Here is a 455748-nt window from a genome sequence, read left to right as displayed (position 1 = left end):
GCGCCTCGACGCCGCCTCCTTTACCGAGGGCCGCATCGTGGCGAAGCGCACCAAGCTCACGGCGAGCGGCACGATCGGGAGTGTTACGCCCCTTAGCCTGACCACGGGCAGCCTCTACGCCGCGACCGTGGATGGCGATATCCGTCTCGCGCTGAGCGACCGGGCGACCGATTTCGAACAAGTCACCGCGGGCGGCACGGGGGCGATCGCGCTGACCTCGGTCAATGCACCGCTGACGCTGCTGAGCGGTCCGGGGATCACCACGCAGGGCGGGGCGATCGGTCTCGGCGTGACGAGCCTTGTCGCGAATGCCGATATCCTCAGCCATGACGGGGCGATCTCGATCAAATCCGCAGGGCTGCTGCAACAGGCGGCCGGCACCTCGATCGACGCGGGCACCGGCACGATCGGGCTCGACGTCGCGGGCAACATGGTTGCAGCGCATGTGGTGACGCAAAGCACTGCCGACCCGGCGCTGATCGTCGGGGTCAAGGGCGCGCTCTCGATCGCCTCGGGCCAGAGCGGCACCGTGTTCGAAGCGAACGCAGCGGGAGCAGGGACGGTCCTGACCCTCGGGTCGATGACGCCGATCGGCCCGAACGGGTTGCCGGTGGCCTTCGATCATGTCACCGCGACAGTCGCCACTGGCGCGATGCATCTCAACGAGCGCGACGCGATCCGGTTGGATCGGCTGCAGACGAATGACGGCTTGATCGACCTTTATGCAGGCGGCCCGATCACGGTGCGCGATATCGCAGCCGGTGGGGCCTCGCCGATCGTTATCTCGGCCGGGCGGGGCGATATCCGCTCGGACGGCGCGCAGCTTGCGGGGGGCGATTTGCGGCTCTTCGCCTTCAATGGCGCGATCACCGGCGAAACGGGGACGGCCTTCATGGGCGACATGTCCGACGGCGCGACAGGCCATTTCTATGCTGACGGCGACGTGACCTACACCGAGACGGCGGGCGATCTGCGCGCGGGCTTCGCACTGTCGCAAAACGGCGCACTGAAACTGGACTCGGCCAGCGGTCAGATGGCCCTCGGAGTGCTCGGCGCGCGCACCGATCTGACGCTGGCCGCAGATGATGCGTTGCGCGTGACCATCCTCGGCGGTGCGACGGTCGATCTGGCCGACGAGCAGACGCTGCAGCTGATTCATCCCGAGCTCTACGGTCAGCGCGAGGCGCAAGCGCCGAACAACGCCGATCTGCGAGCGCGCAACGCGGGTTCCTCCCTCTATGCGGGGTTGCTGAACGTGCGCGACACGCTCGGGCTGCATGCCGACAATATCGACGCCTATCTCTACGACGTCACCCCGGCGGACGCGCTCGCGCTGACGCTCGACGGGCATGATGACGGCATGGCGGCGCAGGTCGATGTGAGCTCGATCGGCGACGGCCCGGTGCTGTTCATCCCGGAAGCGCAGTATTTCGATGACGTGCGCGGACGTCTGGGTGGCCGCGACCGGGCGCGCGGCACGCTCAACCTCGTGCGAGGGCGGATCACGACAGGCTCCGTCAGCCATGCCGGGCCGGTGCTCAATGGTTATGACGTGGTGATCGGCGGCGATGTCTGGTTCTACCAGCAGGGCTTCTCGGTGCTGGCGCAGGCGGTCTATGACAAGCTCTCGACCGTGGCGGATGCGCAGACGCTGGCGATCAATGCGGGCAAATACAGCTTCAGCCAGTCCAACCGGATCGACCTGAACGTCACCGAGGGGCTGGTGTTGAACCGCCGCCTCGCGGGCACAGGGATCAATGGTGGGCAGGGCTTCGGCTTCAATGTCGGCGTCGAGACCGACCTGCTGGGTTTCCCCTTCACCACGTCGGGCGCAGGTGCGGGCGTCACGACTCCGGGACAGATCATGCGCCTGCCGAGCACGCAGCCCGAGAAGGAAGAGCCGCGCGTGACTTGGGTGGTCTCTTCAGCCGAGTGAGGCCTGGCTCTTCGAATAAACGGGGGCGCAATTGCGGCCCCGTTTGCGCGGCAGCGGCTGATGCCGGTCGTTCTCTGTCGTCAGCGCCTTGGCGCGCGCGGCGTAGCGAGTCCGGTCGAAGTGTGACGCTGCTTCTGCTCGACCTGCCTCCGCCTTGGATGTGACGGGCAGCCGGGACCGCAAGGGCTCGAAGCGGATGTGTGGCCGCGCCGCAGTTCGAAACCGCCCTTCGTCTCTCCTCGACAAGGGCGAAACGGCGTGTCCGACCGGCAGAGACAATTGCACTCGGCGCGGCCGAGCTGGGCAGTCGCACGATCTGGTTGGGTCTGGCAGGAATCTGCTCCGGCCTTCTGGTTCCGTCGCTCGTCATGTAGGTATTTGACCGGCGGCTTCTTTAAGGAGTTGTTCGCGCCGATTTTCCAGCCGCCGACGTCAAGTTACTTCATCATATACAGCGGCCCAGGAAATTCTGCAGCCGCTTCAAACGTGCACAGTGCGAATTCCGTGGAGGGGCTCGAAGCGGACCTGCGTCAGCGGCACGGGCCTGGTTGTCCAATGCGCAGTGTCGCGACCGGCCACGCGTGCGTGTCCTAACCAGATAAATTCAATCGCCTTTACCAGTCGACTCGCAGCATTTCGTCAAGGGTAGCCCGGAGCGCTCAATACCCTGTTTCTTAATGGCATACTGTGCTTCAGTCGCTGGCCTGTTTCTGCTCACGAAAGATAGTGAAAACGCCGCTCGCGATGATGATCGCCGCCCCCACGATCGTCATCGCATCGGGGCTCTCACGCCAGATGAGCCAGCCAAAGAGCGTCGCCCAGAGCAAACCGGTGTAATCCAGAGGCGCCACGACGACCGCAGGTGCGAAACGGAAGGCTTGCGTGATCATCGTCATCCCGGCGGTGCCGAATACCGCGAGCCCAGCGAAAAGCCAGAGATCCTCAGATCGGACCGGCACCCAGACGAATGGCACGATCAGCGCACTTAGCAGCGCGCCTGCGCCCGTCAGGTAAACAAGCAAAGTCCACACGCTCTCGCGGCTGTCCACCCAACGAGCGCTGAGCATCAGCAGCGCATAGACAAGTGCCGTCGCGACTGGCAGCAGTGACACCAGCTGAAACGTCGCGCCGCCCGGGCGGATGATCACGAGAACCCCGAGAAACCCGACCAGCACGGCGAGCCAGCGCCGCCAACCGACCTCTTCCCCGAGGAAAGCGGCTGAAATCACGGTGATGAAGAAGGGGGCGACGAAGATGAGCGCGGTCGCCTCTGCCAGACCGAGATGGATGAAGCTGGTGAAGAACATCATTGCGGCCCCAACCCAGAGCGCACCGCGCAGCAAATGCGCAAGCGGCCGGTGTGACCGCAAGGCTTTGGGACCACCGAAGAGCAGCGCGATCACGATGGTGGCCGGCAGGGCGATCACGTTGCGCAGGAATAGGATCTGCAGGGGAGAATAGCCGGCGGTCAGTGCTTTCGCGAAGGCGTCATTGGCGCTCAGACAGGCCACGCCCATGCACATCAGGAAGATGCCTTGCGTATAAGGTCGCGGCACGTTGGAAATCGCAGAGCTCATCGTCACCTCCCCGAATGGACCAGCCCTACACGGAGGGTTCAAACAAACCAGACCTACACTGCCGAAGGGAGCGCGGAAAGCGCGACATGGTTTTGGGGGGTCGCCTTCGGGCTTGGCGAAAGCCGCGGCCGCTCAAGGCGGGGGCAAACGTTGTTCGATTATTCGGATGCAGTTTGGGGTGAGCTACCCCCTGAAATTCGGACACTGACATAAGCTACGATTTGCAGTCTGCTGATCTTCGACGAGAAGGAGATCAGAGATGTCGCAACGCAAGCAGCACGCGCCCGAGTTCAAGGCAAAGGTCGCGCTGGAAGCCCTGAAGGGTGAAGAGACAGCGGCCGAGCTGGCGAGCCGGTTCGGGGTGCATCCGACGATGATCCATCAATGGAAGCGGGCCCTGCTCGAAGGCGCGTCCGGCGTGTTCGAGCGCGGGGGCCGCAAGAAGCCCGAGATCGACGAGGAGCAGGTGAAGGAGCTCCACGCCAAGATCGGGGAGCTGGCGGTGGCCAACTCTTTTTTGGAACGAAAGCTGAAGCCCTGGGGCGGGAAGTGAGGCGCGGCATGATCGAGCCTGACCACCCGGACCTGTCGATCGGCCAGCAGTGCAAGCTGCTGTCGATCGCGCGCTCGTCTTTCTACTACACCCCCAAGGGCGAGACCGAACAGAACCTCGGCCTGATGCGACGGATCGACGAGCAGTTCCTGGAGACCCCGTTCTTCGGCGTCCGGCAAATGACCTGGCATCTGCGTAACGACGGACACTTGGTGAACGAGAAGCGGATACGGCGACTGATGCGCCTGATGGGGCTGATGCCGATTTACCAGAAGCCCAACACCAGCAGGCCCGCAAAGGGCCACAAGACCTATCCCTACCTGCTGCGAGGTCTGCGAGTGGATCGCCCGAACCAAGTCTGGTGCTCGGACATCACCTACCTGCCCATGAGGCGCGGGTTTCTATACCTCGTCGCGATCATGAACTGGCACACGCGAAAGGTCTTGGCCTGGCGGATCTCGAACACGCTGGAGGCCGACTTCTGTGTCGAGGCGCTGAACGAGGCCATCCACAAGTTCGGGCCGCCCGAGATAATGAATACGGATCAGGGTTCTCAGTTCACCTCCTTCGCTTGGACGGATCGGCTCCGCCGGTCGGGCGTGAAGATCTCGATGGATGGGAAAGGCCGGTTTCTCGATAACATCTTCATCGAGAGGCTGTGGCGCACCCTGAAATACGAGTGCGTCTACCTGCATGCCTGGGAGACAGGATCGGAGACAAGGGCGGCGATCCGGAAATGGATGACCTTCTACAACCACCAGCGCCCTCACTCAGCCCTCGGCGGCAAGCCACCGGCGCTGGTCTATTGGCAGAGAAATGATATCAACCAACCCGGTCAGCAGGTGCAACGAGTAGCTTAAATTACGCCAGATCCTGTCCAAGAGACGGGGAGTAGCTCAAACTCTGAAGGAGCAGACGAATGCGAAAAAGCCGTTTCACCGAGGCGCAGATTATCGGGATGATCAAGGAGCAGGAGGCATGCATGCCGACAGCTGATGTGTGCCGCATGCATGGCCTCAGCCCGGCGACCTTTTACAAGTTCAAGGCCAAGTATGGTGGCATGGAGTGTCAGCAATTTCGTATTCCCAAAGCCCGCCTCAAAGCCGTTGTGGCGGGATGCGCAGGCTGATCGAGAGAGAATGTGCGTCATTCTCGAAGGTCGGCGGATCGACCGGAGTGGAACTGCCAGTCTCCGGCTTGCTGGATGAAAAGCTCCCTGGGAAATCAGAAAGCGCCTAATATTTGAGCACGTCAGAATCCTTCGAAGCGCCATTGGACGTTACAGCTCCTCTCCACAATTCTGCCCCCAGATTTTGGGGATAACTGCACTTTGGGCTTGAACCGGTCATGCGGTGACGCAGCGTCCAGGGCAGGACGACATGGCCTTCCGGCGCCAAGCGGACCTTCAATCCGATCCCAGCCAATTACTGGAGCGGGTTTGTTGATAGCCCGACATCGATGGCTCGTTGTGCTTGCAGAACGCGACCTGGGCGAAACTACTGTAGGACGAGATCATCAGAAGCCTGAGGAGCCGGGTAAAACTTGAAACGACTGGTTTCTTTTGGAGCCTCTAAAATGCACCGCGGCGCCGAAAAGCGCCGCGGTGTCTTCGTTTAGGCCTGTGAGCGCTCAGAACTTCGCGCTCAGAACTTCGCGTTGAAGGAAACCTGCAGCGCGTGGCTCTCATAGTTGTTCGAGAAGGTCCCCGAGATCCCGGCATGCAGGCTGGAGGAGAACGTCCCGGTCTGGCTGAGCGGCACGTCGATCCCGACATCCGCCGTCACCCAGTTCATGTCGAAGCCATCGACCGGGGTTGCGCTGGAGGGCAGCCCGACGAAAGCGGTCTGAACGAGCTGATCGTCGCCGCTGACCTTGTTGTACTTGATCGCACCGGACAGCGTCGGGGCCTGTGCGCTCGACGACAGCGCATATTGGCCACGCATCCCGGCGGAGGCGACGGTCACGGTGCCGGATTGATCCCCGACAGACAGGTTCCACGCGCCCGCGCCGGTTTCGTCGAAGCCGTCCACCGAGAGGTGATACATTTCGAGCGAACCCGTCGGGCCGAAGCGAAGACGATCTTGGCCGAACATGTACTCGGCATCGATCGCGCCGAAGACCTGATGGCCATCCGTGCTCGCCCGTGCGGTGGATCCCATGACATTGCGGCTCATGTCGTAGGAAAGATCCTGATAGCCGATCATGAACTGCGCCGCGCCGCCATTGCCGAAGGCTGTTCGCACGAAGCCACCGACGAAGCCGCCGGAGCCATCGATGCTGCCGCGGCTCTGATCGGCATCGGAGGTGCCGTCCGAGTAGCCGCCGAAGACGCCGACCGAGACTTGATTGCCGACGAATTTCTCGCCGCCCAGCATCATGTAATGCGACTTGACGTCATAGCCGATCGCATTGGTGGTGCGGTCGTAATTGGCTTTCTGGGCCCCCGCCGAGACGAAGGCATAGGTGTCGTCCCCGATCTTCCACGAGGTCGGCCCGCCCATCGTCGAAAGCGTGACCGATCCGTTTTGCGCCTGCGCAACCGGACGACCGATCCCTTTCGTGATGTTCTGCCCGAACTCGAAGCCGACAGCGCCGAAGGCGGGCAGGAAGCTGTAGCCCGTCGTCTCGAGCATGTCGTTGCGTGCGACCGGATCCGTGATCGCCATGATGTCGCTGATCGCGCTCTGATAGGTCTCTGCATTCCCGATATCGAGATAGGGGATGTTGGCGGCCGCATCGAGACGACCGGCGGTCGCGAACTGGTAGCGGGTCGCCGTCTGCTCGACGATCGGCGCGAAGATCGGCGCGATGCGCATCGTGACGTTGTTGCCCGCGACATCGCCGAGATCGATGATGTAGTTCAGGTTGAGGTTGCGAAGATCCTCGACCACGTCCTGCGTATAGAGGCCATTGGCCTGCATCGCTGCTACGATATCGGCGGGCACCGCGCCGCCGCCGGTATAGCCGAGATCCGCGACCGTCACGCCCAGCGAGTCGGCCATCGCCTGCAGCTTGTCATCCAGATAGGTCGAGCTGTCGACGCCCAGATTGCCATATTGCCACTGGCCGGCGCTCAGGTTGTACCACGCGATGAGCTGGGCCTCGTCCGAGGCGACGGCCGTACCGGTCGCGTCCCAGAAGATCGCTTTCGGCAGCATGCTGTTGTCGATCAGCGAGTTGCCGAAATAGGTGGCCAGAACGCTATTCGACAGGTTCGTCGCGTCGAGCGTGTTGGCGTTGTTCGCAATGGTCATCTCGGCGGAGGTGCTGTCGAAGAAGCCGATGCCTGCCTCTTCCTGACCGCCATCGCCGAAGAGCCCGTCGGGCAGGTTGAACTTCGAGATGTAATCGGGATCGAAGAGTGCCGCGGTCTGGGGATCGCTCGGGTCGAAGGGGGTGAAGCTGTCACCCGAGCCGGTGCCGAGCTGCACCTTGAAGGCGATAATGCGGGCGCCGGTGAGGTTCGACGTCTTGCCGTAGGTGTAGTATTCGGTGATGTCGCCGCTCGATTGCGTCGAGAGCATGATATCCATCGGCGTCGGGCCGGTCAGCTGCGTCTTAACCCGTTTGCCCGAGCCGGGAGGGGCCGTGCAGGTGAAATCCGGCGTGTTCGCCATCAGGCAGTTGGTGATGTCCTTCGGATTGTTCGTGTTGGGAAAGTCGGCGTTGACCTCCCCCGTCACGGCCTTGAGGCCGGGCGGCTGCACGCCTTCCGCCGGATCGGAGAAGATAAGACCATCGCCGGTCACGCTGATGACGGGTGCGTCATCAAAGGTGCCCGACCAGGCCGGATTCCCGAGGCACAGCAGCAAAGCGGCGGGTGCTACGGTGCGTTTCAAATTTGTGAGTAGTGTATTCGACATTCTTTATCCCCATTCCCCAAGGCCATCGCCACGACAAAATCTGCGCGCGAACCAAACGACTCTTCACTCGATCGTACTGACGACATGTCCGTGCGTTTGCCTCGGCGCGTTTCTGAAGTTCCCTCGCACGGGCTTCGGCAATCACACTAATGTTACCCTTGCACGCATTCGTTGATTTGCATCAATGAATTTGTAGTCCGGTTAAAGTGTTGCGGATAAATCGCTCGCCCCGCGGGGGGTGGCATTATCGTGCCGCATATTGACGGAGAGAAGGCTGCAGAACCGAAGTCATGCACGCGCCCGGCCATATGCAGTGTCAGACGGCCGATGAAAACTTGGCACAGGTCGCCTGCGCCAAAGCCGTCCTATTTGGTGAAGGTGAAGAAGACACGACAGCCTTCCAAAGCCCGTTGCGTTGTCTGGTCACTTCATACCGATCCACCCTACGAGCAATATACCGATGAACGGGAGGCGCTAAAGTTCGTCAGCGCCGCCGAGAGCAATCTTTGGCGCACTCGAAATGCCTGCCTTTGGCGGCGCCCGCTTCCCGATCTTCGAGGCGGATCGTCACTTTAGATATCGAGAGCACGGGTGTCCTGAAGGGCAAAGACGAGACGGATACTAAGATGGAAGCAGATCTCCACGAAGAGGCCGGAGCTTCGGTGAACGAAGTCTGACGTGTCCGTCCCGTCACGCTGAGTGCTATCGCGCAGCGCGTATTCCGAATTCCCTCAGGTGCCATATATCATTTGGGCGGATAGCCCGCTCACGCACCTGTGCTATCCTATTCCACTAAGGCCTGGGGAGGCTGAAAGTCGGAGGGGATATGAATACGCTCAACAAGGAGGGTTTAAGCGGGGTGTCCCAAGCTGCGCCGCGGCGCAGGAGTGATGCGTGCATTTGTTTCGTGGGGCCGCGGGAGATTTTCAGCGATGTGATCGTTCGGACGCTCGAGAGCGAGGTGCCGGAGATCCCGGTGGTCCGCGTAGACTATCTGGAGGAAATCCCTCAACGCCGCGATGAGAATGCCCGCTTTCCGAATGGCGACAGGATTTCCACTTTGATCGTGGAGGAAGGCAACGCCGCAGGACTGAAAGCGTTCATCGCGGCGCGGGGAGAAGCTCTTTCGCGCATGCGCTTCGCGATTGCCTATACGGAGGACAGGCCTGACAGGGAAGCAATGGATTTCCTTCGATCGGGCGCCCTGCTCGATCAGGTGAGCTTCCTGCCGATGAACATCAACATCACGACTTGGATGCTGACATTGCGCATCATCCTGTCGGGGGGGCACGTTGTCCCGCCGGCGCTTCTTGAAACCGGACTGACTGTGTCGAAAGCGGCCTCGAGAAAGCTTGCCGAGCCGGGCCTCGACCTGGAGCCGACGCCGGACGTGATGGACACGCTGACGCGGCGCGAACGGGAGGTGTTACAACTTCTGGCATCCGGACAGCAGAACAAGAACATCGCGGATCGCCTTCAGGTCTCAGAGCACACTGCGAAGATCCATACGCATCGGATTATCAACAAGCTCGGCGTGAGTAACCGGACAGCGGCGGCTATCTGGTATCACCGTCACGAGGCAAGAGCCTCACTTTAGTAGAAGATATGGAACGCCTCGCCGCGCGGAAACGGCGGGCGGGGTTAGGGTATCGGTTTTCGCAAATTGTCTGATCAGGCCGCTTGAGCGTCATGCCGCGCAGGCACAGCATCGACATTGCCATCGGCAGAACCAATGCAAGTTCGTCCGCGCGGTTGAGATATTCGCAAAGAGAGAATGCATCGCCGGCCGCTCCGCTGAGCTTTGACAACAACGCGCATGTGCTCTCGATCAGCCCGCCATGCCGTTGGAGGTGAAGGCGCTCATCGAAACGCTCAGGCCAAAGATACTCTGACCCAATAATCACCGGATCGTCGAGCCAATCCGCGCGCGAATTGCAGGCGCCCTCGGTGATTTCGAACCAAACCTGCTTTCGGGTCTTGCTCTGGATGATCGAAGCTCGTTCTTTCACCTGACCAGCGGCTAAGACATCGGCGACTTTCAATGTCACGAGATCACATCCTCGGAGCTTAGTTTCGATGGCGAGATTGAAGAGCGCCAGGCTGCGCACCTTTTTGGCGATTTCCAGCCCCACGCGGATCGCTCAGACATGCTTTGGCAGCAGTGGTCGCTTCTGCCCGACGATGCGCCCCTTGTTCCAAGCGGGAAGGAGGGAACGAATGAAAGGTAGGTTTTCAGTTTGCACGGGTGTTCTCCCAGTCCACCACGCCCACCTCATCACCAACCCGACGTTGGCGCCTAAGCTTAGCACATCAGAGTGCGATTGAAGCGAATGCCAGGATCAAGCCCAAAAATGAACCGGATTGGTAGAGCTCGGACCTATCGCTCTCGATCGGTTTTCGCCTTGATCACGCTGCGCACCAACTTGCCAAAGGCGCGGTCCTTTTGGCGGCGCTCCGCAAGGGTGGCGGAGTTGAAGGTCTCCTCCGCCTGGAGCTTGCGCCAGCGCGCGAGCCGCGAGGCGTCGAGGCTGCCGTCCTCGATAGCGGATCGGACAGCGCAGCCGGGCTCTGTCTCGTGGCGACAGTCGGTGAAGCGGCAGCTCGCAGCCAGCGCCTCGATATCTTCGAACACGTCGGCGATGCCTGCGGCAGCGTCGGTCAGCTGCACTTCGCGCATGCCCGGCGTGTCGAGAACGAGGCAGCCGCTGGGCGTGCCGTGCAGCTCGCGCCGGGTCGTGGTGTGCCGGCCTTTGGCATCGTCCTCGCGGATGCCTTGTGTGGAGATGGCCTGCGTGTCGAGGAGCGCGTTCGTCAAGGTGGATTTGCCCACGCCGGAGGAGCCGAGGAAAGCAACAGTGCGGGCGGGCTTGCACCAGTCGGCCAGCGCCTCGACGGGCGCGGCGCTGCGAGCGTCCAGCGCCACGACCGGCACCCGCTCCGACACCGCTCTCGCCGCTTCGACAAAGGACGCGGTGTCGTCGGTCAGATCCGCCTTGGTCAGGACGATCACGGGGTCGATCCCGGCTTCGAAGGTCAGCGCGACGTAGCGCTCCAGCCGCGCCACGTTGAAATCCGCGTTGCAGGAGGTGACGACGAAGACGGTGTCGATGTTCGCCGCGACAAGCTGCACCTCGCGGCCCGTGCCCGGCGCACGACGCTTGATCAGGCTCTTGCGCTCCAGCACGCGGCTCGACTTCGGGCGCACGCGGTCGAGCAGCAACCAGTCGCCGACCGTGGCGCCCGGTCCCGGCGGGATTGTCTGGTTTATGCCGTCACCCGCTACCTGCAAACCGCTGCGATGCACGGCACACACACGCACCGGCGGTGTCGCGGTCAGCGCATCAACGTCTATCTGCCGTGCGAAGGCCGGGCCCCAGCCCAGCCGCTCCAGCGCAGAGGGCGCGCGCCGTTTTGGCGTGCCTCCGGGCAGGAAGGCGGAGTAGTCGCGAACCATGTGCCTGCCTACCAGAGCGCCGGGTCGTCGAAGGCGGCGACACAGCGGGCGGTGCCGCGCAGGGGCGTCAGCGGCGCGTCGGTCAGGGACTGGGCGATCCAGCCCTGTGACTGCTGGAGTGGCTGCGGCGCCGGCAGGTCGGCCTCCGAGACGGGCTCGAAGCCCACGCGACCATAGAAGGCCTGGTCGCCATAGGTCACGGCGATGTCCACATCCTCCCGCCGGAGCGCGTCGAGGCCGTGGGCGATCAGCCGCTGCCCGATGCCCTTGCCTTGATGCGCTGTCGCCACAGCCACGGGCGCCATCATGAAGACCGTGCGCGGATCGCTCGCATAGGTGAGGCGCGTGAAGAAGATCCCGCCGAGAAGCGTGCCGTCCTCCCAAGCGCTGAAGACGCGCAGATCTTCAGCGGGCGTCTCCACGATCAGGCGGCGCGCGAGGGCGCCGATCAGCGCGCCTTCCTCCGCGCCTTCCGAGGCCGCGTAGGTCGCTCTGAACAGCTCCGCAATCGCTTCGGCGTAGGTGGTGTAGTCCGTTGAATAGTCCATGTCTCGATCCTCTCTGGTGCCTGGTGGGGTCAGACCCGCTCCAGCACGAACATCTCGTATCCGAACTGCCCGCATCCGGCCTGATTCAAGGCGATCTCGCGGTGCAGGTCGTCGAGGACTCGGCTCCCCGCGAGGTCCAGCTCTAAGGCCTCGAGCCGCGCGGTGAGCGGGCGGTAGTAGGTGTCCATCGCCTCGCGCCCCATGTCGAAATGTCCGAGGACGCGGTAGCCCGCGCGCTTCGCCTGTGCGACGCGGCTCGCGGGCGTCGTCATCGCGGGGTATTCTGCGGCCCAGAAGGCGCGGACCTCGTCTTCGGGTTTGTCAGTCCGCCAGACCATGTCGGAGAACACGAGGACGCCGCCGGGGCGCAGGAGCGCCCGCCAGTCCGCAAGCGCCTTTTCAACGCCAAGGATATAGGCGCTGCCCTCGGACCAGATCACATCCCAGGGACGCTTTGAGGTCGGGATTGCGGCCATGTCGACGTTCTGCACCTCGATCCGGTTGTTGAGTCCGCGCGCCGCGATCCGCGCCCTGAGCTTGTCGAGCGCCAGCTCGGCCGTGTCAGTGGCCGTGATCCGCGCCATGCTCGCCTCGGCCAGCGTCATCGTTGCCATGCCGGGCCCGCAGCCGATCTCGAGGATCGTCTCGGGCGCGAACGGCACCATCGCCAGCGCCCGACGCGTCGCCTCGGCCATTCCCGGGCCCCACCAATCGAGGTCGGCGAACACCTCCATGAACCCGGCCATGTAGGCGTCGTGGGCGTTCATGTCCTTGGAGACCAGCGCGACCAGCCCGGCCTCCGCGCTGGAAAACCCCTGCGACATCAGCCACGAGCGGTGCAGATCGGGTGCGACGCGCTCGACCTCTTCGTGCCAGTCCTTGAGGCTCGATTGCCCCAGCAGAGCCGCCAGAAGGTCGCGCGACCGCGTCTTCTTCGCGATTTCGTGCTCCAGCGTCTCAAGCCGTTGGTTCAGCATCTCTCGGTGGAGCTCTCCATCGAGGCAGGCCTGACACTCTTTCAAGCTAAGGCCGCCCGCCTGGAGCTGCTGCATCAGACGCAGCCGCTGCCGGTCGGCGTCGGTGTAGACGCGATAGCCATTAGCCTGCCGCTGGCCCTGCAGCAGGCCGAGCTTCTCGTAATAGAGCAGCGTCGCGCGCGACACGCCCACTCTCTCCGCCAGTTCCGAAATTCGATACATCAGTCGCCCTATCCGCTCACACCGATTCTCATCACTAAAGGCGGTGCTAAGGTGTGAAGCTATAGACAGGTCAACAGAAAATCGCGTCGGTCTGCGCTTTCATCGCATCGGAAACACCATGCTTTCCTTCACTGTGCCATAGGCGAAACTCGTGTCGATTGATCCTATGCCGCCGACGCGGTGGAGGCGTGCCCGGATGAAACGCTCGTAGTCATCCAGAGAGTCGACCACGACACGCAGTTGGTAATCGGTCTGGCCGGTCATCACATGGCATTCCAGAACCTCGTCCATGCGGTCGACCTCGCGTTCGAAGGTCTGGACGGTGGTTTCGTCGTGCCGCTCGAGGCGGATGCGAACGAAAGCGGTGATCGGCAACCCATAGGCGCGTGCGTCTACCCGCGCCGCGTAGCCACGGATCACACCTTCCTTTTCGAGGTTGCGCAAGCGGCGCAGGCAGGGCGATGGCGAAAGACTGACCGCAGCGGCCAGATCCTGGTTCGACATGCGCCCGTCCTGTTGCAGGGCGCGGATGATCTGGCGATCTTTTTCGTCCATGTTTCAGCCTCCGGTTAGCAGATTATGCCAATCAGATGTCAAATAAGGGTAAATAACGCAATCCACGACATGCGAGGTCGCGATATTCTGCTGAAAATAGGAGGTCGCACATGTCCCAATCCCAAGGTTTCGCCACCCGCGCCATTCACCTCGGCTACGATCCGCTGAGACACGAGGGCGCCCTCACGCCGCCCCTGCATCTGACCTCGACCTTCGCCTTCGAGACCGCCGAGGCCGGGGGCGAGACCTTTGCCGGGGACCGCGCGGGCTATATCTATTCGCGCATCTCGAACCCCACGCTCGATTTGCTCGAACGCCGGGTGGCGGCTTTGGAGGGGGCCGAGGCGGGGCTTGCGCTCGCCTCCGGCATGGGCGCGATCACCTCCGTTCTCTGGACGCTTCTGTCGCCTGGCGATGAGGTGATCGTCGACAAGACGCTTTACGGCTGCACTTTCGCTTTCATGCATCACGGGCTGACGAAGTTCGGGATCACGGTCACCCATGTCGACCTGACCGATCCGGCGAACCTGAGCGCCGCCATGACCGAGCGCACCCGCGTGGTCTATTTCGAGACGCCGGCAAACCCGAACATGCGTCTGGTCGATATCGCGGCGGTCTCCGCCATCGCCCACTCGGGAGGCGCGCAGGTCGTCGTCGACAACACCTATGCCACCCCCTATCTGACGCGGCCGATCACGCTCGGAGCCGATCTGGTAGTGCATTCGGCCACCAAATATCTGGGCGGCCATGGCGATCTGGTCGCAGGCGTCGCGGTCGGACGGGCCGAGGCGATCACCGAGATCCGTCTGGTCGGCATGAAAGACATGACGGGGGCAGTCATGGCGCCCTTCAACGCGATGCTGATCCTGCGCGGCCTCAAAACCCTTGCCCTGCGCATGGAGCGTCACTGTGCCAGCGCGCAGGTGGTGGCCGAGTGGCTGGAGAACCATCCCGAGGTGGCCACAGTGCATTATCCGGGTCTCAAGAGCTTCGACCAGCACGACCTCGCCGGCCGCCAGATGGCGAAGGCGGGGGCGATGATCGCCTTCGAACTGAAGGGCGGGCTGGAGGCCGGGCGGCGGATGATGAACGGGCTGCGCATGATCGCGCGGGCGGTGTCGCTGGGCGATGCGGAAACCCTGATCCAGCACCCCGCCTCGATGACCCATTCCACCTACACCCGCGAGGAACGGGCGGTGCATGGCATCAGCGACGGGCTGATCCGGCTCTCGGTCGGGCTGGAAGACGTGTCGGATATCCTCGATGATCTGGACGGCGCCCTTGCGCCCGCCCGCGTCATGCGTAGCGCCTGAGATTTGCGAGGTTAGGATGAGCTCCGACGCACAGCATCTGAAGATCCTCGAGCAGCGGCTGCTTTGGCTGTCGCACTGGATGATCCACCACGCCAACCACATCCGCCCCAAGGTGGATGGCATCAAGATCGGTGGTCACCAAGCCTCTTCGGCATCAATGGTGTCGATCATGACGGCGCTCTATTTCTCGGCGCTGCGGCCCGAGGATCGGGTGGCGGTCAAGCCGCACGCGTCGCCGGTGTTTCATGCGATCCAGTATCTCATGGGCCATCAGACCCGTGAGAAGATGGAGGCGTTCCGGGGCCTCGGCGGTGCGCAAAGCTACCCGAGCCGCACCAAGGATGTCGATGACGTGGATTTCTCCACCGGTTCGGTCGGGCTTGGCGTCGCGATCACCGCTTTTGCATCGCTGGTGCAGGATTATGTCGCGGCCAAGGACTGGGGCGCGGATCTGCCGCTCGGGCGCATGGTGGCGCTGGTCGGCGATGCCGAGCTGGACGAGGGCAATGTCTACGAGGCGCTGCAAGAGGGCTGGAAGAACGACCTGCGCAATTGCTGGTGGATCATCGACTACAACCGCCAGTCGCTCGACGGGATCGTGCGCGAGGGGCTGTTCGGACGTGTCGAGAAGATCTTCGAAGCCTTCGGCTGGGACGTGGTGCGGGTTAAATACGGTGCGCTGCAACGCGCGGCGTTCGAGGAACCCGGCGGCGCGGCCTTGCGCGACTGGATCGACGGCTGCCCGAACGCGGAATACTCAGCGCTGACCTATATGGGCGGCGCGGTCTGGCGCAAACGTCTGATGGATGATCTGGGCGATCAGGGCGATGTGACGGCGTTGATCGAGCGGCGCTCGGATGCAGAGCTGGCGGCCCTGATGGAAAATCTCGGCGGCAACTGTGTCCATACCATGGCCGAGACCTTCGCCTCCATCGACCATGACCGGCCGACCTGTTTCCTGGCCTATACGATCAAGGGCTGGGGCACGCCCATCGCGGGACACAAGGACAATCACGGCGGGTTAATGACCAAGGCGCAAATGGCCGAATGGCAGCGCCATATGAATGTGCCCGAGGGGCAGGAATGGGAGCCTTTCGCGACGGTCGTCGATGTCGAAAGCTTGCGCGCCTTCCTCGATCGCGTCCCGTTCTTCGCCAAGGGCGCGCGTCGCTACAGCGATGCCAAGCTGCCCACGCCCGCGCTCTCGGTCGTGTCTGATCGGGAGATCTCGACGCAAGCGGCTTTCGGCAAGATCCTCGACGATCTCGCTAAGGGCGACAGCGCGCTCTCCGAGCGGATCATGACCACCTCGCCGGACGTCACGGGCACCACCTCGCTCGGGCCTTGGGTCAACCGGCGCAAGCTCTTCGCCCGCACCGCGCGAGAAGATGCTTTCATCGAACATCGCATCCCCTCGACCGCGAAATGGGAATTTACCCCGCAGGGCCAGCACATCGAGCTTGGCATCGCCGAGATGAACCTGTTTCTGCTACTCGGGGCCGCGGGCCTGTCGCACAGCCTGTTCGGCAAGCGCATGATCCCGATCGGCACGGTCTACGACCCCTTCATCCATCGCGGCCTCGATGCGCTGAACTACGCCTGTTATCAGGACGCGCGGTTCCTGATCGTCGGCACCCCCTCGGGCGTGACTTTGGCACCCGAAGGCGGAGCACATCAGTCGATCGGCACGCCGCTCACCGGGATGGCGCAGGACGGGCTGGCGAGCTTCGAGCCCGCTTTCGCGGACGAGCTGGCGGTCATTATGGAATGGGCCTTCGACTATCTCCAGCGCGATGGCGAGGGAGACCCCGACGAGCGGACCTGGCTCCGCGACGAGACCGGTGGATCGGTCTATCTGCGTCTGACGACGAAACCGCTGGAGCAGCCCGGCAAGCGGCATGACGACGCCTTCCGGCAGGGCGCTATTGACGGGGCCTACTGGCTGCGTCCGCCGGGGCCGAATTGCGAGGTGGTCATCGCCTATCAGGGCGCCGTCGCCGATGAGGCCATCGCCGCGGCGGGCATCATCGCGGAAGCGCGCCGGGACGTCGGCGTGCTGGCCGTGACCTCGGCCGACCGGCTGAATGCGGGTTGGACGGCGGCACAACGCGAACGGGCGCATGGCAACGGTGCGGCGCGCTCCCATGTCGAGCAGCTTCTGGCGCCCCTGCCACGGCATTGCGCCTTGGTAACGGTGATCGACGGCCACCCGGCGACGCTCGGTTGGCTCGGCGCGGTTGCGGGCCACCGGACCATCTCGCATGGGGTCGAGCATTTCGGGCAAACCGGCACGATCGGCGATCTTTACCGGCATTTCCGCATCGACCGCGAAGCAATCATTGCCTCCGTCAATGGCCTGACGATGGGCGCGCGGTGCGCTTGAAGGCACACATCAAGACAAGCGGGCCAGCGACGGTTCAAGCGCCCTGTTTCTGGTAGACACTCCTGACGAAAACACTCCCAACCGCGATCATCGCAACCGGGCGAACTACCAAACAAGCTTACCGGAAGCATCTAAGATTTTCCAAAGCCAAGGGCAGTTCTACGTTCTTCGTGCAAACCTCGATGGTTCAGGCTCGGCTTGCCGCATGAAGGTCAGCTTCCTCAGGGCGCGATATCTGCCTTCGCGACTGCAGCGAAGGACCGCTTCCCGCCGATTCTGTGGAAAAACACCCGTTCGCGATTGCAGAAATTGGAAGCTTTCGTGATGTGCGACTGCCTTTCCTATAAGGCTTTCCGCGGTTGCTGCGGTGCGGGAAAGATCTTCGCCAGCTTCCTGAGGTTCTGGGCGGTTGCGGCGAGGAGAAATTCGTCATTTGCGCCGCACGGGCCACGTAGTCGGAGGCGTCCGAGGCCAAGGATGCGTTTGAGGTGCGCGAAGAGCATCTCGACTTTCTTCCGAAGCTTCATCGAGACCTCGTATTGCCTGGTCTTTGCGATGTCCCTGGCGACCTGGCGGGCGTCTTCGTGTTCCTCGCGGGTGATGGACCGGAAGTCCATGTTCGGGCAGCAGTGCTGCTTCGAAGGGCAGGCCTGACAGATGTGCTTCAAGCCGCGGTATTTGGCGACGCCCTTGCCGGTCGGTCCTCTGTTCGGGTCGGAATAGTTCCGGCGGAACTGCTTCAGCGTCTGACCCTCTGGGCAGATGTATTGATTGTTTTCGGCGTCCCACTCGAAGTCGGCCCGAGTCCAGGTGCCATCGTTACGGCCCGACTTGTCCAAGACGGGGATGTGCGGCGCGATCTTGCGCTCGACCAGCCAACCCAGCATCGGCCCGGTGCCATAGGCGGTATCCGCGATCAGGCGTTCGGGATGCAAATCGAACTTGGCCTTCACCCGGTCCAGCATGGTGCGTGTCGAGCCGACCTCCGCCTGCCGGATCGACCGCGTCGCCTCGACATCCACAATGACGCCGTGATCCGTGTCGATCAGGTAGTTGTCTGAATAGCTAAAGAATGCCGGACCCTTGCGCGCTGCCGTCCACTGGCTGGCCGGGTCGGAATGCGAGGTGAACTTGGGCTGGACCTCGCTGGCGGCACCGAAGGCGGCCTCGTCCAGCGTCTCAAGATACTCGCGAACGGCGCGGGGCGCATCCGTCGGATCGATTTGCGAGGCGTCCCACTCTTCCTTCGGCGTCGAGTTCTGCTTGTTCGCATCCGCCTCGATCAGGCTGGCATCGACCGCCATGCGCTGCCCGCTCACCAGGCCTGCCTCGATGCAGCGTGCGACCGTCATCTCGAACAGGTGGCGTAGCAGCTCGCTGTCACGAAACCGGCCATGGCGGTTCTTCGAAAAGGTGGAGTGATCCGGCACCCGGTCAGCAAGGTCGAGCCGGCAGAACCAGCGATACGCCAAGTTCAGATGCACCTCTTCGCAGAGGCGCCGCTCGGACCGGATGCCGGAGCAATAGCCGACCAGAAGCATGCGGATCAGCAGTTCGGGGTCGACAGACGGACGGCCCGTGTGACTGTAGAAATCCGCAAGATGAGCACGGATGCCGCTCAGGTCGACGAACCGGTCGATGGATCGAAGTAGGTGATCTTGCGGAACATGGTCCTCCAGCGAAAACTCATAGAACAGCGCTGGCTGAGCTTCCTGCTTCGGTCCCATCATCGCCAATCCTCCCACCTGATGTCGGAATTGAATCAGCGCCACGCCCAGCAATCAAGCGCGAGTTTTTCAACGGAATACGCCCATTCTGGTCTCGGAGTTCGTCGTTCCGCGAGAATTTCTTAAAGCAGTTTATGCACTTGGGCGGCCATGCGTAATGGACGCGCAATCCAATTCTCAGAGATGGGTTTTCCATAAACCGAAGCCCGAAGTGCTCGGGACGGCTTCGGTTTACAGGATTGAGCGTTATGCCGAGGTTGCCGCAACGCCCTGAACGAGAACCGGCTCAAAATAGGTCTTCGAGCGCCCGCCGATCGTGATCGGGTCGATCATCGAGACGCATTTCTGGTAATGCGCGGTCTTGCGGTGATCCTCGAGCGCGTCATCGCTTTGAAAGATTTCGTAGACGAAGAAATTGTTCTCGTCCTCGGGGTCGTGCAACAGGTCGAAGCGCAGGTTGCCCGGTTCTTCGCGCGTGCCGTCGCAGTTGATCTTGAAAGCTTCGAGGAAAGTCTCGCGCGTGCCCGGCTGCACCTTGATATTCACCAGTTGGATCAGCATTCAGAAGTCCTTTCTTGCAGGTCTCACGTGCCTGGGGCACGCCACATGGATTGGGTCACGCCGTCGGCCACGAGCGCGCGCTGCGCGGCATAGGCGCGCTGCCAGCGCTCGCTCGCCTCGTCGTAGAGGTCGCGCAGCGCGCTGTTCGGTTGGTATTCATCTTCGATGCAGGACCATGCCGCGCCTGCGTCCTTGAGCGAGCCGAACTGGCCCGCCCCGGTCGCCGCGGCAGCCGCACAGCCAAGCGCAGTGGCCTCCTTCACCTTGGAGGTCGCGACTGGCAGGCCGGTGACATCCGCAAGGATCTGCGCCCAGTGCGGGGATTTTGACGCGCCTCCGGCAAAAACAATGCGCGTGGGACGCTCGCCGGTCAGGGCGAAGACCGCCTCGAGATTGCGATGGGCGACGATGGCGGCATTCTCCTGCAATGCGCGGAAGATCGCAGCTGGGCCGGATTTCTCGGGATCGAGCGAGAGGTTGAGCAGCGACGGCGCGGCGTGGATCCATTCGTTGTAGCGCATCACGTCGGAAAGGATCGGGATGATCCCATGCGCGCCGGGCGGCACCTCCGTCGAGGCGGCTTCCAGCTCGGAATATCCCTCGCCCTGCCCGAAGGCGTCGCGGAACCAGCGCATCGCCGCCCCGGTGAAGAAGCTAATCGCTTCGGCCTGATTGAGATGCGAGACCACATGCGGGTTGATCCGGAGTTTCATGCTCGGATCTGTCAGGGTCAGCGGAACATTGACCACCTGCTGCCAGAACGTGCCGCCGAGCACCGCGCAATCGCCATTCTCGACGATCCCCAGCCCCAGCCCGCCGGTTTGGCAATCGCCCCCACCTGCCACGACAAGCGTGCCGGGCGCCAGCCCGGTTTCCTCTGCGGCGGTGCCCGTCACCGTTCCCACGCATTCTCCGGTCACGACGCTGCGCGGAAGATGTCGCTGCGCAGCCCCAGTTTCTCCATCGCATCGCCCAGCACCTTGCGATCGGCGAGTCCGATTAGCCCGGTCGTCCCGGCGTTTGACGGCTCGGAGGTCAGTTCTCCGGAAAGCCGATAAAGCACCCAATCCGACAGCATCGTCAGGGTTCGTGCCCGTTCGAGTACCTCGGGTATGTGCCGGCGCAGCCAGATCAGCCGGGGCAGGGCGCCAAGCGCGTAGGTCTGACCCGAGCGCGCATAGATGTCTTCCTCCAGCCCCGGATAGTCCCGCTTGAGTTCGCGGACCTCGGCATCGGCGCGCGCATCGACATTCGCGCAGGCCCAGATTTCCGCGCCGCTCTCGTCATGCAGGACGAAGGCCTCGCGCATCGCCGTGGCGCTGACCGAGACGATATCCTTCGGATCGACGCCGGAATTCGCGATCACCTCGCGGCAGCAGCGGGTCAGCGCCGCCCAGTTGCCTTCCGTGTCGAAATCCATCGAGCCAGGATAGCGCGGGTCGCTGTCGTGCCACCATTCCTGCCCGGCGGTCGCAATCTCGGCGCCGGTCTCGTCGAACAGGACGGCCCGTCCGCTGCCGGTGCCGGCGTCGAAGGCGAGAAAATAGCGCATGTCAGTCCTCCGCGGCGTCGAGGAGCGACAGCGCGGTCGACTCATCGGTCACCAGAATGTCGAGAATTTGGCCGCGTAGCGCGGCGAGAATCGGGGTCACCTTGTTTGGGCCACCGGCGGCGCCGATCACCTGCTCGCAGTCGCGGAGCTGGACCAGATCGACGCCGATCACGCGCTCATGCAGCGGCAGTTCCATGTCCTGCCCGGTCCGGTCGTAAAACCGGCAGAGCACATCGCCACGTGCACCGCTGCGGCGCAGTGGCTCGATTTCGCCTGCGGTGATGTAGCCTTGCGCAACCACGGTCGCCTGTTCCGAGATGCCGCCTATCCCGACCAGCTTGTAATCGGCCGCGATCGCTTGGTTGAGGAGCGACGAAATCGCAGGCTCGCGCAGCAGGGCCGCGGCCAATTCCGGCGTCGAGACGACGAGCGGCGCGGGGATGATGTTCGGCGTGCGGTCCCAATGTGCCTCGCGCATCCCCTGCACATAGGTCTGCACGCCGCCCGTCAGCGAAAACAGCTCGATGCGGCGTTCATGCACGACATGGCCGAGCACCCGGATCGCGTTCGAAACGGTGGCGCCCCAGCCGACCGCAAGACTGTCGCCGGGCGCGAGTTTCTGCATGAGGTAATTCGCCGCCGCCTGTCCTATCCGCGCGTCAACATCTGATCCGGTGCTGTCGGGGATAACGCGGCAATCCTTGAGGCGGAATCGCTCCTGCAGACGAGTCTCGATCTCGAGGCAGCCTTGCTGGCGCGAATTTATCCGCACCTCGATCAGCCCGGAGGCGCGCCCAGCATCGAGAAGTCGCGATACCTTGATGCGCGAGAGGTTGAGCTGATGCCCGACTTCGCTCTGCGTGAGCCCGTCATTGTAATAGAGCCAAGCGACCCGCGCGAGCAGGGCTTCGTCCGTTTCGTTCGGCGCGAGCTCTTCCATGACGATCGGTCCTCCGGAGTGGTGGGGTAATGTTCAAACAACTCGTTACAAAAACATATGAACAAGTCAATAACTCAAAATCGCCGCAGTGCAGCGTAAAAAATAAGCTAAAAATTGTTGACAGCGAAGACAACGAATGAACAGATGTTTTGTAGACAAACAGATGAACATTCGAGAAAATGGGATGTTGATCGAGGGAGGCGCTATGACATCTGTGCTCGCCGAGCTTGGCCGGGTTACTAAAAGCTACGGCGGCGTGCCCGTGCTTAAGGGCGTGGATTTCGCGGTGCGTGCCGGGGAAATCCATGCGCTTCTGGGCGGTAATGGTGCGGGTAAGTCCACCTTGATGAAAATTCTCGCGGGTCTGGTCGCGCCGACGGCGGGGCGGGTCTCCATCGGTGGAGCGCCACTGCATCCCGCGACGCCCGCGCAGGCGCAGGCGATGGGGCTGTATCTGGTGCCGCAAGAGGCGCATATCTTCCCCAATCAAAGCGTTCTGGAGAATATCTGCATTGGCCTGCCGCGCCGGGCAGAGGCGTATCGCGCCCGCATTGGCGAGCTGATTGCGGACCTTGGCGTCGCGCTGTCGCCCGATGCCAAGGCCGCGACCCTCGAGATCGCAGACCGACAGATCGTGGAAATCCTGCGGGGCCTCGTGCGCGAGGCGAAGGTGCTGATCCTTGACGAGCCGACCTCGGCGCTTACCCCGCATGAGGTGGACACGCTCTTCGATCGAATGCGGGCGCTGCGCGCGACGGGTCACGGGCTCGTCTTCATTTCGCATAAGCTCCACGAATTGCGTGCGGTTAGCGACCGGATCACGGTGCTGCGCGACGGCTATGTCGTGCACAGCGCGAAGATGGCCGAAAGCAACGATGCGGAAATCCTGGCTGCAATGAGTCCCGGCGTGGCTGCCCTGCGTGACCGCCGAGCCGACAGGGCCCGCGCCGAGCGCAAGACGCTCGAGGTTGCGGCGCTGCGGGGCGAGGGCTTCGTCGATATCTCGTTCGATGTGCACCACGGAGAGGTTCTCGGTCTGACCGGGGTTGTCGGGGCTGGGCGCACCGAACTGGCTGAAACCCTCGTCGGGCTGCGGCCGCGTGCTGGCGGTAAAGTCGCACTCGAGGGCCGCGCCTTCGCTGCCCGGACACCGCGCGACGCGGTGCGTGAGAATGTCGTGCTGTTGTCCGAAGACCGGCAGCAATACGGGCTCTTTCTCGATGCGCCACTTTACTGGAATACCTCTTCGCTCGTGCATTATCTGCTGCCCTTCCTTCTGCGTCCCGGCAAAGAGCGCGCGCGCTTCGACGGCTATCGCAAGACGCTTGGGATCAAATGCGAGGCGGCGGAGCAGCCGGTGCGCAGCCTTTCGGGAGGAAACCAGCAAAAGGTGCTGCTGTCGAAATGCCTCGCCGCGATGCCGCGGGTCCTGATCCTCGACGAGCCGACGCGCGGCGTCGATGTGGGCGCGCGCAATGATATTTACGAACTGATCGAACAGCTGGCTGACGCAGGCACCGCGGTGTTGCTGATCTCGTCTGATTTCGACGAGGTCGTGCGCCTGTCGGACCGGATCGCGGTAATGGCGGGCGGGCATCTCGCCGGCGAGCTTCCGGGCGGAAGCAGCACCGACGAGATCGCCGAACTGGCCTTCGAATCCAAGGAGGCGACCCATGCTTGAACGGATCGCCCGCGAACGTGTCGCGACCCTGTTCCTCGTCACGCTGATCGTGCTGTTGCTTGTCGGTGCGGCGGCGCCCGGGTTCCTGTCGGCGCGCACCGCTTCGATCATCTGGTCGAACGGCCTGGTGCTTATGCTCGTGGCGCTGGGGATTTTTCCGGTGATCCTGACGCGCAATATCGACGTCTCCGGCGGCTCGGTGCTGGGGCTCTCGGCAGTGATGCTGGGTTTGACGGTGAACGCAGGAGCGCCGCTCCCGGTGGCAATAGCGGCCGCGCTTGGTGCGGGCGTGTCAGCAGGCGCGCTCAATGGTGGGCTCGTGGCGCTGCTTGGCGTGCCCTCCATCGTGGCCACGCTTGGCACGCTTGGCCTGTTTCGCGGCGTGATGCTGATCGCCACCGGTGGCGAGTGGATCGAGGAGCTGCCGCAAGGGGTCAAGGACCTCTCCGGCAAGGGTTTCCTCGGGCTGTCGGCGGTAGGGGTCGTAGCGCTCGCGCTGATCGCGGCGGTCTGGCTGGTGCTGCGCACCCGGCGCGGACGCTGGATCTTCGCGGTGGGGGATAACCGCGAGGCCGCGCGCCATCTGGGCCTGCCGGTGCGCCGGATCGAGTTTCTCGCCTTTGTCTGGGCGGGCGCGATGTATGCGATCGCGGGTATCGCCTTTGCAGCGCAGATCGGCTTCGTGCCCAATCAGGCAGGCTCGGGGATGGAACTGCGCGCGATCGCGGCGCTCGTTCTGGGAGGGATCAGCCTGCTCGGCGGCGTCGGATCGGTTGCCGGAGTTGTGATCGGCGTGATCTTCTTCACCTCGATCGACACCGCGCTCGTCTTCCTCAAGATCCCGGCCTACTGGAACGACCTCATCGGCGGCGCGATGCTGCTCGCCGTGCTGCTGATCGACGGTCGACTGCGGATCGCGCTCGAAGCGCGCGACCGCGCGGCGCGTTACCGCCGCGGCGAAACGCCCCCACCCAAAACCCGTGATCTGGAGGAAGCGGCATGAAGCGTCTCGTGATGCGCTGGGAAGTCCTGTTGCTCGGGCTTCTGGTCCTTGAGCTCGTGGTGTTCGGCACCATCAACCCTCGCTTCCTCAAGCTGAGTTCGCTGCTCTATGGCACCTCGGATTTCGTCCATGTCGGGATCGTCGCGGTGCCGCTGACGCTGGTGATCATCGCGGGCGGGATCGACGTGAGCTTCGCTTCCACGGTCGGGCTCTGTGCGATCACTTTCGGGATTGCCAATTTCTTCGGGATGCCGCTTCCGGTTTCGCTTGCGGTGGTCTTCGCGACGGGTGCGCTCGCGGGGCTGCTGAACGCGACGATCATCCGTCTCACGCGGCTGCAACCGCTCGTGGTCACGCTTGGGGCGCTCTACATGTTCTCGGGCGCGGCCACGGTGCTCTCCGGCGTCGTCGGCGCGAACGGCTATGACGGGATCGGCGGCTTCCCGGCAGACTTCACCGGACTTGGCTATCAGATGATCCTCGGCCTGCCGATGCCGCTTTTCGTGTTCCTCGCCTTCTCGCTGGTGATGCTGGTTCTGCTGCATGTCACGCGCTTCGGGCGTCTGGTGTTCCAGATCGGCCAGAACGAATCCGCTGCGCGCCACGCGGGCATGCCCGTCGCTCGGGTGCAGCTACTGACCTATGTCATTACCGGGCTTGCCGCCGCGCTCGCGGGGCTGCTGCTGTCGGCCTATTTCGGCTCGGCGCGGGTTGATCTGGGAAAGGCGACGCTACTGCCCGCGATCACCGCCGCCGTTCTCGGAGGCGCCTCGATTTATGGCGGTCAGGGCTCGGTGATCGGCACCATCATCGCCACTTTCATCATCGGCTATCTGCAGCAGGGCCTGCAGATGAGCGGTGTTCCCAGTCAGGTTTCCAGCGCGTTGTCCGGAGCGCTGCTGGTTGTCGTCGTCGCAATGCGCCACGGGGCGTCCTTGCTGCGCGAGTTCATTCCGGTGCGGCCGCGTCCGTCAGAATGACGCGTCCAGAGAGTTCAGAGGAGGAGAACTGAAATGCGTAAAACGACCAAATGGGTGATGGGCACCCTTGCGGCAGGGATGCTGATGGCCAATTCAGCCGCGGCCGAGGATATCGCCTTCATTCCGAAGCTTGTCGGGGTGGGCTACTTCACGTCGGGCGGTAAGGGCGCCGTCGACATGGGCAAGAAGCTTGGCGACAACGTCACTTATGACGGGCCGACCGAACCCAGCGTTTCGGGGCAGGTTCAGTTCGTGAACAACTTCGTCAATCAGGGCTACAAGGCGGTGATCCTCGCCTCGGTCTCGCCCGATGGTCTATGCCCGGCGCTCAAGCAGGCGATGGCGCGCGACGTGCTGGTAATGACCTGGGACTCGGATGTGAACCCGGATTGCCGCTCCTACTACATCAACCAGGGCACGCCCGCGCAGCTGGGCGGTATGCTGGTGGACATGGCCTCGGACGGGCTGAACGGCAAGGACAAGGCGAAGGTCGCTTTCTTCTATTCCTCGCCGACCGTGACTGACCAGAACGCCTGGGTCGCGGCCGCGAAAGAGAAGATCGCGAAAGAGCATCCCGGCTGGGAAATCGTGACCACGCAATACGGCTATAACGACGCGCAGAAATCGCTTCAGACTGCAGAGGGTATCCTGAGCGCATATCCCGATCTCGACGCGATCATCGCGCCCGATGCCAACGCGCTTCCCGCAGCAGCCCAAGCTGCCGAGAATCTCGACAAGGCAGGCAAGGTGACGATCGTGGGCTTCTCGACGCCCAACGTGATGCGCCCCTATGTGAAGCGCGGGACGGTTGCGCGCTTTGGTCTGTGGGACGTGACCCAGCAAGGCGCGATCTCGGTGGCGGTCGCCGATCACGTGCTTAAGAACGGGCCGCTTCAGGTCGGTGACACGATGGATGTGCCCGGCATCGGCGAAGTGAAGGTCTCGCCCAACTCGGTGCAGGGCTACGATTATGAAGCCAAGGATAACGGCATCGTCCTGCTGCCCGAGCGCACGGTGTTCACCAAGGACAACATCGACAACTTCGATTTCTGATCCCTCGTGATCTCACATGGCGAGGGCGCGGTGACGCGCCCTCGCAAACACGTTGAAATAGGAGCCTCCCATGCAATCGCGTTGGAATGACGACGACGCCCAATCATTCGCCGAGGCCGCTGAAGCGGCAGGCCAACCCGCCGCACTGGGGCTGCGCGTCTATAGTTCGCGTCTGATTGGACAGAACCCTGAACTGGTGCTGCACGGCGGTGGCAATACATCGGTGAAGATCCCCGATGCGCCAGGCGGCGCGATCATTCATGTGAAAGGGTCGGGTTGGGACCTCGGCGATATCGAAGCGCCCGGCCTGCCGGCGATGCGACTGGAGCCTCTGCTGGAGACGCGATCCATCCCGCATATGTCGGACGAGGAGATGGTGGCGTTCCTGCGCAGCCAACTGCTTGACCCGACTGCGCCGAACCCCTCTGTGGAGGCGCTGCTGCACGCCTATATGCCGCAGGCATTCGTCGATCATTGCCACGCAACGGCGATCCTCGCGCTGGCCGATCAGGAAAGTATGGAGACGGTGGTGCGGGATCTCTATGACGGCCGGGTCGGCTTCGTGCCCTACGTCATGCCCGGTTACTCGCTGAGCCATGCGTGCAAGGACGCGCTTGCTCGCGATCCGCATGTGGAAGGCCTCTGGCTTGAGAAGCACGGGCTGTTCACTTTCGCCGAGACCGCGCGCGAGAGCTATGAGCTGACGATCGAATTCGTGAACACCGCCGAAGCGTATCTCGCGTCGCAGGGGGTTGCTGTGGAGGGGCCGCAGTCCAATGACGCGCTGATCCCCGATGATCTGGCCTCCGCTCTGACCCGGGCCCTCGCCGCGCAGGGGGCGCTTGGCGCCGAGCCCGTGGTGGATTTCCGCTCGACACCCGCGATCCGGCGCTATCTGGGGCGCGATGGTCTCACGGAACTGGCAATGCGCGGCACTGCCACCCCGGACCACGTAATCCGGATCAAACCCTTCCCGTTGATTGTCGAGGCCGGGGACGATGTCGCCGCGATCGAGCGCAAGCTCGCGGACTATGCCCATAGCTATCAGGCCTATTTCGAGCGCAATGCGCCCCATGCTTCTGAGCCGAAGACCATGCTTGATCCTGCGCCGCGCGCGGTGCTTGTGCAGGGGGTGGGGCTATTTGCTGTCGCTGCGAACGAGAAGGCGGCGCGCATCGCCGGCGACTTGCTGGAGCAGACGGCGCGTATAGTGAACGCAGCGGAAGAGTTCGGGCGCTTTGCTCCGATCTCCGAGCGCGAGCTATTCGACATGGAATACTGGTCGCTCGAACAGGCGAAGCTGAAGAAGTGAGGGGAGGCGTGAGCAGTTCAATAAGCGGCTCTACCGGGCAATTTGGCACACTTCGCTTGAGCGTGTGGCGAGCGGCGCTCAATATCTACGAGGCTACTTGGCCAGCTTCCATGAAGCTTCGCTGACACCGACCTCCGCCAGATCTAAAGCTCCTGCCCGCTGGCCGTTCTTCTCCTTGCAAGATTTCTCGAGCCTTCAGCGAGCCCCCGGGACAACGACTACCTTGGTACCCCACTCCGCGCAGCGTTTGGTCAGCGCATCGGAGAGCGGCGCGTCGATGAAGATCGTGTCGATCTCTTCGAGCGAGGCGAGCCGCACCGGGGCGGAGCGCGTTAGTTTCGAACTGTCCGCGACCAAGAAGACCTTGCGCGCTTGGCGGATGATGGTCCGGCTGACCCGGACCTCTGCCAGATCGTAGTCAAGTAGGTCTCCCTCGTCATCGAGTGCCGAGACACCGATCACCGCGAAATCCACTTTGAACTGGCTCATGAAATCGGCGGTGAGATCGCCGACGAGACCGCCATCCGAGCGACGCAAAATGCCGCCCGCCACCATGATTTCGCAACTTTCGTTTGCCAGCAAAGTATTGGCGACATTGCTGTTATTGGTGACCACGGTGATGTTCGAATGGTGGCAGAGTTCACGCGCCACAGCCTCGGTCGTGGTGCCGAGATTAAGGATTATCGAGCTGTTATCGGGGATTTCCATCGCGCAGGCGCGTCCTATGGACGCTTTCGCATCCGCTCCCATCCGGCGTCGCTCTTCGTAATCGAAGTTAACGACGCCTTTCCGGATCACGGCGCCGCCATGCACACGGTCGAGATGACCTGCATCGGACAGCTCCGACAGATCACGACGGATGGTTTGAAGCGAAACTTTGAAATGCTTCGCCAGCGTTTCGACCACGACACGCCCATCGCTGCGCGCAATTTCGAGGATCTCGTTCTGTCGAAAATTTAGCGCCATGCGGCCTCCTTGGAAGTCCCCTGCCACAGCTTCACGCCCGTGTCACGCCCGTGTCGCCCGGGCGCTTCGCGCGATTTGCGGGATCGCGCTATTACCCGCGAAAATCCAGAAAAGCGCCACAAAACGATCAAAAACGAAAAAAACTTTTGACAGAAAGTAACGAATCGCTCACGTTTGTAGGTGCAGCGAAGGAGGATCGTCTGTGCCAGCTTTCGAAAATAACGACCGGGTGACCGATCTCTTCGTGATCGGCGGCGGCATCAACGGGTGCGGTATTGCCCGGGACGCTGCGGGGCGCGGACTATCGGTGACGCTTGCCGAAATGGGCGATCTCGCGCAGGCGACCTCGTCTTCGTCGACCAAATTGTTTCATGGTGGCTTGCGCTATCTCGAGTTTTTCGAATTCAGGCTGGTGCGCGAAGCGTTGCGCGAACGCGAAGTACTCCTGAACGCCATGCCCCATATCAGCTGGTCGATGCGTTTCGTGCTGCCCTATAGCGCCGACATGCGTTTCGAGAGCGACACGCCCACGTCGCGTCTGCTCTCGCGGATCATGCCCTGGATGAAAGGGCGCCGTCCGGCCTGGCTCATTCGGCTGGGCCTTTTTCTTTACGACCATCTTGGCGGACGCAATCTACTTCCCGGAACAGAAACTCTCGACCTCTCCGATGACGAGGCGGGTCGACCGCTGCAAGAGCGGTTCCGTCTTGCCTACGAGTATTCAGATTGCTGGGTTCAGGATGCGCGTCTGGTCGTCCTGAACGCCCGGGATGCCGAGGCGCGCGGCGCCACGATCCTGACCCGTACGAAGGTCGTCGCAGCCGAACGGCGCGACGAGGTTTGGCATGTCACCACCGAAGGCCGGGAAGGGCGTCGCGAACACAACGCCCGCGCGCTGGTGAATGCCGGGGGGCCCTGGGTCGAGAACGTGATCACCAACACGGTGCGGATCAACACGCGGGAGTCGATCCGCTTGGTCCGTGGAAGCCACATCGTCACGCGCAAGCTCTACGACCATGACCGCTGCTATTTCTTCCAGGGCGAGGATGGCCGGATTTGTTTCGCGATCCCCTACGAGCAGGATTTCACGCTTATCGGTACCACGGATCAGGATCATCAGGGGCCGCCGGGCGAAGCCGTCTGCACCGACGCCGAGAAAGATTATCTCTGCGCCTTCGTGTCGAATTATTTCAAGACGCCGGTAACCCGGGACGACATCGTCTGGACCTATTCAGGCGTGCGGCCGCTCTATAATGACGGGGCGTCTTCGGCGACGGCGGCGACGCGCGACTACGTGCTTTCGCTGGACGATCAGGCGGGGCTACCGCTGCTCAATGTGTTCGGCGGAAAGATCACGACCTATCGCCGCTTGGCCGAAGGCGCGATGGCAAAGCTCGCACCCTATTTCCAAGATATGCGCAGCGAATGGACTGCGCGCGCATCCTTGCCGGGCGGAGAGTTCGCGCCGACCGAGACCGATCGAATTCTTGGCGAGCTCATGCGCGAGTACCCGTTCCTGGATTCGGCATGGGCGGAGCGGATGCTGCGCCATTATGGGCTCGATGCGCGCGAAATTCTGGGTAATGCAAAGTCGGCGGAGGATCTCGGACAGGATTTTGGCGCGACGCTCCGTGCCTCCGAGGTCAATTGGCTGATGAAGAAGGAATGGGCGCAGACGGCTGAAGATATCGTCTGGCGCCGAACCAAGCTCGGGCTCCGTCTGAGCGCATCCGAGATCGAAAAATTGGCCGAATACATGAAGACACGTCTCGCGGATCCGCAGGCGCGGGTAGCGGAATGAGGGGGCAGGCATGACACTGGAGTTGAAAGGCGTCGAGCGAGTAGTCGATGGGCGGATTCACATTCATCCGACTGACCTCGTCTTGCAGAAAGGCACGATGAACGTGCTTCTCGGGCCGACGCTGGCGGGTAAGACGTCGCTGATGCGGCTTATGGCGGGGCTGGACGAGCCGAGCGCAGGCCGGGTCTTCTGGGAAGGCGAGGACGTCACCGGCGCGCGGGTGCAGGACCGCAAGGTGGCGATGGTCTATCAGCAGTTCATCAACTATCCGGCGATGAGCGTCTACGACAACATCGCCTCGCCGCTGCGGTTACAGAAGTGCGAGGCCTCCGAGATCGACCGGCGCGTGCGCGAGACCGCCGAGATGATGAAGCTGACGCCGATGCTCGAGCGCAAACCGCTGGAGCTGTCGGGCGGCCAGCAGCAACGCTGCGCGCTGGCGCGGGCGCTCGTAAAAGGCGCGGGGCTCGTGCTGCTCGACGAACCGCTGGCCAATCTCGACTACAAGCTCCGCGAGGAGTTGCGTGTCGAAATTCCGAAAATCTTTGAAGCTTCCGGCGCGATCTTCGTCTACGCCACGACCGAGCCGGAAGAGGCACTGCTGCTCGGTGGCAATACCGCGACGCTCTGGGAGGGGCGGATCACGCAGTTCGGCCCGACCGCCGAGGTCTACCGCCAGCCGCGCGACCAGATTACGGCGCGGGTCTTCTCGGATCCGCCGATGAATTTCGTCGACGTCGCGCGCGACGGTCACCGTCTCGTTTTCGGCGGAGAGGCGCGCTGGCCGGCCGACGGCGGTTTCGCGCAGCTCGAGGCAGGGCGCTACATCGCCGGCTTCCGGCCCAATCACGTCCACCTGGCGCGCGAGGGAGGCGATGGTAACGCGCTCGAATTCCGCTGCCAGCTGACCGGCACCGAGGTGACGGGATCGGAGACTTATCTGCATCTGCGTCACGGCGACCAGTCCTGGGTCGCCTTGATCCCTGGCGTCTATGACCTCGGCACGGGCGACGAAGTGGTGATCGCGGTAGATACCGATCGGATTTACCTGTTCTCCGAGGACGGATCTCTGGCGGTTCCGGCCGCATATGCGCAGGCGGCTTGAGGGGGAAGACAATGGCACAAATCACTTTGAACAATCTCGCGCATAGTTATCTGCCCGATCCGAGTTCGGAGGATGACTGGGCGCTCAAACCCTTCGATCATATCTGGGACGACGGCGGCGCCTATGCGCTTCTGGGATCCTCGGGCTGCGGAAAATCGACACTTCTCAACATCATCTCGGGACTGCTGCAACCTTCGCAGGGTCGGATCCTTTTCGACGGAAAGGACGTCACCCACGCAGCGACGGCGGAGCGAAATATCGCGCAGGTGTTCCAGTTTCCCGTCGTGTACGACACGATGACAGTGCGCGACAATCTTGCCTTCCCGCTGAAAAATCGCGGCATGAGAGCCGATTACATCAAGGCGCGGGTCGACCAGATTGCCGCGATGATCGGGATGGAGGATGTGCTTTCGCGTAAGGCACGCGGCCTGACTGCGGACGCCAAGCAGAAGATCAGCCTCGGGCGCGGCATGGTGCGTGAGGACGTCAATGCTATCCTCTTTGACGAGCCGCTGACCGTTATCGACCCGCATATGAAGTTCGAACTGCGCACGCAGCTGAAAGCGCTGCATCGCGAGTTCGGGCACACGATGATCTACGTCACCCATGACCAGACAGAGGCGCTGACCTTCGCCGATAAGGTGGTGGTGATGTCCGAAGGCCGGGTCGTGCAGATGGGAACGCCGAAAGAACTGTTCGAACGGCCCGCGCATACATTCGTGGGCTACTTCATTGGCTCTCCAGGGATGAATTTCCTCGAGGCCAAGGTATCGGGGTCGCGGGCCGTCATTGACGGCTACGAGATCCCGCTGGGCGCGGCCTATTCGAATGGGCCATTGGAAGGTCGCGTCCAGCTTGGCATCCGTCCGGAATTCTGTGCGCTCTCCGATGTAGGCGATGGCCTGCCTGTTCAGATCGAGCGCGTCGAAGATGTCGGGCGCCACCGGATCGTCCGGGCCCGGGCTGGCGGGACAGAGCTGAACATCTCCGTGCCGGAGGGCGCGCCTGTGCCCGCAGATTCGAACCGGCTGATCCTCGCACCTGAACAGATCAACATTTACGCCGACAATTGGCGCGTCGCACCGATCGGGGAGGCAAGCTGATGGAAAAGACACAGAATAACCGCGCTTGGTGGCTGGTTCTGCCAGTCCTGTTGCTGGTCGCCTTCTCGGCGGTGATCCCACTGATGACAGTGGTGAATTATTCGGTTCAGGACACGTTCGGAAACAACGTCTTCTTCTGGGCCGGGCTCGAATGGTTCGATGAGATGCTGCATTCGGATCGCATGTGGAACGCGCTCGGGCGGCAGACGATGTTCTCGGCGATCATCCTCGCGATCGAGGTGCCGCTCGGGGTTTTCGTTGCGCTCAACATGCCCAAGCGTGGCGCCTGGGCCTCGTTCTGTCTGGTGACGATGGCACTGCCTCTGCTGATCCCGTTCAACGTGGTCGGTACGATCTGGCAAATCTTCGGGCGCGTGGATATCGGTCTTCTGGGCTATTCGCTCGACGCGCTGGGGATCGACTACAACTACACCGCCAATGTCCGCGATGCCTGGATCACCATCGTCGTGATGGATGTCTGGCACTGGACTTCGCTGGTCGCGCTTCTGGCCTATGCGGGGCTGCAATCCATTCCCGACGCCTATTACCAGGCAGCCAAGATCGATCAGGCGAGCCGCTGGAAAATCTTCCGCTATATCGAGCTTCCGAAGATGCAGGGCGTGCTGACCATCGCGATTTTGCTGCGCTTCATGGATAGTTTTAAGATCTACACCGAACCCTTCGTCGTCACCGGCGGCGGACCTGGCAACTCCACCACCTTCCTGTCGATCGATCTTGTGAAGATGGCGCTGGGGCAGTTCGACCTCGGTCCCGCTGCGGCCTACTCGCTGATGTATTTCCTCGTGATCCTGCTGGTGAGCTGGGCCTTCTACACGGTGATGACCAATATCGAGAAGTCGGAGGGCAAGTGATGCGACTGAAATCACAACCGATCGTCATGGCGCTTTACCTGCTGTTCCTGATGATCCCAATCTACTGGCTTCTGAACATGAGCCTGAAGACCAACGAGGAGATCCTGTCGAGCTTTTCGCTCTGGCCGCACGATCTGACTTTCGAAAACTACGTCAAGATCTTCACCGATCCGAGCTGGTACATGGGCTACGTCAATTCGCTCATCTACGTGGTCCAGAACACGGTGATTTCGATCACCGTCGCGCTGCCTGCTGCCTACGCGTTCTCGCGCTACAACTTCATGGGCGACAAACACCTGTTCTTCTGGTTGCTGACGAACCGGATGGCGCCGCCCGCGGTTTTCGCCCTGCCGTTCTTTCAGCTCTATTCTTCGATCGGGCTATTCGACACGCATATCGCCGTCGCGCTCGCACATACGCTTTTCAACGTGCCGCTCGCAGTCTGGATCCTTGAAGGGTTCATGCGCGGGGTTCCCAAGGAGATCGATGAAACCGCCTATATCGACGGCTATTCCTTCGGCCGCTTCTTCATCAAGATCTTCATGCCGCTTATCGCATCCGGCATCGGGGTCGCGGCCTTCTTCTGCTTCATGTTCTCCTGGGTCGAGCTTCTGCTGTCGCGCACGCTGACCTCGGTCGATGCCAAGCCGATCGGGGCGACTATGACCCGGACCGTCTCCGCTTCAGGGGTGGATTGGGGGCTGCTCGCAGCTGCTGGGGTTCTCACCATCATTCCCGGGGCGCTCGTGATCTATTTCGTGCGCAACTACATCGCCAAGGGCTTTGCCCTGGGCCGCGTCTGAGGAGGTAGCACTATGAGCTGGATGGCATGGACATGGCCGACTGCATTGTTCTTCGTAGTGATCGCGCTGTTGCTGGTGATCTTCACGGTGATCGGCATCAAGCGCCCGGAGACGCCCCGTATCGGCATTCTTCGTATTGAGACCACCCGGGGCGATCGGCTGTTCATCAGCCTGCTCGGGGCGGCGTTCATCAATTTGATCTGGCTGGGCACGGCGGGAGTGCCGGTCTGGGGCGGGCTGATCCTCGGCCTGGTCTGGGCAGTGGCCGTGTTCCGCTGGGTTTAATGGGAATTTAACCACGCAACTACTCAGGGAGGAGAAACTATGAGACTGCGTTTAACCACCGCGATGGCTATCGCATTGATAGCTGCATCGCCAGCTTTCGCCGACATGGAGGCCGGCAAACAGTTCCTTGATCAGGAAATCGGCGACATGACGACGCTGTCGCGAGCCGATGCTGAGAAAGAACTCCAATGGTTCGTCGATGCCGCGAAGCCTTACCAGGGCATGGAGATCCATGTGGTCTCGGAATCGCTCACGACCCATGCTTATGAGTCCAAGACGCTTGCGCCATGGTTCGAGAAGATCACCGGTATCAAGGTGATCCATGACGTGATCCAGGAAGGGGATGTGGTCGAAAAGATCCAGACCCAGATGCAGACGGGCGAGAACATCTACGATGCATATGTCAACGACTCTGATTTCATCGGGACGCATTGGCGCTACGGTCAGGTCCGCAATCTGACAGATTGGATGAAGGGTGATGGCAAAGCCGTCACCGATCCCTACTTCGATTTGAACGATTTCATCGGGCTCAGCTTCACCACCGCGCCGGACGGCAAGCTCTATCAGCTTCCCGATCAGCAATTCGCGAACCTCTACTGGTTCCGCTATGATTGGTTCAATGATCCGAAGACCAAAGCCGACTTCAAAAAGGAATTCGGCTATGATCTTGGCGTGCCGGTGAACTGGTCCGCCTATGAAGACATCGCCAAGTTTTTCACCGGGCGCGACATGTCCTATATCGGCGGTCCGAAGAAGGTCTATGGCAACATGGACTATGGCAAAAAGGATCCGTCGCTTGGCTGGCGCTTCACCGATGCCTGGCTGTCGATGGCGGGCGAAGGCGACAAGGGTCTGCCGAACGGCAAGCCGGTCGACGAATGGGGTATCCGGGTCAACGACAAGGATCAGCCGGTTGGCTCCTGCGTCGATCGCGGTGGTGCGACCAACGGGCCTGCAGCGGTCTATGCGGTGCAGAAGTATATCGATTGGCTGAAGAACTATGCTCCGCCGTCTGCCGAAGGCATGACCTTCTCCGAGGCTGGACCGGTTCCGGCGCAGGGCGAGGTTGCCCAGCAGGCATTCTGGTATACCGCCTTCACCGCCGACATGGTGAAGAAGGGGCTGCCCGTGGTGAACGATGACGGCACGCCGAAATGGCGTATGGCGCCGTCGCCGCATGGCGCTTACTGGGAGAAGGGCATGAAGCTCGGCTACCAGGACGTGGGCTCCTGGACCCTGATGAAATCGACCCCGCTCAAGCGTGCGCAAGCCGCGTGGCTCTATGCCCAGTTCGTAACCTCGAAGCTGGTCGACGTGAAGAAAAGCCAAGTGGGTCTGACCTTCATTCGTGAAAGCACGATTCAGGACAAGAGCTTCACCAAGCGCGCGCCCGATCTGGGTGGCCTGATCGAATTCTACCGTTCGCCCGCGCGCGTTCAGTGGACTCCGACGGGGACCAACGTGCCGGACTACCCAAAGCTGGCTCAGCTGTGGTGGCAGAATATCGGGGATGCGTCGTCGGGTGCGAAAACCGTGCAGGAAGCCATGGATTCGCTCTGCCAAGCCCAGGAAAAGGTGCTTGAACGTCTTGAGCGTGCGGGTGTCCAGGGCGACAAGGGACCGAAGATGGCCGATAAGCACGATCTCGAATGGTGGCATAAGTATTCGGTCGACAATGGCTCGCAATCGCCCAAGCTGAAGCTGGACAACGAGCGCGAAAAGCCGGTTACGGTCGACTACGATGAGCTTGTGAAAAGCTGGAATGAATAACTGAAAACAAGGCGAGGCGGTGCCGCGGCATCGCCTCGTTCTCTTTTTCGCCATGCTCTGGGTGCACAGGGCATCGCCGGAAAGAGAACGGTGAGCATTATGGCGACCTATATTCTGGCAATCGACCAAGGCACCACGTCGTCGCGCGCGATCGTCTTTGACGATGCGCTGCGCCCGGTGGCGAGCGCGCAGCAGGAATTCACGCAGCACTTCCCGCATTCCGGCTGGGTCGAGCATGATGCCGAGGAAATCTGGGACAGCGTGCTGGCGACCGTGCGCGGTGCGATCGAGAAGGCCGGGATTTCGGCCTCCGACATTTCCGGCATCGGCATCACCAACCAGCGCGAGACGACGCTGGTCTGGGACCGCGAGAGCGGAAAGCCGATTCATAACGCCATCGTCTGGCAGGACCGCCGCACCGCCGAATTTTGCCGCGAGCTGCGCGAGGACGGCTTCGAAGGGACCGTGACCGCGCGTACCGGGCTGATTGTGGACCCGTATTTCTCGGCCACGAAACTGCGCTGGCTTCTGGAGAACGTCGACGGCGCGCGCGAGGCCGCCGAGGCGGGCAAGCTCGCCTTCGGCACGATCGACAGCTGGCTGATCTGGAAACTGACCGGCGGCACATCGCATGTCACCGACGCCACCAATGCCGCGCGCACGATGCTCTACGATATCGCCAAGGGCCGCTGGTCGACGACCATCGCGGCCAAGCTCGGCGTGCCGGTGGAGATGCTGCCCGAGGTCATGGATTGCGCCGCCGAGTTTGGCGTGACGCAACCCGACCTCTTCGGTGCGGACATCCCGATCCTCGGCGTCGCGGGCGACCAGCAGGCGGCGACCGTGGGGCAGGCCTGCTTCAAGCCGGGCATGCTGAAATCGACCTATGGGACCGGGTGCTTTGCGCTGCTCAATACCGGCGATCAAATGGTGCGCTCGGAGAACCGGCTGCTGACCACCATAGCCTATCAGCTTGACGGCGAGGTCACTTACGCGCTCGAAGGCTCGATCTTCGTCGCCGGGGCGGTGGTGCAATGGCTGCGCGACGGGCTGAAGATCATCGAAGCCGCGGATCAGACCCAGGCGCTGGCCGAGCAGTCCGACCCCGAGCAGGACGTGATCATTGTGCCCGCCTTCACCGGCCTCGGCGCGCCCTATTGGAACCCCGATTGCCGTGGCGCGGTCTTCGGCCTGACCCGCAGCTCCGGCCCGGCCGAGTTCGCCCGCGCGGCGCTGGAATCGGTTGGTTTCCAGACCCGCGACCTCTTGGAGGCGATGCAGGCCGACTGGTCCGATGACGCGCGCCCGACCCTGCGCGTCGATGGCGGCATGACGGCCTCGGACTGGGCGATGCAGTTCCTGTCGGACATCCTCGGGGCGCCTGTCGACCGGCCCGAAGTGCTGGAGACGACAGCCCTCGGCGCGGCATGGCTCGCGGGCTACAAGGCGGGGATTTATCCCGAGCCGGAAGAGTTCGCGAAGGGCTGGGCGCTCGATCGCAACTTCGCCCCCGAGATGGACGAGGCCACACGCGAAGCGCGCTACGCCGCGTGGAAGAAGGCAGTCGAGGCCACCATCGCGGCGGTGGGGCCAGTCTGATGGAATTTTCGTTGCGCTTTCCGGGCCGTATTCTTTTCGGGCGCGACGAGCGGCATGCGAGCGCCGATCTGATCGCGCGCTATGGGGCGCGTGTAGCGCTCGTGCGCGGACGCTCGGTCGATTGGGCCGACACGCTGGAAGATGCTCTGCGCGAAGCGGGCCGAACGGTCGAGGTGATAATCAGTCGCGGAGAGCCGAGCTATCCCGATCTACGTGATGCGCTCGAGCGGCTGCGCGAGATGCGCCCCGATTGCGTCGTGGCGGTCGGGGGCGGTGCGGTGCTCGATCTGGGCAAGGCCTTGGCGGCTCTGATCCCTGCCGCGAGCGATCCGATCGTGCATTTTGAACTGGTCGGGGAGGGGCGCCCGCTGAACGCGCCGCCGCTGCCGTTCATTGCGATCCCTACCACTGCCGGCACCGGGGCGGAGGCCACCCGCAATGCGGTGATCCAGTTCCCCGAACACCGCCGGAAGGTCAGCCTGCGCGACGACCGGATGATGGCCTCGCTCGCGATCGTCGATCCGGCGCTGACCGATCGCTGCCCGCGCGCTGTTACGCTGGCCTCGGGGCTGGACGCGCTGACGCAGGTGATTGAGCCCTATCTCTGCAGCCGCGCGAATATACTGACCGACGCGCTGTGTCGTGATGCGATCCCGCGGGCGATCCATGCGCTTGTCCAGCTGATGGCGGAGGAGAGCACGAATGCACGAGACGAAATGGCGCGGGCGAGCCTGTTCGGCGGTATGGCGTTGGGCAATGCAGGCCTTGGCGCGGTGCATGGTTTCGCGGGCGTGATTGGGGGGCAAAGCGGGGCGGCGCATGGCGCGATCTGCGGACGGCTCCTGCCAGGGGTACTACAGGCGAACCGTGCCGCCGTGGCGAGCGATGCCGCGATGGTTGCGCGCTTTGACGAGGTTGCAGACTGGCTGGGCGAGGGGCTGGCCGTTGCGTGGACCGACGCTTTCACGGCGCTGGAACGGCAGATCGACGAATGGGGGCTGCCCCGGCTTGGCGCGATGGGCGTCGACTCCGATGAGATCGAGGAGATTGCGCGGCTGTCGAAGTCCAGCTCCTCCATGGCCGCGAACCCTGTGACACTGGGCGAAGATGTTCTGTGCGACATTCTGCGCGCCGCGTTCTGAGCGACCTCAGGTGCGTATGACAAATCCCCGTGCGATGTGATTGCGCACGAACCAGATCATCGCGACGCCCGGGATCAGCGAGACCACCGTCATCGCCATTACCAGACCGATATCCGTTTGAAAGCCGAACAGCGCGCTGATCGCCATGGTGATCGGTTTGCCGGCGGTGACCGTCAGAATGCGCGCGAAGACCACCTCCACCCAGGAGAAGATGAAGCAGAAGAAGACGGTCACGCCGATCCCGGGCGCGATCACCGGGATCAGCTTGCCGAGGAAAAAATGTCGGAAAGAATGGCCGTCGAGGAAGCAGGTTTCGTCGAATTCGCGCGGCACGGCTGCGATGAAGCTTTCGAGGATCCAGATCGCGATCGGCAGGTTGAACACGCAATGCACCAGCGCGATCCCGACCGGGCTGTTCACCAGCCCGACATGGGCGAAGAGAATGAAGATCGGGAGCGATAGCACGACGGGTGGCGTCAGCCTGAAGGCGATCAGCGCGAAGAGGATGTGGCGATCGCCGGTAAAGCGGAAGCGCGCAATCGCATAGGCGGCGGGCAGTCCGGCCGCGAGGCAGAGCGTCACGTTGAGCAGAACATAGACAAGCGAGTTCCAGATCGCATCGCGCAGGTCGGGGCGTGCGAAGACGGTGGCATAGTTGATCAGCGTCGCCTGTCCCTCGCGATATCCCTCGCGCGGCAGCGTCAGCGTGAAGCTCAACAGCACCGTTTGAACGAACGGCAGCAGGATGAAGAGGGCCAGAGCTGCGAAGGCGAGGCCGAGCGCAATTGATGGGCGCATTCGCGTCATCTTCATCGGGTCGCCTCCGGCGAGGTGCTACGTCCGGCCCGAATGCGGATGAATGCCCAGGCGACGCTTAGCACGATCAGGAAATCGAGCATCGCACGCGCGGCGGCGCGGCCATAGGTGAAGCTGCGAATGTCTTCTCCCAGTTCGAGCGAGATGAAAGTCGTCGCACCCTGCGGTCCGCCTGCGTTAATCGTGAAAGCCTCCGTGTAGATCATAAAGCTGTCGACGAAACGTAACAGCAATACGATCGATAGCGCCCCGGCGATCCGCGGCAATTCGATATGGCGGAATACCGCGAGCCGGGATGCTCCGTCGATCGCCGCTGCCTGTCGATAGGAGGCCGGGATCGCCGACAGCGACGCGTAGGAGAGGATCACGACGAGGCCCAACCAGTGCCACGTATCCGCCGCGACGATGAGGATCCAAGTATGCAGCGCGGTGAACTTATAGTCGAAGCCAATACCCGCTGTGGCGATCGCCTTGCCGAGAAGCCCGATCTGCGGATCGATCAGAGTGAGCCACATACCCGCGATCATGTTCCACGGAACAACGAGGGGCAGGGCGAGCATCATCAGCACCGGCACCGCCCAGCGACCGATCCGCAGCATCAAGAGAGCGATCCAGATCCCCAGCGGCACCTGAATCGACAACACGATGGCCGAAAACAATGCGCTTCGCCCGAGGCTCGCCCAAAAGCTCGGATCGCGGATGATCTCGAGATACCATTGCGGCCCGACCCAAAGTGCCGTGTCGAGGGTGAAGATGTCGTGAAATGAGTAGTTGAAAACGGCGACCAGAGGCAGAACTGCGACGAAGCCCATTATGAGAAGCGCAGGTATCATCAGTAGCCACGCGCGGTTCGAATGTGGCTTGATCATCGCAGTGCCCTCCCTGAAGCAACCACCCTGTCGAGGAAATCGAACGGGGTGATCGATGAAATGTCAAGGATAGTAATGATTTAGACAGAGAGGCGCGGGATTGGCTGTCGTTTCGCGAAGATACAGAAGATGAAGAGAAGCAGGTTTTTGCAAAGAGCAGATCATTGGCATCCTGAAGGAGCATCACGCCGGGCTGGGCGGGAAAGAGCTGTGCCGCAAACCCGGCACCAGCGACGCGACCTTCTACAAGTGGCGATCGAGATTGGGCTGCATGGAGGTGCCGCCGCGCGCCAAGCTTTCGGGCCTTCCAGAACCTGTAGCGAAGCGCAGTTTGGAAATCTGCTCGAGACTGTCATCAGTTAACCATCGCGTTTGACCTGCCCCCCACGGGATCCCTCAACGTAGTGTAGAGTCTGCGCCAACTTGATCCGCACCCCAGAGCTCTACCGCCCTTAGGCAGAGTTTCCCGGCTTTGCTCAGGGTGACGGGCTGGTGACGCCCCCCGATTTCGTCAGCGTGATCGGGGCCTTGTTCCCGATCGCGCCGTGTGGCCGTTCCTCATTGTAGTATCTACGCCAAGCCTCCAACTTTTCGGCCGCATCCGCAAGGGTGAGGAACCAATGCTGGTTCAAGCACTCGGTCCGGAACCGGCCGTTGAACGCTTCGATGAATGCATTGTCGGTCGGCTTGCCAGGGCGCGAGAAGTCGAGGGTCACGCCACGCTGATAGGCCCAAAGGTCCATGTCGCGAGACACGAACTCGGTGCCCTGATCGACTCGGATAGTCTTCGGATAGCCTGTCTGTCGGCACACCCGGTCCAGCGTTGCGACCACATCCTCGCCGCGGTAGCTGAACCGGACATCGAGCACTGGCACGTAGCGTGAGAAGGTGTCGATGACTGTCAGAACCCTGAGCTTCTTGCCGGTCGCAAGCTGATCGTGAACAAAGTCCATTGCCCAGACGTCGTTCGGGCCGACCGCCTCGGCGCGGTCGTCACGCAGCTTGGCCTTCACACGGCGCTTCGGCGTCTTGTTCCTGAGTTGCAATCCCAACTCCCTGTAAATCCGATAGACTTTCTTGATGTTGATGTTCCAGCCCTCACGTTCGAGCAGGACGTGAACGCGCCGGTAGCCATACCGCACCCGCGTTTCACAGATCTCCCGGATCCGCTTGGCGACAGCAGCCTGATCGGCGCGGCGAGACTTGTAGTGAAACGTCGAACGGTCAAACCCCATAGCCCCACAGGCCTTTCGGATCGAGACCGCCCAATCGCTACACATCCCGCGAACCAGTTCGCGCTTGCGATCAGGCTTCAGAGCTTTCGGCGGATGACGTCTTGCAACATCTCCCGATCCAGCGTCAGGTCCGCGACGATCTTCTTCAACCTGGCGTTCTCATCCTCGAGCTGCTTCAGTCGTCGCATCTCGTCAGGCAGAAGGCCCGCGTATTTCTTCTTCCAACTGAAGTAGGTCGCCTGGCTGATCCCAGCCTTCCGACAGATCTCCGCGACCGGCGTGCCTTCCTCGCCTTGCTTCAAAATGAACGCCTTCTGCGCGTCCGAAAATTTGCTCGCCTTCATGCGATTCCACTCCTCTTCCAGCCAAGGAAGCGTAGCGGAAAACTCCAGCTTCAAACGGTCCAGTTTCCGGGGATCAGATCAAACTCTGAAGGAGCAGACGAATGCGAAAAAGCCGTTTCACCGAGGCGCAGATTATCGGGATGATCAAGGAGCAGGAGGCAGGCATGGCGACAGCTGATGTGTGCCGCAGGCATGGCCTCAGCCCGGCGACCTTTTACAAGTTCAAGGCCAAGTATGGTGGCATGGAGCTCTCCGAGGCGGCCAGGCTGAAGGCGCTCGAAGACGAAAACGCCAAGCTCAAACGTCTGTTGGCCGACACCATGCTCGACAACGTGGTTCTGAAGGATCTGCTGGGAAAGAATTGACGACATTGACCAGGCGGCGAGAGGCGGCGCTCAGGGCGATGCGGGATCATGACATCTCGCAGCGTCGAGCCTGCCAGCTTATCGGTGTCGACCCCAAGACGGTCCGGCGCACACGCCCGCCGGACTGCCCCGAGATCCGCGAGGAGATGAAGGAGATCGCCGGGAAGCGGCGCCGGTTTGGCTATCGCCGGATCGGTATCCTGCTTGAGCGCAAGGGCATGACCATGAACCACAAGAAGCTGTATCGGCTCTATCGCGAGGAAGGGCTATCGGTGAAGCGACGGCGTGGACGCAAGCGCGCTCGCGGGTCACGCACGCCGATGCCGGCGGCGGCGCATCCCAATGCGCGCTGGTCGCTCGACTTCCTGGCGGACAGCTTCGGCGCCTCGCGCAAGTTCCGTATTTTGGCCGTGATCGACGATTGTTGCAGAGAGAACCTGTGCCTGGTCGCCGATACCAGCATATCGGGCACGCGTGTTGCCCGTGAACTCGATGCGCTGCTGCGGATCTACGGAAAGCCTGCTTGCATTGTCAGCGACAACGGGACGGAGTTCAACAGCCGGGCCATCCTGAGATGGGCCGACCAGAACGCCATTCCCTGGCACTACATCGACCCCGGCAAGCCGCAGCAGAACGCGTTCATCGAGTCCTTCAACGGCAGCCTGCGCGACGAATTATTAAACGAGGAGATCTTCGACACACTGGACGATGCCCGGCGCAAGTTGGCGCTCTGGCGCTACGACTACAACGCCGTCAGACCGCACTCGTCTCTGGGAAACCAGACGCCGCTCGAAGCGCGCCGGACGCTTGAGCAATTTGAGGGCTCCGCGCCCGGCGCGCTTGCCCACAGCAACCGAGCCGACTACCAATCTCAAACCTGCAGACTCTCGTTATGAACGAGGGACCCAAGGGGGCAGGTCAGCCGTGGCTATACTATCTGGCCTCCGATCAACGACATCTCGCGAAACTGAGCGTGTGGTTGGCGTGCTGGCAAGAGCACAGGAGCGTAGTCAGGCTCGGGCTAAGACAAGAACCAGAGGCGATGGTCTTCTTGAACCATAAATACGTTGCCAGCATTTCGTCATGATTGCGCCTTAAATTTACCGACCCGCTTCCGGAAACCCGAAAACGAATGATTTGAAACGAGGATTTTGAGATGCTTGTGAAGTGCAAAGAATGCGAAGCCGAAATTTCATCCAAGGCCAATCAATGCCCGCATTGCGGAGGGTCAACTCAGTCTCGGGGGACATCAATTATTAAGGCCATGTCTGGTCTCGCGTTGGCAGCCGTGAGCGTCAGCATTGGTGTTGGCGCGCCCGGACTGGGCTTCTTCGTCTCAATCGGTGTCGCCATATTCTTCGTATCGTACTCCATCCGAAATTTGGCTGCCTGACATGCCCTCCGAAGTCTTCCGATAGGAATGGCTGGTGCTCGGCGTGTATCGCAACCGAGCATATTTCATTTTCCCGCTTATCCACGAGAAAAAGCAGCTAATCGCGCAAAATACTGAGGTAGCTTAGTTTTTCCGAAATCTCGCTATATTTCGCGCAAGTATCTCAAACCTCAGCTTCGCCGAACGTGTATCGCGCCAATATTATTCATTTGGCGGAAAAAGCGGAGCACATCGATGATCACCGAACTGAAGTCGATCCCTGACATTTGGAAGCGGATGCCGAGCGAGATGCACGCACGACGCTTTCTGGAGGGTATCATTTGGTCGACCGGCAGGCACTGTCCGCATTGTGGGTCGGTGACCTCTTCGGCGCTGCGCGGCAGGTCCTGCCGACCGGGACTCTACCAGTGCCGAGATTGCCGTCTCCAGTTCACGGTTACCACGCTCACCCCGATGCACGGCACTAAGCTCGACTTGCGTATCTGGATCTGCGCCATGTTTCTGGTGCTCACATCGAGTAAGGGCATCTCCTCGGTCGTGATGGCGCGGCTGCTCGGCGTGAACCAGAAGACAGCGTGGAAGATGGGTCACGCCATCAGGGAAATGATGGACGACCGGAATGCCGAGCTACTGCCATTGGAGGACATCGTCGAAGTGGACGAGGCGTATGTCGGGGGAGCGCCGAAATCCCTTTCAGGCGCCTATAATCCAAGGGGCAAGGGCACTGGAAAGCCGCTGATTTTCGTGGCGGCCTCACGGGACGGACAGGCGCGCGCCAGAGTCGTTTCCGATGACAAGCGGGCGACGCTCGAGCCGGTTCTCCTGGAATGGATCGACCCCGAGACGACAAGCCTGATGACCGACGGCAGCAAGAGCTACAGGGGCCTGGGAAAAACCATGGCCGATCACCAGTATGTGATCCACAGCCAGAAAGAGTATGCCAACCCGGAGACCGGCGCCCACGTGAACACGGCCGAGGCGGTCATTTCCCAAGTGCAGCGCGCTTTGGTCGGGGTCTACCACAACTTGGGGCGAAAGCATCTCCAGCGATACCTTGACGAAATCGTCTGGCGGTGGAACCACCGCGATCCCGTCCGGGAAGTGGTCAAGCGCTGGAGCACGAAAGCTGGTGTCGAGCGGGAGAGATCGACGACGATCTGGAAGCCGATCCCGGTCGTTGACCAGATGCGCGTCTTGCTTCAAGGAGCGGTCGGCAAGCAAGTCCGCCGCTCGAAGGAATACGGACTATACTGGCCGTAGATTGAAGCGCGCATAGCCCATAGCCCGAACTTTTGAGATCACCGCACCAGCAGGATCGGCACCTTGCACGTTCGGATCATCTCAAGGCTCGTCGAGCCCACGAAGAGCGACCGCAACCGGGAGTGCCCCGAGGCTCCCATCACGAGGTGATCGAACTCTGTCTCGTCGATTAGCTTGCCGAGGGCTTCTTCCGGCTGGCCGGGAAGGATTCCAGTCTCTGCATCGCGTCCCGCACCCGAAAGCATGGCCTTCGCATCTTCGAGGCCCTTCTTCGCGGCGTCCGTCGCCGATCCGACCGTAACAATCTTTATCTCAAGACCGGCATAGAGCGGAGAGCGCGCCACATATTCGACAGCGCGCATCGCGCTGGAACTGCCGTCATATGCAACCAGCACCTTCCTAATCGGCCGGAACGCTCGTGACGCGATGAAGAGCGGCTTCGATGCGGCACGGACAACCCGTTCCAGGTTCGATCCGAGGTGGCCTTTGGCGAAGTCTGCAGCCTCGCCGCGCTTGCCGATCAGAATGATTTCGGCATCGTTCTCCTTCTCGGAAATCGCCTCGATCAGGTCACCGCGGCGCAGGTGTTCTGTCGCTTTCACGCCGGCCGCATCAAGGAGCGCCTTGGCATCCTCAAGGATGGCGCGTCCACGCGTGAGGGATAGTTTCGCGCGCTGCTCGTCGAGACTGGACATCTCTTTCAGCAGGGCACTGCGAGCCCCCAGAGAAATTGCACCGGATAAATCCGATCCCCCGCCGCCCTCGCGTCGGCCGAGCACATGCATCAGTTCGACAGCGAAGGCACCGCGCTTGGCGATCCACGCGGCATGGTCGCAGACGCTCTTCGAATACGAAGAGCCGTCCACAAGCGCGATGATTTTCTTGGTCATTAGTTTCCCTCCCTCAATGCGACATCAATTTGTCCATTGCGCCGGGCTCGTCATGGACGGCCAGCTTGTCAACGATGGTCTTCGATGCTTCATTCATGCCAACGATTTCGACCACCGATCCGTCTCGACGGAACTTCAGCACGGCCATGTCGAGGGCGGCAATCGAAGAGACGTCCCAGATATGTGCATGACTCACGTCGATCACCACCCGATCGGCCGCTTCCTTGAAGTCAAAGGCGTCCATGAAATTCTCCACCGAGGCGAAGAAAAGCTGTCCCGTGATGTGGTAAGTGCGCACGCGCCCGTCATCGGACAGCGACGAGGTGACCCGGAAGAGCTGCGCGATCTTGGCCGCGAAAAAGAGGCCCGACAGCAGGACGCCCACCAGCACACCGATCGCGAGATTGTGGGTGTAGACCACGACCGCCACGGTCACGAGCATCACCACAGATGACGATCTGGGGTGCGTTTTGAGTTGCTTGATCGATGACCATGAGAAGGTGCCGATCGAGACCATGATCATGACTGCAACGAGCGCCGCCATCGGGATTTGCGCGACGATGTCGCCGAGTGGAACCACCATCACGAGCAGGAATACTCCGGCAGCGAAGCAGGACAACCGCCCGCGGCCGCCAGATTTGATGTTGATCATAGATTGACCAATCATGGCACAGCCAGCCATGCCGCCAATGAAACCGGTGAGGGTATTTGCGAGCCCTTGCCCGATGCACTCTTGGTTGCGGTCCGAACTCGTGTCCGTCAGGTCATCGACGATGTTCTCGGTCATCATGCTTTCAAGAAGTCCGACAACCGCAACGGCCGCCGCGTAAGGCAGGATGATCGTAAGCGTCTCGAAATTGAGAGGAATGTCGGGGATCAGGAAGACTGGCAGTGTATCGGGCAGCGCGCCCATGTCGCCGACGGTGTGAACGTCCCAGCCCGTGACCATCACTACCGCCGTCAAGACAATGATCGTGACCAGCGGAGAGGGCACGGCCCGTGTGAGGTAGGGAAAGAGATAGATGATCCCGAGACCGGCCGCGACGAGGGGGTAGGTCTGCCACGGCACCCCGGTCAGCTCGGGGATCTGCGCCATGAAGATCAAGATGGCGAGCGCGTTGACGAAGCCGGTCATCACCGAGCGCGAGACGAAACGCATTAGGTGACCGAGCCGGGCGAACCCAGCGGCGATCTGGAGGAGACCCGCGAGCACCGTGGTTGCCAGCAGGTATTCGAGGCCGTGGTCAGCGACGAGCGTGACCATGAGCACGGCGGTGGCGGCCGTCGCCGCCGAAATCATGCCGGGTCGGCCGCCGGCGATGGCGGTTACGACCGCAATGGAGAAGGAGGCGTAGAGACCAACTTTCGGGTCTACGCCAGCTATGATCGAGAAGGCAATTGCCTCCGGAATAAGAGCAAGTGCGACGACGATGCCGGAGAGCAGGTCGCCGCGAACGTTACCGAGCCACTGGCGTCGATAGGCGTCGAGGTTCATGTTGAGAGTTCCGTTCCTATCCGGTCTGGCCTGAATGCCAAACCGGTCATCTTTGCAGATTATCTTGGTTAGCCCGGCGGGTCGGCGGCCGGGAGAGCCACTCAGGGATCGCACCCCAAGTCCAGATGATTGCGCTGGAGATAGCGGGCAAATTTCGGAATTGCAACCAGATGAGCACATCTCGACGCGATATGAGCGCGTTGCAAGTCATAACCGGGGGGCGACGAGTTTTCACGACACGCTGGCCGGCACGGCCGGATGTCTGCATTTACAGAGCTAAAGCGATCGCTTTTTTTGGTGGATAAGCGGGTTCATTTTAGAAGCTCTCTGATCCATGCTTTGTTCCAGGAGGAAAACCGTAGGGGCGTATGTCAGGCATCTTCGTAAAGAGGGCTCTAACATGCGTTTGCCTTTTCCGCGCATCGCAAGAGAAAGAATTTGAATTGGATGAGCCGACGAACGAAGAGGTTGGCCAAATGGTATGAAATGCCTTTCCACCAACCCACGGCTATGGTTGCGGGAATGAGTGGAGAGGGAAAAATCTGATGGACATCGAGGTTCTGGGCATCGGTCCGGTCAAGACTGTTTCAAGTGTTGTCGGACCGGACGAAGTCGGAGCGGTCGTATGCGCGAGAGCTGACTACCGCAATCGCGCGCCTCGCTACGCGAGATGACAACTCCTCGGGTCGGGCGATTGCTCAACCTGCGTCGATCAGCGTAAACACCAACGGGTCTTTGGTTGCTACCGGCTTAAAGACCGCTGGCAGGTCAACGGTTGCATGGGGCGCGCGGACGTGGATAGTTATGTAGCGCCACATAGTTAGTCGAGAAAATGTCTAAAGAATCAAAAACTTTACCACACACGCTTGTTGAGGCTGTTAAAGACAGTCGTGCAGTTTTGGTTTTGGGCGCGGGGGCGTCCTTGGAGTGCAAAAACAACAAAGGTAACCGTCCTCCGGATAGCGCAAAGCTGCGGAATATACTCGCTAAGAAATTCTTGGGCAAAGACAAGGATGATCGAGATCTCGCGATGGTCTCCGAGATTTCTATCTCGGCTGGTGCCGGTGAAGTGCAAGTTTTTGAGGAACTCTCTCGCTCGCTGTCAGGATTCGAGCCGTCCGACGCTCATAAGCAAGTAGCAGAATTCAAGTGGCGGGGCATCGCAACGACAAACTATGACACCATTCTCGAGCAGGCATACTCTTCAAGTGCAGTGGCAAAGCAGCACCTGTTGCCTTTCGTTAAGGATGCAGAGCCATATGACGATCGACTTCGAGCGTATCAAGACCCTCTACCATACCTAAAGTTACACGGCTGCTTGAACCATCGTCTCGACAAAGAAATTCCCTTAATCCTATCCCATGAACACTACCATCGATACAAGGCCAACAGATCGACCTTGATGGCGAGGTTGACCCAATGGGCTCAACACTCAGTATTGATTTTTATTGGATATAAGATAGCTGACGCGCACATTCGTTCTTTAGTTTATGATATTGATCCAGGCAGAAGGCCGCAATGGTATATTGTAACTCCCGGGGCTGACGAACACGATGAGCAGTACTGGCTGACAAAGAACATACAGATTGTTCGCATGAAATTCGGAGACTTCATGTCATGCTTAGATTCCGAAGTTCCTGCACTATTTCGTGGATTAACCCCGCCAGATAATTCACGAGCGGAGCCAATAACGAAGCATTTTCGCACTGAGGCGCAAGGATCGGATGCGCTTAAGAAATCTCTTGAGATCGATCTCGATTTTGTTCATTCTGGAATGCCATTTGACGAAGTTGATGCAAAATCTTTTTATTCCGGTTTCGAAAATGGATGGGCCGGAATATTTAGAAAGTTTGATTTTGCGAGAAAAACCGGTGAGAAAATTTTATATGATGCGCTCGACCGAAATGATGCGCCCGAGCAAAGATTTTTTTTGCTTCAGGGGGCAGGTGGATCCGGAAAAACAATCGCCTTAAAGCGAGCGGCTCATGACGCCGCAGTGATACTCGATGAGCCAGTTCTTTGGCTGAAAGAAAATGGCGCACTACATCCGGAAATTTTTGAAGAGTTATATGACTTAACTGGATTGCGTTGGAATCTCTTTGTTGACCATGTCGCGTTGCACTCGGATGCGTTGCAGCATCTTTTGGATCGGCTTAGATCCAAGAGAATTCCAATTACAATAATCGCCTCAGAGAGAGAAGCCGATTGGACAACGTACTGTTCCCGACTCGAGAAAGATCATCCGCCGGACATCTACTCCCTACGGAGCTTGACTGAAAGAGAGGCCGAGGATCTTGTCGATTTGCTTGAGCGCCACAAATGCTTAGGGATGCTTCAGTCCAAAACGAGGGAAGAGCGAATCGCGGCTTTCATGGCGGAAGATCGTTCGGACAGACAGCTTCTGGTGGCGTTGCACGAACTCACGCTTGGAAAGCCTTTTGAAGATATAATCTTAGAGGAGTATGAGAGGGTTCAACCAGAAGCCGCCCGAAGGCTTTATCTCGACATCGCAACAATGCACCAATTTTCCGTCACGGCTCGGGCTGGTGCGATCTCCCGGATCAGTGCGATACGATTTGACGATTTCGAGGAAAAATTCTTTGAGCCACTGAGGGGTTTGGTTCGAGTAATTGAGGACCGCTACACCGGAGACAAAGGTTATGCTTCACGACATAGCCGAATTGCGAAAATTGTTTTCGGTGTTAGCTGCTCAACAGATGAGGAAAAATCTGCTCAGTTCTCAAGGATTCTTGGCGGGCTTGATGCCGGTTTCTCTTCGGACAAAAGGATTTTGGAGGGCATTTGCAAAGGACGGTCGCTCGCGCAAATGTTCCGAGACGTGGAACATGGCCGAGTTATTTTTGATGCAGCTACTTCTGCGTCTCCAACATCTGCATTCCTCTATCAGCAAGGCGCTATTTTCGAGTACAGCCATAGGAAGGGAAATCTCGACCGAGCCCAGGAACTTGCTGAAACCGCCCAGGCTATCGATGGCAACAATCATGTATACATTCATACTTTAGCTGAAGTGGCACGAAGAAAAGCTAATGAGGCTACGTCTAAAATTAGGGCCGATCAGCTTCGCGGGGTGGCAAGATCTTACCTGAATGATATTTGGATTAAAGATGATGCCAGAAAGGATTTGTCATTTTGTAATTTGCTAATCGATGAAACCTTCAGTCAGCTAAAGCAGCTTCATCCTGATTCGAAAGAATACGAGTTCGTCGAGTTTGATACAAAGGTTGATGAAACTGTGTCTCGATTGAGAAAAGCGCAGCAAGATCACCCAAACGAGTCTGAGTTTCCTGCAGCTGAAAGTCGACTCTGGCAGATGCTTGGGGAGAGCGAATTGGCGAGGAAGTCCCTCGAAAGAGCGGCTAAAGCCAAGCCAAGAAATTCCGGTATATTCATTCGGCTGTCTCGAATTGTCAATCGGAAGGATGGGGTCGAGCGTGCTGTCGATATTCTTCAGGCTGGATTGGATAAGTTTCCAAGCGACAAAACCATACACTTTGAAATGGCTAAATTGCTTCTGACTTTGGATGACGTAGATGTAGGCCGCGTGGAGTTCTGCTTGCGCTCAAGTTTTTCCTCGGAGGATCATAATTTTGAAGCCCGTTTTCTAATGGCGGAGTTCCTGTTTTGGTGTGGAGAGGTAGAACAGGCAAAACAGCTATTTGAGCATATTGATCAGAGGGCTCCGGAAGGATTTCGAAGGCTCGCTCCGAAGATAAATGATGAAGTCACCGAAAAGCTCGGTCAATACGCGGGTACAGTCTCAGGACGTAGCGAACGCTACTTCTTTATACGATTCGGCGGTTATCCAGGACGCATCTTTGCCAACATTAGCGACCTCACTGATTGCGCCTATGAAGACCTACGTGACGGAAGTGCTGTCAGGTTTCGGCTTCGCTTCAATAGAAAGGGACCGGTTGCTTATCAGATCGTCTTATCGAAATGATTTATCAGATATTTTCGCAGCGAGAAAATTTAGTTCTGCGAAAATCCGCTGCTGACCTATTATCGATTGTATGCTGGGGCGTGGCTCGATCGAAAAGATGCTGGCATACGCAGTGCTGCTAAAAAATGGGTGGAGGCCTCCGTTATTCTAAATTCCCCTGCCAGCGTTGAATGCGCGTCGAGAGGTTGGAATGCGCACGGAAAAGTATTTTGGAGTGGAGCGGTTTCGTGAAGATTGAAAATATTTCGGTGCGGAATTTTCGCTGCTTTGGACCTGAGTGGACAAAGTGAGAACGGCGGCGCAATAGTCGGCCACGGTAGCGGCGGGATGATCCGGCTGCGGGCGGCGTAAAAGTCGGCCACTTTTGCCCTTTCTGGCGACGGGAGGGCGGGAGGATTTTCACCGTGGACTTGTATCGCAAGGTTCGACTTGCCTTCGCCGAGGGGATGAGCCAGCGCGAGGCGGCGCGTCACTTCGGGATTTCACGCGACAGCGTGCAGAAGATGTTGGCGTATTCGGTTCCGCCGGGCTACCGGCGCAAGGCGCCGATCAAGCGCCCGAAGCTGGATGGTTTCACCGAGATCATCAACGCCTGGCTGGAAGAGGACCGCGGCGTCCCGCGCAAACAGCGGCACACCGCCAAGCGGGTGTTCGAGCGGCTCCGGGACGAACACGGCTTCACCGGCGGCTACACGATCGTGAAGGATTACATTCGTGAGGATGACCGGCGCGGTCGCGAGATGTTCGTGCCGCTGGCCCATGCGCCCGGGCATGCCCAGGCCGACTTTGGCGAAGCGATGGTCATCATTGATGGTGTCGAGCAGAAGGCGCATTTCTTCGCCTTCGACCTGCCACATAGCGATGCCTGCTATATCCGGGCCTATCCGGCTGCGACCTCCGAGGCCTGGGTCGACGGGCATGTTCACGCCTTCGGCTTCTTCGGTCGGGTGCCGGTGTCGGTGCTCTACGACAACGACAGGTGCCTGGTGGCACAGATCCTGCCGGATGGCACCCGCAAGCGGGCCAGGCTGTTCAGCGGGTTCCTGTCACATTACCTGCTCCGTGACCGCTATGGCCGCCCCGGCAAGGGCAATGACAAAGGCAGCGTCGAGGGGCTGGTGGGCTATGCCCGGCGCAACTTCATGGTGCCGGTGCCGCGCTTCCCCTCCTGGGAGGCCTTCAACGCCTGGCTGGAAGAACAATGCCGCAAGCGTCAGGGCGATGTTCTGCGCGGCCATACCGAGACGATCGGCACGCGCCTTGACCGGGATCTCGAGGTGATGTCGGCGCTGCCGCCAGCCTCTTTCGATGCCTGCGATCAGGCGAGCGGGCGGGTCACCTCGCAGGCGCTGGTGCGTTACAAGACCAAAGACTATTCCGTGCCGGTCGCCTACGGCCACCGCGATGTCTGGCTGCGCGGCTATGTCGACGAGGTGGCGATCGGCTGCGGCGGCGATCTGATCGCGCGCCATCCGCGCAGCTATGAGCGCGAGGATGTCGTCTTCGACCCGCTCCACTACCTTCCGCTGATCGAGAAGAAGATCAATGCCCTGGACCAGGCCGCGCCGCTGACAGGCTGGGAGCTGCCGCCCGAGTTCGCGACCCTGCGCCGCCTGATGGAAGCACGCATGCTCAAGGCGGGGCGGCGTGAGTTCGTCCAGGTCCTGCGGCTGCTGGAGGCCTTCGAACTCGACGATGTGCAAGCCGCCGTGAAGACGGCCCTGCGCATGGGAGCCATCGGCTTCGACGCCGTCAAGCATCTCGTGCTGTGTCAGGTCGAGAAGCGACCGCCGAAGCTCGACCTCGACGTCTATCCCTACCTGCCGCGGGCCGAGGTCGGAAAGACCTCGGCGGCCAGCTACATGTGCCTGATCTCGGAGGAGGCCCGATGACCGACGCGCCTGATCTCCTGCTCGCCCATCATCTGAAGACGCTCAAGCTGCCGACCTTCCTGAGGGAATACGACAAGCTCGCGCGCCAGTGCGCCGCGGAGGGACAGGACCATGTCCGCTTCCTGGCCCGACTGGTGGAACTCGAGCTGATCGACCGCGAACGGCGGATGGTCGAGCGCCGCATCAAGGCGGCGAAGTTCCCGGCAACCAAGAGCCTCGACAGCTTCGACTTCAAGGCGATCCCCAGGCTCAACAAGATGCAGGTGCTGGAACTCGCCCGCGGGGACTGGATTGAGCGCCGCGAGAATGTCATTGCCCTCGGCCCGAGCGGCACCGGCAAGACCCATGTCGCCTTGGGCCTTGGACTGGCCGCCTGCCAGAAGGGCCTTTCCGTCGGCTTCACCACCGCCGCCGCATTGGTCCACGAGCTGATGGAGGCCCGCGACGAGCGCCGCTTGCTACGCCTGCAAAAACAGATGGTCGGATACAAGCTCCTGATCATCGACGAGCTGGGCTTCGTGCCTCTGAGCAAGACCGGCGCCGAGCTGCTCTTCGAACTGATCTCGCAGCGCTACGAGCGGGGCGCCACCATGATCACCAGCAATCTGCCCTTCGACGAATGGACCGAAACCTTCGGCTCCGAGCGCCTGATCGGCGCTCTGCTCGACCGGCTCACCCACCATGTCCACATCCTCGAGATGAACGGCGACAGCTATCGGCTTGCCCAAAGCCGCGCCCGAAACAGCGCCGACACCTGATCACATCGTTCAGATTTGGCCCGCTGGGCCAAAGCGCCCCGGCAGCCGCCAGCTATCTGAAAAGCGCAGCTGCCGGGGCGCGAAGCGTTCCCTCCGCTTCAATCCCATGCCCTCTCTGGTGGCAGACTTTTGCTCCGCCCCGTGGCCGGTTTTTGCTCCGCCGTTGACAGGGCGCCACAGCACGATTACTCCAATGCTACGCGCCGCAGCAGAGCACCCGTTTTGTAGCTATCCGAAGACAGCATCGGTCTCGCTGCCGACCCCGGACGTCGACAGCTACCTTGCGCCGGAGAAATCGGCGCAAAGTGTTGGCATGGGGCCGCACGTGTTCGACCCGTTTCACGTCGCTTCCCGATCTTCGCCCTCAAATTTCCACTGTTGCGCGCCACAGCGGATTTGCAAGGACAGGATCGCGGTCAGCAACAAGTGCACCTTATGTAACAAACATATGGATCGATGCGCCCGGCGCAAAAAATCGCTGAAGCTCTCATGAAAATATTTTTTAAGCTTTTCGAGGCTCGGCCGGTTCTTGGGTGAAAGGCTGTCCAGTTTGTTTCACAAAAAAAGCCTAAAACGATGCCGCAACGCGGCTCTTTCAGAGGGTTCTCTGATTCCTCTTATTCAGGGCCAGAATCTATATTATAAAACAAGGACTTGAAGGGCGTCACGACGCAATTCCTCCGCGAGATGACGCAGAAATTCCGTGAAAAGACGCAATTTCTCCGCGAAATGACGCAAAAATTCCGAGAGACGACGACATTTTTCCGCGTGTTTTTTCCTATGACTTCGCCAATTGAAGGCGCGAGTAGATGATTTTTGATGCGGCGATAACGACCGAATCCGCGAGCACTTGGTTGGATTGAGATCGCTCCGCAGGCCACGCGTGGGGACCTTAAGCATCTGCGGATTGCTCCTCTGGCCCATTTTGATCCGCCAGATCATGTCGCTTTCAGCGTAGTAGACGGTATGGACTACGATCCACGCCGGGAAATTCGCGCTGCGGCGGGTGAATTTTTTGCAACATCGTGGCGACAGATCGCTCTGAAGTTTGGTCGCGACGCGTACGCCGTAGCGCCTATGCGTTCGATCTCCTCGCATGGCAAGATGCGGATGAACCGTTGTCTTCCTGTCGCTTGCCACTCTTGTGCGTGGCGGTGTCGCTGGGAGCGAACCAATCTGCTGATCACCCAACGGCAGAGCACAGAAGCGGTCATTTCGCGCAGAAAATCGATGGTCGTCTGGCGCCCCGTGCGGGGCGACCTTTGGCGGTGTCATGGTCGTAGCAATGGCGACAGCCGTCGCACGAGAGGGCGGCAGGTCGATCTGGAACGTCTCCCGTCGTCAGGCGATGCCCGTACCCAGGAGAAAAGGGCAGGGGCCGTCTGTCACCGGCAGATCCTCCGGGTACGAGCCTTGCTTAATCGGCCGCCGCCTTCCTGACTGCCTGGCGAAGTTGACGAAGCAGACGCTGCATTCGAACCGGACGATGTCTTCGTTCGCGAAGGATGATCGCCTCGATCAGCCGGGCGTCGCGCCGGTCACCTTCGCTGAGACCGGCGCTTTGATAGGGGGGCAACGCTGAGCTATGTCGGTCCTCTGGGTGATGGACAAGAAGCCGTAGCACGCGATCCACGCGCCGTCGCGAAGATTGAGCGGAGTGATCACGGTCGCGCGACGCGTCAACGTCGAGGCCCTCAATATAGGCAGCCGGCCGGCCCGGGATCGAGAAATCGAGATGAAGCGGCTCTTGGCCGATACATCGTCGTGCCTGCCGCCAGGGCTCAAATGTCTCCGAAGACGTGGGGCGCTGGCGCCAAACTTCAGATAGTTTTTCCGAGTACCCGAGATCGGAACCAATTCCCCTCCAGATCAACACAAACTGGAGACCATCATGATCTTTCCCCCGGATGAAATTTTCACCGCTGCGGAAGCTGCGACCGAGCTGAACAGGTCGGAAAAGCAAGTTCGTCGCTACCTCGCATCAGGACTCCTCGGCGGCGATCGAAAAACCGGTCATTGGAAGACGACAGCGCTCGAAATCTGGCGTTTCAAGAACATTGCCGACGAGATGCTGGAAAACTGGCGTCGCTACTGCCTCGAACTCGAGGCGCGCGAGGAATTCGAAAAAATCAATAAAAACAATGATCAAGAAGATACGGGGAAATAGGAGGGTCTGCACGGGGTGGGAGTGCAGACCCTCCAGTTCCCCCCGATGTCCTCCGATGACTGCCAATGTCCCTCGGTGTCCTCCACTGGCCACTCAAGGCCCCCCCGTTCCGAATTTGGCGCGCACCGGCGGTGGTTTTCATCGCGAAACCACCGCCGGTGCGCGCCCTCTCAACACAAAAAAGGAAGAGCAGAAAGATGATGCAGGAAACGACGATTACCCCGGCCAATGACACCAGGGACCTCGAGCGCGCGCTTTGGCTTTCGAAACTGACGCCGGCATCCCGCAACGCGACGATTGCCAGTCTCCGTACACTCACAGGCGTAATCGGGCGCGATGGCAGGCTTTCTGTCAACGAACTCGAGGACATCTTGCTCAACTCGTCCGAGGAGGTGCGCGCGGAACTCGGAGATCGTGCGGCTCAACTCCTGTCCGACGCTCGGCGTGCCCTACGGGTCTGGTCCGACGAGCCGACCCGCTGGTTCGCCTCGAACCTTCGAGGGCGCATCCCGACACTCCGCGACGCCCAGGAGGCCGCGGGCCTTACGATGACCCCGGATGAGGCCAAGCGGGCCTCTTCGGCTATGGAAGCGCTCGCGTCCGCCGAGCAATGCGCGACAGATGACATCGCCGCAACCGAGGCTACGATATCGGCTATCTTCAAGCGGTTGTCGCCGGAGGAGGTCGGCTGCACAAAGAAGAAGACTTTCGAAAACAAACGATCGCTCTGCCTGCGAGCCGTCCGTCTCGTCGATTGCTCTCGCAAGAAGGCGCGCAAGAACGACCTCGCCAACATGTCCGAAGCCGCGAAGCGGGCGTTGACTGCAGTTGAAGAGCGGCTGAAGGAGCATGAAACCAGCGCTCTGGCCATTGTGCGGCGTTTCGTTCTTTTCGCCGATCACTTCGGCGCGGATCTCGAAAATCTCGATCCGGACTTGCCGCTTTCCTTCTACGAGGCTGAACGGTCAAACTTCTCGAACAGTCATGAGGAGAAACTGCGACGCTTCGTGCGAGTGTGGAACGAAGCAGCATGCGTGACTGGCCTGGTCACGGAATTGCCCCCGCCAAGGCTCCCTGTCCTCCGCCAGGCGTCGGTTGCATGGGATGATGTGCCGGAATGCATCCGCGTCCCGCTGGATCGGATCCTCGAAAAAGCTGTGTCTGCGCGGCTGGAATGCGCCTGGGAAGATCTGGTCTCCGAGAGCATGGACGATGAATATGCCGAGTTCGGCATATTCGACGATGCCGGTACCGATGCGGAACAAGAAGACGCGGCGATCGTGATAGAGCCGGGAACGCGGAAGAATTGGCGTGACGCTGCGAAACGTGCCTGGCACGCGGCTGAAGAGGACCATCGGATCACGAGTAAACCGGAGTCGCTGGAGGACCTCTTCGACGTCTCGGTTGCCAAGGCAATGGTCGTCGGCGCACGCAAGGCCCGAAGGGCGCGCATGGAGGTGAGGGGGGAGATCTGGAATGCCAAGGAGAAAGGCCGCTATGAGCATTCCCTCGTCGAGACGTTGTGCGCCATCGCGCGCCACATCGGGATCGACGAGAGGCGGCTGAGCGCCCTTGAGGAATTCAAGGTGTCCATAGACCCGATGGTCGTGGCCACGAAACTGAAGAAAGACGGGACGAAGACCCGTGTCTACACCAGCCGCAGGATCGGCAAGAGGCACAAAGTCAAACTTGCGCGTTTTTCCGAGGAAAGCCGGCTGCGTAGGTATTTCGAGGCCCCCGGCGAGCTTTGGAAAATGGCATGCAAGGGCCTGCAGAAGGGTCGGCGCCCGAGCAAGCAGCATATCGCTTTGGCTCGTAACGCGCTCTTTCTTCGGATTTCCCAATACACGGGCCCGCTGCGCAGAACCAGCCTTGTTGGGCTGCGCCACGAAGGCGACGACCCGCATCTGATCCTTCCCGCGGGCAGTGGCACAGGCACGCTCATGATCCCAGCGATCGAGACGAAGACGCTGAGCGAGTTGCACATCCAGATCGATCCAGAGACCGTGAAGATGATCAAGTACTACATCGCGCATTTTCTCCCCGAGGTCCGGCGCCTTGCCGGTGCCTGCGGAGGCAATCCGCACCTCTTCCCGGGCTATCCGACAAAGAACGACGAGGCGTCCAAGTATGCGCCAGGCATGGGCCACATGTGCAAGGAAAAGGCCAACAATACCTTTCGCAATCAATTGTGGCGGCATTTCAGGATCGACCTGAACCTGCATGTCATGCGGCATCTCGCGGGCAAGATCATTCTCGATCAGGATCCCAGTGCCATGGAACTCGTGCGGATCCTGCTCGATCACCGGCGCCTCGAGACGACGCAGAGCTACTACGCCGAAGTCAACGCGATCATCGCTCAGCACCGCTATCTGCATCTTCTCGAAAAGAGCCAGCGGAGCGTCCTTGCGAAGGTCAATTTCAAGCTCGTGGAGGATCCCGCATGCCGAAACACCGGGTAACCGCACCGCGCGACGCGTGGCCGGACGTCCTGCGCGTCCGGTTCGACGCGCTGTCGCTTTCGGACCATCAAAGACACCGGCTGGGCCAAGCACTCGGGCGGTGGGTCCTGCTCGCGCCGGACCCTCTCGAGGTGACGCGGCAGACGTGCGAAGCCGTGATCGCACCGATCCAGCGGGCGCGGAGGGGCGTGGCGGCGAGCATGCGGCAGGTCCTCGGGCTCGTTTTCCCCGAGGCCGCGCCCATGCTCTATTCCCTGCGCGAACCGAGGCGTCGCAACCGGCGCGACCCGCGGACCGATTTCGCGGAGCATCTGAAAAGACATCTGGGACGATGTCCGCAGGAGTGGCAGGATCGCGCCGCGCCGATGTTGATCGTGGACCCGGACGGCCTCGGAGATGGCCTGCTGGTCCAAGTATGGGCTGCCTCGACGCTCAAGAGGCGCGTGGAAGCGGCTGGCCGATACTTCGACTGCTGTCGCGTATCTGGCCTGCCATGCGTTCTGCATTCTGCCGGGGTGAAGGCCCGTCTGCGAGAACTGCAGGAGGCTGGCAGTAGACCGGCCGCCGCAACTATTGAGATCGCGAGCCTGCTTGCGTTCTCAAGCGCCCTGTTCCCAGAAAAGGATCATGGCTGGCTCGAAAAGACCCATCGGAGCCTGAAGAAGATCGCTGCGGCCTCCCCGTCACGCAATGCCGGGCGGGCTCTTCCCGCCGACGATCTCAGGCAGTTTGGTCTGGAGATATTCGCCTTGGCCGATCGAAAGTTTGAGGAGGCACGCCTCCGGCGTGATTTCGAAGAGGCGCATATGCTGGCGCGGACAGCCCTGGCACTCGTGTTGCTCACCGAAGCTCCGATGCGTGTCGGTGCGCTCGCCTCTATCGATGTCACACCCGGCCTTCTGTCGCGCCTCGGCGTGATACATGTCGAGGGGTGCTACACGAAAACAGGCGAGGCGGAGACCAGGCTCTTCAGCGGCGACGCCGTGCGGTGTCTGGCGTCCTACATTTCCCGGCACCGTGCCGCGATGGCGCTGCCCACAGAGAACAAGCTCTTCGTCGGCGACAACGGTCTTGCGGTGCTCGGAGCGACGCTCTCAGAAAACATCGGACGCCTGACTGAAGAACAGCTGGGCCGCCGAGTCACTGCTCACCCAATCCGCCATTCGGCCGCGAATTTCATCGTGGCACGCGCGCCCGAGGAGGCCGCTCTCGCGTCGGTCATTCTTGGCCACCGCACGTCCGGTGTGACACCGGTTTACACACGCCGGGCCGGGCAGGTCCTGGCGAGCCAGTCGCATGCGGAGGCGGCAAGGCGCACTGCCGAGCGGCTCGGTGCCGATACAGAGGTATTTCGTCGAAAAACCGGGAAAGCCCCGCGCAGAAAACGGCAGGACCGGGCTCTTCGAAAGAAGCGGTAGGACGTTGCCGAACCGGCGCCGCGGTAGTCGGTGCCCGCGTTGATCGACGTGTAGCAGGCCGCGCGCCCTGGGAGGGAAATGGAATTCGATACCCATGGCAGCGTGGTCGTCGGCGCATTGCAGCCGGCTGTCATGGCCCCTGGCGCGAAGGCACACCAGCCTGAGGCCAAATCTTCGCGGGAAAGCAGTCCGCTCCCATGGCGAGGCTTTTAGAAACACCAGGTTTGGAAACTGCTGCCGGCGATCTCGGCGCGCCCTTTCTCGCGAGGGCGCGCCGGTCTCAGCCGGACAGCGCGAACTGAAACGAGGGTCGGCAAATGGAATTCCTCTGGCTGCTACCGGGAACGCCGACCTGAAACCCCGTCCAAGGAAAGGAGGCGAGGACGCTTGATGCGGACACGACTGTCCGCGCAAGGAACAAGGAGAATGAGATGTCCCCAACATCAGATGGCAAGCGCAGTGAAGCCGCGGTGCGAGCCGCCGAACAGTTCGTCACGCGAAAACATCAGGAGCTCGTCCATGGGGCGGGGCTTCTGGGAGGCGTCGGCGCGCAGGGTCGCTGCGTGAGGTTGACCGCGCGCTTGCGGCGGGCCGATCGCATGGACCGACATTGCTGGCGCGAACTGCGGTGGCTGCGCGATCTGTTTTGTCTGCAGATCGGTGATGATCCCGAAGCACTTGGCGCGGCGCATTTCTGTGCACTCTCTCCGGACGACCCGGCGGTGCATGATCTGTGCCTGCTGGCGGAAGCGCTTGGCGACCTCCTCGCCGAAATCGACAGAGTGCAGACGCAGGCCGTTTCGGAAGAAACCGACAATGCGGGCCGCGACGCGGCCTGACCTCTCCGCCGGCGTGCGCGCCGGCGACTTGAATGGCGGTCGCATGGTGCGCCGCCGGAAAACCAAGGATTGGTCATGCGCAATACATATCTTCAGATGCCGCTGGAGGATCTTTTTACAGAAATCTTGCTGGAAACCCGGCAGATCAGTGACGGTCTCGGGCATACCGACATCTTTCCCACCGCAGCCGAAAGGGCATGCCATCTGCGTGACCTCGCGATGCTTTCCGGCAGGAAGTGGATCGACACCGACGCGGTCAGGACCCTCGAGCCACTCATCCGCCGTCTCGACGAGGAGCTGGATGACGAGACGATCGCGATCGTGCAGGTGTTTCACGGCCACAACGATCCTGAGCACGGTGCAGTGGGGTCGGTGGAGGCGCGTCGAGACCTGACCGAAAAAGGGAAGACCATTCTCTCGCTGCTGCAGAGCTTCCGCCGTCTACGGTGCATGATCGAGATCGCAGACGCGCGGGTGAACGCGGAGAGGCTCGTAAACCGGCGCCTGCAGGTCTGATTCCATCTCGTGAGCTGCGGAGACCCATTCTCGGAAGGGTGGGTCTCCGCTTCTGTCTGTCTGTCTGTCGTTCTGTCTTGACCTGTCCCCGCCGCGCGCAGGGCGCGTGTGATCATGCCTCCGTTTAGCAATGCCCTTTCGTGCCAATGGCGCTTCCTGTCCGATCGCGGCCAGCCACGCACGAGGTATTCCGATCGGTGCCGGGACAGCTCTGGGCCGGGCACGATGCGCGCAGCGAGAACCTCGACGACTAAGCTTTGACAGCTATCGCGGACAATGTGGCCGCACGCTCTTGCTGCGCTTCCTTTCCACCACCAGTGGACGCGGCTTCCTGACCGGTTCCTCGACCGGCTCCGGAGAGACGTCACCGGCGTGGACGAGGGTTTCCCTGAGCCTTGCTTCGGCGCTCTTGCCGATGCGCCCCAAGCGACGATGCAGCCTGGCTGTATCCGCCTCGGGCACGAGGAAACGCCGCCGTAAATTGAAGCGCGTCGGAATGTCGAGCTTGGCTTCGGCCATCTCGATGGCCTGCGCAATCGCGAGCTCATGCGGTGCTGGACCCCCAGTCTCGATCGGGCTGCCCCAGGCGATATCGAGAAATTTCCGACCAGCCATTGTCGGGGTGCGCACGACAATTCCCGGACGCGCAGTCGACTTGGTGAGGCCAGCGCGCCGGCTTGGAAGAGCGCACACCACAAGATCGCCCGCCACGAGATCGACAGGGCGACAGTCCGCCTCCTGAACCACCTGTTCAGCATCAGCCACAGGTGCGTTTTCGATTTCCTCCGATTCCTTGGTGACGCTGTGCCTCGCGGCGGGAGCGTAGAATGGTTTGTCATCGACCAGGATCAGCAGATGCTCGACCGCTGCCGTGGCCTCTTCGCTGGCCGGCATCGTGAGCGAATACTGTCGGCTGAGCGTGATGATCTGGGAAGCGACCTCTTTCTCATCGAGTGCGCTGCATTCATTCCACGGGTACGCCGACGGCGCCTTGCGGCCGGAAATGGCGGCTTCGAACACGATCTCGTCCGTTTCTGCATCCCGGAGTTGAACGGCGGAAACCTCGCGTCGATCGGTCAAGGCCACCTCGACATCGAGAGCCGACTGCATGGCGGTGCGATTGCCCACGATGATGGGAAAGCCAAACCGCCTGTCGCTGCCGACTTCGATGCCGTAGTCGACAGCATCGAGCATGTCTTTCAACTCCAGCAGACCATGATCCGAATAATGCCGGTCAATGGTCGTTCCCTCGAGGTGGCCGAGGATCCGCTGACGCGTGCCGGTATCGATGCCGAGACCCATCAGCTTGGAGGACAGGGTGCGCCGCATGGCGTAGATATCTTCACGGGCGTCTTGAAGCTTCAGCGTCTTCAGGAGGTTCCGCAGCCGATCGCCGAAGATCTGTGAGCGCCGTCCATGACTCTTGTCTGGCTGAACTTCAGGGAAAAGCCAGGTTTCACCACGCTTCCTTTTCGCGACGACCCATTCCCGGAAGCCCAGATCGAGAAGGGTTTGCGGGATGGGCAGGACGCGTCGGGATTGTTCGTTCTTCAGCACGGCGTCCTCCTCGTCTCCGACGAAGAGGCAGAGGATCCCGTCCCTGCGGACCACGTCCGGGATCGCGGCCTGAAGGATTTCCTCTGGGCGAACGCCCATGGTGATCATGACGAGCGGGACCCAATAGATCGCGTCCCGAATGATGATGCATTTGCGCGCGGTGGCCTTCCGGCCGCGCTGCTTCGGTGACGATGTGCCGAGATAGATCGGCGAGCGCAGGAGCCTCGACACGTGCTCGAGCGACCAAGACATCCGCCGCTTCGGGCGCGACACGCGTTTCGGAAGCTTGCAGGGTGTCTTCTGAGACTTGTGCCAAGCGCGCAACCGGTTCTTCAGCTGCGCATGGGAGGGTACGAGGCGATCATCGTCATTGACATCTCTTCCGACACGTTTCCGCCCGAGCGCAGCTCGAAATATGCGATTGAGCATGTCGCGCTGGACGAAAAGGTATCCGTCGGTGAGCCGCGGAATCAGTTCCTGCACAAGCCGGCGGCGCTTATCAGGCACCGACAGCGTGTCGAGATTCAGGATTTCCTCCAGCAGTTGAGCGTCTCTCGCATCGGCGTCGCGGATCTCCTGCAAGGGGCACAAGTCCTTGCCGATCTTCTCATGCCTGTTCCGGCCGTGGCCTTTTCCCCAGCCCTTAGGCAGCATCCATACCTTGAAAAGGAACTCGAAAGACTGCTCGAGCACGATCGATGCCACGGGCACGTCGCCGAAATACGCCAAGGCGAGTTTTCCGATGACCCGGATCTTGGTCTCCACGTCTTGCGGGGCCTCTTCGCAGGCTTTCTCGATCGCCTCCGACAGCAGCATGGGCGGCTTCATGGCCTTCCGGTTCGGCATCAGACCATGATCGATCAGCAGATCCCGCCCGACATCGAGCGGGTCATCGAAGTCCCGCTCGACTCGTGCACGCAAGTCGTTGAGGCGGCGTAGAAGGGAGAGCACTTGCCGGGCAACTGCGGGTGCCTCGAGGGCCTCCTGGTCAAGGTTGTTCTGCCGCGCAATTTCACCGGCGAACGTGGACGCAACTGACCAGTCTCTTGTCCGCTGAGCGTCCCGGATGTGGCCGGTCTCTGTATCGATCCGGCCCAGATAGGACTCGGAAATCTCGGCCACAGACCCGCTCTCCTGCCGGGCGATCATGCCAGCCACAGCCCGCCGCACAATCTCCTTCAGCATCGCCTGGACCTGGGCCTCGCTGACGGGGCTGTTCTTGAGTTCTTCGAGCATGTCTTTCTCTCCTGCCTCGATCGCGGAGCGCAGGTCGACCGACCGCTTTACCGCTTCGGAGAGAATGTGGGTGCGAAGCGAAACCGACAGAAAAGCGGATGCGCCAAGATGGCGGATTTTTTCGGGCCAACGTCGCCGGAAGTAGAAGATCCCGTTTCTGCGAACGAGGTGGAGCCCCCATTTTCTCGACGGTTCCCGCGCTCTACGCCGCGCAAGATGTGAACCAGTTTGTGAACCACCGTGACGTGGAGACGGGAGGCTGGCCGCTTGATCAACGGCTATCCCATTGGGAAGTATGTATTTTTTGGAGGTCATTGGCTGGGGCGGTAGGATTCGAACCTACGGTGCGCGGTACCAAAAACCGGTGCCTTACCACTTGGCTACGCCCCAACGTGGGGGGGTATGTAGCCAAGTGGGCGCGGGGCTTCAAGAGGAAAATCCGACAAATTTCGATTGCGCGTCACGCGCCGCTACGGCAAGCGAGACGGCATGGAAAATTGCGATGTTTTAGTGCTGGGCGCAGGGGCTGCCGGGCTGATGGCCGGGATCGAGGCGGCGCGGCGCGGGCGCTCGGTGCAGGTGCTCGACCACGCGCGGCGTCCGGGCGAGAAGATTCGAATCTCTGGCGGCGGGCGGTGCAACTTCACCAACCGTCTCCTGACCCGGCAAAACGCGACCGAGCGATTCTTGTCGCGCAATCCCCGCTTCGCGCTCTCGGCGCTGTCGCGTTACACGCCCGCGGATTTCATCGCGCGGCTCGATGCGGCGGGGATCGCCTGGCACGAGAAGCATCTGGGGCAGCTCTTCTGCGACGGCAAGGCCACGCAGATCATCGACCTGCTACTGCGCGATCTGCGCGCGGCAGGGGGCGTGCTGTCGCTCGAGACGGAGATCGAGCGGGTGGAGCGGGAGGGCGACGGCTTTCTCGTCACAACCTCGCAAGGCCCGATCCGCGCGGCTTCGGTGATCGTGGCTACGGGCGGCAAGTCGATCCCGAAGATGGGCGCCTCCAGCCTCGGCTACGAAATCGCGCAGAAATTCGGCCTCGATATCGTGGAGACTCGGCCCGCTCTGGTGCCGCTGACCTTCGCCGAGCAGGATCTGGCGCGCACCGCGCCGCTGTCGGGGCTCGCGCGGCCCGTCGATCTGCGCCTCGGCAAGACGCATTTCGCCGAGGATCTGCTGTTCACCCATCGCGGGCTGTCAGGGCCCGCCATCCTGCAAATCTCCAGCTATTGGCGCGAGGGCGACACGCTTAAGATCGATCTGGCGCCGGGCAATGACATTGCGGCGGCCCTGTCGGAGCAGCGCGACGCGGCGGGACGGCAGGCGCTGCACAATGCGCTCGCGCGGCATCTGCCCGAGAAGCTCGCGCATTTCGTGGTGGCGGAGGCGAAGCTATCGGGGCGGCTGGCCGAGCAATCGAACAAGGACCTCGCCAAGCTCGACGATCAGATCCATCGCTGGCAGGTGCGGCCGGTCAGCTCGGAAGGGTATCGCACGGCGGAGGTCACGCTGGGTGGCGTGTCGACCGTTGCGCTCGATGCGAAGACGATGGAGTCGAAGCAGGTGCCGGGGCTCTACTTCATTGGTGAAGTTGTCGATGTGACCGGCTGGCTGGGCGGCTACAACTTCCAATGGGCCTGGGCCTCGGGCTGGGCTGCGGGGCAGGTGGCCTGACCACGCGCCTCTTCCTCTTGGAAGAAATATCCCCGGGGGGCCCGAAGGGCGGGGGCAGAGCCCCCTCCCTCTTAAGTTTTGTCGCCCTCCGGTGACGGGGGTAGAGCCCCCTCCCGGATCGATTTCTATGCCGTCAGGGCTTACCGCCCGACCGCCACGTAATCCTCGAAGCCCGCCTTCCTGACGTCCTTCTCGGAGTAGATGTTGCGCAGGTCGGCCATGCGCGCGGTCTCCATCGTCGCAGCGATCTTCTGCAAGTCGAGCGCGCGGAACTCGTTCCACTCGGTCAGGATCACCACGCAATCGGCCTTCTCGGCTGCCGCATAGGCATCGTCCATCCAGGACACGCCCGGCAGCAGCGCCTCGCCCTCGCGCTTGCCCTGCGGGTCGACCACGCGGACCTTCGCACCGCCGCCCACCAGTGCGGGCACGATGGTGAGTGCAGGGGCCTCGCGCATGTCGTCGGTGTTCGGCTTGAAGGTCACGCCATAGATCGCGATCGTCTTGCCATTGACCGAGCCGCCGCAGAGATCGACGACCTTCTCGATCATCCGGCGCTTGATGTCGTCATTCACCTTGATGACCGTCTCGACGATCTCCATCGGGCAGGAATAGTCCTGACCGATCCGCGCCAGCGCCGCCGTATCCTTCGGGAAACATGAGCCGCCATAGCCCGGGCCGGCATGGAGGAACTTGTTGCCGATCCGGCCGTCGAGCCCCATGCCGCGCGAGACCTGCTTGATATCCGCGCCGGTCTTCTCGCAGAGCCGCGCGATCTCATTGATGAAGGTGATCTTCGTCGCGAGGAAGGCGTTGGCCGCGTATTTGATCATCTCGGCGGTTTCCAGATCGGTGTAGAGGATCGGGAATTCGCGCAGGAAGAGCGGGCGGTAGATCTCGCCCATCACCGCCTCGGCCTTCTCCGAGGTGGTGCCGACGACGACCCGGTCGGGCCGCATGAAATCGTCGATCGCCGCGCCTTCGCGCAGGAATTCGGGGTTGGAGGCCACGTCGAACTCGATATCGGGGCGGGTCTTGCGCACGACCTCCGCGACCTGACGGTTCGTGCCCACCGGCACGGTCGATTTCGTCACGATCACCGCATAGCCGGTCATCGCGTTGGCGATCTCCTCGGCGGCGGCCATGACGTAGGTCAGGTCCGCATGGCCGTCGCCGCGCCGCGTCGGCGTGCCCACTGCGATGAAGACCGCATCGGCGTCTGCGACCGCGGCCTTGAGATCGGTGGTGAAGGACAGCCGCCCGCCTTCCACGTTCTTCACCATCAATTCGTCGAGTCCCGGCTCGTAGATCGGCACGCGGCCGCCCTCGAGCATTTCAATCTTCGCGGGGTTCTTGTCGACACAAACGACCTCATGGCCGAAATCCGAGAAACACACCCCCGAAACAAGGCCAACATAGCCCGTGCCGATCATCGCGATTTTCATATTCTCGTCCTTGCCTGTGCTGTGTCGGTGCCTTGATTCCCGGGCGGCGAAATTGCAAGCCGGTTCCGGACAAGTTCTCGTAATTCTTCTCAGAATCCGCGTCGCTCCAGAAGCGCGGAATGGTAGCCTGTGCCGCGTTAGACACGAATTCTGGGCATTTCATGCAAGAAAAGTGCCAAAGTGCAACAGTCTTCGCCTCTGCGTGAATGGGCCGTGTATTTCACTCTTTGCAATCCCGGGAAGCTGTGTAAGTCTCGCCGGGAAGCTGCCAGAAAAGTCCGGCGGCTCCCTACGGTAATGACGGAGATTACTATGAAAAAGATCGCTACCATCGCCCTGGCCCTCGGCCTCACCGGTTCGACCGCTTTTGCTGGCGGCTACACCGCTCCGGTCGTCGAGCCCGAGCCCGTTGTGGTTGAGCAGTCGTCGTCCTCGAACGCCGGCATCATCATCCCGGTTCTGCTGCTGCTCGGCGTTGCTGTCGCAGCCTCGAACAACTAATTTCGGGTAACACCGAATTGGAAGGGGCCGGACGTACGCGTTCCGGCCTTTTTCATTTCCGGAGATACGGGGTAGGGCCTGACGCTCCGGGGACAGGAAAAACCCGCGCTTGGCGCGGGTTTTTCTTTTGCGGCAAGGGGCGGATTTGCCATGCGTCGAGCGCCGCTGCTGTGACCGGACGACAGGTCCCGTCATCTCGCGAAAAGCAAAACTGGACGTTGGGGGCATCCGCCGGGTAAATCCGCTTTGGACCGCGTGAGAGGGAGACCCGCATGAGCCAGAGATTTACCCGCCGTGAGAGTTTCGCCCTTGCCGCCGGTGCCGCCGCCTTGGCCGCGCCGCCTGTGCTGGCCGCAGAGCCCGAGGTCACGCTGCGCCTGCATCAATTCCTGCCGCTGACCAGCTTCGTGCCCGCCCATATCCTCACCCCTTGGATCAAGGCGGTCGAGGAGGCGTCGCAGGGCCGGGTGCGCATCCAGCATTACCCCTCGATGCAGCTGGGCGGGAAGCCGACCGATCTTATCGATCAGGTCACTGACGGGGTTGTCGACATCGTCTGGACGCTGCCGGGCTACACGCCGGGGCGGTTTCCGCGCACCGAGGTGATGGAGCTTCCCTTCCTGGTCGCCGAGGCCGAGGCCGCGTCTGCCGCACTGTGGGAGCTGGCGCAGGCGGAGATGGTCGATACGGATTTCCGCGACATTCACCTGCTGGGGGCCTGGGTGCACGGGCCGGGCGTGATCCATGCGAACAAACCCGTGCGCGCGATCCCCGATTTCGAAGGGCTGAAACTGCGCGGCCCGTCGCGGGTGACGACGAAGCTGCTCGAACACTTCGGCGCGACGGCGGTCGAGATGCCGGTCCCGGCTGTGCCCGAGGCGCTCTCGCACGGGACGATCGACGGGGCGCTCCTGCCCTGGGAGGTCTCGGCCTCGCTGCGGATCGGCGAGCTGGTCCATCACCACACGCAATTCGCTGGCCCCTCGATCTACACGGCGAGCTTCATTCTCGCGATGAACAAGGACCGCTACGCCGCGCTCGACCCCGATCTGCAGGCCGCGATCGACAGCGTCTCGGGCGTTGAGTTCTCGGCGCAGGCGGGACACCTGCAGCAGGCCGAGGATATCCCCTCGCGTCAGGCCGCGATGGCTCTGGGCAATGAGATCATCACGATCCCGGCCGAGGATACGTCGATCTGGAAAGACGCCTCGCAGCCGGTGATCGATGCATGGGTTGCCGAGATGGAAGAGAAGGGGGTGCCGGGTGAAGAGTTACTGAGCTCCGCCCGTGCCCTGATCGAGAAACATTCGTTCTGAGGATAAGGCGCGGTGAGCTGGTTCGTGGGCGCCGATCTGATCCGCATCGCGCTGATCGTGGCGGTCCCGCCGCTCGCGCTTTTGCCGCTCTGACGCAGGTCCGCAAAAGAGCGGTGATTTCTGCGCGCTTCTGTGCGAGCATGATGCCGAGGAGGACCGCCCATGACCGAGATTACCAGCGATTTCAAAGGGCAGACCGTGATCTGCACCTTCGAGATGACGCCCGCCACAGCCGATGAGTTGATGGAGAAGCTGCAAACCGCCTATTCCGAGGTGATCTCGAAAGCGCCCGGTTTCATCGGCGCGGGCCTGCATATGAACGACGCGCGCACGCGGATCGCGACCTATTCGAAATGGAACGAGCGGGGCGACTATCAGGCGATGCTGCGCAGCCCCGAGATGATCGAGCGCAACCGCGTGATCTACACGCTGTGCCGCAATTTCGAGCCGGTGATGTACGAGGTATCCGCCGATTTCTGACGGACGAGCGCTCGCATTGCTGCGCTGCCGAAATGGTTGCGCGGAGAGGGAACTTCATGGCGCGCATCGCGTTGATGTGAAAAGACATATCGGAGTGACATCATGGAAAGCGTTCTGCAAGCAATCGGCACGGTCGGCCTGATCTTTCTCGTGCTCGCAGGTCTTCTGGCGGGCTGGATCGCGAGCGTCGTCTCGGGCGGGCGCCACAAGGCCGCCTATCTGGCGATCGGCGTGGTCGGCGCCCTCATCACCCCCTTCATCGTGGCTCTGCTGGGCGGGGCGGTGCTGGCGGCGGGCGGGCTGCTTGCGATCGTCGCCATCGCGCTTGTCGGCGCGGTCATCGTGCTGATCATCGGCAAGATGATCCTCGACTGACGCAAGGCGCGCGCCTCAGGGCAAAGGTCCGCCGCGCGCAAACCACCATCCCAGCTTCAAGTAGGCGAACCCTTCGCGGACGCGGGCCTTCGCGCTCGCCCGATGCGGCGGACAGTCAGCGCGCGCCCGCAGCCTCATCCGCCGCGCAATCATCACCGCGCGCGGCGCGTGATAGGGATCGGTTACGACGATCACCTCGTCGCTCTCCAGATGCGCCCGTGCGAAGCCGATATTCTCGTAAGTGCTGGTCGAGCGATCTTCGAGAAAGATCGCCTCGGCCTCCACGCCTTCCTCGCGCAAGATCCGGGCCATCACCTCCGCCTCGCTCGGCGGATGCCGCCCGACACCTCCGCAACAGATCACCCGCTCCGCCGCGCCCGCCTGCCACAGCGCCGCCGCGTGCCGTGTGCGCCGCTGCAAGCTGGGTGAGGGGAGGCCATCTGCCCAAACCGCTGCACCAAGGATCAAAATCGCTCTCATTTCGTTGAGCTAAAGGTCCACACTGCCGGCGACAAGGCTGGCGGTCGTGTTATGATCACGAAAAAGGGAGGTTAACATGCGTTTCATTTTTCTTGCCGCGCTGCTGGCTGCCGCGCCTGTTTTGGTCGAGCCCGCTTTCGCCGAGCCGGTCAATATTCGCCCCGACGTCATGTCCGTCACGGTCGACACTGCCAAGGGCCCGGTCGAGATCAAGCGGATTCAGGATAACGAGAACAAGCTCGAGGGCGATTGGGCCAAGACCTCGCGCCCCTGTCCGAGTTTCTGCATCCAGCCGATGATTCCGGCCCCCGGCGTGACCCCAGTGGGGGAGCTGGAGATGCTGGAGTTTCTCAAGGATCCTAACGTGGTGGTCGTAGACGGGCGGGTGACCCGCGACTTCGAGGGCGGCGCGATCCCCGGTGCGATCAATATTCCCTATATGGAAGCCCCCGACCGTCTGGGCGAGCTCGGCTGTCAGCCTGATTTCGAGGGCTTCATCTGCGACGGCGAGGACGTGAAATCGGTCGCGCTTTACTGCAACGGCCCGTGGTGCGGCCAGTCGCCCACTGCCGCACGCCGCATGATCGAAGCCGGCTTCCCGGCGGAAAAGATCTATTACTATCGCGGCGGAATGCAGCAATGGCGGCTGCTGGGGCTGACGGTCAGCGGGGGCTGAACCTCAGTCTCCGGGCTCTGTGCAAGGGTAGGCTTCGCCATCGGGTAGCCGGCAAAGCGCGTCGAAGAAGCTGCTGGAAAGCCGATCATAGCTGAGCATTCTGTGTTCCCGGTCGCGGGATTCGAGATAGTCGCTGCACGACGCGAGGTAGTATAGCTCGCGTCGTGCATCTTTCGCGTACCACTGAGTGAAAGCGGCGCTGGCCGCGCTGATGAGGTCGCCCGAGCGGCCCATTTCTGTCTCGAAGGCTGCGGCGATGTCGTCCTGCATCGGCCATCCTGCAAGCGCGTCCCAGGCGTCGGGCATCCCGGCTTCGCGCAGATCCCAAGCCACAGCGAGGCTGAAGGTCGTCGCGTCCGCCTCCATTGCGAAGATCGCGCGGGCATTTTCCTTCATCGACAGGTTCGGATCGGGACAGGAGCCGTGGAATTTCTGCTCCAGATGACGCAATTCATGAATCAGAACTGCCTTTTGCAGGGCGGGTGCCATGTCGGTGGCGATCACGAGCCGGGAGGAGCGCGGCTCGAAATATCCCCGCGCGTCGTGCAGAGTGTCGGCGAGACACAGCTCGCCAGCGTCTTGAAAGAGCGCGACATGCAGGCTCGGCCAGCGGTCGAGGGCGGGACGCAGCTGTGTGACGAGCGCTGCGATTTCGGGCGGCTGATCGAAGGGTGGGGCGGCGCAAGTGAGGATCTGGGCGTGCGCCGGTCCGGTCATCACACCGAGCCAGGCGCTCAGGGCAATGTGCCGGGCGAGCCTCACCGACCCTTCTTCCGCTTCACACCCCCGCGCTGACCCGGCCGTCCTGCCGTCGACCGGCCCTGCGCCTTGACGGCGGCCTCGCTCGCGGCCTCCACCGCCGATTGCCGCGCGAGCGGGTCGTCGTGGACGGCGAGGTCCACCGCTTCCAGACGTTTCACCTCGTCGCGCAGGCGGGCGGCTTCCTCGAATTCCAGATCCTCGGCGGCCTTGCGCATCTTGGCGCGCATGTCATCCAGATGCGCCTGCAGGTTCGCACCGGGTTTGACCGCATCGACCTTGGCGGTGACGCGCGACATGTCGGTGTCGCCCTGATAGAGCCCGGCCAGAACGTCATCGACATTCTTCTTGATCGTCTCGGGTGTGATGCCGTGTTCTTCGTTATAGGCGATCTGCTTGGCGCGGCGGCGGTCGGTCTCGTCCATCGCGCGCTGCATCGAGCCGGTGATCCTGTCGGCATACATGATGACGCGGCCCTCGGAGTTCCGCGCGGCGCGGCCGATGGTCTGGATCAGCGAGGTTTCCGAACGCAGGAAGCCCTCCTTGTCGGCATCGAGGATCGCGACAAGCCCACATTCGGGAATGTCCAGACCCTCGCGCAAGAGGTTGATCCCGATCAGCACGTCGAAGGCCCCGAGGCGCAGGTCGCGCAGGATCTCGATCCGCTCGATCGTGTCGATGTCGGAGTGCATGTAGCGCACGCGAACGCCCTGTTCGTGCAGGTATTCGGTCAGGTCCTCGGCCATGCGTTTGGTGAGCGTGGTGACGAGTGTGCGATAGCCGCGCGCCGCGACGGTGCGGATCTCATCGAGCACATCATCCACCTGCGTCTCGACCGGGCGGATTTCCACGATCGGGTCCAGAAGGCCGGTCGGGCGAATGACCTGTTCGGTGAAGACGCCGCCGGTCTGTTCCAGCTCCCATGCAGCGGGCGTTGCCGAGACGAAGACCGATTGCGGGCGCATCGCGTCCCATTCCTCGAATTTCAGCGGGCGGTTGTCCATGCAGGACGGCAGGCGGAAGCCGTGTTCGGCCAGCGTGAATTTGCGCCGATAGTCCCCGCGATACATGCCGCCGATCTGCGGCACGGTGACGTGGCTCTCATCGGCGAAGACGATCGCGTTGTCGGGGATGAACTCGAAGAGGGTGGGCGGCGGCTCGCCGGGCGCGCGGCCGGTGAGGTAGCGCGAGTAGTTCTCGATCCCGTTGCAGACGCCGGTCGCCTCCAGCATCTCCAGATCGAAATTCGTGCGCTGTTCGAGGCGTTGCGCCTCCAGCAGCTTGCCTTCCTCTTCCAGCTGTTTCAGCCGGAGCGCCAGCTCCTTGCGGATGCCCTTCGCGGCTTGCTGCAGGGTCGGGCGCGGCGTGACGTAGTGGCTGTTCGCATAGATGCGGATTTGGTCGAAACTGTCGGTCTTCGCCCCGGTCAGCGGATCGAATTCGGTGATCGCCTCCAGCTCTTCACCGAAGAAGGAGAATCGCCAGGCGCGGTCCTCCAAGTGGGCGGGCCACAGATCGACCGTGTCGCCCTTCACACGGAACGCGCCGCGCTGGAAGGCCGCATCGAGTCGCTTGTATTGCTGCGCCACCAGCTCGTTGATGAACTTGCGCTGCTCGATCAGATCGCCGGTCTTGAGGTCCTGCGTCATTGCCGAATAGGTCTCGACCGAGCCGATACCGTAGATGCACGAGACCGAGGCCACGATGATCACGTCGTCACGCTCCAGAAGCGCCCGGGTGGCCGAGTGACGCATCCGGTCGATCTGCTCGTTGATCTGCGATTCCTTCTCGATATAGGTGTCCGAGCGCGGCACATAGGCTTCGGGCTGGTAGTAGTCATAATAGGAGACGAAATATTCCACCGAGTTGTCGGGGAAGAAGCTCTTGAACTCACCGTAGAGCTGCGCGGCCAGCGTCTTGTTCGGCGCGAGGATGATCGCGGGGCGCTGGGTCTCCTCGATCACCTTGGCCATGGTGAAGGTCTTGCCCGTGCCGGTCGCGCCCAGCAGCACCTGATCGCGTTCGAGCGCCTCGACACCGGAAGACAGCTCCGCAATCGCGGTCGGCTGGTCGCCGGCCGGGTCGAACTGAGTGTGCATCACGAACCGCTTGCCGCCTTCCAGCTTGGGGCGGGTGAGCACGTCGGGACGTTCGGAGGGCAGATTGGTATTGTTGTGAGGCATCGCTCAGACCTTTTGCTTGCCCCCCAAAGTTGTCCTCTTTTCGTTCGCATTCAAGGGTTTGCGAAAGGCGTTAAGGAAGGCTTAACGCGGAGTTTCGAATTGTCTATATTTAACAGTGTCTTGCGTCTCTGTTTGGCTTGAATTCATGGCGGGTCGCGCGCATCTTGCCTTTTGCAAGCAGCATCAGACTGCCGGCCGGCGCACCACCCCCACCCCTTGCTCCCCAGCCGGTCGGCAGTTCCTCAACTTACGGGGCTCTCGGTATCCTTCGGACATGGCGGGCGGCGGCGTCATCGAAGGGTCCGGCATGCCATGCACAATCGCCGCGCATCTTTCGCCTTTGCGCTCCGGGGCTTGCGATTTGGCTCAGATGCACTAAGAAAAGTCAGAGGTATCGCAGAGGAGTTTGCCCATGCGCGCGCGCATCTACCAACCCGCCCGCAACGCCATGCAATCGGGCACCGCGAAGACGCGGTTCTGGTATCTCGACTATGTCGCCTCCGACGCGCGTGAGATCGACCCGCTGATGGGCTGGACCAGCTCCAACGACACGCAGGCCCAAGTGCGGCTGCGCTTCGAGACCCGCGAGGCGGCCGAAGCCTATGCCAAGGAAAAGGGCATCGATTACGTCGTGACGGAGCCGCATAAGCGCGCTCCGAATGTCCGCGCCCGCGGCTATGGCGAGAACTTCGCCACCGACCGCCGCGCGAACTGGACGCACTGAATATTTGCGATTTCGGCGAAAGCTTTCCCGGCTGAGGGAGAGTTTTCCGTATCGCGATCACCCGTTTTCCACGTGAATGAAGCTGGGGCGTCAGGCTGCGTTTCGGTTTCTTCCTGCGTTCCAACCTGTGCCACCGACGGTCTCGCGCAGGTTGGAGCGGGGCCCGAATTTCCGACGTAACTCTGCGTTCCATCCAAAGAGCCCGTCGCTTTGTTCCTTGGCATTATCGCGCTCACGATTTTCGACGTTTGAGCAGAGTTTTTCCGAGCCTGCCCGCGCTCAGGAACGGTGACTTCGCTGCAGTGTTCTCTGTCTGCCGGCTGACGGTCGGCGCATGAAATGCAAGGAGAACACTATGACCTACACCATCAAGTCGATCGCTCTCGCAGGTATTCTGGCCACCGCCGCGCCCGTTGCGGCCCTGGCTCAGGCTGACGTCTCCACCGGAACGGACGCTGGCGCATCGGTCTCGGCGCAGGCTGCAGGCGCTGATGTCGGCGCAAGCGCGGATATGGGCGCATCGACGGACGCCGCAACGACTGCGGGCTCGAATGGTGGAATGGGCCAAGATGGGTCGGTGAAGACCTATGGTCAGCTCGTCGCGGACCTTCAGGCCAATGGCGCTGCGTCCACCGACCAGTTCGCCGATTATGACGTGGGAACCGATGGCGAAGCCAAGATCGTCGCTCTGTCCGATCTGAAGGGTGAAGGCGCCGAGAATGGCTCCGCGGCTCTCGAGAACGCAATGGGCGCTGACGTGGATGCCGATTACAGCCAGCTTCCGTCCAGCGTCTTCGATGGCACCGACTACACGCCCGAGGATGTCGCTGCCGCGTATATCAACGCCAAAGGCAATCTGATCGTCGTGGTCGACAACAACGCCTGATCACCTTTGAAGATCAATCGTCCCGAAGCCCCCTGTCCTCCGCGGCAGGGGGCTTTCTTTGTGCCCGACATCTACTGATAATGCAGGGCGTCAATCGGATCGAGCCGTGCCGCCCGGCGTGCAGGAAAGTAGCCGAAGACCATCCCGACCACGGCGGAAAAGCCGAAGGCGAGGGCGATGACGTTCAGGCTGGGCGAGAAGGGGATCGCCATGATCTGCGCCGCGACATAGGCGAGGCCGAGGCCGAAGAGGATGCCGATGATCCCGCCCAGAACCGACAGCACCACCGCCTCGACGAGAAACTGCATCAGGACCTGATGCGCCTGCGCGCCGACCGAGAGGCGGATGCCGATCTCGCGGGTCCGCTCGGTCACCGAGACCAGCATGATGTTCATGATCCCGATCCCGCCGACGAGCAGGCTGACCGCCGCGACGGAGGAGAGCAGGCCGGTGAGAACCGAGTTGACCGAATTGAGCATCGAACTCAGTTCCGCCATGTCGAAGACCGAGAAGTCGTCGTCTTCACCGATCGCGATACGGCGACGCTCGCGCATCAGGGCCTCGATATCGGAGGTCGCCCGCTCCACGGAGGCCGTCCGGGCCACCTGAAGCGAAATCGAAGAGACGTCCTGACTGCCCATCAGCCGCCTTTGCACCGTTCGGACCGGCATCAGCACGAGGTCGTCCTGATCCTGCCCGAAGGACCCGGCGCCCTTGGACTTCAGCACGCCGATCACCTCGCAGGAGATCGACTTGATGCGGATCTTCTCGCCGGTCGGATCGGTCGCGCCGAACAGGGTCGTCCGTACGGTCTCGCCGATGATGCAAAGATTGGCGCCGCTGCGGTCCTCCGCCGGGGTGAAGCTGCGCCCGAGCGCGATCGTCCAGCCTCCGATCTCGAGATAGGGCGACGTCGTGCCGGTGATCGATGTCGTGCGATTGTTGTTACCGAAGACCGCCGTGGCTGCGGTCGAAACGACAGGCGCGACGGCCGAGAGGCTGCTCAGGTCCTCCAGCGCTTCTGCATCCGATAGCTTGAAGGGCGGCGCGGTATCGCGCGATCCGGGCCCCATCATCCGCGCCCCCGAGCGCAGGACCAGCACATTCGTGCCGAGCGATTCCACATTGGCCGAAACCTGCTCGGAGGAGCCTTGCCCGACGGTCACCATCGCGATGACGGCGGCAACCCCGATCACCACACCCAGCACGGTGAGAAAGGACCGAAGCGCGTTTCGGATGATCGCGGTTAGCGCGAGGCGGATGGTTTCCCAAAGCATCACAGCGCTCCTTCGTGCATCTTCTCGTCGCGCACGACGCGACCATCGGTGAAGACGACGAGGCGGGAGGCATAGGCGGCCATGTCCTCCTCATGGGTGACCATCACGATGGTCAGCCCGGACTCGCGGTTGAGGTCCTGCATCAGGTTCATGATCTCGACGCTGCGTTTGGTGTCGAGGTTGCCCGTGGGCTCGTCGGCGAGCATCACCATCGGCTCTCCCGCCAGCGCCCGCGCGATGGCGACGCGTTGCTGCTGACCGCCCGAGAGCTGCGACGGCGTGTGATCCTCGCGCCCCTCAAGTCCGACCCGCGCCAGAGCCTGACGGGCCCGCGCCACGCGCTCGGCCTTGCGCATCCCCTTGTAGATCAGGGGAAGTTCGACATTTTCCAGCGCGGTGGTGCGTGGCAGCAGGTTGTAGCCCTGAAAGACGAAGCCGAGGTAGTGCCTGCGCAGCAAGGCGCGCTGGTCGCGGTTCAGGGTCGCCACCTCGACACCGTTGAACAGGTAATTCCCCGCAGTGGGCCGGTCGAGGCAGCCGATGATGTTCATCGCGGTCGATTTTCCCGATCCCGAGGGCCCCATGATCGCAAGGAATTCCCCCGGTTCGACGCGAAGGTCGACGCCATCGAGGGCGCGTACGAGGGTTTCGTCGTGGCCATAGTGGCGCTCGATCCCGCGTAACTCGAGAAGTGGCTCACTCATCGCGATGCATCCCGCTGATCTGTGATGACCTGATCGCCAACGGCCAGATCGCCCGCGGTGACGATCGTGAACTTGCCGTTCGTCGCCCCCGGCGTGACCGCCACTTCGACGGGGGTGCCGTCGCGAAGAACCCAGACGGATTTGCCGCTTGCGGTGCCGCTCTCGGAATTCGGGCGGCTCGGTATCACGAGCCCGATGAGCCCGCTCGCGCCATTGCCCGCATCTTCGACCTCTTGAGGCGGGGCATAGCGCAGCGCCGCATTCGGGATCAGGAGCTCGTCTTTGGCCTCGTCCACGGTGATCGTCGCCGTCGCGGTCATGCCGGGGCGCAGGAGCAGATCGGAGTTGTCGACCGCCAGCACGCCCTTGTAGGTCACGACGTCGTCGGTGGTCTCGGGGGCGTAGCGCACCTGCGTGATTGTCGCCGGGAAGGAGCGACCGGAATAGGCGTCGACGGTGAATGTCGCGTCATTGCCGACCGCGACCTGACCGATATCCGCCTCGTCGATATCGACGAGCAACTGCATCCGGCGCAGGTCCTCGGCCAGCGTGAACAGGGTGGGCGCGGACAGCGAGGCGGCCACGATCTGACCGGCCGAGACATTGCGATCCAGAACGACGCCGTTGATCGGGGAGCGGATGACCGATTTCTCCAGATCGTCCTTCTCCAAGGCAAGGTTCGCCTCGGCCAGCGTCAGCGACGCTTTCGCGGCCTGAACGGCGGCCACGGCGCGATCGCGCTGCGCGATATAGGTGACGAAGGTGCTATGGGTCGAGACGCCGCGCCGGTCCAGTTCCGCCTGTGTCTCATAAAGCGCCGTCGCTTCCTTCTGGGTGGCCTCGGCCTGTGCGAGCTGCGCCTTGGCGGCCGCAAGCGCGGCTTCGGCATTGGCGACCTGCGCCTTGAATTTCGTGTCGTCGAGCCGCGCGAGGACCTGACCCACTTCGACCTCGTCGTTATAGTCGACATCGATGCTGTCCAGCGTGCCCGACAGCTCCGAAGAGACCTCAACCTCCGTCGTGGGCTGCACCGTGCCGGTCGCGGTAACCGTGACCGTCAGTTCGCCGCGCGTGACGGCTTGCGTCACATAGCTCGTGCCCGTGGTGTCGCCGGAGGGCGCAAGCCAGAGCCACGCGCCGATCGCGATCACGACAGCACCCGCGCCGAAAGCCCAGAGCCGCCAAGGGCGTCCACTCTTCGCAGTGGACAGCATTTTTTCGATTTCATCGCGGCTCTGGCTTGGCATCGTTCATCCGTTCCGGTTTCTCTCCCCGCAAGCTCGGGCGGGAGTATTACGTTCGAGAAAATGAACCCCGTCGCCTGCTATGGCTTTGCTCTAGAACAAGAAAGGAAAAAGAAACGCGCTTGTGATCGTCGGGATGATGAATTTGTGACCTGTCTTCGCCCGTTGCGCGGAAAGCCTGCGCAGGAGAGTGTCACAGGACGGTGCGCGTGAGGGTCTGGATCACCATCTCCGACTGACCGTCCACGGTGCTCAGCTCAAGATCGAAGCGGCTGCGGCTCCCGTCGGGGGCGAGGACCGTGAGATCGTCGATATCCGAGGCGCGCTCCATCTGGTGGCGCGCATATTTCGCGCCGCGCAGGTTCGGCGGCAGCTTCGCGTTGATGAGCCCCGCGATCTCGTCCGCGCCGGTCAGCACGCCGAAGGGAGAGGCGGTCGACCAGACCCCGTCGGGATGAAACAGCTTTGCGGCCGCCGCACCGTCGCGCCGGTCCACGCAATCCAGAAAGCGCATCAGCAGCGAGCGCTCGGAATGTCTGGCGGCGTAATGGGTGTGGAGCAGACGGTGCGCCGTCGGGGAATTCGGCGCGCCCAGTTCCGAGGCATAAAGCGCCTGCACATCCGCATTCTCATAGGAGCGGCGGCGCGGTGCCTTCGCATCGACGCTGTAGATCGCCTTGGCGCGTTTTTGCAGAATATGCGGGTCCATGGATTTCGGCTCGCCGCCGCCGCCGAGGCAGCCGCCGACGCAGGCCATGACTTCGATCGCGACATAGTCGTCGCGCCAGGCCTCGTCTTCCAGCATGCGCTGGGCCGAGGCGATCCCGTTGCACACGGCCACGGTGCCGACGCCGGGAATGGTCGCGGTCTTCACGCCCTCACGGACGCCGCGCAGCGCCTCCCATTCCAGCGGCAGATCGTGCTCGACCCCTTTGAAATGCGCAGCCGTGCGGACCATCGCCTCCATGACCCCGCCGGAGGCGCCGAATATCTGGGCGGCCCCGGTGCTCTCGCCCAGCGGGCTGTCGAATTGCCCGTCTTCGGAGAGCGCCCCGAACGGGATGCCCCGCGACCGGATCATCCGCGCCAGTTCGCGGGTGGTGAGCACATGATCCACGTCGCCAGAGACACCGGGGCGCTGGGCCTCGTCCTTCTTGGCGGTACAGGGCATCACGCTCACGACATAGGGCTCGGCTTTGCCCTCCGCGAAATCGGGCCCGAGCGCGCGCGCAAAGCGGCCCCGTTTTGCAATCGCGCCATGCATCTGCTGGGGGGATTTGGTCGTGCTAAGATGCGGCAGAAGATCGGGGCGGTTCAACTCGACCCAATTCACCCAACCCGGACAGCAGGAGGTGAACAGCGGCAGCTCCGTCCGGGCTTCGATCCGCGACAGCAGTTCGGTGCCTTCCTCCATGATCGTGAGATCGGCGGCGAAATTGGTGTCGAACACGTAATCGAACCCCAAAAGCCGCAGCGCGTTGATCAAGCGCCCGGTGCTGACAGTGCCCGGCTCCAGCCCGAATTCCTCGCTGATGGCGATGCGGGTCGCCGGGGCCACCTGAACCACGGAGACGCGCCGATGGGCGTCGAGCGTGCGCAGCACCGCGTGCCAATGCGGCGCCTCGATCAGCGCGCCGACAGGGCAGACAAGCGTGCACTGGCCGCAGGAGATGCAATTGGTCTGCGACAGCGGCACGTCGAAGACGGTGACGGGGCGCCGGTCGAAGCCGCGATTGGCGAACCCGATGACATTCTGGTTCTGGACGCTGTCGCCGCAGACCTCCGCACACAACCCGCATTCGATACATTTCGACAGGTCGCGCCAGATGCTGGGGGAGGTGTGATCGGTTGCGAGCTCTTCCGAGGCGGCAGGCGCCCCGGCGGGCATCTTCGGCCAGCGCTCCTCCCATTGGTTCTCATGGACGAGCCGCTGGAGCTGGCACGCCCCGTTCACCTCGCAGCGCATGCAGTCATTGGGATGGCGCGCGAGCAGCCATTGCGCATCGGCTTTCCGAAAGGCCGCCAGCGCCTCGGTGTCCGTCGCTACGACATCGCCCTCCTTCGCCAGAGTGCGGCAGGCCGGTTGCGGATTGTGGCTGCCCTCGATCTCCACGAGGCACATGCGGCACACGGCATGGGCGGGCAGGCCGGGGTAATAGCAGAGCGTCGGGATATGGATGCCAGCCAGCTTCGCCGCATCCAGCAAGCTGGTGCCCTCGTCGACTTCGACGTGCCGCCCGTTGATCGTAAGCGTGATCATGCGAAGGGACCTCCCGTCTCCTCAGTATAGCAGAGGCCGTCGCCGTGGCAGAAGGCCTGCGTCTTCAGCACTGTCTCACAGTGCCGTCACATTCGGCAAATTCCCATTTTCGCGGCCAGCTGTGCTAGACTGAGGCTCGATGGTGCTCGAAAGGACGGCGTAAATGGCCCGAGCCACCCGGATATTTCAGCCTGCCTCACACTGGGGGCTCAACAGCTATTGGCAGGGCGACTGCCCGCCTTGGATCGCGCTCGTGGTGGTGCTGATCGGCGGACGGTTGGCGGTCGCCGAGCTGTGGCAAGCCTTGCCGTCGCCGCTCTCGATGCCGCTTTTCGGGTTGCTCTTCCTCGCAGACATGACACTGGCGCTGTGGCAGCTGGTGGGCGCGTGGCGCAGCCTGTCGCATTGGATCGACGCGCAGGCGCGGGGCCATGTGCTGCTCGCCGGACGCGTGGCGGTGGTGGCGGTCGCGGTGGTGACGGTGACCCATGCGCTCGATCAGGCCGCGCGGCAGACAGCGGCCTTGGTGCCGGCCGCCTATGCCGGGCCGCAGCCGCTGGAGGTGCGCAACGGCGTCGCTTATCTGACCGGCGATATCGGCTACGATCTCTTGGCGCGGTTCGAGGCAACCCCGGCGACGGGCGTCTCGGCGGTTGATCTCGACAGTGCCGGCGGTCAGGTCTTCGCCGCGCGCGCATTGGCGCAACGCGTGCTGGCGCGGGGGCTGAACACGCAGGTGACGAGACGCTGCTATTCCGCCTGCACGCTGATCTTCATGGCGGGCGCGCATCGCGATCTTGGGCCGGAGGGAAAGCTGGGCTTTCACGGCTATAGCTTGAAAGCCTATCCGCTGCCGATCGACGTCGCGAAAGAGGAGGCGATCGACCGGGCCTTCCTGCGCGATCGCGGCGTGAGTGCCAGCTTCTCCACGCGCGCCTTCGCGACACCGCATCGCGATATCTGGCGCCCGGACCGCGAAGTGCTCGCCGCCGCCGGTGTGCTGCGCGACTAAGGCTCGGCCTCGACGTCGCTCTGGCGCCATGCCGGAATTCCCGCTAATTTTCAGTGATGAAAACCCTCCTCTCAGCCCTGTTTTTCTGTGTCCTCGCGGGGGCGCTGAACGCGCAGCCTGCGCGGGAGATGATCGGGCCGCCAGCGCTGGATTTGCGCTGCACCGAGGACGGACGTCGCTGCATCGGGCTGACAGACTACTTCGCCGATACCTGCGGGCTTATCGAAAACGCGGCGCGGGAGGCAGGGATCGACCCGGGCTATTTCGCGCGGCTTCTCTGGCGCGAAAGCCGGTTCGATCCGGCGGCAATCAGCCCGGCGGGTGCGCAGGGGATCGCGCAGTTCATGCCCGGCACGGCGCGGCTGCGCGCGCTTGCCGACCCGTTCAATCCGGCCGAAGCGATCGAAGCCTCGGCGCGCTATCTGGCGGAGATGGCCGCACGCTTCGGCAATCCCGGTCTCGCGGCGATCGGCTATAACGGCGGCGAGGACCGTGCGGCGGGGTTCATCGCGAAGACCGGCGGGCTTGCGGGCGAGACCCGCGCCTATGTGCGCGCGATTACCGGCCATTCGGCGGAGGATTGGCGCGACACGCCGCCCGAGGAGGTGGATTTCCGGCTCGATGGGGAGACGCCCTTCCTTGCGGCCTGCACCAAACTGGCGAAGGGCAGGGCGATCCGGGAGTTCCGCGATCCTGTCCCGCCCTGGGGCGTGATCGTGGCCGCCGGGCGCACCCAGCGGTCGGCTGAGGTCTTCGGGAAACGGGCCGCTGCGCGTCATTCCGGCGCGATTGGCGACGCCAAGCTGCGCTTCGTGCGCGCGGTGATGCCGGGCTTCGGGCGACGCGCGCAATACACGGCGCAAGTCCCGGCAGGTTCGCGCAAGCAGGCGCTGGCGACCTGCGGGAAAATCCGCGGACAGGGCGGGTTCTGCAAAGTCATCCGCAACTAAGGCGTTTTCGCGCTGGAGGCTCGCGCGCGCCGCGCCTAATCTGCCGCCGACACGGATGAGGGTGCCCCATGGAAGACACGATCGAAATCGCGCGCGAGACCCCGCTGGGCGCGGATCTTGCAGAGCTTCACACCCGCCACGCGACGGCGATGCACGAAGATACGCCACCCGAGTCGATCCATATGCTGCCGCCCGATGCGCTGGCTGCGCCCGGCATTTCCTTCTTCGTGATGCGTCAGGCGGGGCGCCCGGTGGGCATGGGCGCGCTGAAGCGCATCGCGCCCGATGAGGGCGAGATCAAATCGATGCATATCCTCTCCGAGATGCGCGGGCAGGGGCTCGCCCAGCGGATGCTCGAGCAGCTGATCTCGGCGGCGCGCGACGAAGGTATGGCGCGGCTCTATCTCGAGACCGGATCGCAGGACTCCTTCGCCCCGGCGCGCCAGCTTTACCTGCGGGCGGGCTTTGCCGAATGCGGGCCTTATGTCGGCTACCAGCCCGATCCGAATTCCGTCTTCCTGATGCGCGCGATCTGAACTTGCACCGCGCGCGCCGATCGCGCATTTAGGGGGCCACGCGGTCCCTTAGCTCAACTGGATAGAGCAGCTGACTTCTAATCAGCAGGTTCGGGGTTCGAGTCCTCGAGGGATCGCCAAAATCCTCGCTTCTTGCGACGCGGCCTCCGCCTGCGACTTATTCTCTCTTATTGTCCGAAAACAAGGAAACGCGCTCTGAATCGCGGCAAGCTTCTTTTACGCCCGGATGTCAAAGACATGCGGCGGAGCTACCATGGAGGTTCAAAATGCGTATTTTTCTTCTTGTTCTCCCTGCGGCGCTGAGCGTTGCTGCCTGCAACCCGACGCCGGGTCCCTATGCGAACGGTCCCTATACCGGTCCGGGTCCCGGCCCGCGCACCACCTACAGCTATGACAGCATCGAATATGGTCGCATCGTTTCGGTGCAGCCGGTCACGATGCGCCGCACCAGCGACGGCGACCAGATCGTCGGCGCAGTCACGGGCGGCCTCGTCGGCGCGGTGATCGGGCACCAGTTCGGCTCCGGAACCGGCAAGGACGTGATGACCGGCGCGGGCGCGATCGCGGGCACAATTATCGGCAGCAACGTCGCCAGCCAAGGCGGCACCTACACGTCCTATGCGTGGACCGTGCGGCTCGACAATGGTGGCTCGATTACGGTCATCCAGATGTCGAACCAGTTCCGCGTCGGCGACAGGGTGAGCGTCGTGCGTAGCGGCAATCAGGTTTACCTGCGATAACGCCACTGGGCACAGGCTTGGGTGAGGGCGCGACGTCGCTTTGCGTCTTCACTTGGGCCTGATCCGAAGGGCGCGCAGGGCGTTCAGGATCACGGCGACGTCGATCGCCTCCTGCAAAATGGCGCCCTCCACCGGCGTGAGGTAGCCATAGGCGGCTGCGATCATGCCCAGCACCGAGAGGCCGATCCCGGCGGCGACGCTCTCGAAGGCGATCCGCCGCGAGGATGCGGCGATTTCGATGCCCGCGCGCAACTGATCGATCCGGTCGACGAGAAGCACCACATCGGCCGCTTCGGCCGAGGCGGCGGCCCCGCGCGCGCCCATTGCGACGCCGACATCTGCGGCGGCGAGCGCGGGCGCGTCGTTCACGCCGTCGCCCACCATCATGACCGGCCCATGCTTGCGCTCGGAGAGCACGAGGAGCACTTTCTGGTCCGGCGTCAGGCCCGCGCGCAGCCCGTCGAGGCCGAGCCCCTCGGTCACGCGTTCGGCCACATCCGTTCGGTCGCCGGTGGCGAGCAGAATCCGTTCGATCCCCTCGTGACGCAGCCCGTCGAGCATGGCGCCCGCATCTTCGCGCAGCGGATCGGCCATCACCAGATGCCCGGCCATGCGCCCGTCCACGGCGACGGCGACGAGGACCGCCCCGGCGGCCATCGTCGGGTGGTCGCCCGGTTTGCGCCCGACGCGCGCCGCCACGAAGTCGTCGCCACCGACGATGACCTTGCGCCCCTCGACATGACCCACGACGCCTTCGCCCGCGATTTCCGCCACATCCGACGGGACGGGCAGGGTGAAGCCGCGCTCTTTCGCGGCGGTGACGATCGCTTGTGCCACCGGATGTTTCGAGGCCTGATCGAGGGCGGCGGCAAGGCGCAGGATCTCGTCTTCCTCCATCCCGTCGTGACTGTCGATCGACACGATCTGCGGGCGGCCTTCGGTCAGGGTGCCGGTCTTGTCGAGGACCAGCGTGCCGATGCGCGCCATCGTCTCGAGCGGTCCCGCGCCTTTGATCAGCACGCCGTAATGCGCCGCGCGCGAGAGCCCCGCCACCAGAGCGACCGGTACGGCGAGGATCAGCGGGCAGGGGGTGGCGACCACGAGAACGGCGACCGCGCGGATCGGGTCTCCGGTGAACCACCACGCCGCGAAGGCGATGGCGAGCGTGACCACGAGAAAGCCCAGAGACCAGCGATCCGCGAGGCGCGACATCGGGGCCTTGGAGGCCTGGGCTTCCTCGACCAGCCGGACGATCCCGGCATAGGTACTGTCCTTCGCGGGCCGCACCGCCATCAGATCGAACGCCTCGCCTGCATTGGTCGAGCCGCTCATGACGTCGGCCCCATGCGCCAAACGAACCGGCAGAGACTCCCCGGTCAGCGCCGATGTGTCCAGAAAAGCCGTCTCGGAGGCCAATGATCCGTCCACCGGCACCACGTCGCCCTGATGGATCAGCAGGCGATCCCCGGGGGCGATCTCGTCGAGCGGAATATCCTCCAGCCCGCCATCGCGATGCCGCGTTGCGGTCCGTGGGACACGCGAGAGCAGGTCGTGCATTTCGCGCCGGGCGCGGCCCTCGGCGAAGCTCTCGAGGAAAGTGCCGCCGGAATACATCACCGCCACGACCGCCGCGGCGAGCGTTTCGTCGAAGACAAGCGCGGCGGTCATCGAGAGAGCGGCCACGATATCCAGACCGACTTCGCCGCGCCGGAGGCTGCGGGAGATCTCAAAGACAAGCGCGGCGAGGGTGGGCACGACGCCGACGGTCCAGCTGGCTTTCGCCAAGGCGTCCGCGCCAGCCGCCCAGAAGGCGAGGCCCACCACCAGCGCCGCTACGGCGAGCGCGAGGAGGGCGAGTTTCAGACGGTCGGTTCCGCGCTGTTCCATCCGGTCTGTGGTCCTTCTGCACGTCTCACGGTCGATGGCGCCTCACATCTCCAAAGCGTGCGCGCCGTCACCGTGATAGCGCATCCCCTTGATCGGTCCAGCCTCCAATTCGGTTTCGCGGGAGTGCTTCGGTCAGCGTAGGGGGGCGCGACTGCGATCCGGAGTGAAGACGAGCGCGATCACAGCGATCAAACCCGCCGCGAGCATGTAGAGCGCAGGGGCGGTGACCATGCCTGTCGCGGCGATGAGGCTTGTGGCGATCATCGGCGTGAGGCCTCCGAAAATGCCGAGGCCGATGTTGAAGGCGACGGAATAGCCTGACAGGCGGTCCCGCTCGGGGAACATCTCCGCGAACAGGGCGGGGCCGGAGCCCAGCGGCACGGCCAACAGGAGGAAGGTCACGGCATGTGCTACGACCACGGGCAGCAATGCGCCGCCCGACACGAGCATCCATTCGTGCAGCGGCCATGCGACAAGTGCCAGCAACCCGATCGCCAGAGCGATCCAGACCCGGCGCGTCACCCACCGGTCGCCCACGATTGCCGCCAGCGGCATCGCGGGGATCACGAGGACCGTCATCGCGGTATTGATCAGCAGCGCGGTGTCCCGCGCCATCAAGCCCTGACCGGACAGCCATTCCGGAAGATAGACGAAGGCGATGTAGTAGCAGGTGCCGTAGCTGGCCGCGAAGGCCACCGCCAGAAGCGTCTCTCTGCGGTTCGTCGTGAAGGCTTCGAGCAGGGGCGATGTGTCGTCGCGCCCCTCCTGGTGCTGCTGGAAATGCTCTGATGTGTGCAGGTTGCGGCGGATCAGGATCGCCACCGTGCCAAGAACCGCGCCCCCGAGGAAGGGCAGGCGCCACGCCCAATCCGCGAGCGTCTGCGCATCGAAGAGGTTCGTCACGAGCGCCGCCGCCCCGACCCCCAGAAGCGAGCCCGACATGGAGCCGATATTGGCCCAGCTCCCCGTCAGACCGCGTTTCTTCAGGGGCGCGGTTTCGACAAGATATGTGGCCGAGGACGAGAACTCTCCACCGACCGACAGGCCCTGCAGCAAGCGCACCAGAACCAGAAGCGTCGGGGCCAGAACGCCGACCTGCGCATAGGTCGGCAATATGCCCAGAAACAGCGTCGGCATCGCCATCATGACGACCGAGATCTGCATCGTGCGCGCGCGCCCGTAGCGGTCGCCGAACCAGCCGAACACCGCCGCGCCAAGCGGACGCATCAGGAAACCGGCCGCGAAAATCCCGTAAGTCGCGATCAGGCCCGCGGTCGGATCGTTGGACGGAAAGAAGACCGGGGCGATGACGCCTGCAAGATAGCCGTAGAGCGCGAAGTCATACCATTCGACTACGTTGCCGATGAAACCGGCCATGATCCGATGCCGAAGCTCTGCCGGTTTTGCTGTGCTTCCGTCCGGTGCCATGGTCGAGCCTCGCGATTTTTCTGCTATCTCCGCGACATACGTAGCCTTTTCTTCGGGTTGGGCGCAAATCGCGACGCCTGAAACCCAAATCGCAGGGCCATCTCCGCGCCCGGCGGTCTCACGGCATCTGCGCTACCATGGTCAGATCGAGATCCAACGCCGCGACCAATCCTTCTGGCGTGAATTCGCGCGAGAAGCTGCCGCCAAGCGAGGTGGATACGGTAAGCCGGCAAAGCGACGTGCCGAACCCTTTGTTTTCGTCCTTGCCGGATCCCGATTCGGTGATGCCGGGCTCTTTCCATGCGAGCCTAAAGCGCTCGTCCTCGATCTCTGCGCTAATCTCGACGCCGTGGCCGCTCTGCGACAGGCCCCCATATTTCACCGAATTCGTCGCGAGCTCGAAGAGAACGAGCGTCAGGGGCGTGATCGCGGCAGGGCGCACCTGAATATCCGGAAGCGAGGTCTGGACGCTCACCCCTTCGCTGAAGGGTTTCAGGATCGTGCTGACGAGATAGGACAGCGGCATGCCATCGGGTTGTTCGCCCGAGGGGTCGTTCACGGTCATCGAATTGAGCGACGCGATCGCGTGAAGGCGGCTGCGCATCTCGTTACTGAGTTGCTCTGCGCTGTCTGCCTGCCGCGCGGCGACCGCAATCAGGGACGCGGCCACGGCGAAGGCGTTGCCGACCCTGTGGCGCATCTCGGACAGCAGCAGCCTTTGCTGCTCCGCCAGTTGGTGTTGCAAGGTGATGTCGCGCGCGATCTTCGACGCGCCGACGACTTGGCCATCGGCATCGCGCACGGGCGAGACGGTCAGAGACACCGGAACGGGGCTGCCGTCCTTGCGCTGGCGGATCGTCTCGTAATTGGCGATCCGTTCGCCGCGCCGCAGACGGGCGATGAAATCGACCTCCTCATCCATCCGGTCGTCGGGAAAGATGATCGTGATCGGCTGACCGATGGCTTCTTTGGCAGTGTAGCCGAACAGGTTTTCCGCGCCGCGATTCCAGCTCAGGATGATGCTGTTGAGGTCCTTGGTGACAATCGCATCTTCCGAGCCTTCCACAATCGCAGCCAAATGCTGTTGGATGCTTTCTGGTGAGTCCATGACAGGTCTGGCCTCCGTGCTCCTCGGGGGACACACATACTAAAAGGTGCATATCAAGTATAGCCCATCGCGGTCGGGGCGGGAGCGCGCGCGATGACTTTGAAAAATCACATCATTTCGCAGGGGGCAGCGGCGGCGCACTCACGGTCGTTCCAGAACGAAATCCGGAACGATGCCGCAGGAGGCGATGGCCGCCTGCGCGTCTTCGCCGCCGAAGAAGCCATATCCCGCGATTAGGGCAGAGCGGATTCCGGTCGCCTGTGCGCCGAGAATGTCGGTGTGCAGGCTGTCGCCCACCATCAGCACGCGCGCGGGATCGACCGGACCGAGACGTGCGAAGGCGATGTCGTAGATATTGTTGAAAGGCTTGCCGTAGAACTCCGGCGCCACACCCGTCGCATCGGCGAGCCTATGCGCGAAGTGACCCGGCTCCTGCGAGAACCCGACCTCACGGGGCGCGACGATATCGGGATTGCCGACCCAGACCGGGCGCGGGTTGTCGCGGATGGACGCTTCGAGCAGGTCTTGTCGCTCTTCGGTCCAGTCCGCCGCACCGATCAGCAGAAACCCTTCGGCTGCGTCGTAGGTGGCGCGATCCTCGGCGAGCCATGTCACGTCGAACTGATCCAGCTCGTCATCGCCCGTCGTTTGGCTCGCCATCAGGCCCCAGGCCCGGGCAGGCGCTTCGCGCAGGGCTGCAACGAGAGCGGTGCGACTGGTGACGACATCCTTGGTCGCGAAGGCATAGCCGAGCCGCGTGTATTTCTGCATTAGGGCGTCATGCGGCACGCCCGCCGCGTTCGACACGACCATCACCCGCTTGCCCTGCGCTTGCAGCGCCGCCACGCGCTCGGGCGTGCCCTCGATCGCGGTCTCGCCGATATTGAGCACACCGAACGCATCGAGCAGGAACACGTCGAACAGATCGGCAAGCTCCGAGAGGTCGCGCGCCATCTGGCTGGTCGAGATCAGGCCGGGGGAGGGCAGTCGGTGGCGCGCGCGCTCATAGGCTGCGAGCGCTTCCTGCGCGGTCATTGTCATCAGAGGGTCGTCCCTTGCACCTTCGCCGATATCCGTTCGCTTACCACTACTGCGGCAAGGATCACCAGCAGGTTCAGGCGTGCGGCGCGCTTGCATTCCTGCCCTTCTCAGAGGCGTCACTTCGCGAGCAACACCTCCACGGCGTTCTCGCGCAGCGCCTCTTTCAGATCGGCGGGCGGGGCGCGGTCCGCTACCACCAAGGCGAGCGCGTCGAGCGTGGCGGCGCGGGTGAAGCCGTGAATGCCGAATTTCGACCCGAGGATCAGCAGCATGCCCGCCTGCGCCTGCGCGAGCATCACGCGCTTGATCGCGGCGAAGCCCGGAATGGTTTCGGACACGCCTTCGCACGAGAGCGCGGTCGCGCCGATCACCGCCCGGTCGACGTGATGGCGCGACAGGAATTCGAGCGTCTCTTCGCCCACGACCGCCGATTCCGTCGGCAGGTAATTCCCCGGGGCAAGGATCACCTCCGCTACCTCGCTACCGCCCAGAAGCATCGCGATGGGCAGGGAATTGGTGATGACGCGGCAGGGCGTGCCTGCCATGGCGAGAAACCGGGCCATCTGCTGCGTGGTGGAGCCGGAGTCGATCATCAGCGTCTCGCCGGGGGCTACCTGTGCTGCGGCCATGCGCCCGATCCGCTCGCGTTCCTGAAACTGGTCGCGTTCGCGCTCGTCCAGCGTGGGATAGTGACCCGGATGGGGGCGCGAGGCCCCGCCATGCGCGCGGTCGATCAGCCCCTTCTCTTCAAGTGCATCGAAGTCGCGCCGGATCGTCTCCGTCGAGACCCCGAACCGTTCGGCCAGTTCCGAGATGCGCAGATGGGGGCGCAGCTTCAACTCGAACAGGATCTGCTCGCGCCGGTCGCGTTTGCGCAGTCGCTGTCCCTCTTGTTTCACGCTCGCATCCATCGCTTTTCCCGAAGGTGAGAAAACTCACCGAACCTTAAAATTGATGTGGCCTATGTCGCATAAATTCAAGAAAAATGTTGCGAACCCCACATTTTGATGCAGTTTAACGGGATAGAACCGCGTGGTCGTGGAGGGCATCCGAAGCCGAACGCGGGATTTGGGAGAGCGCATGATCTATTTCCTGATCAATCTCGCGGGCGCGGTGGCGCTGCTGCTCTGGGCGGTTCGTTTGATCCGCACCGGGGTCGAGCGCGCCTTCATGGCCTCGCTGCGCCAGTTCCTGCGCCGCACGGCGGGCACGCGGATCAGCGCGATGGCCGCGGGGACGGGGGCGGCGATGCTGCTGCAAAGCTCGACCGCCGTCGCGATCCTGACCGCCGGCTTCGCCGCGAGCGGGACATTGGCCGCCGTGTCGGGCGTGGCGCTGGTGCTGGGCGCCGATCTGGGCTCGTCCATCGTGGCGCAGATCCTGCTCTCGCCGATCCATGTTCTTGTGCCCGCGCTCCTCGTGATCGGGGTGACGCTGTTTCTCAAATCAAAAGCCCGCCGCCCGCGGCAGGCGGGGCGCATCTTCGTGGGGCTCGCGCTGGTCCTGCTCTCGCTGGGTCTGATCGGCGAGGCGACGGCGCCCCTGCGCGACAGCGAACTGGTAGACGCGGTCCTGACCCGGCTGGGCAGCGATCTCGTCTCGGCCTTCGTCCTCGGGGCCTTGCTGACATGGGCGATGCATTCCTCGATCGCGGCGGTCTTGATGTTCGTGACCTTCGCGGGCCAGGGCCTTTTGCCGGGGACGGGCGCTGCGGCGATGGTGCTGGGCGCGAACCTCGGCGGGGCGATCATCCCGGTGATGCTGACGCTGTCCGCCGATCCCATCCCGCGCCGCATCATGGTCTCGAATTTCGTCCTGCGCGGGGGCGGAGCTGCACTGGTGCTTATCGGTCTGATGGCCTTCCCGCATGCGCTCGACTTTCTGGGCGCGACGACGGCGCGGCAGGTGATCAACCTGCATCTAGTCTTCAACCTCGGCGTCGCGATCCTGTCGCTTCCGCTGATCCCTGGGGTGTTGCGCCTTGCCGAGGCGGTCGTGGTCGAGCGCAAGGACCTGTCGCCCACGCGGATCACCGCACTCGACGAAAAGGGGCTGGGGGACGCGGGCCATGCCCTTGGCAATGCGGCGCGCGAATTGCTGCGCATGGGCGAGCAGGTCTTGGAGATGCTGCAGCCGGCACTTGGGCTTTTCGTTCGCTGGGATCCGGAGGTCGCCGCCCGCATCAAGCGCAACGAGAGCGAAGTCGACCGCATGCATTATGAAATCAAGCTCTATGTCGCGCGGCTCAATGAGACGCGGCTGAGCACCGAGCAATCGCGTCGCGCGATGGAGATCGCGATGGTGGCGAACCATCTCGAGGATGCGGGCGATCAGATTTCGACCAATCTCGTCGATCTCGCGCAGCGCATCCATGAACGCGGCCTGACCTTCTCGGAAGAGGGGCTGCGGGAGCTGACCGATTTCCACGACCGCGTCACCTCTAACACGCGCTTGGCCCTGAACGTCCTGATGTCGGGGGAGATCGACGATGCGCGTCAGCTCGTCGAGGAGAAAGACCGCACCCGCGCCGCCGAGGCCGAGTTGCAGGCGGCCCACCTTGCGCGGCTGCGCGCGAATAACAGCGCCTCTATCGAGACCACGAACATCCATCAGGAAACCGTGCGCGCGCTGAAGCAGATCAATACGGACGTGACCTATGTCGCCTATCCGATCCTCGAACAGGCAGGCGATCTGCGCGCGACGCGCCTGACCGGGTGAACCAAGCGGATCGGGATGTGGGGACGTGGTTGCTGTCTGAGATCAGCTTGCCTGCCCCGAGAGCTGCAACAGCTCCTCGCGAAGTCTGAGCGCGAGCGGAGACAGGGGCCGTCGGCGCAGGCCCAGCAGGTAATAGGACGACACCCGAAATTCCTGCTGGATGCGCAGAACCGCGAAGCCTGCGTTGACCGGGTCCCGGATCAGAAGCTGCGCGACCTCTTCCGAGACGGCGGCCACGGCGTCGCTTTGCGCGAGATAGGCGATGGTGAACAGCAGCGACGGGCTGTTCACGCAGTCGCGCGGCTCGGACAGGCCCAACGCCGCGAAGGCCTCGAAGGTCGCCTCCCGGATCGGCGCGCCGCGCTGCTGCAGGATCCATTCGTAATCCCCCAGTTCGGTCATCGTGACGAAGGGCGAGCGGGCCAGCGGGTGATTGGCGCGCACGAGAAAGACGATTTTCTCGTCGCGCATCGGAGTGATGTCGAAAAGCTCGCTGTCGAACTCGGGCAGCACCCGGGCGAGGATGAAATCCATCTCTCCCGCCGCGAGGTAGCCCAACAGATCGCGTGACGGCAGAACTTCCACGGAGATGTCGCTCTCGGGCGAGGCGCGTTTGACGGCGCGGATCGCGGGCACGAGATAGCCCACCGCAGGGCCGGTCACCGCGCCGATCCGCACGCGCCCAGCATGGCCGCTGCGCAGCGCCTCGATGTCGGAGCCCATGCTTTCGAGCTCGCGCAGAACGGCCCGGGCTCTGCGCAGGACAGCCAGCCCGATCTCTGTCGGCTCCATCCCCTTGGGCTGCCGGGTGAACAGTGGCGCGTCGACCCGCCGCTCCACCTCGGCCAGCATCCGGGACGCGGCCGGCTGGGTCATGGCGCAGCTTTCTGCGGCAAGCTGGAGTTGCCCGGACTCGGCGACCGCCCGGATCAGGCGCAGCTGCGCCGGTTTCAGCATCAGGTGAGAAAGGGGCATATCACTTTCGGTATGCAGATTGCGTTGAATGTAATTTTATCATCATGCTCCCACATTGCTAGTGTTTCTCCCACGCCCGGTATCGGGCTGCGCGAGGAGGACAGACGGGTCGCGCACCGTCATAGGGAGGACACCATGAAAATCAAAACCGCCGCCGCAGTGCTGGCGATCGGCACCGCTTTGCTCGGTTCCGGGGCTTGGGCCGAAACCGTAGGCATCTCGATGCCGACCAAATCGTCGGCTCGCTGGATTTCTGACGGCAACTCGATGGTCGAACAGTTCCAGGAAGCTGGCTACGACACTGACCTGCAATATGCGGAAGACGATATTCCGAACCAGCTCGCTCAGGTCGAGAACATGATCACCAAGGGCGTGGACGTTCTGGTGATCGCGGCGATCGACGGCACGACGCTGTCGAACGCACTGGCCAACGCGAAGGCCGCTGATATCAAGGTCATCGCCTATGACCGCCTGATCCGCGACACCCCGGATGTCGACTATTACGCGACCTTCGACAACTTCAAGGTCGGCGTCGAGCAGGCCAATTCGCTGGTGCAGGGGCTCAAGGAGCGTTTCCCCGACACCAAGCCGTGGAATGTCGAGCTGTTCGGCGGCTCGCCGGACGATAACAACGCCTATTTCTTCTATAACGGCGCAATGTCGGTGCTGCAGCCGCTCATCGACTCGGGCGATGTCGTGATCCCGTCGGGCCAGATGGGCATGGACACGGTCGGCACGCTGCGCTGGGACGGTGCGGTCGCACAGTCGCGCATGGATAACCTTCTGTCGGCCAATTACACCGACAAGCAGGTGCAGGGCGTGCTCTCGCCCTATGACGGGCTGTCCATCGGCATCCTCTCCTCGCTTAAGGGCGTGGGCTACGGCTCGGGCGACATGAAGATGCCGATCGTCACCGGTCAGGATGCGGAAGTGCCGTCGGTGAAATCGATCCTCGCGGGCGAGCAGTACTCGACCATCTTCAAGGACACCCGCGAACTGGCGAAAGTCACCGTCGGCATGGTCAACGCGATGCTCAAGGGCGGCGAGCCCGAGATCAACGACACCGAGACCTATGACAACGGCGTCAAGGTGATCCCGTCCTACCTGCTCCAGCCGGTGCCGGTGGACAAATCGAACTGGGAAAAGGTTCTGATCGGCTCCGGTTACTACACCAAGGATCAGATCGAGTAAGCCGGGCCTCCCCGACTTGCCACGCGCTGGCCGCCCTGCGGGGCGGCCAGTCCCCCCACTCGATTTGACGCCGGAGAGGTCGGATGACCACCCTTCTTGAAATGCGCAACATCACCAAGACCTTTCCTGGTGTGAAAGCGCTCGACGACGTCTCGATCGCGGTCCGTGACGGTGAAATCCACGCGATCTGCGGCGAGAACGGCGCGGGAAAATCGACCCTGATGAAAGTGCTCTCAGGCGTCTATCCCGCAGGCAGCTATGAGGGCGAGATCGTCTATGACGGCGCCGCTGCCGAATTCCGCGACATCCGCGACAGCGAAGATCGCGGCATCATCATCATTCACCAGGAACTGGCGCTCGTGCCGCTGCTGTCGATTGCCGAGAACATCTATCTGGGCAATGAACGCGCCCAGAGCGGTGTGATCAACTGGCAGGAAACCTTCCAGCAGACCGAGGGCCTGCTGAAGAAGGTCGGTCTGCGCGAGGCGCCCGGCACGCTGGTCGACAGCCTCGGTGTGGGAAAGCAGCAGCTTGTCGAGATCGCGAAGGCGCTGTCTAAGAATGTGCGCCTCTTGATCCTCGACGAGCCGACCGCAGCGCTTTCGGAATCCGATAGTCAGGCTCTGCTGGATCTGCTGCTGGAGCTGAAGGCGCAGGGCGTCACCTCGATCATCATCAGCCACAAGCTGAACGAGGTGAAGCGCGTGGCCGACAGCGTGACCGTGATCCGCGACGGCGCCACGATCTCCACCATAGACGCGCGCGGTGGCGATCTCACCGAAGACCGCATCGTGCGCGACATGGTGGGCCGCGACATGGCGCATCGCTTCCCCGACCGAACCCGTCGTGCGGGCGAGGTGCTGTTTGAGCTGAAGAACTGGAACGTGCGCCACCCCGAACATCGCGACCGCCAGATGATCCGCGACCTGTCGATGCATGTCCGGGCAGGCGAGGTGGTCGGCATCGCGGGGCTGATGGGCTCGGGCCGCACGGAACTTGCGATGAGCGTCTTCGGGCGCAGCTACGGGCGCGACATTTCGGGCGAGGTGCTGATCCACGGCAAGCCCGCCGATGTCTCGACTGTCGACCGCGCGATCGCGGCGGGGCTCGCCTATGTCACCGAGGACCGCAAGAGCCTCGGGCTGATCCTCGAGGAAACGATCCAGCGCAACACCAGCCTCGCCAATCTCGGCGCGGTGGCGAAGAACGGCGTAGTCGAGGATTTTCGCGAGACTGAAGTGGCCGAGAAATACCGCCGCGACCTCAATATCCGCACGCCGTCGGTGTTCCAGAAGGTGATGAACCTCTCGGGCGGCAACCAGCAGAAGGTCGTGCTCGCGAAATGGCTCTTTACCGAGCCGGAGGTGCTGATCCTCGACGAGCCGACGCGCGGCATCGATGTCGGCGCGAAATACGAAATCTACGGGATCATCAATGAACTGAGCGCGGCCGGGAAGGCCGTCATCATGATCTCTTCGGAGATGCCGGAGCTTCTGGGCATGTCCGACCGGATCTACGTGATGAACGAGGGCAGCTTCGTGGGCGAGTTGAACGCCGACGAGGCCAGCCAGGAGCGCATCATGTCCTTGATCGTTAGGGAATAGGGAAAGTCATGGACCAGATCGAACAAGCAAATTCCGAGCCTTCGGGAGGCCTTGGGATCGGCGCCTACATCGCGCGCCACATCCGCGAATACGGACTGCTGTTTGCGTTGATCGCGATCATGCTGTTCTTCCAGATCGTGACGGGCGGCACGCTGCTCAAGCCGGTCAACATCACCAACCTGTTCCTGCAGAACAGCTACATCATCATCATGGCCTTGGGCATGTTGCTGGTGATCGTGGGGGGCAATATCGACCTCTCGGTCGGCTCGGTCATGGGCTTCATCGGGGCGTTCGCCGCAGTGCTCATCGTGTCGATGGACCTGCCCGTTGCGGTGGCGATCCCGGCGTGCCTCATGATGGGCATGGCGATCGGCGCGGTGCAGGGCTATTTCGTGGCCTATTGGAAAATCCCGTCCTTCATCGTGACGCTGGCGGGGATGCTGGTGTTCCGCGGGCTGTCGCTCTGGCTGCTCGAAGGCCAATCCATCGGCCCCTTCCCGAAATCGTTCCAGGCGCTCTCGACCGGGTTCATTGCCGATCCGTTCGGCGTGGGCCGTCCGAACATGCTGGCACTGGCGGTCGGTGTCGCGGCTGTGGTGCTCTTGGTGTGGCTGGGCCTGCGGGCGCGGTCGCGCGATGCGCGCTACGGGATCGAGGGCGAACCCCTTGGCCTCTTCGTGCTCCGCAATGCGATCGTCGCCGTGGCGCTTCTCTTCGTGACGTGGAAACTCGCATGGTTCCGTGGCCTGCCGAACGTGCTGCTGTCGATGGTGATCCTGACGATCATCTATGTCTTCGTGACCGAACGCACCACGCTGGGTCGCCGGGTCTATGCGGTGGGCGGCAACTCCAAGGCGGCCAAGCTGTCGGGCATCCGCACCGAGCGGCTGACCTTCCTCACCTTCGTGAACATGGGTCTTCTGGCCGCGCTCGCCGGTCTCGTCTTCGCCGCACGTCTGAATACCGCGACCCCGAAGGCGGGCTTCGCGGTGGAGCTCGACGTGATCGCGGCCGTGTTCATCGGGGGCGCTTCGATGTCGGGCGGTTCCGGCAAGATCATCGGCGCGGTCGTCGGCGCCTTCATCATGGGCGTGATGAATAACGGCATGTCGATCCTCGGGATTGGCATCGATTACCAACAGGTCATCAAGGGGCTCGTGCTGCTCGCCGCCGTCTTCTTCGATGTCTACAACAAGAACAAGGAAGCCTGAGATGTTGCTCTCGCAATTGACCCTTCCCGACGGATCGCGCGCCGTGGCCGTGCGTGAAGACGGCCCCGCGCATCTGGTTCCGGGCGTCACCTCGACCCGCGATCTGGCGCTGGCCGCCATCGCCACCGGGCACGATCTGGCCGCCGAGATCGCCGCGCGCGGGCAGGGGGACGAGGTGGACCTGGAGGCCGCCTATGCCGAGGGGCGGATGCTGGTGCCGCTCGATCACACCGATGCTGCGCATCTGCATCTGACGGGGACGGGGCTGACCCATCTTGGCTCTGCCTCCACTCGCGATGCGATGCACACCAAGGTCACCGAGGAGATGACCGACAGCATGAAGATGTTCCGCATGGGGCTGGAGGGCGGCAAGCCCGCCGCTGGCTCGGTGGGGGTGCAGCCCGAGTGGTTCTACAAGGGCAACGGTTTGGCAGCGGTCGCGCCGGGGGCTGCGCTGACATCTCCGAGCTTCGCGCTCGACGGTGGCGAGGAACCAGAGGTCGCGGGGCTCTACGTCATCGCGCCCGACGGGCAGCCGGTCCGCGTGGGCTTCGCGCTGGGCAACGAGTTCTCCGACCACGTCACCGAGCGCGGGAACTACCTGTGGCTCGCCCATTCCAAGCTGCGCCCGGCGAGCTTCGGCCCCGAGATGCTGGTGGGCGATCTGCCGGATAGCGTCGAGGGCACCAGCCGCATCCTGCGCGATGGCGAGGCGCTCTGGGAAAAGCCTTTCCTGTCCGGCGAGGCGAACATGTCCCACTCCATCGCCAATCTCGAACATCACCACTTCAAATACGCGCCCTTCCGCGATCCGGGCGACGTGCATGTGCATTTCTTCGGGACAGCGACGCTCAGCTTCGCTGACGGGATCAGTGCCGCGCCGGGGGACGTGTTCGAGATCGAATGCCCCGCTTTCGGTCTGCCGCTGCGCAATCCGCTCGCCCGCAATTCCGACGCGTCGGCCCCCGTGGCCGTCGCCAGCCTCTGAGGTCCGATATGGCTTTCACTCCCGCCCCTTGGCCCCGCAAACTGCGTTCGCAGGAATGGTATGGCGGCAATACGCGCGACACGATCTATCACCGCGGCTGGATGAAGAACCAAGGCTATCCGCATGACCTGTTCGACGGGCGCCCGATCATCGGCATCCTCAACACATGGTCCGATCTGACGCCCTGCAACGGCCATCTGCGTGAACTGGCCGAGAAGGTGAAGGCGGGCATCTGGGAGGCTGGTGGCTTCCCCGTCGAAGTGCCGGTCTTCTCGGCCTCGGAGAACACCTTCCGCCCGACCGCGATGATGTTTCGCAACCTTGCAGCCCTCGCGATCGAAGAGACGATCCGCGGCCAGCCGATGGACGGCGCGGTGCTGCTTGTGGGCTGCGACAAGACTACGCCATCCCTGATGATGGCGGCGGCGAGCTGCGATATTCCGTCCATCGTCGTGACCGGCGGGCCGATGCTGAACGGCTATTTTCGGGGAGAGCGCGTGGGCTCGGGCACGCATCTGTGGAAATTCTCCGAAGCCGTGAAGGCGGGCGAGATGACGCAGGAGGAATTCCTCGAAGCCGAGGCCTCGATGAGCCGATCCTCGGGTACCTGCAACACGATGGGCACGGCAAGCACGATGGCGAGCATGGCCGAGGCACTCGGCATGGCGCTCTCGGGCAATGCCGCGATCCCGGCGGTGGACAGCCGCCGCCGCGTGATGGCGCAGCTTTCGGGGCGGCGCATCGTGCAGATGGTGAAGGACGATCTGAAACCCTCCGACATCATGACCAAGCAGGCCTTCGAGAACGCGATCCGCACCAATGGCGCGATCGGTGGCTCGACCAATGCGGTGGTGCATTTGCTGGCGCTGGCGGGGCGCGTTGGCGTGGATGTCACGCTCGATGACTGGGACCGCTGCGGGCGCGACGTTAAGACCATCGTGAACCTGATGCCGTCGGGCAAATACCTGATGGAAGAGTTCTTCTACGCGGGCGGTCTGCCGGTCGTGCTGAAGCGTCTCGGCGAGGCGGGGCAGCTGCACAAGGATGCGCTTACGGTCTCCGGCGGGGCGATCTGGGACGAGGTCAAGGACGTCGTGAACTGGAACGAGGACGTGATCCTGCCCGCCGACAAGCCGCTGACCGATCAGGGCGGCATCGCGGTGGTGCGTGGCAATCTCGCGCCGAAAGGGGCGGTGCTCAAACCCTCCGCGGCGAGCCCGCATCTGCTGACCCATCGCGGTCGCGCGGTCGTCTTCGAGGACATCGACGACTACAAGGCGAAGATCAACGACGACGCGCTCGATATCGACGAGACCTGCGTGATGGTGCTGAAGAATTGCGGCCCCAAGGGCTATCCCGGCATGTCCGAGGTCGGCAATATGGGCCTGCCGCCGAAAGTGCTGAAGAAGGGGATCACCGATATGGTCCGCATCTCGGATGCGCGGATGTCGGGGACAGCTTACGGCACGGTCGTGCTGCATACCTCGCCCGAGGCCGCGGCCGGTGGTCCGCTGGCGGTCGTGCAGAACGGCGACATGATCGCGCTCGACGTGCCGAACCGCAGCCTGACGCTCGAAATCTCGGACGCGGAACTGGCCGAGCGCCTTGCGAAGTGGCAGCCGAGCCATGAGCGGCCGGATGGTGGCTATGCCTGGCTGCATCAGGCGCATGTGATGGGCGCCGATACCGGGGCGGATCTCGATTTCCTCGTTGGCTGCCGGGGCAACCCGGTCGGAAAGGACAGTCACTGATGAAACTCGCGCTCGTCGGCATCGGCAAGATCGCTCTGGATCAGCATGTGCCCGCAATCGCCGCCAGCCCGGATTGGGAACTGGCCGCGACGGTCTCACGGCATGGGACGGTCGAGGGGGGGCCTGCCTATACGCAGATCGAGGAGATGCTCTCCGCCCATCCCGAGATCGAGGTGGTGAGCCTCTGCCTGCCGCCCGTGCCGCGCTTTCTGGCTGCGCGCGCAGCGCTCGAGGCCGGGCGGCATGTGATGCTCGAAAAGCCGCCCGGGGCGACCTTGGCCGAGGTGCATGCGCTCGAAGCGATGGCTTCTGCGCGGGGCCTCACGCTGTTCGCGACATGGCATTCGCGGATGGCCCATGCGGTGGCCGCCGCCAAGGCCTGGCTCGCGGATCGCGAGGTGCATTCGGGCCGGATCACATGGCGCGAGGATGTGCGCAAATGGCACCCCGAACAGGACTGGGTGTTCGAGCCCGGCGGCATGGGCGTTTTCGATCCGGGCATCAATGCGCTTTCGATCCTGACGGAAATCCTGCCCGCGCCCGTGCATCTGACCTCGGCGGAGCTGGAATTTCCCGCCAACCGACAGGCCCCCATCGCTGCGCGGCTGAGTTTCTCCGGCGCGATTGAGGCCGATTTCGACTGGCGACAGGAAGGCCCGCAGACCTGGGATATCGCGCTGGAAACCGATGCCGGGTCGATGGCGTTGCGCCTTGGTGGCAACGTCCTTGAGATCGGCGGCACGAAAGCCGAGGGTGCCGAGAGCATCATGGAAGAATACCCCGCACTCTATGCCCGCATGGCAGAGCTGGTGCGGCAGGGCGCATCCGACGTGGATCTCGCGCCGATGGTGCATGTGGCCGATGCGTTCCTGCTGGGCCGCCGCACCGCTGTTGAAGACTTCGAATTCTGAAGGATACCAAATGACCTATACCCCGCATGGCAAGCATCTGATCGCAGGCGATTGGGTGAAGACCGAAACCCGTTTCACGTCTGACCCGGCGCATGGGCCCTCGCACGAGTTCTGCATGGGTACGGTCGAAATGGTGAATGCCGCCTGCGAGGCGGCCGAGGAGGCGTTCTGGGACTATGGCTATTCGAGCCGCGAGACCCGCGCGAAGTTCCTCGAGACGATTGCCGACGAGATCGAGGCGCGCGGCGAGGCGATCACCGAAATCGGCACGCAGGAAAGCGGTCTGCCCGAAGCGCGCCTGAATGGCGAGCGCGGGCGCACCACCGGTCAGCTGCGAATGTTCGCCGATCACATCCGCAAGGGTGACTATCTCGACCGTCGCCACGACAAGGCGCTGCCCGATCGCCAGCCGCTGCCGCGCCCCGATCTGCGGATGATCCAGCGTCCCATCGGCCCGGTCGCGGTTTTCGGCGCGTCGAACTTCCCGCTCGCGTTTTCGACGGCGGGCGGCGACACGGCCTCGGCGCTGGCGGCGGGCTGCCCGGTCGTGGTGAAGGGCCATCCGGCGCATCCCGGCACCGGCGAGATCGTGGCCGAAGCGATCAAGGCCGCGGCGGAGAAATGCGGAATGCCCAAGGGGGTGTTCAGCCTCGTCCAAGGCGGCTCGCATGATGTGGGGCAGGGGCTTGTGCAGCACCCGCTGATCAAGGCGGTGGGCTTCACCGGCAGCTTGGGCGGCGGCAAGGCGCTTTACGACCTTTGCGCGCAGCGTCCCGAGCCGATCCCCTTCTTCGGCGAACTGGGCTCGGTCAACCCGATGTTCCTGCTGCCCGAAGCGATTGCGGCACGCGGTGAGGATCTGGGCGTGGGCTGGGCGGCCTCGCTGATGATGGGGGCGGGCCAGTTCTGCACCAATCCCGGTATTGTCGTGGTCAAAGAAGGCACCGAGGGCGAGAGTTTCGTGACCGCGGCTCTCGCAGCGCTCGAGGCGGGCGGCTCGCAGGTCATGCTGACTGACGGCATCGCCGAAGCCTATAGCAAGGGCGCCGCGCGATTCGAGGAGGCCGGGGGCGTTCAGCAGCTCCTGACTCAGGTTTGCGACCGGCGCGAGGCGAAACCCTACCTATTCCGCGTCTCCGCCGCCGACTGGCTGGAGAACGAGGTTCTCTCCGAGGAGGTCTTCGGCCCGCTCGGGCTGATCGTGACCGTCAAGGATGACGACGAGATGCTGAAGGTCGCGCGCAGCTTCTCGGGGCAGTTGACCGCGACGCTGCATATGGATGACGGCGACGCGGCGCTGGCCGGACGGCTGCTGCCGGTGCTGGAGCGCAAGGCGGGCCGGGTGCTCGCGAATGGGTTCCCGACCGGCGTCGAGGTCTGTGACGCGATGGTTCATGGCGGGCCTTACCCGGCGTCCACGAATTTCGGCGCGACCAGCGTCGGCACGCTCGCGATCCGGCGCTTCCTCCGGCCTGTTTGCTTCCAGAACATTCCCGAGAACCTCTTGCCCGAAGACCTGCAGGGGTGAGAGGCTTCCGCAAATTGCGGGAGGATTCATATGAGCGTGTTTGACGACAGGGTTTGCGAGCTGGGCGAGGGGCCGTTCTGGCATCCCGAGCGCAGCCAGTTCTTCTGGTTCGATATCCTGAACCGCAAGCTGCTGACGCGCGATGCCAACGGGCCGCTCGAATGGCAGTTCGAGGGCATGGCCTCGGCGGCAGGCTGGGTGGATCGCGAGCGGATGATCCTCGCGACCGAGACCGGTCTGTCGCTGTTCCACATCGGCGAGGGCACGCTGGAGCCGCTCGTCGAAGTGGAGGCCGACGATCCCGCCACCCGCTCAAATGACGGGCGGGCGGATCGGCAGGGCGGCTTCTGGTTCGGCACGATGGGCAAAGAGGCCGAACGCGGACGCGGCACGATCTATCGCTATTATCGGGGCGAGCTGCGCCGCCTCGTCTCGGGGATTTCCATCCCCAACGCGATCTGCGTCACACTCGATGGTCGCACGGCTTACTACGCCGATACGCCCAGCCATAAGGTCTGGTGCCAGCCACTGGACGCGGATGGCTGGCCCGAGGGCGAGAGCCGGCTGTTTCTCGACCTCTCGTCCGAGGGCCTCTACCCTGACGGGGCAGTGGTCGATGCAGAGGGTGGCTTCTGGTGTGCGCTTTGGAGTTCGGGGCGGGTGGCCCGTTTCGATGCGGAAGGCCGCATGACCCATCATCTCGATTTGCCGGGGAAGAACAGCACCTGTCCGGCCTTCGGGGGCGCGGATATGCGCGACGTGCTGGTCACGAGCGCGCTTGAGGGGATGACCGATCCCGATGCGGATCAGGGTCTGTCCTATCTGCTGCGCGCGCCGTTCGTGGGCGTGCCCGAGCCGCGCGTGATCTTGTAACCTTTGTCGCGAGTCAGCTCGTGCGGCGTTCGCTCGCCGCACGCCGACTCTGAGTCGCGAGGGCAGGGCAATCCGGTCTTCGCGACCGTTTCATGACGCCGAAATAGTCACAAAGATCGCCTGCAGACTGTCATTTTCTTGGGGAAATTTACGCGTGGGGCGCCGTATGCGCCCCATGCCTCGCGGCGTTGCGATAAGGGCGTGATCGCCGGAGGCGTGTGAAAGGCCCTATGGATCTTCCGTTTTCAGGGTTTCTTGCCCGAGGCGTGTCGTGATCCCGAAGCCCCTAAAAACGCCCGATTATCACGCTCTGTCACGCAATCGCGACTGTTACATAGCTGTCAGAAAGCCCCGTCATGAGTGCACCCAGCGGACGGGACGAGTTTCGTTACCGCGTTCACAGCATCCGAATTCTGACAGCGAGGACTGTTCAATGTTCATCACCCGCCTCACCCTCACCGCCGCGATCGCCGGTGCGACGCTGGCTTCGGCCGCCGCGGTGCAGGCCGCCGACATCTCCGGCGCCGGCGCGACCTTCCCCTATCCGATCTACTCGGCTTGGGCGAAAACCTACAAAGAGAAGACGGGCACGGGCCTCAACTACCAGGCCATCGGCTCGGGCGGCGGCATCAAGCAGATCGAATCCCGCACCGTGACCTTCGGCGCTTCGGACAAGCCGCTGGGCGGCGACGAGCTGGAGAAGAACACGCTGGTTCAGTTCCCGACCGTAATGGGCGGCATCGTCCCGGTCGTGAATGTCGAAGGCATCAAGCCGGGCGAGCTGGTTCTCGACGGCGAGACGCTGGCGAAAATCTACGAAGGCAAGATCACCAAGTGGAACGATCCGGCCATTGCCAAGCTCAACGAAGGCGTGAAGCTCCCCGACGCGGCGATCGCCGTCGTCCACCGTTCGGACGGTTCGGGCACCACCTTCAACTACACCTATTACCTCGCCTCGGTCGACGAGACCTGGAAGAACGACATCGGCGTCTCGACCGCTGTCGAATGGCCGGTGGGTCTTGGCGCCAAGGGTAACCAGGGCGTGGCTGCGAACGTCGATCAGACGAAGAACTCGATCGGCTATGTCGAATATGCCTACGCGCTGCAGAACAACATGACCTACACGGACATGATCAACAAAGCAGGCAAGAAAGTCGCGCCGAAGGCCGAAGCCTTCGCCGCAGCCGCCGCCAATGCCGACTGGTCGAGCCAGCCGGGCTTCGGCGTCATCCTCGCCAACCAGCCGGGCGACAAGACCTGGCCGATGACCGCGGCGACCTTCATCCTGATGCACAAGGATGCCAAGGACGGTGCGGCTTCGACCGAAGCGCTGAAGTTCTTCGACTGGGCCTACGCGAACGGCGGCGACGCTGCCGCCAAGCTGGACTACATCCCGATGCCCGAAAACGTCGTGGCTCAGATCAAGAAAGAATGGGGTCAGATCAAAGGCAAGGACGGCAGCGCTGTCTGGTCGATGAACCACTGATCCTTCCTGCCATAAACACCTTCGGGGGAGGGCTGCATCTGCGGCCCTCCCTTTCTGCGATTTTGAGTGGAGTGCGCGATGACGGCGACAAGCGATTACGACAGCGGCGTGAAGAGCACGCGCCCGGTGGCCCAGTCCGACCGGATATTCGGCTCTTTGACGCTGGCCGCTGCGGTAGTGGTGCTGCTGGTTCTTCTGGGCGTGTTCGCCTCGCTCGTCATGGGGGCGTGGCCGGCGTTTAAGGAATACGGGCTGCCGTTCCTGTGGACCGCGAAATGGAACCCGGTGACCGATAAGTTCGGCGCGCTGGCGCCGCTTTGCGGCACGGTTGTCACCTCGATCATCGCGATGGTCATCGCGGTGCCGGTGGGGCTTGGCATCGCGATCTTCCTGACCGAAACCTGCCCGCGCGTACTGCGCCGACCCTTGGGGATCGCGATCGAGCTGCTCGCGGGCATTCCCTCGATCATCTACGGCATCTGGGGCCTCTTCGTCTTCGCGCCCTTCATGCAGAGCTATATCCAGCCCTTCCTGATCGACACGCTGGGCCATGTCCCGGTGATCGGCACGCTCTTCGCGGGCCCGCCCTACGGGATCGGGATGCTGACCGCGGGGCTGATCCTCGCGATGATGATCCTGCCGTTCATCGCGTCGCTCGCGCGCGACATTTTCCAGACGGTGCCGCCGATGCTGCGTGAAAGCGCATACGGCATGGGCATGACCCGTTGGGAGGTGAACCGCCATATCGTGATCCCGCATGTGCGCACCGCGCTGGTGGGCGGTATCATGCTGTCGCTTGGCCGCGCGCTGGGCGAGACGATGGCCGTGACTTTCGTGATCGGCAACGCGCATCGCATCTCGGGCTCGATCCTCGCGCCGGGCACCACGATCTCAGCAGCCATCGCCAATGAATTCACCGAGGCCACGACGCCGATCTACACCTCGTCGTTGATCGCGCTGGGCCTCGTTCTGTTCATCCTCACCTTCATCGTGCTTGCCGCAGCCCAGTGGATGCTCAAGCGCATGAAGCAAAAGTCGGGAGCGTAAGACATGGCTTCGATGACCCGCAGAAAGACCGTCAACGCGGTGATGATGACGCTGTCCACGGGGGCGGCGGCGCTCGGCCTCTTCGTGCTGGCCGTGATCCTGCTCTACCTGCTCTACAAGGGGGCGAGCGCGCTGAACCTTTCCGTCTTCACGCAAGACACGCCTTCGCCGATGGAGCCGGGGGGCTTGCGCAATGCGATCCTCGGCTCGGTGATCATGTCGGCGATCGCGGTGGCAATCGGGACGCCGATCGGCATCCTCGCCGGGACCTACATGGCCGAATACGGGCGCTATGCGAAGCTGTCGAAGGTGATCCGCTTCGTGAACGACATCCTGCTGTCGGCGCCCTCGATCATCGTGGGTCTCTTCGTCTATCAGGTGCTCGTCGTCAGCCTCGGGCATTTCTCGGCGCTGGCGGGCTCGGTCGCACTGGCGATCCTCGTGATCCCGATCGTCGTGCGCACCACCGAGGACATGCTGCGCCTCGTGCCCGATCAGCTGCGCGAGGCGGGGCTTGCGATGGGGTGGCCGCGCTGGATCGTGATCCGCACGGTCGCCTACAAGGCGGCGATGGCGGGGATCGTGACCGGCGTGCTGCTGGCCATCGCCCGGATTTCGGGCGAGACCGCGCCGCTTCTTTTCACGGCGCTGTCCAACAACTTCTTCAGCCTCGATCTGACGCAGCCGATGGCCTCGCTGCCGATCACCATCTTCCAATTCGCGCTCTCGCCCTATGACAACTGGCAGGCCCTTGCCTGGGCAGGCGCGCTTCTCATCACCGTCGCGGTGCTGGCGCTGTCGATTGTCGCCCGCCTCGTCACCTCCAAGAAGGAGAAACACTGATGGATACCCTTATTCGCGACCGCTCGCCCATGACCTTCGACGGGGTCGATCCCGCGCCGAAGCCGCGCATCTCGATCAAGAACCTCGATTTCTACTACGGTGATTTCAAAGCCCTGAAATCGATCAATCTCGACCTGCCCGAGAACCGCGTGACGGCTTTCATCGGCCCGTCGGGCTGCGGCAAGTCCACGCTCTTGCGCGTGCTCAACCGGATGTATGACCTCTATCCGAAGCAGACCGCGACGGGGGAGGTGCTGCTCGATGGCGAGAATATCCTTGGCAAGAAGGTCGATTTGAACCGGCTGCGCGCGAAGGTGGGCATGGTGTTCCAGAAACCCACGCCCTTCCCGATGACGATCCACGAGAATATCGCCTTCGGCCTGCGCCTCGCGAATTACGCGAAATCCGAGATCGACGACCGGGTGCAGGCGGCGCTGAAAGGTGCGGCACTCTGGGACGAGGTGAAGGACAAACTGCAAAGCTCGGGTCAGTCGCTCTCGGGCGGTCAGCAGCAGCGTCTGTGCGTGGCGCGCACCATCGCGGTGGAGCCGGAGGTGATCCTGCTCGACGAACCGGCTTCCGCGCTCGATCCGATCTCGACCGGCAAGCTGGAAGAGACGATCCACCAGCTCAAGGAGCAGTTCACCATCGCAATCGTCACCCATAACATGCAGCAGGCGAGCCGCGTCTCCGACCGCACCGCCTTCATGTATCTGGGCGAGCTGATCGAAGAGGGCGAGACCGCGCAGATATTCACCCGCCCGCGGGTCGAGCGCACCTCGGATTACATCACCGGGCGGTTCGGCTGATCGCACTGTCGCCTTGTTCTTGCAGGGGCGCGGGCGTAGAAGGCGGCCAGTATCCAGCGGAGTGGTGACATGGCTTTGAACAGACGGCGTCTTCTGCAACTCGGCGCGGCTTCGATGGCGCTGGCGGCAAGCCCGCGCGGCGCGATGGCCGCGTTCGACCCCAAGCCCACGGGCTGGCGCAGCTTCGAGCTGGTCACCAAGGTCAGCCTGCCCGGCGGTGGCGAGACCGCGCAGCTTTGGGTGCCGGTGCCCTCCGTGCATGGCGACGGCTGGATGAAGCCCGGCGCGGTGAACTGGGAAAGCGACGCGGACGAGGTGCAGATCGTGAACGCGCCCGACAGCGGCACGCCGATGGTGCATGCGGTCTGGGGCGCCTCCGACGGCCCGCGTACGCTGACCCTGACGACGCAGGCCCAGACGGAGGACTTCGTGGTCGATCTGAGTAAGCCGGGCGACGTGGCGCCGCTCGATGAGGTCGAGCGCGCGCGCTTCACCGCCGCGACCAAGCTGCTGCCGACCGACGGGATCGTGAAGCAGACCGCCGACTCGATTACCCGCGGGAAGACTGGCGATCTGGAGAAAGCCCGTGCGATCTACGAATGGATCGTCGAGAACACCGTGCGCAACCCGAAGACGCCGGGCTGCGGTCTGGGCGATATCTCCTTCATGCTAACCTCGGGCGATCTGTCGGGCAAATGCGCCGATCTCAACGCGCTCTTCGTCGGGCTGTCACGTGCTGCCGGTCTGCCTGCGCGCGACGTCTATGGCATCCGCGTCGCGCCCTCGCGCTTCGGCTACAAGAGCCTCGGTCTGAAATCCGACGATGCCACCGGCGCGCAGCATTGCCGCTCGGAAGTTTGGCTCAGCGGCTTCGGCTGGGTGCCTGCCGACGCGGCCGATGTGCGCAAGGTGATGCTGCAGGAAGGCGAGGGCCATCTGGGGCTCAAAGACCCGAAGGTGGTCGACGTGCGCGCGAAGCTGTTCGGCGCATGGGAAGGCAACTGGGTTGGCTATAACTACGCCCATGACGTAGATCTGCCGGGCTCGGACGGGCCGGAGCTGCCCTACCTGATGTATCCGCAGGCCGAGATCGACGGCAAACGCCGCGACTATCTCGACGCCAAGGACTTCACCTATCAGATCACCGCGCACGAACTGTCGGCCTGAAGTCTCTCGTATCGGTGACAATCGCGCACTTTCCCTTGGCGCCCTGCGGCGCTAAGGGCGTTTGCAGGAGGTGCGCCAGATGCGTGTTTTCATAAACGGGTTCGGACGGATCGGTCGCTCGGTGCTGCGCGCCTGGGCGGAGGCGCCTGCGCGCTGGCCGGGACTGGAGATCGTGGGCGTCAACGATATCGAAGCGCCCGAGATGCTCGCTTACCTCTTCGAATATGACAGCGTGTTTGGCCCGTGGCGCGGGACTGTCGCGCTAGAGCCGGGCGCGCTGGTGATCAACGGCACCCGGATCGCGCTGCACCGGGCCGATGATATCTCCACGCTCGATCTGTCGGATGTCGATCTGGTGATGGAATGCACCGGCCGCGCCGACAGCCCGCAGATTGCAGGGCAGGGGATCGCGGGCGGGGCTACCCGCGTGCTGATTTCCGGGCCTGCGAAAGCGGCCGAGATCACGGTGGTGCTGGGCGCCAATGACGCGGCGCTGAACGGGCAGAAGATCGTCTCCAACGCGAGCTGCACGACGAATGCGCTGGCGCCGCTTGCGCGGCTGATCGATGCGGAATTCGGGATCGTCACGGGCTCGATGACGACGGTGCATTGCTATACCGGCTCGCAGCCCACGGTCGACAAACCGCGCGGCCCGATGGAGCGCTCGCGCGCCGCCGCGCTGTCGATGGTGCCGACGACGACCTCCGCGGGCAAGCTGATGGAAGAGGTGCTCCCCGATCTCGCCGGTCGCCTGATCGCGCAGGCGGTGCGGGTGCCCACGGCGTCGGTCTCGGCGGTCGATCTGGCGGTGACGGTGAAAAACCCTGCCACCGTCGAGCAGGTTAACGCCGTGCTGCAAGGCGCGGGCGGGGTGATCGGCACGACCGGGAAGCCGCTCGTCTCCACCGATCTGCGCGCGCGCCCAGAGAGCATCGTCATGGCGCTGCCCGAGACGCGGGCGACCGAGCACGGGCTGATCCGGGTCTTCGGCTGGTATGACAACGAGTGGGGCTTCTCCAACCGCATGCTGGATATGGCGCTGCGGATGGGCTGACATGAAAAAGCCCCGCCGGATGGGCGGGGCTTCGTGTCGTGTTCGCTTGAGCGCGGATCAGTTCCGGTTGCCCATGAATTGCAGCAGGAACATGAACAGGTTCAGGAAGTCCAGGTAGAGCTGCAGCGCGCCGATGATGGCGGCTTTGCCCATGAACTCCGAGTCGCTGGCAGCAAGCTGCAGATAGGTGTTCTTGATGTTCTGCGTGTCGTAAGCCGTGAGGCCCGCGAAGATCAGAACGCCGATCACCGAGATCGCGAAGGCCATCGCCGAGGAGGCGAGGAAGATGTTCACGATCGAGGCGACGATCAGGCCGATCAGACCCATCATCAGGAACGAGCCCATCGCGCTCAGGTTACGCTTCGTGGTGTAGCCGTATAGCGAAAGACCCGCGAAGGAGATCGCCGTCACGAGGAAGGTCTGCGCGATCGAGATGCCGGTATAGGCGGCGAAGATGAAGCTGATCGACAGCCCCATAAGCGCGGCATAGACGAAGAACACGATCTGCGCCGTGCTGGTCGACATCTTGTTGATCATCGCACCGAAGGCGAAGACGATCGCCAGCGGCGCCAGCATCACAACCCATTTGAGGCCCGAGCCGAAGATCGCGGCAACGAGCGCCGGGTTCGTACCCACACCAAACGCCACGGCCCCGGTCACCAGCATCGCCAGCGACATAAGCCCGTAGACCTTGTTCATATGTGCGCGAAGACCCTCGTCAATCGCAGCCTGACGCGTGCCCGCCTGGGGGGTCCGCATCGTTTCGAAATCAGCCATCAGCACCTCCAACTATATCTCCCGGTCGTCCCTCGGACCGGTTTCGGTACCGATATTGGCAGAGCAGCCCCGAAATTCAAGATTTGGGGCTGCCTGAAAATGCGCCCTTTCACACTGTTTTCACGTCTTTTGTCTTAGCGGCCCGCGCGCCAGTGATCGGGGGCGTCCCAAATCCGGCGCCGTGCCTCGAATGCGGCCTCGGTCTTGCTCAGCCCGAGGTCGTCGAGAAGCCTTGAATCAAGGCGCTCGAGCGCCCGGCGCGACCGGTGATAGGCGGCCATGCGAGCGAGGGTCGCAAAGAAGCCGCGCCGTGCGGGACGGGCAGGGGCGCAGCAGGCGGCGTTGCGCCGGGTCAGGAAGGTCATCGTCTCATCCTCCGTGGCAGATCGTTCCTGCAAAGAAGGATGGCGCAAGTTTATTGATGATGAAAACGAATGATTGTGCTATTGAGTATCACGAAACGTGATGGATGGGCAAACTGGGCGGACATGGCGCAAAACCTCGATATCGCGGCGTTGCGGGCGCTTCTCACGGTCGCCGAGACCGGGTCGGTGACGCAGGCGGCCCGACTTCTGAACCTGACGCAATCGGCGGTCTCGATGCAGATCCGTCGCTTGGAGGAGGCGCTCGATAAAGGTCTCTTCGACCGGGCGAACCGCAAGATGGCGCTGACCCGTGCGGGGCGCTCGCTGCTGGACCACGCCCGCCGGATTTGTGCCGAGAACGATGCGGCGCTGGCGCGACTGCGCGCGGCGGATGCCGAGGTGACCGTGCGGTTCGGTCTGCCCTATGATCTGGTCAGCCCGCAAATGCCGGGCCTGCTGCGCGCGATGGCCGAGCAATGGCCGATGGTGCGCCTGCAGCTTGTTTCGCGCCGTTCGTCGCTGCTGCGCCGGATGTTCGATGCGGGGGAGCTCGATATTATCCTGACCACGGAAGACAAGCCCGGACACGAGGCCGAGGTGCTGGCTTCCGATGATCTGGTCTGGATCGGCGCGCAGCTCGGGCGGGCCTTTTGCGAGCGCCCTCTGATGCTGTCGATCGAGGAAAGCTGCGCTTTCTATGACGCGGCACTGGAGGCGCTTGAATCGGTCGGGATCGAGGCGAAATCCGCTTTCGAGGGACAATCCGACGAAATGGCGAGCGCAACGGTGGCGGCCGATATGGGCGTCGCGGTGCGTCTGTCGCGATATATCCCGCTGGGCTGCGTGGCCCTGGGGCCCGAGAGCGGCCTGCCGGCGATCGGCCGCTCGCGCATCTGTTTCTACGACACGGGCCGATTGACCGGCGACCCGGTCGACGCGTTTCGCGCCATGCTCCGCGAGGCCTATGCCTGAGCTCCGATCTCGATGACTAGCTTGCCGGTGGAGCGGCGCGCGCGTAGATCCTCTAGCGCGTCGGGGATCTGCTCCATCGGATAGGTCGCGCCGATATGCGGGGTGAGCCCGCCCTGAGCGAACCAGTCGAAGAGCCGCGCCATCGAACCGGTCAGCACCTGCGGGTCGAGCTTGAGATAGCCGCCCCAGTAGAGCCCGTGGATCGCGATATTCTTCACCAGCGCGTGGTTCAACGGCAGTTTCGGCTGGCTGCCGCTGGCGAACCCGATCACGAGATAGCGCCCGCCGGGCTTCAGCGCGCGGAAAGCCGCTTCGCCCGCCGGGCCGCCGATCGCGTCATAGACGACATCGCAGCCGCCAAGCGCCTTGATGGCCCCCTTGAGGTCGTCACTCTCACTGTCGAGCGTCTCATCGGCTCCGGCGTCCCGCGCAATTTGCTGCTTCGCCTCGCCGCGCGCGCAGGCGATCACCCGCGCGCCCATCTTCTTGCCGATCTCGACCGCGGTGAGGCCGACACCACCAGCCGCGCCCAGAACCACCAGCGTCTCGCCCTCAGCAAGCGCTGCGCGCGTCTCCAGCGCCACATGGCTGGTGCCATAGGCGATCTGGAAGGCCGCAGCCTGCGCGTAGCTCATCGCGTCCGGCATCGGGGTGCAGCGGCTTTCCGGGAAATTGCCCGCCTCCGCCAGCCCGCCTTGGCCCGCAAAGACCGTAACGCGCGTGCCCGGAGCGAGCGTGCAGCCTTCGCCTGCCGCGATGACCTCTCCCGCGAGCTCCATCCCGAGCGTGAACGGCGGGGTGGGGGTGTCTTGGTATTTCCCCTCGATCACCAGCAGGTCGGCGAAGTTCAGGCCGCAGGCCCGGATGGCCACCTGCACCTCGCCCGGCCCCGGCGCGGGCAGGGGGATTTCGGTCAGCTCGGGGCGTTGCCCGGGGGCGGTCTGAACATAGGCGCGCATCGAATGCTCCGGCAGGTTGTGTCTCGAGGCGGGTCGGCCAAGCGGGCGGACCCTTCGTTGCCCGTGATAAACCGCGCGAAAGATCAGGACCAGCCCGCACATTCGGCGTCGGAAGCGACCCCGCGGCAGGTCCGATTCGCGGGTTGACGCGCGAATCAATCCCTCGTGAAAGACCGGTTAGCGCCACCATCTTCCCCTACGGCACCTGAGTCGCTGATTTGCAAATCGCAAAACACGCGGAAGGCGAATAGCGGGCGACCTATCCTTTAGGTTAGGTGTGCTGTGGAAAGCCGCAAAATCCCTGTCTTTTTGGACAGGTTTGCGATTTTACCCGCGCAGGCCACACTCAGCGCACGGTAGTTTGCGGGTGAAATTGGCTTAAAGGGGAAAGAGTATGAAGCATCCGGTTGATGTCCACGTGGGCAAGCGTATCCGGCACCGGCGCTGGATGATTGGGATGACCCAACAACAGCTCGCGGATAAGGTTGGGATCAAATTCCAGCAGATTCAGAAATACGAAACCGGGATGAACCGCGTTTCGGCATCTCGGCTCTGGGATATCGCGGATGCGCTCGAGGTTCCGATCTCGTTCTTCTTCGAGGGGCTCGCGGAAGACAGCGGGATGCAACCGGAAGTGGCGGGGGATATTCTGTCCGACAAGGAGGCGCTCGCGCTCGTGCGCTCCTATTACGCGATCCCGGAGGCGCAGCGCCGCCGGTTGTTCGAACTGGCCAAGGTTCTGTCCGACGCGGCCTGAGCGCCACGCGGACGAGTTTAGGCGCAACTGGCGACCGAATGTGGGGCGGTCGGCAGCTTGACCCGGAGAAGGGGGGCGGTTACCGCTCCCCTTATCTCATTTCTGGGGGGCGGTTGCGGTGACGGCACGGCCCTGGGAGGACACCGATGCTTGATCTCGATACCGATACCCGTGCGGCGCTCGCCGCGCTGGCCAATGACCTTGCCGATTGCGCCCGTCGCGAGACCCTGGCGCAGTTCCGGCCCGTGGGCGGGATCGGCGCGGATAACAAGCTCGAAGGCGGTTTCGATCCGGTGACCGAGGCCGACCGCTCCGCCGAGGCCGCGATGCGCGCCTTGATCGCGGAACGCCGCCCGCAAGACGGCATCTACGGTGAAGAACATGGCGTGACCCGTGGCGAGAGCGGCCTGACCTGGGTGCTCGACCCGATCGACGGCACGCGCGGCTACCTTTCGGGCACGCCGACATGGGGCGTGCTGATCGCGCTATGCGCCGAGGAAGCGGATGGTCCCGGCGCGCCGATGATGGGCGTGATCGACCAGCCCTATATCGGAGAGCGTTTCACCGGTGGCTTCGGCCGCGCGACGCTGGAGGGGCCGCATGGCGGGCGCGATCTCGGCGTGCGCTCCGGACGCGGGCTCGACAGCGCGACGCTTTTCACCACCTTCCCCGAAGTCGGCACGCCCGACGAAGGCGCGGCCTTCGCGCGGCTGTCGCAGCAGGTGCGACTGACGCGCTACGGGATGGATTGCTATGCCTATGCGCTGCTCGCCGCCGGCCAGATCGATCTGGTCGTCGAGGCGGGGTTGCAGCCCTATGACGTCGCGGCCCCGATCGCGGTGATCGAGGCGGCGGGCGGCCTTGTCACCAACTGGCAGGGCGGCCCGGCCCATCGCGGCGGGCAGGTGCTTGCTGCCGCGTCGCCCGAGATCCACGCCGCCGCGCTCGACGTGCTGAACGGCTAACCTCTTCCTCTTGGCAAAAATACCCCGGGGGGTGAGGCGGGATCAGCGGCCTTCCAGTGGAAGGACGCCCCGCCGAACGCCCGAAGCGCGAGCGGAGGGCAGAGAAGAGCGGGGGCAGCGCCCCTCCACCCTCAGTCCTTGCGCTTGCGGAACAGCTTCTCGCGTCCGATCCGGTCCAGCAGTTCGCGCGTGGCTTCCGTGCCGAAATGCTGACGATGGGCGAGGTCGGGCAGGCGGTTCGAGATCTCGCGGCCGAGTTCTTCGGGAAGCAGCGAGAGTGTCGCCTCAGAGACCATCAGGCTCTCCACCGGAATGCCCTCGGCGTAGATGATCTCGTGCCGGTCGAAGACCAGCGCGTAGTAATCGACGAAACCGCCCTCGCGCTGCCAGACATTCTCGCCATCGACGAGATGCTTGGCCTGCACGAGGATTTCCGACGTGTCGCCCAGCTTGTGCACACCGCGGCGATAGAGGAACACGCGATGATGGGGTGAGATCACCAGATCGCCCTCATTGCCCAGCACGCCCGCCGAAATCACGACCGGCGCGAAAGACGCCAGTGCCCGCATCGTCGCCTTCGCCACCAGCTTCACCGGCTGCGGACCGTTGTCGCGGGTCAGCACGCGCGCGCCCGGGGTGAGTTGCTCGATCGGCATCTGCGCGCCGCCTGCCAGCGTGATCATCGTGCCGGTGGTGAAGGCCACGCAGACGAGGTCCGACAGCAGCGCCTCGCCGGGGTCTTCGCTGGCTTCCAGAAGCGTGTAATCGAAGCGCGCCGCCATCGGTGAAAGCGGCAGCGCATAAAGCGCGTCCGTGGCGTCGTGGCGGATCATCAGGATATCGACCGTGTCGCCCTCGGGCGTGATCAGCAGGTGCCGCGCGATCAGCGCGAGCGCATCGCCCGGCGCGCCGATCTCGGAGCCGGTTGCCACGATCGGCGCGGTCCCTTGCTGGGCCAGCACGAGGCGACGCGGTTTGGCGGCGCGATGAAGCTGATAAACGTCGCCGGGTTCGCAGTCTTCGGCAAGACCGAGCGCGTCGCCATGATTGGCCCCGGAGGTCACCCAGATATCCTCGGCCTCGAAGACGTGAACGATCTGGCTCGGGTTGGACACGCGCTCTCCCTCGCCCTGCCGGGCCGTCTGAAACTGATGGATCGCATCGGCTTACCGCGGGCCGCTCCCGATGGTCAAGCGGCGACAGCGCGCTTGTCCTCCCCCGCGCGCAAGCTACTGTCCGAGGCGAAGCTGGCAGGGCGGCGCGCGGTGTTTCGTGCGAGGGGCCCCGCCGGAGCACGCCGGAGAATGACAGTAAAGGAGAGGGCGCGATGGATCTTGGGATCAAGGGCCGCAAGGCGATCGTATGTGCGGGGTCGAAAGGGCTTGGACGGGGCTGCGCGATGGCGCTGGCGCAGGCGGGCGTCGAGATCGTGCTGAACGCGCGCGGCGCCGATGCGCTGGCCGCGACCGCGAACGAGATCATGGCCGCGACCGGCGTGACCGTGACGCCCGTGGCCGCCGACATCACCACGCCCGAGGGGCGTGCGGCGGTGCTGAGCGCGGCGGGCGAGGTCGACATTCTGGTGACCAATGCGGGCGGGCCGCCTCCGGGCAACTGGCGCGACTGGTCGCGTGACGATTTCATCGCGGCGCTCGACGCGAACATGCTCGCGCCGATCGCGATGATGCAGGCGGTTCTGCCTGCCATGATCGAGCAACGCTGGGGCCGGGTGGTCAACATCACCTCGCAATCCGTGCGCGCGCCGATCGCGCAGCTCGGCCTGTCGAACTCCGCGCGCTCGGGCCTGACGGGCTTCGTTGCGGGCACCTCGCGGCAGGTCGCCGAATATGGCGTGAACATCAACAACCTGCTGCCGGGCCTGCATGCGACCGACCGTGCGGTGTCGCTCGATACGGCGGCGGCGAAGACGAAGGGCATCTCGGTCGAGGAGGCGAAAGCGCAGCGCGAAGCGACGATCCCGGTGCGCCGCTACGGCACGCCCGAGGAGTTCGGCGCGACCTGTGCCTTCATGTGTTCGGCTCATGCGGGTTTCATGGTCGGGCAGAACGTGATGCTCGACGGCGGGCTGAACAACATCTCGATCTAAGACGGACCTGCCGGTCTGCCGGGCTTGCTTGGGGGGCGGGGGGCTGTTATCTCCCGCCCTGTATTGCCTGACACTTTCGGTCGAGATTTCGCTGCATGAGCGCACAATTACCCCCTCCGCGCCTCGAAGTTCGCGCGCTTGGCCGCGTGTTCGACGGGCGGGCCGTCGTCGATGACGTGTCCTTCGCGATCCCCGCGGGGCAGGTGACCTGTCTGCTGGGCCCCTCGGGCTGCGGCAAATCGACGACGCTGCGGCTGATCGCGGGCGTCGACATGCAGGATACGGGCGAGATCTACGTCGATGGTAAGCTGATCTGCGACACGGTGTTTCGTATCCCGCCCGAGCAGCGCGCGATCGGGTTGATGTTTCAGGACTTCGCGCTGTTTCCGCATCTGACGGTGGCCGAGAATATCGCCTTCGGCCTCAAGGGCGATTCAGCGGCGAAGCGCGCCCGTGTGACGGAATTGCTCGAGAAGGTGCGGCTCACGCGGCATCGCGACAGCTATCCGCACGGGCTTTCGGGCGGCGAGCAGCAGCGCGTGGCGCTCGCGCGTGCGCTGGCGCCCCGGCCGCGTATCCTCTTGATGGACGAGCCTTTCTCGGGACTGGACGAGCGTCTGCGCGACGATATCCGCGACGAGACCTTGGCGCTTTTGAAAGAGGAAAACACCGCCGTTCTGCTGGTCACGCATGAGCCGCATGAGGCGATGCGGATGGCCGATGAAATCCTGCTGATGCGCGGCGGGAAGATCGTGCAGCGCGGCGCGCCCTACAACCTTTACAACGCGCCGGTGGATCGCGCGGCGGCGGCGTTCTTCTCGGATGTGAACGTGCTCAAGGGTCAGGTGCACGACGCGCTGACCGTGACGCCCTTCGGTGATTTCCTGACGCCGGGCCACGCGGACGGGACCGAGATCGACATCGTGATCCGCCCGCAGCATCTGAAGATCGATTTCGACCGGGCAGGGCGCGGCCCGGCCCCGACGCCGCAGGACGGAACGCCCGCGCGTGGCGTCGTTGAACGCGCGCGCTTCCTGGGCCGCGAGAGCCTCGTCGAGTTTCGGATGGATTTCGACGGCACGATCCTGCGCGCCAGCGTCCCGAACGTCTTCCTGCCGAAGCCCGGCACGCCGATGTGGTTGATGATCCGCCGCGACCGCTGCTTCGTCTTCCCGGCGAAAGGGGCTGGCGCTTAAGCGCTCAGCGGTCCTGCCGCCCCGCGCGTCCGCCCCGGCGTTTGCGCAGTTGCGGCGCGCGCTCGGGCAGCTCCGCCATCACTTCGCGGCGCGCCTCGGGCGTCATCCGCGACCATGCGCCGATTTCGTCCATCGTGCGGTAGCAGCCGATGCAGATTCGCGCCTCGGGGTGGATCTGGCAGAGCTTGACGCAGGGGCTCTCGATCTCGGCGCGTTTCCAGATGCCGTCGCTGTCGGAAGGATTGTTCATGCCGCCCCCAGATAGCGCAGCCGATCCAGCGCGCCTTGCAGGATGAAGCTCGCCGCGACGTGGTCGATCGCCTCGGCGCGTTTGGCGCGCGACATGTCGGCCTCCAGCATCGCACGTTCGGCGGCGACCGTGCTCAGCCGCTCGTCCCAGTAGCCGATCGGCAGATCGGTGAGACGGCTGAGGTTGCGGGCGAAGGCGCGGGTCGATTGGCAACGCGCGCCCTCGGTTCCGTCCATGTTCTTCGGCAGGCCGAGGATCAGGCCCTTCAGTTCGCGCTCCGCCACGATCTTCAGAAGCGCCTCGGCATCGAGGCCGAATTTCTTGCGTTTGATCGTCGAGAGCGGCGTCGCGACCGAGCGCAGCCCGTCGGACACCGCGACGCCGATGGTCTTGGTGCCCAGATCGAGACCCGCGACCCCGCCCATGCGGGGGATCGCTTCGGCGAACTCTTCGATCGTCTCGCAGATCATTCCGCCACACCCGCCGATTTCGCCGCCGCCTCGACCTGAGCCAGCGCGTCCGGATTGTCCGCCAGCGCCTTTTGCGCCTCGCCCCAAGCTTCCTTGGCGCGTGCGTTCTCGCCCAGTGTCGCGAGCGACGAGATCACGCGCGCCCATTCCTGCGGCGTGCCGCCGTCGGTGGTCAGCCGGTCAAAGAGACCGTCGACCATGCCCTGGATCATCTGCTGGCGCTCCTCGGGCGTCATGGACTGCGCGTCCTTCATCTGCTGGGCGCTCGGGCCGGGGAGGGCCGGGGCCGCTTGCGGTGCGCTTTGCCCCGCCGAGGCGCCGCCCATATCCTTGAGCGCCTGACCGGCGGGCGCCTGATGGGCTGCGTCGATCTTCGCCATGTCTTCCGGGCGGGAGCCGAATTTGCCCTTCGCTTCGCCATAGATCGCATCGGCGCGGTCGACCTCACCGATCATGCGCAGCGACGAAATCAGACGTGCCCAATCATCCGCGCTGCCGCCTTCCTGCGCGAGCCGGTCGTTCAGCCGCTCCACCATCGAGCGGATCATGTCCTGACGGGCCTCGGGCGACATATCCGCTGCCGCCGCGACGTCTGCCTGCGACGGACCGGGGGCACCGCGCGGTCTGGGCGGGGTGTAGTCCTTCTCGCCCGCGAGCCATGCCAGGTCGTTAATGTTCTGCCGCATCATCGGCACCCAGGGGTCGCTATTCTCCGAGTTGCGCAACGCGCTGTCCCAGAAGCGGAACGCGCGGTCGGCACGCCCGTTCTGCAGCATCATCAGGCCGACATAATAGAGCGACAGCCCGTTCTTCGGATCCATCGTCAGTGCGGTCGCGAAGACTTTCTCCGCCTCGGGGGTGATCATTCCGCCTGCCGCCACGGCCATCATGTCGCCCAGCTCGGCGTAATCCTGCGCCGTCGCAGAATCGCCTTTGGTCGCGACGAGACGCTGCTGCGCCTTCCACGCGGCATCGAAGTTGCCCAGAGTCGCCTCGTTGCGTGCCAGCAGTTCGAGACCTTTCGGATCGTTGGGCTTTTTCGCCACGGCTTCGCGCAGCTTCTTCATCAGTGCGAGGAATTGCGGATCCGGGTTGGATTGAGGGGCGGTCGCACGGGCTTTTGCCATTTTCTCGGCTTCGGCCTGCGAGGGGCGGCTGTCATAGAGCTTGTCGGCATCTGCAAGACGCACACCGATAGGCTGGTCCTCGTACCCGTCCTGCCCCACGTAATCGTAGAGCGCGAATGCCCCGCCGAAAATCACGACGACGCCAAGCACAACTGCGATGGTCGCCCCTTTCGGCGCGCGGCCCAGATCGGAGCCTGCCTGTGCCTTGCGGTCGGCCTCGAGCATCCGGCGCGAAATTTCCAGCTTCGCGCGGTCGGCTTCCTCGCGCGAGGTGACGCCGCGTTCAACGTCGCGCTCCAGATCGCGCAGCTGGTCGCGATAGACCTGCACGTCATACGAGGCCGCAGGGGCCATCTCGTCCTCGCCGCGCCCACGCAGCAGCGCAAGGGCGAACAAAAGCGCGATGACCGCAACGAGCGCGGCGGCGATAATCCAGAACAGCATGGCGTCTCCTCATCCTTCGTTCCCCATTTAGGCGAGATGAGGCCGCGCCGAAAGGGTCTAGCGCGTGAATGGAACTCGATGTCGCAGGCCCATGTCGCTTTTTTCCCTGCGATGCCGCAACAGGGGGGCTTTCGTCCGCCGCCCCGGTCCATCACAAAGGCGAAAGAGTCGAGATTGCTCGGAGGCGCGCTCATGAAACGCTATTCGATGTTTGCCGTTGCACGTGAGGCGATGCGCTTCCATCGCGGCTGGGAACGAGCATGGCGCTCCCCCGAGCCGAAGAAACGCTACAAGGTCATCGTCGTTGGGGCGGGCGGGCATGGCCTCGCCACCGCCTATTACCTCGGCAAGGTGCATGGCATCACCGATGTCGCGGTGATCGAGAAAGGCTGGCTGGGCGGCGGCAATACGGGCCGCAACACCACGATCATCCGCTCGAACTACCTGCAGGACCCCTCGGCCGCGATCTACGAGAAAGCCCGCGCGCTTTACGAGGATCTCAGCCAGGATCTGAACTACAACGTGATGTTCTCGCCGCGCGGTCTTCTGATGCTGGGCCAGACCGAGCATGAGGTGCGCGGCTACAAGCGCACGGTGCACGCCAACCGTCTGCAGGGCATCGACACCGAATGGATCGGGCCGCAGCAGGTCAAGGATCTCGTGCCGATCATCAATATCGACGGGCCGCGCTACCCGGTGCTGGGCGCTTTGCTGCAAAAACGTGGCGGCACGGCACGGCACGATGCGGTGGCCTGGGGCTATGCGCGGGCCTGTTCCGATATGGGCATGGATATCATCCAGAAATGCGAAGTGACCGGCGTGCGCACCGAGGGCGGCAAGGTGCAGGGCATCTCGACCAGCAAGGGCGAGATCGACTGCGAACAGCTCGCCATCGTCGTCGCGGGGCACTCCTCGGTCATGGCCGAGATGGCGGGCTTCCGTCTGCCGATCGAGAGCGTTGCGCTGCAGGCCTGGGTCTCCGAGCCGATCAAACCCTGCATGGATGTGGTCGTGATGGCCAACACGGTGCACGGCTACATGTCGCAATCCGACAAGGGCGAGATGGTGATCGGCGGCGGCACGGACGGGTTCAACAACTACACCCAACGCGGCTCGTGGCACCATGTCGAGGAAACCACCCGCGCGCTGGTCGAGACCTTCCCGATCATCTCGCGCCTGAAGATGCTGCGCCAGTGGGGCGGCATCGTGGACATGACCGGCGACCGCTCGCCCATCCTGTCGAAAACGCCGGTCGAGGGCATCTTCGTCAATTGCGGCTGGGGCACTGGCGGGTTCAAGGCGATCCCGGGCTCCGGCTATGGCATGGCCGAGCTGATCGCGCGCGGCCACTCGCCGCTGACCGACCAATTCGGGCTCGACCGTTTCAAGGAAGGCCGCTTCATCGACGAAAGCGTCGCCGCAGGGGTGGCGCACTGATGAAGACGACCTCCCTTTCGACCTGCTTCAAATCCCTCCCGGCGCTCTCCAACTGCGAGGTGCATCCCAAATGCTGACCCTCACCTGTCCCTGCTGCGGCGTCATCGCCGAGGAAACCGAATTCGCTCCGGGCGGCGAGGCGCATCTCAAGCGCTTCGGGCCGGGCTCGTCGGATGACGAGTTCGAGGGCTACCTGTTCGCCCGCAAGAACCCGAAAGGCGTCCATTTCGAGCGCTGGCGGCATGCCTATGGCTGCGGCAAGTGGTTCCTGGCTGCACGCGACACCAACACGCTCGAGGTGTTTGCGACCTACAAGGCGCAGACCGCCGAGCCCCCCGCAGATGTGATCGCGAAGATCAAAGCGAAACGCCCCGACTGGGAGGGCTATAAATGAGCACGCGTCTTTCCAAGGGTGGTCGTCTGATCGACCGCGCGAAACCGCTCGCCTTCACCTTCAACGGCAAGCCGATGCGCGGCTTTGCGGGCGATACGCTGGCTTCGGCTCTGCTGGGCGGCGGTCAGGTCATGGTGGGCCGGTCGTTCAAATACCACCGCCCGCGCGGCATCGTGGCGTCGGGCGCGGAAGAGCCGAACGCGCTCGTCGGTCTGGGTCGTAACGCACGGTTCGAGCCCGATCAGCGCACCACCACGACCGAGTTGTTCGAAGGCGCCGAGACCACCAGCCAGAACCACTGGCCGTCGCTCGACTTCGATATCGGTGAGATCAACAACACCTTCTACAAATTCCTGCCCGCGGGTTTCTACTACAAGACCTTCATGGCGCCGCGGGCTGCGTGGAAGCACCTGTTCGAGCCCATCATCCGCAAATCCGCAGGTCTTGGCGGTGTGCCGAAAGAGGCCGACCCGGATCGCTATGAACAGGTCTATGCCCATTGCGACGTGCTCGTCGTGGGTGGCGGTGTGGCGGGTCTTGCCGCGGCGCTCAAGGAAGGTCGCGCGGGCAAGCGCGTCTGGCTGATCGAGCAGACCCCGAACTGGGGCGGGCGCACCCCGGTCGATGGCGGTCAGATCGACGGTCACGACGCGCAGAAGTGGATTGACAGCGCGCTGGTCGAACTGTCCTCGATGGAGAATGTCACGATGCGCACCCGCCTGATGGCGGCGGGTCTGCACGATCATGGCTATGTCATCGGCTACGAGAACCTCGGCGACACCACCCCCGGTGATGGCCGTCCGCGCCACCGTCTGTGGCGCATCCGCGCGGGCCACACGATCACCGCGACCGGCGCGATCGAACGCCCGCTCGCCTTCGCGGGCAACGACGTGCCCGGCGTGATGCTGGCCTCGGCGGTGCGCGATTACATCGTGAACTGGGCGGTTTCGCCCGGTGATCGCACGGTGCTCGTGACCAACAATGACGACGCCTACCGCACGGCGCTCGCGATCCTCGATGCAGGTCTGACGGTCTCGGCCGTGGTCGATGCGCGCGAGGAAACCCATGGGGCACTGCCCGAAGCCGTGAAGGCGCGCGGCGTGCGTGTCCTCGAAGGGCGCGGCATCGCGAAAGTGCTGGGCCGCAAGGGCGTCTCCGGCGTCGAGATCTGCGCACAGGCAGGCGAGGGCGGTGCGGTCGAGATGATCGACTGCGATTGCGTCGCGATGTCGGGCGGCTGGTCGCCGGTCGTGCACCTGTGGTCCCATTGCGGCGGCAAGCTAACCTGGGACGATGCGCGCGCGATGTTCCGCCCCGATCCCAACCGTCCGCCGACCGGCGCGGACGGGACCGGCATGGCGACGGTCGTGGGGGCCGCCAATGGCGATCTGACGCTCTCCGAGGCGATGGGCGGTCTGGGTATCGGCGCAGCTTCCGAGGAAGAAGCGCCGCTCGCCCCGGTCTGGATGATGCCCGCAGGCGCGCCCGACGCGCTGCGCTTCAAGAGCTTCCTCGACTACCAGAACGACGTGAAGGTCTCCGACGTGCAACTCGCTGCGCGCGAGGGCTACGAGTCGGTCGAACATACCAAGCGCTACACCACGCTCGGCATGGCGACCGATCAGGGGAAACTGAGCAATATCAACGGGCTCGCGATCCTCTCGGACGCGCTTGGACAACCGATCCCGGCCACTGGCACGACCACCTTCCGCCCGCCCTACACGCCGATTTCGCTCGGTGCGGTGACGGCGGAGGCCAAGGGCGAGCTGTTCCAGCCGTTGCGCCGCACCCCGATCCAGTCCTGGCACGAGGCCAAGGGCGCGCATTGGGAACCGGTCGGCCATTGGCGTCGTCCCTATTGCTACCCGAAATCGGGCGAGAGCCATCGCGACGCGGTCAATCGCGAGATCACCAATACCCGCAAGAATGTGGGCATGCTCGACGCCTCGACGCTGGGCAAGATCGTGGTGAAAGGGCCCGATGCGGGGAAGTTCCTCGACATGCTCTACACCAACATGATGTCGACCCTGTCGGTGGGCAAATGCCGCTACGGGCTGATGTGCAACGAGAACGGCTTCCTGATGGATGACGGCGTCGTGGCGCGGCTCGACGAGGATACGTGGCTGTGCCACACGACCTCGGGCGGGGCCGATCACATCCACGGCTGGATGGAAGACTGGCTGCAATGCGAGTGGTGGGACTGGAAGGTCTATACGGCCAACCTGACCGAGCAATACGCGCAGATCGCCGTTGTCGGTCCGAAATCGCGCGAGCTGCTGGAGCGCTTGGGCGGCATGGATGTCAGCAAGGAGACGCTGCCCTTCATGAAATGGACCGAGGGCAAGCTGGGCACGTTCGACGCGCGCATCTTCCGCATCTCCTTCTCGGGCGAACTGAGCTACGAAATCGCGGTGCCCGCGAGCCAAGGCCTCGCGCTGTGGAAGGCGCTCATGGCTGAGGGCGAGGCGCTTGGCGTGATGCCCTACGGCACCGAGGCGCTGCACGTGATGCGCGCGGAGAAGGGCTTCATCATGATCGGCGACGAGACCGATGGCACGGTGATCCCGCAGGATCTGGGTCTGAACTGGGCGCTCTCGAAGAAGAAGACCGACTATCTGGGCAAGCGCGCGCAGGAGCGGTCCCACATGACCGACCCGAACCGCTGGAAGCTGGTCGGCCTGGAGACGCTCGACGGCTCGGTGATCCCCGATGGCAGCCACGCGCCCGCCGACGGGTTCAACGCTAACGGCCAGCGCCACACGCAGGGCCGCGTCACCTCGACTTACTACTCGCCGACGATTGGCAAAGGGATCGCGATGGGGCTGGTGCTGAACGGGCCCGACCGTATGGGCGAGGTGATCGAGTTCACCGGTGAGGGCGAGGAAATGGTCAAGGCGCGGATCGTCGATCCGGTCTTCTACGATAAGGACGGGGAGAAGCAGAATGTCTGAGGCCGTCAGCGCCCTTTCGGGCCAGACCCACGAAGGTTTCGTCACCGTGTCCGAGGCCGGGCTGGTGGGCATGATCTCGATCCGCTCCGATCTGGAGGCCAAGGGGCTCGCCAAGGCGCTCAAAGCCGAGGGGCTTCCCGTCCCCGGCCCGCGCCGGATCGAGACCGCAGACGGGCGCTCGATCGCCTGGATGAGCCCCGATGAGCTGTTGCTGATCTGCGCTCATGACGAGGCGCCCGCGCTGACCGACCGGCTGGCCAAGGCGCTTGCCGCAGATCATGCGCTGGTCGTCAACGTCTCCGACGCCCGCGCGATGTTCACCATCCGTGGGGACAAGGCGGATCAGGTGGTGATGAAGCTCTCGCCCGCCGATATCGCGACCCTGCCCGAAGGCGAGATCCGCCGCTCCCGCACAGCGCAAGTCGCAGCCGCGTTCTGGCGCTCCGGGGAAAGTGAAATCTCACTCATATCTTTCCGCTCTGTTGCCGGCTATGTTATGGGACTGCTTGAAGTTTCCGCCCGCGAGGGCAGCGATCTCTTTTAACATCCGGGCGTTGGTCTTGCATTAATCGGGCCGCTTCGTGCCCGATTAATTTGTCGAGGCCATATGTTCCGTCCATTTCTTTTCGCAGCTTTCGTCGTCTTTTCCGCTGGCCCGGTTCTGGCCAATCCCGAGCAGCCGAAGCTGCCGCGCGGGACGTAGGTGATGCGTTGCACCTTCGAGACCGGCCATCTGTCGAATTCGACACCCGGCGAGGTCGATCTGCTGAAAATCCCGGGCGGGGAATGGAAGGTCTATGACACGTTCCTCCATCATTTCGACTTGCCGTTGCAGCCGGTGCAGGTGCTTGTCGACAATCCAAAGCGCACGACGTTTGGCTGGAAGGTCGACAGGCTCAAGACCAAGCGCAACTACTACACCCCGCGCGTCGAGTTTCGCGTGACCCGTTTGAAGGCCAGCGGTAAGGCCTCGATCGCGGTGCGCCCGCGAGGCTATCGGTCTGAGACGGCATGGGGCTCCTGCGATCCGATCCATGAGATTCGAGCCGGGGCAGGTGGCGCGGCCTCTTCGTCGTAGAATTCCGACAAGACATCGCAATCAGAGGCGGGCGCCCCTGAGCGTCCGCCATCTGTCGAACGTGAAGAGGGTGTTTGGCGGCACGTCTGACCGTTGCCGACCTCTGGATGCGCGCGGACACGTTTTGCGACGCCGCGAGACGGAAGTTCAGCCCTCTACGGTGACCCTCGTCCCTCGAGCTTCATGCGCGAGCTCGTCGCTCAGGGCACGAGGACGTCCTCGGACGCCGCCAAATCTGGGTGCTGCGTCCTGAGTGCGACGCGCGTTTCGCTGGCTTTGCGACGCGCGGCTGTCAGCTCCGCCATCGCCTGTTGGTCGTCGATGCGCCCGAGATCGGCGCCGCCGAATTCGTAATCGAACGGGACGTCGTGAAGCTCAGGATCAACCTGGAAAATAATATCGTTAACCGCAAAGCTGTTTTTGCGATAACCCTCTTCGATTGAAAGAGACAGGGATATCAGATGTCGACTGTTGAAGGGCGACATGAAGAAGTTTCGCGTAAGTGCCGGGAAAATGAGCCCGATTGTCGAGCTATAGTATATTTCGAGGAACATGAGATCGACTTGGCGCTTCGCAGCGTTTTCGGGAAGCGTTTCGACCCAGTTCTGATACTCGGGAAGAAACGTCCTGTATGTCTTGCGGTCGAACGCTTTGCCCGGAACGATCAGCAGGCGTTTGATTTGCCAGCGTAGGTTATTTCTTCCGTCCTCGCCCAGCTTGTCGATGAACACGGCACGCAGCAAGTCGGTTTGGTGGCCGCGCAGGATCACCATCCTATCCTCGAGGCATTCATGCAGCCCGTGAGCGACTTCTCGGGTCAGCTTTTTCTTGAAGCCGAGCGCGGCATGGAATTCGGCTTCGAACCGCGAAACATCCTCTTCAGAGACCTTGATATTCCGCTTGTCGTGGATTTCATGGTCGACCTGCAGGACCTTCGCGAGTGTTCCAGCGATCGTTGCGTCGATCCTGCTCGCGTAATTATGGATATGGGTGAAAAATTGGTCGAAGCCCGCGAGGTTCGTGCGCGATATCGAAGCGAGCAAGCGGCTATCCTGCCCTCCCGATAACGGGAGCGCAGTTTTGAAATTGGCGTTGATCTCTCCGATAACCTTCGAGGTGCGTTGAATTATTTCTCCGTAAATATCGTCATGCGATCGATCTGTCGTGAAATCCTCATCGCGCGGCCAAAAGCGAGTTTCGGAAAAGTCATTGAGATCGAGGTAGAAATTCGGATTACCGCGACGGACATCCTTATCGTAGGTATGAAACAGGCTGTAATTGCCTTCGCCGCGCTCGATAAGAGAATGGTCGTATAGCGGATGAGGTGTTGTGTCGCGCTCGATGCAAAGGGCAAGGCTCGACGCGACCTGTCGCTCTTCACGGTCATAGACCATGCCATTCATACCGACTGCGTCACTGTAAAATCGCTTTGAACCGCCTTTGGAAATAAATACATTATACCGACCGGAAACGTAAAAGAGCCAGTCTTCGAAATCCTCGAAGAAGCTATCGCGATCCAAATCGAGTGACGGGATTTTATGGGTGCCCTTCACCAAGGTCTCGTTATCGACTCCGATACCGATGAAAAGGCCGATCGCACGGCCCTTGGCATCTTCCAGCTTCGAAACGCATACTCCGTCGCCGACATGAAGGTGCCAGCCGCCGAAACTGTATCGCTTCAGGATCGTGTCCGAAATCTCACGTTGTGTCAGGAGATATTGCCAGCGCGAAATTTTCTCGAAATTGATGCCTGCTTTCGCGCAGTCGGACTCCGCTCTAATCGTCGTCATTCACAAATCTTTCTGAAAATTATGAATAGATTAAGGTGCCGGTAAAATTCGTTACGATCCTATAATCCGGGACGGTCTTGTCAACGCTACCGGTAGGGCGGTCGACAAGAAACAGGGGCCTCCGTGTCGCCAACGACGTTCAGGGCCCGATCTGGCCAACAAACGAAAACGCGCGCCGGGGGCGGGCCTCGGCGCGCGTTTTTGCTTTGGGGATTGCGGATTACTCCAGTTCGACCAGCAGATCCTTCGCGTCGATCTGCGCACCCGGCGAGACATGGATCGCCTTCACCGTGGCTTCGCGGTCGGAATGGATGCCCGTCTCCATCTTCATCGCTTCGATGGTCAGGAGCATATCGCCCGGTTTCACTTTCTGGCCGACATTGACCGCGATCGAGGCGATCGAGCCCGGCATCGGCGCGCCGATATGGTTCGCATTGCCTGCCTCGGCCTTCGGCTTCGCCGCCGTCGTCGCCTTCACCGCGCGGTTCGGGACGCGCACGGCGCGGGGCTGGCCGTTGAGTTCGAAATAGACCTTAACTTCGCCCAGCTCGTCGGTCTCGCCGGTGGTGAGATAGCGGATTTCCAGCGTCTTGCCGGGGTCGATCTCGGCGGAGATCTCGTCCTGCGGCTCCATCCCGTAGAAGAAGACCGGGGTCGGCAGGGTGCGCACCGGGCCATAGGCTTCGTGGCGGCTGGCGTAATCGGTGAAGACCTTGGGATACATCAGGTAACCCGCGAGATCTTCATTGTCGATTTCACGCCCGTCGAGCTGCTCGGAGACCTCCTTGCGGGCCGCTTCCAGATCGACCGGGGGCAGGTTCTTGCCCGGGCGCTCGGTCGAGGGATGCTCGCCCTTGAGCACCTTCTTCACAACACCCTCGGGCCAGCCACCGGGCGGTTGGCCGAGATTGCCGCGCATCATGTCGATGACCGAATCCGGGAAGGAGACATCCTTGGCCGGGTCGAGCACGTCTTCTTTCGACAGGCCCTGCGCGACCATCATCAGCGCCATGTCGCCCACGACTTTCGAGGACGGCGTGACCTTCACGATATCGCCGAAGATCTGGTTGGCATCGGCATAGGCCTGCGCCACCTCATGCCAGCGCTCTTCCAGCCCCAGCGAGCGCGCCTGCGCCTTGAGGTTGGTGAACTGGCCGCCGGGCATCTCGTGCAGATAGACCTCGGAAGCCGGGGCCTCGAGGCCGCTCTCGAAGGCCGCATATTGGTGGCGCACGGCCTCCCAATAGTTCGACATCATGCGGATCGCGTGGATATCGAGGCCGGTATCGCGCTCGGTATGGGCCAGCGCCTCCACGATCGAGCCGAGGCAGGGCTGCGAGGTGCCGCCCGAGAACGCGTCCATCGCCGCATCCACCGCGTCGACGCCTGCATCGGCGGCTGCGAGAATGGTCGCGCCCGCGATACCGCTCGTGTCATGGGTGTGGAAGTGGATCGGGATATCGACCTCTTCCTTCAGCGCCGCGATCAGCTTGCGGGCGGCGGCGGGTTTCAGAAGGCCCGCCATGTCCTTGAGACCCAGCACATGCGCGCCTGCGGCCTCCAGCTCTTTCGCCATGCCGATATAGTATTTCAGGTCATATTTGGCGCGGTCGGGATCGAGGATATCGCCGGTGTAGCAGATCGTGCCTTCGCAGATCTTGCCGCTCTCGATCACCGCATCCATCGCAACGCGCATGTTCTCGACCCAGTTCAGCGAGTCGAAGACGCGGAACACGTCGACGCCGCTCTCCGCGGCCTGCTTAACGAAGAATTGCACCACGTTGTCGGGGTAGTTCGTGTAGCCCACGCCGTTCGAGGCGCGCAGCAGCATCTGCGTCAGGATATTGGGCATTTCCTCGCGGATGTCGCGCAGGCGCTGCCACGGGCATTCCTGCAAGAAGCGATAGGCCACGTCGAAGGTCGCGCCGCCCCAGCATTCGACCGAGAACAGGTCGCTGAGGTTCGAGGCATAGGCGGGCGCGGCCTTGATCATGTCGATCGAGCGCATCCGGGTCGCAAGCAGCGACTGGTGGCCGTCGCGCATCGTGGTGTCTGTCAGCAGCAGCTTCTTCTGCGCCTTCATCCAGTCGGCGACGGCCTTCGCGCCTTCCTTCTCCAGCAGGTTCCGGCTGCCCGGTTTTGCCTCATCCTTGTAGGCGGGCAGGCGCGGCGGTTTCGCCTCCGCATGGGGCTTGTTGCGGCCCGCGGTCTCGGGGTGACCGTTCACGGTGATATCCGCGATATAGGTCAGGATCTTGGTGCCCCGGTCGCGGCGCTGCTTGAAGTCGAACAGCTCCGGCGTCGTGTCGATGAACTTCGTCGTGTAGCTCATGTCGAGGAAGGTCGGGTGCTTGAGCAGGTTGATGACGAAGTCGATATTCGTGCTCACCCCGCGGATACGGAATTCGCGCAGAGCGCGGTCCATCCGGCGGATCGCCTGATCGGGGTCCTGCGCCCAGGCGGTGACCTTCACCAGAAGCGAGTCGTAATAGCGGGTGATGACGCCGCCCGCATAGGCGGTGCCGCCGTCGAGGCGAATGCCGTTACCGGTCGCCGAGCGATAGGCGGTCAGGCGGCCGTAATCGGGGATGAAGTTGTTCTGCGGATCCTCGGTGGTCACGCGACATTGCAGGGCGTGGCCGGACAATTCGATCTCGTCTTGAGACTTGGCGCGGGTGGCCTCTGCCAGCGTCGCGCCCTCGGCGATCTTGATCTGGGCCTGCACGATGTCGATGCCGGTGACCTCTTCGGTCACGGTATGCTCGACCTGAACGCGCGGGTTCACCTCGATGAAGTAGAACTTGTCCGAGTCCATATCCATCAGGAATTCGACCGTGCCGGCACATTCATAGCCGACCGCCTGACCGATCTTCAGCGCGAGCTGGCAGACCTCTTCGCGCTGCTCGTCCGAGAGATAGGGGGCAGGGGCGCGTTCGACGACCTTCTGGTTGCGCCGCTGCACGGTGCAGTCGCGCTCGTAGAGGTGATAGAGATTGCCATGCGTGTCGCCCAGCAGCTGCACCTCGACGTGGCGCGCGCGGATGATCATCTTCTCGAGATAGCCCTCGCCATTGCCGAAGGCGGCTTCGGCCTCGCGACGGCCCTCGCGGACCTTCTCGACCAGTTCGTCCTCGCCAAGGATCGGGCGCATGCCGCGCCCGCCGCCGCCCCAGCTGGCTTTCAGCATCAGCGGGTAGCCGATCTCTGCGGCCTCTTTCTTGATCGCGTCGAAATCCTCGCCCAGCACCTCGGTCGCGGGGATGACCGGCACACCGGCCTTGATCGCCACGCGACGCGCCGAGGCCTTGTCGCCAAGCGCGCGCATCGTTTCGGCCTTCGGGCCGATGAAGGTGATGCCGGCGGCGTCGCAGGCTTCGACGAAATCGGGGTTTTCCGAGAGCAGGCCATAGCCCGGGTGGATCGCATCGGCACCGCTTTCCTTGGCGACGCGGATGATCTCTTCGATGGAGAGATAGGCGCCGACGGGGGAGAGGCCCTCGCCGATGCGATAGGCTTCATCGGCTTTGAAGCGGTGCAGGCCCAACTTGTCCTCTTCGGCGTAGACGGCGACCGTCTTCTTGCCCAGCTCGTTGGCGGCGCGCATCACCCGGATGGCGATCTCGCCACGGTTGGCCACGAGGATCTTGTTGAACATAGCGTTCTCCCTGTTGTCGAAAGTGGCCGCTACGGTACAGTTGCCGCGCCGCAGCGCAAGGGCCTACCTGCAAAGTTGGGCAAATTTACTGACCAAACCGCTCGGGTTTGCAAAGTCACGCTGCGCGACCGCAGGTCTGTCCCGGCCCGTCTGGGATTGACTAGACCGGCGCTCTGGGCAAGGTGGGGCGCATGATCGATCTGCGCCCGGTTGGATATATCATCGGAATGCTGACATCCGTGCTGGGGCTGACGATGCTTATCCCGGCGGCGGTGGATTTGGGTTATGGCGCAGCGCATTGGCTGGTCTTCGTCGAAAGCGCGGTGCTGACGACGACGGCGGGGGCGCTGCTGGCGCTGGCCTCGCGTGACGGGCTGGCTCGGACGCTGTCGATCCATCAAAGCTTTCTTCTGACCTCGCTCGTCTGGCTCACGCTGCCCTTCTTCGGGGCGCTGCCTTTCATGCTGGGCGTGCCGCATCTGTCGCTGGTCGATGCCTATTTCGAGGCGATGTCGGGGCTGACCACGACCGGCACCACCGCGATTCCGCATCTCGACGGGTTGCCGCCGGGGGTGAACCTCTGGCGCGGGTTGCTGCAATGGCTGGGCGGTCTGGGGATCATCATCGTCGCGATGATCTTCCTGCCGGTGATGAAGGTCGGCGGGATGCAGTTCTTCCGCTCGGAAGGGTTTGATACGCTTGGGAAAATCCTGCCGCGCGCGATGGATATCTCGACCGCGCTGATCCGCATCTATGTCGGGCTGACCATCGCCTGCGCGCTGACCTATCTCGGCCTCGGCATGAAGGGGTTCGACGCGATCATGCATGCGCTCACCACGATGAGCACGGGCGGGTTTTCCAATTACGACGCCAGCTTCGCCACCTATAAGGGCGCGCCGGAATACGCGGCCTCGGTCTTCATGGCGCTGGCGGCGATGCCCTTCATCCGCTTCGTTCAGGTGATGCGCGGCGACACGATGCCGCTCTGGCGCGACCCGCAAGTGCGCGCCTTCCTGCGCTGGATGGGCTATGCGATCGCGATCATCGTGCTTTACCGCATGATCCGTCATGAGGCGTCCTTCTGGCCGACGTTGCGCGAGGTGACGTTCAACGTGGTCTCGACCTTCACCGGCACGGGCTATGCCTCGGAGGACGTGACCCAATGGGGGCATCTGGCCTTCACGATCCTGCTGATTTCCGGGCTGATCGGGGGCTGCACGGCCTCCACCGCCTGTTCGGTCAAGGTGTTCCGCTACCTGATCCTGCTCGAAGCGATCAAGGCACAGATCCAGCGGCTCTATTCGCCGCACCGTCTGCTGAAAGTGCAATATGACGGCCGCCCGGTCGAGGATAGCGTGGTCAACTCGGTGATGGCCTTCTTCTCGCTGTTCATCCTGATTTTCGGGTTGCTGATCATCGCGCTGACCTTCACCGGCCTCGGGACGGAGACTGCGATGACCGCTGCCTGGACCTCGATCGCGAATATCGGCCCCGCATGGGGGCCGGAGATCACTGCGAACGGCTCTGTCGCGGATTTCCCTGACAGCGCGAAATGGCTGATGAGCGCGGCAATGTGCCTCGGGCGGCTCGAACTGATGAGCGTGCTCGTGCTGCTGCTGCCGCGCTTCTGGCGGGGCTGATTACTTCCAGCAGGAAATCTGCACCACCATCCCGTCCGCGATCTGCTGCAGGTCTTCCGGGTCGCGATTGGCCGAGATGCCTGCGGCTTTCGGGGTGAAGCCATTGTCCGACAGGCCCGGCGCCATCGCCTTCGCCTGCAGCGCAACAGTCAGGTTGTCGGGCAGCACGCGGTTCGCGTCGCCGCCCGAGGGCAGCAACATCCCCACGACCGCGCCCGTGCCGTCGAGCACCGGCCCGCCCACGTCGCCCGCGCGGGTCTGCGCCTCGATCCGGGCCTGACTGTCTTGCCCCTCCAGCCCCTTGAGCGCTGAGAGCGTGCCGAAATTCAGCACCGGCGCGGAGAGCGCTTCGGGATAGGAGAAGCCCGCCACCGCCACCTTGCTCCCGGCCATCGGGGCATCGGGGTTGAATTTCGCGACTTCCTTCGGCGCGAGCGTGTCTTTCGGGGTCAGGACCGCATAGCCCTTGGCGCCGCCGTCGAAGCTGAGCGAGGCGGGGTGATCCTCGATGGTGATCCGTCCGCATTGGTCGAGCCCCTCGGCGGCGGTCAGCACATGGCCATCGGCATCGATGAAGAAGCCCGAGCGCGAGAAGATCGGCGCGCGTTTCTCGATCCCCGCCATCAGGGCGGCCCGCGTCACCGACATCGGCTGGCCGAGCGTCGCATCGAGCGACGAGGTGCCGATGGGCGTGAAGCTCTTTTTCATCGCGTCGAGCACGCGGGCCCGGCGCGTGTCGTCCCCGGCGGGCCAAACCAGCGTGAAGCCCTTGATCTGCCCGCGCGAGAGTTCCGCATGGGTGTAGGACTGCACCGCGGTGTTCTGGCCTTCGATGGTGAAGCTGTTGCCGCGAATGTTGCGCTCGCCCCCCGTCGGCACGATTTCGAGCGTCTGCATCGCGTCATAAAGACCGCGCAGCCGGGCCGCATCGCCGGGTTGCGAGATCAGCAGAACCTGCACGCCGCTGCCATCCTTGGGCGCGTAATTCACGAAGGGCGCGTTGTAGCGGTCGAATTTCACCAGCCCCATCGGCAGGTCGATCCGGATGCCGGCCTGATCTTCGGTCACGGTCTGCAGCCCCAGCGCCGCGCGCTCGGAGGCGACCTTGTCCAGAAGCGCCGCCTGCTGGGTCGAGGACAGCACGCCGGTCGGCTCGTAATCGTTCTTCATCTGCCAGTCGGCGATCGAATTGCGCGTGCCGCGGCCGAAAATTCCGTCGATAGCTCCCTGATAGCTGCCTTCCCATTCCAGCGCGGTCTGGATGTCGCGCTTGGTTTGCGGAGCGAGCGCAGCTTCCAGTCGGCGCGAATCCCGTAGCGTCTCGACCGGTTCGGGCGCGGGAGTGACCTCTTGCGGGGCAGGGGTGTCGGCTGTCGCTGTGGTGTCGGGGTTCAGCGGCTCAGGCGCGGTGGCGGTGTCTTGTGCGGACGTGTCTGGGGGCGTGGTCTGGCCATCCGTTTGCGCGGTCGCATCCGGCCCGTCCAGAGGCTCCACGTCGATCGGGGCGGGCATCGGCGCGCCGCGCACGTCGCTTTGCGTGTCGGCTTGCGGGGCGGGCTGTTCGGGCGCCTGCGCGGGGGCGTTCAGGGTCGCGCCGACCGGCCAGAACTGCTGGCGGAAGTTGTTGCCATCGGCCACGAAACTGTCGCGCGGGATCAGCCCCTCGCGGCGCAGAACCCGGCGGCGCGCATTCGCCTCCGCATCGTCGGCAAAGGGGCCAAGCGCGATCGCATACCACCCGGAATCGAGCCGGAAACCGGTCGTGTCGGGGAACATGCCCGCCCAGTCGCGGGCGCGCGCTTCGGCTTGGGCAAGCGAGCTTTTCGCCTCGATCTGCACCCAGGCTTCGGCCCAGGCCGTGCCGGTCCAGACCATGCCGGTGAGGCTGGCTCCGACGACGATCGAAACTGTCCGTGAAATTGCCCGCATTGCTGCCCCCGTAATACCTGCTTTTCCCTCGACCTTAGCGCAACGAGGGGCGAGGTCACCCCCCAAACGGCCCCGATCGGGTCATGAAATCCGCCGTTGTGGGGCGGGGGCCTCAGCTTTGCACGTCGAGCGCCGAAGATCGTCCGCCCTAATCCTTGCAGGGCGTTGACGCCCCCGCGCCCCTTGCCTAGAGAGAAGGCGCTTCAACGGAAGGTGCGAAATATGGCAAACCCGGACGCCCCGAAATCCTTTCAGGAAATCATCCTGCGCCTGATGAGCTATTGGGCCTCGAAAGGCTGCGCGGTGATGCAGCCTTATGACATGGAAGTGGGGGCAGGCACCTTCCACCCGGCGACGACGCTGCGCGCGCTCGGCTCCAAGCCGTGGGCGGCGGCCTACGTCCAGCCCTCGCGCCGTCCGACCGATGGCCGCTATGGCGAGAACCCGAACCGCCTGCAGCACTACTATCAGTATCAGGTGCTGATCAAACCGAGCCCGCCGGACCTGCAGGAGCTGTATCTCGGCTCGCTCCGCGCAATCGGGATCGACACCGAACTGCACGATATCCGCTTCGTGGAAGACGACTGGGAAAGCCCGACGCTCGGCGCGTGGGGGCTTGGCTGGGAGGTCTGGTGCGACGGGATGGAAGTCAGCCAGTTCACCTATTTCCAGCAGGTCGGCGGCCATGACTGCAAACCGGTCTCGGGCGAGCTGACCTACGGGCTCGAGCGTCTGGCGATGTATGTGCTGGGCATCGATCACGTCATGGACATGCCCTATAACGACCCGTCAGCGCCGATCGCGCTGAAATACGGCGACGTGTTCCGCCAGACCGAGCAGGAATATTCGCGCTGGAATTTCGACGTGGCCGATACCGAGACGCTGCTGCGCCATTTCGAGGATGCCGAGGCCGAATGCGAACGTATCCTCGCCTCGCCCGAGGCGGACGATGCGGGCCGCAAGATCATCATGGCGCATCCTGCTTACGACCAGTGCATCAAGGCGTCGCATCTCTTCAACCTGCTCGACGCGCGCGGCGTGATCTCGGTCACCGAGCGTCAGGCTTATATCGGCCGCGTCCGTGCGCTGGCCAAGGCCTGCGCCGACGCTTTCGTGCAGACCGAAGCGGGCGGGGCCTCGCTGAATGAAGCCAACGAGGCTGTCGCGTGAATGGTAAGCTCATCGGAGGCGGCATCGTGGTAATCGCGCTCGTCTTCGGCGCGGTGGTCTATTATTCGCAGGAATACGGCTATTACGACGAGATCGCGCCGGGCTCCGACGCGGCGAAAGTCTCGCTGATGGAGCTGGACGGCACGACGCAGGACCAGCTGCAGGCCGAGGGCTACAAGGGGATCGACGCGGACAGCTCGCCCCTGCGCTACCGGGCCTGCTTCGACACCGATCTGTCGATTGCAACGGCGACCGAGACCTATGAGGTCTATGACCGACCGACCCCGCTGATCGGCCCGAAATGGTTCGACTGCTATGATGCGAAAACCATCGGTGCGGACCTTGAGGCAGGCCGCGCGGTGGCCTTCCTGTCGCAACACAATATCCACCCCGGCGTTGACCGCGTCGTGGCTCTTTATCCCGATGGCCGGGCCTATGTCTGGCACCAACTGAACGACGAAGCGGAGAAATGACATGCCCGATCTTCTGATTGAACTGTTCTCCGAAGAAATCCCTGCGCGGATGCAGCCCAAGGCCCGCGAGGATCTGAAGAAACTGATTACCGATGGCGTGGTCGAGGCGGGTCTGACCTATGCCTCCGCCGGCGCTTTCTCGACCCCGCGCCGCCTGACGCTGACCGTCGAGGGGCTGACCGCGAATTCGCCGACGCTCCGCGAAGAGCGCAAGGGCCCGCGCACCGATGCGCCGGAGAAGGCGATCGAGGGCTTCCTGCGCTCGACCGGGCTGAGCATGGATCAGCTCGAGGCGCGCGACGACAAGAAGGGGCAGGTCTATTTCGCGGTGATCGAAAAGCCCGGCCGCCCCGCGACCGAGATCGTGGCCGAGGTGCTGGAGAAAACGATCCGCAACTTCCCCTGGCCGAAATCGATGCGCTGGGGCGAGGGCAGCTTGCGCTGGGTGCGCCCGCTGCATTCGATCCTCGCGATCCTGACCGACGAGGCCAGCGCGACCGTCGTGCCGCTCGACGTGGACGGCATAAAGGCGGGCGACACCACGCGCGGCCACCGCTTCATGGCGCCCGACGTGCTTCAGGTCTCGGGCTACGAGAGCTACGCCAAGCAGTTGAAAACCGCCAAGGTCATGCTCGACCCCAATGAGCGTGCCGAGGCGATCGACCACGATGCCGCGCAGATGGCCTTCGCCAAGGGCTGGGAAGTGGTGCCGGACAAGGGTCTTCTGGCCGAGGTCTCGGGCCTCGTCGAATGGCCCGTCACGCTGATGGGCGAGATCGACGGCGAATTTCTCGACCTGCCGCCCGAGGTGCTGCAGACCTCGATGAAAGAGCATCAGAAATTCTTCTCGGTGAAGAACCCCAAGACCGCCCGGATCGAAGGCTTCGTGACCGTCGCCAACCGCGAGACCGCCGATCACGGCGCGACCATCCTCGCGGGCAACCAGAAGGTACTCTCGGCGCGTCTGTCGGATGCCAAGTTCTTCTGGGAAAACGACCTGCGCACCGTTCAGGCCCACGGGCTCGAAGGGATGGGCGCGGGGCTCGATGCCGTGACCTTCCATAACAAGCTGGGCTCGCAGGGCGACCGCATCCGCCGCATCGAAAGCCTCGCGCGTGAAATCGCGCCTCTGGTCGGCGCGAAGCCCGACCTCACCGCCGAGGCCGCCCGCGTCGCCAAATCCGATCTGCGCTCGGAAATGGTCTATGAATTCCCCGAACTGCAGGGCGTCATGGGTCGCTACTACGCGCAAAAGGCGGGGCTGTCCGACGCCGTCGCCGATGCCTGCCGCGACCACTACGCGCCGCTTGGTCCGTCCGACGATGTGCCGTCCGAGCCCGTCTCGGTCGCCGTTGCGCTCGCCGACAAGATCGACACGCTGACCGGCTTCTGGGCGATCGACGAGAAACCCACGGGGAGCAAAGACCCCTTCGCACTGCGTCGCGCGGCGCTGGGCGTTATTCGGCTGGTGCTGAGCAATGGGCTGCGGCTGTCGCTGCTCGGCGACGCGATTAACGTTTCGAACACGGTTCTAACCACGACCTTGAATCTTTCGTTGACCGATGGGCGCGCTCGACAAGCCGACCTCCTCTCCTTCTTCCACGACCGCCTCAAGGTCCACCTGCGCGATGCGGGTATCCGTCACGACGTGATCGACGCCGTGCTCGCCATGCCGGGCAGCGACGATCTCACCCTCGTGGTGAAGCGGGCCGAGGCGCTGTCGGACTTCTTCAAGACCGACGATGGCGAGAACCTGATCCAGGGCTTCAAGCGCGCGAACAACATTCTCACGCAGGCCGAGGAAAAGGACGGGGTGGAATACAGCTTCGGTGCTGATCCGAAATTCGCGGAAACCGACGAGGAAAAGGCCCTCTTCGCCGCGCTCGACGCCGCCGAAGCCAAGATCGCCCCGGCGATGGCAGACGAAGATTTCGCCGCCGCGATGTCCGCGATGGCCGACCTGCGCGCGCCGATCGACGCCTTCTTCGAAGCGGTGCAGATCAACGCCGACAACCCGATCCTGCGGCGCAACCGTCTCAACCTGCTTTCGCGCATCCGGCAGATCTGTCTCGATGTGGCCGACCTCACCAAGATCGAAGGCTGATCCTTCCTCTTGGTGTAAATATCCCCGCCGGAGGCGCCCCCACGGCGCCTCCTGTCGCAAGGCCGAAACAGGGCGGGCCAGTGACGCCAGGTGTTCTGTCCGAATGTCACACTTGCGAGGGCGGGGAATCAGCCTATCCTGCGTCGAGAGAGAAGGCGCGCTGCAATGCAGAAACCCGTTGAAAACGCTGATTTTGTGACCCTTACGCCCACGGCGTCGGTCGATAAGGCGCGTCACGGCTGGCGTGCGAAATGCCTTCAGCGGCTGATCCGGCTCGACCTTCCCGTCCCGAAAACCGTCGCTCTGCCCGCCGAAACGGTGCGCGCGATCGCGTCGGGACAGGTTTTCGACATGGCCGCGATCGCGGATTGCTTCGGGCCGCAGATGCTGGTCTCGGTGCGGCCGAGCCCGGAAAATCCCGAATGGGGCGGGCCGGGCACGGTGCTCAATGTCGGCATGAATGACGACATGCATGCGGTGCTGTCGAATACCCATGGGAGTGAGGCCGCCGATGCGCTTTATTTGCGCTTCGTTCAGCTTTACTCGATCCATGTCGCGCGGCTCGATCCGGACATGTTTCAGCAGGAGCCAGGGCCGGGTGCACTGGAAGCCGCGCTCGACGCCTATGAAGAGGAAACCGACGAGCGGTTCCCGCAATCGGGCGCCCAGCAGCTGGCCGAGGTGCTGCGCTCCATGGCGCGGGCCTGGGAGGGCACGACGGCGCGGCTGCTGCGTCAGGCCAAAGGCGCGCCGCCCGATGCGGTGCTGGGGCTTCTGGTGCAGGAGATGGCGCTGGGGATCGGGCCGGGCCTGTCGGGCTCGGGCACGATGCAATTCGTCGATAGCGTGACCGGGGCTCCGCAGATCACCGGGCGGTTCCGCGGCCAGAGCCAAGGCCGCACCAGCGCGGTCGAGACGCTTTATCTCACGCGCGATCCGCGCGGGGCCTCGCTCGAAGAGGCGGATGGCCGCGTCTTCGACACGCTGAAGGATTACGGCGCGCGCTGCCGGGTGAAGCTGCGCGAAGAGATGCAGATCGAGTTCACCATCGAAAGCGGCAAGGTCCATGTGATCGACGCGGTGCGGGTGCCGCGCTCGTCGCGGGCTGCCGTGCGCATCGCGGTGGCGCTGGCCAACGACGATGTGATCTCGCGCGAGGATGCGCTGCTCCGGGTCGAGCCGCGCGCGATCACGGAGCTTTTGCACTATCAGGTCGATCCGCGTGCGCCGCGCGACGTGCTGGCGCGCGGGATCGCGGCGTCTCCGGGGGCGGCGACGGGCAAGATCGTGTTCTCTGCGGCGGCCGCGCAGGCCTCTGCGGCGCGGGACGAACCCTGCATCCTCGTGCGTCGCGAAACCTCTCCCGAAGATATCCGCGGGATGCATGCCGCTGTCGCCGTGCTGACCGAACGCGGCGGGATGACTTCCCACGCGGCGGTGATCGCGCGCGGTCTGGGCCTGCCCTGCATCGTCGGCGCCGAGATCGAGATCAACAGCCGCGAGCGTCAGTTCCGCGGTCCCAAGGGACGGCTGTTCCGCGAGGGCGACACGATCACGCTCGACGGGACCAATGGCGAGGTGCTGGTGGGGACGGCAGAGATGCTCGCGCCCGCGCTGGATGACGGGTTCCGCACGCTTCTGAGCTGGGCCGATCTGGTGCGCGATATCGGTATCCGCGCCAATGCCGACACGCCGGAGGATGCACGCACCGCGCTGATGTTCGAGGCGGACGGGATCGGCTTGTGCCGGACCGAGCATATGTTCTTCGACGAAGACCGTCTGACGGTGATGCGCGAGATGATCTTCGCCGATGGACCGGAAGATCGCCGTGCAGCACTCGACCGGCTGCTGCCGATGCAGCGGGACGATTTCGGGGCTCTGTTCGAACTGATGAAGGGGGAGCCGGTCTGCATCCGTCTCTTCGACCCGCCGCTGCACGAATTCCTGCCGCATGACCGCGAGGGGATGCGTGAACTGGCCGAGGCGCTGGACCGTCCGCTGTCCGAGGTCACGCGCCGGGTAGAGGCCCTGTCCGAGTTCAACCCGATGCTGGGGATGCGTGGCGTGCGCTTGGGCGTGACTGTGCCCGAGATCTACGACATGCAGGCCCGCGCGATCTTCGAGGCCACAGTGGAGGCGCTCCGCCGTGGCGCCGAGGTGGTGCCGGAGATCATGATCCCGCTCGTTTCCGCCTCGCGCGAGGTGGAGATCGTGAAAACCCGGGTCGATGCGGTTGCCGCCGCCGTGCGCACCGAGACCAAGGAAGACTTCACCTACCGCCTCGGCGTGATGGTGGAGACGCCCCGTGCGGCCCTGCGCGCCGGTGAGATCGCCGAACACGCGGCCTTCCTGTCCTTCGGGACCAATGACCTTACTCAGATGACCTACGGGCTCTCCCGCGACGATGCGGGCCGCTTCATGTCGACCTATGTGAACCAGCAGGTCTATAGCGAAGACCCGTTCCATATCCTCGACGTCGAAGGGGTAGGGGAGTTGCTGCTGATCGGGGCCGCGCGCGGACGCTCCGCCCGGCCCGATGTCACGATCTCGGTCTGCGGCGAACATGGCGGAAACCCCGAATCAATCGCCTTCTGCCGGGCCGCGGGATTCGATTATGTCTCCTGTTCGCCTTTCCGGGTGCCGGTCGCTCGTCTCGCCGCTGCCCATTTCGCACTCCTTGCGCCGCGCGGTCGATCTTTTCCCTAGAGGTAAGGTCACAGAAGCGAAAATTTGGCCGTTTTTCTCAAATACCATTGGCAAATCTTCGCGCGTCGCGATATGCGATTCGACAGGGACATCGCACGCAAATCACCGTGCATTTTGGCAAGAATCCGCCGTGACTCCGTAGGGGGTCGCGCATTTTTTCGTGAAAACCTAGACATGGATAGCTCGCTCGGGTAAGCGATGCGCCGTCGCGGCTCAATGGGGGGTGCGCGGCGATTGACCTTATCGGAAGAAAACCATGTCACTGCTGAAAAGCTGGACGGGGGGTGCTGCCATCCTCCTCGCCCTCGCCGGAGGCTTGCGTGCCGAAGTCACGGTAAGCCAGTCGAACGACCCCACTGAGGTCGCCGAACAAGGACTGATGTCGGTCCTGTGGACGGAGCGCTCCGCGATGAGCGCGATCGACAAACGACGCGTCACCGCGCTCACCATGGCGCCGGAACGCTCGAAAAAACATGCGACTCTGCCGGAAGTCCTTTCGGCCAAGTGGCTGGCCGCGCAACCCGCTGCCAAGGGTGGCGAGCAGTTCCAATGCCTCTCGCAGGCGCTTTACTTCGAAGCGCGTGGCGAAGGCGTGAAGGGCCAGCAGGCCGTCGCCGAGGTTATCCTGAACCGTGTCGACGATCCGCGCTTCCCGGGCTCGATCTGCGGCGTTGTCCATCAGGGCAATTCGCGCGCCTGCCAGTTCAGCTGGTATTGCGACGGTCGCTCCGACACCGTCCGCAACAAGGGCGCCTACGCCGAAGTCGCGAAAGTCGCCCGGGCGATGATCGATGGCGCGCCGCGCTCGCTGACCGACGGGGCGACCTACTTCCACACGCGCGCCGTGCGCCCGAGCTGGTCGCGCCGCTTCGCGAAAACCGCGTCGATCGGCCATCACATCTTCTACGCCAACCCGGTGCGCACCGCCTCGAACTGAGGCCGCGCTTTCAGGGGCCCGCGTCGCGGGCGGGCGATGAAATGACGGTTGAGGGTGGGCTTCGGTCCGCCCTTTTTCTATGCTCGACATGACTGAAAAATTCCCGAGGCGCGCATGAGTTCCGATATTTCCCTCGCCTTTTCGCATCCCGAAGCGCGGGCGGCGGCCTCTGCGCCGACTGACCCCCGGGATCGCATCTCGCTGCGCGACCATGTGGTGGAGGCCGATATCGGTGCCTTCCAGCAGGAGCGCGGACATACGCAGCGCCTGCAATTCAACGTGGTGGTGGAGGTGCGGCCCACGCCGGAGCCGCTCGAAGACGATGTGGATCGCATTCTCTCCTATGACCGGATCACCGAGGCGATCGCGGCGGAATTGGCGGAAGAGCGGGTGAACCTGCTGGAGACGCTCGCAGCCGGCGTGGCAGAGCGTATCCTCGCCAGCCCGCAGGCGATGCGCGTCTTCGTACGGATCGAAAAGCTCGACCGCGGCCCCGGCGCGCTTGGCGTCGAGATCGTGCGCTCCCGCGCCTCCGTGCCGGTGAAAAGCGTGGACGAGAGTGGGGTGGAGGAAAGCCTGCACCCGGTCGTCGCCTATCTGTCGAACGCGGCCATCGACGCGCCGGACCTCGCGGCGCGGCTAGACGTGCTGCAGGAGACGGGCCATCCCGTGATCCTTGCCGTGGGGCTGCCCGACGGCGCCGTGCCCGAAAGCGGGCAGGGGCCCACGCAGCGCCGCATCGACCTTCTCGCGATCGAGCAGAACGCCTGGCGGCTCGCTGCGCGCGATCCGCGCTGCGTTGTGGTTGCCACCCGCACCGAGATCGACTGGGCGATGCGCCACGGCCAGATGGTCGTCTGGGCGCCCTCCAAGATCGTGCTGGACGCGACCGACGGCCCGAAAAGCCCCGCGCGCGACGCGATGGCGCTGGCGCTGTGGCTGGCCGAGCAGATGGCCGCGACCCGGCTGGAAGTTCACGGGACTGTTTCAGCCCCGGCAGGAAGCCGCGTGCCGGTCGAGACGCGCCCGCTCTGAACGGCTTGAACTCTCGGGCGCAATCGGGTGAATGGTGCGCATGGAGAAGCTCTATTATCGACCCGTCGCCCGAACCGACTCCGCCCGTCCCGACACGGCCCTGACCCTCGCCGGGGGCTGGTGCTGGTTCGATGAGGTGGAGATTCTGCGCCGCGATGGCGAGCCCGAGATCATCCCCGCAGCCCATCTGCCCGAAGAGGTGATGGAGCGGCTGTGCAATCCGCGCACCCCGGTCGCCGGGATCACGCTCGATGCACCGCGGATCATGGGCATCCTGAATGTCACCCCCGACAGCTTCTCCGATGGCGGGCGCTTCGACGTCGAGGACGCCGCGATCGAGCGCGCCGTTGCGCTGCGCAAGATGGGCGCTGACATTCTCGATATCGGCGGCGAGTCGACCCGTCCCGGCGCCACGGAAGTCGAGGAAGACGAAGAGATCGCCCGCACCGCGCCCGTGATTGCGGCGCTGCGCGATGCCGATTTCGATGCGCCGATCTCCATCGATACCCGCAAGTCGCTGGTCGCCGATCAGGCGCTGGAGGCGGGGGCTGCGATGCTCAACGACGTCTCCGCGATGGAATTCGATCCGGCGATGGTCGAGGTCGCGCAGGTCTCCGGCGCACCGATCTGCCTGATGCATGCGCAGGGGCTGCCCGAGACGATGCAGGACGATCCGCGCTACACGGATGTTCTGCTCGACGTCTACGACTATCTCGAAGACCGCATCGCGCTGGCCGAGGATTACGGCATCGCGCGCGAGGCGATCATCGCCGATCCGGGTATCGGCTTCGGCAAGACCGCGCAGCACAATCTCGCCCTGATCCGCGGTCTCAGCTTGTTTCACGGGCTGGGCTGCCCCGTCCTGCTCGGCGTGTCGCGCAAACGCTTCATCGGGGCCGTGGGCGGCGCCGAGGAGGCCGATAGCCGCGCCCCCGGCACTTTGGCCGTGACGCTCGCCGGGCTCGATCAGGGCATTCAAATTCACCGCGTCCACGATGTGGCCGAGATCGCCCAAGGCATCCGGCTCTGGGACGCGATCAAAAGAGGTTTTGAGGAATGAGCAGGAAGCTTTTTGGCACCGATGGTGTCCGCGGCGAGGCCAATTCCGGCAACATGACCGCCGAGATGGCGCTGAAACTGGGCGCTGCGGCGGGCCGCTATTTCCGGCAGGACGACTCGCGCGGCCACCGCGTGGTGATCGGCAAGGACACGCGGCTCTCGGGCTACATGTTCGAGAACGCGCTGACGGCGGGTCTGACCTCGACGGGGATGAACGTTCTGCTGCTCGGCCCGGTGCCCACGCCCGCCGTGGGCTACCTGACCCGCTCGATGCGCGCGGACATGGGGATCATGATCTCCGCCAGCCACAACCCGGCCAAGGATAACGGGATCAAGTTCTTCGGTCCCGACGGGTTCAAGCTCAGCGACGAGGCCGAGACCGAGATCGAGGCGATGCTCGACACCGATATCCGCCTCGCGCGCCCCGAGAATATTGGCCGCGCCAAGCGGATCGACGACGGTCTGGGGCGCTATGTCGAATATGCCAAGACCACCTTCCCGAAACTGCGCAAGCCCGACCTGAAAGTGGTCGTCGATTGCGCCAATGGGGCGGCCTATCGGGCGGCGCCGGCGGTTCTGTGGGAGCTGGGCTGCGAAGTGATCCCGGTCGGCGTCTCGCCCGACGGGCGCAATATCAACGACGGCTGCGGCTCGACCCATGTCAGCACCTGCGCCGAGGCCGTGGTGGCCCATGGCGCCGATCTCGGGATCTCGCTCGACGGCGACGCGGACCGGGTGATGATCATCGACGAGACCGGCCATGTGGCCGATGGCGATCAGATCATGGCGCTGTTTGCGAAACGCTGGGCCGAGTCCGGTCAACTGTCCGGCGGCGCGCTGGTGGCGACCGTGATGTCTAACCTCGGTCTGGAGCGTTTTCTTGAGGCCGAGGGGCTGCGGCTCGAGCGCACCAAGGTCGGCGACCGCTACGTGGTCGAGCGGATGCGCGAAGGCGGCTTCAATCTGGGCGGCGAGCAATCGGGCCATATCGTTATGACCGATTACGCCACGACCGGCGACGGGCTGATGGCGGGGCTGCAGTTCCTCGCCGCGATGGTCGAGACCGGGCTGCGCGCCTCCGACCTCGTGCGGCAATTCGAGACCGTGCCGCAAATGTTGAAAAATGTAAGGTATCAGGCGGGGCAGGAGCCTCTGAGCGCCGATAATGTTGCAAAAGCGATATTGGACGCGGAGACCCGTCTGAACGGTCAGGGCCGTCTGCTGATCCGCAAATCCGGCACCGAGCCGCTGATCCGCGTGATGGCTGAATGCGAGGATGAGGGTCTGCTGGAAGCGACCGTCGACAGCATCGTCGCCGCCGTCGAGGCCGAAACCGCGTAAGGGGGGCTCTGCCCCTGTCGCCGTAGGGCGACAATCACCTGAGAATGAGGGGGCTCTGCCCCCGGCCTACGGCCGTCCCCGGGATATTTTGAAAGAGCGAAGTAGAGGGGGCCGCGCGCCCCCTTTTTTCTTACCCGCCGAAGAGGTCCAGCCCCAGCCAGATCAGGGCGACCGCTTCGAATACGGTCCAGAGCACGCCGACCCAGCGCCAGAATGTCGGCCCCGCCTCCGCGCGCCATACCGAGCGGACCAGACCGATCAGCACCGCGATCCGGTAAACGCCGGCGGCCACGGCGAAGCTTCCGAAGAACGCGCCAAGATGGCCCGGCGAGATCAGCGCGGTGAACAGCGCCAGGATCACGATCAACGGCACCACCACCAGCGCGGGCCCGTAATTTCCGGCCCAGAACGTATCTCCCGGCGCGAGCCGCCCGGCGAAGAGATCGCCGAACCATCTCGGGGTGAAAAATTTTGCGCGCTCCTCGAAGATCGCTTCGAGTTCCTCGTGGTCGGGTTCGGCCATCTGCTTCCCTTTCAATTCGCGGAACTGTGACAAGAAACCCGTAGCCCCGCAAGGCGACGCGCTGCCGCGGTCAGCGTCTGGAGTGACCAAAACGTGACTGAACTTCAAGGCTTTCCGCGGCTTTGGAGCAATGGAGGGGCGATATTTACCGGAGGTGCGTCATGGACCAATCATCCATTTTTCCCACATCAGATTTCTGGCCGCTCGCGATCGGCTTCCTATCGCTCTCGATCAACTATTTCGTCCAGGGCGGCGCAGCGGTCGCGAACGGCCCGAGCTGGTCCGGCGACCCGCTGGCGCAGGAGCGCACCTTGGGCCTCTGGGGCATCTTCCTTGGCGGGTTCGGCCAACTTCTGACCGGAATCTATCTGATGATCGGCCTGACATGGTTTCCGGTCTTCGCCAATGCCGCGCCGCTCTACATGGCGGCTGTCGCCTTCTCGCTCTACGGCATCCACTGGTTCGTCATCGGTCTGCGTCGCTACACCCATTCCGATCCCGGTCCCGAGGCATGGATGGCGATCCCGCTGTTCGGGTTGAGCGCGATGGGCACGATCTCGTTCTGGGGCAATGGCGACATCCCCGCCGCGATCCTCTTCATCGGCCTGATGCTGATCTACCTCGCCGAATTCGGCGCGCGCTGGACCAATAGCGAGACGGCGGAAAAAGCGGGCGGCGTGTTCCAGCTGCTGACTGGCGTGTGGCTTTTCTACCTCGCCTGGGGCGTGACGATGAACATGGCCAACGGCGCCAGCTACTGGGTGTAACCCCACATATAAAAGAACCCCCGGCGCATAGGCCGGGGGTCCAATCTCGTCGCTGTCGTGCAGATCAGTTGCGCGACTTGTCGACCATCTTGCCCTTGGAGATCCAGGGCATCATGGCGCGCAGCTTCTCGCCGACTTGCTCGATTTCGTGCTCGTCGTTGATGCGACGGGTCGCCTTGAAGAAGGGCTGGCCGACGGCGTTTTCCTGCATGAAGTCACGCACGAATTTGCCGGTCTGGATGTCGGTGAGGACGTCCTTCATGCGCTTCTTGGTTTCCTCGTAGGGGAGGATGCGCGGACCCGAGACATACTCGCCATATTCGGCGGTGTTCGAGATCGAGTAGTTCATGTTCGCGATGCCGCCTTCATAGATCAGGTCGACGATCAGCTTCACTTCGTGCAGGCACTCGAAATAGGCCATTTCCGGCTCGTAACCGGCTTCCACGAGGGTCTCGAAGCCCATGCGGATCAGCTCGACGAGGCCGCCGCAGAGAACCGCTTGCTCGCCGAACAGGTCGGTTTCGCATTCCTGACGGAAGTTGGTCTCGATGATGCCCGAGCGGCCGCCACCGATGGCCGAGCAGTAGCTCAGCGCGATGTCCTGCGCCTTGCCGGTCGCGTCGTTTTCGACCGCGAAGAGGCAGGGCACGCCGCCGCCCTTGGTGTATTCGCCACGCACGGTGTGACCCGGGCCTTTCGGCGCCATCATGATCACGTCGATGCCGGGCTTCGGCTCGATCAGGCCGAAATGCACGTTCAGGCCGTGAGCGAACGCGATCGCCGAGCCGTCTTTCAGGTTGTCATGGACATACTTCTTGTAGGTCTCGGCCTGAAGTTCGTCGGGCATGGTGAACATGATCACGTCGCACCAGGCAGCTGCTTCGGCGATACCCATTACCTGCAGGCCTTCGGCTTCGGCTTTCGCTTTCGAGGGCGAGCCGTCTCGCAGCGCAACGGCCACGTTCTTCGCGCCCGAGTCGCGCAGGTTCAGCGCGTGGGCGTGGCCCTGCGAGCCGTAGCCCAGAATGGCGACTTTCTTGTCCTTGATCAGGTTCACATCGCAATCGCGATCGTAATAGACGCGCATGGCGTTCCTCCTTCTTTTCTGAGGCTGAGAATAGAAGGTTCTGCGCGAATATGCGTTCAGAAGTTGAGTGTATTCGCCAAAGTGGATAAAAGTCATTCGCACTTCGGGATTAAAACGGAAAATTCATGCAGATTGACGATACGGACCGGCGGATATTGCGTCAGATGATGGCGGAGCCGGGTCTTCCCTCGGCCGAACTGGCCGAGCGCGCGGGCGTCACGCCCGCGACCTGTTGGCGCCGGATCGAGAAGTTGCGCGAAGGCGGGGTGATCCGCGGGGAAGAGGCGCTGATCGACTGGCACGCGCTCGGCTGGGCGGTCGAGGTGTCTCTGCGCTTTACCTTGGATAAGACCAATCCGCGCGCCTTCGACGAGTTCACCGCCGCCGCGCGCGAGGTTCCGGAAGTCATTGAAATCCAAAGCTTCCTCGGCTCCACGGATATGCGCCTGCAGGTCATCGCCCGCGACATGGCGCATTATCAGGAGATCTACCGCAACCGCATTCTGACCCTGCCGCATATCGCCGAGCTCGATGCTCTGATGCTGATCTCGACGATCAAATCCAGTGCGGAGCTGCCGATATGAGTCTCGATCTCGACGATTTCGACCGCCAGCTGCTGCGGGCGCTGAGCCGCGATTCCACGCAGAGCGCGGGCGCGTTGGGGCGCAAGCTCGGGCTCTCTCAGCCCGCGACATGGCGCCGAATCCGTCGGATGCAGGAGGCGGGCGTGATTGCGGGGCGCCGCGTGATCGTCGATCCCGAGGCGCTCGGTTTCGGCGTGACGGTCTTTCTGGGCGTGAAGCTCGCCGCGAAAGGCCGCGTCAGCCTTGAGGATTTCGAACGCGCGGTGACCGCGATCCCGGAGGTGCAGCTCGTGCAGCACGTCCTCGGGCTCTTCGATTACCGGCTGCGCGTCACTGCGCGCGATCTGCCCGATTTCGAACGGGTTTTGCGGCGTCGGATCATGACCTTGCCCGGGGTCGGGCAGGTCGAGGCGAATGTGCTGCTCAACGAAGAACGCCGCCCCGGCCCCTTCGGCTGATTCATTACAGTTGAAAAATTGGGCAAACTGCGCGTGAAATGGGCGCAGCTGCCGTTGTGCCTTGGTCAAAGCCAAATCTGCGCGAGCAAGGCATGGACCGCTCCGTTGGTGCGGTTTTGGATCGGGAGGGAGGGACCCATGTTCGACGCGAAAATACAGACTACGGCTGCAGTCGAGATGCAGCGTTCGCGCGGCGTGGCGCGGGCCGCCTTTTCCGGTGCGCGGCTGACCGGCCTCCATCAAAGCGGGTCCGCGAAAGCCATTCTGCCGCGCGTTCCGGGCGCGGCAGAAGTGGTTTTTCTGAATACTTCCGGTGGCTTGGCCTCTGGGGACCGGCTTTCCTACAAGACCGATCTGGAAAATGGCGCGAAGCTCGTGGCGACGACCCAAGCCGCCGAGCGCGCCTATCGCGCCGACGGTGATCAGGCGCAGGTCGAGGTGCATCACAACGTAGGGACCGGGTGCCATCTCGATTGGCTGCCGCAGGAGACGATCCTGTTCGATCGCTCGAAACTTGCGCGCGACACGACGATCTCGCTGGCCGCCGATGCGTCCTGCCTGATGCTCGAGGCGGTGGTTCTGGGCCGGATCGCAATGGGCGAGCGGGTGCAGGACTTGCAGTTTTTCGACATGCGCCGGATCGATCGCGCCGGAAAGCCTGTGTTTTTTGAACCCTTCTTGCTGAATTCCAACATTTTGGCCAAGGGCGCGCGCAGTGCGGTTCTAGGCGAGGCGCGCGCTTTCGCGACGCTCGTCCTGTGCCAGCAAGGTGCGGAAGACGCGGTGGAGCCTCTGCGCGCGGTGCTCGATGAGCCGGGCGTCGAAGGCGCGGCTTCGGGCTTCGACGGGAAATGCGTCATTCGCCTTCTCGCGCGGGACGGCTGGCCGATGCGGCGACAAATTATACGACTTTTCAATGCGTTGCGACGCGGTGAAGCGGCGCCGCGCGTGTGGCAGATCTGAGGGAATACGATGAACCTGACACCGAGGGAAAAGGACAAGCTGCTGATCAGCGTTGCTGCGATGGTCGCGCGCAATCGGCTGGAACGCGGCGTGAAGCTCAATCACCCGGAAGCCATTGCAATCATTTCGGATTTCGTCGTCGAGGGGGCCCGTGAGGGGCGCTCTGTCGCCGATCTGATGGAGGCGGGGGCAGGGGTGATCTCGGCCGATCAATGCATGGAGGGCATCCCCGAGATGATCCATTCCATTCAGGTTGAAGCGACCTTCCCGGACGGCACGAAGCTCGTCACCGTCCACCATCCGATCCGCTGAGATAAGTTCAGCTTATACAGACCGACCCGAAATAAGTTTTTCTAATGAAAGGCCGTCCGATGAAACTTCTAGCTGCTCTCGCCGTCCTCGCGCCCACTGCCGCGCTGGCCCATCCCGGCCACAGCGCGGGGAGCACATGGTTCTTCCACGACGGTCCGCTGATCGGGCTGCTTGCGCTCGCAGCGGTCGCCTATGTCGGGCCGGAACTGGCGCGCGCGCTGCGTCGCAACAAGGAGTGAGCCGATGATCCCCGGAGAAATCCTGCCCGCGGCGGGCGAGATCACGCTGAATGAGGGCTGCGAGGCGATCACGCTGATGGTCGCCAATACCGGCGACCGCCCGGTGCAGGTCGGCTCGCATTACCATTTCGCGGAGACCAATCCGGGGTTGGAGTTCGACCGGGACGCCGCGCGCGGCTACCGTCTGGACATCGCGGCCGGAACGGCGGTGCGGTTCGAGCCGGGCCAGAGCCGCGAAGTGCGGCTGGTGCCTTATCGCGGCTCGCGTGAAGTCTATGGATTCAATCAGAAAGTTATGGGGGCGCTCTGATGCCGGCCACGATCTCGCGTAGCACCTATGCCGATATGTTCGGTCCCACCACCGGCGACCGGGTGCGGCTCGCCGATACCGATTTGATCATCGAGGTCGAGCGCGACCTGACCACCTATGGCGAGGAGGTCAAGTTCGGCGGCGGCAAGGTGATCCGCGACGGCATGGGGCAGAGCCAGATTTCCCGCGCGGGCGGCGCGGTCGATACGGTCCTCACAAATGCGCTGATCGTGGACCACTCGGGCATCTACAAGGCGGATGTCGGCCTGAAAGGCGGGCAGATCGTGGCGATCGGCAAGGCGGGCAATCCCGACACGCAGCCGAATGTAGACATCATCATTGGGCCGGGGACGGAAGTTATTGCCGCGGAAGGGAAAATCCTGACCGCTGGCGGGTTCGACGCGCATATCCATTTCATCTGCCCGCAGCAGATCGAGGATGCGCTGGCGTCGGGGATGACGACGATGCTGGGCGGCGGCACGGGCCCCGCGCATGGCACGCTGGCCACGACCTGCACGCCGGGGCCTTGGCACATCGCGCGGATGCTGCAGAGCTTCGACGCGCTGCCGGTCAACCTCGCGCTGTCGGGCAAGGGCAATGCCTCGCGCCCCGAGGCGCTGGTCGAGATGGTCGAGGGCGGCGCCTGCGCGCTGAAACTGCACGAGGATTGGGGCACGACGCCGGGCGCGATCGATTGCTGCCTGTCGGTGGCCGACGACATGGACGTGCAGGTGATGATCCACACCGACACGCTCAACGAGAGCGGCTTCGTCGAGAATACGCTCGCCGCGATCAAGGGACGTACGATCCACGCCTTCCACACCGAAGGCGCGGGGGGCGGCCACGCGCCGGACATCCTGAAGGTGGTGAGTGCGCCGAATGTGATCCCGTCTTCGACCAACCCGACGCGGCCCTATACCGGCAACACGATCGAAGAGCATCTCGATATGCTGATGGTGTGCCATCACCTCGACAATAAGGTGCCCGAGGATGTGGCCTTCGCCGAAAGCCGCATCCGGAAAGAGACGATTGCGGCCGAGGATATCCTGCATGACATGGGCGCGATGTCGATCATCAGCTCGGACAGTCAGGCGATGGGGCGCGTGGGCGAGGTGATCATTCGCTGCTGGCAGACGGCGGACAAGATGCGCAAACAGCGCGGGCGGTTGCCGGAAGAGCAGGGCGACAATGACAACGTGCGGGTGAAGCGGTTCATCGCGAAGTACACGATCAATCCGGCGATCACCCACGGGATGAGCCAGCATATCGGCTCTATCGAGGTGGGGAAGCGTGCCGATCTGGTGCTGTGGAACCCGGCCTTCTTCGGCGCGAAGCCCGAGATGGTGCTGATCGGGGGCTCGATTGTCTCGGCGCAGATGGGCGATCCGAACGGCTCGATCCCGGCACAGCCTTTCTATACGCGCAATATGTTCGGGGCGCTGGGTGGCGCGCGGCACGCGAGTTCCGTCACCTTCGTCAGTCAGGCGGCGCAGGCCAACGGGCTGGCGGCGAGCCTTGGTCTGCAAAAGCAGACGCTTGCCGTCGAGGGTACGCGCGGCATCGGCAAGGCGCAGATGATCCACAATGCGGCGACGCCCGAGATCGACGTGCATCCCGAGACCTATGAGGTGCGCGCGGATGGCGAATTGCTGACCTGCGCGCCCGCGGAGGTTCTGCCGCTGGCACAGCGTTACTTCCTCTTCTGAGGATGGCGTCAGCCGCCGGATACGAGGCGCAGCCCGACGTTGACGGGTCTGTCCCGGACGAGTTCGGGCAGGCGGTTCCGCGTCGGATCATGCGGTCGGGTCTGCAGCGTGCGGGTCACTTTCTCGCGCTGAAAGGCCGGGTCGGAGCGGATTTCGGGCGGCAGCAGGCGCGGCTCCAGCACCTGGCGGCGGCTGGTGACGATCTCCACCTTCGTCCAGCGGCCGAGACAGGGCATGTCTGGCTGGGTAAGATAGGCCTCGCGCAGCTCTGCCTCGCGGCGTTTGAGTTGTGCGATCTGCGCGCGGATCTGGGCCAGCTCGTCCGCGGGAGTGCGCGGTTCGAAGCAATGGTGGAACATTGAAAGACTCCTTTGCTGCAGAGCAGTCTGCGGTCGGAGGTTTGAGAAAGCGTTAAGGGGAGCCGAGAGAATGAGCGATTATCCCAAGGCCGAGAAATTCGCGCCGAAAGGTGCCTGGCAGGCGGCGGTCGATTATGTGGCGCTGGATTACGAGGGGCGTTTCCTGCGCCGCAAACGGCTGGTTGCGGGCTCGGGCGCGGGGTTTCTGGTGGATCTGCCGGAGGTGACGAACCTCACGGGCGGCGAAGCCTTCGTGCTGGAGGACGGGCGGTTCATCGAGGTGCGTCCGGCGCTGGAGCCGGTGCTGGTGGTGACGGGCGATCTGACGCGGCTGGCCTGGCATATCGGCAACCGTCACACGCCGTGCCAGATCGAGGCGGAGCGGCTGGTGATCCGGGCCGATCATGTGCTGGAAGCGATGCTGAAGCAGTTGGGCGCGGAGGTCGCGCCCGCGGTCGAGACCTTCCAGCCCGAGGGCGGCGCCTACGGGATGGGGCGCACGATGGGGCATGAGCACGGGCATTCGCATCACCATGGGCATTCCCATTCGCACAGCCACGACCATCATCACGACCATGCCTGATCCGACCGCGTCCCTCTCGCTGATGCAATGGCTCTCCCCGGCCTTTCCGACCGGGGCGTTCGCCTATTCTCACGGGCTTGAGCAGGCGGTGGCGGCGGGTGAGATCGGGGGTGCGGCGGGGTTCGCCATTTGGCTGGGGATGTGCTGGAGCATGGCGCGGGCTGGTCGGATGCGGTGCTGCTGGCCTGCGGGCTGCGCGGTGGCGATCTCGACGAGCTGGATGCGTTGGGGCGCGCGATGGCGGGTTCGGCCGAGCGGCTGCGCGAGACGGCGGAGCAGGGGGCGGCCTTCACGCTGGCGCAGGTGGGGTTGCGGGGCGTCGAGCTGCCGCCGCGGATCTTGCCGGTCGCACTGGCCGAGGCGGCGCGCGACCTGGACCTGCCGGCCGCGCAGGTTATTTCACTTTTCCAGCATTCGTTTGCGTCGAACCTCGTCTCTGCGGCGATTCGGCTTGTTCCTTTGGGACAAATCGCCGGACAAACGGTCCTGAGCGACCTGCACGGAAAAATCGCCGAGATCGCGGCACGCGCGGCGCAGGCGGAACTGACGGACCTGAGCTTCAGCGCCTTTCGCGCCGAGGTCTCGGCCATGAAACACGAGACGCTCGATGTGCGTCTCTTCAAGACTTGAGGTGAGGATATGGGCAACGGACCTTTGCGCGTGGGAATCGGCGGACCGGTGGGCGTGGGCAAGACCACGCTGACCGAGCAGCTGGCGCGGGCCTTGGCGTCGCGCGTGTCGATGGCGGTGGTGACGAACGACATCTATACGCGCGAGGATGCCGAGGCGCTGATGCGCGCGCAGGTGTTGCCGGGCGAACGGATCCGCGGCGTCGAGACGGGCGGGTGCCCGCATACGGCGATCCGCGAGGATGCGTCGATCAACCTTGCGGCCATTGCGGACCTGACGACGCAAATCCCCGATCTGGAACTGGTGCTGATCGAGAGCGGCGGCGACAATCTGGCCGCGACCTTCTCGCCCGAGCTGGCCGATCTGACGATCTATGTGATCGACACGGCGGCGGGGCAGGACATCCCGCGCAAGCGGGGGCCGGGGCTGACCAAGTCCGACCTTCTCGTGGTGAACAAAGTGGACCTCGCGCCGCATGTTGGCGTCGATTTGGCGCAGCTGGAGGCGGATACGCAAACCGCGCGTGGGTCGAAACCCTATGTCATGGCGCGGCTGCGCCAAGGTGCGGGCATCGAGGAGATCGTCGCATTTCTCGAGCGCGAGGGTGGTTTGGCGCTGAAATCGATTCCAGCCTGATAACGAAATAGTTGCCCATTTATTGGGCGAAAACTCACAATTTGTGCGAAAACTTCGGCAGACCCGCCCATTCGGCGGGTTTTTTGCTGCGTGGTGCCGGAATTTTTTGCCGCATCGCAGCGCGAGGGATTGGATGTCGGAGGCGCTCGGCTGTGCGCCCTTGGTCGGAGGGATGGCCTCGACCGTTACCAATAGTGGAGGTTCGGCACCTGCAGAATGAGCCCATCAAGGGCCGCGCAGGGTCGACGCTAACGAGGGAAATGAAATGATCAATCGGCGTAAACTCATGATGTCTGCGGCTCTGGCCGGGGCCATGTCGATGAGCGGGGGCATTGCCTTCGCGCAGGAGGACGACAAGATCAAAGTTGGCGTTCTGCACTCGCTGTCGGGCACGATGGCGATCTCGGAAACCACGCTGAAGGACACGGTCCTGATGCTGGTCGAAGAGCAGAACAAGAAGGGCGGTATCAACGGCAAGATGCTCGAGGCGGTCGTGGTCGACCCGGCCTCCGACTGGCCGCTGTTTGCCGAAAAGGCGCGCGAGCTGATCACCGTGGACAAGGTCGACGTGATCTTCGGTTGCTGGACCTCGGTGTCGCGCAAATCGGTTCTGCCGGTTCTTGAGGAACTCAACGGTCTGCTGTTCTACCCGGTGCAATACGAGGGCGAGGAAAGCTCGCGCAACGTGTTCTACACCGGTGCGGCCCCGAACCAGCAGGCGATCCCGGCGGTCGACTACTTCCTCGAAGAGCTTGGCGTCGAGAAATTCGCGCTGCTGGGCACCGACTATGTCTACCCGCGCACCACGAACAACATTCTCGAAGCCTATCTGCAGGACAAAGGCATCGCGAAGGAAGATATCTTCGTGAACTACACCCCCTTCGGTCAGTCGGACTGGTCGAAGATCGTCTCCGACGTGAAGGCGCTGGGCGCGGACGGCAAGAAGGTCGGCGTGATCTCGACGATCAACGGCGACGCGAATATCGGCTTCTACAAGGAGCTGGCGGCGTCGGGCATCACCGCCGAGGACATCCCCGTCGTGGCCTTCTCGGTCGGCGAAGAGGAACTGTCCGGTCTGGGTGAGGCGGATCTCAAGAACCTTGTCGGTCAGCTGGCCGCGTGGAACTACTTCGAGAGCGCCGACACGCCCGAGAACGCGGCCTTCATCAAGCAGTGGCACGCCTTCACCGGCGACGACAGCCGCGTGACCAACGACCCGATGGAAGCCACCTATATCGGCTTCAACATGTGGGTGCAGGCGGTCGAGCAGGTCGGCTCCACCAATGTCGACGAAGTCATCGCCGCGATGCCGGGGCAGGAATTCCCGAACCTCACCGGCTCCACCGCGAAGATGCTGCCGAACCACCACCTGACCAAGCCGGTCCTCATCGGCGAGATCATGGAAGACGGTCAGTTCGACATCATCTCGCAGACCGACCCCGTGCCGGGCGACGCCTGGACCGACTTCCTGCCGGAATCGGCGGTGCTCAAGTCGGATTGGCAGGGTCTCGATTGCGGCATGTACAACACCGAGACCGAAACCTGCGTTCAGAAGAAATCGAACTACTGATCGTGTCTTGGCCGGGAGGGGTGCGCCTCTCCCGGCCGTTTCATCCTAAGGGGACGGGATGCGCAAGTTTTTGATCGCGCTCGGGATTGTTCTGGCATTGGCTCTGCCGGGGCTGGCGCAGGATGCGGGCGACGCGCCGCAGGCGGAGGCCACGCAAAGCGAAGCCACGGGGCTGCGCGCCGTCCTTCAGGACTATGCCAAGCAGATCGCCAAGCCGTCGCGCCGCACCATCGGCCCGGTCATCGAGGCGGTCGCCGGTTCGGGCGAGGGGGCCTCGCGCTTCCTGCAGGCCTGGTCCGACAAGCGCGTGGGGCTGCGCGAAAGCGACGGCGCCTTCTTCATCGTGAAGAAATCCGGCAGCGACTATGAGTTGAGCGATCCGGTCACCGGAGAGCCCGCCGGCACCGCGCCGAAATCCGACATCAAGGAAGTGAAGCCGAATTCCGGCGTGCGGGCCGAGATTGGCGTGGCGCTGGTGCGGTTTCTGCTGAGCGACCCCGATCCGAAGAAACGCCGCGAGGCGCTGACCGCGATCGACCGCAATGGCGAGGCCTCGCATCTGGAGCCTCTGCGCGCGTCGATCCCCGACGAGCCCGATCCCGCGATCAAGGCGCAGAAACAGCGACTGGAACGCCTGCTGACGATCCGCTTCGGCAAGGATGCCGAGGAGCGCGTCGCGGCGATCGACAGTTTCGGGGCCGATCTGGGGCTGGATTTCCGGGCGACGCTGAACCCGCTGGTGGCGACGACCCGCAAGGTGTTCGAGGGCGCGCCCGAGGGCAATGTCGCGGAGACGCTCAAGCCGGGCCGCGATATCCCCGAAGATGAGGCCTATGCGATGCTGGTCTCGGCCAATATGGCGCCCGCGCGGATTTCGGCATCCGAGATGCAGCAGGCATTGGCTGCGCATGTCGAGAACGGTCAGGTGGGCGGGCTGCCTCTGGCCGCGATGTCCGATCCGGTCAAGCGCGAGGAGGCCTATGCGACGCTGGCCGCTGCCGGCGAGGTGCCAACACGTCTGACCGATGCAGAGGCTGAGAAACTCGTCGCCGATCACCAATACGCCGATATCTATGCCGAGCCCGACCCGGAGGTGACCACCGCCGCCGAGGCTGCGCTGACCCGGGTGAGCCGCACGGTGGCGGGGATGCAGACGGTCGATCTCGGCCTCGATGCGCTCTCGCTCGCCTCGATCTATTTTCTCGCCGCGATCGGTCTTGCGATCACCTTCGGGGTCATGGGCGTGATCAACATGGCCCATGGCGAGTTCATCACGATGGGCGCGTATACGGGCTATGTCGTGCAGCTCTTCGTGCCCGATTACACGCTGTCGATCCTGATCGCGCTTCCTCTGGCCTTTGCGATCACCTTCGGCGCGGGCGTCGCGATGGAGCGGTTGGTGATCCGGTACCTTTACAAACGTCCGCTGGAGACGTTGCTCGCGACCTTCGGTATCTCGATCGCGCTGCAACAGCTGTTCAAGAATATCTTCGGCACGCAGGCGCGTCCGCTGACCTCGCCGCCGTGGCTGGAGGGGGCGTGGACGCTCAATGACGTGGTGTCGATCAGCTATATCCGCATCGCGATCTTCGTCTTGGCGCTGGTGTTCCTCGCCCTCTACCTCTGGGTGATGCGCAAGACCCGCCTCGGGCTCGAGGTCCGCGCGGTCACGCAGAACCCGTCGATGGCGGCGTCTATGGGCATCAACCCGGATCGCATCAACATGCTCGCCTTCGGGTTCGGCTCGGGTATCGCCGGGATCGCGGGCGTCGCCATCGGACTTTTCGCGAAAGTCACCTCCGAGATGGGGCAGGACTATATCGTGCAGAGCTTCATGACGGTCGTGGTGGGCGGCGTCGGTTCGATCTTCGGCACGCTGGCGGGCGCCACGCTGATCGGCGTGCTGCAAAAGGGGATCGAATGGCTGAACCCGTCGAACACGCTCGCGGCGCAGACCTACATGATCCTCTTCATTATCATCTTCATCCAGTTCCGCCCGCGCGGCATCATCGCGCTCAAGGGCCGGGCCGCGGGGGATTGAACATGAGACAGACCGCTTTCCCTTCCAATTGCCTGAAATATCCCGGGGGGTCTGGGGGGCTGGCCCCCCAGCTTCGGCGCGAGGTGCAGATATGAAATCCGGATTTCTCGCCAAGAACCCCTCCGTCTTGTGGTTCCTTCTGGTCCTTGCGGTCTTCACGCTGGGCGTCACCTTCCTCTCCCATGCCTACGGGCCGGGGGCGATCTCGACCTCGATGGTCAAGACGCTGGGCAAGACGCTGTGCCTGTGCCTGATCGCCATCGCGATGGATCTGGTCTGGGGCTATACGGGCATTCTCTCGCTCGGCCATTTCGCCTTCTTCGGGCTGGGCGGCTACATGATCGGCATGTGGCTCATGTATGAGCGCACCCGCGACATCGTGCTGAAATCTGCAGGCGAGTTCCCGATGACCCCGCAGGAGGTCAATGACGCCATCGGCACGCAGATTTTCGGCGTGGTCGGCGGGTCCGATTTGCCCGCGATCTGGACCTTCGCGGGCAATCTGCCGATGCAACTGCTGTTCGTGGTGCTGGTGCCGGGACTGCTGGCGCTGATCTTCGGCTGGCTCGCGTTTCGCTCGCGCGTGACGGGCGTGTATCTGTCGATCCTGACGCAGGCGATGACGCTGGCGCTGTCGCTCTACCTGTTCCAGAACGAGAGCGGGCTGCGCGGCAATAACGGTCTTTCGGGCCTGCAGAATATTCCGGGCGTAAGCGCCGGGCAGGATCATCTGTCGATCTGGTTCCTCTGGGCCTCGGCTCTGGCGCTGGGTCTGGGCTATATCGCCGCGTCGCTGATCGTCTCGGGCAAGTTCGGCTCGGTTATTCGCGGCATTCGCGACGACGAGGCGCGGGTGCGCTTCCTTGGCTACTCGGTCGAGGGTTACAAGTTGTTCGTCTTCACTCTGACGGCGGTGATCGCGGCCATTGCGGGGGCGCTTTATTATCCGCAGGCGGGGATCATCAACCCGGGCGAGATGGCGCCCATCGCGTCGATCTACCTCGCGGTCTGGGTCGCGATCGGTGGGCGCGGGCGGCTCTATGGCGCGGTGATGGGGGCGGCCTTCGTCTCCATCGTCTCGAGCTGGTTTACCGGCGGCCGCGTGCCCGATCTGCCGCTGGGTTTCTACACGATCGACTGGGTCGATTGGTGGCAGGTGCTGCTGGGGCTCGCCTTCGTGCTGGTGACCTTGTTCGCGCCGAAGGGACTGTCGGGGCTGATCGACCTGTTCGAGGGCATTCGCCGCCCGAACCGCCATGGCGCGCCGCTCGGGCCGGATAAGGGCTCCTTCCGGGAAGAGGAGGCGCAGGAATGAATGTCGCGATCAAACCGGGGGCAGGGGCGCAGACCCTGCTGGAGGTCTCGGGCATCTCCGTCAGCTTCGACGGGTTCAAGGCGATCAACAATCTCAGCTTCAATATCGGCCCGACCGAGCTGCGCGCCGTGATCGGGCCGAACGGGGCGGGCAAGACGACCTTCATGGATATCGTGACCGGCAAGACCCGGCCCGATGAGGGCTCAGTGCTGTGGGGGGAAAGCTCGACCAACCTGCTGCGGCTCAACGAGGCGAAGATCGCGCGGATCGGGATCGGGCGGAAATTCCAGAAGCCCACCGTGTTCGAGGATCAGACCGTCACCGAGAACTTGATGATGGCGCTGAAGGCCAATCGCAGCCCCTTCGCGGTGCTGGGCTGGAAAGCCGGCGATGCGGATCGCGCGCGGGTCGAAGAGATCGCAGCGCAGGTGGGCCTCGCCGATCAACTGCCGCGCAAATCGGGCGAGCTGAGCCACGGGCAGAAGCAATGGCTCGAGATCGGGATGCTCTTGGCGCAGGAGCCGAAGCTGCTGCTGGTCGATGAACCCGCCGCGGGGATGACCTTGGCAGAGCGCGAGCAAACGACTGCGCTGCTGGTCGATCTGGCGCGCGATCATGCCGTGGTCGTGGTCGAGCACGATATGGAATTCGTGCGCCGTCTGAACTGCAAGGTGACGGTGCTGCATGAGGGGTCGGTTCTGGCGGAAGGCTCGCTTGACCATGTGACCGCCGACAAACGCGTGATCGAGGTGTATCTTGGCCGCTGATCTGACAAAACCCGCGATGCTGAAGACCGAGGGGCTGACGCTCCATTACGGGGGCAGCCAGATTCTGCACGGAATCGACATGGTGGCCCGCGCGGGCGAGGTGACCTGCATCATGGGCACCAACGGGGTGGGCAAGACCTCGCTGTTGAAGGCGATCTCGGGGACGCATCTGCGCTCGGGCGGGTCTGTCACGCTCGATGGTGCCGAGATGGGCCGCGTGCCGCCGCAGGCGATGGCGAAGGCGGGGCTGGGCTATGTGCCGCAGGGCCGAATGATCTTCCCGCTGCTGACGGTGCGCGAGAACATGGAGACGGCTTTCGCCTGCCTGCCGAAATCCGAGCATGTCATTCCGGATGAGATCTACGAGCTCTTCCCGATCCTGAAGGACTTCCTCAATCGCCGGGGCGGGGACCTCTCGGGCGGGCAGCAGCAGCAATTGGCGATTGCCCGCGCTATGCTGATGAAGCCGAAGCTGCTGCTCCTGGATGAGCCCACCGAGGGCATCCAGCCCAACATCATCCAGCAGATCGGGCGGGTGATCTCCTACCTGCGCGAGAAGGGCGATATGGCGATCGTGCTGGTCGAGCAGTATTTCGACTTCGCGCATGATCTGGGCGATAGCTTCTACGTGCTCAAGCGCGGCGCGGTCGCGATGGAGGGACGAAAGAGATCCTGACGCGTGAGGCATTGCGCGAGGTTGTGAGCGTCTGAGGCAGACGGCGCAGCCCGCTCCGCGCCTTCGCGAGGTTCGTGCCTCATCGCTATCCGTTGCCTGAACACGGCTGCGAGACCCTGTCTTTTATCTAATTGCCCGACTCGCCCCTTTAGGCGCATCCTTTCCGCAAGGTCAGGTCTGTTTGGACGTAAGGCCGGACCTCAGGGAGAGACGCGCCGGGAGGGGCGCGTCTGTTAGGGAGGGGGAAACCCATGAAACGCGTTCTTATTCTGGCCGCGCTTGGCGCGCTGGCCAGCTCTTCGGCTGTTGTTGCTCAGGAGGTTTCGGTGGAGCGGGGCAAACTGGTCTCGATCATCTCGGGATGCCACGACTGCCACACGGCCGGTTACAACGAGTCCGGCGGCAAGATCGACCCGGAAGCGGCGCTCAAAGGCGTACCGCTTGGCTGGCAGGGGCCGTGGGGGACGACCTACGCGGTCAATTTGCGCCTCGAGATCAAGGACATGGACGAGGACGGTTTCGTGGAATACGCGAAGACCTTCGACGCCAAGCCGCCGATGCCGTTCTACAACGTGCATGCAATGCCCGAGAGCGATCTGCGCTCGCTTTACCAGTACATCAAATCGCTCGGGGAACCGGGGGAGCCGATGCCCGAGGCCTTGCCGCCGGGGGAGGCCCCGACGACGCCCTATATCGTGATGGCGCCGCCGATGATGCCGAACTAGGGCGGAGCGGTTTGCACAATCGGCCCGAATGATCGGCATCAATTCCGAGATCCGCACGCAGCTGCTATCCTGTCTGGAGAGGAGGCGTGATGATCCGAGCCATCGTCATAGGGCTTGCACTGTTATGTCCGGCAGCGGTCGGGGCCTGTCCCGCGCCGCTGCCTATGTCTGTGCCCGATGCGGTGACGGAAGCGCTCGCCGCGTGGATCGAGGCGCATAGCGACTACACGGTGCCGGAGGGCGCGCCTGCGATCTTCATGTGCCAAAGCGGGGAGGTCATCACCTATGAGGGGCACGACCTTCTGGTCGATTCCGATCTGCGCGCGGCCTATGATCTGGTGGAGGATCGAATCTTCCTCGTCGGGCCGTGGTCCGAAGACGATCCGATGCAGCTTTCCTCGCTCCTGCATGAGTTGATCCACCGCGCTCAGTTTCATGCGCGCGACTGGCCCTGTCCGGCGGCGGCCGAGCCGGAGGCCTACCGTTTGCAGGAGGCGTGGCTGGCCGAGCGGGGAATCGATCCGGGCTTTGAATGGGTCGAGATTTACCTGCATGCGCGCTGTCCCTCGGACCGTCATCCGTAGAACGCGCATCGCGAGATCGCAAAAGGTTCCCAAGATTACATTCCTGTAAGCGGATTGTTGCCAACCCGCTGATGCGCGGCGAAATTCTCCTTCGGTGAAGAGGGTATTCGAGGCTATGGAGGAGGTAACGAAGACGCAACAATTCGACATCGACAGTGATCGCCCATGCTCTCTATCTCTGACCTTGCGGGCCGCGCGGCCCCCCTCTCGCTTGTTTTGATCGCGGCGCTGACCGTCTCGGCCTGTACCCCGACCACCGGCGACCGGATGGGCTTTGCCAGCGCGCGGGATCAGGCGGGTGCGGTCAATCTCGAACGTCGCGCCTATGCGGTCGAAGTGGCCAAGCAGATGCGCGCCAAGCGCCAGCGTGTCTGGTGTGTGCCGTTTGCGCGCAACGCCTCGGGGATCGACATTCGCGGCAATGCCAAGACGTGGTGGTCGCAGGCCAAGGGGCTCTATGCGCGCGGTCATCAGCCGAAGGTCGGTGCGGTGATGGCGTTCTCGGCGACCGGTCGCAATCCGCTGGGTCATATCGCGGTGGTGTCGGGCGTCGACTCGCCGCGTCAGATTCGCGTCGATCACGCGAATTGGGAGCGTAACAAGGTGTCGCTCGACATGGTCGTGGTGGATGTCTCCGAGAAGAATGACTGGAGCCGCGTGCGCGTCATGAGCAATCCCGGCGCGCTGGGCCGCGTCTATCCGATCACCGGGTTCATCTCGAAAGGCTGAGGCCGGAGCGGGCTGAAACGAGGGCTCAGCCCTCGCTGGTCAGCCGCTCGGCCTTCTTGCGCACCAGCACGCTGCGCAGGTCGTGCATCGTCAGCAACAGCGTATCCGTGATCTCTTCGAGCTGCGCGTCGGTCGCCTTCGACTGCGCCCATTGCGCGACGAGATTGAGGTGATCGACCGCGCGCAGAATGTCGTCGACATCGCGCTGGGCGAGCACCTCGCGGCGATGCGCCATCCACGCCTCGATCTCGGCGCGGTCTTCCTCGGTCAGAACCCTGTCGCCCTGCGGTTTGATCTCGCCGTTGCGGATGTTGATATTGGCGATCGGGTCCATCTCGATCCGGCGCTGACGGTTCTCGGTATCGATGCGAAACACCGTCGCGCCGTTTTCCTTCACCCGGAAATAATACTCGGGCAAGTCAGTCATTCGCCAGTCTCCCTCGGCCGTTCCGCCTTATGACAGCCCTTCGCAGAAGGCCTTGATCCGGGCGCAGGCCTCGTTCAGGGCCGCGTCCGATGTAGCGTAGCTGATGCGGAAATTCGGTGAAAGCCCGAAGGCCGCGCCGAAGACCACGGCGACGTTGTTTTCCTCCAGCAGCGCATTGGCGAAATCTTCGTCGCTCTCGATCTTGCGCCCGCCAGCGGAGGTCTTTCCGATGCAGTCCTTGATCGAGGGGTAGACGTAGAACGCGCCCTCGGGCGTCGGGCAGGAGAGGCCGGGGCAGGCGTTGAGCCCGGCCACCACCAGATCGCGCCGCCGCTTGAAGGCGGTGCGGAAGGTGTCGATGAAATCCTGCGGGCCGTTCAGCGCCTCGACGGCGGCCCATTGCGAGATCGAGCAGGGGTTCGAAGTGGACTGGCTCTGCACCTTGCGCATCGCCGCGATCAGCTCTTTCGGGCCGGCCGCATAGCCGATCCGCCAGCCGGTCATCGCATAGGCCTTGGAGACGCCGTTGACCGTCAGCGTGCGATCATAGAGCGCGGGCTCGACCTGCGCGGGCGTGGTGAATTCGAACCCGTCGAAGGTGAGATGTTCATACATGTCGTCGGTCATCACCCAGACATGCGGGTGGCGCATCAGTACCTCGGTCAGCGCCTTCAATTCTTCGCGCGAATAGGCAGCACCCGAGGGGTTCGAGGGCGAGTTGAAGAGGAACCACTTGGTGTTCGGCGTGATCGCGGTTGCCAGCGCCTCGGGGCTGATCTTGTAGCCCATCGCGGGATCGCCCTGAACGAAGACGGGCGTGCCGCCGCCGATCAGCACCATATCCGGGTAGCTGACCCAGTAGGGGGTCGGGATCACCACCTCGTCGCCGGGATTGAGCGTCGCCATCAGCGCGTTGAACAGCACCTGCTTGCCGCCGGAGGAGACAGAGACCTGCTCGGGGGTGTAGTTGAGGCCGTTTTCGCGGGCGAACTTGGCGCAGATCGCCTGTTTCAGCTCGGCGATGCCGTCGACGGCGGTGTATTTGGTTTTGCCTGCGTCGATCGCGGCTTTCGCGGCGTCCTTGATCGACTCGGGCGTGTCGAAATCGGGCTCGCCCGCCGAAAGACCGATCACATCGCGGCCTTCGGCGCGCAATTCGGCCACCTTCCCGGTCATCGCGACCGTCGGCGAAGGTTTCACCCGTGCAAGCGTGTCGGAAAGGAATGCCATCGCGTCGCCCTTGATTTGTAACTCGTTCGGCAAACTTCTAGGCTCGGCACCAGAAGCGTTCAAGCGAAAGCGGGAGAGAGACATGGTCGACGATTGGTATGGCGAGGCGAGCGCAACGTTCGGCGACCGGCTTGCGGGCGCGCGCGAAGCGGCAGGGTTGAGCCAGGAGGATCTGGCAACGCAGCTGGGCGTCCGGCTCGAGACGCTGCAGGCTTGGGAAGAAGACGTGCTGGAGCCGCGCGCGAACCGGCTGCAGATGCTGTCGGGGATGCTCAACGTGACGCTGATGTGGCTGCTGACCGGATCGGGCGAGGGGCTTGACGGCCCGCCCGAACAGGGAGAAGACGCAAAGGCGGAACGCGCCCTCGTGCGCGAAATCCGGGAAGTGCGGTCCGGGCTCGAAGATCTCGATGTGCGGCTGGCACGGCTGGAGAAGCGCTTGGTGGCAGGAGAGAGTTGATGACAGAGACGCGAGAGGCGCGGCTGAAACGGATGAAGATGCGCAGCTGGCGGCGCGGGATCAAGGAAATGGACTTGATCCTTGGGCCTTACGCCGATGCGTGCCTGCCCGATCTGGATGCCGCCACTCTCGATCTCTATGACGAGCTTCTCGAAGAGAATGATCAGGACCTGTATCCGTGGGTCTCGGGCGCACAGCCTTGCCCGCCGAAATACCTCGAATTGCTGTCCGTAATCGGCCAATTCGCCCGCGAACGGCACATTACGAAAACCTGAAAACGGCGCGGAAGCCCCGGATTTCATAGGGTTTTGCGCGAATTTTCGGAGAATTCGGGCCGCTTAACGGTATCTTTGTCATTTCCCGCCACTGTCTTGCGTCAGGGGCAGCGAAACTGGCGGAGAATGCTATGACCGTGCAGAAATCTGCAAGCGACATGACGCCCGTCCCGGCGACGCCGGGGCTGATGGCGGGATACTTGGACAGCCTTTCGCTGCTGGAGCGGCTGCACCGCTTGCTGCTCGACGTCATCAAGGACGAGTTCGAGCGGCTAGGCATCCTCGAGATCAACCCGGTGCAGGCGCTTTTGCTGTTCAACGTGGGCGAGAACGAGGTGACCGCGGGGGAGCTGAAGACCCGCGGCTATTATCAGGGCTCGAACGTCTCCTACAATCTCAAGAAGCTGGTGGAGGCGGGCTACATGCACCATCAGCGCTGCGAGATCGACCGACGCTCGGTGCGGGTGCGCCTGACCGCGAAGGGGCGCGAACTGCGCGAGAATGTGGCGACCCTGTTCGAGCGCCACGCCTGCGGGATGGAGACGCGCGGCGTCATCACCTTCGACGCGATGGAGGAGATGAACCACACCCTGCGCCGGATGGAGCGCTACTGGACCGACCAGATCCGCTATATCTACTGAGCCTCTGCTTCAATCGCATCTGCGCGATGACGCCCGGTTCTCCTTGCCGCAACGGCGTGGGGCGTGCTTCCTTGCCGTGACGATATGCGGCGAGGGGACGCGCGATGAAACAGCTTGGACAAAAGGCGATGCGGGGGGCGATCCGGGTGGGCATGGCGGCGGCGCTGCCGATTGCGGGGCTCGCATGGTGGAAGCGTGACGAGATCGCGCGGCTGCGCGCGGTGAACCGGCTGTTCGAACCCGACCGGATCGTCGGCAATTTCTCCAACATGCCCGCGCTGTTTCATTCGCGCGAGATCGCGCGTGGCGACGGGCCGGTGTCGGACTTGCCGCGCGGCGCGGAGGAGGCGCTGCCCGAGGGCGTCGAGGATTGGATCGACCGGCGGTGGGTCACCGCGCTGGTGAAGCTGCGCCATGGTCAGATCACCCATGAACGCTATTTCCGCGGCACCGCACCCGAAGATCTGCGCATCTCCTGGTCGATGGCGAAGAGCTTCCTCTCGGCCACGTTGGGCATCCTGCACCATCAGGGCGTGATCCCCGATCTCGACGCGCCGCTCACCCGCTTTACGCCGCAGCTGAAGGGCTCGGGCTATGAGGGCGTGACGATCCGCGACGCGCTGGTGATGTCCTCGGGGGTGGCCTTCAACGAGGACTATCTGGATTTCCATTCGGATATCAACAAGATGGGCCGGGTTCTCGCGATGGGCCGGTCGATGGACGCCTTCGCCGCCTCGCTCAAGATCCGCGAGGCGGAGCCGGGCGCGCGGATGCTCTATGTCTCGATCGACACGCATGTTCTGGGCATGGTGATCGCCGGCGCGACCGGGGCCGATCCGGCGGAGGTGATGGGAGAGCTGCTGATCGCGCCGATGGGGCTGGAGGCCGCGCCGGTGATGCTAACCGACGGGCTGGGCGTCAGCTTCGTCCTTGGCGGGCTGAACCTGCGGACGCGGGACTATGCCCGTTTCGGTCAGATGTTCCTGCAAAAGGGCTTCTGGAACGGGCGCCAGATCGTGCCCGAGGACTGGGTTGCGAAATCGACCGCGCTGCAGGCGCCGAAGGGCGAGGGCTACGGCTATCAATGGTGGGTGCCGGTCGACACTGCGGAGCACGGCGGCGACTATTTCGCACGCGGCATCTATGGCCAGCATATCTATGTCAGCCCTGCGACCGACACGGTGATCGCGATCAACGCTGCCGACTGGCGTTTCAAGGAGGAGGGCGTCGAGGAGGAAAACCTTGCCATGTTGCGCCGCATCGCAGAGGTTTCCTGACAGGGAGGGCCGCGCGATGCAGATGTATGAGGCGATCAATGTGCTGGGCGGAACCTTGCAGCCCTGTTCGCTCAAGCCCCGCACCGGGTTCTTCCGCGATGGCAGCTGCAACACCTGCTGGGAGGATAGCGGCTCGCATACGGTCTGCGCGGTGATGACGGCGGAATTTCTCGCCTTCTCGAAATATCTTGGCAACGACCTGAGCACGCCGCGCCCGGAATATGATTTTCCGGGGCTGAAGCCGGGCGACCAATGGTGCCTGTGCGCCTCGCGCTTTTTGCAGGCGGTGCAGGAGGGCTGCGCGCCCGAGGTGATGCTGGCTTCGACCCATCGCGATGCGCTGCGGGTGGTGCCGTTCAAGATGCTGGCCGATCATGCGGCCGAGAAGAAGGGCGGGAAGGGCTGAGGCTCAGCCTGTCGCGCCGCCTACGGGCACCCAGAGCACATCCTCGATCTTCGGCGCGCCGGTGGCGAGCATCACCAGCCGGTCGAAGCCAAGCGCGATGCCGGACGCCTCGGGCATGATCTCGAGCGCGGTGAGGAAATCTTCGTCGATCGGGTAACGCTCGCCATAGAGTTCTTCCTTCAGATCCATGTCGCCCTCGAAGCGGCGGCGCTGTTCGGCCGGATCGGTCAGCTCGCCGAAGCCGTTCGCGAGTTCGACCCCGCAGGCGTAAAGCTCGAACCGTTCGGCTACGCGGCCGTCATCCGGGGCAGGGCGGGCCAGCGCGGCCTCGGCCAGCGGGTAGCGATCCAGAATCGTCGCGCGGCCGTGGCCCAGATGCGGCTCGACCTTCGCGACCAGCAGTTTCGAGACGATGTCCGACCAGCTATCCGCCTCGGCCACTGCAAAGCCGATCGCCTCGGATTGCAGGCGCAGGGCTTCCGCGTCGGTCTCGGCCCCGTCGCAGGTGGCGAGCAGGTCGATCCCGGCATGGCGCTGGAAGGCGTCAGCGACCGACAGTCGTTCGGGTTCGGCTAAGGGGTCGCATTCGGCGGTGCCATAGCGCAGCACCGACGATCCCGCGGCCTCGGCTGCCAGCCGTAGCATCGCCGCGCAATCGGCCATCAGCGCGGTATAGTCTTCGCCCGCGCGATACCATTCCAGCATGGTGAATTCGGGCGAATGGCGCTTGCCTGCCTCGCGGTTGCGCCAAACATGGGCGAAGGCGGCGATGCGCGGCTCACCCGCCGCCAGAAGTTTCTTCATCGCGAATTCGGGCGAGGTGTGCAGATACATCCGCCGCGCCGCGCCGTCATTGCCGATCATCTCGGTGGCGAAGGCGTGCAGATGCGCCTCGTTGCCGGGCGAGACCTGCAGCGCGCAGGGATCGACCTCGACGAAATCCTCTGTCGCGAGCCAGCCGCGGATCGCGGCCTGAATGCGGTTGCGCGCGAGAAGGGCGGGGCGGCGGTCGGCGTGGCGCTCGGGCGTCCAGAACGGGGGCATGACAGGCCTTTCAGGCTGGAAATCGGGGCGCAAATGGTTTAGGCGACCAGCAACCCGGGCGCCAGAGCCTGTTTCATCCGAATTCAAAGGGGTCCTTTCATGGCGAAAGTCATCGCTTCCTCTGTCCGCAAGGGCAACGTGCTTGAAATCGACGACAAGCTTTACGTCGTGATCACCGCGCAGAACATCCATCCCGGCAAGGGCACGCCTGTCACGCAGGTAGACATGCGCCGCATCTCGGACGGCACGAAGGTGTCGGAGCGCTGGCGCACGACCGAGCAGGTCGAACGCGCCCATGTCGAAGAGCGCGAGTACGATTTCCTGTACGAGGATGGCGAAGGCTATCACTTCATGGACCCCGAGACCTATGAGCAGCTCGCGGTGCAGGATGACGTGATCGGCGACGCGAAAGTGTTCCTGCGCGACGGTATCCGCGTTCACCTCAAGACCTTCCAGGAGAACGCGATCGCAATCGACCTGCCGCAGAAGGTCACCGTCGAAGTCGAAGAGACCGAGCCGGTCGTGAAGGGTCAGACCGCGTCGTCGAGCTACAAGCCCTCGATCTGCACCGGTGGGATTCGCGTGATGGTGCCGCCGCATATCGGCGTGGGCACGCGCATCGTGATCAACACCGAAGACACCACGTACGTGGAGCGCGCGAAGGACTGATCCTCGCCGCGATTTGATAGAAAAGGCGCCCTGCGGGGCGCCTTTTTTGTTTGCGAATGGGGTGTGTGGGTCAGGCGGGGTGTTGCTTGGGGCGCGCAGGCCAGACCTCCAGCAGCCCGGCGCCCAGCACCAGCGCGCCGCCTGCGATTTCCAGCGCAGCGAGCTGTTCGCCCGCGATCAGCGCGGCGGAGACCGCGCCGACGAGCACCTCGCTCATCAGCAATATCCCGATCCGCGCCGGTTCGAGCCGCACGGTCGCCCACATAAGCCCGGCCGTCGCTGCGCCCCACCAGAACACCCCGGCGGCACCGATCAGCCCAACCGACGCCGCCCAATCGACCCCGTTTGCGGGCAGCGGCGCAAGGAACGGTGCGAGGCAAAGTGCGGTAAGGGCCGCGCCTGCCGCGAAGACGAAGGTGGCGGGGCCGGGCGAAAGCGTCGATCTGGTGCGCATCCCCGTGGTCGCGACCGACCAGATCACGCCGCCTACAAGCGTCATCCATTCGCCCAAGCTGCTGGGTAGCGGCAGGCCACCGCTCGCGCCCAGCATCAGGCCGAGCCCCGACAGGCCGATCACGATCGCGGCCAGTCGCAGCCGTGAGACCGGCCAGCCCAGCACGAACCGCCCGATCAGCACCGACCAGACCGGGGTGAGGAACCACAGCAGGATCACCAGCGCGACGCGGCCGTAGAGAAAGCCGATCGAATAGAGCGCGAAGGCCGCCCCGCCGAGCGCGACCGAGATCAGCGCGGCTGGTGTGGCGGCGGCGAGTTCATCGCGTTTAGCCCAAGCGACGGGCGCCATCGCCACGCAGGCGACCAGGGTGATCGCAACCGTGCCCCAGGCGCCCGCCAGACCATGTCCGTCCAACGCGCGCACCGGGAGCCAATAAAGCCCCCAGAGCGCGCCCGTGATCAGCGTGATCGCGCTGGCGATGAGGGTGACACGGGCCTCGCTCACCCTTTGATCCGTTCGACCCACGCTTCGAGGGCTGCAAGCGACTCGGGTTCGTCGAGGAAGGGGATATGGGCGCGGTCGGCGACGCGCGCATAGATCATGTCCGGGCGGCGGCGCTGCATCTCGTCCACCGTGGCGTCGCTCAGCAGATCGGAATTCGCGCCGTGGGTCAGGACGATCGGCAGCCCTTCGGTGGCCTCGAAGAGCGGCCAGGCTGGCTCCACGCCGCCCTTGAAGGCGCCGAGGAAGGCATCGCGCAGGGCCGGGTCGTAATTGATCTTCAACCCGTCATCGGTCTCGACGTAATGGTGGCGGACCTCCATCGCCCAGCGATTGGGCGGCACCTTGTCGAAACCGATCATCGCCTCGGGCAGCTTTTCAGCCATTTCCGCATAGCTCTTCGCCGCCGGGTTGCGCCCGATATAGTCGAAGATCTTGTTCAGCCCCTTCTCGTCAAGGACAGGTCCGACATCGTTCAGCGCGAGCCCGGTCATGCGCTCTTTCGCGGTCAGCGCGAGATACATCCCCACGAGCCCGCCGCGCGACGTGCCGAGGATCGCGGCCTTCTCGATTCCCAGATGATCGAGCAGTTGCAGCGCATCCGCCGCTTCGCGTGGCACGGTATAGGTGGCTTCACCGGTCCAGTCGCTCTCGCCGCGGCCGCGATAGTCCATGCAGATCAGCCGCACGTCCTTGAGATGCGGGGCGACGTAGTCGAAGTCGCGGGTGTTTCGCGTCAGCCCGGACAGGGCCAAGACCGGCACGCCGCTGCCACTGTCGCGATACGCGATCTTCGCGCCATCATCCGCGGTAAAGAATTCCATTACGCCGCTCCTCTCTGGATTGCTGACCTGTCAGCGATCATAGTGCGTTAGAGGGAGATCGCCATGGCTGACACGCTGGAAAGATTACACGAAAGACTGAGTGCGCTCGAAGACGAAATCGAAGCGGAATGGGAGCGCAGGCGCGAGGCGATGGCGTTCCGGCTCGATCACAACCGGGTGGTGTTCGAGGCGGGCGTGCGAGATGCGCATCGGCAGGCGCGGGTGGGGCTGTTGCGCTTCCTGTCCTATGCGCGCCCGATGGTCATTCTGACCGCCCCGGTGATCTATTCGCTGATCGTGCCCTTCGTGCTTCTCGACCTCTTCGTAAGCCTCTATCAGGCGATCTGTTTTCCGATCTACCGCATCGCCAAGGTGAAGCGCTCCGATCATATCGTGGTCGACCGTCAGCATCTGGCCTATCTCAACGCGCTGCAGAAGCTGAACTGCGTCTATTGCGGTTATTGCAACGGACTTCTGAGCTATGCCTACGAGATCGCCGCGCGGACCGAGCAATATTGGTGCCCGATCAAGCACGCGCATCGGGTGAAGGGGCCGCATCTGCGCTACCGCGATTTCGTGGAATACACGGATGCGGAAGGGTTTCAGGCGCAGACGATGCGGTTGCGGCGCGCGCTGCGCGAGATGGACGAGTGAGCGCCTCTCAGAGGTGGTCGGGCACCGCGCGCAGGTCCGTCAGGATCGCCGCGGGTTTGTAGGGCAGGCGCTCGACCGGGGCGCCCGCGCGGTTGACCCAAAGGACGTGGAAGCCCGCCTTGGCCGCGCCTGCCGCATCCCAGCCATTCGACGAGACGAAACAGGTATGCTCAGGATCGACGCCCATCTTCTGCGCGATCATGTCGTAGACGGCGGCGCGGGGTTTGTAGTGGCCGATCTCGTGGATCGAGAGCACCTCGTCGAGCAGATGCCCCACGCCCGCCGCATGGACCGCAGCCCCCAGCATGTCCGGCGCGCCGTTCGACAGGATCGCACGCCCCACACCGCGATGATGCAGCGCGTCGAGCATCTCGGGCACTTCGGGGAAGGCGGGCAATTCACGGTAAAGCGCCATCAGCCGCTCGGCCAGATCGGGATCGTCGAGATTCTGTGCGGCCATCGCCCAATCGAGCCCGTCGCGGGTCAGCTGCCAGAAATCGACGTAATCGCCCATCACCTCGCGCAGCCAGCTATATTCCAGCTGCTTGCGGCGCCAATCGGCGGCAAGGCGCGGCCAGATCTCGGTCAGACGCGGCTCCTCGGCGGCCAGATTGCGCGCGGCGGCGTCGACGTCGAAGAGCGTGCCGTAGGCGTCGAAGACGCAAAGCTGAATGGACATGATATTTCCTCCCGAGCCACACCCTAGCGTCGGCGGGGCCGGGTGCAAGGGTCAGTAGATCTCGCGCGAGGCTTGCGTCGCGGCGGCGAGCCCTTCGGCCAGACGCTCGGCAAAGCCATTGTCGCGCAGCGTGGTGAGGCCCTTGGCCGTCGTTCCCGCGTAGTCGATCATCTCCTGCACATGAGCCTTAGGCGTCGGGCCCTCGGCCATCATCTGCCCGGCGGAGAGGAACAGTTGTCGCACCGCGCGATCGGCGATCTCGGGCGGGACGCCCTGATCCTCGGCATGACGCGCCATCGCAGCGGCGCAGGCGGCGACGAAGCCCGGCACCGGGCCGGTCATGGCGGTAAAGAGGTCGATCTGGGCCTCGTCGTGCAGCTCGTCCGTCTGCCCGCAGGCCTCGAAGAGAGCGCGGGTGCGCGCGCGGTCGTCTTCGGTCACGGCATCGCTCGCGAACCATGGGCTATAGGCGAGGCCCTTTGCTGCCGCCGGGCTCGACATGGCGCGGATCACGCGGGGGCTGGCGCTGATGCGGGTGAGCTCGGAGAGCGGCACGCCCGCCATGACGGAGATCACCAGCTTGTCTTTCGCATCGATCCTGAGGTCCCGGGCAGCGGCGGGCGGCACGCAGAGGATCACCACGTCGCATGCGTCCGTCAGCGCCTGCGGGTCGGTCAGGACGTTCTCCGGCGGGAAGCCGTCAATGTCAGGCCGCGCGCCGGAGCGGTTGGCCATCAGGAGCGATTTCGGCTCCGCGCGCCAGAGCGCCTCGGCAATCGCTGCGCCGAGCATCCCTGAGCCGATGATGCCGATAGAGAAATCGAGTGCCATGCGCGCCTCCCTGCGTGTTCGGGAAAGCCTAACGCGGGGCAGGGGATGGGGAAGGGAGGAATGGGTAGCAGGGCGCGCGGCGGCCCGTGGGGTGGCGCACCATGACTTCGGGGCTGGGCACTTTAGCCCAGCCACATTCTTCGCTTGTTTGAGCGGTGTGCGCGGGGGGCAATGCGCCAGCCCGTCGGGACGGGCCGGCGCGCGCCCTGCGGCTTCGCCGCGTTCCGGGCGCGGATCGTGCGCGCGAAGCTTCTTACAGGTTCTCCGCCGCGGGCATACCCATGACGTGATAGCCGCTATCGACCGAGATGATCTCGCCGGAGGTGCACGCACCGTACTCCGAGAGCAGATAGACAGCCGTGCCGCCGATCGCTTCCAGCGTCGCGTTATGGCGCAGCGGCGAATTGTGCTCCGTGTGGCGGAAGGTCTTGCGCGCGCCGCCGATCGCAGCACCGGCCAGCGTCTTCATCGGGCCGGGCGAGATCGCGTTCACGCGGATGCCGTCGGGGCCCAGATCGGCTGCCAGATAGCGCACTGCCGATTCCAGCGCCGCTTTCGCCACGCCCATCACGTTGTAATAGGGCGTCACGCGTTGTGAGCCCATATAGGTCAGCGTGATCATCGAGCCGCCTTCGTTCATCAGTTCCGAGGCACGCTTGGCCACGTCGATGAAGCTGTAGCAGGAGATCGTCAGCGAGTTCTTGAAGTTCTCGCGGGTGGTGTTGATGAACCGGCCCGCGAGTTCGGATTTGTCGGAATAGGCGATGGCGTGCACGACGAAATCGATCGAACCCCATTCCTCTTTCAGCTTGGCGAAGGCGGCGTCCATCGAGGCGTCGTCATTCACGTCCACATCCAGCAGGAATTTCGAGCCCACGCTCTCGGCCAGCGGTTCGACCCGCTTGCCGAAGGCTTCGCCCTGATAGGAGAACGCAAGCTCCGCGCCTTGCTCGGCCAGTGCCTTTGCGATCCCCCAAGCGATTGAGCGCTCGTTGGCGACCCCCATCACGAGGCCGCGCTTACCCTTCATCAGTTCCGCCATTCCCGTCCCTGCCGCCGTTTCTGTCGCCGTTTGTTCTTGCCGTTAGTCTCGATACTTGCTCATCACGAGCGACGCGTTGGTGCCGCCGAAGCCGAAGCTGTTCGACAGGACCGAGTCGAACTCGACATTGTCGATCCGCTCCATCGCGATCTCTTCGGGTTTGATCTCCGGGTCGAGCTCGGTGATGTTGGCCGAGGCCGTGATGAAGTTGTTTTCCATCATCAAGAGCGAATAGATCGCCTCATGCACGCCGGTCGCGCCGAGCGAGTGCCCGGTGAGCGATTTGGTCGAGGAGATCTTCGGCACGTTTTCCTCGCCGAAGACGCGGCGCACGGCCTGCACTTCGGTCACGTCGCCTGCGGGCGTCGAGGTGCCATGCGCATTGATGTAGGAGATCTTGCGGCCTTCGGGCAGGGTGCCGACCGCGAGCTTCATCGACCGCTCGCCGCCTTCGCCCGACGGCGCCACCATGTCGTGGCCGTCCGAGGTCGCGCCGTAGCCGGTGACTTCCGCGTAGATTTTCGCGCCGCGCGCCTTGGCGTGCTCGAGCTCTTCCAGCACGACGACACCGCCGCCGCCCGCGATAACGAACCCGTCGCGGGTCGCGTCGAAAGCGCGCGAGGCCAGCTCGGGCGTGTCGTTATATTTCGACGACATCGCGCCCATCGCGTCGAAGAGGCAGCTCAGCGTCCAGTCCAGTTCCTCGCCGCCGCCGGCGAAGACGATGTCCTGCTTGCCCATCTGGATCAGTTCGGTGCCGTTGCCGATGCAATGCGCCGAGGTCGAGCAGGCCGAGGTGATCGAGTAGTTCACGCCCTTGATCTTGAACGGCGTGGCCAGACAGGCCGAGTTCGTCGAACTCATGCAGCGGGTGACCATGAACGGTCCCATCCGCTTGGGCGAACCCTTCTCCATGACGATGCGATGCGCCTCGAAGAAGTTCGAGGTGGACGGACCGCCCGAGCCCATGATCAGGCCGCTGCGCGGGTTCGAGATGTCGCTCTCTTCGAGACCGCTATCGGCCAGAGCCTGCTCCATCGCGATGAAGTTATAGGCCGCGCCCGGACCCATGAAGCGCAGGTTGCGCTTGTCGATATGGTCCTCGAGCGTGATCTTCGGCTGGCCTTTGACCTGGCTGCGGAAGCCGCGCTCGGCGTAATCTTCGGCGAATACGATGCCGGATTTGCCGGCTTTCAGGCTGGCGGTGACTTCTTCGGCATTGTTGCCGATGGGCGAGACGATGCCCAAACCGGTGATGACGACGCGGCGCATGCGGGCCTCCTGTCTTGTCTGTCTATGGGGGTCAGCTCTCGGAGAGCGCGACCTTCATGTCCTTGACCTCGTAGATCACGTCACCGTCGGCCTCGACGATCCCGTCGGCGACACCCATGGTCAGGCGACGGGTCTGAATGGCCTTGGTGAAATCGACCTTGTAGGTCAGCATTTTACGATCCGGGCGGACCATGCCGGTGAGCTTAACCTCGCCCACGCCAAGCGCATAGCCGCGACCCTGCCAGCCACGCCAGCCCAGATTGAAGCCGGTCAGCTGCCACAGGCCATCGAGACCGAGGCAGCCGGGCATGATCGGATTGCCGGGGAAATGGCATTCGAAGAACCACAGGTCCGGGGTGATGTCGAACTCGGCGACCACATGACCCTTGCCGTGCTTGCCGCCATCGCCCGAGATGTCGGTGATGCGATCCATCATCAGCATCGGCGGCGCCGGAAGCTGTGCATTGCCGGGGCCAAACAGCTCCCCGCGTGCACATTTCAGAAGATCTTCTTTCCCGAAGCTCGTCGGAAACCCAGCCATCGGCGCTCCTTCCCGGTTTTGGCGTGCTTTTGCATCCCTCTATCACCGCGTGGCCGCGTGGCGCAAGGGCGACGGTGACAGGCCGCGCCCCTGCGCGGTTGCATTGAAACCTGAGTGGAAAAGTCTCATATAGGTACCGAGGAGACATGACATGGCTGTGACGAATTCGACCGAACAGCGCCGCGGGCAGGACTGGCTGAGCCGTGGCGGGCTGCGCCCCACCCGTCAGCGACTGGCGCTGGCCACATTGCTCGTGGGCGATGGGGAAAATCGTCATGTCACGGCCGAAAGCCTCTATGCCGCTGCGTGTGACGCAGGGGAGAAGGTCTCGCTCGCCACCGTCTACAACACGCTCAAGGCGTTCTGCGATGCCGGGCTGATGCATGAGATAACGGTGGATGGCGCGCGCAGCTATTTCGACACGCGCATGGACGACCACCCGCATTTCTTCTGGGAAGACGACAACCGTCTGTCGGATGCCCCGGCCGAGGAACTGAAACTCGCCTCGATCCCGCAGGCTCCTGAGGGCGCCGAGATCACCCGCGTCGACGTGGTAATCCGTGTTCGCAAGGCGTAAGCTGCCCTTCTTCCAATTGCCCTAAATATCCCGGGGTGAATGGCCGTAGGCCAAAGGGGCAGAGCCCCTAAAACCTCACGGCAGGATCGCGAGCCAGCCCCAGATCGTCAGAATCGACAGCGCCGTCGCGATCAGCACAGCCGAGGCCGCGACCCTGCGCGCCACCCCGTAGATATTCGCGAAGAGATAGGCGTTGACCCCCGGCGCCATCGCCGCCGTCAGCGTGGCGGAACGCAGCGCGGACGTGTCCACCTTGAAGGCGAAATGCGCGAGGCCATAGGTGATCGCCGGATGCAGCAGCAACGACAGGCCGGTGACCATCGCGATCGCCTTCGCGTCGCCCTCGGGACGATAGCGATAGAGCACGCCACCCAGCCCGAACAGGGCCGCAGGCAGCGCAGCGCGCGCCATCATATCCATCCCCTCGCGGATCGGATGGGGCAGGGGCTGGCCGGTCAGCGTGGTGAGGATTTTGATCGCAAAGCCCGTCAGGATGCCGATCACCAGCGGCGTCCGCAGCACGCCGATGAGAGCGTTGAGCCCGACACGCCCGAGCGAGGTGCCGGTGCCCGACGAGCGCACCATCTCCATCGCGAGGATGCCGATCGTATAAAGGAAGGGCGAGTGCACCGAGATGATCGCGAAATTGCCCGACAGCGCATCGGTGCCGTAAGCGCGCTCGGTGATCGGCACGCCCAGCAGCAGCGAATTCGAGAACAGGCAGGCAAAGCCGATGGCGACGCTCTCAGGGCCGTTGCGGCCTATCATGCGCGCTCCGGTGATGCCGATGGCGAAAGAGATCAGTGCGCCTGAGTAGAACGCGGCCATCATCGCCCAGTTATAGCTCTGCGTCAGGTCGAGATTGGCAATCGAGCGCGCCAGCAGCACCGGCACCGCGAAGTTCTGCGCAAAGCGCATCAGCCCGTCGACCGCGCCTTCGGAGAACAGCCCGCGCCAGGCCACGACATAGCCGAAGCCGATGACGAGGAAGACCGGCAGGATGACGTCGATCAGAACACTCATCAGAGGCCGAAATCCAGAACCATCCCGTCATGGGCAGGACGAATGTGATCCGGCGTTTCCTCGGCGACCGTGTCGTGGTCGAGGTCGATATGCATGTTGGTCAGCACCGCGCTCGCGGGCTGCGCACGCTCGATCCATTCCAGCGCGCGGGCCAGATGCGCATGCGTGGGGTGCGGCGTGCGGCGCAGCGCGTCGAGCACCCAGCAATCCAGACCGTCGAGATGTTTCCACGCCTCTTCGGGGATGTCCGAGACGTCCGGCAGATAGGCCAGCCCGCCGATCCGGAAGCCGAGCGCGTCGATATTGCCGTGCTCGACCCGGAAGGGCTGAAACTCGATCGAGCCGCCCGCGCCGGTGATCTGGAAGGGCCGCTCGCGATGGATCGATTTCAGCTCGCAGATCGGTTTGTAATTGCTGTCCGAGGGCTGGACGAAGGCATAGGCGAAGCGGTCGAGCAGGGCGGCCTCGGTGTCGGAATCGGCCCAGACGGGCAGGCGGGTGCGCATGTTGAAGACGATCTGGCGCAGATCGTCGAGCCCGTGGACGTGATCGGCATGGCTGTGGGTGTAGACCACCGCATCCAGCTCGCCCACGCCCGCGGTCAGCAGCTGCTGGCGCATGTCGGGCGTGGTGTCGATCAGCACCCGCGTGGTGCCCGATTGCGAGACCCGCTCGACCAGCATCGAACAGCGCAGCCGATGGTTCTTCGGGTTCGCCGGGTCGCACTCGCCCCAATTGTTGCCAAGGCGCGGCACGCCCCCCGAGGAGCCGCAGCCGAGGATCGTGAAGCGCATCCGACTCATGCAGCGATGCTCCCCCGCTCGCCATGCTCGGCGGCTTTCCAGAACAGGCGGTCGAAATTGGCCTGCGTCGCGGCGGCGAATTCCTCGAGCGGCAAGCCGAAGACATCGGCGCCGACTTTCGCGGTGTGGGCCGTGTAGGCGGGCTCGTTGCGCTTGCCGCGATAGGGCGGCGGCGCGAGATAGGGGCTGTCGGTTTCCACGAGGATCCGCTCGAGCGGCGCGGCGGCGAAGATGTCGCGCACTTCCTGACTTTTCGGGAAGGTCGCGATGCCGGACATCGACAGGTAAAAGCCCAGATCGACCGAGACCTGCGCGAGGCGCGGCCCAGACGAATAGCAATGCATGACGCAGGAATAGGGCTTGGCTTTCATCCCCTCGGTCAGGATCGCTTCCATGTCCTCGTCGGCATCGCGCGAATGGATGATCAGCGGCAGGCCGGTTTCCTGCGCGGCCTCGATATGCAGGCGAAGCGAGGTTTTCTGCACCTCGGCGCTCTCGGCGGTGTAGTGATAATCGAGCCCGGTCTCGCCGATGCCGACAAATTTCGGGTGTTTCGCCAGCGCCACCAGCTCGTCCACCGTGGCCATCGGCTCTTCGGCCACGCTCATCGGATGCGTGCCTGCGGCGTAGAAGACGCCGCGATGCGCCTCGGCGATGGCCCGCACGGAGGGCTCGTTCTTCAGCTTGGTGCAGATCGTCACCATCCGCGTCACTCCGGCGGCGTTCGCGCGTGCGATGATATCATCGCGCTCACCGTCGAAATCGGGGAAATCGAGATGGCAATGGCTGTCTGTGATCTCGGGCGGGAGGGTCAAAATCGGCTCCTTTCGCGCCGCATCAGGAGGCGGCGGCTGTGATCTCCAAAACGATATCCATCACGAGCGCGGCAGGGTCAAGGTTGACCGCCCGACCGTGGGCGGCGCGTGCGCCCATGCTCTGATGGAGGGCAGCCCATTTCATCGCTGCCTGATCGTCAGGCGACAATCGTGCGAGAAGCTGCGCCTCGCCGGGGGCTGCCTCGGGATGGGGCGGGCCCATCACGCCCGCGCGCGCGGCACGCGACAGAAACAGGTCGATCAGGTTCAGCACGAGGATGAAGCGGTTCTCGTTCGCCTTGCCGACACAGCTTTCGGCCAGCGCCAGCGCGCCCAGCCGGTCGAGCCGGGGCAGGGTGCCCATCAGATCGACGAGCTTGGCATAGGTCGTCATGCCGTCCTGATTGATCAGCCGGATCGCGGCGCCCACGGAGCCACCCGACAGCGCGGCCAGCGCGTGGTGGTCGAGATCCGGCGGCTCGCCCTCCTCCTCGGCGGCGGCGATGGCGGCTTCCATCTGATCGGGCGTGAGCGTGCCCAGCCGCAATTCGCGACAGCGCGAGCGGATCGTCGGCAGGAGCCGCGCGGGCTGATGCGCGATCAGCAGGAAGGTGACGCGCGGCGGCGGCTCTTCGAGCAGTTTCAGCACCGCGTTGGCGGCCTGGGTGTTCATCTCGTCGGCGGCGTCAATGATCACCACGCGCCGTCCGCCCTCGGCAGCAGACAGATGCAGGAAGGAGCGCAGCTTGCGCACCTCATCGACGCGAATGTCCTGCGACAGCGCGGATTCGGTGGCGTTCGCGCCGCGTTTGAGCACGAAGATGCCCGGCTCCGATCCGGCGTGGATACGGCTGAGCGCCGGGTGGTTCGGATCGGGATCGAGGCTGGTGGGCTGTTCCGGCTCGCCGAACAGGCCGGGGCCGTCATCCTCGGGCCGCGTCATCAGGAAGCGCGTGATCCGCCAAGCCAGCGTCGCCTTGCCCACGCCGCGCGGTCCGGTCAGCAGCCAGCCGTGATGCAGCCGCCCCATGTTGAACGCGTCGAGGAAGTCCTCTTCGGCCCGCGTCTGACCGACCAGACGCAGCGTGTCGCGCGGGTGTCGCGCACCGGGCGCAAGGGTCGGATCGGGAAGGTCGGCGAGGCTCATGGCGGCACTCTAGTTGCGCGCGCGGGCGGTTTCCAGCGGGGTTTTTGCGGAAGGCTGTTGGCGCGGGGCGATCAGCCCCGGGCCGCGCCGGTCCGGCGATTAGTTCTGCAGTTCCGCCTGCACGGCGCTTAGCACATCGGCGGCAATCGCATCGGCCTCGCGCGCGCCGTCGATCACGCGGAAGCGGGGCGCGAATTCTTTTGCCAGCGACAGGAAACCCGCGCGCATCTTTTCCTGCAGACCGACGCCGAAATCCTCGAACCGCTCTTCGGTGCCTTGCCGCCCCTTGGCGCGCGACAGCCCCACAGCGGGGTCGATGTCGATCAGCACGGTCAGGTCCGGCTCGCGCCCGATCATCAGGGCGTGCAGCTGATCGACCACCGCGCGCAGATCGCCGCGCGAGAGGCCCTGATACATCCGCGTGGAATCCGCGAAACGGTCGCAGATCACCACCTTGCCTGCGGCGAGCGCTGGTTCGATCACGCGCTCCAGATGGTCGCGGCGGGCGGCGGTGAACAGAAGGATCTCGGTCTCCGCGGACCAGCGGTCGGGATCGCCCTCAAGCACCAGACGGCGGATTTCCTCGGCCCCCGGAGAGCCGCCGGGTTCGCGCGTCAGAACGACCTCGCGCCCCGCGTCCCGCAGGGTTTCGGCCAGCATCCGCGCCTGTGTGGATTTACCCGATCCGTCGATCCCCTCGAAGCTGATGAACATGCGCGCTTAGCTGTTCACCCGTTCCATCGCCGCCTCGAACGCCTTGCCCGACAGCCGCGCCAGCGCCGCTTTCACGCGCACGACAAAGCCGCCTTTCTTGACGTCCTCGGTGGCGACGAGCGGCACTTCGTTGGCATTGTCGAGTCCCGGCACGGTGATCACCAGTTTGCCGACTTCTTGACCCTGCTTGATCGGAGCCTGCAGCGGTCCTTTGAACACGGCCTCGGCGGTCACCTTGTCCTTCGAACCCGCGGGAACCAGCAGCGACAGATCGGTTTTCGGCGCAAGGCCGACGGTGGATTTGCCGCCCAGCCAGACCGGCGCTTCGGCAAGCTGGGTGCCCGCCTTCGCCACGTCCTTCATCACGAACTGACGGAAGGCCCAGTTCGCGACCGCTTCGCCTTCGGACCGGCGCGACTGCTCGGAGGGCATGCCTGCCAGCACGAAGACGATGCGGCGCTCGCCCATCACGGCGGAGCCCACGAGGCCGTAGCCCGCTTCCTGCGTGTGGCCGGTCTTCATGCCATCGGCCTTCCAGTCGGCGGCGCGGATGTCCAGCAGAGGATTGCGGTTCTCGGCATTGGCCGGGGCGCGGTCCTTGTAGTTGAAGTGGGTCTCGCTGAAGAAGTGATAATATTGCGGGAAATGGGTGATGATCCGGCTCGCGACGATGCCGAGATCATGAACCGACATGCGTTGACCCGGGTCGGGCCAGCCGTTCGAGTTGGCGAACATCGAGTTCTTCATGCCCAGCTCATGCGCGCGCTCGGTCATCAGATCGGCGAAGGAGGACTCGGAGCCCGCAAGCCCCTCGGCCACCACGACGCAGGCGTCGTTGCCCGAGTTGATGATGATGCCCTGGATCAGATCGCGCACGGTGGGGCGGTCGGTCGTATTGAGAAACATCGTCGAGCCGCCCATCGACTGCGCATGTTCCGAGACCGGAAAAGTCGTGTCCATCGTGACCCGGCCATCTTCGAGCGCCTCGAACAGCAGATCGAGCGTCATCAGCTTCGACATCGACGCCGGGGGCAGCGGGATGTCCGCGTTCTTCGCCATCAAGACGGTCTTGGTCGACAGGTCATAGACCCAAGCCGCATGGGCCTTGGTGTCGAAGGCGGCGGCGGGCAGGGCGAACAGGCAGGCTGCAAGCGTGGCGGCGATCTGGCGAATGAAGGTCATTTCTTCTGCGTAGTCCTATTTCGAGACGGGGTAGGCGTCGGGATAGCCCAGCCCGTGAATTTTGGTCTTGAGCGCGTCGAGGTCGGATTTCGTGGGCGCAGGGCCCGCGATCACGCGCCAGAAGGTCTTGGAGTGGCTCTGTTCCTTCTTGATCTCGGCGATCACGCCCGCCTTGGCCATCTGGCTCTGGGCGCGTTTCGCATTCGCCTCGACGGAGAAGATGCCGATCTGGATATAGCCTGCGCCGGTGCTCATTTTCGGCGTGCTCGGCTGCGGAGTTGCCGCAGCTACCGGGGCTGCGGGGGCGGGCGCCGGGGCAGGGGCCGCACCGATTGCGGGCTTGGCGGGTTTCGCCGTGGGTTTCGGCGTGCCTTGGGCCTTCGCGATCCCGGCCGCCGCGGTCGATGTCACCTCGTCGAGCGACTTCTGTTCCACCTCTTCAGGTGCCGCGATCACCGGCTTGTCGACGAGCGGCGCGGGCTTGTCTTCCTTGACCGGCACCGTCTCGCGGCGCAGCGCCACGACGGAGAGCTCGGTCGGCGCGCCCGCCAGCAGCCCCAGCGCATCGGCCGCATCCGAGCTGACCTGCAGCTTCGGGCCGGGATTGTCGGTCTCGCGCTTGAACAGCGCACCGATGACGAATTTGCCGTTCGACGGGTTGCGGATGATCACCCGCTCGGGGTCTTTCACGTTCGGATGCGCGACCCAGACGCCGCCCAGCGAGGGGCGCCCGTCCCAGAGGCCCTTTTCGTCGACCGAGAAGACCTGCGGCGCTTCGACGTCGCGCTCGATCATCTTCTGGCCGTTTTCGGTGACGGTTTCGGCGTCGCCGGGGTTCGCGGTCTCGTCCGCAGGCTTCTTCTTGAACATCCCGAACGGGGAGCCGCCGCTTTCCTGACAGCCTGCCAGCGCGATCCCCGCGCCCAGCATCAGGGCAAAGCCCGTCACCCGCTTGCGCGTCATCTTCTTCTGCTCAGTCATCCTGTGCCCCTTTTCGCGCGGTTTGCCCGCCTCTTGCCTGCGCGTCTGCACCGCTTGCGCCATGCGTTACGCGCGATCCTAGCGATTTGCAGAGCCCGTGAAAAGCTGCCCCAACGCCCACGCGCGGAAATCGGCGCGCAAGACTTTCAGAATCGCGTGAAGCGGTCTAAGCGAAGCCGGTCGGAGGAGTGGCAGAGTGGTTTAATGCACCGGTCTTGAAAACCGACGTAGGTGAAAGCCTACCGTGGGTTCGAATCCCACCTCCTCCGCCATATGCTGCAAGCGTTGAATCTGCGTAGACAGTTGTTTTCTCAGGAGAAATAATGAAATTGGCGCGAACGGCGCAGGTCGTCTATGCCGATTTGCTGCACATTTTGCTGCACAAGCTGCTGCACATTTGCGGTTGTTGAGGGTTGTGACGGGAGAGATCCGTGATGTCGATAATGGCTAGGGGCAAAGGGGAAAAGCTCTACCTCGTGAAGCGTGTTCCAACGAAATATGCGTCGGTCGAAAGCCGTAAGACGGTTTGGATTTCTCTTGATACGGACTCGAAGTCTGTTGCCGGGGAGAGGGGTGGAGCCGCGTGGAGACAGCAGGTCTCGGAATGGGAAGCATTGCTTGCCTGCGGAGGTGCCAATTCGGAACTGAAGCTAGACGCAGCTCGAACGTTAGCGGGATCTAAGGGGTTCGACTATTTGTCCTCGAAAGATCTGCTCGCCGGACCCGTGTCTGATATCATCGCGCGTGTTGAAGCGATTTCGATGAAAGGGCGAAAGACGAGAGCGCAGGAAGGTCGCGCTCTGCTGGGCACGTTGCCTGACCCAGGCCAAAAGGTTAGCCGCGCCCTGGAGCTTTTCTGGGAGCTTACGTCTGATGAGATGAGGGGGAAGAGCGAGGATCAAGTCCGTCGCGCTCGCAATCCGGTCATAAAGGCGGTGAAGAACTTCATTGAGGTTATAGGCGACAAGCCGATCCATGAGATTACTCGCGACGATATGCTCGACTTCCGTCAATGGTGGGCAGATAGGCTCGAGCGCGAAGGGTTAACCGCGAACTCCGCGAACAAGGATCTGACCTACCTTGGAAAGGTTCTCAAGCGTGTCAATGAACTCAAACGCTTGAAGCTTGATCTGCCGCTCGGTGGATTGAGTTTCAAAGAAGATGAGGCAGAGCTCAGGCCTCCATTTTCAAGCGATTGGATACGTAACAAGCTTCTCGCGAATGGCGCCCTCGCAGGGCTCAATGTCGAAGCTCGTTGCGTCCTTATCGGGATGATCAACACAGGCTATCGCCCGAGCGAAGGAGCGGCGCTTCTACCCCAGCACATTCGTTTGGAAGGTGCCGTCCCCTATGTGATGATCCGTCCCGAGGGGCGTCAGCTCAAGACGCGAAATGCCAAGCGAGATATTCCCCTCGCTGGAGTTAGCTTGGATGCGTTGCGCGAGTGTCGAAACGGATTTCCTCGATATCGAGATAAGCCTGGCCTGTCTGCGACGATCAACAAGTTCTTGCGAGAAAACGGATTACGAGAAACCGAAGACCATGTTCTCTACAGCCTTCGACACTCCTTTGAGGATCGCCTCTTGGCGGCTGGGGTGGATGAGCGTGTCCGCAGAGATCTTATGGGACACGCTCTAGACCGGGAGCGCTATGGTGCCGGTGCGTCCCTTGAGATGGCGCACACGATCATTCAGCGCGTGGCCTTCTGATCTTGCGCAAGCTGTCTCGCGCGTTCGAGCGCAGAGCAGTCAGAGTTCAAGCGCATGAGCTCGCTCTCAATGCGGATGAAGAAGGGCAGGAAGATTGTGTCTTCTGTGACAAGCGTTGCGAGCGTATCGCGCGCTTTTTCCAAACGGTCGCGCTCACACGCAAGTTTCTCTGACGGCTGCATATTCGCAATGGCTCCATGGAGTTAACCTCGGAGTTGCCATTGCGGGACGTCGGTCCGAACTGACCGGTCGAGCTTGTCCATCGCCTTCGAAAGGACGACGGCTTGCTGCAAGCCGTCTGAGCGCTTGTCAGGATCTGTAAGGTCTTGTTCCTCGATTTCCGAAAGCCTGGTGGAAATTGCTTCACGCTTGTAGCGGTTGATCAGTTTCGCGAGGGTCTTTGCAGCTTCAAGCAGCAATTCCACTTCGAGCTCCGCCCTCCCCAAGGCTCCAGTATAGCTTGGTGCGCCTTCAGGTGTTGTCGGGAACTCAAAGGCACCGGATGCGGAGACCGGATCAGTATCTTGCGTAAAGTCCGGCGTCTGTCTGTTCATGCCATCATAGCACATCACAAGGTGCTGCCAGAGCTCCTCTTGGGCATTGCTCTCTAACCACTCTCCGATAGGCGGCTTAGATATCGGTTGAACAAGATCAACAGATTGCCGCGCGCGCGCGCGCTGACGCTCGACTTGCAGGCGTTTACGCTCAGCAGCGCTCATGGCCATTCAAACTACCTCGTAATGTGATTGTGACGATAGAAATCACAAATAGATCCGAGGGTGCTAATTGCAAGGGCGCTGACAAGAAAAAATTTGCTATGCAGATCAGTTTTCGACGTCGGTCTGCTTGCCAAGGAATGGGCGTGGGTTAGCCCCGCCCGCGGGGAACGGGGCGAGGTTTCCAGAAAAATTGCTCGAGGGGAGTAATCGAGGCGATCCAACTTCTGCTCGCTAGAATGGGATCAGCCGTTGGGCCGCAACCTTGAGCAAGCAAGCTTGCACGCCTTCATTTCCCAAAAATTGCCCGCAGAGCATGGCGAGACTTCGCCGTGAGCCGAGGGTCGCTGTTCTCGGAGACTTCGCGGAGTTCGTTGAGCCAACCGCGCTCATTCTCGGTCACGGCCGTCCCGAAAATCTCGTCGATCGCCAAGGCCGCCGTCTTTCCTACGGCCTGTTCAAGGGAAAGGCGCATGAGGAACGCGGGGTCGCATTCAAGCGCGCGGGCTAATGAAGGTATGCGATCCAGCGGGATTTTGGTTTTGCCAGCCTTGAGCAAAGACATCATGTTCGCATTGACGAAGCCAGCTTCGATCGCAATCTCCGCTTGGGTCTTGCGGTGCCCAAGCGCCAGTATCCGATCACGCATGAATTTTGCAGCTTCGCTGTTTTGGAAGGGGTATTTCATTTCTTGATCTCTTTCGATGGTGTTGCAGAGACCGTAGTGCTCGAGTGTTTGAAGAGCGGGTGGGGAGTGTATCGTTCAAGATGGGATGTCGAAGTCTTAGAGATAAGCGACCAGTCTGATGGGGAAGCGTCGGGTGCTCAGAAATCGAGAAAGAACGAACCCTCCGGGTAAAATGGAGGCTGCAGTGCTTTCTTGGTCGATTGAGCTACCCCCTGAAATTCGGACACTGACATAAGCTACGATTTGCAGTCTGCTGATCTTCGACGAGAAGGAGATCAGAGATGTCGAAACGCAAGCAGCACGCACCCGAGTTCAAGGCAAAGGTCGCGCTGGAAGCCCTGAAGGGTGAAGAGACAGCGGCCGAGCTGGCGAGCCGGTTCGGGGTGCATCCAACGATGATCCATCAATGGAAGCGGGCCTTGCTCGAAGGCGCGTCGGGCGTGTTCGAGCGCGGGGGCCGAAGGAAGCCCGAGATCGACGAGGAGCAGGTGAAGGAGCTCCACGCCAAGATCGGGGAGCTGGCGGTGGCCAACTCTTTTTGGAACGAAAGCTGAAGCCTTGGGGCGGGAAGTGAGGCGTGGCATGATCGAGCCGAACCATTCGGATCTGTCGATTGGGCAGCAGTGCAAGCTGCTGTCGATCGCACGCTCATCCTATTACTACGAGCCGAAGGGCGAAACCGAACAGAACCTCGGCCTGATGCGGCAGATCGACGAGCAGTTCCTGGAGACCCCGTTCTTCGGTGTCCGCCAGATGACCTGGCACCTGCGTAACGACGGCCACCTGGTGAACGAGAAGCGGATACGGCGACTGATGCGCCTGATGGGGCTCATGCCGATTTACCAGAAACCCAACACAAGCAGGCCGGCGAAGGGGCACAAGACCTATCCCTACCTGCTGCGAGGTCTGCGGGTGGATCGCCCGAACCAGGTCTGGTGCTCGGATATCACCTACCTGCCCATGCGGCGCGGGTTCCTCTACCTCGTGGCGATCATGGACTGGCACACCCGCAAGGTTCTGTCTTGGCGGATCTCGAACACGCTGGAGGCCGACTTCTGTGTCGAGGCGCTGAACGAAGCCATCCACAAGTTCGGCCCGCCCGAGATAATGAATACGGATCAGGGTTCTCAGTTCACGTCCTTCGCTTGGACGGATCGGCTCCGCCGGTCGGGCGTGCGCATCTCGATGGATGGGAAAGGCCGATTCCTCGACAACATCTTCATCGAGCGGCTGTGGCGAACCCTGAAATACGAATGCGTCTACCTGCATGCCTGGGAGACAGGATCGGAGACAAAGGCGGCGATCCGGAAATGGATGACCTTCTACAACCACCAGCGCCCTCACTCAGCCCTCGGCGGCAAGCCACCGGCGCTGGTCTATTGGCAGAGACATGATATCAACCAACCCGGTCAGCAGGTGCAACGAGTAGCTTAAATTACGTCAGATCCTGTCCAAGAGATGGGGAGTAGCTCAGATTGTTCGACTACGCGATGGCGCGACGGACGGCACTTCACACGTATTCAAAAGCGTTGCGCTCTATGATCAGCCTCAGGAGGGAAGTCCATGGAGCGAATGAAGCTTCACAATTTACGTGCTCTGCTGAAAGCGGTTCCTCTGGTATGGAAGACTGTGTGTTAGACATCGTCAGCAAGAAAGCGTCTGTGCGCAGAAGCTTAGAAGGGAACAATGTGGCAAGAACAATTGGAACGTCAGAGGCTTTAGCTGCTTACAAGCAGGCTGTGCGAGTTTGGGAAGGAGAAATCAGCGAGGCACAGGCGCGTAGAATCCTGGCTGAAGAGTTTGAAGTAAATAATGCCTCTGCAAGCGACATGATCCGAAATTTAGCGCAGATGCTCAAAGGTGAATTGTATCATAGAACGTTGAATTTGTTAACTACGCGCATTTTTTTCGATCAAATTGGCTCAGATTTTGGAGTGCCTTTTCTTCTGAATGCAATTAAGTCAACCAGAGCGCACATAGACTACTACGAGGCTCTTAAAAATGGCGGAAATAAGCCAAGCTTGAAAGCGCTATGCTCAGAATATGAAGGGCTTCTCCCTAAAAATGGTAATTCTGCCGAGAGCCTATTTTCTCAAAACTTCCAGAAAAGAGTAAATACCTCTTTTCAGGATTTTCCAGAGGTGCGCCAGAAAAGGCTCAAAAATGCCTCTAGTATCCCCGTGAGGCGTATCGTTAAGACCGTCGCTTACAGCCGGAATCCCGACGTTGTAGCTGAAAGATTGTATCAAGCAAACGGCACCTGCGATCATTGTAAAAAAAGTGCGCCATTTACGAGAATATCTGGCGGGGCCTACTTGGAAGTTCACCATATTATCCCGTTGTCGGAGGGCGGTATGGACGTTCTGGAAAATACTGCTGCCCTTTGTCCAAATTGCCATCGAGAGGCGCACTTCGGCATACGTTGGAAGGCGTTTCGCGAACAGATATGATCTGGTAGCGTGTCGGAAAATCTGATTGCGTAATTCAGATATTTGGGTTTGCGGCTAGACGGGCCCTCTGCGTTGAGTTCTGAGACAGGCGTAGGAATTTAGGGCGTTGCACCTAGTGAAGATTGGGTAGCGCGAGTTGCACGTTCCGGAGGAAATTCGTTACGTCAAAGGGAGTGTTCAGTCCTTCGGAAACATGGGCTTGAAGAGCTTTTCTCAGGTTTTCGAAGCGAATACGCTCAAGGTGCTGCGTGTGGAATGACTGCCATTCCGCCTCAAGTAGTTCGTTCCAGCCTTCGCGCTCGAGAACCTCATTTACAAAATCGGAGAGCCGAGGTCCCCAACGAAACCCTTTCATTAAAGCGTATCTGAAGGCGCGAACTGTATTACCCTTAGGGTTCGGATTTGGTCGAAGGTTTATCTCAAGCACCTTTTGATTCAGCTCTCCAAAATAGTCTGGCGTTGTCTTTAGCTTTCTATGATCAAGGTCATATAGAATAGCGTCGCATCTGAAGAACGTAGCTCTCCGAAGGTCTCCAACGGTGCGCACCTTGGCGTGGCCGGCAACATTCGCCCATGTTCGCTCCAACGGCCAAACATCTATCTGCCATTTTCTGGATGGAAGGGCATAGCCGCCGAACCGGTTCACACGGGCCCCAATTGCCGTCATGTATTTTTCAAAACTGCGGAGATCGTATGGGGCGATCACAAAGTCTAAGTCCGACCTAAAACCTGTGTTTCCGAACAAAGCGAGGTCGCGCAGCATGCCGCCTACCAACACTAAGCGCCCGTGTCTACGAAGCTCTCTCACAGTGTCGCGAACATCTTCACGGCCGCGGTATCGCGATGCGAAAAAATATTGAACCTTGCTCTCAAGCTCACGTTCCATCGACTTTTCTCATTGCCCGATAATGCTGTTCAAGGTCTTGGTGAAGATCAATGCAGAATCCGTCCGTCATGCCCGAAACCATGTCCGTAAGAAGCTGCATCTCTTTGTAGCGTATGGGTTGTCAACGGCGGAGCAAAAACCGGCCACGGGGCGGAGCAAAAGTCTGCCACCAGAGAGGGCATGGGATTGAAGCGGAGGGAACGCTTCGCGCCCCGGCAACTGCGCTTTTCAGATAGCTGGCGGCTGCCGGGGCGCTTTGGCCCAGCGGGCCAAACCTGAACGATGTGATCAGGTGTCGGCGCTGTTTCGGGCGCGGCTTTGGGCAAGCCGATAGCTGTCGCCGTTCATCTCGAGGATGTGGACATGGTGGGTGAGCCGGTCGAGCAGAGCGCCGGTCAGGCGCTCGGAGCCGAAGGTTTCGGTCCATTCGTCGAAGGGCAGATTGCTGGTGATCATGGTGGCGCCCCGCTCGTAGCGCTGCGAGATCAGTTCGAACAGCAGCTCGGCGCCGGTCTTGCTCAGAGGCACGAAGCCCAGCTCGTCGATGATCAGGAGCTTGTATCCGACCATCTGTTTTTGCAGGCGTAGCAAGCGGCGCTCGTCGCGGGCCTCCATCAGCTCGTGGACCAATGCGGCGGCGGTGGTGAAGCCGACGGAAAGGCCCTTCTGGCAGGCGGCCAGTCCAAGGCCCAAGGCGACATGGGTCTTGCCGGTGCCGCTCGGGCCGAGGGCAATGACATTCTCGCGCCGCTCGATCCATTCCCCGCGGGCGAGTTCCAGCACCTGCATCTTATTGAGCTTGGGGATCGCCTTGAAGTCGAAGCTGTCGAGGCTTTTGGTCGCCGGGAACTTCGCCGCCTTGATGCGGCGCTCGACCATCCGCCGTTCGCGGTCGATCAGTTCGAGTTCCACCAGGCGCGCCAGGAAGCGAACGTGGTCCTGCCCTCCGCGGCGCACTGGCGCGCGAGCTTGTCGTATTCCCTCAGGAAGGTCGGCAGCTAGAGCGTCTTCAGATGATGGGCGAGCAGGAGGTCGGGCGCGTCGGTCATCGGGCCTCCTCCGAGATCAAGCACATGTAGCTGGCCGCCGAGGTCTTTCCGACCTCGGCCCGCGGCAGGTAGGGATAGACGTCGAGGTCGAGCTTCGGCGGTCGCTTCTCGACCTGACACAGCACCAGATGCTTGACGGCGTCGAAGCCGATGGCTCCCATGCGCAGGGCCGTCTTCACGGCGGCTTGCACATCGTCGAGCTCGAAGGCCTCCAGCAGCCGCAGGACCTGGACGAACTCACGCCGCCCCGCCTTGAGCATGCGTGCTTCCATCAGGCGGCGCAGGGTTGCGAACTCGGGCGGCAGCTCCCAGCCTGTCAGCGGCGCGGCCTGGTCCAGGGCATTGATCTTCTTCTCGATCAGCGGAAGGTAGTGGAGCGGGTCGAAGACGACATCCTCGCGCTCATAGCTGCGCGGATGGCGCGCGATCAGATCGCCGCCGCAGCCGATCGCCACCTCGTCGACATAGCCGCGCAGCCAGACATCGCGGTGGCCGTAGGCGACCGGCACGGAATAGTCGTTGGTCTTGTAACGCACCAGCGCCTGCGAGGTGACCCGCCCGCTCGCCTGATCGCAGGCATCGAAAGGGGCTGGCGGCAGCGCCGACATCACCTCGAGATCCCGGTCAAGGCGCGTGCCGATCGTCTCGGTATGGCCGCGCAGAACATCGCCCTGACGCTTGCGGCATTGTTCTTCCAGCCAGGCGTTGAAGGCCTCCCAGGAGGAAGCGCGGCACCGGCACCATGAAGTTGCGCCGGGCATAGCCCACCAGCCCCTCGACGCTGCCTTTGTCGTTCCCTTTGCCGGGACGGCCATAGCGGTCACGGAGCAGGTAATGTGACAGGAACCCGCTGAACAGCCTGGCCCGCTTGCGGGTGCCATCCGGCAGGATCTGTGCCACCAGGCACCTGTCGTTGTCGTAGAGCACCGACACCGGCACCCGACCGAAGAAGCCGAAGGCGTGAACATGCCCGTCGACCCAGGCCTCGGAGGTCGCAGCCGGATAGGCCCGGATATAGCAGGCATCGCTATGTGGCAGGTCGAAGGCGAAGAAATGCGCCTTCTGCTCGACACCATCAATGATGACCATCGCTTCGCCAAAGTCGGCCTGGGCATGCCCGGGCGCATGGGCCAGCGGCACGAACATCTCGCGACCGCGCCGGTCATCCTCACGAATGTAATCCTTCACGATCGTGTAGCCGCCGGTGAAGCCGTGTTCGTCCCGGAGCCGCTCGAACACCCGCTTGGCGGTGTGCCGCTGTTTGCGCGGGACGCCGCGGTCCTCTTCCAGCCAGGCGTTGATGATCTCGGTGAAACCATCCAGCTTCGGGCGCTTGATCGGCGCCTTGCGCCGGTAGCCCGGCGGAACCGAATACGCCAACATCTTCTGCACGCTGTCGCGTGAAATCCCGAAGTGACGCGCCGCCTCGCGCTGGCTCATCCCCTCGGCGCAGGCAAGTCGAACCTTGCGATACAAGTCCACGGTGAAAATCCTCCCGCCCTCCCGTCGCCAGAAAGGGCAAAAGTGGCCGACTTTTACGCCGCCCGCAGCCGGATCATCCCGCCGCTACCGTGGCCGACTATTGCGCCGCCGTTCTCAGACCTCATGCTTGCTTGAAGTTAATGCAAGCATAATGCTTGCTCAAAGGCCTTGCAAGCATAGTGGCATGAGCGAGCAGAACTCTGTCAATGGTCGACATCGCTCCCACAAAATTCTCCCATGACGGAATGCTTAGGGGGCATCACGCTTAGATCAACCGCGTTCTCAAGAAGGCTTCCTCTGCCTTGTCCGTTACGAACTGGACCGCCTGCCGCCGCGAGTGCATTTGGAAATCTCCCGAATGCGAAGTCATTCAAGTCACGGGCGCGCTAGCGGTCAGACAAAGCAGCGGCGCTTCGTCAGTTTCACTTGCCGCCCGCAAATACTCGATCCCGCTGATCCCTTCATGATGAAGGGTCTCCGCGATGCTGATCTGGCTGGCGAGGCCGAGCACTCCGCCTTTGAGCCCTTCTGTAAGCAAACGTGCTTGCGACAGAGCTTCGCGGCGAAGTGCTCCCGCATCCTCATTCTCGCCAGCGCTCCGGCCAATCAGACGGCTATAAGCGTCTGGGTTGAGCTGCTCCAACAGCGCCATCTGTCGCTCTAGCTCTGAGCGCCCGAGCTTTTTCGCAACTTCTAGTTCGTCAGCGGCAAAGAGAGCTTGAATGGCCGCCTCTTGGCAAAGCCGGATTGCGGCAGCGAGTGTCCACATGCGATCAAGTTGCGCCATCGGCATGGACTCGAGTTTTCCGATTTCGGCGTCGCGCATGAAGTGGACTTCGATCCGTCTCGCTGAGCGGGCGAGGGAGAGCTGGAGTTGTTCTGCAACGCGCTTGGGATCGCGCCGATCAATCAGCGTGTCGACATTCTGAAGATCCGCGCCTACGTCAGCAAAGGTCGCCTTCAGGTCATCCTCGCGACGGTCAGATGTAACGAGAGCAACCTCTTCGGCCAGGGCGTCCAACCGCTTCTCAATCGCGTTCAGCTTCGCAATGGTAGCCGCAAATCCGGCTATAGACACACCTAGGCCAAGCCCAGAGAGTGCCAGCGTGCCGTATTGGAGGTTCTGCATGAGCACCATGCTGTTCTGGAGATCTGCAATGCCTCGCTTCAACTGTTCGTTCTGGACGACCGAAACCACGCTGAGCGGTGAGAAACCGCCAGAACCGGCTGAGCTGATCGCGCTTTGCATGAGCTGCTGCAATGCGGAAGTCTGCTGAACATGGCCGAGAACTTTCCCGGTTGCCGTGTCCTTGATGATGGCCCCGACGACCGAAGCTTGTTGAGAATTGACCAAGCTTACGAGATGAGCGGGAACATCATATAGCAATGGCATCAGGTGGTCTCCTCGAGTTTGTTGGCGCCAGCTTTCAAAACAAAAGCCTGAAGCTTCGTGATGAGGGACGGAGAGTCGGCCGGCAGGCCAAACCCAAAAACGGCGGTATTTGCTAGATTGATGATACGCCGCGCGAGCCGGGCTCGGGATTTGTCGAGAGCATAATCAATGCCCTTCATGCCGGCGAGAGATAGGCCTGTGAGAGCGACGCCACCCGCCAGGAGAAGCGGCACGCTGACGGCCGACGTCGAAAAGAACACCAATGTTGACGTAGTGACGGTTGCGAAAGACACGACCGCAGGCAGGCTGGCGACCGAGGCGGTCAAAGTTCCAACGCCGAGTATTGCTGGGAGCGCGGCGTGAAGGTGATCGCCGAGATCAGATTTCAAATCTAGCTCCCCAACCAGCGTAGATATACTCTCCTCAGCACGAGCGAGCGCTTCCCGACACTGTTCTTCTGCCCAAGGTTCGATAAGCTCTTTGGCAAGCGTCTTCGCTCGAAGTTGGGCCCGGGTTACTCGAATAGCAGACATCTTGGCGATCCGGCTTTCGATCGAATACGCGAGAGATGGAAACGCATCTTCGAGCTGATTGGTGATCGCTATCAGCTCGTCATCGCGCCAGTCCAACAACTGGATCCGTGCTTCAAGCTCGTTCAGGTCAAAGGTGATGGGCTCAAACTCCGGTGGCGAACGAAAGTGCATCGCTCGACGAACTTGCAAATGACTTCGAAGATACTTTGCCAAAGATGCGCTGTTGCGCCAGTCATATTTACTTCGACAGGGACTATTTTTCGGCCAATCAGAGCTCTTGTGTCTCGTCAGACGTATGGGGTGGCGGACCGAGATTGCTCTGTAAAGTGCAGCTCGATCGGCTCGGATGCGTGAAGTGCACTTAACCTGATAGTTTCAATCGGAAAGAAAACGTAAAGCTAGAGCCGAAAAACGTAAAGTTTAGCTGACGAAAATAAGGCAAAACCGCTCAATTAGCTTTACGTTTTGGGAGAGTTGGCGCTTCGATGATGCCTTGGCGTAAACCCTTAGCTGCCGAATTTTCCCAGTAATACTTAGGTATTTCCTGATTGGGTTTACGTTAAGTTGACAAAAATGGCCTTCGAATTCGATTTTTCCTCTCCCACCATGTTGAAGTAGATCGAAATAGTCTGGTCGGCAATCGAACGAAGCGTTGCTCGCTGCTCGTGACATTCGCATATTTCGAGCTCGAACGACTTGGATAGAGCAACCGAAACAGCTGAATTTCATGGGAAAGTGCAACTCGATCCACGGCGTTCTCTCTGGCACACGTGTAGTGATGTTCGGTCAGTTTAACGGGTGGCTACAAGTTCGGGCTGCCCTGCCTGATCTTCCAAGGCGTTTCCTAGACGAAGCGAATTCTGAGGCATAGCCGCCTGACATGTGAGGCAAGTCGCGGCTGTATCGTATACCCGGAGTATCTGCTGCAACGCGCGTGCCTGTTCCGAAGCAACTAAACACCCCGGTCCTCCGCCTTGATATGTTGACTGGGTCGTGAGCTGATAGCCATCTAGCTTACGAGCTAGTTAGCTACCTCACGAAGGGGCATGCTCGGCCGGAGGGCTAACCTTTTTGAAGCCGGCTAGCGGCGGCGCAGTCCTATGTTGCCAGGTCGCGACTTCCATGCTGAACTCCTAAGCAAACTGATCCTGATCAAGGAGCAAGGCCGGATGTCGATGGAAATCTACCAGTTTGTTGCCCCAGTGATCGCACTCGCGTTTTGCGGCGTCTTGATGCTGCAGGCCAAATACGTCTCGTGGCAGTTTGATCGAGACCACGGTGACGAGAGGGCGGTCAGGAACAACTTCGTGCAATGGCTTCTTCATCCCACAAAACGCGATTTGCTCGACGAAAATGTTCGGCTCCGCAGTGACCTCGCTAAAGCCAAAGAAGAGTGCGAGAGGCTCAGAGCGATTGTCCGGACACGGAATTCTTCGGCGGATTGACGGATCGTGCATTTTTCCTAGCGCGCTTGGTGTCGGTTTTTGTGTAACCGTAACCTTGCTAGATAGGAGAATCGTCATGGCCTTAACAAATGCTGAGAAGGTGCGGCTTCACCGCGAACGCCAGAAGGCGAAGAAACAGGAGGATCTGAAGAAGCCGTCATCGCCAAGCGACTTGTTTAAGAAGCCATTCTACGAGTTCTTTCCCGTGGATGAGCAGGTTGGTTCATCCTTTGCGCAATCGCTCGAGCTTTGTGGAATTTCGCCCCCAATGATTGAAGATGACTCCGGTCCGGAAGCTGTGACGCTTGATACGATTGAAGGGCCGTCAGAGGAGGGTGGCCACAGCAATCCCTTCGGCTCATCGAAGGGGACATCTCTCGGACGTGCTGAAGTTACGGTCGGTTGCTTGATCGAGGCGGCCAGAGATCTGGCAACTCAAATTCGGGACTACAAGAAGTCGGAGATCGAGGCGCGGATTGGTGAGATCGAGGCTTCTGACCTTAGCGACCCCGATGCCCGTAAGCGCGCGTTTGAAGAAGCGGCCCGGTTAAGAAAGCTGCTCGATGAGTTCGACAAGCAACTGAGGCTGAGTTTTCCGACTTGGAAAGCTTGAAGCTGCTAATGGTCCGAGTGATGCGGTCCCGCGGTCCCACGGTCCCGCGGTCCCACGGCCTAAGATGGCACTGGGGGCGAAGGAGCCTCTGACCGTGAGAACGGCGGCGCAATAGTCGGCCACGGTAGCGGCGGGATGATCCGGCTGCGGGCGGCGTAAAAGTCGGCCACTTTTGCCCTTTCTGGCGACGGGAGGGCGGGAGGATTTTCACCGTGGACTTGTATCGCAAGGTTCGACTTGCCTGCGCCGAGGGGATGAGCCAGCGCGAGGCGGCGCGTCACTTCGGGATTTCACGCGACAGCGTGCAGAAGATGTTGGCGTATTCGGTTCCGCCGGGCTACCGGCGCAAGGCGCCGATCAAGCGCCCGAAGCTGGATGGTTTCACCGAGATCATCAACGCCTGGCTGGAAGAGGACCGCGGCGTCCCGCGCAAACAGCGGCACACCGCCAAGCGGGTGTTCGAGCGGCTCCGGGACGAACACGGCTTCACCGGCGGCTACACGATCGTGAAGGATTACATTCGTGAGGATGACCGGCGCGGTCGCGAGATGTTCGTGCCGCTGGCCCATGCGCCCGGGCATGCCCAGGCCGACTTTGGCGAAGCGATGGTCATCATTGATGGTGTCGAGCAGAAGGCGCATTTCTTCGCCTTCGACCTGCCACATAGCGATGCCTGCTATATCCGGGCCTATCCGGCTGCGACCTCCGAGGCCTGGGTCGACGGGCATGTTCACGCCTTCGGCTTCTTCGGTCGGGTGCCGGTGTCGGTGCTCTACGACAACGACAGGTGCCTGGTGGCACAGATCCTGCCGGATGGCACCCGCAAGCGGGCCAGGCTGTTCAGCGGGTTCCTGTCACATTACCTGCTCCGTGACCGCTATGGCCGTCCCGGCAAAGGGAACGACAAAGGCAGCGTCGAGGGGCTGGTGGGCTATGCCCGGCGCAACTTCATGGTGCCGGTGCCGCGCTTCCCCTCCTGGGAGGCCTTCAACGCCTGGCTGGAAGAACAATGCCGCAAGCGTCAGGGCGATGTTCTGCGCGGCCATACCGAGACGATCGGCACGCGCCTTGACCGGGATCTCGAGGTGATGTCGGCGCTGCCGCCAGCCCCTTTCGATGCCTGCGATCAGGCGAGCGGGCGGGTCACCTCGCAGGCGCTGGTGCGTTACAAGACCAACGACTATTCCGTGCCGGTCGCCTACGGCCACCGCGATGTCTGGCTGCGCGGCTATGTCGACGAGGTGGCGATCGGCTGCGGCGGCGATCTGATCGCGCGCCATCCGCGCAGCTATGAGCGCGAGGATGTCGTCTTCGACCCGCTCCACTACCTTCCGCTGATCGAGAAGAAGATCAATGCCCTGGACCAGGCCGCGCCGCTGACAGGCTGGGAGCTGCCGCCCGAGTTCGCAACCCTGCGCCGCCTGATGGAAGCACGCATGCTCAAGGCGGGGCGGCGTGAGTTCGTCCAGGTCCTGCGGCTGCTGGAGGCCTTCGAGCTCGACGATGTGCAAGCCGCCGTGAAGACGGCCCTGCGCATGGGAGCCATCGGCTTCGACGCCGTCAAGCATCTGGTGCTGTGTCAGGTCGAGAAGCGACCGCCGAAGCTCGACCTCGACGTCTATCCCTACCTGCCGCGGGCCGAGGTCGGAAAGACCTCGGCGGCCAGCTACATGTGCTTGATCTCGGAGGAGGCCCGATGACCGACGCGCCCGACCTCCTGCTCGCCCATCATCTGAAGACGCTCAAGCTGCCGACCTTCCTGAGGGAATACGACAAGCTCGCGCGCCAGTGCGCCGCGGAGGGGCAGGACCACGTTCGCTTCCTGGCGCGCCTGGTGGAACTCGAACTGATCGACCGCGAACGGCGGATGGTCGAGCGCCGCATCAAGGCGGCGAAGTTCCCGGCGACCAAAAGCCTCGACAGCTTCGACTTCAAGGCGATCCCCAAGCTCAATAAGATGCAGGTGCTGGAACTCGCCCGCGGGGAATGGATCGAGCGGCGCGAGAATGTCATTGCCCTCGGCCCGAGCGGCACCGGCAAGACCCATGTCGCCTTGGGCCTTGGACTGGCCGCCTGCCAGAAGGGCCTTTCCGTCGGCTTCACCACCGCCGCCGCATTGGTCCACGAGCTGATGGAGGCCCGCGACGAGCGCCGCTTGCTACGCCTGCAAAAACAGATGGTCGGATACAAGCTCCTGATCATCGACGAGCTGGGCTTCGTGCCTCTGAGCAAGACCGGCGCCGAGCTGCTGTTCGAACTGATCTCGCAGCGCTACGAGCGGGGCGCCACCATGATCACCAGCAATCTGCCCTTCGACGAATGGACCGAAACCTTCGGCTCCGAGCGCCTGACCGGCGCTCTGCTCGACCGGCTCACCCACCATGTCCACATCCTCGAGATGAACGGCGACAGCTATCGGCTTGCCCAAAGCCGCGCCCGAAACAGCGCCGACACCTGATCACATCGTTCAGGTTTGGCCCGCTGGGCCAAAGCGCCCCGGCAGCCGCCAGCTATCTGAAAAGCGCAGTTGCCGGGGCGCGAAGCGTTCCCTCCGCTTCAATCCCATGCCCTCTCTGGTGGCAGACTTTTGCTCCGCCCCGTGGCCGGTTTTTGCTCCGCCGTTGACATGCCTATGAGCAGGGCACGCTGCACCGCAAACCTGCGGTCTGATCGGGGCTAATCGGCGTCACAGCACCTTCTGGCCGTTGCGGTGTGAACTCGGCTTTTGCCCGAGCGCGCGCCGCAGCGGCCCTTTCCCGCGCCTGACGAAGATCAAGGCGCGGGCTGTGGAATCGTGTTTCTTTCCATCTGCGCAGCGAATGGCGCGCTAGCGGTGTGCGGCACGCGCGCTGCGACAACACCTCCGTGTTTACCCACAATTCGAGAGGAAGAGTTCCATGGAAGACGACAAGAAGCCCGAGCGCACCGTTTGGGAAGAAATCGAGGTCGCTGGCAACCAACTCGTCGATCGCGTCAAGGAATTGGCGCAGGAGGGGAGCGTGCGCCAGCTGCGTATCAGCTCCGCCGGCGGGGACCCCTTCGTCGAGGCGCCCCTCAATCTCAGCCTCGTCGTCAGCGGGGTCGTGGTGCTCGCCGCGCCTTGGCTGGCCGTCCTCGGCGTGATCGCCGGATTGGCCACCCGCGTGAAGGTCGAAATCGAGCGGGTCGAGGAACCCGGCGACGACGATAAGAAGGACGAGTAGGCCCCGGGCCGGGCGGAGCGGGAGCGCCATCAGCGTGGGGCTTGCGCTCCCAACCCGGATATCCGGATCCAACGCCTCAGGACGCCGGGATCAGCACGATCTTCCCGGCGTGGTGTTTTTCCTGAAACACTTTTTGCGCCTCGACGATCTGATCGAGCGGGTAGGTGGCGGCCAGCAGGGGCCGGATTTCGCCATTCTCGACATAGGAGATCAGGTTGCCGAAGATGGGCTCGTCCCATGCGGTGCAGCCGATCAGGGTGATGTCCTTGAGATACAGGTCGCGCATGTCGAGCTCCACGACCGGTCCGGCAATCGCGCCCGATGAGGCATAGCGCCCGCCGCGTCGGAGCAGTTTCAGCATCGTGCCGAATCCCGGCCCGGCGACGTTGTCGATCACCACGTCCACGCTGTTCTCGCCGATCGCCGCTACGGGATCGTCCTCGCGGCAGAGCACCTGATCCGCGCCGATCTCCAGCACCCTCTCGCGCTTGGCGGCGCCGGTGATGGCAACGACTTCCGCGCCGCGCCGTTTGAGGAGCTGGATCAACGCCGAGCCCACGCCGCCCGAGGCGCCGGGCACCAGCACGCGCTCGCGCGCGGTGACGCCTGCGCGGTGGATCATGTTCTCGGCGGTGCCGTAGGCGCAGGGCAGGGTGGCGAGTTCGGCGTCGCTCCAGTCGCTGTCGATGGCGAAGACTTCGTCCGCGGGCACTTTCACATATTGGGCGAAGGCCCCGTCGAAATTGGAGCCGAGCCAGACCGTGTCCATTGAGGAGAAATCTTTCTCGCGCATGCAGGAGCGCACCAGAACGCGGGTGCCGATCAGAGCCGCATCGCCACCGTCGCCCACCGCGACGACCCGGCCGCAGCAATCGGTGCCTTGGATCAGAGGGAAGGGAGTGGCCCCGCTCCAGCCGCCATCGGCGTGTTCCGCCTCCTCGGGCGAGTCCTGCGTGCCGGATTTGACGTCAGAAGAATACCAGCCCAGCCGGGTGTTGATGTCGGTATTGTTGATGCCCGCCGCGAGCACCTGCAGCAGCACCTCGCCGGGCCCCGGTTCGGGCATCGCGACCTCGCGGTAGTCGAGCCGCTCGTAGCCGCCCGTTCCCGTCGTGACCACGGCCATCATCGTACCCTTCGGCGTGTCGCTCATGCTGCTTTCCTCTCGAAACCGATCCGTCTGAGGAATGAGTTAGGGCGCGGTCGGGATAAACCGAGCCGCGCCCTGACATTGAGCCTCGAAGTTTGATCGGGCCCGCCTTAGCGCGCCACGCAATCCGCGAAGTAATACGTCTGGCCGTCCTCGCCCGTCTCCGTCACGAGCCCGTGGATATCGGTCTCGAAGCCGGGGCATTCGCGGGCGAATTCGCGGTTGAAGCGCAGGTAATCCACGATCTTCGCATTGAAGACCTCGCCCGGGATCAGCAGCGGAATGCCCGGCGGGTAGGGGGTCACGAGGCTCGTCGTGATCCGGCCCTCCAGCTCGTCGATGGAGACGCGCTCGGTTTTGCGCCGCGCGATATGCGAAAACGCCTCCGACGGGGTCATCTCGGGGTGATGATCGGTCAGGTAGATCTCGGTCGAGAGCCGCGCGACGTCGTATTTCGCGTAAAGCGAATGGACGTGCTGGCTGAGATCCTTCAGCCCCATGCGCTCGTAGCGCGGGAATTTCGCCGAGAATTCCGGCATCACGCGCCATAGCGGCTGGTTCTTGTCGTAATGGTCCTTGAACTGCTGGAGCGCGGCCAGCAGCGTGTTCCAGCGGCCCTTGGTGATGCCGATCGTGAACAGGATGAAGAAGCTGTAAAGCCCGGTCTTCTCGACCACGACGCCATGCTCGGCGAGGTATTTCGACACGATCGAGGCGGGGATGCCGCTGTCGTCGAAGCGCCCTTCGATATCGAGGCCGGGGGTGATGATCGTGGCCTTGATCGGGTCGAGCATGTTGAAGCCCGGCGCCATGTCGCCAAAGCCGTGCCAGCTATCCGAGCCGGTGGTTTCGACGCCCTCGGCATCGGTTTTCTTGAGAACCCAGTCGCGGGTCGCGGCCATCCCGTCGCCATCGGCGCGGAAATCAGTCGGACCCCAGACCTGGAACCACCAGTCCTCGGGGCCGTATTCCTCTTCGACCTTCACCATCGCGCGGCGGAAATCGAGCGCTTCGACGATGCTTTCCTCTACCAGCGCGGTGCCGCCCGGCGGCTCCATCATCGCCGCCGCCACATCGCAGCTTGCGATGATCGAATATTGCGGGCTGGTCGAGGTGTGCATCAGGTAGCTCTCGTTGAAGAGATGCCGGTCGAGCTTCTCTTCCTTGCTGTCCTGCACGAGCACATGGCTCGCCTGCGAAATCCCGGCGAGCAGTTTGTGCACCGATTGCGTCGCATAGGTGATCGACTTGGTCGTGCGCTCGCGCTTGCGGCCCATCGCGTGATACTGGCCGTAGAACGGGTGGAAGGCGGCATGGGGGATCCACGCCTCGTCGAAATGCAGGTTGTCGACCCAGCCGTCGAGCATCCCCTTGATGACTTCGGTATTGTAGAGCACGCCGTCATAGGTCGACTGCGTCAGCGTCATGATCCGGGGCTGGACATTGTCGGTGTCGTAATCGGCCAGTAGCGGGTTCGCCTTCATCTTGGCACGGATCGCCTCGGGTTCGAATTCCGAGCGCTGGATCGGGCCGATGATGCCCCAGTGGTTGCGCGTGGGCTTGAGGAAGACCGGGATCGCGCCGGTCATGATGATCGCGTGCAGGATCGATTTGTGGCAGTTGCGGTCCACGACGACCACATCGCCCGGCGCGACCGTGTGGTGCCAGACCATCTTGTTCGAGGTCGAGGTGCCATTGGTCACGAAAAAGCAGTGATCGGAGTTGAAGATCCGCGCGGCATTGCGCTCGGACGCGCCGATCGCGCCGTTATGATCGAGCAGTTGGCCCAGCTCCTCCACCGCGTTGCAGACATCGGCGCGCAGCATGTTTTCACCGTAGAACTGGTGATACATCTGCCCGATTGGCGATTTCAGGAAGGCGACGCCGCCGGAATGGCCCGGGCAGTGCCACGAATAGGAGCCGTCCTCGGCATAGTCCAGCAGCTGCTTGAAGAAGGGCGGCTGGATGCTTTCGAGATAGCTTTTCGCCTCGCGGATGATGTGCTTGGCGACGAATTCCGGCGTATCCTCGAACATGTGAATGAAGCCGTGCAGCTCGCGCAGGATGTCGTTGGGCAGGTGGCGCGAGGTCTTGGTCTCGCCATGCAGGAAGATCGGCACATCGGCGTTTTTCCAGCGCACTTCCTCAATGAAGGCGCGCAGCTTCTCGACCGCCGGGTCCAGTTCGGGACCGGAGGAGAATTCCTCGTCGTCGATCGCCAGCACGAAGGCCGAGGCGCGGCTTTGCTGTTGGGCGAATTGCGACAGGTCGCCGTAGCTCGTGACTCCGAGCACTTCGAACCCGTCGGCCTCGATGGCTTGCGCGAGTGCCCGGATGCCGAGACCGGAGGTATTCTCGGAGCGAAAATCCTCGTCGATGATGACAATCGGGAAGCGAAATTTCATCAGGGGGGTCCTCTCTCGGGCCTATCGGGGTCGGGCGAATGGGGCGCGTGCGCCGCGCCCTGTTCATTTCAGCCGAATATAGGCAAGGTCAAGCCCGTGCGGGAGACCCTCCCGCACGGGCAAGGCCGGATCAGCTCTGGATATGGGCGAAGCCCTTGCCGAGGATCGGGCCGGTCGGGCGCCCTGTGGGCGAGCCGCCCGCGGGTTCGAGCGTGATCTCGTAGAGCTGCTGCGGTGCGGGAGCGGGCAGGTCTGGCCCGGTCAACACTGCAGGCGCCACCCGGTCGAGCGTGCCGAGCGACACCGGGCCCGTCTCCGGCGAAGGAAGGGTCCAGGCCTGGATCGTTTTGTCCGAGGGCAGCGTCACATCGGCCACGAAGCGAATCTTGGCGTCGCGATTGCCGTAATCCTCGATCACGGCCTGCGGCTCGCCCGATGCATTCATCAGAACGGCGACCACGCGCGGCTCCGGAGTCGGGCGCAGCGTGCCAGTGCCCAGTCCCACCGCGAGGCCGATGATCCCTGCCGCGATCAACCAGCGCCGCTTTGTGCGCGGGGCTTGCGGCAGGTTGTCGGCTTGCGGTGTGACCGGCGTGATCGTCACCCCCCGTGGGGCCGCGTCTTCGCGTGCAGGTTCCGCCGCGATGCGTTCGCGCAGGCGATCCATGAAATCATCCGGCAGGTCGGCCTTGGGCGCCGAGAGGTCGAGCGGGAGCAACCCGTCGCGCAGCACCGCCACGCGGGCCTCCAGCGCAGGGTCGCGCGCCAGCAGTTCCTCGAACAACTCGGCCTCGGTCTCCCCAAGCAGGCCAAGGACGTAATCATCTGCGATGGCGTTGAGGTCGGTCCGGTTCAGGCTCATGACAGGCACTCCCTCAGGCTGGCCAATCCGCGCCGGATCCAGCTTTTCGCCGTGCCCAACGGCACCGACTGGCGCGCGGCGATCTCGCCATGGCTGAACCCGCCGACATGGGCGAGCAGGATCGAATGGCGGCTGGCGGGGTCGAGCGCCTCCAGGCAGTCGCGCAGGCGGCTGGAGCCTGCGAGCATCTGCCAGCCCTCTTCGGGCACGCTTTGCTCGCGCGCATCCTGCAACGCCCCCAATTCCTCGGGCGAGAGCAGGCTCAGCCGTTTGCCGTCGCGCAGAATGTTCAGGCAGCGGCTGCGCAGGACGGTATAGACCCAGCCCTTGGCCGAGCCGGGATTGCCGCTGAATTGCCCGGCCTTGCGCCAGATGCGCACCAGCGCCTCCTGCAAGGCTTCCTCGGCCAGATCGGTACGGCCCAGGATGCGCTTGGCCACGCCCAGCATGCGCCCGCCTTCCAGCGCCACCAACCGCTCAAGCGCGCCCGCATCGCCCTCGGCGCACTCGTGCAGCGCCTGCGCAACGGGGCAGCTTTCCGCTTTCGTCATAAACGCTCCCATGTTCCGCCTGCCGCGCGGCGGTCTCTCCCGGACCAAGTTCTTCACGATTTTCTCCCGTTTCCAAGCTCTAGACCCGCGAAACAGTCGATTGGATGAAAATAATCTTGGATTTCGGTCGAAAAGCGTGGCGCTCAGCGCAGTTGCCGCGCGGCTTGGACGATCATCTCTTGCGTATGGAGCACCCGCGCCGGGGCGCTGCGCCCGCGTCGGGAGGCCAGCCACAGCTCGTGCCAGCGACGCTTCGGTAGAGGGGCGACAGAGAGCTGCGCCTTGTCCGCAAAGGCCTGGACCCCACTGCGCGGCAGGAGGGTGTAGCCGATCCCGTTGGCCACCGGGGCGGGGATCTGCCCGATCTGATTGACCGAGCCGCGCAGGCGCAGCCGGTCGGCGCCGGGATAGTCCTCGGGGAAGTTCAGCTTCAGTAGGTCGTCGGCATAGGCGTAGCCGTCTGGATGGGCGATGAAGCCGTGCGCGTCGAGATCGGCGAAGGTGGCGGGCGGCGCGGCCCCGGCAGGCAGCAGGAGGCACAACTCTTCGCGCCCGATATGCTGCGCCTCGAGCCGCGCGTGATCCGGGTCCGAGCCGAGCACACCGAGGTCGAACCGCCCCTCCAGCAGTCCCGCCAGAATATCCGCCTGTGGCGCGGCCTGCAGATGGACGCTCAGCGCGGGCGCGCTTTGCATCCATTCCAGCAGGATCGGGTAGAGTAGCATCGCAAAACTGCCTGAGCAGGCGATATGCACCGGCCCCGCATCGCGATCGTCGGTTTCGATCGCATCGCGCAGGCGTTTCTCTTCGGCCCGCCGCGACAGGCCGAGCGCGAAAACCGCCTCGCCCGCCGGGGTCAGCGTGAAGCTCTTGCCCTGCCACGTGATCAGCTTTTGTCCGACCTGAGCTTCCAGCTTCTTGAGGTGCTGGCTCACGCCCGGCTGGGTCATGTGCAACCGCTCCGCGGCGCGGGTGAAATGCCCCACTTCGCATAGCGCGGTGAAGGTTTCGAGCCAAGTTGCGTTCAGCATGAGGGATAACGGATTGTTATTGTTCGGATGAAATATGATAATTTCACATGAGGGGTATGACAATCCATATCGCTGTCATCGCAACCTGAAAGGAGCCTTGAGATGGCAACCACCCCGCGCACCTTCTCCCATATCGGCCTGTCGGTCCCCGACCTTGAGGCCGCCGTGACGTTCTATTCCGAGGTTCTCGGGTTCTACGTCGTGATGGAACCCTCCGAGGCCGTGGAGGACGACAGCGCCATTGGCGTGATGTGCACCGATGTGTTCGGGCCCGGTTGGGGCTCGCTGCGGATCGCACATCTGTCGACCGCGGATGGGATCGGTATCGAAATTTTCGAATTCCCCGGCAATTACGCGCCCGAAGACAAGCTCGAACACAAGCGCCACGGCACCTTCCATTTCGCCGTGCAGGACCCGGATGTGGAAGGGGTGACCCAGCGCATCGTCGAGGCCGGCGGGCGGCAGCGGATGCCGATCCGGGAATACTTCCCCGGCTCCAAGCCCTACCGCATGGTCTATGTCGAAGACCCGTTCGGCATCGTCTTCGAGATCTGCAGCCACAGCTATGATCTGACCTATTCGGCAGGCGCTTACGTCTGATCTCTTACACCGGTCCCGTTGTTGCGGGGCCGGTGTCTCGCCTGCTGCCGCTGGGACATCGCACGACCTCGCAGAAAAAATTTCGATTTCCTGCATCCGATCCGCATCTGGCCGGGTCTAGGGGGCATGGACGGCGCGAAAGGCGCTTGCCGCGAACAGGGAAACGAAAGGAATTACCATGCTGAAACTGACCCTCTCGACCGCTCTTGTCACCGCAATGGGCGCAAGCGGCGCCTTGGCGGCCTCGGCCATCGGCCTCGTGGGCGACAAGACGCTCGTGATGTTCGATACCGACACGCTCGAAGTCACCGGCACGATGGATGTCACCGGCACCGCGAAGCTGCACGGGATCGATCTGCGCCCGTCGAACAAGACGTTGGTCGCGGTGGATGCCGATCAGGCGCTCTATACGATCGACATGGAAAGCGGCGCTGCGACGAAAGTCTCGCAGATGGACAAGATGCTGCCCGTGGACGGGCCGGTGATCGTCGATTTCAACCCGAAGGCCGACAAGCTGCGCTTCATGTCGGGCACCACCAATCACCGCGTGAACGTGGAAACCGGCGAAGTGACCGTCGATGGCAGCCTCGCTTATGAGGAAAAGGACATGCATGCAGGCGAGGCCCCGGCGATCGCTGCCGCTGCCTATGCCAACAGCTACGGGATGCCCGACAGTACCGCGATGTATGACGTGGATTCCACCATCGTCGCGCTGATCCAGCAGACCTCGCCCAATGACGGCACGCTCGCCGCCATCGGCAAGTTCGGCATCGACATGCCGGGCGAGGGCTATGCGTTCGACATCCAGACCACCGAAGACATGAAAAACACGGCGTGGCTCGCCACCGGGAACATGCTCTACACCGTCGACCTCGAGAGTGGTGAGGCGATGGGCAAGGGCATGGTCGAAGGGGCCGGCGGCGACATCCGTGACTTGACCATCCTGCCGGCGATGTAAGTGGGGCGCCGGTTGTGGCCGGTTCGTCAAGACGAGGCCACCCGGAGTCCCCCGGGTGGCCTCACCAATTCGGGCGCAGATCACGCGCGAAACCGCCGCAAGCGGGCGCGCGTAGGCGCAGGCTGAAGTAAACTATTCTTTCCAAACCCTTAAAATTCACCGTGCCGTGCCCCAATTGTGATCAATTCCCGATCCCAATTTCGAGAAGGGCGAGCCCCAGATGACCGAACCCACCAAGAGACTGAGCGCGGCCGAGACCAAGGGTCTGCGCACCGCGAAGGAGTTGGAGGGCCATCTTGCCTGGCTCGACACGATCACACCGGCGGCGCTGGGCGTGCTGGCGATCGCCTCGGGGATCTATACCTATCTCGGCGTGTCCTCGATCCTCGAGGATAACGGCGCGATGAGCTTCTTCGCGGCACTGGCCTATTCCATCGCCGTCTCGGTCGGGATTTTCGTCTTCTGGAGCTACATGCTGCGGCTTTTGCCCGCGATGCGCACGGCGAGCGGCTTTCTGGGGCTGACGGTCTCGACCATCGTGGGCTCTCTGGCCATTGTCGCGATGTCGAGTTGGCTCAATGCGGCGGCGCTGGCGGGGTCGGCGGCGGTAGAGCAGCATCTGGACACCACTGTGCGCGACTACCAGTCCGCGCTGGAGCAGGCCCATGACATCGCGCTCTCGGCGCAGGCGCTGGGCCGCGAGGTCGAACGTGCGCGTGCCGCCTTCGAGGCGCTGGCGGATCAGGAGCAATCGGGCCAGCTCTCGGGCACCGCAGGGCGGGGTGCGGTGTTCCGTGTTCTGACCCAGAAGACCGAGGAACTGGCCAATCTCGAAGAGCAGATCCGCGCGCAGCAGCCGCTGATCGACGACTCCTTCGAGACCGGCAACCAGATCCTCGGGCGGATGCGCGCGCTGATCGTGGCGCCCGGCCCGGTGGAGAAACGCTCGGTCGAATTTGCCGAGCAAAGCGTGCGGCTGGCGGGCGTGATCGCGCGGCTTGATCAGCTGTCTGTCGCGCCGCTGGTGGCGCGGGCGGCGCAGGATCTGCCGGCGTCGGTCGTGCTGCCGGAACTGGACGGGCGCACGACCAATGTCCGCGATGCGCAAAGCTCGACCATCGATTCCGTGCTGGAGGCGCTCGATCAGCGGGGCCGCACGTTGGAGCGCGCCGCCGACGAGGTTCTGGCCCGCGAACCGCCGATCCAGACCGCCTATAACCCGATCACCAGCGCCGAGGCCGTGATCCGTTACGCGGGCAGTTTCGTGCCTTCCTGGGCCGGGGCAATTGCGATCGACCTGCTGCCCGCCGTGCTGGTCTTCGTGCTGGCGGTGACGCAGGCCGCGATCCGTTCGGGCCGGGACGGGCTGCCGATCGAGGAGACGCTGACTCTGGCCGATCTGAAAGCCGCGCTGAACGCGATGCGCGATGTCGAGCAGACGATGAGTGGCGCGGATGCCGAGATGCTCAAGCGGGTCTCCGAGAAAGTCGATCCGCCTGCGCCCGCGGATCCGCCGCCGCGCCCTGCGGAGAGCTGAGCGATGCGCCTGTCGCTTCCGCGCTTTGACCGGTTCGACGTGCGCCGATGGCTGCGCGTCGTGTTGCTGGTGCAGGTCGGCATCGCCGTGGTGATGATCGCGGGCGACTGGCTGGGGCGCTATCGCCCGCAGCCGCCCTCCGCCGTGCCGGAGATGACCACGCCGGTCGCGCCGGGCGATCAGCGCCGCCGCTTCGATCCCGCGCGCCCGACGCCGCGCCGCGATGCGCCCGCGCTGCCGCCGGGGATCGAACTGCCGTCGAACTATCCCGACCGGCTGACCTTCGAGCGCGAAGAGGTCGAGGGCATCGGCTCGGTGCTGCTGCTAAACGGGGCCATCGCGCCGGGCGATGCGGATCGGCTGGAAACCTATCTCGCGGGTCTCACCGAAGGCGACGCGCCCGAGAAGGCCCCGGCGACGATCGCACTCAGCAGCCCCGGCGGCGAAGTGAGTGAGGCACTGGCGATTGGCCGCGTCCTGCGCGAGGCCGAGAAGAACACCGTGATTCTGCCCGGCATGGCCTGCATGTCGGCCTGTCCATATATTCTCGCCTCCGGACAGGAGCGCCGCGTCTCGCCCGACGGATATGTCGGGATGCACCAGCACTATTACGACGAGAACCTCTACATGCCCGCCTATTTCGCGGTCGAGGAAATCCAGCGCGGGCAGGGGCGGACGATGGAATATCTGATCGACATGGGCGTCGATCCCGGCGTGATGATCTACTCGCTGACGACCCCGCCGGAAGATATCTACATCCTGCTGCCCGAAGAGCTTCTCGACAGCCAGCTCGCGACGGCGATGCTCGAGTGATCCGGCGCGGCGATACCGGCTGACGACGCTGGGTCAACCTGCGATCCGGGCCCGCCTCTGCGCCTGAACACGAAAACTTCGTCTACTTCCGGTTGACGGCAGGATTTAGCCGAGTAGAGAGGCCATCGCGATTTTGTGCTGGCGTTTGCAGTGCGTGATCCGACACAACAAAGAAAAACAATGTGGGTGCACGATGCGCCCCGACTCCTGAGCAGAAGCGAGCTACCCTCGTGTCAGATACCCTATCTCCGACCGGGCAGAAGCCTGCGCCGGTCTCGGTTCAACCTTTCCAGTTCCGCGGTCTGTTCCTGACCGCCATCGCGCTACGGCTCGAGACAGACGCGCCTGATGACGTGTTCTATGCCGCGCTCGATGCGCAGCTTGCGAAGACGCCCCATCTGTTGGCCGGAGCGCCGATGGTGCTCGATTTCGCGCAGGTGCCGGAGTTCTCGAAACCGGCCGATGTGCGCGACATGATCGACAACCTTTTCGCGCGCGATCTGCAGATCTTCGGGGCGCAAAACGCCACCGAGGCGCAGCTAAGCGCAGTAAAAGGCTACGGAATTATTCCGATCAAGGTGGGCCGCGAGACCGCGATGCCCGAGCCGAAGCCGCAAAAGCCGCAAAAGCCGCAAAAGCCGCAGCCTGCGGCGAAGCGGGCGGCCCCGCCGGTCCCGCGCAACAAGGTCGTGCAGACGCCGGTGCGTTCGGGCCAGATGATCGTGGCCGAGCATGGCGATCTGACGGTGGTCGGATCGGTCGCCTCGGGCGCGGAACTGGTCGCGGCGGGCAACATCCATGTCTACGGCACGCTGCGTGGACGGGCGATGGCAGGCGCACATGGCGATGAGAGCGCGCGTATCTTCTGCCGCCAGCTCGACGCTGAATTGCTCGCGATCGCGGGCCTTTACAAAACGAGCGAAACCATCCCCGCGGAGCTTCGTCGCAAGCCCGTGCAGGTTTTCCTCGACGATGACAAACTCTGTGTGGAGGCGTTCGAATGACGCAACTCAAGGACGATTCGCCGCTCGGCAAGGTGATCGTGATCACCTCGGGCAAGGGGGGCGTGGGCAAGACCACGTCCGCCGCCGCAATCTCTGCCGGTCTCGCCAAGCGCGGCCATAAGACCGTCGTGATCGATTTCGACGTGGGGCTGCGCAACCTCGACATGATCATGGGCTGCGAGCGCCGCGTGGTGTTCGACTTCATCAACGTCATTCAGGGCGATGCACGGCTCAAGCAGGCGCTGATCAAGGACAAGCGAGTCGAGACGCTCTCGATCCTGCCGACCTCGCAGACGCGCGACAAGGATGCGCTGACGCAAGAGGGCGTCGAGAAGGTGCTCGACGAACTGCGTCAGGAATTCGACTACATCATCTGCGACAGCCCTGCCGGGATCGAGCGTGGCGCGCAGCTCGCGATGTTCTTCGCCGATGAGGCGGTCGTCGTGACCAACCCCGAAGTCTCCTCGGTGCGCGACAGCGACCGGGTGCTGGGCCTTCTGTCGTCCAAGACCCGCCGGGCCGAAAGCGACGGCGAGCCGGTCAAGGCGCAGGTGCTTCTGACCCGTCACGACCAGTCGCGCATCGACAAGGGCGAGATGATGACGGTCGAGGATGTGCTGGAGCTTCTGGCGGTCCCGCTGATCGGTATCGTGCCCGAAAGCAACGCCGTCCTGCGCGCATCGAACACCGGCATGCCGGTCGTACTCGACGAGCCGTCCAGCGCGTCGGCCGCCTATGACGACGCGGTCTCGCGCCTTCTGGGCGAGGATGTTCCGATGCGCATTCCGGGCGAGAAGCGTCCGGGCTTCATCGGTCGTCTCTTCGGGCGGTCCGCATGAGCCTGTTCGGTTTCTCGCTCAAACCCCGCCGCGCGAAATCGGCGCAGACGGCCAAGGACCGTTTGCAGATCCTGCTCGCGCATGAACGCGGAAGCGGGTCGGCGCAGGCCGACTACCTTCCCGATCTGCAACGCGACATCCTCGCGGTGATCCGCAAATACATGCAGATCGAAGAGGATGGCGTCGATATCCGGATGGAGCGCAACGACGATATCTCGAGCCTCGAGATCAATATCGAGATGCCCTCGGATTCGGAGAAAGCCGCCAAATCCGCGAAGTCCGCGAAACCGGCCGCCAAGTCGGCTGCCCGGAAGTAAGCGTTACTAGAGATGCTCCGGCGCGGCGGATTGGCTGCGCCGGAGAACGCTCTGCCGATGGCCGGCGTGCCAGAGATAGAGCGCCAAGCTCCCGATCACGATCGCCCCGCCGATCAGCATCGCGCGGCTCGGAGCCTCGCCCGTTCCCCACCAGACCCAGATCGGCCCGAGGATCGTCTCGAGCAGCATCAGCAGGCTGACGTTCGAGGCCGAGGTGTAGCGCGAGGCAAACGACAGCGACATGAACGAGATCGGCAGCACCACGCCGCCCGCCAGCGCGATTGCCCAGATCTGACCGCCCGTCACGGTCGCGCCTCCCGTCCAGAGCAGCGCTGAAAGTCCGGCCAGCCCGGCCCCGGAGCCGACGGCAAGCAGGATCGGCAGATGCGGATTGCGCCGGATCGTGACGAAGGTCGTCGACAGGCTCAAAGCGACCCCAAGCCCCGCAAGCGCGCCGTAGACCGGATTGCCGCCCACGCTCGCCGGGGCCGGGCCGAAGACGGCCAGCCCGATCCCGCTGAGAACGGCGGCGATGGCGAGCCATGTCGACCAGTGGGTGTTCTCACGCAGGAGCAGCCGGGACAGCAGCGCCGCGAAGACCGGCACGGTCGAGACGCTGAACAGCACGACCGACACCGGGGCGGCGGCGATCCCCACAGCAAACAGCGTCATGTTCGAGAAATGGCAGGCGACCAGCACCAACCCCGCGCCGCTGGCGAGCGCCTGCAGGTCTCGCTTCAGGTGGCGTCTGCGCAGGGTGATGGAGGTCAGCCACATCGCGCCGCCCATCAGCAAGCCGCGCCACATCACCATCTGCGCCCCGCTCATCTCCGACCAGCGCATCAGCAGCGTGTCGGGCGAAATCGCCAGCGCGCCGAACAGCGCGAGCAAAATCCCGAACATCGGATGTCTGGTCATGATGGGGCTCCCTGCGCGCGGACCGCGCGTCTGGCGATCTCTAGCGGTCCGCGCGCGAGGTTCCAAGGCCGGGCAAGAGAACACCGGCCCGAGGGAAGCGGGCCGGTGTCCCAGATCGCAAGGATTTTGGGAGATCAGTTCGGCAAGGCTCCGCAGAACCCGCCGCTTGCGACCTGACCGGATCCGAAGGCAAAGGCCGGTGGGGCTTGGTAGGGATTGATCGGCGCACCCAAAAGATCCGCGCCGATCAGGAGAAGCAGGCCCGCGAGGGCGGTGAAGGCAGTCGCTTTCCGTGTCATGCGCGTGCCTCCAGTCCAAGGCGGGGGCGCAGCCAGATGCCCAGATAGGCGCCCGCGAAGGCTGCAGCGAACCATACCCAGCCATGCAGGCTGCCGGTCGAGATGCCCGAGAAGAACGCACCCACGTTGCAGCCGAAGGCCAGTCGCGAGGAATAGCCCAGCAGGAAGCCTGCAATGATCGTCGCGGCCCAGGCGCGGGCCGGATAGCTCGGCAATTTCTGCGACAGCCCGCCCTGACGCCAAGCGGCGACCCCGAACGCGCCCGCGATCAGGCCGATATCGGTGAGCGAGGTGTAGTCGGTCAGCAGGCTCTCCTTCACACGGGTGATCGAGCCGGGGGCTGCGTAGAAGGCCGATTGCGTCAGGTCGAAGCCCATTCCGTTCACGCCCTTGGCGACCCAGAGGCCCAGCCCGTAGACCACGCCCCAAGGCTGCCCTGCGACCAGCAGGTTCGCGATGGCGAGCGCTGCGAGGACGAGGGCCGCGATGATGTAGCGCCGCGGCAGGCTTCGCGAGCCGCGCTTGCCGAGGAAGAACACGGTGGCCGCGACCAGCGCCAGCAGGACCAGCGTGACGGTCAACCCGCTCGTGCCGCGCAGCGTCAGGATCGGCAGCGCGCCGAGGTTGGTCCACCAGATCAGCCCATAGGCGCCGAAGAAGCTGCCGATGGCGAAGAACGGGAGCGCGAGCAGGCCGATCGGGTTGCCCGAGCCTGCGTTCACAAGCGTGCCCGAGCCGCAGCCCATCACAACCTGCATCGCCGCGCCGAAGACAAAGGCGCCGCCGACCATCGCGAAGCCGATCGGGGCCTGCGCGCCGGTTAGCTCGCCCGGATGGCTCGAGATCGCCGGGATCGCGACGATGGACACCAGCGCGATGGCCAGAAGCTGCGCGAGGATGCCCGCAGGCTCACGCCGCACGATCATCGCGCGCCAAGGGCCCGCAAAGCCGAAGCGCAGCCCTTCCAGCGCGATACCGAAGCCCAGCCCGATCGCCAGCATGAAGCCGTAGCGCGCGCCGCCGAACAGCGCGAGGGCCGCGACCGCTGCAAGGGCTGCGAGGATCAAAGCACTACGCCGGGCGATACCGCCCGACGCTGCCTGCCGTTCAAGAATGGCAGTGTTCATCATCAGCCTCCGGTGAGCTGGTTCAGAAGGTTCTGCAACAGACCGGGCGTGTTCGCCATCTCACCGTCGGTCTGGGAGTATTCCACCATCGACCCTGGATAGAGCTTCACGTTGTCGATGCCTGCAAGTTCGGACATGGCGAACCAGTCGGTCGCCGCCCAATGCCCGGTATTGCAGAAGGACACGACCTCTTCGCCGTCCTTGATGCCCAGCTGCTCTTTCAGAGCGGCCGCATCGGTTTTCGCGTCGATGACCGTCGCGCCCGAGCGGAAGAACTTGGTGTAGGGCAGGTTCTCGGCGCCGGGCAGGGTGCCGGGACGCGAAGCGGCGGAGTGCGCTTTCTTGCCCTCGAAGAAGGCGGGCGGACGCGCATCGACGAGCACAGCCTTGCCCTTGCCGTTGACGAGATCGCTCACGGCGGGCGTCTCCGCCGTCCAGCGGTCGTTCCACGTCAAATCGAGATCGGTCGGCATCAGGTTTTCGGTCACGTCCGACATCGGCAGGCCAGCGTTGGCCCAGGCGGTCGTGCCACCGTTCAGGATCGACAGCTCGGTGAAGCCAGTGCTTTTCAGCGTCCAGTAGACGCGTGCGGCTGCGCCGAAGTCAGTATCGGTATCGCCCTGCGCGATGATCACGATGGGGCGGTCGGGCTCGAGCCCGATCTGCTCGAAGGACGCCTGCAGCTTCGCGATCGGCGGCACCTGACCGGGATTGTCATCCGGGCCGCGGAACAGCGAATAGGGCGCATAGACGGCTCCGTCGATATGGCCTTTTTCGTAGCTGCCGGTGCGAATGTCGAGCAGCACCGGATCGACGGTGTCGATCTCGGCGTTCAGCTCGCTCGGGGTGACGAGCGGGCCGAGATCGCTGGCCATCGCAGAGCTGGCGGCGAAGAGAGCAGCGCCGGTCGCGACGGCTGCGGAAATACGTGCGAGACGGGTCATGGGTAACCTCGCTGGTTAAGGATTTTGTCCCAAATTGTTCAGGATTTTCGTGATGGCAAGCTTAAGCGGTTCACTGCTTCTATTGCGCGTGGGGAAAATATTCCAAATTCGTGATAGCTCGTGAGATATGTGTCCCTTTCCGTGTGGTGGGGTGGACGCGCGGTCCATCGCGGCGCTGAACCGCGCGACCGCGTTTTTATTCGCAGCGGAACGCCTTTCGGCCGCGATATCGGGGTTTCGGCGGCGTGACAGCCCCGTGTTCGGAGAATCGTCTGCCCCGGCCCCGGGTTGGCAGTCCCCGCCCGATGTCGTTAAGGATTGGGCAAGATGCGCGTCTGGGGAGGATCAACGTGAGCAAGTTATTCGTCGGTGTCGATGTCGGAACCGGTTCGGCGCGCGCCGGGATTTTCGATCGGGAGGGCACGCTTCTCGGCGTCGGCAAGCACCCGTTGGAGATGTGGCAGGACGATCATGGCCATGTCGAGCAATCGAGCGCCCAGATCTGGCAGGCGGTTTGCGATGCGGTGAAAGGGGCGTTGGCGGCCTCGGGGCAGACCCGCGCGATGTCGCGGGGATCGGGTTCGACGCGACCTGTTCGCTCGCCGTGATCGGTCCGGAGGGTGGGCTGCCCGTGGGCGATCCTGATGCGCCCGAGCGCGATGTCATCGTCTGGATGGATCACCGCGCCCGCGATCAGGCGGCGCGGATCAATGCGGGCGACCACGAGGTGCTGCGCTATGTGGGCGGCCGGATCTCGCCGGAGATGCAGACGCCGAAACTGATGTGGCTGCGCGAGGAGCGCCCCGAGATCTACGCGCAGGCCGTGCAATTCTTCGATCTCGCCGATTTCCTGACATGGAAGGCGAGCGGCGCGCTGGAGCGCTCCGCCTGCACGGTCACCTGCAAATGGACTTATCTCGCCCATGAGGGCAGCTGGGATCCGGACTATTTCCACGCGATCGGCCTTGGCGATCTGGCCGAGGGCGGCTTCGAACGGATCGGCGCGCGCATTGTCGATCCGGGCACGCCGCTTGGAGCAGGGCTGACCGAGGCAGCCGCCGCGCAGATGGGCCTGACACCCGGAACGCCGGTCGCAGCCGGTCTGATCGACGCGCATGCCGGTGGGATCGGCACCGTCGCGGCGCAGGGCGGGTCGGGCGATCCGGCGCATTGTCTGGGCTATGTCTTCGGGACCTCGTCTTGCACGATGACCTCGACGCGCGCGCCTGCCTTCGTGCCCGGCGTCTGGGGGCCTTATTTCTCGGCGATGATCCCGGGGATGTGGCTCAATGAGGGCGGGCAATCGGGCGCAGGGGCGGCGATTGCGCAGCTCGTGCAATTGCATCCGGCAGCAGCGGAGGCGCGTGACCGGGCGCAGGCCGCGGGTAAATCCGTGCCGGAATTCCTTGCCGATCTCGCGCTCGAGGCGGCGGGTTCGCCCTCGGAGGTCGCAACGCTCGCCGACGGACTTCACGTTGTGCCGGAGTTCCTCGGCAACCGCGCGCCCTTCGCCGATCCCGATGCGCGGGCGGTGATCGTGGGGCAGGGAATGGAGACCGGGCTGGACTCGCTCGTGGCGCTTTATGTCGCGGGGGTGTGCGGGCTGGCCTATGGGCTGCGCCAGATCATCGAGGTGCAGGCCGAACATGGTGCGCCGATCTCGGAGATTTCGATTTCGGGCGGGGCGGGGGCGCATCCCGTCACCCGCCAGATCATCGCGGATGCGACCGGGCGCGACGTCGTGGTCACCCGCTGCGAGGAACCGGTCCTGCTGGGGGCGGCGATGCTCGGCGCGGTCGCGGCGGAGGGGTTCGAGGACCTCCAAGCCGCGATGGGCGCGATGTCGCAGGTCGCATCCCGGTTCGCGCCCGCAGGCGGCGCGGTGGAGGTGTTGCACGCGGCGCGGTTCAACGCCTTTCTAACGCTGCAATCGACGGCGCGATCGGTGCGCGAGAGCATGGCCAAGGCAGCCGAGTGACGGGGCTCGCTGACAAGGTGTGACGCTGCGGCGCAGTGCGGTTTGGAACGCAGTGCTTGCTTTCGCAGGTCCGGTTTCGGACACTCTGCGGATTATAGAATGCGTTTCGAAACCCAAATCTTGAAAGCCAAATCGTGACCAGACCCAGCCGCCAACAAGAGCGGATCGACCAGATAACCGCCTTGCTCGATGTCTCGCCCGCCCTGCGTTTGCGCGACCTGTCCGAGCAGATGGGCGTGACCGAGATGACCCTGCGGCGCGACGCGGCGCAGCCCGAAGCGGGGTTTGCCTGCCGCGGCGGCTATATCGTCACCACCCGCACGACCGAGCATTACGACTTCGACGCGCAGATGAACCGCGCCATCGACGCCAAGCGCGCGGCGGCGGGTCATGCGCTGGATCTGGTGCCCGAGGGGGCAGTCGTGTTCCTCGATACCGGGACGACGCTGCCCCATCTCGCGCGGCTCCTCGCACAGGGCAAAGCGCGACGAATCATCACCCATTGTCTGACCACGGCGGAGATCCTTCAGGGGCGCAGCAGCGTCCCGGTCGAGTTTCTGGGCGGCGAAATCAAGTCGAGTACGCGCTCCTGCCATGCGGGAAATCCGCACGACCGATTGGCGCCTTTGAACATTGATGTAGCGTTCCTGTCGGCGGGCGGGCTCGATTCCGACGGGGCGCTTAGCTGTTCGCATGACTATGAAGTCCCTTTGAAACGTGCGGCGATAGAGCTTTCAAAACAGTGTTTTGTCGTCATGGACGCCAGCAAGATCGGCCAGCGAAAGCCCGTCGTTTTCGCGTCTCTCGACGAGGTTTCCGGCGTCGTCACCGAGGCCGGACTTCTCGCTGCAGCGCAGCTTAAGATGTAGTTGACACTTCCCTTCATCCCCTAGATGGTCCCGAGTTATGTTGCGATCGTAACATTACTTGGAGGGCCGGTTTCGGCATGCGCCTTAACCGGGAAACGCGGACGAGGAGGTCCGCTTGAAGGGAGAATTATCATGAAGCTCGGATTCATTCCGGCCGCTGCATTCGCGGTCGCCATGGCCACCCCGGCACTGGCGCAGCAGGTTGTTGACACGAGCAATGTCGACAAGGAAATGCTCAGCTCCGACAAGACCTATCACATCGCGACCGTTGTGAAGGTGGACGGCATCGCGTGGTTCGACCGGATGCGTGACGGCGTGAAGCAGTTCGGCGACGATACCGGCAGCGACACCTGGATGGTCGGCCCCTCGCAGGCGGATGCGGCAGCGCAGGTGCAGCTGATCGAGAACCTGATCGCGCAGGGCGTGGACGCCATCGCCGTCGTGCCGTTCTCGGTGGAAGCGGTCGAGCCGGTGCTCAAGAAGGCCCGTGATCGCGGTATCGTCGTGGTCAGCCACGAAGCCTCGAACATCAAAAATGTCGATTACGACATCGAAGCCTTCGACAACAAAGCCTATGGCGCGGAGCTGATGGACCACCTCGCCAAGCAGATGGGCGAGAAGGGCAAATATGTCGCCACCGTCGGCTCGCTGACCTCGAAGTCGCAAAACGAGTGGATCGACGGCGCGATCGAGCGTCAGAAGGAAGCCTATCCGGACATGTCGCTCGCGACGGATCGTCTGGAGACCTATGACGACGCCAACACCGACTACAACAAGCTGAAAGAGGCGCTGACCGCGCATCCCGACATCGCCGGTGTCGTAGGTGGTCCGATGCCGACCTCGGCGGGCGCCGGTCGTCTGATCGCTGAAGGCGGTCTGCAGGGCAAGCTGCACTTCGCGGGCACGGGTCTTCCGTCGGTCGCGGGTCAGTACATCTCGCAGGGCGATATCAGCTACATCCAGTTCTGGGATCCGGCGGTTGCTGGCTACGCGATGAACATGATCGCACTGGCCGAGCTGAAAGCGCGTGATTCGGGCAAGGACCATGCCGATATTAAGGCGGGCACCAACCTCGGTCTCGAAGGCTATACCGATCTCAAGGAAGCCGATAGCGCGGACGCGAAAGTGCTCTACGGGGCCGGCTGGGTCGGCGTGACCAAGGACAACATGGATCAATACGACTTCTGATCCCTGACGGTTCTCAAGCTCGGGTGGCGCGCGCGGTCGTGCCACCCGTTGCCGACCTGCCTGCGAGGAGACCCCCATGGCCACCGCTCCCCTGATCGAGCTGCGCAACATCTCGAAGCGCTTCGGCGGCGTGCGCGCGCTCGATGACGTGTCGCTGACGCTCGACGCCGCCCGCATCCACTGCCTCGCCGGCGAGAACGGCTCGGGCAAATCCACTCTCATCAAGATCGTCTCGGGCGTCTATCAGCCCGACGAGGGCGAGATCCTGATCGACGGCAAACCGGTCGGCAAGCTCGACCCCGCGACCTCGATCGCCCATGGCGTGCAGGTCATCTACCAAGATTTCTCGCTGTTCCCGACACTGACCGTGGTCGAGAACCTCGCGCTCAATACCTTCCTGCGCGAAGGCAAGACCCGGATCGACTGGCGCCGGGCGCGCAAAATGGCGCGCGACGTGCTGGCGCGGCTCGATGTGACGCTCGACCTCGATGCGACCGTCGAGACGCTTCCCGCCGCGGGCCGCCAGATCGTGGCGATTGCCCGCGCGATGCTCGCCGATGCGCGGCTGATCATCATGGACGAACCCACGACGACGCTCACGGGGCGCGAAGTCGAGCGCCTCTTCCGCATCGTGCGGGATCTGCAGGCCGACGGCATCGCCACGCTCTTCGTCAGTCACAAGATGCGCGAGATGCTGGAAATCTCCGAGCGTCTCACCGTCTTCCGCAATGGCAAGAAGGTCACCGAAGGCCCGATCTCGGATTATGACGAACGCTCGATCACCCGGGCGATGACCGGGCGCGATCTGCATCAGGGCCATTTCATAGCTCCCGATGTCAGCGGGCGTGAACCGCGGCTGGAGCTGCGCAACGTGACCGTCGGCGACAAGGCGCAGGGCATCAACCTGACGCTGATGCCGGGCGAGATCGTCGGCATGTCCGGCCTGATCGGCGCAGGCCGCAAGGCCATCGCGCAGGCGATCTTCGGTCTGCGCGGCGATATGTCCGGCGAGATGCTGGTCGACGGCAAACCCGTGATGCCGAAGAACGTCCCCGAAGCGATCGCGGCGGGCATCGCCTATGTGCCCGAGGATCGCCTGTCGGAGGGGTTGTTCCTGACCCGCTCGATCCGCGACAACGCGATCGTCTCCTCGCTGAGCCGTTTCGCGCCACATCTGTGGCTCGATGCCGAGAAGGCGGGGGAGGAGACCCACAAGATGTTCGGCGAGATGGCGATTTCCGCGCCGGGGATCGACGTGCCGGTGGGCACGCTTTCGGGCGGGAACGCGCAGCGCGTGATGATCGGGCGCTGGCTGATGACCGATGCGCGCGTGCTGATCCTGAACGGCCCGACCGTGGGCGTCGATGTCGGCTCGAAAGAGCAGATCCACGGCATCATTCAGGACCTGACCCGCAACAACGATCTGGCGGTGCTGATGATCTCGGACGACCTGCCGGAGTTGGCTGCGAACTGCAACCGCGTGCTGTGCATGACCGAGGGCCGCATCACCGGAGAACTCGCGGGCGACGCGCTGACCGAAGAGGCGCTCGACGCGGCGCTGTCCAACGAAAAACAAGGAGAGCCCGCATGAGATTCCTGCGCAGCTCCGACGCGATCATTCTGGCGATCCTTGCGGTCGCGATGATCTTCATCGGGTTGGTGAACCCGGCCTTCTGGCAAATGTCCAACCTGTTCAGCCTGCTCAAGGAAAACGTCGTCATCGGCATCATGGCGCTTGGCGTGCTGCTGGTGATGATCTCGGGCGGGATCGACGTGTCTTTCACGGCCTTCGCGGTCGCGGGGATGTATCTCGTGGTGCGCTCGATGGTGGCGCTCGACTATAACGGGCTGGTGCTGCCCTTCGCCTCGGCGATCGTGATCGGCGGACTTCTGGGCCTGATGAACGCGGGCATCATACATAAGTTCAAGATGATCCCGCTGATCGTGACGCTCGGTACGGCCTCTGTCGTGCGCGGGCTGGTGCTGGGCTTTGTCGGCACCTCGAACGTGAACATCAACAAGATGCCCGAGGCGCTGGTGAATTTCGGCAAGACCGATCTGTTCGTGCTCGAACGCGCGAATGGCTCGACCTATGGGCTGACCGCGATGATCGTGATCTATCTCGGCCTCGCCGTCGCGCTGCATCTGGTGCTGAAGCACACGATGATCGGGCGCTCGGTCTATGCCTATGGCGCGGACCCGGAGGCGGCGAAGCGCGTGGGTTTCTCGACCGGCCGCACGATGATCTTCGTCTACGTCACGGCGGGGGCGCTGGCGGGCTTTGCGGGGCTGTTGCACAGCTCGATGATCTGGCTCGCCAATCCGCGCGACTTCGTGGGGCTCGAGCTCGACGTGATCGCGGCGGTGGTGCTGGGCGGCGCGTCGATCTTCGGCGGGCGCGGCACGGTGCTTGGCACGGTGCTGGGCGTGTTCATCCTCGTGATGATCCAGAATTCGCTGATCCTGATGGGGATCGATACGACATGGCAGCGGGTCGTCGTGGGCGCGATGCTGGTTGCGGCCGTGACCGTGACGGCGCTGCGCGACCGCCGGGCTTTGGTGTGAGGCAGGGGAGATGATGATGAGCGAGACCAAGACCAACCCCGCCTCCCGGCCCGGCCTGCGCGGCTGGCTCAAGGGCGAGGCGGCACAGACCAACGTGATGCTGGCCGTGACCTGCGTGCTGGTGCTGATCGCGATGACGGCGCTGCGGCCTTCGATGTTCCTGTCGTCTTACAACTTCGAGTCGATGGCCTTCTTCATGCCGGAGCTCGGCATCCTGTCGATCGCGATGATGATCGCGATGCTGACCGGGGGGATCGACCTGTCCATCGTGGGCGTCGCGAACCTCGCGGGCATCACGGCCGGAACCCTTTTCGGCGCGATGGCGGGCGATGGCGGCTCGGGCGCATTGGGCCTCGGCCCGGTGACGCTCGGCGTGAGCGCCGCCCTGATCGTGGGGCTGCTGGCAGGGCTGCTGAACGGCTTCCTGATTTCGGTGCTGAAGATCACGCCGATCCTCGCGACGCTGGGCACGGGCCAAGTCTTCATCGGGATGTGCCTCGTGCTGACGGGCGGGCCTGCGATCGTCGGCTTCCCGCCGGGCTGGAACGCGATCGGCAACGGCAAGCTCGTGGGCATCCCGGTGCCGCTGGTGATCTTCGTGCTGGTCTGCATCGCGCTGTCGTTGCTGCTCGCGCGGACCTCCTTCGGGCTGCGGCTGAAGCTGATCGGGACGAACCCGAAAGCTGCGGTCTATGCGGGCGTGAAGCGCGGCCAGATGATCCTCTATTCCTACATGCTGACGGGGATGCTGGCCGCGATGGCGGGGATCCTGCTGTCGGCGCGGACCAATGCGGCGAAGTCGGATTACGGCGCGTCCTACCTGCTGCAGGCGGTGCTGATCGCAGTGCTGGGCGGGACCAACCCGGCAGGCGGTCGCGGCAATGTGCTGGGCGTGGCCCTTGCGCTGATCTCGCTGACGCTGTTGTCCTCGGGCTTCCAGATGATGCGGGTCTCGAACCACCTGATCGATTTCGTCTGGGGCGCCTTCCTGATCGGGGTGATTGCCCTCAATTCCTGGCGCCGCCGGAAAGGAGCGTAAGATGAGCGTGATCATTCCTCTTTCGCGTGAGCGGTTCGGCCCGGCCCCGAGCGTGCTCGCCAAGACCGACAGTTTCACCGTCACCGGCTGGCGCACCGCGCTTGGCATCGAGATGATCGGCGTGGACACCCCGCGCGGCCGGGTCGAGATGCTGCCCTACATGGGCCAGATGCTCTGGGATGCGGTGTTCGACGGCGTGCGTCTGACGATGGACAGCGCCTTTCCCGAGCCGCGCCCGGCGCAGGTGATCGTCGAGACCTATGGCTGTCTCGCCTATCACAGCGGCTTGCTGCGCAATGGCTGCCCCGGTCCGCAGGACGACCATCCGCTGCATGGCGAAATGGCCTGCGCCACGATGGATGCGGCCCATCTGGAGATCGGCGAGGACGGGCAGGGCGCGTTTGTGCGCCTTGGCGGGCACGTCGATTACATCCGTGGCTTCGGTCCGCATTACCGCGCGATGCCCTCGATCACGGTGCGGGAAAACACGCTGATCGAGATGGCGATGGCGGTCGAGAACCGCTCCGCCCTGCCGATGGACCTGATGTATATGTGCCATGTGAACTTCGCCTTCGTCGAAGACGGGCGCATCCATCAGGGGGCCCCCTTCACGCCCGACCGCACCCGCGTCCGCCGCGACGTGCCCGCCCATGTGCAGCCGACGAAAGCCTACACCGATTTCATCGAACGGCTGGCCGAGGCGCCCGAAGACAGCGCCACGCTGGACGCACCCGAGAAATGGAACCCCGAGCAGGTTCTCTATATCGAGCGCCCTGCCGCCGATGCGTCGGGCGAAAGCCATGCGCTGCTGGAGCGGCCCGCGGGCGACGGGTTCTCGATGAGCTGGCGGCCCGCTCAATTCGACCACCTCGCGCGCTGGATCCTCAACGGCGAGGATGCCTCGGTCGCGGCCTTCGCGCTGCCGTCCACCTGCGAGCCCGAGGGCTACACGGCGGAGAAGGCGAAGGGGAATGTCCGCAGCCTCGCAGCCGGAGAGACCGCGCATTTCGCGACCCGCTTCGGCTATACTGACAAGGCCGAGACTACCGCGCTCGCCAAGACGATTTCCGACCTGACGGAGAAAGAGAATGCCTGAGAAGATAGCCGTCGTCGGCTCGAACATGATGGATCTGGTGACCTATATCGACCGGATGCCGGGACGCGGCGAAACCTTGGAGGCCCCCGATTTCGCGATGGGGTTCGGGGGCAAGGGCGCGAACCAGGCGGTTGCCGCCGCGCGTCTGGGCTCGGATGTGGCGATGGTCACCTGCGTGGGCGATGACGGGTTCGGCCCGCAGGTCCGCGCCAATCTGGAAACCAACGGGATCGACACGACCCATGTGCGCACCGTCGAAGGCTCGGCCTCGGGCGTGGCGCCGATCTTCGTCGAGCGCGATGGCGAGAACGCGATCCTGATCGTGAAAGGGGCCAATGCGGCGCTGGCGCCTTCGGATGTCGATGCGGCGGCTGAGACGTTGCGCGCAGCCTCCGCGATCCTGATGCAGCTCGAGGTCGATCTGGAGACCGTCTATCACACCGTGGCCTTCGGGGCGCGCGAGGGGGTGACGACCATCCTCAACCCCGCGCCTGCGCATCCCGATCTGGATATCGCGCGGCTCGACGGGCTCGACTGGTTCTGCCCGAACGAGAGCGAGCTGGCGATGCTCTCGGGGCTACCCACCGGCACCGATGACGAGGTGATCGCCGCCGCGCGCAGCCTGATCGAACGCGGCATTCACAACGTCGTCGTGACGCTCGGCGGGCGCGGCGCGCGCCGGATCACCGCGGACACCGTCGAAGAGATCGCCCCGGTCTCGGTAAGCCCGGTCGACACCACCGGCGCGGGCGACGCTTTCATCGGCAGCTTCGCGCATTTCCTCGGCCAAGGGATGGAGCCCACCGCGGCGCTGACCCGCGCCGCGCGCTATGCCGCATTGTCGATCACCCGTCGCGGCACGCAAACAAGCTACGCGACGCCCGCCGAATTCGACGACTTTCTTTCCGAGCATGGGCTCGGCTGACTTATGCTGATCTTGTCCCGATCGCGCAGGCCCGGGGAAATCCCCGGATGTGGCGGCGTGGGTGTGACGAGTCCCGATTTAGGAGACACGCAATGAAGACCGAAATGAAGACCGAGACGCGCGCGGAAGGGGCCTTGGTGCCCACTGCTGCGGTCGCAGGGGAGCATGCGCGCAACCCCGGCATGGCGCTCGATGTGGGCATGTTCGAAGGCCACCGCGTCAACCGCGCCGCCGCCGAGCGCCGCTGCGCGACGCTGACGACCCGGCGCAGCGTGAAGAAGGCGCATCAGGCAGCGTGGCTGGTCAACGCGGTGCGCTGCGTCGATCTGACGACTCTTGCGGGCGACGATACCGAGGGCCGGGTGAAACGGCTCTGCGCGAAGGCGCGCAAGCCCTTGGCCTCGCATATCGAGGCGGGGCTGGGCCTGAGCGCGGGCGAGCTGACGGTGGGCGCGGTCTGCGTCTACCCGACGATGGTGCCCCATGCGGTCAAGGCGTTGGAAGGGTCGAATATCCCCGTGGCCTCGGTCGCGACGGGCTTTCCGGCAGGTCTGATGCCGCTGCATCTGCGGCTCGAGGAAATCCGCTGGGCGGTGGCGCAGGGCGCAGCCGAGATCGACATCGTGATCAACCGCGAACTGGCGCTGACCCGGAACTGGCAGGGCCTGCATGACGAGATCGCGGCGATGCGCGAAGCCTGCGGTGACGCCCATATGAAGGCGATCCTGGCCACCGGCGAGCTGGAGACCCTGAACAACGTCTACTCCGCCTCGATGGTGGCGATGCAGGCAGGGGCCGATTTTATCAAGACCTCCACCGGCAAGGAAAGCGTCAACGCGACGCTGCCTGTCAGCCTGACCATGCTGCGCGCGCTGCGCGATTACGGCATGGCCACCGGCCACCGCATCGGCTTCAAGCCCGCAGGCGGGATGAAGCAGGCGAAAGAGGCGCTGGCCTGGCAGATCCTGATGAAAGAAGAACTGGGCCGCGACTGGCTCAACCCCGACCTGTTCCGCTTCGGCGCAAGCTCGATGCTGGGCGATATCGAGCGCCAGCTGGAGCATTACGTCACCGGCCGTTACGCCGATAGCAGCCGTCACGCGCTGGCCTGAGGAGAGAGAAAAATGAGCATTCAGAACATCCTCGAAACGATGGAGTACGGCGTGGCCCCCGAAGACGACAGCCAGGCGCGCAAATGGCTCGCCAAGCATGAGGGCGGCTTCGGCCATTTCATCGACGGCGCGATGACCAAGCCGGGCGATCTGTTCGAAGTCCGCGATCCGGCGAGCGACACGGTGCTGGCGCGCGTCACGCAAGGTTCGGCGTCGGACGTGGATGCCGCCGTCGCCGCCGCGCGCAAGGCGCAAAGCGGTTGGGCGAAGCTTTCGGGCCATCAACGCGCGACGCACCTCTACGCTTTGGCGCGCCACATCCAGCAGCACTCGCGCCTTCTGGCGGTGCTGGAGACGCTCGACAGCGGCAAGCCGATCCGCGAGAGCCGCGACATCGACATTCCGCTGGTCGCGCGCCACTTCTACCACCATGCGGGCTGGGCCGAGATCCTCGAAGACGAGCTGCCGGGCCATAGCGCGCAGGGCGTTTGCGGTCAGATCATCCCGTGGAACTTCCCGCTTTTGATGCTGTCGTGGAAGGTCGCGCCCGCACTGGCCGCGGGTAACACGGTGGTGCTGAAGCCCGCCGAATACACGCCGCTCACGGCGCTGGCCTTCGCCGAGATCGCGCAGGAATGCGGTATTCCGAAAGGCGTGATCAACATCGTCACCGGCGATGGCGAGACCGGCGCTGCCATCGTCGGCCATGAGGGGATCGACAAGCTGGCCTTCACCGGCTCGACCGATGTGGGCCGCATTCTGCGCGAGCGCACCGCCGGGTCCGGCAAGGCGCTGACGCTGGAACTGGGCGGCAAATCGCCCTTCGTCGTCTTTGAGGATGCCGATCTGGACGCCGCCGTCGAAGGCGTGGTGGATGCGATCTGGTTCAACCAGGGCCAGGTCTGCTGTGCAGGCTCGCGTATCCTCGTGGCCGAGGCGGTGGCCGAGCGGTTCGAGACGCTGCTGCGCGCCCGGATGAAGACGCTGCGCACTGGCGACCCGATGGACAAGAGCACCGATATCGGCGCGATCGTGCATCCCTCGCAGCTCGCGCGGATCCGCGATCTGGTCGAGAAGGGCGCAAGCGAGGGCGCGACACTGACCCAAGGCTCCGCCCCGCAGGGCTGCTTCTTCCCGCCGACGCTGGTGACGGATGTCGAACCCGCAAGCGTTCTGGCAACCGAGGAGATCTTCGGCCCCGTGGTCACGCTCACCACCTTCCGCACGCCGTCCGACGCCGTGGCGCTCGCCAACAACACGCGCTACGGGCTGGCGGCCAGCATCTGGTCGGAGAACGTGAACCTGTGCCTCGATATCGCGGGGCAGGTGAAAGCCGGGATCGTCTGGATCAACTCCACGAACATCTTCGACGCGGGCGCGGGCTTCGGCGGCTATCGCGAGAGCGGCTTCGGCCGCGAGGGCGGGCGCGAAGGCATGCGTGCCTATCTGCGCAACCCCGCGGCGGCCACCGGCAAGGGTAAGGGCACGACGCCCGCCGAGCTGGAGACCGGCCCCGCAGACACGATCAAGGGCGGCGAGATCGACCGCACCGCGAAGCTTTATGTCGGCGGTAAGCAGGCGCGGCCCGATAGCGGCTACAGCTATCAGGTGAAGGGCGGCAAGGCGGTCGTGGGGCTCGCAGGGCTCGGCAACCGCAAGGACATCCGCAACGCGGTCGAGGCCGCTCATAAGGCCAAGGGCTGGGGCAAGGCCACGGGCCATAACCGGGCGCAGGTGCTCTATTATATCGGCGAGAACCTCTCGGCGCGCGGCGCGGAATTCGCCGCCCGTCTGGAAAGCTTCGGCGCCTCGCGCAAAGCCGCCGAGGCCGAGGTCGAGACGGCGGTGGAGCGCTGCTTCTGGTATGCCGCTCAGGCCGACAAGTTCGACGGCGCGGTCCATGCGACGAAGTCCGAGTTCGTGACCCTCGCGATGAACGAGCCGATCGGGGTGATGGGGCTGGTGGCCCCCACCGCGCAACCGCTTCTGGGGGCGATCTCGTTGGTGCTGCCTGCGATAGCGATGGGCAACCGCGTGGTGCTGGTCCCGAGCCAGACCCATCCGCTGGCGGCGACCGACCTCTATCAGGTGCTCGACACCTCCGACGTGCCGGGTGGCGTGGTCAACATCGTCACCGGCCCGCGCGACGAGCTGGCGAAGACGCTGGCCGCCCATGATGGCGTCGATGCGATGTGGTATTTCGGCAATGCCGAGGGCTGCCAGATGGTCGAGGCGCAAAGCGCCGGAAACCTCAAGCAGACCTGGGTCGAAGCCGATGACGCACGCGACTGGGCAGCCCGTGCGGGGCAGGGGCGCCTATTCCTCGACCGCGCGACGCAGGTGAAGAATATCTGGGTGCCCTACGGCGCGTGAGGCCTCTGACAGAGCATCGAGAAAGCGGGGCCGAGAGGTCAGGCCTTCTCAGTAAATGGTGCGCGTGAGAAACGTGAAGGGCTCGAAGCGCAATGGTCGCTTCGAGCCTGAACTTGCATGATACGACGTTACGCGGGAAGGTCAGCTTTGGCGCTGTTGGGCTTCGATCGCGCTCATTTCAGATGCCACCGCAGGACCGCCGCAATGCTGAACTCTCCCTTAGAAATTGGTGATTTCCGCATCTCAGAAGCAGATCAGCTCGGAGTCATATTCTTTGAGGCCGTGCGCGAAGGAGCTCGGGAATTCTATAATTTTGAGCAGCGGCGGGCTTGGGCGTCGGGGCCACCTTCTGGGCCGAACTGGGCATCACGCCTGACCGCTCAGAGAACTATGGTAGCGCGTTTGGCAGGCCAGCCCGTTGGCTTCATGACCTTGGACGATGATGGCTACATAGATCTTGCTTTCGTCGCGCCCGGCCACCAACGACAGGGCGTCGGTGGATCTCTCTATGCCCGGATCGAGGCAATCGCACGAGACGGCAAGATAGCACGCCTTCACTCCCATGCGAGCTATCTTGTCCGAGGCCTTTTTGAGCAGCAGGGGTGGGACGTGGTTTGCGAGCAGAAGATCGAAAGGGCTGGCGTTACATTGACGAACTTCCTGATGGAAAAACGTCTCCATTATCCAGCCCGGCGCACTGGCATCGCTGCGCACTCTGATGACAGCTGATCGTGAAGACCGAGCGGCGAGGTTCTGCGCCGTCACGCCTAGCCGACATCCGCCGCAGACGGCTCTCGAAGATCTTGTCGGGAGCTGCTGAACGACATGGCGTCGCGCCTACAAGGCGTAGGCCCCACGCTGCACCATTTGCTGCAAAGGGTTGGCCCCGAAAGGGGCCGCTTTTTCATGCGGGATCGACGCGCGCAAAGCCGCGCCAAGCGGTAAACGCAAACAGACGCGACCAGACGGTGCGTGATGAAATCGCTTTGAAATCAGGGGAATAGTGGCAGTCCGTAGGGGAATCGAACCCCTCTTTCCAGGTTGAAAACCTGGCGTCCTAACCGATAGACGAACGGACCGCACAACGCTCAGTCAGGGCTCGGAAGTGGCAGTCCGTAGGGGAATCGAACCCCTCTTTCCAGGTTGAAAACCTGGCGTCCTAACCGATAGACGAACGGACCACTCTGAACCTTCCGGGCATACCTGCCTAAGGTGGAGCGGTGTTTAGGCCAGAGAACCGTGACTCGCAAGAGGGTAATTGCGGATTTTCGGAAAGTTTTTGCCCCTCCGTTACGGCAGGCTGGAAGCCTTGGAATTACAGTCCTTTTCTGCGTACGACGGCGGGGTGGCGGTTACGCTTCGGCGGCGTCTTCGAGGCGCAGCTGCACCTTGTTGCGCCCACCCCATGTGTTGATCTCCAGCCGCCCGGCGAGGTGGAAGCGCTGCGCGCCCGGCTGGCTCAGCGCGGGGCCGAGCGGGCCGTCGAACGCGCCGAAGCAGATCGCCTCGATCCGACCGCCCATACCGTCGCCGAAATTGAAGCGCAGGTGGCTTTCCCCGATCCGGCGCGCGCCCACGACTTCCATATCTGCGAAGGCGAAACGAGGAGCGGGTGCGCCCTGGCCGAAGGGGCCAGCGCGATCCAGATCTTCGATCAGCTGCGGCGTCGCGGCGCCCGGCATCAGCATCCCGTCGAGGCGCAGGTCGCGCGGTCCGATTTCGCCCGCGCCCTGTTTGGCCAGAAGCTCAGACAGGCGCGCCATCGCGGGCTCCAGCTTGTCTTCCTCGACCGTAAGGCCCGCGGCCATCTTGTGCCCGCCGCCTTTCAGCAGCAGCCCCTCAGCGGCAACGCGCTGGATCGCGGCCCCGATATCGACACCCGCGACCGAGCGGGCCGAGCCTTTGCCAATCCCGCCCTCCACGCCGATCACGACCGAGGGGCGGTTGGTCGCCTCTTTTAGCCGCGCGGCCACGATGCCCACGACGCCCGGATGCCAGCCCGCACCCGCGGCCCAGACCAGCGGCGCATTCAGCCCGCGCTCCTCGGCCTGGCTCAGTGCGGCTTCACGCACGGCGTTCTCGACCTCTCTGCGCTCGGTGTTGAGCTGGTCGAGCCGGTCCGCAATGGATTGCGCCTCGTGCGGGTCGGTTGTCGACAGTAGCCGCGCGCCCAGATCGGCGGCGCCGATCCGTCCGCCCGCATTGATCCGCGGGCCAAGCACGAAGCCCAGATGATAGGCGGCGGGCGCGCGATCGAGCCGCGCCACGTCCGACAGCGCCACGAGGCCGGGCCGCTCGCGCCGGGCCATGATCTTGAGCCCCTGACGCACCAGCGCCCGGTTGCAGCCCGTGAGCGGGGCCACATCGGCCACAGTCGCCAGCGCGACCAGATCGAGAAGCGTCATCAGCGGCGGGCCTTGCACGCCTTCGTCACGCAGCTGCCGGTTCGCCTCCACCAGCATCAGGAAGACAACCGAGGCGGCGCAGAGATGGCCAAGCTCGCCGGTCTCGTCCTGACGGTTCGGGTTCACCACGGCCAGCGCCGGCGGCAGGGTCTCGCCGCCCAGGTGGTGGTCGAGAATGACGACATCGGCGGGTTTCGCGGCGGCCACAGGCTCGTGGCTCAGCGTGCCGCAATCGACGCAGACGATCAGCGGATGCTCGGCGCCGAGGCTCTCCATTGCGGGCACGTTCGGCCCGTAGCCCTCGTCGATCCGGTCGGGAATATAGAGCGTCGCCTCGCGCCCCATTGCGCGCAGCCAGTTGATCAGCAGCGCCGCCGAGGATCCGCCATCGACGTCGTAATCCGCGAAGACCGCGATCTTCTCGCCGGCCTTCACCGCTTTCAGGAAGCGCGCGGCTGCCTGCTCCATGTCGCGCAAGGATCGCGGATCAGGCAGCAACTCGCGGATCGTGGGTTCCAGGAAGCCCTCGCTCTCCTCCGGCGTCACGCCGCGCGCGACGAGGATGCGGGCGAGCGGCAGGGGCAGGCGCGTCTGCTGCGCCATCGCTTCGGCCAGCCGGTCAGCCTCGGGTGTGGGGCCGATCCAGCGGCGGCCTGTCAGGGATTGCTCGACGGAAAGGAAACTGCTCATGCCTTTGGGTGTAGCCAAATCATGCGAGCCCTGCCAGCCACTATGACGCGGAGCTCACTCAGGTATGTCTTGCAGCAGAGCCTGGCGCGAGTCCGAGGCGAATTCGCGCCGCCAGAGCATCCCTGTCGTGAACAGCGTCGCCGCAATGAGCGCATAGGGCCCCAGCAGCCACGCCAGCGTCGCCAGCGCGAAATAGACCGAGCGCAGCCCGCGATTGAAGCTTTTCGCCGCGTTGATGTTCACCTGCGCCGCCTGCTCGGCGCGCGGATAGGCCAACGGGTCCTCGGGCTCGTTGGGCACCGCCGCCATCGCGATTGCGGCATAGGAAAACAGTCGGTGCGACCAGACGAATTTCAAAAACGCATTCGCCCCGAACAGAACGGCGGTGAGGATGCGGGCCTCCCAGAGCAGATCGGGGCCGCGCGCGATGTCGAAATCATCGGCGAGATTCGCGAGCGGCTGCGGATTCGCGATCAGCGCCAGCCCGGCACCGATGGCGATCAGCGAAGACGAGGCGAAGAAGGTCGTCGATTGCCGCAGCCCATCCACCATCGCCGAATCGAAGATCCGCGGCTGGCGCGTCACGAGCTGGCGCATCCATTCGCGACGGTAATTCTCCATCAACTTGCCCATCGAAGGGCGGGCGGCACTCGGATGTTCGGTCGTCCAGCCGATCACCATCCAGCAGGCGACCAGAAGGGCGAGCGCCGCGAGGTCGAGCGGCCCGAGCGGGCCGATATGAAACGTCGTCATCATATCGACAGTTAGCGCGATGCGGCTTCTCTTGTCACCGGGGCTTATTGGTTATATTTTCTGACCAACCGGGAGGAGTTTGCCATGGAAATGCCCAAACCGAAGGAGGATCTGCTGGCGCGCAAGCCGCAGATCATCGCCCGCCTGCGCGAGGTTCTGCCCGCGGATGCGGTGATCGACGACCCCAGCGAGACGCGTGCTTATGAGTGCGACGCGCTTTCGGCCTATCGCTGCCAGCCGCTGGGCGTGGTGCTGCCGCGCTCGACGGCGGAGGTCGCGGCGGCGCTGAAGGCCTGCCACGAATTGGGCGTGCCGGTGGTGCCGCGCGGCGCGGGCACCTCGCTTGCGGGCGGTTCGATGCCGCAGGCGGATTCGGTGGTGCTGGGGCTCGCGCGGATGAATGCCGTGCTCGAGACCGATTACACGAACCGTTTCATTCGGGTCGAAGCGGGGCGCACGAACCTCTCGGTGACCGGGGCGGTGGAAAGCGACGGCTGGTTCTACGCCCCTGATCCGTCCTCGCAGCTCGCCTGCGCGATCTCGGGCAATATCGCGATGAATTCCGGCGGCGCGCATTGCCTGAAATACGGGGTGACGACGAATAACCTCCTCGGCGTGACGCTGGTCACGATGGAGGGCGAGGTGGTCGAGATCGGCGGGCCGTATCTGGATGCGGGCGGGCTTGATCTGCTCGGGCTAATCTGCGGCTCGGAGGGGCAATTGGGCGTCGTGACCGAGGCCACGCTGAAGATCCTGCCCAAGCCCGAAGGCGCGCGCCCAGTGCTGATCGGGTTCAACTCGAACGAGGTCGCGGGCGCCTGCGTGGCCGATATCATCAAGGCGGGCATCCTGCCGGTCGCGATCGAGTTCATGGACCGCCCCTGCATCGTCGCGACCGAGGCCTTCTGCCATGCGGGCTATCCCGATTGCGAGGCGCTGCTGATCGTCGAATGCGAAGGCAGCCCGGCCGAGATCGACGAGCAGATCGGCATGATCCGCCAGATCGCGACCCGTCACGAGCCGGTCGAGTTCCGCGAGGCGCAATCGGCCGACGAGGCCGCGCGGATCTGGCTGGGCCGGAAATCGGCTTTCGGCGCGATGGGGCAGATCAACGATTACATGTGCCTCGACGGGACGATCCCGGTCTCGGAGCTGCCCTTCGTACTTCGCCGGATCGGCGAGCTGTCAAAGGATTACGGGCTCGATGTGGCGAATGTCTTCCATGCGGGGGACGGCAATATGCACCCGCTGATCCTGTATAATGCCAACGAGCCGGGCCAGCAGGAGCAATGCGAGAAGCTGGGCGCGGAGATCCTGAAGCTCTGCGTCGAGGCCGGCGGTTGCCTGACCGGCGAGCATGGCGTGGGGATCGAGAAGCGCGACCTGATGGACGTGCAGTTCGAGCCCGCCGATCTGGAAGCGCAGATGCGGGTGAAGGACGTGTTCGATCCGAAATGGCTTTTGAACCCGGCGAAAGTGTTTCCGCTGGGCGCGAGCGCGAGCCGCCGTGCGAGCTGACGGCGCGAGCTGAAAAGGGAGAGGGGCGCTGCCCCGCTCGCTGACGCGAGCCCCCGGGATATTTTTGCCAAGAGGAAGGCAGATTTCATGAGAGTTGAGAGCGAGGCGCAGCTGGCCGAGGCCGTCCGGGATGCGGGTGGCGCGCTGGCCGTGCGCGGAGGCGGCACGCGACCTGTGGGCCGGTGTCTGGGTGAGCCGCTGGAAGTCGGGATTTCGGGCATCACGCTTTACGAGCCGGGCGCGCTGACGCTGGTCGTGGGCGCGGGGACGCCTTTGGCCGAAGTCGAGGCGGCGATTGCTGCCGAGGGCCAGCGCTTGCCCTTCGAGCCTGCGGATTGGGGGCCCGTTCTGGGCGCCCCGGGCACAAGCACCGTGGGCGGTGTCGTGGCGGCGAACGTCTCGGGGCCGCGTCGGGTGCAGGCCGGGGCCTGTCGCGACAGCCTGATCGGGACGCGCTTCGTCGACGGGCGCGGGCAGATCGTGAAGAACGGTGGGCGGGTGATGAAGAACGTCACCGGCTACGATCTGGTGAAGCTGATGGCCGGAAGCTGGGGCACGCTCGGGGTGATGAGCGAGGTGGCCTTCAAGCTGCTGCCCGCCGCGCCGTCTCAGGCGACGGTTGTGATCGACTTGCCCGCAGGGGCCGCACAGGTGGCTCTGGCGGCGGCGCTTGGCTCGCCCTTCGACGTGTCCGGCGCGGGCTGGTTGCCTGGCATCGGTGCGGTTGTGCGGGTCGAGGGGCTGGCCGAATCCGTCGCCTACCGGGCGGAGCAGTTGCGCAAACTGATGGAGCCGTTCGGTCCGGTGCGGATCGAGGAAGACGGCTCGGCCGCGATCTGGGCCAGCCTGCGCGATCTGGAGCCGTTCATTGGCAAGGACGGCGATCTGTGGCGGCTTTCGGTGAAGCCGTCGGAGGCCTCCGAGATCGTCGCGCGTCTGGGTGGCGAGGTGCTGCTCGATTGGGGTGGCGGGCTGATCTGGGCGCTTCTGCCGGAAGGCAGCGACGCGCGCGCGCTGGCCTCGCCTTACACAGGCCATGCCACCTGCATGCGGGGCGCGGCGGGCGTGACCTTCGAGCCCGAACCTGCGCCGATCGCCACGCTCACAACCGCGCTGCGGGCGCAATTCGACCCCAAAGGTATTCTGAACCCCGGAAGGATGGGCTGATGCAGACGAATTTTTCGCCCGAACAGCTGAAAGATCCCGGCGTCGCGCGCTCGAACGAGATCCTGCGCGCCTGCGTCCATTGCGGGTTCTGCACGGCGACCTGCCCCTCCTATCAGGTGCTGGGCGACGAGTTGGACAGCCCGCGCGGGCGCATCTACCTGATCAAGGACATGCTGGAGAACGACCGGCTCGCGGATGAGAAGACGGTCAAGCATCTCGACCGTTGCCTGAGCTGTCTGGCCTGCATGACGACCTGCCCCTCGGGCGTGCATTACATGCATCTGATCGACCATGCCCGCGCCCATGTCGAGAAGACCTACAAGCGGCCGATGATGGACCGTCTGCTACGCTGGACGCTGGCGAAGATCGTGCCCTATCCGGGCCGCTTCCGGCTGGCGATGGGCGGGGCGAAGCTGGCGAAACCCTTCGCAGGGCTGCTGCCCGACAAACGGCTGCGCGCGATGGTGGGCATGGCGCCCAAGACCATCCCGCCGGTCAGCCGCAACGATGACGCGCAGGTTTTCGCCCCTATGGGCGAGAAGAAATACCGCGTGGCGCTGCAGATCGGCTGCGCGCAGCGGGCGCTCAACACCGATATCAACGACGCGACGATCCGACTGCTTCGGCGGCTGGGCTGCGAGGTGGTGATCCCGAAGAACCTGGGCTGCTGCGGGGCGCTCTCGCATCACATGGGGCGCGAGGACGAGAGCCATTCGCAGGCCGCGCGCAACATCCGTGCCTATCTGAGCGAGGGCGATCTGGATGCGGTGATCATCAACACCTCGGGCTGCGGAACGACGGTGAAGGATTACGGCCATATGTTCCGTAACGATCCGATGGCCGAGGATGCCGCAAATGTCGCAGGTCTGGCCTGTGACGTGTCGGAATTCCTTGTGAAAATCGGCCTGCCTGAGGGTAAGGGCGGGATGCGTGTCGCCTATCACGCGGCCTGTTCTCTGCAGCATGGCCAGCAGATTAAATCCGCGCCGAAGGACTTGCTGAAACGTGCAGGCTTCGAGGTGGTCGAGCCTGCCGACAGCCATCTGTGCTGCGGCTCGGCGGGCACCTATAACCTGCTGCAGCCCGAGATTTCCGACGAGCTGAAGAAGCGCAAGGTGGCGACGCTCGAGGCGAAGCAGCCCGAGGTGATCGCGGCGGGCAATATCGGCTGCATGGTGCAGATCGGCGGTGGCACCGAGGTGCCCGTAGTCCACACTGTCGAACTTTTGGACTGGGCCACGGGCGGGCCGAAGCCGCCGGCGCTTGCACAGGCCTGATCCACGCCACAATCTGGCCGCATCGGGGCGCTAAGAACGGCAAATCGCCCGCAATCTTCGGAGCCCCGATGCGCCTTCTTGCTCTCGCTCTTGCCTGTCTGACCGCTCTGCCTGTACTGGCGCGGGCCGAGACGATCACCCAGGCCACGCCCTTGCGCGCACTGGAGACCGGCGACGACACGCGCGGCTGGCAGGCGGTGGGGCGGCTCGATCTGGGCCATGGCAGCTTTTGCACCGGCACGCTGATCGCGCCCGATCTGGTGTTGACGGCAGGGCATTGCCTCTATGACAAGCGCAGCGGCGCGCTGATCGATGCGCGCGAGATCGAGTTTCGCGCGGGCTGGCGCAACGGTCGTGCCGAGGCCTATCGCAAGGTGTCGCGCGCGGTGCTGCATCCCTCCTATCACTATGGCGGGCCGGTGGGCGTGAAACGTTCGGAATTCGATCTGGCGCTGATCAAGCTCGCCCAGCCGATCCGCCTGCCGCAGCTTCAGCCCTTTGAGGTGTCGCGCAGCGCACCCTATCGCGGCGAGGAAGTGGGCGTTCTGTCCTATGCGCAGGGCCGCTCGGAGGCGCCGTCGCTGCAACGCGATTGCTCGGTGCTCGAGCGCGCAGGCGCGACGGTGGTGATGAGCTGCTCGGCCGATTTCGGGGCCTCGGGCTCGCCGGTCTTCAGCTTCGCCAATGGTCGCCCCGAGATCGTCTCGGTGGTCTCCGCCAAGGCCGAGATGGGCGCGCGCCCGGTCTCTATCGGGGCGCTGGCCAGTGGGGTCGCCGAACTCCGGCAGGCCATCGAGAGCCGCGACAACGTCGCCACCACCCGCGAAATTCGCGCGGGCGGGGCAAAATTCATCAAGGCGAAATAAGCGCGATGGGTGTTAAGCGGATCATCTTCGGCGTGGTGGCTCTGGCTCTGCTGGGTGGCATGGGCGAGGCGCAGGAAGCGCGCAATTCCGCGCTCGACCGGCTGTCGCAACGCGCCGATCTCTTCGGCTGGGAGGCCGTGGGCAAGGTCACCATCGGCGCTGACGGCTACTGCACCGGCGTTCTGATCGCGCCCGATCTGGTGCTGACGGCGGGCCATTGTATCTACGACCGGCGCGCCAAAGGGCCGCGAGACCCGGCGACCCTTGGTTTTGCCGCAGCCCAAACCGACGGGGCGGAGGTCGCCGCGCGCCCGGTCGCCGCAATGGTCGCCGATCCCGACTATAACCCGTTTGTGCCGCTCTCGGTGGACACCGTGCGCCACGACGTCGCCCTTCTGCAGCTCTCCGCGCCGATCCCGACTTCGATCGCCGCGCCTTTTCGCGTCGGCGATGTGCCCGCCGCAGGGGCCGAAGTGTCGGTGGTGTCTTACGCGCAGGGCCGGGCCGATGCGCTGTCTTGGCAAAAGGCCTGCAGCGTGTTCGGTCGCGCGAAAGGGTTGATCGGGTTCGATTGCGATGTCGATCACGGCTCTTCGGGTGCGCCGGTTTTCGACCGCTCGGGGCTCGCCGCAGGCGGACGGGCGCAGATCGTGTCGCTGGTCTCCTCGGGCTCGCGCAAGAATGGCGTCTCGCGCGCCTATGGGATGGAATTGCCCGCGATCGTCGCGCAGCTGAAATCCGCCCTGCGCAGCGGGCGGGGCGTGATCCGCGCCGCATCTACCAGCGCTGGCCCCAGCGCCTCCGCCGCACCGCAAATCCGGGGCACTTTGCCTGCGCAGGGCCAGCCGCGCATCCTGTCTGGCGGGGGCGCAACCGGGGCGAAATTTCTGCGCCCCTAAGGGCTTGGCCCAAAGCGGCGCCCCTCTTGAAACGTCGCGGAAGATTTCCCAAATTTATGAGTGCCGGAATGCCTGATGAGGGTTCTGGCGCCCAACTGCCCGGCCCCGGAAAGGGGCGGGTTTCATAACCATCGCTCAAGAGAGGATGATGATATGCGAAACTTTGATCTTTCGCCCCTTTACCGCGCCACCGTGGGCTTCGACCGCGTGGCTGACATGATGGACCGTGCGCTGACCAGCGATCTCGCCCAGCCGACCTATCCGCCCTACAATATCGAGAAGACCGACGAGAATGCCTATCGCATCTCGATCGCGGTCGCAGGTTTCGGATCGGACGAGCTGAGCGTCGAACTGAAAGACGGCGCGCTGATCGTGACCGGTCGCAAGGCCGAGGACGATTCCGGCCGCACCTACCTGCATCGTGGCATCGCGACCCGCGCCTTCGAGCGCCGCTTCGCGCTCGCCGATCATGTGAAGGTCACCGGGGCCACCCATGAGGATGGGATGCTCCACCTCGATCTCGTCCGCGAAGTGCCCGAGGCGCTGAAGCCGCGCCGGATCGAGATTGCAGGCCCGACCAAGTCGGAGGCCAAGCAGGTCGAGACGGTCGACGCCTGAAGCGTTTGCCATCGGTGAAAAATGACGGGCGCGGGGGGTAACTCCCGCGCTTTTTGCTATGCGAGAGCTTACGGCGGGGTGAGATCGGTGCCGCCGCGCTGGAACACCATCACATGATCGCCGCTGCCCGAGAAGGTGACCGCCGCGCCTTCGACCTGCGCCTGCTTCATGTCGAAGAATAGCTGCGCGAGGCCCGCATCGGCCTTGAACTCCGGCGTCTCCTGCTCGCAGGCGAACGTGGGCGAGGCTGAGGTCGGTCGGATGCCAAGCGCGGGGTAGGGGGCAAACATCACCCCGGTCACGCAGAGGCAGTGCCCGCAGACGGCGAAGCGCGAATTATCTCCGATATAGAAGCGGATCGCCCGCGCGGGCGCCTTGCCGTCCACCGTCGCGAGGTCATAGGCGCGCAGGGTCTCCACCTTCGAGGCGAGCGTCTGGGCGTCCGAGGTACCGCTCGGCATGCAGGCCGCGAGCACAGCGGCGACTGCGAGGGGTGCAACGCGCGCGGCAATCTTCTTTGAAAGATCGAACATGGTCTTGGTCCGTTACTGGCTACTGCCAGCATGATGCGCGAACCTTAGTTCGATGCGCATTGATCCGGCGCAAGGACCTTGGGAACCTCAGTCGGCGACCATCGCGCCGATCAGAGCAATCTCTTCGCTGCCCGCCTCGCGGGCTTTCTCCTCCAACCGGCGATAGGCTGCGAGGACCGCTTCGCCCTCGGGCGTCAGCGACGCGCCGCCGCCCTTTGCGCCGCCGCGCGCGCGATCCACCAGCGGCGACTTGAAACCCGCATTCATCTCTTCGACCAGCGACCACGCACGTTTGTAGCTCATCTTCATCGCGCGCCCCGCCGCCGAGATCGAGCCGTGTTCGGCGATTTCCTCCAGCAGCCGGACCTTGCCGGGGCCCAGCATCGCCTTGTCGAAATAGAGGCGCATCATCAGGCGGGTCAGTTCCATTCGGGCATCCCTCGCACTCGTCACGTCATGCGCCCCTTATCCTGATCCTGTGCCGGGGCCAAGACAAGGGGTGGGCGCGCGAATGTACAGGGTCATGTGCTCTTGCCATTGCCCGCGCCTTGGGCGAGCGTGCGCGCGAAGGAGCCCCCGCATGTATATCTCGATCGCCTCGCTTGTGGGCGCCTATCTTCTGAGCCAGTTCTACCGCACCTGTCTGGCCGTTCTGACGCCCGTTCTGGGCAAGGAAATCGGCGTGACTCCGGGCGATCTCGCCGTGTCTCTGGGGCTTTGGTACGGGGCGTTTGCGCTGATCCAGATCCCGATCGGCGAGGCGCTGGACCGGATCGGGCCGCGCCGCACCGTGGGCGTGCTGATGGCGCTTGGCGGGGGCGGGGGCGCTGCCGTCTTCGCGATGGCGCAGGGGCCGATGGGCATCCACCTCGCGATGATCCTGATCGGGGCGGGCTGCGCGCCGGTTCTGGTGGGCAGCTATTTCATCTTCGCGCGCAGCTTCAAGCCGGCGCTGTTCGGCACGCTTGCGGCCTCGATGATCGGGGCGGGGAGCCTTGGCAACCTCGCGGGCGCGGCGCCGCTGGCGGCCTCCATCGAGGCTTTCGGCTGGCGTCCGACGCTTTGGGCGCTCTCGGCGCTGACGTTGCTGGTGGCGGCGCTGATCCTGTGGCTCGCGCGCGATCCCGAGCGGGTGGAGCAGCCTGCAGGCCGCCGCGGCACCGCGCTCGACGTGCTGCGCCTGCCGGGCTTCTGGGTGCTGCTGCCGCTGACGGTCGCCAATTATACCGCAGCTGCCGGGATCCGCGGCGTCTGGGCAGGCTCCTATCTGGCCGATGTCTTCGGCGCGGATGCGCAGCTGATCGGCAAGGTGACGTTGGTGATGGGCCTCGCGATGATTGCGGGCAATTTCGCCTATGGTCCGGCGGACAAGATTTTCGGCAGCCACAAGCGGGTCGCGCTCTATGGAAATGCGGTGCTGGCCGTGGCCTTGGCGGTGCTCTTCGTGCTGCCGGGGCAGTCGCTGTGGCTGGCGACGGTGCTTCTGGCGGCGATCGGCTTCTTCGGCGCGTCCTTCCCGGTGATCATGGCGCATGGCCGCACCTTCTACCCGCCGCATCTGACGGGCCGGGGCGTGACGCTGCACAACATGTTCTCGATCATGGGCGTGGCCGCGATGCAATTCGCTTCGCGCCCCGTGTTCGATGCGGTCTCGGTGGGGCACACGCCCGCGGTGGCTTATGGGCTGCTGTTCGCGTTCTTCCTTGCGCCGCTGATGATCGGGTTGGTTTTCTACGTTTTCGCCCGCGACAGCGGCGATGGCATGAGCTAAACCCATCGCATGACCCGGCTCGGATTTCTGATCAATCGCACGCTGCGGCGCGAAGCTCCGCTGGCCGCGCTTTCCGTCTCGCAAAAGGCGCTGCTGGGCGATCTGGCAGGCAAATCCGTGGCGCTGGTCGGCAATGCCCGCGCCTTGGCCGAGGGGCAGGCGGGAGCTGCGATCGACGCGCATGACGTGGTGATCCGGATCAACCGCGCGCCGATGCCCTCGGCCACGAGCCATGGCACGCGCACCGACTGGCTGGCGCTTGCGACCTCGCTTCCCGAAGCCGAGCGCGCCCGCATCGCCCCTTCGCGCATCCTGTGGATGAGCCATAAGCGCAAGCGGCTCGATTGGCAAACCGCCACGAGCCCGGGTTTTTACCTGCATCCGCTGGAGGACTACGAGGGGCTGAAGCTCAAGCTGGGCGCGCAACCCACCACGGGCGCGATGCTGATCGAGATGCTCCTGCGCTCGGATCTGGCGCGGCTCGACCTCTATGGCTTCGATTTCTTCGCCTCGCTTTCGCTGTCGGGGCGGCGCTCGGCCGACAAGGTGCCGCATGACTTCGCCGCGGAAGCGGAGATGGTTGGTGGGTTTCTTGCCTCCGATCCACGTATCATTCGGAACTGACTGCGCGTCGAACCCCTTTCATTTCCTGACGTAAAGCGGTAGGAAGCCGCGTTCTATTCGAGCAAGGAGGTCCTCATGGGCTATAAAGTCGTCGTTGCGGGCGCCACGGGGAACGTGGGCCGCGAAATGCTGAACATCCTGGCCGAGCGCCAGTTCCCGGTCGATGAACTGGTGCCGCTCGCGTCGCGCCGGAGCCTCGGCACAGAGGTCAGCTTTGGCGATCAGACCCTGAAGACTAAAGACATCGATGGGTTCGACTTCACCGGCTACGACATCGCGCTGTTTGCGATCGGCTCGGACGCCACGAAGAAATACGCGCCCATTGCCGCCAAGCAGGGCTGCGTGGTGATCGATAACTCGTCGCTCTATCGCTACGACCCGGACGTGCCGCTGGTCGTGCCGGAGGTGAACCCGGAAGCCGTCGACGGTTACGCGAAGAAAAACATCATCGCGAACCCGAACTGCTCGACCGCGCAGATGGTCGTGGCGCTCAAGCCGCTGCATGACCGCGCCAAGATCAAGCGCGTCGTGGTCTCGACCTACCAGTCGGTGTCGGGTTCGGGCAAAGCCGCGATCGACGAGCTTTGGGACCAGACCAAGGGCATGTATGTCCCCGGTCAGGAAGTGGAGCCGAAGGTCTACCCCAAGCAGATCGCGTTCAACGTGATCCCGCATATCGACGTGTTCCTTGACGACGGTTCCACCAAGGAAGAGTGGAAGATGGTCGCCGAGACGAAGAAGATCGTCGATCCGAAGATCAAGCTGACCGCGACCTGCGTGCGCGTTCCGGTCTTCGTGGGCCATGCCGAAGCGATCAATATCGAGTTCGAGGACTTCCTCGACGAAGACGAAGCGCGCGACATCCTGCGTGAGGCGCCCGGCATCATGGTCGTCGATAAGCGCGAAGATGGCGGCTACATCACCCCGGTCGAATGCGTCGGCGATTTCGCCACCTTCATCTCGCGCATCCGTCAGGACTCGACCATCGAGAACGGTCTGAACCTCTGGTGCGTGTCGGACAACCTGCGCAAGGGCGCGGCCCTGAACGCGGTGCAGATCGCCGAGACGCTGGGCAACCGCGTGCTCAAGAAGGGCTGAGGGTTCGGCCTTTTTGGATTTGGAAGCGCCCGGTCGGAAGATCGGGCGTTTTTCTTTTGGGGCAAAGTGAAGAGGGACGCGGCCGAGCCTCGGGTGGGCGCTTTGCTCCGCCTGTGGCTAGGCGCTTAATCTCGCAAGCCCGAATGTCGCTTGTGCCCGCGAGGCCATCGCCAATGCGCCCTCCCGGGGGGAGGGTCGGGCGCGGCCCGGGGCTGGTCGCCCCGCGCCAGGAAGGTTTACCGCGCGACCCGCTTAACCCCGAGATACGGCCCTTCGCCCGCCGCCGCGATCCGCGCCTTGGCAGCTTCGATCCCCTCATAGGCCACGCTCATCGTTTGGCCGTTGGCGTGGATCATCGTCTCGCCATCGCAGGCGAGCGCGACATGCCCTTTCCAGAACAGCAGGTCGCCACGCTTCAGCGGCGCGCCCTCCGGCACCACCTCGCCCATCTCCGCCCATTGCAGATCGCTGTCGCCCGGCACGGACATCCCGCATAGCGCGAAACCGATCTGCACCAGACCCGAGCAGTCGATCCCCGCACGGCTGTTGCCGCCCCACAGATAGGGCGTGCCCAGTAGCCGCTCGGCCACCGCCACGGGGTCGGTCTCGGGCTGATCCAGAGGACACAGATGCTGGCGCGGTACGAAGCCCTCGGCGGTCACGGCGAACATGCCGTCTTCGCGAGTCACAGACAGTCGCGCGCCCATCGAGAGCTGCATGACTTCGCCGCGCTTGATCGCCGCCTCGCGATAGACATGCGTGGCCGGCGCGGTCACGACATGGGTGGCCGGTTCGGGCGTGCCGAAGGCATCGGCGGCGATCCAGCCGCAATAGCCATCCCATGCGGCCTGCACGAAGGCGAAGCCGTCGCGCTGGTCGATCACGGTCACCGCGGCGCCAAACAGAAGCTGCCGGTCGCGCAAGCTGCCCGGCTCTGGGCAGAGATCGGTCACGGGCACGACGATCCGCGCGGGCATGCCGTGGGTGAAGCCTTCCGCCTCGATCTGACCGCGCAGGGCCTCCAGCGCGATCTCGCCTGAATAGGGCAGGCGGCGACAGTCGGTCATTTCAGCACCTCGGGCAGGGCTGCGAGGATCGCCCGCGCGCCTTGGCCGACCCCACCTTTCGGACGGGCGGGGGCCGCGGCGGGTTGCCAGCCGTAGATGTCGAAATGGGCGAAGCGCTTTGTCTCGGTCACGAAGCGGCGCAGGAACAGGGCCGCGGTGATCGAGCCCGCCATGCCGCCCGAGGGCGCATTGTCGAGATCGGCGATGCCGGGTTCGATCTTCGCCTCGTAGGGCGTCCAGAACGGCATCCGCCAGAGCGGATCGGCCACCGCGCCCGAAGCCGTCGCCAAGGCCTGCGCGACGCCCTCGTCATCGGTGTAGAACGGATGAATGTCCGGCCCCAGAGCGACCCGCGCCGCCCCCGTCAGCGTCGCCATGCAGACCATCAGATCGGGCGGGGTTTCATCGGCATAGGCCAGCGCGTCGGCCAGCACCAGCCGCCCCTCGGCATCGGTATTGTTGATCTCGACGGTCAGCCCCTTGCGGCTGGTCAGGATGTCGCCGGGGCGGAAACTGTCGCCGCCGACCGAGTTCTCCACTGCCGGGACCAGCACGCGCAGACGCAGTTTCGCGCCCGTCGCCATGATCATATGCGCAAGCCCCAGCACGGTGGCCGAGCCGCCCATATCCTTCTTCATCAGACCCATCGACGCGCCGGGCTTGAGGTTCAGCCCGCCCGTGTCGAAGCACACGCCCTTGCCGACCAGCGTCAGCGCCGGTCCTTCGCTGCCCCAGCTTAGCTCGATCAGCCGCGGCGCACGGGGCGAGGCGCGGCCCACCGCGTGGATCATCGGGAAGTTCTGCGTCAGAAGATCGTCGCCCTTGATCACCTTGGCCTCTGCACCGTGGCGTTCGGCGAGCAGTCGAGCGGCGCCCTCCAGCTCGTCCGGGCCCATATCGGAGGCGGGGGTGTTGATCAGGTCGCGGGTGAAGGCCTCGCCCTCGGCCACGGCTTCGATCTGCGCCGCGTCCAAGCCCTCCGGGCAGACCAGCCGCGCTTTCGGCGGCGCGGCTTCGGCATAGCGGCCGAACCGATAGCCCGCGAGCAACCAGCCGAGCGCCGTTTCCGCCTTCAACTCTTCCGACAGATCGCCCTCGATCCGCCACGCACCTTCGGGCAGGGCCGCGGCCGCCCGCGCCAGAGAGAACCGCTCGCGCACCCGTGCCGCATCAGTCCCGAGGCCCAGCAGCGCCGCCTCCGCACCGTCCGGCCCGGGAAGAAGCGCGACTTGCCCGGCGCTCGCCTTGAACCCCGTCGCTTCGACGAAGGCGCGCTGCGCGGGGGGCAGATCGGCCAGAGCCTGCTCCAACCCCTCGGGCGCGACGGCGATCAAAGCGCGCGCGGGCGCACCCGCCTCGGCGAAGCGCATCGCGGGGCGCGGGGCGAGAAAGGAAAAGTCTGCGGGGACGTCTGCGGTCTTGTCTGCGCTCATGGGGGCGGCTCCTTGGCTCTGGTGGTTGCTTTCGCCCCAGAGCCTAGCGTTGCCGCGCCTGCCCGCAAGGGCCGATCGATCACGCCTCAGGAAGACAGGTTGCCGATATCCCAGACCTCGGTGAGCGAGCGTTCCGCGATCCGGCCCAGCCGCGCCATCACCGCCGCCTGCGCCACCGCATCGCCGCCCGAGATGCACTCCAGAAGGTCGCGCGCCGTGCTGACCATCGACACCAGCCCGACTTGTTCGGCAAGCTCCATCACTTCGGCGATCGCGCGGCGCAGCTTGCCGTATTGGCCCGATTTCGTGGCCTCTTCCAACGCGCTGAGATGGAAGGCGAGATCTTCGACCGTGGCGCAGATCACCCGCTCCGCCCCGTCCTGTCCAAGCTCCGCATAGAGCACCACCAGCCGCGCCGTATCCAACGACATCTTTTCCTTGCAGCGCAAGCGAGACACCTGTGACACCCCGACACCCCCTTTGATTTCACCATCACCCGGGCGGTAACGTGATCGAGAGGTCTCAAGATTTCGTTGAGCGATACGGAAAATCTTCTCGAAACCCGGCGCGCAACGCGCTATTTGACGCAGCGATAAGACGCCAGACACCAGACGAGGGATCGATGAGAGAGCATGTGAAACCGCTGCCCAGCTACCTTGTGAGCCGTTATCAAGGATGGCACGCCACCGCCTATGACGAGAACCGCGCCTGGTATCGCCGCCTCGCCTCCGAAGGGCAGCGCCCGCGTTCGATGATCATCGCCTGCTGTGACAGCCGCGTGCATGTCACCTCGATGTTCGGCGCCGATCAGGGTGAGTTCTTCATCCACCGCAACATCGCGAACCTCGTGCCGGAATTCACGCCCGATGGCGATCACCACGGCACCTCGGCTGCGGTCGAATATGCGGTGACCAGCCTGAAGGTCGCGCATCTGATCGTGCTCGGCCACTCCAATTGCGGCGGTGTCGCGGGGTGCCATGCGATGTGCTCGGGCCATGCGCCGGAGCTGGAGGAGAAAAGCTCCTTCGTCGGCACCTGGCTGAACCTGCTGCGCCCGGGCTACGAGCGCGTGAGCGAGCTGCCCGAGGATCAGCAGGTGCTGGCGCTCGAGCGTGAGGCGGTGAAAGTCAGCCTCGAGAACCTGATGACCTTCCCCTTCGTGCGCGAGGCGCTCGATGCGGACCGGATGACGCTGCACGGGCTGCGCCATGACATCGGCGAAGGCGTGCTCGAACAGTATGACGCCGACTCGGATCGCTTCGAGACGTTCTGAGGCTTTGCCATTCCCGTTGGCCCCCGCGCGGGGCCGACGGCTCCGCTGCGGCGGAAATCCGACTGGTGTTCACGGGCTGTTAAGCTTGATGCGCGAGGCTCGGGGGACCCCGTCAACGCGAACGAGCTTCGACCCGCCATGTCACAATCTGCATCCCGCCCCCATTCTCAGCACCGCCTTGTCTCTCTGCGCCTGCCGCTCGATCTGATCGACCGCATCGCGGCGGAAGCGCGTGCGTTCGGTCTGCCCCCGGCAGAGCTGATCCGGCGCGTGTTGCAGGACGGTCTGGCGGAGGAGGCAGTGCTCGAAGCATCCGGTGCGAAAGCGCCGCTGCCGGAAATGCACGCGGTGCAGGAGGCGCTGGATCAGGCGCGCGACTGGTTCGATCTGCAACATCGGCTGCGGGGGGAGGGCTTCGTTCTGCGGCTTGCAGGCGGCGGGGCCTTGGGGCTGCACGCATGGCCCACCAACCGCTTCCTGATGCTGCTCGATGAGATCGGGCCGAGCCTGACGGAGCTTGTGTTGCGGTTCGGCGCGCCGTTTCCGGGCGACGATGGCGGGCGCACCAAGATCGTAGGTGCGACGGCGGGGCGGGGCGCGTCGGCACGGGCGGTCGCCGCCGAATATGCGGCAACGCAGGCCGCACAGGCAGTGGGACAGCAAGCCGCGCCGGAGGAGAGGGCGCCCGAGGCGACAGAGAAGACCGGCGGTGCAGAGGCACAGCCCCCCGAGGCGGCGAAGGCCGAGCCTCCCGCACGCGGGTTCCTGCGCCTGTCGCCAGCGCTGCTCGCGAAACTGCGTGCTGCGGCCGATCCGCGAAACGCGGCCTGATCACGCGGGCCTTCGCCGCGCGCGGGGCCGCACGCGCAGCCTTGCCTTAGCGCAGCACCTGATCGGTGGGCCAGCTGAGCGTGGTCTCGGTGCGGATCGTCTTGGTCTCGCCTGCGCCCAGATCGAAGCGCCATGCGAGCACGCCGCGGCGGTGGTCGTAGTCGGTCTCGCTTGCAGGTGGGGTCGCCTTGGTCGTGATCTTCAGGTCTTCCTGTTCGGAATAGGGCACCCGGTCGATCACCCGCATCGGCCAGCCTTTGTCGGTGAGGTTCTTTACCTCGATCTCGACCACCTCGCGGCGCTCGTTGGATTTAGAGATGAAGCCGCTGTCGCCCTCCATCGTGTCGGGCATCCGGCGGTCCACGCGGATGCCTTCGATCGGCCCGAAGCCAAGCGTCAGATCGTCACCCGCCGCGACCATCGGCAGATGCGACTGGCCGACCAGCGCGCCATCGGCATAGAGGTTCGCGGGGCCGGGCAACAGGATTTCGCCGGTGTCGTTCTTGCCCTCGGCCACGCGATAGGCCTGCGGATCGGTCAGTGGCGCGGCCTCGGCGAAGACCTCCATCGGCAGGGTCTTGGAATCGAGGCTCAGGCGCAGATCGTCCACCCCGTCGCGCAGGTCCACGGCGCTCGGGTAATGATAGGTCACCGTCTCGCCTTGCATCTGCAGATCGGCGCGGTCGCTGATCGCGGCCTCCATCATCGGGGCAGAGGCAGCGCCATCGGACGCGGCGAGGGAACGCTTCATCGGCACCGGCGTGGGCGGCGCGTCGGGATCACCGATCCGGGCCAGCCGCGGATAGACTTCGCCCGGCTCCGCCCGCCCGCCGGGACGTGCCGTCGAGAGGGTCAGGTCGACCCCGCGCCAATCCTCGCCGGTGGCCTGATGGACCGAGACGAACCGCTCCATGTCCACCGCGCTCTTGTCGCGGTCGAGCCGCAGATCATAGGAGGGCTGCCAGCCCGCATTCTGGACGTAGGAGGTGATCGTCAGCGTGCCAGAGCCCTGCACCTTGGCGCTGAGCACGTCGTGATCCTCTGCCGGGTTCAGTAGCGCATCGAGCGCCGCCTGCGCCTGCTTCACCGCCTCTTTCGCGGGGTCGAGCGCGGCTTCGGCGCGGCGGGCTTCCGCCTCGGCGGCAATCGCGCGTTCGGTGGCGGAGAGGATCTGGTCCTCCACCATCTGCGCCAGCGCGCGGAGCTGTTCAGGCGCGGTTACCTGCGAGTCGGTGTTCTTGAGATAGGTGATCTGGTCGCGCGCGGCCTGCGCCTTCGCGCGGATCACGGCCACGGCGTCTTCCTGTTCCGCAAGCGCCTCTTGCGCCGAGGCCAACCGATCGCGCGCAGATTTCACTGCGGCGCTGTCCTGCCCGCTGATCGCAGGCGCGCGCCCGGAGAGCAGGCTCACCGCGCCGATCTGCACACCGTCGCCCGAAACCCGCAGCGTCGAGATGTCGGTGCCTTCGGGGAAGCCCGGCACCAGCAGATCATGGCTGCCCTCGGGGGCGTCCAGCGTCACCTGCCGCACCACCTGCGCGCCTTGCGGAAAGAGCGTCACGGCCGTGATCTTGCCCGGTGCCTCGATCGTGTCGGCCAAGGCGGGCAGGGCGGTCGCGGCCAGCAGGGCCGCCGTGAGGGTAATGCGCATCGGTTCCTCCCAAATCCGTTCCAGATCGAGCCTGCGTCGCGCCGCGCGCAGTTGCAAGCCATTGAAATCCGGCGCGGCTCGCCACTGGCGGGAACTCGCCAGAGCGTCCGTGCGCGGGGCAGGGACGCTGTGCCTGCTTGCCCTTGCGTCCGCAGCCGCGCGCGCTTACGTTGCGCCCTACCTCGGGGTGCCGGACGATCCGGCTGAGATGCGATCCACGCGAACCCGTTGAACCTGAACCGGTTAAGACCGGCGGAGGGAAGGTAGCCGGATCTTCCGGCCCCACTCCGCCCGGCAAGCCCAAGGAGTGAGGCATGAAAACCCACCTGATGCTTGCGGGAGCCCTGAGCCTGATCGCCACGATGGCGGCGGCCGAGGACAAGCCCGTACTCACCGTCTACGCGCCCGATTATTTCACGAGCGAATGGGGCCCCGGCCCCGCGATCGAGAAAGGGTTCGAGGCGACTTGCGATTGCGATCTGAAATTCGTGGCGGGCGATGTGCTGCCGCGCATCCTGCTCGAAGGCGACAAGACGCAGGCCGATATCGCGATCGGTCTGAACACCGACGTGACCGCGAAGGCGCGCGCTACGGGCCTGTTCGCCCCGCATAACGAAGACACGTCCGATCTGACTATGCCGATCAAATGGGACGATCCGATTTTCCTGCCCTTCGACTGGTCGGAGCTGGCCTTCGTCTACGACAAGACCAAGCTGAAGAACCCGCCCGCGAGCTTCCAGGACCTGCTGGATGCGCCCGATGACGCCTACAAGGTCGTCATCGAAGATCCGCGCAGTTCGGTTGCGGGTCTGTCGCTGCTCTTGTGGGTGAAGGACATCTACGGCGACAAGGCCGAAGAGGCCTGGACGAAGATCGCGCCCAAGGTGCTGACCGTGACGCCGGGCTGGTCCGAGGCCTACGGGATGTTCACCGATGGCGAGGCGGATATGGTGCTCAGCTACGTCACCTCGCCCGCCTATCACATCATGGCCGAGGATGATGACAGCAAGGTCGCGGCGATCTTCCCCGAGGGGCATTACTTCACCCCCGAACTGGTCGCGCAACTGAAGACCTCGAAGCACCCCGAGCTGGCGCAGAAATTCCTCGATTACGTACTCAGCCCCGATTTTCAGGGCATGATCGCAACGGCGAACTGGTCCTTCCCGGCGAAACTGCCCAAGGATCAATTGCCGGAGGTGTTCCAGAAACTGCCGATGCCCGACAAGACGCTCTATCTGGGTGAGGCCGAGGCCGAGAAACTGCGCGGTCCGGCGCTGGACGAATGGCAACGCGCCTTCTCCAAATAAGACGCGCGCCCCTCTGGGCGATGCTGGCGGGTGCGGCTTTGGCCGCGCTCGTCCTTGGCACGTTGGCGGCGGTGACGATCCGCGCGGGCGGGCTGACGGATCTGCGCGAGACCGACCTCGCCGCGATCCGCTTCACGCTGTGGCAGGCGGCTGCCTCGGCGTTGATCTCCTGTGCGCTGGCGATCCCGGTGGCCCGCGCGCTGCACCGGCGTCGCTTTGCGGGGCGAGGGCTGCTGATCTCGCTGCTCGGAGCGCCGTTCATCCTGCCGGTGATCGTCGCGGTCTTCGGGCTGATCGCGGTCTTCGGACGGCGCGGGCTGGTCAATGCGGCACTGGCGCCCTTCGGCATCGATCCGATCTCGATCTATGGGGCGCAGGGCGTGATCATCGCCCATGTCTTCTTCAACCTGCCGCTGGCCACGCGGATGATCCTGCACGGCTGGGAGGCGATCCCGGCCGAGCGGTTCCGCCTTGCGGCCACCCTCGGCTTCGGCCCGGCCGAGGTGACCCGCCACCTCGAACGCCCGATGCTGCGCAGTGTTCTGCCCGGCGCGTTCCTCGCGATCTTCCTCGTCTGCCTGACCTCCTTTGCAGTGGCGCTTACCTTGGGCGGCGGGCCGCGCGCGACCACGGTGGAGCTGGCTATCTATCAGGCGTTCCGCTTCGATTTCGACATGGGACGCGCGGCGAGCCTTGCGCTGGTGCAGGTCGCGATCTCGGTCGCGGCGCTGCTGATCGCCGCGCGCGCGACCCTGCCGTCGAGCTTTGGCGCGGGGCATGACCGCCGCGCCACACCGATTCCGCAGTTGTCCGGCGGGGCGGATCGCGTGGCCTTCGATACGCTCGCGATCCTTCTGGCAGCCGTCTTCCTGCTGCTCCCCATCGGGGCGGTCTTCGCCCGTGGGCTGCCTGCGCTCGCCGAGCTACCGGAGATGATCTGGCCCGCCACGCTGACCTCGCTGGTGATCGCGTTGGCCTCGACCGTGATCACGCTCGCCATCGCCCTGCCGCTCGCGCTGGTGGCCACGCGGCAACGCTGGGCGGAGATCGCGGCGATGCTGCCGATGACAGCATCGAGCCTCGTGATGGGCACCGGCGCCTTCCTGATCGCGCGGCCTTTCGTGAACCCCACGGACCTCGCCCTGCCGATGGTGCTGCTGACCAATGCCGCGTTGTCGGTGCCTTTCGCGACCCGCATCCTGATGCCCGAGATCCGCACGCTTCAGGCTGATTACGACCGGCTCGCCGCCTCGCTGAACCTGCGCGGTTTTGCCCGGCTGCGCCTGCTGACGGTTCCGCGCCTTGCCCGGCCGCTGGGCTTCTCGGCGGGGCTGGCCGCGGCCTTCTCGATGGGCGATCTGGGCGTCATCACGCTGTTCTCCGACGGGCAGACCCGCACCCTGCCGCTGGCGCTTTTCCAGCTCATGGGCTCTTATCGCATGGATCAGGCAGCGGGCGCTGCGAGCCTGCTCCTGATCCTCACCTTCGCGCTTTTCTGGGCGCTCGACCGCGCGGGGCATTATGCTGACCCTCGATAGACTGACCCTCACACAGGGCGATTTCCGCCTCGATGCCGATCTCACCATCCAGACCGGTGCGCGCGTCGCGCTGATCGGCCCGTCCGGCGCGGGGAAATCGACGCTGCTTTCGGCCATCGCCGGGTTCTTGTCGCCCGCAAGTGGCCGCATCCTCTGGCAGGGCGAGGACATCACCGCGACGCCGCCGGGGGAGCGCCCGCTCTCGATCCTGTTTCAGGATCAGAACCTCTTCCCGCATCTGCGGCTCGAGACCAATCTCGCGCTTGGCCTGAACCCGAAAGGCAAGATCGACGCGACCGACCGCGCCCGGATCGAGACCGCGCTGGCGCGGGTGGGCCTTGAGGGGATGGAGAGGCGCAAACCCGGCGCGCTTTCGGGCGGGCAGCAAAGCCGTGCGGGGCTCGCGCGGACGCTGCTCCGTGGCCGCCCGATCCTGCTGTTGGACGAACCTTTCGCGGCGCTGGGGCCCGCGCTGAAATCCGAGATGCTGGCGCTGGTGGCCGAGATCGCCCGCGAACAGGGCACGACGGTGTTGATGGTCAGCCACGATCCCGAGGATGCGCGGGCGCTTTGCCCGCAGACGGTTCTGGTGGCCGAGGGCCGCGCCCATGCGCCGCAAGAGACCGGACCGCTTCTCGACGATCCGCCGCCTGCGCTGCGGGATTATCTGGGAAGTTAGGGGCGCTGCCCCTCTTCGCTGGCGCGAATTCACCCGGGGATATTTGACCAAAAGCGAAGGGGAGATCGCTCTCTTATCTTCGCCTTGGTCCAAATATCCCGGGGGTCCGGGGGCAGCGCCCCCGGCCTTGGGCTTTAGTAGATCACGACCGAGCGGATCGACTCGCCCGCATGCATCAGATCAAACGCCTTGTTGATGTCTTCGAGCGGCATCGTGTGGGTGATCATCGAGTCGATCTCGATCTTGTCGTTCATGTACCACTCGACGAATTTCGGCACATCGGTCCGACCCTTGGCGCCGCCGAATGCGGTGCCTTTCCACGTCCGGCCCGTGACGAGCTGGAACGGGCGGGTGCCGATCTCGGCCCCCGCGGGTGCGACGCCGATGATGACCGACACGCCCCAGCCGCGGTGCGAGCATTCCAGCGCGTCGCGCATCACCTGCACATTGCCCGTGGCATCGAAGGAATAGTCCACGCCGCCGATCTGGTCGCGCTCGGTCTTGGTCAGGTTGACGATCTGCTGCACCACCGGAACGTCCGATTTCGACGGGTTCACGAAATGGGTCATGCCGAACTTGCGGGCCATTTCCTCTTTCGAGTCGTTCAGGTCCACGCCGATGATCATGTCTGCACCCGCCATGCGAAGGCCCTGGATCACGTTCAGACCGATCCCGCCGAGGCCGAACACGGCGGCGGTCGAGCCGATCTCGACGCCGGCGGTGTTGATCACCGCGCCGATGCCGGTGGTGACGCCGCAGCCGATATAGCAGATCTTCTCGAACGGCGCGTCGTCGCGGACCTTGGCGAGCGCGATCTCGGGCATCACCGTGTGGTTCGCGAAGGTCGAGCAGCCCATGTAGTGATAGATCGGCGTGCCATCGAGCATCTTGAAGCGCGTGGTCCCGTCCGGCATCAGGCCCTGACCTTGCGTGTTGCGGATCGCGGTGCAGAGGTTCGTCTTGCCCGACAGGCAGGACGGGCATTCGCGGCATTCCGGCGTGTAGAGCGGGATCACGTGATCGCCCGGCTTCAGCGTGGTCACGCCTTCGCCGACTTCCAGCACGACGCCCGCGCCTTCATGGCCGAGGATGGTCGGGAAAATGCCCTCGGGGTCGGCGCCCGAGCGGGTGAATTCGTCGGTGTGGCAGATGCCGGTGGCCTTGATCTCGACGAGCACTTCGCCCGCTTTCGGGCCGTCCAGCTCCACTTCCATGATTTCGAGCGGTTTTCCCGCCTCGAGCGCGACTGCGGCACGGGTTCTCATGGGCGCATACTCCTTGTATAAATTCCGCAATAGCCTGCGTTATCGGCGCGGCCAATGCAATGAAGGGTGCGACATGTTGAAACGATTTTTCGTCATGGGTTCGATGCTGGCGCTTGCGGCCTGCGATCCCGCGGGTCCGATGAGCGAGACCCCCACGGGTGGCGCCTATCCTGCGCCCCAGCCTGGTGCGCCCGCGCCCTATGTCACTTCGCCGGTCAGCGTCACCAAGGGCGGCTTGCAGGAGCGTGAGCCCGACACCTGCGGCGCGGTGAACTACACCTCGGTCCTCGGCCAGCCAGCGGCGCAGATCCAGACGCTGGGGATCGCCAAGCCCTATCGCATCGTGGAATGGCGTGGCGTCGAGGATCAGGTCTACAACCCGCAGCGCGTCGTCTTCCGGCTCGACTCGCGCGGGAATGTCTACAACATCGATTGCGGGTGAGCCTGATGGAACGGAGCAGGGCGCGGATCGGTCTGATTGTCACATTTGGGGTCGCAGTCTTCGGGGTCGCGGCCTGCCAGCCGCACCGCATGCCGCCGCGGTCGGGGCCGCCCGCGGCGGGCACCTGTCCGCCGCCCGGGCTCGCGGCGCTGGAAGGGCGGCCTGAATCGGTGCTGGCAGGGCTCACCCTCGCGCGGCCCCACCGCATCATCCATCCGGGCGATGCGGTGACGATGGATTACGCCCCGGATCGCGTGAACTTCGAGATCGACAAGAGCGGCACGATTGCGGCGGTGCGCTGCTACTAGGGCAGAGCGTGCGACTGATCGGGAAAAGGAAAAGCCCCGTGTCTGACCAGGACACGGGGCTTTTCTGCAGGAGGGAAAAGCGCCCGACGATACGAACTGGGTGGGGGCTGTTTACCGCACCGTCGGGCTTTTAGCGTTTTCCGCTGAATTGAAGGTGGCGTGGAAACCCGGCAGGAAGGCGCAGGAAATCAGGCATTTTCGCGGTCTTATTCCGGCGCGGCAAAGGCGCATGCAACCTTAGCGCGGGTGGGCTTGATTTGCGCCACGCGCGATGTACCCTTTGTAAATGACGGTTCAAACGCCTTCCCCCCATCCGAACCCTTCCGGCGTGCCGGAGCAGATCGCTTTCGATCGCTCCGAGCTTGGCGTGATCCTGTCGCTTTACGGGCGCGCGGTCGCGGCCGGTGAGTGGCGTGATTACGGGATGAGTTTTCTGCGCGATGTCGCGGTCTTCTCGATCTTTCGCCGCGCCGCCGAAGTGCCGATCTACCGGATCGAGAAACGGCCCGCGCTGCGCTCGAAACAGGGGCAATATGCGGTGATCGGGCAGCAGGGGCAGGTGCTGCGGCGCGGCCACGATCTGCGCCAGGTGCTGCGCGTGCTCGAGCGCAAGCTGATCCGCGCGGTGGAGTGAGCGCGTCCCGCGCGCAACCAAGGTCTTTCTAAGCTGCCGCGCCCAATGCCATGCGCGTTGCCTCGCAGCCCCTGACTTGCTAAGCCAGCGCCGAAGGAAACCTGCGAGGCGCGCGTCCCATGTCGTTCAACACTTTCGGTCATCAGTTCCGCGTCACCACCTGGGGCGAAAGCCACGGGCCTGCGCTTGGCGCGACGGTGGATGGCTGCCCGCCCGGCATCGAGATCGACGAGGCGTTCATCCAGCAATTCCTCGACCGTCGCCGTCCGGGCCAGTCGAAGGAGACGACCCAGCGCAAGGAGCCCGATGCGGTGCGCATCCTGTCGGGGGTGTTCGAGGGCAAGACGACCGGCACGACGATCCAGCTGATGATCGAGAATACCGATCAGCGCTCGAAGGATTACGGCGAGATCGCGCGGCAGTTCCGCCCCGGTCATGCCGATATCACCTATCACCAGAAATACGGTGTTCGCGACTATCGCGGCGGCGGGCGCTCCAGTGCGCGGGAGACGGCAGCGCGTGTGGCCGCCGGGGGGGTGGCGCAGGCGGCGCTGCGCCAGTTGGTCCCCGATCTGCAGATCTATGGCTACATGGTGCAGATGGGCGCGAAACATCTGGACCGCGCGAAGTTCGACCGCGATGCGATCCTGCAAAACCCGTTCTTCCTGCCCGATGCCGAGGCAGCGGATGAATGGGCCGATTACCTCGCCGCGATCCGCAAGGGTCAGAACTCGGTCGGGGCTGCGATCGAAGTGGTGGCCGAGGGCTGCCCGGCAGGTCTGGGCGCGCCGATCTACGCCAAGATGGATACCGAACTGGCCGCTGCGATGATGTCGATCAACGCTGTGAAAGGCGTCGAGATCGGCGAAGGTATGGCCTCGGCAGCCCTGACCGGCGTCGAGAATGCCGACGAGATGGTGATGGGCCCCGAGGGCGTCGAATATCTGTCGAACCACGCAGGCGGTATCCTTGGCGGGATCACCACCGGCCAGCCGATCACGGTGCGGTTTGCGGTGAAGCCGACCTCGTCGATCCTGACGCCGCGCCGCTCGGTCAATGTCGCGGGCGAAGAGGTGGAGGTGATCACCAAGGGCCGTCATGACCCTTGTGTCGGCATCCGCGCGGTGCCGGTGGCCGAGGCGATGATGGCCTGCGTGATCCTCGATCAGTTCCTAATGGATCGGGCGCAGACCGGCGGAGTGCGCGGCACGATCGGCTGAGGGGGCGCAGCCCCGTCGCCGAAGGGCGCATTTGCAAGGCGAGAGGGGGCTCTGCCCCCGCTCCTGCGGAGCCCCCCGGGATATTTGGGCCAAGCCGAAGGTAGGCCGCAGTCTGCCGGATCGTCGGTGCAGAGCGCCATGACGTCACGTGTGCGACCTTGCGGGATGTGAACCGCCCGGTTTATTCTGCGGGCCCGGGTCGGTTTCCCGGGACCGGAGGGCAGATGTCACAGGCAGATCAGATCAATCGCGGGCGCAAGTTCGATCAGGTGCTCGAAGGGGCGCGGACGATCTTTCTGCGCGACGGGTTCGACGGGGCCTCGGTCGATGACATCGCCAAGGAAGCGGGCGTGTCGAAAGCCACGCTTTACAGCTATTTCCCCGACAAGCGGCTGATGTTCGTCGAGGTCGTGCGCTCGCAGCTCAAAGAGCAGACCGACAGCGCGGTCGCCACGATCGATTTCGGCGCCGCGCCCGAGGTGGTGCTGTCGCTCGCCGCCGCGCAGATTGTCGACTCGATGAGCTGCAAGCTGAATCAGGGGCTCTACCGGCTCTGCGTCGCCGAATCCGAGCGATTCCCCGAACTGGGCCGCGCCTTTTACGCAGCCGGGCCGGAACTGGTGCATGAGCTGCTGATGGAGTACCTGCGCTGCGCTTCGGATCGGGGCGAGCTGGTGATCGACGATATCGACCTCGCCGCCTACCTCTTTATCGAGCTGTGCAAATCGGAACTGCACCCGAAGCTTCTGTTCGGGATTTGCGACAGCTTCACCGGCGAGCAGAAAGAGCGCGTGATCCGGGGCGCGGTCGCGATGTTCCTTGCACGCTACGGGGCGAAGGCCTGATCAGGCCAGATCGCGCACCATCCACTGATTGCCTTCACCGCGCTGCAACTGGAAGCGGCCGGTCTTGATCAGCAGGTCCGAGAGTTTCGCGCTGCCATAGGTGCGGGTGTCGAAATCCGGGTTTGCCTGCGTGATGAACTGGCCGAGCTGGCCCAGCGAATACCATTCCTCTTCCAGACCGATCGCTTTCATCGCGTTGACGATGATCGGGATCGCGGCTTTGGGTTCCTGCTTGCCGCCCGAGGATTTCGGGGCGCTGGAGCTGCTGGTCTTGTCCGAAGTCGGCTTGGCAGTGGTGTCGGTGGTGCTATCGCCATTGCCGAGGTTCTCGACATAGATGAAGCGTTTGCAGGCCTTGCGGAAGGCCTCGGGCGTCTTCTGTTCGCCGATGCCGTAAACATCCAGCCCCTGCTCGCGGATGCGGGCGGCGAGGCGGGTGAAGTCGCTGTCCGAGGAGACCAGCACGAAGCCGTCGAACAGGTCCGAATGCAGGAAATCCATCGCCGCGATGACGAGCCCGATATCGGAGGCGTTCTTGCCCTTCGTATTGGCGAATTGCTGATCCGCGACGAGGCCCAGTTCGGCCACGCGCTTGGCCCAGCCCGCGAGGCGCTGCGCCGACCAGTCGCCGTAGATGCGGCGCACCGAGGCTTCGCCCAGCGACGCGATCTCTTCGAAGATCGCTTCGGCATATCCGGCGGGCACGTTATCGGCGTCGATCAGCACGCACAGGCGCGGGGCGCGGGAGGCGGGGCTGATATGGGGCAGCTCGGAAATGTCGGGCATTGTTACTCCTGTTGTCCCTTCCCAGATAGCCCGCTTGCCCCCGACATCCAAGGGGCCGGGCACATTGCGCCGCGTCAGCAGAGGGAGAATTTCAGCGGCCCTCCGGCCCGTCATACTGGCGTTCGACCTTGGCGACGCGTAGCGCGTAATGGCGATACCAGCGATCCTTGCCGAGTTGCTGCGCGAGCTGGTGCTTCGCCACCGCCTTCCACGCGATCAGCGCGGCCTCGTCGATCCAGTAGCTGACGGTCAGGCCGAAGCCCGTCGCATCGCGTGCATTCTCCATTCCGATGTAGCCGGGCTGCTGAGCGGCCAGCGCGGCCATCTGTTCGGCCATCGCGCCATAGCCCTCATCGGTCGCCCCGCGCAGAGAGGCGAAGATCACCGCGTAATAGGGCGGGTCGGGCAGGGGCGCGAAGCCGGGGGCGGGGTGGACATCGGACAGCTCCAGAGAACGGAAAACGCCCCCTCGCGGGCGAGGAGGCGTTCATCAGTCTAGCAGGTCGAGCCCGGGCTTACAGGTCGAACTTCTTGCCCTTATGCGGCGCCCAGAGCTTCTTGTTGGTCAGGTAGAGCAGCGTGCTCAGCACCGCCAGCATCAGCACCGCGACGAAGCCCCAACGCTTGCGCGATTCCAGCTTCGGCTCGGCAGTCCACATCAGGTAGGCAGCAACGTCCTGAGCCATCTGTTCGACGGTAGCGGGCGTGCCGTCCTCATATTCGATGAGGTCTTCCGAGAGCGGCGGAGGCATGGCGATCCAACCACCCGGGAAGGTGTGGTTGCCGTAGAAATACGAGCCTGCCTCTTCCTTCTCTTCGCCGGTGTAACCGGTCAGGACCGAGTAGATATACTCGGGGCCGCCGATGCCGCGGAAGAACTGGTTGATGCCGAGACCGTAGGGGCCGTGGAAGCCCGCACGCGCTTTCGCCATCAGCGAAAGATCCGGACCCATGCCCATGCCGGAGATGAACGGGAAGTGGTCAGTCTCCTTGCCGGGGCGCTCTTCGCCGGTTTCCTTGTCCATCACGGTGAACTCGGCAGCATAGGCGCGCACCCAGGCCGGGTCCATCATCGGGCCGCCCTGATCAGCGAGCGTGCGGAAGGCGACATAGCGCAGGCCGTGGCAGGCCGAGCAGACCTCCCGGTAGACCTGGAAGCCGCGGCGCAGCTGCTGTTGGTCGAAGGTCCCGAAGGGGCCCTCGAAGGAGAAGTCGATATCCTCGACATGGCTTTCGCCGCTTTCGGCCGCCATCGCCGGGGAGGCCAGGGCGCTTGCCCCGATCACCAGCGCCGACAGGGCAGAGATCAGAAGATGTTTCATTTGGTGTCCCTCTTCCTTACTCATTCAGCCGATTTGATGTCGTAGTGGTGGTTGAAGTCTTCCTCGATCGTCGCCGGCATCGGTTGCGGCTTCTCGATCAGGCCAAGCAGCGGCAGGATCACGAGGAAATAGACGAACCAGTAGGTCGCGCCGATCAGCGAGATGTAGGGGTAGATCCCGTCGGTCGGCATCGCGCCCACCCACATCAGCACCATGAAGTCGATCGCCAGCAGCCAGAACCACCATTTGAACATCGGGCGGTAGGCGCCCGAGCGCACTTTCGAGGTGTCGAGCCACGGGGCCAGCGCCATCACGAGGATCGCGCCGAACATCGCAAGGACGCCGAAGAACTTCGCGTCGACGATGCCGAAGGTGATCCAGTTGACGAACATCACGGCCCAGACGTCCGAGGTGAAGGCACGCAGGATCGCGTAGAAGGGCAGGAAGTACCATTCCGGCACGATGTGTGCGGGCGTCGCCAGCGGGTTCGCCTCGATGTAGTTGTCGGGGTGGCCAAGATAGTTCGGCATGAAGCCCACAACCGCGGCGAAGACCAGCAGGATCACGGCGAGCGCGAAGAGGTCCTTGATCACGAAATAGGGCCAGAAGGGCAGGGTGTCCTTCTCGGCTTCCGCTTTCGAGCCGGTGCGGACCGGAACGCCCGTCGGGTTGTTGTTGCCCGTGGTGTGGAAGGCCCAGATGTGAACGACGACGAGCGCCGCGATCACGAAGGGCAGCAGGTAGTGCAGCGAGAAGAAGCGGTTCAGCGTCGCGTTGTCCACCGCCGGGCCGCCAAGCAGCCAGGCCTGGATCGACTCGCCGATGCCCGGGATCGCGCCGAACAGGCCGGTGATCACGGTCGCGCCCCAGAAGGACATCTGACCCCAGGGCAGAACGTAGCCCATGAAAGCCGTGCCCATCATGCACAGGTAGATGATCATGCCGATGATCCAGGTGATCTCGCGGGGCGCCTTGTAGGAGCCGTAATAGAGGCCGCGGAAGATGTGGATATAGACGGCGAGGAAAAACAGCGAGGCGCCGTTCGCGTGGATGTAGCGCAGCATGTAGCCGCCATTCACGTCGCGCATGATGTGCTCGACCGAGGCGAAGGCCAGATCGACATGCGGGGTGTAATGCATCACCAGAACGATGCCGGTGACGATCTGCAGCACGAGGCAGAAGGCCAGCACGATGCCCCAGATCCACCACCAGTTCAGGTTCTTGGGGGTGGGGATCATGATCGTGTCATAGATCAGCCCGATGATCGGAAGACGCTTATGCGTCCATTTCTCGAAGCCCGTCTTGGGCTCGTAATGGTCGTGGGGAATGCCCGACATTTAAATGCCTCCTCAGCCCAGCTTGATGGTGGTTTCATCGGTGAACTGGGCCACCGGGATATCGAGATTGCGCGGTGCGGGGCCTTTGCGGATCCGGCCGGCGGTGTCGTAATGCGACCCGTGGCAGGGGCAGAACCAGCCGTGGTAGTCCCCGGAGCCGTTGCCGATCGGCACGCAGCCCAAGTGGGTGCACACACCGATCATCACCAGCCACTCGCCCGCTTCGTCGAGCGTGCGGTTCTCGTCGGTCGCTTCGGCGCCCGGCTTGTTCGCGTTCTCGGCGGAGGTGTCGACCAGATCGGAGAGCGGCACTTCGCGCCCCAGTTCGATCTCTTCCTCGGTGCGGCGGCGGATGAAGACCGGCTTGCCGCGCCATTTCACCGTGAGCTGCGTGCCGGTCTCGACGCCCGAGATGTCGACATAGATCGACGAGAGCGCCTTGACGTCGGCCGAGGCATTCATCTGGTTCACCAGCGGCCAGACGGCTGCGCCGGTCACCACCGCGCCGGTGCCGGCGGTGGCGTAGTAGAGGAAATCCCTCCGGGTGCCTGCGTTATTATCTGCGTGGGACACGTTGTCTCTCCTTCCCGGGCCCGCGAGGGGGCCGATAGTGACGTGCCGGGGCACGTCGCGAGGTGCCGCCAAACATGGCCGCTCTCATACCAATCACGAATTTGTCAGTCCAGAACACATTCGCCTGAATTTGTGTTGAGGGGCAGTTAAATGTCGCTCTTGCAACAGATCACCCAAGGTCAATGGCCATGCGCATCGGCGAAGGGGGCCGCGCGAGAAGCTCGACGCACAAATACTGCTCCCTATTGGGGAAAAGCGATTCGTGGCCTTAAAAACATATAACAAATTCGCATTTTTGAAGATGAGCGGGCCCCACGCGGCGCCTATCGCACCCCGTATGGTGGCCCCTCAACATGTAGTATCCGCCGTCCTTCCATTCAGTCGGGCGCGAGCAGGTAGCCCAGACCGCGCACCGTCTGCAGATAGCGCGGCTCGCGGGGGTCGCGCTCGATCTTTCGGCGCAGGCGCGTGATCTGAACATCGACCGCCCGATCGCCGCCGCCTTCCTCGCCACTGCCGCGCTCGCGGCCCAATTCCTCGATCAGTTCCGTGCGGCTGACCACGTCGCCCGCATGAGTCGCGAAGATACGCATCAGCTGCACCTCGGTTGCGGTCAGCTTCACCAGCGCATCGCCATCCCACAGCTCGCCCCGCTCCTGATCGTATTTCAGGGGCCCCAGCGAGAGGTATTTCGGACCGCTCTCGGTCTCCTGCGGCACCCGGCGCAGGATCGCGTTGATCCGCAGCAGCAGTTCCTTCGGCTCGAACGGTTTCGCGAGATAGTCGTCGGCGCCCGCTTCCAGCCCCTCAATCCGCTCGCGTGTTTCGCCGCGCGCCGTCAGCAGCAGGATCGGCGTGGCGATCGATCTGGCGCGCAGATCGCGGGTCAGCGACAGCCCGTCCTCGCCCGGCATCATCACATCCATCACGATCAGGCTGAATTCCAGCCCCGACAGCAGCGACCGCGCATGGGCCGCGTCGCGCGCTGCGGTGACGAGAAAGCCGTGGCGCTGCAGAAAGCTCTTCAGAAGCGTCCGGATGCGCTCGTCATCGTCGACGATAAGGAGATGAGGGTCGGCCGAGTAGGGCATCAGTCGTCTTTCATCATTTGATAGAGCTTGTGCAGGTCGGGGCCCATCATCGCCTCGAGAACCTGCCGGAAGCCTGCCACCGCCTGCGGCCCCGCCGCGCGATAGGCAGAGCGCATCCGCCCGCGCTGCGCCTCCGACAGCGCGCGTTCCAGCGTTTCGCCCTCGGCCGTCAGATGCAACCGCCGCTCGCGCTTGTCGCGGGTGCCGACGCGGCTTTCCACCAGCCCGTCCTCGATCAGCGTGCGCAGCACCCGGTTGAGCGATTGCTTGGTCACGCCCAGAACCGCGAGCAGGGTGGTCACCGTAAGCCCCGGCTGGCGGTTGATGAAGTGCAGCGCGCGGTGATGTGCGCGCCCGTAGCCATATTCTTCGAGCAGACGGTCAGGGTCGGCGGTAAAGGCGCGATAGGCGAAGAACATCGCCTCGATGCCTTTGCGCAATTGCTCGTCCGTCAGAAAAAGAAGTGTCTCGCCCCCGGGGCTTCCGCTATCTGCCATATCGTCCCTCTCTTTTGCGTGACTTTATGTCAGCCTTGTTGACTATCCAAGACTCAACTGCTACCGCAGAACAGTTTTAGCGCAACAAAGTGTCCACTTCGGACGTAAGTTGCGCAATATTCGTAAAATGGCGTGACTGCAAGGAGAGTAAGATGTCGGGCTCGTATGACGATCGTGACGGCAAGATCTGGATGGATGGACAGCTTGTGGAGTGGCGCGACGCCAATGTCCACATCCTGACTCACGCGCTGCATTACGCGTCCTCCGTCTTCGAAGGCGAGCGTTGTTACAACGGCAAGATTTTCAAAGGCGAAGAGCATTCCGCCCGCCTGCGCAAATCGGCGCAACTGCTCGACATGGAAATCCCCTATTCGGTCGAAGAGATCGAAAAGGCCAAATACGACATGCTCAAGGCCAATGGCTGGACCGACGCCTATGTGCGTGCGGTGGCCTGGCGTGGCGCGGGCGAGGATATGGGTGTCTCGGCACGCAAGAACCCCGTGCGTCTGGCCGTCGCTGGCTGGGAATGGGGCAACTATTACGGCGATGCGAAGATGCAGGGCGCCAAGCTCGACATCGCGAAATGGCGTCGTCCCGATCCGCGCACCATTCCCGCCGAGGCGAAGGCCGCCGGTCTCTACATGATCTGCACCATGTCCAAGCACGCCGCCGAAGATCGCGGCTATTCGGACGCGCTGTTCATGGATTGGCGCGGCTACGTGGCCGAGGCGACCGGTGCGAACATCTTCTTCGTGAAAGACGGTGAGGTTCACACGCCCAAGGCAGACGTGTTCCTCAACGGGATCACCCGTCAGACCGTGATCGGCCTGCTGAAGGAAAAGGGCATCACCGTCCACGAGCGCCTGATCGAGCCGACCGAACTGGCCGAGTTCGAACAGTGCTGGCTCACCGGCACCGCCGCCGAGGTGACCCCGGTCAGCCAGATCCGCGACTTCAACTTCGAGGTCGGCGCGCTGACCCGCGACATCGCCGAGACCTACGAGAAACTCGTGCGCGCCTGATCCGCGCTTCGGTCGAGAAAACAGAAGGGCGTGCCCCCCGGCACGCCCTTTCGCGTTTTCACAGCTATTGAGCGCCGATCAGGTCGTCAGGTGGCTTCAGCCCGCTCGATCCGCAGGAACTGTGTCATCCGCGCGCCGTGGTCGGGCCGCCCGCGTTTGCTGAGCTCCTTGATCGCCGGGTGGATGCCTTCGCGCCGTTGCAATTCGAGAAACCGCTTCACGCGCGGCCCTTCTGCCTTGAGTTCGGCGCGGTCGATGATGTGACGGGACATATCTTCCTCCTCTCGTCATCGCCTCTGATAGTCGCACCATAGCACGATTCGACCGAGTCGTGACGCAGGGGCAGGCAGGTTTATTGTCGCAGGCGGATCGGCGCTCAGCCCTGGGGCGTCGCGGCCTTGCGCGCGCGTTTGCGCTCCAGCCCCAGCCAGTGCTCGCGCAGGATGATCGCGATACCGGCCGCGATGATGAGCGCGGCCCCGGCGAGGGTCGCGTGGGTCGGCACTTCCGCGAAAATGGTGTAGCCGATCACCAGCGCCAGCAGCATCGAGGCGTAATCGAAAGGGGCCACCAGCGAGGCATCGGCGAAGCGATAGGCCGAGGTGAGCATGATCTGCCCGGTGCCGCCGATCAGCCCTGCGAGGATCAGAAGCGTCGCCTCCCACGCGGTCGGCACGACCCAACCGAAGGGCAGGGAGGCCAGCGAGAGCACCGAGGCGGTGCAGGAGAACCAGAAGACGATGGCAGAGGTGCGCTCCGATCCGACCATGCGGCGGATCTGGATCTGCGCCAGCGCCGCGCAGGTGGCGCCCGCCAGCGCAAGCCCGGCGCCAAGCGCTTCCGTCCCACCTTCGGGCCCGCTGCCGCCCAACCGGGGCCAAAGCACGATCAGAACGCCCACCATTCCCAGCCCGACCGCCGAGAAGCGGAAGATCCGGACCGTCTCGCCCAGCAGGAGAGCCGCGAAGACGACCGTCAGCAGCGGGGCCGCATAGCCCAGAGCGGTCGCCTCGGGCAGCGGCAGGAAGGCAAGCGCTGCGAAACTCAGCGCCATCGCGGTGGTTCCCACGACGCCACGCATGACGTGGTTGATCGGTTTTTCCACCCGCAACCCGCCCTGCAACTCACCGCGCCACAGCAACCAGAGCAGGATCGGCACGATGCCGAAGAAAGACCGGAAGAACACCGCTTCGCCCGGCGGTACCCGGTCGGAGACCGATTTGATCAGCGCCTGCATGATGACGAAACCGGTGACGGTGCCGAGCTTCAGCGCGATTCCAAGGAGCGGGCGAGGGGTCTGGGTGGTAACGGGTGTCATGACCGCGATCAGATAGGCCGTGAGCGGGGCGCGGCAATCGGTTTCGTCACGCTGCTTGCTCCAGCCGTGAGAGCGCCCATTGCGCGGCCTCGGCCACCACTGGATCGGGATCGTCCAGATGCGGGCGCGCGGCCTCGGCCAAACCCGGATCGCCAGAGTTTCCAATCGCATAGAGCACATTGCGCAGGAAGCGGTCGCGGCCGATCCGCTTGATCGGCGAGCCCGAGAACCGCGCCCGGAACCCGGCATCGTCGAGTGCTGCCAGCTCTGCTAAGGGCGGCGCGCCGACGCCGCCGTGATAGCGCGCCTCCCGCGCTTCTGCGGCGAATTTGTTCCACGGGCAGACGGCCAGACAATCGTCGCAGCCATAGATCCGGTTGCCCATCTTGGCGCGTAGCTCCTCGTCGATCGGCCCCTTATGCTCGATCGTCAGATAAGAAATGCAGCGCCGCGCATCGAGTTGGTAGGGTGCCGGAAAGGCCTCGGTCGGGCAGATGTCGAGGCAGGCCGTGCAAGACCCGCAATGGCTCATCTCCGGCGCGTCGGGCGGCAGCTCCACCGTGGTGAAGATCGCGCCAAGGAAGAACCAGCTGCCCAGATCGCGCGCCAGAAGGTTCGTGTGCTTGCCCTGCCAGCCCAGCCCCGAGGCCTCGCCCAAGGGCTTTTCCATCACCGGAGCGGTATCGACGAAGACCTTGATCTCCGCGCCTTCGGGCGCCTGATCCAGCAACCAGCGCCCGACGCGCTTGAGCCGCTTCTTCACCAGATCATGGTAATCCTTACCCTGCGCATAGGCCGAGATTACCCCGTGATCGCGCGCTTTCAGCAGGTCCAACGGGTCGTAATCGGGCGTGTAGGTCTCGGCCAGCATCACCACCGAGCGCGCCTCGGACCACAGCGCCGCCGGATCGCCGCGCCAGCCCATGCGCTCTTCCATCCAGCCCATCTGGCCATGCATCCCTGCGCCCACGAAAGCGGCCAGCCGCTCGGCGGCCTGCGGGATCGCGTCAGGCGTGGTGATGCGCGCCTTCGAGAAACCCTCGGCAAGGGCCGTCTCGATCAACCGCGCTTTCAACTCCGCACTCATGGCTTCGCCTTGGTCCAAATATCCCGGGGGGGCCGCGCCGCAGGCCGGCGGGGGCAGAGCCCCCTCGGCGCGTGACGGATGCGGCTCGCATCGCACCGTCGCCGTATCCTTTCGAAGCCGGGCGGGCAAGACAAGGGGCTGGGCAGCACGCGTCAGCTGGCGAAATGCGCCTCCGCGTAAGCCGCCACCGCGCTGGCTGCGTCGGTAAGCGGCGCGCTGAGTGCGACGTATCCATCGGGCCGCACCAGCACCGCCGCGCCGTCGCGCCCGAAGACCTGCGCGAACGCCTCCGCGTGTTCGGGAGCAGGACGCAGTTTCAGGCTCTTGGCAAATGGGCTTTCCGGGGCGGGGCCATCCCCCGCGCGGAGCAGGACGAAGCCCGACGGATCGACCAAATCCTGCGCGTGGGCCGGATGCCATGCCCCATCGCGCGCCACCTCCAAGAGCGGGTCGGGAAGCCGCGTACCCGGTGCGATGGTGCCGCGTGCATGCGAGCCGTCGGTAAGCGGCCCGCCCTCATAGCCGATCGCGATCTGGCCCATCCGGGCCGCGACTTTCTCCTGCACGAGATCGCGGCTGCCGAGATAGGGGCTGATATGGTCGATCAGCATCCGGCGCACCGGCGAGGTCGAGGCCATATTCGCGGTCAGCGCCTCGGTCCCGTGCAGTAGGTCGCGGATCACCGGCAGCCGCTCGGCCTCGTAGCTGTCGAGCAGGCTTTCGGGCGCGCGGCCCTCAATCACCCGCGTGAGCTTCCAGCCAAGGTTCATCATGTCCTGCATGCCCGTATTCATTCCCTGACCGCCTGCGGGCGAGTGGATATGCGCGGCATCGCCGCCCAGCAGGAAGCGCCCCACGCGCAGCGTCCCGACCATCCGGCTGTTGATCGCGAAGCGCGAGGACCACGAAAGGTCGTGCAGCGTCGCAGGCAGATGGGCGCGGGCGTCGAAGACCTGCTGCAGCGTTTCAAGGTTGGGTTGTTCGCTGTCCGCGACATCGGAGGCGATCAGACGGAAACGTCCGCCGCCCAAGGGGAACATGCCCAGAAAGCCGTCGCTGGAGGAGAAGATATGCAGTTCCTCGGGGGCGAGCGCGCCGCTGACCCTCTGGTCGCCGAGCACGAAGCCCTGACCTACGGATTTCCCCTCGAAGGGCAGGTTGAGCGTGCGGCGGATCAGGCTATGCGCCCCGCCGCTGGCGATCACCCAATCGGGGCGTAGCACTTCGAGCGTGCCGCCGGGTCCGCGCAGCACCGCTGTGGGTCGCGCCTGTCCGTCATGGCTCTCGCGGGCGATGGCGACGAGTTCGGTGTTCCATTCCGTTTCCACTCCGAGGGCTGCGCAGGCCTCGCGCAGCACGGTCTCGGTTTCGACCTGCGAGACGAAGAGGATGTAGGGGAAGCGGCTCTCGAGATGGTCGAAGTCGAGCCGGAAGAGCGGGGCGCCCTCGCCATAGAACTGCGCGATCCGGGTCTGCACGCCGCGCGCCACAAGGGTGTCCGCCAGACCGCGCTGCGCCAGCATCTCCAGCGTGCGGGCCTGAACCGCGATCGCGCGCGAGGTGGTGGCGGGGCTTGCGGTTTTCTCGATCAGGCGGACGGGCACGCCCTGGCGGGCCAGTTCGTAAGCGGCGGTGAGACCGGTCGGGCCGGCCCCCACGATCAGCACGGGGTGGGGCATGGCAGTCCTCGCTTTGCAGTCCGGGCCAAACTCTGGATCGGCTCGGGCCTGTCCCTGAGGTAGCGAAGCGAGTGATTAAATCAATTGTTTGAAATTTGCGAGGCGTGCACCTTTGCGTGAGCCAAGTTCGCGAGGGACCAAATAACAGCGCCGCCCGAACGGGTCGGACGGCGCGGTGTGAGACTGGCGGTGTCGGATGGAGGCGCGGGGCGCGTTCAGAAATCCAGCTCCGCATATTGCGACGCGGGCGGCATGCCGGGCAGCTGATCGGCCAGAAGCGAGCGGAAGGCCGGGCGCGACTTGATCTTCGCATACCAGTCCTTCACGGCCTCCTGCCGGTTCCAGTCGACGTCGGAGATATAATCGAGGCAGCTCAGATGCGCGGCGGCCGAGAAATCCGCGAGCGTCATCACGTCGCCCGCAAGCCAGCGGCGCTGCTCCAGCAGCCAGCCCATGTAATCGAGGTGATACTTGATCGCCGTAAGGCCCGCCTTCACCGTCTTGCTGTCCGGATAACCTTCCTTGCGGACCTTCTTCCAGACCCGCTCGCCCATGATCCGCGCGGTGACCTCGGCGTTGAACTTGTCGTCGAACCACGCACACAGGCGGCGCACCTCGTAGCGCGCGGCGGGATCGCGCGGCATCAGCGGCGCGTCGGTATGCGTCTCGTCGATATATTCGCAGATCGCCTGGCTCTCGGCCATCATCATGCCGTCCATCTTGAGAACCGGGACTTTGCCCGCCGGGTTGCGGCGCAGGAAATCAGGCTGCTGTTCCCAGTAGCGTTCCTCGACGAGCTCGACATCGAGTTTCTTCTCGGCCAGCGTGAGGCGGACCTTGCGGCAGAACGGGGAGAGGGCGACATGGTAGAGGCGGATCATCGGGGCGACGCTCGCAATTCTCGTTGGGGGATTTGAAGAACTGATAACGGCGGGCGCGGGCGGGTTCAATGGCGACAAACCTGCCGATGGCGCTCCCTTGCCGGAAGGTGATCGGGACGGCACAGGTCGAATGCCTCCGGCGGGGATATTTTTGCCAAGCCGAAGGGGCGCGGGGACTAGGCTTTCGGTTTGGGTTTGCGCTTTGGTTTGGGGGCGGGCAGGGCGGCCTCGATGACGCTCAGAAGGCCCAAGAGCCAGTCGGCGTCTTCCCAGAGGTCCGGGTCGATCTGCCAGTGATCCTTGGCGCGCGGATAGGGTTTGCCTACGACGGGTGAGTGGCCGCCGTCTTCGAGATAGCGCGTGGCCTCGGGCAATTGGCGCACGAACAGCGTGTCGTCGCACAGAAGCGCCACCGTCTTGCCACCCATATAGACCGCGTATTCGCCGAACATCGGCCGGGTCGCGATCCGGTCTCCGAGACAGTCGCGCAGTAGCGCCTCCGTCTCGGGCCGGGTGCCCATCAGAAGCTTTTGCGGGCGCGCAGCGCCGCCTGGATCGTGCCGTCGTCGAGATAATCCAGCTCGCCCCCGATCGGCACGCCTTGGGCAAGGCTGGTCACTGCGATGCCGCGCCCTTCGAGCGCCTCGGCGATGTAATGCGCGGTGGTCTGGCCCTCGACGGTGGCGTTGAGGGCGAGGATCACCTCGGTGATGCCTTCCTCGGTGGCGCGTTCGAGCAGGTCGGGGATGCGGAGGTCTTCGGGGCCGATCGCATCGAGCGCAGACAGCGTGCCACCAAGGACGTGGTAGCGGCCCTTGAAGGCGTGGCCGCGCTCCATCGCCCAGAGGTCGGCGACATCCTCGATCACGCAGATCTCGCCGGTGGCGCGTTTGGGGTCTTCGCAGATGTCGCAGATCGGCGCGGTGGAGATATTGCCGCAGCGCTCACATTCGCGCGCGGTGCGGGCCACTTGCGCCATCGCTTCGGCCAAGGGGCCCATCAGCTGCGCGCGTTTCGAGATCAGATGCAGCACCGCGCGCCGGGCGGAGCGGGGGCCAAGCCCCGGCAGCCGCGCCATCAGGGCGATCAGCGCCTCTATCTCGTCGCGCGCGCCGCTCATCGGATCAGACCGGCAGATCCATGTTCTCGGGCAGGCCCAGTTCGCGCAGGAGGCGCTTCTGCTCTTCCTGCTCGCGGAACTTGGCCTTTTCCTGCGTGTCCTTGATTGCGGCGAGGATCAGGTCCTCGACGACTTCCTTCTCGGAGGCCTGCAGGATCGAGGGATCGATGGAGAGCCCGGTCAATTCGCCCTTCGCGGTGGCGCGGGCCTGCACGAGACCGGCCCCGGCCTCGCCGGTGACGACGATGGATTTGAGCTCTTCCTGGAGCTCGCCCATCTTCTCCTGCATTTCCTTGGCGGCCTTCATCATCTTGGCCATGTCGCCCATGGCGCCCAATCCCTTGAACATCGCTTTCTCCGTCACGTTTGGCTTGAGTGAGAGATACGCATCGCTGCGCGAAGGGACAAGGGACAAGGCGGGAAAACGGCGCGACAGGGCGGCGCGTGCGATTGCGCGGGGCCGCCCTTGGTGTGGCTCAGCCTTCCTCGAAGGGGTCCCATTCGTCTTCGACCTCGGCCAGAGCCTCGGCCTCGATCGCGGCGGTATCTTCCTCGGGCAGGATTTCGATCTTCGCGCCGGGGAAGCGGGCGAAAATCTCCGCCACCAGCGGGTTCTTCATCGCCTCGGCTTCGGCCTTCGCCATTTCCTCGGCCTTCACCTCGGCAATCGTGGGCGCGCCGCCTTCGGAGACGACCGAGACGCCCCAGCGTGCGCCGGTCCAGCCTTGCAGTCGTGCCGAAAGCGTCGCCGCGAGATCGCGCGAGGCCTGCGGGGTCGGTTCGAACTCGATCCGGCCAGGGCGGTAATTCACGAGCCGCAGATTGCTCTCGACCTCCAGCAGCAGGGTCATGTCGCGCATCCGGGCGATCAGGTCGACCACGTCGTCGAAGCTTGCGAAACGGGCGAGTGCGTCGGCCATTGGATCGTGCTGCGGGGCATGAGCCGCGGCGGCGACCGCGCCGCCACCGGCGCGGCGGGCGCGCAGGGTTGCGCCGTGGACGGGTCCGGTCGAGGGCGCGGGACCCCGGCCTGCGGCCTGGGTCTGGGTGTTGCCCTGCTGGATTTTCTTGATCAGCGTTTCCGGGTCGGGCAGGTCGGCCACATGGGTCATGCGGATCACGGCCATCTCGGTCGCCATCATCGCATTGGGCGCGCTCGCGACTTCTTCGAGCGCTTTGAGCAGCATCTGCCAGAGCCGCGAGAGCACCCGCATCGGCAGCGCGGCCGCCATTTCCTGACCGCGATTGCGCTCCTCGGGCGGCACGGTCGGGTCTTCGGCGGCTTCGGGCGTGACCTTGATCACGGAGACCCAATGCGTGATTTCGGCCAGATCGCGCATGATCGCCATCGGATCGGCACCATCGGCATATTGCGCGGCAAGTTCGGTCAAAGCCTCGGCGGCCTGACCGTGCAGGATCATGTCGAAAAGATCGAGGACACGGGCGCGGTCGGCCAGACCCAGCATCGCGCGGACCTGTTCCGCGGTGGTCTCGCCGGCGCCATGCGCGATCGCCTGATCGAGCAGCGAGGTCGCATCCCGGGCGGAGCCTTCGGCGGCGCGGGTGATCAGCGCGAGCGCGTCGTCGGCGATCTCGGCGCCTTCCGCATCGGCGATCCGGCGCAGCAGCGCGATCATTTCCTCGGGCTCGATCCGGCGCAGATCGAAGCGCTGGCAACGCGAGAGCACGGTGACGGGCACCTTGCGGATCTCCGTGGTAGCGAAGATGAACTTCACATGGGCGGGCGGTTCCTCGAGCGTCTTCAGGAGCGCGTTGAACGCGCTCGTGGACAGCATGTGAACCTCATCGATGATGTAGACCTTGTAGCGCGCCGAGGCCGCCCGGTAATGCACGCTCTCGATGATCTCGCGGATGTCGCCCACGCCGGTGCGCGAGGCGGCGTCCATCTCCATCACGTCGACATGGCGGCCTTCCATGATCGCGCGGCAATGCTCGCACTCGCCGCACGGGTCAGTCGTGGGGGTGCCGTTGCCGTCGGGGCCGATGCAGTTGAGCCCCTTGGCGATGATCCGCGCCGTGGTGGTTTTCCCGGTGCCGCGAATCCCCGTCATGATGAAAGCCTGCGCGATCCGGTCGGCCGCGAAGGCGTTCTTCAGCGTGCGCACCATTGGCGCCTGTCCGATCAGGTCGGCAAAGGTCTCGGGACGGTACTTGCGGGCGAGAACCTGATATTGGGTGTCGGTCATCGAAGCTCCGGTGTCATAGGCAGCCGTCAGACTAGGCCCCCGGGGCGTCGGCGTCCACCCGGCTCATTCCCATTCCATCTGGCTGAATACCGCCTGCGCGTTGCGTTTGGCGAGCGTGTCGAAATCCTCGAGATATTCGAACTGCGATTGGTCGACATTGACCGAGCCGATGATGTCGCCACCCTCGTCGATATAATCGGCCATCTGGCTGCGCAGATTGGTCAGGTAATCATAGGTGTCCTTCGTCGCGGTCGCGAGGTCGGTGGCGGGGCCGTGGCCCGGAACGACATGAGCGGGCTCGTAGGCGGCCATCGCCTCGAAGGCCTCGACCCAGCCGATCGATGAGGACATGTCGAGCACGCCGAGGATGCGTCCCACGAAGACGATATCGCCGGTGAACATCACCTTCTCCGCGGGCAGCCAGACGAAGCTGTCGCCGGGCGTGTGGGCCGGGCCGGGATGGGTGATCTCGATCTCGCGCCCGCCAAGAGTGAGCGTGTAGCTCTCGTCGAAGGTCGTGTCGGCATAGACGGGTTCGGTGCCCGCGAGCGCCTCTTCTCCGACCAGCGCGTCGAGCATCGTCAGCTCCAGCGAGGCGCGGGCCTTCTGGTCGGCGAGCGCACCCTCGGAGGTGATGATCTCGGCGCCGTGCTCTTTCCAGTAGCCATTGCCGAGCCAGCGGTGATCCTGCCCGCCGGTATCGATCACGTATTTCACCGGCTGATCGGTCAGCGTGCCGATCACTTCGTCGAGCGCCGCCGCCCCCTTGTAGGTGCCGCCCGCATCGATCAGCACCGCGCCCTCATCCGTGACGATCAGCCCGAAGGTCGCGTTGTTGCCGAGGTTCTCGGCATCGCGCTGCCCGAAGGGGCCCTCGATTGCATAGGTGTTCGGTGCGACTTCGACGGTGGTAAGCGTGCCCGCAAAGAGCGGCGCAGGCAGAATGGCCAGAGCGGCCAGAGCAAAACGAAACATGGTGAAACCTCCCCTTTGGCGGGAAGTTTAGCTTGGCGACGTCATCGCACAATTGGGCATGGTGACGCGGCGGCACAGCAAAGGGAGCTTGTAGGGGAGGGTGAGAGGCTGGACAGCGACCCAAGCGGGGCTCGTTGCGGCTGCTTCCTTCCGGACCTGACCGGGTTGGCGAGGCGCTCGCCCGCGCCAACCTCTCGAGGGGCGATATAGGAAACCCGGATCAGATTCGCAAGCGTTGTGCGGGAAGAGTTCGGCGGAGAGGGGGCGCTGCCCCCTCGGCGCGTCCGCGCCTCACCCCCGGGATATTTCAGCCAAGCCGAAAATGGGCCGATTTGTGCGGTCGGTACTTACTCGGGCTGGAAGCCGTGGATCAGCTGGCGCAGGCCGATCAGCCCGCCGATTACGATCGAGGCCAGTGTGACCGGTGCGGAGAAGGAGAGCACGGCCATCGCGCTCACCCCCTGGCCGATCGAGCAGCCGACCGCGATCGTGCCGCCGATCCCCATCAGGGCCGCGCCGCTGACCTGACGGCCCAGTTCGCGCGGGTCTTCGCAGGCTTCCCACTTGAAGAGGCCGCGAATGGCCGAGCCGAGGAAGGCCCCGCCCAGCACGCCCGCGACGAGACCCACAGAGAAGGTGAGCCCGCCCGCCGTGGAGGTCATGAAATAGAGGATCGTGCGCCCGAGCGGGGCGGTGAAGGACGGTGCCTCGACGCCGGTCGCACCCATGCTCTGGTTGAAGAGATAGGAGGTGCCGACGAAGCACCAGACCACCGCGAGACCCGCGGCCACGCCCCAGGCGAGGCGGCGTTTGTCCGCGCGCAGCGGCTGATAGCTCAGCGCCCAGGCGAGGAAACCGGCGGCGACGGGCAGGGCGAAGACCAAGGGCGGAAGCCCGGTCCGTGCCGAGAGCCAATGCGCGATGCCTTGCGGGGTGTCGGCGGCTTGCTGGTCGAAGATCAGAAGGCGCAGATGGGCGAGGGGGCCGGACAGCGTCACGAAGGCGAAGATGCCCATCACCACGACCACGACCATCGCGCGCAGATCGCCGCCGCCGAAGCGCACCAGCGCTCCGAAGCCGCAATTGCCGGCGAGCGCCATGCCGTAGCCGAAGAGGAGCCCGCCGACGATAGAGGCCAGCGGCGACCATTTGATCGTGTGATAGAAACTGCGGGTGATGTCGGCATAGCCCAGAGCCTCGGCCACGAAGGCGCCGGTGATCGCCACCCCCAGCACGATCCCCCAGAGGCGCAGGCGCCTCTGGTCGTCGCCATAGGCCGCGCTTTCCAGCGCGCCGAGGGTGCAGAAATCGCCAAGGCGTGCGGCGAGGCCTAGAATGATGCCGCCGATCGCCCCGACCATGGCTGCCAAGGCACCCATCGGAATCTGTTCCATTGCCCTTCTCCCTCCCGGATCACCCAGTGTCCGGTCTCATGGCTCACCGGCGTCAGTCGGTGGCGCAGAACATGTCGTAAATCGTCTCGACGAGGCGACGCGCACGCGGATCCGAGAGCGTGTAGTAGATCGCCTTGCCTTCGCGGCGTGCGCTGACGAGCCCCTCGAGACGCAGCCGTGCCAATTGCTGGCTCACCGCGGCCTGGCGCGATTCCAGCAGGTTTTCCAGCTCGGTCACCGATTTCTCGCCCGAACTCAGATGGCACAGAATCATCAGCCGCCCCTCATGGGCGAGCGCCTTCATGAGGTTGGAGGCGTCTTGCGCGCGATCGAGTAGCTCTTCTGCATCCATGCGGGAACATCTCGACTCGGCCGTGGCAGAGGCAAGCTTTTCGGCATGACCGTCAGGCACCAGATGCCGCACCGCATCGTCCTTCCTTGGAAGCCGCACATAGTGCGACCGTATTGATCGAATGACTCAGGCTTTAGCATGTCGATTCGCTGGAACAAAGCCCGAGAGCGCAAAAACCCGCCAAAAGCGAGACAAAAGCGCGCAGGTCAAACCTCAGTTCGATGGGGTCTGATACGTCGCGCCGTTCTTTTTCAGGGCCTGATCGAGCAGGCCCCAGAAGAAATCTTCGCTCGCATAGCCTTCGATGCGGGCGACCTCGACCCCGTCCTGCAGCAGGATGAAGGTCGGTGTGAAAAGCGGTTTGCCCCCGGTGATCGTGATGTCCTCGGGGAAGGGTTTGTGCAGATCGACCCGTTGCAGCGGTGCAGTCTTGCCCTCGGGCGTCTTCGGATAGATCGGCGCAAGGTCGTTGTTCCACATCCGGCAATAGATGCAGCCGACCTGCTCGACCATCAAAAGCCGGAACTCGCTGTCGGCTATCGCCTCGCTGGTCTCGGCCTCGGAGGTGGCGGCGACCGTCGTGTCGGCGGTTTGCGATGCGGTATCGGCATGCGCGACAAGCCCCGTCGCGCCCAGCGTGACCGCCAGCGCCGCGGCCATGGAAATCGTATGCCACACAATGCGGAACATTGACGGACCCCTTTTTACATATAAAGATCGTAATGTGTTTGACGGGCCCCTTCAAGGACGGTTGGGAGACCGAGGCCATATAGGCTAGGGCGCGTCACGAGGGAGGAAACAGTGCCGATCGATATTACCTATGGCGGGGCGTTTTTTGCTGGCCTGCTGTCTTTTCTGACGCCGTGCATTCTGCCGATGGTGCCGTTCTATCTGTCCTACATGGCCGGGCTGTCGATGTCCGAGCTGCGTGGCGACGGCAAGATCGCGCCGGGCGCGCAGGCGCGCATGGTGGCCTCTTCGGTGGCCTTCGCGCTGGGCGTGACGACGATCTTCGTGCTGATGGGAATGGGGGCGACCGCGCTGGGGGCTGCGTTCCGCGAATGGATGGGGCCGCTGAGCTGGGTGGCCGCCGCGATCCTGCTGGTCTTCGGTCTGCATTTCCTCGGCGTGATCCGCATTCCGTTCCTCTACCGCGAGGCGCGGATGGAGGCGAAGACCGATCCCACGACTTTCCTCGGCGCCTATGTGATGGGGCTCGCGTTCGGCTTCGGCTGGACGCCCTGTGTCGGTCCCGCGCTTGCGGCGATCCTGATGGTGGCGTCGGGCATGGGCGATATCTCCAAGGGTGGGTTGCTGCTCTTTGCCTATGGGATCGGGATGACCTTGCCCTTCATTATCGCGGCCTTCTTCACGCGGCCTTTCCTCGCCTTCATGGCGAAGCACCGCGCGAAGCTCGGCTATGTGGAGAAGGCGATGGGGGTTATGCTGATCCTGTTCGCGGTTCTCATCGTGACCGGGGGGCTGCGCTACATTGGTGAGTTTCTGATCGACGTCATGCCGAGTGGGAGTCTCGGCTGACGGTCTGTTTCTAGGGAGGACGATCATGCGTCATTTTCTGACTGCCGCTTTCACCGCCGCGATGCTGGCCCTGCCGGTCCATGCGGCCGAGCTGGGCGATGACGGGCTGCACAAGGAACCGTGGTTCCACGACACGTTCAAGGACATGTCGGACGATCTTGCGACTGCCAATGACGAGGGCAAGCGCTTCATGGTCATCTGGGAGCAGCGCGGCTGCATCTACTGCAAGAAGATGCACGAAGAGGTCTTCTCCGACCCCGAGATCGCGAAATACATCACCGACAACTACTACGTCGTGCAGATGAACCTCTTCGGCGATGTCGAAGTGACCGATTTCGACGGCGAGGCTTTGCCCGAAAAAGAGATGGCGATGAAGTGGGGCGTGATGTTCACGCCGACCATGATGTTCTTCCCCGAAGAGGCTTCCGACCAGCCCGCCAACAAGCAGGCCGTGGCGCAGATGCCGGGGGCTTTCGGCAAGGGCACGACGATGGCGTTGCTCGAGTGGGTAAAGACTCACGGCTATGAGAGCGGGCAGAACTTTCAGAAGTACGTTGCCGAGAAAGTTATGGCGAAGTGAGCGCTCTCTTGGCGATTCTGACAGAGTCGTGATCGCTTGCTTGCCAGTGCAGCATTCGTGCTGCACCCGCGAATGTTTCTGATTTTGCTAAAAAAATCTTGGGTATACGGCTGTATGCTTCGATATATCCGAGTGAACATATTGGAAAATATGCGGTTTTTTGAATTTATCCATTGCACCACTGTAGCGCGCTCGCTTAAAAGTGAGTCAGGGAGAGAATTTGGGAGGACTTCTATGAAACGCCACGTTGCGTGGGCCGCAATGGCCGTCACCTTCGCAGCCAGCGCCGCGATCGCAGAAACCGCGCCGATGGATGTCAAATTCACCGATGTGGGCGCGGTGGCCGAGTCGCTGACCGGCCAGCCGGGCGATGCAGCTAAAGGCGCAGAAGTCGCGGCGACCAAGTCGCTGGGCAACTGCGTGGCCTGCCATAAGGTCTCGGCGCTCGACGCGTCGTTCCAAGGCAATGTCGGCCCGGAGCTGAACGGCGCTGCCGACCGCTGGGACGAGTCGCAGCTGCGCGGCATCGTCGTCGATGCCAAGCACACGTTCGAAGGCACGGTAATGCCGGCGATGTATAAGACCGGCCCCTTCATTCGCCCCGGCGACGGGTACACCGGCAAGGCTGCGCCTGCCGATCTGCCGCCGATTTTGAATGCACGACAGGTTGAGGATGTGGTCGCTTTCTTGATGACCCTCAAGGAAGAGTGACCCTCTGAACGACAAACCCGAGAGGAGAAGATACAACATGACCATGACCAGACGTGACGCGCTGGCGCTGGCGATGGGCGGCGTTGCCGCTTCCATGCTGCCGCTGCCCGCGCTGGCCGATGCCGGTGCCGACGCCATCGCCAAGTTCACCGGCGGCGCCGATGCCGCAATGGGTGACGGCGTCACCCTGACCGCGCCGGAAATCGCCGAGAACGGGAACACCGTTCCGATCTCCGTGGATGCGCCTGGCGCAACCGAGATCGCGGTCTTCGCGACCGGCAACCCGACGCCCGACGTCGTGACCTTCAAGTTCGGTCCGTTGGCTGGCTCGCAGATGGCTTCGACCCGCATTCGCCTCTCGAAGACCCAGGACGTGATCGCTGTCGCCAAGATGGCTGACGGTAGCTTCGTTCAGGCGAAATCGACCGTGAAGGTCACCATCGGCGGCTGCGGCGGCTAAATTCGGTATCTGAGGAGACAAGACCATGAAAGGCGTGAGACCCCGCGTAAAAGTGCCGAAAAAAGCTTCGGCCGGTGACACGATCACCATCAAAACCCTGATCTCGCACCCGATGGAATCGGGTCAGCGCAAGGATAAAGACGGCAACGTCATCCCGCGCGAGATCATCAATCGCTTCACCTGCGACTTCAACGGTGAGAACGTCGTCGACGTGACCCTCGAGCCGGCGATCTCGACGAACCCCTACATCGAATTCGAGGCGAAAGTCCCGGAATCGGGTGAGTTCAAGTTCACCTGGTACGATGATGACGGCTCGACCTACGAAGACAGCCAGAAGATCGAAGTGAGCTGATCGGCCGAATGGCTAGCGGCGCGTGAGGGAGCGCGCCGCCTCACCAAGAACAGAGAACCGCGCCTGTTTGGGGAGATCGATGGGCGCGGGGCACACCCAGGGAGGACACAGAATATGACGTTGCGCACCAGCCGCACCATCCTAGCCGCCACTGCAGCCTTCGCGCTCAGCACCGCGGCGCTGCACGCCGAAATGGCTGACGACGAACTCGTCATCAACGGCGACACCCCGATCACGGTGAAGGCGCCCGCCGCCGATCACCTCGAAGGGCACCTCGACGAGGTCTATTCCGGCTGGCTCTTCCGCACGGACGAGACCCGTGCGATGGAACAGGACGACTTCGACAACCCGATCATGATCTTCGCCGAGCAAGGCCAGGAAACCTGGTCGACCGCTGACGGCTCCGAGGGCAAGTCCTGCGCGGATTGCCACGGCGACATCAGCGAAGGCATGAAAGGCGTCCGCGCCTCGATGCCGAAGGTGAACGAAGCCGGCAAACTGTGGTCGATGGAAGATTACATCAACGATTGCCGCACCAACCGCATGGGCGCCGAAGCCTGGGGCTGGGACAGCACTCCGATGCACAACATGACCACCGCAATCGCGGTCGAGTCGCGTGGCATGCCCGTCAGCGTCAAGATCGACGGCGACGCCCAGCCTTTCTGGGAGAAGGGCAAAGAGATGTACTACACCCGCTACGGCCAGCTCGAACTGTCCTGCGCGTCGTGCCACGAAGAGAACTACGGCAACTACATCCGCGCGGACCACCTGAGCCAGGGCCAGATCCAGGGCTTCCCGGTCTACCGTCTGAAGAACGCGGGCGTGGTGTCGATCCATAACCGCTTCAAAGGCTGTATCCGCGACACGCGCGCGGAAACCTACAGCCCCGGTTCGGACGAGTTCCGCAATCTTGAGCTCTACGTCGCCTCGCGCGGCCTGGGTCTCGACATCGAGGGCGGCGGCGTCCGTCCCTGACCTTTGACTTGATGCGCGGGGCAGGGGCCTCCCTGTCCCGCGCGTTTCGTTTCAACATATTCAATTTTTAATATCTGTCTGAATTTGTTTGTCAATTTACCCGAATGAAACGACCGCCGGGCGCACGGGCCCGGTGAGAAGAAGGAGACACATCGCATGATTTCCCGGCGGGAATTTCTTCAGGCGAGCTTGGCCGCCTCGACTATCCTCGGTGCTTCGGGCCTGTCGCGCTGGTCGCGCGCCATGGCGCAGCAGTCGCTGACTCAGGACCAGCTCCTGCAGTTCGAGCCGCTGGGCAACGTCACGCTGATCCACATCACCGACATCCACGCGCAAGCGATGCCGATCTATTTCCGCGAGCCGGAAATCAACCTCGGCGTGGGTGAGGCCAAGGGCCGTCCGCCGCATGTCACCGGCGCGGATTTCCTCAAGATGTTCAACATCGAGCCGAACACCCCCGATGCCTACGCGCTGACCTACGAGAACTTCACCGATCTCGCGAAGTCCTACGGCAAAATGGGCGGCATGGACCGCGTGGCGACGATCGTGAAAGCGATCAAGGCCGAGCGTCCCGACGCGCTGCTGCTCGATGGCGGCGACACCTGGCATGGCTCGATGGTCGCGCTGAAGACCAAGGGCCAGAACATGGTCGACGTCATGAACACGCTCGGCGTCGAGGCGATGACCTCGCACTGGGAATGGACCTATGGTCAGGACCGCGTGAACGAGATCGTCGACGGCCTTCCCTTCCCCTTCCTCGGCGCGAACATCTTCGACGCCGAATGGGACGAGCCCGCCTACGAGCCCTACAAGATCTTCGAGCGCAACGGCACGCAGATCGCGGTCATCGGTCAGGCCTTCCCCTACATGCCGATCGCGAACCCCGGCTGGATGTTCCCCGACTATTCCTTCGGTATCCGCGAAGAGCGCATGCAGGCGATGGTCGACGAGGTTCGTGCGAAGGGCGTCGATCTGGTCGTCTGCCTGTCGCATAACGGCTTCGACGTGGACCACAAGATGGCGAGCCGCGTGAAGGGCATCGACGTGATCCTCACCGGTCACACCCATGACGCCATTCCCGAGCCGGTCCTGGTGGGCGAGACGATCCTGATCGCCTCGGGGTCGAACGGCAAATTCGTTTCCCGCGTCGATCTCGACGTGCGCGACGGCAAGATGATGGGCTTCCGCCACAAGCTGATCCCGATCTTCTCCGACGTGATCGAGCCCGACAAAGAGATGACCGACGTCATCATGGGCCATCGCGAGCCCTACAAGGCCGAGCTCGAGGAAGTCGTGGGTGAGACGAACTCGCTGCTCTACCGCCGCGGCAACTTCAACGGCACCTGGGACGACCTGATCTGCGAAGCGATGCTGTCCGAGCAGGACGCCGAGATCGCGATGAGCCCGGGCGTGCGCTGGGGGCCCTCGCTGATCCCCGGTCAGAAAATCACCATGGAAGACGTGCTCAACGCCACTTCGATGACCTATGGCGAGAACTATCGCACCGAGATGACGGGCGAGCTGATCAAGACCATTCTCGAAGACGTGGCCGACAACATCTTCAACTCCGACCCCTACTACCAGCAGGGCGGGGACATGGTTCGTGTGGGTGGCATGGGCTACCACATCGACGTTTCGAAGCCGATCGGCGAGCGGATTTCCAACATGACGCTCCTCAAGGACGGCTCCGATATCGACCCGGCACGCAACTACGTCGTGACGGGTTGGGCCTCGGTCAACGAAGGCACCGAAGGGCCGCAGATCTGGGACGTGATCGCCGATCACCTGCGCAAGATCAAAACCGTTGACTTGAAACCGAATGACTCGGTGGTCGTGACCGGCGTTTAAGCCGGTCCCGCCCGTCGATGATTGCGCCCCGCAGGGGGTTAGAGACTGGAGGAAAACACATGGACGACAAGGAACGCCAGGGCAACCCGGCCACCAATGCCGCCCTCAGCCGCCGCGGGTTCCTCCGCGCAGGGGCTGCGGTCGGTGCGATGGCCGCAGGTGCTGGTGCCGCGCGCGCGCAAACGCAACCCGATCCGTTGATCACCGAAGTTCAGCCTTGGGCTTCGGGCTGGGGCGACGGGGTCGATGCAACCCCCTATGGCCTGCCGATCGAATTCGAAGATGACGTCATCCGCCGCAATGTCGGCTGGCTGACGGCGGATACGATTTCGTCGATCAACTTCACGCCGATCCACGCCCTCGACGGCACGATCACCCCCACCGGCTGCGCCTTCGAGCGTCACCACTCGGGCGCGATCGAGCTGAAGAAGGAAGACTACCGCCTGATGATCAACGGCCTCGTCGATAAGCCGCTGGTCTTCACCTACGAGGATCTGGAGCGTTTCCCGCGTGAGAACCGCACCTACTTCCTCGAATGCGCCGCGAACTCGGGCATGGAATGGGCTGGTGCACAGCTCAACGGTGCGCAGTTCACCCAGGGCATGATCCACAACATGCAATATTCGGGCATCCCGCTGCGGACGCTGCTCGAAGAAGCGGGGATCACCAATCTCGGCGACCAGATCAAGGACAAGTGGGTCTATGCCGAAGGCGCCGACGCGTCCTCGAACGGCCGCTCGATCCCGCTGGAGAAAGCGCTCGACGACTGTCTCGTGGCCATCAAGGCCAACGGCGAGGCACTGCGCAAGGAGCACGGCTATCCGGTGCGCCTCGTGGTTCCGGGCTGGGAAGGCAACATGTGGGTGAAGTGGCTCCGTCGCCTCGAAGTCACCGACGAGGCCGTGCAGTCGCGCGAAGAAACCTCGAAATACACCGACACGCTCGCCGATGGCACGTCGCGCAAGTGGACCTGGGTCATGGACGCCAAATCGGTCGTCACCTCGCCCAGCCCGCAGATGCCGATCAAGCACGGCAAGGGCCCGCTGGTCATCACCGGCATGGCCTGGTCGGGTCGTGGTCACATCACCAAGGTCGACGTGTCGATCGATGGCGGTGCGAACTGGCAGGAAGCCCGTCTGGCCGAGCCGGGTACCGACAAGGCGGTCTCGCGCTTCTACCTCGAGATCGACTGGGACGGTTCGGAGATGCTCCTTCAGTCCCGCGCTACCGATTCCACCGGCTACGTTCAGCCGACCAAGGACGCGCTCCGCGCGATCCGTGGCGAGAATTCGGTCTATCACAACAACGGTATCCAGACCTGGTGGGTCAAGGAAAACGGGGAGTCCGAGAATGTCGAAGTGTCGTCGTAATCTGCTGCTGGCCACGCTTCTGGCCGCTCCGCTCGTCGCGACGCCCGCTCTGGCCGAGAAATACGGTCTGGGGCGCGAAGCGCTGCCCGAGGAAATCAACGCCTGGACCGTCGAGGTCTTCCCCGATGGCAAGAACCTTCCCGAAGGGTCGGGTTCGGTTGCCGATGGCGAGAAAATCTTCGGCGACAATTGCGCGGCGTGTCACGGCGATTTCGCCGAGGGCGTCGACAACTGGCCGAAACTGGCCGGGGGCGACGGGACGCTGGCCAACAAGGACCCGGTGAAGACCGTCGGTTCCTACTGGCCCTACCTGTCGACCGTCTGGGACTATGCGCACCGCTCGATGCCGTTCGGCAACGCGCAGACGCTGACCGTCGACGAGACCTACGCCATCGTCGCCTACATCCTCTACTCGAACTATCTCGTGGAGGACGATTTCGTCCTCACGAAGGATAACTTCCTCGACGTGGAGATGCCGAACGCGGATGGGTTCATCGTGGATAACCGCGATGAGGTCGAAGTGCCGAAGTTCTCGGAAGCCGCTTGCATGAGCGACTGTAAGACCGACGTGCAGATCACCAAGAAGGCGACCATTCTCGACGTGACCCCCAATGAGGGCAACGGCGAAGACACGGCGGCTGCCGATACTTCTGCGGAAACCGACACGGCCCAAAGCGATACGGCCCAAACCGACACTGCCGAAGCTCCGGCGCAGGACGCTCCGGCGGCTGCGGAGGAAGCCAAGGCAGAGGCTGCACCGGCGGAAAGCCTCTCGGCTGACCCGGAGCTGGTCGCGGCTGGCGAGAAGGTCTTCAAGAAGTGTAAGGCCTGCCACCAAGTCGGCGAAGACGCGAAGAACCGCGTCGGTCCGGTGCTCAACGGGCTGATCGGGCGTCAGGCCGGGACGGCTGATGGCTTCAAATACTCGAGCGCGATGAAGCAGCACGGCGAGGACGGTCTGGTCTGGACCGAGCAAACGGTCGAGGAGTATCTCGCCGATCCGAAGGGCTACATTCCGAAGAACCGGATGTCCTTCGCCGGTCTGAAAGACCCCGAAGACGTCAAGGCGGTGCTCGCCTACATCGAGAGCCAAGGTGGCTAATACCCTCCCCGGGCGGGGGCTTCGGTCCCCGCTCACTTAAACCGACAGGGGCCTTCCGCCTGATCGTGTTTCGACGCCCGCGCTCCCCGCGGGCGTCTTTTCATTTCGTGCCGCGTCTGGCTTGTCTTCCGCCGGCGGGGTTGCAGCCCGCCGCTCCCCGGGGATACTTGCACCAAACCAAGGGGGCAGGAATGGATCTGGAAGCACGCGCGCGCGAATTGTTCGACATCGGGGTGAAGACGGCCGACCCGGCAGCGGGGGTGACCCGCGCGATGGGATGGGCGATGGACAACCCGCCGGGGCCGGGCGGGCGCTGGCAGGTGATCGCGCTCGGCAAGGCGGCGCTGGCGATGACTGCCGCGGCGCTGGACGCGCTGCCCGCGGAGGCGCAGGCGCTGGTCGTGACCAATCCCGAAAATGCCGAAGCGGCTACCCCGCGCGCGGGCGTCACGCTGATCGCGGGCGACCACCCGGTGCCGGGAGACGGCAGCGAGCGGGCAGGGCGCGCGATTCTGGAGTGCTTGCAGGGCTGTGGGCCGGAGGATCGGGTTCTGGCGCTGATCTCCGGCGGCGGCTCCGCGCTGGCCGTCGCCCCCGCCGAGGGGCTGAGCCTGTCGGACAAGGCCGAAGTCAGCCGCCTGCTGCTCGGCTGCGGGGCGGATATCACGCAGATGAACCTGATCCGCCAGCAACTGTCCCAGCTCAAGGGCGGCGGCTGGCTGCTCGCCAGCGCGGCCCCCGTGACCGGCCTGATCCTGTCCGATGTGCCGGGCGACGATCTGCGCGTGATTGCCTCGGGGCCGACGGTCGAGCCGATCGGCACGCGGGCCGAGGCGGCGCAGCTCTGTCGTGATCTCGGAATCTGGGAGGCGCTGCCCGCCCCTGTGCAGGCGCATTTGGAAGCCTCCGGCGCCGAGCCCGCGCTCCCCGCTGCCCGCAACCGTCTGATCGGGGCGAACGGTCTGTCGGTCGCGGCGATGGTCTCGGCAGGGGCCGAGGCGGCGCCCTTCGCGCTGGATGGGGACGTGGCCGATCTTGCGCCGCAGATCGTGGCTCTGCTGCGCGATATGCCCGCAGGCGCTTTGGTCATGGGCGGGGAGACCACCGTGACGATCAAGGGCGACGGGCGCGGCGGGCGCAATCAGGAGCTCGCTCTGCGCGTGGCTTGTGCGGCGGAAGCGGCCGGGATCGAGGGCGCGTGGCGCTTCCTCTCGGGCGGCACCGATGGCCGTGACGGTCCGACGGATGCGGCGGGCGGTCTCGTGGGGCCGCAGACCTGCGCGGCGGCGCGGGCGGCGGGCGTCGACTGCGATGCGGCGCTTGCGCGCAACGACAGCTATCACGTCCTGCAAGCGGCGGATGCGCTGCTGATGACGGGGGCGACCGGCACGAATGTGGCCGATCTCGCGGTTCTGGTGAAAGGCTAGCTTAGCCGCGCTCTGCTTCGGCAGAGCGCATCATCGGGCGCAGGCGGAGATAGACTTCGCGAATTGCGGCGACGGTGATGATCGCGAGAGCGAGGGTGTCGAAAGCAACCATGCGTGTTTTCCTCGTAACGAAGCCTGAGTGGCGCGGCCTGAACGGCGGGCGCCCTCGGAGCCTCGGCAAAGATTGAGGCACGAAAAAGGCAGGATCACGACGATTGCGGGCCGCGCCCGCTCAGCGTTCGAGGATCAGCGTGCCCCGCGCGAATTCCACCTTCGCGAAGCGGGTGAGATAGGTCATGCCCAGAAGCGAGGTATCCATCGAGCCGCGATTGACCACGGCGCGCAGGTTGCTGTCGTGGATCGGCCCCAGATCGAAGCGCTCCAGGCGCACCGGCGCGGTCGCGACGATGCCGTTGGCGGTGCGCGCCTGCCCGATATAGGCGAGATCGGAAGTGTGGATGCCCGCGCGCTCGGCGGCGCGCTGGGTCAGCACGATCTGGCTCGCGCCGGTATCGACGACGAAGCGGATCGGCGTGCCGTTGACCTCCGCGGTGAGGTAATAATGCCCGTCGGGCGCTTGCGGCACCTCGATCCGGCCATCGCGCATCACCGCCTGATCGGGAATCGTCACTTGCCGCTGGATATCGGTCCAGAGCCCGACCGCGGCGAGCGTGCCGAGAAAGATCAGCCCCCAGATCGCGGCCTGTTGCATGGTGCGCCCGGGGCGGCGGCGGATTTCGAGCACGAAATACCCGCCCACGGCGACGAGCAGGAGGCTCAGATAGACCAGCCGTCCCCAGTTTTCGCTGATGATCGTCTCCACCATGATCCTCGTTACCCCTACCGATCTCTTTCAGATAGGTCCGCGCAGGTGACTTTCCCAGAGGGCGGATTGCCTCAGCCGGTCGGGACGCCGCCCATCAGCCCCGCACCGTGCAGCCCGTCGAGGATGAACTGGATCGCCAGCGCGGCCAGCAGCATCCCCAGCAGCCGGGTGACGACCATCGTGCCGGTGCGCCCCAGCGCGCGCTCGATCGGCGTTGCCAGCAGGAACATCACGAGCACGCAGCCCAGCACCAGAAGCATCATGGCGATGATCGCCACGACATGCAGCCAGTCGCCGCCCTCGCGCCCTGCCAGCAGGATCATCGTGGCCATCGCGCCGGGGCCGGCCAGCAGCGGCGTCGCCAGCGGGAAGACGGACGGATCGGTCTCGGGGTCGGCCTCGTGCTCCTCGCCCTGCGCCTCGCGGCGCTTGGTGCGGCGTTCGAACAGCATGTCGAGCGCGGTGAGGAACAAAAGCACCCCGCCCGCGATGCGGAAGGCGGGCATGGAGATGCCGATCCCGGCGAGGATCTTGTCGCCGAAGATGCCGAACAGCGTCAGCAGCACGGCGGCAATGATGAGCGCGCGGAAGGCGATGCGCAGACGCGCGCGGTGGCTTTCGCCCAGCGTCAGCGCGATGAAGACCGGGGCCAGACCGATTGGATCGATGATGACGAAAAGCGTCACGAAAGCAGTGATGTATTCGGCACCGATCACGTGGGGGCATCCCTTCCAAGTTTCGCGGGCGAGCCTAGCGTCATCCCCGATCCCCCGCCAGTCCTTCCCCGGCGTCTTCGGGAGAGGCTTCGACGGGCGCAGAGGGCAGGGCGGCGCGGATCTTCGCGGCCAGGCTCGCGGCCCCTCCGGCAAGGCGCGGATCGTCCACCGCCTCGGCCAGATCGAGCAGGTGATCGAGTGCGGCCAGCTCTTCGCGGGTCAGCACCAGAGGCGGTAGCCCCACCGCCCGGCGCAGGATGTAGCCCACGCCGCGCTCGCCCTCGACAGGCACCCCATAGGCCGAGATTTCCGCCATGTCGCGCCAGATCGTGCGGGCGGAAACGCCCAGCCGCTCGGCCAGATCGCTGGCACGATGCATCTTGCCGTCGCGCAGGATAGCGATGATCTGTTGCAGCCGCTCGTCGCGGGTCATGGGGTTCTCCGATCGGGTCGCGAGAAGGGTAACGCGAGGGAGGGCAACTGACAATGAACTGTCAGTAATCTGCCCCTCAAAGCCCCGTTTGGGCGGAATCGCTCTAGGATTGAGGCCCGCATGATCCTAAAACTCGGGACCGACATAAGGCGCGGGCGGCGGGCCCGTGACCAGAGGAGAGACAACAATGCTCAACAATATCGGCCTTCCCGGCCTTCTTCTGATCGCCGTCGTGGTTCTGGTTCTTTTTGGCCGCGGCAAGATTTCCTCGCTCATGGGTGAAGTCGGCAAGGGCATCACCGCCTTCAAGAAAGGCGTGAGCGACGGCTCGAAAGAAATCGAGGACGGCACCGTCGACGAGGCACGTGACGTGACCCCGGCTGACGAAGTCCAGAAAGAAAAAGACAAGGCCTGAGCCTGATCGCATTCGGGGGTTGCGGGCTGGTGCCCGTTTGCCTTTGCGTCCTCAATCGGCCGGAGGCCTGAGCACTCATGTTAGACATCGGTTGGAGCGAGCTTCTGCTGATCGGCGTCGTGGCGCTGATCGTCGTGGGGCCGAAGGATCTGCCCAAGATGTTCCACCAGCTTGGCCGCATCACTGCGAAGGCCAAGGCGATGGGGCGCGAGTTTTCGCGGGCGATGGAAGATGCGGCGAAGGATACCGGGCTTGATGAAGCCGCGGGCTCCGTGCGCGATCTGAAATCGCTGGCGTCCAAGAAATCGCTCGGGCTCGACGCGCTGGAAAAAGCGACCGATGCGTTCGAGAAATGGGAGCCGGGCCGGTCCGAGAGTGGGAAGACCTCGCTCAAGCCCGATCCCGAGGCGGAGCCGCCCAAGCCTGAGGCAGCTCAACCCGAGGCGAGCCCGGCCGAGACGGCCAAACCCGAGACATCCAAGACGGCAAGCAAGCCGGCGGCCAAGCCCGCTGCGAAGAAAGCCGCGCCGAAGACCGCAGCCAAGACTGGCGCCAAGACGACTGGCACCAAGACGGGCACTTCGACCGCAGCGAAATCCAGCGCCAAGCCGGCAACCAAGTCGAGCAGTAAACCCGCCGCGAAAACCGGTGCCAAACCGGCGGCCAAAAAGACGGCGGCGAAGAAACCCGCCGCGAAGAAGGGTGACGCATGAGCGACAATAACGAGATCGAGGAAAGCTCGGCCCCGCTGATCGAGCACCTTGCCGAACTGCGCACGCGCATCCTCTATTCGCTGGGGGCCTTCATCGTCGCGATGGTGGTCTGCTACACGGTCTGGAACCCGATCTTCAACTTCCTGACCCGCCCGGTCTGCTCGGCACTGGAATCGCGCGGCGAGCAATGCGGCCTCTACCTGATCAAGCTGCAGGAAGGCTTCTTCGTCGCGATCAACATCTCTTTCCTCGGCGGTTTTGCCCTGGCTTTCCCGATCATCGCCTATCAGATGTGGCGGTTCGTGGCGCCGGGCCTCTATCGCAACGAGAAGAACGCGTTCCTGCCCTTCCTGATCGCCTCGCCGGTGATGTTCTTCCTTGGCGCGGCGTTTGCCTATTACATCATCCTGCCGCTGGCCTTTAACTTCTTCCTCGGCTTCCAGCAGGGCGAGATCGGCGCGACTTCGGGCGCGAACGAGATGGCCGCCATCGGGTTCCAGGGCTCGGTACAGGAATATCTCAACCTGACGATCAAGTTCGTCATGGCCTTCGGGATCTGTTTCCAGCTGCCCGTGCTGCTGTCGCTGATGGGCAAGGCGGGGCTGGTGTCCTCCGAAGGTCTCGGCAACATGCGCAAATACGCGGTGGTCGCGATCCTCGTGGTGGCGGCAATTGCCACGCCCCCGGATGTGATCAGCCAAGTCATTCTGTTCACTGTGGTTTACGGTCTCTACGAGATTTCCATCCAGCTCGTGAAACGGATCGAGAAGACCCGCGAAGCCCGGATGCGCGCTGAAGGCACCTGGATCGACCCCGACGAGTGGGACGAGGACGAGGACGAAGAGGACGAGAAGGACGGCAAGGCATGAGTGACGCGGCGCTGAACCGGATCGCCACGGCGCTGGAGCGGCTCTCGCCCGCTCCGCAGCCCGCGCCCGACTTCGCCTCGGCCAGCGCGTTCATCTGGCACACGGCGCCGGATCGGCTGGAGCCCGTGCCGCAGGTGAACCGCGTCGACCTCAGCCTGCTGCACGGCATCGACCGCTCGCGCGAAACGCTGCTGGCCAACACGCTGCAATTCGCGCGCGGTGCGGCGGCGAACAATGCGCTGCTGTGGGGCGCGCGCGGGATGGGGAAGTCCTCGCTCGTGAAAGCGGCCCACGCGGCAGCGGTGGCCGAGGGGCTGCCGCTCAAGCTGGTGGAGCTTGCGCGCGAGGATCTGCCCTCTGTCGGCCGTCTGCTCGCGCATCTGCGCGACGCGCCCGAGATGCGCTTCATCCTGTTCTGTGACGATCTCTCGTTCAGCCATGACGATCAGCATTACAAATCGCTGAAAGCAGTGCTGGATGGCGGGATCGAGGGGCGGCCCGCGAACGTGATCCTCTATGCCACGTCGAACCGGCGTCACCTGATGCCGCGCGACATGATCGAGAACGAGCGTTCGACCGCGATCAGCCCGTCCGAGGCGGTGGAGGAGAAAGTCTCGCTGTCGGATCGTTTCGGGCTGTGGCTGGGCTTCCACCCGTGTTCGCAGGACGAATACCTCACGATGATCCGCGGCTATTGCGACAGCTATGGCGTGGAGATTGCCGACGAAGACCTGCGCGCCGAGGCCATCGAATGGCAGGCCACGCGCGGGGCGCGTTCGGGCCGCGTGGCATGGCAGTATTTCACCGATCTGGCCGGGCGGCGCGGCGTCGCGCTGTAAGCGCGCCTCGCCGCATAACTGGCGTCGCGGGCAGGGGGCTCAGACCCCCAGCCGATCGCGCAGCGCGTACCACCACGACCCCGCGACCGAGTAGGGCACACGGAAGGTGCGCCCGCCGGGGAACGGGATCCACGGCAGTTTCGCAAACGTGTCGAACCGGGTCAGATCGCCGTTGATCGCCTCCGACAGGATGCGTCCGAAAGTGTGCGACCCGGTGACGCCGTGGCCCGAGTAGCCATGCGCGAAATAGGTGTTCTGCCCGATCCGGCCCATCTGCGGCACACGGCTAAAGGACAGCGCGAAATTGCCCGACCAGGCGTAGTCGATCTTCGTGCCCTTCAGCTGCGGGAAGACCTTCTCGAGGTTCTTCCAGAGCTTCGCCTTGATGTCCTTCGGGTCCGCCCCGCCATAGACCGTGCCGCCACCGAACAGCAGGCGGTTGTCGGCAGACATGCGGTAATAGTCGAGGATGTAGCGCACGTCCTCGATACAGGCGTCAGACGGCATCAACTCGTGGGCCTTCGCTTCGCCCAGCGGCTCGGTCGCCATGACCTGCGTCGAGACGGGCATCACGCGGCGCTCCAGCGTGGGCACCACATGGCCGAGATAGGCATTGCCACACAGCACCAGCGTCTTCGCGGTGATCTGGCCCTTCGCGGTCCTGATGACCGGGCGCGCGGCGTCGGTATCGACGGACGTGACGGGCGACATCTCGTAGATCGTGCCGCCGAGTTTCTCGACTGCCGCCGCCTCGCCAAGCGCGAGGTTGAGGGGATGCAGATGGCCGCCCTTATGGTCGATCATGCCGCCTGCATAGAGGTCGGAATTCGCGTGCTCGCGCATCTGCTCGCGGCTCAGCATCTCCTGGCTTTCGATGCCGTAGCTGCGCCAGAGCTTCCAGCGCGCTTCCAGCTCTTGCATGTGCTTCGCCGTCAGCCCCGCGAAGACATTGCCCGGCTTCAGGTCGCATTGGATGTCATAGGTCGCGACGCGCTCGCGGATGATGTCGCCGCCTTCCATCACGAGGCCTGCCACGAAATTCGCGGTGTCCTGCCCGTAGCGGCTCTCGATCACGTCGAGGCTGGCGTTCAGCCCGTTCACGACCTGACCGCCATTGCGGCCCGAGGCGCCCCAGCCGATGCGTGCGCCTTCGACGACGGTGACGCTGTAGCCCTTCTCCGCCAGATGCAGCGCGGTTGAGAGGCCCGAGAAGCCTGCGCCCACGACGCAGATATCGGCCTCCTGTTCGCCCACCAGTTCCGCGCGCAAAGGGGCCGGATTGGCCGAAGCCGCGTAGTAGCTGCCGGTGTGGCTGCCGTCGCCCGCATAGGGGTGGGTCTGATGGGTCATGTCGCGCACTCGTCTGAAAGGGGCGTTTGGCATTCGGTGCCACGCGCCGCGCCCGAGCGCAAGCGGGGCTCAGCCCGCCCGCGTCAGCATCCCGAACAAATCGCGCGGATCGTCGGGGTCTGCCATAAGATCGAGCATCTGCGCGTAGTCGCCATCCTTCACGCGGTCATGGATGTAGCGCAGCGCGCTGAAATCCTCGATCGCGAAGCCCACGGAATCGAACAGCGTGATCTGTTTCGCGTCGCGACGGCCCTCGGCCTCGCCGCGCATGACTTTCCACAGCTCGGTCACGGGGTGGTCCTCGTCGAGCGCCTGGATCTCGCCCTCGATGCGGGTCTGCGGCGGGTATTCGACGAAGATTTCCGAGCGGGTAAGGATGTCGCGATGCAGTTCGGTCTTGCCGGGGCAGTCGCCGCCGATCGCGTTGATGTGGATGCCGGAGCCGACCATGTTGTCGGTCAGGATCGTCGCATATTGCTTGTCGGCGGTGCAGGTGGTGATTACCTGCGCGCCCTCGACGGCTTCCTCGGCCGAGCGGCATTTGGTGACGCTGAACCCCTGCGCGATCAGGTTCTTCGCGGCCTTCTCGGTCGCCGTCGGGTCGATGTCATAGAGCCGCAACGTGTCGATGCCGCAGATCGCGCGGAAGGCCAGCGCCTGAAACTCGCATTGCGCGCCATTGCCGATCATGCCCATGACGCTCGCGCCTTTCGGGGCGAGGTATTTGCCCACCAGCGCCGAGGTCGCCGCGGTACGCAACGCCGTCAGCATCGTCATCTCGGTCATCAGCAGCGGGTAGCCCGTCGCGACCGAGGACAGCACGCCGAAGGCCGTCACGGTCTGGTGCCCGGTGCGTCCGTTCTTTGGGTGGCCGTTGACGTATTTGAAGCCGTAATTCTCGGCGTCCGCGGTCGGCATCAGCTCGATCACGCCCTCCGCAGAATGGCTTGCCACGCGCGGCGTCTTGTCGAAATCCGGCCAGCGGCGGAAATCCTCTTCGATATAGGCGGCGAGGTCGCGCATCACCTGTTCGGGGCCGATCTCGTTCACCAGCTTCATCATGTTGGCGACGGAAACGAAGGGCACGAAGGCCAGTTTGGAGGGGGCGAGAGGGGACATATCCATCAAAAGCTCCGTGTCATGCGGTCGAGAACGCGGCGGCCAAAGAGGCTGGCGGCGAGGTCGCACAGCAGTTTCGCCGTGCGGCCGCGTTCGTCGAGGAAAGGGTTGAGCTCGACAATGTCGAGCGAGGTCACGAGGTCGCTGTCGCCGACCTCTTCCATGATCAGATGCGCCTCGCGGAACGTGGCGCCGCCCGGCACGGTCGTGCCGACGGCGGGCGCGATGCCGGGGTCGAGGAAATCGACGTCGAAGCTGACATGCAGCAGGCCGTTGGCTTCGCGCACGCGGTCAAGGAAGGCGCGCAGGGGCGCCAGCACGCCGGTCTCGTCGATGGCGCGCATGTCATGGACTTCCAAGCCGATCTGCTTGATGTGCTCGCGTTCCGCCGGATCGACCGAGCGGATGCCCATCATGCAGAAATTCTTCGGATCGATGCTGGCCTCCAGCGGCGGGAAGGCCTCGAAATCGGGTTGGCCGGTGACATAGGCCACCGGGGTGCCGTGCAGGTTGCCGCTGGTCGTCGTCTCCAGCGTGTGCAGGTCCGGGTGCGCGTCGAGCCACAGGACGAACAAGGGGCGATCTTGCGTCTTCGCGTGCCGCGCAAGGCCGCTTAGCGTGCCTGCGGCCAGCGCGTGATCGCCGCCGATGAAGATCGGGCGGTCATGGGTCTGCGCGGCGTCGAAAGCCGCCTGCGACAGCGCCTCGATCCAGGCACGGGTTTCGGCCAGATCGTGGATCGCGGGGTTCTTGTGCGGCACCGGCTCTTGCGGGGGAATCGACAGGTCGCCCAGATCATCCACCTCCCAGCCCAGCTCGGTCAGGATGTCGCCCAGCCCCGCGATGCGCAGGCTGGCCGGTCCCATGATGCAGCCGGGTTGCGAAGCGCCAGTTTGAATAGGCGCGCCCAGAATCGAAACTGTGCGTGTCATCGAGATCTCCCTTGTTGGTCTTAGTCTGACGAAATGGCGCAGAGGTTTCGCTTGTCAATTTGCGCAAAACGGAACTAAATTTGTGCAAAACGATCAAAGTACTACGCAAAACGGAGGGAGCATGCAGCTCGACGATACGGACCGTGCGATCCTCGCGGCTCTGCGCGACGATGCGCGGCTCTCCATCACCGATCTGGCGCTGCATGTCGGCGTCTCGCGCACCACTGCCCGGACACGTCTGGAGGCGTTGATCGCCTCGGGGCAGATCCGCCGCTTCACGATCGAGACGGAGACCGACGTCGAAGGGCAGGTGCGCGCGATTACGATGGTGGAATTACAGGGCAAGATGTCGCGCGCGGTGATCCGGGCGCTGCATCGCATCCCCGAAGTCGCGACGGTCTTCGCGACCAATGGCAACTGGGATCTGGTGGCGGAAATCCGGGCCGAGACCCTGGGCGAATTCGACCGGGCCTTGCGCGATATTCGGGAAATTCCGGGGGTGCTCAACAGTGAGAGCTGTCTGCTGCTTGCGCCTGTCGCGGGATGAGCGGGCAGGGCGTGCGGGCGGGCCGGAACATCTCCGGCCCGCCGCGCGAGATCAATTGAGGTAGGGCATCGGATCGACGGAATCGATCCCCTTGCGGACCTCGAAATGGAGATAGCCCTGATCGCCGGACGCGACCTTCGCGATGGTCTGGCCGCGCTTGACGCTCGCGCCTTTTTTCACCGTGATGCCGGTCACGTTGTAATAGACCGTCACCAGATTGTCGGGATGCTTGATCGCGAGGAAGGCGACATCGTCGGTGTCCTGGCTGATCAGCAGCACGGTGCCGCTCTCGGCGGCTTTCACCGAAGTTCCGGCCGTGGCCGAGATATCCACGCCGTCGTTCGAGCCCTTCTTGTAGGGGCGGATGATCGAACCCGGCACCGGCATCGCCATCTTCGACGTGTCCGACGCCTTGGTGCGATCGGTGCTCATGTCCGGAGTCTTCGTCTTGACCGGCTCGGACGCTTTCGGCGGTGTCTTCTGGGGCAGGGGCTCTGCCGCCGAGGGCGGCACCGGGGTCGGCGAACCGGTGCCCGGCGCAGTCGTCGCCGTCGCGGTCTCGACCTTCGCAGGCTGGCGGCTCGACGCGACCGGGATGATCAGCACCTGACCTTCACGCACGCGCAGGTCGTTCGGCAGCCCGTTCCACTCGGCCAGCGCCTTCACCGGCACCGAGTAGTAGCGCGCGATGGAATAGGCGGTCTCGCCGCGTGCGACCTTGTGGCGGATCGGCTCGGCGCTGTTGGTGGAGACCGGGGCCGAGGCCGGCGTCGGTTTGGCGGGCTGGTTCGCCTGCGATCTATCGATCGCGTTCGAGGCGAGCGAGGTGATGTCGATCGTCTCAGAGGTCAGGGCACTGGAGTTGCCCGGCGTCGTGGAGCCGCCCGTGGTCGCGACCTTGTTGGGCAGGGCCAGCACTTCGCCCGCGTTCAGCACCGCATCGGGCGAGACCGCGTTGTAGCGAGCCAGCGCGCCGGGATCGGTGCCGATCCGCTGCGCGACGGAATTGACCGTATCGCCGCGGCGCGCCACGACGACCTGATAATTCGGGTAGGTGATGATGCCCTGATCATTCGGGCGGGGGCGGTCCTGCACCGCCTGCCGGGCGGCGGCGCTCGTGTCGAGCCCGCCATTGCCATAGCCGCGCATGTCCAGATCGAACCCGTTCGGGTTACAGGCGGCCAACGCCGTCAGCGCGACTCCACCTGCCAGGATCAGCCGCAGCCGGGAAATCTTCGTTGCCATCCGCTCGTCCTCACTGTCTCTCAGACCTCTTCGGGGTCCGTTCTTACCTGCCACTTAGTCGTTTGCCACGCCCTCTACGAGGGGAACAAAGCGCACCGGACGTAATTCTTCGTAATCGAAACCCGTCTCGAGCCGGCGCACCCGGATCAGGCTTTGCACCGTGTCCGACTGGCCCACGGGTAGAACCATGATACCCCCGATCTTCAGCTGGGCCAAGAGCGGCCCGGGAGGGTCTTCCGCAGCGGCAGTCACGATGATTCGATCAAAGGGCGCCTGATCGGGCAGCCCGTGCGAGCCGTCCCCGGAAATCGCGACGATATTGGTGAGCCGCAGCGCGGTGAAGACGCCTTCGGCCTCGCGCACCAGCCTGCGGTGTCGGTCCACTGTATAGACGCGACGGGCGAGCTGGCTCAGGATCGCGGCCTGATAACCCGAGCCGGTGCCAATCTCGAGCACGGTGTCGCGTGAACCCACATCCGCGGCTTGCGTCATCAGCCCGACGACCGAGGGCTGCGAAATCGTCTGCCCGCAGGCGATCGGCAGCGGCATATCCTCATAGGCGCGATCGGCGAAAATGCCGCGCACGAACTGGCCGCGGTCGATCCCCTCCATCGCGTGCAGGGTGCGCGCGTCGGTCACGCCCTTGGAACGCAGTGCGAAGAGGAACCGCATCTTGCGCTCGGCCAGATCCTCTTCCGCACCCTCGCTCATCCCAGACGGGCCTCCAGATCGGCGATCACGTCATGTGCCGTCAGATCGGCGCGCATCGGCGTGACCGAGATATAGCCGTCGAGATTGACAGCCGCATCGGTGCCCGGCTGCGTCGGCGTGTGCTGCGGGCCGCCCTTGATCCAGAGGAAACGCCGCCCCGAGGGCGCGTGATGCGCCTCGGTCGAGAAGAAGCAATCCTTGCGGAAGCCCTGGGCTGCGACCTTGTGGCCTTTGACGTCCTTGGCCAGCACCGGCGGGAAATTGACGTTGTAGAAGACCCGGTAATCGCCATCGTCCCAGATGCCCTGATCGATAAGCTTGCGCACGAGCGCCGCGCCATGGACCCGGGCTGCCTCGAACATGTCGGGGGCGTTGAAGACCTCGGGGCCGATGAATTGCGACAGGGCGATCGCGGGCACGCCTTGCAGCGCCGCCTCCATCGCGCCGCCCAATGTGCCGGAATAAAGCGCGTTATCGGCGGAGTTGTTGCCCCGGTTCACGCCCGAGAGCACCAGATCAGGTCGCTGCTCCTCCAGCACGTCGTAGAGCCCAGCCATCACGCAATCGGCGGGGCTGCCCTCGGCTGCGAAACGGCGCTCTGCCAGTTTCGAGATCATCATCGGTCGGGTGTAGGAGATGCAATGGCCGACGCCCGATTGCTCGAAGGCCGGCGCGACCGTCCAGACCTCGCCATCGGGGCCTGCAAGTTCTTCGGCGATCTCGCCCAGAACGGCCAGTCCCGGTGCGTCGATCCCGTCGTCATTGGTGATGAGAATACGCATGTTGCCCCCAGTTCGCCGTCGCGTCACCCGATGCTTACCGTGCGGCGGATGAAGGGTAAAGCGGGGGCGGGCGACAGTGCGGATGTGTCGCCAAAGCGCCGCAGCCGAAGGCCAATTCGGCGGCGCTTTGGTCGTTCTCAGAGCGTGTCGAGGATGCGCCGCGCCTCGGCGTGGCGGTCCGTCAGCGCATCGCGATCTTCGCCGGGGAAGAACCGTCCGCGCAGCGCGGTCGCCATCGGTGCAGGCTCCGCAATCATCACGCGCGGCCCGATTTTCACCGTCTCAGCCTGCCACGAGCGCAGCATTGCCATCTGCGCGGCTTTCGTAGCTCCATAGATGCCGAAGAATTTCTGGCCCGCACGCGGATCGTCGAAGGCCAGCGCGGTGCCCTCGCGTGCAAGCAGCAGCGGCTCCATCAGCCCGATGAGCTGCGCGGTCGCGGTCACGTTCACCTTGACCGAATTGGCCAGCTCCTTCGCGTCGATATGCCCGGTCGGCGAGAGCGGCGCGGCATGGATCGCCGTGTGCACCCAAAGATCGAGCCCGCCCCAGCGCGCGCCGATCGACTGCGCGAGATGCGCCATCTGATCGGGCTCGGTCACGTCGAGCGGACCGAGCGAGGCCGTGCCGCCCTTCGCCTGAATGCGGTCGTCAAGCTCTTCCAGCGCGCCGGTGGTCCGTGCGACGGCCATGACGTGCCAGCCATCTGCGGCCAAAGCTTCGGCGATCGCCCCGCCAAGGCCACGCGAAGCGCCTGTGACAAGCGCCAGTTTCTTGCCCTGCGAAGGGTCTTGGGTCTGATCCGTGCTCATGGCGCGTTTCTTGCCACCACACCCGGCGTCGCGCAAGCGTGCAGATGCACGTCCCGCGCCTTTCCCGCTGTTTTGCAAACTGACGGGCGAGCGCGTTGGGCAGCTTTACAGTGCCGCCCTCCTGACCCGGGGCAGCGCTATTCTGTGTCCTGAAGTCGGGCGAGGGCGGCGGCGCACATGCCCGCGCTCAGCCATTGGCATTCGGCGCAGATCGTCTGGTGCACATCGGCGGGCAGGGCGGCCATCCGCTCCAGCGCCTCGCCCCATGTCAGCACATCGCCCGGTGTAATATCCAACGCCTCGGCATGGGCCGCGTCCAGCCGGTCGATCTTCGCCTGTGCAGTGCAGCCCGATCCGCGCCGCGACGGGCAGGGGCCGCAGATATCATCCGCCGCGCCCACCACCTCGATCTCCACCGCCGCGCCGTCCGCGCGCCGCAGGCGTCCTTCGACGATCTCGGTCATATTCGCGGTGAAGAGATCCGAATATCCCTTCCCCTCGAAGCCAAGCGAGCAGAGGAAATGATGCGGGCGATATGTCAGACGGTCAGCCATGTCTTCGCTCTTGGGTAAATATCCCGGGGGATGAATGGCGCAGCCAGAAGGGGGCAGCGCCCCCTTTTCCCGGTATCAGAATAGAAAATGGGCCGGAAGGTCTCCCCTCCGGCCCGCAATGATTTGGCTTACGCTCAGCGCTTGGCGATATCGACGTAATCGCGATAGGTCGCGCCGGTGTAAAGCTGACGCGGGCGACCGATCTTGCCGGTCGGATCTTCGATCATCTCTTTCCACTGCGAGATCCAGCCGACGGTGCGCGAGAGCGCGAAGATCGGGGTGAACATCGAGGTCGGGAAGCCCATCGCCTCGAGGATGATGCCCGAGTAGAAGTCGACATTCGGATAGAGCTTCTTCGAGACGAAATAGTCGTCCTCCAGAGCGATCTTCTCGAGTTCCTTAGCGACCTGAAGGGTCTCGTTGTCGTGGATGCCGAGCAGGTCGAGAACCTCGTCCGCCGATTCCTTCATGACCTTCGCGCGCGGGTCGAAGTTCTTGTAGACGCGGTGGCCGAAGCCCATCAGGCGGAAGGGATCATCCTTGTCCTTGGCGCGCTTGATGTATTCCGGGATCTGATCGACGGTGCCGATTTCGCGCAGCATCTCGAGGCAGGCCTGGTTTGCGCCGCCGTGGGCGGGGCCCCAGAGGCAGGCGATGCCGGCTGCGATACAGGCGAACGGGTTCGCGCCCGAGGAGCCTGCCAGACGCACGGTCGAGGTCGAGGCGTTCTGCTCGTGATCGGCATGGAGCGTGAAGATACGGTCCATCGCCTTCGCGAGCGCCGGCTCGATCTTGTAGTCTTCGGCCGGGACCGAGAAGCACATATGCAGGAAGTTCTCGGCGTAGCTCAGCTCGTTCTTCGGATAGACGAAGGGCTGACCGATCGAATACTTGTAGGCCATCGCGGCGATCGTCGGCAGCTTCGCGATCAGACGGATCGAAGCGACTTCGCGCTGCCACGGGTCCGAAATGTCGAGGCTGTCGTGATAGAAGGCCGAGAGCGCGCCCACGACGCCGACCATGGTCGCCATCGGGTGGCTGTCACGGCGGAAGCCCTGGAAGAATTGCTTCATCTGCTCGTGGATCATCGTGTGACGGGTCACGCGATATTCGAAATCTTCCATCTGCTGCTTGCTCGGCAGTTCCCCGTAGAGAAGCAGGTAGCACACTTCGAGATAGTGCGATTCCGAGGCGAGCTGGTCGATCGGGTAGCCGCGATACAGCAGCTCGCCCTTGCCACCATCGATGAAGGTGATCTTGGACTCGCAGGCTGCGGTCGAGGTGAAGCCCGGATCGTAGGTGAAGACGTCGGCTTGACCGTAGAGCTTGCGGATATCGAGCACGTCGGGACCAGCCGAGGGCGAGAGCACGGGAAGCTCATAGGTTTGTCCGTCAAGCGAGAGCGTGGCGGTCTTCGAGTTGTCTGCCATGTAAATTCCCTTTCATCCTCCGGCTGGGCCGCGCCGGTCTATCGCGTCCGGACAGGCGTCCGGAGAGGGCGGCCAGGCCTCAGGCCGCCTGATCGTCGAGTCGTGCCAGAGTTTCCTCTTGGCCCAAAACGAGCATCATATCGAATACGCTGGGGGTAGCCGCTCGCCCCGCCAAGGCCGCCCGCATCGGAGCAGCGACCTTCCCAAGGCCCAGTCCGTGCGCTTCGGCAACCTGTCCGACGGCGGCTTCCAGGTCTTCCCGCGACCAATTAGCGCGTTGCAGCGCAAAGGTCAATTCACTCAGTATACCACGGGATACATCATCGAGCGCCTTGGCCGCTTTCTCTTCGATCTCGATCGGGCGCTGCGTCAGCGAGAAATGCGCCTTTTCAAGGAGTTGCGGGAGCATTTTTGCCGAGCCCTTCACGATGGGAAGCGTGCGCATAAGCGCAGTTTTCTGTGCGTCACCCAGCGGGGGTTTTTCTGCAGCTGCGAGATAACCTTCGATTTCGCGCAGCAATTCGGCCTCATCGGTGATGGCGATATGCTGGCCGCAGATATTTTCGAGCTTCTTGAAATCGAGCCGCGCCGGCGCCTTGTTGATGCCGGTGATGTCGAACCATCCCTTCGCCTGATCGTCGGTGAAGAATTCGTCGTCGCCATGGCTCCAGCCGAGCCGCGCGAGGTAGTTGCGCATCCCCGTCGCGGGATAGCCCATCGCCTGATACTGCTCGAGGCCGACCGCGCCGTGGCGCTTCGACAGCTTCTTGCCGTCGGGGCCGTGGATCAGCGGGATATGCGCGAAGGTGGGCACGTCCCAGCCCATCGCGCGATAGACCAGCATCTGCCGCGCGGCATTGACGAGATGGTCGTCCCCGCGGATCACATGGGTCACGCCCATATCATGGTCATCGACGACAACGGCCAGCATGTAGGTGGGTGTGCCATCAGAACGTAAACAAATCATGTCATCGAGCTGATCGTTGCGGATCGTCACCTCGCCCTGCACGGCGTCGGTGATTACGGTCGTGCCCTCGCGGGGCGCTTTCAGACGGATCACATAGGGCGCATCCGGATGCGTCGCGGGATCGGCATCGCGCCACGGCGAGGGGAACATCTGCCCCTTGTTCTCCGGGTCCTCGCGGAAGGCCGCGATCTCTTCCTGCGTGGAGAAGCACTTATAGGCGTGGCCCTTCTCCAGCATCTGATGGGCGACCTCGGCATGGCGGGCCGCGCCCGCAGCCTGGCTCACCACGTCGCCGTCATAATCGAGCCCAAGCCATTCGAGCCCCTGCAGGATCGCCGCCGTGGCCTCGGGGGTGGAGCGTTCGCGATCGGTATCCTCGATACGCAGCAGGAATTTGCCGCCGCGCCCACGGGCATAGAGCCAGTTGAACAGGGCCGTGCGCGCACCGCCGATATGCAGATAGCCGGTGGGCGAGGGGGCGAAACGGGTGACAATCTGGTCGGACATGTCGGGACCTTTCTTCGCGGGCTCTTACCGGCCCGCGTTAACCTATCGGAAACCATCAAGCGCATAGGCTTTCTCGGCTCGATGCATAAGCAGGGACGGGGCCGAGGACAAGCATGGCGATCAATGCCGAACCCGGGGACTGGGCGCAGGCGGAGGGTGCGACGGGCGCGGGCCGCGCTCCGCGTTTGATCGTGGCGCTCTTCGGGGGGCTCTCCGATCCGCTGGGCGCTCTGGCGCGGGCGCGCGCGCAGCTTTTCCTGTGGATGCCGGTGGCGCTCGGCGTCGGGGTCGGGGCGTATTTCACCCTCGGGATCGAGCCGGGATGGCCTATCTACCTGAGCACGCTCGTAATCTGCGCGGTCTCGCTGACGCTTTGGCTGCGCGGTGCGGCGTGGCTCCGGGTGCCTGCGGCGCTGATCGCCTTGGCGGCGCTGGGGCTGTTGCTTGCGGGGCTGCGCGCCCATCTCGTCGCGGCGCCGGTGCTGCAATATCGCTATTACGGCCCCGTCAGTGGGCGGATCGTGAAGATCGATCGCGCGCGCTCCGACCTGATCCGGCTGACGCTGGACCGAGTGCGGATCGACTGGATTCCCCCCGCCAAGACCCCGGCGCGGGTGCGCGTGACGCTGCATGGCGATCAAAGTCAGTTCAGCCCCGAGCCCGGCACGCAGGTCATGCTCACGGCGAATCTCTCGCCCCCGCCGCCGCCAGCGGCCCCAAGGGATTACGATTTTCGCCGCACCGCTTGGTTCGATCGCCTCGGCGCGATCGGTTATACCCGCGCGCCGGTGCTGCGCATTGCGCCGCCCGATCCCGGCGACTGGGCGATGGCGGCGCATCGTGCGCGGATGCGGCTCTCGGCGGCGATCCAGGCGCGGATCGCGGGCCAGCCCGGCGCGGTCGCGGCGGCGCTGATGACGGGCGACCGCTCCGGGTTGAGCGAGGCCACGCGCGAGGTGATGCGCCGCTCCAGCCTCGCCCATCTGATCGCGATTTCCGGGCTGCATATGGGGATGCTAGCGGGCTTCGTTTTCGGTCTGGTGCGTTACGGGCTGGCGCTGGCGGGGCGCCCCGCCCTGATCTGGCCTACGAAGAAACTGGCCGCCATTGCGGCGCTGATAGCGGCCAGCGGCTACCTCTGGCTCGCGGGGCCTGCGATTTCGACGCAACGTGCCTGGATCATGGTGTCGATCATGCTCCTTGCCGTGCTCTTCGATCGGCGTGCGCTGAGCCTGCGCACCGTCGCGCTCGCCGCGACGCTCCTCATGATCTGGCAGCCCGAGAGCCTGACCGAGCCCGGCTTCCAGATGTCCTTCGCTGCGACCACCGCGCTGATCGTGGCGCTGGGGCCGTGGACCCGCGCGGCGCGCCATCTGCCGCGCCTGCTGCGCCCGGTGCTGATGCTGGTTGCGACCTCGCTCATCGCAGGTGGGGCCACCGCACCGATCGTGGCGGCGCAGTTTCACAGGCTTTCGGAATACGGGGTGCTGGCCAATCTCTTTGCGGTGCCTGCAATGGGGCTCGTGATCATGCCGATGGGCGTGCTCGCAGCACTGCTCGCGCCCCTCGGTCTCGCCGGGCCCGCGCTTTGGGCGATGGGGCAAGGCACAGCGTGGATCTTGCGCGTGGCGGAGTGGGTGAGTGGCCTCGACGGCTCGGTTCTCGCGATCGTCCAGCCGGGGCCGTGGGTGATCCCTTTGATTGCGCTTGGCGCGTTGGGGGCGATCCTGACGCGCGGGGCCGGGCGCAGTGCGAGCATCGGTCTGATCCTTCTGGGCGGCGCCATTTGGCTGCGCGCCGGGGCGGAGCGTCCGGCGCTGCTGATCGCGCCCGAGGCGCAGCAGGTCGGTCTGATGACGCCGCTGGGCCGGGCACTGTTGAAACCGGGTGCGGGGTTCATCTCCGAACGCTGGCTGGCAGCGGATGGCGACGAGGCCACGCTGGACGAGGCCGCGGCGCGACCTGCTTTCTCTGGTCCACGCGGTGCGCGGATTGCGCAGTTTCGACGCGCCCCGCTCGCCCATCTCACGGGAAAATCGGCAAAAGAGGCCCTGCCTGCGATTTGCGCGAAGGGCGGCATTGTCGTGATTTCCACCAGGGTCGACCACCCCACGGGCCCTTGCGATCTGTGGGACGCGGCGCGCCTGCGCGGCACTGGCGCTGTCGCCATCAGCGCCACGGGCGAAGTCACGACGACCGCGCAAATCAAAGGCCGCCGCCTCTGGACGCGCCCCTGATCTTTGCTCTTTCCAAATATCCCCGCCGGAGGCTCCCGCCCACGCAACCGGCGCGACATACGAAAAAGAGCGCCCGGCAAGACGCTCTTTCCCAGGAATTCACCAAATCTCAGTAGCTGCGGATCAGCCCGACGAGCCGCCCCTGCACCTTCACCTGATCGTCGCGCAGCAGCCGCGTCTCATAGGCCGGGTTCGCGGCTTCCAGCGCGATCATCCCGCTGCGACGGTAGAAGCGCTTCAGCGTCGCCTCATGGCCCTCAACAAGCGCGACGACGATATCGCCGTTGTCGGCGGTGCCCTGTTCGCGGATCACCACGACATCGCCGTCGTTGATGCCCGCCTCGATCATCGAGTCGCCTTTGACTTCGAGCGCGTAATGCTCTCCGCGTCCGCTCAGCATGGAGCCGGGGACGGCGACGTGATGCGAGACTTCCGAGATCGCCTCGATCGGGACACCGGCGGCGATCCGGCCCATCACCGGCAGTTCCAGCGCGTGGATCACGTCGACCGGCATCGCGCCGCGCGGCGGGTCGGTCTTGTCGCCCTCGATCACCTGCGGCGCGAAGCTGCCAGCGCTGTCGCCCGCGGGCGCGCCGAATTTCTTCTCCAGAGCCTCGGGTAGTTTCACGATCTCGATCGCGCGGGCCCGATGGGCGAGGCGGCGGATGAAGCCACGTTCTTCCAGAGCGGTAATCAAACGGTGGATGCCGGATTTCGAGCGCAGGTCCAGCGCGTCCTTCATCTCGTCGAAAGAGGGTGGAACACCGTCCTTCATCATCCGTTTTTGAATGAATTCCAGCAATTCCAGCTGCTTGCGCGTCAGCATCCGCGACCCTCCGTTCCCCGGTCAAGGCACATGTTCAAGGATTGTTCTACCCTTGTTCACGGGGCCTGTCAACGCCCGCGGCGGGGGCGGCTCAGTCCAGCGGCAGGATCTCGACCGTCTCGCCTGCCTTGCGCGGTCCGTCGCCCAAGGGTCGGATCAGCAGGCAATCGGCCTGCGACAGGATGCTCAGCATCGCGGAGTCCTGATTGTCGAAGGGCGTGACGCGGGGCAGGGGATCGCCGGGTGCGAGGGTGGCGCGCATGTAATGGGTGCGCGGGCCGGTCGGGCCGGTATCGGTCGCAAGGATCGCCTGTTGCACGCGGCTTTCCGGCGGCAGACCCGAAAGCTTGCGCAGCATCGGGCGCAGGAACAGCTCTGCGCAGACCGTGGCCGAGACCGGGTTGCCCGGCAGGCCCAGCATGGCCGCATCGCCCATCCGGCCCGCCATCAAGGGCTTGCCGGGACGCATCGCGATCTTCCAGAAGCTGCGGTCGAGCCCCAGCTCCCCGGCCACTTCGCCCACCAGATCATGCGCACCGACAGAGGCGCCGCCCGAGGTCACCACCAGATCGGCGCCTTTCGCGAGGTCGAACACGGTGCGCAAGCTGTCGCGGTCGTCGCGCGCGATCGGCAGCATGCGGACCTCAGCGCCCATGCGTTCGGCCAGTGCCGCGACGATGAAGCTGTTGGAGCAGATGATCTGGTCCGGCCCCGGCTCTTCGCCCGGCATCACCAGCTCGTCGCCCGTGGCGATGATCGCGACGATGGGGCGGCGGCGCACGGCCACCGCGGCCACGTTCATCGCGGCCAGCAGCCCGAGGTCGCGCGCGGTCAGCGGGCGGTCGGGGCAGAAGCTCTCGCCCTGCGCGAAGTCCTGACCCTTGGGGCGGATATTGTTATGGGTTTCAAGCTCTTGCGGCAGGGTGATCGTATCGCCTTCACGCGTCACGTTCTCCTGCAGAACGACCACGCCATTCGGGCCCGGCACCGGTGCGCCGGTGAAGATGCGCACGGCTTGGCCCGGAGTCGGCGTGCCGTCATAGGCGCGACCGGCGGCGGCCTCGCCCTCGACGGTGAGCGTCGCGCCGGGCAGGTGGTCGGCCACGTCGATCCAGTAGCCATCCATCGCCGAGCCCGAGAAGGGCGGCTGGGTCAGTTGCGCCGTGGCGGGCTCCGCCATCACACGGCCAAGCGCGTGGCGCAGGCTCACGCGTTCGGTGCCCAGCGGTTCGACCAGTGCCAGAACCTTTTCCAGCGCCTCTTCGACGGGCAACAGGCTCATGATGCGCTCCCTTCGGCCTCGTATTTGCCGGATTTCCCGCCGTCTTTCAGCACGACGCGGATACCCTCGATCTGCATGGATTTCTCGACCGCCTTGAGCATGTCATAGACCGTCAGCGCCGCCGCCGAGACCGCTGTCAGCGCCTCCATCTCGACGCCGGTCTGGCCCGAGGTCTTCACGGTGGCACGGACGCGCACGCCGGGCAGCGCCTCGTCGGGCTCCAGATCGAGCGTGACCTTGGTGATCGGTAGGGGATGACAGAGCGGGATCAGGTCGGATGTCTTCTTCGCGGCCATGATGCCCGCGATCCGTGCGATGCCCAGAACGTCGCCCTTCTTCGCGGTGCCCTTCAGGACATAGTCCAGCGTCTCGGGTAGCATCACCACGCGGCCCTCGGCCACGGCGATGCGGTCGGTCACCTCCTTATCGGAGACGTCGACCATATGGGCCTGACCGTCCTTGTCGAAATGCGACAGGCTCATGCGACCTCCAGAAGCGTCCGGGTGGCGCCCGCGACATCGTCCTGCCGCATCAGGCTCTCGCCGATCAGGAAGCGGCGCGCGCCGACTTCGGCCATCGCGGCCATGTCGTCGCGGGTGAAGATGCCGCTCTCGCAGACCAGATCGCGGCCCTCGGCGAGGATGCTCGGCGCAAGTTCGCGGGTCACGTCGAGCGTGACCTCGAAGGTCTTCAGGTTGCGGTTGTTCACGCCCAGAAGCGGCGATTTGAGATGTTTGAGCGCGCGTTCGGTCTCTTCCATGTCATGCACTTCGACGAGCACATCCATGCCCCAGCCGAAGGCTGCGTCTTCCAGCTCGGCGGCCAGATCATCCTCGACCGAAGCCATGATGATCAGGATGCAATCGGCACCCCAGGCACGGGCTTCCGCGACCTGATAGGTGTCATAGAGGAAATCCTTGCGCAAAGCGGGCAGCGAACAGGCCGCGCGCGCCGCCGACAGGAATTCCGGCGCGCCCTGGAACGAGGGCGTGTCGGTCAGCACCGACAGGCAAGCCGCGCCGCCCTCTTCATAGGCTTTCGCGAGCGAAGGCGGGTCGAAATCGGGGCGGATCAGGCCTTTCGAGGGCGAGGCCTTCTTGATCTCGGCGATCAGCCCGTAGCCCGTTTCCGCCTTAGCAGTCAGGGCGTTGGCAAAACCGCGCGTGGGCGCCTGCGCCTTGGCCTGAGCTTCAACTTCGCTCAGCGGGCGCGCGGCTTTGGCCGCTTTGATCTCTTCCAGCTTATAGGCTTTGATCTTGTCGAGGATCGTGCTCATCCGGCGACCTCCTGGGTGATGCGGGCCAGCGTTTCCAGCGCCGTCTTCGCCTTCCCGCTGTCGATGCTCTCGGCGGCCATTTCAGCCCCGGATTTGAGATCCGCGACCTTGTCGGCCACGACAAGCGCGGCGGCGGCGTTGAAGATCACCGCGTCGCGATAGGCCGAAGCCTCGCCATCCATCAGCGCGCGCAGGGCGGTGGCGTTCTCGGCCGCCGTGCCGCCGACCAGATCCTTGAACTTGTGCACGGGCAGGCCCGCATCCTCGGGATGGATCTGGATCGACTCGATGCGGCCGTTCTCCAGCGCGGCGACTTCGGTCGTGCCGCAAATGGTGATCTCGTCGGTCCCGTCCGAGCCATGCACCAGCCATGCCTTCTCGGAGCCGAGCATCTGCAGCGTCTCGGCCATCGGGAAGATCAGGTCGGGCGCGAAAGCCCCGGTCAGCTGCCGCTTCACGCCCGCGGGGTTGGTCAGGGGGCCGAGGATGTTGAAGATGGTCTTGCAGCCCAGTTCCTGACGCACCGGCATGACGTGGCGCATCGCGGGGTGGTGGATCTGCGCCATCATGAAGCCGATATTGGCCTCGGCCAGACCGCGCTCGGTCGCCTCGGGACCGGCCATCACGTCGATGCCCAGCTCGGATTGCACATCCGCCGTGCCCGATTTCGACGAGGCCGCGCGGTTGCCGTGTTTCGCGACCGGCACGCCCGCGCCCGCCACGACGAAGGCCGCAGCCGTCGAGATATTGAGCGTGTGCATCCCGTCGCCGCCGGTGCCCACGATATCCATGGCGCCCTCGGGGGCATTGACCGGCACGCATTTCGCACGCATCGCGGCGGCGGCGGCGGCATATTCCGACACGGATTCCCCGCGCGCCCGCAGCGCCATCAGCAAACCGCCGACCTGTGCGGGCGAGGCTTCGCCTTCGAACAGCAACTGGAATGCCATTTCGGCCTGCGCGCGGCTCAGCGGACCTTCGGACGCCGCAAAGATCAGCGGCTTCATCGCTTCGCTCATCGGCTGGCTCATGCGGGCACCTTCAGGCTGACGCCTGCCTCTGTCAGGAAATTCTTCAGCATTGCGTGGCCATGCTCGGAGGCGATGGATTCCGGGTGGAATTGCACGCCCTCGATCGGCAGCTCGCGATGACGCAGACCCATGATCGTGCTGTCGTCCAGCTCGGCGGTGATCTCGAGGCAGTCGGGCAGGCTCTCGCGCTCCACGATCAGCGAGTGGTAGCGCGTCGCTTTCAGCGGAGAGGGCAGGCCCTTGAAGCAGCCTTTGCCCTCGTGGCGGATCTCGCCCATCTTGCCATGCACGATCTCGGAGGCGCGCACGACTTTCCCGCCGAAGGCCTGACCGATGGTCTGATGCCCCAGGCAGACGCCGAACAGAGGCAGTTTCGCCTCGGCCGCGGCCATCACCAGCGGCAAGCAGATGCCCGCCTGATCGGGGTCGCAGGGGCCGGGGGACAGCACGATCGCCTCGGCGCCCATGCCCATCGCGTCTTGCACGTTCAGCGCGTCGTTACGCCAGACCTTCACATCGGCGCCCAGCTCGCCAAAATAGTGCACCAAATTATAGGTGAAGCTGTCATAATTATCGATGAGCAGCAGCATGGCCGGGCCCTTTCGTTTGTTGGCCCCCGGCGTCCCCCACGCACACAAGCGCCGATGCGCTTATCAAGGGGGGTGAACCGGGGAACGGGTCGGGCTATAGATGCTATCAGCGAAGGGTCGGGGTCAAGGGCAGTCCCCGGGAAAAGCCGCGCATCAAGAGCGGTGAAGATGGAGGCAGGCAATGATGCGATCTGTGATGAAGGGCGGACTGGCCGGTCTGCTGGTCGCGGTACTTGGTGCGGGCGTGATGTCGTTGATCTTCCCGGCGCCGAAAGAGCCCGGCGCAGAGATCAAGCTCGCCGGAAGCCTGACGCCCGAAGAACCCGCGAATGTGGACCTGCCTGCGGGCTCCGATTTCTCGCGCCCTGCGACCGATCGCACGCCCGCGATGCCGACGCCGGACGGGGCGCCGATTTCAGCGCCGACCAAGACGCCGCGCGTGTCCGAGCCGCAGCCGAGCCTCGCGCCGCCCAGTGCCGACGAAATCCAAAGCGCCGCACGCCCGGAGATGGCGACCGACATGGCCGAACCGCGTCCCGAGGCGGACGGGGAGGCCGTGGCGCTCGCAGAGCCGGTCGCGCCGGAGGCAGGGGCCCAACCCGACAGCGCCCCGCCTGCCTCTTTGCAAGGCGCGCCCGCGCCCGATGCCACGCCCGAGGTTGCCGCTGCGCCCGCGCCCGAAGCGCAGCCGGAGCAGACCGCTGAAACTGCGCCCGCAGCCGAAATGCCCGCGCTGCCCGACGTGACCTTGCAGCCGCCGAAAGCGCCCGAGCAAGCGACACCGCCTGCGGATGAGGGCGAAACGACCGTCGCGGCGAATGAGATGCCCGCACTGCCCGAGGCCGAGATCACGCCCCCCGAGGCGGCGCCCCAAGCGGCCCCGTCGCTCGGTGATATGCCCGCGCCGGATCAGTTGCCGCCCGAGGGCGAGGGCATCGACACCGCGCAGGCCGACAAGCCCGAGATCTCAAGCGATCCGGCCGCAAGCCCGGACCTGCCCGCCGGGCGCGCCCTTCCGCAAGCTGGGGATGCGGCCCCGATCAAGCCGCGCGTCTTTTCGTTGCAGGAAGCCCCGTCGATGCCGGGCAAGCCGATGGGTGGGTTCAAATCCGCGCCCGGTGTGGTGGTGGATCGCCTGCCGCAAGTGACGCCTTCGACCGCGCCTTCGACGGAGGAGGGCTCCGACGCGCAGTCCGCGCAGGACATGCCCGAGGTCGCGGCGGTCGATGCAGCCGATCTGAACCCGATCCAGAAATTCGCAGCCCCCGCACCGATCAGCGACAAGCCGCAAATCTCGCTCGTGCTGATCGATCCGGGCGTGGCGGCGGGCGGGCTCGACCCGGCGACGATCACGGCGAGCGATCTGCCGATGACCATCGCGATCGATCCGACCCGCGACGGCGCGGCCGACGATGCGAAAGCCTTCCGCGCGGCGGGGTTCGAGGTCGCGATCCTCGCAGCCGGACTGCCCGCGAACGCCGCGCCCGAGGATGTCGAGGTGGCGCTCGAGGCCTGGCGTCACGTGATCCCCGAGGCGGTCGCCGTCGTGGAGCCGCCGCAGCCGCAATTCCAGAACAACCGCCCGCTTGCGCGCCAGATGATCTCGGCGCTCAGCCGCGGCGGGCTGGGAGTGGTCACCCAGAAGAAAGGCTTCGACAGCGCCAACCAGATCGCGACCTCCGCCGATCTGCCGCGCGCACAGGTCTGGCGGGTGATCGATGACGGGCGCGAGAAGGCTGCCGTGATCTCGCGGATGCTGGCGCGCGCTGATTTCGAGGCGGAGCGCAACGGTTCGGTGGTGGTGATGCTCTCGGCCTGGCCGGAATCGGTTCAGGGGATCGAGGACTGGTATGTCGATGCGCAGAACAAGGTGACGCTGACCCCGGTTTCTGCGCTGGCGCTCGACAGCGTGGCGGCTGGCACTCCGGACACCGAGCCGAAAATGGAAAACGCGGGCCAGTAAGCCCGCGTTCTCAAAGCTTGGGAAAAGGCGGCTGGCTCAGCCGTTGCCGCGTGTCGCCACGAACAACCCCGCATCCTCGGCTGCCTTGCGCAGCGCCTTGGACTTGTTGACCGTCTCCATCCATTCGGCCTCGGGGTCGCTGTCATAGACGACGCCGCCGCCTGCCTGAATGTAGAGCGTCTTGTCCTTCACCACGGCGGTGCGCAGCGCGATGCACATGTCCATCTCGCCATTGGCCGCGAAATAGCCCACAGCGCCGCCATAGATGCCGCGTTTTTCCGGCTCCAGCTCGTCGATGATCTCCATCGCGCGAACCTTGGGCGCGCCGGATACCGTGCCCGCGGGCAGACCCGCCAGCAGCGCCGAGAGCGCGTCCTGATCGTCGGCCAGCTCGCCCACGACGTTCGAGACGATATGCATGACGTGGCTGTAGCGCTCGATGATGAATTTCTCGGTCGGGTGGACCGAGCCGATCTTGGCGACACGCCCCACATCATTGCGGCCCAGATCTAGCAGCATCAGGTGCTCGGCCAGCTCTTTCTTGTCGGCCAGCAGGTCCTCTTCCAGCGCCTTGTCCTCGGCAGGGGTCGCCCCGCGCGGACGGGTGCCCGCGATCGGGCGGATCGTCACCTCGCCTTCGCGCACGCGCACGAGAATCTCGGGCGAAGCGCCCACGATCTGGAAGCCCCCGAAGTTCAGGAAGAACATGAAAGGCGAGGGGTTGGTGCGCCGCAGCGAACGGTAAAGCGCGAAGGGCGGCAGCGGGAAATGTGCCGACCAGCGCTGTGCCGGGACCACCTGGAAGATGTCGCCCGCGCGGATGTAATCCTTCGCCTTCTCCACGGCGGACATGTAGCCCTCTTTCGTGAAGTTCGAATGCATCTCGCCGACCTGCAGACTCTCGCCCAGATCGCGGCTCTCCACCGGGGTGCGGTCGAGATCGCGCAGCGCATCCGAGACTCGCTCGGCGGCCTGCGCATAGGCCGCGCGCGCGGACTTACCCTCGGCCTGGAATGCGGGCGCGCAGATGATCACGTCGCCCTTTACCCCGTCGAGTACGGCCACGACCGACGGGCGCAGCAGCATCGCGTCGGGCACGCCCAGCGGATCGGGGTTCACGTTCGGCAGCTTCTCGACCAGACGGATCGTGTCATAGCCGAGATAGCCGAACAGACCCGCCGCCGCCGCGGGCAGATCGTCGGGCATCTCGATGCGGCTCTCCGCGATGAGGGCGCGCAGGCTGTCGAACGGGTGGCCCGGAAGGTCTTCCCACGCCTCGTCGAAGCGCGCCGAGCGGTTGATCCGCGCCTGCTCGCCCCGGCATTCCCAGATCACGTCAGGCTTCATGCCGACGATCGAGTAGCGCCCGCGCACCTCGCCGCCGGTCACCGATTCCAGCATGAAGGAATTGGGCTGCGCCTCGGCGAGCTTGAGCATCAGCGAGACCGGCGTGTCCAGATCGGCCGCGAGCCGCGCGTAGACCAACTGGTTTTCACCCTTGGCCCAGCGTTCCTCGAACGCCTCGAAAGAGGGGGAGAGAGCGACCACGGTGGGCCTCCTTACTGCATCTGCGACTGCACGGCGGTCACGGTCTGGTTGTCGAGATCGAGCCCGGCCTCCGACTCCACGGCGGTCGCGTAGAAATTGAGCAGGTCGTTGGCCAGCGAGTTCGACAGCTGGGTGCCGATCTGACCCGAGATCAGCTTGGTGTCCGAGTCTTCCATATCCGCCGGGATGACCTTGTCGGTGACGAAGACATAGACCTTGCCGTTGGCGGTGATCTGCGCGGGCTTGCCCGGCTCGGTCTTGAAGACCTTGGAGATCACCGGCGGCGGCAGTTCGTCGGAATAGCCGCCACGACCGATGCTTGCGACCTTGGTGGTCAGTACGCCGGTCTCGCCCAGCGACTTGCCGCCCTCGACCGTCGAGACGATCTCCTTGGCGCGGTCCTCTTCGGCTTTCACCACCTGATCGGCGCGCCATGCCGCCGCGACCTCCTCCTTCACATCGGCGAAGGGCTTGGGCTGGGGCGGCACGATCTTGTTGAGGCGCAGCGCGAAGACGCCGCCATCCGAAAGCGTCTGCAGATCGGGATAGGCGTCGGTCGTGGCCTCGTCGGCCGCTTTGCGGAACTCGTCATAGCCCGCGATGCCGTCGGTGCTGTCGGCGGTGTAGGCGATCTGGCCAAGCTCCATATCGGTTTCCTTGGCCATCTCCTCGAGCGTCGCGCCGCCTGCCAGACGGTCCTGCAGGTCTTCGCTCATCTTGCCGATCTCGTTGCGCGCCTTCTCGGCTTCGGCATCGCCCGCGAGTTCGTCGCGCGCTTCGGCAAAGGAGGTTTCCTGCGCATCGATGATGCCGTTCACCTTGAACAGGGCGGGACCCAGATCGGTCTCGACGGGGCCGACCACGCTGTTGTTCTCAGCCGAGAAGACCGGATCGGCGGCCTTGCCCAGATCGTCGCGGGTCACATCCCCCAGATCGGCATCGTCGAGCGACAGACCGCGATCCTTGGCGAGATCGGCGAAGGTTGCGCCGCCATCCAGCTTGGCTTTCGCGGCCTTGGCTGCGTCCATGTCGGAATAGACGAGACGCTCCACAAGGCGCTTCTCGGGCTGCTTGAACTCATCGGCGCGGCGCTCGTATTCGGCCTTCAGCGTGGCGTCGTCGATCTTGACCTTGTCGGCAAGCATGTCCGGGGTCAGCCACGCATAGGTGATGTCGCGCGTCTGGGGCGCGGTGAACTGATCGATATGGTCGTTGTAATAGGTCTGAAGCTGATCGTCCGTCGGGTCCGGGATCGCCTTGGTCAGATCGCTCTCGCTTACCTCGGCCCAGGTGAAGCCGCGCTTCTCGCTGACATATTTGGTATAGGCGTCGACCACCGGCTTGGGCGCATCCACGCCCCCTGCAACGGCGCCCTGAATGATCGAGCGCGAGAGATCGTCGCGCAGCTGCGCCTCGAATTGCGGCTCGGTATAGCCCTGCTGGCGCAGCGCGAATTTATAGGTTTCGCGGTCGAACTTGCCCGAAGCGTTCTGGAACGCCTGAACGTCGTAGAGCTGCTTTTGCAACTGCTGGTCGCCAACCGACACGCCAAGACGCCGCGCGCCTTCGCCGATCGCGGCCTGACCGATCAGCTTGCCCAGCACCTGCTGGTCGACGCCGGAGGAGCGCATCTGCGCCATCGTGACCGGCTGGCCAAGCTGCTGGCTGCGTTGCTGCATCTCCTGACGCAGGGCGCGGGCGTAATCGTCGACGGTGATCTTGGTGTCGCCGACCGCGCCGACCGCTTTGGCCGAACCGGAGAAATTGCGTAGCCCGAAACCGCCGAGACCAAGGATCAACATGGCCAGCAAGATCCAGACGACGACACTCTTGCCGTGGCTGCGCATCTTCATCGGGGGTCCTCCTCGGGCATTGTTTGTTGGGCGCTGTTTAGGGCTTTGATTACTGGCCTGCAAGGCTAGCTGCGCGCGAGGCCCGCCAGCCGGTCGCGAAGGGCCGCGATCCCGTCCGTATCGACATTGGCGAATGCGATCCGCATCTGCTGCGCGGCCCCGTTTGCGCCTTGCGGCATGAACATCGTACCGGGCAGCATCAGCACGCCCGCCTCGCGCACCAGAGCCTGTGCGAAATCAGGAGAGGGGCGGGGATCGGGATGCGTCACATAGGCGAAATAGGCCCCGCAGCCGAGCATCTTCCAGCCTTCCAGATCGGCGAAGGCGGCCTCCATCGCCGCGCGCCGGCGCAGGATTTCCGCGCGCTCGCCTGCGACCCATTGCGACAGGTGCAGCATGCCCCAAAGCGCGGCCATCTGGCCCAGCTGCGAGGGGCAGATCGCCACCGTGTCGAGGAATTTCTCGACCTCGGCGAGGCGTGTCTCGCCCGCGACGATGGCGCCGACGCGGTGGCCCGTCAGGCGATAGGCTTTCGAGAAGGAATAGAGATGGATGAAATAGTCCGGCCAGTCGGGATCCGAGAACAGGTCATGCGGCGCGCCGCTACGCGAGTCGAAGTCGCGATAGGTCTCGTCCACGATCAGCGCGAGCTTGTGCCGCTTGGCCAGATCGGCGAAGGCGCGCAGCAATTCGGCCGGATATTCCGCCCCGCCCGGATTGTTGGGCGAGACGAGCACGATCGCCCGGGTCTTGCCGGTGATCTTCGCGGCGGCCTCCTCGGGATCGGGCAGTAGCCCCGCGCCGGGGGCGAGCGGCACCGTGTGCACGCCCGCCATGTCGAGCCACATCTTGTGATTGAAATACCAAGGCGTCGGCAGGATCACCTCGTCGCCCGGGCCTGCGAGCGTGGCCAGCGTCGCGCAGAACGCCTGATTGCAGCCTTGGGTGATTGCGACCTGACGCGCGGCGATCTCGCCGCCATAGGCGAGGCCCCATTGATGCGCGAGTTCGGCACGCAGATCGGGCAGGCCCAGAACGGGGCCGTAGAGATGCGCCTGCGGATCGTTCAGCGCGGCCTCGGCGATCGCTTGGCGCAGCGCCTCTGGCGGCGGATCGACAGGGGCTGCCTGAGAGACGTTGATCAGCGGACGATCGGCGGTGAACTCGACCCCGTCGAGCCAGCGCCGCGCCTCCATGACCGGGGGCGGGAAGGTTGCGGCGAGGGCGGGATTGAGCGGATGCGGCATGGGGGTCCTTCTGGATGATCGGCGCGAGATCAGCAGAGCGCCGCGCGCTTGGCAAGAGGCGGGAGCCTCCGGCGGGGATATTTGGATCGAGAAGAAGGGGGTTGCGCTTCCCTAGCTGCGTCCCTCACGGGGCTTGCGCCAGGCAAAGCTGTGGCGCACCGACCATTCGCGCAGGGTCAGCGCGATCACCACGAGATCCAGCACCGTCAGCGCCAGCATGCCCGCGCCATGGTTAAGGCTATAGAGATACATCTGGTAGGCCACGAAGCCCGTCATCATCACGATCGCCATCGGATAGGCCCAGATCAGCCCGCGGATCAGCAGCAGCACGACGACAAGTTTCAGCAAGCCGTGGCTGGTGAAATAGAAGCCGTAGAAATCCTGCGTCTGGATCGAGAAGTGATGGGCCGCGTTCAGGAATGCGTTGGCGATCCGGTCATTGGGATCCTCGCGCAGCTCGCGCGCGGTCAGCCAATGCGCCGCATCGAACAGCGCATTCTTCGGCAGGCCGAGCAGCGCGAGGCCAGACAGCGTTTCGGCGATCTCGAAGATTGCCTTGATGATCAGGCTGACCTCGAAGAGCCAGTGCAGGAACCGACCCAGAGGGGTTCCGGGGGCGCCGAATTTCACCGATCAGTCCGTGCCGCGATACGGCTGCACATATTGCAGCGCCATGTCCCAGGGGAAGAAGATCCAGGTGTCCTGGCTGACCTCGGTGATGAAGGTATCGACCAGTGGCGCGCCCATCGGCTTGGCGTAGACGGTGGCGAATTGCGCCTTCGGGAAGAGGTCGCGCACCAGCTTCAGCGTGTTGCCGGTATCGACGAGGTCGTCGACGATCAGCACGCCTTCGCCGCCGTTTTCCATCAGGCTCTCTTGCGTCGGCTTGATGACCTGCGCTTCGCGCTGTTCCTGATGGTTGTAGCTTTTGACCGAGATCGTATCGACCGTGCGGATGTCGAGCTCGCGCGCGACGATAGCCGCCGGAACGAGGCCGCCACGGGTGATGCCCACCACGGCGCGCCAGCTGCCGTCGCCCGGGCCCTTGCCGTCGAGGCGCCATGCCAGCGCACGGGCATCGCGGTGGATTTGGTCCCAGCTGACATGGAAGCCTTTTTCATGCGGCAGACGATCGGACATCGGGGGTCTCCTCAGCTCAGAGCGAGTTTCAGACCGAGCAGCGCCAGCAGGCCGCCAAAGCAGCGCTCGATCACGGTTTTCAGGTTCAGATAGGCCGCGCGCGTTTTCTCGAGCGAGAAGATCCGCGCGACGATGACGTTCCATCCCGCATCGTTGAACATCACGATGCCGAGGATCGCGACATAGGCCCAGGCGGGCGCCGACGGCGGGATGAAGGTCAGAAAGACAGTGCCGAAGAACACGGCGGGTTTGGGGTTGGCGAGCTGGGTCGAGATGCCGAGCCAGATCAGCCGGGGAATGGAGCGGGTGCGCGGCAGGTCGGGGATCTCTTCATCCATCGGGTCGCCCGCATGGCGCCACATCTTATAGGCGAGCCAGAGCAGATAGGCCGCGCCCGCGATCTTGAGCGTGGTCAGCAGGGCAGGGGCGACCTTGAAAACGAGGGCGAGGCCGAACAGCGCCGCCGCCGCCCAGATCACCGCGCCCAGGCCGATGCCGAGCGCGAGCCAGATGCCGCGACCGAAGCCCTCGCGCAGACCCGTGCGCGCAGCCAGCAGCACCGCTGGCCCCGGCGACATCGCCGCGGCCAGATGCACGAAATAGATCGCGGTGAGGGCCGCGAGGGTCATCTCATTCCTTCCGCTTGGTGACCACGTCGATATCGGGCGCGTCGACCGCTTTCATGCCCACCACGTGATAGCCAGCGTCGACATGCAGCGTCTCGCCGGTGGTGCCGGAACCGAGATCGGAGAGCAGGTAAAGCGCGGCCTTGCCGACCTCTTCCTGCGTCACGTTGCGGCGCAGCGGCGAGTTCAGCTCGTTCCACTTCATGATGTAGCGGAAATCACCGATCCCGCTCGCGGCGAGCGTCTTGATCGGGCCGGCGGAGATCGCGTTGCAGCGGATGCCGTCCTTGCCCAGATCCTCGGCGATATACATCACGCTGGCTTCCAGCGCCGCTTTCGCCACGCCCATCACGTTGTAATGCGGCATGACCTGCTCGGCACCGTAATAGGTGAGCGTGAGCAGCGAACCGCCCTCGTTCATCATCGCGGCGGCTTCCTTGCACACGGCGGTGAAGGAATAGACCGAGATGTCCATCGTGGTTTTGAAATTGTCGCGCGACGTGTCGACGTAGCGTCCGCGCAGCTCCGACTTGTCGGAGAAGCCGATCGCATGGACGACGAAATCGATGCTGTCCCAATGGGTGCGCAGCGTCTCGAAGAGCGTCTGGATCGAGTCGCCGCTGGCGACGTCGCATTCCACGAGGATATCGGAGCCGAGTTGTTCGGCCAGCGGGCCCACGCGCTTCTTCAGCGCCTCGCCCTGGAACGAGAAAGCCAGCTCCGCGCCAGCGTCCGCGAGGGCTTTGGCGATGCCCCAGGCGATGGATTTGTCATTCGCAAGGCCCATAATCAGCCCGCGTTTGCCTGCCATCAGGTTGTTTGACATGTCAGGTTTTCCCCCGCTTCGCTCTGGTAAGTCCGAATGCTTTAGGCGAAAGGTGGAGACGCATCAAGGCTACTGACCTCCGGTCAAGCATGATCGTGTGGATCGTGTTGCAGATCGGGGCGTTGCGCCTGATGTGCGAAGCGGCGGCGAGACTGGAGGCGAGTATGAGTGACAGAACCGGAATTTTCGCAGGCGACGATCCCTTTGCCATCGCGCAGACATGGCTGGACGAGGCCGCGGACACCGAGATCAACGATCCCAATGCGATTGCCCTGGCGACGGTCGATCCGGACGGGTTGCCCAATGCGCGTATGGTTCTTCTCAAGGAAATCGAAGGGGGCGACATGCCCTCCGGCGGGGCTTTCGTCTTTTACACCAACTACGGATCGGTGAAGGCGCAGGAGATCGAAAGCGCCGGAAAAGCCGCCTTCGTGATGCATTGGAAATCGCTGCGCCGCCAGATTCGGGTTCGCGGTATGGTTGAGCGCGAGGAGGGGCCGCAGGCTGATGCCTACTACAAGTCGCGCTCGCTGAAATCGCGTCTCGGCGCCTGGGCCTCACGGCAAAGTGAGCCACTGAGTTCACGCAGCGCCTTGATGGCGGAGGTCGCGAAGGTCACCGCGAGCCACGGCGCGAATCCCGATCGACCGCCGTTTTGGGGAGGGTTCAGAATCAAGCCGTTGGAGTTGGAATTCTGGGCGGACGGTTCTTTTCGCCTTCATGATCGCTTCCGCTGGAGCCGGCAAACCCTTGCCGATCAGTGGGTTGTAACCCGCCTGAACCCCTGAAACTCGCGCTTCGTGAATTGCATAGGGTCTTGAAACTTTGGGCAATCTCTTGAAGTGTCCCCTAAACACCGCATTTCCAGAAGGGCGTGCGGAGGAAATGCGAACAGGAAAGCCCGCGAATGCAAACGGGATGGAATATGCTGGGGGAGTCCGAGGCAGAGCTTCGTGAGGTGACCGGCACCGTCAAATGGTTCGACCCTGTCAAAGGGTTCGGCTTCATCGTCGATGGCGAAGGGGGGCCGGACATCCTTCTTCATGCGAATGTTCTGCGCAATTTCGGTCAGGGCTCGATTGCCGATCACGCGCGGATTCGCGTCCAGATGCAGCTGACCCCGCGCGGCGCGCAGGCGGTCGAGGTTTTGGAGATTCTTCCTCCGGAAGGCGAGCCCGTCGCGCCGATCGAGGATCTGGGCGACAACACGTTCGACGATATCGCGGCGCTGCCGCTTGAGCCTGCACGGGTGAAGTGGTTCGAAAAGTCCAAGGGCTTCGGCTTTGCCAATGTCTTCGAGAATGACGAGGACATCTTCATCCATATGGAAGTTCTGCGCCGGTCGGGTTTTGCCGATCTGACCCCCGGCGAAGCGGTGTGCCTGCGGGTCATCGAAGGCAAGCGCGGCCGGATGGCGGCACAGGTCCTCGCATGGGATGCCGGTTTGAAATCCGGGCGCTGAGCGCCGCGCTTTTCCTTGCCGTAACGCCGGGCCTCGCCGCGGCGGAAGGGGCGCAGTGCCGCGATGACCTCGCTATCCTGCGCACCGGGAACCAGCCGGTCAGCTTCACCGTCGAGATTGCCGATAGCAGCGCCGAGCGCGCGCAGGGCCTGATGGGGCGGCGCGAGATGGACGAAGGGGCAGGGATGCTCTTCATCTATGATCGTGCGCGGGAGGTTGCCTTCTGGATGCATGACACGCCGCTTCCGCTCGATATGGTGTTCATCGATCCGACGGGCGAGGTGGTGAAGGTTGCGGCCAATACCACGCCCAATGACGACACCCCGATTCCCTCCGGCGCACCGGTGCGCTACGTGCTCGAGATCAATGCCGGGATGGCGGCGCGCTACGGCATCGAACCGGGGGCGCAGCTGGCGCATCCCAGCGTTGACCCAGCGCAGGCCGCATTTCCCTGCGAATGACCCTTTCCTTGGGCCGAACCTCTTTGTAAGGAGAGGGCGTCGGGGCGTAGCGCAGCCTGGTAGCGCGTCTGTTTTGGGTACAGAAGGTCGTGAGTTCGAATCTCGCCGCCCCGACCATCCCCTCGAAATCGCCGGAATCGGGCCCTCTATATCTAGTGGCAGGGCTTGATTGTGACACTAGCGACACGCTCCGCGCCTTTGCACATTTTTTGCGCAAACCCGGCGAGGCTATCCACAAGATATTGCGTTCTGTGGATTGAAATTCCCAGATGAGCCGTAAGCGCGCGTGAATCTCCAATGAAATTTGGCCTTTATCGGTGCTGCAATGCAGCGCCCATGAGTTAACCAAATGTGGAGGAATCGTGCAGCGCGCTTCCCTAGGGGCCGGTCAACTGAAAAATGGACTGACTCTAGGTGAAAGTTTCGTTGACGGCTCGGTACGCCTACGGCAGGTTGTGTGGTGTCGGAGGCTAACCCACCAGATGTAGTGGAGCCTAGGGCCAAGGGACAGATTTCGGACATTGCACCCCCGAATCCGGGGCGCGCAGCCCTCGCGGTGTCGACTGCGAGGCCCGGGCTTCTTTGTCTTCTGCGGCTCCCGCCGGCACCAGATTGGACTGACTGCAAACGGGGACAGGGCAATGAAGATCGAACGGAAGTTCACCACCGACGAAACCGGCGCTTACGGCGCGCTGGAATTCACGACGACCACGTCTGAGATTCGCAATCCTGACGGGAAAGTGGTGTTCCGAAACGAGTCGGTCGAAGTGCCCGGCCGCTGGAGCCAGGTGGCGTCCGACGTGCTCGCGCAGAAATACTTTCGCAAGGCCGGCGTTCCGGCGGCGCTGAAGAAGGTCAAAGAGAAGGGCGTGCCGGAATTCCTGTGGCGCTCGGTCCCCGATGAAGAGGCGCTTGCTCAGCTCCCCGAAGAGGCGCGCTACACCGGTGAAAACTCGGCCAAGCAAGTGTTCGACCGTCTCGCCGGTGCCTGGTGCTATTGGGGCTGGAAGGGCGGCTACTTCTCCACGGAAGCTGATGCGCAGGCTTACTATGACGAGATGCGCTTCATGCTGGCCGAACAGATGGCAGCGCCGAATTCGCCGCAATGGTTCAACACCGGCCTGCATTGGGCTTACGGCATCGACGGCCCCGGTCAGGGTCACTTCTATGTCGATCACAAGTCGGGCAAGCTGACTTCCTCGACCTCGGCCTACGAGCATCCGCAGCCCCATGCCTGCTTCATTCAGTCGGTCTCCGACGATCTGGTGAAAGAGGGCGGGATCATGGACCTCTGGGTCCGTGAGGCGCGCCTGTTCAAATACGGCTCGGGCACCGGCACCAATTTCTCGAGCCTGCGCGCCGAGGGCGAGAGCCTCTCGGGCGGCGGCAAATCCTCGGGCCTGATGGGCTTTCTGAAGATCGGCGACCGCGCAGCGGGCGCGATCAAGTCGGGCGGCACCACGCGCCGCGCGGCGAAGATGGTGATCTGCGACATGGATCACCCCGATATCGAGGAATTCGTCAACTGGAAGGTCATCGAAGAGCAGAAAGTGGCCTCGCTGGTCGCGGGCTCCAAGCTGCATGAGCGTGAACTGAACGGCATCTTCACCGCAATCCGCGAATTCGACGGCTCGGCGGAGACCTCGGTCGATCCGACCCAGAACGAGGCGCTGAAAGACGCGATCAAATCCGCCAAGCGCGTGATGATCCCGGAGACCTATATCAACCGCGTGCTGCAATATGCGCGGCAGGGTTATGCCAGCATCGAATTCCCGACCTACGACACCGACTGGGACTCGGAAGCCTATGTCTCGGTCTCGGGCCAGAACTCGAACAACTCGGTGCGCGTCACCAACGCTTTCCTGAAAGCGGTGAAGGACGATGCCGATTGGGAGCTGATCCGCCGCACCGACGGTAAGGTCGCCAAGACCGTGAAGGCGCGCGATCTGTGGGAGCAGGTCGGCCACGCCGCCTGGGCCTGCGCCGATCCGGGCATCCAGTTCCACGACACGGTCAACGAATGGCACACCTGCCCCGAAGATGGTGCGATCCGCGGCTCGAACCCGTGCTCGGAATACATGTTCCTCGACGACACGGCGTGTAACCTCGCTTCGATGAACCTGCTGACCTTCTACAAGGACGGCAAGTTCGACGCGGAAAGCTACATGCACGCCACCCGCCTGTGGACCGTGACGCTGGAAATCTCGGTGCTGATGGCGCAGTTCCCCTCGAAGGAAATCGCGCAGCGCAGCTACGACTTCCGCACGCTGGGCCTCGGCTACGCCAATATCGGCGGCCTGCTGATGAACATGGGTCTGGGCTACGACTCCAAGGAAGGCCGGGCGCTCTGTGGCGCGCTGACCGCCGTGATGACCGGTGTCTCCTACGCCACTTCGGCCGAGATGGCGGGCGAGCTGGGCGCTTTCCCGGGTTACGAGAAGAACGCCAAGCACATGCTGCGCGTCATCCGCAACCACCGCAACGCGGCCTACGGCAAGACCGACGGCTACGAGAACCTCGAGACCAAGCCGGTCGCGCTCGATCAGAAGGGCTGCCCCGATCAGGACCTGATCGCGCTCGCCACCCAAGCCTGGGACGAGGCGCTGGCGCTGGGCGAGAAGCACGGCTACCGCAACGCGCAGGTGTCGGTGATCGCGCCGACCGGGACGATCGGTCTCGTGATGGATTGCGACACTACCGGGATCGAGCCGGACTTCGCGCTGGTGAAGTTCAAGAAGCTCGCAGGCGGCGGCTACTTCAAGATCATCAACCGCTCGGTGCCGGGCGCGCTCGAGACGCTGGGCTATGGTTCGGCGCAGATCGAAGAGATCATCGCCTATGCGGTGGGTCACGCCAGCCTTGGCAATTGCCCCGACATCAACACCACGGCGCTGATCGGCCACGGCTTCGGCCCGCGCGAGATCGAGAAGGTCGAGGCAGCGCTGCCGACCGCCTTCGATATCCGCTTCGTCTTCAACCAGTGGACGCTGGGCGAGGAGTTCTGCACCCAGACGCTGGGCATCCCGGCCGAGAAGCTGAACGATCCGACCTTCGACATGCTGCGTCACCTCGGCTTTACCAAGAAGCAGATCGACGCCGCCAACGACCATGTCTGCGGGACGATGACGCTGGAAGGGGCGCCGCATCTGAAGGACGAGCACCTGAGCGTGTTCGACTGCGCCAATCCCTGCGGCAAGAAGGGCAAGCGCTACCTCAGCGTCGACAGCCACATCTACATGATGGCCGCCGCGCAGAGCTTCATCTCGGGGGCGATCTCGAAGACGATCAACATGGCGAACCACGCCTCGATCGAAGACGTGAAAGCGGCCTATGAACTCAGCTGGTCGCTCGGCATCAAGGCGAACGCTCTCTATCGTGACGGCTCCAAGCTGTCGCAGCCGTTGGCCGCCGCGCTGGTCGAGGATGACGAGGAGGCCGAGGAAATCCTCGCCACCGGCTCGACCCAGGAGAAAGCTGCCGTGCTCGCCGAGAAGATCGTCGAGAAGGTGCTGGTCAAGGAGATCGTGCGCAGCCACCGCGAGAAGCTTCCCGAGCGCCGCAAGGGCTACACCCAGAAGGCGGTCGTGGGCGGCCACAAGGTCTATCTGCGCACCGGCGAATACCACGACGGGACGCTGGGCGAGATCTTCATCGACATGCACAAGGAAGGCGCTGGCTTCCGGGCGATGATGAACAACTTCGCGATCGCCGTGTCGGTCGGCCTGCAATACGGCGTGCCGCTGGAGGAGTTCGTGGACGCCTTCACCTTCACCAAGTTCGAACCCGCCGGCATGGTTCAGGGCAACGACTCGATCAAGAACGCGACCTCGATCCTCGATTACGTGTTCCGCGAACTGGCCGTGTCCTATCTCGACCGCACCGACCTTGCGCATATCAAGCCGCAGGGCACCAGCTTCGACGATCTGGGCGGCGGCGAAAACGAGGGCAAGCGCGCCGATGGCAATGTCGAGCCGATGTCCGAGAACGCGTCGAAATCGCTCGAAGTGCTGCGTCAGATTTCCTCGACCGGTTACCTGCGCAAGCGCCTGCCGCAAGAGCTGATGGTGCTGCAGGGCGGTGTGGACGTCGTGACCTCGCAGATGCCCGCGCAAAGCGCGCAGGCCCGTGCCTCCAGCTCCACGGCGGTCTCCTCTGGCGGTGTCCAGATGGATGCGCGCGCCAAGGCCAAGATGCAGGGCTACGAGGGCGAGGCCTGCGGCGATTGCGGCAACTATACGCTGGTGCGCAACGGCACCTGCATGAAGTGCAACACCTGCGGGGCGACCAGCGGTTGCTCTTGAGGGACAGGGGCTCCGGTCTGGCGGCTGGGGCCCCGACGACGACCACACGCGATCCGCGTGTCGGGGACTGGGACATGACGACTGGGGCCCATTCGCATGGCGGGCCGAGGGACAGAAAGACCGCCAAAGGCGGCAAAAGGAGCGGAAATTGGATCTGATCGTCGGCAATAAGAAGGTGACCCCGAAAGCCACGCGCCGGATTCCCGGTGGCATCGAGGCCGAGCTGGTGGGCGAGGAACTGACTTCGCTGATCGACGCGACCTTCACCGGCATCGAGATCGCCTGCCTCGGCGGCGACCTCGATCACCACGCGCTCGACGTGACCGATATCCGCATGGCCGGTAGCGCGACGACCGTCACGCTGATGACCGCGCGCGAGATGGCGCTGCACTGAGCGCCGCGCGCGATAACGAGATCCGGGGCGGGTGCGCTCGCCCCAGACGCTGAGAAGGCCCAGGCAAAACGACGATAAGCTCGGGCGGTCAACGAATGAGCCTGATCGGCGAAACTGGCCCTCTCCAACCCCCCGGAGAGGGCCGCATTATTTCTTGGGGAAGAGGGCAGGGACGGGCTCTGGTCATTTGCGCGGCCTCGCGTCACGATATGCGCAGGGGCCCGAGGGGGCCGAGGATCGAAACCCGCAACCGGAAGGACCGCAGATGCCCGCATCCGGACCGACAGTCTCCTTCACCCAGATGAAAGACGGCACCCGCGAGGATTACGAACTACTCGAAGAGCTGGAAAAGCCCTTCCTTGCAGGCACGGCGGACCGGCTGTTGCGCGAATTGGCCGCGCAGGCGGAGGAGACGCTGTCGGGCTACCAGATCACGCGGCTCGAACATGGGCTTCAGGCGGCGACGCGGGCGCGGCGCGATGGGGCGGATCTCGACTGGATCGTGGCGGCGCTGCTGCACGATATCGGCGACCGGCTCGCCCCCCAGAACCACGACCGGATGGCCGCCGAAATCCTGCGCCCCTATGTCCGCGAAGAGGTCTCGTGGGTGGTGGAGCATCACGGCATCTTCCAGATCGCCTATTACGGCCATCACTACGGCTGGGATCCGGAAGAGCGGCAGAAGTTCAAGGACCATCCCTGCTACAACAGCTGCGAGCAATTCTGCGAGCGCTGGGATCAGTCGAGCTTCGATCCGGCCTATCCGATGGACCCGCTGGAGAGCTTCGTCGAGGATGTCCGCGAGGTGTTTGCCCGCAAGGCCTATGCGCCTGAAGTGCTGCGCGCGGGCGAGGTTCACGGCCTGCCCGATCCCGCCTGAGCGGGCTGGAGCCGCACAGGTCGCACCGTTGCATCTCGCTTTTTGTCGCAGGTGAACGATTTTTCTGGCGATAACAGGCGCGTGAGACTAAGGGCATGACCCATGAGCGATACCTTGCCCCCGTGCCCCGAATGCAATTCGTCCTTCACCTACGAGATGGACGCCCTCCTGATCTGTCCCGAATGCGGCCATGAATGGTCGGCCTCGGGTGACGCGGATGCGCCCGCCGAGGTGCGCGATGCGGTCGGCAACGTGCTAAACGATGGCGACACGGTGACGGTGATCAAGGACCTCAAGGTGAAGGGCTCTTCCTCGGTCGTGAAGGTCGGCACCAAGGTGCGCGGCATTCGTCTCGTGGATGGCGATCACGACATCGACTGCAAGGTGCCCGGCATCGGTCAGATGGGGCTGAAGTCGCAATTCGTGAAAAAGGTTTCCGAGTAAGCCTGCTCACTGTCGGGTGGCGACCCAGCTGCCCCTGCATCCGTCGACGTTTTCATAATTCCCCACGAGGCGCCCCTTGACGAGGTGCCCCTTGAGTGAGCCGACAGAGCGCGTCCGGAAGTAGAAATTCCCGACGATCCGGTCGGCCCCGACGACATGCCCGGAAATCCTGTAGGAGGCTCCGTAGGTGTTGGTAGCCTCGCCCGAAACCCGGCCGTCTTGTATGCGTATCCCGCCATAGCCCGGTGTGCAGGGGCGATCCATCACACGCATGGACTGAGGGGTGTACCTTCCGACCCAGTCCCCATCGAGCGGGCTTGGCCGTCCGTCGGGTGGCTCGGGAACGCAGGCTGCGAGCGCGATCAGGGTCACGCCCGCGAGGATCGCGGTGGCGGCCCTGCGTGTGAGTGTCGTCATCTTGGTCATTGGACTGTCCTCCCCGTTTGGCGCCGCCTGCGTTCACTCGATCCCGACGATCATCGTGAAGGGGGCCGGGGCGTCGCCGATATTGTAGACCGTGATCCGGTTCTCGCCGTTCAGCCAGAGCTGGCCGCGATAGTCCCGCCTACCGCCGCGGCTCTCGTAGAGAAGCTCGCCGTCCGGGGTGAAGATGTTGAAATGCACCGCAGGCGAGTCGGTCTGGAGCTGCGCCGTCAGGAACTGCTTTTCCCGAGCACCGAGCCGGTAGTTCACCGCGGCTCCGGGGGCGAGGGTCGATCTCAGCACCGCGCCGCTCGTGCCGGGGGCGAACTGGACCTGCTGATCGCGGGTCTCGGGTTCGGCCACGCGTGGCGGCGGGGCAGAGCCTTCACGAAGGTAGCGCCCGGCAACCCAGCCGGTCAGAGACCCTTCGGTCGCCGCGACTTTGCACCAGCGCTGACCCTCAGCCATCCGGCAGCCCATGTTGCGCAGGATCGCCCCCTCGGGGAACCGCCCGAGGATCGCCGCCCCGGTCGAGGGCCCCGCGCGCAGGTTAAGCGGATCGTTGATGTCGCCGGTCTGGACCTGCCAGAAATCGGGCCCGCCCTGCAGCCCGTCGGCATAATCGCCCTGCACGATCGCGCCGGTCTTCCCGGTGATCCCGATCCGGATGTCGAAATTCGCAACCTCGTCGCGCCGCGCCGCCGAGCGCATCATGTAGACCGAGATCTTGTAGGTCCCCGAACTGGGCAGCGTGCCTGTGTAGTGGTTCAGCTCGGGCGTTAACTGGCTGGTCATGATCGCCTGATCGCCCGGGCCGCTCCCGGGACCGTAGAGGTTGAAATACGTGGCGGTGTGCTTTGTGGACAGCTTGATATCGATCGTCTGTCCGGCCTCGGCGCCGATCGTGTAGATCACGCTGTCATAGCCCTTGATGCGGTCGCTCAGAACCGCGTTATCCGCTCCGGCTGAGAAATAGACCGGAACCTCGCGCATCTCCTCGGCAAGGACAGGTGTGGTGAACGACAAAGCCGCGACGAAGACATAACCCAGAAACCGGTTCATACCGATCCTCCCTCTTTGGTTTATGGCGCGCGTCATCGGGGAGTGTAGCACGAAAATCGTACAGAGGCGCGGGGTCAGGCAGTGCCGATCTGCGGGCGTCCGAAATAGGCCCGCAGATGGGGCAGGGCGGCAAGTTGCACCGCGCTCAGGATCAGCGCGATCGGCCAGATCACCAGCGTGTCGGGCGTTGCAAGTGTGATAAGCGGGATCGCGACCAGCACGAGTGCGGTCGTCAGCGCGGCGCGGCCAACCTGAGGCAGCGCCATGACCTGCGACAGCCGCCAGAGCGCCACGCCAAGACCGATCGCCTCGCCCGCGACCCCGAGCCAGATCACCGGCACGACCGAGCCGGTCTCAATCAGCGCCCAATAGCTCAGAGGGAGCACCGCGATCCGGGGCAGGTTCCCCCAAAAGCCGTTATCGGTCTGCCCCGCCGAGAGCGCGACCGTGCTCGGCCCGTTCTTGATCGCGCGGAGCGCATTCATCAGCGCGAAGGGGATCAGGAGCGGCAGGAGGCTTGCATATTTCGCCCCCAGAAGGGCCGTGACGACGAGCGGTCCGATCAGGACCGTGCCCAGCAGCAGGATCGATCCGGAGAGGAACATCCCTTCGAAGGTCGCCCCGGCAAGCTGGCGATGCGCGACGGCGTCCGCACGGCCATGCGCGGCCGAGAGTTTCGGCAGAAAGAGGTTCTGCACCGATTTCGCGCCGATCAGCGTGGGTGTCAGCGTCAGCGTCATGCCCATCGCGAAGATCGCCAGCGCCTCCATCCCCGCCAGTCGCCCGACGATGATCTTGTCGCCCTGAAAGACCAGATACATCAGGGCCGCATTGGCCAGAAGCGGCGCGCCGAAACGCAGGTTCGCGCGCATCTCGGTGCGGTCGAGGCGCAGGCGGTAGCGGCGTTCGGCCATCAGGTGCGAGACCAGAACGCCGAGGGCCGCGTGCAGCAGGATCGCCCAAAGCGCCACCTGCCAGTCGTCGAAGAGGCGCGAGAGCGGCCAGATCGCGATAAGCGCGGCCAGTGCGGGCAGCGCCCCCGTCAGCAGCATCGGGCGATAGTGACCCCTGCGCTGGGCGCGGTGGATGTCGAAATGCTGCGCCGCCGTCAGGAGCGGCACCAGCGCGAGCCAACGATAGGCCGGTGCGGCCTCTGGGATATCGAGGAAGTCGGCGATCGGCCCGGCCAGCACGAACAGCGCAGCCGCCGCGATCACGCCGCGCAGCATTTGAAAGCCTTGCAGTGCTGCCTGAAACGCGGGGTCGTCGCCGCGCTTTGACTGCACGATCTGCTGCTGCAGCCCCAGCGTCGAGCCCATCTCGATCACCGCCATCACCATCGCGAAGGTTGCGGCCACGCCGTAATCGGCGACCGGGATCAGCCGCGCGATCAGTAGATTGCGCGCGAGCATCAGCGCCGAGGTGGCGGCGTTCCCGCTGAGGATGAGGATCGCGGTGCGAAGCATGTACTGTCCGATATGGCGCGGGGTTTGGCCGCCCGCGCATGTTTTGCGCCCATAATCCCGCCCGAGGGGCCGTCGGGTCAAGCGCGCTGTGACGGCTGTGGCTTGACGGCCACGTCACGCGCGGCGACCGACCCAGCCAAGCCTTGCCAGATTCACGGCTTTGCTGTTCAACTCCTTGAAAAACCAGATCGGCCGAGCATGACCCATCACAGCCCCATTTCGACGCCTTCGAGCGAGGCGCTCGCCCACGTCGCGGCGGGCGATCTCTGCGCGGGCTGCGGGCTGTGTGCCGGGGTCGCGCCGCAGGAGATCGCGATGGCGCCCGATGCGCGCGGCTTCCTGCGCCCGGTGCAAAGCGCCGAGATCAGCGCGCGAGCGGAGACCGCGATTGCCGCCTGCTGCCCGGGCTTGGGCCAGAGCGCGCAGCGCGTCGCGCCCGGAGAGGAGCCGCTCTGGGGGCGGTTCATGGAGATGAAGAGCGGTCACGCCACCGACGCGGACCTGCGCCATGCGGGGGCCTCGGGCGGGGCGCTCTCGGCGCTGGCGCTGCATCTGCTGCAATCGGGTCGCGTCGATGCCATAGCGCAGATCGAGCCCGACCCCGACAACCCGATCGGCAACCGGATGCGGCTGAGCACCACGCGCGACGAGGTTCTGGGGGCGGCGGGCTCGCGCTATGCGCCTTCGGCCCCGCTGGCCGATCTGTCGTCGCTGATCGCGGATGGGCGGCGCTTCGCGGTGATCGGCAAGCCTTGCGATGCGGTGGCTTTGCGGGCGCTGGTCGCGCGCGACCCGAAACTCGCGCGGAGTTTCCCGGTGATCCTGTCCTTCTTCTGCGCGGGCGTTCCCAGCGCGGAGGGCGCGCGGGAATTGCTGGCGGAAATGGGCGCGCCGGAGGATCAATTGACGGCCTTCCGCTATCGCGGCAATGGCTGGCCGGGCAAGACGGTGGCCGCGCTGCACGATGGCTCCACCCGCGTGACGAGCTATCACGCGGCCTGGGGCGGGGTGCTGTCGCGCCACATCCAGCACCGCTGCAAGATTTGCGCCGATGGCACCGGCGTCGCCGCCGATCTGGTCTGCGCCGATGCGTGGGAGGCCGACGATGCGGGCTATCCGCTGTTCGAGGAGGCGCCGGGGCACAGCCTGATCGTGGCGCGCACGCGGCTCGGCGCGGAAATTCTGAGGGAGGCCGAGGCGGCGGAGGCGGTCGAGACCGCGCCGTTCGATGTGGCGGAACTGGCCGCGATTCAGCCCGGCCAGCGCGAACGTCGCCGCGCCCTTTTCGCGCGTCTCGCGGCGCTCAAACTGATGGCCCGCCCGATCCCGCGCTACGAGGGGATGAACCTGCGCGCCTGCGCATTGCAGAACCCGGTCACGCGGAACCTGCGCAATTTCGCAGGCACAGTTCGACGTGTGTTGCGGGGCCGAAAATGAGCCGCATGCTGCGCGTCTGCCTGATCTTCCACTCGACGCGCTCGGACAATCTTGGCGTCGGCGCGCTGACCGTGTCGGAGATCGCCCTTCTGCGCGATCTTGCCGCCAAAGCGGGACGCGAGATCGCGATCACCGTGCTCGACTGGAAGGACCGGCGCGCGCCTTATGTGGCAGGCGACGACTTGCGACTGATCGAGGTGGATGGCGCATTTCTGAAATCTCCCAAAGGGTTGTGGGCCGAAGTTAAGGCCGCTGATCTGGTGATCGACATTGGCGGCGGTGACAGTTTCGCCGATATCTACGGGGCCTCGCGACTGGTGAAGATGTTCTGGATGAAGTTCGCCACACATCTCGCGGGCACGCCTTTGGTGGTCGCGCCGCAGACCGTGGGGCCCTTCACCAAGGGCTGGTCGATGCGGCTGGCGCGGATGAGCCTCAACCGCTCGGCTTTGGTGGCGGTGCGCGACGAACGCTCGCGCGCAGCGCTGGACGATCTGGGCTATCGCGGCGCACCGGTTCTGGCCTCCGATCTGGCGCTGCGGCTGCCCTATGAGCCGCCCGCGCCGCGCGACGCTGGGCCGGTGCGCGTCGGGATCAACGTCTCGGGGCTGTTGATGGCGGGGGGCTATCACGGGGGCAATGATTTCGGGATGGCGCTGAATTATCCCGCGCTGATCGCGCGCACGATCGACTGGTTCAAGGGGCAGGGGGCCGAGGTCCATCTGGTGCCGCATGTGATCGTGCCCGAAGGCCCGATGGTGATCGAGGATGACCTGCACGCCTGTGAGGCGCTGGCCGCCGAGCATGACGTGATCTGCGCGCCTGCCTTCGCAAGCCCGTCCGAGGCGAAGAGCTATATCGCGGGGCTCGATTTCTTCACCGGGGCGCGGATGCATGCCTGTATCGCGGCGTTCTCGTCCGGTGTCGCTGTGGTGCCGCTCGCCTATAGCCGCAAGTTTGCGGGGCTGTTCGGCGCGCTTGGCTACGACCACACGGTCGATGCGACCAAGGCGGATGCGGATGCGGGGATGGCGGCGCTGGAGCAAGGGTTCGCTGATCGCGACAGCCTCGCGGCAGAGGCGAAGGCGGCACTTGCGCGCGGAATCGACCGGCTCGCCGCCTATGACGCGGCGTTGTTAAACTTGATGAAGGCGCTGTGATGGCCGAGGCCGCGATCATCATCCCGCATTACAACGACGTCACGCGGCTCATGCGCTGCCTCGAGACGCTTGCGCCGCAACTGGATGCGCGTTGCGAGCTGCTGGTGGTCGACAATGGCTCGACCGACGATCTGGCCCCCCTCCGCGCGGCCTATCCCGACCTTCGGATCGTGATCGAGACCAAGAAAGGTGCGGCAGAGGCGCGCAATCGTGGGGTGGCGGAGACGACGGCGGCGCGGCTGTTCTTCATCGACAGCGACTGCGTGGCCGATCCCGATTGGATCGCGACCGCCTTCGCCGTGGCCGGGCAGGGCGATCTGGTCGGCGGCCATGTCTTCGTCTTCGATGAGACTCCGCCGCCCCGATCCGGCGCGGAGGCGTTCGAGACTGTCTTCGCCTTCGATTTTCGCCGCTATATCGAGGAAAAAGGGTTCTCCGGCACCGGGAACCTGCTGACCCGGCGCGATGTCTACGAGGCCACCGGCCCCTTCATCGCGGGGCTGTCGGAGGATCTCGACTGGTGCCGTCGGGCGACCGCGAAGGGCTATTCGCTGATCTATGCCGACGGGCTGCGCGTGGGCCATCCATCGCGGCAGGACTGGGCGGCGCTGTCGCGCAAATGGCGCCGGCTCACCGAGGAAGGCTTCGGCGTGAATGGATCAAACCTGCCCGCGCGGCTGCGCTGGGGGGCGAAGGCGCTCTTGATGCCCGTCTCGATCCTCGCTCATCTGCCGAAGGTGCTGCGCCATCCAGAGCTGCGCGACGCGACCGAGCGGTGGCGCGCCGTGGCGACGCTCGCGAGACTGCGGCTCGCGCGGATGGGCTGGATGCTGCGGCAGGCGGTTTTCGGGCGGCTTTAGCGGCGCGAAGGCCACAATGGCAATGTGCAAAGTTTAATCTGGGTTAAAGCGCTTGCCGCGTCGATCTTCCTCACGCTAGCGTGACGTCAAGATATCAGAGCCGCAAAAAGCGGCCCGGAACAGGCAGGCAGCGATGGAGCAGATCGCATTCACCACGAGGCATGCAGCCCGCGTCGGACGGCGTGGGCTTTTGGCCGTCGGTCTTCTCGTACTCGGGGCGCTGCCCGCACTGGCGCGCGACTGGCAGGTCTCGGATACGGCCGGGCTGGCGCGGGTCGGGGCGAAGCTGGAGCCGGGCGACACGGTTCTGATCGCGCCAGGCGACTATGACGCGCTCGATCTGCGGGGGCTGACGGGGCGCGAGGGTGCGCCGATCACCTTCCGCTCTGCCGATCCGGACAACCGGGCGGTGATCGCGCAGATGAACCTGCGGGAAGTCAGCCATGTCGTCATCGAGGCCGTGACCTTCGATTACCGTTACACCGAGGGCGACCGGTCCAATATCCGCCCCTTTCAGGTCTTCACCACCCGCGATCTGACGATCCGCAATGCGCTGTTCGACGGAGACCTCGCCCCCGCCGATCCCGATCTGATCGAGCAGGGGCCGCTGCCCACCGCCTTTGGCCTCGCAGTACGCGCCTCGACCGGGATCACGGTCGAACGCTCCGAGTTTCGTCGCTTTTACCGTGGCGCGATCTTCACCGACTGCACCGATCTGGTGGTGGCCGCCAACGACATCCATGACATGCGGATGGACGGGCTGAACTTCGCCCAGATCGAACGCGCAGAGATCGCAAACAACCACATTCACGATTTTCGCCGTGCCGTCGCCTCGGGCGATCATGCCGACATGATCCAGTTCTGGACCGCAGGCACCGAACGGCCCAGCCGCGACATCGCGATCACGAACAACCTGCTCAATTCCGGCGAGGGCGGCTTTACCCAGTCGATCCTGATGCGCAACGAGCTGGTCGATCGCGGCAAGGCGGGCGCGGAGATGTTCTACCGCAATGTCGAGATCAGCGGGAACGTCATCATCAACGCCCATCTGCACGGGATCACGGTGGGCGAGGCGGAGGGCGTGAAGATCGCTAACAACACGCTCATCCATGACGTCTATTCCGAGGGCGAGAAACGCGATCCGGTTCTCTGGATCCCGCAGATCCGCGTGGCGCGCGACGCTCGCGCCGTCGAGATCGCCCGCAATGCGGTGAGCGAGATCGCAGGCCCGGCGGGGCAGCCCGATTGGAAGCTCCGCGACAACCTGCTGATCCAGGACATCACGCCGCAGCGGGCGAGCTATTACGACCAGCTCTTCGTCGCCGCGCGCACCGGTGCGCCGCGTGAGATCATGAATTACGCCTATCTTCCGGGTGGGGCCTTGGCCGGGAACGGGATCGGCGCGCCGATGCTCGATATTCTCGGCGGTCCGGACGCGCTCCAGCCGGTCATGCGGTTCGCGCGCAGCGAAGGCGGCGGCACCACGCTGCAATTCGACGCGCGCGAGAGTGTGCTGCCCGAGGGGGTGGACCCTGCCGAGGTCGCCTATCGCTGGCAGATCGACGGGCAGACCAACCTCGACGGCGCACAGGTGCCGGTGGGCTTCCGCATGCCGGGACGGCACAAGGTGACGCTGTCTCTGACGCTGCCCGACGGGCGGAGCGCGCAGAGCAGCGGCTATGTCGTGGTCCGCGATGACCGCATCCTTAGCTATGACCCCGATCTGGGACGTGTGATCTCGCATGCCGGGGCGCAGCCCGAGGCGCTCGACGCGATCCCGCTCAGCCCCGGTGCGCTGGAATTCGGGTTGGGCGGCGGCGCCGTGGTGATCCCGCGCGAGATGGTCGCGCCGCTCTACGGGGCGGACCGCTTCGCGCTGCATATGAAGCTGCGCGCGGTGGGCGATTACAAATCCGCCGGAGAGCTGTTGCGCCTGCATCAGTCGCTGATCGTGCGGGTGACCGGGCGCGGCACGTTCGAGGTCGAGTTCTGGCCCGAGAGCGGGCAGCGGCTGTTCCTGCGCACCAAGCGCGTCCCGATCTATGACGGCAAGTGGCACGACATCACCTTCCGCTATTCCTCCGAGGATAGCCTGTTCGAGGTGCTTTCGGGCGAGGAGGTGATCGGCAAGGGCACCGTGTCGGGGCGGCTCAAGCCGATGGAATATTGGGGCCTCGCGCTGGGCAATCCCTTCGGCAAGGGCAGCTTCCACGGCGAGATCGAGGCGCTTGATCTGACAGCGAGCAGCCCGGCGGTGAGCGGGGCGATGCGATGATCGGGGCGGGGGCCAGTGCCATCGGTCGAACGGCTGCGGCCGGATCGCGCGAGGTCCTCTCGGGTCACTCCTCCCGGCCCGTGGATGCGCCCGGCAATGAGGACGGGCTGTCCACAGCGAAACTGCCGCTGCCGGTCCTGATCATGCTGCTGTCGATCCTGATCCCGGTCAGTTTCAATCTCGGCTCGCTCGCGCTGACCGGGCTGCGGCTGGTGATGCTGGTGATGGTCGTACCGCTTCTGATCGGGCTATTCACGCGCAAATACGGGCGCATCCTGTGGGTGGACTGGCTGTTTCTGGGCCATTTTCTCGCGCTGACCCTCGCGCTGGCGGTCAACAACCCCGACCGCGTGATCCAGCAGGCGGGCTCCGTCGGGATCGAGTTTCTGGGCGGTTATCTGATGGGCCGGGCCTTCATCCGCTCGCGCGAGGATTTCATCGCGCTCGCCAAGGCGCTGATCTGGTCTTTCGTGTTGCTGTTGCCCTTCACGCTCTACGAGACGAAGACCGGGACACCGCTGATCCCGACTCTGATCGCGAAACTGCCCGGTATCACCTCGGTCCGGCCGGTCTACCCCGACCCGCGCTTCGGGCTGGAGCGGGTGCAGGCGGTATTCGATCACCCGATCCATTTCGGCCTTTACGCCTCTTGCGCCTTCCCGCTCGCCTTCGTCGCATTCCAGAACCTGCGCTCGCGGTTCTGGCGCGTGGTGATGAGCGGTTTCATCGTCTTTTCCGGCGGGCTCGCGCTGTCTTCGGGGGCGCTGCTGGCGCTGCTGCTGCAGATCGGACTGATCGGCTGGTCGCTGACCTTCCGCAAGATCGAGTGGCGCTGGTGGCTTCTGGTGGGGCTCTTTGCGCTGGCCTATGTCACGATCGACCTGCTGTCGAACCGCTCGCCGATCAAGGTGTTCATGTCCTATGCGACCTTCTCTTCGCACACAGCTTATTGGCGCGCGATCATCTTCGATTGGGGGATGCGGAATGTTTGGGCGAACCCGATCTTCGGGCTGGGGCTTAAGGACTGGGTGCGGCCCTCGTGGATGTATTCGGGTTCGATGGACAATTTCTGGTTGGTGATGGCGGTACGCTACGGCATCCCCGGTTTCCTGCTGGTCGCGGGCGGATATGCGTTGGGGCTGAGCCAGGTCATGCTGCGTGATTTCACCCGCGATTTCCGCCTGCTCGTCTGTCGCCGTGCCTGGGTGTTCACCTTCGTCGGCATGTCCTTCACGCTGTGCACCGTACATGTCTGGGGGGCAATGTATGCCTTCGTCTTTTTCATGTTTGGCGCGGGGATGTGGATGATCGATGCGCAGGAGCGGGCGCCTGAAACCAAGGCCGGGCCTGCCGACATGTCCGCGGCGCGCAGCCGCTATACCCGGTTCGCCGCGCCCAAGGAGCGTCTTGCATGAGTGACAGGCTACGGGTGTTGCTGATCGCGCCGACCCTCTCGAAAGAAGCCATCGGTGAGGCTTTCGTCGCCTTCAAATGGGCCGAGGCGTTGAGCCCTCTGGTCGATCTGACGGTCGCGACCTTTCAGAGCCCGCGCCATTCGCCGATCTCCGAACAGCTCCCGCAGGCGCGGGTCGTGACATGGCCGCGCCCCACGGTACTCGACAGCAATCCGCGTCTGCGCGCGATGCTCAAGCCCGACTGGCCGATCTTCGCGCGCCATGTGCGACGCTGGCTGCGCGATAATGCGCGCGAGTTCGACATCGCGCATCAGATCATGCCGCAGGCGATGCGCTATGCAACGCCTCTGCGCGGGGCGGGTGTGGCTTACGTGATCGGTCCTCTTGGCGGTGCGCTCTCGACCCCGCCTGCCTTCGCCGCCGAAAGCGGGGCGGCGAAGTGGTATACCCGGCTGCGCGCACTCGATCATCTGCGGCTGCGCTTCGATCCGTTCCTGCGGCGCTCCTACGCCGAGGCCGCACTGGTGCTTGGCGTCGCGCCTTATATCCGCGACCACCTCGCCCCGGTGCCGATCCGTGACTACGCGAATGTCCTGGAACTCGGGATCGAGGAGCCTGCGCCAGAGCGCGCCCCGCGGGCTGACGGGCAAATCCGGCTGCTGCACGTCGGGCGCGGCGTGCGCACGAAGGGCTTGCGCGACGTGGTCCGCGCGATGGGGCTGTTGAAGGATCGCCGCGCGTTGCATCTGACCAGCGCCGGGGCAGGCGAGGAGATCGAGATCTGCCGGGCCGAGGCTGCGCGCCTCGGCATCGCAGGTCGTTGCGATTTCCGCGGGGCGATCCCGCGCGAGGAGGTCGAACGCCTCTACGCCCAATCGGACATCTTCGCCTTCCCGAGCTGGCGCGAACCGGCGGGCAATGTTCTTTACGAGGCGATGCGCTGGGGCCTGCCGGTGATCGCCGCGGCCCGCGGCGGGCCCGACGGCATCGTCGAGCAGGGCGTGACGGGGCTGAAATGTCCGGTCTCCACGCCCGAGGCACTGGCCCGCGATGTCGCGGAGGCGATCGAACGGCTCGCCGATGATCCCGACCTGCGCGCCCGGCTTGGGGCTGCGGGCAAGGAGAAGGTTCTGCGAGAAGGGCTCTGGCCGGTTAAGGCCGAGGCTATGGCGGGGATCTATGCCCGCGCGCTGGGTCGCTAACGCCCTATCTTCGCTCGCGCATCGGGGCTGAGCGAGGCCAGAACTGGCGCAGGCGGGGCCATCCCGAAGAAGCCCCACAAGAGCGCTGCGGCTTCCGCCCCATGCCCTTGCGCGCGCAGTTGTGCGGCTTTCGCCAGCGACCACGCCGCGCCGCCGATCAGCCCGGCGGGGAAATGGCGACGCAGGAACATCGCTCGTGCGCGATGCTTGAAATATTGCGAGAACGGCGAGGCGACCGAGCCCATCCGCTGCGAGCCGATCGCCGTGCCCGCGACGTGATGGACGACCGCGCCTTCGCAATAGGAGATCGGCAGATCGCCCCGGCGCAGCGCCCAGTCGACCTCTTCGTAGTAAAGGAAATAATCTTCCGTCATCGGCCCCGCACGCTCGAGATGGGCGCGGGTGGCGACGAGGCTCGCGCCGGTGACGAAGTCGATCCGGGACGGGTCCGGGGCAGGGCTGTCGGCAGCGGCGAACTGGTTGAGGTTATGGGTGATCCCGGTGCGCCGGTCGATCACCCCGCCGTCGATCTGGATCGTGTCGGGCGCGTCGCCATAGACCACCCGATGCGCGATCATCGCGGCACCTCGCGGTCCGGGATCATGCGAAACGAGAAGCGCAGGCGTCTCGGGCGGCACGACGCAATCGGGGTTGAGCAGCCAGAACCGGTCGAGCGCGGGATTGGCCGCGAGCCGTGCGAGGCCCAGATTGACGCCCGCAGCAAACCCGCCATTGGCCCCCGCTTCGATCAGAGCGATGCCTTCCTGACCCGCCTCCGCAGCCCCCATCAGATCGGGGACGGCTGCGCGGATCACCTCGACCGTGTCATCGGGCGAGGCATTGTCGACTACCACCACATGCAGCGCCACGCCGGTCGCCGCACGCAGCGAGGCGATGCAGGCCGCGATCACGTCCGAGGACCGATAGGTGACGATGACGACACCCAGAGCGGGATCGGTGGCGGGATGCGGCTCGGCCATGTCGCTCGGGCTCAGGCCCCGCGCGAGAGGGCCGCGACCCCGGTGCGGGCCACCTCGGCCAGACCCAGCGGGCGCATCAGATCGGCGAAAGCGTCGATCTTCTCCGGCGTGCCGGTGATCTCGAAGACAAAGCTCTCCAGCGTCGAGTCGACAACATTGGCGCGGAAGATCTCGGCCAGACGCAGCGCCTCGATGCGCTTGTCGCCGGTGCCCGCGACCTTGATCAGCGCCAGTTCGCGCTCGACCGGGTAGCCCTCGACGGTGAGGTCCTTCACTTCGTGAACCGGCACGATGCGGCCCAGCTGCGCCTTGATCTGGTCGATCACGTTCTCGGTGCCGCGGGTGACGACGGTGATCCGGCTGCGATGGCCCTTATGGTCCACCTCGGCCACGGTCAGGCTGTCGATGTTGTAGCCGCGGCCCGAGAACAGCCCGATGACGCGGGCCAGAACCCCCGCCTCGTTATCCACGATCACGGCGAGCGTATGGCTACGCTCAATCTGGTCGTGGCTGTCGCGCAGGTCGTAAGCGGAATGGCTCGAGGAGCCTTTCTTGATCTTCAGAGCGGCCATTGCCTCTCTCCTTTTCCTAGTTCGGACCCGATCTTCGGCTTGGTCCAAATATCCCGGGGGTCCGGGGGCAGAGCCCCCGGCGTCGCTCACACCAGCGCGGCGCCTTCCTTGAAGACATCGGCATCGGCCGCCAGCAGCATCTCGTTATGCGGCTTGCCGGACGGGATCATCGGGAAGCAGTTCTCGTGCTTCTCCACGAGGCAGTCGAACAGCACCGGGCCGTCATGCTTGATCATCTCCATGATCGCATCGTCGAGATCGGCGGGGTCGGAGACCTGCATCCCCTTCCAGCCGAAGCTCTCGGCGAGCTTCACGAAATCGGGCAGGCTTTCCGACCAGCTATGCGAGTAGCGCTCGCCATGCAGCAGTTCCTGCCACTGGCGGACCATGCCCAGACGCTCGTTATTGAGGATGAACTGCTTCACCGGCACGCGGAACTGGGTCGCGGTACCCATCTCCTGCATGTTCATCAGCCAGCTCGCCTCGCCCGCCACGTTGATCACGAGGCTCTCGGGATGGGCGATCTGCACGCCGATCGAAGCCGGGAAGCCGTAACCCATCGTGCCCAGCCCCCCGGAGGTCATCCAGCGGTTCGGATCCTCAAACCCGAGGAACTGCGCGGCCCACATCTGGTGCTGGCCCACCTCGGTGGTGATATAGCGATCCATGCCCTTGGTCAGCTCTTCGAGCCGCTGCAGCGCATATTGCGGTTTGATCGTCTTTTCCGAGTTGGTGTAGGCGAGGCAGTTCACCTTCTTCCACTCGTCGATCTTCTTCCACCATTTCTCGATAGCGGGCTTGTTTACCTTGCGCCCGCGCGACTTCCAGACCTTGAGCACGTCTTCGAGCACATGGCCGATATCGCCGAGGATCGGCAGGTCGACGGCGATGATCTTGTTGATCGAGGAGGCGTCGATATCGACATGCACCTTGGTCGATTTCGGCGAGAAGTCCGCCACGCGTCCGGTGATCCGGTCGTCGAAGCGCGCGCCGAGGTTGATCATCAGGTCGCAGCCATGCATCGCGAGGTTGGCTTCATAGAGACCGTGCATCCCGAGCATGCCGAGCCAATTCTTGCCCGAGGCGGGGTAGGCGCCCAGACCCATCAGGGTCGAGGTGATCGGGAAGCCGGTCGCGTCCACCAGTTCGCGCATCAGCTGGCTCGCGGCGGGGCCCGAGTTGATCACGCCGCCGCCGGTATAGAAGACCGGTTTCTCGGCGGTTTCGATCAGCTCGACCAGCTTGGTGATCGCGTCGAGATCGCCCTTCACCTGCGGCTGGTAATGGTCGACCTTCGCGGCTTTCGGCTCGGTATAGGTGGCCACCGCGAATTGCACATCCTTGGGCATGTCGATCAGCACCGGGCCGGGGCGGCCCGAGGTCGCCACGTGGAAAGCCTGATGGATCGTCTCGGAGAGTTTCGCGGGATCCTTCACCAGCCAGTTATGCTTGGTGCAGGGCCGCGTGATGCCCACCGTGTCGGCCTCTTGGAAGCCGTCGGTGCCCACGAGGAAGGTCGGCACCTGACCCGACAGCACGATCAGCGGGATCGAGTCCATCAACGCGTCGGTCAGCCCGGTCACCGCATTGGTCGCGCCCGGACCCGAGGTCACCAGCGCCACGCCCGGCTTGCCGGTCGAGCGCGCATAGCCTTCGGCCATGTGGATCGCGGCCTGCTCGTGGCGGACGAGGATGTGACGGATGTCGTTCTGCTGGAAAATCTCGTCATAGATCGGAAGGACCGCGCCGCCCGGATAGCCGAAAATTACTTCGACCCCGTGATCCTTCAGCGCCTGAACCACCATCTTCGCGCCGGTCATCTGCCGTGCCATATGCTCACTCCATCCTTGCGCGAGGGCCACGCCGCCCACCGCTAACTCTCAAGCATCCACCTGTCCAAGAAAAAGCCCCCGGCTTTGAGGCGGGGGCGCATGGGAACCTTCATGGTTGTACCGTTACCGGCCCATGCGCTTGGCTCCTACGACGACAAGAAGAATCGCATCCATTGCGGATCCCTTTCGGACTGCTTTGCGCGGACATTAGGATCGGGCGTTGGGGGCGTCAATGCCCAAACGCTGAATAAAATGTCGCGGGCGGCGGATTTTCCTTCCCGATTATTGCGCGTCGCGACCTGCGAGTCGCAACTTTGAGAAACCGGAAGGGGCTCTCGAGCCGGGTGCCGCAAGGGAAGTCGCGGGAAGTTGATCATATTGACGCTTGGTCAGCCTCTAGAACGGCCCAGCAGACCGCGTTTTCTGCCCAATCTGGTCAAGTGAACAGACCAGATGAAGCCTTAATTGCTTGACCTTTGTTGCCCACTCGGCCAATCACGGGCAAAGCCTCGCGCAGGCTTTCGGGACAAATTTAGGGAGGAAGTGAGATGGGCGCTTTGCTGGCCCTTTCACGCGCGATCGACCGGATAAACGAGACCATCGGCAAGGCGGTGTCGTGGCTTATTCTGGTGTCGGTCCTCGTGAGTGCGACCAACGCCATTGTGCGCAAAGCCTTCGACATGTCGTCGAACGCTTGGCTGGAATTGCAATGGTATCTTTTCGGCGCGGCGTTTCTGGGCGCTGCCGCTTACACGCTCAAGCAAAACGAGCATATCCGCATCGACATCGTCTATGGCGCGTTCTCGCGGAAGGTGCAGCACTGGATCGATCTGCTTGGGCATATCTTCTTCCTGATGCCGTTCGTCTTGCTGATGCTGTTCAAACTGACGCCCTTCGTGATGATCTCCATCCACTCGGGCGAGATGTCGACGAACTCGGGCGGTCTGATCCTGTGGCCGGCCAAAATCCTGCTGCTGATCGGCTTCTGGCAGCTGTTCTTCCAGGGCGTTTCCGAGATCATCAAGAAGATCGGCGTGATGCGTGGGTTGATCGACGATCCCCATGCCGACAGCGCGGGCCATCACGGCCATGATCCCATCGCCGAAGAGGAGGGTCTGTAATGCTCGAGCTTATCGCTCAGAACATGGCCCCGATCATGTTCATCTCGCTGATCGTCTTCCTGCTGATCGGCTATCCTGCGGCCTTCGCGCTTGCGGCCAACGGTCTTTTGTTCTTCGTCATCGGCGTTGAACTGTCGGGTTACTCCGGCGGGACGATCAATCTTGACTGGCCGTTGTTGAATGCGATGCCGCAACGGTTCTACGGGGTCTTGTCGAACGAGACCTTACTTGCCATTCCATTCTTCACATTCATGGGCATCGTGCTCGAGAAATCGGGCATGGCCGAGGATCTTCTCGACACGATCGGTCAGCTGTTCGGCCCGGTGCGCGGCGGTCTCGCCTATGCGGTGATCATCGTGGGCGCGCTTCTGGCGGCGACCACGGGCGTCGTTGCGGCCTCGGTGATCGCGATGGGCCTGATCTCGCTGCCGATCATGTTGCGCTACGGCTATGATCGGAAGGTGGCCACAGGTGTCATTGCGGCGTCAGGGACACTGGCGCAGATCATCCCGCCCTCGCTCGTGCTGATCGTTCTGGCTGACCAGCTGGGCGTTTCGGTGGGCGACATGTACAAGGGCGCGCTGATCCCCGGTATGGTGCTGACCGGCATCTACCTCGGCTATGTGCTCGTGATGTCGATCATCAAGCCGAAGTCGATGCCGGCTCTGCCGAAAGAGGCGCGCACGCTGGGCTCTGGCGTGATGTCGCTCCTGGTGGCGCTGGCCGGTGCGGTCGCGATCTTCATCTTCGCCGAGAAGTATTTCGAGGCGAGCGGGTCGAGCGTCAACAACTCCGAGATCCTCGCAGCCGGTGTGGCCGTGATCGCGATCTATATCGTGGCGTTGCTGGACAAGGCGCTGAAAACCAACCTGATGAGCCGTCTGGCGCAGCAGGTGGTGATCGTGCTGATCCCGCCGCTGGCGCTGATCTTCCTCGTGCTGGGCACGATCTTCCTCGGCGTGGCGACGCCCACCGAAGGCGGCGCAATGGGCGCAGTCGGCGCGCTGGTGCTGTCGGCGGTGAAGAAGCGTCTGACCTTCCCCGTCGTGCGTGACGCGCTGGCGGCGACGACGCGCCTGTCGGCCTTCGTGCTGTTCATCCTGCTGGGCGCGCGGGTCTTCTCGCTCACCTTCTACGGGGTGAACGGGCAGGTCTGGGTCGAGCATCTGCTGACCTCGCTTCCGGGTGGCCAATTGGGCTTCCTGATCGTGGTGTCGTTCTTGGTGTTCTTCCTCGCCTTCTTCCTCGATTTCTTCGAACTGGCCTTCATCATCGTGCCGCTTCTGGCGCCTGCCGCGCAGGCTCTGGGGATCGACCTGATCTGGTTCGGGGTGATCCTGGGCGTGAACATGCAGACCTCGTTCATGCACCCGCCATTCGGCTTCGCGCTGTTCTACCTGCGCTCGGTCGCGGCCAAGGTGCCCTATATCGACAAGGTCACCGGCAAGAAGATGGAGCCGGTGAAGACCTCGCAGATCTACTGGGGCGCCATTCCCTTCGTGTTCATTCAGGTTGCGATGATTGCCATCGTGATCGCCTTCCCGGCCATGGTGATGCACTACAAGGGGCCGCAGGTGGATCTGAAGGATGTCGAGATCAAGCTGCCGCAGATGCCGGGCATGGGCGATGGGGGCGGCCTCGGTGGCCTGCCGTCGCTGGCGCCTCTGGGGGGCTCGACCTCTGGCGGGTCGGGCTCGGGAAGCGCGGCTCCGGGCGGGCTGCCCCCGCTTCCCACACCGGGCAGCAACTGATCGACCGGAAAATGAAAGATCGGGGCGGCCTTCAGGGGCCGCCCCTTTTTTATAGAGAGAGAGTGGAGGGCGAGGGATGCGGTATCCTCTTTTCGTTATTGTCGGGGTTTCGTTGCTTGCGCTGGCGGGCTGCGGCGAGACCAAGGAACAGCGCGCGGCGACGGGCGGCGTGGCCGGTCTCGTGGTGGCGGGACCTGTGGGAGCGGTCGTCGGAGCCGGGCTCGGCGTCGTGACGCGCAAGAATTGACGGCCAGCTATTCGCGGTACTTGGGAACCGCGGCGGGCGTTTCGGCGTCTTGTCCTTGGGGAAGCCGCGCGTTGCGGCTGCTATCGAAAGGACGAGAAGATGCGAATTGCGACGATCTTGATGGCGGGCGGCCTGCTGGTTTCGCTCGCGGCATGTGGTGACAACGCGACCGAACGTGCAGCCACCGGCGGCGTCGGCGGCCTCGTGGTTGCAGGTCCGGTTGGTGCGGTGGCCGGTGCCACGGTTGGCGCGGCCACGACGAAGTGATTTTTGTGACCAGACCAATAGAAAAGGCCCCGGGGCGCGAACCCCGGGGCCTTCTCAATTCACACGAGACGCGGCTCAGAGCTTGAGGTTGCCCGCAGCCTGCTGGCGCATCATGAAGTAGTCGAAGTTGAACTCCGACAGCTGCCACCAGCCATAGGCGTCGTTGCGGAATGCGAACTGGCTGTCGTAGATCTTCTTGAACGCAGCGTTCGAGCTGTTGATCTCGGCATAGACTTCGTTCGCCGCGTTGAAGCAGGCTTCCAGGATTTCCTGGCTGAACGGACGCAGCTGCGCGCCTTGGCCCAGCAGCTTCTTCAGCGCGCTCGGGTTCTTGTAGTCATAGGACGCCATCATGTCCGAGTTCGCCGCCTGCGTCGCCGCCGTCAGCGCGATCTTGTAGGCCTCGGGCAGTTGGTCATAGGCGTTCTTGTTGAACATGGCGTGCAGACAGGCGCCGCCTTCCCACCAGCCGGGATAGTAGTAATAGGGCGCGACCTTGTAGAAGCCGAGCTTCTCATCGTCGTACGGGCCGACCCATTCGGTGGCGTCGATCGTGCCTTTCTCGAGCGACGGGTAGATGTCGCCACCCGCGATCTGCTGCGGCACCACACCGAGCTTCTCGACGACCTTACCGCCGAAGCCACCGATGCGCATTTTCACGCCCTTCATGTCTTCGACGGTGTTGATTTCCTTACGGAACCAGCCGCCCATCTGGGCGCCGGTATTGCCGCAGGGGAAGGCCGTGATGTTGTAGTTCGAATAGAACTCGTTCATCAGGTCGTTGCCGCCGCCATAGTAGAACCAGGCGTTCTGCATGCGCATGTTCAGGCCGAAGGGCACTGCGGTCGCGAAGGCGAAGGTCGGATCTTTACCCCAGTAGTAGTAGGAGGCGGTGTGGCAGGCCTCGACGGTGCCGTTCGACACCGAATCCATTGCCTGCAGGCCGGGGACGATTTCGCCCGCCGCAAAGACCTGAATGTTGAATTTCCCGTCGGTCATGCCCTTGACGTAATTCGCCATCGTCTCGGCGGCGCCGTAGATCGTGTCGAGCGATTTCGGGAAAGACGAGGTCATGCGCCACGTCACAGTAGGGGTTTCTTGCGCAATAGCCGGTGCGGCGAGCGCGCTACCTGCAGCTGCGGCTGCCCCGCCAAGCGCACCTTTGCGCAGGAAAGAACGACGATCCATATGGTTTCCTCCCAAGTCGTGGATGTCTGTCAATTTTTCTGACCACACCGCTCCATTATTAGCGTTCCCTCCGGTGTGGGCATTGCGGTCACAATACTTGACCGGTTCCGCGTGTAAACCGACCTGCAAGTAATTTTATGTCGCAAATGGTCACAGTTTCGAAAGCTTGCTGCAGTGTGGCAATGCAGCCGCAGAATATCCGTTGGGTATCTTCGGTCGTCAGGGCATAGAAAAAGCCCCGACGCGCAGGGCGCCGGGGCTTCGGTTCGCTGGCTTGACCAGTTTGGGCGGCTTACAGCTCGCCTTTGTTGGCTTCGCTCATCATGAAGTAGTCGTAGTTGAACTCGGCCAGCTGTTCCCAGGTGAACCAGTCCTTGCGGAAGTCCTTGATCGAACCCCAGATCTTCGCGAATTCGGCGTTGTTCGCCTCCATCTCCGAATAGACCTCGTTGGCTGCCTTGAAGCAGGCCTGCATGATCTCGGGGGAGAAAGCGCGCAGCTGGGTGCCGTTGGCGACCAGCGTCTTGAGCGCCTTCGGGTTCTTCATGTCGTATTTCTGCAGCATGTCCGCATCGGCCGCCTGCGAGGCGGTGTGCAGGAGCTGCTGGTACTGTTTCGGCAGGCTTTCCATCTTCTCTTTCGAGAACATGAAGTGGACCGTCGGGCCACCTTCCCACCAGCCGGGGTAGTAGTAGTAGGGCGCGACTTTGTAGAAGCCGAGCTTCTCGTCGTCATAGGGGCCGACCCATTCGGTCGCGTCGATCGTGCCTTTTTCGAGCGCCGGGTAGATGTCGCCGCCGGCGATCTGCTGCGGCACGAGGCCGAGCTTTTCCATCACCTTGCCCGCGAAGCCGCCGACACGCATCTTGAGGCCCTTGAGGTCTTCGACCGTCGAGATCTCCTTGCGGAACCAGCCGCCCATCTGCGCGCCGGTGTTGCCGCCCGGCAGACCGTAGAGGCCCTGCTTGCCGAGGAACTCGTTATAGAGCTCGATGCCGCCGCCGTGGTAGTGCCACGCGTTCATGCCGCGCGCGTTGAGCGAGAAGGGGACGGCCGCGCCAAGCGCCCAGGTCGGATCCTTGCCCCAGAAGTAGTAGCCGACGGTGTGGCAGGCTTCGACCGTGCCGTTCATCACCGCATCGGCGACCTGAAGGCCGGGAACGATCTCGCCAGCGGCGAAGACCTGAATCTTGAAGTTACCGTCCGAGGCCTCCTCGACCATCTTCGACATCACTTCCGCGCCGCCATAGATCGTGTCGAGCGACTTCGGGAAAGACGAGGCGAGACGCCAGGTGATTTGCGGGTTGCTCTGCGCGATCGCGGGGGCTGCCAGCGTGCTCGCGGCCGCGCTGCCCAGCGCGGCTTTCGTCAGAAAGGAACGACGGTCCATTAAGGATCCTCCCATGTTTACTCCGGTTCGCGAGGCGTGGCCTCGCCGCCCGCCTCGTATCCTCCGCGGCGGGTCTGTCGGGACCGTTTCACCACGGGCCGGGAGTGTCCAGAGATCACGGGCCCGTAATCGTCGGAAGTCACGGAATAGTTTTGAAAAAATGAGTTGACAGATGGTGTCTGCCGAACGGTTGAGCAATTGCCTGCGAGAGTGACGTCCGTAGCTGGGTGTTGCTCAACTATTGCGTGTATCGGGGAGTTGAATCCGGGCGACCTGTTCCGCGATGGGAGGCACGGAAAGCGGATGAGTCTCGGTCTCGTGCGTGGCCGGATCGCCAAGATCGGTCCACTGCCCGCCCTTGTAGATCTCGAGCGCGGAGAAGTTCGCCTTGTAGTTCATCTTCGGCGAGCCGGGCACCCAATAGCCCAGATAGACGTAGGGCAGGCCCACGCGTTGCGCGATCTCGACATGGTCGAGGATCAGGTAGGTGCCGAGAGAGTCGCGGATCCGCTCGGGCTCGTAGAAGGAATAGACCATCGACAGCCCGTCATCGAGCACATCGGTCAGGCAGGTCGCGATCAGGGCGCGCATGCTGTCTGGCGTGGCGGCGGTCTCGCGATATTCGATCACGCGCGACTTCACGGGCGTCTCCTCGATCATCGCGGCGAATTCGAAGATATCCATGTCGGCCATGCCGCCATCGGCGTGGCGCGCATCGAGATAGCGGCGGAACAGTGCGAATTGCTCTTCCGTCGCCCAGGGCGACGTCGCGGTACGCTTTAGGTCGCCGTTTTTCTTCAGCACCCGGCGCTGCGATTTCGACAGCTTGAAATCGGCGACCCGGATGCGGGCCGAAAGGCAGGCGGTGCAATCTGCGCAAGAGGGCCGATAGAGGACATTCTGCGAGCGCCGGAAACCTTGCCGCGACAGCGCATTGTTGAGCTTCTCGGCCGACTCCCCCTGCAGTGCGGTGAACAATTTCCGCTCCGACCTGCCGTCCAGATAGGGGCAGGGCTGCGGCGCGGTTACGTAGAACTGCGGTGCAAGCGGAAGCGAATGGCGCATCAGTAGCCTCGTCGGGGAGGGGTCGCGGCAGGCTAGCAAAGGAGCGCGCACCCGCCAAGTGTTTCATGTTGATGACATAGAAAGCGCCCCGGTTACGTCAACCGGGGCGCCGAAATCGCATTGCGAACTGTCTATATGGTTAGGCTTTCGCGTCCTCGGAGGTGTCCTCCGACTGAGCCGCTTCCTTGGCGCGCTCTTCCATGTACTGGTCGAACTCTGCCTTGTCGCGGGCTTCGCGCAGACGACCGAGGAACTCTTCGAATTCCTGCTGTTCGCGCTGCAGTCGGTCGAGCGTGTCGGCCTTGTAGGCGTCGAACGCTGCGTTGCCGGTCGAACGCGAGACATGGACGCCTCCGACGCCGGAGCAACCGAAGCTGCGTTTTTGAACCGCCTGTCCCGTGCGCCAGCGACGCCCGAAGCGGCCGGTGAACAGGATGAAAGCGAGAATGACGAGGCCGAGGGGGCCTGCGAAAATGAAACCGGCCACCATCAGCGCGATCCAGGCGCCGGGGCCGTTCCCATCCATCCAGTTAACGGCGCGGGTAAACCAGTTACCAACCGCGACGGGCATGGAGTTGGTGGAATAGGCGGACATTTGAACCTCCGGGTTGAGCATGTGAATTCCTTTCACATACCCAAGATCGGAAGTCGGGGCGGTTCTTGCAAGGGGGTATGTAAATGATTTTTACATTTTTCTCGCAAATCACCGGATTCGCTTGGTTTTATTCGATGAAATCGGCTTGTTTCGCACCGCTGATCCGCTCCAGATCGGCCGGGGCGATGGCGAAAACATGCCGTGGCGTGCCTGCTGCAGCCCAAACGGTGTCGAATTCGAACAGTCGGGGGTCGAGGAATGCCGTCACCGGGCCGACATGGCCAAGGGGCGCGACGCCACCGATCGCAAAGCCCGTCTCCGCCCGGATCAGCGCCGCATCTGCCATGCCCAAGGGCTGGCCCGCGACGGCGTTTGCCTTCTCGGCGCTCACCCGGTTGCCGCCTGCGGTGATGAACAGCACGACATGGCCGCTGTCTTCGCCGCGAAAGATGATGGATTTGGCGATCTGGTCGACCTCGCAGCCTACCGCCTGTGCGGCCATCTCGGCGGTGCGGGCCTCGCCCGGCTCGGTGATCTCGAAGGGCACGCCTGCGGCTTCGAGGGCGGCACGGACGCGTTTGAGGGATTTGCTCATGGCGAGGCTCCGGAGGATCTGAGGTCGGGCGCGGAGGCGCCGGGGCGGGGTGTAGTTATGGCCAGATGTCGCGCGACAGCAATCCCCATTGACCGGCTCGCGTGGCGGCGTAAGCATGGCGCCATGCCGTTTGCCTCGCGTCTCACCCGTTCGCCCCTGTCTTTCGAGCGCGACCGCGCCGCCGAAGCCGAAGAGCTGTTCTCCGATCTCGCGCCGGAGTTGCGCGAATTGCTCGGGGGGACGGCAGGGTGCAGCCCTTATCTCAAAGGCCTGATGGAGAAAGAGGCCGAGTGGCTGCGCCCCGCGATTTCGGGCAATCCCGAAGCCGCGCTGGCCGAGGAATTCGCGCGGATCACGCCCGTCAGCCTCGCCGATCTGCCGTCAGAGCTGCGTCGGGCGAAGCGTCGCGTCGCGTTGCTGGCCGGGCTTGCCGATCTGGGCGGCGTCTGGTGTCTCGAAGAAGTGACCGGCGCCTTGACGCGGCTTGCCGATATTGCGGTCGATCTCGCGATGCAGCGGCTGGTGGCCGAGGAAATCCGCCGCGGCAAGATCCCCGGTGCGACCAACGATGATATAGAGAATGCCGCCGGGATGGTCGCGCTCGCGATGGGCAAGATGGGGGCGGGGGAGCTGAACTACTCCTCCGATATCGACCTGATCTGCCTCTTCGATGAAAGCCGCTACGAGCCTGACGATGCGATGGAGGCGCGCAGCGCGCTGATCCGGGCCACGCGCAAGATGGCGGCGATGCTCAACGACCGCACCGCCGAGGGTTATGTCTTTCGCACCGATCTGCGTCTGCGCCCCGATGCCGCCGTCACGCCGGTCTGTATCTCGATGGGCGCGGCGGAATTGTATTACGAGGCCGAGGGCCGGACATGGGAGCGCGCGGCCTATATCAAGGCGCGTCCCTGTGCAGGAGATATCGCGGCGGGCGAGCAATTCCTCGAACGGCTGCGGCCCTTCGTCTGGCGCAAGCATCTCGATTTCGCGGCCATTCAGGACGCCCACGATATGCGCCTGCGCATCCGCGAGCATAAGGGGCTGCACGGCCCGATCGAGGTGGCGGGCCACAATATCAAGCTCGGTCAGGGCGGCATCCGCGAGATCGAGTTCTTCACCCAGACCCGGCAACTGATCGCAGGCGGGCGGGATGAGAGCCTGCGCGACCGGACCACCGTGGGCGGGCTGCGCGCGCTTGCGGCGAAGACCTGGGTGCCCGAGGACGTGGCAGAGGAGTTGATCGATCATTACCGCGAGCATCGCGAAATCGAGCACCGTCTGCAGATGGTGGGCGACGCCCAGACCCAGATCCTGCCCGGCACTGAAGAAGGGCTCGCGCGGATCGCGGCGATGATGGGCGAGGGTGATGTGGCGCCCTGGCGCGACCGGCTGCGCGACCGGCTGGAGCGGGTCGAAGGGCTGACGAATGATTTCTTCGCCCCCGATGCCGCTTCCGAGCGCCCCGAGCTGAGCGAAGCCGCGCGCGAGATCGTCGAGGGCTGGACGGGCTATCCGGCGCTGCGATCCGAACGCGGGCGCGCGATCTTCAAGCGGCTGGAGCCGGAACTGCTCGACCGGATGCGGCGCGCGGCGAATATGGAGGAGGCGCTGACCCAGTTCGACGGCTTCCTCAAGGGGTTGCCCGCCGGGGTGCAGTTGTTCTCTCTCTTCGAGGCCAATCCCCAACTCGTCGATCTGATCGTCGACATCTGCGCCACGGCGCCGGGACTGGCGAGCTACCTGTCGCGCAACGCCGGGGTGCTGGACGCGGTTTTGGGCGGCTCGTTCTTCGCTCCTTGGCCGGGCAAACCGGCGCTGGAGGCCGATCTTGCACGGCTGCTGGAGCGGGCGGGCGATTACGAGGCCGCGTTGATCGCGGCGCGGCGCTGGGCGAAGGAGTGGAAGTTCCGTGTCGGCGTTCACCACCTGCGCGGCCTCGTCGATGCGTCCGAGGCCGCGGGCCAATATGCCGATGTGGCTGGCGCGGTGCTGGGCGCGCTCTGGCCGATCGTGCAGGGCGAATTCGCGCGCCGCTACGGGCCGTGCCCCGGCAAGGGCGCGGTGGTTCTGGGGATGGGTAGCCTTGGCGCAGAGCGCCTGAACGCGCAATCCGATCTCGATCTGATCGTGATCTACGACGCGGACGGGCAGGAGTTTTCCGAAGGCAAGAAGCCCATCGCCTCAAGGGCTTATTACGCGAAGCTCACGCAGGCCCTGATCACCGCGCTCAGTGCGCCGATGCCGGAGGGGATGCTCTACGAGGTCGATATGCGGCTGCGGCCTTCGGGGCGGCAAGGGCCCGTGGCGACCTCGGTGCAAAGCTTCGAGAGCTACCAGATGGAGGAGGCCTGGACCTGGGAGCATCTGGCGCTCACCCGGGCGCGGCCTGTCGCGGGATGCGCCGATCTGGCCGACCGGGTCGAGGCGATCCGCCTGAAGGTTCTGGAGGCGAAAGGCGGCGGAGACGCGGTGCTCCACGAGCTGGCACAGATGCGCGCCCGGATCTTCGCGGCCAAGGCCCCAGATGGGGATTGGGAGGCGAAGGTCGGCCCCGGACGGCTGCAGGATATCGAGCTTCTAGCGCAAAGCTTTGCGCTCCGTGCGGGCGTCCCGGCGCGCAAGGTCGAGGCGCAACTGCGCGCTGGCCCGCGCGGCGGGTTCGTGACGCGCGAGGAGGGCGAGCAGCTCGCCACCGCCTATCGCTTCTTGTGGCGACTGCAGGCAGGCGGGCGCTTGCTGAGCGAAAAGCGCCTGGATATGGCGGCGATCGGAGAGGGCGGCCGCGCTTTCCTGTTGCGCGAGACGGGGCTGGATGATCTCGATGCTCTGGCGGCGCGTCTGAATGAGGTCACGACCGAGACGGCCGCCATCGTGGACAGGGTTCTGGAGGGCTGAATGGCGCGCAAACTTATGGAATTGAGCGAGGCGGACCCGAAAGGACTGATCCGCGAGAGCTTCAAGATCGACGGAATCACCACGGAAGAGTGCCGCTCGATCTTCATGGATTGGGCGCTGAGCCTTGGCCCCGGGATGGACGCGAACGAAGCGATGCGCACCGTGCTCGCGGCCTATCAAGCGCCGCCCGAGCACCCGATGACCCGGGTGCTCGAAGAAGGTCTGACCCGCGAAAGCGGCCCGCCGATGCGGCGCGGCGGCTGGCGGGCGCGCCGTCCTTGAAGGTGATTGGCCCTGACCGGGGTTAGCGCGGCAGCGCCGCCGCCTCGCGCGCAAGCGCTTCGATCCCGGCCCAGTCGCCCGATTGCACCATCGCATCGGGTGCGACCCAGGAGCCGCCCGCGCAAAGAACGTTCGGCAGGCTCAGGTAATCATTGGCGTTTTTCATGCTGACGCCGCCCGTCGGGCAGAAGCTGACCTGCGGGATCGGGGCGCCGATGGCCTTCAGCGCAGGCGCGCCGCCCGAGGCTTCCGCCGGGAAGAACTTCAGCACGTCGTAACCCATCTCGAGAAGCTTCATCACTTCCGATGCGGTGGCGGCACCGGGCAGAAGCGGCAGGCCTTCGTCTTCGCAGGCTTTCACCAGCGTTTCGGTCGCGCCGGGCGAGACGCCGAATTTCGCGCCCGCGGCTTTCGCGGCTTTCACATCGGCTGGGGTCAGCAGCGTGCCCGCGCCGACCACGCCGCCTTCGACATCGGCCATCGCACGGATCGCGTCGAGCGCGCAGGGCGTGCGCAGCGTCACTTCCAGCGCAGGCAGGCCGCCCGCGACGAGCGCTTTGGCCAGAGGGGCGGCATGGGCCACATCCTTCACCACGATCACCGGCACGATCGGGGCCAGTTCGCAGATCTTGCGGGCGGATGCGGATTGTTCGCTAGGGGTCATCGGATCACTCCAGTCTAGGCCGCCCGCGCGGGCGGAGAGGGCAGGACGCTCCGCGGGGGATATTTATCGCCAAGCCGAAGGCAGAACCCTGATTTCGCCTTGGTACAAATATCCCCGCCGGAGGCAAGAAAACTCACAGCACCACGGAGGCGCCTTTGGTGGACGGGCCGACATGGGTGCGGAAGGCGCCGAACAGTTCGCGGCCAAGGCCGTACTGGTTGCCGCTGAGGTCGGGCTCGACCGGCGTGCGGCTCTCGAAACCTTCGGTCAGGCAGGTCAGCTCGCCCGTGGTCGCGTCGAGCCGCACCATATCGCCGTCTTGCAGCTTCGCAAGCGGTCCGCCATCGGCGGCCTCGGGCGAGACATGGATCGCCGCCGGAACCTTGCCCGAGGCGCCCGACATCCGGCCATCGGTGACCAGCGCCACTTTCAGCCCGCGATCCTGCAGCACTGCGAGGGTCGGGGTGAGCGAGTGCAGCTCCGGCATCCCGTTCGCCTTCGGCCCCTGGAAGCGGACGACGACAATCGTGTCCGAGGTGAACTCACCGTTCTTGAAGGCGTCCTTCACCTCGTGCTGCTCCTTGAAGACGCGGACCGGCGCTTCGATCACATGGCGCTCGGGCTTGACGGCGGAGACCTTGATCACGCCACGCCCGAGATTGCCTTCGAGCTGCTTGAGGCCGCCCGTTTTCTGGAAGGGATCGGCGGGCTTGCGGAGGATTTTCTCGTTCTGGCTCTCCGGATCGGACTCTTCCCAGATCAGACCGCCCTCGGTGATCTTCGGCTCCTGCGTGTAGCGGGTGAGGCCGTCGCCCGCGACGGTCTTCGCGTCCTCATGCAGCAGGCCTGCTTCCAGCAGATGGCGGATCATGAATTGCAGCCCGCCCGCCGCATGGAAGTGGTTCACGTCGGCGAGGCCGTTCGGATAGACTTTCGCCATCAGCGGCACGACCGAGGAAATCTCGTCGAAATCTTCCAGATCGAGCACGATCCCGGCGGCGCGCGCCATCGCGGGCAGGTGCAGGACGTGGTTGGTCGAGCCACCCGTCGCCATCAGACCGACCATGCCGTTCACGAAGGCTTTCTCGTCGAGCACTTCCGAGGCCGGGCGGTAGTCGTTGCCAAGCGCGGTGATCTCGGCGGCACGCTTCGCGCCTGCCACCGTCAGCGCCTCGCGCAGCGGCGTGTTCGGGTTCACGAAGGACGCGCCCGGAAGATGCAGCCCCATGAATTCCATCAGCATCTGGTTGGTGTTCGCAGTGCCGTAGAAGGTGCAGGTGCCCGGGCCGTGATAGGAGGCCATCTCGGCGGCCATGAGCGCATCGCGCCCCACTTCGCCGGCTGCGAATTGCTGGCGCACCTTGGCTTTCTCGTCATTGGGCAGCCCGGTGGTCATCGGCCCCGCGGGAATGAAGATCGCCGGGATATGCCCGAAGGTCGCCGCCGCCATGATCAGGCCGGGCACGATCTTGTCGCAGACGCCCATGTAGAGGGCCGCGTCGAAGGTGTTGTGGCTCAGCGAGACCGCCGCCGCCATCGCGATTACGTCACGCGAGAAGAGCGACAGGTCCATCCCCGGCTGGCCCTGCGTAACCCCGTCGCACATCGCAGGAACGCCGCCTGCGACCTGCGCCGTGGCACCGACTTCGCGCAGCGCGGCCTTGATCGTCTGCGGGAAGGTCTCGAAAGGCTGATGCGCCGAGAGCATGTCGTTATAGGCGGTGACGATGCCCACATTCGGCGCGCGCTCTGCCGCGAGCGCGTCTTTGTCCTCCCCCATAGCCGCATAGGCGTGGGCCTGGTTGCCGCAGCTGAGATGCGCGCGGGCGGGGCCTGCATCGGCAGCCGCCTGCATCCGGGCAAGATAGTCGCCGCGCGGGCCTTCGGAGCGGGCGCGGATTCGGTCGGTCACACGGGCGATTGTGGCATCGAGGGTCATCGGCGGGGCCTTTCCTTGCTATGCATCTGATGCGGAACATGCAGCCCTTGCGGGCCGCTCGCGCAGCGGGCGCGGATCGCGGTCGCCTATTTGCTATCATGTTAGCGCTAACGCTGCAACCCGTTCCCTTTGCGGATTATCTGGGGCAGAGCGGGGATGCGGCAAGCGCGAGGGCTTTCGCGCACCGTCGCTTGGCGCTAGGAAGGCGGCGCTTGAGACAGCGCGCGCAAGGAGCATCCGATGAGCCAGTCCGAAGACACCGCCACCCGCCCGACCGTTCGGCTGCGCCCGAAGGCCGAGGCCCGCGCGATCCGCCACGGCTTTCCTTGGGTCTATGCCGATGAGCTGGTGACGGATCGGCGCACCAAGGCGATCGCGCCCGGCACGATCGCGACGCTGGAGGATGGCGAGCGCCGTCCGCTCGCGACGGTGACGGTCAATCCGAACTCGAAGATCATCGGCCGGGTGATGAGCCGCGACGCGGAGGCGGTGATTGACCGCGACTGGATCGCGGCGAAACTGACCCGCGCGTTGGAGATGCGTGCGCGGCTGTTCGATGCGCCGTTCTATCGTCTGGTCCATGCCGAGGCGGACGGGCTGCCCGGCGTCATTATCGACCGTTTCGGCGATGCGGCGGTGATCCAGCCGAATGCGGCATGGTCGGAGGTCATGATCGCCGATCTCGAGGCCGCGCTGGCCGAGGTGACGGGCGTCACGACGATCATCAAGAACGCAGCAGGGCGCGCGCGCACGCTCGAAGGGCTGGACGAGGAAATGCTCACCCTGCGCGGCGGATTCGAGGCGCCGGTCGAAGTGCCGATGAACGGTGCGATCTACCTCGCCGACCTGATGGGCGGGCAGAAGACGGGTCTGTTCTATGACCAGCGCCCGAACCACGCTTTTGCCGCACGGCTGGCGGAGGGCGCGCGGGTCCTCGACGTGTTCTCCCATGTGGGCGGCTTCGCGTTGGCCGCACTGGCAGGTGGTGCGACTTCGGCGCTGTCGGTCGATGCCTCGGCCCCGGCGTTGGATCTTGCGGCCAAGGGCGCGGCCGCGATGGGCATGGCGGACCGGTTTGCCACGCGTCAGGGCGATGCGTTCGACACGCTCGATGCTTTGGGCCGGGAAGGGGAGCGCTTCGATCTGGTGATCTGCGATCCGCCCGCCTTCGCGCCTGCCAAGCCTGCGCTTCAGGCGGGGCTGCGCGCATACGAGCGGATCGCGCGGATGGCCGCGCCACTGGTCGAGCCGGGCGGCTATCTGGTGCTGTGCTCCTGCTCGCATGCTGCCGATCTGTCGCAATTCCGCGCAGCCTGCACGCGCGGCATCGGCAAAGCAGGGCGGTCGGCGCAGCTGATCCATACCGGCTATGCCGGGCCCGATCACCCGATGCTGCCGCAGCTGGCGGAATCGGGCTATCTGAAATCGCTGTTCTTCCGGCTCGACTGATGCGGATCGTGCTCGATGCCTGCGTGCTCTATCCGACGGTGCTGCGCGAGATCCTGATCGGAGCGGCCAAGGCGGGGCTCTACCGTCCGCTCTGGTCGGCGCGCATCCTCGAGGAATGGGCGCGCGCCGCCGCCCGCCGCGCGCCTGCCGATGAGGCCATCGCGCGCGGCGAGATCGCGCTTTTGCGCGCGGGGTTCCCGAAGGCCGAGATTTCCGCCCAGCCGGGGATCGAGGCTCGGCTGGTGCTGCCCGACGAGAATGACCTCCATGTTCTGGCGGTGGCGATTGCGGGTAGTGCCGATGCGATCCTCACCTTCAACGCGCAGGATTTTCCGCGCGGGACCTTGGCGGGCGAGGGGCTGGAGCGGCGCGATCCGGACGGCTTCCTCTGGCAGCTTCTGTCCGAACATCCCGAGCAGATGCGCGCCATCACCGAGGCCGTGCGCGCCGAGGCCGAGCGCCTCTCGGGCGAGCCTCAGCCGATCCGGGCGTTGATGAAACGCGCGCGCCTGCCACGTTTCGGTAAGGCGCTGGCGGCGTGATCTCGCGCTGCATGTCCGGGTGTGGCCCCTTGACCGCCCGCGAAAGCCTCGCCAAACAGGCGCAATGATCGGGTTCATCACATGCCAAGAGCGCGGCGCGGCCGACAAGCTCCTTGCCCAGCTCGCCGACAGGCTGCTGTCGCAGGGGCGCGACGTGATCGGCATGGTGCGCGCCGAGGTGCCGCAGCGCTTCGAGTGCGAAATGCATCTGCGCCTTTTGCCCGAGGGCGAAACCCGCACGATCTCGCAGGATCTGGGGCAGGGCGCGGGGGCCTGTTCGCTCGATGCAGGCGCGCTCGAAGAGGTCGTCGCGCAGGTCGGTCATGCGCTTGAGATGGCGCAGCCGGGTGCCATCGTGATCCTCAACAAATTCGGCAAACAGGAGGCCGCAGGGCGCGGGTGTCGCGACCTGATCGCGCAGGCTATGGCCTCCGATTATCCAGTCCTTCTGTCCGTTCCGCCCGAAACGCGCGCCGATTTCATGACTTTTGCAGATGGTATGGCCGAAGAAATCGTGCCGGAAATTCAGGCGCTTGAGGCATTTCTTTCGCGCGAGAGCGCTTAATCTGCGCCCTCGCGTTGTCTCGTGTCGCTCCCATGCTAGACTTGTTCAGGTAAGGTGAGTAAAAGGGGGGGGCGTTAGCGCTAACGGACCCCAAACACGGAGCAGCCCATGGTTTCGCGCGTCATTCCCGTCGATCGTTTCGACCTGGTGATTTTCGGCGCCACTGGCGACCTCGCCAATCGCAAAATTCTCCCCGGCCTGTTTCGCCGCTATTGCGCCGGTCAAATTCCCGAAGGATCCACCATTATCGGGGCTGCGCGCTCGGAGATGACCCCCGAGGAGTTCCGCGACCAGACCCGCGCCGCGATCGCCGAATTCGGCGGCAATAAATGCGACGATGAAGGCGCGCTGGATGGTTTCCTGCCGATGCTCGACTATGTCGCGATCGACGCGAAAGGCGATGGCGGCTGGGACGATCTGAAGGCGAAAGTCCGCGACGACACCGTCAATGCGTTCTACTTCTCGGTGGCACCGGCGCTGTTCGGCGATCTGGCCGAGCGCCTCCACACGCGCGGCATCGCGGGGCCGGAGGCGCGGATCGTGGTCGAGAAACCGTTCGGGCGCGATCTCGCCTCGGCCAAGGCGCTCAACGCGGCGCTGGCGGAGTATTTCGACGAGACGCAGATTTACCGGATCGACCATTACCTCGGCAAAGAGACGGTGCAGAACCTGATGGCGGTGCGCTTCGCCAACATCCTGTTCGAGCCGCTCTGGAACAGCCAATTTGTTGATCATGTGCAAATTACCGTGGCTGAAACGGTGGGTGTCGGCGGCCGCGGGTCGTATTATGACAAGTCGGGCGCGATGCGCGACATGGTCCAGAACCACATGATGCAGCTTCTGTGCCTGATCGCGATGGAGCCGCCCTACCACTTCGATCCCGATGCGGTGCGCGACGAGAAGCTCAAGGTGATCCGCGCGCTCCAGCCCGTCCAGCCTGCCGATATCGTGCGCGGTCAATACGCGGCCAGCAAGGATGCGCCCGGCTATCTCGAAGATGCCGAGGATCCGGAGTCGACGACCGAGAGCTATATCGCGATGAAATGCCATGTCGCGAACTGGCGCTGGGTGAACACGCCCTTCTATCTGCGCACCGGCAAGCGGCTGCGCGCGCGCACATCCGAGATCGCGATCACTTTCAAGGAGCCGCCGCACCAGATCTTCGACGACGCCGAGGGCGAGTGGCGCGAGAACGTGCTGGTGATCCGGTTGCAGCCCAATGAGGGCATGAACCTGAAGATGATGATCAAGGAGCCGGGGCCGGGCGGGATGCGCCTCGTGCAGGTGCCGCTCGATATGTCCTTCGCGGACGCTCTGGGCGAGGAGGCTGATATCACCGACGCCTATGAACGCCTGATCATGGATGTGATCCGGGGCAACCAGACGCTGTTCATGCGTGGTGACGAGGTCGAGGCGGCCTGGGCCTGGACCGACCCGATCATCGAGGGCTGGGAGTCGCGTGGCGACAAACCTCAAACCTATGACAGCGGCGCGTCGGGGCCGGATGACGCGCTGATGCTGATGCATCGCGACGGACGCCGCTGGCGGGAGATTCGTGAATGAATTTTGAAAGTTATCCCGATCGCGAGATGCTGATGATGGGGCTTGCGGACCGCATCGCGAGCCAGTTGCGCGCGTCGATCAACAATGAAGGCCGGGCGACCTTGTCGGTGCCCGGCGGCTCCACGCCGGGGCCGATCTTCGACATCCTTTCCGACATTGATCTGGACTGGTCCAAGGTCGCGGTGCTCCTCAATGACGAGCGTTGGGTGCCCGAGACCTCGGAGCGGTCTAACACGCGCCTGATCCGTGCGCGGCTCCTGAAGGGGCGGGCGGCAGCGGCGACGCTGGTGCCGCTTTATGCCGAGGCGGAGCGGCCCGAGGACAAGATGGCGGAACTGGCCGAGGGCATCGCGCCGCATCTGCCGATTTCCGTCCTGCTTCTGGGCATGGGCGCGGATATGCACACGGCGAGCCTGTTTCCGGGCGCCGACCGGCTGAAAGAGGCGCTGTCGAACGATGCGCCGATCTTGCTGCCGATGCGGGCCGAAGCTGCGGGCGAGCCGCGTATCACCCTGTCCGCACCGGTGCTGCGCGACGCGATGTATACGCATATCCTGATCACCGGCGCGGAGAAGCGCGCGGCGATCGAAGCGGCCGAGAGGCTCCCCGTGGAACAGGCGCCGGTGCGCGCCGTTCTCAAGGACGCGACCGTTCACTGGGCTGAATAACTGGGCAGAGCAAGCGATGACCATCTGGCAAGACCTCCTCGACAAGGCGCAATCCGTACAATCCCGCGAAATCGGAGAATTGTTCGAAAAGGGTAATCGCGCAGCGGGGTTCAGCCGCGAAACCGGGCCGTTTCTGTTCGATTTCTCCAAGACCAATATCGATGCGGAGACGCTCGATCTGCTGGTGAAACTGGCCGAGGAGAAGGAGGTCGCGGCCCGCGCAGAGGCGATGTTCACCGGTGAGAAGATCAACGACACCGAGGGTCGCGCGGTGCTGCATACCGCGCTGCGCAATCTCGACACGGACGTGTTCGTCGATGGCGAGAACGTCATGCCCGAGGTCCGCGCGACCTATGCCCGGATGGAAGCGTTTGCGCGAGATGTGCGCGAGGGCAAGTTCACGGGGCAGGGCGGCAAGATCACCGATGTGGTCAATATCGGCATCGGCGGCTCTGATCTGGGCCCGGCGATGGCGACGCTCGCGCTCGCGCCCTATCACGACGGGCCGCGCTGCCATTTTGTCTCCAACGTTGACGGGGCGCATATCCATGACACGCTGGCCGGACTGAACCCGGAAACGACGCTGGTGATCGTCGCCTCGAAGACCTTCACCACGATCGAGACGATGACCAATGCCGAGACCGCGAAGCGGTGGATGGCCGAGAAGGTCTCGGACCCGGCGCAGCAATTCGCGGCGCTCTCGACCTCGGCTGAGAAGACTGCTGCCTTCGGGATCGATCAGGCCCGCGTCTTCGGCTTCGCCGATTGGGTCGGCGGGCGTTATTCGATGTGGGGGCCGATCGGGCTGTCGCTGATGATCGCGATCGGGCCGGAGGGTTTCGCGGGGTTCCTGAGGGGCGCGGCCACGATGGACGCGCATTTCCGCAAGGCCGAATTCAAGGACAATCTGCCGGTACTACTGGCGCTGGTCGGCATCTGGCACAACCAGTTCTGTGACTATGCCACGCGCGCGGTTCTGCCCTATGATCAACGGCTTGCGCGGCTGCCGGCCTATCTCCAGCAGCTGGAGATGGAGAGCAACGGCAAGCGCGTCAGCATGGATGGCAAGGACCTGCCTTACAATTCCGGCCCCGTCGTCTGGGGCGAGCCCGGTACCAATGGTCAGCACGCGTTCTACCAGTTGATCCACCAGGGCACACGGGTCATTCCGTGCGAATTCATGGTGGCTGCCGAGGGGCACGAGCCCGATCTGGCGCATCAGCATACGCTGCTCGTGGCCAACTGTCTGGCGCAATCCGAGGCGCTGATGCGCGGGCGCTCGCTGGCTGAAGCGACCGAGATCATGCGCAAGAAAGGCTTCGAGGGAGACGAGCTGGACCGTCAGGCGCGGCACCGCGTCTTCCCGGGTTCGCGACCGTCGACCACGCTGCTTTATCCGAAACTGACCCCCGAGGTCTTCGGCGGGATTGTCGCGCTTTATGAGCACCGTGTCTTCGTCGAGGGCGTCATTCTCGGCATCAACAGCTTCGACCAATGGGGCGTTGAGCTGGGCAAGGAGCTCGCGCTTGCGCTGGCTCCGGTGCTGAAGGGCGAGGATGCGGGCGAGGGCAAGGACGGCTCCACCCGGCAGCTTGTCGCGCGGGTGCAATCGCTGCGCGGCTGAGCCTGTCACGTGGTAACGGTGTGGTAACGGTCGCGCCTGTGGCCGGAACCGCGCCGATCATCCTTCCGTTCAGCTTATAGGCGGGGCGCAGCGCCTCGCCTTTTGGTGTTCGAACAAAGGAATTCCACGATGATCGAGTCGATGGAGAAAAGCCCCGAAGGCGTGGTCGGTCTGATCGCCTCCGGCACTGTTCTTAAACATGATCTGACCGAGGCGATGCGCCTCGTCGGGTCTGCGGATCGGATGATGGTCGTCGTCGCGCCGCGCTTCGATGGCTACATGGCGGAACTGATCGGCGGGTTGCGCCAAAGCTGCGAAGACGGTCAGGCCGGGCGCTGCGCGCTGGTCGTGCCGGAGGATATGCGCTCCGAGGCGAGCATGCAGGGCGAGGGCGGCGCGTTCCGCATCTTCACCGCGCAGGCAGACGCGGAAAGCTGGCTCGCCTCTTAACGCAGGCCGATCTCGGACAGCGCCACGGCAAGCTCGCGGGGCAGGGCCTCTTCGCGGTCGCGACCTTTCGGCAGATCGCGGGGCGCATCCTCGGGGCTCAGGTAACGCCAGCCCTGGAAGGGGCGGCGCGATAGGGCCTCCGTGCGGACGACCTCGCGGTCGAGCACGATGGCGCAGCGCGCGATCCCGTCCGCGCCCATCACTTCGGATAGTTCAAGCACACGCTGGCGCGCCAGAACCGCGCCCTTGAAGACCCAGTACAGCGACCCGCCATTCAGGATCTCATCCGCGCGTTTCGGCCACATGCGCGTCACATGCATGGCCGGGCCTTTGCCATAGCGGCTGGCCTGCCACGCGATCAGGTCCTCGACCTTCTCCGCGCCGACGCACAGTTTGATTAGATTCACCACTTTGTCACCCATGCCCCTTAATTAGGTTTTCGCTCCCGCGACGGCAATGTCCGATTTGCGTCTGGTCATGCGAAGAGGCCTTAGGTATAGTGTCAGCCCGCCCCCGACGCACGATATGCGGAGGGGGCGCTCGATTTTTACCTCACTCGAACTGCTGCCAGCGAGGACCTCATGAGCCGTTTTGCCGCCCCGATTGCCGAACAGATCTGGGACATGAAATACCGTCTGAAGGAACAGGACGGGACCCCGATCGACGCGACCGTCGAGGATAGCTGGCGTCGGATCGCGCGCGCCTTGGCCGAGGTCGAGGATAAGCCCGCGAAATGGGAAGAGAAATTCTACGGCGCGCTGGAAGATTTCAAATATCTCCCCGCAGGCCGGATCGCGGCAGGCGCCGGCACCGGCCGCGCGGTGACGCTGTTCAACTGCTTCGTCATGGGCACGATCCCCGACAACATGGGCGGCATCTTCGACATGCTGAAGGAAGCCGCGCTGACGATGCAGCAGGGCGGGGGAATCGGTTACGATTTCTCGACCATCCGTCCGCGTGGCGCCGAAGTGAAGGGCGTCGCTGCCGATGCGTCCGGCCCTCTGAGCTTCATGGACGTCTGGGACGCGATGTGCCGCACGATCATGTCGGCAGGCTCGCGTCGCGGCGCGATGATGGCGACGATGCGCTGCGATCACCCCGATATCGAGAGCTTCATCACCGCCAAGCAGGATTCGGCCCGTCTGCGGATGTTCAACCTGTCCGTGCTGGTGACCGACGCCTTCATGGAGGCCGTGAAGGCCGATGGCCCGTGGGATCTGAAATACGGCGACAAGGTCTATCACACGCTGAACGCCCGTGATCTGTGGAACAAGATCATGCGCGCGACCTATGACTATGCCGAGCCGGGCGTGATCTTCATCGACCGCATCAACAAGATGAACAACCTCAACTATGTCGAGCAGATCGCCGCGACCAACCCCTGCGGCGAGCAGCCCCTGCCGCCCTATGGCGCGTGCCTGCTGGGCTCGATCAACCTCGCACGGCTCGTGACGAACCCGTTCGAGGCGGATGCGGGTCTGGACCCGGAGCAGCTCGACGAGATGGTGCGCCTTGCCATTCGCATGATGGATAACGTGGTCGACGCCTCGCGCTTCCCGCTGGAGCAGCAGCGCGAAGAGGCGCAGAACAAGCGCCGCATCGGTCTGGGCGTGACCGGTCTCGCCGACGCGCTTCTGATGCTTGGCCTGCGCTATGGCTCGGAAGAGGCGGCCGCGCAGACCGAAGCCTGGATGAAGCAGATCGCGCGGGCGAGCTATCTCGCCTCGGTCGATCTGGCCAAGGAGAAAGGTCCGTTCCCGCTCTTCGATGCCGAGAAATACCTCGCCTCGGGCAACATGATGCAGATGGACGACGACGTGCGCGAGGCGATCCGCGAGCACGGAATCCGCAACGCGCTGCTGACCTCGATCGCACCCACGGGAACCATTTCGCTTTATGCGGGCAACGTGTCCTCGGGTATCGAGCCGGTCTTCGCCTATGCCTACAAGCGCAAGGTGCTGCAGCCCGACGGCTCGCGCACCGAGGAAGAAGTGGTTGATTACGCGGTGCAGATGTGGCGCGACAAGTTCGGGGACAAACCGCTGCCCGACTATTTCGTCAACGCCCAGACCCTCGCGCCGATGGATCACGTCCGGATGCAGGCCGCTGCGCAGAAATGGATCGACAGCTCGATCTCCAAGACCATCAACTGCCCCGAGGATATCCCCTTCGAGGCGTTCAAGTCGGTCTATATGGAAGCCTGGGACACCGGCTGCAAAGGCTGCACCACCTACCGTCCGAACGACGTGACGGGCTCGGTTCTCAGCGTGTCGGAGAAATCCGAAGACGCGCCGGAAGTCGATGAGGGCGCCGATGTGGTCTACCTGACCGAGCCGCTGGACCGTCCCGCGGCGCTGGAAGGCTCGACCTACAAGATCAAATGGCCGGGTTCGGAGCACGCGATCTACATCACGATCAACGATATCGTCCAAGGCGGCCATCGTCGTCCCTTCGAGGTCTTCATCAACTCGAAGAACATGGAGCATTTCGCCTGGACCGTAGCGCTGACGCGGATGATCTCGGCCGTGTTCCGGCGCGGTGGCGATGTGAGTTTCGTGGTCGAAGAGCTCAAAGCCGTGTTCGATCCGCGCGGCGGGGCCTGGATGCAGGGCAAATACATCCCCTCCATCCTCGCGGCGATCGGCGGCGTGATCGAGCGTCACATGATCTCGATCGGCTTCCTCGAAGGCGAAGGGCTGGGCCTGAAATCCGACCCCGAGGCCGACCGCATGGCCATCGGCGAAGCCCCCCGCGGCAAAGCCTGCCCGTCCTGCGGCTCCTACGCCCTGCGGATGGTCGAAGGCTGCATGACCTGCGCCGATTGCGGCCACTCCAAATGCGGCTGAGCTGATCCGGCTTTGATATAAATATTGATCGCCGCATAAAATGTCCATTCCGGTAGGTTTTTGTCCATTCCGGAAAGCATAAAGTGACCATCGAAGGTTCCGCCTTCGGTGGTTTTTATTTTATTTCAGTGCTTTAGCAGGTCTCCGGCGAAGGGAGTTTCCGATCGGTTTGTCGGCACTCCGGACCAGTTGACGTCGCCTCGGGAAATCGACTTAAGCTCCTTCCAAACCCGGGTTTCTCATCATCAACGCTTCGCGAGCAGCCGTCTCGCGAGGGGGTGTCAGCGGCGCGTGCCGCGTGACCAGAAGGAGCCTGTCATGTCCGACCATTTTCCGATCTGCGATCTTCGCTTCGATCTTGAGACCTCGCCCGCGAAGATCGAGGCCCAGCTCACCAGATACCTGCGCAAGCTACGATGGGTCGCACTGGGGCACGACCCGGGAGAATTCGACTCGGCGCGTGATGATGACCGCTGGGACGATACCATGCGCGCATGCCGCCTCAGCTCGAATGATGGCGACAGAATCCGGCGCCGGGCCTCCGCGCTCGCCGATCTGCGTCTGCGCGCGTCTGGAATGGCGCATCTGGGCCGTGAGGCACGTGAGACGCTAGCGGGGCTCAAACACGGCGTGCACATGGAGCGGCTCGCGAGCGAACATCGCGCCGACGAGATCGCCGCTGCTTTGCACGAAGAGATGCCTTGGATGGCCCGCGCGACTGAGATCGCCTGGCACGCCTTGCGCGAAAGCGTGCGTGAGGGTGCGCCGGCCGTGCGCCTGCCGCCGCTCCTCCTCGATGGATCTCCTGGTATCGGTAAGAGCCACTGGGCGCGTCGATTGGCCGAGCTCGTTGGTATGCCTTCGGAACTGATCGATGCTGCGAACGAGCCGGCGGGCTTCGCGGTGGCGGGCAGTCAGAAAGGCTGGTCGACTGCACATGCCGGACGACCTGTGGAGCTCATTCTGAATAAGCGCGTGGGGAACCCAGTCATCGTGATCGACGAGGTGGACAAGGTCGGCGATGTGCAGTCGAATAAGGGCGTCAGTTTCGCGCTCAGTCATGCGCTCTTGCCGCTGCTCGAACCTCTCAGCGCCCGGACCTGGAACTGTCCTTACTATCGGGTGCGGTTCGATATGCGATGGATCAGCTGGATCCTAACCTCGAACAACCGTCGGGCCGTGCCAGCGCCTCTCCTGAGCCGCTGTCGAGTCGTCGATATCCCGCCGCTCTCTGGCGCGCATCTGGCGTATTTCGCGCGCCGAGTGGGCACGGCGCGCGGCCTACCAGCAGATACGGTCGAAGCGCTCGCTGAAATACTGCGAGGGGCCGAGCGCGGTTGGGATCTGCGCGCGGTGCTCAAGCTGATCGATGGCGTGTTTGCACGTGAGAGCCTGCCACTGCTGCATTGACGACAATACATATCCGGCACCGCGCTGCCGACCTCAGAGGCACGCTGTCAGGTGCGTCGCCGACACTCTGGCGCAACGCGTTTGATCCGAGGTTTAGGTCAACCCGTTCGTGCCGAAGTGAAAAAGCCTGCTTGCGGAGAGAGCGGATGGAGATCGAAGGCAGCTGCTTTTCTCAGGAGGAGATTGGCGTGGTTTTGAAGGCCTATTCGCGCCTTACGTGCGCATGGGGGCTTTCTGAAAGCGAAGCCTCTGGTCTCATCGGAATCCCCGAGGCAGTTTGGAGTGGCCTGAAGAGGTCGGACGGTGCCCCATCTCTGACCGAGGATCAACTTCTTCGGCTTTCTGCATCGCTTGGGATCTACAAGGCACTTGAACTCTATTTCGTCAAGTCGCTCGCGAGATCCTGGATGACGCGCACCAACACCGGGCCGTTGTTTCTCGGCGCGCGCCCCGTTGATGTGGCAATCAGAGGAGGATTAGAAAAAATCTTGGAGATCCGGAAATATCTCGATGCTTGCCTCGCTGGAGCGTGAGGCGTGGCCTGCACGGTAAGTGAATGGTGCCAGTTCTTTTCAGCCAGTGAGCGTATCCGGTTCGAAGGAAACCGGAGCGCTTACACTATATGGAAATTTGGGCGGAAACCGAACCTTCGCTGCGAGCGCAAATGTCTAGGACGGACACGGCACTGGCAGACATTCGGGCAAGGGCTGAGCCGGGGCGCTGCAGGCCGCTACAGCTAGCACCCCGCACCATGTTCGGGAATCAAATTTGCAAAGCTATGAAGGACTTTTCAAAAATTCGGATGAATCGATCATCATCTTGCGGTGCATCGCCTTGCCGGCCATACTGATTGTGTGCCAATGCCGCAGCACTTCTGGAGAACACCTTGGATCAAGAGTCAACGAATTTACCCGCGCAAATTGCTGACGCTCTCGTATCAATTCCGAAGGGCCTAACGCCGGGTGTTATCAAGGCTCTGGACCGGCTCGTTGGGGCTTCGGTAGACATCCCAATCGCGTGGCTCCAGCAAAAGAAAGCGAAAATAGATGCGCAAACCGAGTCATACAAGTTGGTTGAGGCAAGCATCGCTGAAACTGTCGCGTCAGGGGCGGGTGCTGATCCAGACATTGCACAACGTGCTATGAATAAACTCGTAAGAAAAGAGTATAGGAAGCAAGTGAACCGAGAAGCCGTTGCTTCCGCAATGGTAGAGGACTTGCGAGATCAAGCTTCAAGCGAAGAAAATTTGGCCACAGGCTCCGTGCCTGCCTCAGAGGTGGACGACGATTGGTTAAACGTCTTTGAGCGATATGCCGAAGACGCTTCGAGTGAACGCCTTCAAGGATTGTGGGGAAAAGTGTTGGCTGGCGAAGTCCGCCAACCGGGGCGCTTCTCAACGAGAACCTTGAGGTTCCTATCTGAGTTCTCTCAAGCCGATGCTCTCCTATTCGAAACTTTCGCCAAAAGCGCCTTTGGAGACAATGCGCCGAAGAAACTTGTAGCTCCGAAGGATCAAGAAGACATCCGCGATCTAATCTACCTTGAAGCAAGTGGCCTTATTCAGGGTGCTAGCGGCCTAGGTCTACAAATGACGTTTATGTTCGATAAACATGGCCGATCATTCGTTCGCGAGGGTAACTTAATAGTTCTTCTGACTGGTGAACCCGAGAAAAAGGTTCAATATGAGGCTATCGCTTTAACCCAACTTGGCCAAGAAGTGCTTTGCTTGGTAGGAAGTCGAAATGCTCGGGAATCTGCCCGAGCAGTTGCGCACGCGATTCGCAATCCAAATATCCACGAAGCGCATCTTGGCGTGTTGACCGATGAAAAGACCGGGAAAATCAACTTAATGGAGGTTCTTTGGGTTAAAGAAACTCCAGAAGCGCCAATCGTTGAGGGAAGCCAAGACTAGGTTCTTTAAGCCTTAGCTACTCGGCAGCTAGGGTGACGCGCCCCCTCTGCCACGGTAGCAGCACCAGCGGGCGGGGCCTCTTGCGCACCACGCGCACGCTGTGCACTTTCACGCCGCCGCGGCGAATGTCAGCAATGCGGGTGACCTGCCACGGGATTTTTCCTCCACCATCGATTAGAGTCCGACCCAACTTGAGGACGGACAATGAAGCGAACGAGATTCACGGACGAGCAGATCATCGGCATCCTGGCCGAGCACGAGGCAGGCGCGAAGTGCGCGGACCTGTGCCGCAAGCACGGCATGTCGGAAGGGACCTTCTATAACTGGAAGGCGAAGTTCGGCGGCATGACGGTGCCGGAGGCAAAGCGGCTGAAGACGCTCGAAGACGAGAACGCCAAGCTGAAGAAGCTGCTGGCCGAGCAGATGCTGGACTTGGCGGCGATGAAGGAACTGGTTTCAAAAAAGTGGTGACGCCTGCCGTGAAGCGCGAGGCGGTCGCGCATCTGAGGTCCCTGCTCGGGCTCTCGGAGCGGCGGGCGTGCCGGATTGCCGGGGCGGATCGCAAGATGGTCCGCTATCAGGCGCAGCGAGCTCCGGATACGGAGCTGCGTGGCCGTCTGCGCGAACTGGCCAACGAACGCAGACGGTTCGGCTATCGGCGGCTCTTCGTGCTGCTGCGCCGCGAGGGCGAGCCATCCGGGATCAACCGGATCTATCGGCTCTACCGCGAAGAAGGCCTGACGGTGCGCAAAAGGAAGGCCAGGCGTAAGGCGGTCGGAACACGGGCCCCGATCTTGGTCGCGGCGCGTCCCAATGCCCGCTGGTCGCTGGATTTCGTTCACGACCAGTTCGCCAACGGTCAGCGTTTCCGGGTGCTCAACGTGGTCGACGATGTCACCCGGGAGTGCCTCGCGGCGATCCCGGACACCTCGATCTCGGGGCGCCGTGTGGCTCGTGAACTGACTGCCCTGATCGAGCGCCGCGGAAAGCCGGGGATGATCGTCTCTGACAACGGCACCGAACTGACCAGTAACGCAATCTTAACCTTCGCTACCGCGCACCGGATCGAGTGGCACTACATCGCCCCGGGCAAGCCGATGCAGAACGGCTTCGTGGAGAGCTTCAACGGGCGGATGCGGGACGAGCTGCTCAACGAGACCATGTTCCGAAACCTGGCCCACGCGCGGATCGTGATCGCCGCCTGGGCTGCCGACTACAATACCGAACGCCCGCACTCGGCCTTGGACTACCAGACACCGGCTGACTACGCGCGGGCCCTGACCACCGCAATCGCCCGCCCCGCTGCGCGAGATGATAGCTCCGCGCGTCGGGCGATTGCTCAACCTGCGCCGATCGGCGTAAACACCAACCGGGCTCCGGTCGCGGCTGGATGAAAGTTCAGTGGCAGGTCACTGCAGCGCCATACATCTGCCGTTTCAACATCTTCAGCCTGTTGATCTGGCCTTCTGTCTGGCCGTTGGACCAAGCTCGCGCAGCGCCGCCGCAACCGCGTCCAGATCGGCGGAGAGTCCGCGCGCAAAGGCTGCCAGTCCGGACGTCTTTGCTTGATCCAACCAAGCTGCCAGCCCGCTCTCCTCGCCATTGCGGATCATGGAGGTAAAGGCGTCAAGGAGCCGACGGTCCTGCGCCAGTTGCGGCAAAGCATGTTCGATCTGCGCGACGCATATGCTGTCGGCCTTCGAGAGGTGGTGCCGACCAGAGGTCATCATGCGGGCGATCTTGCGGCTCGGAGGACTTTTGCCTGAGCCGTGCGGGATGGCAGCCTCGGCTCGGCGCTGGCGCGTGGCCCATTCCCCGACCACGCGGAGACTTCCTTGGAAACCGTTCGCTCGCAGCCGGCGCCAGAGTTCAGCGCCATTGCGACATCCGTCCTGCCAATGCTGTTCGAGCAGCGGGAACCAAGGTGTCAGGCTGCTTTGGCGCAGCCGGAAAACGTCTTCCCGTTCGCCGCGCAGGACGCGCCGAACCAAGCCTCGGCTCAGACCAGTGACCCGGACGATCCGCTTGATGGGCACGCCTTCGGCCCCCATCCGCTGGATCAGCACGTTGGTTTTCTGACGCCGTTGAAAGCCTTCGAATTGCAGGCGTTCCGCTGCCGTCAGAGTGCCGGGATCCAGTTCAGCGCTGCAGACCGTTCTTCTTATGACGGGCATTGCTCGACGGACGGCGGCCAGAAACGCATCGCTCGCGTTCTGCAGGAGATGCCAACGGTCGGCGACTTGGGTCGCATCAGGAAGCGCTTCGGAAATCGCCTGCCTGTATCCGCCGTTCCGGTCTCGCGCGACGACCTCGATCTGCGGATGCTGACGCAGCTAGGCAGCGACGGTCGCTGGCTCGCGATCCGGCAGCAGGTCGATGACGGTCCGCCGTTCGAGATCGCAGATCAGCGTTCCATAGCGCTGTCCCTTGCGCCAGGCCCAGTCATCGATCCCGATGACGCGTGGTTCAGGGCCCGTTGTCCGCGCACCTGACGCAGCCCCGCGGAGGAAGGTATCCTTGCTCACACCGAACCGCAGTCGGCATCCAAGTGCCTGGGCTGGCCGACCGCCCATCGCGCGGCCGAGGTAGGCGACGAGGTCCTGAAATCGCCCGGTCCGACGACCATGACGGCACGCAAGGCAATCCGGGACTTTCTCGCTGAAAGTCGTGATGGAACAGTGCGACGCGACACAACGGAACCGTCGCACCGATAAGCGCACCTGAACGGCACGACCATGCGCTGGAAAATCCATAAGGTGCCGGACATAACGTCCATGCCGACGGGAGGACCGCTGCCCGCAGCCCGGACAAATTACTTCCGCCTCCATAATTTCTGCATCAATCGCGAGGGTCGCGCCGTCCACGCTGTATCCGGTGGCGCGAAGCCCTTCAGGCAACAACTTGGTGTCGAAGCGCCGTGTCATGATGATCATCCCCTTCAGCATCTGCGCCAAATGTAGGAGCGGAACCGTCAAACATCACACAATGTGCGCCAGAGCCAAAATTGCGTGCCGATTGACAGCAATCCAGACCGGCCGCTGATCGAGGGCAACTCTGAGGAGCCTCCATCGTCCCAAAACCGTGCGTTGCCCGTATTCGTGGACTAGTTCATCACTATGGTCTCCTGAGGTGGTCGCAGCATAAACGGCAACGATGGCGCGGCCCTTGAGGATAGGTGCCCTAAGGTGGCCATTCACCTGACTTCGCGCTAGATTGCCGACAGGTAGCGATGCAGGGTGTAAACGTTCAAGGTAAGGAGCGTGTCGAAGTGAAAAAAGTCGACTTGGAAGTCACCGGTTCTCGATTAGTGATTGATTTTGCGCACACCGATTTAAACACCGAAACATTGTTGGAAAGAGCAGAAGAAGTTCTGCCACTCCTGATCGCTCTTATTTCGGCAGACGACACACTGTGCAGGTTGACAGATGAAGAGCTCGCAGAGCGAGATCGCGCTTGGCAAGCTATGGATCTGATGTGCCAAGCGGCAACTCAAAGCGCTACGCGCCGCGCCGAACTCCTGGAAGCAATCGCTAGTGGAAGAGAGAGCATTGCGGCGCATGGTTTTCCTGAGTTTAGTGGCGAGAAATCCGTGGATGTTTAACCTACACGCTGGAATACCGGGCGTCGCTTCTGACCTACTGCATTCTGTTGATAAATCGAGAATTCTCGAAGACCAAAGTTCGTCGGCAATCATTTCGCGCCCCATCTGGAAAAAACAATTCAGAGAGCTAATAAACACGAGGTGGCGTGAGGCCGCGTTGGATACTGAATCTTGGAGCAACGTTGAAGAAATTATTTCTGACTTTTCGAAGTATGATACCGTTGCAATAAGTCAGGATGCATTGCTTGGCGTTGCAGAAGATTCTTTCCTAAAAGATAAAGTTCTTCCACAAACCGAGGCTCGAGTTTCTCGGGTCGCGGAGATCTTTTCTGGCCGCTCTGTAATGCTTCATTTTACAATAACGAGTCAACTTGACTACTTTTACGAGTTCGTTCGCTCTAAAAATGATATTGATGCTATCTCAGAGGCGAGGACCGTGCCCTCGTGGTCGAGTCTCATCGAGCGAATAAAAGAAATTGTGCCGGAATTTCAGATTATGGTTTGGGATTTTGAGCGCCCTAGGGAAATCGCGTTGTCCTTTATTGGGGAGTTGCTGCGGGTAGACGATTTCGATCTTATTCTGGATTTAAAGGAGCTGGTTTCTTCCGCTTTTCCAGAGCGCCAAAGTCCTCTTGATAGTGAATCTTTGCCAGGTCTTTCATTTGAAATCATTGAGAGGCTCGACGTTCAATATGAGATCGATTTGCAGAGACTTTCCAAAATGGAGGGAGTTACTCTCGTTCGCCCGCTAAGTCAGATGTCGCAAGGCCTTGGTTATTAAGCTTAAATTTCCTCAAAGAACGACCAAGTGTCTTCAAAGCCATTAACGGATATGCTCTTCTCTTTTCGAGTATTGTCCATTCTAGTAAACACGTTTCCTGAGCTCTTAACTCGAAGCAAAAACTCCATCATTACTAAGCCAGCGACATCATCGCTTCGAGCGAGGTCTAACAGGAGAGCGTTGGTATTTAGTAGAAGGTCTGTGCCACCCACGCTATACCGATCGAGGCCACGAAATTCGTTCGGTGTTTGCGGTGATGCTTCTGAATATGTCGCGTTTTGCTCAGCGCCCTCGATCGCGCGCTCGCCTTCATAGATCTTAATCATGTTTGCATAAAAGTAGCCGCTTGCGCCAATCTGTCTCTGAGCTTCATTTGATCCATGATCTAAAAAGGTTTGGAGAGTGGATATGAGCCAGCGCGTTGATAATTCATTAATTATTTGTATTCCATGCTCGCGCCAAATTCGGTGAAAAATCACTGAAGCTTTTTGCGTGTATTGCGTATCGCGGCGCAAATAGCTGATAGCAAGAGCATTGATTTTGGCGAGCCTGGATTTTCCTCTGAGGTGATAGTCAAGAATTCTTGACTGATCTGCCATGTTCGCACGAGATTCCGAGGGAAGCTCGACTTCAGTTGGAAGGACATCAAATAAGTATTGAGATAGGTCGACATCCTGCGCGGGGAGAAGATCGATAACATCTTGTGGTGCAAACCTAGAAGCAGATCTCATCGAAAGTGCCGGAAACGCTACCGCAGCTAGCTCATTTGACTTGGCAGCAGGCGGTGACGATGTTTCATATAATGGGCGCGGCTTCCAATTAGCCAAAATGAGTTTCTTCGAGAACCAAGCCGTCGCCTTAAAGCTCGAGAGTTTATTGACACGCTCCAATAGCTGAGATGCTTCTATGGACGGTGCCGAATTTACTCTTTGAGGGGGGGTTGGCAGATGTATATTCGATGCTCCTGCAAGTTTGATAACTTTGCTGATTCCGTTGCCCACGTCTTTGTAGTAATCTTCTACTACGAGTCGCTCGCCAAAAACGCTCCGCGGTTTCTCGAGTTTTTGCGCCCAGGAAAAGTTAGTCGAAAACCTCGCATGGAAATCTCGGAAGTCGTGAAAGTCCGTGCGATATTTTAATGACTGGTGATAGCAACTTTTCAACCAATCTTCTTCGTTGCGCTCGAAGAAAATGAAACGTACATCGTGATGCCGCAGGGCACGCATAATTATGCGTAAGTTCTTTGTGAGTTTTGAGTATACCTCTCGTCTCTTAGACCGGCCAGGGATGTCCCCACAAAAATCTTCTTGGCTTAATATAATCGTATTGCAGGTTGAGTTCTTTATTGTTTCAGAAATTTTCTCAAGCTTTCTTTCAGCGTCTTCGAATTTTTCCTTCGCAAGCAAGATGGCCGCTTCGTGGGTGTCTTCGTCGTGCAGAAAAAGAAAGCCTTCTTGGAATAAACTATCCTTATTGCCAAGCAGGAACTTCTGAACAGATGTTGTTCCCGTCTTGTGCGGGCCGATATGTATTATTACTCTTTTTTTCACTTTAATACGCTCAACGTTCAGAAGTTCGACTTTCGCCCAAAGGCTTCCATCCTCACGGAACCCTGGCAGCTTCAACGTAGTGAAACTCAACACACCAGTCTATCGCCTCTTGCCGATTTTATCGTTTTCGTAGGATTTATCAGGGACCGTGTCCCTTGCTTTCACGGGCTGACTTTCGCTCGCCCTCGTTATGCACCACTGAATACCTATGTGTCTGCGCATTGTTGGGTGGATATAGCAGAAGTATACATACGAGCACGTCTGCTCATGAACTTAAGCTCGTCGCCTCGGCACCGCGCGAAGTTGCTTCGCGGCCACGAAGAGGCGGGGACCGGGGGAGGCGCAGCTTGAAGCGATTTCCGTAAAGTGCGCATACGCTCATCATGCTCACGAGGCTGATCTTCTAACGCGGCAAATCGTAGAGCGAGCTCACGTTCGATGCTTTCGCAAGACAGATGGCCGTAGGTCCGGCTCACCGTGTCTGTGTTCGCGTGGCCGAGTTGACGCGCGACGATGGCAAGCGGCGCACCGGCTTGCACAAGCTGACTGGCATAGGTGTGCCGCAACCCGTGGAACACGAATTCATGCGGCAGCCCGGACTTCTCGACAGCTGCTTTGAAGAGATGCTTGTGACGGGTTTTCCAGATTTGGCCTGCGCCAGTGCGAAAGACGATGTCATCGTCTGCTTTCCCGGCGCATTTGGCCAAGAAAAATCGCATCCCTTCCTCGGGGAGATACACATAGCGTGGTCGCCAGCCTTTGGGGGAGGAGACGTAAATGCCAAAGATGTCTTTGCCGACATCGCGCACGCGTAGAGCCGAAAGTTCAGACACGCGACAGCCCGTGTAAAGAGCTGCCCGCACCAAGTCCGCAAGATCTGGGCGGCATGCGGCTATAAGCTCACGACACTGTGCGCGTGTGAGGAAGATCTGACGAGGAACTTCCAAATTCGGGACGCGGTGGATGCAGCGCCAAGACCGCTCTGAGGCGGTGTGGCCGTTCTCCCATGCCATCTGCATGGCAATTCGCAATATCCCCAGCAGCGTGTTCAGGGTTCCTTTCCGGCGGCGCAATGCATCCGGGTCGAGGCTTTCAATCTTTACCCTTGCCTTGAGCGCCTGGTTCCCCCGCTTGGGTGGCGTCTCAAGGATGGCACGACAGAAATTGGTGATTGTGTTGCCGGTCAGCTCATCGAGCTGAATCGCTCCGAGGCGCGGCAGGATATGAAAGTTGATCAATGCGACCAGTGTTTCAAAGGTGGTTTTGGTCGCAGCGATCCGTTTCCACTCCACGTAGTCGATCAGGGCGTCGCCCACAGTGAAGCCAGTTTCGCTCTTCGAATATCGCAGATGCTGTGTGGTTCCCACTGGGAAGCTCGCAGAGGCGATGCCCCGCAATTCCTGCTCGGCGAACCAGGCGCGCGCGAGCGTGATCGCCGCTTCGTAAGAAAAGCCCTGTGAGTTTTCCGAAGCTGCGGGTCCGAGTCGCTGCTGCTTATAGCGGCCATCCTTCTTGCGGATCCGAGCGACCCAATGAAGGGGCTTCGCTGGTTTTTTCTCGAGGCCAATGTGACGACAATACTCGAGAATGTTCCAATAAGGCTCCCGTCTTTCAGGAAGTGTGTTGATCGTCTTTTGGGTATCGAGCTTCGGCGCGTGATCCATCGGATGCTTCCTCTTGGCCAAGGTTGAGGAAGTATCTTCGCGCTCTCTCCGTTAAGCCATACCGCTCGACATAGTCGAGCAGAACGGCTTCTGCCGTGTCGGCTTTGGTGAATTCTTTCATGCTCTCCTGCTTCTCTCTGCGATTTGAGGCTAGGCTACAGCGTCGTCAGTAAACAAATAGTTAAGGAGATCAGCCTCGCCAAACAATCGAGCATCGCAACACATCTGCTGCCGTTGGCTCCGGATCGATTCAAATTTGATTTCGAAAATCTTCTTTTCAGAAGCTGCGCGTCTATCCATGATCAGTATCGCTTGAGCGCATTGGGACGGGTGTCAGCCAGCTGGCCTGCCAAAATATAAAGTTTCAATAAAAAAGCCCCGCAATATGCGGGGCTTTGTCTGTGTGTAGCGGAGAGGTAATTTACATTTGGCAGCGCTTACGCGCCATCTCTTGATTGATGGCGTCGATCTTCCCTTTGGTGACAGAAATCGCAGCCTCTTTGTCACCACCAGACATACTGGACAACGGCAGACCGAGCATAAAGACGCCGAACGCGTCACCACTCGCAGCACTCTTCTGTTGTGCTGAAAGGCTCGCCAGGTCCTGCGAGAGCTTCAGCTTCGTTTGGCTAAGTGAACCGCAGCTTTGGCCAGCATACATGCTGGGCTCCATGGGAATCGCTGCAATCTCATCAGGTTGCTTTGCACACGCGCTAATCGCAACCGCCGCCACAGCGAGAATCCCAAGATTGAAAATAGACTTCACGTTTTTGTCCCCTATTCGTGATAATACGTAGTCGATGTCTACCGTGTGACCTCGGATCTTGTCACAACTCGTTGAAATTGTGGGCGAGTTTGTGGCATTTTCGCCCACTTGAGCTCGGGGTCCATCAATCGGGTTGTGGCGACCTTGATACAAGCTTCACGCCCCCGAAGTGATGAGCTTCAAATGAGCCATCTTTCTTGCTGAGCGGCGGGGGGAATGCCGAAGAGGAAATCGTTATATTCGCCTTTGGAAACATGGACGATCGGTGTTCTTGACCGAACACAGGCGCTGAGCCATTCTTATCCAGGATTGGTGGAGTTATTCGATGCGTGCACTTTTAAGTGCTGGTCTTCTGATATTCTTGTGGGTCTGTTCGGCGAGTGCTTGGACAAGAAGCGAACTCGTCGAGCCCTTCCGCGCCAGTGATCTGACCTCCCAGGAAGTCCGGTTTCTTCAAGCGGCTCTCGCACTAGACGGTTCATACTTGGGTATGATCGATGGCAAATGGGGAGCCGGAAGCGCGAGCGCTCTACAGGCCTACGCTCGGAAGAGCGGCATCGACTTTAGCGCAGGCGAACTGCCCAACCTCGCGCCGGTGGCTTTGGTGGTCGATGAGATTAAGACGATCTCGGATGGTGGCTGGTCACGCCACTACTTCGATTTTGCCGATTTATCTTTCCTGTCGCCACAGAAGACTATGTCTTCGCATGTCAGCGCGAACGGTCTCAATCTCGATTTCGACGACAGCGCTTCGACGTTGTCGATCTCTTTGACTTCAGGCGATATCGGCCGAGCAGTTGCTATGCACCGCTACGCGCTCGATACCTCAGTTTCTAACCTCTACACGGTGCGCAAAGATCATCTGCTGATTACGTCAGCCCGTGTATCTGGAGGCAAGACACTCTACGTGCGCTCTGATCGCATACGTGTTGGAGTGTGGGCGACGATCCTTGTGTCCGCCCAAGATCGCGATGCTGGTCGTTTGGCGTTGGTTACGGCGTCAATTCTCCCGCATCGAGGCACTGAACTGGATCTTCCGGAGTATGGCGAGCTTTACACTGGGGTTATGGCGTTCCTCGATGAAGCCAAGGATCTCAGCCCCAAGCCGCGAGTTGGCGAGGGCACTGTTGGTGAAAAGCCTCCCGCTCCCCCTGGAGAAGACGAGGGCGGAACTGGCACGGGCTTTGCGGTCGCTCCCGACGGAAAGATTCTGACCAACAATCACGTTGCAGGGAATTGTCGCAAGATCACCGTGGACGGTTCGCCCGCAAAACTAATTGGAAAGGACGAAGATTTCGATCTCGCATTGGTGCAGGTCGAGAACGTCACCGGCCTAAAGAGTGTCACCTTCGCGGCGAAGCCTGCAAGCTTGAACGCAGACGTCACGATCGCAGGATATCCGCTAGCCGGCTTGCTGAGCGGCCTGAATGTCACGCGCGGCTCAGTTACGAGCATCAAAGGGCTTGGGGGTGACGGAAGCCGTATGCAGATCTCCGCGCCGGTGCAGCCCGGGAACTCGGGTGGTCCGGTAGTCGATGCACACGGCCTTGTCGTTGGCGTCGTGGTCTCAAAGCTCGACGCGAATCTTGTCCAGGAAGCGATCGGGGACATCCCGCAGAACGTGAACTTCGCCATCCGGGGTGAGATAGCGAAGCTGTTTCTCTACCAGAATGGGGTAGCGCCTCAGACGAGCGATACAAGCGAGCAAATTGCGCCGGAGCAGCTCGGCAAGATGCTGACCTCTGTTACTCACTTTATTACCTGCGAGTGAGGAGGGCGGTTGGCCTGCCACGCATTCTACAGCTCGATATGTGGTTCGATTAAACTGGATATCAGTGCGTCGTGCCATCAAAATGCCATTGTCAGCCGAGAATAAAGAATTTGATTGGTGAGTTTCTCGCGGCTTCGTCCAAAAGTGAGTGAAGGACGGTCCGGCCAGCGCTACACAAGAATCGTTGCGTATCGGTTTTTTCAAAATGGTAAGTTTTACCTTCTAAATTGTCGCTGCAGAAGCGCGACTAAACCAAAAAATTCAGTATTATAAAGACGGAGACAATTGATGTCCGACACTCAAAGCAACACCACGATCATCGTCAACGCTACGCCGGAGAAAAGCGTCGTCGCCGCCTTCTTTCTGACCTTACTTTTCGGCCCGCTTGGCCTGCTTTACGCTTCTGTGGTAGGGGGCATCATCATGATCATCCTCGCGCTTATCATCGGCGCGGTCACCTTCGGCTTCGGTATTCTCATCACTTGGCCGGTGGCGATCATCTGGGGTGTCATCGCAGCTGCCGCTTCGAAGTCCGGTCAGCCGAAAATGGCCTGAAGCCCTCCTGAACCAATCGCGATCGAATAAGGAAATCGTCCGTGGCTCAGCCTGCGCTGCGGAGATTCCCCCCCAAAGATCGTGACTTCCAGAACACCGAAATCAAGAAGGCTCGAACAATATGAACCGGAGAAGCTTTTTCCTGTCGGCCGCAGCGCTGGCGCTCACCGCGACCGCAGCCACGGCGCAAGCCATGACCGTCACAATCGACGAGGTCCGCGACGTCTTCGGGCAGCGCGACATGGTTATGCGGAAAGAGGCGCAGAAAGCCCTGAAGGGCGAGGGCTATTACCACGGAAAGATCGATGGGGCCTGGGGGCCGGGCACGGCTGACGCCTATCGCCAGCTCATGGCCTCGGATCGCTACAAGCGCAACGCCTCGCGCTGGACTTGGGCGCATAAGGTGCAGGTGATCGAGACCGTGTTTTTCCTGAACTCGGATGCCTACCTGTAAGCGCCTCACGGCCCTGAGGGGCTGGTATCCAACTTTGCGCGCCGCTCGGCGGCGCGCATGCGCAGCTTGAGCTCCGAGCGGATGTTGCCGAGATTCAGAGAGAACGGCGACTTCCAGCGTGCCTGCAGCTCCGTCTTCGGTTTATCGCTTCGGCCAAGATTGCGTGCCGATTGACACCGACCGGCGCACGATCAAGCCGCTTCGCTCGCTGGCCGAGGACAGTCAGTTCGAATAGCCGAAGATACAGGCAGAGCGTTTAATGAGAACTTTTTTCTCGAAAAAAATGCGAAAATGAATTGACCTGCGTTCACCTCCAGTTTACAACAGCTTGGCACAAGGCGAGGTGAGGTTGGCCGTGACGAACTCGAGACAGATGGCGCAGGCGATTTCGCAGGTTTTTGATGTTCCGCAAGTTAGCGCAGAAGTAGTCAGCCGCACCTTGATGGAGCACGGGTTGCGTGCTTCCGGCGGGCGCGGGCGAGGCGCTACTGCGATGAAGGGTCGCGACATTTTCAACGTTGCAATTACTGTCGCGAGCGGCGTCGGCATGCGCGACGCACCTGGTTTCGTGAAAAGCGTCGAAGAGATGCGCCTCGTCGGAGGAGACATGTTCGCAGATGAACTGCAGCAGTGGGAAGCACCTTCCGTTCGGCGTGACGGCACGTTTCATTTTCTTATGCACCTCGTAGACAAGCCGTTGGAGGACATGAAAGTAACGCCGACGTTCGGCCCTTTCATTAGCGCTTGGATCGATGGCTTGTTTGCAGACGTGTTCGCTTGGCGAGAGGCCGGAGACTTGGAGTTGCGCCTAAGCCATGTCGGTCCGACCGCCGAGTTTGTCTTCAAAGATCAGGACCGAGATTTGCGTTTGCACTATGCGGCGCATGGCCAGTTCACCGAGAAGAAGCCAGATTGGGAACGAGTTACCATTATTCGCGGAGATGTCTTCCGAAAGTTCGCGGAGATACTTTCCGGCGTTTGAATGACGAAGGTAATCGATTTATCTTGATTCGATTCTTGGGGTGAATGGGCGAGATAGGCTTGCCCGAGTTCGATCAGAAGACGCTTTCGGAATAATAAGCTAAAACTGTCCACAAGAAATTTTCCGAACGAAGTGGCGAAGGGGCGAGTTTATATAATGAAATGTCACCTTATGTTCTTTTTTTATTCTTCTTTTGTATTTTTCCGTATTGCAGTTTTCCAAGCTTGCGAAAAAGGATCTATCGTTTTGTTTTTCCGCAAATTTTTTTCTGGACAGGCGCCGAAGATTCCGGCCTGTGAAGTCCTGCGAATAGCTGGCTGAGGCTTTCGCTCTGGGTGTGAGGAAGTGTTTGCCAACTATGGCGCACGGATCCGCATCCAACTGGAAACTTCACGCCTCGGCGGGATCTCAGGAGAAACAACCACAACCAAAAAGCATGAAAAAACGCGCCCCGAGAGGCGCGCCAAAAGTAACGACCGAGAACGGCCGCGTATTCACTTGCGTTCATAGACCCGAATACGGGCAGGCGCAACTCCGTTCCTCGGTCCATTCAAAATGAAAGAACCCGGATTTCCGGGAACGGAGGACCTATGTCCGAAGACATGATGAACCCGGTTGGTTTGGCCAACTGGAACGATCCGTCGCCTGTGCTCCCCGAGCCCTCGACGGCAGGCCGCAAGATCAATCGACACTCCCGTGAACATTGCACGGGCCAGATCCTGGTAGGGCCTGGTGGAGGTCGGATTGTGCATCTCGAAAGCCACCTCGAGCTGTGCTGGTGCCTGACGCTCATGGGGCGCGAAAGCACGGCGGACCTGCGCGAGCAGGTGGGGTTCGGGTGGGAAGACGAGCAGGGAACGATGCGTCGTCACTGGTTCGACTTTCTCGTCACCGAAGTCGACGGCTCGCGGCTCGCCTATTCGGTGAAGCCGCAGGTCCGCGTGACCGAGCGCTTTCTGCACGAGATGTCGCGGATCGCGGAGCAGGCGCGGGAGAGCGGCTTCGTGGACGATGTCCGGCTGCTGACCGACGAGAATCTCGATCGGATCGATCTGTTCAACGCCAAGCTCTTCTTCGCCTATCGGCGACCGGAGCCTGCGGCGGACCGACTGGCCCACGAAATCCATGATGCGATGTCCGGCCTGTGCAAGCTCGGTGAGCTGGTCGCGTATTTCGACGAACCTGGCGATGGGTTCCGCGCCTTCGTCCGCCGCATCCAATCCGGCCATCTGAAACTCGCTCGCCACGAGCAGATCTCCCTGAATTCCAATGTCTTCAAAGCGAAAAAGGTGACCCAATGACCCTTCAATTCGGCCACGCCATCTCCTCGCGGCGCCTCGCGTTCTCTCCCACCGATCGTGTTACGATCGGCAACATCTCGATGCGGCCCATCCACTGCAATGAAGATGGCTGGGTCCTGCAGGAAGACGACGGCTCCGGGCGCGCACGCCAATTCACCCATCAATTGCTGAACCAATATGCAGCACAGGGAAAAATGACCCACCAGATCGGCTATTTTCTTCCCCATCAGGCGCGTGCGCGTCTGAAAAGCGCGGAATTTCTGATTTCGGCACTTTCGAAGCGCGATCGCGTCGCGTTTGCCAAGCGCGACGCTTGGGTTCAGGCGTTCTTCGAACTGCAGAGAAAGGGCATGAAGATCACGGATGCTTCCATCGAAGCACACAAAGCCGAACTGCTGGGCTTAATGGCAAAATTCGCCGATGAGTCGTGCAACCACGATTTGCCCAATAAGACGAAAACGAACAATTTCTTCAAGACACCTTCGGCTCGCACCCTTCGCCGCTGGGTCAAGCAATATCGTGAGGCGGGCGCCGCCGGGCTTGCCGACCGGATCGCCGCTCGAGGAAACCGTGGTCATCGGATGACGCCGGCAGAGATCTCGCTCATGATGCAAGAAGTCCGTGGATACATGTCCGAGACGCGCCCTACGGAAGCGAAGATCGTCGAAGACGTCATGCGTGCTTTTGACGAGCGAAACGCGGAGCTCCGCGCCGAGGGACAGCTCGAGCTACGCGTTCCGAGCCGGTCGACGGTTCGAAAAGCGATCAAGTCTCTGGACCTCTATCAGGTCACGGTAGCACGCGATGGGCTCGATTCTGCGCGCAAGAAATTTGCACCGGTCGGAAACGGCCTGATGCTCACGCGGCCTTTGGAACGCGTCGAGATCGACGAATACCGCGTCGATGCGATCACCCTGATGGCGTCCTCCGGTTTGGACGGATTTTTGAGCGAAGATGAGCGCAAAGCGCTTGGCCTCGACGGATCGAAAGCGCGATGGGTCATCACGGTCGCGATCTGTGCCACTACGCGCTGTATTGTCGGGATGTCGATCAGTCGGGAAGCTAGCGGGTCGGCCGCGAAACAGGTCCTTCAGATGATCGTTTCTGACAAGGGCAAGTGGGCGGATGCGGTGGGGGCGCAGGGCTCCTGGGACATGCATGGCCGCCCGGAGCTGATTGCTACGGATAATGGCCCGGCGTTCATTTCCGAGACCTTCCGGGCTGGCTGCGCGGATTTGGGCGTCGCTCATGAGTTCACGCCGCCTGCGACCCCTGAGATGCGCGCGCGCATCGAGCGTTTGTTCCGCACGATTTCCATGAAGCTTCTGCGGCGTCTGGCAGGGCACACCTTCTCCAGCATTCTGGAAAAGGGGGATGCTGATCCGAAAGCCCGCGCAGCACTCACTTTCGACGACTTTGCTTTCGCCATGGTGCGCTGGATCGTGGATATCTACCACAATCAACCGCATCGCGGTCTCGGCGGGGAAACCCCGCTGACCTGCTGGCGCCGTCTGGAGAAGACGCCTGGCGTTGCACCGTCGCCTTCGAACCGGGATTTCCGGCTGATCTTCGGTGTCCGCCATACCCGTAAGCTCGATAAGTCTGGGATCATGGTGCATGGGCTGTTTTACCACTCGGGTGAATTGGCAAGATGGATGCGCCCCGATGGTGAGGTCGAGCTCGAGGTGGCGTGGCACCCGCGCGACATCGGCGCGATCCTTGTCTATCTCGGCGGCAAGTGGGTCGAGGTGCCTGCGCTCGACAAGCGTTATGATGGTGTGGCCGCGCAAACTTGGCTGACGGCGGCCCGCCAACTCAAGAGCGCAAACCCGCGGCGCAAGGAGTTCGATCACGACACGATCTTCGCGGCGATCAAGGCCATCGAAGACCGCAACGCCCAGGCTATGGCATTGGCGGGGCTTCTCGTCGAGGAGTGGACCGAGGAGAAACTCGCACGGGCAGAAAAGCGCCTCTTCATGGGGTTCAGGGAGTCGACCCGCACGCCGAGCGATGTGGCGCCTGCCGCCGATGGCAAGCCCGGCATGTCCATTCCTTCCCCGGAGAAGGAAGAGACGGCCGCGAAACCCAAGCGCAAGCGCAAGGGGAAATCTTCTGACTGGAACGTGGAGGACTGAGCCATGAATGATATCGGCAAGGTGATGCGGATCCTCGAAGACCTGCGCGGGCTGCACGTAACCAACCCTCGGGACGCGGAATTCGCGTCCCAACTCCAACGACTTCTGGCGCATGACGCGGACGGCAATCCGTTGCCGTCCGCTTTGCGGTTCACCTCCACGGGTGAAACGCGGGGGATCATGATCATCGACGAGCCGGGTGGCGGCAAATCCACGCTCGTCCAGCGGGGCCTGGATCGTTGTGCGGCCCTTCAGGCCGAGCCGGGAGCGCCGAAGCGCTATCTGGACGCGGCGGTGCCGAGCCCTGCGACCCTCAAGAGCATGACGCGCGAGCTGCTCAAGGACAGCGGCTATCCCGATGTCTCAAAGAGCCGGGAAGTCTGGTCGATGATGGAGCTTCTGCGCGAGCGGATTTCCATGCTTGGGGTCGTGGCGATCTGGATCGACGAGGCGCACGACCTGTTCTGTGCCGATCGAAACCTGATCCTACGCGCCCTGAAATCGCTGATGCAGGGGGATGCCGCTGTCATTGTTATCCTGTCGGGCACGTCCGCGCTCGCGGAGGTCGTGCGCTCCGACCCGCAAGTCCAACGCAGATTCACGAGCCTCATTCTGCCGCCGGTCGATCCGAAAACCGACGGCGACCAGATCGCCGGTCTCATCGAGTCCTACTGCCAAAGGGCGGGCCTCGCGCCTCCGGCCGAGACGGATCTCGTCGCGCGCGTGACCCATGCGGCAAGGTATCGCTTCGGACGGACCGTGGAGGTCGTCGTGAATGCGATCGAACGCGCGCTGATGGACGGCGCGGATCGGCTGGATATGGATCACTTCGCGGAAGCCTACGCGCTGCATGAGGGCGCTGCGTCCGAGCGCAATGTGTTCCTCGTCGAGGATTGGTGGAACCTACGGCCGGATGGGGAGGCGGAGGAAGCGCCTTCGCCACGTCGGCGCCGAAAGGGCAGGGGGTGATCGTGATGCAGCTTCGACCCGATCTTCTGTTCCACGCCGAAGAGACCGTCCTGTCCTGGGCTTCGCGCCTCGCCGCGTTCCATACGGGAGGGCGGCTGGTGCCATTTCTCAATGATTTGGGGATTGCACCCAACCGCCTTTCCGCGGGATGTGAGGAGGCGCTTCTGCGACTGTCTGCCAAGGCCGGCCAGGATTTGTTCCGCCTTCGTCGCAACGCCATCACGCGGATCGGGCCCCGCCAGTATCGCCTGCGCCGCGAGACCTTCAGCGCGGAGTTCACTACAGGGCCTGTGACGCGGTTTTGTCCCGCTTGTCTGGGGGAAGATGATGCCCGCGGGGGACGCAGCTCTACGGTGCGCTCGCACCGGCTTGATTGGTTGCTGCAGTCTACGCGTGTCTGCCCGCAACATTCTCTCCCTCTCCTCGAGCGCAGAAGAGGCAGTTGGGATGACTTCCTCCACGAGCTGCCGGTCCTTGCGCCTGAGACGCGAGAGCAACTCTTGCGCATGGCGGATGTTACCCCGTCTGCGACACGATCGCTGCTTCAGAACTACGTCGTGACCCATTTTCAGGGAGGCAAGGGGCCGGAATGGTTGGATCGGCAGCCGATCGAGCAGGCCGTGCGTGCAACTGAAATGCTTGGTGCGGTCCTTGCCTTTGGTCCCGAGGCGAAGCCGGTCGATCTTGGGATGCTCGACTGGGTCCGGGCGGCAGATTACGGCTGGCCATACGTGTGCAAGGGAGAGGCCGGTATTCGCGAGGCGCTGGAACACCTCCAAGTTGATGCCAAAGCAAGCGGTCGGAATTGCCTCAGCCGAGGGGCGGTCTTCGGCATGCTCTACCATTGGCTTTCTTCGCACAAGCTTCGCAAGGATCCCGGGGAAATCAGTGATATTCTGCGCAGTCACATCGTAAATACGATGGATGTTGCGCCGGGCGCGATGGTTCTCGGGAAGGTGGTTCGCAATCCCAAATTGTGCAGCGTAGCCACGTTGGCGAGGCAGTATCGTGTCCATGCTCTGACGTTGCGCGACGTTCTTATTTCACGTGGGGCTCTTGATCGCGGAGCGGTGTCACAAACCTGCTCGGAGCTGCTTGTCGATGCGACGGTGGGGCGTGCGACAAGCGATGCGATCCGTTCGGCTGTGCCTTTCACGCGCGCGGGAGACATTCTCAACGCATCGCGCCCGATGGTGTCCACGCTTCTGCAGATCGGTGCTCTGTCGCAGGTGAGGCTGGATGGCGAGGCCAGAGGGAAGCTCAGTCGTTCAATCGATGAGCGGGAGATGCTCAGCTTGCTTCGACGGCTTGAAAGCATTGTGCCTCGCCAAGTTGAAAGCATTCCCCCGGGTATGACTACAATCGCGAAATGTGTGGAGCGGTCACGCATGACGAACGAATACGTCCTTCGCCGCTTGCTCGCAGGGCGGGTTCACCGGGTCTTCCGCCTGGCGAATGTCGCGGGTTTCAGAGGGGTGGTCATTGATCCCAAGGAGTTTTCTGCCCCTAGCAATTTACCCCTGCCAGGAATGTCCGCTGAGATGGTGATGCTGGTGTTGGGCCTTAACCAAGTTGCCACAAACTCGTTGTTCCGCGAGCGCGAAGGGGGCGCTCTCCTTGATGTAGTCGACCTTCCTGGCCGGCGCGAAAAATGGGTATCGCCTGAGGCGCTCGATCGGTTCCGGAAGCGCTTCGTATTCGGACATCAGCTTAAATTGGAATACGGGATCAAGAGGGCTGCCGCGAAATCTTTCTTGGACGCGTATGGCGTTAAGCCATTGTTCAATCCCCGAGAATTTGGAGCGATGATCTACCATCGTTCTGATCTGCCTCCGGAAATCACCAAGCGCAGAACCTAAGCCGCTCAATCCGAGACCCAAATGCCGCCTTCGGGCGGCATTTTTTTATGATCTTTCGATGGACACTAATTGCTAGCAAAATGGACAATTTGGCCGCCGATCAGCTTTGAGTCGCGTTCGGATGCATTTAAAATCAATGGCTTGCAGCGCACGTTTTCGAGAGAGTGGACGTTTTATGGGAGATTCCACAATAAATAGACCTGCCCCTGACCTCTTGGTCAGGGGCTTTTCTTTTTTCTGCGGGTTACGAGCTTCGACCTGATTTCAGGAGCCGAAGCGCCTCAATCCAGCGTCTGCCGATAGCGCAGCATCGAGATCAGCATGATCACCACGCCGATGATGAAGATCGCCCGCAAGTCGCCGGTGATGTCGGTCAGGTGCGCGCCTTTCAGCATCACCTTGCGCACGATGCGCAGGAAATGCGTGGCGGGGATCGCCGAGCCGATCACCTGCGCCCAGCCGGGCATGCCGGCGTAGGGGAACATGAAACCCGAGAGCAGGATGGTGGGCAGGATTGTCATGAAGCTCGCCTGCATCGCTTGCATCTGGGTGCGCACGAGGGTCGAGATCAGGAAGCCGAGGGCGAGGTTCACTACGATGTAGAGGTTGAACCCGATGAAGAAGGCCAGCCCCGATCCGAGGAACGGCACCCCGAACAGAAGCTTCCCGGCGATCAGGAACACGACGGTCTGGATGTAGCCGATCACGACATAGGGCAGGATCTTGCCCAGCATCACCTCGAGCGGCCGGACCGGTGTGGCGATCAGGGTCTCCATCGTGCCGCGCTCTGTCTCGCGCACGATCGCGATCGCGGTGATCAGCACCATCGTCATCGCAAGGATCACGGCGATCAGGCCGGGCACGATGTTCAGCGAGGTTTTGCTCGCCGGGTTGAATTGCTTGTGCACCACGACCGAGAAGGGCGGCGGCTGGCCTGCGACCGGGGCGAAGGGGCCCTGGAAGGTCTGTTTCACCGCAGTGTCGATGATCCCTGACAGCGCGCCGACTGCGGTGCCCACAGCCGTCGGGTCGGACGCGTCGGCGCTGACGAGCAGCTTCGGCGACAGGCCCCGCACGATGTCACGCTCGAAATTGGGTGGGATGACCACGACGAAATTCGCCGTGCCGTCGCGGAGCGCCTGATCGCCTTCCTCGGCGCTGGTCACGATACCTTCGAATTTGAAATAATCCGAGGTCTCCATGCCCGACAGCACCGCACGCGCAACCGGGCTCTCGTCGGCCATTTCGATCAGGGTCGGCAGGTGATGCGGGTCGGAGTTGATGATGTAGCCGAACATGACCAGCTGCAGGATCGGGATGCCGATCATCATCGCGAAGGTCATCCGGTCGCGCCGCATCTGGATGAATTCCTTGTAGAGCACCGCTCCGAAACGCGAGACCGAGAACCAGCTCATGCGGAGGGGCCTCCGTTGACACCGAAATTGTCGGCCGCTGTCGCCATCAGGTAGATGAAGACCTCCTCAAGCTCGGCCTCTTTCTTCTCCCATTTGCGCGCGTCGTTCTCTCCGCTCTTTTCAGCGACGACCGCGTCGAGCCCGGCGCTGTCGGTCGAGGACACATGAAGCTGGGCGCCGAAGCGCGCGACCTGCTCGACCCGCGGATCGGCGCGCAACTCGTCTTCGAGCTGGATCAAGTCGGGGCCGGAGACCCGCCATGTGGTCAGGCCGACCTGATGCGGGATCTCGGCCGCGGGGCCGTCGATCAGCTTCTTCCCATAGGCGATGTAGGCGATGTAATCGCATTGCACCGCCTCATCCATGTAATGCGTCGAGACCAGCACCGTGACGCCCTGCTTGCTGAGCTGGCGGATCTCGTCCCAGAAGTCGCGCCGCGCCTTCGGGTCGACCCCGGCGGTGGGTTCGTCGAGAAGCAGGAGCGCGGGCTTGTGCTGCATGCAGGCGGCCAGTGCCAGACGCTGTTTCCAGCCCCCCGACAGCGTGCCCGCCAACTGCTTGCCGCGCCCTTCGAGGCCAAGCGTCCGCAGGGTCTCGTCTACCACCTTCTTGCGGTTCTTCACCCGATACATCCGCGCCATGAAGTCGAGGTTCTCGCGGATCGTCAGATCGCCATAGAGCGAGAACTTCTGCGTCATGTAGCCGACGTTTTCCTTGATCGCGCGCGCGTCCTTGTGGATGTCGTAACCAAGGGTGTGACCCTCGCCGCCATCGGGGGTGAGCAGGGCGCACATCATCCGGATCGTGGTGGTCTTGCCCGAGCCGTTGGGGCCGATGAAGCCGTAGATCGCGCCTTTCGGCACTGACATATCGACCGCGTTTACCACCTTCTTGCCGTTGTAGATCTTCGTGAGCCCCTTCACGACGATCGCGGGGTCGCTCTGGGCGCTTACGCTTTCGGCGGGTGTCGTGCTCATTGCAGCCGCCTCAGGCTGACCGGCTGGCCCGGCAGGAGCGACGCGCCCGCCGGGATGCGCGCTTCGGCTCGGAACACGAGCCGCGAGCGTTCTTCGCGCGAATAGATGATCGGGGGTGTGTATTGCGGCTCGGAGGCCATCTTGCTGATCGTCACCTTGATGCTCGGATCGCAGCCGTCGCATTCCATCTCCAGCTGATCGCCAATGGCGAAATCCGCGCGCTCGGCCTCGGGCAGGAAGAAGAGGACCTTGAGCGCGTTTGGCGGCAGGATCGACAGCACGGGCGACCCGGCGGCGGCCACTTCCCCGGCCTTGTAATAGACCGTCTCGATCCGACCGGCCACGGGCGCGGTGACCGTCATGTCATCGAGCTGCGACCGGGCGAGATCGGCATCGGCCTGTGCCGCCTCGAGCGTTTTCTGGGCTGCGAGAACCTGCGCACTGCGCGCGGGCAGGGCCGCCACTTCGAGCTGCGCCTTGAGCTGGGCCACCTGCGCCTCGGCCTCTTCGAGTGCGGCGCGGTCGACATCCACCTTGGCCTGCGCGACGATCTCGCGGGCGAACAGGTCCTCGGTGCGTTTCAGCGCGGATTCCGCGAGATTGCGATGCGCGATGGCTTGCTCCAGCGAGGCCTTGATCACCTCGATCTCGGGGTCGCGCGAGCCGGTTTCGAGGTTGTTCAGATTGGCACTCGCGGTCCCGATCTTGGCCTCGGCGGCGCGGACCGCAGCCTGCTGCTTCGTCGAATCCATATCGAACAGGAACTGATCGGCCTTCACGCTGTCGCCTTCGATCGCCGCCAGCGTCTTGATGCGTCCGGTGACCGAGGGGGCGACATAGACGTATTCGCCCTCCACATAGCCCGAGTAATGCGGCACCGGGGCGTCCCCGTAGCCGGGAATGATCGCGGTGAGCAGGGCGCTGATCCACGCAACAATGGTATCAAGCATCGGTCGAACCCTCCGGTGACAGGAAAACGCCGTGGAATAGAATGTCGAGGTGGTTCTCGATCAGCCGATCGAGCGACAGCCCGTCCTCCGGCACAACGTCGAAGATCTCCGCAAGCAGGAGATGGACGACGATCGGGCCGATGATCGAGCGCAGGGTCAGTTCGGGATCGACCGGGCGCAGTTGGCCCGAGGCGATGCCCTGTCGGATGATTTCGGTCGCCGCGGGCAGGACGTGGTCGAACACCTCGCGCCGATACATCGCGGCGATCTCGGGGGCGACGACAGCCTCGCGGATCACGACCTTCGGGACCGCCAGAACTTTCGGATCCCCCAGCGAGGTCGCGATGAGCGAGAACAGCGCGCGCAGCGTGGCGCGCGCGTCGTCGGACGTCAGATCGACAAGCGCTTGCGCCCGTGTGGCGATCGGGGAAACGGCCCTGCGCACCAAGCCTTCGAGGATCGCCTGCTTCGACGGGAAATAGAGATAGACGGCCCCCTTCGAGAGACCCGCCGTCTTGGCGATCTGCGCCACCGATGTATGGGCATAGCCTTTTTCATCGAAGAGTGAGAGCGCCGCGTCGAGCACCTCGTCAGGCCGCGCCTCTGCGCGACGTCGAAATTTGGGTTCGGGCGAGTCGGGATCTGTCATGGGGAGAAAATAACTGACCGGTCAGTCAGTAGCAAGAATTTTGACATAGTCCCTTATGTCTTCCGACAACTTTAGGAAAAAGGCGAGGGGGGGTAGGCCCGACGCAGTTTGTCTTTCGCGGAAGTTGAAGGAAAAATCGCTCGAGGCGAGGAGGCACCGTTGCGCCATGCTTCGCTGAGCGTTGCGCCGCCCCGAGCGCCACGATGGCGCGCGGGGCTTTGGGGCAAGCCTGTCTCAGCTTTCCCTGCTCACGCGGTGGCGGAGCCAGACGACACCGTGCTCCAGCGTCTCGGTCTGCACCAGCTCCAGAGATTGCACGGGGCCAGTGCCTTGTTCGTAGATCGCAGGCGCGCCGCTATTGCCGTCGATCACCGGCAGGATCAGGGTGCTGGTCGCGTCGATCAGCCCCTTGGCGAGGAAGGTGCCGTTCAAGGTGCCGCCGCCTTCAAGCAACAGCCGGTCGATCGCGAACCCCTCGGCGATGCGGGTCAGCGCGCCCTCGATGTCGTCCCCGTCGGGACCGCCGAACACGACCGAGATGCCGCGATCGATCAGCCGCTCGACATGCGCCTGCGCGACGCGCTCGGAGAGCACGATCGCCAGATGGTCGCCTTCGAGTTCGTCCGTATCCGGCAAGAGCCGCCCCTTGCGGTCGAACACGACGCCGAGAGTGCGTCTCGCCAGATCCGCCAGTCGATCGGGCCGTGCGGTGGGCGCGGGGTCGAGCATCGGCTCGACATGCGGCACCCAGCCTTCGAGCGAGGCGCGCCCGATGATCCAGCCTTGCCCCTCCAAACGGGTGCCGACCGCATCGTAGATCGTCAGCAATTCGTCTTCGGAATAGGGCCACCCTTCGGTCTTCAATCGTCCGTCGAGCGTGGTGATCATATGGCAAGTGATATGTGGCCGGGGCATTGCGGGGCCTCGTGCTTTGAAAAATCTTGGGAAGAAGAAAGAGAAGGCCGAGCCGCGCGGGCCCGGCCCTCAAGGTCAGCCGTTATAGTCTTCGTCGGCGACTTTCTCGAGCCAGGTGACCGGCGAGCCGTCGATGCTTTCCTGCACCGCGATATGGCTCATCGCGGTCTCGGAAGAGGCGCCGTGCCAGTGCTTTTCGCCTGCCGGGAACCACACGACGTCGCCCTGGCTGATCTCTTCGACGGGGCCGCCTTCGCGCTGGACGCGGCCGCGCCCGAAGGTGACGATCAGGGTCTGACCCGCCGGGTGGGTGTGCCATGCGGTGCGCGCGCCGGGCTCGAAGGTGACATGGCTGCCCGAGGTGCGGCCGGGCTCTTCGGCCTGAAACAGCGGATCGACGCGGACGGTGCCGGTGAACCAGTCTTCGGGGCCCTGCATCGAGGCGTTGGTGCCGGAGCGAATGATTTTCATGGGAAAACTCCTTTCTTGGGGTAGGGGAGCGCGGGCTTAGCCGCGCAGTTTTTCGAAACGATAGGTCAGGGCGGGACCGCCGGGTTGCCCATAGGCTAGCTCGGCGGTGACCATTGCAAAGGGTTCGACGAAGCGCCCGGTGCGCAGCCCGCCCGCATCAACCGGCGTAAAGCCGATATCTTCGATCAGCCCGCGCGCGATGGATTTCGCGCCGTCGTCATCGCCGTAGATCAGAAGCTGCGGCGGGTCGGCCTGTCCCTTGCGCGCGAAGACCGGGGCGAAGCTCTCGGAGGGAGAGGTGTTGAATGTGGCCACCCAGCGCGCTTGCGGGCGCATCGTAGCGAGTTGCTCGGCCCCGGAGGTCTTGGGGCCGAGCACGAGATCGCTATTGCTCGTATCGAGCGGGACGCAGCAGTTGAGCACCACCTGACCCGCCATGTCGCCGGCCTGAGCCAGCACATCTTCGATCCGGCTCCAATGCACGGCGAGCAGGATCGCATCTGCACCCGCGACCGCCTCGGAGACGCTCGTCGCGCACCCGCCGGTCTCGGCGGCGAGCCGGTCCAGCTTGGCCGGACTGCGCGAATAGGCGAAGCGCAGCTCGTGGCCGCATTGCGCCCAGATCCGTCCGAGCTTCGCGCCCATCAGTCCCGATCCGAGAATGGCGATCTTCATGGCAGGGTCCTTTATTCGGCGCGGTTTTCGAAGACGTCCTTGGCCACCGGCAGCGCCGAGAAGACCTTGGGCCAGCCCGCGTAGAAGGCCAGATGCGAGAGCATCGCGCCCGCTTCCTCCTGCGTCAGCCCGTTATCCATCGCGCGGTTGAGGTGGAAGGTCATCTGCTCGGGCTGGCCTGCCGCGATCAGGGCTGCGACGGTGACCATCGAGCGGTCGCGCGGCGCGAGATCGGGACGCAGCCAGAGGTCGCGGAACAGAAGCTCGCGCGTATTGTCGACCACGCCCATCGAGACATCGCCATAGGTGCCGCGCACGAAACTCTCGCGCGATTCCTCGGCCTCCTCATCGAGCGCCAGCAGGTCGACCTCTGCGCCGGGAAGGCTGTCCGCGGCGATCCCGCGCGCCTCGTAGACCGGGGCCATCGCCTCGGCCGCGGCGGTCGCATTGCCCCAGCCGGTGTAGAAGGCGAGATGGGTGACGGTTTCCGACAGTTCGGCCGGCGTCACACCGCTATCGAGCGCGAGTTCGACGAAACGCTGGAGGTTTCCGGTCTCGTGGCGGGTCATCAGCGCCGCGAAGGTCACGAGCGAGCGGTCCCGCATGGACAGCTGTTCGCCGGTCCAGACCGAGCCGAGAAGGTCATTGGTGGAATAGGCCTCGAGGGCGGGGGCCGCGCGGCCAACGGCGTCGGGGATGGTGCGATCGAGCGCCTCGCCGGAGGCCGAGGACGCGATCAGAGCAAAGGCGGAAGCTGCAAAACGGGTTTTCATATCATCTCTCCTGTCGGGTTGATCTTGTCCTTCAGAGATGGGGGAGGCGGCGTTCAGGTTAATGCCGCATCAAGCCAAGTCACTCATGAGCGAGATTCATCGAAAGGCCTGAGAGGCACCGCCGGGACAGGCCCGGCGGTGCGATGGTCTGGCTTAAAGCTGCCCGCCATAGACGGGGAACATGCTCGCTTCGCCGTAATCCTTGATCTCTTCGACCGATTTCAGCGCCTCCATATCGGCGTCGGAAATCTCGAAATCGAGCCCCGCATTGGAGCGCATGTGATCGGGGTTGGCGGTCTTCGGAAGGGCCACCATGCCCAGTTGCAGCACGTAGCGGATCGAGAGCTGCGGGACGCTGACGCCGTATTTCTCGGCCATCGCCTTGATCTCGGCATTGTCGAGGATCTGGCCGTGACCGATCGGCGAATAGGCCTCGGCGACCATGCCGTTGCTCTGGATATAGTCGATCAGCTCGAAGGGCGTGTTCGACACGTGCGCGAGGATCTGGTCGATCATCGGCTTGACCTTCGCATTGTCGAGCAGGTTGTCGAGATCCGCCTTCTCGAAGTTCGACACGCCGATCGCGCGCAGCTTGCCCGCCTCATAGGCTTCTTCCAGCGCGCGCCACGCCTCGAGGTTGCCCTCGAAGTAGCCATCGTCGCCGTGGAACTCAGTCCAGGGCTTCGGGCTGTGGATGATCATCAGGTCGATCTTGTCGAGCCCGAGCGTCTCGAGCGAGCCGTCGATGGCGGCTTTCGCGTCAGCATAGTTCTTGATGCCCGCGTCGAGCTTGGTGGTCACGAAGATCTCGTCGCGCGGAACACCGCAATTGCGGATGCCTTCGCCGACGCCGCGCTCGTTTCCGTAGGCCTGCGCGGTGTCGATATGGCGATAGCCCATCTCGACAGCGGCCTTCACCGCATCGGCTACCTTGTCATCGTCGATCATCCAGGTGCCAAGGCCCAGTTTCGGGATCTCGACGCCATTGGGGAGGGTAAGGGTTTCGTTCAGGATCATGTCTGGCTCCTTGCATTGGAGTGCGCCGCGCCCCTCATTTTTCAAGAGCACGGCTTCGGTTCATGTCCTGCAATCTAGGGCGCGCTGGGCCAGAGGATAATCGGCGGAATTTTTATAGCACTCATGAGCGAAGGCCATGAATGCGCACGTTCATTCAATCGAGCGTGATAATGTGGAACCCGATCAGCTGCGCTCGCGCAGGGCTTCCAGTACCGCCCCGAAAGCCGAGGAGGGGCGCTGACGGCTGGGGTAATAGAGGTAAAATCCCGGGAAATAGGGGCAATATTCCTCGAGACAGGATTGCAGCGCGCCGCGTTCCAGATGCGGGGCGGCGAGCCGATCCGGCACCAGCGCCAGCCCGTGCCCGTCAAGCGCTGCGTGCTGGACGAGGCCAATCGTGTTGAAGCAGGCCTGACCGGAGACCTTCACCCGGATTTCGTGGCCCTCGGCATCCTCGAATTCCCAGGCATAGAGTGCGCCATGCGTCGCCAGCCGCAGGTTGATGCAGTTATGCTCGCTCAGATCATGCGGGGTCTGCGGCACGCCCGCCGCTTCGAAATAGGACGGCGCGCCAACACAGAGCATCCGTTCGTCCGGGCCGATCCTTGTGGCGATCATCCCCTCGCTCACGCTGTCGCCATAGCGCACCCCGGCATCGCATTGCGCCGAGGCCAGATCGGTGAAGCCGTAATCCATCACCAGCTCGACATTGATCGAGGGGTATTGCTTGAGCAGCGGCGAGAGCTTCGGCCAAAGCACCGTTTCGATCGCGTAATCGGTGGAGACGATGCGCACCGTGCCCGTGGGCTGGTCCTGCGCGTCATCGAGTGCGCGCAGCCGCGCCTCGATCATCTCGAAGCAGGGGTTGAGCGTGGCCAGAAGATCCTCGCCCTCGAGCGTCGGCGCAACGGATCGCGTGGTGCGCGTCAGCAACCGCAGCCCCAGCCGTTGCTCCAGCGCCTTGATCGTGTGGCTCAGCGCGGATTGCGAGACGTTGAGCCGCGCCGCGGCCTTGGTGAAGCTGCGCTCTTCGGCGACGGCGGCCAAGGCGATCAGATCGTTGATATTCTCGCGCAGCATGAGGGAGGCCTCGCTGAATGTTGGTGTCGCCATCGGGCGGGTCTCCCTCACGATATATGCGCGTGGTTCATGACGTCCACGGATTATTCAGCCGTGGATCAGGCGGCGTCACTCCAGAAATTCCGCGTCGCTCACTTTCTCGCCCCAGGTCACGGCGGAGCCATCCACCACCTGCTGGATCGCGAAATGTGTCACGTGGGTCTTGTCGGTCGCGCCATGCCAATGCTCGATACCGGGCGGGCACCAGATGACGTCGCCTGCCTGCATCAGCTGTTTGGGCTGGCCGCGTTCCTGTACCCAGCCGGAGCCTGCCGTCACGACGAGTTTCTGCCCCGCCGGATGGGTGTGCCAAGCCGAGCGCGCGCCGGGAAGGAAGGTCACTTCGCCCGCGCTCACATCGCCCATGTCGGGGCCGAAGACGGGGGCGACGAGGGCGGTGCCGGTGAAGGTGTCAGAGCTGCCGATCGTGGCTGCGCGGCTCTCCGCCGGGGTCAGTTCCATCGACTGCGCGACGGCGGCGGGGGCGGCGAGAAGGACGGCGAGCGTCGTGAAGGTGCGGATCATCAGGGGTCTCCCTTGGATTGCGTTACAATGGCAAGGCCGTGATCTCCCTGGCCTCGCTCTCATTGAGGTAAGGACCGCAGACGCGGGGTTAATGCCGCAAAAGCCGGAAAGCCTCATGAGCAGGATTCATGGATGCTGTGCACAAAGCAGTGATTATCTGCGGCGCGTTTCACGGCATGTTGAAAGGCAGGCGCCACCCTTGTTCCGGCGCTCTTCGTCAGTTCCCGAAAAAGGAGGCCCGAGATGTGCCAGTCCTGCAATGACACGTTCCAAACCCTGACCCGCGATGGCGAAAGCCGCCGTAATTTCCTGCGCAGCGGCGCCGCGCTGGCCGCGGCCCCCTTGGCGGCGAGCGTCGCCACGCAAGCGGCCGCGCAAGAGGCCGGCGCATCGCTCGAAGCCTCCGAGGTGCAGGCTTGGGCGGCCTTCGACACGGATGGCAGTTTCGCGCCCCATACGATCCCGCGCCGTGCGGCTGGCCCGAAGGATGTCGTGGTCGAGATCATGTACAGCTCGATCTGCCACTCGGACATCCACACCTACAAGGGCGACTGGGGGATGCCGCAGTTCCCGCTTGTTCCCGGTCACGAGATGGTCGGCCGGGTCGTCGGCATCGGCGCGGAAGTCACCAAGTTCCGCGAGGGCGATATCGCCGGGGTCGGCACGATGGTCGACAGCTGCGGCACCTGCGCCAATTGCCTTGCCGACCGCGAGCAGAACTGCCTCAACGGCACGACCTTCACCTATAATTCCGAGGACAAGATTTCGGGCGGGGTGACCTATGGCGGCTATTCCAAGAAGATCGTCGTGAAGGAAGACTTCGCGCTGCGCATTCCGCCGGGGGTCGATCTGGCCGGGTTCGCGCCACTTCTTTGCGCGGGCATCACCACCTTCTCGCCAATCAATCACTGGGACCTGCAGCCCGGCCAGCGCTACGGCGTGATCGGCATGGGCGGTTTGGGCCATCTCGCGGTGAAGCTGGCGGCGGCGAAAGGGGCCGAGGTCGTCGTCTTCACGACTTCCGAGGACAAGATCGCCGATGCCAAGGCTTTCGGCGCCGCCGAGGCCTATCTCTGGTCCGACGAGGCCGCGATGCGGAGCCAGATGGGCAGCTTCGACCTGATGCTCTCGACCGTTCCGGTCGCCTATCCGATGCAGCAATTCCTGAACCTGCTCAAGCTCGACAAGACGTTGGTCAATGTCGGCGCGCTGTTCCCGATCGAGGGGGCGCATGGGATGATGATGGGCTTCGGGCGTCAGAGCCTCGCGGGCTCGATGACCGGCGGCATTGCCGAAACCCAGCGCGTGATCGACTTCGCCGCACATCACGGGGTCGCGGCCACCTATGAGATGATCACCCCCGAGCAGATCGGCGAAGCCTGCGAGAAGGTGGTGAACAAGCAGGCGCGCTATCGCTATGTGATCGACATGACCCAGGCCTGAAAAGCCGACTGATGAGTGCCGCTCATCTGTGGCAGTATTGCGCGGGGGGGGTAATCCTCCCGCGCGATCGCGCCTAGATTTGTCTCCAGACAGCAGGAGGGCATCGGCCATGAGCGTCACGAAGTTTCTGACACCCGTCGCGGCGCTATGCGTCGCAGCCAGCATGGCCTGCGCTCAGGAGACGAAAGGAGACAGCATGATCCCGATCACCGTGACCGCAGGCGAGGCGGTTCTGACCGCCACCCTCGACGACACCCCTGCAGGGCGCGATTTCGCGGCGCTCATGCCGCTGGAGCTGACCTTGCGCGACTACCACGGCATCGAGAAGATCGCCGATTTGCCGCGCAAGCTCGACACGACCGGCGCGCCGCGCAGCTACGAGCCGAAGACTGGCGACATCACGCTTTATGCGCCTTGGGGCAATCTCGCGATCTTCTACAAACCTTTCGCCAACTCGCCGGGCCTCGTGCGGCTGGGCGCGTTCGACGGGTCGCTCGAGGCGCTGATGAGCAATCCAACGGTTCGGTTCGAGCGCGCGGAGTGATCGCATATCCTCTCGGCGGCGTAATTCGGTAGCCCGCCCCGGAAGGAGATGCCGTGACCGCTGCCGAGCCTTTGCGAATACCAGCCGCCACCCGCGCGGCTGGCGAGGACCGTCTGACGCGGTTCGCCCCAAAGATGGGCGCGGATTACGCGCAGGGGCGCAATTTCGATCACGGAGCGGGACGGCACAGGGATGTCTCGCAACTGTCGCCGTATCTGCGGCGGCGTCTTGTGCTGGAGCGTGAGGCGGTGGCGCGGGCACTTGACGCGCATGGGCCGGAGGCTGCGGAGAAATTCGTGCAGGAGGTGCTCTGGCGGGGCTATTTCAAGGGCTGGCTGGAGCATCGCCCCAATGTCTGGGCGCGCTATCGGGACGGATTGGCGCAAGACCTCGCTGCGCTCGACGACGCCCCCGATCTGTCGGCGCGCGTGGCCGAGGCCGAGGTGGGCCGCAGCGGGATCGCCTGTTTCGACGCGTGGGCGCGCGAGCTGCGCGAGACCGGCTATCTGCACAATCACGCCCGGATGTGGTTCGCCTCGATCTGGATTTTCACCCTGCGGCTGCCGTGGCGGATTGGAGCGGATTTCTTCTATCGCCACTTGCTCGACGGCGATCCGGCCTCGAACACGCTCAGTTGGCGCTGGGTGGCGGGGCTGCATACGCGGGGCAAGTTCTATGCCGCCGAGGCCGGAAATATCGCGCGCTATTCAGGCGGCAGGTTCGCGCCCGATCCCGCGCAATTGGCGGAGGTGAGCGAGGGGCTGGAGGCAGAAGAGCCCGAGGGGCTGCCCCCGGTTGCGCCATTGCGCGCGCCGCGCGCCCCGCAGCCGGGGCTGCCCACGGCGCTTCTGATCACCGAGGAAGATTGCCGCGTCGAGGATTTCGATCTGAGCGCGTTCGATCTGCGCGGGACCGCGATCCTCAGCGCCAGCCACCTGCGCTCGCCGCGCGAGGTGGCGCCGCATGTCGCGAGGTTCGAGCGGGATGCGCTCGCCGATGCCGCTGAGCGTTTGCGCAGCGCAAACGTGCCGCGCCTGAAGGCCGCTGACCCCTCAGCGCTGGTCGATTGGGCGCAAAGCCTCGGCGTGCAGCAGATCGTCACGCCTTACATTCCGACAGGACCGCTCGGTGATTGGCGCGAGCGCGCGGAGGCGGCGCTGGGCGGGCGCGACATCGCGTCATGCGAGCTGACGCGGGAGTGGGATCGCGTGATCTGGCCCCATGCCACAGCCGGGTTCTTCAAGGTCAAAAAGAAACTCCCCGAAATCCTTGCAGCGCTTGGCTTGGCCTGAGGGTAGGGGGAATTGCGCGCGCCCTTGCCGATCATCGCCGAGTGATCGCGCTTCTTCGGAATTTTCCTAGTCATCTCAAAGCTTTTGGGCTACGATTCCGATCAGACCCGGAAAACGGGCGTATTCGAGGCAGCAACGGCAGTATAGCCCATGACAGAAATGGCATTCGGCACCGTCCCCGTGCGGGCCGGTGAACCCGTCTTACCGAAATGGTGGCGCACGATCGACAAATGGGCGCTCGGCGCCGTTTTGGCGTTGTTCGGCCTTGGCATGTTGCTGGGGCTCGCCGCCTCGGTACCGCTGGCAGAGCGCAACGGTCTCGAGCCTTTCTATTACGTCAAACGTCAGGCCTTCTTCGGGGTGGTGGCGCTGGGCGTGATGCTGGGCATCTCGATGCTCGACCCGAAACAGGTGCGCAGGCTGGGCGTGATCGGCTTCGTCGGCGCCTTCGTCGCGGTGATGCTGCTGCCGGTGCTGGGCACCGATTTCGGCAAGGGCGCGGTGCGGTGGTATTCCTTCGGCTTCGCATCGATCCAGCCGTCCGAATTCCTCAAGCCCGGTTTCGTCATCATCTCCGGCTGGTTCATGGCCGCAGCCCATGACGTCGGGGGCCCGAAGGGGCGGCTCTATTCCTTCCTTCTGATGGTCATCATCGTGGTGGCGCTCGCCTTGCAACCCGATTTCGGGCAGGCCTCGCTGGTGCTGTTCGCATGGTCGGTGATGTATTTCATCTCGGGCGCGCCGATTGCGCTGCTGACAGGGATCGGGGCGCTGACCGTGGCGGGCGGCTTCTTCGCCTATAACTTCTCGGAACACTTCGCGCGCCGGATCAACGGCTTCCTGTCGACGGATGTCGATCCGCGCACCCAGATCGGCTACGCGACGAACGCGATCCAAGAGGGCGGCTTCTTCGGCGTCGGCGTGGGGCAGGGCTCGGTAAAGTGGTCGCTGCCCGATGCGCATACCGACTTCATCATCGCCGTCGCGGCCGAAGAATACGGCCTGATCCTCGTCCTCGTGATCATCGCGCTTTATGCGACCGTGGTGATCCGGTCGCTGCTGCGCCTGATGCGCGAGCGCGATCCCTTCACCCGGCTCGCGGGCTCCGGTCTGGCCTGCGCCTTCGGCGTTCAGGCGATCATCAATATGGGCGTCGCGGTGCGCCTTCTGCCCGCGAAAGGCATGACTTTGCCGTTCGTCAGCTACGGGGGCTCTTCGGTCATTGCTTCGGGGATTGCGGTGGGTATGTTGCTCGCGCTGACTCGGACCCGGCCGCAGGGACAGATTTCGGATATTCTCGCCCGACGCGGTCGCTAAAACCCTCAGGAGGGGGACATGGCCAAGGACACGACCCCGCTACTGCTGATCGCCGCTGGCGGCACCGGCGGGCATATGTTCCCCGCACAGGCGCTGGCCGAGGCGATGGTGCGCCGGGGCTGGCGCGTCAAGCTGTCCACGGATGCGCGCGGGGCGCGCTATGCGGGCGGCTTTCCCCATACGGTGACGGTCGAACAGATCGCCTCGGCGACGTTCGCGCGCGGTGGCGCACTCGGCAAGCTGGGCGTGCCGTTCAAGATCGCGGGCGGCGTGGCCTCTGCCATCCGCAAGAACCTGTCGGACAAGCCAACCGTGGTGGTGGGCTTCGGCGGTTATCCGACGATCCCGGCGCTGTCTTCTGCGGTCGCTCTGGGTATTCCCCGCGCCATTCACGAACAGAACGGCATCATGGGCAAGGTGAACCGCATCTTCGCCAAGAAGGTGAACCGCTTCGCCTGCGGCACCTGGCCGACCGATCTGCCCGAGGGCGTGCAGGGCGAGCATACGGGCAATCCGGTGCGGGCTGCCGTGCTGGAGCGGGCGGGCGCGGCCTATATCCCGCCGGGCGACTACCCGATGTCGGTCCTCGTGATCGGCGGCTCGCAGGGCGCGCGCATCCTGTCGGACACGGTTCCGGCGGCGATGGCGAGTCTTCCGGAAGCCGCCCGCGCCAATCTGCGCGTCTCCCATCAGGCGCGCCCCGAAGACCTCGACCGGGTGATCGCCGCCTATGAGGCGGCGGGCATCACAGCCGAGGTCGAACCCTTCTTCAACGACGTGCCGCGCCGTCTCAGCGAATGCCAGCTGGTGATCTCGCGCGCCGGTGCGTCGTCGATCGCGGATATCTCCGTCATCGGACGGCCCGCGATCCTGATCCCCTATGCCGCCGCCGCTGGCGATCACCAAGCGGCCAATGCGCGCGGTCTTGCGAAGACCGGCGGCGCGATCACCATCCCCGAAAGCCAGCTCTCGACGGAGAGCCTCGCGGATCAAATTTCACTGGTGCTGGACAACCCCGAGGGCGCGCTGCAGATGTCGCGCGCGGCCCTTTCCTACGGGGTGCCGGACGCCACCGAGCGGCTCGTCGCCCTCGTCGAAGACCTAGCAGGAAGAACTCAATGAACGCGACCAAACTGCCCGGAGAACTCGGCCCCATCCATTTCGTCGGTATCGGCGGGATCGGCATGTCCGGCATCGCCGAAGTGCTGATGACCCAAGGGTTCACGGTTCAGGGCTCGGATGCGAAATCCTCGAAGATCACCGACCGTCTGGCGACACTGGGCGCGACCATCTTCGAAGGCCAGCGCGCCGAGAATATCGGTGAAGCGGGCGTGGTGGTGATCTCCACCGCGATCAAGCCGGGCAATCCCGAGCTGGAAGAAGCGCGCCGCCGTGGTCTTCCGGTCGTGCGCCGCGCCGAGATGCTGGCCGAGCTGATGCGCCTGAAATCGAACATCGCGATCGGCGGCACCCACGGCAAGACCACGACCACGACGATGGTCGCGACGCTACTCGACAAGGGCAATTTCGACCCAACCGTGATCAATGGCGGGATCATCCACGCCTATGGCTCGAACGCGCGCGCAGGCGCGGGCGAGTGGATGGTGGTGGAGGCCGACGAGAGCGACGGCTCCTTCAATCGTCTGCCCGCGACGATCGCCATCGTGACCAATATCGACCCTGAGCATATGGAGCATTGGGGCTCTTTCGACGCGCTGCGCAAAGGGTTTTACGATTTCGTCTCGAACATCCCGTTCTACGGGTTGGCTGTCTGCTGCACCGATCACCCGGAGGTGCAGACGCTGGTCGGCAAGCTCAACGACCGCCGCGTCGTGACTTTCGGCTTCAACGCGCAGGCCGATATCCGTGCGATCAACCTGCATTACGATGCGGGCGTCGCGCATTTCGACATCGCGCTGCAGGGTGAAGAGGGCAAGCCCATGATCGAGGGCTGCACCCTGCCGATGCCGGGCGATCATAACGTCTCGAACGCGCTGGCCGCCGTCGCGGTGGCGCGCCATCTCGGGATGAAGATGGGCGAGATCAAGGAAGCTCTCGCGAGCTTCGGCGGCGTGAACCGGCGCTTCACCAAGGTCGGCGACGTTCTCGGCGGGGTCACGATCATCGACGATTACGGCCACCATCCGGTCGAGATCGCCGCCGTGCTGAAAGCGGCGCGTCAGGCGGTGAAGCCCGGAGCGCGTGTGATCGCGGTCCACCAGCCGCACCGCTATTCGCGCCTGCATTCGCTGTTCGACGATTTCTGCACCTGTTTCAACGAGGCTGACGTCGTCGCCATCGCCGAGGTCTTCTCGGCGGGCGAGGAGCCGATCGAGGGGGCGACGCGCGACGATCTGGTCGCCGGGCTGATCGCGCATGGTCACCGTCATGCTCGTGCCATTTTGTCGGAAGATGATCTGGCTCGGCTGGTGCGTGAACAGGCGCGTCCCGGCGATATCGTCGTCTGCCTCGGGGCGGGGACGATCTCGACCTGGGCGAACAACCTGCCTGCGAAGCTGGGGGGCTGAGCAGGCGCCGGGGCGACCTGGCACGACATCAAGAAGGTTTGCGGCGCTGCCACGTCGTCTCATGTGGGCAAGAAGGGCCGCGTCATGCGTGACGAGACGCATCTGAAACGCCGATTGGGTCCGTGGCTGATGACCGGCTACGGGGTCGGCGTCATGGTGGGCGCGGGTATCTATGTGCTGGTCGGCGCGGTCGCCGCGCAGGCCGGGATCTGGGCGCCTCTGGCCTTCGTGCTGGCAGGGTTGATCGCGGCACCCTCCGCGCTGTCCTATGCCGAATTGTCCTCGCGCATCCCCGAAGCTGCCGGAGAGGCCGCCTTTGTCGAGGAAGGGCTGCGCAGCCATGCGCTGGCGCTGATCGTGGGGCTGGGTATCGTGGTCGCGGGTACGGTGTCGGCGGCGGCGGTGCTGCGTGGTGGGGCTGGCTATCTGACACTGCTGGTGCCGTTACCGGTCGAGGGCGTGATGATCGCCTTTGGGCTGGTGCTGATCGGCGTGGCCTGCCTCGGCGTGCTGGAATCCGTGGGGCTCGCCGTGGCGCTGACGCTGGTCGAGGTGGTCGGGCTCGCGCTGGTGATCTGGGCGGGGCTTTCGACCGATCCAAGCCCCGATCTCACGCCGCTGCCCGCGCCGCATTGGGCCGGGATCGCGGCCGCCGCGTCGCTCGCTTTCTTCGCCTTCATCGGTTTCGAGGACATGGTGAACATGTCCGAGGAGATGCGCGACCCGATCCGCGACATGCCGCGCGCGATCCTCGCCGCGCTCGCGATCACCGCCATCCTCTATCTGACCGTAAGCTACGCTGCCGTGCGGGCGGTGCCGCTGGCCGATCTCGCCCGCTCCGAGCAGCCGTTGGCACTGGTCTGGCAATCGGCGGGGCACGGGCCGGGCATCCTCGCCGCGATCGCGGTGGCGGCGGCGCTGAACGGGGTGCTTGCGCAGGTGGTGATGGCGGCGCGCGTGCTGTTCGGTCTTGGCCGCCGCAGTCCCGCGCTGTCCGTTTTTCATCAGGCGCATCCGCGCTTTGGCACGCCGGTGCTGGCGACTCTTCTTTGCGGTATGGGGATGATTGCGCTTGCGCTCGCTGCCCCGGTCGAGCAATTGGCCGGTATCACTTCGAAGGTGCTCCTGGGCGTCTTCCTTCTCGTTAACCTGTCGCTTGTCGCGCTGAAAAGCCGGTCTGACTATGCGCCGTTCAAGGTGCCTATGGCCGTTCCGGTCGTGGGCGCATTGGTCGCCGGAGCGGCCCTGATCGCAGCCCTGGGAGGTTTCTCATGACCGTCTCGCTCGTTCTTGCCTGTGTCTGGGCGCTTGTTGCCACGCTGATCGCGATGGGACCGAGGCGGTTCCACTGGCCGGGCGCGTGGGGGCTGATCGCGGTCGGCGTGCCGCTGGTGGGCTGGGTGACCTATCAGAACGGCCCGATCATGGGGCTGCTGGTGCTGGCGGGCGGCATGTCAGTGCTGCGCTGGCCGGTCATTTTTCTGGTCCGTGCGCTGCGGGGTACGCGTGACCCCGCTGAATGAGATTGCGATCGCTTGCCTCGCCCTGCGTGCGCGGCTACGAGATGCGCCATGACTGATTGTCCTTCGACCTATACCCCGCGCGGCGCGCTGACGCCGAACCGTCCGCTCGACTCGCTGACCTGGCTGCGCGTGGGCGGCCCGGCGGACTGGCTGTTCCAGCCTGCCGACGAGGATGACCTCGCAGAGTTCCTTAAAGGCCTGCCCGAAGAGATCGCGGTCTTCCCGATGGGCGTGGGCTCGAACCTGATCGTGCGCGATGGGGGCTGCGGGCGGTGGTGATCCGGATGGGGCGGGGCTTCAACTCGATCGAATGCGAGGGCGGAACAGTCACCGCGGGCGCTGCGGCGCTGGATGCCCATGTCGCGCGCAAGGCCGCGCAGGCGGGGCTCGACCTGACCTTCCTGCGCACCATTCCTGGCGCGATCGGCGGGGCGGTGCGGATGAATGCGGGCTGCTATGGCTCTTACGTCGCCGATCACCTGATCGAAGCGCGCGCGATCACGCGGGCAGGGGAGCGGGTCAAGCTCACGCCCGAGGATCTGAACTTCGCCTACCGCCAGAGCGATCTGCCCGAAGGCTGGGTGCTGACCAGCGCGACGTTCCGCGCAGAGGCCGGTGACCCCGTGGCACTCGAGGCACATATGGCTGAGCAACTGGCCAAGCGCGATGCGACCCAACCCACGAAGGACCGCACCGCTGGATCGACCTTCCGCAATCCTGCCGGTTTCTCTTCGACGGGGCGGGCCGATGACACGCATGAGCTGAAGGCGTGGAAGATCATCGACGATGCCGGAATGCGCGGCGCGCGCATCGGTGGCGCGCAAATGTCGGAAAAACACAGCAACTTTATGATCAACACTGGCGGGGCGACCGCGGCCGATCTCGAAAATCTCGGGGAAGAGGTGCGCAAAAAGGTTGTGCAATCGAGCGGAATTTCGCTAGAGTGGGAAATCATGCGTGTAGGAGAATTCGAGGCGTAAGACCTCCACCCTGCAACGCAATTACCGGACGGGGGTCAACCCCCGCATGAGGCGAAAGTAGCGGGTATGTCGAGCAGGGCATCCCACCGTGTGGCGGTTCTTCTGGGCGGCCCTTCTGCTGAGCGGGAGGTGTCTCTGTCCTCGGGGCGCGAATGCGCCAAGGCGTTGCGCACGGCGGGTTTCGAAGTGATCGAGATCGACGCGGGAGAGGATCTTCCGCAACGGCTGAGCGATGCCGCGCCTGACTGCGTTTTCAATGCTTTGCATGGTCGCTGGGGCGAGGATGGCTGCGTTCAGGGCATGCTCGAATGGCTCCGTATCTCCTATACCCATTCCGGTGTGCTGGCCTCGGCGCTGGCGATGGACAAGGCGCGCGCCAAGCAGGCCTATGCCGCGGCGAACCTGCCCATCGTGCAATCCGTGATCGCGACCAAGGACGACGTGATGGCGCGCCATGTGCTGCCGGCGCCTTATGTCGTGAAGCCGAATAACGAGGGCTCCTCGGTCGGCGTCTATCTGGTGATGGACGGCGCGAACTCCCCGCCGCAGCTGTCGGCCGAGATGCCCGAAGAGGTGATGGTCGAGACCTACGCCCCGGGCCGTGAGCTGACTGTTTCCGTGATGGGCGATCGCGCGCTCTGCGTGACCGAGATCATCACCGAGGGCTGGTACGACTATGACGCGAAATACCGCCCCGGCGGCTCGCGCCACGTTCTGCCCGCCGAAATCCCCGTCGAGATCACCGAAGCCTGCCTCGATTACGCGGTCCGCGCGCATCAGGTGCTGGGCTGCCGGGGGCTCTCGCGCACCGATTTCCGCTGGGACGAGGGCAGGGGGCTCGCCGGTCTCGTGCTGCTGGAGACCAACACCCAGCCGGGCATGACGCCGACCTCGCTTTCGCCCGAACAGGCCGCGCATTGCGGCATCGACTTCCCCGAGCTCTGCGCGTGGTTGGTGGAGGACGCCTCATGCGGCCGCTGAACGGTGCCCCGCCGCGCGAAGCCCCCGGGCATCGCCAAGGCCCTTCGGGTGGCATGGCCCCCCGCGTTTACCAACGCTCCAAACGTCCCGCCCGCCGCGATCCCGCGCCGTCGCGGCTTGCTTTCAAACTCGAACGGCTGTGGCTCACGCCCGCCGTGCGCGCCTTCACCCGGATCGGCGTGCCGATTGTTCTGATCGTCGCAGGTCTCGGCCTGTGGCTGGGCGATCCGGGCCGCCGCGCCGAGCTGGTCGCGCAGGTGCAGGATGTGAAGGACGCGATCGAGCATCGCCCCGAATTCATGGTCAAGCTGCTCAAGATCGAAGGCGCGAGCCCCGAGGTCGCCCATGCCGTGCGCGCGATGCTGCCGGTGGGGCTGCCCGCGTCGAGCTTCGACATCGACCTCGACGCCTATCGCGACACGATCCGCCGCCTCGATGCGGTGGCGGACGCGCGGCTGGTGATCCGTCCGGGCGGTGTGCTCGAAGCCGACGTGACCGAGCGCGTCCCCGCGATTCTCTGGCGCCAGCCGGGCGGTCTCGAGATGCTCGACGCGTCGGGCCACCGGGTGGCTACGCTGATTTCGCGTGAAGCGCGTCCCGATCTGCCGGTGATTTCCGGCATGGGCGCGGATAAGGCGGTGCCCGAGGCGCTGGAAATCATTGCCGATGCCGGTCCGCTTCTGCCGCGTCTGCGCGGGCTGGAACGGTTGGGCGAGCGCCGCTGGGACCTCGTGCTCGATCATGGCCAGCGCATCATGCTCCCCGAGACAGATCCCGTCGCAGCACTCGACCGTATCCTCGCGCTCAATACCGCCGAGGATCTGCTCGCCCGCGATTTCACCGTGATTGATTTTCGAAACAAGGACCGTCCGACGATCCGGCTCAGCGATAACGCGCTCGCCGAATTCCGCCGGGTGCAGTCTGACATTCTCAAAGCGAGGGCCACGCAATGACCGATCTCTACGAGTTCCAGCGCGCAATGCGCAACATGCGTAAGGCAGCGATGCAACGGGGCGTGATCGCGCTTCTCGATATCGGCAGTTCCAAGATCGCCTGCCTCGTTCTGAAATTCGACAATCCCAACGGGTCCGAGGACGAAGACTCCCTGGCCGGGCATGCCTCGGTGCGGGTGATCGGGGCCGCGACGACGCGTTCGCGCGGGGTGCGCTTCGGCGAGATCGACGCGATGGCAGAGACCGAACGCGCGATCCGCACCGCCGTGCAGGCCGCACAGAAGATGGCCAATACGCGCGTCGATCACGTCATCGCCTGTTTCGCGGGCGCCGAGCCGCGCTCCTATGGGCTGGCGGGCGAGATCGAGGTGCAGGGCGATCAGGTCACCGAGGTCGATGTGAGCCGCGTGCTGGCCTCCTGCGATATCCCGCCGCTCGGGGCAGGGCGCGAGGTGCTTCATGCGCAGCCGGTGAACTTCGCACTCGATCACCGCTCGGGTCTGGCCGATCCGCGGGGCCATGCGGGGCAACGCCTCGCGGTCGACATGCATCTGCTGACCGTCTCCGACACCGCGATCCAGAACCTGATCTATTGCATCCGGCGCTGCGATCTCGAACTCGCGGGTATCGCCAGCTCGGCCTATGTCTCGGGCGTCTCCAGCCTTGTCGAGGACGAGCAGGAGCTGGGCGCGGCCTGCATTGACATGGGCGGCGGCGCGACCGGCGTGTCGATCTTCATGAAGAAACACATGATCTATGCCGACGCGGTGCGGCTGGGCGGCGAGCATGTCACCCGCGACATCGCGGCGGGGCTGCGGGTGCCGATGTCGGTGGCCGAGCGGATCAAGACCTTCCACGGCGGGGTTGTCGCCACCGGCATGGACGATCGCGAGATGATCGAGCTGGGCGGCGACTCCGGCGACTGGGAGAAAGACCGCCGTCAGGTGAGCCGCGCCGAACTGATCGGAATAATGCGCCCGCGCGTCGAGGAAATCCTCGAAGACGTGCGCGCGATCCTCGATGCCGCAGGCTTCGAACATCTGCCCTCTAAGCAGATCGTGCTGACGGGCGGGGCGAGCCAGATCCCCGGTCTCGACGGGCTGGCTGCGCGAATCCTCGGCCAGAATGTGCGGCTCGGGCGGCCGATGCGGGTGCAGGGTCTGCCGCAGGCCGCGACCGGCTCGGGCTTCTCTTCCGTGGTGGGGCTGTCGCTTTTCGCGGCGCATCCGCAAGACGAGTGGTGGGATTTCGAGATGCCCCCCGAAACGCTGGGCGGGCGCTCGCTGCGCCGGGCCATCCGCTGGTTCCGCGATAATTGGTGAAATGTTGCAAAAGTGAAAATTGACTGATCTCAGACGCCTGTCGCGCGAAGTTCAAGTTCGCGTAGCGGCGGCGGTCTGGCCGCATCATCCACACAATATGCTGACGTCTGCGCGAAATACCGCTGGTCACGGAATCTGGAGCTCCAGATTTTGTGGTCCGAAGCGGTTTTTTACGTGACGCTGCGGCGATTCATCGCTAAAATCGGTCTAATTTCCATTGAAATCGGCCTGGGACAGGGTCGGGCAGCAACAACAGGCGGACATACCACATGGCGTTGAATTTGATGATGTCAGAGCACGAGGACCTCAAGCCCCGGATCACCGTATTCGGCGTCGGGGGCGCGGGCGGGAACGCGGTCAACAACATGATCGAGCAGCAGCTTGAGGGCGTGGAATTCGTGGTCGCGAATACCGACGCTCAGGCGCTGCAGCAGTCCAAGTCGCAGGCCCGGGTCCAGATGGGCACCAAGGTCACCGAAGGTCTGGGCGCAGGCGCCCGTCCCACGGTGGGCGCAGCCGCGGCCGAAGAAAGCATCGAGGCGATCGTCGATCACCTCGCTGGCGCGCATATGTGCTTCATCACCGCCGGCATGGGCGGCGGCACCGGCACCGGGGCTGCTCCGATCATCGCGCAGGCCGCGCGTGAGCTGGGTGTTCTGACCGTCGGCGTCGTGACCAAGCCGTTCCAGTTCGAAGGCTCCAAGCGGATGCGTCAGGCCGAGCAGGGCCTCGAAGAGCTCCAGAAGGTCGTCGACACGCTGATCATCATTCCGAACCAGAACCTGTTCCGTCTGGCCAACGAGAAGACCACCTTCACCGAAGCCTTCTCGATGGCGGATGACGTTCTGTATCAGGGCGTGAAGGGCGTGACCGACCTGATGGTCCGTCCTGGCCTGATCAACCTCGACTTCGCCGACGTGCGTGCGGTGATGGACGAGATGGGCAAGGCGATGATGGGCACCGGCGAGGCGACGGGCGAAGATCGCGCGGTTCAGGCCGCCGAGAAGGCCATCGCGAACCCGCTCCTCGACGAGATCTCGCTGGCAGGCGCCAAGGGCGTGCTGATCAACATCACCGGCGGCTACGACCTGACGCTGTTCGAACTCGACGAAGCGGCGAACCGCATTCGCGAAGAGGTCGATGCGGATGCCAACATCATCGTCGGCTCGACGCTGGACCCCGACATGGAAGGCGCGATGCGTGTCTCCGTGGTCGCGACCGGTATAGATGCGCTGGCCACCCCGGCGGAAGTCCCGGTGCCGCGCCGCTCGCTCGCCGAGCCACTGAAGCCCGCGGAAACCGCAGCCGAAGCTACCATCGAGCATGCGCCCGCTCCGGCGCCGCAGCCCGCTCCGGCCCCGCAGCCCGCGCCGCAACAGGCACCGGCCGCTCAGGCAGCCCCGCAGCCCGCGCCGCAGCAGACCGCACAAGAGCGGACCCTGTTCGACGCGCCCGCAGCTCGCGCCACGATGGAGCAGCCGCGCGCTCAGGAAGCCGCTGACGACCTGCCGCCGCCGGCCTATCGTCCGCAGCCTGCGCCCGCGCAGGATCTGCATGTCGAAGACGGCGCGCATGACTATGTCGCACCGCGTCCGCGTCAGCCCGGCACCCCGTCGCCGGAAGCCCTGCGTCGTCTCGAGGCGGCGGTGAACAAGGCTCCGTCGAGCGCGCCCGCGCAGCGTCCGATGGCGGCGACTCGCCCGGCCGCACCGCAGCAGCCGCAACCGCAGCCGCAGGCAGAGCGTCCGCGCTTTGGCATCAACTCGCTGATCAATCGCATGACCGGCCACGGCCATGCCGAGCAGGGCCACGCGCCCCAGCAGCACGCTCCGCAGCAGCCCGCGCCGCAGCCCCAGCAGCAGCGTCCGCAGACCGCTCAGCCGCGCGCCGAGGCCTATGATGACGAGCAATCCGAGGATCAGGATCGCATCGAGATCCCGGCCTTCCTGCGCCGTCAGGCGAATTAATCGGTCACAAAGGCTTCACGAAACGCCGAAAGAGGTCCGCGAGAGCGGGCCTTTTTTCATTCTATCTCAGTGGCTTATGTGCTTCTGCGCGGCCTTCCGCCAGATCACGGCCGCAATGTTTCAGGCCGTTACAAAGAGTGAATTGTTAACCCCGCCTTCTCTGACTAACTGATGCTGCGGCTCTCGGACCCGTGTGTTCGTGGATCGCCAGAGAAAAAAGTTGTGAGGTTATCGTGCAGACGACGCTTGCCAAATCCGTGGCCTTTTCCGGCGTTGGGCTCCATTCGGGCGCCCCGGTCGAGATGCATGTGCATCCGGCGCCTGCAGGCCATGGGATCGTGTTCCGTCGCACCGATGTGTCCGGCGTGAACCCTCGTGTGCCCGCATTGTGGAGCAACGTGCCGAGCGCGACGCTCTGCACGCTGATCGAAAACGAAGACGGCGTTCAGGTCTCCACGATCGAGCACCTGATGGCGGCTCTCGTGGGCTCGGGCATCCACAACGCGCTGATCTCGCTCGACGGGCCGGAAGTGCCGATCCTCGACGGGTCTTCGGCCCAGTTCGTCGCGGCGTTCCGCGCGGCTGGTTTGCGTGAGCTTGCCGCTGAACTGCGCGCGATCCGCATCCTGAAACCGGTCGAAGTGCGCAACGGTCAGGCCGTGGCGCGCATCGAACCTGCCGCGGGTCTCGAGATCGATTTCGCGATCGACTTCACCGACGCCGCGATCGGCCGTCAGAGCAAGCGCCTCAAGATGGCCAATGGCGCTTTCGTGCGCGAACTGATGGACAGCCGCACCTTCTGCCGCCTCGCCGATGTCGATGCGATGCGCGAGAAGGCTCAGCCTCGGCGGTACGTTCGAGAATGCCGTGGTCGTTGATGGCGACAAGGTGCTCAGCCCCGGCGGCCTGCGGCACGCGGATGAACCCGTGCGCCACAAGATGCTCGATGCGCTTGGCGATCTCGCGCTTGCGGGCGCGCCGATCCTCGGTCGCTATCGCGGCAACCGCGCGGGTCATGCGATGACCAACCAGCTTTTGCGGGCGTTGTTCGAGCGCCCCGATGCGTGGTGCTGGGAAACCTGTTCGCCCGCGCAGGCTTACAGCTTGCCCGGCGCTGGTGTATGCTCGGCAGCGGCACTGGCATCGGCCTGAATGCATCGCGGCCCGGTCACGGGTTCGCGGGCATCGGGAAAAGGGCGTCAAAACCCGCAAAGGCATTTTGCGCCCCGGATTTTTCTATGCTAGGACATGCCGAACGGCCTCCGAAACGGGGTAGTGATTGACGGGTCCGGGGCCTTTCTCCGGCAACGAAAGAGGGATGGGGCAGGGCATGGCGCGCGGCAAACTGGCGGCAGCGAAACTCGGGGCTCTTGGTCTTGTAATGGCGCTTTCCGCCTGCGGTACTGACCCGAACAAAGCACCGAACCTCGAAAACTTCACGGCCAAGCAAATCTACGAGCGTGGCGAGTACGAGCTTGAGGTCGGCAATCCGCGCCGCCCCAATACCGCGCTGAAGTATTTCTCCGAGGTCGAGCGGCTTTACCCCTATTCGCAATGGGCCAAGCGCGCGTTGATCATGGAAGCCTATGCCCAGCATAAGGCGAAGAATTACGAAGAAGCCCGCGCCTCGGCGCAGCGATTCCTCGACACCTATCCCGGCGACGAAGACGCGGCCTATGCGCAATATCTTCTGGCGCTCAGCTATTACGATCAGATCGACGAGGTCGGCCGCGATCAGGGCCTGACCTTCCAGGCGCTGCAGGCGCTGCGCGACGTGATCGAGAAATACCCGGATTCGGAATACGCCCAGTCGGCGATCCTGAAATTCGACCTCGCCTTCGACCACCTCGCGGGCAAGGAGATGGAGATCGGGCGTTACTACCTCAAGCGCGGCAACTACACCGCGGCGATCAACCGCTTCCGCGTGGTGGTGGAGCAATTCCAAACGACGAGCCACACGCCCGAGGCGCTGGAACGTCTGGTGGAGGCCTATCTGGCGCTCGGCATCACCGATCAGGCGCAGACCGCAGGCGCGATCCTCGGCCACAACTTCCAGTCCTCGCCCTTCTATCAGGACGCTTACAACCTGCTGCAGAAGCGTGGGTTGAAGCCCGAGGCGAAGGGCAACGGATGGCTGTCCAGCGTGTATCGTCAGGTGGTTCAGGGCAAGTGGCTCTGATCGGGGCCCTCATGGTCTGAAATGCTACATTCGCTGGATATCCGCGACATTCTGATTATCGAGAGGCTGGAGCTGGACTTCGGCCCCGGCCTCAATGTGCTGACCGGCGAGACCGGGGCGGGCAAGTCGATTCTGCTCGACTGTCTGGGCTTCGTGCTGGGCTGGCGCGGCCGGGCCGAACTCGTGCGTCAGGGTGCCGATCAGGGCGAGGTGACGGCGGTGTTCGAGCTGCCCTCCGATCACCCCGCGCGCGAGGTACTGGCCGAAGCGGGCATCCCTGTCTCGGACGAATTGATCCTGCGCCGGGTGAACGCGCGCGACGGGCGCAAGACCGCGTGGATCAACGACCGCCGGGCGTCGGGCGACGTGCTGCGGCAGGTCTCCGCCTCGCTGGTGGAACTGCACGGCCAGTCCGACGATGGAGGTCTGCTCAACGAACGCGGCCACCGGGCGCTGCTCGATGCCTTCGCGAGCCATTCCGATCTGCTGGAGGCCACCCGCACGGCGTGGAAAGCGCGGGCGGCGGCGGCGCGCAAGCTGGAGGCGGCGCGGAGTTCTCTCGCGGCGGTGAAGGAAGAGGAAGAATTCCTGCGCTATGCGGTGAAGGAATTCGACACGCTCGATCCGAAACCCGGCGAGGAAGCCGAGCTCGACAGCCAGCGCCGCCTGATGCAGGGCGCTGCGAAAATCCGCGAAGATGTGTCGCGCGCCTTTGCCGCCCTCGGCCCGGAAGGGGCGGAGGGGATGATGCGCGACGCCGATCGCTGGTTGCAGGGTGCTGCGGACCGGGCCGAGGGGCGTCTCGATGCGCCGCTGGAGGCCTTGGAACGCGCCTTCCTCGAACTGGGTGACGCGGCGCAAGGCGTGGAGACCGCGCTGGATGCGCTCGATTTCGATCCGCATGCTTTGGAGGCCTGCGAGGAACGTCTGTTCGCGATCCGTGGCCTTGCGCGCAAGCATGGTGTGCTCGCCGATGAACTGGCCGATTTCGCCGAAGGCCTGCGCGAGAAGCTTGCCGCCTTGGACGCGGGCGAAGAAGGGATCGGCGCGCTGGAAGCCGAGCTCGCCAAAGCAAGCGCGACCTATGACAAGGCTGCCGCTGCGCTGTCGAAGGCGCGTGCCGAGGCTGCAGGGCAACTCGATGCCGCGATGGCGGGCGAATTGGCGCCGCTGAAGATGGATCGCGCCGTGTTCGAGACGCGTCTGTCGGAGGGCGAGCCCGGTGCCGAGGGCACCGATACCGTGCGCTTCACCGTCGCCACCAACCCCGGCGCGCCGGCAGGGCCGCTCAACAAGATCGCGTCGGGCGGCGAGCTGTCACGCTTCCTCCTCGCGCTGAAAGTCGTGCTCGCGCGCGGCGCCGATACGCTGACCCTGATCTTCGACGAGATCGACCGAGGCGTGGGCGGGGCCACAGCCGATGCCGTGGGCCGTCGTCTCGCGAAGCTCGCCGAGGGCGCTCAGGTCCTCGTCGTCACCCATTCCCCGCAGGTCGCCGCCCGCGGCGCCACCCATTTCCGCGTCGCCAAATCGGTCAACAACGACATGACCACTTCCGAAGTCCGCGCGCTGGCCACAGCCGAGCGCACCGACGAAATCGCCCGCATGATCGCAGGCGCCGAAGTCACCGAAGCCGCGAAGGCGGCGGCACTGGATTTGCTGAAGGGTTAAGGGTAGGGGAACTTGGACGCGGGCCTTACCCCGCCTCCACCACGAATTGCGCGGCGACGATTTCCCAGCCCGCTGGCGTAAGCCCGAGCGTCGCGGCCAGCGTGCAGCCGATGCGGCCCGCATCCGCGCCGTTTTCGGTGATGATCCCGGTCAGGACGAAGCGTTGGAGGACGACCGCGGCCTCGGCGCCGACGGCGCGTGATTTGGCCTTGCCGGTCACCAACCGCGCGCGCGAGAAGGCGCCGGCGAGTTCGCCTGCGAACAACTCCGCGATCCGGGTGCGGCCCGAGGCGATCCCGCCGGTGAGCGAGATGAAATCGGCGTCTTCCGCGAAGAAGCCCGCAAGCGCCTGCGCGTCGCGCGCGCCCCAGGCTTTCGCAAAGGCGCGCGGCAGCGCGTCCGGGGTTTCGAAGCTCATTCGTCCTGCTCCACCAGTTTGCCGGGATTGAGAATGTTCTGCGGGTCGAGCGCGCGCTTGATCTGGCCCATCACGTCCCAGCCCGCGCCATGTTCACCACGCATATAGCCTATCTTGCCCATGCCGATGCCGTGCTCGCCGGTGACGGTGCCCTGCATCTCCAGCGCGCGTTCGGCCATCTTCGCGGCCACTTGCTTGGCGCGCTTGAATTCGTCCTTATCCTCGGGATCGAGCAGCAGGACCGAGTGGAAATTCCCGTCGCCGACATGGCCCACCACGGGGCCGATCAGCCCGGCTTCGAGGATGTCATGCTTGGTCGCGGCCACGGCCTCCGCCAGCCGCGAGATCGGGACGCAGATATCGGTCACCAGCCCCATGCAGCCGGGGCGATGCGCGATCGTGGCCGGGTAAGCGCCGTGGCGCATCTTCCACAGCTTGTTGCGGTCCTCGGTCGTCGTCGCCCATTGGAAATCGGCGCCGCCCATCTCGGCCACGACTTCGCCGAAGCGTTCGGACGCCTCGGCCACACCGCTCTCCGAGCCGTGAAACTCGATCATCAGATGCGGTTTCGCGGGGAAATCGGTGCCGTTGGCCTCGTTGAAGATCTGCGCGGTAAGGTCGTCGACAAATTCGATCCGCGCCATCGGGATGCCCATCTGGATCGTCATCTGCACCGTCTCGACCGCCGCTTCCAGCGTGTCGAAGGCACAGACCGCAGAGGAGATCGCCTCGGGCTGGCCATGCAGGCGCAGCGTCAGCTCGGTGATGATCCCGAGCGTGCCTTCCGAGCCCACCATGAGCGCGGTCAGATCGTAGCCTGCCGAGGATTTCTTCGCGCGGCTGCCGGTGCGGATGATGCGGCCGTCGGCCAGCACCACTTCCAGCGCCGCCACGTTGTCGCGCATCGAGCCATAGCCCACCGTCGTCGTGCCGCTCGCCCGGGTCGCCGCCATACCGCCAAGAGAGGCATTTGCGCCCGGATCGACCGGGAAGAACAGCCCCGTCGCGCGCAGGTCCTCGTTGAGCGCCTCGCGGGTCACGCCGGGCTGGACGCGCACCTGCATGTCCTCGGCCAGAACGTCGACCACGCGGTCCATCTTCATCAGATCGAGGCTGATCCCGCCGCGCACCGGCACGGCATGGCCCTCCAGCGAGGTGCCCGTGCCATAGGGCGTGATCGGAACGTCATGGGCGGCGCAGATTTTCACGATCGCGCTGACTTCCTCGGCGCTGATCGGATAGGCCACCGCATCCGGCGGTGCGAAAGCAAACCATGTCTCGTTGCGGCCGTGCTGGTCGCGCGCGCCTTTCGAGGCGTCGAGCCGGTCGCCCAGCAAAGTTTCGAGTTCCGCCAGCGCCTCTGCCAATGCCATGCCCGCCTCCGTCTTGTGGTGCCCAAGCTTTAGGCTCAGCCGCGCGCGAGTGAAAGGGTTCCTGCGGTTTGTCGGCGGTTTTTGTCTCGGATCAAGGATTTGTCGCGAATCTCTGCCTAGCTAGCAGCGCGCGGGTCCGTCAGACTTGCGCGGCAGGCAAAATGAAGGAGCGCGCCATGATGTTCGAGAGCCGGAAATGGGACGAGATCGAGGTCGGTCAATCGGCGGAGTTGAAGCGGCTGTGCACGGCCGATGATTTCTACGTTTTCGCGGCGGCCTCGGGCAATCACAACCCGGTTCATCTGGAGGCCGAGGACGGCGATGGCGACGGCCAGAAGGAGGCCTATGCGCCGGGCATGTTCGTGGCTTCGCTGATCACCGCCGTGCTGGGCAACCTGCTGCCGGGGCCGGGTACGCTCTACCGCTCGCAAAGCCTGCGCTTCCACGATCTCGCGGCCGCCGGGCAGGAGCTTTGCGCCCGCGTCGAGGTGCTCGAGAAGCTGCCCGGCGATCTCTTGCGGATGAAGACGGAAGTGCGCCGCGTGGGCGATGACGCGCTGATCGTCGAGGGCGAGGCCGAGGTCCACGCCCCGCAGAAGCATCTAAAATTCGATGCGCTCGAAGTGCCGGGCCTGATCTCGCAGCGCCATCGCCATTTCGAGAAACTGCTGGAGAAGGCCGAGCCGCTGCCCGATCTGGTCACCGCGGTCGTCTGTCCCGAAGAGCCGGTGTCGCTCGACGGTGCGCTCCTCGCCGCCGAACATCACCTGATCGAGCCGCTGCTGATCGGCCATCCCGAAAAGATCATGTCCGTCGCGAAGGAGCTGGGCCGCGACGTGACCAAGTTCGAGATCCTGCCCGCAGAGCACCCCCGCGATGCCGCGCGCATGGCGGTGCAGCTGGTCAACGAGGGCCGCGCGGGCGCGGTTATGAAGGGCCATCTGCATACCGATGCGCTGCTGAAGCCGATGCTCGACAAGGCGACGGGGCTGCGGATCGGCAAACGCTTCACCCATGTCTTCGTGATGGATGTGCCCGGTGTCGTGCATCCGCTGATCGTCACCGACGCCGCGATCAATATCGCCCCCGATCTCGAGACCAAGGTGCATATCGTGCAAAACGCGATCGACGTGGCGATCTCGATCGGGATCGAGGTGCCGAAAGTCGGCGTGCTGTCGGCGGTCGAGACCGTGACGCCCGCGATCCCGTCGTCCCTCGATGCGGCGCTTCTGTCGAAGATGGCAGAGCGCGGGCAGATCACCGGGGGCGAGGTCGATGGGCCGCTCGCGATGGACAATGCCGTCGATCTGGCCGCCGCGCGCACCAAGGGCATCCGCTCGGCCGTGGCAGGCCGGGCCGAGGTGCTGGTCGCACCCGGGATCGATTCCGCGAATATGCTGGCCAAGCAGCTCGCCTATATCTCCCACGCGGAAGGGGCGGGGCTGATGCTGGGCGCGAAGGTGCCGGTCATCCTGAACTCGCGCTCCGATAGCGGGATGGCGCGGCTGGCCTCCGCCGCCGTGGCTTCGATCCACTACCACCGCACCCTCGGAGAGCGCGCATGACAACCCGCGCGATCCTGACACTGAATTCCGGCTCGTCCTCGCTGAAACTGGGGCTGTTCTCGGGAAATCTGGAGACGCTCGCACTTGGCCATGTCGACCGGATCGGACGGCGCGAGGCGGCGATGAAACTCAGCGGCCCCGATGGCGCGCCGCTGCCGCTGCCCGCCTCCGCCACGGACGATTTCGCGACCAATGCGGCGGCGCTCCACACCGCGCTTGCGGCGTTTCAGGCGGCCTTTCCGGGGCTGGAGGTGATCGCGGTCGGCCACCGTATCGTTCATGGCGGGATCGACCATGCCGCCCCCGAGCCCCTGTCCGAACCGCTGATGAAGGAGCTGGCCAAGCTCGCCCCCTTCGCGCCGCTGCACCAGCCGCATAACCTTGCGGGCGTGCGTGCGGCGGTCGACACCTTCCCCGGCACGCCGCAGGTCGCCTGCTACGACACCGCCTTTCATCGCGGCCATCCCTTCGTGAGCGACACTTTCGCGCTGCCGCGCCGATATTACGAGAAAGGCGTGCGCCGCTACGGCTTTCACGGGCTGAGCTACGACTTCATCAATGGGGAGCTGACCCGCACCGAGCCCGACTTGCACAAGGGGCGGATGATCGTGGCGCATTTAGGCTCTGGCGCGTCGATGTGCGCGATCGAGAACGGCCAGTCGGTCACCTCGACGATGGGGTTTTCCGCGCTTGAAGGGCTGCCGATGGGCACCCGTCCGGGCGAACTCGACCCCGGCATCCTGCTCTACATGATGGATCAGGAGGGGATGAGCGCGTCCGAGATCTCGACGCTGCTCTACAAGGAATCCGGGCTTCTGGGCATGTCCGGCATCTCCAACGATATGCGCACGCTGGAGGGATCAAGCGATCCCAAAGCGAAAGAAGCGATCGACTATTTCTGCTTCCGCATCAAACGTCAGATCGGCGCGATGGCGGCGGCGATGGGCGGCTTGGACGGGATCGTCTTCACCGGCGGGATCGGAGAGAATTCGGCGCGCGTGCGCGCGCAGGCCTGCGACGGTCTGGGCTTCCTCGGGGTCGAGATCGACCAAGCCGCCAATGCCGAGAATGCGCGTGAGATCGGGGCGGGCGCGGTGCGGGTGCTCGTGATCCCGACCAACGAGGAAATCGTCATCGCGCGGGCGGCGAAGGCCGTGCTCGACCTGTAGGCGACGGCGCATGTGGCCTCTGCGGGACGCTCCGCGGGGGATATTTGGAGCAGTTGGAAGCAGAGCGCAGGCTTCCCGTCCAATTGCCCTAAATATCCCCGCCGGAGGCATCCGACGGCTTACTACGCGCGCCGCTTCAGAGCGGCGCGCAGGCGGTTTGCAGCCAAGCCTTGGCGCGCTCGCCGACCTTCGGCGCGATCCGCTCTAGCACCTCCGCGTGATAGGCGTTGAGCCAGTCGCGCTCCTCGGGGCCGAGCAGATCGACGTCGATCAGGCGGCGGTCGATCGGCACCCAGGTCAGCGTCGAGAAGGACAGTTGGTCGCGATTGTCGCCCTTGGCCTCAGCCTCTTCGGTGAGGATCAGGTTCTCGATCCGGATGCCGAATGTGCCCTCGCGGTAATAGCCCGGCTCGTTCGACAGGATCATTCCCGGTTCGAGCGGCAGGGTCGAGACGCGCGATATCCGCGCGGGGCCTTCGTGCACGCAGAGCGCAGCGCCGACGCCATGGCCGGTGCCGTGATCGTAATCCCAGCCCTCGGCCCAAAGCGGCGCACGGGCGAGCGCATCGAGATGGGCGCCTGCCACGCTGCGCGGGAAGCGCGTGCGCGACAGCGCGATCATGCCTTGCAGCACGCGGGTGAAGGGGCGTTTCGCATCTTCCGGCACGTCGCCCACGGCGACGGTGCGGGTGATGTCGGTCGTGCCGTCGACATATTGGCCGCCCGAATCCACCAGCAGCAACTCACCCGGTTTCACGGGCCGGTTGGTGTCCTCGTTCACGCGGTAATGGACGATTGCACCATTGCCACCCGCGCCGCAGATCGTCTCGAAGGAGATGTCGATCAGCGCGTTGGTGTCGCGGCGGAAGCCCTCGAGCGCGGTGACCACGTCGATCTCGGTCAGCTGGCCTTTCGGAGCCTCCGCATCGAGCCAGCTCAGGAATTCGACCATCGCGGTGGCGTCGCGCAGATGCGCCGCCTCCATGCCTGCGACCTCTGCGGCGTTCTTGCGCGCTTTCGGCAGGATGCAGGGATCGCGCGCCTCATGGATCTTGGTGTCGTGATCGGCCAGCAGCAGCGAGATGGCGACTGGTGCAGAGTCAGGGTCGACCAGCACCGGGCCTTCGATCGCCTCCAGCGCGGCGGTCAGGCTGTCGGGCGGCAGGATCGAGACCTCATCACCCAGATGGGCGCGCAGGTCGGCGTCGAATTTCGCGTCATCCGCAAAAAGCTTCACCGCGCCATCGTCGAAGAGCACCGCGAAGGACTGAACCACCGGGTTGCGGGGGATGTCGGAGCCGCGAATGTTGAGAAGCCAGCAGATCGAATCCGGCAGGGTGAGCACGGCGGCGGCGATATCGTCGTCGCGCAAGCCCTCGGCCAGACGGGCGCGTTTCTCCGCTGCCGTTTCGCCCGCGAATTCCGGCGGGTGAATGCGGGCCGGTTCCGCGGGTGGGGCAGGGCGGTCCTCCCAGACCCGGTCCACGAGGTTCTCGCTCTCGATTAGAGCGATGCCGGTGCCGCCCAGCCCCTCGCGGATTTTCGCGATTTCGGATTTCGTGTGCAGCCACGGATCGAAGCCGATCTGGGCGCCGGCATGGGCGTTTTCCGTCAACCATTCGGCCGGCTTCACCTCGGGCCAGTTCACCGGCGTGAAATGGTCGAGCGAGACCTCGGCGCGCACCTGGACCCGGTAGCGGCCATCGACGAAGACGCCCGCGATCTCGGGCAGGGCGATGCAAAAGCCTGCCGATCCGGTGAAGCCGGTCAGCCAGCCCAGACGCGCATCGCAGGGCGCGACATATTCGCCCTGATGCGCATCGGCGCGGGGAATGATGAAGCCGTCGAGCCCGGCGGCAGACATGGCTTCGCGCAGCGCCGCCAGCCGGGGCGGGCCCAGTTCGGGGCGCGATTGCACCGAGAAATCCTGAAACATTAGATAGCCTTCTTGATCCCGAGGAAGCGGGCGCGGGCCCGCGGATCGCTGTCGAAGAGGGAGGCGAGCTGCTCGGTCATGGCGCCTGCCAGTTGCTCCACATCGGTGATCGTCACCGCGTGCTGGTAATAGCGCGTCACGTCATGGCCGATGCCGATGGCGATCAGCTCCACCGCGCGGCGGCGTTCCACCATCGCGATCACGTCGCGCAAGTGTTTTTCCAGATAGATCGCGGGGTTCACCGACAGCGTCGAGTCGTCCACCGGCGCGCCGTCCGAGATCACCATCAGGATCTTGCGCTGCTCGGTGCGGGCGAGCATCCGGCGATGCGCCCATTCCAGCGCCTCGCCGTCGATGTTTTCCTTCAGCAGCCCTTCCTTCATCATCAGGCCCAGATTGGCCCGCGTCCGGCGCATCGGCGCGTCGGCCCGCTTGTAGATGATGTGGCGCAGGTCGTTGAGGCGACCGGGGCTTTGCGGGCGGCCATCGGCGAGCCATTTCTCGCGCGATTGTCCACCTTTCCAAGCGCGGGTGGTGAAGCCGAGAATCTCGACCTTCACGTCGCAGCGCTCCAGCGTGCGGGCGAGCACGTCGGCGCAAATCGCCGCGATCGAGATCGGGCGGCCCCGCATCGAGCCGGAATTATCCAGTAGCAGCGTCACCACCGTGTCGCGGAATTCGGTATCCTTCTCGACCTTGAAGCTGAGCGGCGTCGTCGGGTTCGCGACGACACGGGCGAGGCGGCCCGCATCGAGCATCCCTTCCTCGCGGTCGAATTCCCAAGACCGGTTCTGCTGCGCCTGCAGACGGCGTTGCAGCTTGTTGGCGAGCCGCGAGACCGCGCCTTTCAGCGGGTCGAGCTGCTGGTCGAGATAGAGGCGCAGACGCTCCAGCTCGGCCGGTTCGGCCAAGTCCTCGGCGGCAATCTCCTCGTCGAATTCGGTCGTGTAGACGGCGTAATTCGGATCGGCCTGCGAATGCGGCGGGGGCGGCGGCGGCTCCAGCGGCGCATCCGCCTGCGGCATGTCCATCTCGTCGCTCATTTCCTGATCGGCGAGGTCGTCGGAGCTGACGGAGGTCTGGGTCTGGTCGTCCTGCGCTTCCTGGCTGGATTCCGGCGTGGCCTCGGCCTCGTCGTCCTCCTGCTCGTCGCGGGCCTGATTTTCGCCCTGTTCCTCGTCGGCGTTTTCTTCCTGTTCGTCCTCGGCCTCGTCGCCCATATCCTCGTCGGGATCGTCGCCCAGCTGATCGGCATAGCCGAGATCGGCGATCACCTTGCGGGTAAGACGTGCGAAGGCAGCCTGATCCGCGAGGACGTGGTTGACGTTCTCCAGATCGTCGCCCGCCGATTGCTCGATGAAGGGGCGCCACAGGTCGAGCACGTTATCTGCGCCGGGCGGCAGTTTCCGGCCCGTCGCCAGTTCGCGCACGAAATAGCCCGCGGCGACCGAGAGCGGTGCCTCTTCGGGGGCGCGGATCTGGGCATAGCCCTTGCGTTCGGCCTCATGGGCGATCTTGGCGTCGATATTCGACAGCGTGCCCGGCATGTCGCGCGCGCCCAAGGCTTCGCAGCGCGCGGTCTCCATCGCCTCGTAGATCGCGCTCGCCAGATCGCCCGAGGGCGCATAGCGGCTGTCGATCGCGGCATCGTGGTGGCGGCGGCGCATCGCCATCGCATCGGCCGTGCCGCGCGCCAGCAGAACCTCGTCGCGCGTCATCCGGCGCGAAACCTGCGGCAGGCGCATCGTGTCGGCGGTCATACCCGAAGGGTCGACCGAATAGCTCACCGTCATATCGGGCGCGTCGGCCATCGTCTTGGTGGCCTCGGCCAGCGCCTTTTTGAAGGGATCCGCGGGGTTGTCGGAAGGCTTGCTCATAGCCTCAGATAAAGCATCGCGCGCGTCCGCCCGCAAGAGCCGATCGCGCGAGACGCGCGCAGCAGATCGGCCCGATTTGAGCGGGGCGGGGGCTGGGAAAGTTCCCGCTGCTGGCGCGCGGCATCCGTTCACCTGTGCACATAGCGGACGGGTTGGATGGGCTCAAACAGGGCTTACGTAGAGTTGAACACGAGACGCACGCCTCCCCCGCTGGCCCGACTTCCCCAATCGAGGGCCCCGTGCGACACACCGGACGACATACCCGAAAGGAGTTCGACATGAGCGAGACTTTGAACATCGGCCTGATCGTCGGCACGACGCGCGAAGGGCGCTTCGCTGACCGCGCACTCGAATGGTTCGAAACCAAGATCGATGCGCGCGACGACATGCGCTACGAGGTTCTGGATCTGCGCGAAGCCGCGCTGCCCTTCTTCGACGAGGTGGCTCCGCCTGCAGCGAAGCCCGTGACCAGCGAGAAGGCGCAGGCTTGGGGCGAAAAGCTCAAGGAATTCGACGGGTTCATCGTGGTGACGGCGGAGTATAACCACTCGATCCCCGCCACGATCAAGAACGCTTTCGATTATGCGTTCGAAGGCTGGCGCCGCAAGCCGCTGGGCACCGTGGGCTATGGCGGCGTGGGCGCTGCCCGCGCGGTCGAGCATCTGCGGCTCGTCGCGATCAATTTCGGCATGGTCCCGGTCGCGGGCGCGGTCAGCATCGGCGGTGCGGATTTCGTGAAAGCTGCGCAAGGCACGCCGATAGCGGAACTGGGTGACCATCTGGACGGTCCGGTGAAGACGCTGCTCGACGACATGGCCTTTTGGGGTCAGGCCGCCAAGTTGGCCAAAAGCGAGACAGAAAATCGTCAGGCCGCGTGATCCAAAAGGTCCGGTCTGCCGTAGTAGTAGAGTAACGAGTTTGCCCGGCCTCAGCGCCGGGCGTTTTTATGCGCGGCTTAGCGCGACCGAAGTTACTGGAAAAGCCCGGTGCAGATCATCGGCATCCAGTCCGCGTGCAGCGTACTGAGCGGGAAGGCGCGGCGATCCTGCGAGCCTTTCGCGGTCTGTCCGCGCCGCGTCATGACGTAATCGCCATTGAGCAGGTTCACGTCGCAAGTGCCGGTATCCTCGGGATCGATCCGGTCGTAATAGCGGTAGCTGTAGCCCGAGACGACGAAGCCGCCATTGCGCCACGCGATGGAATAGGCGCTCTCCCACGGGGTGCGCCCGATCCCGATCTGTTCGGAATGCAGCTTGAACGCGCTGTCGGAGAGCGGCTCGAGCGCGGGCGTCTGCCCGCCCATCTGGCCCGAAAAGACCACCCGTTCGATCGTCATCTCGCGTTTCAGCCCGAAGGTCGGATCGCCGAGATAGATCACCAGATCGGCCGCATCCGCACCGTTCTGCACCAGCATCGCCGCATCCTGCGTGCCGTCGCCGTTCCAATCCCCGGTAAGGGCCGCGAAAATCTCGCCATCCTTGGGCGCCTCTTGGGCTGCCGCCGCGAAGGGCAGCAGCGCCGCGAGGAGCGCGCCCCGGATCGCGAGGCGCGGGATCACGAGGCGATAGCCGCCGCCGATTCCGGCAGTTCCTCGTCGAAGAGGCGCTGGTAGAACTCGGCCACGGTCTGGCGCTCCAGCTCGTCGCACTTGTTCAGGAAGCTCAGACGGAACGCATAGCCGATATTGCCGAAGATGCGCGCGTTCTGTGCCCAGGCGATCACCGTGCGCGGCGACATCACTGTCGAGAGATCACCATTCATGAAGGCGGTCCGGCTGAGATCGGCCACGGTCACCATCTGGCTGATCGTCTTGCGCCCGGCCTCGGTGTTGTATTGCGGGTTCTTCGACAGAACGATCGCGACCTCGGCGTCATGGCTGAGATAGTTCAGCGTCGAGACCAGCGACCAGCGGTCCATCTGACCTTGGTTGATCTGCTGGGTGCCGTGGTAGAGGCCGGTCGTGTCGCCCAGACCCACCGTGTTCGAGGTCGCGAACAGGCGGAAATAGGGGTTCGGCGTGATCACTTCGTTCTGGTCGAGCAGCGTCAGCTTGCCGTCGGCCTCCAGCACGCGCTGGATCACGAACATCACGTCGGCGCGGCCCGCATCGTATTCGTCGAAGACAATCGCGGTCGGGTTGCGCAGCGCCCAGGGCAGGATGCCTTCGTGGAACACGGTGACCTGCTTGCCATCGACCAGCTTGATCGCGTCCTTGCCGATCAGGTCGATCCGGCTCACGTGGCTGTCGAGATTGACGCGCACACAGGGCCAGTTCAGGCGGGCGGCGACTTGCTCGATATGCGTCGATTTGCCGGTGCCGTGATAGCCCTGGATCATCACGCGGCGATTGTAGGCAAAGCCCGCGAGGATCGCCATCGTGGTGTCGGGGTCGAATTTGTAGGTGGAGTCGATCTCCGGCACGCGGTCGGTGCGCTCTGCAAACCCTTTGACCTTCATGTCGGAATCGAGGCCGAACACCTCGCGCAGGTCGATTTCTTCAGTGGGCTTGGCGGTCTGGTCGAGCATCGCGGACGTCCTTTCGTGGTTGGGTCGATTTGTGAACCATCGCGCGCAGGCGTGCAAGGGGGCGATGACGCGTGATGCGCGAGGCTGCAATCGGCCCGTTCCCGCCAGCGTGGCTTGGTTTGAGTTGACCCGGACCCGCCATCCGCTAGAAAGGCCGCAAAGCTTGAGGTGCATCATGCAGCATTACGAATACAAGGTCATCCCGGCGCCCGCGCGCGGCGACAAGGAGCGCGGCCTGAAATCCGGCGCGGACCGCTTCGCCCATGCGCTCTCGGGCGTGATGAATGAGATGGCCACGCGCGGCTGGGAATACCTGCGCGCAGAGACCCTGCCCGCGGAAGAGCGCACCGGCCTGACCGGCAAATCCACGGTCTATCACAACCTGCTCGTCTTCCGCCGTCCCACCAGCGCCGATCCGGCGCGCGCGGTCGGCGCGCATCCCGATCCCGAGGATGCGGCCAATGACGAGGACGCGCCCGAGGCCAAGCGCCGCGCGCTTCTCGCCGATGCGCCGGAAGGCCGCGCGCCGAAACTGCGCGCCAATCGCGACGGGACTTCCAAAGACGAAGACTGACGCGGGGCAGGGGCGTTTCGAAGGCGGCGTTCCGAAAGCGGGGCCGCCCGTCCTGAGCCGCCAGTCCCAAGACCTGCCGCGCGCCCGATGTCGGCGCGCCGGTTGCGTTGCCTTAGGGGCGGCCCGCGCCGACCCTTGATCCGAGCAAATAGCGGCCCCATTTCCGCCCGACCCCCTTTCAACATCCGTCATTTCCAGTAGACTGCGTGACCCGACTCGGAGGCAGGCCTCAAACGCCGCCCCGAAGTGGCATTCGGGCAGCAGGCAAGAGGCAAGCATGAGCAACAGCGATCCTTTCGGCTTCAACATTTCGGCCGCGGCGGACAAGAAACGCCGCTCGCGTGGCAGGCGCGGCATGTCGGGGGCGTTCGAGACCTCGACCCGGATCTGCGACAAAGAAGGCTGCAACGAGCCGGGCAAGTACCGCGCGCCGAAAAGCCCGAAGATCCTCGATGACTACTACTGGTTCTGCAAGGATCACGTCCGCGAGTACAATCTGAACTGGAATTACTTCCAGGGTCAGTCCGAGGAGGAATTCCAAGCCTTCCTCGACAATGCGACCGTCTGGGAGCGCCCCACGAAGCCTTTCAGCAAGGCCAAGGAAGAGGCCGGCTGGGCGCGTCACGGAATCTCGGACCCGCATGAGATCCTCGGCGACAACGCCACGAAGAACCCCGGCCGGACGATGGGCCGCAAGCTGCCGCCGACCGAACGCCGCGCGCTCGATATTCTCGAGGCGAAGGACTCGATGACCAAGGCCGAGGTCCGCAAGTGCTACAAGGCGCTGATCAAGGTGCTGCACCCGGATATGAACGGCGGCGACCGCTCGCAGGAAGAAATGCTGCAAGAGGTCGTCTGGGCCTGGGATCAGCTGAAAGACAGCCGCAACTTCAAGTGACGGCAGGGGGCTCTGCCCCCCGCGCTAACGCGCGTCCCCCGGGATATTTTCGCAAGAGCGAAGACGCCTTTTCACATGTCTTCGCTCTTTTGAAATATCCCGGGGTGAATGCCTCAGGCAGAGGGGCAGCGCCCCTCACACCCCTTCCCATCCTGCGCACCCGCCCCATCTCTAGGGGAGGAGGTGCTTCATGAACCCGTTTCCAAGTCTGCGCGCCGCTCTGGCGCTCGCCCTGACGATCCCCGTTCTCTCGAGCCTCGGCCTCGCGCCGCTCGCCACGCCAGCCGCCGCGCAGAACGTGGGCGAGAAACCCGCGAGCCGCGATCTGCCTTTCGTGCTCAAGCCGATAGCGCAGCTGGAAAACCCCTGGGCCATCGCGCCCTTGCCCGACAGTTCGGTGCTGGTGACCGGCAAGGCGGGCAAGATGTGGCATGTCACGGGCGGCGGGGCGCAGGCGATCAGCGGGCTGCCGAAGGTGCAATATAGCGGCCAGAACGGGCTACTCGACGTTGCGGTGCCGCCCGATTTCCCGGACACGCGCGAGGTTTATATCACCTATGTCGCGCCGGATAACGCGCTGCATCTGGCGCGCGGGGTGCTGGACGGCAGCCAGCTGACGCAGCTGAAGACGATCTGGCAGCAGACGCCCGGCGGGCGTGGCCAGCCCGGCGGGATTGTGGCGTTCGGGCCGGACGGGATGCTCTACCTCACCGTGGGTGACCGGATGCAGCCCGACACCGCGCAGGATCCCAACAACCCGCGCGGCAAAATCCTGCGCCTGACCCGCGACGGGCAGCCCGCGCCCGGCAACCCCCATGAGGGGGCAGGCGGGGTGCGCGCCGAGACCTGGACCGAGGGGCACCGCAACCAATACGGCCTCGCCTTCACGCCCGACGGCAAGCTCTGGGAGCATGAGATGGGGCCGCGCGGCGGCGACGAGCTGAACCTGATCGAGAAGGGCAAGAATTACGGCTGGAACGCGGTCTCGAACGGGCGGCACTATTCCGGTCAGCCGATCCCCGATCACGACACGCGGCCCGACTTCGCTGCGCCGAAGCTTTGGTGGACGCCGGTGATCGCGCCGGCGGGGCTTGCGGTCTATGAGGGGCGCGACTTCCCCGACTGGCAGGGCGATATGTTGATCGGCGGGCTTGCGGGGAACGGGCTCGCGCTGATCGCGGGCGACGGCTCGGATCAGATCGCGCGCTGGGACTTGCAGATGCGTGTGCGCGACGTGGCCGTGGGGCCCAAGGGCGAGGTCTGGATCATCGAGGATGCGGGGGACGGCGCGCTCTATCAGCTGGTGCCGAAGTGATCTTCCCGAGTGCGTAAATGAAAACGGCGGCGCGCGCCTTTCAGCGCAGCACCGCCGGACTTGGCGAAGGCCGGGCGGATCATGCCCGGCCTTTCGCGTTGCGGGCTTACATTCGGCCCTTCCACGGCACGACCTTCTTCTCCACCCAGCGCATCGCCAGATCGAAGCACCATGCGATGCCGCCGATCAGGAAGATGCCCACCAGCACGGTCGAGGTCTGCAGGAACTGGCTGGCCGAGAGGACCATGTAGCCAAGCCCCATCGTCGCCGCGACCATCTCGGCGGCGACCAGCGTCGTCCAGCCGAAGCCCACGCCGATGCGCATCGCTGTCAGGATTTCCGGCAGTGCCGAGGGCAGCACCACTTCGCGCAGCACCTGCGCGCGGCTCGCGCCCAGCGAATAGGCGGCATGGATCTGCTCGATCGCGACCGAGCGGACGCCTGCACGCGCACCGAGCGCCACCGGGGCCAGCACCGACAGGAAGATCAGCAGCACTTTCGAGGTCTCGCCGATGCCGAACCAGATGATCATCAGCGGCAGATAGGCCAGCGGCGGGATCGGGCGGTAGAACTCGAGGAAGGGATCGAACAGCCCGCGCATCACCGGGCTCATCCCCATCGCGAGGCCCAGCGGAATTCCGATGATACAGGCCAGCGCGAAGGCGGCGAAGACGCGGCCTGCGGAGACGAGGATATGCTCCCACAGCGGCACGCCGGTGAAGCCGGTCGAAATCAGTCCGAAGAGCTTTTGCACAACGGCCACGGGCGAGGGCAGGAACAGCGGCGCGATCAGGCCGGAGGCGGTCACGATCTGCCACAGGCCCAGCACCACCAGAACGGCCACGACCGAGATCTTGATCGTGTTGCCTTCGCCCGGCACGCCATAGGTCTGGCCGGGTTTGGTGGGGGCTTGGCGGAAGATGCGTTTGATCATCGGGGCGGGGCGGCTGTCATCTTGGATATCCATGGTCATGCGGCCTTCTCCTCGTCTGCGAAGATGATGCCGAGAATGGTCTCGCGCATCGCGATGAATTCGGGGGATGCCTTCACGTCGCGGGCGCTTTCGCCTGCGAGGAACCGGCGCGAGAAGGGCAGGTCGAAGCGATGCGTGATCCGGCCGGGACGGGGCGACATCACGATCAGCTTTGAGCCCATGAAGAGCGCCTCTTCGACCGAGTGGGTGATCAGGAAGACCGATTTTCCCTGCGCTTCCCAGATTTTCAGGATCAGCTCCTGCGCGCGTTCGCGGGTCAGCGCATCGAGCGCGCCGAGCGGTTCGTCCATCAGCAGGATGCGCGGATCGGCGGTGAGCGCCCGGCCGATGCCCACGCGTTGCTGCATCCCGCCCGAGAGCATGTAGACGGGGCTGTCCTCGAACCCCTCGAGGCCCAGCACGGTCAGGAATTCGCGGGCGACCTTGTAGCGTTCGGCCTTGGCGACGCCCTGCAGCTTCAGCCCGAAGGCGAGGTTGTCGAGTACGTTCATCCACGGCATCAGCGCGTGTTTTTGGAACACCACGGCGCGGTCCTGACCGGGGCCGGTGACGGGGGCGCCGTCGAGTTTGATCTGGCCCGAACTCGGCGCGAGGAAGCCCGCGATCAGGTTCAGGAGGGTCGATTTCCCGCAACCCGAGGCGCCGAGGGCGACCACGAATTCGCCCGGCTCGATGGTCAGTTCGACATTGCGAAGCGCTTCGACCGGCTCGGATTTGTCACGGGCGGGGTAGAGTACGGAGGCGCGGCGGATTTCAAGCATCTGGGCTTCCTTTCCGGGGCGGAGCTGGGGAATGGGAAACGCCCGGCCAGAGGTCCGGCCGGGCGCTGGGGCGAGTCGTTACTCGCCCATCGTGTCTTGCAGCGGCTTGAGCGTGATGAACTGCGAGTAGTCATCCGCCACAGAGTCGATCCGGCCCGCTTCCTTCAGGAATTCGGCGGTCGATTTGATCGCGGGGGCCATCGCGCCACCCAGCCAGTCTGCGCCCACCTGATCGGCGGGCTTGAGGAAGGTGTAGCCCCCGAGGATGCCCGGCACCTGTGCTGCGTCCGCGCCGGTATTCGTGGCGATCTCTTTCACCTCGGCGCTGTCGGCGGTCCAGGCGTCCTTGTTGTCGATATAGGCGGCGTCGGCGGCGGCGGTGACCTTCACGAAGCCCGCGACCGCTTCCGGGTTTTCCTCGGCCCACTGGCTGTTGACGACCCAGCCGTCAAAGGTCGGGTAGCCCCATTTCGCGGTCTCGTCCGCGCCCATAATGCGGGTGCCCGATTTCAGCAACTGCGACTGCACCGGATCCCAGATCCATGCGGCGTCGATAGCGTTCTGCTCCCAGGCGGCGGCGATCTGGTCGGGCGACATCGACAGGATGGTCAGGTCGCTTTCCGAGATGCCTTCATGCTTGAGAGCGCCGGTGAGCGAGAAATGCGCGGTCGAACCGACCGGAACAGCCACGCGCTTGCCCTTGAGGTCGGCCAGCGACGAAATCCCCGAGCCGTCATGCGCGATCAGGCTCTCGGCCTGACCGATCACGTCGCCGATCATGAACAGCTTGATCGGAACGCCCTGGCTGGCCGCGATGGCGAAGGGCGAGGAGCCGAGCGCCGCGAGCTTCACGTCGCCCGAGGCCATCGCGGCGATCACGTCGGTGCCCGAGGCGAATTTGCGCCACTCGACATCGTAGCCCATCGCCTTCGCATATTCCTCGGTGTTGACCTTGGTCATCATCGGGATCGGCGTCCCGAAATTGCCGATGATCAGCGTTTCGGCCGAGGCGGTCGTGGCCATCGGCAGCAGGCCGATCAGCGCGAGCGTCGCGTAACGGGCGGTTTTCTTGAACATGTCTATCCTCGTCTGTTGGTTGAGCGGGCCGTTTGCGGCCTCTTTCGGGGAGGGGCCGGGGCGGTTGCCCGCCCGGGCCAGTATTGATCCGTGTCAGGCGCTGAGCTGGGCCAGCGCGCGGTCGATCGTCTCGGTGATCCGGGTGATCTCGGAGGGGCCGACAATCAGCGCGGGGCTCAGGCACAGCGTGTTGTTGAAGCCTTTGAACGAACGCGAGGTCTTGCCGATGATGACGCCTTCCGCGTCGCAGGCACCGACCACACCTTCGACGAGCGTCTCGTCGAGCGGCTCTTTCGTGGCGCGATCCGCGACCAGTTCCAGCCCGCAGAACAGACCCTTGCCGCGCACGTCGCCCACGACGGCGTGCTTGTCCTTCAGCTCCATCAGGCGGTCCATCAGCAGATCGCCCATCGCGTTGGTATTCGCGAGCAGGTTCTCGTCCTCGATGATGCGCATGTTCTCCAGCGCCGCCGCCGGACCCGCCGTGCAGCCGCCGAAGGTCGAGATGTCGCGGAAATGGCTCATCGGATCGTCGGGATCGGAGCGGAACTTCTCGAACACGTCCTCGGTGGTGATCAGGCACGAAATCGCGGCATAGCCCGAGGCCAGCCCCTTCGCGGTGGTCACGAAATCGGGCTTGATGCCGTAGTGCTGGTAGCCGAACCATTCGCCGGTGCGGCCCATGCCGCAGACGACCTCGTCCATATGGATCAGGATGTCGTATTTGGTGCAGATTTCCTGAACCCGCTCCCAATAGCCCGCGGGCGGGGTGATGACGCCGCCGCCTGCGGTGATCGGCTCGAGGCAGATCGCGCCCACCGTGTCGGGGCCTTCGCGCAGGATGACCTCTTCGATCGCGTTCGCGGCACGCAGACCGTAATCTTCGTCATCCCATTGCGCGCGATATTCGAGGCAATGCGGCACGGCGACGAACCCGTCGGGGAAGGGGCCATACTGGTCGCGGCGCTGTTCCTGACCGCAGGCCGCCATCGCGCCCAGCGAGGTGCCATGGTAGTCGCGCTCGCGGTAGAGGATCTTCCACTTCTTGCCGCCGTGATGCTTATGCGCGATCTGGCGCACCATCTTGAAGGCCTTCTCATTCGCCTCCGAGCCCGAGTTCGCGAAGAAGACGCGGCTCAGACCCGGCGTCTTCTCGACCAGACGGGCGGCGAATTGCGCCGCCGGGATCGTGCCCGCCGAGCCTGCGAAATAGTTCATCTTCAGAAGCTGATCGCGCACGGCATTGGCGATGCTCTCGCGGCCATAGCCGACATTGACCGTCCACACGCCGCCCGACACCGCATCGAGGTAGTCGCGACCATTCTGGTCCCAGACCGTCATGCCCTTGCCTTCGACAAGGATGCGCGGATCGCGGCTGTCCAGCGCGGCGTGCTGGAACAGGTGGTGCCAGACATGGGCGCGGTCGGCTTCGACCGTGGCGCTGATATCGTTGAACTGACCGTCCATCGGGGTTTCCCTTTCCTTTGGGTTCGGCGCCCATCAAGCATTGCGGCAGCGCAGCATGTGAGGGCCAGAGCGCCAATTCCGATGGGGCCAGATTTCGGCATCGATGTATTTCGGGCAGAGGTTTTAAGCCCTGAGCTGGGCAAATGACCGGAAATTGGGCGATTGCCGAAGATCGGGCGGTATCTGGCCCGCTCGACCTTGCTCTTCGATGGGGCCAGAGCGCAGATGCGAGGGCAATTCCAAGGAGCCAGATCATGGACCGCTTGCCCGTCTCCATCGACCGCAACAGCCCCGAGCCGCTGCAAAGCCAGCTGCGTCAGGCGCTGATCGCGGCGATTCACGCGGGCAAGATGGCGCCGGGGCAGAAGGTGCTGTCCTCGCGCGCGCTGGCCGAGAAGCTGGGCATCGCGCGCAACACCGCCACTGCCGTTTATGACGAGCTGGTCGCGCGCGGCTATCTCGAGGCGCAGCCGCGCCGCGGGCTGTTCGTCGCCACCCGCGGACAGGGGAAGGGCCAGAGCGTCGCGGGCGCCTCCGTCGTCGATTGGAACGCGCGCATCGGGGTCACCCCGTCGAAACTCAACCATATCCGCAAGCCGCTGAACTGGCAGGATTACCCCTATCCGTTCATCTTCGGGCAGGTCGATCCGCGGCTGTTCCCGCTCAACGCGTGGCGCAATTCCTCGCGCGATACATTGGGGCGGGCCTCGCTCGACTGGTGGGCGGCGGATCGCGCGGTCGATGACGATCCGATGCTGATCGAGCAAATCCGCACCCGAATCCTGCCCGAGCGCGGCATCTATGCGCGGCCCGAGGAGATTCTGATCACGCTCGGCGCGCAGGAGGGGTTCTACCTGCTCGCCCAGCTTCTGGCGGGGGCGGGCAAGCGCGTGGGCTGCGAGATGCCGGGCTACCCGGATTCGCGCTTCATCTTCGAAATGTCCGGCGCGCAGTCCGTGCCGCTGCCGATCGATGAGAAAGGCGCGCGGATCGCCTCGGGGCAGGGGCTCGATCTGGCGCTGCTGACGCCGGGCGCGCATTGCCCCTCGATGGTGATGATGCCGGGGCCGCGCCGCGACGAAATCCTCGCGCGGGCCTCGCAGGACGATTTCCTGATCATCGAGGACGATTACGAGGGCGAGGTCGCCTTCGCCCGCGAACCGGCGCTGAAATCGCGCGATCGGGACGGGCGGGTGATCTATCTCGGCACGCTGTCGAAGACGCTTGCGCCGGGGGTGCGCCTGGGCTTTCTGGTGGCCCCCGAGCCGCTGGTGAAAGAGGCGCGCTGGCTGCGGCGGCTGGTGCATCGCTCGGTCCCGCTCAACAACCAGCGCACGGCCGCGATCTTTCTGGCCGAGGGGCATTACCTGTCGCTGCTGCGCAAGCTGCGCGCAGCCCATGCCGACCGGTGGTATCGCGTGATGGAGCATCTGCCCGATCTGCTGCCCGGCTTCCGCGCGCCCGATCCGTGTCATGGCGGCTCTTCGGTCTGGCTGGAGCTGCCCGCGGGCGTCGACGGGCGCGAGCTGATCGCAGCGGCGGGGGCGGAAGGTATCCTTCTGGAAAACGGCGATCCCTTCGTGGCCCCGGAACAGGCGGGGCGCTTCATCCGGCTCGGCCTGTCGCTGATCCAGACCGAGGCCATCGTGCCGGGGATGCGCCTCTTGGGCGAGATCGCGGCGCGGCTGGCGCAAGAGGGCGTCTCTGGCCCCAACGAAAATGCCGCTCTGGACCAATCGGGCGCGCAGGCGGCGAGCTAGGGCGAGGGAAAGACCCTGACGGAGCCGATGATGTTCGACGCCACGACCCTCTATGTGATCCTCGCCGTGGCCTATGCGGCGGTGCTGCGCGGCATGGCGGGGTTCGGTTTCGCGATTGCCGCCGTGCCGATCCTGTCGCTGTTCATCCCGCCTCTGGAGGCTGTCGCGATGGCGGTGCTGTTGCAGGTGGTCGTGGGGCTGCACGATCTGGTCAAGCTGCGCGGCGCGGTGCATCGGCCCTCGCTCCTGCGGCTCTGTGCGGGCTCGCTAATCGGGACGCCACTGGGGATCTGGGCGCTCAGTGCGCTCAGCCCCGATGCCGCGCGGATGGCAATTGCGGTGCTGGTGCTGACCGGGCTCGCGATGCTGCTGCGCTACAAGCCCACCGCCCCGCAGCCGCATTCGGGGCTGGCGCTGCTGGCGGGTGTGGCCTCGGGGGCGTTTTCGGGGTTGGCCGCGATGCCCGGGCCGCCCGCTGTGGTCTATTATCTCGGCGCGGGCACGCCGCCTGCGCAGACGCGGGCGTCGCTTTTGCTGTTCTTCTTCGTGGCTTCGGTGATCGCGGTGCCGGGGCTGTGGCTCGCAGGTGCGATTGACGGAGAGGTGCTCTGGCTCACCGCGATTTCCGTGCCGCCGATGGCGCTGGGCACCTGGGCGGGCACGGCGGCTTTCGCGAGGCTCGATCATGCGCAATACCGCAAGATCGCGATCGGGGTGATGGCGATCTCGGCGGTGCTGGCAGGGTGGCGGGGCCTCTCGGTCTATCTGTGATCGGCCCCGCGTAACTTCAGTCGCGGTGGATCTGGAACGGCGCCCAGCTCTGGCTCACCGGCATGATCTCGATCGAGTTGATATTCACATGCGGCGGAAGCGCAGCCACCCAGTAGATGCTCTCGGCGATATCCTCGGGCTGCAGCGGATTGGCCCCGGCATAGAGCTTGTCATAGGCCGCCTTGTCGCCACCGGTGCGCACCAGCGTGAATTCGCTCTCCGAGAGGCCCGGCTCGATCGAGGTCACGCGCACGCCGGTGCCCGACAGGTCCGAGCGCAGCCCGAGCGAGAACTGCTGCACGAAGGCTTTCGTCCCGCCATAGACATTGCCGCCCGGATAGGGCCAGTTCGCCGCGATCGAGGCGAGGTTCACGATCAGCCCGCGGCGCGCGATCAGCCGATCCAGCGTGAGCCGCGTCATCACCGCGAGCCCGGTGATGTTGGTGTCGATCATCGCGCGCCAGTCATCCAGATCGCAATCCTGCGCAGGCGCGGTGCCGCGCGCGAGGCCCGCATTGTTGATCAGTGCGTCGATCTGCGCGAAGCCTTCGGGCAGGCTGTCGAGCGCTGCACGCGTTGCGGTCTCGTCGCGGATGTCGAAGCACAGAGGATGCGCGACCTCCGGTCCGCCGAGCGCGTCGACCAGCGCGTCGAGCCGTCCCTGACGGCGCCCGGTCACGATGACCTTCCAGCCCTCATGGGCGAAACGGCGGGCGATGGCGTCGCCGAACCCTGCGGTGGCTCCGGTGATGAGGGCGGTCTTGGTCATGAAGGGGCCTTCCTGTCTTGCTGCCTGTCGGGCCGCGCATCTCGGCGCGGCGGTCGCGGCCAGTCTGTCTTCGTGGTCTGCCGATGCGACAGGGCCAGTCGGGGATTTCCCATGGGGCCAGTCCTGCGCGCCTACTCGGCGATTGTCGCGGCACGATAGGGGCAGGGGGCCGGAACTGCAATTTCACGGGCGCGTGACTGCGTCCCTGTCCCTCGCGCCCCACCAATCAGCTCTCGGGATGCGCGGCGACCAGAGCGGATCGAAGCGCGTTAAGTCTTTGTGCTATCCTCAAGTTCAGGACGCATCGCGATTGGCGTCTCGCGGATCGGAAATGGAAAGGTAGCAAACTCGCATGGCTCTTTGGGTTCTGGCCATCGTCGCCATCGGGCTTTTCGGCCTTTTTGCGAGGCGGCGTCTCGACCTGCGGGCAGACCGGGTCGAGATGGCGCGCCTGAGGGCGTTTCAACCCACCGATCCGCCGCGCTTCTCCGCCGATATGGTGGCCGACCTCCCCGAGCCCGCGCGCCGGTTTTTCACCTTCGCCATCGCGGAGGGGACACCGCTCTACACCGTCGCCCGGTTGGAGATGCAGGGGCGGTTCGGCATGGGGGACAAATCCGCCCCCGGCTACATGCCGATGCGCGCCACGCAGGTCCTCGCCGCGCCGCATGGCTTCGTCTGGGCGATGTCGGGCGGGGCCAGTGGGATGCGTCTCAGCGGTTCCGACAGCGCGAAATGGACCCGGTTCTGGATCGCGGGGCTCGCTCCCGTGGCCCGGTTCGGCGGCAGCGCGGATCACAAACGCTCCGCCTTCGGGCGCTACGTGGCCGAGGCGGTGTTCTGGGCGCCCGCCGCAGTGCTGCCCGGCCCGAATGTGACGTGGGAGCCGGTCTCCGCGAACATCGCCCGAATGACGATGCGCCATGACGGGTTGGAGCAGGCGGTCGACCTCACCGTCGCCGAGGATGGCCGCCCCGAGCAGGTCCGCTTCCAGCGCTGGAGCAATGCGAACCCGCAAAAGCGCCACCGGCTTCAGCCCTTCGGCGGCTATCTCTCGGAGTTTCGCGACCTCGAGGGCTTTCGGCTGCCGACTCATGTGGAGGCGGGGAACGACTTCGAGAGTGAGGCCTATTTCCCGTTCTACATCGCCGATGTCACCGACATCCGCTTTCTCAAGTGACTGCGCCTACCCGTGCCTCATGGCCGCGCCTCTCCGGGGATCACTTCGGTCACGGCGCCTTCGCGCGTGAACATCATGTCGCGCTTCCACCAGACGACGATCGCGGCGACGCCCACCAGAATCCACGTGTCCCAAGGCTGCGCATCCGGCCAGAACGGGTTGATGAGCTGCCAGTGGAACAGCATCGGCAACAGAAGGCTGCCCCGCGCCGCGTTGAAGATCGGCGTGACCAGAACCGCGAGGGTGATATTGCCGATGAAGAAGGGCAGGAAGCTCCATTGCGCGAAGACCACCCCGGCGAGGTAGAAGGCGGGCAGGTGCCAGACGCCCCAGATCGCGCCGATCAGCACGCCCGCCCAGAACGGGGCGACATGGCGCTGCAACAGCGGTTGCGCGACGCCGCGCCAGCCGAACTCCTCGATCGGGCCGAGAAGCAGCATCATGAACATCAGGCTGACCATCGCGCCTACGCCCTCGGGCGGTTTCGGTGCGAGGAGGGGGCCGCCCTTGATCGTTGAGCCGATCATGTAAACGAGCGGGATCACGAGCAGGATGAAACCCCACCACGGCGCGGGACAGCGCCAGATCAGAAGCCGCGACAGGAACCTGCGCAATCCGCCTAGCCCGGCGGTGGCCACGACCACCGTGAAAGCCGCGATGGCCGGGGCCCAGGTGGCCAGAAAGAAGAGCGGATGCGCGCCGCTGATCTGGCCGAACCGCGCGGCCATGGCGTCAGGCCAGAAGATGTAGCTGCCGATCACGCCCCAGGTGATCGCGAAGGTTAGCGCGAGAAAGGCGAGCAATGCGCGCGCCGTGGATGCCGGGGTCGGGTGTTCGCGAGCAACAGACATTGGGGCGGCCTTGGAGCGTGACGTCAGGAAGCGCGTCACCGTCGCCGTTTTCCGCGCGGATTTCCTTGTTCTGGGTCAACTGGATCAACCCTCGAACGTCCGCGACAGTCTAAGGGGCCATGAAGCGCCGCCGCGCTTCCACCGCGATGTTGTAGCGCTGCTCCAGATCGGCGATCAGCGCCATCGCGACGCGCTTGGCATCCTCGCCCTCGGCCTCCCGGTAGCTCTCTTTGGCGGCCTCCAGCAGCTTCTTGAGCTTGAACTCCTCGGGCAGCGCGCCGGCTTCGGCCATGATGCGCGACGCCACGGCTGTCGCCATATCGGTGAAGGCCTCGCCCGAGCGATCCGGAAGCGGTTTGCCCTCGCCGGAAAGCCCGCTCAACTGCCCCTCCGCGAGGGCCTTCTGGATTTGCCGCTCGACGAGGCGGTTCAAGGATTGGGTCATGCGACGGTCCTGCCTGTTCCGGCGCCGCGAGAAGTGCGGCACTGCCGCGAGCATAGCGCGCTTAGAGCGATGCGAACACTCAGACTTCTGTGCGAAACCTGTGAAAGGACGGTGCGCAGGCTCAGGCCGGTCGCGCGAATTGCGGCAGAACCCAAAGACCGTCCGAGGCCGCCGCGCCCACCTGCAACTCGCATCCATAGGTGCGACTGAGGACCGGCCCGCGCATCACCGCCTCGGGCGGCCCATGCGCCTCGATCCGGCCTTCGCGCATCAGCACCATCTCGTCGGCCAGCTGCGCCGAGAGGTTGAGGTCATGCATCACCGCGACCACGCCGCCGCCCGCATCGGCGAAGCGCCGCAGGATCGCCATCACCTCGAGCTGATGCGCGATATCGAGGCTCGCGACCGGCTCGTCGACCAGAAGCCAGCGCGGCCCGGCATGGCTGACCGGCTGCCAGACCTGCGCCCGCACCCGCGCCAGATGGGCGCGGGCCTGCTGGCCGCCCGACAGCGACTGGATCGGGCGATGGGCCAGATCGCTCAGCCCGACCTCGGCTAAAGCGGCGGACACGATTTCGGGGTGATCCGCCTCGATCCCGGCATGCAGCCCCATCCCCACCACTTCGGCCACGGTGAAGGGAAAGGCGACGCTGTTCGATTGCTCCAGCACGGCGCGCAGCGCGGCCAGCCGCCAGGCGGGCGTCTGCGCGATCTCGTGGCCTTGCAGGGTGATCCGTCCGCGATAGGGCAGCGCCCCGGAGGCCGCTTGCACCAGCGTGGATTTGCCCGAGCCGTTCGGGCCGAGGATCACCGTCACCGCGCCCGGTTGGGCGGTCAGCGAGAGGCCGTGCAACACGTCGCTACGGCCCCGCGCGACATGCAGGTCGGAAATCTCCAGCATGTTCAGACCCCTCCCAATCCCTGACGGCGGATCAGGATCCACAAGAAGACCGGCGCGCCCAGAATGGCGGTGACGATCCCGATGGGCAGTTCCGCGGGCGCGACCACCAGCCGCGCGATCAGATCAGCGAGCACGAGAAGCGCCGCGCCGAGGAGGGCCGCATCCACCAGCAGCGTCTTGTGATCCGGCCCGCCCGCAAACCGCAGCAGATGCGGCACCACGATGCCCACGAAGCCGATCCCGCCCGCCATCGCGACCGCGGCCCCCGCCAACGCCGCGACGCCGATCACCGCGCGATGCTTGAGCCGCTCGATATCGTGACCCATATGCGCCGCCGTCGCCTCGCCGAGTGCCAGCGCGTTCAGCCCGCGCGCAAGCCGCGGGGTCAGGAGCAGCGCAGGCCCGATCAGCAGCCCGCCGACCAGCAGCTTCATGTCGCTCGCGCCTGCCAGCGACCCCATGCCCCAGAATGTCAGGTCGCGCAGCTGCGCGTCATCGGCGAGATAGGTCAGGATGCCGGTCAGCGCCCCCGCCAGCGCGGCCAGCGCGATCCCGGCCAGAAGCAGCGTCGCGATGGAGACCTGACCGCCCCGGCTGGCAACCCGGTAGAGCAGCAGCGTGGCCGTCCACGCCCCGCCGAAGGCCGCGACCGGCACCAGCCATGTGCCGAAAAAGGCGGCGATAGTAGCGGGGAGGAAACCGCTCAGCACGATCATCGCGACGGCGCCGAGGCCCGCGCCCGCGCCGACGCCGATGATGCCCGGATCGGCGAGCGGGTTGCGAAACAACCCCTGCATCACCGCGCCCGCGACCGCGAGCGCCGCCCCGACCATCAGCCCCATGGCCAGCCGCGGCAGCCTGATGTCGAGCAGCACGACGCGGTCGCGGGTCGAGATTTCTTCGCCGGTCAGCCATTGGCCCAGCACCTGCGGCAGCGAGACCCCCGCCGCCCCGGTCCCGAGCGACAGGGCCGCCGCGATCACCAGCAGCGCGATGAGCCCGAGCCGCAGCGGCGGGCACGGGCGGCGCATGGCGTCGGGCAGGGCGAGGGAGGTCATCGCCATCGCCTCAGTCCTCGGCCTCGGGATAAAGCGCCGCATGCAGAGCTTGCGCGGCCTGCGGCGTGCGCGGCCCGAAGCCCAGAAGAAGCATCCCGTCCATCGCGACCAGCGCGCCGCCTCTGGCTGCGCGGGTCTGCCCCAGCGCGGGGTGGGCGAGGATGTCGCGCTTTGTCACCGCCATCTCGCCCTCGCGATCCATCGTCAGGATCACATCCGGATCGGCGGCAAGGATCGCCTCGTCGGTTACGGGCTTGTATCCCGCGAACCCAGTCGCGGCATTCACCCCGCCCGCAAGCTCGATGATTGCCTCTGCCGAGGAGCCGTCGTCCCCTGCCATGACGCGGCCGTTCTGCAGAGACAGCACGAAAAGCACCCGCTTGGGCGTTGCGACAGCGCCCGCCGATTTGCGCACCGCGTCCATCTCGGCGTCGAAACTGGCGGTGAGCCGTTCGGCTGCCTCTTCGCGATCAAGCGCGGTGCCGACCACCGCGATCTTCTCGCGCACGCCTTGCACGCTCGGATCGCCCGGCAGCGCGACGAAATCGACGCCCGCCGCCTTCAGCGTCTCGACCGCCTCGGGCGGACCCGCCGTGGCTTCGGCGAGGATCAGGTCGGGGTCGAGCGCCAGCACACCTTCCGCCGAGAGCGCGCGGACATAGCCCACATCGGGCAGCTCGGTGATGCGCTCGGGATATTGCGAGGTGGTGTCGCGCGCGACGAGCCGGTCCTCCGCGCCAAGGGCCACGACGATCTCGGTCACGGCCCCGCCGAGCGAGATCACGCGGGCGGGCTCGGCCAGTGCGGGGCCGGCGGTGAGAATGGCTGCGATCAGGGCAAAACGCTTCATGCCTGACCCTCCAGACGCGGCAGCGCGCGGATCGTCGCGTTGAACACCTCGACCCCGCCATCCTTGCGCGAGGCGAAGATCTGCATGATCAGCGCGCCGTGCCTGTCGAAGGCCTCGAGGCTGAGCGCGGGGCCGTTCTTCGTCGGCTTGTCGACCAGCCAGACCTCGGCGATGTGGTCGCCGCGCAGATGCAGGTTGAAGCGTGGGTCGAGCACGTTGATCCACGGGCCCATCGGCTTCACCGTCTCGATCGTGCCGCCATGGATCTCGATGCAGCCCGCATTGCCGACGAAGATCATCAGCGGAGTTTGATCGGCGGCGCAACGGGTCAGCAGCGCCTCGACCGCATCGGGGGCCATCTCTGTGGCATAGGGCGTGCCCGCGATGCGATAGGCCCCGAGCCGGTTCATCTTCAGCTTCGAGACCAGCCGCAGGAACTGATGCGTGTCGGTCAGCTTGTCCCATTCCGCGCGCAGGGTCTCGGCCTTCTCGGGCAGCGATTTCGCGGCCTCGATGCGCGCACGCGGCGCAAGGTCGAGCTGATCCGACTGTTCGGGCAGGCGCAGCTCCGCGACGAGCGCGTGGAAGGCCGCCACGTCGCTCTCGGGTTTCAGATGCACCTTGTGGATCGCATCGCCCGCGCGGTCGAACACCTGGATCGAGCGTTTGTCGCCATCCTCCAGCGCGAAGGCATGGGCCCAATGCTGCGCGAAGAGACGCAGGTCGATCTCCTTGCCGAGCACCATCTGAGCATGCGCGCCCGAGTGATACTCTTCGTACGTGCCGCGCCGCTCGATCACGCAGCTCTCGTTGCGGGTCAGCGCCATCACGTCGCCAAGCGCGGTCAGGCGCGGCATGATCGCATCGGGATGGGCTTCGATCGCGGTGGCGGTGGTGCCGATCTGGGCGGCGACCAGTTCGGCCTCCGCGATGCCATGCTGAGTGGCAAAATCGCGCGCGCGCATCTCGGGGCGCTCGGCGCGGAGTGCGCGGATACCTTCGGGGGAAAGCTGTTGGGGCAGGGTGCCGTCTGCGGGCATGGGGAGTCCTCTCGTCGTTTTCGCAAAGGGCGCGAATCTGGCGAGAGGGCGGGGCCTCGAGCTGGGCGCGGATGGGATCAAATATATCTCAGGAATATACTTGACTAGTTTTGTCGGATTCTCTAGCTGGTCACATCATCGAGATCAAGACAGTTTCTGCGCTGCCAGCGTCACGCCAGCCCCATGCAGACCACAAAGGGGACACTCATGGCTACGACGCCTCGCGCCGCGCGGATGCGGCTTTTCACGACAGTTACCAGCCTCGCGCTGATCGCCGCCGCAGGTCCGGCACTCGCGCAGGAGAGCGGGTCCGATGACGGCTACACGATGCTGGGCCGCCTGATCTATGGCTGGGGCACGCCGAAAGTGGCGATCGACACGCCGCAGGCGGTGACGGTGATCGACCAGCAGGACCTCGACGAGGAACAGCCCCGCACGATGGGCGATCTGTTTGCCGACGTGCCGGGCGTGCAGGCGGCGGGCGCCTCGGCGCGGATGCTGGGGCAGGCCTTCAATATCCGCGGCATCGGCAATGCCGAGCAGACCGGCAGCCAGAACCGCATCATCATCACCGTCGACGGCGCGGTGAAATTCTTCGAGCAGTATCGCACCGGCTCCTTCTTCGGCGATCCGGAGCTTTACAAGCGCGTCGAAGTGCTGCGCGGTCCGGCCTCGTCGACCATGTATGGCTCGGGCGCGATCGGCGGCGTGGTGAATTTCACCACCAAGGACGCGACCGATTTCATCCCCGAGGGGCAGACCGGCGCGGTGCGGCTCAAGGGCGCGTATGACAGCAATGGCGACGGCAAGATCGGCACGGCGACCTATGCCCAGAAGCTGGGCGAGGATGCGGATATGCTGTTCAGCTACTCGCAGGGCGCGTCCGACGACATGGAAGACGGCGCGGGCGAGACGATCCCGGCAACGGCTGGCGATCGCTGGTCGGCGCTGCTGAAATCCAACTACTATTTCGGCGAGAACCGCGATCAGCGCCTGACCTTTTCGGCCTCGCGCACCGATAGCGACCTGAAGGATGCGGCCGTCGCGCAGACCGGTGGGTCGCTGGCCTCGGCTTTCGGTACCTCGGATCTGCATGCGATCGACGACACGCTCAGCCTTACCTATGCCAATGAAGGCGTGGGCAACCCGTGGCTCGATCTCGAAGCGCAGCTGAGCTACTCGAAAACCTCGACGGAGCGCGACAATTTCTCGCTCGGGATGATGTGTTCGGCGGGTCGTTTCTCGGTGCTCTGCCCGAATACGGCAAGTTACGAGACCACCGCGCTCAAGCTCGAGAACACCGTCGAGATGTCGCGCGGCGCGTGGGAGAATTACCTCACCTTCGGCACGCAGCTTTCGCATCAGAACCGCTACGCGAATTCCTCGGTGGGCGAACCCGCCTTCCACCCCGGTGGCACCGAAGACAAGCTGGGCCTCTATGTGCAGGGCGAATTCGTCTGGAACGACAAGCTGACGATCACGCCGGGCCTGCGCGTGGACCGGGCGTGGCTCTCGCCCGATGCGGCGGCGGCGGCCCAAGGCGGCACCGATCAGGATGGCACGGCGGTCTCGCCGAAGATCGCGGCGCTTTATCAGTTCAACGACACCTGGGGCGTCTTCGGCTCGCTCGCGCGGACCGAGCGGATGCCGACGCTGGACGAGCTCTATCAGACCGACGGGATCGGGGCGGCGGGCCGCACCGCGAGCCTCAATCTCGACAAGGAGAAAGCCACGACAGTCGAGCTGGGTGTGACCTATCAGACCTCGGGCCTTCTGTCGGAGGGCGACAGCCTTTCCGCGAAAGCCACGCTGTTCCACAACGATCTGACCGATCTGATCGCGGCCAACCCCTCCGGCTCGGTCGGCGTACCCTATTTCCGCAATGTCGACTCGGCGAAAATCTGGGGCGGCGAGATCGAGGCGTCTTACGAGGCCGATCGCTGGTTCGGGCAGCTCGCCTATTCCAAGGTGAAATCCAAGGACGAGGCGACGGGCCAGACCCTCACCGACACGCCGGCCGAGAATATCGCGCTGACGTTGGGGGCGAAATTCCCCGATCAGGGCGTGCGCGCGGGCTGGCGCGTGCAGGGCTTCAGCGGGATAGAGACGGCGTCCGCCTCGACCTCCGCGCCGGGCTACGCCACGCATGACCTCTTCGTCAGCTGGCAACCCGAACGGCTCGCCGGGATCGAGGTGAACCTGACGGTCGAGAACGTCTTCGACCGCGAGTATCGCAACAACCTCTCGCTCGACAATGCACCGGGCCGGAACGTGAAACTCGCTGTCGCCAAGGCCTTCACATGGTGAGGGCGGCGCTTCTGACACTGCTTTGCGCGTGCCTCCCTCATGGCATCTCCGCGCAGGGCGCGCACCGGCTCAGCTTGACGCTGGCCGGGGCAACCGAGGCCGAGGACGCTTGCCGGTTGAGTTTTCTGGCCGAGAACGGGCTGGGGAGCGATCTCGGCGCGCTGGTGGTGGAGGCGGTGATCTTCACCCGCGCGGGCGGGGTGGAGCGGCTGTTGCTCCTCGATTTCCGCGACCTGCCCGCAGGCAAGCCCCGCGTGCGGCAATTCGATCTGGCCGGGCTGCGCTGCGAGGCGCTTGGCCAGATTCTGATCAATGGCGTCGAGACCTGCGAGGGCGGGGACGAAGCGGCCTGCGCGAGCGCTCTGGAAACCGGCTCGCGCGTCGACGGAACGGAGGTGACGGGATGATCTCTCTTGCGGCAATCCAACAGGGTTTGAACGATTTCGTCGCACTGGGCGGCTGGGTCGTGGCGCTGCTGCTGTGTGTTTCGGTGATCGCCGGGGCGGCGGTGCTGTGGAAGCTCTGGCACCTGATGAGCCTGCGGATCGGTGCTCACGCGCCGTTGGAGACCGCGCTCGACCTGTGGCAGGCGGGCCAGCGCGGGGCGGCGCGCCAGAGCCTTGCGCAAGCCCGTGGTCCGCTGGCCGAGCTGACCCGCCGCGCGATGGCGGCCCCCGAGCCGCAGGCGCTGCGGCCCCGCCTGCAGACGGAGACCGAAATCCAAGCCGCCCGCAGCGAGGCCGGGATGCGGCTGCTGGACGCCATCGCGCAGACCGCGCCGCTGCTGGGCCTGTTCGGCACGGTTCTGGGCATGATCGAAGCCTTCCAGACGCTGCAGAGCGCAGGCGCTTCGGTCGATCCGGCGCAGCTTGCGGGCGGTATCTGGGTGGCGCTTCTGACCACCGCGCTCGGCCTCGGGATCGCGATGCCGGTCTCGCTGTTTCTGTCCTTCGTCGAGAGCCGCATCGCCCGTGAAAGCCAGAGTGCCGCGCTGATGATCGAGGCGCTCTGCGGCCCGGCGCTGCCCGAGGGCGCACCTGCCCGGGCCGAACTCAATCGCGCTGTGCAAACCGCCGGAGAGTGACATGCGCAAGCCGCTTCGCCGCCGCAGCCTGTCGATGACCTCGCTGATCGACGTGATCTTCCTGCTGCTGATGTTCTTCATGCTGGCCTCGAGCTTTTCGCGCATGACCGAACTGCCGATCGCGGCGCGCGGGGCAGGGAGCGCGGCTGCGCCCGAGAGCAAGCTGGCTTTCCTCAAGCTCGGACCCGAGCGGATCAGCCTGAACGGCAAGGTGCTGGACTTGGACGCGCTGGAGGCGGCCCTGCGAGACGGTTTCGCGCAGACCCCGCCGCGGCTGCTGGTCAGCCTCGATCCTGACACGTCGAGCCAGCGGCTGGCCGATCTGCTGGTGAGGCTGCGCGCGGTGCCGGGGCTGCAAGCGGAGGTGCTGGGATGAGCACCCGTTTCACCCGCCGCCGGAGCGAGCCGATCCTGACCCTGATCAACGTGGTCTTCCTGCTGCTGGCCTTCTTTCTCGTGGCCGGCACGCTCGCCGCGCGCCCGCCCGCCGACCTGCAACTGCTCGCATTGCCGGAAGGCGCTCGCGCGCCCGAGCCGGGCCGGGTGGCGCTGAGCGCGCAGGGCGACATTCTCTGGCCCGAGGGCGTCGCGGATGCGTCCGCCTTCATCGCGCAGCTTCCGCCCGAGGCAGGCGGCGTGGCCCGTATCCTGCCCGATCGCGCGGCGCCCGCGCCCGCGCTCGTGGCGCTGGCCCGCGATCTCAGCGCGGCCGGGGCGCAGGGCATCCGCCTCGTGGCCGAACGGGGAGAGGCGCCATGACCCGGGGCGCGCTCATCGCCTGCGCGGCGCTTGCGGTCTCGGCCGGGCTGCACGCGCTGGGACTGGCGCAGACGCCTGTCGCCGCACCGGACCTGCCGCCCGCAGGCGGGCAGGTCGCGCAGGAGGCCCCGCTTCTGGGCAATGATTTCGCCGATCTCGCGGCAGGACGCGCGACGCCGGTTGTGCCGGAGCGCGCCGAACCGATTGCCCGCAAGGTCACGCGCCCGGTGCAGCCGGAGACGCCCACCACACCAGATGCGGCAAGCCCGTCCGCGCCCACAGCGCCGGACCGTCTCGCCGCCGTCACCCCCACGCCCGAGACTCTGCGCGCCGAGAGCGCGCTCGCCCCGCAGCAAAGCCAGCGCCCCGAGGCGCGCCCCGAACGCCCCGCGCCGCAGCAGGTCGCCAAGCCCAGCAAACAGGCCCACAGCGAAGCGAGGCCCACACCCCCAAGCAACGCGGGAAATGCCGCCCGCGATGCCCGGCGCGGCACCTCGCAAGGCGTGGCCAAGGCGCGCAACACCGCCGATAAAGGCCAGCCCGCCAAGGCCCCCAGTGCCGCCCGCTCCGGTCAATCGCCCCGGCAATACGCGGCCTCGGTGATCCGCAAGATCCAGTCCACGCCGAAGCGACGCGGGCAGGGCCGGGGGCGCGCGGTGGTGGGCTTCGTGATCTCCGCAAGCGGGCGGTTGAGCACGGTGCGCATCCTGCGCGGCTCCGGCTCCTCGGGCCTCGATGCGGCGGCGCTCGACCACGTCCGCCGGGCCGCGCCGTTCCCGCCCCCGCCGAAGCCGGGAATGAAGTTCTCCTTCGAATTCATCGCCCGCGGCTAAGGCTCCGACCCTCAAACGACCCGGAGGGCAACTCGCTCAGGAAAAACCGGATTCATCCGGTAAAACAGAGCTTTGCGCGGCGCTCTTGCCAGCGCTTGAATTCCGTATCGCGTGGTCGCATTCTCGACGGCGAAGGGTGGAAAGCCATGTCGGAGACACTGTCGGCACTGGGCGGAATCGGGTTGTTCCTGCTCGGCATGAAGATAATGACCGAGGCGCTGCGCGAAGCGGCAGGCGCGAACCTGCGCCGCCTGCTGGCACGGTTCACCACCACGCCGCTTAAAGGCGTCGCGAGCGGCTTGGTCACGACGGCAGTGATCCAGTCTTCCTCAGCGACCACGGTGATGACGGTCGGCTTCGTCGGCGCGGGGCTGCTGAGCTTCACGCAGGCGCTCGGCGTGATCTACGGCGCCAATATCGGCACCACCGTCACCGGCTGGATCGTGTCGCTGGTCGGCTTCAAGCTGAAGCTCGGCGCGGTGGCGATGGGCCTGTTGTTCTTCGCGAGCCTGACGCTGTTTCTCTCGCATGGTCGCGCGGCGCGCATCGGGCGCGTGCTTGCGGGCTTCTGCCTGCTCTTCATCGGGCTCGACATGATGCAACAGGGCATGTCGGGGGCCGCGGACTGGATCACGGTGGAGCGCATCCCCGGTACCGGAGTGGGCGGCTTGCTCGCGATGGCGGCGCTGGGGCTGGCGGTCACGGTGGTGATGCAATCCTCCTCGGCGGCCATCGCGGTGGTTCTGGTGCTGGTCAGCAACGGCGCGCTGCCGCTGATTCAGGCGGCGGCGGCGGTGATCGGGATGAACCTCGGCACGACCTTCACCGCGCTGATCGCGGCCTTCGGGGGATCGCGGGCGATGCAGCAGACGGCGATTGCGAACCTGCTGTTCAATTGCGGGACGATGGTGATCGCCTTTCCACTGCTGCAGCTGATCGCGGGCCCGCTGGAGGCGCTGGCCGCGCGCACCGGAGTGGATACCGCGCTGGTGCTGTTTCACACCGGCTTCAACCTGCTGGGGACGCTGGTCTTTCTGCCCGTCACACGCCAATTCGCCACGCTCGTCGCCAAACTGCGCCCCGATCTGGGCGGGCGCGCGCCGCCGGAACTGGACCGCCACCTGCTGAGCGACGAGGGCGCGGCGATGCAATCGGCCCATGCGATGGTGATCTGGGCCGCGCGCGAGGTCTTCTCGGCCTATTCGCTGGCCATCGGCCCTGCGCGCGACCTGCGGCGGATGTCGGCACTGGGCCCGCGGGTCGGGATCGCGCTCGATGAGCTGAAGGATTACATGGCGCAGGTTTCGGTCCCGCGCGACAAGCCCACCGAGGCCGCCGCCTTCGCAGCCCTGATGCATCAGGCTGACCATCTGGTGCGTCTGGTGGAGCAGGCCGAACATCGCGGCTATATCGCGATCCTGCTGCGCGGCAAGATCACGCCGCGGCCCGCGCAATGGTTCGCCGCCTGCCTTTCGCCCGAACGTCCGCTCGATCTGCCGCAGATCGGGGCGCGCATGGCGCTGATGGCCGCGCCGGTTGCCCATCGCTTCGCACGGCACCGGCGCGGGCTTCTGCTTGGTGAGCATGTCGGGCTTTATTCGATGCAGGAGACGTTTCAGGCGACCGATGCGATGCGCTGGTTCACGCGGATCATGCACAACGTCCAACGCGTCGGGGAATATGAGCGCGAGGTGCGCAGCAATCTGGGGCACGGCGCGGTTTCCGCCCCCGAGGCAGAGCAGTCGCCTGCTGCCGAGCTCGCCTGATGATATCCCGAAGCGGGCCGACTTGCTTCGCTCATGCGGCATGGCGCGCGCATCCCACAGTGCCCCGTCACTTACCCACGGAGGGTCCGTCTAGGGGCTTTGGGGCATCCCGAAGTGGATGACGTATCGACCTGCCATCCAAAAATTAGATCCACAACGTTCGTCGAGAATAGCCATATGCAGATCGAGCACGTGGTCCCGCGCTTTCTCCGCCGCAGTCAGCCAGATCGAATAGGTAGAAACCCAACAATCGACGTGACGAAGCGCACGCTCGCGCTCCACGAGGGGAGAGGAGCACCTTCAGAAATTCCGGGAAGAGCATCAGGATCGCCGTCTCGATGCCACATGTCGGGCGATTGCTTCAACCTGTACCGCCCGGCGTGAACGCTGCCCGGGCGCCAGTCTCGGCCGGTTGAATGACCCGGGGCTGCTCAGCCAAGCGTTACTCCCGAGCGCGAGATGGCAGCCAGCGGGAAGCAGTCTCAGCCCGCGGATCGGACGGCGTCGAGAATTCGGTTCTCCGCGTCTCTCAGGCCGCGCTGGGGCGATTTTCCGTTGAAGACGATGTCGTGGATTTCTTCCCCGAGCGTGCGTTCGATCAGGTTGAATTCCGGCACCGGCGGGCGCGCCCAGGTCACCAGCTCGTTCTTGCGCGCCATGCGGTCGACCATGCTGACGATGGGGGAGGAGGCCAGCGCCTCCGGGTCGGCGCAGACCGAGAAGCGCGGCGCCACGGGGAAGCCGTTCTTCACGTGCTCTTTCATGGCTTCGGGCGAGACCATCCAAGCAATCGCGTCGATGATCTGCTTTTGCCGCGCGGGTTCGACATAGGCGGGGATCGTCAGAAGGAAGCCGCCGATCGGGGCAGACACGCGACGCATCCGGCGCGACGGTGGCGGCAAGTAGGCCACACGCCGGGCAACGCGGGAGCTCAGTTCATGCTCGAAGCGCGCCGCGCGCATCGTCCAGCAATAGGCAAGTGCGGTCTGACCCGACATGAAGTAGTGGATCCGCCGTTCCCAATCCATCGTCGCGATGTCGGGGGGAGAAACCTCGACGAGCTGCTTCATGTATTCGATCACTTCGAGCGCATCCTCGGTATCGATCTGAAGCTTCAGCTTCTCGAACGTGTCGAAGCTCCAGCTCTCCTGATTGCGCAGCGGCATATCGATGACCGTAGTCCGGCAGGCTGCGAGGAAGAACATGAAGGAGTTCGCAATGGGCATGCCGCGCTGCCCGTTCCACGCGATGCCGTAGAAGTCGTCCTGCGGGTTATGGAATTCCCGCGCGGCGGCGATGGTCTCGTCGAAGGTCTTCGGATAGGCGAGGCCGCGGCTCTCGAACAGATCCTTGCGGGCCGCGAGAATTTCGATCGTGCAATAGAGCGGGATGCCGTATTGCGTCCCTTTCCAGTTGCCAGTCCCCCAGACCGAGGGATGGAAATCCAGCGCGTTGATGGCGGCATCCGAGATGAGATCGTCCAGCGGGGCGAGCTCCCCACGCTCCGCGAATTCCCCGAGCCACGGCATGTTCATCGCGACGACGTCATAGCGCGGCGACTTCTCGGACAGGGTGCGCCGCGTATTGGTATAGAGGTCGGGCAGGCGCTGAAGATCGAAGCTGCTGCGCTTGCCGAAATCGTTGCGGAAATCGGACCACATGTTGCGCATGGCGATGAAGTAGTTGTCGTCGTTCAGCAGGAACTTGATATCGCCAAGGTTGATCGAGGAGATGTCCTCCCCGCGCACGGGGGAGATGATCTGCGAGGCGAAATAGCTGCCGCCGAAATAGTATTCGCTGGTCTCCATCCCGCGCCGCAAACCGAAGGTCTTCGCCAGATGCCCCTTCACGTAAGTGGCGTAGTCCATGAAGGTATTGAGCAGGGTGTCGGAGGGTTCGAGGAAATGCGTCTTCAGCCCGTTGCCGCGCGGCACCTGCCGGATCAGACCGTCCTCGATCATCTTCAGGATCATGCGGTTGCCGGTGCTGTAGGGCACATCGGCGAGGCTGATCAGGCCCGACTTGTCGATCGGGCTCACACGCAGATGCGCGTCGACCAGTTCGAGCGTGATGTTGAAATACACGTCCGGTTTGCCACCGGGCATGTTTGCGTCGAAGGGCGCACGAAGCTGCCGGAGGAAATCGACGATCCGGGACAACTCGTGACTTGTGAGTTCAGCATCCTGAGGTTGCATAGCCTCCGAATGCTGCTCCGCCAATTTCATCTTGTCGACAACTTTTCCTGCCATTTCACCAATGCGAAGAAATCTTCGTCCTGCATGCCCGCGTTCGAGGCGCTTCTATAAAGCTCGAGGATCAGGCCAGTTGTCATCAGCGGCACGCTGTTGCGTCGGGCGGCTTCGCTGATGAGTGTGAAATCCTTGATCATCTGAGACACTGTGAAGGCGGGCGTGAAGTCATCTTCGACGACCGGCTTCTGCTTATATTTGAACAGGGGCGAGGCCACTGCGCTTTCGCAAATTACATCCATCATATCGGCTCGGGTCAGGCCGCCGCTGGCACCGATCGCCAAGGCTTCGGAGAGCACCGCGGACGAGGCGCCGACCAGAGTGTTCAAAACGAGCTTCATGTAGCGCGCTTCTTCTCCGTTTCCGAGGAAAAATTGCCGGGCCGAGAGTTTGCGGATGTAGGGGAGCGCTTCGTCCCAGCCCGCGCGGTCGCCCGAGGCGAGCACGGTGAGCGCGGCATTCGCGGCCATGTCGGTGCTGCCGGAAAGCGGCGCTCTGACATAGTTGATTTTCTTGGCTGCGAGAACCTTCGCAACGCTTTCGGAGCATTCGGGGGAGACCGTGCTCATCTCGACCAGCGTCGCGCCCGCGGGCAAGGTGGTTGCGAGGCCTGCGTCATCTCCATTGCCGACGACATCCAGCAAAGCCTGATCGTTCGGCAGCGTCGAGAAGACGATACCTGCTCCCGCGAAATCCGAGATCGACGCGGCCTCGGATGCGCCCAATGCGGTCAGCCGATCGCGGCTGTCCTTCGCCGGATCGGAGACAAGAAGTTTCGCGCCACTCGCTACGAGGTTGCGCGCCATGGGGCCGCCCATTTTGCCCACGCCGATCCAGCCAAGCGTCTGCTGCGTATCGATCTGATCAGTGTCTGCCACCTGGGTCTGGCTCATGCTTATATCTCCCACTTATGTGTTGGGCCGACATTACGTCGCCAAAACGGTGGTGATGGATGTAATTTATCCGAAGCGGAAATTTTTCTGCAGTGATGGCCGGATTGGTTTGTTACGAATCGTCGCAGCCAAATGGCGATCTCGATGTCGGGGTGATCCCGGCAGACCCAGAGGATCGCGAGACTTGGAAAGGGAGGAAAAGCTTTGAAAGCTGTTCGTTTTCACGGAGCGAAGGACATCCGCGTCGAGGATGTCGAAGAACCGTCGAGCAAACTGGCGCCGGATGACGTTCTGGTCGCGCCGATCGTGACCGGCATCTGCGGCACAGATCTTCACGAATATATCGCGGGGCCGATCGTTACCCCGTCCGAACCGCATATCTATACCGGCGCGTCCAACCCGCAGATTCTTGGCCATGAATTCTCCGCCAAGGTTCTCGCAGTGGGCGACGAGGTCAGCAATGTCACGGTGGGCGAGCGCATTTCGGTCCAGCCGCTCGTGGCGCCACGCAATGACTACTATGGCAAGCGCGGCCTCTATCACCTCTCGCCGCAACTGGGCTGCATCGGCCTGAGCTGGGCCTGGGGCGGCATGGGCGAGAAAGCCGTCATCAAGGATTACAACGCTCAATCCGTGCCCGAGGGGCTGACGGATGATCAGGCCGCGATGATCGAGCCGGCTGCGGTGGCGCTTTACGGCGTGGATCGCGGCGGCGTCGAGGCGGGCTCGACCGTTCTCGTCTCGGGTGCCGGTCCGATCGGCGCGCTGACGGTGTTGTCGGCCCGTGCGGCGGGTGCGAGCACGATCATCGTGTCGGAACCGAACCCGAACCGTCGCCGGATCATCTCGGAAATTGCGCCCTATGCGCATGTCGTCGACCCGCGCAGCGGCGAGCTGCCGACCGTCGTCGGCGATCTGACCGAAGAGGGTGTCGGCGTCGACGTCGCGCTCGAATGTGTCGGGCTCGAAGCCTCGCTCAACGCCTGCGCCGAAGCGGTGCGCCGCCAGGGCAAGGTCGTGCAGGTGGGCCTGCACATGAAACCCGCCAGCATCGACGCGATGCTCTGGGCGCTCAAGGACATCTCGGTCGAAGCGACCTGGTGCTACCCGACGCAAATCTGGCCCCGGATCGGCCGCATGGTCGCCTCGGGCAATTTCCCGATCGAGAAAGTCATCACCTCGCGGATCGCGGCGGAAGATGTCGTCGACAAGGGCTTCGAGGCGCTTCTCGATCCTGCCGGGGAACATCTGAAAATTCTCGTCACGACCTGACGAAACGGAACTGCAAGAAAGGGGCGAAGACCCATGGCTGAACAGAATATTGCGTTGATTGTCGGGGCGACCGGCCTCTCGGGTAGCTACACCGCGCGCGAATTGAAATCTCACGGCTGGACGGTCGTGACGGTGTCGCGCAGCGATGTCGATCTCGAGTGGTCCGACCGGCACATTGCCGCAGACCTGACCGATGCGGAAGCCAGCAAGGCCGCGCTGGCTGCGGCCAAGGACGTGACGCATGTGTTCTATTGCACCTGGTCGCGTCAGGCCAACGAGGAAGAGAATGTCCGCGTGAACGGGATGATGGTGCGCAACCTCTTCGAGGGGATCGCAGGCGCGCCGATCAAGCACGGCGCGCTGGTGACGGGCCTCAAGCATTACCTCGGTTCGTTCGACGATTACGCCAAGGTCACGCCCTACACGCCCTTCCTCGAATCGAGCCCGCGTCTGCCGGGGCCGAACTTCTACTACGCGCAGGAAGATGTGCTGCTGGAGATGGCCGAGAAATACGGCTTCACCTGGTCGGTCCACCGCCCGCATACGATGATCGGCTTTACCGTCGGCAACTACATGAACATGGCAGTGACGCTCGCGGTCTATGCCTCGATCTGCAAGCACACCGGCAAGCCGTTCCTCTATCCCGGTTCGCCCGAGCAATATAACGCGGTCACCGACGTGACCGACGCGCGCATCCTCGCCAAACAGTTCTACTGGGCCGCGACGACGCCGGAAGCTGCGAACACGCCCTTCAATACCGCAAATGGCGATGTCTTCCGCTGGACTTGGCTCTGGGCGCGGATCGCCGAGTATTTCGGCCTCGAGGTCGCGGAATACCCCGGTCACACGACGCCGCTCGAAGAGCAGATGGCGGATGCGCCCGCAATCTGGTCGGAGATGGTGGCTCAATATGGGCTGCAGGACATCCCTGTGACCAAGCTGGCTTCGTGGTGGCACAGCGACGCCGATCTCGGCCGCGAGCTGGAATGCTTCACCGACATGACCAACAGCCGGAAGCTGGGTTTCGACGCCTATCAGAGCACGCCCGACAGCTTCTTCGACGTGTTCGAAGAGCTGCGCGCGCGCAAGATCATTCCGGCCGGAAACTGAGGAGACCACAATGCATTACGTGATCCATTGCCTCGACCATGACGGTGCCGTCGACAAGCGGCTGGCCAATTACGAGGACCACAAGGCCTATCTGGCTCAGGCGCCGGTGAAGACGGTGATCTCGGGCCCGCTTCTGGCGGATGACGAAGAGACCATGATCGGCAGCTGCTTCGTGCTGGAGGCCGACAGCCTCGCAGAGGTCGAAGACTTCAACCGCAACGACCCCTTCGCGAAGGTCGGTCTGTGGAAGTCCGTCTCGATCCGTCCGTTCTCCAAGCGCGTGGACAACCGCTGATGTCGGGGCCGGTCAAAATCGCCCTCGTGGGCATGGGATGGTGGGGGCAGAAGATGCTCGCCGTTCTGTCGAGCGCCCCCGACGACATCACGGTCGTCCGCGCGGTGGAGCCGAATATGGATGCGGTGCGCGATCTCTGCGCCGAGAAGAGCGTGACGCTCAGCGCGGATTACGCCGATGCGCTGAACGATCCCGAGGTCGAGGCCGTCGTGCTGGCGACGCCGCACTCGCTGCACACGGATCAGATCGCCAAGGCCGTCGCGGCAGGCAAGCATGTCTTCTGCGAAAAGCCGCTCGCGCTCACCGCTGAAGAAGCCGCCCGTTCGGTCGCGCTTTGCGCCGAGGCTGGGTTGGTTCTCGGCATGGGCCATGAGCGCCGCTGGGAGCCGCCGATCGCCGAGATGCTGGCGAAGGCCGATGCGGGTGAGTTAGGCCGTATCCAGCAAATCGAGGCCAATTTCAGCCACGACAAATTCGTCGGCATGGACCCGAGCAACTGGCGCGTTCAGGCGAGCGAAGCACCCGCAGGCGGCATGACCGCGACGGGCATCCACCTGCTCGATCTGTCGGTCCGCCTTCTGGGCCGCGCGGAAAGCGTGCTGTGCATCTGTGAGCAGCTGTCTTCGGAACTGCCGCAGGGCGACACGGTCGCGGCCTATGTGAAATTCGCCGGGGGCGGGACCTCCTACGTGTCGGC

At 63.9% G+C, this 455748-nt stretch carries 417 protein-coding genes, 6 tRNA genes, 1 other RNA gene, 11 pseudogenes, 1 riboswitch and 1 other annotated feature (2 of these 437 cut by a window edge); of the genes and pseudogenes, 247 read left to right on the top strand and 188 right to left on the bottom strand.

All coding sequences use genetic code 11. The features are described 5' to 3' along the window. Positions 1–1936, top strand: the 3' end of a protein-coding gene (locus AKL02_RS15145) for a leukotoxin LktA family filamentous adhesin (protein WP_165756937.1). The gene continues 15980 nt to the left of window position 1, outside the view; the window shows 1936 of its 17916 coding nt (coding positions 15981–17916); its start codon lies off the left edge, out of view; the stop codon is at positions 1934–1936. A 692-nt stretch (positions 1937–2628) separates the two neighbouring features. On the opposite strand, the gene AKL02_RS15140 is transcribed toward AKL02_RS15145, so the two are convergent. Then, the gene (locus AKL02_RS15140) at positions 2629–3513 is read right to left on the bottom strand and encodes a DMT family transporter (protein WP_083076155.1); all 885 of its coding nucleotides are present in this window, start codon (positions 3511–3513) and stop codon (positions 2629–2631) included. A 259-nt stretch (positions 3514–3772) separates the two neighbouring features. Here AKL02_RS15140 and AKL02_RS15135 point away from each other — a divergent pair. Then, positions 3773–4926, top strand: a protein-coding gene (locus AKL02_RS15135; RefSeq protein ID WP_408648098.1) for an IS3 family transposase whose coding sequence is annotated in 2 segments (ribosomal slippage) — positions 3773–4025 and positions 4025–4926 — 1155 coding nt in all. Because the reading frame shifts where the segments join, the coding sequence is not laid out codon by codon here. Positions 4927–4985: 59 nt separating this feature from the next. Beyond that, positions 4986–5174, top strand: a pseudogene (locus tag AKL02_RS15130) (transposase); the annotation flags it as partial. A gap of 535 nt (positions 5175–5709) precedes the next feature. On the opposite strand, the gene AKL02_RS15125 reads toward AKL02_RS15130, so the two are convergent. Further along, the gene (locus AKL02_RS15125; protein WP_083076161.1) at positions 5710–7929 is read right to left on the bottom strand and encodes a choice-of-anchor F family protein; all 2220 of its coding nucleotides are present in this window, start codon (positions 7927–7929) and stop codon (positions 5710–5712) included. 826 nt (positions 7930–8755) lie between these two features. Between AKL02_RS15125 and AKL02_RS15120 the strand changes: the two genes are divergently transcribed. Next, positions 8756–9526, top strand: a complete 771-nt coding sequence (locus AKL02_RS15120) for a helix-turn-helix transcriptional regulator (RefSeq protein ID WP_083076163.1) — start codon at positions 8756–8758, stop codon at positions 9524–9526. Here AKL02_RS15120 and AKL02_RS15115 read toward each other — a convergent pair. The 5 genes from AKL02_RS15115 to AKL02_RS15095 form a co-directional block, all read right to left on the bottom strand. Further along, entirely contained in the window at positions 9486–10061 is a 576-nt protein-coding gene (locus AKL02_RS15115) for a site-specific integrase (RefSeq protein ID WP_198453198.1), read from the bottom strand. The genes AKL02_RS15120 and AKL02_RS15115 overlap by 41 nt on opposite strands. A 245-nt stretch (positions 10062–10306) precedes the next feature. Then, positions 10307–11383 carry a ribosome small subunit-dependent GTPase A gene (gene rsgA, locus AKL02_RS15110; protein ID WP_083076165.1) on the bottom strand — a complete coding sequence of 359 codons (1077 nt, stop codon included), beginning with the start codon at positions 11381–11383 and terminating at the stop codon, positions 10307–10309. Positions 11384–11391: 8 nt separating this feature from the next. After that, a complete protein-coding gene (locus tag AKL02_RS15105; RefSeq protein ID WP_083076166.1) occupies positions 11392–11931 on the bottom strand; it encodes a GNAT family N-acetyltransferase in 540 nt (179 codons plus the stop codon). 29 nt (positions 11932–11960) lie between these two features. After that, the gene (locus tag AKL02_RS15100; RefSeq protein WP_083076167.1) at positions 11961–13130 is read right to left on the bottom strand and encodes a MerR family transcriptional regulator; all 1170 of its coding nucleotides are present in this window, start codon (positions 13128–13130) and stop codon (positions 11961–11963) included. A 99-nt stretch (positions 13131–13229) separates the two neighbouring features. Continuing rightward, positions 13230–13685 (bottom strand): Lrp/AsnC family transcriptional regulator, encoded by a 456-nt coding sequence (locus AKL02_RS15095; protein WP_083076169.1) that lies wholly within the window; start codon positions 13683–13685, stop codon positions 13230–13232. Between the two features lie 110 nt (positions 13686–13795). Here AKL02_RS15095 and AKL02_RS15090 point away from each other — a divergent pair, with 110 nt between their 5' ends. Beyond that, positions 13796–14998 (top strand): methionine gamma-lyase, encoded by a 1203-nt coding sequence (locus tag AKL02_RS15090; protein ID WP_083076171.1) that lies wholly within the window; start codon positions 13796–13798, stop codon positions 14996–14998. Between the two features lie 16 nt (positions 14999–15014). Continuing rightward, positions 15015–17381 (top strand): thiamine pyrophosphate-binding protein, encoded by a 2367-nt coding sequence (locus tag AKL02_RS15085; RefSeq protein ID WP_083076173.1) that lies wholly within the window; start codon positions 15015–15017, stop codon positions 17379–17381. Positions 17382–17722: 341 nt separating this feature from the next. Here AKL02_RS15085 and AKL02_RS15080 read toward each other — a convergent pair whose 3' ends face one another. The 5 genes from AKL02_RS15080 to AKL02_RS15065 form a co-directional block, all read right to left on the bottom strand. Beyond that, positions 17723–19111: an IS1182 family transposase gene (locus tag AKL02_RS15080; RefSeq protein ID WP_198453197.1), complete on the bottom strand. Its 1389-nt coding sequence runs from the start codon at positions 19109–19111 to the stop codon at positions 17723–17725. A 243-nt stretch (positions 19112–19354) separates the two neighbouring features. Further along, positions 19355–19669, bottom strand: a complete 315-nt coding sequence (locus tag AKL02_RS15075) for an antibiotic biosynthesis monooxygenase (protein WP_078599952.1) — start codon at positions 19667–19669, stop codon at positions 19355–19357. A 23-nt stretch (positions 19670–19692) separates the two neighbouring features. Then, positions 19693–20574, bottom strand: a complete 882-nt coding sequence (locus AKL02_RS21125; protein ID WP_232621637.1) for an FGGY-family carbohydrate kinase — start codon at positions 20572–20574, stop codon at positions 19693–19695. 11 nt (positions 20575–20585) lie between these two features. Beyond that, on the bottom strand, positions 20586–21221 hold the full coding sequence (locus AKL02_RS21120; RefSeq protein WP_232621636.1) for an FGGY family carbohydrate kinase: 636 nt from the start codon (positions 21219–21221) through the stop codon (positions 20586–20588). Position 21222: 1 nt separating this feature from the next. After that, positions 21223–22161 carry a sugar-binding transcriptional regulator gene (locus tag AKL02_RS15065; RefSeq protein WP_083079961.1) on the bottom strand — a complete coding sequence of 313 codons (939 nt, stop codon included), beginning with the start codon at positions 22159–22161 and terminating at the stop codon, positions 21223–21225. 205 nt (positions 22162–22366) lie between these two features. Here AKL02_RS15065 and lsrA point away from each other — a divergent pair, with 205 nt between their 5' ends. The 5 genes from lsrA to AKL02_RS15040 all read left to right on the top strand — a co-directional run bounded on the left by lsrA (position 22367) and on the right by AKL02_RS15040 (position 28190). Next, positions 22367–23842, top strand: coding sequence for an autoinducer 2 ABC transporter ATP-binding protein LsrA (lsrA, locus tag AKL02_RS15060; RefSeq protein WP_083079959.1), 1476 nt, complete (start codon positions 22367–22369; stop codon positions 23840–23842). After that, positions 23835–24845, top strand: coding sequence for an ABC transporter permease subunit (locus AKL02_RS15055; protein WP_083079956.1), 1011 nt, complete (start codon positions 23835–23837; stop codon positions 24843–24845). Before lsrA ends, AKL02_RS15055 begins: the two co-directional genes overlap by 8 nt. Next, on the top strand, positions 24842–25825 hold the full coding sequence (locus tag AKL02_RS15050) for an ABC transporter permease subunit (protein ID WP_083079953.1): 984 nt from the start codon (positions 24842–24844) through the stop codon (positions 25823–25825). The genes AKL02_RS15055 and AKL02_RS15050 overlap by 4 nt, the downstream gene beginning before the upstream one ends. A gap of 33 nt (positions 25826–25858) precedes the next feature. Beyond that, positions 25859–26878: an autoinducer 2 ABC transporter substrate-binding protein LsrB gene (lsrB, locus tag AKL02_RS15045; protein WP_083079951.1), complete on the top strand. Its 1020-nt coding sequence runs from the start codon at positions 25859–25861 to the stop codon at positions 26876–26878. A 70-nt stretch (positions 26879–26948) separates the two neighbouring features. After that, entirely contained in the window at positions 26949–28190 is a 1242-nt protein-coding gene (locus tag AKL02_RS15040) for a class II aldolase/adducin family protein (protein ID WP_083079948.1), read from the top strand. Positions 28191–28385: 195 nt separating this feature from the next. Here the strand turns inward: AKL02_RS15040 and AKL02_RS15035 are convergent, their stop codons facing one another. Continuing rightward, positions 28386–29156 carry a DeoR/GlpR family DNA-binding transcription regulator gene (locus AKL02_RS15035; RefSeq protein WP_083079946.1) on the bottom strand — a complete coding sequence of 257 codons (771 nt, stop codon included), beginning with the start codon at positions 29154–29156 and terminating at the stop codon, positions 28386–28388. Between the two features lie 202 nt (positions 29157–29358). On the opposite strand from AKL02_RS15035, the gene glpD reads away from it, so the two are divergent. The 9 genes from glpD (at position 29359) to AKL02_RS14990 (ending at position 39636) form a co-directional block, all read left to right on the top strand. Beyond that, positions 29359–30957 carry a glycerol-3-phosphate dehydrogenase gene (gene glpD, locus AKL02_RS15030; RefSeq protein ID WP_083079943.1) on the top strand — a complete coding sequence of 533 codons (1599 nt, stop codon included), beginning with the start codon at positions 29359–29361 and terminating at the stop codon, positions 30955–30957. Positions 30958–30967: 10 nt separating this feature from the next. Then, positions 30968–32062 (top strand): ABC transporter ATP-binding protein, encoded by a 1095-nt coding sequence (locus tag AKL02_RS15025; protein ID WP_083079940.1) that lies wholly within the window; start codon positions 30968–30970, stop codon positions 32060–32062. Between the two features lie 11 nt (positions 32063–32073). Further along, positions 32074–33165, top strand: coding sequence for an ABC transporter ATP-binding protein (locus AKL02_RS15020; RefSeq protein ID WP_083079937.1), 1092 nt, complete (start codon positions 32074–32076; stop codon positions 33163–33165). Further along, positions 33165–34037, top strand: coding sequence for a carbohydrate ABC transporter permease (locus AKL02_RS15015; RefSeq protein ID WP_083079934.1), 873 nt, complete (start codon positions 33165–33167; stop codon positions 34035–34037). The genes AKL02_RS15020 and AKL02_RS15015 overlap by 1 nt, the downstream gene beginning before the upstream one ends. Next, positions 34037–34840 (top strand): carbohydrate ABC transporter permease, encoded by an 804-nt coding sequence (locus AKL02_RS15010; protein WP_083079932.1) that lies wholly within the window; start codon positions 34037–34039, stop codon positions 34838–34840. The genes AKL02_RS15015 and AKL02_RS15010 overlap by 1 nt, the downstream gene beginning before the upstream one ends. Positions 34841–34852: 12 nt before the next feature. Continuing rightward, on the top strand, positions 34853–35125 hold the full coding sequence (locus AKL02_RS15005; protein ID WP_083079929.1) for a DUF2160 domain-containing protein: 273 nt from the start codon (positions 34853–34855) through the stop codon (positions 35123–35125). 39 nt (positions 35126–35164) lie between these two features. Beyond that, positions 35165–36895: an ABC transporter substrate-binding protein gene (locus tag AKL02_RS15000; RefSeq protein WP_083079926.1), complete on the top strand. Its 1731-nt coding sequence runs from the start codon at positions 35165–35167 to the stop codon at positions 36893–36895. Between the two features lie 99 nt (positions 36896–36994). Continuing rightward, the gene (gene glpK, locus AKL02_RS14995; protein WP_083079923.1) at positions 36995–38494 is read left to right on the top strand and encodes a glycerol kinase GlpK; all 1500 of its coding nucleotides are present in this window, start codon (positions 36995–36997) and stop codon (positions 38492–38494) included. Next, positions 38491–39636 (top strand): iron-containing alcohol dehydrogenase, encoded by a 1146-nt coding sequence (locus AKL02_RS14990; protein WP_408648142.1) that lies wholly within the window; start codon positions 38491–38493, stop codon positions 39634–39636. The genes glpK and AKL02_RS14990 overlap by 4 nt, the downstream gene beginning before the upstream one ends. Positions 39637–39642: 6 nt before the next feature. Here AKL02_RS14990 and AKL02_RS14985 read toward each other — a convergent pair whose 3' ends face one another. After that, positions 39643–40449 carry a carbohydrate ABC transporter permease gene (locus AKL02_RS14985; protein ID WP_232621635.1) on the bottom strand — a complete coding sequence of 269 codons (807 nt, stop codon included), beginning with the start codon at positions 40447–40449 and terminating at the stop codon, positions 39643–39645. Next, the gene (locus AKL02_RS14980; protein WP_232621634.1) at positions 40446–41321 is read right to left on the bottom strand and encodes a carbohydrate ABC transporter permease; all 876 of its coding nucleotides are present in this window, start codon (positions 41319–41321) and stop codon (positions 40446–40448) included. Before AKL02_RS14980 ends, AKL02_RS14985 begins: the two co-directional genes overlap by 4 nt. Positions 41322–41450: 129 nt before the next feature. Between AKL02_RS14980 and AKL02_RS14975 the strand changes: the two are divergent. Continuing rightward, positions 41451–41605, top strand: a pseudogene (locus AKL02_RS14975) (transposase); the annotation flags it as partial. Positions 41606–41797: 192 nt separating this feature from the next. Here the strand turns inward: AKL02_RS14975 and AKL02_RS14970 are convergent. Continuing rightward, positions 41798–42900 (bottom strand): IS3 family transposase gene (locus AKL02_RS14970; RefSeq protein WP_108722454.1). Its coding sequence is split into 2 segments (ribosomal slippage): positions 41798–42639 and positions 42639–42900, totalling 1104 coding nucleotides; the frame shifts between segments, so codons are not numbered across the junction. A gap of 101 nt (positions 42901–43001) precedes the next feature. On the opposite strand from AKL02_RS14970, the gene AKL02_RS14965 reads away from it, so the two are divergent. Both AKL02_RS14965 and AKL02_RS14960 read left to right on the top strand, forming a co-directional pair. After that, positions 43002–44161, top strand: a protein-coding gene (locus AKL02_RS14965) for an IS3 family transposase (RefSeq protein ID WP_108722452.1) whose coding sequence is annotated in 2 segments (ribosomal slippage) — positions 43002–43251 and positions 43251–44161 — 1161 coding nt in all. Because the reading frame shifts where the segments join, the coding sequence is not laid out codon by codon here. Positions 44162–44892: 731 nt separating this feature from the next. Further along, positions 44893–45918 (top strand): IS1595 family transposase, encoded by a 1026-nt coding sequence (locus AKL02_RS14960; protein WP_083079917.1) that lies wholly within the window; start codon positions 44893–44895, stop codon positions 45916–45918. Between the two features lie 38 nt (positions 45919–45956). On the opposite strand, the gene AKL02_RS14955 is transcribed toward AKL02_RS14960, so the two are convergent. After that, positions 45957–46808 carry a universal stress protein gene (locus AKL02_RS14955; protein WP_083079915.1) on the bottom strand — a complete coding sequence of 284 codons (852 nt, stop codon included), beginning with the start codon at positions 46806–46808 and terminating at the stop codon, positions 45957–45959. A gap of 13 nt (positions 46809–46821) precedes the next feature. Further along, positions 46822–48303, bottom strand: coding sequence for a SulP family inorganic anion transporter (locus AKL02_RS14950; protein WP_083079913.1), 1482 nt, complete (start codon positions 48301–48303; stop codon positions 46822–46824). A gap of 67 nt (positions 48304–48370) precedes the next feature. Continuing rightward, positions 48371–48429, bottom strand: a sequence feature (sul1 is cis-regulatory element that is thought to sense ions involved in sulfur or methionine metabolism; They are found in Alphaproteobacteria). Between the two features lie 706 nt (positions 48430–49135). Between AKL02_RS14950 and AKL02_RS14945 the strand changes: the two genes are divergently transcribed. The 6 genes from AKL02_RS14945 to AKL02_RS14920 all read left to right on the top strand — a co-directional run bounded on the left by AKL02_RS14945 (position 49136) and on the right by AKL02_RS14920 (position 60961). Further along, complete coding sequence (locus AKL02_RS14945; protein ID WP_083079911.1) at positions 49136–52264, top strand: P-loop NTPase; 3129 nt, start codon at positions 49136–49138, stop codon at positions 52262–52264. A 395-nt stretch (positions 52265–52659) separates the two neighbouring features. Beyond that, the gene (istA, locus tag AKL02_RS14940) at positions 52660–54156 is read left to right on the top strand and encodes an IS21 family transposase (protein WP_198453306.1); all 1497 of its coding nucleotides are present in this window, start codon (positions 52660–52662) and stop codon (positions 54154–54156) included. After that, positions 54153–54914 (top strand): IS21-like element helper ATPase IstB, encoded by a 762-nt coding sequence (gene istB, locus AKL02_RS14935; RefSeq protein WP_198453196.1) that lies wholly within the window; start codon positions 54153–54155, stop codon positions 54912–54914. Before istA (AKL02_RS14940) ends, istB (AKL02_RS14935) begins: the two co-directional genes overlap by 4 nt. A 1891-nt stretch (positions 54915–56805) precedes the next feature. Beyond that, a complete protein-coding gene (locus AKL02_RS14930) occupies positions 56806–57081 on the top strand; it encodes a hypothetical protein (protein WP_083078976.1) in 276 nt (91 codons plus the stop codon). A gap of 197 nt (positions 57082–57278) precedes the next feature. Beyond that, complete coding sequence (locus AKL02_RS14925; RefSeq protein WP_083078977.1) at positions 57279–59543, top strand: site-specific integrase; 2265 nt, start codon at positions 57279–57281, stop codon at positions 59541–59543. Next, the gene (locus AKL02_RS14920) at positions 59525–60961 is read left to right on the top strand and encodes a tyrosine-type recombinase/integrase (protein WP_083078978.1); all 1437 of its coding nucleotides are present in this window, start codon (positions 59525–59527) and stop codon (positions 60959–60961) included. The genes AKL02_RS14925 and AKL02_RS14920 overlap by 19 nt, the downstream gene beginning before the upstream one ends. Before the next feature lie 443 nt (positions 60962–61404). On the opposite strand, the gene AKL02_RS14915 is transcribed toward AKL02_RS14920, so the two are convergent. Continuing rightward, positions 61405–61845 carry a hypothetical protein gene (locus AKL02_RS14915; RefSeq protein ID WP_133051985.1) on the bottom strand — a complete coding sequence of 147 codons (441 nt, stop codon included), beginning with the start codon at positions 61843–61845 and terminating at the stop codon, positions 61405–61407. Between the two features lie 30 nt (positions 61846–61875). Between AKL02_RS14915 and AKL02_RS14910 the strand changes: the two genes are divergently transcribed. Then, the gene (locus tag AKL02_RS14910) at positions 61876–62316 is read left to right on the top strand and encodes a hypothetical protein (protein ID WP_083078980.1); all 441 of its coding nucleotides are present in this window, start codon (positions 61876–61878) and stop codon (positions 62314–62316) included. A gap of 264 nt (positions 62317–62580) precedes the next feature. On the opposite strand, the gene AKL02_RS14905 is transcribed toward AKL02_RS14910, so the two are convergent. From AKL02_RS14905 to AKL02_RS14900, 3 genes and pseudogenes are all read right to left on the bottom strand, one after another. Beyond that, on the bottom strand, positions 62581–65109 hold the full coding sequence (locus AKL02_RS14905) for a tyrosine-type recombinase/integrase (protein ID WP_165757017.1): 2529 nt from the start codon (positions 65107–65109) through the stop codon (positions 62581–62583). A gap of 27 nt (positions 65110–65136) precedes the next feature. After that, a pseudogene (locus tag AKL02_RS21310) lies at positions 65137–65424 on the bottom strand (DUF6538 domain-containing protein); the annotation flags it as partial. Next, positions 65425–65499: transfer RNA gene (locus AKL02_RS14900), tRNA-Gln, on the bottom strand. A gap of 99 nt (positions 65500–65598) precedes the next feature. On the opposite strand from AKL02_RS14900, the gene AKL02_RS14895 reads away from it, so the two are divergent. After that, positions 65599–66789, top strand: coding sequence for a BaiN/RdsA family NAD(P)/FAD-dependent oxidoreductase (locus AKL02_RS14895; protein WP_083078982.1), 1191 nt, complete (start codon positions 65599–65601; stop codon positions 66787–66789). A gap of 140 nt (positions 66790–66929) precedes the next feature. Here the strand turns inward: AKL02_RS14895 and AKL02_RS14890 are convergent, their stop codons facing one another. Continuing rightward, positions 66930–68234, bottom strand: a complete 1305-nt coding sequence (locus tag AKL02_RS14890; protein WP_083078983.1) for a UDP-glucose dehydrogenase family protein — start codon at positions 68232–68234, stop codon at positions 66930–66932. Between the two features lie 312 nt (positions 68235–68546). Here AKL02_RS14890 and AKL02_RS14885 point away from each other — a divergent pair, with 312 nt between their 5' ends. The 4 genes from AKL02_RS14885 to AKL02_RS14870 all read left to right on the top strand — a co-directional run bounded on the left by AKL02_RS14885 (position 68547) and on the right by AKL02_RS14870 (position 70906). After that, positions 68547–68735, top strand: a complete 189-nt coding sequence (locus tag AKL02_RS14885; RefSeq protein ID WP_172976163.1) for a hypothetical protein — start codon at positions 68547–68549, stop codon at positions 68733–68735. A gap of 272 nt (positions 68736–69007) precedes the next feature. Continuing rightward, entirely contained in the window at positions 69008–70051 is a 1044-nt protein-coding gene (locus AKL02_RS14880) for a TRAP transporter substrate-binding protein (protein ID WP_083078984.1), read from the top strand. 162 nt (positions 70052–70213) lie between these two features. Continuing rightward, on the top strand, positions 70214–70531 hold the full coding sequence (locus tag AKL02_RS14875) for an antibiotic biosynthesis monooxygenase family protein (RefSeq protein WP_083078985.1): 318 nt from the start codon (positions 70214–70216) through the stop codon (positions 70529–70531). Positions 70532–70633: 102 nt separating this feature from the next. Next, positions 70634–70906, top strand: a complete 273-nt coding sequence (locus AKL02_RS14870; RefSeq protein WP_083078986.1) for a hypothetical protein — start codon at positions 70634–70636, stop codon at positions 70904–70906. Between the two features lie 15 nt (positions 70907–70921). Here the strand turns inward: AKL02_RS14870 and AKL02_RS14865 are convergent, their stop codons facing one another. Further along, complete coding sequence (locus tag AKL02_RS14865; RefSeq protein WP_083078987.1) at positions 70922–71386, bottom strand: YdcF family protein; 465 nt, start codon at positions 71384–71386, stop codon at positions 70922–70924. 76 nt (positions 71387–71462) lie between these two features. Between AKL02_RS14865 and AKL02_RS14860 the strand changes: the two genes are divergently transcribed. Further along, positions 71463–72062 carry a rhodanese-like domain-containing protein gene (locus AKL02_RS14860; protein ID WP_078541906.1) on the top strand — a complete coding sequence of 200 codons (600 nt, stop codon included), beginning with the start codon at positions 71463–71465 and terminating at the stop codon, positions 72060–72062. A 3-nt stretch (positions 72063–72065) separates the two neighbouring features. On the opposite strand, the gene AKL02_RS14855 is transcribed toward AKL02_RS14860, so the two are convergent. Then, positions 72066–72824, bottom strand: a complete 759-nt coding sequence (locus tag AKL02_RS14855) for a DUF6782 family putative metallopeptidase (RefSeq protein ID WP_083078988.1) — start codon at positions 72822–72824, stop codon at positions 72066–72068. After that, positions 72821–75004 carry an excinuclease ABC subunit UvrB gene (gene uvrB, locus AKL02_RS14850; protein ID WP_083078989.1) on the bottom strand — a complete coding sequence of 728 codons (2184 nt, stop codon included), beginning with the start codon at positions 75002–75004 and terminating at the stop codon, positions 72821–72823. The genes AKL02_RS14855 and uvrB overlap by 4 nt, the downstream gene beginning before the upstream one ends. Positions 75005–75416: 412 nt before the next feature. Here uvrB and AKL02_RS14845 point away from each other — a divergent pair, with 412 nt between their 5' ends. Further along, complete coding sequence (locus AKL02_RS14845) at positions 75417–75728, top strand: ETC complex I subunit (RefSeq protein WP_078520323.1); 312 nt, start codon at positions 75417–75419, stop codon at positions 75726–75728. A gap of 355 nt (positions 75729–76083) precedes the next feature. Then, entirely contained in the window at positions 76084–76614 is a 531-nt protein-coding gene (locus AKL02_RS14840; RefSeq protein WP_083078990.1) for a hypothetical protein, read from the top strand. 71 nt (positions 76615–76685) lie between these two features. On the opposite strand, the gene AKL02_RS14835 is transcribed toward AKL02_RS14840, so the two are convergent. The 4 genes from AKL02_RS14835 to AKL02_RS14820 form a co-directional block, all read right to left on the bottom strand. Further along, the gene (locus AKL02_RS14835) at positions 76686–77891 is read right to left on the bottom strand and encodes an ABC transporter permease (protein WP_078520321.1); all 1206 of its coding nucleotides are present in this window, start codon (positions 77889–77891) and stop codon (positions 76686–76688) included. Then, on the bottom strand, positions 77891–78595 hold the full coding sequence (locus AKL02_RS14830) for an ABC transporter ATP-binding protein (protein ID WP_078541903.1): 705 nt from the start codon (positions 78593–78595) through the stop codon (positions 77891–77893). Before AKL02_RS14830 ends, AKL02_RS14835 begins: the two co-directional genes overlap by 1 nt. Beyond that, positions 78592–79809 carry an efflux RND transporter periplasmic adaptor subunit gene (locus AKL02_RS14825; RefSeq protein WP_232621633.1) on the bottom strand — a complete coding sequence of 406 codons (1218 nt, stop codon included), beginning with the start codon at positions 79807–79809 and terminating at the stop codon, positions 78592–78594. Before AKL02_RS14825 ends, AKL02_RS14830 begins: the two co-directional genes overlap by 4 nt. A gap of 223 nt (positions 79810–80032) precedes the next feature. Then, positions 80033–82099 carry a [FeFe] hydrogenase, group A gene (locus AKL02_RS14820; RefSeq protein ID WP_083078992.1) on the bottom strand — a complete coding sequence of 689 codons (2067 nt, stop codon included), beginning with the start codon at positions 82097–82099 and terminating at the stop codon, positions 80033–80035. A 163-nt stretch (positions 82100–82262) separates the two neighbouring features. Here AKL02_RS14820 and AKL02_RS14815 point away from each other — a divergent pair, with 163 nt between their 5' ends. The 5 genes from AKL02_RS14815 (at position 82263) to AKL02_RS14795 (ending at position 85337) form a co-directional block, all read left to right on the top strand. Continuing rightward, positions 82263–83111, top strand: coding sequence for a COG3904 family protein (locus AKL02_RS14815; RefSeq protein WP_083078993.1), 849 nt, complete (start codon positions 82263–82265; stop codon positions 83109–83111). A gap of 56 nt (positions 83112–83167) precedes the next feature. After that, positions 83168–84061 carry a lytic transglycosylase domain-containing protein gene (locus AKL02_RS14810; RefSeq protein WP_083078994.1) on the top strand — a complete coding sequence of 298 codons (894 nt, stop codon included), beginning with the start codon at positions 83168–83170 and terminating at the stop codon, positions 84059–84061. Positions 84062–84129: 68 nt separating this feature from the next. Beyond that, complete coding sequence (locus AKL02_RS14805; RefSeq protein WP_083078995.1) at positions 84130–84597, top strand: GNAT family N-acetyltransferase; 468 nt, start codon at positions 84130–84132, stop codon at positions 84595–84597. Between the two features lie 42 nt (positions 84598–84639). After that, positions 84640–84716 (top strand) — tRNA-Arg (locus AKL02_RS14800). A gap of 147 nt (positions 84717–84863) precedes the next feature. Further along, positions 84864–85337: an outer membrane lipoprotein gene (locus AKL02_RS14795; RefSeq protein WP_083078996.1), complete on the top strand. Its 474-nt coding sequence runs from the start codon at positions 84864–84866 to the stop codon at positions 85335–85337. Positions 85338–85385: 48 nt separating this feature from the next. Here AKL02_RS14795 and AKL02_RS14790 read toward each other — a convergent pair whose 3' ends face one another. The 5 genes from AKL02_RS14790 to AKL02_RS14770 form a co-directional block, all read right to left on the bottom strand. Continuing rightward, entirely contained in the window at positions 85386–87224 is a 1839-nt protein-coding gene (locus tag AKL02_RS14790; protein WP_083078997.1) for a heavy metal translocating P-type ATPase, read from the bottom strand. 132 nt (positions 87225–87356) lie between these two features. Then, the gene (locus AKL02_RS14785) at positions 87357–88652 is read right to left on the bottom strand and encodes an MFS transporter (protein WP_198453195.1); all 1296 of its coding nucleotides are present in this window, start codon (positions 88650–88652) and stop codon (positions 87357–87359) included. 118 nt (positions 88653–88770) lie between these two features. After that, positions 88771–89760 carry a PAS domain S-box protein gene (locus AKL02_RS14780; RefSeq protein ID WP_083078999.1) on the bottom strand — a complete coding sequence of 330 codons (990 nt, stop codon included), beginning with the start codon at positions 89758–89760 and terminating at the stop codon, positions 88771–88773. Positions 89761–89901: 141 nt separating this feature from the next. Then, positions 89902–90801, bottom strand: coding sequence for an HAD-IIA family hydrolase (locus AKL02_RS14775; protein WP_232621632.1), 900 nt, complete (start codon positions 90799–90801; stop codon positions 89902–89904). A 116-nt stretch (positions 90802–90917) separates the two neighbouring features. After that, the gene (locus AKL02_RS14770; protein ID WP_232621631.1) at positions 90918–91700 is read right to left on the bottom strand and encodes a DeoR/GlpR family DNA-binding transcription regulator; all 783 of its coding nucleotides are present in this window, start codon (positions 91698–91700) and stop codon (positions 90918–90920) included. Between the two features lie 181 nt (positions 91701–91881). On the opposite strand from AKL02_RS14770, the gene AKL02_RS14765 reads away from it, so the two are divergent. Further along, on the top strand, positions 91882–93519 hold the full coding sequence (locus tag AKL02_RS14765; RefSeq protein ID WP_083079001.1) for a Na/Pi cotransporter family protein: 1638 nt from the start codon (positions 91882–91884) through the stop codon (positions 93517–93519). 42 nt (positions 93520–93561) lie between these two features. Here the strand turns inward: AKL02_RS14765 and AKL02_RS14760 are convergent, their stop codons facing one another. Further along, positions 93562–94494, bottom strand: a complete 933-nt coding sequence (locus tag AKL02_RS14760; RefSeq protein ID WP_078520308.1) for a LysR family transcriptional regulator — start codon at positions 94492–94494, stop codon at positions 93562–93564. A 135-nt stretch (positions 94495–94629) separates the two neighbouring features. On the opposite strand from AKL02_RS14760, the gene chvE reads away from it, so the two are divergent. The 14 genes from chvE to AKL02_RS14690 all read left to right on the top strand — a co-directional run bounded on the left by chvE (position 94630) and on the right by AKL02_RS14690 (position 110957). After that, complete coding sequence (gene chvE / locus AKL02_RS14755; protein WP_078570080.1) at positions 94630–95685, top strand: multiple monosaccharide ABC transporter substrate-binding protein; 1056 nt, start codon at positions 94630–94632, stop codon at positions 95683–95685. A gap of 83 nt (positions 95686–95768) precedes the next feature. Further along, positions 95769–97289, top strand: coding sequence for a multiple monosaccharide ABC transporter ATP-binding protein (gene mmsA / locus AKL02_RS14750; protein WP_078520306.1), 1521 nt, complete (start codon positions 95769–95771; stop codon positions 97287–97289). Positions 97290–97297: 8 nt separating this feature from the next. Next, positions 97298–98500: a multiple monosaccharide ABC transporter permease gene (gene mmsB / locus AKL02_RS14745; RefSeq protein WP_083079002.1), complete on the top strand. Its 1203-nt coding sequence runs from the start codon at positions 97298–97300 to the stop codon at positions 98498–98500. A 1-nt stretch (position 98501) separates the two neighbouring features. Beyond that, positions 98502–99488, top strand: a complete 987-nt coding sequence (gene araD1 / locus AKL02_RS14740; protein WP_083079003.1) for an AraD1 family protein — start codon at positions 98502–98504, stop codon at positions 99486–99488. A gap of 8 nt (positions 99489–99496) precedes the next feature. Then, positions 99497–101239: an L-arabinonate dehydratase gene (araD, locus tag AKL02_RS14735; RefSeq protein ID WP_083079004.1), complete on the top strand. Its 1743-nt coding sequence runs from the start codon at positions 99497–99499 to the stop codon at positions 101237–101239. Further along, entirely contained in the window at positions 101239–102150 is a 912-nt protein-coding gene (locus AKL02_RS14730; RefSeq protein ID WP_083079005.1) for a Gfo/Idh/MocA family protein, read from the top strand. Before araD ends, AKL02_RS14730 begins: the two co-directional genes overlap by 1 nt. Positions 102151–102160: 10 nt before the next feature. Then, entirely contained in the window at positions 102161–103678 is a 1518-nt protein-coding gene (locus tag AKL02_RS14725) for an aldehyde dehydrogenase (NADP(+)) (RefSeq protein ID WP_083079006.1), read from the top strand. A 24-nt stretch (positions 103679–103702) separates the two neighbouring features. Beyond that, entirely contained in the window at positions 103703–104551 is an 849-nt protein-coding gene (locus AKL02_RS14720; RefSeq protein WP_108722415.1) for an SMP-30/gluconolactonase/LRE family protein, read from the top strand. Positions 104552–104984: 433 nt separating this feature from the next. Continuing rightward, positions 104985–106037 carry a phosphate ABC transporter substrate-binding protein PstS gene (gene pstS / locus AKL02_RS14715; protein WP_083079008.1) on the top strand — a complete coding sequence of 351 codons (1053 nt, stop codon included), beginning with the start codon at positions 104985–104987 and terminating at the stop codon, positions 106035–106037. 78 nt (positions 106038–106115) lie between these two features. Next, positions 106116–107084 carry a phosphate ABC transporter permease subunit PstC gene (pstC, locus tag AKL02_RS14710; RefSeq protein WP_083079009.1) on the top strand — a complete coding sequence of 323 codons (969 nt, stop codon included), beginning with the start codon at positions 106116–106118 and terminating at the stop codon, positions 107082–107084. 3 nt (positions 107085–107087) lie between these two features. After that, positions 107088–107927 carry a phosphate ABC transporter permease PstA gene (gene pstA, locus AKL02_RS14705; protein ID WP_083079010.1) on the top strand — a complete coding sequence of 280 codons (840 nt, stop codon included), beginning with the start codon at positions 107088–107090 and terminating at the stop codon, positions 107925–107927. 29 nt (positions 107928–107956) lie between these two features. Next, complete coding sequence (gene pstB, locus AKL02_RS14700; protein ID WP_078520583.1) at positions 107957–108736, top strand: phosphate ABC transporter ATP-binding protein PstB; 780 nt, start codon at positions 107957–107959, stop codon at positions 108734–108736. Between the two features lie 69 nt (positions 108737–108805). After that, positions 108806–109903 carry a transglutaminase-like domain-containing protein gene (locus tag AKL02_RS14695; RefSeq protein WP_083079011.1) on the top strand — a complete coding sequence of 366 codons (1098 nt, stop codon included), beginning with the start codon at positions 108806–108808 and terminating at the stop codon, positions 109901–109903. A gap of 79 nt (positions 109904–109982) precedes the next feature. After that, the gene (locus AKL02_RS14690) at positions 109983–110957 is read left to right on the top strand and encodes a type I glyceraldehyde-3-phosphate dehydrogenase (RefSeq protein ID WP_083079012.1); all 975 of its coding nucleotides are present in this window, start codon (positions 109983–109985) and stop codon (positions 110955–110957) included. Between the two features lie 57 nt (positions 110958–111014). Here the strand turns inward: AKL02_RS14690 and AKL02_RS14685 are convergent, their stop codons facing one another. Both AKL02_RS14685 and AKL02_RS14680 read right to left on the bottom strand, forming a co-directional pair. Further along, positions 111015–111734: a Bax inhibitor-1/YccA family protein gene (locus AKL02_RS14685; RefSeq protein ID WP_078541880.1), complete on the bottom strand. Its 720-nt coding sequence runs from the start codon at positions 111732–111734 to the stop codon at positions 111015–111017. A 134-nt stretch (positions 111735–111868) separates the two neighbouring features. Then, complete coding sequence (locus AKL02_RS14680) at positions 111869–112099, bottom strand: DUF1127 domain-containing protein (RefSeq protein ID WP_078520581.1); 231 nt, start codon at positions 112097–112099, stop codon at positions 111869–111871. Between the two features lie 81 nt (positions 112100–112180). Between AKL02_RS14680 and AKL02_RS14675 the strand changes: the two genes are divergently transcribed. After that, the gene (locus AKL02_RS14675; protein ID WP_165757018.1) at positions 112181–113071 is read left to right on the top strand and encodes a LysR family transcriptional regulator; all 891 of its coding nucleotides are present in this window, start codon (positions 112181–112183) and stop codon (positions 113069–113071) included. On the opposite strand, the gene AKL02_RS14670 is transcribed toward AKL02_RS14675, so the two are convergent. Next, on the bottom strand, positions 113062–114030 hold the full coding sequence (locus tag AKL02_RS14670; RefSeq protein ID WP_083079014.1) for an NADPH:quinone oxidoreductase family protein: 969 nt from the start codon (positions 114028–114030) through the stop codon (positions 113062–113064). The genes AKL02_RS14675 and AKL02_RS14670 overlap by 10 nt on opposite strands. 394 nt (positions 114031–114424) lie before the next feature. On the opposite strand from AKL02_RS14670, the gene AKL02_RS14665 reads away from it, so the two are divergent. Both AKL02_RS14665 and AKL02_RS14660 read left to right on the top strand, forming a co-directional pair. Continuing rightward, complete coding sequence (locus AKL02_RS14665; RefSeq protein ID WP_078541876.1) at positions 114425–114787, top strand: helix-turn-helix domain-containing protein; 363 nt, start codon at positions 114425–114427, stop codon at positions 114785–114787. Positions 114788–114933: 146 nt separating this feature from the next. Next, positions 114934–115752: an inositol monophosphatase family protein gene (locus AKL02_RS14660; RefSeq protein WP_083079015.1), complete on the top strand. Its 819-nt coding sequence runs from the start codon at positions 114934–114936 to the stop codon at positions 115750–115752. A gap of 131 nt (positions 115753–115883) precedes the next feature. On the opposite strand, the gene AKL02_RS14655 is transcribed toward AKL02_RS14660, so the two are convergent. Beyond that, positions 115884–116867 carry a Hint domain-containing protein gene (locus tag AKL02_RS14655; RefSeq protein ID WP_083079016.1) on the bottom strand — a complete coding sequence of 328 codons (984 nt, stop codon included), beginning with the start codon at positions 116865–116867 and terminating at the stop codon, positions 115884–115886. Positions 116868–117079: 212 nt separating this feature from the next. Between AKL02_RS14655 and AKL02_RS14650 the strand changes: the two genes are divergently transcribed. Together AKL02_RS14650 and AKL02_RS14645 are read left to right on the top strand one after the other, a co-directional pair. Further along, positions 117080–117859, top strand: a complete 780-nt coding sequence (locus AKL02_RS14650; RefSeq protein WP_078520291.1) for an SDR family oxidoreductase — start codon at positions 117080–117082, stop codon at positions 117857–117859. Between the two features lie 95 nt (positions 117860–117954). Next, positions 117955–119055 carry an ABC transporter ATP-binding protein gene (locus AKL02_RS14645; protein WP_083079017.1) on the top strand — a complete coding sequence of 367 codons (1101 nt, stop codon included), beginning with the start codon at positions 117955–117957 and terminating at the stop codon, positions 119053–119055. A gap of 4 nt (positions 119056–119059) precedes the next feature. On the opposite strand, the gene AKL02_RS14640 is transcribed toward AKL02_RS14645, so the two are convergent. From AKL02_RS14640 to ccmI, 3 genes are read right to left on the bottom strand one after another with little or no spacing between them, the layout of a single operon-like run. Then, complete coding sequence (locus AKL02_RS14640; RefSeq protein WP_083079018.1) at positions 119060–119305, bottom strand: DUF1289 domain-containing protein; 246 nt, start codon at positions 119303–119305, stop codon at positions 119060–119062. After that, positions 119302–119775, bottom strand: coding sequence for a Holliday junction resolvase RuvX (gene ruvX, locus AKL02_RS14635; RefSeq protein WP_083079019.1), 474 nt, complete (start codon positions 119773–119775; stop codon positions 119302–119304). The genes AKL02_RS14640 and ruvX overlap by 4 nt, the downstream gene beginning before the upstream one ends. Further along, positions 119772–121346, bottom strand: a complete 1575-nt coding sequence (gene ccmI, locus AKL02_RS14630) for a c-type cytochrome biogenesis protein CcmI (RefSeq protein ID WP_078541871.1) — start codon at positions 121344–121346, stop codon at positions 119772–119774. The genes ruvX and ccmI overlap by 4 nt, the downstream gene beginning before the upstream one ends. Before the next feature lie 192 nt (positions 121347–121538). Here ccmI and AKL02_RS14625 point away from each other — a divergent pair, with 192 nt between their 5' ends. The 5 genes from AKL02_RS14625 (at position 121539) to AKL02_RS14605 (ending at position 127206) form a co-directional block, all read left to right on the top strand. Continuing rightward, on the top strand, positions 121539–122783 hold the full coding sequence (locus tag AKL02_RS14625; RefSeq protein ID WP_078520286.1) for a sarcosine oxidase subunit beta family protein: 1245 nt from the start codon (positions 121539–121541) through the stop codon (positions 122781–122783). 70 nt (positions 122784–122853) lie between these two features. Then, positions 122854–123177, top strand: a complete 324-nt coding sequence (locus AKL02_RS14620) for a sarcosine oxidase subunit delta (protein ID WP_083079020.1) — start codon at positions 122854–122856, stop codon at positions 123175–123177. Then, positions 123174–126128, top strand: a complete 2955-nt coding sequence (locus AKL02_RS14615) for a sarcosine oxidase subunit alpha family protein (RefSeq protein ID WP_083079021.1) — start codon at positions 123174–123176, stop codon at positions 126126–126128. The genes AKL02_RS14620 and AKL02_RS14615 overlap by 4 nt, the downstream gene beginning before the upstream one ends. After that, positions 126121–126672 (top strand): sarcosine oxidase subunit gamma, encoded by a 552-nt coding sequence (locus AKL02_RS14610; protein WP_083079022.1) that lies wholly within the window; start codon positions 126121–126123, stop codon positions 126670–126672. Before AKL02_RS14615 ends, AKL02_RS14610 begins: the two co-directional genes overlap by 8 nt. 162 nt (positions 126673–126834) lie before the next feature. Next, positions 126835–127206, top strand: coding sequence for a hypothetical protein (locus AKL02_RS14605; RefSeq protein ID WP_083079023.1), 372 nt, complete (start codon positions 126835–126837; stop codon positions 127204–127206). Positions 127207–127406: 200 nt separating this feature from the next. Here AKL02_RS14605 and AKL02_RS14600 read toward each other — a convergent pair whose 3' ends face one another. Both AKL02_RS14600 and AKL02_RS14595 read right to left on the bottom strand, forming a co-directional pair. Beyond that, the gene (locus AKL02_RS14600; protein WP_083079024.1) at positions 127407–128996 is read right to left on the bottom strand and encodes a hypothetical protein; all 1590 of its coding nucleotides are present in this window, start codon (positions 128994–128996) and stop codon (positions 127407–127409) included. 220 nt (positions 128997–129216) lie between these two features. Beyond that, complete coding sequence (locus tag AKL02_RS14595) at positions 129217–132651, bottom strand: pyruvate carboxylase (protein WP_083079025.1); 3435 nt, start codon at positions 132649–132651, stop codon at positions 129217–129219. A 191-nt stretch (positions 132652–132842) separates the two neighbouring features. On the opposite strand from AKL02_RS14595, the gene AKL02_RS14590 reads away from it, so the two are divergent. Further along, entirely contained in the window at positions 132843–134291 is a 1449-nt protein-coding gene (locus AKL02_RS14590) for a TrkH family potassium uptake protein (RefSeq protein ID WP_078604551.1), read from the top strand. On the opposite strand, the gene AKL02_RS14585 is transcribed toward AKL02_RS14590, so the two are convergent. Continuing rightward, on the bottom strand, positions 134292–136220 hold the full coding sequence (locus tag AKL02_RS14585; RefSeq protein ID WP_083079026.1) for a trypsin-like peptidase domain-containing protein: 1929 nt from the start codon (positions 136218–136220) through the stop codon (positions 134292–134294). A gap of 222 nt (positions 136221–136442) precedes the next feature. Between AKL02_RS14585 and AKL02_RS14580 the strand changes: the two genes are divergently transcribed. The 8 genes from AKL02_RS14580 to glmM all read left to right on the top strand — a co-directional run bounded on the left by AKL02_RS14580 (position 136443) and on the right by glmM (position 147045). Next, positions 136443–137390, top strand: a complete 948-nt coding sequence (locus AKL02_RS14580) for a glycine--tRNA ligase subunit alpha (protein WP_083079027.1) — start codon at positions 136443–136445, stop codon at positions 137388–137390. Then, positions 137387–137863, top strand: coding sequence for a DUF6446 family protein (locus AKL02_RS14575; RefSeq protein WP_078520276.1), 477 nt, complete (start codon positions 137387–137389; stop codon positions 137861–137863). Before AKL02_RS14580 ends, AKL02_RS14575 begins: the two co-directional genes overlap by 4 nt. Before the next feature lies 1 nt (position 137864). Then, on the top strand, positions 137865–139967 hold the full coding sequence (glyS, locus tag AKL02_RS14570; protein WP_083079028.1) for a glycine--tRNA ligase subunit beta: 2103 nt from the start codon (positions 137865–137867) through the stop codon (positions 139965–139967). 165 nt (positions 139968–140132) lie between these two features. Then, entirely contained in the window at positions 140133–142673 is a 2541-nt protein-coding gene (locus AKL02_RS14565) for a putative PEP-binding protein (RefSeq protein WP_078541859.1), read from the top strand. A 256-nt stretch (positions 142674–142929) separates the two neighbouring features. Further along, positions 142930–143610, top strand: coding sequence for a cell wall hydrolase (locus AKL02_RS14560; RefSeq protein ID WP_078541858.1), 681 nt, complete (start codon positions 142930–142932; stop codon positions 143608–143610). 114 nt (positions 143611–143724) lie between these two features. Then, positions 143725–144645: a dihydroneopterin aldolase gene (locus AKL02_RS14555; protein ID WP_083079029.1), complete on the top strand. Its 921-nt coding sequence runs from the start codon at positions 143725–143727 to the stop codon at positions 144643–144645. Positions 144646–144685: 40 nt separating this feature from the next. Continuing rightward, on the top strand, positions 144686–145705 hold the full coding sequence (folP, locus tag AKL02_RS14550; RefSeq protein WP_083079030.1) for a dihydropteroate synthase: 1020 nt from the start codon (positions 144686–144688) through the stop codon (positions 145703–145705). Beyond that, positions 145702–147045 carry a phosphoglucosamine mutase gene (glmM, locus tag AKL02_RS14545; protein WP_078548038.1) on the top strand — a complete coding sequence of 448 codons (1344 nt, stop codon included), beginning with the start codon at positions 145702–145704 and terminating at the stop codon, positions 147043–147045. The genes folP and glmM overlap by 4 nt, the downstream gene beginning before the upstream one ends. A 130-nt stretch (positions 147046–147175) precedes the next feature. Here glmM and AKL02_RS14540 read toward each other — a convergent pair whose 3' ends face one another. Continuing rightward, positions 147176–147568 carry a hypothetical protein gene (locus tag AKL02_RS14540; RefSeq protein WP_083079031.1) on the bottom strand — a complete coding sequence of 131 codons (393 nt, stop codon included), beginning with the start codon at positions 147566–147568 and terminating at the stop codon, positions 147176–147178. A gap of 161 nt (positions 147569–147729) precedes the next feature. On the opposite strand from AKL02_RS14540, the gene AKL02_RS14535 reads away from it, so the two are divergent. Next, positions 147730–148335: a hypothetical protein gene (locus tag AKL02_RS14535; RefSeq protein WP_078604543.1), complete on the top strand. Its 606-nt coding sequence runs from the start codon at positions 147730–147732 to the stop codon at positions 148333–148335. Positions 148336–148399: 64 nt separating this feature from the next. On the opposite strand, the gene ilvC is transcribed toward AKL02_RS14535, so the two are convergent. After that, positions 148400–149422: a ketol-acid reductoisomerase gene (gene ilvC, locus AKL02_RS14530; protein WP_078541852.1), complete on the bottom strand. Its 1023-nt coding sequence runs from the start codon at positions 149420–149422 to the stop codon at positions 148400–148402. A 125-nt stretch (positions 149423–149547) separates the two neighbouring features. On the opposite strand from ilvC, the gene AKL02_RS14525 reads away from it, so the two are divergent. From AKL02_RS14525 to ureC, 7 genes are all read left to right on the top strand, one after another. Next, positions 149548–150006, top strand: coding sequence for an Lrp/AsnC family transcriptional regulator (locus tag AKL02_RS14525; protein WP_078520268.1), 459 nt, complete (start codon positions 149548–149550; stop codon positions 150004–150006). Then, complete coding sequence (locus AKL02_RS14520) at positions 150003–150464, top strand: Lrp/AsnC family transcriptional regulator (RefSeq protein ID WP_083079032.1); 462 nt, start codon at positions 150003–150005, stop codon at positions 150462–150464. Before AKL02_RS14525 ends, AKL02_RS14520 begins: the two co-directional genes overlap by 4 nt. 138 nt (positions 150465–150602) lie before the next feature. Then, a complete protein-coding gene (locus tag AKL02_RS14515) occupies positions 150603–151427 on the top strand; it encodes an urease accessory protein UreD (RefSeq protein WP_083079033.1) in 825 nt (274 codons plus the stop codon). Between the two features lie 9 nt (positions 151428–151436). Then, positions 151437–151739, top strand: coding sequence for an urease subunit gamma (locus AKL02_RS14510; protein ID WP_075776945.1), 303 nt, complete (start codon positions 151437–151439; stop codon positions 151737–151739). Positions 151740–151798: 59 nt separating this feature from the next. Beyond that, positions 151799–151978 (top strand): hypothetical protein, encoded by a 180-nt coding sequence (locus AKL02_RS14505; RefSeq protein ID WP_133051986.1) that lies wholly within the window; start codon positions 151799–151801, stop codon positions 151976–151978. 4 nt (positions 151979–151982) lie between these two features. Then, on the top strand, positions 151983–152288 hold the full coding sequence (locus AKL02_RS14500) for an urease subunit beta (RefSeq protein ID WP_078520264.1): 306 nt from the start codon (positions 151983–151985) through the stop codon (positions 152286–152288). After that, on the top strand, positions 152288–153994 hold the full coding sequence (gene ureC / locus AKL02_RS14495; protein WP_083079034.1) for an urease subunit alpha: 1707 nt from the start codon (positions 152288–152290) through the stop codon (positions 153992–153994). Before AKL02_RS14500 ends, ureC begins: the two co-directional genes overlap by 1 nt. A gap of 8 nt (positions 153995–154002) precedes the next feature. Here the strand turns inward: ureC and AKL02_RS14490 are convergent, their stop codons facing one another. Next, positions 154003–154353 (bottom strand): hypothetical protein, encoded by a 351-nt coding sequence (locus tag AKL02_RS14490; RefSeq protein ID WP_078520262.1) that lies wholly within the window; start codon positions 154351–154353, stop codon positions 154003–154005. Between the two features lie 70 nt (positions 154354–154423). Here AKL02_RS14490 and ureE point away from each other — a divergent pair, with 70 nt between their 5' ends. The 11 genes and pseudogenes from ureE (at position 154424) to AKL02_RS14435 (ending at position 164609) form a co-directional block, all read left to right on the top strand. Further along, on the top strand, positions 154424–154936 hold the full coding sequence (ureE, locus tag AKL02_RS14485) for an urease accessory protein UreE (RefSeq protein ID WP_083079035.1): 513 nt from the start codon (positions 154424–154426) through the stop codon (positions 154934–154936). Further along, positions 154929–155566: pseudogene (locus AKL02_RS14480) on the top strand (urease accessory protein UreF). Before ureE ends, AKL02_RS14480 begins: the two are co-directional and overlap by 8 nt. A 9-nt stretch (positions 155567–155575) precedes the next feature. Further along, entirely contained in the window at positions 155576–156202 is a 627-nt protein-coding gene (gene ureG, locus AKL02_RS14475; protein ID WP_083079037.1) for an urease accessory protein UreG, read from the top strand. A gap of 289 nt (positions 156203–156491) precedes the next feature. Beyond that, positions 156492–157772: an urea ABC transporter substrate-binding protein gene (urtA, locus tag AKL02_RS14470; RefSeq protein WP_165757020.1), complete on the top strand. Its 1281-nt coding sequence runs from the start codon at positions 156492–156494 to the stop codon at positions 157770–157772. A 58-nt stretch (positions 157773–157830) separates the two neighbouring features. After that, positions 157831–159813, top strand: coding sequence for an urea ABC transporter permease subunit UrtB (gene urtB, locus AKL02_RS14465; RefSeq protein ID WP_083079039.1), 1983 nt, complete (start codon positions 157831–157833; stop codon positions 159811–159813). 91 nt (positions 159814–159904) lie between these two features. After that, a complete protein-coding gene (gene urtC, locus AKL02_RS14460) occupies positions 159905–161128 on the top strand; it encodes an urea ABC transporter permease subunit UrtC (RefSeq protein WP_083079040.1) in 1224 nt (407 codons plus the stop codon). Further along, entirely contained in the window at positions 161125–161895 is a 771-nt protein-coding gene (gene urtD / locus AKL02_RS14455) for an urea ABC transporter ATP-binding protein UrtD (RefSeq protein WP_078541842.1), read from the top strand. The genes urtC and urtD overlap by 4 nt, the downstream gene beginning before the upstream one ends. A 16-nt stretch (positions 161896–161911) precedes the next feature. Beyond that, positions 161912–162606: pseudogene (gene urtE / locus AKL02_RS14450) on the top strand (urea ABC transporter ATP-binding subunit UrtE). 216 nt (positions 162607–162822) lie between these two features. Further along, on the top strand, positions 162823–163296 hold the full coding sequence (locus AKL02_RS14445) for a c-type cytochrome (protein ID WP_083079041.1): 474 nt from the start codon (positions 162823–162825) through the stop codon (positions 163294–163296). Between the two features lie 89 nt (positions 163297–163385). Continuing rightward, positions 163386–163880 carry a DUF6647 family protein gene (locus AKL02_RS14440; RefSeq protein ID WP_133051987.1) on the top strand — a complete coding sequence of 165 codons (495 nt, stop codon included), beginning with the start codon at positions 163386–163388 and terminating at the stop codon, positions 163878–163880. Between the two features lie 165 nt (positions 163881–164045). Next, a complete protein-coding gene (locus AKL02_RS14435) occupies positions 164046–164609 on the top strand; it encodes a CHAP domain-containing protein (protein ID WP_078520252.1) in 564 nt (187 codons plus the stop codon). Positions 164610–164634: 25 nt separating this feature from the next. On the opposite strand, the gene AKL02_RS14430 is transcribed toward AKL02_RS14435, so the two are convergent. Beyond that, positions 164635–165036 carry a hypothetical protein gene (locus AKL02_RS14430; protein WP_083079043.1) on the bottom strand — a complete coding sequence of 134 codons (402 nt, stop codon included), beginning with the start codon at positions 165034–165036 and terminating at the stop codon, positions 164635–164637. 27 nt (positions 165037–165063) lie between these two features. Next, positions 165064–166266: a pyridoxal phosphate-dependent aminotransferase gene (locus AKL02_RS14425; RefSeq protein WP_083079044.1), complete on the bottom strand. Its 1203-nt coding sequence runs from the start codon at positions 166264–166266 to the stop codon at positions 165064–165066. A gap of 82 nt (positions 166267–166348) precedes the next feature. Here AKL02_RS14425 and AKL02_RS14420 point away from each other — a divergent pair, with 82 nt between their 5' ends. The 5 genes from AKL02_RS14420 to AKL02_RS14400 all read left to right on the top strand — a co-directional run bounded on the left by AKL02_RS14420 (position 166349) and on the right by AKL02_RS14400 (position 169325). Beyond that, positions 166349–166726 carry a helix-turn-helix domain-containing protein gene (locus tag AKL02_RS14420; protein ID WP_078541836.1) on the top strand — a complete coding sequence of 126 codons (378 nt, stop codon included), beginning with the start codon at positions 166349–166351 and terminating at the stop codon, positions 166724–166726. Further along, positions 166726–167001, top strand: a complete 276-nt coding sequence (locus AKL02_RS14415) for an FAD assembly factor SdhE (RefSeq protein ID WP_078570124.1) — start codon at positions 166726–166728, stop codon at positions 166999–167001. Before AKL02_RS14420 ends, AKL02_RS14415 begins: the two co-directional genes overlap by 1 nt. Before the next feature lie 131 nt (positions 167002–167132). After that, positions 167133–167642: a MarR family winged helix-turn-helix transcriptional regulator gene (locus tag AKL02_RS14410; RefSeq protein ID WP_078520247.1), complete on the top strand. Its 510-nt coding sequence runs from the start codon at positions 167133–167135 to the stop codon at positions 167640–167642. Positions 167643–167746: 104 nt separating this feature from the next. Continuing rightward, positions 167747–168919 carry a serine hydrolase domain-containing protein gene (locus tag AKL02_RS14405; RefSeq protein WP_108722416.1) on the top strand — a complete coding sequence of 391 codons (1173 nt, stop codon included), beginning with the start codon at positions 167747–167749 and terminating at the stop codon, positions 168917–168919. Between the two features lie 16 nt (positions 168920–168935). Beyond that, positions 168936–169325, top strand: coding sequence for a DUF2237 family protein (locus AKL02_RS14400; RefSeq protein WP_078547997.1), 390 nt, complete (start codon positions 168936–168938; stop codon positions 169323–169325). 3 nt (positions 169326–169328) lie between these two features. On the opposite strand, the gene epmA is transcribed toward AKL02_RS14400, so the two are convergent. After that, positions 169329–170369, bottom strand: a complete 1041-nt coding sequence (gene epmA / locus AKL02_RS14395; RefSeq protein WP_083079045.1) for an EF-P lysine aminoacylase EpmA — start codon at positions 170367–170369, stop codon at positions 169329–169331. 99 nt (positions 170370–170468) lie between these two features. Between epmA and efp the strand changes: the two genes are divergently transcribed. Further along, positions 170469–171038 (top strand): elongation factor P, encoded by a 570-nt coding sequence (gene efp, locus AKL02_RS14390; protein ID WP_078520244.1) that lies wholly within the window; start codon positions 170469–170471, stop codon positions 171036–171038. A gap of 70 nt (positions 171039–171108) precedes the next feature. Here efp and AKL02_RS14385 read toward each other — a convergent pair whose 3' ends face one another. Together AKL02_RS14385 and AKL02_RS14380 are read right to left on the bottom strand one after the other, a co-directional pair. Beyond that, positions 171109–171999, bottom strand: coding sequence for a DMT family transporter (locus AKL02_RS14385; RefSeq protein ID WP_083079046.1), 891 nt, complete (start codon positions 171997–171999; stop codon positions 171109–171111). Further along, a complete protein-coding gene (locus AKL02_RS14380) occupies positions 171996–172820 on the bottom strand; it encodes an alpha/beta fold hydrolase (protein WP_083079047.1) in 825 nt (274 codons plus the stop codon). Before AKL02_RS14380 ends, AKL02_RS14385 begins: the two co-directional genes overlap by 4 nt. A 63-nt stretch (positions 172821–172883) precedes the next feature. Here AKL02_RS14380 and AKL02_RS14375 point away from each other — a divergent pair, with 63 nt between their 5' ends. Continuing rightward, the gene (locus AKL02_RS14375) at positions 172884–173474 is read left to right on the top strand and encodes a hypothetical protein (RefSeq protein WP_083079048.1); all 591 of its coding nucleotides are present in this window, start codon (positions 172884–172886) and stop codon (positions 173472–173474) included. Between the two features lie 7 nt (positions 173475–173481). On the opposite strand, the gene AKL02_RS14370 is transcribed toward AKL02_RS14375, so the two are convergent. The 5 genes from AKL02_RS14370 to fabA form a co-directional block, all read right to left on the bottom strand. After that, positions 173482–174153, bottom strand: a complete 672-nt coding sequence (locus AKL02_RS14370; RefSeq protein ID WP_083079049.1) for a haloacid dehalogenase type II — start codon at positions 174151–174153, stop codon at positions 173482–173484. Between the two features lie 51 nt (positions 174154–174204). Beyond that, positions 174205–174984 carry a pyrroline-5-carboxylate reductase family protein gene (locus AKL02_RS14365; protein ID WP_083079050.1) on the bottom strand — a complete coding sequence of 260 codons (780 nt, stop codon included), beginning with the start codon at positions 174982–174984 and terminating at the stop codon, positions 174205–174207. Between the two features lie 253 nt (positions 174985–175237). After that, positions 175238–176026, bottom strand: a complete 789-nt coding sequence (locus AKL02_RS14360) for an enoyl-ACP reductase FabI (protein ID WP_078520238.1) — start codon at positions 176024–176026, stop codon at positions 175238–175240. 42 nt (positions 176027–176068) lie between these two features. Continuing rightward, positions 176069–177298, bottom strand: a complete 1230-nt coding sequence (gene fabB, locus AKL02_RS14355) for a beta-ketoacyl-ACP synthase I (protein ID WP_078520237.1) — start codon at positions 177296–177298, stop codon at positions 176069–176071. Positions 177299–177329: 31 nt separating this feature from the next. After that, the gene (fabA, locus tag AKL02_RS14350) at positions 177330–177839 is read right to left on the bottom strand and encodes a bifunctional 3-hydroxydecanoyl-ACP dehydratase/trans-2-decenoyl-ACP isomerase (protein ID WP_078520236.1); all 510 of its coding nucleotides are present in this window, start codon (positions 177837–177839) and stop codon (positions 177330–177332) included. A gap of 151 nt (positions 177840–177990) precedes the next feature. Here fabA and irrA point away from each other — a divergent pair, with 151 nt between their 5' ends. Next, positions 177991–178416 carry an iron response transcriptional regulator IrrA gene (gene irrA, locus AKL02_RS14345; RefSeq protein WP_078520235.1) on the top strand — a complete coding sequence of 142 codons (426 nt, stop codon included), beginning with the start codon at positions 177991–177993 and terminating at the stop codon, positions 178414–178416. A 75-nt stretch (positions 178417–178491) separates the two neighbouring features. Here irrA and AKL02_RS14340 read toward each other — a convergent pair whose 3' ends face one another. The 7 genes from AKL02_RS14340 to AKL02_RS14310 form a co-directional block, all read right to left on the bottom strand. After that, positions 178492–179439, bottom strand: coding sequence for an AEC family transporter (locus AKL02_RS14340; protein ID WP_083079051.1), 948 nt, complete (start codon positions 179437–179439; stop codon positions 178492–178494). Then, the gene (locus tag AKL02_RS14335; RefSeq protein ID WP_083079052.1) at positions 179439–180242 is read right to left on the bottom strand and encodes an MBL fold metallo-hydrolase; all 804 of its coding nucleotides are present in this window, start codon (positions 180240–180242) and stop codon (positions 179439–179441) included. The genes AKL02_RS14340 and AKL02_RS14335 overlap by 1 nt, the downstream gene beginning before the upstream one ends. Continuing rightward, positions 180239–181057: a TatD family hydrolase gene (locus AKL02_RS14330; protein WP_083079053.1), complete on the bottom strand. Its 819-nt coding sequence runs from the start codon at positions 181055–181057 to the stop codon at positions 180239–180241. Before AKL02_RS14330 ends, AKL02_RS14335 begins: the two co-directional genes overlap by 4 nt. A gap of 22 nt (positions 181058–181079) precedes the next feature. After that, positions 181080–182204: a DNA polymerase III subunit delta' gene (locus AKL02_RS14325; RefSeq protein ID WP_083079054.1), complete on the bottom strand. Its 1125-nt coding sequence runs from the start codon at positions 182202–182204 to the stop codon at positions 181080–181082. A gap of 99 nt (positions 182205–182303) precedes the next feature. Continuing rightward, positions 182304–182918, bottom strand: a complete 615-nt coding sequence (tmk, locus tag AKL02_RS14320) for a dTMP kinase (protein ID WP_083079055.1) — start codon at positions 182916–182918, stop codon at positions 182304–182306. Positions 182919–182924: 6 nt separating this feature from the next. Next, positions 182925–184100, bottom strand: coding sequence for a D-alanyl-D-alanine carboxypeptidase family protein (locus tag AKL02_RS14315; protein WP_083079056.1), 1176 nt, complete (start codon positions 184098–184100; stop codon positions 182925–182927). 15 nt (positions 184101–184115) lie between these two features. Further along, a complete protein-coding gene (locus tag AKL02_RS14310; protein WP_232621630.1) occupies positions 184116–185081 on the bottom strand; it encodes an SPOR domain-containing protein in 966 nt (321 codons plus the stop codon). A 182-nt stretch (positions 185082–185263) separates the two neighbouring features. Here AKL02_RS14310 and AKL02_RS14305 point away from each other — a divergent pair. Together AKL02_RS14305 and AKL02_RS14300 are read left to right on the top strand one after the other, a co-directional pair. Next, positions 185264–185353: transfer RNA gene (locus AKL02_RS14305), tRNA-Ser, on the top strand. A 162-nt stretch (positions 185354–185515) separates the two neighbouring features. Next, a complete protein-coding gene (locus AKL02_RS14300) occupies positions 185516–186790 on the top strand; it encodes a tyrosine-type recombinase/integrase (RefSeq protein ID WP_083080469.1) in 1275 nt (424 codons plus the stop codon). A 203-nt stretch (positions 186791–186993) separates the two neighbouring features. Here the strand turns inward: AKL02_RS14300 and AKL02_RS14295 are convergent, their stop codons facing one another. Further along, complete coding sequence (locus AKL02_RS14295) at positions 186994–187515, bottom strand: hypothetical protein (RefSeq protein ID WP_083080473.1); 522 nt, start codon at positions 187513–187515, stop codon at positions 186994–186996. Positions 187516–187795: 280 nt separating this feature from the next. Next, positions 187796–188194, bottom strand: a complete 399-nt coding sequence (locus AKL02_RS14290) for a transcriptional regulator (protein ID WP_083080475.1) — start codon at positions 188192–188194, stop codon at positions 187796–187798. A 281-nt stretch (positions 188195–188475) separates the two neighbouring features. On the opposite strand from AKL02_RS14290, the gene AKL02_RS14285 reads away from it, so the two are divergent. Next, positions 188476–189628, top strand: a protein-coding gene (locus AKL02_RS14285) for an IS3 family transposase (RefSeq protein ID WP_408648097.1) whose coding sequence is annotated in 2 segments (ribosomal slippage) — positions 188476–188744 and positions 188743–189628 — 1155 coding nt in all. Because the reading frame shifts where the segments join, the coding sequence is not laid out codon by codon here. A 41-nt stretch (positions 189629–189669) separates the two neighbouring features. Beyond that, positions 189670–190644: an HNH endonuclease gene (locus AKL02_RS14280; protein WP_198453193.1), complete on the top strand. Its 975-nt coding sequence runs from the start codon at positions 189670–189672 to the stop codon at positions 190642–190644. 112 nt (positions 190645–190756) lie between these two features. Here AKL02_RS14280 and AKL02_RS14275 read toward each other — a convergent pair whose 3' ends face one another. The 5 genes and pseudogenes from AKL02_RS14275 to AKL02_RS14255 all read right to left on the bottom strand — a co-directional run bounded on the left by AKL02_RS14275 (position 190757) and on the right by AKL02_RS14255 (position 196200). Next, positions 190757–191530: a hypothetical protein gene (locus tag AKL02_RS14275; protein ID WP_083080483.1), complete on the bottom strand. Its 774-nt coding sequence runs from the start codon at positions 191528–191530 to the stop codon at positions 190757–190759. Between the two features lie 288 nt (positions 191531–191818). Then, positions 191819–192528, bottom strand: a pseudogene (istB, locus tag AKL02_RS14270) (IS21-like element helper ATPase IstB). A gap of 47 nt (positions 192529–192575) precedes the next feature. Beyond that, positions 192576–194070: pseudogene (gene istA, locus AKL02_RS14265) on the bottom strand (IS21 family transposase). Between the two features lie 361 nt (positions 194071–194431). After that, the gene (locus tag AKL02_RS14260; RefSeq protein ID WP_083080461.1) at positions 194432–195454 is read right to left on the bottom strand and encodes a hypothetical protein; all 1023 of its coding nucleotides are present in this window, start codon (positions 195452–195454) and stop codon (positions 194432–194434) included. After that, positions 195454–196200 (bottom strand): hypothetical protein, encoded by a 747-nt coding sequence (locus tag AKL02_RS14255; protein WP_133052029.1) that lies wholly within the window; start codon positions 196198–196200, stop codon positions 195454–195456. Before AKL02_RS14255 ends, AKL02_RS14260 begins: the two co-directional genes overlap by 1 nt. Before the next feature lie 956 nt (positions 196201–197156). Here AKL02_RS14255 and AKL02_RS14250 point away from each other — a divergent pair. From AKL02_RS14250 to AKL02_RS14230, 5 genes are all read left to right on the top strand, one after another. Beyond that, a complete protein-coding gene (locus AKL02_RS14250) occupies positions 197157–197432 on the top strand; it encodes a hypothetical protein (RefSeq protein ID WP_133052028.1) in 276 nt (91 codons plus the stop codon). A gap of 76 nt (positions 197433–197508) precedes the next feature. Continuing rightward, positions 197509–198045 carry a hypothetical protein gene (locus AKL02_RS14245; protein ID WP_083080453.1) on the top strand — a complete coding sequence of 179 codons (537 nt, stop codon included), beginning with the start codon at positions 197509–197511 and terminating at the stop codon, positions 198043–198045. Positions 198046–198248: 203 nt separating this feature from the next. After that, positions 198249–199745, top strand: coding sequence for an IS21 family transposase (gene istA, locus AKL02_RS14240; RefSeq protein ID WP_198453302.1), 1497 nt, complete (start codon positions 198249–198251; stop codon positions 199743–199745). Continuing rightward, on the top strand, positions 199742–200503 hold the full coding sequence (istB, locus tag AKL02_RS14235) for an IS21-like element helper ATPase IstB (protein WP_198453192.1): 762 nt from the start codon (positions 199742–199744) through the stop codon (positions 200501–200503). Before istA (AKL02_RS14240) ends, istB (AKL02_RS14235) begins: the two co-directional genes overlap by 4 nt. Before the next feature lie 439 nt (positions 200504–200942). Next, on the top strand, positions 200943–201248 hold the full coding sequence (locus tag AKL02_RS14230) for a DUF4342 domain-containing protein (RefSeq protein ID WP_078520220.1): 306 nt from the start codon (positions 200943–200945) through the stop codon (positions 201246–201248). A gap of 76 nt (positions 201249–201324) precedes the next feature. Here AKL02_RS14230 and AKL02_RS14225 read toward each other — a convergent pair whose 3' ends face one another. The 5 genes from AKL02_RS14225 to AKL02_RS14205 form a co-directional block, all read right to left on the bottom strand. Beyond that, on the bottom strand, positions 201325–202401 hold the full coding sequence (locus tag AKL02_RS14225; protein ID WP_232621629.1) for an alcohol dehydrogenase family protein: 1077 nt from the start codon (positions 202399–202401) through the stop codon (positions 201325–201327). 107 nt (positions 202402–202508) lie between these two features. Further along, complete coding sequence (locus AKL02_RS14220) at positions 202509–204803, bottom strand: arginine/lysine/ornithine decarboxylase (RefSeq protein ID WP_083078205.1); 2295 nt, start codon at positions 204801–204803, stop codon at positions 202509–202511. A gap of 130 nt (positions 204804–204933) precedes the next feature. Continuing rightward, complete coding sequence (locus tag AKL02_RS14215) at positions 204934–205665, bottom strand: anti-sigma factor (protein ID WP_083078204.1); 732 nt, start codon at positions 205663–205665, stop codon at positions 204934–204936. Beyond that, a complete protein-coding gene (locus AKL02_RS14210) occupies positions 205662–206216 on the bottom strand; it encodes a sigma-70 family RNA polymerase sigma factor (protein ID WP_078601669.1) in 555 nt (184 codons plus the stop codon). The genes AKL02_RS14215 and AKL02_RS14210 overlap by 4 nt, the downstream gene beginning before the upstream one ends. 143 nt (positions 206217–206359) lie before the next feature. After that, on the bottom strand, positions 206360–207247 hold the full coding sequence (locus AKL02_RS14205) for a LysR family transcriptional regulator (protein WP_083078203.1): 888 nt from the start codon (positions 207245–207247) through the stop codon (positions 206360–206362). Positions 207248–207349: 102 nt separating this feature from the next. Here AKL02_RS14205 and AKL02_RS14200 point away from each other — a divergent pair, with 102 nt between their 5' ends. The 7 genes from AKL02_RS14200 to minE all read left to right on the top strand — a co-directional run bounded on the left by AKL02_RS14200 (position 207350) and on the right by minE (position 213315). Next, on the top strand, positions 207350–207847 hold the full coding sequence (locus AKL02_RS14200) for a lactoylglutathione lyase family protein (protein ID WP_083078202.1): 498 nt from the start codon (positions 207350–207352) through the stop codon (positions 207845–207847). 178 nt (positions 207848–208025) lie between these two features. Next, a complete protein-coding gene (locus AKL02_RS14195) occupies positions 208026–208805 on the top strand; it encodes a DUF4394 domain-containing protein (protein WP_108722384.1) in 780 nt (259 codons plus the stop codon). A gap of 220 nt (positions 208806–209025) precedes the next feature. Next, complete coding sequence (locus tag AKL02_RS14190) at positions 209026–210342, top strand: hypothetical protein (protein WP_083078200.1); 1317 nt, start codon at positions 209026–209028, stop codon at positions 210340–210342. A 3-nt stretch (positions 210343–210345) separates the two neighbouring features. Then, the gene (locus AKL02_RS14185) at positions 210346–211155 is read left to right on the top strand and encodes a COG3904 family protein (RefSeq protein ID WP_083078199.1); all 810 of its coding nucleotides are present in this window, start codon (positions 210346–210348) and stop codon (positions 211153–211155) included. 230 nt (positions 211156–211385) lie between these two features. Continuing rightward, positions 211386–212159: a septum site-determining protein MinC gene (gene minC, locus AKL02_RS14180; RefSeq protein WP_083078198.1), complete on the top strand. Its 774-nt coding sequence runs from the start codon at positions 211386–211388 to the stop codon at positions 212157–212159. Beyond that, positions 212156–212998: a septum site-determining protein MinD gene (gene minD / locus AKL02_RS14175; RefSeq protein ID WP_083078197.1), complete on the top strand. Its 843-nt coding sequence runs from the start codon at positions 212156–212158 to the stop codon at positions 212996–212998. Before minC ends, minD begins: the two co-directional genes overlap by 4 nt. After that, positions 212995–213315 carry a cell division topological specificity factor MinE gene (gene minE, locus AKL02_RS14170; RefSeq protein ID WP_198453191.1) on the top strand — a complete coding sequence of 107 codons (321 nt, stop codon included), beginning with the start codon at positions 212995–212997 and terminating at the stop codon, positions 213313–213315. The genes minD and minE overlap by 4 nt, the downstream gene beginning before the upstream one ends. Positions 213316–213321: 6 nt before the next feature. Here the strand turns inward: minE and AKL02_RS14165 are convergent, their stop codons facing one another. The 4 genes from AKL02_RS14165 to AKL02_RS14150 form a co-directional block, all read right to left on the bottom strand. Continuing rightward, on the bottom strand, positions 213322–214233 hold the full coding sequence (locus AKL02_RS14165) for a DMT family transporter (protein ID WP_083078196.1): 912 nt from the start codon (positions 214231–214233) through the stop codon (positions 213322–213324). A gap of 134 nt (positions 214234–214367) precedes the next feature. After that, positions 214368–214532 (bottom strand): hypothetical protein, encoded by a 165-nt coding sequence (locus tag AKL02_RS14160; protein ID WP_165756988.1) that lies wholly within the window; start codon positions 214530–214532, stop codon positions 214368–214370. Continuing rightward, complete coding sequence (locus AKL02_RS14155; RefSeq protein ID WP_083078216.1) at positions 214529–215647, bottom strand: YeeE/YedE thiosulfate transporter family protein; 1119 nt, start codon at positions 215645–215647, stop codon at positions 214529–214531. Before AKL02_RS14155 ends, AKL02_RS14160 begins: the two co-directional genes overlap by 4 nt. Before the next feature lie 14 nt (positions 215648–215661). Beyond that, positions 215662–216603: a sulfurtransferase gene (locus AKL02_RS14150; protein ID WP_078547891.1), complete on the bottom strand. Its 942-nt coding sequence runs from the start codon at positions 216601–216603 to the stop codon at positions 215662–215664. A gap of 305 nt (positions 216604–216908) precedes the next feature. Here AKL02_RS14150 and AKL02_RS14145 point away from each other — a divergent pair. The 11 genes and pseudogenes from AKL02_RS14145 (at position 216909) to AKL02_RS14095 (ending at position 230477) form a co-directional block, all read left to right on the top strand. Beyond that, a pseudogene (locus tag AKL02_RS14145) lies at positions 216909–218581 on the top strand (FGGY-family carbohydrate kinase). Between the two features lie 134 nt (positions 218582–218715). Beyond that, on the top strand, positions 218716–219450 hold the full coding sequence (locus AKL02_RS14140; RefSeq protein WP_078601676.1) for a DeoR/GlpR family DNA-binding transcription regulator: 735 nt from the start codon (positions 218716–218718) through the stop codon (positions 219448–219450). 132 nt (positions 219451–219582) lie between these two features. Next, the gene (locus AKL02_RS14135) at positions 219583–220638 is read left to right on the top strand and encodes an autoinducer 2 ABC transporter substrate-binding protein (protein WP_083078194.1); all 1056 of its coding nucleotides are present in this window, start codon (positions 219583–219585) and stop codon (positions 220636–220638) included. 76 nt (positions 220639–220714) lie between these two features. Beyond that, the gene (locus AKL02_RS14130) at positions 220715–222229 is read left to right on the top strand and encodes a sugar ABC transporter ATP-binding protein (RefSeq protein ID WP_083078193.1); all 1515 of its coding nucleotides are present in this window, start codon (positions 220715–220717) and stop codon (positions 222227–222229) included. Further along, the gene (locus AKL02_RS14125) at positions 222226–223203 is read left to right on the top strand and encodes an ABC transporter permease (protein ID WP_083078192.1); all 978 of its coding nucleotides are present in this window, start codon (positions 222226–222228) and stop codon (positions 223201–223203) included. Before AKL02_RS14130 ends, AKL02_RS14125 begins: the two co-directional genes overlap by 4 nt. 16 nt (positions 223204–223219) lie before the next feature. Further along, positions 223220–224242: an ABC transporter permease gene (locus AKL02_RS14120; RefSeq protein ID WP_232621627.1), complete on the top strand. Its 1023-nt coding sequence runs from the start codon at positions 223220–223222 to the stop codon at positions 224240–224242. A gap of 1 nt (position 224243) precedes the next feature. After that, a complete protein-coding gene (locus tag AKL02_RS14115; RefSeq protein ID WP_083078191.1) occupies positions 224244–225338 on the top strand; it encodes a DUF4432 family protein in 1095 nt (364 codons plus the stop codon). Next, positions 225331–226263, top strand: a complete 933-nt coding sequence (rbsK, locus tag AKL02_RS14110; protein WP_078520199.1) for a ribokinase — start codon at positions 225331–225333, stop codon at positions 226261–226263. The genes AKL02_RS14115 and rbsK overlap by 8 nt, the downstream gene beginning before the upstream one ends. Positions 226264–226367: 104 nt before the next feature. Then, positions 226368–227375 carry a deoxyribose-phosphate aldolase gene (gene deoC / locus AKL02_RS14105; protein WP_078549732.1) on the top strand — a complete coding sequence of 336 codons (1008 nt, stop codon included), beginning with the start codon at positions 226368–226370 and terminating at the stop codon, positions 227373–227375. Positions 227376–227387: 12 nt separating this feature from the next. After that, the gene (locus AKL02_RS14100) at positions 227388–229748 is read left to right on the top strand and encodes an aldehyde dehydrogenase family protein (protein ID WP_198453190.1); all 2361 of its coding nucleotides are present in this window, start codon (positions 227388–227390) and stop codon (positions 229746–229748) included. A 204-nt stretch (positions 229749–229952) separates the two neighbouring features. Then, positions 229953–230477, top strand: coding sequence for a GNAT family N-acetyltransferase (locus AKL02_RS14095; RefSeq protein WP_165756987.1), 525 nt, complete (start codon positions 229953–229955; stop codon positions 230475–230477). 275 nt (positions 230478–230752) lie between these two features. Here AKL02_RS14095 and AKL02_RS14090 read toward each other — a convergent pair. The 4 genes from AKL02_RS14090 to AKL02_RS14075 all read right to left on the bottom strand — a co-directional run bounded on the left by AKL02_RS14090 (position 230753) and on the right by AKL02_RS14075 (position 233599). Beyond that, positions 230753–230827, bottom strand: a tRNA-Glu gene (locus AKL02_RS14090). A gap of 27 nt (positions 230828–230854) precedes the next feature. Continuing rightward, a tRNA-Glu gene (locus AKL02_RS14085) sits at positions 230855–230929 on the bottom strand. Positions 230930–231100: 171 nt separating this feature from the next. Then, positions 231101–232843, bottom strand: coding sequence for a single-stranded-DNA-specific exonuclease RecJ (gene recJ, locus AKL02_RS14080; RefSeq protein ID WP_083078189.1), 1743 nt, complete (start codon positions 232841–232843; stop codon positions 231101–231103). Positions 232844–232897: 54 nt separating this feature from the next. Then, positions 232898–233599 carry a DUF599 domain-containing protein gene (locus AKL02_RS14075; RefSeq protein ID WP_083078188.1) on the bottom strand — a complete coding sequence of 234 codons (702 nt, stop codon included), beginning with the start codon at positions 233597–233599 and terminating at the stop codon, positions 232898–232900. 81 nt (positions 233600–233680) lie between these two features. Between AKL02_RS14075 and AKL02_RS14070 the strand changes: the two genes are divergently transcribed. The 6 genes from AKL02_RS14070 to AKL02_RS14045 all read left to right on the top strand — a co-directional run bounded on the left by AKL02_RS14070 (position 233681) and on the right by AKL02_RS14045 (position 239941). Then, on the top strand, positions 233681–235114 hold the full coding sequence (locus AKL02_RS14070; RefSeq protein WP_078520196.1) for an FAD-linked oxidase C-terminal domain-containing protein: 1434 nt from the start codon (positions 233681–233683) through the stop codon (positions 235112–235114). Positions 235115–235201: 87 nt separating this feature from the next. Then, positions 235202–236281 carry an FAD-binding protein gene (locus AKL02_RS14065; protein ID WP_083078187.1) on the top strand — a complete coding sequence of 360 codons (1080 nt, stop codon included), beginning with the start codon at positions 235202–235204 and terminating at the stop codon, positions 236279–236281. Continuing rightward, entirely contained in the window at positions 236281–237558 is a 1278-nt protein-coding gene (gene glcF, locus AKL02_RS14060) for a glycolate oxidase subunit GlcF (protein ID WP_083078186.1), read from the top strand. Before AKL02_RS14065 ends, glcF begins: the two co-directional genes overlap by 1 nt. Positions 237559–237626: 68 nt before the next feature. Then, a complete protein-coding gene (locus AKL02_RS14055) occupies positions 237627–238424 on the top strand; it encodes a trypsin-like serine peptidase (protein ID WP_083078185.1) in 798 nt (265 codons plus the stop codon). A 5-nt stretch (positions 238425–238429) separates the two neighbouring features. After that, entirely contained in the window at positions 238430–239323 is an 894-nt protein-coding gene (locus tag AKL02_RS14050; protein WP_083078184.1) for a trypsin-like serine peptidase, read from the top strand. Between the two features lie 153 nt (positions 239324–239476). Continuing rightward, complete coding sequence (locus tag AKL02_RS14045) at positions 239477–239941, top strand: Hsp20 family protein (RefSeq protein WP_083078183.1); 465 nt, start codon at positions 239477–239479, stop codon at positions 239939–239941. A 68-nt stretch (positions 239942–240009) separates the two neighbouring features. Here AKL02_RS14045 and AKL02_RS14040 read toward each other — a convergent pair whose 3' ends face one another. After that, positions 240010–240474, bottom strand: coding sequence for a hypothetical protein (locus tag AKL02_RS14040; RefSeq protein WP_083078182.1), 465 nt, complete (start codon positions 240472–240474; stop codon positions 240010–240012). An 87-nt stretch (positions 240475–240561) separates the two neighbouring features. Continuing rightward, positions 240562–240903: a winged helix-turn-helix domain-containing protein gene (locus AKL02_RS14035; protein WP_232621626.1), complete on the bottom strand. Its 342-nt coding sequence runs from the start codon at positions 240901–240903 to the stop codon at positions 240562–240564. Between the two features lie 151 nt (positions 240904–241054). On the opposite strand from AKL02_RS14035, the gene AKL02_RS14030 reads away from it, so the two are divergent. The 3 genes from AKL02_RS14030 to AKL02_RS14020 all read left to right on the top strand — a co-directional run bounded on the left by AKL02_RS14030 (position 241055) and on the right by AKL02_RS14020 (position 243967). Continuing rightward, positions 241055–242245 (top strand): MFS transporter, encoded by a 1191-nt coding sequence (locus AKL02_RS14030; RefSeq protein WP_083078181.1) that lies wholly within the window; start codon positions 241055–241057, stop codon positions 242243–242245. 9 nt (positions 242246–242254) lie between these two features. Further along, positions 242255–242869 (top strand): glycosyltransferase family 29 protein, encoded by a 615-nt coding sequence (locus AKL02_RS14025; protein WP_083078180.1) that lies wholly within the window; start codon positions 242255–242257, stop codon positions 242867–242869. A 75-nt stretch (positions 242870–242944) separates the two neighbouring features. Then, complete coding sequence (locus tag AKL02_RS14020; protein ID WP_083078179.1) at positions 242945–243967, top strand: aspartate-semialdehyde dehydrogenase; 1023 nt, start codon at positions 242945–242947, stop codon at positions 243965–243967. 236 nt (positions 243968–244203) lie between these two features. On the opposite strand, the gene AKL02_RS14015 is transcribed toward AKL02_RS14020, so the two are convergent. The 3 genes from AKL02_RS14015 to AKL02_RS14005 all read right to left on the bottom strand — a co-directional run bounded on the left by AKL02_RS14015 (position 244204) and on the right by AKL02_RS14005 (position 246898). Then, on the bottom strand, positions 244204–245034 hold the full coding sequence (locus tag AKL02_RS14015; RefSeq protein ID WP_083078178.1) for a C40 family peptidase: 831 nt from the start codon (positions 245032–245034) through the stop codon (positions 244204–244206). Then, complete coding sequence (locus AKL02_RS14010; RefSeq protein ID WP_083078213.1) at positions 245031–246404, bottom strand: leucyl aminopeptidase family protein; 1374 nt, start codon at positions 246402–246404, stop codon at positions 245031–245033. The genes AKL02_RS14015 and AKL02_RS14010 overlap by 4 nt, the downstream gene beginning before the upstream one ends. Positions 246405–246553: 149 nt before the next feature. After that, a complete protein-coding gene (locus tag AKL02_RS14005) occupies positions 246554–246898 on the bottom strand; it encodes a hypothetical protein (RefSeq protein ID WP_083078177.1) in 345 nt (114 codons plus the stop codon). Positions 246899–247089: 191 nt separating this feature from the next. On the opposite strand from AKL02_RS14005, the gene AKL02_RS14000 reads away from it, so the two are divergent. After that, positions 247090–247740 (top strand): carbonic anhydrase, encoded by a 651-nt coding sequence (locus tag AKL02_RS14000; protein ID WP_083078176.1) that lies wholly within the window; start codon positions 247090–247092, stop codon positions 247738–247740. A 138-nt stretch (positions 247741–247878) separates the two neighbouring features. Further along, positions 247879–248571 (top strand): hypothetical protein, encoded by a 693-nt coding sequence (locus tag AKL02_RS13995; RefSeq protein WP_083078175.1) that lies wholly within the window; start codon positions 247879–247881, stop codon positions 248569–248571. 46 nt (positions 248572–248617) lie between these two features. On the opposite strand, the gene AKL02_RS13990 is transcribed toward AKL02_RS13995, so the two are convergent. Next, on the bottom strand, positions 248618–250222 hold the full coding sequence (locus AKL02_RS13990) for a DUF4139 domain-containing protein (RefSeq protein ID WP_083078174.1): 1605 nt from the start codon (positions 250220–250222) through the stop codon (positions 248618–248620). A gap of 173 nt (positions 250223–250395) precedes the next feature. Further along, positions 250396–250500: riboswitch (TPP riboswitch) on the top strand. A 36-nt stretch (positions 250501–250536) separates the two neighbouring features. On the opposite strand from AKL02_RS13990, the gene thiB reads away from it, so the two are divergent. The 3 genes from thiB to AKL02_RS13975 are packed head-to-tail and all read left to right on the top strand — an operon-like array spanning position 250537 to position 253746. After that, positions 250537–251529, top strand: a complete 993-nt coding sequence (thiB, locus tag AKL02_RS13985) for a thiamine ABC transporter substrate binding subunit (protein WP_083078173.1) — start codon at positions 250537–250539, stop codon at positions 251527–251529. Continuing rightward, complete coding sequence (locus AKL02_RS13980; protein WP_083078172.1) at positions 251505–253067, top strand: thiamine/thiamine pyrophosphate ABC transporter permease ThiP; 1563 nt, start codon at positions 251505–251507, stop codon at positions 253065–253067. Before thiB ends, AKL02_RS13980 begins: the two co-directional genes overlap by 25 nt. Continuing rightward, a complete protein-coding gene (locus AKL02_RS13975; RefSeq protein WP_083078171.1) occupies positions 253051–253746 on the top strand; it encodes a thiamine ABC transporter ATP-binding protein in 696 nt (231 codons plus the stop codon). Before AKL02_RS13980 ends, AKL02_RS13975 begins: the two co-directional genes overlap by 17 nt. Positions 253747–253880: 134 nt before the next feature. Here the strand turns inward: AKL02_RS13975 and AKL02_RS13970 are convergent, their stop codons facing one another. Next, positions 253881–255011, bottom strand: a complete 1131-nt coding sequence (locus AKL02_RS13970) for an S-(hydroxymethyl)glutathione dehydrogenase/class III alcohol dehydrogenase (protein ID WP_078571985.1) — start codon at positions 255009–255011, stop codon at positions 253881–253883. A 73-nt stretch (positions 255012–255084) separates the two neighbouring features. On the opposite strand from AKL02_RS13970, the gene AKL02_RS13965 reads away from it, so the two are divergent. The 5 genes from AKL02_RS13965 to AKL02_RS13945 all read left to right on the top strand — a co-directional run bounded on the left by AKL02_RS13965 (position 255085) and on the right by AKL02_RS13945 (position 258460). Further along, positions 255085–255453, top strand: a complete 369-nt coding sequence (locus AKL02_RS13965; protein WP_083078170.1) for an I78 family peptidase inhibitor — start codon at positions 255085–255087, stop codon at positions 255451–255453. A 5-nt stretch (positions 255454–255458) separates the two neighbouring features. Beyond that, positions 255459–255761: an I78 family peptidase inhibitor gene (locus AKL02_RS13960; protein ID WP_232621624.1), complete on the top strand. Its 303-nt coding sequence runs from the start codon at positions 255459–255461 to the stop codon at positions 255759–255761. A gap of 286 nt (positions 255762–256047) precedes the next feature. Further along, positions 256048–256395: a DUF2794 domain-containing protein gene (locus tag AKL02_RS13955; protein WP_078547833.1), complete on the top strand. Its 348-nt coding sequence runs from the start codon at positions 256048–256050 to the stop codon at positions 256393–256395. Positions 256396–256514: 119 nt separating this feature from the next. Next, complete coding sequence (gene aroC, locus AKL02_RS13950; RefSeq protein WP_083078169.1) at positions 256515–257615, top strand: chorismate synthase; 1101 nt, start codon at positions 256515–256517, stop codon at positions 257613–257615. 224 nt (positions 257616–257839) lie between these two features. Then, positions 257840–258460 carry a TetR/AcrR family transcriptional regulator gene (locus tag AKL02_RS13945; protein ID WP_083078168.1) on the top strand — a complete coding sequence of 207 codons (621 nt, stop codon included), beginning with the start codon at positions 257840–257842 and terminating at the stop codon, positions 258458–258460. On the opposite strand, the gene AKL02_RS13940 is transcribed toward AKL02_RS13945, so the two are convergent. The 7 genes from AKL02_RS13940 to AKL02_RS13910 form a co-directional block, all read right to left on the bottom strand. Next, the gene (locus tag AKL02_RS13940; protein WP_083078167.1) at positions 258461–259246 is read right to left on the bottom strand and encodes an NYN domain-containing protein; all 786 of its coding nucleotides are present in this window, start codon (positions 259244–259246) and stop codon (positions 258461–258463) included. Positions 259247–259337: 91 nt separating this feature from the next. Beyond that, positions 259338–259631 (bottom strand): antibiotic biosynthesis monooxygenase family protein, encoded by a 294-nt coding sequence (locus AKL02_RS13935; RefSeq protein ID WP_198453189.1) that lies wholly within the window; start codon positions 259629–259631, stop codon positions 259338–259340. A gap of 130 nt (positions 259632–259761) precedes the next feature. Further along, entirely contained in the window at positions 259762–260568 is an 807-nt protein-coding gene (locus tag AKL02_RS13930; RefSeq protein WP_232621623.1) for a cytochrome c1, read from the bottom strand. 20 nt (positions 260569–260588) lie between these two features. Continuing rightward, positions 260589–261905, bottom strand: coding sequence for a cytochrome b (gene petB, locus AKL02_RS13925; protein ID WP_078520170.1), 1317 nt, complete (start codon positions 261903–261905; stop codon positions 260589–260591). 12 nt (positions 261906–261917) lie between these two features. Further along, positions 261918–262478 carry a ubiquinol-cytochrome c reductase iron-sulfur subunit gene (gene petA / locus AKL02_RS13920; protein WP_078520169.1) on the bottom strand — a complete coding sequence of 187 codons (561 nt, stop codon included), beginning with the start codon at positions 262476–262478 and terminating at the stop codon, positions 261918–261920. 377 nt (positions 262479–262855) lie between these two features. Then, on the bottom strand, positions 262856–263569 hold the full coding sequence (locus AKL02_RS13915) for a response regulator (RefSeq protein WP_083078165.1): 714 nt from the start codon (positions 263567–263569) through the stop codon (positions 262856–262858). After that, a complete protein-coding gene (locus AKL02_RS13910) occupies positions 263569–264066 on the bottom strand; it encodes a MarR family winged helix-turn-helix transcriptional regulator (RefSeq protein ID WP_075775697.1) in 498 nt (165 codons plus the stop codon). Before AKL02_RS13910 ends, AKL02_RS13915 begins: the two co-directional genes overlap by 1 nt. A gap of 152 nt (positions 264067–264218) precedes the next feature. On the opposite strand from AKL02_RS13910, the gene AKL02_RS13905 reads away from it, so the two are divergent. Then, a complete protein-coding gene (locus AKL02_RS13905; RefSeq protein WP_078547823.1) occupies positions 264219–265088 on the top strand; it encodes a branched-chain amino acid aminotransferase in 870 nt (289 codons plus the stop codon). An 86-nt stretch (positions 265089–265174) separates the two neighbouring features. Here AKL02_RS13905 and AKL02_RS13900 read toward each other — a convergent pair whose 3' ends face one another. From AKL02_RS13900 to AKL02_RS21250, 14 genes are all read right to left on the bottom strand, one after another. After that, positions 265175–265360: a hypothetical protein gene (locus AKL02_RS13900; RefSeq protein ID WP_083078164.1), complete on the bottom strand. Its 186-nt coding sequence runs from the start codon at positions 265358–265360 to the stop codon at positions 265175–265177. A gap of 104 nt (positions 265361–265464) precedes the next feature. After that, positions 265465–266406 carry a DMT family transporter gene (locus tag AKL02_RS13895; protein WP_083078163.1) on the bottom strand — a complete coding sequence of 314 codons (942 nt, stop codon included), beginning with the start codon at positions 266404–266406 and terminating at the stop codon, positions 265465–265467. 46 nt (positions 266407–266452) lie between these two features. Next, positions 266453–267493, bottom strand: coding sequence for a tRNA epoxyqueuosine(34) reductase QueG (gene queG, locus AKL02_RS13890; RefSeq protein ID WP_083078162.1), 1041 nt, complete (start codon positions 267491–267493; stop codon positions 266453–266455). 152 nt (positions 267494–267645) lie between these two features. Further along, complete coding sequence (locus AKL02_RS13885; protein WP_083078161.1) at positions 267646–269172, bottom strand: FAD-dependent oxidoreductase; 1527 nt, start codon at positions 269170–269172, stop codon at positions 267646–267648. Positions 269173–269387: 215 nt separating this feature from the next. Continuing rightward, positions 269388–270053: an FtsZ-binding protein FzlA gene (gene fzlA / locus AKL02_RS13880; protein WP_083078160.1), complete on the bottom strand. Its 666-nt coding sequence runs from the start codon at positions 270051–270053 to the stop codon at positions 269388–269390. 176 nt (positions 270054–270229) lie between these two features. Continuing rightward, positions 270230–270574, bottom strand: coding sequence for a TfoX/Sxy family protein (locus AKL02_RS13875; protein WP_083078159.1), 345 nt, complete (start codon positions 270572–270574; stop codon positions 270230–270232). Next, on the bottom strand, positions 270574–271173 hold the full coding sequence (recR, locus tag AKL02_RS13870; RefSeq protein ID WP_078520160.1) for a recombination mediator RecR: 600 nt from the start codon (positions 271171–271173) through the stop codon (positions 270574–270576). The genes AKL02_RS13875 and recR overlap by 1 nt, the downstream gene beginning before the upstream one ends. 4 nt (positions 271174–271177) lie before the next feature. Next, entirely contained in the window at positions 271178–271522 is a 345-nt protein-coding gene (locus tag AKL02_RS13865) for a YbaB/EbfC family nucleoid-associated protein (RefSeq protein ID WP_078520159.1), read from the bottom strand. Between the two features lie 127 nt (positions 271523–271649). Next, positions 271650–273380: a DNA polymerase III subunit gamma/tau gene (locus tag AKL02_RS13860; protein WP_083078158.1), complete on the bottom strand. Its 1731-nt coding sequence runs from the start codon at positions 273378–273380 to the stop codon at positions 271650–271652. Between the two features lie 63 nt (positions 273381–273443). Next, complete coding sequence (locus AKL02_RS13855) at positions 273444–274355, bottom strand: MBL fold metallo-hydrolase (RefSeq protein WP_083078157.1); 912 nt, start codon at positions 274353–274355, stop codon at positions 273444–273446. A gap of 99 nt (positions 274356–274454) precedes the next feature. Further along, positions 274455–274551, bottom strand: an RNA gene (gene ffs / locus AKL02_RS13850) — signal recognition particle sRNA small type. 151 nt (positions 274552–274702) lie between these two features. Further along, entirely contained in the window at positions 274703–275749 is a 1047-nt protein-coding gene (locus tag AKL02_RS13845) for a YeeE/YedE family protein (protein WP_083078156.1), read from the bottom strand. A 52-nt stretch (positions 275750–275801) separates the two neighbouring features. Further along, the gene (locus AKL02_RS13840; RefSeq protein ID WP_078520155.1) at positions 275802–276101 is read right to left on the bottom strand and encodes an ArsR/SmtB family transcription factor; all 300 of its coding nucleotides are present in this window, start codon (positions 276099–276101) and stop codon (positions 275802–275804) included. A 213-nt stretch (positions 276102–276314) separates the two neighbouring features. After that, entirely contained in the window at positions 276315–276791 is a 477-nt protein-coding gene (locus AKL02_RS21250) for a thioredoxin fold domain-containing protein (protein ID WP_332836451.1), read from the bottom strand. Between the two features lie 111 nt (positions 276792–276902). Between AKL02_RS21250 and AKL02_RS13830 the strand changes: the two genes are divergently transcribed. The 10 genes from AKL02_RS13830 (at position 276903) to AKL02_RS13785 (ending at position 286465) form a co-directional block, all read left to right on the top strand. Then, positions 276903–277640 carry a cytochrome c biogenesis CcdA family protein gene (locus AKL02_RS13830; protein ID WP_232621622.1) on the top strand — a complete coding sequence of 246 codons (738 nt, stop codon included), beginning with the start codon at positions 276903–276905 and terminating at the stop codon, positions 277638–277640. Between the two features lie 25 nt (positions 277641–277665). Beyond that, entirely contained in the window at positions 277666–278220 is a 555-nt protein-coding gene (locus AKL02_RS13825; RefSeq protein ID WP_083078155.1) for a thioredoxin family protein, read from the top strand. Positions 278221–278454: 234 nt separating this feature from the next. Further along, a complete protein-coding gene (soxX, locus tag AKL02_RS13820; RefSeq protein WP_083078154.1) occupies positions 278455–278931 on the top strand; it encodes a sulfur oxidation c-type cytochrome SoxX in 477 nt (158 codons plus the stop codon). Between the two features lie 37 nt (positions 278932–278968). Beyond that, positions 278969–279391, top strand: a complete 423-nt coding sequence (gene soxY, locus AKL02_RS13815; RefSeq protein ID WP_078520152.1) for a thiosulfate oxidation carrier protein SoxY — start codon at positions 278969–278971, stop codon at positions 279389–279391. Between the two features lie 25 nt (positions 279392–279416). After that, positions 279417–279743, top strand: coding sequence for a thiosulfate oxidation carrier complex protein SoxZ (gene soxZ / locus AKL02_RS13810; RefSeq protein ID WP_078520151.1), 327 nt, complete (start codon positions 279417–279419; stop codon positions 279741–279743). Between the two features lie 114 nt (positions 279744–279857). Continuing rightward, positions 279858–280718: a sulfur oxidation c-type cytochrome SoxA gene (soxA, locus tag AKL02_RS13805; RefSeq protein WP_078520150.1), complete on the top strand. Its 861-nt coding sequence runs from the start codon at positions 279858–279860 to the stop codon at positions 280716–280718. 156 nt (positions 280719–280874) lie between these two features. Further along, on the top strand, positions 280875–282566 hold the full coding sequence (soxB, locus tag AKL02_RS13800) for a thiosulfohydrolase SoxB (RefSeq protein ID WP_083078153.1): 1692 nt from the start codon (positions 280875–280877) through the stop codon (positions 282564–282566). Between the two features lie 59 nt (positions 282567–282625). Beyond that, the gene (gene soxC / locus AKL02_RS13795) at positions 282626–283936 is read left to right on the top strand and encodes a sulfite dehydrogenase (protein WP_078520148.1); all 1311 of its coding nucleotides are present in this window, start codon (positions 282626–282628) and stop codon (positions 283934–283936) included. Continuing rightward, positions 283917–285038 carry a c-type cytochrome gene (locus AKL02_RS13790; RefSeq protein WP_083078152.1) on the top strand — a complete coding sequence of 374 codons (1122 nt, stop codon included), beginning with the start codon at positions 283917–283919 and terminating at the stop codon, positions 285036–285038. Before soxC ends, AKL02_RS13790 begins: the two co-directional genes overlap by 20 nt. Before the next feature lie 191 nt (positions 285039–285229). Further along, entirely contained in the window at positions 285230–286465 is a 1236-nt protein-coding gene (locus AKL02_RS13785; RefSeq protein ID WP_083078151.1) for a glycerate kinase type-2 family protein, read from the top strand. A 232-nt stretch (positions 286466–286697) separates the two neighbouring features. Here AKL02_RS13785 and AKL02_RS13780 read toward each other — a convergent pair whose 3' ends face one another. From AKL02_RS13780 to AKL02_RS13770, 3 genes are all read right to left on the bottom strand, one after another. Continuing rightward, on the bottom strand, positions 286698–287291 hold the full coding sequence (locus tag AKL02_RS13780; protein WP_083078150.1) for a retropepsin-like aspartic protease family protein: 594 nt from the start codon (positions 287289–287291) through the stop codon (positions 286698–286700). Between the two features lie 71 nt (positions 287292–287362). Next, positions 287363–288007 (bottom strand): MarC family protein, encoded by a 645-nt coding sequence (locus tag AKL02_RS13775; protein ID WP_078520144.1) that lies wholly within the window; start codon positions 288005–288007, stop codon positions 287363–287365. Between the two features lie 40 nt (positions 288008–288047). Further along, positions 288048–288440 (bottom strand): helix-turn-helix transcriptional regulator, encoded by a 393-nt coding sequence (locus AKL02_RS13770; protein WP_078547795.1) that lies wholly within the window; start codon positions 288438–288440, stop codon positions 288048–288050. A gap of 187 nt (positions 288441–288627) precedes the next feature. Between AKL02_RS13770 and AKL02_RS13765 the strand changes: the two genes are divergently transcribed. From AKL02_RS13765 to AKL02_RS13750, 4 genes are all read left to right on the top strand, one after another. Beyond that, a complete protein-coding gene (locus AKL02_RS13765) occupies positions 288628–288855 on the top strand; it encodes a twin-arginine translocase TatA/TatE family subunit (RefSeq protein ID WP_078520142.1) in 228 nt (75 codons plus the stop codon). A 77-nt stretch (positions 288856–288932) separates the two neighbouring features. Beyond that, positions 288933–289568 (top strand): Sec-independent protein translocase protein TatB, encoded by a 636-nt coding sequence (gene tatB, locus AKL02_RS13760; RefSeq protein ID WP_078601716.1) that lies wholly within the window; start codon positions 288933–288935, stop codon positions 289566–289568. After that, on the top strand, positions 289565–290437 hold the full coding sequence (gene tatC, locus AKL02_RS13755; RefSeq protein ID WP_083078149.1) for a twin-arginine translocase subunit TatC: 873 nt from the start codon (positions 289565–289567) through the stop codon (positions 290435–290437). The genes tatB and tatC overlap by 4 nt, the downstream gene beginning before the upstream one ends. Further along, complete coding sequence (locus AKL02_RS13750) at positions 290434–291276, top strand: ATP-binding protein (RefSeq protein WP_083078148.1); 843 nt, start codon at positions 290434–290436, stop codon at positions 291274–291276. Before tatC ends, AKL02_RS13750 begins: the two co-directional genes overlap by 4 nt. 39 nt (positions 291277–291315) lie before the next feature. Here AKL02_RS13750 and AKL02_RS13745 read toward each other — a convergent pair whose 3' ends face one another. The 3 genes from AKL02_RS13745 to rocF all read right to left on the bottom strand — a co-directional run bounded on the left by AKL02_RS13745 (position 291316) and on the right by rocF (position 294677). After that, positions 291316–292626, bottom strand: a complete 1311-nt coding sequence (locus AKL02_RS13745) for an NAD(P)/FAD-dependent oxidoreductase (RefSeq protein WP_083078147.1) — start codon at positions 292624–292626, stop codon at positions 291316–291318. Between the two features lie 69 nt (positions 292627–292695). Next, the gene (locus AKL02_RS13740; protein WP_083078210.1) at positions 292696–293745 is read right to left on the bottom strand and encodes an ornithine cyclodeaminase; all 1050 of its coding nucleotides are present in this window, start codon (positions 293743–293745) and stop codon (positions 292696–292698) included. A gap of 5 nt (positions 293746–293750) precedes the next feature. Beyond that, entirely contained in the window at positions 293751–294677 is a 927-nt protein-coding gene (rocF, locus tag AKL02_RS13735; RefSeq protein ID WP_083078146.1) for an arginase, read from the bottom strand. A 121-nt stretch (positions 294678–294798) separates the two neighbouring features. Here rocF and AKL02_RS13730 point away from each other — a divergent pair, with 121 nt between their 5' ends. Further along, the gene (locus tag AKL02_RS13730) at positions 294799–295224 is read left to right on the top strand and encodes an Lrp/AsnC family transcriptional regulator (RefSeq protein WP_083078145.1); all 426 of its coding nucleotides are present in this window, start codon (positions 294799–294801) and stop codon (positions 295222–295224) included. Between the two features lie 51 nt (positions 295225–295275). Here AKL02_RS13730 and AKL02_RS13725 read toward each other — a convergent pair whose 3' ends face one another. From AKL02_RS13725 to gltX, 7 genes are all read right to left on the bottom strand, one after another. Next, positions 295276–296469, bottom strand: coding sequence for a LysM peptidoglycan-binding domain-containing M23 family metallopeptidase (locus tag AKL02_RS13725; RefSeq protein ID WP_078606259.1), 1194 nt, complete (start codon positions 296467–296469; stop codon positions 295276–295278). A gap of 54 nt (positions 296470–296523) precedes the next feature. Continuing rightward, positions 296524–297180: a protein-L-isoaspartate(D-aspartate) O-methyltransferase gene (locus AKL02_RS13720; RefSeq protein WP_083078144.1), complete on the bottom strand. Its 657-nt coding sequence runs from the start codon at positions 297178–297180 to the stop codon at positions 296524–296526. Further along, positions 297177–297962, bottom strand: coding sequence for a 5'/3'-nucleotidase SurE (surE, locus tag AKL02_RS13715; protein ID WP_078542835.1), 786 nt, complete (start codon positions 297960–297962; stop codon positions 297177–297179). The genes AKL02_RS13720 and surE overlap by 4 nt, the downstream gene beginning before the upstream one ends. Before the next feature lie 137 nt (positions 297963–298099). After that, positions 298100–298774 (bottom strand): SDR family NAD(P)-dependent oxidoreductase, encoded by a 675-nt coding sequence (locus AKL02_RS13710; RefSeq protein ID WP_083078143.1) that lies wholly within the window; start codon positions 298772–298774, stop codon positions 298100–298102. 137 nt (positions 298775–298911) lie between these two features. Next, complete coding sequence (locus tag AKL02_RS13705; protein ID WP_083078142.1) at positions 298912–299328, bottom strand: DUF1284 domain-containing protein; 417 nt, start codon at positions 299326–299328, stop codon at positions 298912–298914. A 134-nt stretch (positions 299329–299462) separates the two neighbouring features. Continuing rightward, the gene (gltA, locus tag AKL02_RS13700) at positions 299463–300758 is read right to left on the bottom strand and encodes a citrate synthase (RefSeq protein ID WP_078520131.1); all 1296 of its coding nucleotides are present in this window, start codon (positions 300756–300758) and stop codon (positions 299463–299465) included. A gap of 79 nt (positions 300759–300837) precedes the next feature. After that, complete coding sequence (gene gltX, locus AKL02_RS13695; protein WP_083078141.1) at positions 300838–302232, bottom strand: glutamate--tRNA ligase; 1395 nt, start codon at positions 302230–302232, stop codon at positions 300838–300840. 113 nt (positions 302233–302345) lie between these two features. On the opposite strand from gltX, the gene AKL02_RS13690 reads away from it, so the two are divergent. Beyond that, the gene (locus AKL02_RS13690; protein WP_083078140.1) at positions 302346–304469 is read left to right on the top strand and encodes a ComEC/Rec2 family competence protein; all 2124 of its coding nucleotides are present in this window, start codon (positions 302346–302348) and stop codon (positions 304467–304469) included. 109 nt (positions 304470–304578) lie between these two features. On the opposite strand, the gene lexA is transcribed toward AKL02_RS13690, so the two are convergent. The 6 genes from lexA to AKL02_RS13660 all read right to left on the bottom strand — a co-directional run bounded on the left by lexA (position 304579) and on the right by AKL02_RS13660 (position 309474). Next, a complete protein-coding gene (gene lexA, locus AKL02_RS13685) occupies positions 304579–305295 on the bottom strand; it encodes a transcriptional repressor LexA (RefSeq protein ID WP_078547774.1) in 717 nt (238 codons plus the stop codon). Between the two features lie 91 nt (positions 305296–305386). Next, positions 305387–306571 (bottom strand): molybdopterin molybdotransferase MoeA, encoded by a 1185-nt coding sequence (locus AKL02_RS13680; protein WP_083078209.1) that lies wholly within the window; start codon positions 306569–306571, stop codon positions 305387–305389. A gap of 2 nt (positions 306572–306573) precedes the next feature. Next, a complete protein-coding gene (gene moaC / locus AKL02_RS13675; RefSeq protein ID WP_083078139.1) occupies positions 306574–307059 on the bottom strand; it encodes a cyclic pyranopterin monophosphate synthase MoaC in 486 nt (161 codons plus the stop codon). Beyond that, positions 307056–307853 carry an indole-3-glycerol phosphate synthase TrpC gene (gene trpC / locus AKL02_RS13670; protein WP_083078138.1) on the bottom strand — a complete coding sequence of 266 codons (798 nt, stop codon included), beginning with the start codon at positions 307851–307853 and terminating at the stop codon, positions 307056–307058. The genes moaC and trpC overlap by 4 nt, the downstream gene beginning before the upstream one ends. Beyond that, positions 307850–308872 carry an anthranilate phosphoribosyltransferase gene (gene trpD, locus AKL02_RS13665; protein WP_083078208.1) on the bottom strand — a complete coding sequence of 341 codons (1023 nt, stop codon included), beginning with the start codon at positions 308870–308872 and terminating at the stop codon, positions 307850–307852. The genes trpC and trpD overlap by 4 nt, the downstream gene beginning before the upstream one ends. 8 nt (positions 308873–308880) lie before the next feature. After that, positions 308881–309474 (bottom strand): anthranilate synthase component II, encoded by a 594-nt coding sequence (locus tag AKL02_RS13660; RefSeq protein ID WP_083078137.1) that lies wholly within the window; start codon positions 309472–309474, stop codon positions 308881–308883. Between the two features lie 181 nt (positions 309475–309655). On the opposite strand from AKL02_RS13660, the gene AKL02_RS13655 reads away from it, so the two are divergent. Continuing rightward, the gene (locus tag AKL02_RS13655; protein WP_083078136.1) at positions 309656–311437 is read left to right on the top strand and encodes a divergent polysaccharide deacetylase family protein; all 1782 of its coding nucleotides are present in this window, start codon (positions 309656–309658) and stop codon (positions 311435–311437) included. A gap of 36 nt (positions 311438–311473) precedes the next feature. Here the strand turns inward: AKL02_RS13655 and trpE are convergent, their stop codons facing one another. The 7 genes from trpE to fabI all read right to left on the bottom strand — a co-directional run bounded on the left by trpE (position 311474) and on the right by fabI (position 318677). Beyond that, on the bottom strand, positions 311474–312985 hold the full coding sequence (trpE, locus tag AKL02_RS13650; protein WP_078542842.1) for an anthranilate synthase component I: 1512 nt from the start codon (positions 312983–312985) through the stop codon (positions 311474–311476). Positions 312986–312996: 11 nt separating this feature from the next. After that, a complete protein-coding gene (locus AKL02_RS13645) occupies positions 312997–314838 on the bottom strand; it encodes a SurA N-terminal domain-containing protein (RefSeq protein WP_083078135.1) in 1842 nt (613 codons plus the stop codon). Positions 314839–314903: 65 nt separating this feature from the next. Then, positions 314904–316085 (bottom strand): aminotransferase, encoded by a 1182-nt coding sequence (locus AKL02_RS13640; RefSeq protein ID WP_083078134.1) that lies wholly within the window; start codon positions 316083–316085, stop codon positions 314904–314906. Between the two features lie 111 nt (positions 316086–316196). After that, positions 316197–316715 carry a DUF2127 domain-containing protein gene (locus AKL02_RS13635; protein WP_083078133.1) on the bottom strand — a complete coding sequence of 173 codons (519 nt, stop codon included), beginning with the start codon at positions 316713–316715 and terminating at the stop codon, positions 316197–316199. Between the two features lie 3 nt (positions 316716–316718). Further along, entirely contained in the window at positions 316719–317225 is a 507-nt protein-coding gene (gpt, locus tag AKL02_RS13630; RefSeq protein WP_075775650.1) for a xanthine phosphoribosyltransferase, read from the bottom strand. Positions 317226–317236: 11 nt separating this feature from the next. After that, positions 317237–317854 carry a LysE family translocator gene (locus tag AKL02_RS13625; protein ID WP_083078132.1) on the bottom strand — a complete coding sequence of 206 codons (618 nt, stop codon included), beginning with the start codon at positions 317852–317854 and terminating at the stop codon, positions 317237–317239. Between the two features lies 1 nt (position 317855). Continuing rightward, positions 317856–318677 carry an enoyl-ACP reductase FabI gene (fabI, locus tag AKL02_RS13620; RefSeq protein WP_078520117.1) on the bottom strand — a complete coding sequence of 274 codons (822 nt, stop codon included), beginning with the start codon at positions 318675–318677 and terminating at the stop codon, positions 317856–317858. 164 nt (positions 318678–318841) lie between these two features. Between fabI and pdxH the strand changes: the two genes are divergently transcribed. From pdxH to AKL02_RS13580, 8 genes are all read left to right on the top strand, one after another. Beyond that, entirely contained in the window at positions 318842–319465 is a 624-nt protein-coding gene (gene pdxH / locus AKL02_RS13615) for a pyridoxamine 5'-phosphate oxidase (RefSeq protein WP_083078207.1), read from the top strand. Between the two features lie 137 nt (positions 319466–319602). Then, positions 319603–320139 (top strand): cold-shock protein, encoded by a 537-nt coding sequence (locus AKL02_RS13610; protein WP_078520559.1) that lies wholly within the window; start codon positions 319603–319605, stop codon positions 320137–320139. After that, complete coding sequence (locus AKL02_RS13605) at positions 320109–320600, top strand: DUF192 domain-containing protein (RefSeq protein WP_083078131.1); 492 nt, start codon at positions 320109–320111, stop codon at positions 320598–320600. The genes AKL02_RS13610 and AKL02_RS13605 overlap by 31 nt, the downstream gene beginning before the upstream one ends. A gap of 40 nt (positions 320601–320640) precedes the next feature. Next, a tRNA-Pro gene (locus AKL02_RS13600) sits at positions 320641–320717 on the top strand. Between the two features lie 524 nt (positions 320718–321241). Continuing rightward, positions 321242–324901, top strand: a complete 3660-nt coding sequence (locus AKL02_RS13595; protein WP_083078130.1) for a vitamin B12-dependent ribonucleotide reductase — start codon at positions 321242–321244, stop codon at positions 324899–324901. Between the two features lie 148 nt (positions 324902–325049). Beyond that, the gene (locus AKL02_RS13590) at positions 325050–325295 is read left to right on the top strand and encodes a hypothetical protein (RefSeq protein ID WP_078601734.1); all 246 of its coding nucleotides are present in this window, start codon (positions 325050–325052) and stop codon (positions 325293–325295) included. Between the two features lie 265 nt (positions 325296–325560). Next, positions 325561–326175: an HD domain-containing protein gene (locus AKL02_RS13585; RefSeq protein ID WP_232621621.1), complete on the top strand. Its 615-nt coding sequence runs from the start codon at positions 325561–325563 to the stop codon at positions 326173–326175. Positions 326176–326277: 102 nt separating this feature from the next. Continuing rightward, a complete protein-coding gene (locus AKL02_RS13580) occupies positions 326278–326619 on the top strand; it encodes a zinc ribbon domain-containing protein YjdM (protein ID WP_075775641.1) in 342 nt (113 codons plus the stop codon). 6 nt (positions 326620–326625) lie between these two features. On the opposite strand, the gene AKL02_RS13575 is transcribed toward AKL02_RS13580, so the two are convergent. The 3 genes from AKL02_RS13575 to AKL02_RS13565 form a co-directional block, all read right to left on the bottom strand. After that, on the bottom strand, positions 326626–327045 hold the full coding sequence (locus tag AKL02_RS13575; RefSeq protein ID WP_083078129.1) for a hypothetical protein: 420 nt from the start codon (positions 327043–327045) through the stop codon (positions 326626–326628). Between the two features lie 33 nt (positions 327046–327078). Then, a complete protein-coding gene (locus AKL02_RS13570; protein WP_165756986.1) occupies positions 327079–328104 on the bottom strand; it encodes an SH3 domain-containing protein in 1026 nt (341 codons plus the stop codon). Between the two features lie 74 nt (positions 328105–328178). After that, positions 328179–329570 (bottom strand): oligosaccharide flippase family protein, encoded by a 1392-nt coding sequence (locus tag AKL02_RS13565; RefSeq protein WP_083078127.1) that lies wholly within the window; start codon positions 329568–329570, stop codon positions 328179–328181. Between the two features lie 198 nt (positions 329571–329768). Between AKL02_RS13565 and AKL02_RS13560 the strand changes: the two genes are divergently transcribed. From AKL02_RS13560 to AKL02_RS13535, 6 genes are all read left to right on the top strand, one after another. Further along, positions 329769–331007: a Coenzyme F420 hydrogenase/dehydrogenase, beta subunit C-terminal domain gene (locus AKL02_RS13560; RefSeq protein WP_083078126.1), complete on the top strand. Its 1239-nt coding sequence runs from the start codon at positions 329769–329771 to the stop codon at positions 331005–331007. After that, positions 331004–332167 carry a polysaccharide pyruvyl transferase family protein gene (locus AKL02_RS13555; protein WP_083078125.1) on the top strand — a complete coding sequence of 388 codons (1164 nt, stop codon included), beginning with the start codon at positions 331004–331006 and terminating at the stop codon, positions 332165–332167. The genes AKL02_RS13560 and AKL02_RS13555 overlap by 4 nt, the downstream gene beginning before the upstream one ends. After that, on the top strand, positions 332167–333027 hold the full coding sequence (locus AKL02_RS13550) for a glycosyltransferase family 2 protein (RefSeq protein ID WP_083078124.1): 861 nt from the start codon (positions 332167–332169) through the stop codon (positions 333025–333027). The genes AKL02_RS13555 and AKL02_RS13550 overlap by 1 nt, the downstream gene beginning before the upstream one ends. A gap of 133 nt (positions 333028–333160) precedes the next feature. Then, positions 333161–335302 (top strand): right-handed parallel beta-helix repeat-containing protein, encoded by a 2142-nt coding sequence (locus AKL02_RS13545; RefSeq protein WP_083078123.1) that lies wholly within the window; start codon positions 333161–333163, stop codon positions 335300–335302. Then, positions 335299–336717, top strand: a complete 1419-nt coding sequence (locus tag AKL02_RS13540; RefSeq protein ID WP_083078122.1) for an O-antigen ligase family protein — start codon at positions 335299–335301, stop codon at positions 336715–336717. Before AKL02_RS13545 ends, AKL02_RS13540 begins: the two co-directional genes overlap by 4 nt. Then, a complete protein-coding gene (locus tag AKL02_RS13535) occupies positions 336714–337919 on the top strand; it encodes a glycosyltransferase family 4 protein (RefSeq protein ID WP_083078121.1) in 1206 nt (401 codons plus the stop codon). Before AKL02_RS13540 ends, AKL02_RS13535 begins: the two co-directional genes overlap by 4 nt. Here the strand turns inward: AKL02_RS13535 and AKL02_RS13530 are convergent. From AKL02_RS13530 to AKL02_RS13520, 3 genes are all read right to left on the bottom strand, one after another. Then, a complete protein-coding gene (locus tag AKL02_RS13530; protein WP_083078120.1) occupies positions 337916–338899 on the bottom strand; it encodes a glycosyltransferase family 2 protein in 984 nt (327 codons plus the stop codon). The two genes, AKL02_RS13535 and AKL02_RS13530, sit on opposite strands and share 4 nt — an antisense overlap. An 11-nt stretch (positions 338900–338910) precedes the next feature. Next, entirely contained in the window at positions 338911–339471 is a 561-nt protein-coding gene (gene ilvN, locus AKL02_RS13525) for an acetolactate synthase small subunit (RefSeq protein WP_075775634.1), read from the bottom strand. An 86-nt stretch (positions 339472–339557) separates the two neighbouring features. Further along, the gene (locus tag AKL02_RS13520) at positions 339558–341303 is read right to left on the bottom strand and encodes an acetolactate synthase 3 large subunit (RefSeq protein ID WP_078571893.1); all 1746 of its coding nucleotides are present in this window, start codon (positions 341301–341303) and stop codon (positions 339558–339560) included. A 99-nt stretch (positions 341304–341402) separates the two neighbouring features. Between AKL02_RS13520 and AKL02_RS13515 the strand changes: the two genes are divergently transcribed. The 5 genes from AKL02_RS13515 to AKL02_RS13495 all read left to right on the top strand — a co-directional run bounded on the left by AKL02_RS13515 (position 341403) and on the right by AKL02_RS13495 (position 344689). Continuing rightward, complete coding sequence (locus AKL02_RS13515; protein WP_133051964.1) at positions 341403–341621, top strand: hypothetical protein; 219 nt, start codon at positions 341403–341405, stop codon at positions 341619–341621. Positions 341622–341851: 230 nt separating this feature from the next. Continuing rightward, the gene (locus tag AKL02_RS13510; RefSeq protein WP_083078119.1) at positions 341852–342424 is read left to right on the top strand and encodes a TRAP transporter small permease subunit; all 573 of its coding nucleotides are present in this window, start codon (positions 341852–341854) and stop codon (positions 342422–342424) included. Further along, positions 342424–344175: a TRAP transporter large permease gene (locus tag AKL02_RS13505; protein ID WP_078542859.1), complete on the top strand. Its 1752-nt coding sequence runs from the start codon at positions 342424–342426 to the stop codon at positions 344173–344175. The genes AKL02_RS13510 and AKL02_RS13505 overlap by 1 nt, the downstream gene beginning before the upstream one ends. A gap of 76 nt (positions 344176–344251) precedes the next feature. Continuing rightward, positions 344252–344422: a hypothetical protein gene (locus tag AKL02_RS13500; protein WP_098411498.1), complete on the top strand. Its 171-nt coding sequence runs from the start codon at positions 344252–344254 to the stop codon at positions 344420–344422. A 99-nt stretch (positions 344423–344521) separates the two neighbouring features. Next, on the top strand, positions 344522–344689 hold the full coding sequence (locus tag AKL02_RS13495) for a hypothetical protein (RefSeq protein WP_158522199.1): 168 nt from the start codon (positions 344522–344524) through the stop codon (positions 344687–344689). A 75-nt stretch (positions 344690–344764) separates the two neighbouring features. Here AKL02_RS13495 and AKL02_RS13490 read toward each other — a convergent pair whose 3' ends face one another. From AKL02_RS13490 to AKL02_RS13470, 5 genes are all read right to left on the bottom strand, one after another. After that, complete coding sequence (locus tag AKL02_RS13490; RefSeq protein ID WP_083078118.1) at positions 344765–345877, bottom strand: TRAP transporter substrate-binding protein; 1113 nt, start codon at positions 345875–345877, stop codon at positions 344765–344767. Positions 345878–346169: 292 nt separating this feature from the next. Continuing rightward, positions 346170–347267, bottom strand: coding sequence for a TRAP transporter substrate-binding protein (locus AKL02_RS13485; RefSeq protein WP_078520100.1), 1098 nt, complete (start codon positions 347265–347267; stop codon positions 346170–346172). Positions 347268–347501: 234 nt separating this feature from the next. After that, complete coding sequence (locus AKL02_RS13480; protein ID WP_078520099.1) at positions 347502–348332, bottom strand: arginyltransferase; 831 nt, start codon at positions 348330–348332, stop codon at positions 347502–347504. Between the two features lie 139 nt (positions 348333–348471). Next, positions 348472–348927 carry a DUF2852 domain-containing protein gene (locus AKL02_RS13475; RefSeq protein WP_078520098.1) on the bottom strand — a complete coding sequence of 152 codons (456 nt, stop codon included), beginning with the start codon at positions 348925–348927 and terminating at the stop codon, positions 348472–348474. Between the two features lie 127 nt (positions 348928–349054). Then, complete coding sequence (locus AKL02_RS13470; RefSeq protein WP_083078117.1) at positions 349055–349522, bottom strand: YbaK/EbsC family protein; 468 nt, start codon at positions 349520–349522, stop codon at positions 349055–349057. A 123-nt stretch (positions 349523–349645) separates the two neighbouring features. On the opposite strand from AKL02_RS13470, the gene AKL02_RS13465 reads away from it, so the two are divergent. Next, on the top strand, positions 349646–352420 hold the full coding sequence (locus AKL02_RS13465) for a bifunctional [glutamate--ammonia ligase]-adenylyl-L-tyrosine phosphorylase/[glutamate--ammonia-ligase] adenylyltransferase (protein ID WP_083078116.1): 2775 nt from the start codon (positions 349646–349648) through the stop codon (positions 352418–352420). Between the two features lie 15 nt (positions 352421–352435). After that, a complete protein-coding gene (locus AKL02_RS13460; RefSeq protein WP_078601881.1) occupies positions 352436–352702 on the top strand; it encodes a hypothetical protein in 267 nt (88 codons plus the stop codon). Positions 352703–352724: 22 nt separating this feature from the next. Here AKL02_RS13460 and eda read toward each other — a convergent pair whose 3' ends face one another. Next, complete coding sequence (gene eda / locus AKL02_RS13455; RefSeq protein WP_075775624.1) at positions 352725–353366, bottom strand: bifunctional 4-hydroxy-2-oxoglutarate aldolase/2-dehydro-3-deoxy-phosphogluconate aldolase; 642 nt, start codon at positions 353364–353366, stop codon at positions 352725–352727. Between the two features lie 133 nt (positions 353367–353499). Continuing rightward, positions 353500–355305: a phosphogluconate dehydratase gene (edd, locus tag AKL02_RS13450; protein WP_083078115.1), complete on the bottom strand. Its 1806-nt coding sequence runs from the start codon at positions 355303–355305 to the stop codon at positions 353500–353502. A 240-nt stretch (positions 355306–355545) separates the two neighbouring features. Here edd and AKL02_RS13445 point away from each other — a divergent pair, with 240 nt between their 5' ends. From AKL02_RS13445 to AKL02_RS13415, 7 genes are all read left to right on the top strand, one after another. Beyond that, entirely contained in the window at positions 355546–356754 is a 1209-nt protein-coding gene (locus AKL02_RS13445; protein WP_083078114.1) for an RSP_2647 family RNA methyltransferase, read from the top strand. Next, entirely contained in the window at positions 356754–357296 is a 543-nt protein-coding gene (locus AKL02_RS13440; protein WP_078542865.1) for an RSP_2648 family PIN domain-containing protein, read from the top strand. The genes AKL02_RS13445 and AKL02_RS13440 overlap by 1 nt, the downstream gene beginning before the upstream one ends. 64 nt (positions 357297–357360) lie before the next feature. After that, on the top strand, positions 357361–357861 hold the full coding sequence (locus AKL02_RS13435) for a DUF2478 domain-containing protein (protein ID WP_083078113.1): 501 nt from the start codon (positions 357361–357363) through the stop codon (positions 357859–357861). Between the two features lie 108 nt (positions 357862–357969). Beyond that, complete coding sequence (gene zwf / locus AKL02_RS13430) at positions 357970–359424, top strand: glucose-6-phosphate dehydrogenase (RefSeq protein WP_083078112.1); 1455 nt, start codon at positions 357970–357972, stop codon at positions 359422–359424. Continuing rightward, positions 359421–360092 carry a 6-phosphogluconolactonase gene (gene pgl, locus AKL02_RS13425; protein ID WP_083078111.1) on the top strand — a complete coding sequence of 224 codons (672 nt, stop codon included), beginning with the start codon at positions 359421–359423 and terminating at the stop codon, positions 360090–360092. The genes zwf and pgl overlap by 4 nt, the downstream gene beginning before the upstream one ends. A 16-nt stretch (positions 360093–360108) precedes the next feature. Beyond that, positions 360109–361716 (top strand): glucose-6-phosphate isomerase, encoded by a 1608-nt coding sequence (gene pgi, locus AKL02_RS13420; protein ID WP_083078110.1) that lies wholly within the window; start codon positions 360109–360111, stop codon positions 361714–361716. A 129-nt stretch (positions 361717–361845) separates the two neighbouring features. Further along, positions 361846–362166: a hypothetical protein gene (locus AKL02_RS13415; RefSeq protein ID WP_083078109.1), complete on the top strand. Its 321-nt coding sequence runs from the start codon at positions 361846–361848 to the stop codon at positions 362164–362166. Here AKL02_RS13415 and AKL02_RS13410 read toward each other — a convergent pair. Further along, positions 362163–362588, bottom strand: coding sequence for a DUF1489 family protein (locus AKL02_RS13410; RefSeq protein ID WP_078542870.1), 426 nt, complete (start codon positions 362586–362588; stop codon positions 362163–362165). The two genes, AKL02_RS13415 and AKL02_RS13410, sit on opposite strands and share 4 nt — an antisense overlap. 159 nt (positions 362589–362747) lie before the next feature. Between AKL02_RS13410 and AKL02_RS13405 the strand changes: the two genes are divergently transcribed. The 5 genes from AKL02_RS13405 to AKL02_RS13385 all read left to right on the top strand — a co-directional run bounded on the left by AKL02_RS13405 (position 362748) and on the right by AKL02_RS13385 (position 369728). Further along, positions 362748–365012: an adenosylcobalamin-dependent ribonucleoside-diphosphate reductase gene (locus AKL02_RS13405; protein WP_078542871.1), complete on the top strand. Its 2265-nt coding sequence runs from the start codon at positions 362748–362750 to the stop codon at positions 365010–365012. Positions 365013–365330: 318 nt separating this feature from the next. After that, entirely contained in the window at positions 365331–366422 is a 1092-nt protein-coding gene (locus AKL02_RS13400; RefSeq protein WP_083078108.1) for an AAA family ATPase, read from the top strand. A gap of 146 nt (positions 366423–366568) precedes the next feature. Further along, positions 366569–366955 (top strand): DUF2384 domain-containing protein, encoded by a 387-nt coding sequence (locus AKL02_RS13395; protein ID WP_083078107.1) that lies wholly within the window; start codon positions 366569–366571, stop codon positions 366953–366955. 353 nt (positions 366956–367308) lie between these two features. Further along, entirely contained in the window at positions 367309–368334 is a 1026-nt protein-coding gene (locus AKL02_RS13390; RefSeq protein WP_083078106.1) for a DUF2806 domain-containing protein, read from the top strand. A 204-nt stretch (positions 368335–368538) separates the two neighbouring features. After that, positions 368539–369728 (top strand): IS3 family transposase gene (locus AKL02_RS13385; RefSeq protein ID WP_108722461.1). Its coding sequence is split into 2 segments (ribosomal slippage): positions 368539–368791 and positions 368791–369728, totalling 1191 coding nucleotides; the frame shifts between segments, so codons are not numbered across the junction. A 4-nt stretch (positions 369729–369732) separates the two neighbouring features. Here the strand turns inward: AKL02_RS13385 and AKL02_RS21305 are convergent. Continuing rightward, positions 369733–371258: pseudogene (locus tag AKL02_RS21305) on the bottom strand (ISL3 family transposase). Positions 371259–371602: 344 nt separating this feature from the next. Between AKL02_RS21305 and AKL02_RS13370 the strand changes: the two are divergent. Continuing rightward, the gene (locus AKL02_RS13370; protein ID WP_133051984.1) at positions 371603–371935 is read left to right on the top strand and encodes a hypothetical protein; all 333 of its coding nucleotides are present in this window, start codon (positions 371603–371605) and stop codon (positions 371933–371935) included. Continuing rightward, on the top strand, positions 371883–372716 hold the full coding sequence (locus AKL02_RS13365) for a hypothetical protein (protein WP_165757012.1): 834 nt from the start codon (positions 371883–371885) through the stop codon (positions 372714–372716). Before AKL02_RS13370 ends, AKL02_RS13365 begins: the two co-directional genes overlap by 53 nt. 2 nt (positions 372717–372718) lie before the next feature. Here the strand turns inward: AKL02_RS13365 and AKL02_RS13360 are convergent, their stop codons facing one another. From AKL02_RS13360 to AKL02_RS13350, 3 genes are all read right to left on the bottom strand, one after another. After that, positions 372719–374359, bottom strand: a complete 1641-nt coding sequence (locus AKL02_RS13360; RefSeq protein ID WP_133051982.1) for a hypothetical protein — start codon at positions 374357–374359, stop codon at positions 372719–372721. A gap of 113 nt (positions 374360–374472) precedes the next feature. After that, complete coding sequence (locus tag AKL02_RS13355; RefSeq protein WP_083078961.1) at positions 374473–375930, bottom strand: tyrosine-type recombinase/integrase; 1458 nt, start codon at positions 375928–375930, stop codon at positions 374473–374475. 421 nt (positions 375931–376351) lie between these two features. After that, positions 376352–376696: a hypothetical protein gene (locus tag AKL02_RS13350; protein WP_083078960.1), complete on the bottom strand. Its 345-nt coding sequence runs from the start codon at positions 376694–376696 to the stop codon at positions 376352–376354. Between the two features lie 325 nt (positions 376697–377021). Here AKL02_RS13350 and AKL02_RS13345 point away from each other — a divergent pair, with 325 nt between their 5' ends. The 8 genes from AKL02_RS13345 (at position 377022) to AKL02_RS13310 (ending at position 386722) form a co-directional block, all read left to right on the top strand. Beyond that, positions 377022–378467 (top strand): S1 family peptidase, encoded by a 1446-nt coding sequence (locus AKL02_RS13345; RefSeq protein ID WP_083078959.1) that lies wholly within the window; start codon positions 377022–377024, stop codon positions 378465–378467. A gap of 288 nt (positions 378468–378755) precedes the next feature. Next, a complete protein-coding gene (locus tag AKL02_RS13340) occupies positions 378756–379022 on the top strand; it encodes a hypothetical protein (protein ID WP_083078958.1) in 267 nt (88 codons plus the stop codon). A gap of 121 nt (positions 379023–379143) precedes the next feature. Beyond that, entirely contained in the window at positions 379144–379476 is a 333-nt protein-coding gene (locus AKL02_RS13335; protein ID WP_083078957.1) for a peptidoglycan-binding domain-containing protein, read from the top strand. A 349-nt stretch (positions 379477–379825) separates the two neighbouring features. Beyond that, positions 379826–380458 (top strand): hypothetical protein, encoded by a 633-nt coding sequence (locus AKL02_RS13330; protein WP_133051981.1) that lies wholly within the window; start codon positions 379826–379828, stop codon positions 380456–380458. A 590-nt stretch (positions 380459–381048) separates the two neighbouring features. Further along, the gene (locus AKL02_RS13325) at positions 381049–381759 is read left to right on the top strand and encodes a PDDEXK family nuclease (RefSeq protein ID WP_083078955.1); all 711 of its coding nucleotides are present in this window, start codon (positions 381049–381051) and stop codon (positions 381757–381759) included. Beyond that, positions 381756–383894, top strand: coding sequence for a TnsB C-terminal domain-containing protein (locus AKL02_RS13320; RefSeq protein WP_083078954.1), 2139 nt, complete (start codon positions 381756–381758; stop codon positions 383892–383894). The genes AKL02_RS13325 and AKL02_RS13320 overlap by 4 nt, the downstream gene beginning before the upstream one ends. Positions 383895–383897: 3 nt before the next feature. Next, positions 383898–384863 (top strand): TniB family NTP-binding protein, encoded by a 966-nt coding sequence (locus tag AKL02_RS13315; protein ID WP_083078953.1) that lies wholly within the window; start codon positions 383898–383900, stop codon positions 384861–384863. Between the two features lie 5 nt (positions 384864–384868). Next, complete coding sequence (locus AKL02_RS13310) at positions 384869–386722, top strand: TniQ family protein (RefSeq protein WP_133051980.1); 1854 nt, start codon at positions 384869–384871, stop codon at positions 386720–386722. A gap of 281 nt (positions 386723–387003) precedes the next feature. Here the strand turns inward: AKL02_RS13310 and AKL02_RS13305 are convergent, their stop codons facing one another. The 11 genes from AKL02_RS13305 to AKL02_RS13255 form a co-directional block, all read right to left on the bottom strand. Beyond that, positions 387004–388137 carry an ABC transporter permease gene (locus tag AKL02_RS13305; protein WP_083078951.1) on the bottom strand — a complete coding sequence of 378 codons (1134 nt, stop codon included), beginning with the start codon at positions 388135–388137 and terminating at the stop codon, positions 387004–387006. Further along, positions 388134–389114, bottom strand: coding sequence for an ABC transporter ATP-binding protein (locus AKL02_RS13300; protein ID WP_083078950.1), 981 nt, complete (start codon positions 389112–389114; stop codon positions 388134–388136). Before AKL02_RS13300 ends, AKL02_RS13305 begins: the two co-directional genes overlap by 4 nt. Then, a complete protein-coding gene (locus AKL02_RS13295; protein ID WP_083078949.1) occupies positions 389111–390064 on the bottom strand; it encodes an HlyD family secretion protein in 954 nt (317 codons plus the stop codon). The genes AKL02_RS13300 and AKL02_RS13295 overlap by 4 nt, the downstream gene beginning before the upstream one ends. Further along, positions 390057–390713: a TetR/AcrR family transcriptional regulator gene (locus AKL02_RS13290; protein ID WP_083078948.1), complete on the bottom strand. Its 657-nt coding sequence runs from the start codon at positions 390711–390713 to the stop codon at positions 390057–390059. The genes AKL02_RS13295 and AKL02_RS13290 overlap by 8 nt, the downstream gene beginning before the upstream one ends. 234 nt (positions 390714–390947) lie before the next feature. Then, positions 390948–391628: a dihydrofolate reductase family protein gene (locus AKL02_RS13285; protein WP_083078947.1), complete on the bottom strand. Its 681-nt coding sequence runs from the start codon at positions 391626–391628 to the stop codon at positions 390948–390950. 75 nt (positions 391629–391703) lie between these two features. Continuing rightward, positions 391704–392099 carry a (R)-mandelonitrile lyase gene (locus tag AKL02_RS13280; protein ID WP_078601764.1) on the bottom strand — a complete coding sequence of 132 codons (396 nt, stop codon included), beginning with the start codon at positions 392097–392099 and terminating at the stop codon, positions 391704–391706. Positions 392100–392135: 36 nt separating this feature from the next. Next, on the bottom strand, positions 392136–392774 hold the full coding sequence (locus AKL02_RS13275; RefSeq protein ID WP_083078946.1) for an NADPH-dependent F420 reductase: 639 nt from the start codon (positions 392772–392774) through the stop codon (positions 392136–392138). Between the two features lie 11 nt (positions 392775–392785). Continuing rightward, positions 392786–393547, bottom strand: coding sequence for a carboxymuconolactone decarboxylase family protein (locus AKL02_RS13270; RefSeq protein ID WP_083078945.1), 762 nt, complete (start codon positions 393545–393547; stop codon positions 392786–392788). Positions 393548–393700: 153 nt separating this feature from the next. Continuing rightward, positions 393701–394564 (bottom strand): aldo/keto reductase, encoded by an 864-nt coding sequence (locus AKL02_RS13265; RefSeq protein WP_083078944.1) that lies wholly within the window; start codon positions 394562–394564, stop codon positions 393701–393703. 183 nt (positions 394565–394747) lie between these two features. Next, a complete protein-coding gene (locus AKL02_RS13260) occupies positions 394748–395677 on the bottom strand; it encodes a LysR family transcriptional regulator (protein WP_232621620.1) in 930 nt (309 codons plus the stop codon). A gap of 75 nt (positions 395678–395752) precedes the next feature. Continuing rightward, positions 395753–396208, bottom strand: a complete 456-nt coding sequence (locus AKL02_RS13255; protein WP_083078942.1) for a (R)-mandelonitrile lyase — start codon at positions 396206–396208, stop codon at positions 395753–395755. A 243-nt stretch (positions 396209–396451) separates the two neighbouring features. Between AKL02_RS13255 and AKL02_RS13250 the strand changes: the two genes are divergently transcribed. The 16 genes and pseudogenes from AKL02_RS13250 to recN all read left to right on the top strand — a co-directional run bounded on the left by AKL02_RS13250 (position 396452) and on the right by recN (position 414908). Then, the gene (locus AKL02_RS13250) at positions 396452–397651 is read left to right on the top strand and encodes an NAD(P)-dependent alcohol dehydrogenase (protein WP_083078941.1); all 1200 of its coding nucleotides are present in this window, start codon (positions 396452–396454) and stop codon (positions 397649–397651) included. Positions 397652–397760: 109 nt separating this feature from the next. Next, positions 397761–398195 (top strand): cyclophilin-like fold protein, encoded by a 435-nt coding sequence (locus tag AKL02_RS13245; RefSeq protein ID WP_232621619.1) that lies wholly within the window; start codon positions 397761–397763, stop codon positions 398193–398195. 53 nt (positions 398196–398248) lie between these two features. After that, complete coding sequence (locus tag AKL02_RS13240; protein ID WP_232621618.1) at positions 398249–399487, top strand: FAD-binding domain-containing protein; 1239 nt, start codon at positions 398249–398251, stop codon at positions 399485–399487. Positions 399488–399637: 150 nt separating this feature from the next. Then, positions 399638–400804 (top strand): peptidoglycan glycosyltransferase FtsW, encoded by a 1167-nt coding sequence (locus tag AKL02_RS13235; protein ID WP_078523003.1) that lies wholly within the window; start codon positions 399638–399640, stop codon positions 400802–400804. 18 nt (positions 400805–400822) lie between these two features. Next, positions 400823–401926, top strand: a complete 1104-nt coding sequence (locus AKL02_RS13230; protein WP_083078939.1) for a UDP-N-acetylglucosamine--N-acetylmuramyl-(pentapeptide) pyrophosphoryl-undecaprenol N-acetylglucosamine transferase — start codon at positions 400823–400825, stop codon at positions 401924–401926. Next, the gene (gene murC / locus AKL02_RS13225) at positions 401923–403332 is read left to right on the top strand and encodes a UDP-N-acetylmuramate--L-alanine ligase (RefSeq protein ID WP_083078938.1); all 1410 of its coding nucleotides are present in this window, start codon (positions 401923–401925) and stop codon (positions 403330–403332) included. The genes AKL02_RS13230 and murC overlap by 4 nt, the downstream gene beginning before the upstream one ends. An 84-nt stretch (positions 403333–403416) precedes the next feature. Next, complete coding sequence (locus AKL02_RS13220; RefSeq protein WP_083078937.1) at positions 403417–404607, top strand: APC family permease; 1191 nt, start codon at positions 403417–403419, stop codon at positions 404605–404607. Then, complete coding sequence (locus AKL02_RS13215; protein ID WP_083078936.1) at positions 404604–404855, top strand: DUF2484 family protein; 252 nt, start codon at positions 404604–404606, stop codon at positions 404853–404855. The genes AKL02_RS13220 and AKL02_RS13215 overlap by 4 nt, the downstream gene beginning before the upstream one ends. A gap of 48 nt (positions 404856–404903) precedes the next feature. Then, positions 404904–405835: pseudogene (gene murB, locus AKL02_RS13210) on the top strand (UDP-N-acetylmuramate dehydrogenase). 66 nt (positions 405836–405901) lie between these two features. Further along, positions 405902–406816: a D-alanine--D-alanine ligase gene (locus tag AKL02_RS13205; protein WP_083078934.1), complete on the top strand. Its 915-nt coding sequence runs from the start codon at positions 405902–405904 to the stop codon at positions 406814–406816. Then, positions 406804–407769: a cell division protein FtsQ/DivIB gene (locus tag AKL02_RS13200; protein WP_083078933.1), complete on the top strand. Its 966-nt coding sequence runs from the start codon at positions 406804–406806 to the stop codon at positions 407767–407769. Before AKL02_RS13205 ends, AKL02_RS13200 begins: the two co-directional genes overlap by 13 nt. Further along, the gene (ftsA, locus tag AKL02_RS13195) at positions 407766–409091 is read left to right on the top strand and encodes a cell division protein FtsA (protein ID WP_078522995.1); all 1326 of its coding nucleotides are present in this window, start codon (positions 407766–407768) and stop codon (positions 409089–409091) included. Before AKL02_RS13200 ends, ftsA begins: the two co-directional genes overlap by 4 nt. Positions 409092–409360: 269 nt before the next feature. Then, positions 409361–411058 (top strand): cell division protein FtsZ, encoded by a 1698-nt coding sequence (gene ftsZ / locus AKL02_RS13190; protein ID WP_078571672.1) that lies wholly within the window; start codon positions 409361–409363, stop codon positions 411056–411058. 233 nt (positions 411059–411291) lie between these two features. After that, positions 411292–412210 (top strand): annotated as a pseudogene (lpxC, locus tag AKL02_RS13185) (UDP-3-O-acyl-N-acetylglucosamine deacetylase). Positions 412211–412388: 178 nt separating this feature from the next. After that, positions 412389–413237 (top strand): outer membrane protein assembly factor BamD, encoded by an 849-nt coding sequence (locus tag AKL02_RS13180; protein ID WP_078571802.1) that lies wholly within the window; start codon positions 412389–412391, stop codon positions 413235–413237. A gap of 21 nt (positions 413238–413258) precedes the next feature. Further along, positions 413259–414908, top strand: coding sequence for a DNA repair protein RecN (gene recN, locus AKL02_RS13175; RefSeq protein WP_083078932.1), 1650 nt, complete (start codon positions 413259–413261; stop codon positions 414906–414908). Positions 414909–414933: 25 nt separating this feature from the next. On the opposite strand, the gene AKL02_RS13170 is transcribed toward recN, so the two are convergent. Both AKL02_RS13170 and AKL02_RS13165 read right to left on the bottom strand, forming a co-directional pair. After that, positions 414934–415326: an SgcJ/EcaC family oxidoreductase gene (locus AKL02_RS13170; protein WP_083078931.1), complete on the bottom strand. Its 393-nt coding sequence runs from the start codon at positions 415324–415326 to the stop codon at positions 414934–414936. Then, positions 415323–416699, bottom strand: coding sequence for an FAD-binding oxidoreductase (locus AKL02_RS13165; protein WP_083078930.1), 1377 nt, complete (start codon positions 416697–416699; stop codon positions 415323–415325). Before AKL02_RS13165 ends, AKL02_RS13170 begins: the two co-directional genes overlap by 4 nt. Before the next feature lie 176 nt (positions 416700–416875). On the opposite strand from AKL02_RS13165, the gene AKL02_RS13160 reads away from it, so the two are divergent. Next, a complete protein-coding gene (locus AKL02_RS13160) occupies positions 416876–418264 on the top strand; it encodes a bifunctional enoyl-CoA hydratase/phosphate acetyltransferase (protein ID WP_083078929.1) in 1389 nt (462 codons plus the stop codon). Next, the gene (locus AKL02_RS13155) at positions 418261–419433 is read left to right on the top strand and encodes an acetate/propionate family kinase (RefSeq protein WP_083078928.1); all 1173 of its coding nucleotides are present in this window, start codon (positions 418261–418263) and stop codon (positions 419431–419433) included. The genes AKL02_RS13160 and AKL02_RS13155 overlap by 4 nt, the downstream gene beginning before the upstream one ends. Positions 419434–419569: 136 nt before the next feature. On the opposite strand, the gene AKL02_RS13150 is transcribed toward AKL02_RS13155, so the two are convergent. Both AKL02_RS13150 and cobT read right to left on the bottom strand, forming a co-directional pair. Continuing rightward, a complete protein-coding gene (locus AKL02_RS13150; protein WP_083078927.1) occupies positions 419570–421369 on the bottom strand; it encodes an aminopeptidase P family protein in 1800 nt (599 codons plus the stop codon). After that, positions 421369–423246, bottom strand: a complete 1878-nt coding sequence (cobT, locus tag AKL02_RS13145; RefSeq protein ID WP_083078926.1) for a cobaltochelatase subunit CobT — start codon at positions 423244–423246, stop codon at positions 421369–421371. The genes AKL02_RS13150 and cobT overlap by 1 nt, the downstream gene beginning before the upstream one ends. Positions 423247–423524: 278 nt before the next feature. Between cobT and AKL02_RS13140 the strand changes: the two genes are divergently transcribed. Further along, on the top strand, positions 423525–424124 hold the full coding sequence (locus AKL02_RS13140; RefSeq protein ID WP_083078925.1) for an NADPH-dependent FMN reductase: 600 nt from the start codon (positions 423525–423527) through the stop codon (positions 424122–424124). A gap of 92 nt (positions 424125–424216) precedes the next feature. Here the strand turns inward: AKL02_RS13140 and AKL02_RS13135 are convergent, their stop codons facing one another. Together AKL02_RS13135 and cobS are read right to left on the bottom strand one after the other, a co-directional pair. After that, positions 424217–424804, bottom strand: coding sequence for a hypothetical protein (locus AKL02_RS13135; protein ID WP_083078924.1), 588 nt, complete (start codon positions 424802–424804; stop codon positions 424217–424219). After that, positions 424801–425772, bottom strand: coding sequence for a cobaltochelatase subunit CobS (gene cobS / locus AKL02_RS13130; RefSeq protein WP_078542657.1), 972 nt, complete (start codon positions 425770–425772; stop codon positions 424801–424803). Before cobS ends, AKL02_RS13135 begins: the two co-directional genes overlap by 4 nt. Before the next feature lie 175 nt (positions 425773–425947). Between cobS and AKL02_RS13125 the strand changes: the two genes are divergently transcribed. From AKL02_RS13125 to AKL02_RS13115, 3 genes are all read left to right on the top strand, one after another. Beyond that, on the top strand, positions 425948–426346 hold the full coding sequence (locus AKL02_RS13125; RefSeq protein WP_078542658.1) for a DUF4177 domain-containing protein: 399 nt from the start codon (positions 425948–425950) through the stop codon (positions 426344–426346). Positions 426347–426623: 277 nt separating this feature from the next. Beyond that, positions 426624–427244, top strand: a complete 621-nt coding sequence (locus AKL02_RS13120) for a DnaJ domain-containing protein (RefSeq protein ID WP_078522979.1) — start codon at positions 426624–426626, stop codon at positions 427242–427244. A gap of 190 nt (positions 427245–427434) precedes the next feature. Beyond that, positions 427435–428559 (top strand): PQQ-dependent sugar dehydrogenase, encoded by a 1125-nt coding sequence (locus tag AKL02_RS13115; RefSeq protein ID WP_083078923.1) that lies wholly within the window; start codon positions 427435–427437, stop codon positions 428557–428559. 106 nt (positions 428560–428665) lie between these two features. Here the strand turns inward: AKL02_RS13115 and AKL02_RS13110 are convergent, their stop codons facing one another. From AKL02_RS13110 to AKL02_RS13095, 4 genes are all read right to left on the bottom strand, one after another. Next, entirely contained in the window at positions 428666–429532 is an 867-nt protein-coding gene (locus tag AKL02_RS13110; protein ID WP_232621617.1) for an ABC transporter permease subunit, read from the bottom strand. Further along, on the bottom strand, positions 429529–430314 hold the full coding sequence (locus tag AKL02_RS13105; RefSeq protein ID WP_078571688.1) for a taurine ABC transporter ATP-binding protein: 786 nt from the start codon (positions 430312–430314) through the stop codon (positions 429529–429531). Before AKL02_RS13105 ends, AKL02_RS13110 begins: the two co-directional genes overlap by 4 nt. 78 nt (positions 430315–430392) lie before the next feature. After that, positions 430393–431391, bottom strand: coding sequence for a taurine ABC transporter substrate-binding protein (gene tauA / locus AKL02_RS13100; RefSeq protein ID WP_083078922.1), 999 nt, complete (start codon positions 431389–431391; stop codon positions 430393–430395). A 93-nt stretch (positions 431392–431484) separates the two neighbouring features. Then, positions 431485–432858 carry an aminotransferase family protein gene (locus AKL02_RS13095; RefSeq protein WP_083078921.1) on the bottom strand — a complete coding sequence of 458 codons (1374 nt, stop codon included), beginning with the start codon at positions 432856–432858 and terminating at the stop codon, positions 431485–431487. A 254-nt stretch (positions 432859–433112) separates the two neighbouring features. Here AKL02_RS13095 and AKL02_RS13090 point away from each other — a divergent pair, with 254 nt between their 5' ends. Then, positions 433113–434618, top strand: a complete 1506-nt coding sequence (locus tag AKL02_RS13090; RefSeq protein ID WP_083078920.1) for an aminotransferase-like domain-containing protein — start codon at positions 433113–433115, stop codon at positions 434616–434618. A gap of 30 nt (positions 434619–434648) precedes the next feature. Continuing rightward, positions 434649–435389, top strand: a complete 741-nt coding sequence (locus AKL02_RS13085) for a sulfite exporter TauE/SafE family protein (RefSeq protein ID WP_078523036.1) — start codon at positions 434649–434651, stop codon at positions 435387–435389. 16 nt (positions 435390–435405) lie between these two features. On the opposite strand, the gene AKL02_RS13080 is transcribed toward AKL02_RS13085, so the two are convergent. After that, positions 435406–436158, bottom strand: a complete 753-nt coding sequence (locus AKL02_RS13080) for an SDR family NAD(P)-dependent oxidoreductase (protein WP_083078919.1) — start codon at positions 436156–436158, stop codon at positions 435406–435408. Between the two features lie 352 nt (positions 436159–436510). On the opposite strand from AKL02_RS13080, the gene AKL02_RS13075 reads away from it, so the two are divergent. After that, complete coding sequence (locus AKL02_RS13075) at positions 436511–437338, top strand: DUF6544 family protein (RefSeq protein ID WP_083078918.1); 828 nt, start codon at positions 436511–436513, stop codon at positions 437336–437338. Between the two features lie 17 nt (positions 437339–437355). Here the strand turns inward: AKL02_RS13075 and AKL02_RS13070 are convergent, their stop codons facing one another. The 6 genes from AKL02_RS13070 to AKL02_RS13045 all read right to left on the bottom strand — a co-directional run bounded on the left by AKL02_RS13070 (position 437356) and on the right by AKL02_RS13045 (position 442483). After that, a complete protein-coding gene (locus tag AKL02_RS13070) occupies positions 437356–438189 on the bottom strand; it encodes a CPBP family intramembrane glutamic endopeptidase (RefSeq protein WP_083078917.1) in 834 nt (277 codons plus the stop codon). 109 nt (positions 438190–438298) lie between these two features. Next, on the bottom strand, positions 438299–438634 hold the full coding sequence (locus tag AKL02_RS13065; protein ID WP_078547572.1) for a DnaJ family domain-containing protein: 336 nt from the start codon (positions 438632–438634) through the stop codon (positions 438299–438301). 121 nt (positions 438635–438755) lie between these two features. Beyond that, on the bottom strand, positions 438756–439535 hold the full coding sequence (locus AKL02_RS13060) for a heme ABC transporter ATP-binding protein (RefSeq protein WP_083078916.1): 780 nt from the start codon (positions 439533–439535) through the stop codon (positions 438756–438758). A 2-nt stretch (positions 439536–439537) separates the two neighbouring features. After that, positions 439538–440599 (bottom strand): FecCD family ABC transporter permease, encoded by a 1062-nt coding sequence (locus AKL02_RS13055; protein WP_108722408.1) that lies wholly within the window; start codon positions 440597–440599, stop codon positions 439538–439540. A gap of 4 nt (positions 440600–440603) precedes the next feature. Then, positions 440604–441443 carry a heme/hemin ABC transporter substrate-binding protein gene (locus AKL02_RS13050; protein ID WP_083078914.1) on the bottom strand — a complete coding sequence of 280 codons (840 nt, stop codon included), beginning with the start codon at positions 441441–441443 and terminating at the stop codon, positions 440604–440606. Further along, positions 441440–442483: a hemin-degrading factor gene (locus AKL02_RS13045; RefSeq protein WP_108722407.1), complete on the bottom strand. Its 1044-nt coding sequence runs from the start codon at positions 442481–442483 to the stop codon at positions 441440–441442. Before AKL02_RS13045 ends, AKL02_RS13050 begins: the two co-directional genes overlap by 4 nt. A gap of 207 nt (positions 442484–442690) precedes the next feature. Here AKL02_RS13045 and AKL02_RS13040 point away from each other — a divergent pair, with 207 nt between their 5' ends. The 7 genes from AKL02_RS13040 to AKL02_RS13010 all read left to right on the top strand — a co-directional run bounded on the left by AKL02_RS13040 (position 442691) and on the right by AKL02_RS13010 (position 449232). Continuing rightward, complete coding sequence (locus AKL02_RS13040) at positions 442691–444790, top strand: TonB-dependent receptor, heme/hemoglobin family (RefSeq protein ID WP_083078913.1); 2100 nt, start codon at positions 442691–442693, stop codon at positions 444788–444790. Between the two features lie 116 nt (positions 444791–444906). Continuing rightward, a complete protein-coding gene (locus AKL02_RS13035) occupies positions 444907–445197 on the top strand; it encodes a hypothetical protein (protein WP_133051979.1) in 291 nt (96 codons plus the stop codon). Then, positions 445194–445874, top strand: a complete 681-nt coding sequence (locus AKL02_RS13030; protein ID WP_083078911.1) for a MotA/TolQ/ExbB proton channel family protein — start codon at positions 445194–445196, stop codon at positions 445872–445874. The genes AKL02_RS13035 and AKL02_RS13030 overlap by 4 nt, the downstream gene beginning before the upstream one ends. 1 nt (position 445875) lies before the next feature. Further along, positions 445876–446250, top strand: coding sequence for an ExbD/TolR family protein (locus tag AKL02_RS13025; RefSeq protein ID WP_232621616.1), 375 nt, complete (start codon positions 445876–445878; stop codon positions 446248–446250). Then, positions 446247–446633 carry an ExbD/TolR family protein gene (locus tag AKL02_RS13020; protein WP_083078910.1) on the top strand — a complete coding sequence of 129 codons (387 nt, stop codon included), beginning with the start codon at positions 446247–446249 and terminating at the stop codon, positions 446631–446633. The genes AKL02_RS13025 and AKL02_RS13020 overlap by 4 nt, the downstream gene beginning before the upstream one ends. After that, a complete protein-coding gene (locus tag AKL02_RS13015) occupies positions 446630–447466 on the top strand; it encodes a TonB family protein (RefSeq protein ID WP_083078909.1) in 837 nt (278 codons plus the stop codon). The genes AKL02_RS13020 and AKL02_RS13015 overlap by 4 nt, the downstream gene beginning before the upstream one ends. A 146-nt stretch (positions 447467–447612) precedes the next feature. After that, positions 447613–449232, top strand: a complete 1620-nt coding sequence (locus AKL02_RS13010) for a Na/Pi cotransporter family protein (protein ID WP_083078908.1) — start codon at positions 447613–447615, stop codon at positions 449230–449232. A gap of 482 nt (positions 449233–449714) precedes the next feature. Here AKL02_RS13010 and AKL02_RS13005 read toward each other — a convergent pair whose 3' ends face one another. Together AKL02_RS13005 and AKL02_RS13000 are read right to left on the bottom strand one after the other, a co-directional pair. Further along, positions 449715–451427, bottom strand: coding sequence for an extracellular solute-binding protein (locus tag AKL02_RS13005; RefSeq protein ID WP_165757010.1), 1713 nt, complete (start codon positions 451425–451427; stop codon positions 449715–449717). A 26-nt stretch (positions 451428–451453) separates the two neighbouring features. Next, entirely contained in the window at positions 451454–452374 is a 921-nt protein-coding gene (locus AKL02_RS13000) for an NAD(P)-dependent oxidoreductase (RefSeq protein ID WP_083078906.1), read from the bottom strand. Positions 452375–452578: 204 nt separating this feature from the next. Between AKL02_RS13000 and AKL02_RS12995 the strand changes: the two genes are divergently transcribed. The 4 genes in view from AKL02_RS12995 to AKL02_RS12980 are tightly spaced (at most 33 nt apart) and all read left to right on the top strand, a layout consistent with a single transcriptional unit that may run on beyond the window. After that, complete coding sequence (locus AKL02_RS12995; protein WP_078547546.1) at positions 452579–453646, top strand: 2,3-butanediol dehydrogenase; 1068 nt, start codon at positions 452579–452581, stop codon at positions 453644–453646. Between the two features lie 33 nt (positions 453647–453679). Then, a complete protein-coding gene (locus AKL02_RS12990; protein WP_083078905.1) occupies positions 453680–454756 on the top strand; it encodes an SDR family oxidoreductase in 1077 nt (358 codons plus the stop codon). Between the two features lie 10 nt (positions 454757–454766). Further along, entirely contained in the window at positions 454767–455051 is a 285-nt protein-coding gene (locus AKL02_RS12985) for a YciI family protein (protein WP_038067927.1), read from the top strand. Next, positions 455051–455748 carry the 5' portion of a Gfo/Idh/MocA family protein gene (locus AKL02_RS12980; protein ID WP_078601805.1) on the top strand. 337 nt of this gene lie beyond the right edge of the window, so 698 of the gene's 1035 nt are visible here — the first part of the coding sequence; its start codon is at positions 455051–455053; its stop codon lies beyond the right edge, outside the window. Before AKL02_RS12985 ends, AKL02_RS12980 begins: the two co-directional genes overlap by 1 nt.

This window comes from Thioclava electrotropha (genome assembly GCF_002085925.2).
GTDB lineage: Bacteria > Pseudomonadota > Alphaproteobacteria > Rhodobacterales > Rhodobacteraceae > Thioclava > Thioclava electrotropha.
The sequence above is the reverse complement of the archived record's forward strand: the minus strand, read 5'-3'. Positions and strand labels throughout refer to the sequence as shown.

Bases quoted from the DNA above. Each gene is read 5' to 3' on its own strand.
- AKL02_RS13605 (WP_083078131.1), top strand. From the start codon at position 320,109: ATGGGATGCCGGTTTGAAATCCGGGCGCTGAGCGCCGCGCTTTTCCTT.
- AKL02_RS14115 (WP_083078191.1), top strand. From the start codon at position 224,244: ATGAGCGTGATCATTCCTCTTTCGCGTGAGCGGTTCGGCCCGGCCCCG.
- fabI (WP_078520117.1), bottom strand. From the start codon at position 318,677: ATGTCAAACAACCTGATGGCAGGCAAACGCGGGCTGATTATGGGCCTT.
- AKL02_RS15035 (WP_083079946.1), bottom strand. From the start codon at position 29,156: ATGGCGCTAAATTTTCGACAGAACGAGATCCTCGAAATTGCGCGCAGC.
- AKL02_RS13340 (WP_083078958.1), top strand. From the start codon at position 378,756: ATGTCCGACACTCAAAGCAACACCACGATCATCGTCAACGCTACGCCG.
- AKL02_RS13640 (WP_083078134.1), bottom strand. From the start codon at position 316,085: ATGCCGCATCCGCTCAATCCCGCCCTCGCCGCAACCTTCCCGCCCCCG.
- AKL02_RS13065 (WP_078547572.1), bottom strand. From the start codon at position 438,634: ATGACCCAATCCTTGAACCGCCTCGTCGAGCGGCAAATCCAGAAGGCC.
- AKL02_RS13865 (WP_078520159.1), bottom strand. From the start codon at position 271,522: ATGTTCAAGGGATTGGGCGCCATGGGCGACATGGCCAAGATGATGAAG.
- AKL02_RS14605 (WP_083079023.1), top strand. From the start codon at position 126,835: ATGCGTTGCACCTTCGAGACCGGCCATCTGTCGAATTCGACACCCGGC.
- AKL02_RS13260 (WP_232621620.1), bottom strand. From the start codon at position 395,677: ATGGCGACACCAACATTCAGCGAGGCCTCCCTCATGCTGCGCGAGAAT.
- AKL02_RS13535 (WP_083078121.1), top strand. From the start codon at position 336,714: ATGAGTGACAGGCTACGGGTGTTGCTGATCGCGCCGACCCTCTCGAAA.
- AKL02_RS14100 (WP_198453190.1), top strand. From the start codon at position 227,388: ATGAGCATTCAGAACATCCTCGAAACGATGGAGTACGGCGTGGCCCCC.
- AKL02_RS14825 (WP_232621633.1), bottom strand. From the start codon at position 79,809: ATGCTGTCCACTGCGAAGAGTGGACGCCCTTGGCGGCTCTGGGCTTTC.
- AKL02_RS13995 (WP_083078175.1), top strand. From the start codon at position 247,879: ATGTCACAATCTGCATCCCGCCCCCATTCTCAGCACCGCCTTGTCTCT.
- AKL02_RS14615 (WP_083079021.1), top strand. From the start codon at position 123,174: ATGAGCACGCGTCTTTCCAAGGGTGGTCGTCTGATCGACCGCGCGAAA.
- urtC (WP_083079040.1), top strand. From the start codon at position 159,905: ATGAAATCCGGATTTCTCGCCAAGAACCCCTCCGTCTTGTGGTTCCTT.
- AKL02_RS13160 (WP_083078929.1), top strand. From the start codon at position 416,876: ATGATGTTCGAGAGCCGGAAATGGGACGAGATCGAGGTCGGTCAATCG.
- AKL02_RS14805 (WP_083078995.1), top strand. From the start codon at position 84,130: ATGGAAGACACGATCGAAATCGCGCGCGAGACCCCGCTGGGCGCGGAT.
- AKL02_RS14730 (WP_083079005.1), top strand. From the start codon at position 101,239: ATGAAACTCGCGCTCGTCGGCATCGGCAAGATCGCTCTGGATCAGCAT.
- AKL02_RS14910 (WP_083078980.1), top strand. From the start codon at position 61,876: ATGCGCAATACATATCTTCAGATGCCGCTGGAGGATCTTTTTACAGAA.
- AKL02_RS13265 (WP_083078944.1), bottom strand. From the start codon at position 394,564: ATGATCCTGAACGAAACCCTTACCCTCCCCAATGGCGTCGAGATCCCG.
- AKL02_RS15000 (WP_083079926.1), top strand. From the start codon at position 35,165: ATGAGACTGCGTTTAACCACCGCGATGGCTATCGCATTGATAGCTGCA.
- AKL02_RS13540 (WP_083078122.1), top strand. From the start codon at position 335,299: ATGATCGGGGCGGGGGCCAGTGCCATCGGTCGAACGGCTGCGGCCGGA.
- AKL02_RS13520 (WP_078571893.1), bottom strand. From the start codon at position 341,303: ATGGCACGGCAGATGACCGGCGCGAAGATGGTGGTTCAGGCGCTGAAG.
- ureC (WP_083079034.1), top strand. From the start codon at position 152,288: ATGCCGGCCACGATCTCGCGTAGCACCTATGCCGATATGTTCGGTCCC.
- urtA (WP_165757020.1), top strand. From the start codon at position 156,492: ATGTCTGCGGCTCTGGCCGGGGCCATGTCGATGAGCGGGGGCATTGCC.
- ilvN (WP_075775634.1), bottom strand. From the start codon at position 339,471: ATGGCCGCTCTGAAGATCAAGAAAGGCTCCTCGAGCCATTCCGCTTAC.
- AKL02_RS12990 (WP_083078905.1), top strand. From the start codon at position 453,680: ATGGCTGAACAGAATATTGCGTTGATTGTCGGGGCGACCGGCCTCTCG.
- soxC (WP_078520148.1), top strand. From the start codon at position 282,626: ATGGACGACAAGGAACGCCAGGGCAACCCGGCCACCAATGCCGCCCTC.
- AKL02_RS14315 (WP_083079056.1), bottom strand. From the start codon at position 184,100: ATGACCTTCATTCGCCAGATCGCCGCCACGCTTGCAGCCTGCCTGTTC.
- AKL02_RS15025 (WP_083079940.1), top strand. From the start codon at position 30,968: ATGACACTGGAGTTGAAAGGCGTCGAGCGAGTAGTCGATGGGCGGATT.
- AKL02_RS14430 (WP_083079043.1), bottom strand. From the start codon at position 165,036: ATGACTGACTTGCCCGAGTATTATTTCCGGGTGAAGGAAAACGGCGCG.
- AKL02_RS15010 (WP_083079932.1), top strand. From the start codon at position 34,037: ATGCGACTGAAATCACAACCGATCGTCATGGCGCTTTACCTGCTGTTC.
- AKL02_RS13435 (WP_083078113.1), top strand. From the start codon at position 357,361: ATGATCGGGTTCATCACATGCCAAGAGCGCGGCGCGGCCGACAAGCTC.
- AKL02_RS13860 (WP_083078158.1), bottom strand. From the start codon at position 273,380: ATGACCGACACCCAATATCAGGTTCTCGCCCGCAAGTACCGTCCCGAG.
- AKL02_RS13200 (WP_083078933.1), top strand. From the start codon at position 406,804: ATGCGGCCGCTGAACGGTGCCCCGCCGCGCGAAGCCCCCGGGCATCGC.
- AKL02_RS14335 (WP_083079052.1), bottom strand. From the start codon at position 180,242: ATGAGTCGGATGCGCTTCACGATCCTCGGCTGCGGCTCCTCGGGGGGC.
- AKL02_RS13250 (WP_083078941.1), top strand. From the start codon at position 396,452: ATGTGCCAGTCCTGCAATGACACGTTCCAAACCCTGACCCGCGATGGC.
- AKL02_RS14620 (WP_083079020.1), top strand. From the start codon at position 122,854: ATGCTGACCCTCACCTGTCCCTGCTGCGGCGTCATCGCCGAGGAAACC.
- AKL02_RS14960 (WP_083079917.1), top strand. From the start codon at position 44,893: ATGATCACCGAACTGAAGTCGATCCCTGACATTTGGAAGCGGATGCCG.
- AKL02_RS14725 (WP_083079006.1), top strand. From the start codon at position 102,161: ATGACCTATACCCCGCATGGCAAGCATCTGATCGCAGGCGATTGGGTG.
- AKL02_RS14860 (WP_078541906.1), top strand. From the start codon at position 71,463: ATGCGTTTCATTTTTCTTGCCGCGCTGCTGGCTGCCGCGCCTGTTTTG.
- AKL02_RS14300 (WP_083080469.1), top strand. From the start codon at position 185,516: ATGTCGATAATGGCTAGGGGCAAAGGGGAAAAGCTCTACCTCGTGAAG.
- uvrB (WP_083078989.1), bottom strand. From the start codon at position 75,004: ATGCCTCACAACAATACCAATCTGCCCTCCGAACGTCCCGACGTGCTC.
- AKL02_RS13020 (WP_083078910.1), top strand. From the start codon at position 446,247: ATGAGCACCCGTTTCACCCGCCGCCGGAGCGAGCCGATCCTGACCCTG.
- AKL02_RS14420 (WP_078541836.1), top strand. From the start codon at position 166,349: ATGGTCGACGATTGGTATGGCGAGGCGAGCGCAACGTTCGGCGACCGG.
- AKL02_RS13845 (WP_083078156.1), bottom strand. From the start codon at position 275,749: ATGGAACAGATTCCGATGGGTGCCTTGGCAGCCATGGTCGGGGCGATC.
- AKL02_RS14810 (WP_083078994.1), top strand. From the start codon at position 83,168: ATGAAAACCCTCCTCTCAGCCCTGTTTTTCTGTGTCCTCGCGGGGGCG.
- AKL02_RS14245 (WP_083080453.1), top strand. From the start codon at position 197,509: ATGGCCTTAACAAATGCTGAGAAGGTGCGGCTTCACCGCGAACGCCAG.
- ftsA (WP_078522995.1), top strand. From the start codon at position 407,766: ATGACCGATCTCTACGAGTTCCAGCGCGCAATGCGCAACATGCGTAAG.
- epmA (WP_083079045.1), bottom strand. From the start codon at position 170,369: ATGCCCCCGTTCTGGACGCCCGAGCGCCACGCCGACCGCCGCCCCGCC.
- AKL02_RS14225 (WP_232621629.1), bottom strand. From the start codon at position 202,401: ATGAGCGACACGCCGAAGGGTACGATGATGGCCGTGGTCACGACGGGA.
- efp (WP_078520244.1), top strand. From the start codon at position 170,469: ATGGCGAAAGTCATCGCTTCCTCTGTCCGCAAGGGCAACGTGCTTGAA.
- AKL02_RS13740 (WP_083078210.1), bottom strand. From the start codon at position 293,745: ATGTCCCCTCTCGCCCCCTCCAAACTGGCCTTCGTGCCCTTCGTTTCC.
- AKL02_RS13030 (WP_083078911.1), top strand. From the start codon at position 445,194: ATGATCTCTCTTGCGGCAATCCAACAGGGTTTGAACGATTTCGTCGCA.
- AKL02_RS14895 (WP_083078982.1), top strand. From the start codon at position 65,599: ATGGAAAATTGCGATGTTTTAGTGCTGGGCGCAGGGGCTGCCGGGCTG.
- AKL02_RS13320 (WP_083078954.1), top strand. From the start codon at position 381,756: ATGACCCTTCAATTCGGCCACGCCATCTCCTCGCGGCGCCTCGCGTTC.
- AKL02_RS13465 (WP_083078116.1), top strand. From the start codon at position 349,646: ATGCCGTTTGCCTCGCGTCTCACCCGTTCGCCCCTGTCTTTCGAGCGC.
- AKL02_RS14290 (WP_083080475.1), bottom strand. From the start codon at position 188,194: ATGAAATACCCCTTCCAAAACAGCGAAGCTGCAAAATTCATGCGTGAT.
- AKL02_RS14015 (WP_083078178.1), bottom strand. From the start codon at position 245,034: ATGACCGACTGTCGCCGCCTGCCCTATTCAGGCGAGATCGCGCTGGAG.
- AKL02_RS13085 (WP_078523036.1), top strand. From the start codon at position 434,649: ATGTTCGACGCCACGACCCTCTATGTGATCCTCGCCGTGGCCTATGCG.
- AKL02_RS13910 (WP_075775697.1), bottom strand. From the start codon at position 264,066: ATGGCAGATAGCGGAAGCCCCGGGGGCGAGACACTTCTTTTTCTGACG.
- AKL02_RS13415 (WP_083078109.1), top strand. From the start codon at position 361,846: ATGATCGAGTCGATGGAGAAAAGCCCCGAAGGCGTGGTCGGTCTGATC.
- AKL02_RS15095 (WP_083076169.1), bottom strand. From the start codon at position 13,685: ATGGACGAAAAAGATCGCCAGATCATCCGCGCCCTGCAACAGGACGGG.
- AKL02_RS13990 (WP_083078174.1), bottom strand. From the start codon at position 250,222: ATGCGCATTACCCTCACGGCGGCCCTGCTGGCCGCGACCGCCCTGCCC.
- AKL02_RS13400 (WP_083078108.1), top strand. From the start codon at position 365,331: ATGTCCGACCATTTTCCGATCTGCGATCTTCGCTTCGATCTTGAGACC.
- AKL02_RS13980 (WP_083078172.1), top strand. From the start codon at position 251,505: ATGGCAACGCGCCTTCTCCAAATAAGACGCGCGCCCCTCTGGGCGATG.
- AKL02_RS14165 (WP_083078196.1), bottom strand. From the start codon at position 214,233: ATGACCAGACATCCGATGTTCGGGATTTTGCTCGCGCTGTTCGGCGCG.
- AKL02_RS14005 (WP_083078177.1), bottom strand. From the start codon at position 246,898: ATGTCGTTGGATACGGCGCGGCTGGTGGTGCTCTATGCGGAGCTTGGA.
- AKL02_RS13005 (WP_165757010.1), bottom strand. From the start codon at position 451,427: ATGCAACCTCAGGATGCTGAACTCACAAGTCACGAGTTGTCCCGGATC.
- AKL02_RS14845 (WP_078520323.1), top strand. From the start codon at position 75,417: ATGCGCGCGCGCATCTACCAACCCGCCCGCAACGCCATGCAATCGGGC.
- AKL02_RS14370 (WP_083079049.1), bottom strand. From the start codon at position 174,153: ATGTCCATTCAGCTTTGCGTCTTCGACGCCTACGGCACGCTCTTCGAC.
- ruvX (WP_083079019.1), bottom strand. From the start codon at position 119,775: ATGATCTGCGAGACGATCGAAGAGTTCGCCGAAGCGATCCCCCGCATG.
- AKL02_RS13055 (WP_108722408.1), bottom strand. From the start codon at position 440,599: ATGGCGATGACCTCCCTCGCCCTGCCCGACGCCATGCGCCGCCCGTGC.
- AKL02_RS15080 (WP_198453197.1), bottom strand. From the start codon at position 19,111: ATGATGGGACCGAAGCAGGAAGCTCAGCCAGCGCTGTTCTATGAGTTT.
- AKL02_RS14210 (WP_078601669.1), bottom strand. From the start codon at position 206,216: ATGACGAAAGCGGAAAGCTGCCCCGTTGCGCAGGCGCTGCACGAGTGC.
- thiB (WP_083078173.1), top strand. From the start codon at position 250,537: ATGAAAACCCACCTGATGCTTGCGGGAGCCCTGAGCCTGATCGCCACG.
- AKL02_RS14535 (WP_078604543.1), top strand. From the start codon at position 147,730: ATGGACCAATCATCCATTTTTCCCACATCAGATTTCTGGCCGCTCGCG.
- AKL02_RS14095 (WP_165756987.1), top strand. From the start codon at position 229,953: ATGCTGAACTCTCCCTTAGAAATTGGTGATTTCCGCATCTCAGAAGCA.
- AKL02_RS13930 (WP_232621623.1), bottom strand. From the start codon at position 260,568: ATGAAACATCTTCTGATCTCTGCCCTGTCGGCGCTGGTGATCGGGGCA.
- AKL02_RS13645 (WP_083078135.1), bottom strand. From the start codon at position 314,838: ATGAAGATGCGCAGCCACGGCAAGAGTGTCGTCGTCTGGATCTTGCTG.
- AKL02_RS14135 (WP_083078194.1), top strand. From the start codon at position 219,583: ATGAAGCTCGGATTCATTCCGGCCGCTGCATTCGCGGTCGCCATGGCC.
- AKL02_RS14650 (WP_078520291.1), top strand. From the start codon at position 117,080: ATGGATCTTGGGATCAAGGGCCGCAAGGCGATCGTATGTGCGGGGTCG.
- AKL02_RS13945 (WP_083078168.1), top strand. From the start codon at position 257,840: ATGTCACAGGCAGATCAGATCAATCGCGGGCGCAAGTTCGATCAGGTG.
- AKL02_RS14580 (WP_083079027.1), top strand. From the start codon at position 136,443: ATGGCAAACCCGGACGCCCCGAAATCCTTTCAGGAAATCATCCTGCGC.
- AKL02_RS14230 (WP_078520220.1), top strand. From the start codon at position 200,943: ATGGAAGACGACAAGAAGCCCGAGCGCACCGTTTGGGAAGAAATCGAG.
- murC (WP_083078938.1), top strand. From the start codon at position 401,923: ATGAACGCGACCAAACTGCCCGGAGAACTCGGCCCCATCCATTTCGTC.
- AKL02_RS14625 (WP_078520286.1), top strand. From the start codon at position 121,539: ATGAAACGCTATTCGATGTTTGCCGTTGCACGTGAGGCGATGCGCTTC.
- AKL02_RS13725 (WP_078606259.1), bottom strand. From the start codon at position 296,469: ATGGCAACGAAGATTTCCCGGCTGCGGCTGATCCTGGCAGGTGGAGTC.
- AKL02_RS13690 (WP_083078140.1), top strand. From the start codon at position 302,346: ATGGCGATCAATGCCGAACCCGGGGACTGGGCGCAGGCGGAGGGTGCG.
- fzlA (WP_083078160.1), bottom strand. From the start codon at position 270,053: ATGATCCGCCTCTACCATGTCGCCCTCTCCCCGTTCTGCCGCAAGGTC.
- AKL02_RS13960 (WP_232621624.1), top strand. From the start codon at position 255,459: ATGGAACGGAGCAGGGCGCGGATCGGTCTGATTGTCACATTTGGGGTC.
- AKL02_RS13230 (WP_083078939.1), top strand. From the start codon at position 400,823: ATGGCCAAGGACACGACCCCGCTACTGCTGATCGCCGCTGGCGGCACC.
- AKL02_RS13395 (WP_083078107.1), top strand. From the start codon at position 366,569: ATGGAGATCGAAGGCAGCTGCTTTTCTCAGGAGGAGATTGGCGTGGTT.
- AKL02_RS14070 (WP_078520196.1), top strand. From the start codon at position 233,681: ATGGAAATGCCCAAACCGAAGGAGGATCTGCTGGCGCGCAAGCCGCAG.
- aroC (WP_083078169.1), top strand. From the start codon at position 256,515: ATGTCGTTCAACACTTTCGGTCATCAGTTCCGCGTCACCACCTGGGGC.
- AKL02_RS15125 (WP_083076161.1), bottom strand. From the start codon at position 7,929: ATGTCGAATACACTACTCACAAATTTGAAACGCACCGTAGCACCCGCC.
- soxB (WP_083078153.1), top strand. From the start codon at position 280,875: ATGATTTCCCGGCGGGAATTTCTTCAGGCGAGCTTGGCCGCCTCGACT.
- AKL02_RS14835 (WP_078520321.1), bottom strand. From the start codon at position 77,891: ATGCTTTGGGAAACCATCCGCCTCGCGCTAACCGCGATCATCCGAAAC.
- glcF (WP_083078186.1), top strand. From the start codon at position 236,281: ATGCAGACGAATTTTTCGCCCGAACAGCTGAAAGATCCCGGCGTCGCG.
- minD (WP_083078197.1), top strand. From the start codon at position 212,156: ATGACGCAACTCAAGGACGATTCGCCGCTCGGCAAGGTGATCGTGATC.
- AKL02_RS13485 (WP_078520100.1), bottom strand. From the start codon at position 347,267: ATGGACCGTCGTTCCTTTCTGACGAAAGCCGCGCTGGGCAGCGCGGCC.
- AKL02_RS14375 (WP_083079048.1), top strand. From the start codon at position 172,884: ATGGCTGACACGCTGGAAAGATTACACGAAAGACTGAGTGCGCTCGAA.
- AKL02_RS13285 (WP_083078947.1), bottom strand. From the start codon at position 391,628: ATGCCCCGGCCACATATCACTTGCCATATGATCACCACGCTCGACGGA.
- AKL02_RS14555 (WP_083079029.1), top strand. From the start codon at position 143,725: ATGAGTTCCGATATTTCCCTCGCCTTTTCGCATCCCGAAGCGCGGGCG.
- AKL02_RS13300 (WP_083078950.1), bottom strand. From the start codon at position 389,114: ATGAGCACGACACCCGCCGAAAGCGTAAGCGCCCAGAGCGACCCCGCG.
- AKL02_RS14665 (WP_078541876.1), top strand. From the start codon at position 114,425: ATGAAGCATCCGGTTGATGTCCACGTGGGCAAGCGTATCCGGCACCGG.
- pstS (WP_083079008.1), top strand. From the start codon at position 104,985: ATGTTCATCACCCGCCTCACCCTCACCGCCGCGATCGCCGGTGCGACG.
- AKL02_RS13050 (WP_083078914.1), bottom strand. From the start codon at position 441,443: ATGAAGCGTTTTGCCCTGATCGCAGCCATTCTCACCGCCGGCCCCGCA.
- AKL02_RS13885 (WP_083078161.1), bottom strand. From the start codon at position 269,172: ATGCCCCACCCCGTGCTGATCGTGGGGGCCGGCCCGACCGGTCTCACC.
- AKL02_RS13965 (WP_083078170.1), top strand. From the start codon at position 255,085: ATGTTGAAACGATTTTTCGTCATGGGTTCGATGCTGGCGCTTGCGGCC.
- AKL02_RS14680 (WP_078520581.1), bottom strand. From the start codon at position 112,099: ATGACCTTCCTGACCCGGCGCAACGCCGCCTGCTGCGCCCCTGCCCGT.
- AKL02_RS13440 (WP_078542865.1), top strand. From the start codon at position 356,754: ATGCGGATCGTGCTCGATGCCTGCGTGCTCTATCCGACGGTGCTGCGC.
- AKL02_RS14160 (WP_165756988.1), bottom strand. From the start codon at position 214,532: ATGACACGGAAAGCGACTGCCTTCACCGCCCTCGCGGGCCTGCTTCTC.
- AKL02_RS13150 (WP_083078927.1), bottom strand. From the start codon at position 421,369: ATGTTTCAGGATTTCTCGGTGCAATCGCGCCCCGAACTGGGCCCGCCC.
- AKL02_RS13655 (WP_083078136.1), top strand. From the start codon at position 309,656: ATGATGCGATCTGTGATGAAGGGCGGACTGGCCGGTCTGCTGGTCGCG.
- AKL02_RS14595 (WP_083079025.1), bottom strand. From the start codon at position 132,651: ATGTTCAACAAGATCCTCGTGGCCAACCGTGGCGAGATCGCCATCCGG.
- AKL02_RS13280 (WP_078601764.1), bottom strand. From the start codon at position 392,099: ATGAAAATCATTCGCTCCGGCACCAACGCCTCGATGCAGGGCCCCGAA.
- AKL02_RS15015 (WP_083079934.1), top strand. From the start codon at position 33,165: ATGGAAAAGACACAGAATAACCGCGCTTGGTGGCTGGTTCTGCCAGTC.
- soxA (WP_078520150.1), top strand. From the start codon at position 279,858: ATGACGTTGCGCACCAGCCGCACCATCCTAGCCGCCACTGCAGCCTTC.
- urtB (WP_083079039.1), top strand. From the start codon at position 157,831: ATGCGCAAGTTTTTGATCGCGCTCGGGATTGTTCTGGCATTGGCTCTG.
- istB (WP_198453192.1), top strand. From the start codon at position 199,742: ATGACCGACGCGCCCGACCTCCTGCTCGCCCATCATCTGAAGACGCTC.
- AKL02_RS14360 (WP_078520238.1), bottom strand. From the start codon at position 176,026: ATGGCGGAACTGATGAAGGGTAAGCGCGGCCTCGTGATGGGGGTCGCC.
- AKL02_RS15075 (WP_078599952.1), bottom strand. From the start codon at position 19,669: ATGCTGATCCAACTGGTGAATATCAAGGTGCAGCCGGGCACGCGCGAG.
- AKL02_RS13105 (WP_078571688.1), bottom strand. From the start codon at position 430,314: ATGCTTGAAATCCGCCGCGCCTCCGTACTCTACCCCGCCCGTGACAAA.
- chvE (WP_078570080.1), top strand. From the start codon at position 94,630: ATGAAAATCAAAACCGCCGCCGCAGTGCTGGCGATCGGCACCGCTTTG.
- recR (WP_078520160.1), bottom strand. From the start codon at position 271,173: ATGAGCGGCGCGCGCGACGAGATAGAGGCGCTGATCGCCCTGATGGCG.
- AKL02_RS14410 (WP_078520247.1), top strand. From the start codon at position 167,133: ATGACCGTGCAGAAATCTGCAAGCGACATGACGCCCGTCCCGGCGACG.
- soxX (WP_083078154.1), top strand. From the start codon at position 278,455: ATGAAACGCCACGTTGCGTGGGCCGCAATGGCCGTCACCTTCGCAGCC.
- fabA (WP_078520236.1), bottom strand. From the start codon at position 177,839: ATGGCTGGGTTTCCGACGAGCTTCGGGAAAGAAGATCTTCTGAAATGT.
- AKL02_RS14150 (WP_078547891.1), bottom strand. From the start codon at position 216,603: ATGACCCGTCTCGCACGTATTTCCGCAGCCGTCGCGACCGGCGCTGCT.
- recJ (WP_083078189.1), bottom strand. From the start codon at position 232,843: ATGAGCAGTTTCCTTTCCGTCGAGCAATCCCTGACAGGCCGCCGCTGG.
- AKL02_RS13730 (WP_083078145.1), top strand. From the start codon at position 294,799: ATGCAGCTCGACGATACGGACCGTGCGATCCTCGCGGCTCTGCGCGAC.
- AKL02_RS13560 (WP_083078126.1), top strand. From the start codon at position 329,769: ATGACCCATCACAGCCCCATTTCGACGCCTTCGAGCGAGGCGCTCGCC.
- zwf (WP_083078112.1), top strand. From the start codon at position 357,970: ATGGTTTCGCGCGTCATTCCCGTCGATCGTTTCGACCTGGTGATTTTC.
- pgl (WP_083078111.1), top strand. From the start codon at position 359,421: ATGAATTTTGAAAGTTATCCCGATCGCGAGATGCTGATGATGGGGCTT.
- rsgA (WP_083076165.1), bottom strand. From the start codon at position 11,383: ATGGTTCGCGACTACTCCGCCTTCCTGCCCGGAGGCACGCCAAAACGG.
- AKL02_RS13310 (WP_133051980.1), top strand. From the start codon at position 384,869: ATGCAGCTTCGACCCGATCTTCTGTTCCACGCCGAAGAGACCGTCCTG.
- AKL02_RS14205 (WP_083078203.1), bottom strand. From the start codon at position 207,247: ATGCTGAACGCAACTTGGCTCGAAACCTTCACCGCGCTATGCGAAGTG.
- AKL02_RS13770 (WP_078547795.1), bottom strand. From the start codon at position 288,440: ATGACCCGCGACGAGCGGCTGCAACAGATCATCGCTATCCTGCGCGAC.
- AKL02_RS13070 (WP_083078917.1), bottom strand. From the start codon at position 438,189: ATGTCTGTTGCTCGCGAACACCCGACCCCGGCATCCACGGCGCGCGCA.
- AKL02_RS14670 (WP_083079014.1), bottom strand. From the start codon at position 114,030: ATGCGCGCCTATGTTCAGACCGCCCCCGGGCAACGCCCCGAGCTGACC.
- AKL02_RS13220 (WP_083078937.1), top strand. From the start codon at position 403,417: ATGCGTGACGAGACGCATCTGAAACGCCGATTGGGTCCGTGGCTGATG.
- AKL02_RS14985 (WP_232621635.1), bottom strand. From the start codon at position 40,449: ATGAAGATGACGCGAATGCGCCCATCAATTGCGCTCGGCCTCGCCTTC.
- AKL02_RS14045 (WP_083078183.1), top strand. From the start codon at position 239,477: ATGCGAAACTTTGATCTTTCGCCCCTTTACCGCGCCACCGTGGGCTTC.
- AKL02_RS13155 (WP_083078928.1), top strand. From the start codon at position 418,261: ATGACAACCCGCGCGATCCTGACACTGAATTCCGGCTCGTCCTCGCTG.
- AKL02_RS13765 (WP_078520142.1), top strand. From the start codon at position 288,628: ATGCTCAACAATATCGGCCTTCCCGGCCTTCTTCTGATCGCCGTCGTG.
- AKL02_RS13490 (WP_083078118.1), bottom strand. From the start codon at position 345,877: ATGGATCGTCGTTCTTTCCTGCGCAAAGGTGCGCTTGGCGGGGCAGCC.
- AKL02_RS13785 (WP_083078151.1), top strand. From the start codon at position 285,230: ATGGATCTGGAAGCACGCGCGCGCGAATTGTTCGACATCGGGGTGAAG.
- AKL02_RS14765 (WP_083079001.1), top strand. From the start codon at position 91,882: ATGATCTATTTCCTGATCAATCTCGCGGGCGCGGTGGCGCTGCTGCTC.
- AKL02_RS13840 (WP_078520155.1), bottom strand. From the start codon at position 276,101: ATGGATGCAGAAGAGCTACTCGATCGCGCGCAAGACGCCTCCAACCTC.
- AKL02_RS15040 (WP_083079948.1), top strand. From the start codon at position 26,949: ATGCAATCGCGTTGGAATGACGACGACGCCCAATCATTCGCCGAGGCC.
- AKL02_RS13295 (WP_083078949.1), bottom strand. From the start codon at position 390,064: ATGCTTGATACCATTGTTGCGTGGATCAGCGCCCTGCTCACCGCGATC.
- deoC (WP_078549732.1), top strand. From the start codon at position 226,368: ATGAAGACCGAGACGCGCGCGGAAGGGGCCTTGGTGCCCACTGCTGCG.
- AKL02_RS14815 (WP_083078993.1), top strand. From the start codon at position 82,263: ATGGCCCGAGCCACCCGGATATTTCAGCCTGCCTCACACTGGGGGCTC.
- AKL02_RS13610 (WP_078520559.1), top strand. From the start codon at position 319,603: ATGCTGGGGGAGTCCGAGGCAGAGCTTCGTGAGGTGACCGGCACCGTC.
- AKL02_RS13235 (WP_078523003.1), top strand. From the start codon at position 399,638: ATGACAGAAATGGCATTCGGCACCGTCCCCGTGCGGGCCGGTGAACCC.
- cobS (WP_078542657.1), bottom strand. From the start codon at position 425,772: ATGCTCGACCAGACCGCCAAGCCCACTGAAGAAATCGACCTGCGCGAG.
- AKL02_RS14030 (WP_083078181.1), top strand. From the start codon at position 241,055: ATGTATATCTCGATCGCCTCGCTTGTGGGCGCCTATCTTCTGAGCCAG.
- edd (WP_083078115.1), bottom strand. From the start codon at position 355,305: ATGACCCTCGATGCCACAATCGCCCGTGTGACCGACCGAATCCGCGCC.
- araD1 (WP_083079003.1), top strand. From the start codon at position 98,502: ATGTTGCTCTCGCAATTGACCCTTCCCGACGGATCGCGCGCCGTGGCC.
- AKL02_RS13410 (WP_078542870.1), bottom strand. From the start codon at position 362,588: ATGGGTGACAAAGTGGTGAATCTAATCAAACTGTGCGTCGGCGCGGAG.
- cobT (WP_083078926.1), bottom strand. From the start codon at position 423,246: ATGAGCAAGCCTTCCGACAACCCCGCGGATCCCTTCAAAAAGGCGCTG.
- pstC (WP_083079009.1), top strand. From the start codon at position 106,116: ATGACGGCGACAAGCGATTACGACAGCGGCGTGAAGAGCACGCGCCCG.
- AKL02_RS14120 (WP_232621627.1), top strand. From the start codon at position 223,220: ATGAGCGAGACCAAGACCAACCCCGCCTCCCGGCCCGGCCTGCGCGGC.
- AKL02_RS14130 (WP_083078193.1), top strand. From the start codon at position 220,715: ATGGCCACCGCTCCCCTGATCGAGCTGCGCAACATCTCGAAGCGCTTC.
- AKL02_RS14520 (WP_083079032.1), top strand. From the start codon at position 150,003: ATGAGTCTCGATCTCGACGATTTCGACCGCCAGCTGCTGCGGGCGCTG.
- AKL02_RS13940 (WP_083078167.1), bottom strand. From the start codon at position 259,246: ATGCCCGACATTTCCGAGCTGCCCCATATCAGCCCCGCCTCCCGCGCC.
- AKL02_RS13915 (WP_083078165.1), bottom strand. From the start codon at position 263,569: ATGCCCTACTCGGCCGACCCTCATCTCCTTATCGTCGACGATGACGAG.
- tauA (WP_083078922.1), bottom strand. From the start codon at position 431,391: ATGTTCAAGAAAACCGCCCGTTACGCGACGCTCGCGCTGATCGGCCTG.
- rocF (WP_083078146.1), bottom strand. From the start codon at position 294,677: ATGACACGCACAGTTTCGATTCTGGGCGCGCCTATTCAAACTGGCGCT.
- AKL02_RS14490 (WP_078520262.1), bottom strand. From the start codon at position 154,353: ATGTTCCACCATTGCTTCGAACCGCGCACTCCCGCGGACGAGCTGGCC.
- AKL02_RS13165 (WP_083078930.1), bottom strand. From the start codon at position 416,699: ATGGCATTGGCAGAGGCGCTGGCGGAACTCGAAACTTTGCTGGGCGAC.
- AKL02_RS14585 (WP_083079026.1), bottom strand. From the start codon at position 136,220: ATGCGGGCAATTTCACGGACAGTTTCGATCGTCGTCGGAGCCAGCCTC.
- AKL02_RS14540 (WP_083079031.1), bottom strand. From the start codon at position 147,568: ATGGCCGAACCCGACCACGAGGAACTCGAAGCGATCTTCGAGGAGCGC.
- AKL02_RS13585 (WP_232621621.1), top strand. From the start codon at position 325,561: ATGCCCGCATCCGGACCGACAGTCTCCTTCACCCAGATGAAAGACGGC.
- AKL02_RS14400 (WP_078547997.1), top strand. From the start codon at position 168,936: ATGCAGATGTATGAGGCGATCAATGTGCTGGGCGGAACCTTGCAGCCC.
- AKL02_RS14590 (WP_078604551.1), top strand. From the start codon at position 132,843: ATGATCGATCTGCGCCCGGTTGGATATATCATCGGAATGCTGACATCC.
- AKL02_RS13470 (WP_083078117.1), bottom strand. From the start codon at position 349,522: ATGAGCAAATCCCTCAAACGCGTCCGTGCCGCCCTCGAAGCCGCAGGC.
- AKL02_RS12985 (WP_038067927.1), top strand. From the start codon at position 454,767: ATGCATTACGTGATCCATTGCCTCGACCATGACGGTGCCGTCGACAAG.
- AKL02_RS13660 (WP_083078137.1), bottom strand. From the start codon at position 309,474: ATGCTGCTGCTCATCGATAATTATGACAGCTTCACCTATAATTTGGTG.
- AKL02_RS14930 (WP_083078976.1), top strand. From the start codon at position 56,806: ATGATCTTTCCCCCGGATGAAATTTTCACCGCTGCGGAAGCTGCGACC.
- recN (WP_083078932.1), top strand. From the start codon at position 413,259: ATGCTACATTCGCTGGATATCCGCGACATTCTGATTATCGAGAGGCTG.
- AKL02_RS14980 (WP_232621634.1), bottom strand. From the start codon at position 41,321: ATGATCAAGCCACATTCGAACCGCGCGTGGCTACTGATGATACCTGCG.
- AKL02_RS14000 (WP_083078176.1), top strand. From the start codon at position 247,090: ATGAGAGAGCATGTGAAACCGCTGCCCAGCTACCTTGTGAGCCGTTAT.
- AKL02_RS13095 (WP_083078921.1), bottom strand. From the start codon at position 432,858: ATGGACGGTCAGTTCAACGATATCAGCGCCACGGTCGAAGCCGACCGC.
- AKL02_RS14870 (WP_083078986.1), top strand. From the start codon at position 70,634: ATGGAAAGCGTTCTGCAAGCAATCGGCACGGTCGGCCTGATCTTTCTC.
- AKL02_RS13180 (WP_078571802.1), top strand. From the start codon at position 412,389: ATGGCGCGCGGCAAACTGGCGGCAGCGAAACTCGGGGCTCTTGGTCTT.
- AKL02_RS14795 (WP_083078996.1), top strand. From the start codon at position 84,864: ATGCGTATTTTTCTTCTTGTTCTCCCTGCGGCGCTGAGCGTTGCTGCC.
- AKL02_RS13045 (WP_108722407.1), bottom strand. From the start codon at position 442,483: ATGCCCGCAGACGGCACCCTGCCCCAACAGCTTTCCCCCGAAGGTATC.
- AKL02_RS13825 (WP_083078155.1), top strand. From the start codon at position 277,666: ATGCGTCATTTTCTGACTGCCGCTTTCACCGCCGCGATGCTGGCCCTG.
- AKL02_RS14880 (WP_083078984.1), top strand. From the start codon at position 69,008: ATGAGCCAGAGATTTACCCGCCGTGAGAGTTTCGCCCTTGCCGCCGGT.
- AKL02_RS14050 (WP_083078184.1), top strand. From the start codon at position 238,430: ATGGGTGTTAAGCGGATCATCTTCGGCGTGGTGGCTCTGGCTCTGCTG.
- AKL02_RS14500 (WP_078520264.1), top strand. From the start codon at position 151,983: ATGATCCCCGGAGAAATCCTGCCCGCGGCGGGCGAGATCACGCTGAAT.
- AKL02_RS13530 (WP_083078120.1), bottom strand. From the start codon at position 338,899: ATGGCCGAGCCGCATCCCGCCACCGATCCCGCTCTGGGTGTCGTCATC.
- AKL02_RS13565 (WP_083078127.1), bottom strand. From the start codon at position 329,570: ATGCTTCGCACCGCGATCCTCATCCTCAGCGGGAACGCCGCCACCTCG.
- AKL02_RS13120 (WP_078522979.1), top strand. From the start codon at position 426,624: ATGAGCAACAGCGATCCTTTCGGCTTCAACATTTCGGCCGCGGCGGAC.
- AKL02_RS15140 (WP_083076155.1), bottom strand. From the start codon at position 3,513: ATGAGCTCTGCGATTTCCAACGTGCCGCGACCTTATACGCAAGGCATC.
- AKL02_RS13555 (WP_083078125.1), top strand. From the start codon at position 331,004: ATGAGCCGCATGCTGCGCGTCTGCCTGATCTTCCACTCGACGCGCTCG.
- AKL02_RS14790 (WP_083078997.1), bottom strand. From the start codon at position 87,224: ATGGAACAGCGCGGAACCGACCGTCTGAAACTCGCCCTCCTCGCGCTC.
- AKL02_RS13710 (WP_083078143.1), bottom strand. From the start codon at position 298,774: ATGAGCACGGATCAGACCCAAGACCCTTCGCAGGGCAAGAAACTGGCG.
- AKL02_RS15090 (WP_083076171.1), top strand. From the start codon at position 13,796: ATGTCCCAATCCCAAGGTTTCGCCACCCGCGCCATTCACCTCGGCTAC.
- AKL02_RS14055 (WP_083078185.1), top strand. From the start codon at position 237,627: ATGCGCCTTCTTGCTCTCGCTCTTGCCTGTCTGACCGCTCTGCCTGTA.
- AKL02_RS14785 (WP_198453195.1), bottom strand. From the start codon at position 88,652: ATGGCACCGGACGGAAGCACAGCAAAACCGGCAGAGCTTCGGCATCGG.
- AKL02_RS13405 (WP_078542871.1), top strand. From the start codon at position 362,748: ATGAGCCGTTTTGCCGCCCCGATTGCCGAACAGATCTGGGACATGAAA.
- AKL02_RS14955 (WP_083079915.1), bottom strand. From the start codon at position 46,808: ATGACCAAGAAAATCATCGCGCTTGTGGACGGCTCTTCGTATTCGAAG.
- AKL02_RS14640 (WP_083079018.1), bottom strand. From the start codon at position 119,305: ATGAACAATCCTTCCGACAGCGACGGCATCTGGAAACGCGCCGAGATC.
- AKL02_RS13245 (WP_232621619.1), top strand. From the start codon at position 397,761: ATGAGCGTCACGAAGTTTCTGACACCCGTCGCGGCGCTATGCGTCGCA.
- AKL02_RS14560 (WP_078541858.1), top strand. From the start codon at position 142,930: ATGTCACTGCTGAAAAGCTGGACGGGGGGTGCTGCCATCCTCCTCGCC.
- AKL02_RS13780 (WP_083078150.1), bottom strand. From the start codon at position 287,291: ATGGTGGAGACGATCATCAGCGAAAACTGGGGACGGCTGGTCTATCTG.
- AKL02_RS14905 (WP_165757017.1), bottom strand. From the start codon at position 65,109: ATGCTCGAAGAACTCAAGAACAGCCCCGTCAGCGAGGCCCAGGTCCAG.
- rbsK (WP_078520199.1), top strand. From the start codon at position 225,331: ATGCCTGAGAAGATAGCCGTCGTCGGCTCGAACATGATGGATCTGGTG.
- AKL02_RS13975 (WP_083078171.1), top strand. From the start codon at position 253,051: ATGCTGACCCTCGATAGACTGACCCTCACACAGGGCGATTTCCGCCTC.
- queG (WP_083078162.1), bottom strand. From the start codon at position 267,493: ATGAGTGCGGAGTTGAAAGCGCGGTTGATCGAGACGGCCCTTGCCGAG.
- AKL02_RS13040 (WP_083078913.1), top strand. From the start codon at position 442,691: ATGGCTACGACGCCTCGCGCCGCGCGGATGCGGCTTTTCACGACAGTT.
- AKL02_RS14505 (WP_133051986.1), top strand. From the start codon at position 151,799: ATGAAACTTCTAGCTGCTCTCGCCGTCCTCGCGCCCACTGCCGCGCTG.
- AKL02_RS14525 (WP_078520268.1), top strand. From the start codon at position 149,548: ATGCAGATTGACGATACGGACCGGCGGATATTGCGTCAGATGATGGCG.
- AKL02_RS13750 (WP_083078148.1), top strand. From the start codon at position 290,434: ATGAGTGACGCGGCGCTGAACCGGATCGCCACGGCGCTGGAGCGGCTC.
- AKL02_RS13905 (WP_078547823.1), top strand. From the start codon at position 264,219: ATGTCGGGCTCGTATGACGATCGTGACGGCAAGATCTGGATGGATGGA.
- AKL02_RS13900 (WP_083078164.1), bottom strand. From the start codon at position 265,360: ATGTCCCGTCACATCATCGACCGCGCCGAACTCAAGGCAGAAGGGCCG.
- AKL02_RS14415 (WP_078570124.1), top strand. From the start codon at position 166,726: ATGACAGAGACGCGAGAGGCGCGGCTGAAACGGATGAAGATGCGCAGC.
- AKL02_RS14425 (WP_083079044.1), bottom strand. From the start codon at position 166,266: ATGGCATTCCTTTCCGACACGCTTGCACGGGTGAAACCTTCGCCGACG.
- AKL02_RS14010 (WP_083078213.1), bottom strand. From the start codon at position 246,404: ATGCGCTTCGCCGAGGCGGGTGCGCCCGCGCGCGCTTTGATCGCCGTC.
- AKL02_RS13955 (WP_078547833.1), top strand. From the start codon at position 256,048: ATGACGGTTCAAACGCCTTCCCCCCATCCGAACCCTTCCGGCGTGCCG.
- AKL02_RS13895 (WP_083078163.1), bottom strand. From the start codon at position 266,406: ATGACACCCGTTACCACCCAGACCCCTCGCCCGCTCCTTGGAATCGCG.
- AKL02_RS14920 (WP_083078978.1), top strand. From the start codon at position 59,525: ATGCCGAAACACCGGGTAACCGCACCGCGCGACGCGTGGCCGGACGTC.
- AKL02_RS14840 (WP_083078990.1), top strand. From the start codon at position 76,084: ATGACCTACACCATCAAGTCGATCGCTCTCGCAGGTATTCTGGCCACC.
- AKL02_RS14610 (WP_083079022.1), top strand. From the start codon at position 126,121: ATGTCTGAGGCCGTCAGCGCCCTTTCGGGCCAGACCCACGAAGGTTTC.
- AKL02_RS13480 (WP_078520099.1), bottom strand. From the start codon at position 348,332: ATGCGCCATTCGCTTCCGCTTGCACCGCAGTTCTACGTAACCGCGCCG.
- AKL02_RS15020 (WP_083079937.1), top strand. From the start codon at position 32,074: ATGGCACAAATCACTTTGAACAATCTCGCGCATAGTTATCTGCCCGAT.
- ureE (WP_083079035.1), top strand. From the start codon at position 154,424: ATGAGCGATTATCCCAAGGCCGAGAAATTCGCGCCGAAAGGTGCCTGG.
- urtD (WP_078541842.1), top strand. From the start codon at position 161,125: ATGAATGTCGCGATCAAACCGGGGGCAGGGGCGCAGACCCTGCTGGAG.
- istB (WP_198453196.1), top strand. From the start codon at position 54,153: ATGACCGACGCGCCTGATCTCCTGCTCGCCCATCATCTGAAGACGCTC.
- eda (WP_075775624.1), bottom strand. From the start codon at position 353,366: ATGACCCCTAGCGAACAATCCGCATCCGCCCGCAAGATCTGCGAACTG.
- AKL02_RS14295 (WP_083080473.1), bottom strand. From the start codon at position 187,515: ATGGCCATGAGCGCTGCTGAGCGTAAACGCCTGCAAGTCGAGCGTCAG.
- AKL02_RS13460 (WP_078601881.1), top strand. From the start codon at position 352,436: ATGGAATTGAGCGAGGCGGACCCGAAAGGACTGATCCGCGAGAGCTTC.
- AKL02_RS13970 (WP_078571985.1), bottom strand. From the start codon at position 255,011: ATGAGAACCCGTGCCGCAGTCGCGCTCGAGGCGGGAAAACCGCTCGAA.
- AKL02_RS14885 (WP_172976163.1), top strand. From the start codon at position 68,547: ATGAAAAAGATCGCTACCATCGCCCTGGCCCTCGGCCTCACCGGTTCG.
- tmk (WP_083079055.1), bottom strand. From the start codon at position 182,918: ATGTTCATCAGCTTCGAGGGGATCGACGGATCGGGTAAATCCACACAG.
- AKL02_RS13170 (WP_083078931.1), bottom strand. From the start codon at position 415,326: ATGAGCTTCGAAACCCCGGACGCGCTGCCGCGCGCCTTTGCGAAAGCC.
- AKL02_RS14865 (WP_083078987.1), bottom strand. From the start codon at position 71,386: ATGAGAGCGATTTTGATCCTTGGTGCAGCGGTTTGGGCAGATGGCCTC.
- AKL02_RS14760 (WP_078520308.1), bottom strand. From the start codon at position 94,494: ATGCCCCTTTCTCACCTGATGCTGAAACCGGCGCAGCTGCGCCTGATC.
- glyS (WP_083079028.1), top strand. From the start codon at position 137,865: ATGCCCGATCTTCTGATTGAACTGTTCTCCGAAGAAATCCCTGCGCGG.
- AKL02_RS14250 (WP_133052028.1), top strand. From the start codon at position 197,157: ATGTCGATGGAAATCTACCAGTTTGTTGCCCCAGTGATCGCACTCGCG.
- folP (WP_083079030.1), top strand. From the start codon at position 144,686: ATGGAGAAGCTCTATTATCGACCCGTCGCCCGAACCGACTCCGCCCGT.
- AKL02_RS14035 (WP_232621626.1), bottom strand. From the start codon at position 240,903: ATGGAACTGACCCGCCTGATGATGCGCCTCTATTTCGACAAGGCGATG.
- tatB (WP_078601716.1), top strand. From the start codon at position 288,933: ATGTTAGACATCGGTTGGAGCGAGCTTCTGCTGATCGGCGTCGTGGCG.
- AKL02_RS14830 (WP_078541903.1), bottom strand. From the start codon at position 78,595: ATGAGTGAGCCACTTCTCGAGTTACGCGGGATCGAGCGCCACTATGGC.
- AKL02_RS14220 (WP_083078205.1), bottom strand. From the start codon at position 204,803: ATGAAATTTCGCTTCCCGATTGTCATCATCGACGAGGATTTTCGCTCC.
- AKL02_RS14040 (WP_083078182.1), bottom strand. From the start codon at position 240,474: ATGTTCGATCTTTCAAAGAAGATTGCCGCGCGCGTTGCACCCCTCGCA.
- AKL02_RS14915 (WP_133051985.1), bottom strand. From the start codon at position 61,845: ATGCGACCGCCATTCAAGTCGCCGGCGCGCACGCCGGCGGAGAGGTCA.
- AKL02_RS13060 (WP_083078916.1), bottom strand. From the start codon at position 439,535: ATGCTGGAGATTTCCGACCTGCATGTCGCGCGGGGCCGTAGCGACGTG.
- AKL02_RS21250 (WP_332836451.1), bottom strand. From the start codon at position 276,791: ATGTTCCGCATTGTGTGGCATACGATTTCCATGGCCGCGGCGCTGGCG.
- glpK (WP_083079923.1), top strand. From the start codon at position 36,995: ATGGCGACCTATATTCTGGCAATCGACCAAGGCACCACGTCGTCGCGC.
- AKL02_RS13255 (WP_083078942.1), bottom strand. From the start codon at position 396,208: ATGATCCGCACCTTCACGACGCTCGCCGTCCTTCTCGCCGCCCCCGCC.
- AKL02_RS13505 (WP_078542859.1), top strand. From the start codon at position 342,424: ATGCTCGAGCTTATCGCTCAGAACATGGCCCCGATCATGTTCATCTCG.
- AKL02_RS13080 (WP_083078919.1), bottom strand. From the start codon at position 436,158: ATGACCAAGACCGCCCTCATCACCGGAGCCACCGCAGGGTTCGGCGAC.
- AKL02_RS14215 (WP_083078204.1), bottom strand. From the start codon at position 205,665: ATGAGCCTGAACCGGACCGACCTCAACGCCATCGCAGATGATTACGTC.
- soxY (WP_078520152.1), top strand. From the start codon at position 278,969: ATGACCATGACCAGACGTGACGCGCTGGCGCTGGCGATGGGCGGCGTT.
- trpD (WP_083078208.1), bottom strand. From the start codon at position 308,872: ATGAGCGAAGCGATGAAGCCGCTGATCTTTGCGGCGTCCGAAGGTCCG.
- AKL02_RS13500 (WP_098411498.1), top strand. From the start codon at position 344,252: ATGCGGTATCCTCTTTTCGTTATTGTCGGGGTTTCGTTGCTTGCGCTG.
- AKL02_RS14515 (WP_083079033.1), top strand. From the start codon at position 150,603: ATGTTCGACGCGAAAATACAGACTACGGCTGCAGTCGAGATGCAGCGT.
- AKL02_RS14025 (WP_083078180.1), top strand. From the start codon at position 242,255: ATGACCCGGCTCGGATTTCTGATCAATCGCACGCTGCGGCGCGAAGCT.
- AKL02_RS13215 (WP_083078936.1), top strand. From the start codon at position 404,604: ATGACCGTCTCGCTCGTTCTTGCCTGTGTCTGGGCGCTTGTTGCCACG.
- AKL02_RS14310 (WP_232621630.1), bottom strand. From the start codon at position 185,081: ATGACTGAGCAGAAGAAGATGACGCGCAAGCGGGTGACGGGCTTTGCC.
- AKL02_RS14325 (WP_083079054.1), bottom strand. From the start codon at position 182,204: ATGAGCCTCGCCGACCTTCCCGATCCGACCCTTGCGCCCGGTGCGCGA.
- AKL02_RS14945 (WP_083079911.1), top strand. From the start codon at position 49,136: ATGTCTAAAGAATCAAAAACTTTACCACACACGCTTGTTGAGGCTGTT.
- surE (WP_078542835.1), bottom strand. From the start codon at position 297,962: ATGCGTATTCTCATCACCAATGACGACGGGATCGACGCACCGGGACTG.
- AKL02_RS14185 (WP_083078199.1), top strand. From the start codon at position 210,346: ATGCGCCTGTCGCTTCCGCGCTTTGACCGGTTCGACGTGCGCCGATGG.
- gltA (WP_078520131.1), bottom strand. From the start codon at position 300,758: ATGGCAGACAACTCGAAGACCGCCACGCTCTCGCTTGACGGACAAACC.
- AKL02_RS14775 (WP_232621632.1), bottom strand. From the start codon at position 90,801: ATGACAATGACCGCGCAGGAAGCGCTCGCAGCCTATGAGCGCGCGCGC.
- ccmI (WP_078541871.1), bottom strand. From the start codon at position 121,346: ATGCTGTTCTGGATTATCGCCGCCGCGCTCGTTGCGGTCATCGCGCTT.
- AKL02_RS13595 (WP_083078130.1), top strand. From the start codon at position 321,242: ATGAAGATCGAACGGAAGTTCACCACCGACGAAACCGGCGCTTACGGC.
- AKL02_RS14200 (WP_083078202.1), top strand. From the start codon at position 207,350: ATGGCAACCACCCCGCGCACCTTCTCCCATATCGGCCTGTCGGTCCCC.
- AKL02_RS14340 (WP_083079051.1), bottom strand. From the start codon at position 179,439: ATGAGTGTTCTGATCGACGTCATCCTGCCGGTCTTCCTCGTCATCGGC.
- AKL02_RS14685 (WP_078541880.1), bottom strand. From the start codon at position 111,734: ATGGCTGATTTCGAAACGATGCGGACCCCCCAGGCGGGCACGCGTCAG.
- mmsA (WP_078520306.1), top strand. From the start codon at position 95,769: ATGACCACCCTTCTTGAAATGCGCAACATCACCAAGACCTTTCCTGGT.
- AKL02_RS13010 (WP_083078908.1), top strand. From the start codon at position 447,613: ATGTCGGAGACACTGTCGGCACTGGGCGGAATCGGGTTGTTCCTGCTC.
- gltX (WP_083078141.1), bottom strand. From the start codon at position 302,232: ATGTCCGACCAGATTGTCACCCGTTTCGCCCCCTCGCCCACCGGCTAT.
- AKL02_RS13325 (WP_083078955.1), top strand. From the start codon at position 381,049: ATGTCCGAAGACATGATGAACCCGGTTGGTTTGGCCAACTGGAACGAT.
- AKL02_RS14435 (WP_078520252.1), top strand. From the start codon at position 164,046: ATGCTCTCTATCTCTGACCTTGCGGGCCGCGCGGCCCCCCTCTCGCTT.
- araD (WP_083079004.1), top strand. From the start codon at position 99,497: ATGGCTTTCACTCCCGCCCCTTGGCCCCGCAAACTGCGTTCGCAGGAA.
- AKL02_RS13790 (WP_083078152.1), top strand. From the start codon at position 283,917: ATGTCGAAGTGTCGTCGTAATCTGCTGCTGGCCACGCTTCTGGCCGCT.
- ilvC (WP_078541852.1), bottom strand. From the start codon at position 149,422: ATGCGCGTCTATTACGATCGCGATTGCGATGTGAACCTGATCAAGGAC.
- AKL02_RS14440 (WP_133051987.1), top strand. From the start codon at position 163,386: ATGATCCGAGCCATCGTCATAGGGCTTGCACTGTTATGTCCGGCAGCG.
- AKL02_RS13205 (WP_083078934.1), top strand. From the start codon at position 405,902: ATGTCGAGCAGGGCATCCCACCGTGTGGCGGTTCTTCTGGGCGGCCCT.
- AKL02_RS14660 (WP_083079015.1), top strand. From the start codon at position 114,934: ATGCTTGATCTCGATACCGATACCCGTGCGGCGCTCGCCGCGCTGGCC.
- AKL02_RS14890 (WP_083078983.1), bottom strand. From the start codon at position 68,234: ATGAAAATCGCGATGATCGGCACGGGCTATGTTGGCCTTGTTTCGGGG.
- pstB (WP_078520583.1), top strand. From the start codon at position 107,957: ATGACCTTCGACGGGGTCGATCCCGCGCCGAAGCCGCGCATCTCGATC.
- AKL02_RS14565 (WP_078541859.1), top strand. From the start codon at position 140,133: ATGCAGAAACCCGTTGAAAACGCTGATTTTGTGACCCTTACGCCCACG.
- AKL02_RS13745 (WP_083078147.1), bottom strand. From the start codon at position 292,626: ATGACCCATCAGACCCACCCCTATGCGGGCGACGGCAGCCACACCGGC.
- AKL02_RS13115 (WP_083078923.1), top strand. From the start codon at position 427,435: ATGAACCCGTTTCCAAGTCTGCGCGCCGCTCTGGCGCTCGCCCTGACG.
- AKL02_RS14645 (WP_083079017.1), top strand. From the start codon at position 117,955: ATGAGCGCACAATTACCCCCTCCGCGCCTCGAAGTTCGCGCGCTTGGC.
- AKL02_RS13275 (WP_083078946.1), bottom strand. From the start codon at position 392,774: ATGAAGATCGCCATTCTCGGATCGGGACTGATGGGCGCGAAGCTCGGA.
- AKL02_RS15120 (WP_083076163.1), top strand. From the start codon at position 8,756: ATGAATACGCTCAACAAGGAGGGTTTAAGCGGGGTGTCCCAAGCTGCG.
- AKL02_RS13125 (WP_078542658.1), top strand. From the start codon at position 425,948: ATGCAGCATTACGAATACAAGGTCATCCCGGCGCCCGCGCGCGGCGAC.
- AKL02_RS13445 (WP_083078114.1), top strand. From the start codon at position 355,546: ATGAGCCAGTCCGAAGACACCGCCACCCGCCCGACCGTTCGGCTGCGC.
- AKL02_RS15085 (WP_083076173.1), top strand. From the start codon at position 15,015: ATGAGCTCCGACGCACAGCATCTGAAGATCCTCGAGCAGCGGCTGCTT.
- AKL02_RS13550 (WP_083078124.1), top strand. From the start codon at position 332,167: ATGGCCGAGGCCGCGATCATCATCCCGCATTACAACGACGTCACGCGG.
- pgi (WP_083078110.1), top strand. From the start codon at position 360,109: ATGACCATCTGGCAAGACCTCCTCGACAAGGCGCAATCCGTACAATCC.
- lsrA (WP_083079959.1), top strand. From the start codon at position 22,367: ATGACATCTGTGCTCGCCGAGCTTGGCCGGGTTACTAAAAGCTACGGC.
- AKL02_RS13545 (WP_083078123.1), top strand. From the start codon at position 333,161: ATGGAGCAGATCGCATTCACCACGAGGCATGCAGCCCGCGTCGGACGG.
- AKL02_RS13575 (WP_083078129.1), bottom strand. From the start codon at position 327,045: ATGACCAAGATGACGACACTCACACGCAGGGCCGCCACCGCGATCCTC.
- AKL02_RS13495 (WP_158522199.1), top strand. From the start codon at position 344,522: ATGCGAATTGCGACGATCTTGATGGCGGGCGGCCTGCTGGTTTCGCTC.
- AKL02_RS14950 (WP_083079913.1), bottom strand. From the start codon at position 48,303: ATGAACCTCGACGCCTATCGACGCCAGTGGCTCGGTAACGTTCGCGGC.
- AKL02_RS14065 (WP_083078187.1), top strand. From the start codon at position 235,202: ATGAGAGTTGAGAGCGAGGCGCAGCTGGCCGAGGCCGTCCGGGATGCG.
- ftsZ (WP_078571672.1), top strand. From the start codon at position 409,361: ATGGCGTTGAATTTGATGATGTCAGAGCACGAGGACCTCAAGCCCCGG.
- AKL02_RS13625 (WP_083078132.1), bottom strand. From the start codon at position 317,854: ATGACCCTCGCGGCCCTCACCGCGATCTATTTCGTGCATCTGGCCGCG.
- AKL02_RS13705 (WP_083078142.1), bottom strand. From the start codon at position 299,328: ATGGCTGACCGTCTGACATATCGCCCGCATCATTTCCTCTGCTCGCTT.
- AKL02_RS15100 (WP_083076167.1), bottom strand. From the start codon at position 13,130: ATGTATCGAATTTCGGAACTGGCGGAGAGAGTGGGCGTGTCGCGCGCG.
- AKL02_RS14695 (WP_083079011.1), top strand. From the start codon at position 108,806: ATGGCTTTGAACAGACGGCGTCTTCTGCAACTCGGCGCGGCTTCGATG.
- AKL02_RS14125 (WP_083078192.1), top strand. From the start codon at position 222,226: ATGAGATTCCTGCGCAGCTCCGACGCGATCATTCTGGCGATCCTTGCG.
- AKL02_RS14690 (WP_083079012.1), top strand. From the start codon at position 109,983: ATGCGTGTTTTCATAAACGGGTTCGGACGGATCGGTCGCTCGGTGCTG.
- AKL02_RS13000 (WP_083078906.1), bottom strand. From the start codon at position 452,374: ATGAGCCAGACCCAGGTGGCAGACACTGATCAGATCGATACGCAGCAG.
- AKL02_RS14190 (WP_083078200.1), top strand. From the start codon at position 209,026: ATGACCGAACCCACCAAGAGACTGAGCGCGGCCGAGACCAAGGGTCTG.
- moaC (WP_083078139.1), bottom strand. From the start codon at position 307,059: ATGAGCCTGTCGCATTTCGACAAGGACGGTCAGGCCCATATGGTCGAC.
- AKL02_RS15105 (WP_083076166.1), bottom strand. From the start codon at position 11,931: ATGGACTATTCAACGGACTACACCACCTACGCCGAAGCGATTGCGGAG.
- AKL02_RS13140 (WP_083078925.1), top strand. From the start codon at position 423,525: ATGAGCGAGACTTTGAACATCGGCCTGATCGTCGGCACGACGCGCGAA.
- ureG (WP_083079037.1), top strand. From the start codon at position 155,576: ATGGGCAACGGACCTTTGCGCGTGGGAATCGGCGGACCGGTGGGCGTG.
- AKL02_RS13305 (WP_083078951.1), bottom strand. From the start codon at position 388,137: ATGAGCTGGTTCTCGGTCTCGCGTTTCGGAGCGGTGCTCTACAAGGAA.
- AKL02_RS14600 (WP_083079024.1), bottom strand. From the start codon at position 128,996: ATGACGACGATTAGAGCGGAGTCCGACTGCGCGAAAGCAGGCATCAAT.
- soxZ (WP_078520151.1), top strand. From the start codon at position 279,417: ATGAAAGGCGTGAGACCCCGCGTAAAAGTGCCGAAAAAAGCTTCGGCC.
- AKL02_RS13570 (WP_165756986.1), bottom strand. From the start codon at position 328,104: ATGAACCGGTTTCTGGGTTATGTCTTCGTCGCGGCTTTGTCGTTCACC.
- gpt (WP_075775650.1), bottom strand. From the start codon at position 317,225: ATGTCCGATCGTCTGCCGCATGAAAAAGGCTTCCATGTCAGCTGGGAC.
- AKL02_RS13510 (WP_083078119.1), top strand. From the start codon at position 341,852: ATGGGCGCTTTGCTGGCCCTTTCACGCGCGATCGACCGGATAAACGAG.
- AKL02_RS14020 (WP_083078179.1), top strand. From the start codon at position 242,945: ATGGGCTATAAAGTCGTCGTTGCGGGCGCCACGGGGAACGTGGGCCGC.
- AKL02_RS13720 (WP_083078144.1), bottom strand. From the start codon at position 297,180: ATGAGCGAGGGTGCGGAAGAGGATCTGGCCGAGCGCAAGATGCGGTTC.
- AKL02_RS13015 (WP_083078909.1), top strand. From the start codon at position 446,630: ATGACCCGGGGCGCGCTCATCGCCTGCGCGGCGCTTGCGGTCTCGGCC.
- AKL02_RS13335 (WP_083078957.1), top strand. From the start codon at position 379,144: ATGAACCGGAGAAGCTTTTTCCTGTCGGCCGCAGCGCTGGCGCTCACC.
- AKL02_RS13090 (WP_083078920.1), top strand. From the start codon at position 433,113: ATGGACCGCTTGCCCGTCTCCATCGACCGCAACAGCCCCGAGCCGCTG.
- AKL02_RS13315 (WP_083078953.1), top strand. From the start codon at position 383,898: ATGAATGATATCGGCAAGGTGATGCGGATCCTCGAAGACCTGCGCGGG.
- AKL02_RS14405 (WP_108722416.1), top strand. From the start codon at position 167,747: ATGAAACAGCTTGGACAAAAGGCGATGCGGGGGGCGATCCGGGTGGGC.
- AKL02_RS14260 (WP_083080461.1), bottom strand. From the start codon at position 195,454: ATGCCATTGCTATATGATGTTCCCGCTCATCTCGTAAGCTTGGTCAAT.
- AKL02_RS14195 (WP_108722384.1), top strand. From the start codon at position 208,026: ATGCTGAAACTGACCCTCTCGACCGCTCTTGTCACCGCAATGGGCGCA.
- AKL02_RS14780 (WP_083078999.1), bottom strand. From the start codon at position 89,760: ATGGACTCACCAGAAAGCATCCAACAGCATTTGGCTGCGATTGTGGAA.
- AKL02_RS13025 (WP_232621616.1), top strand. From the start codon at position 445,876: ATGCGCAAGCCGCTTCGCCGCCGCAGCCTGTCGATGACCTCGCTGATC.
- AKL02_RS14510 (WP_075776945.1), top strand. From the start codon at position 151,437: ATGAACCTGACACCGAGGGAAAAGGACAAGCTGCTGATCAGCGTTGCT.
- AKL02_RS14875 (WP_083078985.1), top strand. From the start codon at position 70,214: ATGACCGAGATTACCAGCGATTTCAAAGGGCAGACCGTGATCTGCACC.
- AKL02_RS13075 (WP_083078918.1), top strand. From the start codon at position 436,511: ATGGCTCTTTGGGTTCTGGCCATCGTCGCCATCGGGCTTTTCGGCCTT.
- AKL02_RS21120 (WP_232621636.1), bottom strand. From the start codon at position 21,221: ATGCGCTATTTTCTCGCCTTCGACGCCGGCACCGGCAGCGGACGGGCC.
- AKL02_RS15005 (WP_083079929.1), top strand. From the start codon at position 34,853: ATGAGCTGGATGGCATGGACATGGCCGACTGCATTGTTCTTCGTAGTG.
- AKL02_RS13345 (WP_083078959.1), top strand. From the start codon at position 377,022: ATGCGTGCACTTTTAAGTGCTGGTCTTCTGATATTCTTGTGGGTCTGT.
- AKL02_RS13270 (WP_083078945.1), bottom strand. From the start codon at position 393,547: ATGAAAACCCGTTTTGCAGCTTCCGCCTTTGCTCTGATCGCGTCCTCG.
- irrA (WP_078520235.1), top strand. From the start codon at position 177,991: ATGGCTGTGACGAATTCGACCGAACAGCGCCGCGGGCAGGACTGGCTG.
- AKL02_RS14075 (WP_083078188.1), bottom strand. From the start codon at position 233,599: ATGATGACGACGTTTCATATCGGCCCGCTCGGGCCGCTCGACCTCGCG.
- AKL02_RS14380 (WP_083079047.1), bottom strand. From the start codon at position 172,820: ATGGAATTCTTTACCGCGGATGATGGCGCGAAGATCGCGTATCGCGAC.
- AKL02_RS13580 (WP_075775641.1), top strand. From the start codon at position 326,278: ATGAGCGATACCTTGCCCCCGTGCCCCGAATGCAATTCGTCCTTCACC.
- petB (WP_078520170.1), bottom strand. From the start codon at position 261,905: ATGTCGGGCATTCCCCACGACCATTACGAGCCCAAGACGGGCTTCGAG.
- AKL02_RS13290 (WP_083078948.1), bottom strand. From the start codon at position 390,713: ATGACAGATCCCGACTCGCCCGAACCCAAATTTCGACGTCGCGCAGAG.
- AKL02_RS13515 (WP_133051964.1), top strand. From the start codon at position 341,403: ATGGGAACCTTCATGGTTGTACCGTTACCGGCCCATGCGCTTGGCTCC.
- lsrB (WP_083079951.1), top strand. From the start codon at position 25,859: ATGCGTAAAACGACCAAATGGGTGATGGGCACCCTTGCGGCAGGGATG.
- tatC (WP_083078149.1), top strand. From the start codon at position 289,565: ATGAGCGACAATAACGAGATCGAGGAAAGCTCGGCCCCGCTGATCGAG.
- trpC (WP_083078138.1), bottom strand. From the start codon at position 307,853: ATGAGCACGATCCTCGACAAGATCAAAGCCTATAAGCTGGAAGAGATC.
- AKL02_RS13475 (WP_078520098.1), bottom strand. From the start codon at position 348,927: ATGTCCGCCTATTCCACCAACTCCATGCCCGTCGCGGTTGGTAACTGG.
- lexA (WP_078547774.1), bottom strand. From the start codon at position 305,295: ATGCTGACGCGCAAGCAGCTGGAATTGCTGGAATTCATTCAAAAACGG.
- pdxH (WP_083078207.1), top strand. From the start codon at position 318,842: ATGAGTGACAGAACCGGAATTTTCGCAGGCGACGATCCCTTTGCCATC.
- AKL02_RS15065 (WP_083079961.1), bottom strand. From the start codon at position 22,161: ATGGAAGAGCTCGCGCCGAACGAAACGGACGAAGCCCTGCTCGCGCGG.
- AKL02_RS13875 (WP_083078159.1), bottom strand. From the start codon at position 270,574: ATGGGCACCCGGCCCGAGACGGAGGCGCTACTGCGCGACTGTCTCGGA.
- mmsB (WP_083079002.1), top strand. From the start codon at position 97,298: ATGGACCAGATCGAACAAGCAAATTCCGAGCCTTCGGGAGGCCTTGGG.
- AKL02_RS13355 (WP_083078961.1), bottom strand. From the start codon at position 375,930: ATGGATCACGCGCCGAAGCTCGATACCCAAAAGACGATCAACACACTT.
- AKL02_RS13110 (WP_232621617.1), bottom strand. From the start codon at position 429,532: ATGACCATGGATATCCAAGATGACAGCCGCCCCGCCCCGATGATCAAA.
- AKL02_RS14820 (WP_083078992.1), bottom strand. From the start codon at position 82,099: ATGATCACGCTTACGATCAACGGGCGGCACGTCGAAGTCGACGAGGGC.
- glmM (WP_078548038.1), top strand. From the start codon at position 145,702: ATGAGCAGGAAGCTTTTTGGCACCGATGGTGTCCGCGGCGAGGCCAAT.
- AKL02_RS14925 (WP_083078977.1), top strand. From the start codon at position 57,279: ATGATGCAGGAAACGACGATTACCCCGGCCAATGACACCAGGGACCTC.
- AKL02_RS13855 (WP_083078157.1), bottom strand. From the start codon at position 274,355: ATGTTTCGTTTTGCTCTGGCCGCTCTGGCCATTCTGCCTGCGCCGCTC.
- AKL02_RS14275 (WP_083080483.1), bottom strand. From the start codon at position 191,530: ATGGAACGTGAGCTTGAGAGCAAGGTTCAATATTTTTTCGCATCGCGA.
- AKL02_RS15050 (WP_083079953.1), top strand. From the start codon at position 24,842: ATGAAGCGTCTCGTGATGCGCTGGGAAGTCCTGTTGCTCGGGCTTCTG.
- AKL02_RS14445 (WP_083079041.1), top strand. From the start codon at position 162,823: ATGAAACGCGTTCTTATTCTGGCCGCGCTTGGCGCGCTGGCCAGCTCT.
- fabB (WP_078520237.1), bottom strand. From the start codon at position 177,298: ATGCGCCGCGTCGTCATCACCGGTTTGGGCATCGTCTCGCCCATCGGC.
- AKL02_RS14365 (WP_083079050.1), bottom strand. From the start codon at position 174,984: ATGGCACTCGATTTCTCTATCGGCATCATCGGCTCAGGGATGCTCGGC.
- minE (WP_198453191.1), top strand. From the start codon at position 212,995: ATGAGCCTGTTCGGTTTCTCGCTCAAACCCCGCCGCGCGAAATCGGCG.
- pstA (WP_083079010.1), top strand. From the start codon at position 107,088: ATGGCTTCGATGACCCGCAGAAAGACCGTCAACGCGGTGATGATGACG.
- AKL02_RS15055 (WP_083079956.1), top strand. From the start codon at position 23,835: ATGCTTGAACGGATCGCCCGCGAACGTGTCGCGACCCTGTTCCTCGTC.